This window comes from Martinezella lusitana, assembly GCF_900094565.1.
GTDB lineage: Bacteria > Pseudomonadota > Alphaproteobacteria > Rhizobiales > Rhizobiaceae > Rhizobium > Rhizobium lusitanum.
Window position 1 is genome coordinate 1 of record NZ_FMAF01000003.1, and the last position, 447603, is coordinate 447603.

Annotated in this window: 448 protein-coding genes, 2 tRNA genes, 1 other RNA gene, 8 pseudogenes and 1 riboswitch (1 of these 460 only partly in view); of the genes and pseudogenes, 247 read left to right on the forward strand and 212 right to left on the reverse strand. The window is 60.5% G+C overall.

The window, feature by feature from the left end:
- The 3 genes from GA0061101_RS39295 to GA0061101_RS06280 all read left to right on the forward strand — a co-directional run.
- The coding region (locus GA0061101_RS39295; protein ID WP_092573266.1) for a DUF5372 family protein at positions 1 to 311 on the forward strand (311 nt) is incomplete at its 5' end.
- A gap of 194 nt (positions 312 to 505) precedes the next feature.
- Complete coding sequence (locus tag GA0061101_RS06275) at positions 506 to 967, forward strand: helix-turn-helix domain-containing protein (RefSeq protein WP_092573267.1); 462 nt, start codon at positions 506 to 508, stop codon at positions 965 to 967.
- A gap of 364 nt (positions 968 to 1331) precedes the next feature.
- Positions 1332 to 3377: a recombinase family protein gene (locus tag GA0061101_RS06280; protein ID WP_245297459.1), complete on the forward strand. Its 2046-nt coding sequence runs from the start codon at positions 1332 to 1334 to the stop codon at positions 3375 to 3377.
- Here the strand turns inward: GA0061101_RS06280 and tnpB are convergent.
- The 5 genes and pseudogenes from tnpB to GA0061101_RS06305 form a co-directional block, all read right to left on the reverse strand.
- Complete coding sequence (tnpB, locus tag GA0061101_RS06285; RefSeq protein WP_092573269.1) at positions 3348 to 3584, reverse strand: IS66 family insertion sequence element accessory protein TnpB; 237 nt, start codon at positions 3582 to 3584, stop codon at positions 3348 to 3350. The two genes, GA0061101_RS06280 and tnpB, sit on opposite strands and share 30 nt — an antisense overlap.
- A gap of 182 nt (positions 3585 to 3766) precedes the next feature.
- Positions 3767 to 3967: pseudogene (locus GA0061101_RS40740) on the reverse strand (transposase); the annotation flags it as partial.
- A 240-nt stretch (positions 3968 to 4207) separates the two neighbouring features.
- Positions 4208 to 4957 (reverse strand): SDR family oxidoreductase, encoded by a 750-nt coding sequence (locus tag GA0061101_RS06295; protein ID WP_092573271.1) that lies wholly within the window; start codon positions 4955 to 4957, stop codon positions 4208 to 4210.
- 123 nt (positions 4958 to 5080) lie between these two features.
- A complete protein-coding gene (locus tag GA0061101_RS06300) occupies positions 5081 to 5995 on the reverse strand; it encodes an AraC family transcriptional regulator (RefSeq protein ID WP_092573272.1) in 915 nt (304 codons plus the stop codon).
- An 80-nt stretch (positions 5996 to 6075) separates the two neighbouring features.
- Positions 6076 to 6831, reverse strand: coding sequence for a class I SAM-dependent methyltransferase (locus tag GA0061101_RS06305; protein WP_092573273.1), 756 nt, complete (start codon positions 6829 to 6831; stop codon positions 6076 to 6078).
- Positions 6832 to 7358: 527 nt separating this feature from the next.
- On the opposite strand from GA0061101_RS06305, the gene GA0061101_RS06310 reads away from it, so the two are divergent.
- Positions 7359 to 7820, forward strand: a complete 462-nt coding sequence (locus tag GA0061101_RS06310) for a cupin domain-containing protein (protein ID WP_092573274.1) — start codon at positions 7359 to 7361, stop codon at positions 7818 to 7820.
- Positions 7821 to 7894: 74 nt separating this feature from the next.
- Here the strand turns inward: GA0061101_RS06310 and GA0061101_RS06315 are convergent, their stop codons facing one another.
- Both GA0061101_RS06315 and GA0061101_RS06320 read right to left on the reverse strand, forming a co-directional pair.
- Entirely contained in the window at positions 7895 to 8413 is a 519-nt protein-coding gene (locus GA0061101_RS06315; RefSeq protein ID WP_047562505.1) for a GNAT family N-acetyltransferase, read from the reverse strand.
- 16 nt (positions 8414 to 8429) lie between these two features.
- Positions 8430 to 9425, reverse strand: a complete 996-nt coding sequence (locus tag GA0061101_RS06320) for a LysR family transcriptional regulator (protein ID WP_047562504.1) — start codon at positions 9423 to 9425, stop codon at positions 8430 to 8432.
- 120 nt (positions 9426 to 9545) lie between these two features.
- Between GA0061101_RS06320 and GA0061101_RS06325 the strand changes: the two genes are divergently transcribed.
- On the forward strand, positions 9546 to 10946 hold the full coding sequence (locus tag GA0061101_RS06325; protein ID WP_092573275.1) for an MFS transporter: 1401 nt from the start codon (positions 9546 to 9548) through the stop codon (positions 10944 to 10946).
- Between the two features lie 45 nt (positions 10947 to 10991).
- Here GA0061101_RS06325 and GA0061101_RS06330 read toward each other — a convergent pair whose 3' ends face one another.
- Genes GA0061101_RS06330 through GA0061101_RS06340 form a run of 3 tightly spaced genes read right to left on the reverse strand, consistent with a single transcriptional unit; the run spans position 10992 to position 12909 of the window.
- Entirely contained in the window at positions 10992 to 12254 is a 1263-nt protein-coding gene (locus tag GA0061101_RS06330; protein WP_092573527.1) for an RNA polymerase sigma factor, read from the reverse strand.
- Between the two features lie 25 nt (positions 12255 to 12279).
- Positions 12280 to 12678 (reverse strand): YciI family protein, encoded by a 399-nt coding sequence (locus tag GA0061101_RS06335; protein ID WP_037195027.1) that lies wholly within the window; start codon positions 12676 to 12678, stop codon positions 12280 to 12282.
- A 42-nt stretch (positions 12679 to 12720) separates the two neighbouring features.
- Entirely contained in the window at positions 12721 to 12909 is a 189-nt protein-coding gene (locus GA0061101_RS06340; protein ID WP_092573276.1) for a hypothetical protein, read from the reverse strand.
- Positions 12910 to 13051: 142 nt separating this feature from the next.
- Here GA0061101_RS06340 and GA0061101_RS06345 point away from each other — a divergent pair, with 142 nt between their 5' ends.
- Complete coding sequence (locus GA0061101_RS06345) at positions 13052 to 13429, forward strand: VOC family protein (RefSeq protein WP_092573277.1); 378 nt, start codon at positions 13052 to 13054, stop codon at positions 13427 to 13429.
- A 212-nt stretch (positions 13430 to 13641) separates the two neighbouring features.
- A complete protein-coding gene (locus GA0061101_RS06350) occupies positions 13642 to 14409 on the forward strand; it encodes a phosphatase PAP2 family protein (protein WP_092573278.1) in 768 nt (255 codons plus the stop codon).
- 12 nt (positions 14410 to 14421) lie between these two features.
- On the opposite strand, the gene GA0061101_RS06355 is transcribed toward GA0061101_RS06350, so the two are convergent.
- A complete protein-coding gene (locus tag GA0061101_RS06355) occupies positions 14422 to 14808 on the reverse strand; it encodes a response regulator transcription factor (RefSeq protein WP_037195035.1) in 387 nt (128 codons plus the stop codon).
- 247 nt (positions 14809 to 15055) lie between these two features.
- On the opposite strand from GA0061101_RS06355, the gene GA0061101_RS06360 reads away from it, so the two are divergent.
- Positions 15056 to 16717, forward strand: coding sequence for a phosphoethanolamine transferase (locus GA0061101_RS06360; protein ID WP_481407404.1), 1662 nt, complete (start codon positions 15056 to 15058; stop codon positions 16715 to 16717).
- Between the two features lie 61 nt (positions 16718 to 16778).
- Here the strand turns inward: GA0061101_RS06360 and GA0061101_RS06365 are convergent, their stop codons facing one another.
- Positions 16779 to 17156 (reverse strand): cupin domain-containing protein, encoded by a 378-nt coding sequence (locus GA0061101_RS06365; protein WP_047562939.1) that lies wholly within the window; start codon positions 17154 to 17156, stop codon positions 16779 to 16781.
- A 211-nt stretch (positions 17157 to 17367) separates the two neighbouring features.
- Between GA0061101_RS06365 and GA0061101_RS06370 the strand changes: the two genes are divergently transcribed.
- The 5 genes from GA0061101_RS06370 to GA0061101_RS06390 all read left to right on the forward strand — a co-directional run bounded on the left by GA0061101_RS06370 (position 17368) and on the right by GA0061101_RS06390 (position 21306).
- Positions 17368 to 18405: an LLM class flavin-dependent oxidoreductase gene (locus GA0061101_RS06370; RefSeq protein ID WP_092573279.1), complete on the forward strand. Its 1038-nt coding sequence runs from the start codon at positions 17368 to 17370 to the stop codon at positions 18403 to 18405.
- Between the two features lie 154 nt (positions 18406 to 18559).
- On the forward strand, positions 18560 to 19450 hold the full coding sequence (locus GA0061101_RS06375) for a MurR/RpiR family transcriptional regulator (protein WP_092573280.1): 891 nt from the start codon (positions 18560 to 18562) through the stop codon (positions 19448 to 19450).
- A gap of 142 nt (positions 19451 to 19592) precedes the next feature.
- Positions 19593 to 20348: a COG4280 domain-containing protein gene (locus tag GA0061101_RS06380; protein ID WP_037195420.1), complete on the forward strand. Its 756-nt coding sequence runs from the start codon at positions 19593 to 19595 to the stop codon at positions 20346 to 20348.
- A complete protein-coding gene (locus GA0061101_RS06385; protein ID WP_037195044.1) occupies positions 20345 to 20551 on the forward strand; it encodes a hypothetical protein in 207 nt (68 codons plus the stop codon). The genes GA0061101_RS06380 and GA0061101_RS06385 overlap by 4 nt, the downstream gene beginning before the upstream one ends.
- A 173-nt stretch (positions 20552 to 20724) precedes the next feature.
- Positions 20725 to 21306, forward strand: a complete 582-nt coding sequence (locus tag GA0061101_RS06390; RefSeq protein ID WP_092573281.1) for a histidine phosphatase family protein — start codon at positions 20725 to 20727, stop codon at positions 21304 to 21306.
- Between the two features lie 21 nt (positions 21307 to 21327).
- Here the strand turns inward: GA0061101_RS06390 and pdxR are convergent, their stop codons facing one another.
- Positions 21328 to 22752 carry a MocR-like pyridoxine biosynthesis transcription factor PdxR gene (gene pdxR / locus GA0061101_RS06395; protein WP_092573282.1) on the reverse strand — a complete coding sequence of 475 codons (1425 nt, stop codon included), beginning with the start codon at positions 22750 to 22752 and terminating at the stop codon, positions 21328 to 21330.
- A 94-nt stretch (positions 22753 to 22846) separates the two neighbouring features.
- On the opposite strand from pdxR, the gene GA0061101_RS06400 reads away from it, so the two are divergent.
- Together GA0061101_RS06400 and GA0061101_RS06405 are read left to right on the forward strand one after the other, a co-directional pair.
- Positions 22847 to 23530 carry a pyridoxamine 5'-phosphate oxidase family protein gene (locus GA0061101_RS06400; protein ID WP_092573283.1) on the forward strand — a complete coding sequence of 228 codons (684 nt, stop codon included), beginning with the start codon at positions 22847 to 22849 and terminating at the stop codon, positions 23528 to 23530.
- 29 nt (positions 23531 to 23559) lie between these two features.
- The gene (locus tag GA0061101_RS06405) at positions 23560 to 24222 is read left to right on the forward strand and encodes a GNAT family N-acetyltransferase (RefSeq protein ID WP_037195050.1); all 663 of its coding nucleotides are present in this window, start codon (positions 23560 to 23562) and stop codon (positions 24220 to 24222) included.
- A gap of 75 nt (positions 24223 to 24297) precedes the next feature.
- Here the strand turns inward: GA0061101_RS06405 and GA0061101_RS06410 are convergent, their stop codons facing one another.
- Positions 24298 to 24783: an HIT family protein gene (locus GA0061101_RS06410; protein WP_092573284.1), complete on the reverse strand. Its 486-nt coding sequence runs from the start codon at positions 24781 to 24783 to the stop codon at positions 24298 to 24300.
- Positions 24784 to 25015: 232 nt separating this feature from the next.
- On the opposite strand from GA0061101_RS06410, the gene olsE reads away from it, so the two are divergent.
- The 3 genes and pseudogenes from olsE to GA0061101_RS06425 all read left to right on the forward strand — a co-directional run.
- Positions 25016 to 26011 (forward strand): ornithine lipid hydroxylase OlsE, encoded by a 996-nt coding sequence (gene olsE, locus GA0061101_RS06415; protein WP_037195053.1) that lies wholly within the window; start codon positions 25016 to 25018, stop codon positions 26009 to 26011.
- A gap of 226 nt (positions 26012 to 26237) precedes the next feature.
- On the forward strand, positions 26238 to 29561 hold the full coding sequence (locus tag GA0061101_RS06420) for a thiamine pyrophosphate-dependent enzyme (RefSeq protein ID WP_092573285.1): 3324 nt from the start codon (positions 26238 to 26240) through the stop codon (positions 29559 to 29561).
- Between the two features lie 26 nt (positions 29562 to 29587).
- Positions 29588 to 29825, forward strand: a pseudogene (locus GA0061101_RS06425) (flotillin family protein); the annotation flags it as partial.
- A gap of 208 nt (positions 29826 to 30033) precedes the next feature.
- Here the strand turns inward: GA0061101_RS06425 and olsC are convergent.
- The 3 genes from olsC to GA0061101_RS06440 form a co-directional block, all read right to left on the reverse strand.
- Positions 30034 to 30879 carry an ornithine lipid ester-linked acyl 2-hydroxylase OlsC gene (gene olsC / locus GA0061101_RS06430; RefSeq protein ID WP_080760682.1) on the reverse strand — a complete coding sequence of 282 codons (846 nt, stop codon included), beginning with the start codon at positions 30877 to 30879 and terminating at the stop codon, positions 30034 to 30036.
- Between the two features lie 298 nt (positions 30880 to 31177).
- Positions 31178 to 31567 carry a fluoride efflux transporter CrcB gene (crcB, locus tag GA0061101_RS06435; protein ID WP_092573286.1) on the reverse strand — a complete coding sequence of 130 codons (390 nt, stop codon included), beginning with the start codon at positions 31565 to 31567 and terminating at the stop codon, positions 31178 to 31180.
- A gap of 107 nt (positions 31568 to 31674) precedes the next feature.
- A complete protein-coding gene (locus GA0061101_RS06440) occupies positions 31675 to 32904 on the reverse strand; it encodes a voltage-gated chloride channel family protein (protein WP_483426003.1) in 1230 nt (409 codons plus the stop codon).
- On the opposite strand from GA0061101_RS06440, the gene GA0061101_RS41300 reads away from it, so the two are divergent.
- Complete coding sequence (locus tag GA0061101_RS41300; RefSeq protein WP_483426004.1) at positions 32812 to 33204, forward strand: hypothetical protein; 393 nt, start codon at positions 32812 to 32814, stop codon at positions 33202 to 33204. The genes GA0061101_RS06440 and GA0061101_RS41300 overlap by 93 nt on opposite strands.
- Positions 33195 to 33283, reverse strand: a riboswitch (Fluoride riboswitch). It overlaps the preceding gene by 10 nt.
- 57 nt (positions 33284 to 33340) lie before the next feature.
- Here GA0061101_RS41300 and GA0061101_RS06445 read toward each other — a convergent pair.
- From GA0061101_RS06445 to GA0061101_RS06495, 11 genes are all read right to left on the reverse strand, one after another.
- Positions 33341 to 34165 (reverse strand): class I SAM-dependent methyltransferase, encoded by an 825-nt coding sequence (locus GA0061101_RS06445; protein WP_047562469.1) that lies wholly within the window; start codon positions 34163 to 34165, stop codon positions 33341 to 33343.
- 157 nt (positions 34166 to 34322) lie between these two features.
- A complete protein-coding gene (locus GA0061101_RS06450) occupies positions 34323 to 35366 on the reverse strand; it encodes a Gfo/Idh/MocA family protein (protein ID WP_092573287.1) in 1044 nt (347 codons plus the stop codon).
- A gap of 8 nt (positions 35367 to 35374) precedes the next feature.
- The gene (locus GA0061101_RS06455; RefSeq protein ID WP_047562465.1) at positions 35375 to 36160 is read right to left on the reverse strand and encodes a ThuA domain-containing protein; all 786 of its coding nucleotides are present in this window, start codon (positions 36158 to 36160) and stop codon (positions 35375 to 35377) included.
- A gap of 163 nt (positions 36161 to 36323) precedes the next feature.
- A complete protein-coding gene (locus tag GA0061101_RS06460) occupies positions 36324 to 36665 on the reverse strand; it encodes a DMT family transporter (protein ID WP_037195076.1) in 342 nt (113 codons plus the stop codon).
- Between the two features lie 19 nt (positions 36666 to 36684).
- Positions 36685 to 37248 (reverse strand): TetR/AcrR family transcriptional regulator, encoded by a 564-nt coding sequence (locus GA0061101_RS06465; protein WP_037195079.1) that lies wholly within the window; start codon positions 37246 to 37248, stop codon positions 36685 to 36687.
- 95 nt (positions 37249 to 37343) lie between these two features.
- A complete protein-coding gene (locus GA0061101_RS06470; protein WP_037195081.1) occupies positions 37344 to 38432 on the reverse strand; it encodes an ABC transporter ATP-binding protein in 1089 nt (362 codons plus the stop codon).
- A gap of 100 nt (positions 38433 to 38532) precedes the next feature.
- Complete coding sequence (locus GA0061101_RS06475) at positions 38533 to 39408, reverse strand: carbohydrate ABC transporter permease (RefSeq protein WP_080760681.1); 876 nt, start codon at positions 39406 to 39408, stop codon at positions 38533 to 38535.
- Position 39409: 1 nt separating this feature from the next.
- Entirely contained in the window at positions 39410 to 40315 is a 906-nt protein-coding gene (locus GA0061101_RS06480; protein WP_037195084.1) for a carbohydrate ABC transporter permease, read from the reverse strand.
- Positions 40316 to 40386: 71 nt separating this feature from the next.
- Positions 40387 to 41655 (reverse strand): ABC transporter substrate-binding protein, encoded by a 1269-nt coding sequence (locus GA0061101_RS06485; RefSeq protein ID WP_037195087.1) that lies wholly within the window; start codon positions 41653 to 41655, stop codon positions 40387 to 40389.
- A 237-nt stretch (positions 41656 to 41892) separates the two neighbouring features.
- Positions 41893 to 42786: a sugar phosphate isomerase/epimerase family protein gene (locus tag GA0061101_RS06490; protein ID WP_047562463.1), complete on the reverse strand. Its 894-nt coding sequence runs from the start codon at positions 42784 to 42786 to the stop codon at positions 41893 to 41895.
- A 4-nt stretch (positions 42787 to 42790) separates the two neighbouring features.
- Positions 42791 to 43834: a Gfo/Idh/MocA family protein gene (locus GA0061101_RS06495; protein ID WP_047562461.1), complete on the reverse strand. Its 1044-nt coding sequence runs from the start codon at positions 43832 to 43834 to the stop codon at positions 42791 to 42793.
- 135 nt (positions 43835 to 43969) lie between these two features.
- On the opposite strand from GA0061101_RS06495, the gene GA0061101_RS06500 reads away from it, so the two are divergent.
- The 3 genes from GA0061101_RS06500 (at position 43970) to GA0061101_RS06510 (ending at position 45878) form a co-directional block, all read left to right on the forward strand.
- A complete protein-coding gene (locus tag GA0061101_RS06500) occupies positions 43970 to 45013 on the forward strand; it encodes a substrate-binding domain-containing protein (protein WP_092573288.1) in 1044 nt (347 codons plus the stop codon).
- 90 nt (positions 45014 to 45103) lie between these two features.
- The gene (locus GA0061101_RS06505) at positions 45104 to 45493 is read left to right on the forward strand and encodes a group II truncated hemoglobin (RefSeq protein WP_092573289.1); all 390 of its coding nucleotides are present in this window, start codon (positions 45104 to 45106) and stop codon (positions 45491 to 45493) included.
- A gap of 7 nt (positions 45494 to 45500) precedes the next feature.
- Positions 45501 to 45878 (forward strand): DUF423 domain-containing protein, encoded by a 378-nt coding sequence (locus GA0061101_RS06510; protein ID WP_092573290.1) that lies wholly within the window; start codon positions 45501 to 45503, stop codon positions 45876 to 45878.
- A 49-nt stretch (positions 45879 to 45927) separates the two neighbouring features.
- Here the strand turns inward: GA0061101_RS06510 and hmuQ are convergent, their stop codons facing one another.
- The 5 genes from hmuQ to GA0061101_RS06535 all read right to left on the reverse strand — a co-directional run bounded on the left by hmuQ (position 45928) and on the right by GA0061101_RS06535 (position 48800).
- Positions 45928 to 46242, reverse strand: a complete 315-nt coding sequence (gene hmuQ / locus GA0061101_RS06515; RefSeq protein ID WP_037195102.1) for a heme-degrading protein HmuQ — start codon at positions 46240 to 46242, stop codon at positions 45928 to 45930.
- An 18-nt stretch (positions 46243 to 46260) separates the two neighbouring features.
- Positions 46261 to 46539 (reverse strand): hypothetical protein, encoded by a 279-nt coding sequence (locus tag GA0061101_RS06520; protein WP_092573291.1) that lies wholly within the window; start codon positions 46537 to 46539, stop codon positions 46261 to 46263.
- Positions 46536 to 46934, reverse strand: coding sequence for a DUF2325 domain-containing protein (locus GA0061101_RS06525; RefSeq protein WP_037195104.1), 399 nt, complete (start codon positions 46932 to 46934; stop codon positions 46536 to 46538). Before GA0061101_RS06525 ends, GA0061101_RS06520 begins: the two co-directional genes overlap by 4 nt.
- Before the next feature lie 158 nt (positions 46935 to 47092).
- Positions 47093 to 48346: an energy transducer TonB family protein gene (locus GA0061101_RS06530; RefSeq protein WP_092573292.1), complete on the reverse strand. Its 1254-nt coding sequence runs from the start codon at positions 48344 to 48346 to the stop codon at positions 47093 to 47095.
- Between the two features lie 4 nt (positions 48347 to 48350).
- Positions 48351 to 48800, reverse strand: a complete 450-nt coding sequence (locus tag GA0061101_RS06535; protein ID WP_047562451.1) for a hypothetical protein — start codon at positions 48798 to 48800, stop codon at positions 48351 to 48353.
- Positions 48801 to 48995: 195 nt separating this feature from the next.
- Between GA0061101_RS06535 and hemP the strand changes: the two genes are divergently transcribed.
- The 7 genes from hemP (at position 48996) to GA0061101_RS06570 (ending at position 54032) form a co-directional block, all read left to right on the forward strand.
- Positions 48996 to 49169, forward strand: a complete 174-nt coding sequence (gene hemP / locus GA0061101_RS06540) for a hemin uptake protein HemP (protein ID WP_037195115.1) — start codon at positions 48996 to 48998, stop codon at positions 49167 to 49169.
- A gap of 9 nt (positions 49170 to 49178) precedes the next feature.
- Positions 49179 to 50234, forward strand: a complete 1056-nt coding sequence (locus GA0061101_RS06545) for a hemin-degrading factor (RefSeq protein WP_047562449.1) — start codon at positions 49179 to 49181, stop codon at positions 50232 to 50234.
- Between the two features lie 10 nt (positions 50235 to 50244).
- Complete coding sequence (locus tag GA0061101_RS06550) at positions 50245 to 51180, forward strand: heme/hemin ABC transporter substrate-binding protein (RefSeq protein ID WP_047562448.1); 936 nt, start codon at positions 50245 to 50247, stop codon at positions 51178 to 51180.
- A 37-nt stretch (positions 51181 to 51217) separates the two neighbouring features.
- A complete protein-coding gene (locus GA0061101_RS06555; RefSeq protein WP_092573529.1) occupies positions 51218 to 52291 on the forward strand; it encodes a FecCD family ABC transporter permease in 1074 nt (357 codons plus the stop codon).
- 7 nt (positions 52292 to 52298) lie between these two features.
- Positions 52299 to 53090, forward strand: coding sequence for a heme ABC transporter ATP-binding protein (locus tag GA0061101_RS06560; protein WP_092573293.1), 792 nt, complete (start codon positions 52299 to 52301; stop codon positions 53088 to 53090).
- A gap of 180 nt (positions 53091 to 53270) precedes the next feature.
- Positions 53271 to 53618, forward strand: a complete 348-nt coding sequence (locus tag GA0061101_RS06565) for a glycine zipper domain-containing protein (protein ID WP_037195129.1) — start codon at positions 53271 to 53273, stop codon at positions 53616 to 53618.
- Positions 53619 to 53627: 9 nt separating this feature from the next.
- A complete protein-coding gene (locus GA0061101_RS06570) occupies positions 53628 to 54032 on the forward strand; it encodes a hypothetical protein (RefSeq protein ID WP_092573294.1) in 405 nt (134 codons plus the stop codon).
- Between the two features lie 118 nt (positions 54033 to 54150).
- Here the strand turns inward: GA0061101_RS06570 and GA0061101_RS06575 are convergent, their stop codons facing one another.
- Together GA0061101_RS06575 and GA0061101_RS06580 are read right to left on the reverse strand one after the other, a co-directional pair.
- A complete protein-coding gene (locus GA0061101_RS06575) occupies positions 54151 to 54702 on the reverse strand; it encodes an RNA polymerase sigma factor (RefSeq protein WP_034505427.1) in 552 nt (183 codons plus the stop codon).
- Between the two features lie 11 nt (positions 54703 to 54713).
- A complete protein-coding gene (locus GA0061101_RS06580; protein WP_037195131.1) occupies positions 54714 to 54920 on the reverse strand; it encodes a NepR family anti-sigma factor in 207 nt (68 codons plus the stop codon).
- Positions 54921 to 55180: 260 nt separating this feature from the next.
- Between GA0061101_RS06580 and GA0061101_RS06585 the strand changes: the two genes are divergently transcribed.
- The 4 genes from GA0061101_RS06585 (at position 55181) to preA (ending at position 60312) form a co-directional block, all read left to right on the forward strand.
- Positions 55181 to 55975: a response regulator gene (locus GA0061101_RS06585; protein WP_037195132.1), complete on the forward strand. Its 795-nt coding sequence runs from the start codon at positions 55181 to 55183 to the stop codon at positions 55973 to 55975.
- Positions 55976 to 56161: 186 nt separating this feature from the next.
- Entirely contained in the window at positions 56162 to 57154 is a 993-nt protein-coding gene (locus GA0061101_RS06590) for a sensor histidine kinase (RefSeq protein WP_047562439.1), read from the forward strand.
- A gap of 472 nt (positions 57155 to 57626) precedes the next feature.
- A complete protein-coding gene (locus tag GA0061101_RS06595) occupies positions 57627 to 58985 on the forward strand; it encodes an NAD(P)-dependent oxidoreductase (protein ID WP_092573295.1) in 1359 nt (452 codons plus the stop codon).
- A 13-nt stretch (positions 58986 to 58998) separates the two neighbouring features.
- Complete coding sequence (preA, locus tag GA0061101_RS06600) at positions 58999 to 60312, forward strand: NAD-dependent dihydropyrimidine dehydrogenase subunit PreA (protein WP_037195136.1); 1314 nt, start codon at positions 58999 to 59001, stop codon at positions 60310 to 60312.
- A 90-nt stretch (positions 60313 to 60402) separates the two neighbouring features.
- On the opposite strand, the gene GA0061101_RS06605 is transcribed toward preA, so the two are convergent.
- Positions 60403 to 61047 carry a TetR family transcriptional regulator C-terminal domain-containing protein gene (locus GA0061101_RS06605; protein WP_037195138.1) on the reverse strand — a complete coding sequence of 215 codons (645 nt, stop codon included), beginning with the start codon at positions 61045 to 61047 and terminating at the stop codon, positions 60403 to 60405.
- A 300-nt stretch (positions 61048 to 61347) separates the two neighbouring features.
- Here GA0061101_RS06605 and GA0061101_RS06610 point away from each other — a divergent pair, with 300 nt between their 5' ends.
- Together GA0061101_RS06610 and hydA are read left to right on the forward strand one after the other, a co-directional pair.
- Positions 61348 to 62601 carry a Zn-dependent hydrolase gene (locus tag GA0061101_RS06610; RefSeq protein ID WP_092573296.1) on the forward strand — a complete coding sequence of 418 codons (1254 nt, stop codon included), beginning with the start codon at positions 61348 to 61350 and terminating at the stop codon, positions 62599 to 62601.
- 237 nt (positions 62602 to 62838) lie between these two features.
- A complete protein-coding gene (gene hydA / locus GA0061101_RS06615; protein WP_092573297.1) occupies positions 62839 to 64293 on the forward strand; it encodes a dihydropyrimidinase in 1455 nt (484 codons plus the stop codon).
- A gap of 33 nt (positions 64294 to 64326) precedes the next feature.
- On the opposite strand, the gene GA0061101_RS06620 is transcribed toward hydA, so the two are convergent.
- The gene (locus tag GA0061101_RS06620) at positions 64327 to 64740 is read right to left on the reverse strand and encodes a cupin domain-containing protein (RefSeq protein ID WP_092573298.1); all 414 of its coding nucleotides are present in this window, start codon (positions 64738 to 64740) and stop codon (positions 64327 to 64329) included.
- Positions 64741 to 64864: 124 nt separating this feature from the next.
- On the opposite strand from GA0061101_RS06620, the gene GA0061101_RS06625 reads away from it, so the two are divergent.
- The 7 genes from GA0061101_RS06625 (at position 64865) to GA0061101_RS06655 (ending at position 73963) form a co-directional block, all read left to right on the forward strand.
- Positions 64865 to 65656: an ABC transporter ATP-binding protein gene (locus GA0061101_RS06625; RefSeq protein WP_037195157.1), complete on the forward strand. Its 792-nt coding sequence runs from the start codon at positions 64865 to 64867 to the stop codon at positions 65654 to 65656.
- Positions 65657 to 65663: 7 nt separating this feature from the next.
- Positions 65664 to 65999, forward strand: a complete 336-nt coding sequence (locus tag GA0061101_RS06630) for a hypothetical protein (RefSeq protein ID WP_092573299.1) — start codon at positions 65664 to 65666, stop codon at positions 65997 to 65999.
- Entirely contained in the window at positions 65996 to 66889 is an 894-nt protein-coding gene (locus tag GA0061101_RS06635; protein WP_092573300.1) for an ABC transporter permease, read from the forward strand. Before GA0061101_RS06630 ends, GA0061101_RS06635 begins: the two co-directional genes overlap by 4 nt.
- Positions 66886 to 68019 carry an ABC transporter permease gene (locus GA0061101_RS06640; protein ID WP_092573301.1) on the forward strand — a complete coding sequence of 378 codons (1134 nt, stop codon included), beginning with the start codon at positions 66886 to 66888 and terminating at the stop codon, positions 68017 to 68019. Before GA0061101_RS06635 ends, GA0061101_RS06640 begins: the two co-directional genes overlap by 4 nt.
- A 55-nt stretch (positions 68020 to 68074) precedes the next feature.
- Positions 68075 to 69043 (forward strand): ABC transporter substrate-binding protein, encoded by a 969-nt coding sequence (locus GA0061101_RS06645; RefSeq protein WP_037195165.1) that lies wholly within the window; start codon positions 68075 to 68077, stop codon positions 69041 to 69043.
- Positions 69044 to 69434: 391 nt separating this feature from the next.
- Complete coding sequence (locus GA0061101_RS06650; RefSeq protein WP_037195167.1) at positions 69435 to 70625, forward strand: efflux RND transporter periplasmic adaptor subunit; 1191 nt, start codon at positions 69435 to 69437, stop codon at positions 70623 to 70625.
- 14 nt (positions 70626 to 70639) lie between these two features.
- Positions 70640 to 73963 (forward strand): efflux RND transporter permease subunit, encoded by a 3324-nt coding sequence (locus tag GA0061101_RS06655; protein ID WP_092573302.1) that lies wholly within the window; start codon positions 70640 to 70642, stop codon positions 73961 to 73963.
- Between the two features lie 42 nt (positions 73964 to 74005).
- On the opposite strand, the gene ureG is transcribed toward GA0061101_RS06655, so the two are convergent.
- From ureG to urtA, 16 genes are all read right to left on the reverse strand, one after another.
- On the reverse strand, positions 74006 to 74617 hold the full coding sequence (ureG, locus tag GA0061101_RS06660) for an urease accessory protein UreG (RefSeq protein ID WP_037195171.1): 612 nt from the start codon (positions 74615 to 74617) through the stop codon (positions 74006 to 74008).
- Between the two features lie 106 nt (positions 74618 to 74723).
- Positions 74724 to 75398, reverse strand: coding sequence for an urease accessory protein UreF (locus tag GA0061101_RS06665; RefSeq protein ID WP_376774229.1), 675 nt, complete (start codon positions 75396 to 75398; stop codon positions 74724 to 74726).
- An 18-nt stretch (positions 75399 to 75416) separates the two neighbouring features.
- Positions 75417 to 75914, reverse strand: a complete 498-nt coding sequence (ureE, locus tag GA0061101_RS06670; protein WP_037195175.1) for an urease accessory protein UreE — start codon at positions 75912 to 75914, stop codon at positions 75417 to 75419.
- Positions 75915 to 75995: 81 nt separating this feature from the next.
- Complete coding sequence (locus tag GA0061101_RS06675) at positions 75996 to 76856, reverse strand: GGDEF domain-containing protein (RefSeq protein WP_092573303.1); 861 nt, start codon at positions 76854 to 76856, stop codon at positions 75996 to 75998.
- A 272-nt stretch (positions 76857 to 77128) separates the two neighbouring features.
- Positions 77129 to 78841 carry an urease subunit alpha gene (gene ureC / locus GA0061101_RS06680; protein ID WP_037195179.1) on the reverse strand — a complete coding sequence of 571 codons (1713 nt, stop codon included), beginning with the start codon at positions 78839 to 78841 and terminating at the stop codon, positions 77129 to 77131.
- 3 nt (positions 78842 to 78844) lie between these two features.
- On the reverse strand, positions 78845 to 79468 hold the full coding sequence (locus GA0061101_RS06685) for a hypothetical protein (protein WP_037195435.1): 624 nt from the start codon (positions 79466 to 79468) through the stop codon (positions 78845 to 78847).
- A 17-nt stretch (positions 79469 to 79485) separates the two neighbouring features.
- The gene (locus tag GA0061101_RS06690; RefSeq protein ID WP_037195182.1) at positions 79486 to 79923 is read right to left on the reverse strand and encodes a lysozyme inhibitor LprI family protein; all 438 of its coding nucleotides are present in this window, start codon (positions 79921 to 79923) and stop codon (positions 79486 to 79488) included.
- Positions 79924 to 79940: 17 nt separating this feature from the next.
- Positions 79941 to 80246: an urease subunit beta gene (locus GA0061101_RS06695; protein ID WP_037195184.1), complete on the reverse strand. Its 306-nt coding sequence runs from the start codon at positions 80244 to 80246 to the stop codon at positions 79941 to 79943.
- Between the two features lie 11 nt (positions 80247 to 80257).
- Complete coding sequence (locus tag GA0061101_RS06700) at positions 80258 to 80512, reverse strand: DUF1272 domain-containing protein (protein WP_037195186.1); 255 nt, start codon at positions 80510 to 80512, stop codon at positions 80258 to 80260.
- Positions 80513 to 80519: 7 nt separating this feature from the next.
- The gene (locus GA0061101_RS06705; RefSeq protein WP_034503828.1) at positions 80520 to 80822 is read right to left on the reverse strand and encodes an urease subunit gamma; all 303 of its coding nucleotides are present in this window, start codon (positions 80820 to 80822) and stop codon (positions 80520 to 80522) included.
- Positions 80823 to 80853: 31 nt separating this feature from the next.
- Positions 80854 to 81675 (reverse strand): urease accessory protein UreD, encoded by an 822-nt coding sequence (locus GA0061101_RS06710; RefSeq protein WP_037195190.1) that lies wholly within the window; start codon positions 81673 to 81675, stop codon positions 80854 to 80856.
- A gap of 165 nt (positions 81676 to 81840) precedes the next feature.
- On the reverse strand, positions 81841 to 82536 hold the full coding sequence (gene urtE, locus GA0061101_RS06715; protein ID WP_037195192.1) for an urea ABC transporter ATP-binding subunit UrtE: 696 nt from the start codon (positions 82534 to 82536) through the stop codon (positions 81841 to 81843).
- A 1-nt stretch (position 82537) separates the two neighbouring features.
- Positions 82538 to 83293, reverse strand: a complete 756-nt coding sequence (gene urtD / locus GA0061101_RS06720; protein ID WP_092573304.1) for an urea ABC transporter ATP-binding protein UrtD — start codon at positions 83291 to 83293, stop codon at positions 82538 to 82540.
- A 4-nt stretch (positions 83294 to 83297) separates the two neighbouring features.
- On the reverse strand, positions 83298 to 84458 hold the full coding sequence (gene urtC, locus GA0061101_RS06725) for an urea ABC transporter permease subunit UrtC (protein WP_037195196.1): 1161 nt from the start codon (positions 84456 to 84458) through the stop codon (positions 83298 to 83300).
- Positions 84455 to 86080, reverse strand: a complete 1626-nt coding sequence (gene urtB / locus GA0061101_RS06730) for an urea ABC transporter permease subunit UrtB (RefSeq protein ID WP_092573305.1) — start codon at positions 86078 to 86080, stop codon at positions 84455 to 84457. The genes urtC and urtB overlap by 4 nt, the downstream gene beginning before the upstream one ends.
- Positions 86081 to 86152: 72 nt before the next feature.
- On the reverse strand, positions 86153 to 87442 hold the full coding sequence (gene urtA / locus GA0061101_RS06735) for an urea ABC transporter substrate-binding protein (RefSeq protein ID WP_037195197.1): 1290 nt from the start codon (positions 87440 to 87442) through the stop codon (positions 86153 to 86155).
- A 228-nt stretch (positions 87443 to 87670) separates the two neighbouring features.
- Between urtA and GA0061101_RS06740 the strand changes: the two genes are divergently transcribed.
- Both GA0061101_RS06740 and GA0061101_RS06745 read left to right on the forward strand, forming a co-directional pair.
- Positions 87671 to 91060, forward strand: a complete 3390-nt coding sequence (locus tag GA0061101_RS06740) for a hybrid sensor histidine kinase/response regulator (protein WP_092573306.1) — start codon at positions 87671 to 87673, stop codon at positions 91058 to 91060.
- Positions 91053 to 91976: a response regulator transcription factor gene (locus GA0061101_RS06745; protein WP_037195201.1), complete on the forward strand. Its 924-nt coding sequence runs from the start codon at positions 91053 to 91055 to the stop codon at positions 91974 to 91976. Before GA0061101_RS06740 ends, GA0061101_RS06745 begins: the two co-directional genes overlap by 8 nt.
- A 39-nt stretch (positions 91977 to 92015) precedes the next feature.
- Here the strand turns inward: GA0061101_RS06745 and GA0061101_RS06750 are convergent, their stop codons facing one another.
- The 12 genes from GA0061101_RS06750 to GA0061101_RS06805 form a co-directional block, all read right to left on the reverse strand.
- The gene (locus GA0061101_RS06750; RefSeq protein WP_092573307.1) at positions 92016 to 92987 is read right to left on the reverse strand and encodes a 2-hydroxyacid dehydrogenase; all 972 of its coding nucleotides are present in this window, start codon (positions 92985 to 92987) and stop codon (positions 92016 to 92018) included.
- A 150-nt stretch (positions 92988 to 93137) separates the two neighbouring features.
- Complete coding sequence (locus GA0061101_RS06755; RefSeq protein WP_037195203.1) at positions 93138 to 94259, reverse strand: branched-chain amino acid ABC transporter substrate-binding protein; 1122 nt, start codon at positions 94257 to 94259, stop codon at positions 93138 to 93140.
- A 183-nt stretch (positions 94260 to 94442) separates the two neighbouring features.
- Complete coding sequence (locus tag GA0061101_RS06760; RefSeq protein ID WP_092573308.1) at positions 94443 to 94796, reverse strand: DUF6867 family protein; 354 nt, start codon at positions 94794 to 94796, stop codon at positions 94443 to 94445.
- A gap of 24 nt (positions 94797 to 94820) precedes the next feature.
- Complete coding sequence (locus GA0061101_RS06765) at positions 94821 to 95549, reverse strand: ABC transporter ATP-binding protein (RefSeq protein WP_037195206.1); 729 nt, start codon at positions 95547 to 95549, stop codon at positions 94821 to 94823.
- On the reverse strand, positions 95549 to 96421 hold the full coding sequence (locus GA0061101_RS06770) for an ABC transporter ATP-binding protein (protein ID WP_047562409.1): 873 nt from the start codon (positions 96419 to 96421) through the stop codon (positions 95549 to 95551). Before GA0061101_RS06770 ends, GA0061101_RS06765 begins: the two co-directional genes overlap by 1 nt.
- Positions 96421 to 97845: a high-affinity branched-chain amino acid ABC transporter permease LivM gene (livM, locus tag GA0061101_RS06775; protein WP_047562408.1), complete on the reverse strand. Its 1425-nt coding sequence runs from the start codon at positions 97843 to 97845 to the stop codon at positions 96421 to 96423. The genes GA0061101_RS06770 and livM overlap by 1 nt, the downstream gene beginning before the upstream one ends.
- A 4-nt stretch (positions 97846 to 97849) precedes the next feature.
- Complete coding sequence (locus GA0061101_RS06780; RefSeq protein WP_037195212.1) at positions 97850 to 98752, reverse strand: branched-chain amino acid ABC transporter permease; 903 nt, start codon at positions 98750 to 98752, stop codon at positions 97850 to 97852.
- Between the two features lie 309 nt (positions 98753 to 99061).
- Positions 99062 to 101488 carry a GcvT family protein gene (locus GA0061101_RS06785; protein WP_092573309.1) on the reverse strand — a complete coding sequence of 809 codons (2427 nt, stop codon included), beginning with the start codon at positions 101486 to 101488 and terminating at the stop codon, positions 99062 to 99064.
- 219 nt (positions 101489 to 101707) lie between these two features.
- Entirely contained in the window at positions 101708 to 102262 is a 555-nt protein-coding gene (locus GA0061101_RS06790) for a sarcosine oxidase subunit gamma (RefSeq protein WP_037195216.1), read from the reverse strand.
- Between the two features lie 7 nt (positions 102263 to 102269).
- Entirely contained in the window at positions 102270 to 105227 is a 2958-nt protein-coding gene (locus GA0061101_RS06795; RefSeq protein WP_092573310.1) for a sarcosine oxidase subunit alpha family protein, read from the reverse strand.
- Complete coding sequence (locus GA0061101_RS06800; RefSeq protein WP_092573311.1) at positions 105224 to 105499, reverse strand: sarcosine oxidase subunit delta; 276 nt, start codon at positions 105497 to 105499, stop codon at positions 105224 to 105226. The genes GA0061101_RS06795 and GA0061101_RS06800 overlap by 4 nt, the downstream gene beginning before the upstream one ends.
- 13 nt (positions 105500 to 105512) lie before the next feature.
- Positions 105513 to 106763, reverse strand: a complete 1251-nt coding sequence (locus GA0061101_RS06805) for a sarcosine oxidase subunit beta family protein (protein ID WP_037195439.1) — start codon at positions 106761 to 106763, stop codon at positions 105513 to 105515.
- Positions 106764 to 107091: 328 nt separating this feature from the next.
- On the opposite strand from GA0061101_RS06805, the gene cysQ reads away from it, so the two are divergent.
- Positions 107092 to 107886 carry a 3'(2'),5'-bisphosphate nucleotidase CysQ gene (gene cysQ, locus GA0061101_RS06810; RefSeq protein ID WP_092573312.1) on the forward strand — a complete coding sequence of 265 codons (795 nt, stop codon included), beginning with the start codon at positions 107092 to 107094 and terminating at the stop codon, positions 107884 to 107886.
- Positions 107887 to 108179: 293 nt separating this feature from the next.
- Positions 108180 to 108455, forward strand: coding sequence for a CtrA inhibitor SciP (gene sciP / locus GA0061101_RS06815; protein ID WP_007533628.1), 276 nt, complete (start codon positions 108180 to 108182; stop codon positions 108453 to 108455).
- Between the two features lie 151 nt (positions 108456 to 108606).
- On the opposite strand, the gene GA0061101_RS38535 is transcribed toward sciP, so the two are convergent.
- Complete coding sequence (locus tag GA0061101_RS38535) at positions 108607 to 109053, reverse strand: hypothetical protein (RefSeq protein ID WP_141694046.1); 447 nt, start codon at positions 109051 to 109053, stop codon at positions 108607 to 108609.
- 38 nt (positions 109054 to 109091) lie between these two features.
- On the opposite strand from GA0061101_RS38535, the gene GA0061101_RS06825 reads away from it, so the two are divergent.
- Positions 109092 to 109373, forward strand: a complete 282-nt coding sequence (locus GA0061101_RS06825) for a GNAT family N-acetyltransferase (protein ID WP_037195233.1) — start codon at positions 109092 to 109094, stop codon at positions 109371 to 109373.
- Between the two features lie 239 nt (positions 109374 to 109612).
- On the opposite strand, the gene GA0061101_RS06830 is transcribed toward GA0061101_RS06825, so the two are convergent.
- A complete protein-coding gene (locus tag GA0061101_RS06830) occupies positions 109613 to 109969 on the reverse strand; it encodes a hypothetical protein (RefSeq protein ID WP_037195441.1) in 357 nt (118 codons plus the stop codon).
- A gap of 441 nt (positions 109970 to 110410) precedes the next feature.
- Here GA0061101_RS06830 and ctrA point away from each other — a divergent pair, with 441 nt between their 5' ends.
- The gene (gene ctrA / locus GA0061101_RS06835; RefSeq protein WP_037195234.1) at positions 110411 to 111112 is read left to right on the forward strand and encodes a response regulator transcription factor CtrA; all 702 of its coding nucleotides are present in this window, start codon (positions 110411 to 110413) and stop codon (positions 111110 to 111112) included.
- Positions 111113 to 111246: 134 nt separating this feature from the next.
- Here the strand turns inward: ctrA and GA0061101_RS06840 are convergent, their stop codons facing one another.
- Both GA0061101_RS06840 and chpT read right to left on the reverse strand, forming a co-directional pair.
- Complete coding sequence (locus GA0061101_RS06840) at positions 111247 to 111609, reverse strand: response regulator (RefSeq protein ID WP_034503804.1); 363 nt, start codon at positions 111607 to 111609, stop codon at positions 111247 to 111249.
- Positions 111610 to 111814: 205 nt separating this feature from the next.
- Positions 111815 to 112462 (reverse strand): histidine phosphotransferase ChpT, encoded by a 648-nt coding sequence (gene chpT, locus GA0061101_RS06845; RefSeq protein WP_037195238.1) that lies wholly within the window; start codon positions 112460 to 112462, stop codon positions 111815 to 111817.
- A gap of 277 nt (positions 112463 to 112739) precedes the next feature.
- On the opposite strand from chpT, the gene GA0061101_RS06850 reads away from it, so the two are divergent.
- A complete protein-coding gene (locus tag GA0061101_RS06850) occupies positions 112740 to 113351 on the forward strand; it encodes a DUF1134 domain-containing protein (RefSeq protein ID WP_051963398.1) in 612 nt (203 codons plus the stop codon).
- Positions 113352 to 113533: 182 nt separating this feature from the next.
- A complete protein-coding gene (locus GA0061101_RS06855) occupies positions 113534 to 114727 on the forward strand; it encodes a coiled-coil domain-containing protein (protein ID WP_047562401.1) in 1194 nt (397 codons plus the stop codon).
- Positions 114728 to 114748: 21 nt separating this feature from the next.
- Here GA0061101_RS06855 and GA0061101_RS06860 read toward each other — a convergent pair whose 3' ends face one another.
- A complete protein-coding gene (locus GA0061101_RS06860) occupies positions 114749 to 115579 on the reverse strand; it encodes a TrmH family RNA methyltransferase (RefSeq protein ID WP_047562400.1) in 831 nt (276 codons plus the stop codon).
- A gap of 10 nt (positions 115580 to 115589) precedes the next feature.
- Positions 115590 to 115967, reverse strand: a complete 378-nt coding sequence (locus tag GA0061101_RS06865) for a hypothetical protein (RefSeq protein ID WP_037195244.1) — start codon at positions 115965 to 115967, stop codon at positions 115590 to 115592.
- 50 nt (positions 115968 to 116017) lie between these two features.
- Between GA0061101_RS06865 and GA0061101_RS06870 the strand changes: the two genes are divergently transcribed.
- Together GA0061101_RS06870 and rpoH are read left to right on the forward strand one after the other, a co-directional pair.
- On the forward strand, positions 116018 to 117043 hold the full coding sequence (locus GA0061101_RS06870) for an RluA family pseudouridine synthase (protein ID WP_047638738.1): 1026 nt from the start codon (positions 116018 to 116020) through the stop codon (positions 117041 to 117043).
- 373 nt (positions 117044 to 117416) lie between these two features.
- On the forward strand, positions 117417 to 118325 hold the full coding sequence (gene rpoH, locus GA0061101_RS06875) for an RNA polymerase sigma factor RpoH (protein ID WP_034503797.1): 909 nt from the start codon (positions 117417 to 117419) through the stop codon (positions 118323 to 118325).
- A gap of 85 nt (positions 118326 to 118410) precedes the next feature.
- Here the strand turns inward: rpoH and GA0061101_RS06880 are convergent, their stop codons facing one another.
- The 5 genes from GA0061101_RS06880 to GA0061101_RS06900 form a co-directional block, all read right to left on the reverse strand.
- Positions 118411 to 120711: a hypothetical protein gene (locus tag GA0061101_RS06880; protein ID WP_092573315.1), complete on the reverse strand. Its 2301-nt coding sequence runs from the start codon at positions 120709 to 120711 to the stop codon at positions 118411 to 118413.
- Between the two features lie 61 nt (positions 120712 to 120772).
- Positions 120773 to 122068, reverse strand: coding sequence for an adenylosuccinate synthase (locus GA0061101_RS06885; protein WP_037195250.1), 1296 nt, complete (start codon positions 122066 to 122068; stop codon positions 120773 to 120775).
- A 203-nt stretch (positions 122069 to 122271) separates the two neighbouring features.
- Positions 122272 to 122433 (reverse strand): hypothetical protein, encoded by a 162-nt coding sequence (locus tag GA0061101_RS39830; protein ID WP_208864995.1) that lies wholly within the window; start codon positions 122431 to 122433, stop codon positions 122272 to 122274.
- Between the two features lie 55 nt (positions 122434 to 122488).
- Positions 122489 to 122884, reverse strand: coding sequence for a class I SAM-dependent methyltransferase (locus GA0061101_RS06895; RefSeq protein WP_092573317.1), 396 nt, complete (start codon positions 122882 to 122884; stop codon positions 122489 to 122491).
- Between the two features lie 115 nt (positions 122885 to 122999).
- Positions 123000 to 123854 carry a GNAT family N-acetyltransferase gene (locus GA0061101_RS06900; protein ID WP_037195445.1) on the reverse strand — a complete coding sequence of 285 codons (855 nt, stop codon included), beginning with the start codon at positions 123852 to 123854 and terminating at the stop codon, positions 123000 to 123002.
- A gap of 318 nt (positions 123855 to 124172) precedes the next feature.
- Here GA0061101_RS06900 and GA0061101_RS06905 point away from each other — a divergent pair, with 318 nt between their 5' ends.
- Both GA0061101_RS06905 and GA0061101_RS06910 read left to right on the forward strand, forming a co-directional pair.
- Positions 124173 to 125495 (forward strand): UDP-glucose dehydrogenase family protein, encoded by a 1323-nt coding sequence (locus GA0061101_RS06905; RefSeq protein ID WP_047562387.1) that lies wholly within the window; start codon positions 124173 to 124175, stop codon positions 125493 to 125495.
- A 14-nt stretch (positions 125496 to 125509) separates the two neighbouring features.
- Complete coding sequence (locus tag GA0061101_RS06910) at positions 125510 to 126514, forward strand: NAD-dependent epimerase (protein WP_092573318.1); 1005 nt, start codon at positions 125510 to 125512, stop codon at positions 126512 to 126514.
- Between the two features lie 9 nt (positions 126515 to 126523).
- Here the strand turns inward: GA0061101_RS06910 and rutF are convergent, their stop codons facing one another.
- Positions 126524 to 127048 carry an NADH-dependent FMN reductase RutF gene (gene rutF / locus GA0061101_RS06915; RefSeq protein ID WP_037195448.1) on the reverse strand — a complete coding sequence of 175 codons (525 nt, stop codon included), beginning with the start codon at positions 127046 to 127048 and terminating at the stop codon, positions 126524 to 126526.
- A gap of 338 nt (positions 127049 to 127386) precedes the next feature.
- Between rutF and GA0061101_RS06920 the strand changes: the two genes are divergently transcribed.
- On the forward strand, positions 127387 to 128184 hold the full coding sequence (locus GA0061101_RS06920; protein ID WP_037195256.1) for a creatininase family protein: 798 nt from the start codon (positions 127387 to 127389) through the stop codon (positions 128182 to 128184).
- On the opposite strand, the gene GA0061101_RS06925 is transcribed toward GA0061101_RS06920, so the two are convergent.
- Positions 128172 to 129140 carry a LysR family transcriptional regulator gene (locus tag GA0061101_RS06925; protein ID WP_047638791.1) on the reverse strand — a complete coding sequence of 323 codons (969 nt, stop codon included), beginning with the start codon at positions 129138 to 129140 and terminating at the stop codon, positions 128172 to 128174. The two genes, GA0061101_RS06920 and GA0061101_RS06925, sit on opposite strands and share 13 nt — an antisense overlap.
- A gap of 184 nt (positions 129141 to 129324) precedes the next feature.
- Here GA0061101_RS06925 and GA0061101_RS06930 point away from each other — a divergent pair, with 184 nt between their 5' ends.
- The 6 genes from GA0061101_RS06930 to GA0061101_RS06955 all read left to right on the forward strand — a co-directional run bounded on the left by GA0061101_RS06930 (position 129325) and on the right by GA0061101_RS06955 (position 135481).
- The gene (locus tag GA0061101_RS06930; RefSeq protein WP_092573319.1) at positions 129325 to 130341 is read left to right on the forward strand and encodes an ABC transporter substrate-binding protein; all 1017 of its coding nucleotides are present in this window, start codon (positions 129325 to 129327) and stop codon (positions 130339 to 130341) included.
- A 147-nt stretch (positions 130342 to 130488) separates the two neighbouring features.
- Positions 130489 to 131313, forward strand: a complete 825-nt coding sequence (locus GA0061101_RS06935; RefSeq protein WP_047562381.1) for an ABC transporter ATP-binding protein — start codon at positions 130489 to 130491, stop codon at positions 131311 to 131313.
- Positions 131313 to 132179: an ABC transporter permease gene (locus GA0061101_RS06940; protein WP_092573320.1), complete on the forward strand. Its 867-nt coding sequence runs from the start codon at positions 131313 to 131315 to the stop codon at positions 132177 to 132179. Before GA0061101_RS06935 ends, GA0061101_RS06940 begins: the two co-directional genes overlap by 1 nt.
- Complete coding sequence (locus GA0061101_RS06945; protein WP_092573321.1) at positions 132179 to 133492, forward strand: cytosine deaminase; 1314 nt, start codon at positions 132179 to 132181, stop codon at positions 133490 to 133492. Before GA0061101_RS06940 ends, GA0061101_RS06945 begins: the two co-directional genes overlap by 1 nt.
- 1 nt (position 133493) lies before the next feature.
- Complete coding sequence (locus tag GA0061101_RS06950; RefSeq protein WP_092573322.1) at positions 133494 to 134903, forward strand: FAD-binding oxidoreductase; 1410 nt, start codon at positions 133494 to 133496, stop codon at positions 134901 to 134903.
- Positions 134900 to 135481 (forward strand): NAD(P)H-dependent oxidoreductase, encoded by a 582-nt coding sequence (locus GA0061101_RS06955; RefSeq protein ID WP_092573323.1) that lies wholly within the window; start codon positions 134900 to 134902, stop codon positions 135479 to 135481. The genes GA0061101_RS06950 and GA0061101_RS06955 overlap by 4 nt, the downstream gene beginning before the upstream one ends.
- A 10-nt stretch (positions 135482 to 135491) precedes the next feature.
- Here the strand turns inward: GA0061101_RS06955 and GA0061101_RS06960 are convergent, their stop codons facing one another.
- The 3 genes from GA0061101_RS06960 to GA0061101_RS06970 all read right to left on the reverse strand — a co-directional run bounded on the left by GA0061101_RS06960 (position 135492) and on the right by GA0061101_RS06970 (position 137637).
- Positions 135492 to 136220: a class I SAM-dependent methyltransferase gene (locus GA0061101_RS06960; protein ID WP_092573324.1), complete on the reverse strand. Its 729-nt coding sequence runs from the start codon at positions 136218 to 136220 to the stop codon at positions 135492 to 135494.
- A gap of 66 nt (positions 136221 to 136286) precedes the next feature.
- A complete protein-coding gene (locus GA0061101_RS06965; RefSeq protein WP_037195272.1) occupies positions 136287 to 136676 on the reverse strand; it encodes a RidA family protein in 390 nt (129 codons plus the stop codon).
- Between the two features lie 61 nt (positions 136677 to 136737).
- On the reverse strand, positions 136738 to 137637 hold the full coding sequence (locus GA0061101_RS06970) for a DMT family transporter (protein WP_245297446.1): 900 nt from the start codon (positions 137635 to 137637) through the stop codon (positions 136738 to 136740).
- Between the two features lie 244 nt (positions 137638 to 137881).
- Between GA0061101_RS06970 and GA0061101_RS06975 the strand changes: the two genes are divergently transcribed.
- Positions 137882 to 138307: a hypothetical protein gene (locus tag GA0061101_RS06975; RefSeq protein WP_092573325.1), complete on the forward strand. Its 426-nt coding sequence runs from the start codon at positions 137882 to 137884 to the stop codon at positions 138305 to 138307.
- Positions 138308 to 138340: 33 nt separating this feature from the next.
- Here the strand turns inward: GA0061101_RS06975 and GA0061101_RS06980 are convergent, their stop codons facing one another.
- The 3 genes from GA0061101_RS06980 to ung form a co-directional block, all read right to left on the reverse strand.
- Complete coding sequence (locus GA0061101_RS06980) at positions 138341 to 138952, reverse strand: alpha/beta hydrolase (RefSeq protein ID WP_047562369.1); 612 nt, start codon at positions 138950 to 138952, stop codon at positions 138341 to 138343.
- Positions 138953 to 138965: 13 nt separating this feature from the next.
- On the reverse strand, positions 138966 to 139898 hold the full coding sequence (locus tag GA0061101_RS06985; RefSeq protein WP_037195278.1) for a VOC family protein: 933 nt from the start codon (positions 139896 to 139898) through the stop codon (positions 138966 to 138968).
- 143 nt (positions 139899 to 140041) lie between these two features.
- A complete protein-coding gene (gene ung, locus GA0061101_RS06990; protein WP_047562366.1) occupies positions 140042 to 140743 on the reverse strand; it encodes a uracil-DNA glycosylase in 702 nt (233 codons plus the stop codon).
- 339 nt (positions 140744 to 141082) lie between these two features.
- On the opposite strand from ung, the gene GA0061101_RS06995 reads away from it, so the two are divergent.
- Together GA0061101_RS06995 and GA0061101_RS38540 are read left to right on the forward strand one after the other, a co-directional pair.
- The gene (locus tag GA0061101_RS06995) at positions 141083 to 141514 is read left to right on the forward strand and encodes a P-loop NTPase family protein (protein ID WP_245297447.1); all 432 of its coding nucleotides are present in this window, start codon (positions 141083 to 141085) and stop codon (positions 141512 to 141514) included.
- A 232-nt stretch (positions 141515 to 141746) separates the two neighbouring features.
- On the forward strand, positions 141747 to 142067 hold the full coding sequence (locus GA0061101_RS38540; protein WP_141694047.1) for a hypothetical protein: 321 nt from the start codon (positions 141747 to 141749) through the stop codon (positions 142065 to 142067).
- Between the two features lie 137 nt (positions 142068 to 142204).
- Here the strand turns inward: GA0061101_RS38540 and GA0061101_RS07005 are convergent, their stop codons facing one another.
- A complete protein-coding gene (locus GA0061101_RS07005) occupies positions 142205 to 143080 on the reverse strand; it encodes a LysR substrate-binding domain-containing protein (RefSeq protein ID WP_037195282.1) in 876 nt (291 codons plus the stop codon).
- A gap of 257 nt (positions 143081 to 143337) precedes the next feature.
- Between GA0061101_RS07005 and GA0061101_RS07010 the strand changes: the two genes are divergently transcribed.
- Positions 143338 to 144594, forward strand: a complete 1257-nt coding sequence (locus GA0061101_RS07010) for an MFS transporter (protein ID WP_245297448.1) — start codon at positions 143338 to 143340, stop codon at positions 144592 to 144594.
- 81 nt (positions 144595 to 144675) lie between these two features.
- On the opposite strand, the gene GA0061101_RS07015 is transcribed toward GA0061101_RS07010, so the two are convergent.
- The gene (locus tag GA0061101_RS07015; protein ID WP_092573328.1) at positions 144676 to 147123 is read right to left on the reverse strand and encodes a GcvT family protein; all 2448 of its coding nucleotides are present in this window, start codon (positions 147121 to 147123) and stop codon (positions 144676 to 144678) included.
- 9 nt (positions 147124 to 147132) lie between these two features.
- On the reverse strand, positions 147133 to 148011 hold the full coding sequence (locus GA0061101_RS07020; RefSeq protein WP_092573329.1) for a choline kinase family protein: 879 nt from the start codon (positions 148009 to 148011) through the stop codon (positions 147133 to 147135).
- A gap of 314 nt (positions 148012 to 148325) precedes the next feature.
- Between GA0061101_RS07020 and GA0061101_RS07025 the strand changes: the two genes are divergently transcribed.
- Complete coding sequence (locus GA0061101_RS07025) at positions 148326 to 149135, forward strand: DeoR/GlpR family DNA-binding transcription regulator (RefSeq protein ID WP_037195293.1); 810 nt, start codon at positions 148326 to 148328, stop codon at positions 149133 to 149135.
- Positions 149136 to 149139: 4 nt separating this feature from the next.
- Here the strand turns inward: GA0061101_RS07025 and GA0061101_RS07030 are convergent, their stop codons facing one another.
- On the reverse strand, positions 149140 to 150021 hold the full coding sequence (locus tag GA0061101_RS07030) for a LysR substrate-binding domain-containing protein (protein ID WP_037195295.1): 882 nt from the start codon (positions 150019 to 150021) through the stop codon (positions 149140 to 149142).
- A gap of 115 nt (positions 150022 to 150136) precedes the next feature.
- Between GA0061101_RS07030 and GA0061101_RS07035 the strand changes: the two genes are divergently transcribed.
- Positions 150137 to 151159 (forward strand): YeiH family protein, encoded by a 1023-nt coding sequence (locus GA0061101_RS07035; RefSeq protein WP_092573330.1) that lies wholly within the window; start codon positions 150137 to 150139, stop codon positions 151157 to 151159.
- On the opposite strand, the gene GA0061101_RS07040 is transcribed toward GA0061101_RS07035, so the two are convergent.
- The 6 genes from GA0061101_RS07040 to GA0061101_RS07065 all read right to left on the reverse strand — a co-directional run bounded on the left by GA0061101_RS07040 (position 151122) and on the right by GA0061101_RS07065 (position 161601).
- Complete coding sequence (locus GA0061101_RS07040) at positions 151122 to 152954, reverse strand: bifunctional diguanylate cyclase/phosphodiesterase (protein ID WP_037195299.1); 1833 nt, start codon at positions 152952 to 152954, stop codon at positions 151122 to 151124. The genes GA0061101_RS07035 and GA0061101_RS07040 overlap by 38 nt on opposite strands.
- 134 nt (positions 152955 to 153088) lie before the next feature.
- Positions 153089 to 154873: an IlvD/Edd family dehydratase gene (locus tag GA0061101_RS07045; protein WP_092573532.1), complete on the reverse strand. Its 1785-nt coding sequence runs from the start codon at positions 154871 to 154873 to the stop codon at positions 153089 to 153091.
- Positions 154874 to 154880: 7 nt separating this feature from the next.
- Positions 154881 to 155834 (reverse strand): NAD(P)-dependent oxidoreductase, encoded by a 954-nt coding sequence (locus GA0061101_RS07050; protein ID WP_342587917.1) that lies wholly within the window; start codon positions 155832 to 155834, stop codon positions 154881 to 154883.
- A gap of 264 nt (positions 155835 to 156098) precedes the next feature.
- The gene (locus tag GA0061101_RS07055; RefSeq protein WP_037195302.1) at positions 156099 to 159296 is read right to left on the reverse strand and encodes an efflux RND transporter permease subunit; all 3198 of its coding nucleotides are present in this window, start codon (positions 159294 to 159296) and stop codon (positions 156099 to 156101) included.
- 132 nt (positions 159297 to 159428) lie between these two features.
- The gene (locus GA0061101_RS07060; protein ID WP_037195304.1) at positions 159429 to 160616 is read right to left on the reverse strand and encodes an efflux RND transporter periplasmic adaptor subunit; all 1188 of its coding nucleotides are present in this window, start codon (positions 160614 to 160616) and stop codon (positions 159429 to 159431) included.
- A gap of 172 nt (positions 160617 to 160788) precedes the next feature.
- Positions 160789 to 161601 carry an alpha/beta hydrolase fold domain-containing protein gene (locus tag GA0061101_RS07065; RefSeq protein ID WP_037195306.1) on the reverse strand — a complete coding sequence of 271 codons (813 nt, stop codon included), beginning with the start codon at positions 161599 to 161601 and terminating at the stop codon, positions 160789 to 160791.
- 232 nt (positions 161602 to 161833) lie between these two features.
- On the opposite strand from GA0061101_RS07065, the gene GA0061101_RS07070 reads away from it, so the two are divergent.
- The gene (locus GA0061101_RS07070; protein ID WP_037195308.1) at positions 161834 to 162745 is read left to right on the forward strand and encodes a LysR family transcriptional regulator; all 912 of its coding nucleotides are present in this window, start codon (positions 161834 to 161836) and stop codon (positions 162743 to 162745) included.
- Between the two features lie 143 nt (positions 162746 to 162888).
- Here GA0061101_RS07070 and GA0061101_RS07075 read toward each other — a convergent pair whose 3' ends face one another.
- Positions 162889 to 163347, reverse strand: a complete 459-nt coding sequence (locus GA0061101_RS07075) for a carboxymuconolactone decarboxylase family protein (protein ID WP_037195310.1) — start codon at positions 163345 to 163347, stop codon at positions 162889 to 162891.
- 133 nt (positions 163348 to 163480) lie between these two features.
- Here GA0061101_RS07075 and GA0061101_RS07080 point away from each other — a divergent pair, with 133 nt between their 5' ends.
- Positions 163481 to 164347, forward strand: a complete 867-nt coding sequence (locus tag GA0061101_RS07080) for a sigma-70 family RNA polymerase sigma factor (RefSeq protein WP_037195311.1) — start codon at positions 163481 to 163483, stop codon at positions 164345 to 164347.
- 3 nt (positions 164348 to 164350) lie between these two features.
- Here GA0061101_RS07080 and GA0061101_RS07085 read toward each other — a convergent pair whose 3' ends face one another.
- Positions 164351 to 165112: an AraC family transcriptional regulator gene (locus tag GA0061101_RS07085; protein WP_037195314.1), complete on the reverse strand. Its 762-nt coding sequence runs from the start codon at positions 165110 to 165112 to the stop codon at positions 164351 to 164353.
- Positions 165113 to 165252: 140 nt separating this feature from the next.
- Between GA0061101_RS07085 and GA0061101_RS07090 the strand changes: the two genes are divergently transcribed.
- The 7 genes from GA0061101_RS07090 to GA0061101_RS07120 all read left to right on the forward strand — a co-directional run bounded on the left by GA0061101_RS07090 (position 165253) and on the right by GA0061101_RS07120 (position 172436).
- Complete coding sequence (locus GA0061101_RS07090) at positions 165253 to 166212, forward strand: DMT family transporter (protein WP_037195315.1); 960 nt, start codon at positions 165253 to 165255, stop codon at positions 166210 to 166212.
- An 80-nt stretch (positions 166213 to 166292) separates the two neighbouring features.
- A complete protein-coding gene (locus GA0061101_RS07095) occupies positions 166293 to 167021 on the forward strand; it encodes a GntR family transcriptional regulator (RefSeq protein WP_037195457.1) in 729 nt (242 codons plus the stop codon).
- A 124-nt stretch (positions 167022 to 167145) separates the two neighbouring features.
- On the forward strand, positions 167146 to 168426 hold the full coding sequence (locus GA0061101_RS07100; protein WP_037195317.1) for a cysteine desulfurase-like protein: 1281 nt from the start codon (positions 167146 to 167148) through the stop codon (positions 168424 to 168426).
- A 180-nt stretch (positions 168427 to 168606) separates the two neighbouring features.
- The gene (locus GA0061101_RS07105; RefSeq protein ID WP_037195318.1) at positions 168607 to 169389 is read left to right on the forward strand and encodes an HpcH/HpaI aldolase family protein; all 783 of its coding nucleotides are present in this window, start codon (positions 168607 to 168609) and stop codon (positions 169387 to 169389) included.
- Positions 169390 to 169578: 189 nt separating this feature from the next.
- Positions 169579 to 170787 (forward strand): pyridoxal phosphate-dependent aminotransferase, encoded by a 1209-nt coding sequence (locus tag GA0061101_RS07110; RefSeq protein ID WP_051963385.1) that lies wholly within the window; start codon positions 169579 to 169581, stop codon positions 170785 to 170787.
- A gap of 81 nt (positions 170788 to 170868) precedes the next feature.
- Entirely contained in the window at positions 170869 to 171666 is a 798-nt protein-coding gene (locus tag GA0061101_RS07115) for an ABC transporter substrate-binding protein (protein ID WP_037195320.1), read from the forward strand.
- Positions 171667 to 171761: 95 nt separating this feature from the next.
- A complete protein-coding gene (locus GA0061101_RS07120) occupies positions 171762 to 172436 on the forward strand; it encodes an amino acid ABC transporter permease (RefSeq protein ID WP_037195322.1) in 675 nt (224 codons plus the stop codon).
- A gap of 9 nt (positions 172437 to 172445) precedes the next feature.
- Here GA0061101_RS07120 and GA0061101_RS07125 read toward each other — a convergent pair whose 3' ends face one another.
- Together GA0061101_RS07125 and GA0061101_RS07130 are read right to left on the reverse strand one after the other, a co-directional pair.
- The gene (locus GA0061101_RS07125) at positions 172446 to 172961 is read right to left on the reverse strand and encodes a MarR family winged helix-turn-helix transcriptional regulator (protein ID WP_037195324.1); all 516 of its coding nucleotides are present in this window, start codon (positions 172959 to 172961) and stop codon (positions 172446 to 172448) included.
- A 97-nt stretch (positions 172962 to 173058) separates the two neighbouring features.
- Complete coding sequence (locus GA0061101_RS07130) at positions 173059 to 174627, reverse strand: phytoene desaturase family protein (RefSeq protein ID WP_037195327.1); 1569 nt, start codon at positions 174625 to 174627, stop codon at positions 173059 to 173061.
- 399 nt (positions 174628 to 175026) lie between these two features.
- On the opposite strand from GA0061101_RS07130, the gene GA0061101_RS07135 reads away from it, so the two are divergent.
- From GA0061101_RS07135 to GA0061101_RS07145, 3 genes are all read left to right on the forward strand, one after another.
- On the forward strand, positions 175027 to 175809 hold the full coding sequence (locus GA0061101_RS07135) for a cyclase family protein (protein ID WP_037195461.1): 783 nt from the start codon (positions 175027 to 175029) through the stop codon (positions 175807 to 175809).
- A 77-nt stretch (positions 175810 to 175886) separates the two neighbouring features.
- Entirely contained in the window at positions 175887 to 177476 is a 1590-nt protein-coding gene (locus GA0061101_RS07140; protein WP_037195329.1) for a phytoene desaturase family protein, read from the forward strand.
- A 24-nt stretch (positions 177477 to 177500) separates the two neighbouring features.
- The gene (locus GA0061101_RS07145) at positions 177501 to 178007 is read left to right on the forward strand and encodes a MarR family winged helix-turn-helix transcriptional regulator (protein ID WP_037195331.1); all 507 of its coding nucleotides are present in this window, start codon (positions 177501 to 177503) and stop codon (positions 178005 to 178007) included.
- A gap of 20 nt (positions 178008 to 178027) precedes the next feature.
- Here the strand turns inward: GA0061101_RS07145 and GA0061101_RS07150 are convergent, their stop codons facing one another.
- The 4 genes from GA0061101_RS07150 to GA0061101_RS07165 all read right to left on the reverse strand — a co-directional run bounded on the left by GA0061101_RS07150 (position 178028) and on the right by GA0061101_RS07165 (position 182387).
- Positions 178028 to 178333: a type II toxin-antitoxin system RelE/ParE family toxin gene (locus GA0061101_RS07150; RefSeq protein WP_081938715.1), complete on the reverse strand. Its 306-nt coding sequence runs from the start codon at positions 178331 to 178333 to the stop codon at positions 178028 to 178030.
- Positions 178323 to 178598, reverse strand: coding sequence for a type II toxin-antitoxin system ParD family antitoxin (locus tag GA0061101_RS07155; protein WP_037195333.1), 276 nt, complete (start codon positions 178596 to 178598; stop codon positions 178323 to 178325). Before GA0061101_RS07155 ends, GA0061101_RS07150 begins: the two co-directional genes overlap by 11 nt.
- Positions 178599 to 178664: 66 nt before the next feature.
- Positions 178665 to 180224, reverse strand: a complete 1560-nt coding sequence (locus GA0061101_RS07160) for an indolepyruvate oxidoreductase subunit beta family protein (protein WP_092573331.1) — start codon at positions 180222 to 180224, stop codon at positions 178665 to 178667.
- A 9-nt stretch (positions 180225 to 180233) separates the two neighbouring features.
- Entirely contained in the window at positions 180234 to 182387 is a 2154-nt protein-coding gene (locus tag GA0061101_RS07165) for a thiamine pyrophosphate-dependent enzyme (protein WP_037195337.1), read from the reverse strand.
- A gap of 374 nt (positions 182388 to 182761) precedes the next feature.
- Between GA0061101_RS07165 and GA0061101_RS07170 the strand changes: the two genes are divergently transcribed.
- The 6 genes from GA0061101_RS07170 (at position 182762) to GA0061101_RS07195 (ending at position 188784) form a co-directional block, all read left to right on the forward strand.
- The gene (locus tag GA0061101_RS07170) at positions 182762 to 184297 is read left to right on the forward strand and encodes an ABC transporter substrate-binding protein (protein ID WP_037195342.1); all 1536 of its coding nucleotides are present in this window, start codon (positions 182762 to 182764) and stop codon (positions 184295 to 184297) included.
- Positions 184298 to 184523: 226 nt separating this feature from the next.
- Positions 184524 to 185531, forward strand: a complete 1008-nt coding sequence (locus GA0061101_RS07175; protein ID WP_037195345.1) for an ABC transporter permease — start codon at positions 184524 to 184526, stop codon at positions 185529 to 185531.
- The gene (locus GA0061101_RS07180; RefSeq protein WP_051963388.1) at positions 185524 to 186417 is read left to right on the forward strand and encodes an ABC transporter permease; all 894 of its coding nucleotides are present in this window, start codon (positions 185524 to 185526) and stop codon (positions 186415 to 186417) included. Before GA0061101_RS07175 ends, GA0061101_RS07180 begins: the two co-directional genes overlap by 8 nt.
- Positions 186414 to 187286: an ABC transporter ATP-binding protein gene (locus GA0061101_RS07185; RefSeq protein ID WP_047562314.1), complete on the forward strand. Its 873-nt coding sequence runs from the start codon at positions 186414 to 186416 to the stop codon at positions 187284 to 187286. The genes GA0061101_RS07180 and GA0061101_RS07185 overlap by 4 nt, the downstream gene beginning before the upstream one ends.
- The gene (locus tag GA0061101_RS07190; RefSeq protein ID WP_092573332.1) at positions 187283 to 188137 is read left to right on the forward strand and encodes an ATP-binding cassette domain-containing protein; all 855 of its coding nucleotides are present in this window, start codon (positions 187283 to 187285) and stop codon (positions 188135 to 188137) included. Before GA0061101_RS07185 ends, GA0061101_RS07190 begins: the two co-directional genes overlap by 4 nt.
- A gap of 83 nt (positions 188138 to 188220) precedes the next feature.
- On the forward strand, positions 188221 to 188784 hold the full coding sequence (locus tag GA0061101_RS07195) for a VOC family protein (RefSeq protein ID WP_047562309.1): 564 nt from the start codon (positions 188221 to 188223) through the stop codon (positions 188782 to 188784).
- A gap of 38 nt (positions 188785 to 188822) precedes the next feature.
- Here the strand turns inward: GA0061101_RS07195 and GA0061101_RS07200 are convergent, their stop codons facing one another.
- A complete protein-coding gene (locus GA0061101_RS07200) occupies positions 188823 to 190433 on the reverse strand; it encodes an AMP-binding protein (protein ID WP_092573333.1) in 1611 nt (536 codons plus the stop codon).
- A gap of 297 nt (positions 190434 to 190730) precedes the next feature.
- Between GA0061101_RS07200 and GA0061101_RS07205 the strand changes: the two genes are divergently transcribed.
- Genes GA0061101_RS07205 through GA0061101_RS07240 form a run of 8 tightly spaced genes read left to right on the forward strand, consistent with a single transcriptional unit; the run spans position 190731 to position 199876 of the window.
- Positions 190731 to 193049: a bifunctional salicylyl-CoA 5-hydroxylase/oxidoreductase gene (locus GA0061101_RS07205; protein ID WP_092573334.1), complete on the forward strand. Its 2319-nt coding sequence runs from the start codon at positions 190731 to 190733 to the stop codon at positions 193047 to 193049.
- A 7-nt stretch (positions 193050 to 193056) separates the two neighbouring features.
- Positions 193057 to 193836, forward strand: a complete 780-nt coding sequence (locus GA0061101_RS07210) for an SDR family NAD(P)-dependent oxidoreductase (RefSeq protein WP_092573335.1) — start codon at positions 193057 to 193059, stop codon at positions 193834 to 193836.
- A 4-nt stretch (positions 193837 to 193840) separates the two neighbouring features.
- Positions 193841 to 194692 carry an enoyl-CoA hydratase family protein gene (locus tag GA0061101_RS07215; RefSeq protein WP_092573336.1) on the forward strand — a complete coding sequence of 284 codons (852 nt, stop codon included), beginning with the start codon at positions 193841 to 193843 and terminating at the stop codon, positions 194690 to 194692.
- A 3-nt stretch (positions 194693 to 194695) separates the two neighbouring features.
- The gene (locus GA0061101_RS07220) at positions 194696 to 195877 is read left to right on the forward strand and encodes an acyl-CoA dehydrogenase family protein (protein ID WP_092573337.1); all 1182 of its coding nucleotides are present in this window, start codon (positions 194696 to 194698) and stop codon (positions 195875 to 195877) included.
- 14 nt (positions 195878 to 195891) lie between these two features.
- Positions 195892 to 197073, forward strand: coding sequence for an acyl-CoA dehydrogenase (locus tag GA0061101_RS07225; protein WP_092573338.1), 1182 nt, complete (start codon positions 195892 to 195894; stop codon positions 197071 to 197073).
- An 8-nt stretch (positions 197074 to 197081) separates the two neighbouring features.
- Positions 197082 to 197513 (forward strand): acyl-CoA thioesterase, encoded by a 432-nt coding sequence (locus tag GA0061101_RS07230; RefSeq protein WP_092573339.1) that lies wholly within the window; start codon positions 197082 to 197084, stop codon positions 197511 to 197513.
- Positions 197491 to 197886 carry a RidA family protein gene (locus GA0061101_RS07235; RefSeq protein ID WP_037196571.1) on the forward strand — a complete coding sequence of 132 codons (396 nt, stop codon included), beginning with the start codon at positions 197491 to 197493 and terminating at the stop codon, positions 197884 to 197886. Before GA0061101_RS07230 ends, GA0061101_RS07235 begins: the two co-directional genes overlap by 23 nt.
- Before the next feature lie 22 nt (positions 197887 to 197908).
- The gene (locus GA0061101_RS07240) at positions 197909 to 199876 is read left to right on the forward strand and encodes a 3-hydroxyacyl-CoA dehydrogenase NAD-binding domain-containing protein (protein ID WP_092573340.1); all 1968 of its coding nucleotides are present in this window, start codon (positions 197909 to 197911) and stop codon (positions 199874 to 199876) included.
- A gap of 69 nt (positions 199877 to 199945) precedes the next feature.
- Here GA0061101_RS07240 and GA0061101_RS07245 read toward each other — a convergent pair whose 3' ends face one another.
- The 3 genes from GA0061101_RS07245 to GA0061101_RS07255 form a co-directional block, all read right to left on the reverse strand.
- Entirely contained in the window at positions 199946 to 201157 is a 1212-nt protein-coding gene (locus tag GA0061101_RS07245) for an adenylate/guanylate cyclase domain-containing protein (protein WP_037196567.1), read from the reverse strand.
- A 156-nt stretch (positions 201158 to 201313) separates the two neighbouring features.
- Positions 201314 to 202216 carry an SDR family oxidoreductase gene (locus GA0061101_RS07250; protein ID WP_092573341.1) on the reverse strand — a complete coding sequence of 301 codons (903 nt, stop codon included), beginning with the start codon at positions 202214 to 202216 and terminating at the stop codon, positions 201314 to 201316.
- Positions 202217 to 202308: 92 nt separating this feature from the next.
- Positions 202309 to 203049 carry an SDR family oxidoreductase gene (locus GA0061101_RS07255; protein ID WP_092573533.1) on the reverse strand — a complete coding sequence of 247 codons (741 nt, stop codon included), beginning with the start codon at positions 203047 to 203049 and terminating at the stop codon, positions 202309 to 202311.
- A gap of 122 nt (positions 203050 to 203171) precedes the next feature.
- Between GA0061101_RS07255 and GA0061101_RS07260 the strand changes: the two genes are divergently transcribed.
- From GA0061101_RS07260 to GA0061101_RS07270, 3 genes are all read left to right on the forward strand, one after another.
- Positions 203172 to 204083 (forward strand): LysR family transcriptional regulator, encoded by a 912-nt coding sequence (locus GA0061101_RS07260; protein WP_092573342.1) that lies wholly within the window; start codon positions 203172 to 203174, stop codon positions 204081 to 204083.
- A 140-nt stretch (positions 204084 to 204223) separates the two neighbouring features.
- Positions 204224 to 205570 (forward strand): LLM class flavin-dependent oxidoreductase, encoded by a 1347-nt coding sequence (locus GA0061101_RS07265; RefSeq protein WP_092573343.1) that lies wholly within the window; start codon positions 204224 to 204226, stop codon positions 205568 to 205570.
- A gap of 9 nt (positions 205571 to 205579) precedes the next feature.
- Positions 205580 to 206122: a carboxymuconolactone decarboxylase family protein gene (locus tag GA0061101_RS07270; protein WP_092573344.1), complete on the forward strand. Its 543-nt coding sequence runs from the start codon at positions 205580 to 205582 to the stop codon at positions 206120 to 206122.
- Between the two features lie 183 nt (positions 206123 to 206305).
- On the opposite strand, the gene GA0061101_RS07275 is transcribed toward GA0061101_RS07270, so the two are convergent.
- On the reverse strand, positions 206306 to 206734 hold the full coding sequence (locus GA0061101_RS07275) for an OsmC family protein (RefSeq protein WP_034503705.1): 429 nt from the start codon (positions 206732 to 206734) through the stop codon (positions 206306 to 206308).
- Positions 206735 to 206884: 150 nt separating this feature from the next.
- On the opposite strand from GA0061101_RS07275, the gene GA0061101_RS07280 reads away from it, so the two are divergent.
- Complete coding sequence (locus tag GA0061101_RS07280; RefSeq protein WP_092573345.1) at positions 206885 to 208150, forward strand: glycerate kinase type-2 family protein; 1266 nt, start codon at positions 206885 to 206887, stop codon at positions 208148 to 208150.
- Positions 208151 to 208169: 19 nt separating this feature from the next.
- On the opposite strand, the gene GA0061101_RS39305 is transcribed toward GA0061101_RS07280, so the two are convergent.
- Entirely contained in the window at positions 208170 to 208346 is a 177-nt protein-coding gene (locus GA0061101_RS39305; RefSeq protein ID WP_167669532.1) for a hypothetical protein, read from the reverse strand.
- A 330-nt stretch (positions 208347 to 208676) separates the two neighbouring features.
- Between GA0061101_RS39305 and ggt the strand changes: the two genes are divergently transcribed.
- Together ggt and GA0061101_RS07295 are read left to right on the forward strand one after the other, a co-directional pair.
- Positions 208677 to 210422 carry a gamma-glutamyltransferase gene (ggt, locus tag GA0061101_RS07290; protein ID WP_092573347.1) on the forward strand — a complete coding sequence of 582 codons (1746 nt, stop codon included), beginning with the start codon at positions 208677 to 208679 and terminating at the stop codon, positions 210420 to 210422.
- A gap of 366 nt (positions 210423 to 210788) precedes the next feature.
- Positions 210789 to 212243: an MFS transporter gene (locus tag GA0061101_RS07295; RefSeq protein WP_037196552.1), complete on the forward strand. Its 1455-nt coding sequence runs from the start codon at positions 210789 to 210791 to the stop codon at positions 212241 to 212243.
- A 207-nt stretch (positions 212244 to 212450) separates the two neighbouring features.
- Here GA0061101_RS07295 and GA0061101_RS07305 read toward each other — a convergent pair whose 3' ends face one another.
- Positions 212451 to 212660, reverse strand: coding sequence for a cold-shock protein (locus GA0061101_RS07305; RefSeq protein WP_034503699.1), 210 nt, complete (start codon positions 212658 to 212660; stop codon positions 212451 to 212453).
- 511 nt (positions 212661 to 213171) lie between these two features.
- Between GA0061101_RS07305 and GA0061101_RS07310 the strand changes: the two genes are divergently transcribed.
- Positions 213172 to 213423: a hypothetical protein gene (locus GA0061101_RS07310; RefSeq protein WP_037196550.1), complete on the forward strand. Its 252-nt coding sequence runs from the start codon at positions 213172 to 213174 to the stop codon at positions 213421 to 213423.
- A 120-nt stretch (positions 213424 to 213543) separates the two neighbouring features.
- Positions 213544 to 215130: a VOC family protein gene (locus GA0061101_RS07315; RefSeq protein WP_092573350.1), complete on the forward strand. Its 1587-nt coding sequence runs from the start codon at positions 213544 to 213546 to the stop codon at positions 215128 to 215130.
- 9 nt (positions 215131 to 215139) lie between these two features.
- Here GA0061101_RS07315 and GA0061101_RS07320 read toward each other — a convergent pair whose 3' ends face one another.
- Both GA0061101_RS07320 and GA0061101_RS07325 read right to left on the reverse strand, forming a co-directional pair.
- Entirely contained in the window at positions 215140 to 216417 is a 1278-nt protein-coding gene (locus GA0061101_RS07320) for an L-fuconate dehydratase (RefSeq protein WP_092573351.1), read from the reverse strand.
- Positions 216418 to 216458: 41 nt separating this feature from the next.
- Positions 216459 to 217619, reverse strand: a complete 1161-nt coding sequence (locus tag GA0061101_RS07325; protein WP_092573352.1) for a CaiB/BaiF CoA transferase family protein — start codon at positions 217617 to 217619, stop codon at positions 216459 to 216461.
- Positions 217620 to 217852: 233 nt separating this feature from the next.
- On the opposite strand from GA0061101_RS07325, the gene GA0061101_RS07330 reads away from it, so the two are divergent.
- Positions 217853 to 218266 (forward strand): carboxymuconolactone decarboxylase family protein, encoded by a 414-nt coding sequence (locus tag GA0061101_RS07330; protein ID WP_047555401.1) that lies wholly within the window; start codon positions 217853 to 217855, stop codon positions 218264 to 218266.
- A 57-nt stretch (positions 218267 to 218323) separates the two neighbouring features.
- On the opposite strand, the gene GA0061101_RS07335 is transcribed toward GA0061101_RS07330, so the two are convergent.
- Positions 218324 to 218713 carry a BRA0787 family protein gene (locus GA0061101_RS07335; RefSeq protein ID WP_092573353.1) on the reverse strand — a complete coding sequence of 130 codons (390 nt, stop codon included), beginning with the start codon at positions 218711 to 218713 and terminating at the stop codon, positions 218324 to 218326.
- A 339-nt stretch (positions 218714 to 219052) separates the two neighbouring features.
- Here GA0061101_RS07335 and GA0061101_RS07340 point away from each other — a divergent pair, with 339 nt between their 5' ends.
- The 4 genes from GA0061101_RS07340 (at position 219053) to GA0061101_RS07355 (ending at position 222473) form a co-directional block, all read left to right on the forward strand.
- Positions 219053 to 219550 (forward strand): cupin domain-containing protein, encoded by a 498-nt coding sequence (locus GA0061101_RS07340; RefSeq protein ID WP_092573354.1) that lies wholly within the window; start codon positions 219053 to 219055, stop codon positions 219548 to 219550.
- Between the two features lie 211 nt (positions 219551 to 219761).
- Positions 219762 to 220610, forward strand: a complete 849-nt coding sequence (locus tag GA0061101_RS07345; protein WP_092573355.1) for a MetQ/NlpA family lipoprotein — start codon at positions 219762 to 219764, stop codon at positions 220608 to 220610.
- A 131-nt stretch (positions 220611 to 220741) separates the two neighbouring features.
- The gene (locus GA0061101_RS07350; protein WP_245297449.1) at positions 220742 to 221827 is read left to right on the forward strand and encodes a methionine ABC transporter ATP-binding protein; all 1086 of its coding nucleotides are present in this window, start codon (positions 220742 to 220744) and stop codon (positions 221825 to 221827) included.
- On the forward strand, positions 221817 to 222473 hold the full coding sequence (locus GA0061101_RS07355; RefSeq protein WP_092573356.1) for a methionine ABC transporter permease: 657 nt from the start codon (positions 221817 to 221819) through the stop codon (positions 222471 to 222473). Before GA0061101_RS07350 ends, GA0061101_RS07355 begins: the two co-directional genes overlap by 11 nt.
- 20 nt (positions 222474 to 222493) lie before the next feature.
- Here GA0061101_RS07355 and GA0061101_RS07360 read toward each other — a convergent pair whose 3' ends face one another.
- The 3 genes from GA0061101_RS07360 to GA0061101_RS07370 all read right to left on the reverse strand — a co-directional run bounded on the left by GA0061101_RS07360 (position 222494) and on the right by GA0061101_RS07370 (position 225466).
- Entirely contained in the window at positions 222494 to 223492 is a 999-nt protein-coding gene (locus tag GA0061101_RS07360) for an SPFH domain-containing protein (RefSeq protein ID WP_037196538.1), read from the reverse strand.
- A 190-nt stretch (positions 223493 to 223682) separates the two neighbouring features.
- Entirely contained in the window at positions 223683 to 224714 is a 1032-nt protein-coding gene (locus GA0061101_RS07365) for a hydroxyacid dehydrogenase (protein ID WP_092573357.1), read from the reverse strand.
- Between the two features lie 56 nt (positions 224715 to 224770).
- Positions 224771 to 225466, reverse strand: coding sequence for a DNA-3-methyladenine glycosylase I (locus GA0061101_RS07370; RefSeq protein ID WP_092573358.1), 696 nt, complete (start codon positions 225464 to 225466; stop codon positions 224771 to 224773).
- A gap of 258 nt (positions 225467 to 225724) precedes the next feature.
- Here GA0061101_RS07370 and GA0061101_RS07375 point away from each other — a divergent pair, with 258 nt between their 5' ends.
- The 5 genes from GA0061101_RS07375 to GA0061101_RS07395 all read left to right on the forward strand — a co-directional run bounded on the left by GA0061101_RS07375 (position 225725) and on the right by GA0061101_RS07395 (position 227942).
- On the forward strand, positions 225725 to 225991 hold the full coding sequence (locus GA0061101_RS07375; RefSeq protein ID WP_047555395.1) for a DUF982 domain-containing protein: 267 nt from the start codon (positions 225725 to 225727) through the stop codon (positions 225989 to 225991).
- A 172-nt stretch (positions 225992 to 226163) separates the two neighbouring features.
- A complete protein-coding gene (locus GA0061101_RS07380) occupies positions 226164 to 226523 on the forward strand; it encodes a DUF4189 domain-containing protein (RefSeq protein ID WP_080760475.1) in 360 nt (119 codons plus the stop codon).
- Positions 226524 to 226762: 239 nt separating this feature from the next.
- Positions 226763 to 227014, forward strand: a complete 252-nt coding sequence (locus GA0061101_RS07385) for a DUF982 domain-containing protein (RefSeq protein WP_208864996.1) — start codon at positions 226763 to 226765, stop codon at positions 227012 to 227014.
- A 299-nt stretch (positions 227015 to 227313) separates the two neighbouring features.
- A complete protein-coding gene (locus GA0061101_RS07390; RefSeq protein WP_037196530.1) occupies positions 227314 to 227568 on the forward strand; it encodes a DUF982 domain-containing protein in 255 nt (84 codons plus the stop codon).
- Positions 227569 to 227690: 122 nt separating this feature from the next.
- Positions 227691 to 227942: a DUF6074 family protein gene (locus tag GA0061101_RS07395; protein ID WP_047555393.1), complete on the forward strand. Its 252-nt coding sequence runs from the start codon at positions 227691 to 227693 to the stop codon at positions 227940 to 227942.
- Positions 227943 to 227947: 5 nt separating this feature from the next.
- Here the strand turns inward: GA0061101_RS07395 and GA0061101_RS07400 are convergent, their stop codons facing one another.
- The 3 genes from GA0061101_RS07400 to GA0061101_RS07410 all read right to left on the reverse strand — a co-directional run bounded on the left by GA0061101_RS07400 (position 227948) and on the right by GA0061101_RS07410 (position 229763).
- The gene (locus tag GA0061101_RS07400; protein ID WP_234903749.1) at positions 227948 to 228268 is read right to left on the reverse strand and encodes a hypothetical protein; all 321 of its coding nucleotides are present in this window, start codon (positions 228266 to 228268) and stop codon (positions 227948 to 227950) included.
- Between the two features lie 598 nt (positions 228269 to 228866).
- A complete protein-coding gene (locus GA0061101_RS07405; RefSeq protein WP_047638937.1) occupies positions 228867 to 229235 on the reverse strand; it encodes a VOC family protein in 369 nt (122 codons plus the stop codon).
- A 231-nt stretch (positions 229236 to 229466) separates the two neighbouring features.
- On the reverse strand, positions 229467 to 229763 hold the full coding sequence (locus GA0061101_RS07410; RefSeq protein ID WP_092573360.1) for a hypothetical protein: 297 nt from the start codon (positions 229761 to 229763) through the stop codon (positions 229467 to 229469).
- A 153-nt stretch (positions 229764 to 229916) separates the two neighbouring features.
- Between GA0061101_RS07410 and GA0061101_RS40020 the strand changes: the two are divergent.
- Together GA0061101_RS40020 and GA0061101_RS40025 are read left to right on the forward strand one after the other, a co-directional pair.
- Positions 229917 to 230003, forward strand: a pseudogene (locus GA0061101_RS40020) (DNA cytosine methyltransferase); the annotation flags it as partial.
- A 32-nt stretch (positions 230004 to 230035) separates the two neighbouring features.
- Positions 230036 to 230347, forward strand: a complete 312-nt coding sequence (locus GA0061101_RS40025) for a hypothetical protein (protein WP_245297450.1) — start codon at positions 230036 to 230038, stop codon at positions 230345 to 230347.
- 221 nt (positions 230348 to 230568) lie between these two features.
- Here the strand turns inward: GA0061101_RS40025 and GA0061101_RS07420 are convergent, their stop codons facing one another.
- Both GA0061101_RS07420 and GA0061101_RS07425 read right to left on the reverse strand, forming a co-directional pair.
- Positions 230569 to 230940 (reverse strand): hypothetical protein, encoded by a 372-nt coding sequence (locus tag GA0061101_RS07420; protein ID WP_092573361.1) that lies wholly within the window; start codon positions 230938 to 230940, stop codon positions 230569 to 230571.
- A 66-nt stretch (positions 230941 to 231006) separates the two neighbouring features.
- Positions 231007 to 231270, reverse strand: a pseudogene (locus GA0061101_RS07425) (transposase); the annotation flags it as partial.
- 44 nt (positions 231271 to 231314) lie between these two features.
- Between GA0061101_RS07425 and GA0061101_RS07430 the strand changes: the two are divergent.
- From GA0061101_RS07430 to GA0061101_RS07440, 3 genes are all read left to right on the forward strand, one after another.
- Positions 231315 to 232202: a hypothetical protein gene (locus GA0061101_RS07430; protein ID WP_092573362.1), complete on the forward strand. Its 888-nt coding sequence runs from the start codon at positions 231315 to 231317 to the stop codon at positions 232200 to 232202.
- A gap of 143 nt (positions 232203 to 232345) precedes the next feature.
- Positions 232346 to 233242: a recombinase family protein gene (locus tag GA0061101_RS07435; RefSeq protein ID WP_167669533.1), complete on the forward strand. Its 897-nt coding sequence runs from the start codon at positions 232346 to 232348 to the stop codon at positions 233240 to 233242.
- Positions 233214 to 233612 (forward strand): hypothetical protein, encoded by a 399-nt coding sequence (locus tag GA0061101_RS07440; RefSeq protein ID WP_141694048.1) that lies wholly within the window; start codon positions 233214 to 233216, stop codon positions 233610 to 233612. The genes GA0061101_RS07435 and GA0061101_RS07440 overlap by 29 nt, the downstream gene beginning before the upstream one ends.
- A gap of 880 nt (positions 233613 to 234492) precedes the next feature.
- Here GA0061101_RS07440 and GA0061101_RS07445 read toward each other — a convergent pair.
- On the reverse strand, positions 234493 to 235074 hold the full coding sequence (locus GA0061101_RS07445; protein ID WP_092573365.1) for a hypothetical protein: 582 nt from the start codon (positions 235072 to 235074) through the stop codon (positions 234493 to 234495).
- A gap of 258 nt (positions 235075 to 235332) precedes the next feature.
- On the opposite strand from GA0061101_RS07445, the gene GA0061101_RS07450 reads away from it, so the two are divergent.
- From GA0061101_RS07450 to GA0061101_RS07465, 4 genes are all read left to right on the forward strand, one after another.
- Positions 235333 to 235827, forward strand: a complete 495-nt coding sequence (locus GA0061101_RS07450; protein ID WP_141694049.1) for a hypothetical protein — start codon at positions 235333 to 235335, stop codon at positions 235825 to 235827.
- A gap of 35 nt (positions 235828 to 235862) precedes the next feature.
- Positions 235863 to 236210, forward strand: coding sequence for a hypothetical protein (locus GA0061101_RS07455; RefSeq protein WP_092573367.1), 348 nt, complete (start codon positions 235863 to 235865; stop codon positions 236208 to 236210).
- Positions 236211 to 236212: 2 nt separating this feature from the next.
- Positions 236213 to 236479, forward strand: coding sequence for a hypothetical protein (locus tag GA0061101_RS07460; RefSeq protein ID WP_092573368.1), 267 nt, complete (start codon positions 236213 to 236215; stop codon positions 236477 to 236479).
- 83 nt (positions 236480 to 236562) lie between these two features.
- Entirely contained in the window at positions 236563 to 237474 is a 912-nt protein-coding gene (locus GA0061101_RS07465) for a hypothetical protein (protein ID WP_092573369.1), read from the forward strand.
- Positions 237475 to 237786: 312 nt separating this feature from the next.
- On the opposite strand, the gene GA0061101_RS40030 is transcribed toward GA0061101_RS07465, so the two are convergent.
- Entirely contained in the window at positions 237787 to 238080 is a 294-nt protein-coding gene (locus tag GA0061101_RS40030) for a hypothetical protein (protein ID WP_245297451.1), read from the reverse strand.
- A gap of 54 nt (positions 238081 to 238134) precedes the next feature.
- Positions 238135 to 238311 (reverse strand): annotated as a pseudogene (locus GA0061101_RS41020) (helix-turn-helix domain-containing protein); the annotation flags it as partial.
- A 132-nt stretch (positions 238312 to 238443) separates the two neighbouring features.
- Between GA0061101_RS41020 and GA0061101_RS41025 the strand changes: the two are divergent.
- From GA0061101_RS41025 to GA0061101_RS07525, 10 genes are all read left to right on the forward strand, one after another.
- Positions 238444 to 238785, forward strand: coding sequence for a helix-turn-helix domain-containing protein (locus GA0061101_RS41025; RefSeq protein WP_092573371.1), 342 nt, complete (start codon positions 238444 to 238446; stop codon positions 238783 to 238785).
- A gap of 152 nt (positions 238786 to 238937) precedes the next feature.
- Positions 238938 to 239096: a hypothetical protein gene (locus GA0061101_RS39310; RefSeq protein WP_167669534.1), complete on the forward strand. Its 159-nt coding sequence runs from the start codon at positions 238938 to 238940 to the stop codon at positions 239094 to 239096.
- Positions 239096 to 239452, forward strand: coding sequence for a hypothetical protein (locus GA0061101_RS07485; RefSeq protein WP_092573373.1), 357 nt, complete (start codon positions 239096 to 239098; stop codon positions 239450 to 239452). The genes GA0061101_RS39310 and GA0061101_RS07485 overlap by 1 nt, the downstream gene beginning before the upstream one ends.
- Positions 239452 to 240309 carry a ParB N-terminal domain-containing protein gene (locus GA0061101_RS07490; protein ID WP_092573374.1) on the forward strand — a complete coding sequence of 286 codons (858 nt, stop codon included), beginning with the start codon at positions 239452 to 239454 and terminating at the stop codon, positions 240307 to 240309. Before GA0061101_RS07485 ends, GA0061101_RS07490 begins: the two co-directional genes overlap by 1 nt.
- On the forward strand, positions 240306 to 240764 hold the full coding sequence (locus GA0061101_RS07495) for a hypothetical protein (protein WP_092573375.1): 459 nt from the start codon (positions 240306 to 240308) through the stop codon (positions 240762 to 240764). The genes GA0061101_RS07490 and GA0061101_RS07495 overlap by 4 nt, the downstream gene beginning before the upstream one ends.
- 2 nt (positions 240765 to 240766) lie before the next feature.
- Positions 240767 to 242842, forward strand: a complete 2076-nt coding sequence (locus GA0061101_RS07500) for a transposase domain-containing protein (protein WP_092573376.1) — start codon at positions 240767 to 240769, stop codon at positions 242840 to 242842.
- Between the two features lie 31 nt (positions 242843 to 242873).
- Positions 242874 to 243902, forward strand: coding sequence for an AAA family ATPase (locus GA0061101_RS07505; protein ID WP_092573377.1), 1029 nt, complete (start codon positions 242874 to 242876; stop codon positions 243900 to 243902).
- Positions 243899 to 244186, forward strand: a complete 288-nt coding sequence (locus GA0061101_RS07510) for a hypothetical protein (RefSeq protein WP_092573378.1) — start codon at positions 243899 to 243901, stop codon at positions 244184 to 244186. Before GA0061101_RS07505 ends, GA0061101_RS07510 begins: the two co-directional genes overlap by 4 nt.
- Positions 244183 to 244440 (forward strand): hypothetical protein, encoded by a 258-nt coding sequence (locus GA0061101_RS07515; protein WP_092573379.1) that lies wholly within the window; start codon positions 244183 to 244185, stop codon positions 244438 to 244440. The genes GA0061101_RS07510 and GA0061101_RS07515 overlap by 4 nt, the downstream gene beginning before the upstream one ends.
- Positions 244441 to 244476: 36 nt before the next feature.
- Complete coding sequence (locus GA0061101_RS07525; protein ID WP_245297453.1) at positions 244477 to 245391, forward strand: DUF3164 family protein; 915 nt, start codon at positions 244477 to 244479, stop codon at positions 245389 to 245391.
- A gap of 6 nt (positions 245392 to 245397) precedes the next feature.
- Here GA0061101_RS07525 and GA0061101_RS07530 read toward each other — a convergent pair whose 3' ends face one another.
- Positions 245398 to 246174, reverse strand: coding sequence for a TrbC/VirB2 family protein (locus tag GA0061101_RS07530; protein ID WP_092573382.1), 777 nt, complete (start codon positions 246172 to 246174; stop codon positions 245398 to 245400).
- Here GA0061101_RS07530 and GA0061101_RS07535 point away from each other — a divergent pair.
- From GA0061101_RS07535 to GA0061101_RS07695, 32 genes are all read left to right on the forward strand, one after another.
- A complete protein-coding gene (locus GA0061101_RS07535; protein WP_141694050.1) occupies positions 246160 to 246474 on the forward strand; it encodes a hypothetical protein in 315 nt (104 codons plus the stop codon). The genes GA0061101_RS07530 and GA0061101_RS07535 overlap by 15 nt on opposite strands.
- The gene (locus GA0061101_RS07540; protein WP_092573384.1) at positions 246471 to 247121 is read left to right on the forward strand and encodes a regulatory protein GemA; all 651 of its coding nucleotides are present in this window, start codon (positions 246471 to 246473) and stop codon (positions 247119 to 247121) included. The genes GA0061101_RS07535 and GA0061101_RS07540 overlap by 4 nt, the downstream gene beginning before the upstream one ends.
- A gap of 69 nt (positions 247122 to 247190) precedes the next feature.
- Positions 247191 to 247550: a hypothetical protein gene (locus GA0061101_RS07545; RefSeq protein ID WP_092573385.1), complete on the forward strand. Its 360-nt coding sequence runs from the start codon at positions 247191 to 247193 to the stop codon at positions 247548 to 247550.
- Between the two features lie 102 nt (positions 247551 to 247652).
- The gene (locus tag GA0061101_RS07550) at positions 247653 to 248372 is read left to right on the forward strand and encodes a TIGR02594 family protein (protein ID WP_092573386.1); all 720 of its coding nucleotides are present in this window, start codon (positions 247653 to 247655) and stop codon (positions 248370 to 248372) included.
- A 158-nt stretch (positions 248373 to 248530) separates the two neighbouring features.
- On the forward strand, positions 248531 to 248788 hold the full coding sequence (locus GA0061101_RS07555; RefSeq protein ID WP_245297454.1) for an NAD(P)+ transhydrogenase beta chain: 258 nt from the start codon (positions 248531 to 248533) through the stop codon (positions 248786 to 248788).
- Positions 248785 to 249138 (forward strand): hypothetical protein, encoded by a 354-nt coding sequence (locus GA0061101_RS07560; RefSeq protein WP_092573387.1) that lies wholly within the window; start codon positions 248785 to 248787, stop codon positions 249136 to 249138. The genes GA0061101_RS07555 and GA0061101_RS07560 overlap by 4 nt, the downstream gene beginning before the upstream one ends.
- A 188-nt stretch (positions 249139 to 249326) precedes the next feature.
- A complete protein-coding gene (locus tag GA0061101_RS07570) occupies positions 249327 to 249545 on the forward strand; it encodes a TraR/DksA C4-type zinc finger protein (protein WP_092573389.1) in 219 nt (72 codons plus the stop codon).
- Positions 249542 to 249871 carry a DUF2730 family protein gene (locus tag GA0061101_RS07575; RefSeq protein WP_092573390.1) on the forward strand — a complete coding sequence of 110 codons (330 nt, stop codon included), beginning with the start codon at positions 249542 to 249544 and terminating at the stop codon, positions 249869 to 249871. Before GA0061101_RS07570 ends, GA0061101_RS07575 begins: the two co-directional genes overlap by 4 nt.
- Complete coding sequence (locus tag GA0061101_RS07580) at positions 249871 to 250170, forward strand: VpaChn25_0724 family phage protein (protein WP_092573536.1); 300 nt, start codon at positions 249871 to 249873, stop codon at positions 250168 to 250170. The genes GA0061101_RS07575 and GA0061101_RS07580 overlap by 1 nt, the downstream gene beginning before the upstream one ends.
- Positions 250171 to 250173: 3 nt before the next feature.
- Positions 250174 to 250764, forward strand: coding sequence for a DUF3486 family protein (locus tag GA0061101_RS07585; protein WP_092573391.1), 591 nt, complete (start codon positions 250174 to 250176; stop codon positions 250762 to 250764).
- On the forward strand, positions 250761 to 252395 hold the full coding sequence (locus tag GA0061101_RS07590; RefSeq protein ID WP_092573392.1) for a hypothetical protein: 1635 nt from the start codon (positions 250761 to 250763) through the stop codon (positions 252393 to 252395). The genes GA0061101_RS07585 and GA0061101_RS07590 overlap by 4 nt, the downstream gene beginning before the upstream one ends.
- Position 252396: 1 nt before the next feature.
- On the forward strand, positions 252397 to 253884 hold the full coding sequence (locus GA0061101_RS07595) for a DUF935 domain-containing protein (RefSeq protein WP_092573393.1): 1488 nt from the start codon (positions 252397 to 252399) through the stop codon (positions 253882 to 253884).
- Positions 253877 to 255103, forward strand: coding sequence for a PBECR2 nuclease fold domain-containing protein (locus GA0061101_RS07600; protein ID WP_092573394.1), 1227 nt, complete (start codon positions 253877 to 253879; stop codon positions 255101 to 255103). Before GA0061101_RS07595 ends, GA0061101_RS07600 begins: the two co-directional genes overlap by 8 nt.
- Complete coding sequence (locus GA0061101_RS07605; protein ID WP_092573395.1) at positions 255100 to 255612, forward strand: phage virion morphogenesis protein; 513 nt, start codon at positions 255100 to 255102, stop codon at positions 255610 to 255612. Before GA0061101_RS07600 ends, GA0061101_RS07605 begins: the two co-directional genes overlap by 4 nt.
- A gap of 214 nt (positions 255613 to 255826) precedes the next feature.
- Positions 255827 to 256924 (forward strand): hypothetical protein, encoded by a 1098-nt coding sequence (locus GA0061101_RS07610; RefSeq protein ID WP_092573396.1) that lies wholly within the window; start codon positions 255827 to 255829, stop codon positions 256922 to 256924.
- A gap of 18 nt (positions 256925 to 256942) precedes the next feature.
- Complete coding sequence (locus tag GA0061101_RS07615; RefSeq protein WP_092573397.1) at positions 256943 to 257314, forward strand: hypothetical protein; 372 nt, start codon at positions 256943 to 256945, stop codon at positions 257312 to 257314.
- Between the two features lie 28 nt (positions 257315 to 257342).
- Positions 257343 to 258275 carry a capsid protein gene (locus GA0061101_RS07620; protein ID WP_092573398.1) on the forward strand — a complete coding sequence of 311 codons (933 nt, stop codon included), beginning with the start codon at positions 257343 to 257345 and terminating at the stop codon, positions 258273 to 258275.
- A 115-nt stretch (positions 258276 to 258390) separates the two neighbouring features.
- On the forward strand, positions 258391 to 258627 hold the full coding sequence (locus GA0061101_RS07625) for a DUF7210 family protein (protein WP_092573399.1): 237 nt from the start codon (positions 258391 to 258393) through the stop codon (positions 258625 to 258627).
- Positions 258628 to 258629: 2 nt separating this feature from the next.
- Complete coding sequence (locus GA0061101_RS07630; RefSeq protein ID WP_092573400.1) at positions 258630 to 258872, forward strand: Acb2/Tad1 domain-containing protein; 243 nt, start codon at positions 258630 to 258632, stop codon at positions 258870 to 258872.
- The gene (locus GA0061101_RS07635; protein ID WP_092573401.1) at positions 258869 to 259282 is read left to right on the forward strand and encodes a gp436 family protein; all 414 of its coding nucleotides are present in this window, start codon (positions 258869 to 258871) and stop codon (positions 259280 to 259282) included. Before GA0061101_RS07630 ends, GA0061101_RS07635 begins: the two co-directional genes overlap by 4 nt.
- Complete coding sequence (locus GA0061101_RS07640) at positions 259279 to 259701, forward strand: phage tail terminator protein (protein ID WP_092573402.1); 423 nt, start codon at positions 259279 to 259281, stop codon at positions 259699 to 259701. Before GA0061101_RS07635 ends, GA0061101_RS07640 begins: the two co-directional genes overlap by 4 nt.
- Positions 259701 to 259898: a hypothetical protein gene (locus GA0061101_RS07645; protein ID WP_092573403.1), complete on the forward strand. Its 198-nt coding sequence runs from the start codon at positions 259701 to 259703 to the stop codon at positions 259896 to 259898. The genes GA0061101_RS07640 and GA0061101_RS07645 overlap by 1 nt, the downstream gene beginning before the upstream one ends.
- A gap of 3 nt (positions 259899 to 259901) precedes the next feature.
- Positions 259902 to 260834 (forward strand): phage tail tube protein, encoded by a 933-nt coding sequence (locus tag GA0061101_RS07650; RefSeq protein ID WP_092573404.1) that lies wholly within the window; start codon positions 259902 to 259904, stop codon positions 260832 to 260834.
- Between the two features lie 21 nt (positions 260835 to 260855).
- Positions 260856 to 261302: a hypothetical protein gene (locus tag GA0061101_RS39315; RefSeq protein WP_092573405.1), complete on the forward strand. Its 447-nt coding sequence runs from the start codon at positions 260856 to 260858 to the stop codon at positions 261300 to 261302.
- A 95-nt stretch (positions 261303 to 261397) separates the two neighbouring features.
- A complete protein-coding gene (locus GA0061101_RS07660; RefSeq protein ID WP_280951427.1) occupies positions 261398 to 261658 on the forward strand; it encodes a DUF1799 domain-containing protein in 261 nt (86 codons plus the stop codon).
- Entirely contained in the window at positions 261658 to 265989 is a 4332-nt protein-coding gene (locus GA0061101_RS07665) for a phage tail length tape measure family protein (protein WP_092573407.1), read from the forward strand. Before GA0061101_RS07660 ends, GA0061101_RS07665 begins: the two co-directional genes overlap by 1 nt.
- Positions 265990 to 266219: 230 nt before the next feature.
- On the forward strand, positions 266220 to 266642 hold the full coding sequence (locus GA0061101_RS07670) for a hypothetical protein (RefSeq protein ID WP_092573408.1): 423 nt from the start codon (positions 266220 to 266222) through the stop codon (positions 266640 to 266642).
- A complete protein-coding gene (locus tag GA0061101_RS07675) occupies positions 266639 to 267163 on the forward strand; it encodes a hypothetical protein (RefSeq protein ID WP_092573409.1) in 525 nt (174 codons plus the stop codon). The genes GA0061101_RS07670 and GA0061101_RS07675 overlap by 4 nt, the downstream gene beginning before the upstream one ends.
- Complete coding sequence (locus tag GA0061101_RS07680; RefSeq protein WP_092573410.1) at positions 267160 to 267582, forward strand: C40 family peptidase; 423 nt, start codon at positions 267160 to 267162, stop codon at positions 267580 to 267582. The genes GA0061101_RS07675 and GA0061101_RS07680 overlap by 4 nt, the downstream gene beginning before the upstream one ends.
- A complete protein-coding gene (gpJ, locus tag GA0061101_RS07685) occupies positions 267579 to 270914 on the forward strand; it encodes a TipJ family phage tail tip protein (RefSeq protein ID WP_208864997.1) in 3336 nt (1111 codons plus the stop codon). Before GA0061101_RS07680 ends, gpJ begins: the two co-directional genes overlap by 4 nt.
- Before the next feature lie 92 nt (positions 270915 to 271006).
- The gene (locus GA0061101_RS07690) at positions 271007 to 272623 is read left to right on the forward strand and encodes a hypothetical protein (RefSeq protein ID WP_141694051.1); all 1617 of its coding nucleotides are present in this window, start codon (positions 271007 to 271009) and stop codon (positions 272621 to 272623) included.
- A gap of 12 nt (positions 272624 to 272635) precedes the next feature.
- Positions 272636 to 272938 carry a hypothetical protein gene (locus tag GA0061101_RS07695; protein ID WP_092573412.1) on the forward strand — a complete coding sequence of 101 codons (303 nt, stop codon included), beginning with the start codon at positions 272636 to 272638 and terminating at the stop codon, positions 272936 to 272938.
- Here GA0061101_RS07695 and GA0061101_RS07700 read toward each other — a convergent pair.
- The 12 genes from GA0061101_RS07700 to GA0061101_RS07750 all read right to left on the reverse strand — a co-directional run bounded on the left by GA0061101_RS07700 (position 272927) and on the right by GA0061101_RS07750 (position 283144).
- Positions 272927 to 273760 carry a glycosyltransferase family 92 protein gene (locus GA0061101_RS07700; protein ID WP_092573413.1) on the reverse strand — a complete coding sequence of 278 codons (834 nt, stop codon included), beginning with the start codon at positions 273758 to 273760 and terminating at the stop codon, positions 272927 to 272929. The genes GA0061101_RS07695 and GA0061101_RS07700 overlap by 12 nt on opposite strands.
- Positions 273760 to 274467, reverse strand: coding sequence for an FkbM family methyltransferase (locus GA0061101_RS07705; protein WP_092573414.1), 708 nt, complete (start codon positions 274465 to 274467; stop codon positions 273760 to 273762). The genes GA0061101_RS07700 and GA0061101_RS07705 overlap by 1 nt, the downstream gene beginning before the upstream one ends.
- Positions 274468 to 274472: 5 nt before the next feature.
- On the reverse strand, positions 274473 to 274649 hold the full coding sequence (locus GA0061101_RS39320; protein ID WP_167669535.1) for a hypothetical protein: 177 nt from the start codon (positions 274647 to 274649) through the stop codon (positions 274473 to 274475).
- 52 nt (positions 274650 to 274701) lie between these two features.
- Entirely contained in the window at positions 274702 to 275322 is a 621-nt protein-coding gene (locus tag GA0061101_RS07710; protein WP_092573415.1) for a hypothetical protein, read from the reverse strand.
- Positions 275323 to 275652: 330 nt separating this feature from the next.
- Positions 275653 to 275729: transfer RNA gene (locus tag GA0061101_RS07715), tRNA-Met, on the reverse strand.
- A 164-nt stretch (positions 275730 to 275893) separates the two neighbouring features.
- The gene (gene mnmA, locus GA0061101_RS07720) at positions 275894 to 277093 is read right to left on the reverse strand and encodes a tRNA 2-thiouridine(34) synthase MnmA (protein WP_047555387.1); all 1200 of its coding nucleotides are present in this window, start codon (positions 277091 to 277093) and stop codon (positions 275894 to 275896) included.
- Positions 277094 to 277365: 272 nt separating this feature from the next.
- Positions 277366 to 278016 carry a CDP-alcohol phosphatidyltransferase family protein gene (locus tag GA0061101_RS07725; RefSeq protein WP_047555386.1) on the reverse strand — a complete coding sequence of 217 codons (651 nt, stop codon included), beginning with the start codon at positions 278014 to 278016 and terminating at the stop codon, positions 277366 to 277368.
- A complete protein-coding gene (locus GA0061101_RS07730) occupies positions 278006 to 278422 on the reverse strand; it encodes a hypothetical protein (RefSeq protein WP_047555385.1) in 417 nt (138 codons plus the stop codon). The genes GA0061101_RS07725 and GA0061101_RS07730 overlap by 11 nt, the downstream gene beginning before the upstream one ends.
- On the reverse strand, positions 278419 to 279369 hold the full coding sequence (locus GA0061101_RS07735; protein ID WP_037196519.1) for a phosphatidate cytidylyltransferase: 951 nt from the start codon (positions 279367 to 279369) through the stop codon (positions 278419 to 278421). Before GA0061101_RS07735 ends, GA0061101_RS07730 begins: the two co-directional genes overlap by 4 nt.
- A gap of 2 nt (positions 279370 to 279371) precedes the next feature.
- Positions 279372 to 280019 carry a lysophospholipid acyltransferase family protein gene (locus tag GA0061101_RS07740; RefSeq protein ID WP_051963448.1) on the reverse strand — a complete coding sequence of 216 codons (648 nt, stop codon included), beginning with the start codon at positions 280017 to 280019 and terminating at the stop codon, positions 279372 to 279374.
- A 206-nt stretch (positions 280020 to 280225) separates the two neighbouring features.
- Entirely contained in the window at positions 280226 to 281821 is a 1596-nt protein-coding gene (gene serA / locus GA0061101_RS07745) for a phosphoglycerate dehydrogenase (protein WP_037196518.1), read from the reverse strand.
- A gap of 144 nt (positions 281822 to 281965) precedes the next feature.
- A complete protein-coding gene (locus GA0061101_RS07750; RefSeq protein ID WP_092573416.1) occupies positions 281966 to 283144 on the reverse strand; it encodes a phosphoserine transaminase in 1179 nt (392 codons plus the stop codon).
- 265 nt (positions 283145 to 283409) lie between these two features.
- Here GA0061101_RS07750 and GA0061101_RS07755 point away from each other — a divergent pair, with 265 nt between their 5' ends.
- Positions 283410 to 284195 carry a glycosyltransferase family 25 protein gene (locus tag GA0061101_RS07755; RefSeq protein ID WP_245297455.1) on the forward strand — a complete coding sequence of 262 codons (786 nt, stop codon included), beginning with the start codon at positions 283410 to 283412 and terminating at the stop codon, positions 284193 to 284195.
- A 9-nt stretch (positions 284196 to 284204) separates the two neighbouring features.
- On the opposite strand, the gene GA0061101_RS07760 is transcribed toward GA0061101_RS07755, so the two are convergent.
- Positions 284205 to 285023, reverse strand: a complete 819-nt coding sequence (locus tag GA0061101_RS07760) for an outer membrane protein (RefSeq protein ID WP_092573418.1) — start codon at positions 285021 to 285023, stop codon at positions 284205 to 284207.
- A gap of 245 nt (positions 285024 to 285268) precedes the next feature.
- Complete coding sequence (locus tag GA0061101_RS07765; protein WP_047639021.1) at positions 285269 to 286123, reverse strand: outer membrane protein; 855 nt, start codon at positions 286121 to 286123, stop codon at positions 285269 to 285271.
- A gap of 321 nt (positions 286124 to 286444) precedes the next feature.
- On the opposite strand from GA0061101_RS07765, the gene GA0061101_RS07770 reads away from it, so the two are divergent.
- A complete protein-coding gene (locus GA0061101_RS07770) occupies positions 286445 to 286999 on the forward strand; it encodes an SH3 domain-containing protein (RefSeq protein ID WP_047555382.1) in 555 nt (184 codons plus the stop codon).
- A 90-nt stretch (positions 287000 to 287089) separates the two neighbouring features.
- On the opposite strand, the gene glmM is transcribed toward GA0061101_RS07770, so the two are convergent.
- The 11 genes from glmM to ybgC all read right to left on the reverse strand — a co-directional run bounded on the left by glmM (position 287090) and on the right by ybgC (position 299143).
- Positions 287090 to 288442, reverse strand: coding sequence for a phosphoglucosamine mutase (gene glmM / locus GA0061101_RS07775; protein ID WP_037196514.1), 1353 nt, complete (start codon positions 288440 to 288442; stop codon positions 287090 to 287092).
- Between the two features lie 376 nt (positions 288443 to 288818).
- Positions 288819 to 290762, reverse strand: coding sequence for an ATP-dependent zinc metalloprotease FtsH (ftsH, locus tag GA0061101_RS07780; protein ID WP_034503653.1), 1944 nt, complete (start codon positions 290760 to 290762; stop codon positions 288819 to 288821).
- Positions 290763 to 290877: 115 nt separating this feature from the next.
- Positions 290878 to 292209, reverse strand: coding sequence for a tRNA lysidine(34) synthetase TilS (tilS, locus tag GA0061101_RS07785; protein ID WP_047555381.1), 1332 nt, complete (start codon positions 292207 to 292209; stop codon positions 290878 to 290880).
- A gap of 5 nt (positions 292210 to 292214) precedes the next feature.
- Entirely contained in the window at positions 292215 to 293222 is a 1008-nt protein-coding gene (gene ybgF / locus GA0061101_RS07790) for a tol-pal system protein YbgF (protein WP_037196512.1), read from the reverse strand.
- 161 nt (positions 293223 to 293383) lie between these two features.
- On the reverse strand, positions 293384 to 293917 hold the full coding sequence (gene pal / locus GA0061101_RS07795; RefSeq protein ID WP_037196511.1) for a peptidoglycan-associated lipoprotein Pal: 534 nt from the start codon (positions 293915 to 293917) through the stop codon (positions 293384 to 293386).
- A gap of 151 nt (positions 293918 to 294068) precedes the next feature.
- Positions 294069 to 295373: a Tol-Pal system beta propeller repeat protein TolB gene (tolB, locus tag GA0061101_RS07800; protein ID WP_047639022.1), complete on the reverse strand. Its 1305-nt coding sequence runs from the start codon at positions 295371 to 295373 to the stop codon at positions 294069 to 294071.
- Between the two features lie 20 nt (positions 295374 to 295393).
- Positions 295394 to 295687, reverse strand: coding sequence for a cell envelope integrity TolA family protein (locus tag GA0061101_RS07805; RefSeq protein WP_141694053.1), 294 nt, complete (start codon positions 295685 to 295687; stop codon positions 295394 to 295396).
- A gap of 134 nt (positions 295688 to 295821) precedes the next feature.
- A complete protein-coding gene (locus GA0061101_RS07810; RefSeq protein ID WP_047638946.1) occupies positions 295822 to 297054 on the reverse strand; it encodes a hypothetical protein in 1233 nt (410 codons plus the stop codon).
- 9 nt (positions 297055 to 297063) lie between these two features.
- A complete protein-coding gene (tolR, locus tag GA0061101_RS07815) occupies positions 297064 to 297522 on the reverse strand; it encodes a protein TolR (protein ID WP_037196507.1) in 459 nt (152 codons plus the stop codon).
- A gap of 26 nt (positions 297523 to 297548) precedes the next feature.
- The gene (tolQ, locus tag GA0061101_RS07820; RefSeq protein WP_034476136.1) at positions 297549 to 298271 is read right to left on the reverse strand and encodes a protein TolQ; all 723 of its coding nucleotides are present in this window, start codon (positions 298269 to 298271) and stop codon (positions 297549 to 297551) included.
- A 416-nt stretch (positions 298272 to 298687) separates the two neighbouring features.
- A complete protein-coding gene (gene ybgC, locus GA0061101_RS07825) occupies positions 298688 to 299143 on the reverse strand; it encodes a tol-pal system-associated acyl-CoA thioesterase (RefSeq protein ID WP_037196608.1) in 456 nt (151 codons plus the stop codon).
- Positions 299144 to 299279: 136 nt separating this feature from the next.
- Between ybgC and GA0061101_RS07830 the strand changes: the two genes are divergently transcribed.
- The 3 genes from GA0061101_RS07830 to GA0061101_RS07840 are packed head-to-tail and all read left to right on the forward strand — an operon-like array spanning position 299280 to position 302292.
- Positions 299280 to 300500 (forward strand): NAD-dependent epimerase/dehydratase family protein, encoded by a 1221-nt coding sequence (locus tag GA0061101_RS07830; RefSeq protein ID WP_037196505.1) that lies wholly within the window; start codon positions 299280 to 299282, stop codon positions 300498 to 300500.
- Between the two features lie 14 nt (positions 300501 to 300514).
- Positions 300515 to 301363, forward strand: coding sequence for a glycosyltransferase (locus tag GA0061101_RS07835; RefSeq protein ID WP_092573538.1), 849 nt, complete (start codon positions 300515 to 300517; stop codon positions 301361 to 301363).
- Positions 301360 to 302292: an NAD-dependent epimerase/dehydratase family protein gene (locus GA0061101_RS07840; protein ID WP_092573420.1), complete on the forward strand. Its 933-nt coding sequence runs from the start codon at positions 301360 to 301362 to the stop codon at positions 302290 to 302292. The genes GA0061101_RS07835 and GA0061101_RS07840 overlap by 4 nt, the downstream gene beginning before the upstream one ends.
- On the opposite strand, the gene GA0061101_RS07845 is transcribed toward GA0061101_RS07840, so the two are convergent.
- The 8 genes from GA0061101_RS07845 to ruvC all read right to left on the reverse strand — a co-directional run bounded on the left by GA0061101_RS07845 (position 302261) and on the right by ruvC (position 307304).
- Positions 302261 to 302824: a DinB family protein gene (locus GA0061101_RS07845; protein ID WP_092573421.1), complete on the reverse strand. Its 564-nt coding sequence runs from the start codon at positions 302822 to 302824 to the stop codon at positions 302261 to 302263. The genes GA0061101_RS07840 and GA0061101_RS07845 overlap by 32 nt on opposite strands.
- 12 nt (positions 302825 to 302836) lie before the next feature.
- Positions 302837 to 303346: an NUDIX hydrolase gene (locus GA0061101_RS07850; protein WP_173411176.1), complete on the reverse strand. Its 510-nt coding sequence runs from the start codon at positions 303344 to 303346 to the stop codon at positions 302837 to 302839.
- 5 nt (positions 303347 to 303351) lie between these two features.
- The gene (locus GA0061101_RS07855) at positions 303352 to 304254 is read right to left on the reverse strand and encodes a metallophosphoesterase (RefSeq protein WP_092573422.1); all 903 of its coding nucleotides are present in this window, start codon (positions 304252 to 304254) and stop codon (positions 303352 to 303354) included.
- Positions 304255 to 305295, reverse strand: a complete 1041-nt coding sequence (gene ruvB, locus GA0061101_RS07860; protein WP_037196500.1) for a Holliday junction branch migration DNA helicase RuvB — start codon at positions 305293 to 305295, stop codon at positions 304255 to 304257.
- Between the two features lie 153 nt (positions 305296 to 305448).
- Positions 305449 to 306063: a Holliday junction branch migration protein RuvA gene (gene ruvA, locus GA0061101_RS07865; protein WP_092573423.1), complete on the reverse strand. Its 615-nt coding sequence runs from the start codon at positions 306061 to 306063 to the stop codon at positions 305449 to 305451.
- A 12-nt stretch (positions 306064 to 306075) separates the two neighbouring features.
- Positions 306076 to 306495 (reverse strand): type II toxin-antitoxin system VapC family toxin, encoded by a 420-nt coding sequence (locus GA0061101_RS07870; RefSeq protein ID WP_092573424.1) that lies wholly within the window; start codon positions 306493 to 306495, stop codon positions 306076 to 306078.
- Positions 306473 to 306736, reverse strand: a complete 264-nt coding sequence (locus GA0061101_RS07875) for an AbrB/MazE/SpoVT family DNA-binding domain-containing protein (protein WP_047555377.1) — start codon at positions 306734 to 306736, stop codon at positions 306473 to 306475. The genes GA0061101_RS07870 and GA0061101_RS07875 overlap by 23 nt, the downstream gene beginning before the upstream one ends.
- A gap of 55 nt (positions 306737 to 306791) precedes the next feature.
- A complete protein-coding gene (gene ruvC / locus GA0061101_RS07880; protein WP_092573425.1) occupies positions 306792 to 307304 on the reverse strand; it encodes a crossover junction endodeoxyribonuclease RuvC in 513 nt (170 codons plus the stop codon).
- Between the two features lie 194 nt (positions 307305 to 307498).
- On the opposite strand from ruvC, the gene GA0061101_RS07885 reads away from it, so the two are divergent.
- A complete protein-coding gene (locus GA0061101_RS07885) occupies positions 307499 to 308497 on the forward strand; it encodes an LLM class flavin-dependent oxidoreductase (protein WP_047555375.1) in 999 nt (332 codons plus the stop codon).
- A gap of 65 nt (positions 308498 to 308562) precedes the next feature.
- Here the strand turns inward: GA0061101_RS07885 and GA0061101_RS07890 are convergent, their stop codons facing one another.
- From GA0061101_RS07890 to GA0061101_RS07900, 3 genes are all read right to left on the reverse strand, one after another.
- Positions 308563 to 309000, reverse strand: coding sequence for a DoxX family protein (locus tag GA0061101_RS07890; protein ID WP_037196493.1), 438 nt, complete (start codon positions 308998 to 309000; stop codon positions 308563 to 308565).
- Between the two features lie 102 nt (positions 309001 to 309102).
- Positions 309103 to 309564 (reverse strand): tetratricopeptide repeat protein, encoded by a 462-nt coding sequence (locus GA0061101_RS07895; protein WP_208864998.1) that lies wholly within the window; start codon positions 309562 to 309564, stop codon positions 309103 to 309105.
- Between the two features lie 22 nt (positions 309565 to 309586).
- Complete coding sequence (locus GA0061101_RS07900) at positions 309587 to 310561, reverse strand: MBL fold metallo-hydrolase (RefSeq protein WP_092573426.1); 975 nt, start codon at positions 310559 to 310561, stop codon at positions 309587 to 309589.
- 334 nt (positions 310562 to 310895) lie between these two features.
- On the opposite strand from GA0061101_RS07900, the gene GA0061101_RS07905 reads away from it, so the two are divergent.
- The gene (locus GA0061101_RS07905; protein ID WP_245297456.1) at positions 310896 to 311684 is read left to right on the forward strand and encodes a sigma-70 family RNA polymerase sigma factor; all 789 of its coding nucleotides are present in this window, start codon (positions 310896 to 310898) and stop codon (positions 311682 to 311684) included.
- Positions 311681 to 312484, forward strand: coding sequence for an anti-sigma factor family protein (locus tag GA0061101_RS07910; protein ID WP_092573427.1), 804 nt, complete (start codon positions 311681 to 311683; stop codon positions 312482 to 312484). Before GA0061101_RS07905 ends, GA0061101_RS07910 begins: the two co-directional genes overlap by 4 nt.
- A gap of 59 nt (positions 312485 to 312543) precedes the next feature.
- Here the strand turns inward: GA0061101_RS07910 and GA0061101_RS07915 are convergent, their stop codons facing one another.
- The 9 genes from GA0061101_RS07915 to GA0061101_RS07955 form a co-directional block, all read right to left on the reverse strand.
- Positions 312544 to 313290 (reverse strand): YebC/PmpR family DNA-binding transcriptional regulator, encoded by a 747-nt coding sequence (locus GA0061101_RS07915; RefSeq protein WP_047555371.1) that lies wholly within the window; start codon positions 313288 to 313290, stop codon positions 312544 to 312546.
- 113 nt (positions 313291 to 313403) lie between these two features.
- Positions 313404 to 313955: a hypothetical protein gene (locus tag GA0061101_RS38555; RefSeq protein WP_141694054.1), complete on the reverse strand. Its 552-nt coding sequence runs from the start codon at positions 313953 to 313955 to the stop codon at positions 313404 to 313406.
- 85 nt (positions 313956 to 314040) lie between these two features.
- Positions 314041 to 314880, reverse strand: coding sequence for an MBL fold metallo-hydrolase (locus GA0061101_RS07925; protein ID WP_092573428.1), 840 nt, complete (start codon positions 314878 to 314880; stop codon positions 314041 to 314043).
- Between the two features lie 126 nt (positions 314881 to 315006).
- Complete coding sequence (locus GA0061101_RS07930; RefSeq protein ID WP_047555368.1) at positions 315007 to 315831, reverse strand: TIGR00282 family metallophosphoesterase; 825 nt, start codon at positions 315829 to 315831, stop codon at positions 315007 to 315009.
- 3 nt (positions 315832 to 315834) lie between these two features.
- Positions 315835 to 316422, reverse strand: coding sequence for a 5-formyltetrahydrofolate cyclo-ligase (locus GA0061101_RS07935; protein ID WP_092573541.1), 588 nt, complete (start codon positions 316420 to 316422; stop codon positions 315835 to 315837).
- Positions 316423 to 316525: 103 nt separating this feature from the next.
- A complete protein-coding gene (locus tag GA0061101_RS07940) occupies positions 316526 to 317203 on the reverse strand; it encodes an HAD family hydrolase (RefSeq protein ID WP_047555367.1) in 678 nt (225 codons plus the stop codon).
- A 241-nt stretch (positions 317204 to 317444) separates the two neighbouring features.
- Positions 317445 to 318842 carry a virulence factor gene (locus tag GA0061101_RS07945; RefSeq protein ID WP_037196481.1) on the reverse strand — a complete coding sequence of 466 codons (1398 nt, stop codon included), beginning with the start codon at positions 318840 to 318842 and terminating at the stop codon, positions 317445 to 317447.
- Positions 318839 to 321448: a bifunctional lysylphosphatidylglycerol flippase/synthetase MprF gene (gene mprF / locus GA0061101_RS07950; protein ID WP_037196479.1), complete on the reverse strand. Its 2610-nt coding sequence runs from the start codon at positions 321446 to 321448 to the stop codon at positions 318839 to 318841. The genes GA0061101_RS07945 and mprF overlap by 4 nt, the downstream gene beginning before the upstream one ends.
- Before the next feature lie 431 nt (positions 321449 to 321879).
- Entirely contained in the window at positions 321880 to 322743 is an 864-nt protein-coding gene (locus GA0061101_RS07955) for a helix-turn-helix transcriptional regulator (protein ID WP_092573429.1), read from the reverse strand.
- A gap of 102 nt (positions 322744 to 322845) precedes the next feature.
- Between GA0061101_RS07955 and GA0061101_RS07960 the strand changes: the two genes are divergently transcribed.
- A complete protein-coding gene (locus tag GA0061101_RS07960) occupies positions 322846 to 323664 on the forward strand; it encodes an SDR family NAD(P)-dependent oxidoreductase (RefSeq protein WP_092573542.1) in 819 nt (272 codons plus the stop codon).
- Positions 323665 to 323707: 43 nt separating this feature from the next.
- Complete coding sequence (locus tag GA0061101_RS07965) at positions 323708 to 324424, forward strand: SDR family oxidoreductase (RefSeq protein WP_092573430.1); 717 nt, start codon at positions 323708 to 323710, stop codon at positions 324422 to 324424.
- Positions 324425 to 324466: 42 nt separating this feature from the next.
- Here the strand turns inward: GA0061101_RS07965 and GA0061101_RS07970 are convergent, their stop codons facing one another.
- Positions 324467 to 324904, reverse strand: a complete 438-nt coding sequence (locus GA0061101_RS07970) for a MarR family winged helix-turn-helix transcriptional regulator (RefSeq protein WP_092573543.1) — start codon at positions 324902 to 324904, stop codon at positions 324467 to 324469.
- A gap of 126 nt (positions 324905 to 325030) precedes the next feature.
- Between GA0061101_RS07970 and GA0061101_RS07975 the strand changes: the two genes are divergently transcribed.
- Positions 325031 to 326830, forward strand: a complete 1800-nt coding sequence (locus tag GA0061101_RS07975; RefSeq protein WP_092573431.1) for a chloride channel protein — start codon at positions 325031 to 325033, stop codon at positions 326828 to 326830.
- Positions 326831 to 326901: 71 nt separating this feature from the next.
- Here the strand turns inward: GA0061101_RS07975 and ssrS are convergent.
- The 3 genes from ssrS to GA0061101_RS07990 all read right to left on the reverse strand — a co-directional run bounded on the left by ssrS (position 326902) and on the right by GA0061101_RS07990 (position 327834).
- A non-coding RNA gene (gene ssrS / locus GA0061101_RS07980) (6S RNA) lies at positions 326902 to 327060 on the reverse strand.
- 69 nt (positions 327061 to 327129) lie between these two features.
- On the reverse strand, positions 327130 to 327507 hold the full coding sequence (locus GA0061101_RS07985) for a cell division protein ZapA (RefSeq protein ID WP_037196472.1): 378 nt from the start codon (positions 327505 to 327507) through the stop codon (positions 327130 to 327132).
- A gap of 51 nt (positions 327508 to 327558) precedes the next feature.
- A complete protein-coding gene (locus GA0061101_RS07990; protein WP_015341018.1) occupies positions 327559 to 327834 on the reverse strand; it encodes a DUF4164 domain-containing protein in 276 nt (91 codons plus the stop codon).
- A gap of 400 nt (positions 327835 to 328234) precedes the next feature.
- Between GA0061101_RS07990 and tkt the strand changes: the two genes are divergently transcribed.
- From tkt to GA0061101_RS08030, 8 genes are all read left to right on the forward strand, one after another.
- Positions 328235 to 330217 (forward strand): transketolase, encoded by a 1983-nt coding sequence (tkt, locus tag GA0061101_RS07995; protein WP_037196469.1) that lies wholly within the window; start codon positions 328235 to 328237, stop codon positions 330215 to 330217.
- 65 nt (positions 330218 to 330282) lie between these two features.
- The gene (gap, locus tag GA0061101_RS08000; RefSeq protein ID WP_037196468.1) at positions 330283 to 331293 is read left to right on the forward strand and encodes a type I glyceraldehyde-3-phosphate dehydrogenase; all 1011 of its coding nucleotides are present in this window, start codon (positions 330283 to 330285) and stop codon (positions 331291 to 331293) included.
- 2 nt (positions 331294 to 331295) lie between these two features.
- Positions 331296 to 331883, forward strand: coding sequence for a putative glycolipid-binding domain-containing protein (locus GA0061101_RS08005; RefSeq protein ID WP_037196466.1), 588 nt, complete (start codon positions 331296 to 331298; stop codon positions 331881 to 331883).
- A gap of 321 nt (positions 331884 to 332204) precedes the next feature.
- Complete coding sequence (locus tag GA0061101_RS08010; protein ID WP_037196465.1) at positions 332205 to 334055, forward strand: potassium/proton antiporter; 1851 nt, start codon at positions 332205 to 332207, stop codon at positions 334053 to 334055.
- Positions 334056 to 334127: 72 nt separating this feature from the next.
- Positions 334128 to 335330, forward strand: a complete 1203-nt coding sequence (locus GA0061101_RS08015; RefSeq protein WP_037196464.1) for a phosphoglycerate kinase — start codon at positions 334128 to 334130, stop codon at positions 335328 to 335330.
- Between the two features lie 212 nt (positions 335331 to 335542).
- Complete coding sequence (locus GA0061101_RS08020; RefSeq protein WP_037196462.1) at positions 335543 to 336568, forward strand: class I fructose-bisphosphate aldolase; 1026 nt, start codon at positions 335543 to 335545, stop codon at positions 336566 to 336568.
- A gap of 233 nt (positions 336569 to 336801) precedes the next feature.
- Positions 336802 to 338064 (forward strand): serine hydrolase domain-containing protein, encoded by a 1263-nt coding sequence (locus GA0061101_RS08025; protein WP_047638950.1) that lies wholly within the window; start codon positions 336802 to 336804, stop codon positions 338062 to 338064.
- 160 nt (positions 338065 to 338224) lie between these two features.
- Positions 338225 to 339142 (forward strand): PhzF family phenazine biosynthesis protein, encoded by a 918-nt coding sequence (locus GA0061101_RS08030; RefSeq protein WP_092573432.1) that lies wholly within the window; start codon positions 338225 to 338227, stop codon positions 339140 to 339142.
- 48 nt (positions 339143 to 339190) lie between these two features.
- Here the strand turns inward: GA0061101_RS08030 and GA0061101_RS39325 are convergent, their stop codons facing one another.
- A complete protein-coding gene (locus tag GA0061101_RS39325) occupies positions 339191 to 339352 on the reverse strand; it encodes a hypothetical protein (protein ID WP_092573544.1) in 162 nt (53 codons plus the stop codon).
- Between the two features lie 226 nt (positions 339353 to 339578).
- On the opposite strand from GA0061101_RS39325, the gene GA0061101_RS08040 reads away from it, so the two are divergent.
- From GA0061101_RS08040 to rcdA, 3 genes are all read left to right on the forward strand, one after another.
- Complete coding sequence (locus GA0061101_RS08040; RefSeq protein WP_037196456.1) at positions 339579 to 340853, forward strand: MFS transporter; 1275 nt, start codon at positions 339579 to 339581, stop codon at positions 340851 to 340853.
- A gap of 28 nt (positions 340854 to 340881) precedes the next feature.
- On the forward strand, positions 340882 to 341073 hold the full coding sequence (locus GA0061101_RS08045) for a DUF1192 domain-containing protein (RefSeq protein WP_037196455.1): 192 nt from the start codon (positions 340882 to 340884) through the stop codon (positions 341071 to 341073).
- A 366-nt stretch (positions 341074 to 341439) separates the two neighbouring features.
- Positions 341440 to 341955, forward strand: a complete 516-nt coding sequence (gene rcdA / locus GA0061101_RS08050) for a protease adaptor protein RcdA (RefSeq protein WP_047638952.1) — start codon at positions 341440 to 341442, stop codon at positions 341953 to 341955.
- A gap of 164 nt (positions 341956 to 342119) precedes the next feature.
- Here the strand turns inward: rcdA and rpmE are convergent, their stop codons facing one another.
- Positions 342120 to 342341, reverse strand: coding sequence for a 50S ribosomal protein L31 (gene rpmE, locus GA0061101_RS08055; RefSeq protein ID WP_037196451.1), 222 nt, complete (start codon positions 342339 to 342341; stop codon positions 342120 to 342122).
- A 123-nt stretch (positions 342342 to 342464) separates the two neighbouring features.
- On the opposite strand from rpmE, the gene GA0061101_RS08060 reads away from it, so the two are divergent.
- The 5 genes from GA0061101_RS08060 (at position 342465) to GA0061101_RS08080 (ending at position 347119) form a co-directional block, all read left to right on the forward strand.
- Positions 342465 to 344336: an ABC transporter transmembrane domain-containing protein gene (locus tag GA0061101_RS08060; protein WP_425349992.1), complete on the forward strand. Its 1872-nt coding sequence runs from the start codon at positions 342465 to 342467 to the stop codon at positions 344334 to 344336.
- 109 nt (positions 344337 to 344445) lie between these two features.
- Complete coding sequence (locus GA0061101_RS08065; RefSeq protein ID WP_015341032.1) at positions 344446 to 344634, forward strand: YegP family protein; 189 nt, start codon at positions 344446 to 344448, stop codon at positions 344632 to 344634.
- 241 nt (positions 344635 to 344875) lie between these two features.
- Complete coding sequence (locus GA0061101_RS08070) at positions 344876 to 345214, forward strand: YciI family protein (RefSeq protein ID WP_037196447.1); 339 nt, start codon at positions 344876 to 344878, stop codon at positions 345212 to 345214.
- A 5-nt stretch (positions 345215 to 345219) separates the two neighbouring features.
- A complete protein-coding gene (locus GA0061101_RS08075) occupies positions 345220 to 346452 on the forward strand; it encodes an RNA polymerase sigma factor (RefSeq protein WP_092573434.1) in 1233 nt (410 codons plus the stop codon).
- 94 nt (positions 346453 to 346546) lie between these two features.
- Positions 346547 to 347119, forward strand: a complete 573-nt coding sequence (locus GA0061101_RS08080) for a hypothetical protein (RefSeq protein WP_092573435.1) — start codon at positions 346547 to 346549, stop codon at positions 347117 to 347119.
- Positions 347120 to 347145: 26 nt separating this feature from the next.
- Here GA0061101_RS08080 and GA0061101_RS08085 read toward each other — a convergent pair whose 3' ends face one another.
- The 5 genes from GA0061101_RS08085 to GA0061101_RS08105 all read right to left on the reverse strand — a co-directional run bounded on the left by GA0061101_RS08085 (position 347146) and on the right by GA0061101_RS08105 (position 352241).
- Positions 347146 to 348177, reverse strand: coding sequence for a peptidoglycan -binding protein (locus tag GA0061101_RS08085; RefSeq protein WP_092573436.1), 1032 nt, complete (start codon positions 348175 to 348177; stop codon positions 347146 to 347148).
- A 3-nt stretch (positions 348178 to 348180) separates the two neighbouring features.
- A complete protein-coding gene (locus tag GA0061101_RS08090) occupies positions 348181 to 349227 on the reverse strand; it encodes a MotA/TolQ/ExbB proton channel family protein (RefSeq protein WP_037196443.1) in 1047 nt (348 codons plus the stop codon).
- A 130-nt stretch (positions 349228 to 349357) separates the two neighbouring features.
- Positions 349358 to 350158: an inositol monophosphatase family protein gene (locus GA0061101_RS08095; RefSeq protein ID WP_092573437.1), complete on the reverse strand. Its 801-nt coding sequence runs from the start codon at positions 350156 to 350158 to the stop codon at positions 349358 to 349360.
- 193 nt (positions 350159 to 350351) lie between these two features.
- Positions 350352 to 351578: a tetratricopeptide repeat protein gene (locus GA0061101_RS08100; RefSeq protein WP_092573438.1), complete on the reverse strand. Its 1227-nt coding sequence runs from the start codon at positions 351576 to 351578 to the stop codon at positions 350352 to 350354.
- Positions 351579 to 351587: 9 nt separating this feature from the next.
- Positions 351588 to 352241, reverse strand: a complete 654-nt coding sequence (locus GA0061101_RS08105) for a thiamine phosphate synthase (RefSeq protein ID WP_037196598.1) — start codon at positions 352239 to 352241, stop codon at positions 351588 to 351590.
- Positions 352242 to 352476: 235 nt separating this feature from the next.
- On the opposite strand from GA0061101_RS08105, the gene GA0061101_RS08110 reads away from it, so the two are divergent.
- Positions 352477 to 352737: an ArsR/SmtB family transcription factor gene (locus GA0061101_RS08110; protein ID WP_004117412.1), complete on the forward strand. Its 261-nt coding sequence runs from the start codon at positions 352477 to 352479 to the stop codon at positions 352735 to 352737.
- A gap of 188 nt (positions 352738 to 352925) precedes the next feature.
- On the opposite strand, the gene GA0061101_RS08115 is transcribed toward GA0061101_RS08110, so the two are convergent.
- Positions 352926 to 353099 carry a YdcH family protein gene (locus GA0061101_RS08115; RefSeq protein WP_034503556.1) on the reverse strand — a complete coding sequence of 58 codons (174 nt, stop codon included), beginning with the start codon at positions 353097 to 353099 and terminating at the stop codon, positions 352926 to 352928.
- A 231-nt stretch (positions 353100 to 353330) separates the two neighbouring features.
- On the opposite strand from GA0061101_RS08115, the gene GA0061101_RS08120 reads away from it, so the two are divergent.
- The 7 genes from GA0061101_RS08120 to GA0061101_RS08150 all read left to right on the forward strand — a co-directional run bounded on the left by GA0061101_RS08120 (position 353331) and on the right by GA0061101_RS08150 (position 357957).
- Positions 353331 to 353534 carry a YdcH family protein gene (locus GA0061101_RS08120; RefSeq protein WP_037196437.1) on the forward strand — a complete coding sequence of 68 codons (204 nt, stop codon included), beginning with the start codon at positions 353331 to 353333 and terminating at the stop codon, positions 353532 to 353534.
- A 19-nt stretch (positions 353535 to 353553) separates the two neighbouring features.
- Entirely contained in the window at positions 353554 to 354048 is a 495-nt protein-coding gene (gene purE, locus GA0061101_RS08125; protein WP_037196597.1) for a 5-(carboxyamino)imidazole ribonucleotide mutase, read from the forward strand.
- Positions 354045 to 355109, forward strand: coding sequence for a 5-(carboxyamino)imidazole ribonucleotide synthase (locus tag GA0061101_RS08130; protein ID WP_092573439.1), 1065 nt, complete (start codon positions 354045 to 354047; stop codon positions 355107 to 355109). The genes purE and GA0061101_RS08130 overlap by 4 nt, the downstream gene beginning before the upstream one ends.
- 80 nt (positions 355110 to 355189) lie before the next feature.
- The gene (locus GA0061101_RS08135) at positions 355190 to 355747 is read left to right on the forward strand and encodes a hypothetical protein (RefSeq protein WP_141694055.1); all 558 of its coding nucleotides are present in this window, start codon (positions 355190 to 355192) and stop codon (positions 355745 to 355747) included.
- Positions 355748 to 355963: 216 nt separating this feature from the next.
- Positions 355964 to 356089 (forward strand): type B 50S ribosomal protein L36, encoded by a 126-nt coding sequence (gene ykgO / locus GA0061101_RS08140; protein ID WP_003542835.1) that lies wholly within the window; start codon positions 355964 to 355966, stop codon positions 356087 to 356089.
- A gap of 91 nt (positions 356090 to 356180) precedes the next feature.
- Positions 356181 to 356810, forward strand: coding sequence for a tetratricopeptide repeat protein (locus GA0061101_RS08145; RefSeq protein ID WP_092573441.1), 630 nt, complete (start codon positions 356181 to 356183; stop codon positions 356808 to 356810).
- A 106-nt stretch (positions 356811 to 356916) separates the two neighbouring features.
- The gene (locus tag GA0061101_RS08150) at positions 356917 to 357957 is read left to right on the forward strand and encodes an alpha/beta fold hydrolase (RefSeq protein WP_092573545.1); all 1041 of its coding nucleotides are present in this window, start codon (positions 356917 to 356919) and stop codon (positions 357955 to 357957) included.
- Here the strand turns inward: GA0061101_RS08150 and GA0061101_RS08155 are convergent.
- Entirely contained in the window at positions 357923 to 358876 is a 954-nt protein-coding gene (locus GA0061101_RS08155) for a LysR substrate-binding domain-containing protein (protein WP_092573442.1), read from the reverse strand. The two genes, GA0061101_RS08150 and GA0061101_RS08155, sit on opposite strands and share 35 nt — an antisense overlap.
- Before the next feature lie 114 nt (positions 358877 to 358990).
- On the opposite strand from GA0061101_RS08155, the gene GA0061101_RS08160 reads away from it, so the two are divergent.
- The 4 genes from GA0061101_RS08160 to GA0061101_RS08175 all read left to right on the forward strand — a co-directional run bounded on the left by GA0061101_RS08160 (position 358991) and on the right by GA0061101_RS08175 (position 361421).
- Positions 358991 to 359383, forward strand: coding sequence for a tautomerase family protein (locus GA0061101_RS08160; RefSeq protein ID WP_037196427.1), 393 nt, complete (start codon positions 358991 to 358993; stop codon positions 359381 to 359383).
- A 5-nt stretch (positions 359384 to 359388) separates the two neighbouring features.
- Positions 359389 to 359784: a cupin domain-containing protein gene (locus tag GA0061101_RS08165; protein ID WP_092573443.1), complete on the forward strand. Its 396-nt coding sequence runs from the start codon at positions 359389 to 359391 to the stop codon at positions 359782 to 359784.
- 2 nt (positions 359785 to 359786) lie between these two features.
- Positions 359787 to 360359 carry a DUF4865 family protein gene (locus GA0061101_RS08170; RefSeq protein ID WP_092573444.1) on the forward strand — a complete coding sequence of 191 codons (573 nt, stop codon included), beginning with the start codon at positions 359787 to 359789 and terminating at the stop codon, positions 360357 to 360359.
- 90 nt (positions 360360 to 360449) lie between these two features.
- The gene (locus GA0061101_RS08175; RefSeq protein ID WP_037196595.1) at positions 360450 to 361421 is read left to right on the forward strand and encodes a threonine ammonia-lyase; all 972 of its coding nucleotides are present in this window, start codon (positions 360450 to 360452) and stop codon (positions 361419 to 361421) included.
- Between the two features lie 4 nt (positions 361422 to 361425).
- On the opposite strand, the gene GA0061101_RS08180 is transcribed toward GA0061101_RS08175, so the two are convergent.
- From GA0061101_RS08180 to GA0061101_RS08195, 4 genes are all read right to left on the reverse strand, one after another.
- A complete protein-coding gene (locus GA0061101_RS08180) occupies positions 361426 to 362061 on the reverse strand; it encodes a LysE family translocator (RefSeq protein WP_092573445.1) in 636 nt (211 codons plus the stop codon).
- 144 nt (positions 362062 to 362205) lie between these two features.
- Positions 362206 to 363087 carry an NAD(P)-dependent oxidoreductase gene (locus GA0061101_RS08185; protein WP_092573446.1) on the reverse strand — a complete coding sequence of 294 codons (882 nt, stop codon included), beginning with the start codon at positions 363085 to 363087 and terminating at the stop codon, positions 362206 to 362208.
- Between the two features lie 129 nt (positions 363088 to 363216).
- Positions 363217 to 364656: a pyruvate kinase gene (gene pyk / locus GA0061101_RS08190; protein WP_047555350.1), complete on the reverse strand. Its 1440-nt coding sequence runs from the start codon at positions 364654 to 364656 to the stop codon at positions 363217 to 363219.
- A complete protein-coding gene (locus tag GA0061101_RS08195) occupies positions 364656 to 365144 on the reverse strand; it encodes a DUF1036 domain-containing protein (RefSeq protein WP_037196594.1) in 489 nt (162 codons plus the stop codon). Before GA0061101_RS08195 ends, pyk begins: the two co-directional genes overlap by 1 nt.
- Before the next feature lie 202 nt (positions 365145 to 365346).
- Here GA0061101_RS08195 and GA0061101_RS08200 point away from each other — a divergent pair, with 202 nt between their 5' ends.
- From GA0061101_RS08200 to GA0061101_RS08210, 3 genes are all read left to right on the forward strand, one after another.
- The gene (locus GA0061101_RS08200) at positions 365347 to 366141 is read left to right on the forward strand and encodes an N-formylglutamate amidohydrolase (RefSeq protein WP_092573447.1); all 795 of its coding nucleotides are present in this window, start codon (positions 365347 to 365349) and stop codon (positions 366139 to 366141) included.
- A 28-nt stretch (positions 366142 to 366169) separates the two neighbouring features.
- Complete coding sequence (locus GA0061101_RS08205; RefSeq protein WP_037196416.1) at positions 366170 to 366475, forward strand: DUF1244 domain-containing protein; 306 nt, start codon at positions 366170 to 366172, stop codon at positions 366473 to 366475.
- Positions 366476 to 366646: 171 nt separating this feature from the next.
- Entirely contained in the window at positions 366647 to 366898 is a 252-nt protein-coding gene (locus GA0061101_RS08210) for a DUF2312 domain-containing protein (RefSeq protein WP_092573448.1), read from the forward strand.
- A gap of 92 nt (positions 366899 to 366990) precedes the next feature.
- Here GA0061101_RS08210 and GA0061101_RS08215 read toward each other — a convergent pair whose 3' ends face one another.
- The 4 genes and pseudogenes from GA0061101_RS08215 to GA0061101_RS08230 form a co-directional block, all read right to left on the reverse strand.
- A complete protein-coding gene (locus tag GA0061101_RS08215) occupies positions 366991 to 368043 on the reverse strand; it encodes an NAD(P)H-dependent flavin oxidoreductase (protein ID WP_167669536.1) in 1053 nt (350 codons plus the stop codon).
- Positions 368044 to 368158: 115 nt separating this feature from the next.
- A pseudogene (locus GA0061101_RS08220) lies at positions 368159 to 368311 on the reverse strand (NAD(P)-binding domain-containing protein); the annotation flags it as partial.
- A 190-nt stretch (positions 368312 to 368501) separates the two neighbouring features.
- Positions 368502 to 369599: a branched-chain amino acid aminotransferase gene (locus GA0061101_RS08225; protein ID WP_092573450.1), complete on the reverse strand. Its 1098-nt coding sequence runs from the start codon at positions 369597 to 369599 to the stop codon at positions 368502 to 368504.
- 191 nt (positions 369600 to 369790) lie between these two features.
- The gene (locus GA0061101_RS08230) at positions 369791 to 371053 is read right to left on the reverse strand and encodes a flavin monoamine oxidase family protein (RefSeq protein WP_092573451.1); all 1263 of its coding nucleotides are present in this window, start codon (positions 371051 to 371053) and stop codon (positions 369791 to 369793) included.
- Between the two features lie 203 nt (positions 371054 to 371256).
- Between GA0061101_RS08230 and GA0061101_RS08235 the strand changes: the two genes are divergently transcribed.
- The 5 genes from GA0061101_RS08235 (at position 371257) to copC (ending at position 374984) form a co-directional block, all read left to right on the forward strand.
- Positions 371257 to 371673 carry a hypothetical protein gene (locus GA0061101_RS08235; RefSeq protein WP_092573452.1) on the forward strand — a complete coding sequence of 139 codons (417 nt, stop codon included), beginning with the start codon at positions 371257 to 371259 and terminating at the stop codon, positions 371671 to 371673.
- Positions 371674 to 371920: 247 nt separating this feature from the next.
- Positions 371921 to 373288 (forward strand): PepSY-associated TM helix domain-containing protein, encoded by a 1368-nt coding sequence (locus GA0061101_RS08240; RefSeq protein ID WP_092573546.1) that lies wholly within the window; start codon positions 371921 to 371923, stop codon positions 373286 to 373288.
- A 59-nt stretch (positions 373289 to 373347) separates the two neighbouring features.
- The gene (locus tag GA0061101_RS08245; protein ID WP_051963438.1) at positions 373348 to 373845 is read left to right on the forward strand and encodes a copper chaperone PCu(A)C; all 498 of its coding nucleotides are present in this window, start codon (positions 373348 to 373350) and stop codon (positions 373843 to 373845) included.
- Between the two features lie 49 nt (positions 373846 to 373894).
- A complete protein-coding gene (locus GA0061101_RS08250; protein WP_037196590.1) occupies positions 373895 to 374488 on the forward strand; it encodes an SCO family protein in 594 nt (197 codons plus the stop codon).
- 127 nt (positions 374489 to 374615) lie between these two features.
- On the forward strand, positions 374616 to 374984 hold the full coding sequence (copC, locus tag GA0061101_RS08255; RefSeq protein WP_037196411.1) for a copper homeostasis periplasmic binding protein CopC: 369 nt from the start codon (positions 374616 to 374618) through the stop codon (positions 374982 to 374984).
- Positions 374985 to 375066: 82 nt separating this feature from the next.
- Here copC and GA0061101_RS08260 read toward each other — a convergent pair whose 3' ends face one another.
- The 6 genes and pseudogenes from GA0061101_RS08260 to GA0061101_RS08280 all read right to left on the reverse strand — a co-directional run.
- Positions 375067 to 375768 (reverse strand): polysaccharide deacetylase family protein, encoded by a 702-nt coding sequence (locus GA0061101_RS08260; protein WP_037196410.1) that lies wholly within the window; start codon positions 375766 to 375768, stop codon positions 375067 to 375069.
- Positions 375769 to 375779: 11 nt separating this feature from the next.
- A complete protein-coding gene (locus GA0061101_RS08265) occupies positions 375780 to 376622 on the reverse strand; it encodes a glycosyltransferase family 25 protein (protein ID WP_037196409.1) in 843 nt (280 codons plus the stop codon).
- A 122-nt stretch (positions 376623 to 376744) separates the two neighbouring features.
- On the reverse strand, positions 376745 to 377362 hold the full coding sequence (locus tag GA0061101_RS08270) for a hypothetical protein (RefSeq protein WP_052224186.1): 618 nt from the start codon (positions 377360 to 377362) through the stop codon (positions 376745 to 376747).
- A gap of 286 nt (positions 377363 to 377648) precedes the next feature.
- Positions 377649 to 379592 (reverse strand): peptidoglycan L,D-endopeptidase MepK, encoded by a 1944-nt coding sequence (locus tag GA0061101_RS08275; protein ID WP_037196406.1) that lies wholly within the window; start codon positions 379590 to 379592, stop codon positions 377649 to 377651.
- 175 nt (positions 379593 to 379767) lie between these two features.
- Positions 379768 to 379980, reverse strand: a pseudogene (locus tag GA0061101_RS41030) (helix-turn-helix domain-containing protein); the annotation flags it as partial.
- 104 nt (positions 379981 to 380084) lie between these two features.
- Positions 380085 to 381336: pseudogene (locus GA0061101_RS08280) on the reverse strand (sigma-54-dependent transcriptional regulator); the annotation flags it as partial.
- Between the two features lie 218 nt (positions 381337 to 381554).
- Here GA0061101_RS08280 and GA0061101_RS08285 point away from each other — a divergent pair.
- From GA0061101_RS08285 to hemH, 9 genes are all read left to right on the forward strand, one after another.
- Complete coding sequence (locus GA0061101_RS08285; protein WP_047555339.1) at positions 381555 to 383402, forward strand: M3 family oligoendopeptidase; 1848 nt, start codon at positions 381555 to 381557, stop codon at positions 383400 to 383402.
- 281 nt (positions 383403 to 383683) lie between these two features.
- Positions 383684 to 384844 (forward strand): aminodeoxychorismate synthase component I, encoded by a 1161-nt coding sequence (locus GA0061101_RS08290; protein ID WP_092573453.1) that lies wholly within the window; start codon positions 383684 to 383686, stop codon positions 384842 to 384844.
- A complete protein-coding gene (locus GA0061101_RS08295) occupies positions 384829 to 385470 on the forward strand; it encodes an aminotransferase class IV family protein (protein WP_092573454.1) in 642 nt (213 codons plus the stop codon). Before GA0061101_RS08290 ends, GA0061101_RS08295 begins: the two co-directional genes overlap by 16 nt.
- Before the next feature lie 3 nt (positions 385471 to 385473).
- Positions 385474 to 385758: a YciI family protein gene (locus tag GA0061101_RS08300; RefSeq protein ID WP_037196399.1), complete on the forward strand. Its 285-nt coding sequence runs from the start codon at positions 385474 to 385476 to the stop codon at positions 385756 to 385758.
- 190 nt (positions 385759 to 385948) lie between these two features.
- Positions 385949 to 387400, forward strand: coding sequence for a homospermidine synthase (locus GA0061101_RS08305; protein ID WP_037196398.1), 1452 nt, complete (start codon positions 385949 to 385951; stop codon positions 387398 to 387400).
- Between the two features lie 180 nt (positions 387401 to 387580).
- The gene (gene omp10 / locus GA0061101_RS08310; RefSeq protein ID WP_037196397.1) at positions 387581 to 387967 is read left to right on the forward strand and encodes an outer membrane lipoprotein Omp10; all 387 of its coding nucleotides are present in this window, start codon (positions 387581 to 387583) and stop codon (positions 387965 to 387967) included.
- A 27-nt stretch (positions 387968 to 387994) separates the two neighbouring features.
- Positions 387995 to 388318: a hypothetical protein gene (locus tag GA0061101_RS08315; RefSeq protein WP_092573455.1), complete on the forward strand. Its 324-nt coding sequence runs from the start codon at positions 387995 to 387997 to the stop codon at positions 388316 to 388318.
- Between the two features lie 147 nt (positions 388319 to 388465).
- Positions 388466 to 390553 carry a 5'-nucleotidase C-terminal domain-containing protein gene (locus GA0061101_RS08320; protein WP_092573456.1) on the forward strand — a complete coding sequence of 696 codons (2088 nt, stop codon included), beginning with the start codon at positions 388466 to 388468 and terminating at the stop codon, positions 390551 to 390553.
- A gap of 97 nt (positions 390554 to 390650) precedes the next feature.
- Positions 390651 to 391685, forward strand: coding sequence for a ferrochelatase (hemH, locus tag GA0061101_RS08325; protein ID WP_092573457.1), 1035 nt, complete (start codon positions 390651 to 390653; stop codon positions 391683 to 391685).
- A gap of 30 nt (positions 391686 to 391715) precedes the next feature.
- Here hemH and GA0061101_RS08330 read toward each other — a convergent pair whose 3' ends face one another.
- Positions 391716 to 392624, reverse strand: a complete 909-nt coding sequence (locus GA0061101_RS08330) for a S1C family serine protease (RefSeq protein WP_037196589.1) — start codon at positions 392622 to 392624, stop codon at positions 391716 to 391718.
- Between the two features lie 322 nt (positions 392625 to 392946).
- Here GA0061101_RS08330 and GA0061101_RS08335 point away from each other — a divergent pair, with 322 nt between their 5' ends.
- The gene (locus GA0061101_RS08335) at positions 392947 to 393963 is read left to right on the forward strand and encodes an SPFH domain-containing protein (protein ID WP_037196393.1); all 1017 of its coding nucleotides are present in this window, start codon (positions 392947 to 392949) and stop codon (positions 393961 to 393963) included.
- 1 nt (position 393964) lies between these two features.
- The gene (locus tag GA0061101_RS08340; RefSeq protein WP_092573458.1) at positions 393965 to 394423 is read left to right on the forward strand and encodes an NfeD family protein; all 459 of its coding nucleotides are present in this window, start codon (positions 393965 to 393967) and stop codon (positions 394421 to 394423) included.
- Here the strand turns inward: GA0061101_RS08340 and GA0061101_RS08345 are convergent, their stop codons facing one another.
- Positions 394424 to 395419 (reverse strand): KpsF/GutQ family sugar-phosphate isomerase, encoded by a 996-nt coding sequence (locus GA0061101_RS08345; RefSeq protein ID WP_037196391.1) that lies wholly within the window; start codon positions 395417 to 395419, stop codon positions 394424 to 394426. It abuts the gene before it with no gap.
- A 197-nt stretch (positions 395420 to 395616) separates the two neighbouring features.
- On the opposite strand from GA0061101_RS08345, the gene GA0061101_RS08350 reads away from it, so the two are divergent.
- Positions 395617 to 397149 carry an outer membrane beta-barrel protein gene (locus GA0061101_RS08350; protein ID WP_092573459.1) on the forward strand — a complete coding sequence of 511 codons (1533 nt, stop codon included), beginning with the start codon at positions 395617 to 395619 and terminating at the stop codon, positions 397147 to 397149.
- 119 nt (positions 397150 to 397268) lie between these two features.
- Here GA0061101_RS08350 and galU read toward each other — a convergent pair whose 3' ends face one another.
- Positions 397269 to 398156, reverse strand: a complete 888-nt coding sequence (galU, locus tag GA0061101_RS08355) for a UTP--glucose-1-phosphate uridylyltransferase GalU (RefSeq protein ID WP_037196387.1) — start codon at positions 398154 to 398156, stop codon at positions 397269 to 397271.
- Between the two features lie 203 nt (positions 398157 to 398359).
- Between galU and GA0061101_RS08360 the strand changes: the two genes are divergently transcribed.
- A complete protein-coding gene (locus GA0061101_RS08360) occupies positions 398360 to 399583 on the forward strand; it encodes a lytic murein transglycosylase (protein ID WP_047555333.1) in 1224 nt (407 codons plus the stop codon).
- Positions 399584 to 399666: 83 nt separating this feature from the next.
- Positions 399667 to 400860, forward strand: coding sequence for an SGNH/GDSL hydrolase family protein (locus tag GA0061101_RS08365; RefSeq protein ID WP_037196385.1), 1194 nt, complete (start codon positions 399667 to 399669; stop codon positions 400858 to 400860).
- Positions 400861 to 400887: 27 nt separating this feature from the next.
- Here GA0061101_RS08365 and GA0061101_RS39330 read toward each other — a convergent pair whose 3' ends face one another.
- Entirely contained in the window at positions 400888 to 401106 is a 219-nt protein-coding gene (locus GA0061101_RS39330; protein WP_047638975.1) for a hypothetical protein, read from the reverse strand.
- Between the two features lie 12 nt (positions 401107 to 401118).
- Here GA0061101_RS39330 and GA0061101_RS08375 point away from each other — a divergent pair, with 12 nt between their 5' ends.
- A complete protein-coding gene (locus tag GA0061101_RS08375; protein ID WP_037196384.1) occupies positions 401119 to 401868 on the forward strand; it encodes an aminoacyl--tRNA ligase-related protein in 750 nt (249 codons plus the stop codon).
- A 64-nt stretch (positions 401869 to 401932) separates the two neighbouring features.
- On the opposite strand, the gene GA0061101_RS08380 is transcribed toward GA0061101_RS08375, so the two are convergent.
- Together GA0061101_RS08380 and gltB are read right to left on the reverse strand one after the other, a co-directional pair.
- Complete coding sequence (locus GA0061101_RS08380) at positions 401933 to 403387, reverse strand: glutamate synthase subunit beta (protein ID WP_037196383.1); 1455 nt, start codon at positions 403385 to 403387, stop codon at positions 401933 to 401935.
- 177 nt (positions 403388 to 403564) lie between these two features.
- Positions 403565 to 408289, reverse strand: a complete 4725-nt coding sequence (gene gltB, locus GA0061101_RS08385; RefSeq protein WP_037196382.1) for a glutamate synthase large subunit — start codon at positions 408287 to 408289, stop codon at positions 403565 to 403567.
- A gap of 566 nt (positions 408290 to 408855) precedes the next feature.
- Between gltB and GA0061101_RS08390 the strand changes: the two genes are divergently transcribed.
- On the forward strand, positions 408856 to 409902 hold the full coding sequence (locus tag GA0061101_RS08390) for a threonine aldolase family protein (RefSeq protein WP_037196381.1): 1047 nt from the start codon (positions 408856 to 408858) through the stop codon (positions 409900 to 409902).
- 396 nt (positions 409903 to 410298) lie between these two features.
- On the opposite strand, the gene GA0061101_RS08395 is transcribed toward GA0061101_RS08390, so the two are convergent.
- The gene (locus tag GA0061101_RS08395) at positions 410299 to 411156 is read right to left on the reverse strand and encodes a LysR family transcriptional regulator (protein WP_047555326.1); all 858 of its coding nucleotides are present in this window, start codon (positions 411154 to 411156) and stop codon (positions 410299 to 410301) included.
- A gap of 110 nt (positions 411157 to 411266) precedes the next feature.
- On the opposite strand from GA0061101_RS08395, the gene GA0061101_RS08400 reads away from it, so the two are divergent.
- Complete coding sequence (locus GA0061101_RS08400; protein ID WP_047638978.1) at positions 411267 to 412277, forward strand: bile acid:sodium symporter family protein; 1011 nt, start codon at positions 411267 to 411269, stop codon at positions 412275 to 412277.
- Positions 412278 to 412414: 137 nt separating this feature from the next.
- Here GA0061101_RS08400 and GA0061101_RS08405 read toward each other — a convergent pair whose 3' ends face one another.
- Both GA0061101_RS08405 and GA0061101_RS08410 read right to left on the reverse strand, forming a co-directional pair.
- A complete protein-coding gene (locus tag GA0061101_RS08405) occupies positions 412415 to 412879 on the reverse strand; it encodes an Hsp20 family protein (protein ID WP_037196378.1) in 465 nt (154 codons plus the stop codon).
- Between the two features lie 350 nt (positions 412880 to 413229).
- Positions 413230 to 413646 (reverse strand): DUF2000 domain-containing protein, encoded by a 417-nt coding sequence (locus tag GA0061101_RS08410; RefSeq protein ID WP_047555443.1) that lies wholly within the window; start codon positions 413644 to 413646, stop codon positions 413230 to 413232.
- Between the two features lie 132 nt (positions 413647 to 413778).
- Between GA0061101_RS08410 and GA0061101_RS08415 the strand changes: the two genes are divergently transcribed.
- The 3 genes from GA0061101_RS08415 (at position 413779) to GA0061101_RS08425 (ending at position 416775) form a co-directional block, all read left to right on the forward strand.
- Positions 413779 to 414258: an Lrp/AsnC family transcriptional regulator gene (locus GA0061101_RS08415; protein ID WP_047555324.1), complete on the forward strand. Its 480-nt coding sequence runs from the start codon at positions 413779 to 413781 to the stop codon at positions 414256 to 414258.
- A gap of 297 nt (positions 414259 to 414555) precedes the next feature.
- The gene (locus tag GA0061101_RS08420) at positions 414556 to 415623 is read left to right on the forward strand and encodes a cyclic nucleotide-gated ion channel (protein WP_047555323.1); all 1068 of its coding nucleotides are present in this window, start codon (positions 414556 to 414558) and stop codon (positions 415621 to 415623) included.
- A gap of 213 nt (positions 415624 to 415836) precedes the next feature.
- Positions 415837 to 416775, forward strand: coding sequence for a LysR family transcriptional regulator (locus GA0061101_RS08425; protein ID WP_092573460.1), 939 nt, complete (start codon positions 415837 to 415839; stop codon positions 416773 to 416775).
- Here the strand turns inward: GA0061101_RS08425 and GA0061101_RS08430 are convergent.
- Positions 416726 to 417460, reverse strand: a complete 735-nt coding sequence (locus tag GA0061101_RS08430) for an SDR family oxidoreductase (protein ID WP_047555442.1) — start codon at positions 417458 to 417460, stop codon at positions 416726 to 416728. The two genes, GA0061101_RS08425 and GA0061101_RS08430, sit on opposite strands and share 50 nt — an antisense overlap.
- Before the next feature lie 193 nt (positions 417461 to 417653).
- On the opposite strand from GA0061101_RS08430, the gene GA0061101_RS08435 reads away from it, so the two are divergent.
- Complete coding sequence (locus GA0061101_RS08435; RefSeq protein WP_092573547.1) at positions 417654 to 418628, forward strand: alpha/beta fold hydrolase; 975 nt, start codon at positions 417654 to 417656, stop codon at positions 418626 to 418628.
- 3 nt (positions 418629 to 418631) lie between these two features.
- On the opposite strand, the gene hisN is transcribed toward GA0061101_RS08435, so the two are convergent.
- Positions 418632 to 419405: a histidinol-phosphatase gene (gene hisN / locus GA0061101_RS08440; protein WP_037196371.1), complete on the reverse strand. Its 774-nt coding sequence runs from the start codon at positions 419403 to 419405 to the stop codon at positions 418632 to 418634.
- Between the two features lie 352 nt (positions 419406 to 419757).
- Entirely contained in the window at positions 419758 to 420642 is an 885-nt protein-coding gene (locus tag GA0061101_RS08445) for an N-formylglutamate amidohydrolase (protein WP_037196586.1), read from the reverse strand.
- 284 nt (positions 420643 to 420926) lie between these two features.
- On the opposite strand from GA0061101_RS08445, the gene cpdR1 reads away from it, so the two are divergent.
- Both cpdR1 and GA0061101_RS08455 read left to right on the forward strand, forming a co-directional pair.
- On the forward strand, positions 420927 to 421289 hold the full coding sequence (gene cpdR1 / locus GA0061101_RS08450; protein ID WP_004117561.1) for a response regulator CpdR1: 363 nt from the start codon (positions 420927 to 420929) through the stop codon (positions 421287 to 421289).
- Positions 421290 to 421373: 84 nt separating this feature from the next.
- A tRNA-Val gene (locus GA0061101_RS08455) sits at positions 421374 to 421448 on the forward strand.
- A 138-nt stretch (positions 421449 to 421586) separates the two neighbouring features.
- On the opposite strand, the gene GA0061101_RS08460 is transcribed toward GA0061101_RS08455, so the two are convergent.
- On the reverse strand, positions 421587 to 421895 hold the full coding sequence (locus GA0061101_RS08460) for a hypothetical protein (protein WP_037196369.1): 309 nt from the start codon (positions 421893 to 421895) through the stop codon (positions 421587 to 421589).
- Between the two features lie 213 nt (positions 421896 to 422108).
- Between GA0061101_RS08460 and GA0061101_RS08465 the strand changes: the two genes are divergently transcribed.
- Positions 422109 to 422339, forward strand: a complete 231-nt coding sequence (locus GA0061101_RS08465) for a hypothetical protein (RefSeq protein ID WP_037196367.1) — start codon at positions 422109 to 422111, stop codon at positions 422337 to 422339.
- Between the two features lie 85 nt (positions 422340 to 422424).
- Entirely contained in the window at positions 422425 to 422895 is a 471-nt protein-coding gene (locus tag GA0061101_RS08470; RefSeq protein WP_037196365.1) for a hypothetical protein, read from the forward strand.
- 18 nt (positions 422896 to 422913) lie between these two features.
- On the opposite strand, the gene GA0061101_RS08475 is transcribed toward GA0061101_RS08470, so the two are convergent.
- Positions 422914 to 423162, reverse strand: coding sequence for a hypothetical protein (locus tag GA0061101_RS08475; protein WP_037196364.1), 249 nt, complete (start codon positions 423160 to 423162; stop codon positions 422914 to 422916).
- A gap of 407 nt (positions 423163 to 423569) precedes the next feature.
- Between GA0061101_RS08475 and GA0061101_RS08480 the strand changes: the two genes are divergently transcribed.
- The 13 genes from GA0061101_RS08480 to GA0061101_RS08540 all read left to right on the forward strand — a co-directional run bounded on the left by GA0061101_RS08480 (position 423570) and on the right by GA0061101_RS08540 (position 446580).
- Positions 423570 to 424658, forward strand: coding sequence for a DUF475 domain-containing protein (locus GA0061101_RS08480; protein ID WP_092573461.1), 1089 nt, complete (start codon positions 423570 to 423572; stop codon positions 424656 to 424658).
- 294 nt (positions 424659 to 424952) lie between these two features.
- Positions 424953 to 426380 (forward strand): mannose-1-phosphate guanylyltransferase/mannose-6-phosphate isomerase, encoded by a 1428-nt coding sequence (locus GA0061101_RS08485; RefSeq protein WP_037196362.1) that lies wholly within the window; start codon positions 424953 to 424955, stop codon positions 426378 to 426380.
- 181 nt (positions 426381 to 426561) lie between these two features.
- On the forward strand, positions 426562 to 429882 hold the full coding sequence (locus GA0061101_RS08490) for a transglutaminase family protein (protein ID WP_092573462.1): 3321 nt from the start codon (positions 426562 to 426564) through the stop codon (positions 429880 to 429882).
- Positions 429883 to 429895: 13 nt separating this feature from the next.
- Complete coding sequence (locus GA0061101_RS08495; protein WP_037196360.1) at positions 429896 to 432313, forward strand: circularly permuted type 2 ATP-grasp protein; 2418 nt, start codon at positions 429896 to 429898, stop codon at positions 432311 to 432313.
- Positions 432314 to 432317: 4 nt separating this feature from the next.
- The gene (locus GA0061101_RS08500) at positions 432318 to 433199 is read left to right on the forward strand and encodes a transglutaminase family protein (protein WP_092573463.1); all 882 of its coding nucleotides are present in this window, start codon (positions 432318 to 432320) and stop codon (positions 433197 to 433199) included.
- Between the two features lie 131 nt (positions 433200 to 433330).
- Entirely contained in the window at positions 433331 to 434533 is a 1203-nt protein-coding gene (locus GA0061101_RS08505) for a vWA domain-containing protein (protein ID WP_234903752.1), read from the forward strand.
- 275 nt (positions 434534 to 434808) lie between these two features.
- The gene (locus GA0061101_RS08510; protein WP_037196357.1) at positions 434809 to 437271 is read left to right on the forward strand and encodes a glycogen/starch/alpha-glucan phosphorylase; all 2463 of its coding nucleotides are present in this window, start codon (positions 434809 to 434811) and stop codon (positions 437269 to 437271) included.
- On the forward strand, positions 437268 to 439475 hold the full coding sequence (glgB, locus tag GA0061101_RS08515) for a 1,4-alpha-glucan branching protein GlgB (RefSeq protein WP_037196355.1): 2208 nt from the start codon (positions 437268 to 437270) through the stop codon (positions 439473 to 439475). Before GA0061101_RS08510 ends, glgB begins: the two co-directional genes overlap by 4 nt.
- A 26-nt stretch (positions 439476 to 439501) precedes the next feature.
- Positions 439502 to 440764, forward strand: coding sequence for a glucose-1-phosphate adenylyltransferase (gene glgC / locus GA0061101_RS08520; protein WP_034503413.1), 1263 nt, complete (start codon positions 439502 to 439504; stop codon positions 440762 to 440764).
- Between the two features lie 3 nt (positions 440765 to 440767).
- Complete coding sequence (gene glgA / locus GA0061101_RS08525; protein WP_047555316.1) at positions 440768 to 442210, forward strand: glycogen synthase GlgA; 1443 nt, start codon at positions 440768 to 440770, stop codon at positions 442208 to 442210.
- A gap of 4 nt (positions 442211 to 442214) precedes the next feature.
- Entirely contained in the window at positions 442215 to 443843 is a 1629-nt protein-coding gene (locus tag GA0061101_RS08530; RefSeq protein ID WP_047555315.1) for an alpha-D-glucose phosphate-specific phosphoglucomutase, read from the forward strand.
- A gap of 210 nt (positions 443844 to 444053) precedes the next feature.
- Complete coding sequence (glgX, locus tag GA0061101_RS08535) at positions 444054 to 446024, forward strand: glycogen debranching protein GlgX (protein WP_092573464.1); 1971 nt, start codon at positions 444054 to 444056, stop codon at positions 446022 to 446024.
- A gap of 67 nt (positions 446025 to 446091) precedes the next feature.
- A complete protein-coding gene (locus GA0061101_RS08540) occupies positions 446092 to 446580 on the forward strand; it encodes a MaoC family dehydratase (protein ID WP_092573465.1) in 489 nt (162 codons plus the stop codon).
- 20 nt (positions 446581 to 446600) lie between these two features.
- Here GA0061101_RS08540 and GA0061101_RS08545 read toward each other — a convergent pair whose 3' ends face one another.
- Positions 446601 to 447149, reverse strand: coding sequence for a sarcosine oxidase subunit gamma (locus GA0061101_RS08545; protein ID WP_092573466.1), 549 nt, complete (start codon positions 447147 to 447149; stop codon positions 446601 to 446603).
- Positions 447142 to 447603 carry the 3' end of a sarcosine oxidase subunit alpha gene (locus tag GA0061101_RS08550; RefSeq protein ID WP_092573467.1) on the reverse strand. The gene runs 2532 nt beyond the window's last position, so 462 of the gene's 2994 nt are visible here — the last part of the coding sequence; its start codon lies off the right edge, out of view — the gene reads right to left on this strand; the stop codon is at positions 447142 to 447144. The genes GA0061101_RS08545 and GA0061101_RS08550 overlap by 8 nt, the downstream gene beginning before the upstream one ends.

The window sequence follows — 447603 nt, forward strand, 5'->3', positions numbered from 1 at the left end:
CTTGTACCTCACAACAGAATGCAGCCGCTGCCAACGCAGATACGCAGTTAGTGCGGGTAACGCATCCGTTTCATCCTTTATTCCCACGGCAGTTGCCGTGCGTCGGCAAGCGCTACAACCGGCATGGTGAACGCCTTTTGCTGCAGACCGAGGACGCCACTGTTTGGTCGGTTCCTCCGCAATGGACTGATCTTGTGAGCTTGGATCCTGAGGTCGTCATGAGCAACGGACGATCGCTCTTGCGGGTGGTCGACTTAATGGAGTTGGCCACTCTGGTGAAGCGCCTTTCGAGCAAATCGGAGCCGCGCTGACGTGCGGAAGTGTAAGGATAAATATGCCGCATTTGTAAAGTGGATTATGCCGCAAGAGGTCGCCTTTATGAGAGGTTACGCCTGCAAATACAAGCTATCACGTCAAATAGACTATAAGCATCGTCTTGACGAGGTAGCAAAATGCGTCATAATTAGCATTACGCTAACGCCGCTTCATGTCCTCGGAGCCATTGATGTCTGCGAAGTACGACAGCAAGCGCACAAAGACGGATGTCCTCATCGAAGAGGGCACGTTCAATCCCACCCCCGAGAAGGTGCGCGATCCAAAGTTTCGGGGCAGCGAGTTCTTCGATCCGCACGACGCCGTGCAGGTCAAATACGAGATGCTGCGTCGCGTCTCCATCGACAAGGTGTCGGTGACGGAGGCCTCCGACGAGTACGGTGTTTCCAGGCCAACCTACTACCAGGCCAAGGTGAACTTCGACATGGCCGGGATTACCGGATTGGTGCCGACAAAGCCGGGCCCCCGCGGTCCCCACAAGATCGACGACAAAATCCTGGCATTTCTGCAGGCGCAGCTCGCCCCAGGAGAACCCGTTCGCGCCCGGGAACTGGCCAAGCTGCTCCGCCAGGAACTCGATATCGAGCTTCATCCCAGATCGATCGAGCGGGCTCTAAAAAAAAGCAGCAGGTAAACATTGCCGCGACGGTGGCATGCCCGATCCAACCGTCGACCATCGCGTCCCAGTACGAGATATTGCGCAAGGCTGCTTTCGGCGCAGCGCTGCCGCTTATGGCTCGTAGCGGCCTGATGCTCTTTCTGCGCCGGGGCATGTGGGGATGGGCTCAGGCGCTGACAGCAACAGCAAGCACCCCGCGAGAGCAGATTTACCCATCGTCAATTGCTTGGCCGCTGCACGGCGGGCACAGCGCCGTTGTTCACGTCCTTGCGACAATCGCCATGAGCATCAACGATCGGAGATCACCATGAATGTACATCTCAAAGTCCAGCCTCATCACCTCGAACGCGGCGCCTACCTGTACATCCGCCAGTCTTCAATGCGGCAAGTCGTTGAGAACGTCGAGAGCGCCAGGCGGCAATATGCGCTTCGGGGACGCGCTGTCGCCCTCGGCTGGCGCGACGAGCAGATTATCGTCATCGACAACGATCAAGGAGAGTCCGGTGCATCGGCGGCGTGGCGCGAAGGGTTTCAGCGGCTGGTCAGCGATGTCGGCATGGGGCATGCCGGGATCGTCATGGGCCTGGAGGTCTCCCGTCTGGCGCGCAACAATGCCGACTGGCAGCGTCTGCTGGAGATCTGCGCCCTTGCCGACACCCTGATCCTCGACGAGGACGGCGTCTATGATCCGGCAAGTTTCAACGACCGGCTCCTGCTCGGCCTGAAGGGAACAATGAGTGAGGCCGAGCTGCATGTGATCAAAGCCCGGCTACGCGGCGGCATTCTCAATAAGGTGCGGCGCGGTGAGTTTCGTTGCCTCCTGCCGACCGGGCTGGTCTATGACCATTTCGGCAATGTGACTCTTGATCCAGACATGCAAGTCAGAGAAACGATCATTCATTTCTTTGAGATGTTCTCTCGCCTCGGGTCCGCCTCCCAGACCGTCAAGGTCTTTCGCAATGAAGGCCTATTGTTTCCATCGCGCCTACACAACGGCGACACGCTGTTTCGGCCGCTCACCGCATCGACGGCGATGCGTGTCCTGAACAATCCTCGCTACGCTGGCGCCTATACCTATGGCCGACGACAGTTTCGACGCACCATCGACGGCAAAAAGACTCTGCGTGCGCGCGACATTGATGACTGGCCGGCCTGCATTCCCGATGCTCATCCCGGCTATATCAGCTGGGAGCGACATCAGGAGAATCTGAAGATCCTCAAGGCGAATGGCCGTGGATTTGAAGCGGCACGAGCTTCAATCCCAAGGGAGGGACCGGCACTGCTGCAAGGCCGGGCCGTGTGTGGGCAGTGCGGCAGCCATCTTAGGGTTCGCTATGCGGCGCGGCGTGGCCGGCAGGAAGCCTGGTACATTTGTAATCGTGCCCGCATTTATCGTGGGGAGCCTATGTGTCAGTCGATCGCCGGGCCTCCCGTCGATGAAGCCATCGGTATGCTGATTGCTGAGCAGATGACGCCGGCGGCCGTCGAACTCGCTCTCGAAGTCCGCAAGGAGATCCAAGCCCGGCATGAAGAAGCAGACCGGCTGCGCTGTCGCGCAATCGAACGCGCCCAAACGGAAGCCGGGCTCGCTCAGCGCCGCTTCATGCTTGTCGATCCTAGTAACCGCCTCGTCGCCGACACGCTCGAAGGTGAATGGAACGAGAAGCTTCGCACGCTGGCCAGTGCCCGCGAAGAGCGCGAACGTGGCCGAGAGCACGATCAATTCATCCTCGATAAAGCTGTCCACGAACGGTTAGTCGCGATGACGGCCGACTTCAACCAGCTCTGGAAAGATCCGGATACCCCAAGCCGCGAACGCAAGCGATTGCTGGCCCACATCATTGAGGATGTCACTCTCTTAAAGTTGCCAGCGGAAGGAACCACCAAGCTTCACGTTCGCTTCAAGGGCGGCAAAATCCAGACGCTCACCACCATCAGCCCAAAATCCTCTCCTCAGCAGATCAAGACAAAGCCCAGTATCATTGAACTGGTCGATAGGCTTCTCGACGATTACATTTATCCCGAGATCGCCGAGATTCTAAACGAGCAGGGACATCGCCCAGGTGGAACCGCACGTCGCGGCTGCCAGGACGCCCGCTTTACACCCCTCAAAGTCGCCTATCTCATCCACGAATATAAGCTGCGATCACGATATGATCGACTGCGACAGCGGGGAATGCTGACAAGACAGGAAGCGGCAGCGCATCTCAATATCAGCGAGCAAACCGTCGCCAGATGGGCCAAATTTGGCCTCATCACCAGACATGCCTATAACGGGCACTATAGCCTGTACGAAATCGCCGATGGAGACCTGCCGCAAAAGCAATGCAGCCGATGGAATCCACTCGAAGATCGCGCTGCTGCGTATCGACAAATGCAAACTGAGCCAAGAACATCAACTGGCGAGGAAAGAGGTGTAGTATGAACGCCGATCGTTCGCATAGAGGCAAACGCCCGAGCCATCCCACCAAACGATCTTGACCCGGTCCGCTCTCTTGGCCCGAAAGACATAGAGTGCACCGTTGAACGGATCACTGCCGGCATCCCGCACCAGCGAAAGCAGGCTGTCCGGACCCTTGCGAAAGTCGATCGGATGGCTCGCGAGAAAGACCTTCACGCCTGACGGGATCATGCCGAGCGCACCGCTCGGATCACCCGCTGCAGATGGCCGTCGTCGATATCTGCGTCAGCCCGGATAACGATATCGCCGATGACAAGCTCGATCATCGAACGTCTGCCAATCGATCTGGTTTCTGTCTGAACAGCCCGATCTCGCGAGACCGATCGCTGTCCGTCTCGCGCATCACGGCGCCAGCCAAATAGTTGTGAGGGATGTATGCCGATGCGATGCGCAATTGCCGACACGCTCGCGCCAGGCTCCATTGCCTCGGCCACAGCCCGCGCCTTAAAATCATCGGACCAGCGCCGCCGAAATTGTCGCGGAGCACCCTCGAGCCGTTCCGGAACAGCCTCGATCATATGGAAGTTTCTAGTTCCAGAGCTAGGCGCAGACATAGAAGCTCACAATTCGTGAATTCGTCTATCTGCATTACCGGGATCAAGGCTATCGACGCCAGATGGGGTCTGCTTGCCGCTTACTGCCAAACTTCCCCGCTCCGCATTTAAAAACGGCGGCATTCGGCGGAGAAAAGTTCGTATTCTCTGGATGGTAAAGATGGCCGACGAACAGGCAGCACCGGCGGGGAGGCCGATGCTGCGCTGTGATTGTCCTTTGACGATCAGGACGCTTTGCGCTTACCGGTGACGGGCCTCGTAGAGCGCGACCGCGTCGGCACCGCCCGGAAACTGAAGGCGACCTGTTGTGTCGTGGGCTGCATCCCATATGGCCGCGGCGACATCCGTTTCCTTCGTCGTCATGGCGGGGTGCGCAAATTCCGCGAAGATCGGCGTCGCGAAGCCGGCATAGGCCGGCGGGATCAGATCCTCGATCCGCACATCCGTATTCTGTGCGAAACGCGTCGTCGGGGCATAGCCGGGCTCGACCAGTCTGGCGCCGACATTGAAATAGCCAAGTTCATGCGCGAGCGAGCCGGTAAAACCCTCGATCGCCTGCTTGCTCGCGGTATAGGCCGCCGCCAGCGGCATGGCGGCGAGCGTCACGCTCGAGGTCACGTTGACGATCACGCCGGACCGGCGTTCACGCATCTGCGGTATGACGGCCTGGCACATAGCCATGACGCCGAACGTGTTGGTGGCGAAGACCTTGCGGATGTGCGCCATCGGCGTCGCCTCGAACGCGCCTACAACACCGATGCCGGCATTGTTGACCAGCACGTCAATGGGGCCGGCGGCCGCGACGGTGGCGGCGATGCTCTCGTCGCTTGTGACATCGAGCCGCAGAATGCGCAGCCGGGCCGAGGCAGGGAAGAGGCTTGCGTCGGGGCGGCGCATCGTGGCGATCACATTCCAGCCCTTGTCGAGGAAATGGCGTGCCGTCTCCAGGCCGTAGCCAGAGGATGTGCCGGTGATCAGGATCGTTTGCATGGGAACCTCCATTCGTTTCGGATGGTTCCTTGATAGCGCCGATCATCTGGACGAACTATAATTTATTATCCATTTATATTGTTCAATCGTCCAGGTCGGCAATAAACTCGCCCGCGCTTGATCTCAGGCGTGGCCGACGCTGCCATTCATCCGGGCAAATCTTCCTGGCGGGCAGCCAAGCCGCTTGCGGAACGCCGTGCTGAAGGCGCTGGCAGAATCGTAGCCGATGTCGTCGGCGATCCGGTCGAGCGTCTTTGCACCGCGCAGCAAGGCATCCTTGGCCAGCGCCATCCGCCAGCGGACGAGATATTCGATCGGACCGCAGCCGAGCACCGCACCAAAGCGCGCGGCAAAGGCGGAACGCGATTGGCCGGCGATTCGGGCAAGGCCTGCAACTGTCCAGTCTGCGCGCACATCGGCATGCATCGCCGCAAGCACGCGCGCGAGCGCCGGATCGCGCATGCCATGCAGCAGACCAGCGCGGTCTTCGCCCATAGTGGTTCCCTGCGAGCGAAGCGCCTCGATGAGAAGAACTTCAAGCATGCGCTGGAGGATCATATCCTTGCCCGGCTCGTCGCCACGGCACTCCTCGGCGATGAGATCGATCAGCCGTCCGAGCCGAGCCGATCGCTCTTCTGATGGCGGAACATGGATCATGCGCGGCAACAGGGCGAGCAGCAGCGGCGCATTCGCCGCCTCGATACGAAACGTGCCGCCCAGCGCTATGAAATCCGCTTCACCCTCCTGCTCGCCATGGCGCACGGGCACATCCATCGGGTCTGTCGGTGTCCCGCCCAGGCCGGGACGACTGCTCAAGGTAAAGGCGGGGGTCGAGGGCAGCAGCAGAAATGCTCCCGTTTCCAGCTTCAAGGGCTCTTCGCCTTCAAATGCAATCCAGCATTCGCCCTTGAGAATCATCGTAAAGCCGGGGGCGTCATGCGCGGCATAGCGTACGGCCCAGGTGCCCCCGCCAGAAATGGGCTTCGAGATGGCCGTGTTCGGCCGAAGCAGGGCAATCACATCGCTGAGCGGGTCCACGTGGATGATCCATATAATATCGAGACAATTAATTATGGATCGTCCGAAGTGGCAAGTCCAGTGCCTGACGGCGGGCCTGGCTACAGCTTGCGATAGGCAAACATGCTCGTCTCATAAGGGAAGGAAATGTCACCGCCCTTTGAGAGTTCAGGGGTTCGCGCGATCAGCGCCCTTACCTGCTTTTCGACTTCCGCCTGTTTCTGCTGAGGCAAGGCCGCGATGAAGCTGACGGATAATGTCCGTTTGACAATGACCTGTTCTGCCGCTCCAACATGTGCGTTGCGGGCATGGCGCTCATCGATGAACTCAAATCCAGGTGCGGGAAAGACACGGCGCCATTCCCCCGTCACATAGCGGGGCGTATTTCCCTCCCACTCATCCGTGATGGCGGACAGTTCAGCGACCCATGGCACGGTCTCGTCCCGCCCATTCCAAATGAGCCCCAGCACGCCGCCCGGCGCGAGAATCCGCCTGATCTCCTGCAAGGCGGCTGCGTTTGCGAACCAGTGGAATGCCTGCGCGCAGACGACGGCATCAACGGATGCGTCTGGCAAGGGGATAGCTTCCGCCGAACCGGCCAGAGCCTGGACCTCCGGAAAGTCGGCCGTAAATTGCTCGCGCATGGCATCGATAGGCTCAACCGCAACGAGGGTTCCTCCGCATTGCCGCAGCAAGGGCATGAACTTTCCTGTGCCGGCACCCAATTCCAGAACTTTCCGGCCGGGTCCGACACCCACGATGCCGCGCAACCAGTCCAGCGCCTCGGGCGGATAGCCTGGTCGCCCGCCGACATAGGCCGCAGCACCGGTCTTGTAGCCTTCAGATGATGTATGCATTGCGATGGTCCTTGCTTGGTGGGATTTTGCCTGATCGTCAAGGCGAGTTGCATTTAGGCGGGCTTAGAGAGCTATGGCGTAGACGTAGTTATCATCATCACCCGGCGCGGTGCGCCAATAATTTCCTAATGCATTGAAAGCTCAAAACAGCTTAGCTTCCTAGACCTTGGAATGGCCCGCTACTTCACATGGCTAGAGCACAAAGGTTGGACACATTAGATGGTAGGAAGGTCTCGATGGGGTGCGTCAGCCGGACTCGCCCTTAACGATCATTCCAATTGGTTAACACACCCATCTTGTGAAACGCGCGGCGATGTCCCACATTCGCCGCCCTCTAATGCTAATGCCGTACATCATGGTTGGTTGAAGGCATGAAGGCAACACCGAGTGCATTCTTTGGCGCTTGCCCATCCAGCACCCTAAAAGAAGTGTTCGCGACACCAAACTGGACCATGACCAGCAATCATTGCTAAACTCCCCTCGACGCCGACAGCCTCCCCCAATAACAAATCCCAGGCAGACCCCTCATGCCGAAGATCGACATTGCAGCCATAGCGAAACACAAAGGCGCCCGCTACCCCGCCCCATTCAACGCCCCCTGTGCCGAGCGCGTGCGGCAGCGGCTGGGCGAGGCCGGCGGCCTTACGGATTTCGGGGTCAATCTCATGCGGTTGCCGCCCGGCAATTGGTCGAGCCAGCGGCATTGGCATTCGGAGGAGGACGAATTCGTCTATGTGCTGGAGGGCGAGCTGACGTTGATCGAGGATGAGGGCGAGACGGTGCTGCGCGCCGGCGATTGCGCCGCCTTCCCGAAAGGCTCCGGAAACGGCCATCACATGATCAACAAGTCGGACACGACGGCGGTTTATCTCGAAGCCGGCGCGCGCTCGCCGACCGACCTCATCACCTGCTCCGACATCGACATGATGAGCTCCAGCACCGACGGCCGGTTCGTGCACAAGGATGGCATGCCCTATCCCGACGGCTAGGCCGCGGCGCGCAATGCGGCGACGGCGTGCGCCCGGATGGGAAATAATGACGACATCCTGGCCGTGAGTTCGATCTATTCGACTATGGCGCTACTCGCGCGGGTCATCCGGCAGGACAAAAGATGCGTCGGCGCGCCATGCAGCATCACTTCCCGCTCGAAGTCGAAACCGCATTTTTCGAGCACGCGCCGGGAAGCCGCGTTGACGGGTCGAACGAGGCCGATTACTCGCTCGGCAAGCAAGTCGTCGCGCGAAAAGGCCAGAGCCTCCTTCACCAATTCCGTGGCATAGCCGCGTCCCCAGCAATCGGGATGCAGGTGATAGGAAAGATTGAGCCCCTCGAACTCCTTCGAGACGGTCACGCCACCGAACCCGATCGGCCGCCCTTCAGCCTCGATCGTCCAGCGTCCAAATCCGTGCACACGCCAGTGCGCCCGGTCACGGGAAAGGCGCCGGGCACTCTCCTCAGGTGAATCCGGCGTCGGATTCGGTCGATGGGCAACAAGCTCGGGACGGGCAAAAAGTGACGTGACGAAGGCAAGATCCCGGTCTTCCGGCATACGCAAAGACAGACGTTGAGTGTGCCGCACCATGAAGACCGCCTTCGGGTTACACCGCCTCGGCCAGGGCCGGCGGGTCGTAGCAGCAGGCGGCCGTGGAAACGCCTATGCTGCAGCCGCTCGCCTCCAGCGCTTCAGTCACCACGTCCACGAACAGGCGGCGCAACCAAACCGCCCGGCTGTCGGCCTGATCGATGCGCCGATAGAGCATCGTCACCGGGTCGGCCGGCAGTTCGAATGGCGGCACCGAAACCGTCAGATCATGCAGCTGCGCCATGCAGCGGGCGATGGATTCCGGGATGGTCGCAATGGCCGGAATGGCCCGCAATGTCATCGGCAGAGCGGAAAAACGCGGCGCGGTCGCCACGACCTGGCGACGATAACCGAGGCGCGCCAGAGCGGCATCCACGTTTGTGGATATCGCGCCTTCAATGGAGACGGTCACATGCGGCGCACTGGCAAATTGCTTCAGTGTGAGCGGCGCGGGGCATTTGAGATGGCGGGGATCGTAGATGCAGAGCGATGCCTGCTCGAACAACGGCGCGCGAATATGCCAGGAGGCAGGCTCGTCATGCACGGAGATGCTGAAGTCATAGGCGCCCTCGTCCAGCAGGCGCGCAGCATCGCGTTTATCGAACGCCACGCTGACCAGCCGGGCATTCGGCGCCAGCTCACGCAGCCGCGCCACCAGCGGTCCGAAGAAGGACGATTCGAGATTGTCGCACATGCCGACGCGGAATTCGCCATGCCAGTCCGCCGGATCGAAGGCCGCCGGCGGGCGAATGGCGCGCTCGATGCCGGACAGCGCATCCTCGATCGCCGGCGCAATGGAAAGCGCCCGCGGCGTCGGCTGCAAACCGCGCCCGACGCGCACGAACAATTCGTCATCCAGCGTCTCGCGCAGCCGGCGTAACGCGGCGGAAAGGCCCGGCTGACCCAGCAACAGGCGCTCGGCCGCGCGGCTCACATTCCGCTCCTGCATCAGCACGGAAAAGGCGAGCAGCAGATTGAGATCGATTTTCCGAAGCGTTGCATCATTCATCATCGCCAGTAATATCTGACATGGTTACTATCAATTTGCAATAGGGTTTGAACGTGTACATTTTCTCGTTCCCTGCCGTTTGCAACCTCCCAAGAGGCGGCAGCACAGAAAGGAACGATCCCGATGACTTCTTCCCAAACCCGAAGCGGGGCTGGATTGGCGTTGCTGCTGCTTTGCGCCGCCAACTTCCTGGACGCCATGGACGTCTCCACCATTGGGGTGGCCCTGCCCGCAATCCAGAAAGAGCTCGGCATGCAGGCGACATCGCTGCAATGGGCCGTCAGCGCCTATGTGCTCGGCTATGGCGGCTTCCTGCTGCTCGGCGGCCGCGTTGCCGATCTCTTCGGCCACCGCCGCGTGTTTCTCTGGTCGCTCGGCGTCTTTGCTGCCGCGAGCATTGCCGGCGGCTTCGTCGATAGCGCGCCGACCCTGATCGCCGCACGCCTGATCAAGGGCATCGCCGCCGCCTTCACCGCGCCGGCAGCCCTCGCACTGCTGCTCTCCGTCTTCGGAGAAGGCAACGCCCGCGCCAAGGCGCTCGGCGTATTCTCCTCGACAGGCGCCGCCGGTTTCGTGCTCGGCATGGTGCTGGGTGGTGCTGCGACCATCATCAGCTGGCGCGCAACCATCGTCATGGGTGCTCCCGTCGCCATCCTCGCGCTGATTGTCGCGCCCTTCGTCCTGCCTGCCGATCACAAGCGAAGCGGCTCACGCGCCCGCTTCGACTGGGCAGGCGCAATCACCATCACCCCCGGACTGCTGCTCTTCGTCTTCGGCGTCACCAACGCCGCGGCCGACGGCTGGCAGGCATTTGCCACCTGGGGATCACTGGTGGCGGCACTGGCGCTGATCCTGCTGTTCCTGCTGGTCGAGTCACGCCATGCCGACCCAATGGTGCCGCTTGCCATGTTCCGCCGCGCCAAGCTCAGCCACGCCAATGCCGTCGCTGCGCTGTTCCAGGGTGCCTATGTCGGCTTCCAGTTCATTGCGACGCTTTACTACCAGAATGTCGTCGGCTGGTCGGCCTTCGCCACCGGCTTCGCCTTCGCCCTCGGTGGCGTCTGCGTGATGTTCCTCGCCCCTCGCTTCGCCACGATCGGGCAGGCCCGCGGCACGACTTTGCTAATGACGTTCGGCGTCGGACTACAAGCCATCAGCTATCTCTTCTGGGTGCTCTCGGTCGGCCAGATCGACACGATCGTGCTGGTCGCCATCTCGCAACTCCTGCTCGGCGTCGGCTATGCCATGACCTATCCGTCCATTCAGGTCGCGGCACTGTCCGATATCGAAGAGGATAAGTCCGGTCTGGCTTCGGGCATGCTCTTTGCCTCCTTCCAGATCGGCGGCGGTATTATCCTGGCGGCAGCCTCGGCTGTCTTCGGCGCAGCCCCCAGCTACGGTTGGAACCCCTATATCGCCGGCATCGGCTTCGTGACGATCCTGGCTGTCGCGATCACGCTGCTCGCCGCCGTCGGCCCGCGGACATCGGCCGCAAGAGCGGCAAACTACCAGGCCGCCGAATAGACCCGAACACCACGACCCGCTCGTCAAAGAGCGGGTTCATTCTTCTCAGGTACACGCAGCCTCGGCAGCGCGGCGCATCAGCAAATCCCGCTCTCTCTCATTTCCGGCAAGCGCCGCGGCCGCCTCGAAGGCGCAACGCGCCTCGTCATACCGGCCGAGCTTATAAAGAAGATCGCCGCGAACGCTGGGCAGGAGATGATAGCCTTTCAATGCGGGCTCATGCGCGAGTTGCTCGACGATCTCCAGCGCCGCCTCGGGGCCGTCGACCATGCCGATGGCGACGGCGCGGTTGAGCTCCACGACCGGAGAGCGCAGGATCGCGGCGAGCTCCGCATAGAGTTCGGCAATCCGTCTCCAATCGGTTTCCCCGGCTGTGTGAGCCCTCGCATGGCAGGCGACAATCGCCGCTTGAAGGGCATAGACGCCACCGGCGCCGCCCAGTTCCCGCACCCGCGCCAGCGCCTGCAAACCGCGATGGATCTGCAACTGATCCCAAAGCGCACGATTTTGATCGAGCAGCAGGATCGGATCACCGGCGGCGTCCGTCCGCGCCGCCGCGCGGGAAGCATTCAATTCCATCAGCGCAAGCAGCGCATGCGCTTCCGGCTCCTGCGGCGCTACCGACGTCAGCACCCGGCCCAATCGCAGCGCCTCGTTGCAGAGCTGCAACCGCAGCCAGTTTTCACCCCGCGCCGCCGTGTAACCTTCATTGAAGATCAGATAGACGACCTCCAGCACCGTGGCCAATCGCCGCGACAGCTCCTCGCCATGCGGCGTTTCGTAAGACAGTCCCGAGTCCGAAAGCGTCCGCTTGGCGCGGACGATGCGCTGGGCGATCGTCGCTTCCGACAGGAGAAACGCCCTGGCGATCTCCTCCGTCGTCAGTCCACAGACCATCCGCAAGGCCAGCGCGACGCGCGCCTCGCGAGACAGCAGCGGATGACAAGCAGTGAAAACCAGCCGCAGCATTTCATCGCCGATATCATCATCCAGGGCGGCATCGAGATCCGGCATGACTTGCTGATCCTCTTCCATGTCCCGGACGATCATGTCGTGCTTGCGATCGAGCATCTGACGACGGCGCAAATGATCAAGTGCCCGGCGTTTGGCCGTCGCCATGAGCCAGGCGCCGGGTCGCTCCGGGATGCCCGCCTCCGGCCAACGCTCCAGGGCGGCAACCAGAGCCTCCTGCGTCAGATCCTCGGCGAGCGGCACATCACGCAGCATCCTTGCCAGGCTTGTGATCAGCCTGGGCTGCTCGATCCGCCACGCGGCGAGGATCGTCCGGTGGGTGCCGGCGGCCGTCACGGCCGCCTCTCCCGATTGCAGATCATCAGTGCCCGACGGCCGCATGGGGGAGCGGATCGCATACACCCTCCGCATGTGGTTCGAAGTAGGCGCGCACTTCGCATGTTCCCTCCCAGCCCGGCATGAAATCCTTGTGCAACTGCATGAACTCGACCGCCAGCGCCACGGCCTCTTCCTTGCTTTGCAGCTCGAAGATCGCATAGCCTCCGACGACTTCCTTGGCCTCCACGAAAGGCCCGTCGACAACGCTCAGCTCGCGATCCCGTATGGTGACGCGAGCGCCGGTCGCAAGCGGCATCAAGCCCGCCGTATCGATCATGCGACCGGCTTTGATCTCCCGATCGGCAAGCTTGTTCATGGCATCGAGAAGCTCCGGTGTCGGTTGCATGAAATCGGTAGAAGTGACGATAGACATGAAACGCATGGGACGATTCCTCCAGAAACGAGCCGCCGGCACCATTGCCGCTCAAATGAACCCGCTCATATTGACGACGAAGCGGCCATCGGAAAATCGACAGGCGCTTTTAAAAAATTTGCGATCGCTTCCGAACGACAGAAAATCGAACCTCCAGGCCGGCCAATTTACCAATATCGACAGCATCGAAGCAACTTGCCTGGAACCGGAGAGGCTGGACTGGGCGACATCCTGATCCATCGCATTGCCTTTGTTGACTTCCCACAATCGTTGCAAGATTGTGGGGCCAAATTGGACCTGCGGACTTTGGAATATCCGACGCTTCCCCAGCAGCACGGATTTCCGTAATGCTCCGCAGACAACACGGCGGGAGCTCGTTTCTATGTTCGACCATATCTCGATCGGCGTCAAAGACCTGGCGCGGGCGCAGCAGTTTTACGACGCAACACTTTCGACGCTTGGCTATGAACGCCTGAGCAATTTCGACGGCACCATCGGTTATGGCGCGGAACGGCCCCAGTTCTGGGTCAGCGAAGTGGAGCGGCCGGTGCCCGCCGATCGCGGTTCCGGCCTGCATTTCTGTTTCGTCGCTCCAAGCCGGGAAGCCGTCGACGCCTTCCATGCCGCCGGCCTTGCCAATGGCGGCGAAGACAACGGCAAGCCGGGTATAAGGCCAGATTACAGCCAGTTCTACTATGCAACTTTCGTGATCGATCCCGACGGCTATCGGCTGGAGGCCTATTTCAAGGTCGGCGAATAGACGGCAATCCGCAATAAGCGGCGAAATGCAGCCAATCCGCCGACTCAACCTCGAATTAACTTAGCCAGCTAATGGATTTTTCCAGGCATTTCTATCTTTCAGGTTGCTGTCAGGCTTCTGTTGTAAGGGCCGCCGTGGGGCGGCTATAGCGGTGATTTACAAAAACACTGGTGGGCGCTTGTCTTAGATTTGTTTATGACAGTGGCCGGCCGATGTACGACAGTGACCTTGCATACACAAAACGCACGACGTCGGTAGGCACACCCCTCGCGGCATTTTTGGCGCTATTTGCGCTTTGGTGGCTGCTGCTGCTCGTCTTCAATCGCTTCCCCGGTATCGACCTGTGGGTAGCTCGGAGCGTTTTCACGGCCGCGCCCTGCGCATCATCGAGTGCCGCAGGCAAAATCTGCGGCACCTTTGCTCTTGCGAGGAATCCCCTTATCGAAGCGCTGCGTGATGTGACGTTGGTCCTTCCCTATATTGCCGTCGTTGTCTTGCTGGCTATCCTCGTCATGTTCTGGCGCAAACACGGCGCTCGTCGGCGAACGCTGAAAACGGATCAGTATATCGCCGCCCTGCTGTCATTGGGTATCGGTTGCGGCCTGATCGTCAATACGTTCCTGAAAGGATATGCCGGCAGACCGAGGCCGCGCAGCACGGACCTCTTTGGCGGCGGACTGGATTTCGTCCAGGCAGGTTCGTTCGCTGGCCGGTGCCTGGGAAATTGCTCCTTCGTTTCTGGAGAAGCTTCGTCCGGCGGTTGGCTCCTCTGTCTGGTGCTGCTGCTGCCGCAGCGCTGGCGCCTCCCGATCGGCATCCCACTCGCCATCGTCTCCGTAATCATGCCTATAATGCGCGTGCTCATGGGCGCCCATTACCTGTCGGACGCTATCCTCGGCTGGCTTCTGTCGTTGGTGGTCTTTGCGGCTGCGATGGCTGTCATGGATTTCACGCGCTCGGGATCATCCACGCAGTCTTGAAAACAGCAGCGCTCATCCGGCATTGCGCAGACGAATCAGGCGACTGAGCCTGGCTGCCTTGCGGATGCGGGCTGTCATCTCGGCAAGCCCGAAAGGCTTTACGAGATAATCAACGGCCCCGATACCCATCGCCGTCATCTGGTCCGACAGCTGATCATAGGCGGACATAACGATCACCGGCGTCGAATCCGCCCGTGCTTCCGCATGCCTTAGCAATGTGAGGCCACTTCCATCGGGCAATCGGAGATCAAGAAGAATGACGTTGTAAGCTCGAGCCGTGACGGCGGCCGTTGCGGACTCCAGAGTCATCGACCAGTCCACCGACCAGCCTTCCGCGCACAGATGATCCTGTATCGCGTTGCCGATAGTGGGATTGTCCTCGACCAATAAGACCCGCACGATTGCTCCCTCATTGCAATCAAGGAGCTATGATGAGGATTTCTGACGGCGACCTGAAATTCAGACGTCGGCGCGGCAAAAAGCAAAGATAATAGGCGGCGGCCACAAAACAGCTGTGTTCAAGCGTCTGTCGTTCAGGTATTTGTCAGGAACGGCCGCCATGGTCGCCGGCTTTAACACGCGAACCTGCGCCTTGCGCCACCGGGTTTTCCGGCCCCGCCGACAGCACATGCCTCGGAGAAAACCATTGAACGAAAAAAATATATCTTCTGGCCGACATTTCGTCAGGCCGGCCATCGGCAGTGTTACGCTATGCCTTATAGTCGCTCTTTATGTACTTCTCGTGACGAACCAGATGTTCTGGACCAAGGCCTACAGCTATTTCACGACCGAACCTGCTGCCTTCATTGCCTTCGTGGCCGGTATCTCTGCAGGCATTTTTGCATTCTTCACGCTGTTCTCCGCGAAATATGTCACGAAACCCGTCCTGATCTTCTTCGTGCTTGTGGCGTCGGTATCCTCCTGGTTCAACGATCAGTTCGGCGTGATCATCGACAAGGAGATGATCCGCAATGCCGCCGTGTCGACGGGCGCTGAAGCCGGACACCTGATCACGGCGCGCTTTGCGATGCATGTGCTGCTGACGGGCATTCTGCCCTCGCTGGTGATCATCTGGGTGCGGATCGTCCATCGCCCCATTTTCAAGAAGCTTGTCCATAACACCGCCGTCATTCTCGCCTGCGTCGCCGTCTTCGTCGCTGCCGGCACCACCTTCTACAAGACTTATGCTGGCGTCGGTCGTGCCCATCGCGACCTCATGGATACCCTTAATCCGGTCATGCCGATCACCAGCGTGGTGCGCTACGCCATTGACACGCAAAGGGATGCAAATGTCGTCGCAGGCCCATTGGGGACGGACGCCCGCAGGGTCGGCGTTGTTGATAACGGCAAGCCGCGCGTCACGATCATCGTGGCGGGCGAAACCGCGCGCGCGCAGAACTTTTCGCTCGGCGGCTATGCCAAGATGACCAATCCGGAGCTGGCGAAGCGCAATGTCGTCTACTTCCCCAATACCAGCAGCTGCGGCACGGCGACTGCAACCTCGATACCTTGCCTGTTCTCCGTCTATACGCGGGCGGAATACAGCCATCGCAAGGGGCTGGAGACGGAAAATCTGCTCGATGTGCTGACCCATGCCAAGGTCGGCGTGACTTGGCTGGACAATGACACCGGCAGCTACAATGTAACCGATCGCGTCCCCTACACCTATCTGCCGCCCTCGAACGATCCCCGCTTCTGCAAGGACGGGGAATGCAAGGACGAAATCCTCGTCGACAAGGTCGATGGCTGGCTGGACAAGGTGAAGGGCGATAGCGTCCTCGTGCTGCACCAACTTGGCAGCCATGGCCCGGCCTACTATCAACGCTACCCCGAGGAGTTCCGCCGCTTCCGTCCGGATTGCCGCGCCAACGACTTCGGCTCCTGCTCGCAAGAAGAAATCACCAACGCCTACGACAATACGATCCTTTACACCGATCATATCGTCTCGATGATCATCGACAAGCTGAAGCAGCGCTCGAACTCGCTGTCCGGAGCTGTCCTTTATTTCTCGGATCACGGCGAGTCGCTCGGTGAGAATGGCATCTATCTGCATGGCGCGCCCTATATCATCGCGCCTGTACAGCAGACGCAGGTGCCGATGCTGGTGTGGATGGCCGACGATCTGGCAAAGGCGGGCGGCTACGACATGGCCTGTCTGTCCAAGCGCGCGCCTGAGGGCACGCACTCGCACGACAACATCTTCCATAGTGTTCTTGGGATGATGGACATATCGACGAAAGTCTACGATCCGAGCCTGGACGTATTTGCCGCCTGCCGCACGCCGTCGAACAAGCTGGCGCAGAAGTGATACGCGGCCCTCAGTAGCCGGCAGCCCCGTTTCGGTGGGGCTGCCAAACAATTGGGATTATTCAAAGTCGCTTAGGCTGGCGGATCGTCCGCTCGTTTTCCACATTGCCCGTATTGAGCGTCGTATTCGGCTCGAAGAGCACGACTTCGCACGTCGGTTCTGCGACCGGGCAATGTTCCACGCCATGCGGCACGATGATATATTCGCCCGGACCGAGGACGATATCGCCGCCGTTTTCCTCCCGCAGCTTCATGCGCAGAGTGCCCCTGACGACCAGGAACAGCTCGTCCTCCGCTTCATGATGATGCCAATGGAAGGCGCCATCCAGCTTGACGAGCTTGACCTGAAAATCGTTGATGTCGCCACCGACGCGCGGGCTCCAAGCCTCGTCGAAGGCTGCAAAAGCCTTGGTAAGATTGACCTTTTTCAGCGTGATCATGCGCTCCTCCTTCTCGCCAAGCAGCTTGATGTCGAAGCTAATATTGGAGGCAGTATCGCCGAACGCAACGCCGACACTGCGGAATGCGGTCGATTGCCATTGCCATATCGAATTCCTCGAAGGTTTCAGCCGAAACTTTCCGGGTAGTTGACGATCCGGAACGGCGCTACATGCCCTCTCAATATTATTTGGACAGACGACGGGAAAAATCATGACGACAAATAATGTCGAATTCGGACTCGATACCTTCGGCGACGTGACCTTTGACGACAACGGCGCGCCGCTGCCGCACGCGCAAGTCATCCGCAACGTCGTCGAGGAAGGCGTCCTTGCCGATCAGCGCGGCATCGATTTCTTCGGCATCGGCGAACATCACCGTGAGGACTTCGCCGTCTCCTCCCCCGAGACCATACTGGCCGCCATCGCTAGCCGCACCTCACACATTCATCTGGGATCGGCCGTGACGGTTCTGAGCTCGGATGACCCGATCCGCGTCTTCCAACGCTTCTCCAGCCTCAATGCCATCTCGAACGGTCGGGCCGAGGTGATCCTCGGCCGGGGGTCGTTTACGGAATCCTTCCCGCTGTTCGGCTTCGAGCTGTCGCAATACGAACAGCTCTTCGAGGAGAAGCTGGACCTGTTCGCGGCGCTTTTATCCAAAGAGCCGGTGACCTGGCAGGGCAGCATCCGCCCGCCATTGCAAAACCAGCGGGTTTTCCCGACCATCGAGAGCGGCCATCTGAAGACATGGATCGGCGTCGGCGGCAGCCCGGAATCAGTTGTCCGTGCCGCCCAATATGATCTGCCGCTCATGCTGGCGATCATCGGCGGCAGCCCCTATCGCTTCCAGCCCTACGTCGATCTCTATCATCGGGCCTTCGCGCAACTGGGCAAGCCTGTGAGGCCGATCGGTATCCATTCGCCGGGCTATATCGCTGACACCGACGATCAGGCCCGCGAGGAATTGTGGCCCTGCTACAAGGCTATGCGCGACCGGATCGGTCGCGAGCGCGGCTGGCCGCCCATGACCCGAAACGAATTCGAAAACGAGATCGAAAAAGGTTCGCTCTATGTCGGCTCGCCGGAAACGGTCGCCGCCAAGCTCGCCCCGGTCATCAAGACGCTCGGCATCAACCGCTTTCAATTGAAGTACAGCGCCGGTGCGCTCGGCCACGACAAGTTGATGCGCTGCATCGAACTATACGGCCAGAAGGTCATCCCTGCTGTGCGCGCGGCATTGGCGGCATAATTCAAGACCGACCCGGCCGCCTTCCGTGATCGACTGGAACAGCACATGCTTCGCTACGCGGCGAGGCATGTGCTGAATCCTGTTGTCATCACTAAGTAGTAAATGCTACTAATATTAATAGGAGTAGCATTTACTACGAAACAGAATTGCACGAATGACGGAGAAGACGCAGGAGCGGCAGACCTTCGAAAGCCGGGTTCTCGCAGCGCTCGATGCGCTCGCCCCGGCGGAACAGCGCATCGCCCGTTTCTTCATCGACCAGAAGCAGGCGGTCCTGCTGAATTCCGCCGCCCAGATTGCGGAGCGTGCCGGCGCCAGCGACGCGACCGTCGTGCGCACCGCACGTGCGCTTGGTTTCGAAAGCCTGTCTGCGCTGCGTGCCGCCTTGCTCTCCGAACTGACGGGCATGCCATCACCCGGCGACCGGATGGAGCGGACGCTGGCCGAGACGGGTGGCGATGCGCTTCGCCACGTGATGAGCATCCACGAAAAGGCATTGGAGGCTTTGCGGGATCAGCAGTTCACCGTAAGCTTTGAGCGTTGCATCGATATTCTGGCTGGCGCGGCGCGGCGCCATGTCTTCGGTATCGGCCCCTCGGGCGCCATGGCGGACTATGCCAGCCTGCAATTCAACCGCATAGGCCTGCCGACGAACGCCCTCTCCGTCTCGGGCATTGCCTTGGCGGATCGCCTCCTGTGGGTCGGCAAAGGCGATGCGGTGCTGATGATGGCCTATGCGCCGCTCTATCGCGAAGTCGATATCCTCCTCGATCACGCCGCTCGGCATGACGTGCCGGTCATATTGATCAGCGACGACCTCGGCCCGCTGGTTGCAGGCAAGGTGGCGGAGATCCTTCCCCTGCCGCGTGGCAATGCCGATCATCTCGCCATGCATGGCGGCACGATGGTTCTGATCGAAGCGATGATCGTTGCACTGGCAGCGAGGAACAAGGAAGCAGCCCTCGATAGCCTTGATCAACTCAGCATGCTGCGCGGTTCTATCGATAAGGCCTGGAGCAAACGCGGCACAAGGAAACGGAAGTGAACGTCGAGGCGTCCGGCGAGCCAAGGCTCGCATCATGCGGCGGCCATTCGGCCTCGGGCGCAAGTTCACCCAGGGCACGAAGAAAATCTACGGAGAAGACCATGCGAAATCAAAGTCCTCATCGTCATTCGGGAATCGTTTCATGAGTAGCCTCACACCCATTCTCTCCACGGTGACGGCATCCTTCCTTGGTTCTTTCGTCGAGGTCGTGGAAGCCTTCACCATCGTCCTTGCCGTCGGGGTCACGCGTAGCTGGCGCCCGGCGCTGACGGGTGCCGCGCTCGCGCTCGCCGTGCTGGCGGCCCTCGTCCTCATCTTCGGGCCGTTGCTCGCGCTCGTGCCCATCGAAACGCTGCAATTCGTCGTCGGCGTTCTCCTGATCCTGTTCGGGATGCGCTGGCTGCGCAAAGCCATTCTCCGGTCCCTGGGCGTCATCGCCTTGCATGACGAGGAAGCGGCCTTCTCGAAGGAGACCGCATCCTTGAAAGCGCAATCCACGGATCGCCGCGCCGACTACCTTGCCGGCCTCGCCGCCTTCAAGGCGGTGCTGCTTGAGGGCGTCGAGGTGGTCTTCATCGTCATCGCCGTCGGCGGCGCGCATGGCCTGACGCTCTATGCCGGTCTCGGCGCCCTTGCCGCCTTCGTTCTGGTCATGCTGATCGGGCTGCTGGTGCATCGTCCGCTTGCCACCGTGCCGGAAAATACCCTCAAATTCGTCGTCGGCCTGATGCTCACCAGCTTCGGCATTTTCTGGACCGGTGAAGGCATCGGCACTCGCTGGCCGGGCGCGGATCTCGCCTTGATCGCCATCTTTGCGATCGTTTCGCTGGCCTCCTTCGCCATTCTTCGCGGCCTGCGCGGTTCCACCGGCACCCCCACAGCAAAGGCAGCCCAATGACCGTGCTCCGTATCGCCCTGTCCGAGCTCATCGGCATGTTCATCGACGACGGCAGCCTCGCGACCCTCTGCCTGATCCTCATCCTCGCAATTGCGGGCGCGGTTGAATTTCTCGCCATGCCACCGCTCGCGGGGGCAGTTCTCCTGCTGTTCGGCTGCCTCGCCATTCTGCTCTACAGCGTCCGCCGTGCGGTGAAGCGGTGATATTTCATGTTCCCCTGCGAGCCTCTTCGGGCCTGCAGGGGAAGATGACCGCCTCAATCGCGAATTCCGCCAAGCCCACCATTGTCGCGCATGTCGCCGGATCTCGCCCCTCGACAGGACCCTTCGCGGATGCGAAGAATTCGGCATCATCAGCCAATTGGAGAAACGGTCACATGAGCAGCGCCCATCCCGAAGTCTATCTGGTGCGGCACGGGCAGACGGAGTGGAGCCTTTCCGGCAGGCACACGGGCCGAACCGACATTCCTTTGACCGCCGCCGGCGAAGAAGCCGCCCGCAAAGTCGCCGGGCGTCTGCCTGCCATCGATTTCGCCGCTGTCTGGTCGAGCCCGTCGCAACGCGCCCAGAATACCTGCGCGCTGGCGGGTTTCGGCGGTCGGCGCATTGTCAAGGACGATCTGGCGGAATGGGACTACGGCGCCTATGAGGGCATCACCACCAAGGCGATCCTGGCCGAACGCCCCGACTGGCAACTCTTCCGCGACGGCTGCCTGAACGGCGAGACGGCAGCCGATGTCGGTGCGCGCGCCGACCGGATCATCGACGAACTTCGCGCCATCGACGGCTCCGTCCTGATCTTCTCCAGCGCCCATTTCCTGCGGGTCTTTGCCACCCGTTGGGTCGGCCTGCCCCCGCAAGACGGCGCACGCCTGGTGCTCGACACGACAAGCATCAGCGTGCTCGGCTACGAACACGACCTGACCGAGCCGGTCATCCGTCGCTGGAACCAGGTCTAAAGGACACACCAACTCCGCGTCTCAGGCAACTGCCGACATCGCAAGCAGCCTGGCAATCCTCTCCGCCGCCGCATTCGCCGCAGCGGCCTCCATGCGGGCGATACCGAACAACATCCCCGGCCGCGATGGCCCGAGATGCAGCGACGACATGGCCCGCAATGCGAAGCCGTGAGAATTGATGGAGCGAACGGCCGCGACGTCATCGACGGCGATGTCCCGGAACCAACTCGCCAGTTGCTGGCCTCCGTTGCCTTCGCCGACATCAAGCCACGCGCCGCAATGACGATTGAGGGCGGAGACAACAGCGGCCATGCGTTCCGCGTAAACGGCATTCATATGCCTGAGATGCGCGCGAAACCGGCCTTCGTCGATAAAGTCGGCAAGGGCTGCCTGGATATGAACAGGCACGACCGCCCCTCTCAGCCGTTGCGCTGTCTCGACGGTCGCCACGAGCCTGGAAGGCACAACGGCATAGGCGACGCGCAGACCGGGCGCGAGCGTTTTCGAAAACGTGCCGAGATAGGCGACCACTTCGCCACGATCGATGCCCTGCAACGCGGCGATCGGGCGGGAGGCATACTGAAATTCACTGTCGTAATCGTCTTCCAGCACGATCGCGCCCGTGGCGCGGGCAAATTCGAGCAGCGCAAGGCGGCGTGACAGGCTCATGGTCACGCCGGTCGGATATTGATGCGAGGGTGTGACGTAGATCAGCCGCGGCGGCGGTCCGTCCGCCCGGGCAATATCGATGCCTTCCTCATCGCAGGGCACAGCCACCAGAGCGGCACCCGCCATCCGGAGCAATGCGTGCGCGGTGGCGTAGCCGGGATCCTCGATCCATGCGAAGCCACCGTTCGGATGATCTGCCCAGAGCAGAACGCTCGCAAGCAGGCTGATCGCCGCGCCGGTCGAAGGCACGATCAACACCTGTTCGGGACGGGCGATCACGCCGCGCGTCGCCGAAATATGGTCGAGGATTGCAGCGCGCAATTCTGGAATGCCGCCATGGGCGCCATAACCGAGATCATGCACCCGAAGTGACCGGCCGCGGGCGCCGAGACATCGCGCCCAGGCGGCATGGGGGAAAGCGGAGACATCTGGCACACCGGGCTCGAACAACCCACCCGTGGCGAACTCTGTGGTCTGGGACGAGTTGGGCGGTGGCGCTGCGACTTGCCCCTGCAGGGGTGGCGTCGAGAAAGCCGCAACGCGGGTTGCGGCACCTGTCGTCGATTGCAGATAGCCCTCCGCCTTCAGGCGGTCATAGGCGTTGACCACGGTTGAGCGCGCGACACCGAGCGAGATGGCCAGCGCCCGCGTCGAGGGCACGCGTTGCCCCGCTGGCATCTGCCCATGAAGGATACGGTCGCGCATCGCGCGATAGACCTGCCCTTCCAGATCACCCGAGGTCCGGTCGAGCGCCGGCCATTGCGCTATAGATGTCATCAAGCTCCAACTGGTCTGTTAAAAATCGAGAAACTGGCTGTTTATAGCCTACCTCTTTGCTGGCAGAGATCAACGATCAATCGATGAGGAAGACATGGCCGATCACTATCCGCCCGCCACAGAGGACTACCCGACTACTGAGCGCAGCCGCGTGCGGCGCAGCCCCCGCCGCGGCAGCCACGCCCGCGCCGAAGTCCACGCCATTCTGGATGCCTCTCCTCTCTGTCACGTCGGCTATGTCATCGATGGTGCGCCGTATGTGACACCGACCTTGCAGTGGCGCGAAGGCGAATACGTCTATTGGCACGGCTCGGCCGCCAGTCGCTTCCTGCGTGCGGCGGAAGACATGCCGGTCTGCGTGACCTGCAGCATCATGGACGGCTACGTGCTCGGCCGCTCCGCCTTCAATCATTCGGTCAACTACCGCTCCGCCATGGTCTTCGGCACCGCACGCCTGGTTGATGACGTCGAAGAGAAAGCCGATGCCTTGCGCCGCCTTATCGAAGACCTGTTTCCCGGCCGCTGGGACAGCCTGAGGCCGATGACGGGGCAGGAAGCGAAGGCGACATCGGTCCTGCGGATGAAAATCGACGAGGCGACTGCCAAGGTCCGCAACGGCCCGCCGGGCGACATCGACGAAGCGGACTACCCGGTCTGGGCCGGCGTCCTGCCCATAAGAAGCCAGCTGGCCCCGGCGCAAGCCGCGCCCGGCATGCCCGACGGGATCGCGCTACCGCAATCGCTCTCGGACCTGATAGGATCGGGCCGGATTCGCTGAGCTGCATTTGATGACCAAAGGACTTTGACATGGATCTTGCCAACTGGAGCGGCGTGCCACGCCCTGAAAGAATCACCCTCGAAGGTCGCTATGTGAGGATCGAACCGCTCGATCCGGCGCGCCATGGCGCGGAGCTGTTTGCCTCGGCACAGGCTCCCGGCGCCGAGGATCGCTTCCGCTATCTGTTCGAGGATGCGCCTGCCGATTATGCTGCCTTTTCTCCCTGGCTCGAAAAATCTGCCTCCAGCACGGATCCCCTGTTCTTTGCGGTGATCGACAAGCGGACAGGCCGTGCCGAAGGTCGCCAGGCCTTGATGCGCATCGATAGCACGCACGGCGTCATCGAGATCGGCAGCATCCTCTGGGGGCCGGCGATCGCCCGCAGCCGCGCGACCACCGAAACCCTCTATCTCTTTGCATCCTACGTCTTCGATACGCTCGGCTACCGCCGTTTCGAATGGAAGTGCAACAATCTCAATGAACCGTCGAAACGTGCCGCCGAACGCTTCGGCTTCACCTTCGAGGGCATTTTCCGTCAGCATATGGTCGCCAAGGGCCTGAACCGCGACACCGCCTGGTTCGCGATGATCGATGCCGATTGGCCGAGACTGAAGGCCGGGTATGAGCGCTGGCTTAGCCCCGAGAATTTCGACGAAGCCGGGCAGCAGAAGAGCAAGCTGACGTTCGGCTAACCAGCCAGAGCCCCTCTGGCGTGGTGTTTCGATGCCAAAGGGATTTTCGGCAGCACACGACGCGTTCGGTTTCCTCTATGCAACCAAGAATGCGCTTTGCATCAGCTCGACAACATCCGAAACCATCGGCCCCGTCACCTGCTGTGGATTTGGTGCTTCGCAAAACTCCCGCCAGATATAAAATGTCAGCTCGGCCCCATCCGTCTCCGGCTCGGCAGCAGGCCTGCCGAAGGAGGCGAGAACCCGATAGCGCTCATCCTTCCAGAACAGGGTCTCAAGCCAATCATAGACCGGTATGATATGGAAATGGATCGGATGCCCCGGCGAATGATCGTAACGGCCGATATAGACACGCTTGGGACGAAGCAGGGTTTCGACTTCCCGCTGCGCCCTGGCAAGGAGAGGACCAAGCGATACAAGCGCTCCGGTCGGCAGATCGTACAATGCGTTGGTTCCCGACTTGGAGCCGACCATCAGGTAGCCCGGCAGGACCGTGTCGATGCGATGGTTCACGCGCCAATGTTCGGTCTCGTGAATTCTGTACTTGGAAGGAATATCCAATTCCGACACCTTTTCATTGCCGTCAGGGCAGCCTTCCCTAGAACAGTCGTTGGACGAGCCGGATTCCCGACGTAGAGCAACCGAGGATGGCGAACTCGATCGGTGTCAGCAATATAATGAAACAAAAACACTTCTGTTCCACTCAAGATTCCGCTTCCGTGGCCGCAATCATCACGGTACATATCGCCTATATTCGCGCCAACCCACCTGATGACGATCCGAGGATAGTGGCATGACATTTCAGAGCAGTTCGCGTCTCTACGCTGCTGTTTCATCCCTGTTGTGGCCGGCCATCTTTTGCGCCGGACTGACGGGTTCGTATTTCGCGTTCCATTCGCAGATGCATCTGCTGTGGTTCAATGTCGTCTATCTCTCGGTCGTTGCGACAATCGCGCTCTTCGAGCGGCTCATGCCCTATGAGGAGACTTGGCTCGATGCCGATGGCGAAACGTTCAACAACCTCGCGCATACGCTTCTGAGCAAGGGGGCCGTACAGATCGCGGCGGCCATCGGCACGTCATTTCCGATGGCGGTGGCAATCGTTGCGCAACCTTTCCTGAGCCACAAGGCAAATATCTGGCCGGATCAATTGCCGATGGCCTTGCAGGTCGTGCTGGGACTCATCATCGCCGAATTCGGCCTCTATCTCGCCCATCGCCTGGCCCACGAGCACCTGTCGCTCTGGCGTTTCCATGCCTTGCATCACAGCGTCGAACGCCTGTGGGTCATCAATACCGGGCGCTTTCATATCATCGACAGCCTGTTCAAGATCGCGCTCAGCCAGATCCCGCTCTATCTGCTCGGCGCGCCGCTGCCGGTCTTCCTGTGGATCGGCGCCGTCACGGCCTTTATCGGCCTTCTGACCCATTGCAACATCGATGTGCGCACCGGCCCGCTCGACTGGATCCTGTCGACTCCGCGCCTTCACCGTTGGCATCACTCCAAGCTGCTTGCCGAGGGCAACACCAATTACGGCGAGAACCTTGTCATCTGGGACCAGATCCTCGGCACCTATTATAATCCGCCGCGCCCCTCCTCCATCGACATCGGCATCACCGGCAAGGTCGCCGACAGTTTCCTCGCCCAGCTTGTGCAACCCTTTTCCAAGAAGGGCGCCAAGCAGATCATCGGCAAGAAGCCGAAGGAATTGCGGGACAAGGAAGAGCTGGCTGCAAAGGCGGCTGCCGCCCGCGAGCAAGCCAACGAACCGATCCGCAAATCCAGCTAGCAACCCCTCCGGATCGTTGCACCAATCCGAATTTCCGGGTGGGCAAAATGTCGAACTCGCTCAGCAAAGGGCATCGGCTGCCACGAATCCCGGCCGGGCGAAAGCACGTAAATCCATTTCAATTCTAGAGGATATTGTCATTTAACGTGTATTGAAAAAGGCACCCGGGGGGGTTACCTAGGTCCACACAAATTATTCATGATGAAAGATTAGGAAAATCATTGAGATGGAAGGGAGGTTTACCACAGAATACCTCAAGCAACTCCATAGAATATTTTTTGTTTCTAGAGAAATAGATAGGCTTGAGCGAGAATTCATTAAGCAAGGCATAGCACATTTTCATGTCTCCGGCGCCGGGCACGAGTCGACGGCGCTGCTCAACGAATTCCTCCATGACGACGACTGGCTGCATCTGCACTATCGCGACAAGGCCCTGATGCTGGCGCGCGGCATGCCCATTCGTGAGTTCTTCTCGAGCCTGCTCGCCACAGCCAATTCCCATTCCGCCGGCCGGCAGATGAGTGCGCATCTATCCTCACGCGCGCTCAACATTACCTCCATCGTCGGCCCGGTCGGCAACAATGCGCTGCATGCGGTCGGTGTCGCCGCATCGCTGAAATACAAGCCCGGCATGCCGATCGCCATCTGCTGCGTCGGCGACGGTACGACCCAGCAGGGCGAATTCCTCGAAGCCGTGGCAGAAGCGGTTCGCAGCCAGTATCCGATTGTCTTCATCGTCGAGGACAACAGTTTCTCCATCTCGACACGGACCAGCAAGCAGACCTTCTTCGATCTGCCCGATGGCCCCGCATCCTCCTTCTACGGCATCGACATCATCCGCACTGACGGCGACGATCTGCCGGCCTCGCGAGAGGCCTTCCGCAAGGCCGTTCGCCACAGCCGCAACAACCGTACGCCGAGCATCGTGCTTCTCAATCTCGAGCGCCTGTCCGACCATACCAATGCCGACGACCAGAAGACCTATCGCACCCTGTTGGAGATCGAATCGGGCTCTTCCCGCGATCCACTTCCAAACTTGCGGGCGATGCTTCAAAAAGCGGGCGTCAGCGCTGATGCGCTCGAGAAGATCGAACAGGAACTGACAGCAGAAGTGCAGGCGGAAGCCGCACTCGCCCGCAAGGAAGATGCACCCGAGGTCGAGCCGGATGCAAAAGCCCCATACCCCGCCTCTTTCGCCAAAACGGCGGAGTATCGCGGCCTCGAGCGCGAAGCAACGCTGACCATGCGCGAGGCGCTGAACGGCGTGCTCGACAGGCAATTGGCCGCCAATCCCGAAGTCGTGCTGTTCGGCCAGGATATCGAAGATCCCAAGGGCGATGTCTTCGGCGTCACCCGCGGCCTCAGCACCAAATATCCCGAACGCGTTCGCAACGCAGCACTCACCGAATCCACCATCGTCGGCACCGCCGTCGGCCGGGCGCTCGCCGGGCAACGGCCGGTCGCCTTCCTGCAATTCGCCGATTTCCTGCCGCTCGCCTATAACCAGATCGTCTCGGAAATGGGCAGCATGTACTGGCGCACCAAGGGCGCCTGGGAATCTCCCGTGATCCTGATGGTGAGCTGCGGCGGCTACAAGCCCGGCCTCGGGCCATTCCACGCGCAGAGCTTCGAAAGCATGCTGGCCCATACGCCCGGCATCGATGTCGTCATGCCCTCCAGTGCCGGCGATGCCGCCGGCCTGCTGAATGCCGCGTTCGAATCGAGGCGCCCCACCGTTTTCCTCTATCCGAAAGCGGTGCTCAACAATTCCGACGGCCGCACCTCGACCGATCTCGACAAGCATTTCGTCCGTCCGGGCCTGTCGCGCTACGTTGCCCGCGGCCGCGACCTGACACTGGTCAGCTACGGCAACACGGTGTCTCTCTGTGCCAACGCCGCCAAGGCCTTCGAAGCGCAGGGTTTTTCCGTCGAGGTGATCGACCTCCGTTCCATCTCGCCGTGGGATGAAAGGGAAGTGCTGGCAAGCGCCAAGCGCACGAGACGGCTGATCGTCGTGCATGAAGACAACCGCACTGTCGGCATGGGCGCCGAGATCGTCGCCACCGTCACCGAAAAGGCCGACGTTCCCGTCGTCGTCCGCAGGCTTGCCCGCTCGGACGCGCATGTTCCCTTCAATTTCCGCAACCAGCTCGAAATGCTGCCGTCCTACAGCAAGCTCGTCGACCTGATGGCCGAGGTTCTCGAATGCGAGGTCACCTGGCACGAAGAGGATGATAGCGGCCCGACCGCCGCCATCAAGGCAATCGGCTCCGGTCCCGCCGACGAGAACGTGTTGATCACCGATCTCCTGGTCAAGCCGGGCGACACGATCGAGGTCGGTCAGCTCGTGGCCGTCGTCGAGGCGACGAAGGCCTCGGTGGAAATCTGTGCCAATATCGGCGGAGTCGTGCTCGAGGTCTTCGCAAGGATCGGTGACCAGATCGCCACCGACAGCACGCTTCTGACCGTTGACGCCAACCGGGATACGAGCGAACAGAACTTCGCTCTCGCCTCGGAGACGCAAAACAAGTTCGTGCTGCGCCGCCTGAAATCGCACTCCATTCCGGCACTGCGCCGTCATTCCGGCAGTTTCTCGGAAATAGCCGTCAGCGGCATCGGCTTTGCGACCGGCGCCCGCCGGGTCGCCAACGAAGACATCATCCATCATTGGCCGAACCGGCGCGCCGACGAAATCTTTGCACTGACAGGCATCAAGAGCCGGTTCTGGGTCGGTCCGGGAGAAGGCACGTTGAGCCTTGCGACAGCGGCCGTTCGCGATCTGCTGCGCCAGACCCAGATGTCGATCCACGACATCGATCTGGTCATCGCCGCGACGGGCACGCCCGATATCGCCACGCCGTCCCTTGCAAGCCGCGTCGCCGTTGCGGTCGCCGAAGACGGCGTGCGGCCGTCCCTTGCCGCCTACGATATGGGCGCCGCCTGTTCCGGCTATCTCTACGCGCTGCAGCAGGCCTACGATTTCATCGCGCAGCAGAATGACGCGAAGGTGCTGATCGTCACCTCGGAAGTGCTGTCTCCGCTGCTCGACATGAAGGATTTCTCCACCGCCATCCTGTTCGGCGACGCCGCCACCGCCAGCCTCGTGACCACCCGCGACATGGCGCGCAGCCCGCTATTTGCGGCGAGCCGCCCGACCATCAGCGGCCGCCCGGAACCGGGCGATCTTCTCTTCGTCCCTCTGCCGGATGAAGGCGTCATCGCCATGAACGGCCGCGCGGTCTTCACCGAGGCGGTGCACTCCATGTCCCGCTCGATCGAGGACGCTTGTGTCGACGCCGGCATTGAACTCGCCAATCTCGATCTGCTGGTGCCGCATCAGGCCAACCAGCGCATCATCGACACCATCGCCAAGCGCAGCGGCCGCCCGGCACTGAGCGTCATCGAGAACTACGGCAACACCAGCTCTTCGAGCATCCCGCTTGCCATGCTTCACGTCGCCAACGAACGGCCCGAGCCACTCAATCTCGGCCTCGTCGCTTTCGGCGGCGGCATGACATCGGGCGCGGCAATCGTGCGCACGATAAAATAGTCATCGCAGCAGCGGTTGCTGCCATTGCAGCCATCGCAGCCGAACAGGCAATCGCCGAACGCGAAGTCATGGCCAAGCAGGTGCGCGAGTCCGCCAACGTCGGCTCGACCCGTCCTGTCCAGCAGCATGAGACGGAGGCTCGCGCGACAACCGGATCGTCGCGCAGGAAAGCACCATTGCGGTCGCCAGCAAGAGCCGCGAGGAGTCGGAAGCTAGGCGAAAGCCGAAGCCGCACGCGCACTCGCCATCGCCTGCTCAAGGAAGCCGGCTTCGATGGTGACAATGCCATCTCGACGCTGCCTGGCAATCTGGGCGGCAAAACCGCTACCACGCAGTCAAGCGATGATAATGACGAAGATACCGAAGAGGCGGATAAGCCAGCTCAACCGCTGAGCCTGAGCGACCAAAAGCAAAACCCCGGAATCCGCAGTGGGTTCCGGGGTTTTTCGTAGAATTCACAAGCCAGGCTGGATTATGCCCTTGGGCGATTTCTCAGCGCCTCTGCCTCGGCATAGAACTTCTTTTCCCATTCCTTGTGGTTGTCGAGACCTTCCTTGATGAACGGCGTGAAGATCGCCAGGTTCATCAAGGCCCAGTTGACAAAGCGGGCCGGGAATTTCAGCGGCTTGACGAAATCGACGAAGAGCACCACGCGGGTCTTGTCGGTGTGGTTCCAGGCTTCATGCTCGTAGGCGTCGTCAAAGATCAGCGCCTTGCCTTCCTGCCAATGGCAAATCTGCTTGTCGACGCGAATGGCGAGCTGGTCTTGTGGTTCTGGCACGATGAGGCCGAGATGCAGGCGCAACACGCCGTTATAGGGGCCGCGATGCGCGGGAAGATGCTTGCCGGGCTCGAAAATGGAGAACATGGCGGTCGTCAGCCCGGGGATTTTCTGTACCGCCGCCCAGGTGTTCGGGCATGCCTTAATGTTTTGCTCGGACTTCACGCCGAAACCGAGAAGGAAGAAGGTCTTCCAGCGGGTGTCGGTCGAGATGGTCTTCACATCGGTGGAGATGTCCTGGAATGTCGGCAGCTCGCTCTGGCGCAGCAGCACCTTTTCGAGCTCCGCGCGGATCGCCGGATAATCCTTCTCGATCTCGGCCGCCCAGGGGAAGGTCGCGCTGTTGTAGACCGGCGGATTGCCGAGCTTGGCATATTTCAGATTGAGGCCTTCGGCCCAGGCAACGATGCCCATGAAAAAACGTGTCAGGGCGCTCGGGCGGTCCATCGGCGCGATGCCGGTTGTGCCAAAGGTTTGTTCCGGAGCATGAGATTCGGTGGAAGTGGGAGCAGGTGCGCTCAAGGGGCTCTCCGTCATGTCTGTCTTTAGGGCGGTCAGGGAGGAAGGCTGCCTCAGGGGGAATCTGCACGGAAATTCCGGGGGAGCAACAGGTTCGACGCTTTCAATGCTCGCCCGCCCGTTCCTGATTGACGCCGGACTCCTCTGTTATGCGATGATCATAATAAGCGTTTATATGAGTTGATTAGTCGAATTTCGCAAGAGAGTCCGTTCACAACGAGCGGTGATTTGTCGTGGATTGAATCTCCGGTGATTTCTCGAAGAAATTCACCCCAGAATTGGCAAAAATACGGCACGACAGACCTGAGCCATCCGCCTAGATGGTTTGAGCCAGAATTATTAGCCGGACAACGGCAAATCCGGCAATCAGGGCCCCTAGCGACAGAAAAACGGACAGGCCGACATAAGCCACGAAGGGCATCCATTGGCCGCGCTCCCAAAGCACGACGCTCTCCAGCGCAAACGTTGAAAACGTCGTGAACCCGCCCAGAATGCCTGTTGTCAGAAAAAGCCGAAGCTCCTGCGACACTCCGCCACGGAAGGCGAAATATTCCGTCAGCACCCCCATGATGAACGCGCCGACGACATTGATGATAAGCGTACCGAACGGAAATTCGCCCCCGAACAGACGAGCAGCAAGCTCGTTGACGCCGAGACGGAAAGCGCCACCCAATCCGGCGCCAAGAAAAACGACAAGATAGATCACGACAATCTCCCGCTGCGGTTAAGCGCCGATATTCACGTCCACGACATTGCCGATCAAAACATCTTGATCATCAGCTTCGCAATGCTCGAGACAATCGCAAAGCGACCTTATTGAATGTCCCGCTCCTGTTGTAGCGGCGGCGGGGCCTGATTGTTTTTGCGATCATCTTCACTGCGTCCATTCATGGCGATGTCGCGAATATGGCGAAGAGGGATACCGGAGGGAATGTGGCCGGAGGCCGCGCTCTTTGCGATGCCGAGACGCTGCGACAAATAGATGCTGGTATGGCCGCTGCAGATGTAGGCAAGAAAACAGGCGACGGCGAGATAGACCGTATGCGTCGCGCCGAAGAGCTCGATGCCCATGATCATGCAGGCGAGCGGCGTGTTGGTGGCCCCGGCAAAGACGGCGACGAAACCCAGACCTGCAAAGAGATCGGCCGGCGCGCCGAGGATCGCCGCAAGCGCATTGCCGAGTGCGGCACCGATAAAGAACAGCGGCGTCACTTCCCCGCCCTTGAAGCCGGCGCTGAGGGTAACGATCGTGAAAACTGCCTTCCAGAACCAGCTCCAATAATCGACATCAGCCGGATCGAAGAAGCCGAGGATCGTCGCGTCGGCAGGATTGGGCGACCAGACGCCAAGCCCGAGATATTCCCGGGTGCCAAGCAGATAGACGAGACCGATCAGCACGGCACTGGCGATGACAGGCCGCAGCGGCGCGTAAGCACAGAGCTTCTTGAAGGCCGCAGACGCTATATGCGAGATCTCGCTGAAGCAGCGCGCCATCAGGCCGAAGAGCACGCCGGCGACGCCGACTTTGACAAGCAGCAGCGCATCGAGATGGAACGTGCTCGCCGGCGTGCCTGAGAGATAGCCGATATGGTACTGGATATGCTCGATGCCCCAGGCATGGCAGGTCCAATCGGCTGTTATCGCGGCCGCAAGGCTCGGGATCAGCGCTTCATACTGCATGCGCCCGATCGTCAGCACCTCAAGCGCAAAGACAGCACCCGCGATCGGCGTCCCGAAGACCGCGCCAAAGCCTGCAGCTATGCCCGCCATGAGGAGTATGCGGATCTCGGCATGACTGAGGCGGAAAACCCTCGCGAAGGCGCTCGCAATGCTGCCGCCGAGCTGCACCGCCGTTCCCTCGCGCCCCGCCGAGCCACCAACCAAATGCGTCAGAACAGTCGACACGAGAATGAAGGGCGCCATGCGCAGCGGCACGCCGCCGCCAGGCTCGTGGATCTGGTCGACGATCAGGTTGTTGCCGCCTTCCGCGCCGCGGCCGAAGCGCTGATAGACCAACACCATCAGGAAACCGGCAACGGGCATCAGGAAGATCAGCCAGGGATGTTCGAAACGCGCCGCCGTTGCCCTATCCAGGCTCCACAGAAACAGTGCGCAGAGCGAACCGACGGCTACCGCCATCGGCACGACAAGCGCTACCCATTTGAACAGGCCGCGAAATTGCTGAAAACGATGTTGAAAGAACAGAGATGCGGACATCATTTCGCCCCTCCCGCAGCACCGAAATTGGCTCTGTCGGGGACAATGGATATGAAATCTGAAAGAGATAACGGCAATAAAAAAGACATGACTCTACTCCCTCGCCTTTCGAGGCGCTTTGAGTAGGAGTCATCAGCTTCCCTGGAAAATTCAAGGCAGCGGTTCGGCCACCATGGCCCGGCAGAAATCCATTACCGTTGGATTTTTCATACAGACAGGAAAGCGCCTCTGTCAATCCGGGCGCCCGCCAACTCTGTTTCCATCAATCGGCCTTGGCGATCATTTCGATCGGCGCAATCAGGCCGCTTCCGACCGACATGCCGACATTGCCCACGCGCTCCGCCGCCCTCGGCCCCATCAGTGCGCCGAGGCTCAGCGTCTGACCGCCAACGGCAGCGCTGGCACGCATCTCCTGCGCCATCCGGATCGCCAGAGCGCTGCGGTCCTGCTCGGATTCCACGGTGAAGCCGGCCTCTTTGAGCAGTTGACGATAGGTTTCGGGGCTGCGGACGAAGCTCGTTTCCGGCGTCATCGCCCAGGGCATCGGATAGGGCAGCGCGCCGTCGCGCATCTGCATGACTTCGTAGAGACCAAACCGGCCGCCGGGCTTCAGCACACGCCGCGCCTCGGCAAACAGACGCGCCTTGTCCTCGATGTTCATGCCGACATGGATCAGCGTCGCTCGGTCGAAGCTTTGGTCGGCAAAGGGAAGCGCCAGAGCACTCGCCTGCCGAAACGACACCTGCGCGGCCATGCCGCAACGCTCGGTCAGGACATTGGCGACCTTGACGAATTCATCGGTCAGATCGACGCCGGTGACCGCGCAGCCATAGGTGCTGGCGATATAGCGCGCCGGCCCGCCAAGCCCTGATCCGATGTCGATGAGCCGCAGACCATCACTCACGTCGAGGTCCCGAGCAAACTCCCGCGTGGCTTCGCGCCGCCCGAGATGGAATTCATCGATCCCAGCAAGGTCGTCGATACTGAGATGATCGATATCCTTGCCGCCCGCGGTAAGTGCCGCAAGGAGCGTCTCCTCCAGTGATCCATGCGTATAGTGGCTAGCAACCTTTTCTTCGGTGGACATAACACCTCCTCCCACAACCTCGTATCCGGAGCTTTCATGGAGGAATGCTGCGCCTGCCTCCGTATCCCGTCAAGCAATTGCGATAATATGGGTGGACCTTAATGAAGCGGCCGCCCGAAGGCGGCCGTTTGAATGTCGAGATGAAGCCGAGACGGCGTCAAACCTTCAGTTCGCGCCGCTCCGTCTCCGTCACCATGGCGAGATCCAGCACGCGCTGCAAGTTGGCAGCGTGGCGGAAGCTCGGGTCCTGGCTGCTGCCGGTCATAACAGCCTCGGCGAAGCGCTGATAGTTGGTCAACACCGGCGGCACCTCGATGACCCTCCACGTCGCCGTTTCGGTGTCATCGCCAAGGCAGCCGCGCAGTTCGGAACCATTCGGGCTATGAGACACCTCAAGGCCGCCGCGCTCGCCATAGATACGCAGCTTCAGCTCGTTCAGATGTCCTGTCGCCCAACGACTCGCGTGCACCACACCGAGCGCACCGTTGGCAAAATCGACCGACATCGAAAAGCTGTCGTTCGCATCCAGCGTATACTCGCCGATGCGCTCGTCCGGCGCCTTGTTGAAGGTCTTCAGCCGGGCGAAGACATGGTCGATATCGGTCGCCGCGCCATAGGCGGCGAAATCGAGAATATGGATGCCGATATCGCCAAGAACGCCGTTGGAGCCATGACCGGTGGACAGCCTCCAGAGCCACTTGGATTCGCTGCGCCAATCGCCCCATGCCCTGGAGACGAGCCAGCTCTGCAGATAGGATGCTTCCACATGCTTCACTGTGCCGATCTCGCCCGAGATCACCATCTCGCGCGCCTTCTGCAGTTGCGCGACATTGCGATAGGTCAGGTTGACCATGTTGACGACGCCTGCCCTTTCGGCCGCCTCCGTCATCTCAAGCGCTTTTTCATAGTTCTCCGCGAGCGGCTTCTCGCAAAGAACGTGCTTGCCGGCGACAAGCAGCGGCAGGGTCGTCGGATGATGGGCCTTGTCGGGCGTGACGTTGGTCACCGCATCGAATTCATTCCAGGCCAGCGCCTCATCCAGCGACGAGAAGCGGTTCCTGATGTCGAACGTATCGCAAAAGGCTGTGAGCCTCGTCGCATCCGTATCGACGGCGCCAACGATCTCGACGCCGGGAATACGGGCGAAATGCTCCACATGGTTCTTCGCCATGCCGCCCGTGCCAACTACTATGAGACGCATATTATACCTCAGCGATAACCGGCTTCGCCGGCTTGGTGCAGTCTTGGGCCACGCTCGACGATCGGCTCCAGCGCCTTTTCGACCGGCACATTCGGCGCATCGTGGATACTCGCCTGCGTGCCGAGCGGATTATGGGCCCATTTCACGGAGTTGATCAGCACCTTGTGGACGGTGTCGTTGTGATAGGTCGGGTAAGTCTCGTGGCCGGGGCGGAAATAGAAGATATTGCCCGCGCCACGGCGCCAGGTCATGCCGGAACGGAAGACTTCGCCGCCCTGGAACCAGGAGATGAACACCGTTTCCAGCGGCTCGGGAACGGAGAACTGCTCGCCGTACATTTCCTCGTTTTCGAGCTCGAAATGCTCGCCAAGTCCGGCCGCGATCGGGTGACGCGGATTGATGACCCAGAGGCGTTCGCGCTCGCCGGCCTCGCGCCACTTCAACGCGCAGGGCGTGCCCATCAGCCGCTTGAACACTTTCGAGAAATGACCGGAATGCAGGACGATGAGACCCATGCCTTCCCAGACGCGCCTGGCTACGCGCTCGACGATCTCGTCCTTGACGGCGCCGTGGTCCTTGTGGCCCCACCAAAGCAGGACATCGGTATCCTTCAGCCGGGCCTCGCTGAGGCCATGCTCCGGCTCCTGCAACGTTGCAGTAGTCGCCTCAATACCAGCATCGGCATTCAGCGCCTTGGCGATCGTCGTATGCATACCTTCCGGATAAATCTCGGCGACGACCTTGTTTGTTTGCTCATGGATGTTCTCGCCCCAAACGACGGCACGAATAGTCATTACGGCACTCCTCTTATACCATTGAAATTGAATAGGTTATTCGGTCCAAAGCGCTTTGGAAAAGCGCCGCTTTTAAAGCCTCCAGCAGCCATCCTGCGCAAGACATAGTGCGTCCCCGGTGATTTGACAAAGGCAAAAACGGCCATGGATAACACCTGCTTTTTCAGTGCGACACGGATTTTGAAAAGAGATTGACGACAAGGACGCCGGCGATGATCAGCACCAGGCCGACGATGGCGGCAAGATCGAGTTTCTGGCGGAAAAACACCAGCCCAACAGCTGAAATCAACACGATGCCGAGCCCACTCCAGATGGCGTAGGCAATGCCCACCGGAATGACCCGCAGCGTTACCGAAAGACAATAGAAGGCGGCGGTGTAGCAGACTACCAGCACGGCCGTCGGGCCGAAGCGGGTGAACTGCTGCGACATCTGCAATGCCGTCGTACCGATCACTTCCAGCACGATCGCAACCAGCAGCATTGCATAGACCGATGCATTCGCCATTCCGTCTTCTCCGATGTTCCTAAAGTTGCGTGAGCTCGATCAGCCGCTCGACCAACCTGTGGCGGGCGCTCTCGTCCATGTCCTGACTGCCGAGCAAGTCCGCCAGCCAGATCCCGTCGGTCGCGAGCCTGACGATTGCCGCATCCACTGAGGAGTCCGTTCCGACATATTCCTCGCTACGCTCGCGCACCCAGTCATGCCAGCGCTGGCGCAATTGCGGCTCGCTGAGCAGCACCATCGTCACCTGCGCCCAATCTTTCGTTCCCTGCGGCTGGTCGCGCAGCGAAAGGCAGGCGTGGAGATAGCCGCGAGTAAAGCGTCCGTGCGGCAGTGGATCGGCGCGCATCGCCTCCTCTATCGCCGCATCCAGCCGCTCGATCAGGCTGTCGAACAGGGCTTCGAGGAGCATGTTCTTGCTGGGAAAATGATGCAGCAATCCGCCCTTGCTGACACCCGACGCGCCGGAAACGGCGTCCAACGTCACCGCCGTCATCCCCTTTTCCGAGGCCAGCCGCGCGGCCACCTCCAGCAATTGCCGGCGGACGAACAGAGGCTGCTTTTTCCTATGGTGCGCAGTGGACATGGCGGCATAACATACCAATTAGACGGTTTCGTCAACGAACTATTCGGCAGCCCTAAATTTCATGAATTCCAGACATCATCCGGGCCATTCTCTCCTCAATTCACGCAATGATGCGCGACATCATTCTCATCGAAGATCGACACCTTTGCCGCATCGACGGCGAAGGCAATCGGCGAACCGGCAATGACGGTGGTCATGCCCGGATCCGTGCCGATGATCTTCGAACCGTCCTTGAGCCGAACATGAACGAGCGAGCGGTCGCCCAGGCGCTCTACCGTCTCGACGTGACCGGCAATGCTACCTTTTTCCGCTGCCGTGACCACCAGATGCTCCGGGCGGATGCCGAGCGTCAAAGCAGAGCCTCCGATACCGTTGAGCGGCACCGCCGTGTTGATGACCGAGCCATCCGGCAAAGTCGCAGTTGCAAGGCCGCCTGCTTCGCCGACGCTAGCCATGGTAATAAAGTTCATTCCGGGAGAGCCGACGAACTGCGCGACATAGCGGGTTGCCGGGCGCGTATAGATCTCGACAGGCGTGGCCACCTGTTCGATCTTCTTGTTGTTGAGCAGCACGATACGGTCGGCAAGCGTCATCGCCTCCACCTGGTCGTGCGTCACGAACACCATGGTCGCTCCCAGCCGCTCATGCAGCTGCGCCAGCTCGACGCGCGTGCGAGTCCGCAGGCCGGCGTCGAGATTGGACAGCGGCTCGTCAAACAGGAAGACATCGGGCTCGCGCACGATGGCGCGGCCGATCGCTACGCGCTGGCGCTGGCCCCCCGACAGCGCCGAAGGCTTGCGATCCAGAAGATGCGGCATCTCTAGAATCTTCGCCGCAGCCTCGATGCGTCGTTCGATCTCGGCCTTCGGCGTTTTGATGTTGCGCAGGCCGAAGGACATGTTGTCGCGAACGGTCATATGCGGATAGAGCGCGTAGGATTGGAATACCATCGATACGCCGCGCTCGCCAGGCGGCAGCTGATCGACCCGCCGCCCGCCGATCCAGATCTCACCGCTGGTGATCGACTCCAGGCCCGCGATCATCCGCAGCAACGTCGACTTGCCGCAGCCGGAGCCGCCGAGGAACACGACGAACTCCCCGCGCTCGATCGTCAGATCGATGTCGTTGAGAACCTGCACGGCACCAAAATGCTTGGTGAGGGACTTGATGTTGATTCCTGCCACTTTCTCCTCCTGCTGAAAACTTGAATTTTGCCAGATCTGCCATTCATCCCGTCCCGGCCCTTCGGATTATTGCCGAGGGGACGGGACTTTCCGCATTGGTTTATTTGACGGCACCGACGGCAACGCCCCTTGTGAGCGTACGCTGGAAAATCAGGAAGAAGATCACCGTTGGCGTGATGCCGAGCAAGGAGGCCGCCGCAATCGCTGTTGGTTCCTGCGTATTCGATCCCGACAGCACGCCCATGGCGACGGAGACCGTCTGGTTGTTGTTGGAGACCAGGAACACCAGGGGGATCAGAAACTCGTTCCAGGTCCAGATGAAGAAGAAGGTCGCGAGCACGGCGAGCGTGGGCCGCATCACGGGGACGATCACCAACCAAAGGATTTGCCAGCGGCTCGCATTGTCGATCTGCGCCGCTTCGATGATCTCGCGCGGAAATGTCGCCATGACCGATGAGAGAAGAAAGGTGCCGAAAGCGGTATGCAGGACGCCGAGGATCAGGATCACCGAGAGCATCGAGTCGAACAGCCCAACCTGCTTTGCCATGTAGTAAAGCGGATAAACCAGCGCTTCCTGCGGCGCCATGATGGCGATCAGCAAGAGAACCAGCAAGGCCTGCCCGCCACGCACCCGCCCGATGCCGATGGCATAGGCGTTGAGCAGGCTGAGGACGACAGCCAGTATGGCTGTGCATCCACTGATAAGGATGCTGTTGAAGAGCTTCCGGGGGAAATCGACTGTCGCCCAGAAGTTCTTGAGCGCCGTCAGGTCGAAGCTCTGCGGGAAGGCGAGCGGACCATTGGCGGCATAATCCGAAGGCGTCTTGATGGCGTTGAAAGCCGCCAGGAAGAACGGAAACAACGTTCCTGCCAGGAAGACGAGCAGGATAGCCAGAACGATCCAGCGGCCAACCCCCTTTCCTTGGCGATGATGCACCGAAGCAACCGAGTTAGAGAGCGAAGACGTAGCTGTCATATTAGTGCCCTCCCTCGGACTGTTTCGATTGCATGCGCAGGAACACGATGCCGAGCACGATGGTCACGATTGTCTGTAGCGTCGCGATCGATGCGGCATAACCGACGCGGTTCGTTGTGAAGAAATGATAGTAGGAAAGATAAGACGGAACCGTCGTCGCATTGTCCGGGCCGCCTGATGTCAGGACATAGATTGGCGCAAAAACCTTGAGGGCCGCGATCAGCGTCGTGAGAGCGACCACGAAAATCTCGGGCATGAGCATGGGAATGGTGATGGAGCGGAAGCGACCGAACCAGCTCGCATTGTCGAGCTCGGCGGCTTCGTAAAGCGACGGATCGACGCGCGCCAATCCGGACATGAAGACGACAAGGCAATAGCCGACCTGAACCCAGACGATGACAGCTGAAACCGCCCAAAGGGCATAGTTTGCATCCCCCAGCCAGTTCTTCGCCATGAAATCAAGGCCGATCGCCCTCAGCACCGCGTTGATGATGCCGATGGGATTGAGGATCCATCCCCATAGAATACCAACCGCGGTCAGCGGCAGGATTTGCGGCAGGTAGAAGCCGGCGCGAAAGAAACTCGACCATGTCTCGCTGAACTGCGCACTGATATAGTCGAACAGCACTGCCGCCAGCACCAGCCCCAGAAGAATGGGCACGATCGTCATCGAGATGATGAACAGCAGCGTATGCTGGATCGAGCCCCAGAAGGCGGCATCCTGGAGCAGCCTCTGATAGTTCTCAAATCCAACATAGCGAGGCGGGATGACGCCGCCCTTCCATGTCGTGAAGCTGATCGCGAAATTGGCAATCAGCGGAATGAGCACCACTACCGCAAACCCCAGCATGCCGGGGATCATGTAGAAATAGTACCCCGCTTTGCCGGCGCTCCTCGAATTCTCCATCGAATTCCTCCAGTCCGATACGGCGAGGCGGCATGAAAGCCGTCCCGCCGTTGTGATTGTCGCCGATGGTGTTATTGGGCCGCCTGCACGTCGTCATAGGCCTTCTTCAGGCGTACGACGAATTGATCAGGCGTGGTCGAGCCATTGACCAGGCCGGTCGTCGCCTGGATCAGCAGTTCGTAATAGCCAGGCACCGGCCAGTCCGGGTAGAAGCCGAGGCCACCCTTGCCGGAGATCTGGTTGAAGAGCTCGACGTTGCGCTTGCCGACTTCGTCGGTGACCGAGGCCGGATCGGCGGCAATGGCAACACCACCGAGATTGGCCTGCATGTTCTGGTTTTCCTTGCGCAGGACGAGATCGATGAACTCGTACGAGAGATCCTTGTTCTTGGCGCTCTTCGGCACCATGAACAGGTTGCCGGTCGAACCCACGCTGTACTTCGGGGTCGGGAAGATGAACTGACTCCACTTGAAGTTCTTGATCGAACTCGCGAAGTTGCCGTTGTTCCAGGTGCCGCTGACAAACATCGGAGCTGTGCCCGATGAGAAGAGATTGTCGGCGCCGCCGGTACCCTTCAGGCCGGTCGAATCCTTCGAAATATAACCCTTGCTCACCCAGTCGGCGATCTTCTGAGCGGCAAACAGGAAGGGCTTGGTATCAAGCGGCGCCTTGAGCCCCTGATAGTTCTTGACCCAGGTGTCGTCAGCCTGCGTCAGTGCAAGCGTATAGACCAGATGCTGTGCGTTGGAATCCACCGTACCATAGGCAAGCGGCGTAATGCCCTTCTTCTTGAAAGTGTCCAATGCAGCTTCGAACTCGTCCAGCGTGGTCGGCACTTTCACGCCGTTAGCCTGGAACATGTCGATATTGTAGAAAACCGAAACGAATTCGCCATAGACGGGAATGCCGATAATTGGGCCCGAACCGTAGATGCCGTTCCCATCGTATTTGCTGAGCTGGCTATTGGTTTCGTTGAGGATCTTATCCCAGCCTCGCGACTTGAATTGATCGTCGAGTGGCGTCAGCAGACCTTGCGAGGCGACGAGGCCAGCCGTGGCATTGCCCTTGTTGTACTCCAGAACATCAGGTGCCTGATCCGAGTTGAGGATGAGGCTGCCTGCCTTCTGCAATTGTTCGAAAGTCTTCTGTTCGAAATTGATCGTAACGTCGGGATGCTTTGCTTTCAGTTCTTCCAGCGCCTTGGTCCATGCCTTGGCCTGCGAAGTATCCGGCAGTTCGAACCACCAGACGTTAAATGTCTTGCTCTGCGCTTGCGCCACACCGGCGGCAAGCAGAAGCGACATGCCGGCGGAGATCGCCAGCTTCGAAAAAATATTCATACATTCTCCTCCACCATGCGAACCTTGACGGTATCTGTCCGATGACATGGCCCGCGCTGCCATCGGCGTTTTCCTCTCACCTGCGCCAAGCGCCCGCCTGTCCCATGAGACAAGGTGCGGACGCTCGACAGTTCCTCCGTTGGGGTATCCCGTCATGCCCTGAGCGTCGATCACTCAGGGCATTTCATTAACGCACAACTTGCTTCCTAAATCGATGCAGTTTTGCGGATGCATGCATTACTCGATGAAGTCCCCACCCCGGCTTGCCTTGAGATAGTTCAGGCCATGAACCTGGCCAGTCATTTCGAGCGCATCGCGATAGACCGGGTCATGCCAGCCCTCAATGTCGATGGAGCCGGACCAGCCGGCCAAGCGCAGCTCGGAAATGATGTCGGTCCAGTTGCTGTCACCAAAGCCCGGCGTGCGCATGAAGACGAACTGCTCCTTGCCGAAGATGCCGTGCTCCTTGATGACATCCCAGCGGATCGTCGCATCCTTGCCGTGGACGTGGAAAATCTTTTTGGCCCACTTGCGGATCTGCGGCAGCGGTTCGATCAGATAGACCATCTGATGGCACGGCTCCCATTCCAACCCGATATTGTCGTCCGGAGTCTCGTTGAACATCAGTTCCCAGGCATCGGGATTATGCGCGATGTTCCAATCGCCGGTCGCCCAGTTGCCGTCCATGGCGCAGTTCTCGAAGGCAATCCTGATGCCCTTGTCGGCGGCCCGCTTGGCAAGCTCGCTCCACACCTGCTTGTAGCGCGGCAGGCTGTCAGTGAGCGGCTTGTTGCGGATGCGCCCGGTAAAACCGGCAACGCAGGTCGCGCCGAAATGGTGGGCGTTGTCGATGCAGTCCTTCCAGCCCTGCAGCGTCTGCAGGTCCATCTCGCGCTCTTCAAGCGGATTGCCGAACATGCCGAGTGTCGAGATGGTGATGTCGCGGCCGCCGATGGCGTCGAGGCAGCGCTTGCCGAGCTCGCCGAGGTTCTGGCCGTTGGTCGTCTGCCAGAAGAAGGGTTCGAAGCTCTCGAAACCGAGATCGGCGATCTTGGCGATACCCTGGGCGGCATCCTCGTTCGTCGCCCTGATCATCGTGCCGATGCGGATGGCCTTTGCCGGATTAGTCATGATGTCACTGTCCTTGTGCTGAAATGTCGACGCGCCGGCCCGTCTTGGCGCTCTCGATAGCGCCGAGAACCATGGCGAGGCTGCGGATGTTGTCGCGGCTTTCGGTTTCGGGCGGCTTGCCCGTCTTTATCGCCTCGATGAAGGAGGCGATGACGCTGGCATGACCATGCGTCTCCTCCTCATGCTTCGGGCCGGGAACCTCGATTGGGGTGAAGCCATGCAGCAGCCCCGGCTCATGGCCGGCAATGGTGGCCTCGAAATCCTCCTCGCCATCCCAGGTCAGCATGCCCTTGCTGCCGGTCAGCCGCCACTGGCTTTCCCAGCTCGTGCGCCGTCCCTCAGCGCACCAGGAGCCCCGATAGCTGAAGACGACATCGTCGGAAAAGTCGAAGAGCGCATGAGCCGATGCACCATGCTTGTACCAGGAGCCCACAGGGTTCTTCTCGAGGCAATAGACCGAGACCGGCACTTTGCCGGAAACGAAACGGGCGGCATCGAAGGTATGGATCGCCATGTCGAGCAGCAGCACATTGTCCATTTCCTCGCGGAAGCCGCCGAAATGCGGCCCGAGGAAGAAATCGCAATGAATACCCGTGAGTTCGCCGATTGCTCCCTCTTCCACGAAGCGCCGCAGGCGGCGAATGCCCGAGATGAAACGGCGGTTCTGGATGATGGCATGGACCTTGCCCGCCTTAGCGGCAAGATCGATCAGCGCCGCACCCTCGGCGAGCGACGTCGCCATCGGCTTTTCGCTGAGCACGTGGCAACCGGCTTTCAGCGCCGTCGAGACCACACCGAAACGCGCGGCCGGAATGACGACGTCAAAGACCAGGTCGGCCTTGGTCGCGGCGATGACCTCGGCCAGATCCGAGCCGATGACGGCATTGTCGAGGGAAAACTCCTTGGCAAGATTCTCCGCGGTCGACCGGTTGAGATCAACCAGGCCCACGATCTGAATGGATTGGGCAAGCGATGGCGTCGAGGCGATGGCTTTAAGCCAGCCCTTGGACATAGCTCCGCACCCGCACAAAATGGCATTAAATTTCACGATATCCTCCAGCGGCCGGTGTCGAACCCCTCATGACACGCGCTCCGTAAACGTTTACGATACTATGCGAAAAGATTTTCCTGTGTCAATAGAGGAGGACAACGGAAAATGGCGCATGGAGGAAAACCGCAGCCGATGAAGGGAATTCGTCAGCTTGCCGACCATCTCGATATCTCGATCGGCACAGTATCACGCGCGTTGAACGGCAAGCCTGATGTCAACGAGGAGACCCGCAAGCGCGTACTCGCCGCCGCCGAACAGCTAGGCTATGTGGCCAACCAATCGGGGCGCAGCCTGCGGCAAGGCACGACAAACGTCATCGGCTTGATGATCCAATCCAGCAGGGAAACGGTTGAAAACAGCGACAACTTCTTTCTGACCGTGACGGGCGGGCTGCAGAGCGTGTTTTCGCGCCACAACCTCGATCTGATCATGCTCCCCTGCCCGAACGATGAAGATCCCTACGAGTATCTGAAGCGCATGGTAGCGAGACGCGTCGTCGATGCGATGATCATTTCGGAGACGCAGCGCATCGACAAGCGCTTTGATCTGCTCGCCAAAGCGAAGATCCCTTTCGCAGCACTTGGCCGCAGCCTCTCGGGCGCGCAGCATCCCTGGGCCGACCTTGATTTTGACGGCGTTGCCAATTGCGCTGTCGACCGGCTCGTCGCGCATGGGCACCGCCGCATTGCCATCAGCACTCCCGCCAGCGACATCAACCTCGGCTTCGTCTTCGTGGAGGGTTATCGTCGCGCGCTGGAGCGGCACGGCATCTCCTACGACCCGGCGCTGGTCATCCGGGCCAAATCGAGCGAACAGGGCGGCTATCAGGTCGCCGACGAACTGCTTCGCGTCGACGACAGGCCGACGGCCGTGATCCTGATCTACGAATTGATGGCCATCGGCCTCTATAGGCGGATGATGGAGACCGGCATCATTCCGGGGCGCGATATTGCCGTCGTGGGCTTTCGCGAGGCGCCGCGCGCCAAGTTCCTGCAACCACCGCTCACCTGCTTTCGCACATCCCTGCACGATCTCGGTGTCGAACTGGCCGAAATCCTGCTCTCCAGCATGCCCGCCTACAGCCACATCTACCCCAAGACGAGGCGCCAGACGATCTGGCCGCTCGAACTCGTTCCCGGGGAAAGCGATGCTTTTCAACGGACGAGCATCAAATAAAGCAGCGCTGAAACGCCGCACCGGCCCTGCCGACGGTTGCGGCACCTTCTGTCAGTTGCCATGTAGGATATCGCAAACAGGGATCATGGCTTGAGCGAAGAAACCATCACACTTTACGAGGCGATCGGCGGCGATCGGACCGTGCGGGCGCTGACGGCGCGCTTCTACGAGCTGATGGACACGCTGCCGGAAGCGGCCAACTGCCGGGCCGTCCATCCGCCGAGCCTCGAAGGCTCCCAGGAGAAATTCTACGAATATCTGACCGGCTATCTTGGCGGGCCGCAGCTCTACATCGAGAAGCGCGGCCATCCGCGCCTGCGCAGCCGGCATTTCGTCGCCGCCATCGGCCCCAGGGAGCGCGACGAGTGGCTGCTGTGCTTCCGCCGCGCCATGGACGAGACCATCGACAACGAGAAGCTGAGAGCGATCATCTGGGAGCCGATCGAGCGGCTGGCTTTCCACATGCAGAACCGGGAATGAGGAAGACATGAGCATTGACGCCATAATCCGTCCAGCTACCCTGTTTGTCGCCGGTATCCTCGGCGGCGGCGGCGTTGCGCTCGCAGCGGCGGCTACCCACGGCGGCGATACGCATTTTCTCGGCGCCGCCTCCACCATGTGCCTCGCCCACGCCCCTGCCCTGCTGGCGCTTTACGCCGGCTATGACCGCATTCGTACGGCACCGCTCGCCGCCCTGCTGCTGGGACTTGGAACGCTGATCTTCGCCGGCGATCTGATCAGCCGCCACTTCGGCGGCAGCTCACTGTTTCCCCTGGCCGCTCCGACGGGAGGATTCGGCATGATTTCGGGCTGGGCGGCGATAGCGCTGGGCGCCTTCTTCAGGATGGGCCGGGCAAAAGCATGAACGGGCAGCGCAAATTACCGCTAGCATGGGCAAGCTAAGCTACGCCCTCTCAAATCCCGGAAACCACAGTGAAGCCTTCGAATTGCGGCGGGCCCCAATAGAGCCTCTTGTTTTCACCCGCGCTGCGGTGTGCCAGACGGAAGTTTTCGGATTTCGTCCAGTTGAGGAAATCCTCTTCGCTGCGCCAGGTGGTGTGCGACGAAAACAGCGTGTAGCCCTCATCCATATTCGTCTTGCCACGCAGGAGACGAAACTCGAGAAAGCCGAGCACTTCGGACAGTTGCGAATCCCGCTCCCGCCACACCGTTTCGAAATCGCTCTCCAAACCGATGACGACTTTGAAGCGGTTCATGGCGATGTACATGGCAACCTCGTTGGACGATCAGACCTTCTTGCGACGGGCGACAGTCTTATTCACGCCCGGTGCAAAGGCAATGACATTCGCGCCGTCCCGGGTTGCTTCGACCAATGGGCGATCCGGCGTCTCGCCCGGAAACCGTGCCTTCCAGGCAGGAAAGGTCGTTACGTTCGGCGCGCGCCGCTGTTCCTCGGCGCGACGCATCAGCAGTTCGTACAGTTCGGGCACCAGCCCGTCGCTGTTCTGCGCGGCCAGCTTGTGCAGGCCGATCAGCATAAACCCCTCGGGGTCACCATCGATCATTGGGAAACGTCTCGTTCTTTCATGGTCTGTAGCGCCCGCTCGAGGCTGGACTTGCTGCCGTTGCGCAAGGGAATGAACGCCTTGCCGAATTTCTTGCAGCCAGTCTTCACCCGCAGGCAGGCATCGTGGCTGATACAATCGATCGGGCAGAAGACGCAATCGACGGAAGGCAACACCGTATCGATGCGCGAGACTGCCTCACGCAAGCCGCCATCATGATGGATCAGCTCAGCTCCGAAGTTGCTGGCGATCTGGCGCAGATGCGCCACCTGGCAATCGCGCCCGCCGACATAGAGGAAACTGCGCCCGTCGAGACTGGATTTCCCCGGAACCTCCGCCGGCGCCTGTGCCTGGCGGCTCTCGCGGCCAAAATCCTTCTTCCCCTTACGCGCCATGCATCACCCGTTTGCTGGTTGCTCTCGAGCACTCGATTCCATCGAGCGCGAGGCGACCATATTAAACATGAGTTTTAGAGTAAAGTATAAAGTTGAGGTTTTTCATCATATTTCAATGCAGCCGATAGGCCGTTCCGCTTTCAGCCGGTCTCTAGGGGCTAGCGCCCTGTAACCTGAACTTCCTGGGTGAAGGACCAACTCGGCTTGCCCCATTCTGGCGGCAATGGCGGGAACGGCGCGGCTCGCCGAATACCGTCGGTAACAGCCTCATCCAACTCAGGAATGCCCGAACTCCGCGCGATCGACAGTGAGGTCAAGTCACCACTCGAACCAATCGTAAGGCGAACGCGCACTGTAATGCCGCCTTCGTATTTCGACGAAAGGCGCACGGCACGACGGATACGCGATTGAACTTTGCCCGGATAGTTGGCAACCGCAGCGCTGCCCGAGCCCGTTCGGCGAGCATTCGATTGTGAATTCGTATCGGATTGCGCCGTCTCGGTACCGTCGACAGACCCTTTCTTCGAATCCTGCTGGCTCTCACCCCTCGATCCCGACTTCGCCTTCACAATCTTTGCGACCGGCTTCTTGATTTCCTTCGGCTTCTCGACAGGCTTCGGCTTTTCAACAGGCGTTACGACTTCCGGTGCCGGCTGGACCGGTTGAGCCTCAACCGCCTCGCTATTGACGGGCTGAACCGGGTCGACCGGCTGCACCACGGTCATCTCGGCCGGCGCCTGTGTCGCCAATATCTGCGGCTGCTCGGAGGTTACTGTCTCGGGCTGGGTCTGCTCGTCCGGCTGGACGGCTTCAGCCGTTTCGACCGGCTGCGTTTCCGCGGTTTGCGGCTGAACGACATCGGGCTGAGGCACAGGGGTCTCTTCAGGCGTAACTTCGGTGGGTTGAACCGCCTGTGGCTGAACAGCCTCTGCCGTCACCTGCTCCGGCTCGGGCTGCTGATTGTCTTCGCCCGCCGCCATCTGATCGGCATCGGAATTGCCGATCATGATAACGCTGACGGTATCGCCCGCTTCCTCCTGCGCATCTTCCGGCGCCGCAATGAAGGTTAGCAGCAATATTACGACAACAACGGCATGAAACAGGCAGGACCCCATGCCGGAGAAAAGAAGGGACGTTGTGCGTGCCGCTATGGTCTTGCTCGGCCTCTCGGGCAGCGCATCCATCGGCAGCGGTTCCGCCGTCTCAGCGGAAGCGGGTTCTGCAGGATGGTTCGGAAAAGAGCCGATCTGCGTAAAGCGGCTATAATGCATCACCGCTTCGCCGGCCGGCGGTCGCGATACGCCCTCGAAGCCGGTCAGTTCGTGCCCTGGAAGCACACTCGGATAATTGTCATTCATGCCACCGCCGGCGCGGCGCCGCTCCATGGAAACCTTGGCCGAGCGCGTCGCCATGGCCTCAGCCTTCGAAAGGAACTGATGTCTGCGAGCGGGTCGTCAACGCGGCCTTGCACTCGCCCGCCGCAGGGCCATCGCACACGGGCGTGTCGTTGATGATGATGCGGGAGACGGTCTCGCACTTCACGCCGGGCATATCGAATTGCCGCACCCGCTTCTTGCCGAGCGGCAGGTCGCGGAAGTCAAGCACGGTGACGCGATCGACCGCGTTCTTGTCGTTGAAAAAGGCAAGCTCGAAGGAGATCTTGTTGATCGGCGCCGCCATGTCGTTTTCGGCGACGAAGGTCATCATGCATCCCTTCTGGGACGGCGCCAGCGCATTGAGTTCGACGTTGAGCTTGCGCGCGGCCGTTGCCGGAGCCGCGCCTGCATCCTGGGCAAAGGCCGGGACGCAAGATGCCGCGGCCAAAAGCCCCGAAGTAACGAGTGCCAAAATCGTTTTCGTCAGCATCGCCCATGTCTCCCGAATATGTCCTGACAAGCACCTGCCCGGGCCTTCCGCCTAAGCGTGCATCGCCGAAATTTTTAAACTTGACTTTATCAGTCTTCTATTGCGTCTTTATGGAACCATGAGTATGTGAGTCAAGTTAAATTTGGCCGCAACGCTGTTCGGCCTCCGATGAATTTTCAGGCAAAACTAAACAGGATGATCGCTGAGAAGACCCCAACGCAGCCGGCGCATTACGCGGCCGCCCAAGACATACGAATTGTCGAGAGCACGGATATTTTCCGGGGCCAGACCGAAATCATGATCAAGCACGAAGGCGTCATCTACCGCATGAAGATCACGCGCCAAGGCAAGCTCATACTCAACAAATAGGCATGACAAATGACTGAGACGACCAGACCGACCCCCGCCGCCATTCGCGCCTTCCGCGCAGAAAACCCGAAGATGCGAGAGCGCGACATCGCCGCCCGCCTCGATATTTCCGAAGCCGCCCTGGTCGCGGCCGAAGTCGGCATCTCGGCCATCCGCATCGATGCCGACGCCAACCGCTTTCTCGAGCGGGTCGCCTCGCTCGGCGAAGTCATGGCCCTGTCGCGCAATGAGAGCGCCGTGCATGAAAAGATCGGCGTCTACGAAAACATCAAGTCCGGCGTGCAGGCCGCGATCGTTCTCGGCGAGAATATCGATCTGCGTATCTTCCCGAAGCGTTGGGCGCATGCCTTCGCCGTCACCAAGATCGATGGCGACCAGAAGAAGCTGAGCCTGCAGTTCTTCGACAAGGCAGGCGACGCGGTTCACAAGGTGCATCTGCGCCCTGATTCGAACGTCGACGCCTATCACACCATCGTTGCCGAACTGCGGGTCGAAGATCAGTCGCAGGAGTTTGCCGAGGATCGCTCCGGCTATGACAATGGCGAAACCGATGGCGACGTAAGCCGCGACGAACTGCGCGATCACTGGAGCCGCATGACGGACACGCACGAATTCTTCGGCATGCTGAAGAAGCTGAAGATCGGCCGTCAGGACGCCATCCGCACCGTCGGCGACGACTATGCCTGGAAGCTGGAAACCGGCGCGGTCGGTGAAATGATGCAGGCTTCGGTGCGCGAAGGCCTGCCGATCATGTGCTTCGTCGCCAACGAAGGCACCGTCCAGATCCACTCTGGTCCGATCTTCAACGTGCAGACCATGGGCCCTTGGATCAACGTCATGGACCCGACCTTCCACCTGCATCTGCGACAGGATCATATTGCCGAGGCCTGGGCCGTGCGCAAGCCGACCAAGGACGGCCACGTCACTTCGCTGGAAGCCTACAACGCCAAGGGTGAGATGATCATCCAGTTCTTCGGCAAGCGGAAGGAAGGCTTCGACGAACGCCGCGATTGGCGCGCGATCATCGAAAATCTGACGAGAGCCGGCGCCAGCGTCGCTGCATGAGAGATGGCTTATGACGATATTTAGGAATTTCAAGCGCATCAGACCGTGGGAAGTCACCCTGACCTTGGTGGTGATGGCCTTGCCTCTCGTGCCGGCAAGCCCGATCGCCGGATTTAGCAGCCTCGTGCGGCACGCCCATGCCACAGAGACGACCAAGAAGCTGGATACCACGCGCCTCGTCTCCATCGGCGGCGACGTCACCGAGATCATCTATGCGCTCGGCGAGGAGAAGCGGCTGATCGCCCGCGATTCCACCAGCCTCTATCCGAAGGAAGCGACCACGCTGCCCGATGTCGGCTATATGCGAGCCCTGTCCCCCGAAGGGATCCTCGCCGTCAACCCGACCGCGATCATCGCCGTCGAAGGCTCCGGCCCGCCGGAAGCGCTGGCCGTGCTGCGCAATGCCAGCCTGCCCTTCGAGACCGTGCCGCAGACCTATGATCGCGACGGCATCCTGAAGAAGATCGACGTCGTCGGCTCCCTGCTCGGCGTGCCGGAAAAGACGAAGGCCCTGGAAGACAAGGTCGCCGCCGATCTGGATGCCGCCATTGCCGATTCCGCCAAGCGCCCCGAGGCCGAGCGCAAGCGGGTGCTCTTCGTGCTCAGTAATCAGAACGGCAAGATCCTCGCTTCGGGCACCGATACCGCCGCCGACGGCATCATCAAGCTTGCCGGCGCCGTCAACGCGATCACCGGCTTCACCGGCTACAAATCACTGACGGACGAAGCAATCATCGACGCCAAGCCTGATGTCATCCTCATCATGGATCGCGAGGGCCCGTTGTCGATGACGAATGACGATCTCCTCAAGCAGCCGGCGATTTCCTTGACGCCCGCCGCCAGCCATAAGGCGATCGTGCGCATGGACGGCCTGCATCTGCTCGGGTTCGGACCGCGCACCGCCAGCGCCGTTCGCGAGCTCAACGCAGCCGTCTACGGAGGCTGAGGTGGCATTCAACGATACCGTGACGGGGCTGAAGCAGATGTCGCAACGTACGACATACCGTCGCGATGGGGATCGCACCGCGCTTGCTGTTCTCGTCCTCGTCGGCCTCGTTCTCGTTTCGGCTATTGCTTTTGCCTTCTCGATCACGACAGGCGCATCGAATGCTTCGATCATCGATGTGATCGTCAGCATGGCGACCGGCAGTGCCGACAGCGCGCTGAGCAATCGCGACCGCATCGTCATCTTCGACATACGCCTGCCCCGCGCCATCCTCGGCTTCCTGATCGGCGGCGGGCTGGCGGTCTCGGGTGCGGTCATGCAAGGGCTGTTCCGCAACCCGCTGGCCGACCCCGGCCTGATCGGCGTTTCCGCCGGCTCCAGCCTCGGCGCGGTGGCCATGATCGTGCTCGGTGGCGGTGGCCTTGCCCCGGTCGCCCACCTCTTCGGCATTTTTTCCCTGCCGATCGCCGCCTTCATCGGTGGCCTGGTGACGACGGTGCTGCTCTACAGGGTGGCGACCCGGCATGGCCAGACATCCATAGCCACCCTGCTGTTGGCCGGCATCGCCCTCGGCTCGCTTGCCCTGGCGGCTACGGGAATCCTGATCTACATGGCCGACGACCGGCAATTGCGCGATCTTACCTTCTGGAGCATGGGATCGCTTGCCGGCTCGACCTGGAGCAAGGTGATCGGTGCCGGACCGATCATTGTTCTTTCCCTCTTGCCGCTCCCCTTCATGGCACGTGGCCTCAACGCTCTGACACTCGGCGAAGCAGCGGCGTTCCACATGGGTGTCGCCGTGCAGCGGTTGAAAAATGTCGCGATCGTCAGCGTGGCTGCGGCCGTCGGCGCCTCCGTCGCCGTCAGCGGCGGCATCGGCTTCGTCGGCATCGTCGTGCCGCACATACTGCGCATGATAATCGGGCCGGATCATCGCTTCCTGTTGCCGGCCTCCGCGCTGCTCGGCGGCTCGTTGCTGATCGTTGCCGATGTGGTTGCCCGCACCATCGTTTCCCCGGCCGAACTGCCGATCGGCATTCTGACAGCCGGCGTCGGCGGACCATTCTTCCTGTGGATGCTGTTGCGGCAGCGCTCGCGCCTCAGCCTGTGAGCCAGCGATGATCGATGTTTCCAATCTCGTCGTCCGGCTCGGCGGCAAGGCCGTCGTGAAGGAAGTCTCTTTTGCGGCTGAGCCGGGAACGCTGACGGCGATCTGCGGACCGAACGGCTCTGGCAAGACGACGACGATGAAGGCAATTTCAGGCGAGCTGGCCTATCAGGGTTCGGTGCATATGAACGGCTCGGAAATCGGTAGCCTGCAGGCGTGGCAGCTCGCCGAAATGCGAGGCGTGCTGCCGCAGGCAAGCTCCATCTCCTTTCCTTTCACGGTTCGCGAAATCGTCCGCATGGGCCTGACTACCGGCCGCAACAGTCGTCCGGAACAGGCTGACCGCATAGCCGCGGACGCACTGGCCCGCGTCGATCTCATCGGGTTCGAGGGACGCTTCTACCAGGAGCTTTCCGGCGGCGAACAGCAGCGCGTGCAGCTCGCCCGCGTGCTTTGCCAGATTTCCGAGCCCGTCATCGAGGGCAAGCCCTGCTGGCTGCTCCTGGACGAGCCGGTTTCCAGCCTGGACATCAGCCACCAGCTGACCATTATGACGCTCGCCCGCCAATTTTGCCGACGCGGCGGCGGCGTTATCGCTGTCATGCACGATCTTAATCTGACCGCCCTCTTCGCCGACCAGATGGTTCTGCTCAAGGAAGGCCAGCTGCGGGCCGCCGGCCCGGTCAAGGAGGTCTTGCAAGACCGGCATCTGCAGGATATCTTCGGCTGCAATCTAAGGGTCAATCGCATTCCCGCCGACGGTGTACCCTTCGTCCTCGCCCACAGCGCCCTCCCCGGCTGAGCTTCCCTTAAGTCACGCGCTTTGGAACTTTTCATTGCATCCACGCGTTGAGGTATAGTGATGGGAATAAATGTTCCGCACGCTCACCCACCTAGTGCGCCGCGCAATATCCGATCATAATGATAGGTGGCGCTCCATCGGCGCCAAGCAACGCAATAAACGACGAAAGGGAGCTCAAACATGGCTTCATCCATTCTCCATTCGACGCGCAAGCGTAACGGCAGCAGCCTGCACGATGTCGAGGCAAGCATCGAAGACCAGATCGAATCCCTGCGCGAGGAAGTTGCAGCCTTTGCCAAACTGATTGGCAATAATGGTGCAAAGCAGGGCAAGAAATTGCGCGCGAGGGCCGAGTCGGGATTCGACGACCTGACGGTTCGCGGCGAGGAATTGCTACGCGACCTGCAAAAGGGTTATACACGGGGCTCTCGCGAAGTCCGCAGGACCGTTCGCCAGCATCCGGTCGCCACGGTCGGCGCGGCTGCGGCATTCGGACTTGCAATCGCTCTGCTTCTGTCACGCCGCTAGGAAGTTGGCATGCTCGCTCCGATTCTCGGCCTGCTCTTGTCCGGCTCTATCAATCGCACCGTTGCGCGAACCAAGCGCAACGGTATTTTCATCGCCATAGCAGTCCTTCTTCTGCTGACGGGCTACGCCTTTGGGCTGATCGCCGCCGCGATATCGCTGGCGACCATCTATGGCGCCGCAGTCGCGGCACTTCTGATCGCCGCAGGCGCACTCTTGCTAGGTTTGATTGTCTTAGTCGTCATGGCGATCGTCAACAAACAGGAGCAACGCCGAGCCCGCGAACGGCGGCTCGCATTGGAATCTGCAGCAGCAGCGGTACTCGGCCTTGTCAGGAAGCAACCGCTGATGACAGCGGCCATTGCCGCCGCGCTCGTGTTTGGCAATGTATTCGGATCGAGCGACGACGACGATTGACGCCTCACGTAGAAAAAAGCCGACGCAGGGGCCGGCTTTGAGAAACGCATCAGGTGTAAAACATAATGAAAAATGGGAGGACGCCCGGCTGTATCAAATACTGCCGGGCTTTTTGCTATCAGAAAGCGAATGCCTTGGAGGTAAGCGGCGCCGACGTCGCATCAGGCCCAAAGTCAGCTTCACCGGAGATGTCGAGCAATTCCTGCAGGCGCTGGCGAGCGCGGTTGACGCGGCTTTTGATCGTGCCGATGGCGCAGCCGCAGATCTCCGCAGCCTCTTCATAGGAAAAGCCGGAAGCGCCCACCAGGATGATGGCTTCCCGCTGATCCGGCGGCAATTGATCCAGCGCCTTGCGAAAGTCCTGCAGGTCGAGCGCGCCGTATTGCGAGGGATGTGTCGCCATCGATTCAGTAAAGATGCCGTCGCTGTCTTGTACCTCGCGCCCGCTCTTGCGCATCTGGCTATAAAGTTCGTTGCGCAGGATGGTGAAGAGCCAGGCCTTCATATTCGTGCCCATCTCGAAATGATCCTGCTTGGCCCAAGCCTTCATGATTGTGTCCTGCACAAGATCATCGGCACGGTCATGGCGCCCGGTCAGCGAAATGGCGAAAGCACGAAGACTCGGCAGAGCCGCGAGAAGTTCGCGCTTGAAGCTCGATTGCGTTTCCATCACGCCCACCCCTATTCGGACACCTTTACGGAAGCCATGCGCTCTGCCTGATCCAACTTCTCAAGCAGATCAAGAAAGCGATCGGGAATGACTTCGTCCTGCATAGCAGCGTAGAAGGAACGCAGGCGGTTGCCGATCTGATTGTTGGGGTCGAGGATATCCATCACGCGTAGGTCTGATGCCTTGTTGTCCGCTTCCTCATTATTCTGAATTGTCATTTAACCTGCTCGCTTCTCATGTGTCGCGTTCGTGGGTCGGGTATGCTTCCTGCCTCCCGTCCGGAAGACCGGCAAACCTCTCCAGAACTGTTTCCTAACGAATCGTAAAGGATGAAGCCAACCGTTTGTAAGCATTGTAATGCGACTGGCTAAAAAAAGTTCCGACAAAGAGGAACTTTTTTACTCAACTGACGTTTGTTAGTCATTGCGGCCTCCGGGCTGTATTTTAATTAGAATGTGATAAAAGGCGGGAGCCATTGATGACACTTTCCACACGCATTGCGCCGCACCTTCCGTATTTGCGTCGCTACTCACGTGCTTTAACCGGAACGCAGACGTCAGGAGACGCCTATGTTGCTGCGGTTTTGGAAGCTATCATCGCCGATATTTCCATATTCCCGGATACGGACAACGACCGCGTTGCACTCTATAAACTGTTCACAAAGCTGTTCGGTTCCCTGACCCTACAGATTCCTGAACCGAATTCGCCCTACGCATGGGAACAGCGCGCCTCGGTAAACCTGTCCAAGGTCTCTCCGGTTGCGCGTCAGGCGTTTCTACTTGCCTCCGTTGAAAGTTTCCGTCTCGGCGAGATCGCCGATATTCTCGATGTATCGGAAAGCGACACGATGCATCTGCTTGATGTGGCATCGCAGGAAATTTCGCGGCAGGTAGCGACCGATATTATGATCATCGAGGATGAGCCGCTGATCGCCATGGATATCGAGCAGATGGTGGAAAGCCTTGGGCATCGGGTCACGGGCATCGCTCGCACCCATGCCGAAGCGGTCGCGCTGCATAATGCCACCAAGCCCAGCATGGTGCTTGCCGATATTCAGCTTGCCGACGGCAGCTCGGGTATCGATGCCGTCAACGATATCCTCAAGACTGCAAACATCCCGGTCATCTTCATCACCGCGTTTCCAGAACGCCTTCTGACCGGCGAGCGACCGGAGCCGACCTTCCTCGTCACCAAGCCCTTCAATCCGGACATGGTGAAGGCTCTTATCAGCCAGGCTCTTTTCTTTAACGAAACCACAAAGGTGGCCGCCTGATTCAATTGAAACCTCCGTCGCGGAACAAAGGTGATAGCCGGACGTTTTGGTCCGCGGCGATCGGTTTACCGACTGTTATCCCGCACGATTTTATAGATCGGTCCGAGTTCTTCCGATTGAGAATGTCCCCGTCGGTGGACATCTCGAAATTCGAGTGAAAGGCACGCCGTGAATACGTCTGAACCATTGTCCGGCGCGCCTTTGAGTTTGGAAGGCAAAGCCGCTCTGATGGAGCGGGCGCTTGCTAGCGCCAATGTATCCGTCCTGTTTCAGGACACGACACTCGCAATCCGCTATGCCGACAACCTGCCCGAGCACCTCATGCCATCTTTGCTGATCGGCGGCAACGATTACCATTTGTTCGGCGACAAGGATGGCGAGCATCTTACGCTGCTGAAGCGGGGCGTGCTTGAAAACGGCAGGGCCGTGACCGCCGAAGTAGAAATTGCAAGCGGCGACGGCGTGCGCATCTATGAGCTGAAAATGGAACGCGTTGGTGGCCGCAAGGCGCAAGGCGTGCTGTCCGTCATCTCCGAAGTCACGGAAAGCCGCCACCGCGAAAAAGTTCTGAAGTCGCTGCTGCGCGAACTGTCGCACCGCTCCAAGAATCTCCTGGCGATCATTCAGGGGATTGCGACGCAGACGGCGCGCCACACGCTTTCCCTCGATAATTTCCTGATCAAATTCCGCGGCCGCCTGCAATCCCTGTCGAATTCGCAGGATCTCATTACCGACTCCAGCTGGCGCGGCGCATACTTGTTCGAGCTTGCCGAGAAGCAGTTCGCTCCCTATTGGCCCGATGCCGGCGTCCCCATGCCGATCTACGGCATCAATGCACATCTGACACCCAATGCCGCCGTGCATCTCGGGCTTGCCCTGCATGAACTGATCGTCAACTCCGCGTCGCACGGCGCCATTTCAGCGGGGGCAACCAGCATCACGCTGAATTGCAAGGAAGCCGAGCTGGACGGGAAGAAAGCCATAGAAGTGGCTTGGCTGGAGCGTTTCCACGCGCCTGCCGACCATGAATTTGAGGATAACAGTTTCAGCCGCACGGTGCTCGAACGAGTCGTGCCGACTTCCATGAACGGGCGTGCCCAGTTCACCATCAGCGACGGCAATATCGGCTATCACCTCACCATTCCCGAGACAGAGTATGAAATACTGAGACGCCGCTGACGGCGTCAAGAAAACAGCCAGTGCGAGGGCGACGCACTGGCTGCTTTACACTCATCGGGAGGGGACCGTGAGTAGAAGTCCGATGATGGCTTTGGGCGCGCATCAGGAGATGCGATCATCATCCGGACGCTAGGTAAACGGGGCAGCAGGGCCTTGGTTCCACGCGATCACGAAAAAAATCATTTTTTCTTCACATCCATCGCAACCGCGAAATGACGCCGGCTACGTTCCGGCGGCTGTCCCGCGCCATGGCGAAACCGCGCAGCCTTCGAACGCCCTCATCTGAAGATCACAAGAAAACCTGTCAAAGCATATAGTTGAACGACCCGACGCAGTCCTCCCGGACGCTTGCCCGCCACGGCCGAAATGTGTGCCCAGGCAATTTCAAGGGTCAAAATTTTACCGTTTGATAAATTTTTTATCCTGAGTTACCGTTCTTGCCACTAGCCGTTTACTATAAGAGGGAACTTCAATGGGACGACTGGAAACTGGGATTCATAAAGGCAGGCTGACGCCCGCCGAATATGATGCAAACTTTTCCGATCTTCACCCGCGCCTGAACAATCACGAGGCGCTGGTCGCAGCCGACCGCTGTTATTTCTGCTACGACGCGCCGTGCATGACGGCCTGTCCCACCTCCATCGACATTCCGATGTTTATCCGCCAGATTTCGACAGGCAATCCGATCGGCTCGGCCAAGACGATCTTCGATCAGAACATCCTCGGCGGCATGTGCGCCCGCGTCTGTCCCACCGAACAGCTCTGCGAGCAGGCTTGCGTGCGCAACACCGCCGAAGAGCGTCCGGTCGAGATCGGCCGGCTGCAGCGCTATGCGACAGATGCCGCAATGGCTGAGAACAAGCAGTTCTATGCCCGTGCCGCCACGACCGGCAAGAAGATCGCCGTCATCGGCGCCGGTCCGGCCGGTCTTGCCTGCGCCCATCGCCTCGCCGTGAAGGGCCATGAAGTCACTATCTTCGACGCTCGCGAAAAGGCCGGCGGCCTCAACGAATACGGTATCGCCACCTACAAGGCAGTCGACGATTTCGCCCAGAAGGAAGTCGAATACGTGCTCGCCATCGGCGGCATCGAGGTGAAGAATGGCCAGGCGCTCGGCCGCGACTTCAGCCTGTCCGACCTCTCCCAGCAATATGACGCCGTCTTCCTCGGCCTCGGTCTTGCCGGCGTCAACGCATTGCGCGCCGAAGGCGAGGATCTCGACGGCGTCGCCGACGCCGTTGCTTATATCGCCGATCTGCGCCAGGCAAACGACAAGGCCGATATCGCCATCGGCCGCCGCGTCGTCGTTCTCGGCGGCGGCATGACCGCAATCGATGCGGCCGTGCAGGCAAAACTGCTCGGCGCCGAGGAGGTGACCATCTGTTATCGCCGCGGCAAGGAATACATGAACGCCTCGGAATACGAGCAGGATCTCGCCGCCTCCAAGGGCGTCATTATCCGCCACTGGCTCGCCCCGAAGCGCATTCTCGACAAGGACGGCAAGGTCGCCGGCATCGAGGTTGAATATACCGAGCTGCGCGACGGCAAGCTCACCGGCACCGGCGATGTCGGCGTCATCGCCGCGGACCAGATCTTCAAGGCGATCGGCCAGACCTTCGAGGCCTCCGGCCTCGGCGCCCTGCGCATGGAAGCCGGCCGCATCGCCATCGACGGCGAAAGCCGGACCTCGGTCGAAGGCGTATGGGCCGGCGGTGACTGCGTGCTCGGCGGCGACGATCTGACGGTTTCAGCCGTCGCCCAGGGCCGCGACGCGGCCGAATCCATCAACCATGCGCTCGCTGCCGCCCAGTCGGCCGCCGCAGTCGCCTGAAAGGAGAATCGAAATGGCTGATCTCCGCAATAATTTCATCGGCATCAAGTCTCCGAACCCGTTCTGGCTGGCCTCCGCGCCGCCGACCGATAAGGCCTACAACGTCGAACGCGCCTTCAAGGCCGGCTGGGGCGGTGTCGTCTGGAAGACGCTCGGCGAGGAAGGCCCGCCGGTCGTCAATGTCAACGGCCCGCGCTACGGCGCGATCTGGGGCGCCGACCGCCGCCTGCTCGGCTTGAACAACATCGAGCTGATCACCGACCGCGACCTCCATACCAACCTGCGCGAAATGAAGCAGGTTAAGAAGAACTGGCCTGATCGTGCCTTGATTGCCTCGATCATGGTTCCCTGCGTCGAGGATGCATGGAAGGCGATCCTGCCGTTGGTGGAGGACACCGAAGCAGACGGCATCGAATTGAACTTCGGCTGTCCGCACGGCATGTCGGAGCGAGGCATGGGTGCTGCGGTCGGACAGGTGCCGGAATATATCGAAATGGTCGTGCGCTGGTGTAAGCAATACACCCGCATGCCCGTCATCACCAAGCTGACGCCGAACATCACCGACATCCGCAAGCCCGCCCGCGCCGCCAAGGCCGGCGGCACTGATGCCGTATCGCTGATCAACACGATCAACTCGATCGTATCAGTCGATCTCGACAATTTCGCACCGAACCCGACCGTCGGCGGCAAGGGCAGCCATGGCGGCTATTGCGGCCCGGCGGTCAAGCCGATCGCGCTCAACATGGTGGCCGAGATCGCCCGCGATGCCGAAACCTACGGCCTGCCGATATCAGGCATCGGCGGCATCACCACATGGCGCGATGCGGCCGAATTCCTGGCGCTTGGCGCCGGCAATGTGCAGGTCTGCACGGCGGCGATGACCTATGGCTTCAAGATCGTCGAAGAGATGATCACGGGCCTTTCAGACTGGATGGACGAGAAGGGCCACCGCAGTCTGGACGACATCATCGCCCGCGCCGTGCCGAATGTCTCCGACTGGCAGTATCTCAACCTCAATTACATCGCCAAGGCCAAGATCGACCAGGATGCCTGCATCAAGTGCGGCCGTTGCTACATTGCCTGTGAGGATACCTCGCACCAGGCAATCACCAACATGGTTGATGGCGTCAGGCATTTCGAGGTGATGGACGAGGAATGCGTCGGCTGCAACCTCTGCGTCAGCGTCTGTCCGGTCGAGAACTGCATCACCATGGAGGAACTGCCGGCCGGCAGCCTCGACAAGCGCACCGGCAAGATCGTCGATCCGAACTACGCCAACTGGACGACCCATCCGAACAATCCGATGGCGCAGCAAGCGGCGGAGTAAGCCTCTCTCCACCAGTCAACATTGCACCCACGTCCAACGACGTGGGTGTAAAAAGCCAGGGCGGTAGAGAGTGGCGGTAAAAATGCCCAATTATGGTTGGCGGATGCCGAGCCCATCGACGAAGAGCTTTTCCAGATAGCGCGCAGCATCCTCGAACCGCCCCTCGCCCGAATGCTCTTGCCCGAGCACCGCGCGCACCTGCACGTCGAAGTCAGCATAATGCTGCGTCGTCGACCAGATGGAGAAGATCAGGTGATAGGGGTCGCATTTGGCGATCTTGCCGGCCTTGGCCCAGGCACGGATGACCTCCGCCTTCTCGTCGACAAGGCTCTTCAGCGGCCCGCGCAGCTCATCCTCGACATGCGGCGCCCCCTGCAGCATCTCATTGGCGAAGAGCCTGCTTTCGCGCGGGAAATCGCGGGCCATTTCGAGCTTGCGGCGGATGTAGGAGCGGATCTCGCTTTCAGGATTGCCGTTGGCATCGAAGGCACGCAACGGCTCCAGCCAGGTAAACAGCACCCGGTCTATCAGCGCCCGATGCATGGCCTCTTTCGTGCGGAAATAATAGAGCAAATTGGGCTTCGACATGCCCGCCACTTCGGCGATCTGATCGATGGTCGAGCCGCGAAAGCCGCTTACGGAAAATACATCGAGTGCGGCCTCGAGTATGATTTCCTCTTTTTCTTCCTGAATCCGGGTGCGGCGTTGGGTGCGGGCGGCTCTGGGGATGGCCATATCTGCTCTGTTTCTCCTTGAAATCCAAGCCTTTCGGCCAAGCTCTCATTCACCCTGTCAGCGCTTTGAATTTAGGCAATCGCCTGAAATTTTATCGGAATTTTTCGTGCTTTTCGTCTTGAGCCGCGCCACGGAAGTTGTAATGTTTACCAATCGGTCAAATTATCTGTCAGATGTCTCTTAAAGGCAACTGGCGATTTCCCGAGGCGATAAAAACAAGTAGACGCTTCGGGTAGACCATCGGGAACAATCGGGCATGCACCTTGCATGCCCCGGGACGAAACAGGTGAGGATTGCATCATGGTGGCAGCGCCAGGCGAGAACATGCGTATCAATGGCGATCGCCTTTGGGACGCATTGATGGACATGGCGAAGATCGGCCCCGGCATTGCCGGCGGCAATAATCGTCAAACGCTGACCGATGCCGACGCCGAAGGACGCAGCCTTTTCAGGACATGGTGCGAAGACGCCGGCATGAAAGTCGGTGTCGACAAGATGGGCACCATATTTGCGACCCGCGCCGGCACCGATCCAAACGCACTACCGGTCTATGTCGGCTCGCATCTCGATACCCAGCCGACCGGCGGCAAATATGACGGCGTGCTCGGCGTGCTCGGCGCCCTCGAAGTCGTTCGCACCATGAACGATCTCGGCATCCGGACCAAGCATCCGATCGTGGTCACCAACTGGGCCAATGAAGAGGGCGCACGCTTTGCTCCCGCTATGCTCGCCTCGGGCGTCTTTGCCGGCGTACACTCGCTTGACTATGCCTATGGCCGTAAGGATCCGGAGGGCAAGACCTATGGCGAGGAGCTGAAGCGCATCGGCTGGCTCGGCGACGAAGAGGTCGGTGCCCGCAAGATGCACGCCTATTTCGAATATCATATCGAACAGGGCCCGATCCTCGAGGCCGAAGAGAAAACCATCGGCGTCGTCACGCACTGTCAGGGCCTGTGGTGGCTGGAATTCACGCTGACCGGCAAGGAAGCTCATACCGGCTCGACGCCGATGAACATGCGCGTCAATGCCGGTCTCGCCATGGCGCGGATCGTCGAGATGGTGCAGAGCGTGGCGATGGAGAACCAGCCGGGCGCCGTCGGCGGCGTCGGCCAGGTGTTCTTCTCGCCGAACTCGCGCAACGTGCTTCCCGGCAAGGTGGTCTTCACCGTCGACATCCGCACGCCCGACAAGGCGAAGCTCGATCGCATGCGCGCCAAGATCGAGGCCGAGGCGCCTGCCATCTGCGACGCCCTCGGCGTCGGCTGCTCCGTCGAGGCCATCGGCCATTTCGAGCCTGTGACCTTCGACCCGAAGCTAGTAACCGCGGTGCGTAGCGCCGCCGAGAGGCTCGGCTACAGCCATATGAACATCATCTCCGGCGCCGGCCACGATGCCTGCTGGGCCGCCAAGGTGGCGCCGGCCACCATGGTCATGTGCCCCTGCGTCGGCGGCCTGTCGCACAACGAGGCCGAGGAGATTTCCAAGGAATGGGCGACCGCCGGCGCGGATGTGCTGTTCCATGCGGTCGTCGAGACGGCGGAGATCTTGGCTTGATCACGGCTCGCGCCCAGCCATCCCCCGTGTCCGCCCTTCGGCACCTTCTCCCCGAGGGGAGAAGGGGATTTCCGCCGCAGCGCCATCTTTCTCAAGGAACCGTTGGTACAATCAGAAATTGTTTATCGCCGAAGACTCGCCACACCTCTCCTTCTCCCCTCGGGGAGAAAGTGGCCCGAAGGGTCGGATGAGGTGGCGCCACGGATGCCAGCCTCTTAAGAACAGGGAACAAACGTCATGAGCACAGTCATCAAGGGTGGAACCATCGTCACGGCCGACCTGACCTATAAGGCCGATATCAAGGTCGAAGGCGGGAAGATCGTCGAGATCGGGCAGAACCTGTCGGGCAACGAGGTGCTGGATGCCTCCGGCTGTTATGTCATGCCGGGCGGCATCGATCCGCATACGCATCTCGAAATGCCGTTCATGGGCACCTATTCCTCCGACGATTTCGAGAGCGGCACCCGCGCAGCGCTCGCCGGCGGCACGACGATGGTGGTCGATTTCGCCCTGCCCTCGCCCGGCCAATCGCTGCTCGAAGCGCTGACCATGTGGGACAACAAGTCGACGCGGGCGAATTGCGACTATTCCTTCCACATGGCGATCACCTGGTGGGGAGAACAGGTCTTCAACGAGATGGAGGCCATTGTTCGCGACAAGGGCATCAACACCTTCAAGCACTTCATGGCCTATAAGGGCGCGCTGATGGTGGATGACGACGAGATGTTCTCGTCCTTCCAGCGCTGTGCCGAGCTCGGCGCATTGCCGCTCGTCCATGCCGAAAACGGCGACGTGGTCGCGCAGATGCAGGCAAAGCTGCTGGCCGAAGGCAATAACGGGCCGGAGGCACATGCCTACTCCCGTCCGGCCGAGGTCGAAGGCGAGGCGACGAACCGCGCCATCATGATCGCCGATATGGCCGGCTCGCCCGTCTACATCGTCCACACCTCCTGCGAACAGGCCCACGAAGCCATCCGCCGCGCCCGCCAGAAGGGCATGCGCGTCTATGGCGAGCCACTGGTCCAGCACCTGACGCTCGATGAAAGCGAATATGCCAACCCCGATTGGGATCACGCCGCCCGCCGCGTCATGTCGCCCCCCTTCCGCAACAAGCAGCATCAGGACAGCCTCTGGGCTGGCCTCGCCTCGGGCTCGCTGCAGGTGGTCGCAACCGACCACTGCGCCTTTACGACAGAGCAGAAGCGCTTCGGCCTTAACGATTTCACCAAGATTCCGAACGGCACCGGCGGCCTCGAGGATCGCCTGCCGATGCTCTGGACCCATGGCGTCAAGACCGGTCGCTTGACCATGAACGAGTTCGTCGCCGTCACCTCCACCAACATCGCCAAGATCCTCAACATCTATCCGAAGAAGGGCGCGATCCTCGTTGGCGCCGATGCCGATATCGTCGTCTGGGATCCGAATCGCTCGAAGACCATCACCGCCAAGACGCAGCAGTCGGCGATCGACTACAACGTCTTCGAGGGCAAGGAAGTGACCGGCCTGCCGCGTTACACGCTGACCCGTGGCGTCGTCGCCATCGAGGAAGGAACGGTAAAGACGCAACAAGGCCACGGCGAGTTCGTCAAGCGCGAGCCGTTCACCGCCGCCAACCGGGCGCTTTCGACCTGGAAGGAAGTCACCGCGCCGCGCAAGGTTCAGCGCAGCGGCATCCCCGCAAGCGGGGTGTGACGCTTGGCCCCAGCCGTTCGGCCCATCGGTTTATCAACGTGGCACATGCCGCTCCAGATCCGGCAGCAGGACGACGCTTTCCTGCTCGTTCGGATCGGTGCGGGCGATGACGGCTGTCGCCGGCCGGTCGCTGAGATTTGCGGGAAGATGCGGGACGCCGGCCGGAATGTAGAACATTTCGCCCTCGCGAACGATAACGTGTTCGTCCAGCTGATCGCCGAACCAGCAATGCGTCTCGCCGGAAAGTGCATAGATCGCCGTCTCGTGCGACGCATGCAGATGCGCCTTGGCGCGGCCACCCGGCGGAATGGTCAGAAGATGCATGCAGATGCCCGTCGAACCCACTGTCTCGGCGGCGATCCCCTCGAAATAGCTGAAGCCCTGCTTTCCGGCATAGGTGCTGCCGGGCCGCACGACACGACAGGTGGGCTTTGATGACAAACTCATGGCATTGCTCCTCTGGATCCGGCAGCCGCGCGGCGCCCTGGTTTTCCAAAGCTACAGCAATGCCAAACTGGATAACAAGCAATCCGCCCCGACTGCGTGGCGAAAATAGGACTGGTAGGTGTTAATGACGTCGTCCGCTTCCTCCGTCGTCTCCGCGCGGAACCTCTGTCTCACCTATGATACGAATGACGGGCCTGTGCATGCGCTGAGCAATGTCGATCTCGATGTTCGAAAGGGCGATTTCGTCTCCTTCATCGGCCCTTCCGGCTGCGGAAAGACTACATTCCTGCGCGTGATCGCCGATCTGGAGCGGAAAACCTCTGGCGATATCACCGTCAATGGCATGACGCCGGACGAAGCGCGCAAGGCCCGTGCCTACGGTTATGTCTTTCAGGCGCCCGCACTCTACCCCTGGCGCACCATCGAAAAGAACATTGCCCTGCCGCTGGAAATCATGGGCTATGCCAGAAACGAACAGGCCCAGCGCATCGCTCAGACGCTCGACCTCGTCAATCTCAGCGGCTTCGAGAAGAAATTCCCCTGGCAGCTTTCGGGCGGCATGCAGCAGCGCGCCTCCATCGCTCGCGCGCTCGCCTTTGACGCCGATCTTCTGCTGATGGACGAGCCCTTCGGCGCGCTCGACGAGATCGTTCGCGACCACCTCAACGAACAGCTGCTGAAGCTCTGGAAGCGAACGAACAAGACCATCTGCTTCGTCACGCATTCCATCCCCGAGGCAGTCTATCTCTCCACCAAGATCGTGGTCATGTCCCCTCGCCCCGGCCGCGTCACGGATGTCATCGAATCCACGCTTCCGCTCGAACGCCCGCTCGGCATTCGCGAAACGCCTGAATTCCTGGAGATCGCCCATCGTGTCCGCGAAGGTTTGCGGGCCGGACACAGCTACGAGGAATAGGATCATCATGAACCCGCAATTCCTCCTCTGGCTCACCGGCGCGATGGCGATCTTCATCAGCGGAGCGACCGCCTCGCGCGCCTATATCGCCAACAACAACATATTGGTCCTGATCCTGGCGCTCATCCTTTATTGCATCGGCAACCTGATGATGGTGCGGCTCATACGCGAGGGCGGGCTGGGTCTGGCGATATCAGCCTCCTCCATTGCCCAGCTCATCGTCGTCAACATCATCGCCTTCCTCGTCTTCGGCGAACGGCTGAGCCTGCCGCAGCTGGCTGGCGTCGGGCTCGGTATCGTTGCCATGGCGCTGATGCTGCTGCCGGCACAAGGGAGGGCATGACCGTGGAGAAGCAGCAATTCTTCAGACACAAGTTCGTGCCGGTCGCAAGCATCGTGCTCGCGATCGTCGTCCTCTGGTATGTCTTCGCGGTTGTGCTCAACGCGCCGTTCCAGCGCGATCTCGATCGCCGCGGCAATGTCACCTCGACGACGATGGAATTCATAGGCAAGACGCTGGCCCAGCCGAAACCGATCCTGCCGGCACCCCATCAGGTGGCGCAGAATGTGTTCGAAAACACCTTTCTGCGGGCGCTGACCAGCAACCGCAGCCTGGTCTACAATGCCTGGGTGACCTTGTCCTCGACGGCAGTCGGCTTCGCCTTCGGCACGGTTCTCGGCATCCTGATCGCGGTCGGCATCGTGCATGTGGTGGCTCTTGACCGCAGCCTGATGCCCTGGATCATCGCATCGCAGACCGTACCGATCCTCGCCATCGCGCCGATGGTCGTTGTCGTGTTGGGTTCGATCGGCATCACCGGCCTTATTCCCAAAGCGCTGGTCTCGACCTACCTCTCCTTCTTCCCCGTCGCCGTTGGCATGGTCAAGGGACTGCGATCGCCGGAAACCATGCATCTCGACCTGATGCGCACCTACAATGCCAGCGCCATGCAGACCTTCTGGAAACTGCGGGTTCCCGCGTCGGTCCCATTCCTCTTCACCTCGATGAAAGTTGCAATCGCAGCGAGCCTGACCGGAACGATCGTTGGCGAACTGCCAACGGGCGCAGTCGCAGGCATCGGCGCCAAGCTCCTCGCCGGCTCCTATCAAAGCCTGACGATCGATATATGGGCGACGCTCGTCGCCGGCTCGATACTCGCCGCCGTGTTGATTGCCATCGTCGGCATCGCGGCGCGTATCGTCGATCGTGCTATGGGAGGTCGGGCGGCATGAAGAATTCTCATCTGTCGTGGCAGGGCACACTCTCTCTTCTTCTCTGCCTTGTGGCGCTCCCGGCGCTGCCGCTGCTCGCAGCAGATGCAGCAACGCCCATCAGCAGCGGAACCACTTTCGTCATTTTCATTCTCATTGCGTCCGCGGCCGCGATTTCCTTCATGAACCTGTCCGCCACCCTCAGCGCGGCGATCCTCTTCTTCGCCGCGCACGCAGCGGCCTGGCTGCTGCTGGCCGGAATATCGGGTAATGAAGGCAACGCGCTTGCGTCGTTTTTTATCCTGCTTGCCGCTGCCTGGCTGCTTGCCTGGCGTTGCGTCTCGATCTTGTCGACCATCCGCGTGCACTCGACCGCCGACAGCTATACGTTACGATTGCTCATTCCCGCGATCTTCGGCGTCTGGATCATCATCATCTGGGAAGCGGTGACGCGCGGGGCCGGCGTCCCTTTCATCCTCCTGCCGCCGCCGAGCGCCATCGGCGCGCGGATTGCCGGCTCCATCTCGATCCTGTGGACGGACGTCCAGCAGACGATCTTCCGATCGGTCCTGATCGGCTACACCATCGGCTGCGCCAGCGGCTTCATCGTCGCTATCCTCGCCGACCGCTTCACCTTCCTGCGCCGCGGCCTGCTGCCGATCGGCAATCTCGTCTCGGCATTGCCGATCATCGGCGTTGCGCCGATCATGGTCATGTGGTTCGGCTTCGATTGGCAGTCCAAGGCCGCCGTCGTCGTCGTCATGACCTTCTTCCCGATGCTGGTGAACACGGTGGCCGGCCTGGCGGCAGCCGGCAATATCGAGCGCGACCTGATGCGCACCTATGCATCGAACTACTGGCAGACGCTGCTGAAGCTGCGCCTGCCGGCCGCCGCTCCCTTTATTTTCAATGCGCTGAAGATCAACTCGACCTTGGCTCTCATCGGTGCCATCGTAGCGGAGTTCTTCGGCACTCCCATGTCGGGCATGGGCTTTCGCATCTCGACCGAAAACGGCCGGTTGAATCTCGACATGGTCTGGGCTGAGATCGCGGTCGCCGCGGTCGCAGGCTCCGTCTTCTACGGTATCGTCGCCATTATCGAGAGAATGGCGACGTTCTGGCATCCGTCTATCCGCAGTGGGCAGACGTAATCCGGGATCTCCTCAAGGGATCAAGGCATAACTTCAGAGGGAAAAGGGTGAAAACATGAAAAAACTGATGTTCGCATTGATGGCAAGCGCTATGACGCTGGCCGCAACCCAGGCCGCGACGGCCGCCGACAAGCTGACGCTGCAGCTGAAATGGGTGGCCCAGGGCCAGTTCGGCGGCTATTTCGTCGCCAAGGACAAGGGCTTCTACAAGGAAGAAGGCCTCGACGTCGACATCAAACCGGGCGGCCCGGATATCGCCCCGGAACAGGTGATCGCCGGCGGCGGCGCCGACGTCATCGTCGACTGGATGGGTGGCGCGCTGGTTGCCCGCGAAAAGGGCGTGCCGCTGATCAACATCGCCCAGCCCTTCGAGAAGTCCGGCCTGGAATTGATCTGCCCGAAGGATGGCCCGGTCAAGACGGAGAAGGATTTCAAGGGACATACGCTCGGCGTCTGGTTCTACGGCAACGAATATCCCTTCTTCGCCTGGATGCACAAGATCGGCCTGAAGACCGATGGCGGCAAGGACGGCGTCACCGTGCTGAAGCAGAGCTTCGATGTGCAGCCGCTCGTCCAGAAGCAGGCCGACTGCATCTCGGTCATGACCTACAATGAATACTGGCAGGCAATCGATGCCGGTTTCAAGCAGGAAGACCTGACCGTCTTCAACTATACCAAGCTCGGCGTCGACCTTCTGGAAGACGGCCTCTATGTCAAGGAAGACAAGCTGAAGGATGCGAAGTTCAAGGCCGATATGGTCAAGTTCGTCCGCGCCTCGATGAAAGGCTGGAAATATGCCGTCGAACATCCGGATGAAGCCGCCGGGATCGTCATGGACAATGGCGGCCAGGACGAAAACCACCAGAAGCGCATGATGGGCGAAGTCGCCAAGCTCATCGGCAGCGGCAAGCTCGACGCGAAGCTTTATGATCGCACCGTCGAGGCGCTGCTTGACCAGAAGATCATCAACAAGAAGCCGACTGGCGCTTATACGCATGAGATCACGGACGCGGCCCTGAAATAGTCTCAGGCATCGCGAACAACCGAAACGCGCGAGGTTTCATGCCTCGCGCGTTTTTTTTCATTTTGTAACAGCAGCAACAAAAAGCTGGCCTTATCGCGGCACTTGCACGAAAAGCTCACAACTATCAACTATTCGAATGCCGACATCACAATGCCGTGATTGCTTCGCAGAGTTGCGATGGGTAAAATTACCCGCGAAATCATTTTCTCGTGATCTTGTGAAATTTGGAAACCGCTCCCATGTACAGGAGCGAATTTAGGATGAGGGACCTGCAGGCATGACAGACGGATATTGATCCGCCGGAGTAGCCGGCCCGCACGCATTGATCCCCGTGTTCGCGACGGAAAACAGCGAAATCCTTTTACCGAGATGCCGAACTGGAACCGGACGCATGGCCCTTACGCCGTTTAGATTTCTAAGCACGACCGCAATCATGCTTTCCTTGTTGGCCGCACCCGCCGCGCTGGCGGAGGAGCCTGCCGTCACGACCCCGAAGCAGAACCTGCCGGCGATCGTCATTACCACCGCCACGATGCGCAAGCTGGTCGACAGGGTCGTCGCGACGGGCACGGTGAAGGCCGTCGAAGAAATCTACATCCAGCCGCAGGTCGATGGCCTCTCCATCCGCTCGCTCAATGCCGATGTCGGCGACAAGGTCGAGGCAAACAGCACGCTCGCCACGCTGAACGAAGACGCGCTGATCCTGCAGAAGAGCCAGATGCAGGCCACGCGCGCCAAGGGCGAGGCAAGCCTTGCCCAGCTGCACGCGCAGCTCGCCGAGGCTCACGCCAACGCGGAAGAAGCTGAATTGCAACGCGTCCGCGCGGTCACAATGGGCGCCAAGGGCACGATGTCGACCTCGTCAGTCGAGCAGGCAAACGCGTCGGCCGCAGCCAACAAGGCTCGCGTGGGGTCCGCCGAACAGGCGATCGCGGTCGCCGAAGCCGATCTCAAGGTCACCGACAGTCAGATCGCCGACACCGACCTGAAACTTGCCCGTACCGGCATCAAGACCCCGGTCGCAGGCACGGTTGCCTCGCGCAACGCCCGCGTCGGCGCCATCGCCAACGGCAGCGGCGATCCGCTCTTCACCATCATCCGCGACAGCCAGCTTGAACTGGTGGTCGACGTTTCCGAAAGCGACATCACCAAGATCGCCACCGGGCAGAAGGCTTTGATTTCGCTCTCCGGCAGCCGCGAAAAGCTTGGCGGCACCGTCCGCCTCGTCGCGCCTGTCGTCGATTCCGTTACTCGCCTCGGCGCGGTGCACATCACCATCGACGAGGGCGACAAGGCGCGTGCCGGCATGTACGGCAGCGCCGAGATCGTCATCCGGCAGGAAGAGGGTGTCTCCCTGCCGCTGACCGCCGTCAATAGCGACGAAAACGGCTCTTCCGCCCGCAAGGTCGAGAACGGCGTCGTCAAGTTCGTCAATGTCGAGACCGGCATCCAGGACGGAGCCTATGTCGAGATCCTCAAAGGCCTGACGGCCGGCGAAGATGTTGTCGCCAAGGCCGGCGCCTATGTCCGCGACGGCGACCACATCACGCCCGTGCGCGAAACGCCGCAAGCCTCCAACTGAGCGAGAATGGCAAGATGAACTTCTCCGCCTGGTCCATCCGAAATCCGATCGCCCCGCTCCTCGGCTTTTTCCTGCTGATGGTTGTGGGCGCGCACGCCTTCTTCAATCTGCCCATCACGCGCTTCCCGAACATCGACGTGCCTGTTGTCAACGTCACAGTGACGCAGAGCGGCGCCTCGCCTGCCGAGCTCGAAATGCAGGTGACGAAGGAGGTCGAAGACGCCGTTGCCGGCATCAACGGCATCGACGAGATACAATCGACCGTCACCGACGGCCAATCGCAGACCGTCGTGATCTTCCGCCTGGAAGTGCCGACCCAACAGGCCGTTCAGGATACCAAGGACGCCATCGATCGCATCCGCGGCAATCTGCCGTCCACGATCGATGAGCCCATCGTCTCGAAGGTCGATGTCGAAGGCCAGGCGATCCAGAGCTTCGCCGTCTCCTCGCCGAACATGACCCTTGAGGAAATGTCCTGGTTCGTTGACGACGTTATCAAGCGCGCGCTGCAGGGCCAGGCGGGTATCGGCCGCGTCGATCGCTACGGCGGCGCCGACCGCGAGGTGCGCATCGAGCTCGATCCGAACAAGCTGAATGCCTATGGCATTACGGCGCTTTCGGTCAGCCAGCAGTTGCGCAGCACCAACATCGATCTGGGTTCCGGCCGCGGCCAGGTCGCGGGCAGCGAACAGGCGATCCGCGTGCTTGGCGACGCCCGCGAGGTCGCGCAGCTTGTCGATACCACGATCGCGCTGACCAACGGCCGCTTCGTCAAGCTCTCCGCTCTCGGCGTCATCAAGGACACCTATCAGGAGCCGAAGTCGTTCTCGCGGTTCAACAGCGCCCCCGTCGTCACCTTCGGCGTGTTCCGCGCCAAGGGCGCCAGCGAGGTAACGGTCGCCAAGACGGTTGGCGATACGCTCAACAAGGTGCGCGCCGAAAATCCGAACGTCTCTATCGAGATGATCGACGACTCCGTCTATTACACCTACGGCAATTACGAAGCGGCGATGCACACGCTGCTCGAAGGTGCGCTCCTGGCGGTTCTCGTCGTCTTCCTCTTCCTGCGGAATTGGCGCGCGACGCTGATTTCGGCGGTCGCCCTGCCACTGTCAGCGATCCCGACATTCTGGATCATGAACCAGATCGGCTTCTCGCTGAATCTCGTCAGCTTCCTGGCGCTGACGCTGGCAACAGGCATTCTCGTGGATGATGCCATCGTCGAGATCGAGAACATCGCCCGCCACATCAAGATGGGCAAGACGCCTTACCGTGCCGCCATCGATGCCGCCGATGAAATCGGCCTGGCCGTCATCGCGACGACCTTCACCATCATCGCGGTCTTCGTCCCGGTCTCCTTCATGCCGGGCATTCCGGGCCAGTACTTCATTCAGTTCGGCCTGACAGTCGCCTTCTCGGTGTTCTTCTCGCTGCTTGTGGCGCGTCTGATCACACCGATGATGGCGGCCTATCTCATGCGCGCCGAAGATGCGGTCGACGATCACCACGACAAAGACGGCCCCTTCATGCGCGGCTACAGCGCACTGGTGCGGTTGACGACCAAGCGGTGGTATACGCGTTATCCGACGCTGCTGGCGGCCTTCGCCTTTTCCATCGCCTCGGTTTTTGCGCTGATCATGTTCGTCCCCGGCAGCTTCATTCCGCCGGACGATTCATCGCGTATCGTTCTGTCAGCCGAGCTGCCGCCGAATGCACGGCTCGAGGATACGGAACAGGCGACCAACGAGATCTGCCGGCGCGTCAAGGGCATCGACGGCGTTGAAAACGTCTTCGTTCTCGGCGGTGCTTCGCCGAAGGGCGATTTGGAGCTTCGCCGCGCGACCGTGACGCTGACACTCGGCAAGCTCGACCAGTCGCTCGTCAAGAAGCTGGTGAACGACGTCCTCGGCTCGCTGCCAGTCATCGGCCCTCACCTGCCGAAGGTCACCGTGCATGGCCGCGAGCGTCCGCAATGGGATGTGGAAAAGGAAGTCTTCGCGAAATTGCGTTCGATACCTGACGTCCGCATCACCAAGCTCAACGACCGTGGCGACCGCGACCTCACCTACAACTTCCTCTCCCGCAACGAGAAGGATCTGAACCAGGCGGTCGGCATTCTCGAAGCCAAGTTACGAACCGATCCTGCGCTCGCCAACGTCAGCGCCGACGGCGCCCTGCCGCGTCCCGAACTGCAGATCTATCCGCGCAAGGACGAAGCCGCACGCCTCGGCATCACGCCGCAGATGATTTCCGATACGGTTCGTGTGGCCACCATCGGCGATATCGACGCGTCGCTTGCGAAGATCTCGCTCGACGATCGCCAGATACCGATCCGCGTCCAGGCTTCGCTCGGCATGCGCCGCGATCTGGCGGCGATCCGTGCCTTGCGCATCAAGACCGCCTCAGGCACCACCGTGCCGATGTCGAGCGTCGCCGACATCGATTATACCGAGGGCCTGTCTTCGATCAAGCGCAACAACCGCTACCGCGTCGTTTCCATCGGCGCGGACCTGCCGCAGGGCGTGGCGCTGGATACGGCATCGGAGCATTTCCTCGATATCGTCAACAGCGCCAAGATCCCGGCAACCGTGCATCTGGCCGAAAGCGGCGACACCAAGGTCCAGAAGGAAATGCAGCAGAGCTTCGGCAATGCCATGCTGCTTGGCCTACTGCTGGTTCTGACCGTGCTGGTGCTGCTGTTCAAGGACATCATCCAGCCCTTTACCATTCTGCTGTCGCTGCCACTGGCGATCGGCGGCGTGGCGCTGGCACTCATCCTGACGGGCAATGCCCTGTCCATGCCTGTGATGATCGGCATTCTCATGTTGATGGGCATCGTGACCAAGAACGCCATCCTGCTCGTCGATTTCGCCATCGAGATGATGCATCAAGGCATGCCGAGGCTGGAAGCCGTCGTCGAGGCCGGCCGCAAGCGTGCGCGGCCGATCATCATGACCTCGATCGCCATGTCGGCCGGCATGCTGCCGTCCGCGCTCGGTGTCGGCGAAGGCGGCTCCTTCCGCGCGCCGATGGCGATTGCGGTGATCGGCGGCATCATCGTGTCCACCGTCCTCAGCCTGGTGGTCGTGCCGTCCTTCTTCTTGATCATGGACGACCTCTCGCGCCTGCTCGGCTTCCTCTTCGGCAAACTGGTCGGCAAGAAGGACGCGGATGATGAAGTCGTGACCAAGGAAAGCCTGGCGACTGCCGTCAATGAAAACCGACAGTCGCTCGCCGCCTTGGAAGAGCGACTGGAGGTCATCGAGAACAGGGATGTCAGGGGTCGCAAGGCGACCGGTACGAATGTGCTGAAGCTGCCGCCGTTCGCCGCCGAATAGCGGTCGGCTCGACCTGGCGAAACCGATAGGTGACGGGACGGCCTAAAGGCCGCCCTGTTCCTTCAGGAAGCTGACGATCGTACCGACGCCCTCTCCCCGCTTCATGTCGGAAAACACGAAAGGACGAGCCTGGCGCATGCGCGTGGCATCGCGGTCCATCACCTCGAGATCGACCTCGACGAAAGGCGCCAGATCCTTCTTGTTAATAACGAGCAGGTCCGATTTGGTGATGCCGGGGCCGCCCTTGCGCGGAATTTCCTCGCCCTGGCACACAGAAATTACGTAGATGGTGATATCGGCGAGATCGGGCGAGAAGGTCGCGGCCAGATTGTCGCCGCCGGATTCGATGAAGACGACGTCGAGATCCGGAAGCCGCTCGTTGAGGCCGGCGATAGCCTGCAGGTTGATCGTCGCATCCTCGCGAATGGCGGTATGCGGGCAGCCGCCGGTTTCGACGCCGACGATGCGATCCGACGTCAGCGCCTGCATCCGCACCAACGCCTCCGCATCTTCAGTCGTATAGATGTCGTTGGTGACGACGGCGACGGAATAATCGTCGCGCATCGCCTTGCACAGCTTTTCCGTCAGCGCCGTCTTGCCCGAACCGACGGGGCCGCCGATACCGACACGCAAAGGTCCATTTCTCGATTTCATGCTGGAAACTCCAATAAAATAGCAGCATAGCGAAGCGTCGGCCTGCCGCACAGCGGCGAATGACGTAGGGCGTGCCTCGATTGTAGCATTTCCCCAAAGACGCGGATCATGAGCGAAAGAGCCGCGTCTCCTGGGTTTCATGACGCAGGCTTGCAATGTCGGCGTGCACAGTCGCAGCGCCAAGATCATCGAGATCGGATTGCGCTACCCGTTTCGCCACGTCGGCGATGATATCCTCCAAGGCGGCCAGGATCGCAACGCCATCCTTCTGCCCGGTCACGCCGAGCCGGATGCCGGCCGAAAGCATCTGCGACGCAAGGGCATGCAGGAAGGCGGCTAGTGTCTTCTCGATGGATATCTCGTGTGCGGCGGCTACCGCGCCGACTGCGACGGGATATGCAGTCTTTGCCGGCAGCATCGAAAATATCCCGTGCGGCCAGGCGCCGGCGGCCGACAAAAAGGCGTCGCCGAGCAGCATCGTTTCATTGTGGCGCTCTTTCGAGCCCGCCAGCGCTTCTGCAAGTTCCGCTACCGCGGCAAGCCGCAGCGCATCCTCGCCGGCATGATGTGCCTCGGCAAGCAGGACGGCATCATTCCAGACAGGGCCATGCTGGATGAGGGTCGCGATCCAATCACGCAGGCTCTTGCTATCGTGAACCAGCCCGTCATGCACCGCACGCTCGAGCCCACCGGAATAGGCAAAGGACCCCACCGGAAAAGCCGGCGACAGCCAAGCCATCAGCCGCAACAGCGCCTGCAGATTGCGATCGTCCGCTGCCATCCCCTCGCTCATCGGCGTTCAATCGTGCGAATGGTGATCGTGCCCATGATCGTGATGATCGGCATGGTCATGCGAATGGCCGCCATGGGAGTGGTAGGCACCGCGAGCAGGCTGGAAAGGCTCACTGACTTCCGTGACCGTCGCGCCGAGCCCTTCGAGCATGGAACGGATCACATGATCGCGCAAAATCAGGATGCGTTCCTCTTCGATCTGCGCCGGGAGATGGCGATTGCCAAGATGCCAGGCAAGCTCGATCAGATGCCTGCGATCACGCGGCTTGATTTCGAAAAGCTTCTCATTCGCCGCAACGATCTCGATCAACTCGCCGTCCTCGCGCACCAGGAGGTCGCCATTGGCAAACAGGACCGGCTCTTTCAGGTCGAGCATGACCATGTCGCCGTTTTCGAGATGCAGCAGCTTGCGGCGCAGATGCCGCAAATCATGCGGCAGGACGACACGATCGATCGGATTGGAGGACGGCGTGCCGGCCGGCAGATAGGAGGTAACATGTTGCATGGCGGGTCCAATTCAAAGCTTTGTCAGACCATGCAAAATAGTCGCTTCCGGCGCAAGCGCCAATGCCGCTTTCGCAAAGCTCTATATTCGTTGCGCGTAGCGCTTCGGTTCCACATGCTCCGCCGTGGCTTCGCGCTTCTGGTCGGTTGCAGAACGATGCCAGACGTGGTTCAGCCGTTCGTATTCGTGGACCACGCGGTTGCGGCCAAGCGTCTTGGCGAGATAGAGCGCCTTGTCGGCTGCCGCATAAACGGCTTCCGACTTGCGGTCCTTGCCTATGTCGGCGATTCCCGCGGAAATGGTGATCTTCACCGAACCACCTTCGACGGCGATGGGATGATTGGCGATCTCAGCCCTGATGCTCTCGATGCGGGCAACGCGTTCAGACGTGTCGCCGCCGTGAACGATGGCGCCGAATTCCTCGCCGCCGAGACGAGCGATCACGTCCTCGCCGGCAAAGACATGCGCAAATATCTGCGATACGGCAACGATGACGGCATCGCCGGATGCATGTCCGAAGCGATCATTGATCGTCTTGGACCGATCGACATCGAAGATGACGAGTGACGCACCTTCGGCGGCCTGATCCAATGCTTCGGTAAAGGCACGACGATTGAGCAAGCCGGACAGCATGTCGGTGCGGCTCAGCCGCTGGAACTCGGCGCGGGAGACGGCAAGCTTGTGAATCGAACAACCTGCCAGCGCCGCCAGCGCGCCGGAAACGGTACCGCCGACGATCCATGCCAAGAGGACACCGAGACGCATCGCCTCCGAAATCGGCACTGGCAAGAGATCGAACCACTGCAGCACGGGCAGCATTACAAGCATGATCAAAAGTGACATGATGACGGCTGCAAAACTCATCTTTAACGCGAAAATATAGATCGCACGCCGCCGCTGAAAATTACCGAGATCGGCTTGCAGCGAAATCCATTGTCTCATGCGATTCACCTTCCTCAGCCACCATTTCAATCATGTGAAATAGGGGTGAAGACGCTTCCAGGTCTTTAATGTAACGATTAAAATGCGTGGTATTTCCCAAGTTGTGAACAATCAGAAATGGCCGCCGACATCATCGCTTTCGCAAGTCGAAAAGCGATGCGCAAAGTTGCCGCCACAAGCCTATGATAACGCAGCATTAAGTACGCGGAGCTGAAAAAGCCCCGGAAACCGGGGCTTTTTCAGCTGCCAATGATCGGCCGTCAAAAAACCTGTCAGAACAGGAAATAACGCTGCGCCATCGGCAGCACCGTCGCCGGCTCACATGTCAGAAGCTCGCCATCGGCGCGAACTTCATAGGTCTCGGGGTCCACCTCGATATGCGGCGTCAGGCTATTGTGGATCATCGACGCCTTGGAAATGCCACCGCGCGTGTTCCTGACGGGCAGGAGCGTCTTGGCAATGCCGAGCTTGCCGGCAAGACCTGCATCGAATGCAGCCTGGGAGACGAACGTCACCGAGGAATTCGTGCGATTCTTGCCATAGGCACCGAACATCGGGCGATAGTGCATCGGCTGCGGCGTCGGGATCGAGGCGTTCGGATCGCCCATCGGTGCAGCCGCTATGGAGCCGCCGAGCAGGATCATCTCCGGCTTGACGCCGAAGAAGGCCGGGTTCCAGATCACTATATCGGCACGCTTGCCGACCTCGATCGATCCCACCTCGTGGCTGACGCCATGGGCGATGGCCGGGTTGATCGTATATTTGGCGATGTAGCGCTTCACGCGGAAATTGTCGTTGTCGCCGGTCTCCTGGGCCAGGCGGCCGCGCTGACGCTTCATCTTGTCGGCGGTCTGCCATGTCCGGATCGCCACTTCGCCGACGCGGCCCATGGCCTGGCTGTCGGACGAAATGATCGAGAAGGCGCCGATATCGTGCAGGATATCCTCGGCTGCGATCGTCTCCTTGCGGATGCGGCTTTCGGCAAAAGCGATATCCTCGGGGATCGATGGCGACAGGTGATGGCAGACCATCAACATGTCGAGGTGTTCGGCGATGGTATTAACCGTATAGGGGCGCGTCGGATTGGTCGAAGACGGGATGACGTTCGACTGGCCGCAGATCTTGATGATGTCGGGCGCATGCCCGCCGCCCGCGCCTTCCGTGTGGAAGGCATGGATGGTACGACCCTTGATGGCACCGATCGTATCCTCGACGAAGCCACTTTCGTTCAACGTATCCGTGTGAATCATCACCTGCACGTCATATTCGTCGGCAACGCTCAGGCAGCAGTCGATCGCCGCCGGCGTGGTGCCCCAGTCCTCATGCAGCTTCAATGAGCAGGCACCACCGAGCACCATCTCCTCCAGAGCTGCCGGCAGCGAGGCATTGCCCTTGGCCGAAAGGCCGATATTCATCGGGAAGGCGTCGAAGGCCTCGATCATGCGCGCCAGATGCCAGGGTCCCGGCGTGCAGGTGGTCGCCAGAGTGCCATGCGCCGGCCCGGTGCCGCCGCCGAGCATCGTGGTGATGCCAGACATCAGCGCTTCCTCGATCTGCTGCGGGCAGATGAAATGGATGTGGCTGTCCATGCCGCCGGCGGTGACGATCTTCCCCTCGCCCGCAATCGCCTCGGTGCCCGGCCCGACGATGATGTTGACACCCGGCTGGGTATCCGGATTGCCGGCCTTGCCGATCGCGACGATGCGGCCGTCCTTCAAGCCGATATCCGCCTTCACGATCCCCCAATTATCGAGGATCAAAGCATTGGTGATGACGGTGTCGACGGCGCCGTTCGCGCGCGTCACCTGGCTCTGCCCCATGCCGTCGCGAATAACTTTGCCGCCACCGAACTTCACTTCCTCGCCATAGGTGGTGAAATCCTTTTCCACCTCGATGAACAATTCGGTATCGGCCAGCCGCACCTTGTCGCCGACGGTCGGTCCGAACATGCTGGCATAGGCGGCGCGGGAAATCTTATAGGGCATGAATCAGTCTCCTTCGGAGGCAGAGATAAGGTTCGTATCGGCGAGGCGCTTCAGGCGGCCCCGGGACACATAGCCGTCCACCAGCCGCTTCTCGGCGGCAAAGGGATGGCCGTCCCAGCCCGTATGGCTGAAGCCGGTAATGGCGATATCGTCGTCGGGGTGGTGCAAGAGTACGTCCGCGATCACGATCATGCCGCTGCTCGGCGCCACATAGGCGCCGGGCTCGTAGGCCGCCAGCGCCGCATCGACGCTGTCATGGACGGACCGGTCGATCACGACATGACGCTTGCCCGTCGCATGGCAGAAGGCGGTGAATTGATCGGTATAGTCGTCGCAGAAATCATCGAGTTCCGGATGCGACAGCGCCAGCGGCGCACGCAGGGCAGCGAATTTACCGGGATCGCGCACGCTCCAGATTTCGGAGGCGGAGGCGACGGCTGGGCTCTTGCGCCATTCGGCCGAACCCAGCATGGCGCGCGCCGGCCGGCCGGTATTGCAAACCGCGACGACATGGGTCCGGCTGCCGCCGGCACCCATGGAGCGGCAATCGTTGAAGCGGATCACCAGATCGGCGGCGTCGATCTCTTCCGTGACCCCTTCCGCAATCTCACCGTTGCCGACGATCATGATCGTGCGCTTCGCGCTCACTGCGCGCCCTCCGATCCATCTGCCAGCACCTTCAGCTCCTTGGTCCGCTGCTGCGTCAAAGTCGTCTTGCAACCGGAAACGAGCAGCGGCTCCATCGTTCCGCCCCGGGCTTCGAAACCTTCCGCCTCGCACTGGCTGTCACGGAAATCGATCCAGGCGCGCTGTGCCTTCACCAATGCCTTTTCCGCGCCCTTGATATCGGCGTCGAGGTCGGCATCTATCGCGACCATGGCGGTACGGGTCTTCTTGTATTGCTCGTTCAGCGCCTTGTCGGCCCTCTGAAAATCGAGGGCGGCGCAGGTGTTCATATCCGTCTGCGTCTGGGCATTCTTGCAATCGATTTTCGGTTGATCCGCGTCGCTTTGCGCAAACGCCTGACCGCACATCAAAACCGCCGCAACAAACGGACCGAATGCAACCAATTTCAAAGACATGTCGCTCCCCCGCGAGCCTAGAGCTTGCCCATGACCTGCTGCCGAAAGCCATAGACTTCGCGCTTGCCGGAAAGTGGGATGAGCGTCACCGAGCGCGTCTGGCCCGGCTCGAAACGCACCGCGGTGCCGGCGGGAATATCGAGCCGCATGCCCTTCGCCCTGTCGCGATCGAAGGATAGGCCGCCGTTCGTTTCGGCAAAATGATAGTGGCTGCCGACCTGCACCGGCCTGTCGCCGGTATTGGAAACCTCAAGCGTTACTGTGGGTGCACCGACATTGAGTTCGATATCGCCGCTTGCGGCAATGATTTCGCCTGGGATCATGGTCTTTCTCCTTATGCAGCCCGGACGGGCGCACAGCCTTCCGCTTTCAGAACACGTTTGGTCGACGCAGGATATTTGGCGAGCAACGCCGCCGGGCGAATGGGACGCTGAACGAGTTCGCCGCCGCAATTCGGGCAGATGCCGCCGAGAACATTACCGACGCAATTAACGCAGAACGTGCACTCGAAGGTGCAGATCATCGCATCAAGGCTTTCCGGCGGCAAATTCCGGTCGCAGCATTCGCAATTGGGTCTGAGTTCCAGCATCGCAACCTCAGCGGATTGGTTCGTGCACGGTCACCAGCTTGGTTCCATCCGGAAACGTCGCCTCGACCTGTACGTCATGGATCATCTCGGCAATGCCCTCCATCACCTGATCGCGGGTGATGACGTGGGCGCCGGCCTCCATCAGCTCGGCAACCGGACGGCCATCCCGCGCGCCCTCGACCACGAAGTCGGTGATCAGCGCGATGGCCTCGGGATGATTGAGCTTGACGCCACGCTCCAGCCGCCGCCGCGCCACCATTGCCGCCATGGAAATCAGCAGCTTGTCTTTTTCTCTCGGAGTGAGGTTCATCGCCTACCTATGTAATTGCTGTTTTCTCGGACTACAGGTTCCAGACTTTCGGCACTGGCGCTCCGTTGCGCAAGGCGGAAATGATCGGGATCAGGATTTTTCTGAGCGCGAAACCATCGGAGGCCGCAAGCCGCACCACGAGCTTCTCTCTCCAGTGGCTGACGCCTCCCATATGGCTTTCGACAAGCGGCCGGACCTGGCGCAGATAGGTTTCCGCCAGCGGTCCGGCATAAAGCAGCGTCGCGAAGGCGACCTGGCCGCTGAGCACGGCATTCTCGGCCGTCAAAGCCGCAATATCGCCACCAAGCCTCAGTTCCTCGGCATGGATCAGGCGCCCGTCGCGGCGGATGCGCCAACGATCACGGAACAGCCCCTGCACCATCGTCTCGCCCATTGCCTTCCGTCCCAGCAGAATCGCCTCAACGGCAAGAAATTCGGCTGTTTCGTCAAGCTCGACATGCAGCTTGCGAGACAGCGAGGCGCGGTCGAACAGGATGGTTTCCTGCGGCAGCCAATCGACGCGCGCGCCGGCACCGACCCTGATTGATGTCTCCACCACGGCGCTATCGGCCGAAGCCTTGTAGATCTTCTCACAGGCCTGGGTGGTCACGTCAATGCGCGTGCTAGGCCCGGCAACGACGCTCCAATCCATACGGTCACCGCCGGTGAGCCCGCCGGCGGTATTGATGATGACCGCTTCCATGGAACTGTCGAAAGTCTCGGGCAACCGGATCTTCGCCGCTCCTTCCTGGTAAAGCTCGGCAAGACGCGTGCGACCGCCAAGCGACTTGGCCGCCAGATGGCCGCGACCTCGCGCCCTCTGCGGTCTCGTGCTCGCCGCTGCCATTGCCATTCGGTCTCTCCGCTCAACACACCATGCCAATACCCAGGCATTGAAACCCGGCAGGGAATAAACGCAAGCAATTTCTGTGCCTTATGCAATCGCCTGCAATGGCGATCTGCAATAGGCGACGCCCGCTGCATTTTTCACCAGACGCTGAAAAGAAAGGCATTCGCCTCAGACGGTCAGATGTCTGCGGGCTTCAGGTGTATCCAGCGACTCCGCCAGGCCCTCATGCACGATCTCGCCGCGATCCATGATGTAGACGTAATCGGCAAGCTCGCGGCAGAAATCGAGATATTGCTCGACCAGCAGGATCGCCATACCGGTGGAATCCCTGAGATAGCGGATCGCCCGGCCGATATCCTTGATGATCGATGGCTGAATGCCCTCCGTCGGTTCGTCCAGCACCAATATTTTCGGCCGCGTCACCATGGCCCGCCCGATCGCCAGTTGCTGCTGCTGCCCGCCGGAAAGATCGCCGCCCCGTCGCGACAGCATGGATTTCAGCACCGGAAACAGGCTGTAGATGTCGTCAGGGATATTGCGGTCGCGGCGAGAGACCGGCGCGTAGCCGGTCTCCAGATTTTCCTTCACGGTCAACAGAGGAAAGATCTCGCGGCCCTGCGGCACATAGCCGATGCCCTGCCTGGCGCGGGTAAAGGGCGCCATGCCGTTCAGCGTCACGCCGTTAAAGGCGACCGTGCCAGCCGACAGCGCATGCTGGCCGGTGACGGCGCGCAACAGCGAACTCTTGCCGACGCCGTTGCGCCCAAGGACACAGGTGATCTTGCCCATCTCGGCCTTGATGGAGATGCCGCGCAGCGCCTGTGCCGCGCCATAATGCAGATTTGCGTTTTCGACTGTCAGCATCTCACCGCCCCAAATAATTCTCGATCACCTTCGGATCGTTACTGACGAAATCGATCGAACCCTCGGCCAGCACCGAGCCTTCCGCCAAACATGTCACCTTGACGCCGAGGTCGCGGATGAAGCCCATGTCGTGCTCGACCACGACGACCGAGCGCGTCTTGGCGATCTCCTTCAGCAAGACCGCTGTCTCCGCCGTCTCCGCATCGGTCATGCCGGCAACGGGCTCGTCCACCAAGAGCAACTTCGGCTCCTGCGCGAGCAGCATGCCGATCTCCAGCCATTGCTTCTGGCCGTGGGAGAGATTGGCCGCGAGTTCGTCCCGGCGATGCGACAGGCGCACCGTCTCGAGGATTTCGTCGATGCGGTCGCGATCTGCCGGCGTCAGGCGATAGAACAGCGTCGCGAAGACGCCGCGATTGCGGTTGAGCGCCAGTTCGAGATTGTCCCAGATGGTGTGGCTTTCGAAGACGGTCGGCTTCTGGAATTTGCGGCCGATGCCGAGCTGGGCGATATCGGCCTCGTCCTTCTTGGTGAGGTCGACCTGGCCGTTGAAGAACACCTCGCCCTCGTCGGGCCGCGTCTTGCCGGTGATGATATCCATCATCGTGGTCTTGCCGGCGCCGTTCGGGCCGATGATGGCGCGAAGCTCCCCCGGCTCGATGACGATCGACAGCGCATTCAGGGCCTTGAACCCGTCGAACGAGACCGAGACGTTGTTGAGGTAAAGCATGCTGTTGGGCTTGATATCCGGGATCATGGTCTCACTCCGCCGCCTGTACGGGCTTGCTGGCTTCGTCTTCCGCGGCTTTGGGCTGCGGGCTCTCCGGCTTGCGCCCTCTGCCGATGTAGGGAGCGATCGTTCCGACGATGCCCTTGGGCAGGAACAGCGTCACCGCGACGAACAGGCCGCCGAGCGCAAACAGCCAGAAGCTCGGGAACAGGCCGGTGAAAACCGTCTTGCCACCATTGACGAGGATGGCGCCGATGATCGGGCCGATCAGCGTTGCCCGGCCGCCAACCGCCGTCCAGATGACCACTTCGATCGAGTTGGCCGGTGCGAACTCGCCGGGGTTGATGATGCCGATCTGCGGCACATAGAGCGCGCCGGCAATGCCCGCCATCATAGCCGATACCACGAAGACGAAGAGCTTCATGTGCTCGACGCGGTAGCCGAGGAAACGCGTGCGGCTTTCCGCGTCGCGCACGCCGACCAGCACCTTGCCGAACTTCGAGCGCACGATGGCCGAGGACAGCATCAGCGCCAGCGCCAGGATCAGCGCTGTGATGGCGAAGAGCACGGCACGCGTGCCGTCGGCCTGAATGTTGAAGCCGAGGATATCCTTGAAGTCGGTCAGACCGTTGTTGCCGCCAAAGCCCATGTCGTTGCGGAAGAAGGCGAGCAGCAGGGCATAGGTCATCGCCTGCGTGATGATCGACAGATAGACGCCGTTGACGCGTGAGCGGAAGGCGAACCAGCCGAAGATGAAGGCAAGCAGGCCGGGTGCCGCCAGCACCATGATCATGGCGAACCAGAAATGGTCGAAGCCGTACCAGAACCATGGCAGTTCCTTCCAGTTCAGGAAGACCATGAAATCAGGCAGGATCGGGTTGCCATAGGTGCCGCGTGAGCCGATCTGCCGCATCAGATACATGCCCATCGCATAGCCGCCGAGCGCGAAGAAGGCGCCGTGGCCGAGCGAGAGAATGCCGCAATAGCCCCAGACGAGGTCGAGCGCCAAGGCGAGCAGCGCATAGGTCAGATACTTGCCGAGCAACGACATCAGGTAGGTCGGCACATGCAGTGCGCTGGTTTCCGGCAGAGCCAAGTTCGACAGCGGCACGAGGAAGGCGACGGCGATCAATATCGCGATGGCGATGCTGATGCGGCGGTCGAGCGAGCGCAGGATGAAGGCCGTGATCATGCTTCCACCGCCCTTCCCTTGAGCGCAAACAGACCGCGCGGTCGCTTCTGGATGAAGAGGATGATGAGGACGAGCACGAGGATCTTGCCGAGCACCGCCCCCGCATAGGGTTCAAGGAACTTGTTGAGAATGCCGAGCGAGAAGGCGCCGACCAGCGTGCCCCAGAGATTGCCGACCCCGCCGAACACCACGACCATGAAGCTGTCGATGATGTAGCTCTGGCCAAGGTTCGGCGAGACGTTGTCGATCTGCGAGAGCGCGACACCCGCCATGCCGGCAATGCCGGAACCCAGAGCAAAGGTGAAGGCATCGACCCAGGGCGTGCGAATGCCCATGGAGGAAGCCATGCGCCGGTTCTGCGTCACCGCCCGCATCTGCAGGCCGAAGGCGGAACGCTTCAGCAGCAACAGCAGCGCCACGAAGACACCGAGCGCGAAGACGATGATCCAGAGACGGTTCCAGGTGACGGAGAGATAGCCGAGATCGAAAGAGCCGGACATCCAGGAGGGATTGCCGACTTCCTGATTGGTCGGCCCGAAGATAGAGCGTACCGCCTGCTGCAGGATCAGCGAGATGCCCCAGGTGGCAAGCAGCGTCTCCAGCGGCCGGCCGTAGAGAAAGCGGATGACGCCGCGCTCGATGACGAGGCCGATGGCACCGGTCACGATGAAGGCGACCGGCAAGGCGATCGCCAGCGACCAGTCGAAGAGTTCCGGATAGGATGTGCGGATGACGCTCTGGACCATGAAGGTGGAATAGGCGCCGAGCATCACCATCTCGCCATGCGCCATGTTGATGATGCCCATGACGCCGAAGGTGATGGCAAGGCCGATGGCCGCCAGAAGCAGCACCGAGCCGAGCGACAGGCCGTACCAGACGTTCTGCAACGCATCCCAGAACTTCAACTGTTCCTGGATGCCGGCAATCGCGGCAGCGACGTCCGGCTTGAGACTGTCATCGACGGAAACGGAGGAGAGGATGCCGATGGCATCACGGCCACCCTCAACCTTGATCGTCTCGATTGCGGCCTTTTTGTCTTCCACAGGGCGATCGGAGCTGAGCACGGCAACAGCTCGTGCCCGTTCAAGAGCGACACGAATTTCTGCGTCCTTCTCGTTCTGCAGCGCCGTCTCGACAGCCTCCAGCGAATCCGCGCTCGGCGATTTCAACACCGATTGCGCCGCCTCCAGGCGGACACCGCGATCCGGGCTCATCAGCGTCAAACTGCCGAGAGCCGCACGAACGGCGCGGCGGAGACTGTTGTTGATCTTGATCTTGCCGAGATTGTCCTGGGCTTCCTGCCCGGCCGCCTGCCCCGTAAGTGGGTCCACCAGGGCCATCGCATCGCCGGAGGACTTGGCGATGAAGACCTGGTTGTCGGATTTCCTGATATAGAGATCGCCATCGGAGAAGGCCTGCAGTGCCGGCACGACCTTGGGGTCGCCGGTCTTTGCAAGATTCTGGACGATTGCAGCGGCCTGCTGGAAATTGGCCTGACCGAGCGAATTGATGAGGCCGTGAGCATCCTCCTGGGCTCGCAGGCTCGTGGCCGTTAGCGCCAGCACCAGGCAGAAGCAGGCGACGAGCGCCAAAGCCATGCGGTAAACGAATTTGTCGAACATTGCGCTTGTCCCCTCAAGCTGCCACGGGCAGAAAAGCCTGCCCGCGGCGGTCTTGCGTTACGGCGGCGAAAATCAGGAACCCTTGCCGCCGCACTTGCCGGTGGAAACGTTGAAGTTGCCGCAGTTCATCGGCATGCGCCAATCCGAGATCAGATCCTTGCTGTCGGGCAGATAATCGGACCATTCCTTGCCGACCACGGCAGGGGTCTGCGAAACGACGTCGAATTGGCCGTTCTCCTGCACTTCGCCGATCAGAACCGGCTTGGTGATGTAGTGGTTCGGCATCATGGTGGCGTAGCCGCCGGTGAGGTTCGGAACCGAGACGCCGACGAGTGCATCGATGACCTTATCGGGATCGGTCGTGCCGGCCTTTTCGACGGCCTTCACCCACATGTTGAAGCCGATATAGGCGGCTTCCATCGGGTCGTTCGTGACACGCTTGTCGTTCTTGGTGTAGGCGTGCCATTCCTTGATGAAAGCGGCGTTGGCGGGCGTGTCGACGGACTGGAAGTAGTTCCAGGCGGCCAGATGTCCCACAAGCGGCTTGGTGTCGACGCCGGCCAGTTCCTCTTCGCCGACCGAGAAGGCGACGACCGGGATATCTTCGGCCTTGACGCCCTGGTTGCCCAGTTCCTTGTAGAAGGGCACGTTGGCATCGCCGTTGATGGTCGAGACGACGGCCGTCTTCTTGCCGGCTGCGCCGAAGGCCTTGATCTTCGAGACTTCCGTCTGCCAGTCGGAGAAGCCGAACGGCGTGTAGTTGATGATGATGTCTTCGTCCTTGACGCCCTTGGACTTCAGATAGGCTTCGAGGATCTTGTTGGTCGTGCGCGGATAGACATAGTCGGTGCCTTCGAGCACCCAGCGCTGCACGCCTTCGTTCTTCATCAGGTAGTCGACGGCGGGGATCGCCTGCTGGTTGGGAGCAGCACCCGTATAGAAGACGTTGCGCTCGGACTCTTCACCTTCGAACTGAACCGGATAGAACAGGATCGAGTCCAATTCCTTGAAGACGGGCAGAACCGACTTGCGCGATACGGAGGTCCAGCAGCCGAAGACAGCCGAGACCTTGTCCTTCTGGATCAACTCGCGGGCCTTTTCGGCAAAGAGCGGCCAGTCGGAAGCCGGGTCGACGACGACGGGCTCGAGCTTCTTGCCGAGAACGCCGCCCTTCTTGTTCTGCTCGGCGATAAGCATCAGCATGGCGTCCTTGAGCGTCGTTTCCGAAATCGCCATGGTGCCGGAAAGGGAATGAAGGACACCGACCTTGATGGTGTCGTCGGCGGCAAAGGCGCCGTGGAATGCGGTGGTGGACATGATGGCGCCAAGCAGCGCGCCGGAGACGAGAGTCTTCAGTTTCATTTGTGGTTCCCCTCTTTTGTCTGCCGCAACGGCCGGTAACGAAGATTAACCGTTGCCTTCCGCGACTATCCGGCAGCCCCTGGGGAAACCACATACGTAATATGACGTAGGCGCCGGGGCGAAATGTGCAGTCTATGGTGCTCTCATGCCCTTAAGCACGGTATCGATCCATGTTACGACATTTCTGGACTGCCGGAATACGATGGGCAGGACTGCTAAAGGGTAAGCATGGCTGCGCGGCAACGCATCATTCCTGTGAGACGCGAGTATAACCGCTGGGTCGCGAACCAGACGCTGGAAGACTACGCCCTGCGTTTCACCGCCAAGAGCGCCCGGCAATTTTCCTCGCAACGCATCTCGCAGACGGCGATCGGCGCCATCTCGTTCCTGGCACTGGAGGCGATCGGTGGCGCGATCACGCTTTCCTACGGCACGACAAACGCCTTCTACGCCATCGTCGTCGCCAGCATCGTCATGCTGGCGATCGGGCTGCCGATCAGCCGCTATGCCATCCGCCACGGCGTCGACATCGACCTGCTGACGCGCGGCGCAAGCTTCGGCTACATCGGCTCGACCATCACATCGCTGATCTATGCCAGCTTCACCTTCATGCTGTTTGCGATCGAAGCATCGATCATGTCGGGCGCACTGGAGCTGACGCTCGGCATACCCCTGTGGATCGGCTACATCATCAGCGCCGTCATGGTGATCCCGCTGGTGACCTATGGTGTGCGCCTGATCAGCCGGTTCCAGCTGCTGACGCAGCCCTTCTGGATCGTTCTCAACATCCTGCCCTTTGTCTTCATCGCCTTTTCCGACTGGGGGAAATTCGATCTCTGGCGGGCTTTCGCCGGCATTCATCACGCATCGAGCGCGCCTGGAAGTGCTGCACCCTTCGATCTCGTGGAATTCGGCGCCGCCTCCGCCGTCATTCTGGCGCTGATGTCGCAGATCGGTGAGCAGGCCGATTTCCTGCGTTTCCTGCCGCCGGAAGGGCACCGCAAATGGCGCCATCGCCTGGCGATCTTCCTCGCAGGCCCCGGCTGGGTGATCATCGGCGCGCCGAAGCTGCTGGCCGGCTCGTTCCTCGTCGTCTTGACCTTGACCTCAGGCGTGCCAGCCGATCGTGCCGCTGATCCCGCCCAGATGTACCTCACCGCCTTCGGCTACATGATCCCCTGGCACAATGCCGCGCTGCTCCTCATGGCGGCTTTCGTCATGGTCTCGCAGCTGAAGATCAACGTCATGAACGCCTATGCCGGCTCGCTCGCCTGGTCGAACTTCTTTTCGCGACTGACGCACAGCCATCCCGGCCGCGTCATCTGGCTGGTCTTCAACGTCGCCATCGCCCTGCTTTTGATGGAGCTCGGCATCTACCGGCTGCTGGAGGAGACGCTCGGCATCTTCTCGATCATTTCCATGGCCTGGCTCTGCACGATCTCCGCCGATCTCTTCATCAATAAGCCGCTCGGGCTGGCGCCGCCGGGTATCGAATTCAAGCGCGCGCATCTCTATGACATCAATCCGGTCGGCCTCGGCGCCATGGCACTGTCAGCGACGATCTCGCTGATCGCCCATTTCGGCGCTTTCGGCGCGGTCGCCGCCTCGCTTGCGCCCTACATCACCCTGATCGTCGCGCTCATCGCCTCGCCTCTTCTCGCCTGGGCCACCAAGGGCAAATATTATCTGGCCCGCAAGCCGCGCCAGAGCTGGAAGAATCTCTCGACCATCACCTGCTCGATCTGCGAACATCCCTTCGAGCCGGAAGACATGGCCTGGTGCCCGGCCTATGCCGCGCCGATCTGCTCGCTCTGCTGCTCGCTCGACAGCCGCTGCCACGATATGTGCAAGCCGAAAGCACGGCTCAACACGCAAGTCGGCACCGTCGCCAAGACGCTTCTGCCCGAAAGCATCGTCGCCAGGCTCGCCACGCGTCTCGGCCGCTACGGCATCGCCGTCGCCGTGGCATTGACCGCCGTCGGCGCCATCCTGGCGATGATCGCGCATCAGGTCGGCGCCGCCTCGCCTGAAACGGCTGTCGTGGTCAACCGCACCATCCTCATCGTCTTCTTCGTCTTCGCTGTCATCGCCGGCGTCGTCTGCTGGTTCTACGTGCTTGCCCATGACAGCCGCGTGGTGGCGGAGGAGGAATCCTCGCGCCAGAACACGCTTCTCTTGAAGGAAATCGCCGCGCACAAGAAGACGGACGCCGCCCTCCAGAGCGCCAAGGAAGTGGCGGAAGCAGCAAACCGCGCCAAGAGCCGTTATGTCGTGGGTCTCAGCCACGAATTGCGCACGCCGCTCAATGCCGTGCTCGGCTACGCCCAGATCCTCGAGCGCGACGAGACCATTCCGGCACCCCGCCAATCCTCGCTGAAGGTCATCCGCCGCAGCGCCGAGCATCTGTCCGGCCTGATCGACGGGCTGCTCGACATATCGAAGATCGAGGCCGGCCGCCTGCAGGTCTATTCCAACGAGATCAACATCCACGACTTCCTCGACCAGATCGTCGACATGTTCCATCCGCAGGCGCACGCGAAAGGACTGGCCTTCATCCATGAGCGCTCGGCCGCCCTGCCCGACTATGTCCGCACCGACGAGAAACGCCTGCGGCAGATCCTCGTCAACCTGCTGTCCAATGCCATCAAATTCACCGATGCGGGCACTGTTCGCTTCGAGGTCGGCTACCGCAACCAGGTCGCCACCTTCACCGTTTCGGATACGGGCCGGGGCATCACCGAAAAGGATCTCACCCGCATCTACGAGCCTTTCCAGCGCGGCGAGGCCGACAGCGTAAGGCCCATGCCCGGCCTCGGCCTCGGCCTGACCATCACGCAATTGCTGACGAATACGCTCGGCGGCGAGATCTCCGTCGCCAGCGAGAAGGACAAGGGCTCGACATTCCGCGTGCGCCTGATGCTGTCGGCCGTGCTTCGCCCGATGAAACCACCGCCACAGGAGCAGCGCATCGTCGGTTATGAGGGGCCGCGCCGCACCGTCGTCGTCGTCGATGACAATGAAGACCATCGCGAGTTGATGCGCGAAGTGCTGTCACCGCTCGATTTCATCGTGCTGACCGCTGCCGGCGGTCCCGATTGCCTGACGCTGATCGAAGGCATCAAGCCGGACCTTTTCCTGGTCGATATCTCCATGCCCGGCATGAACGGCTGGCAGCTGGTCTCGCGGCTGAGAGAAAGCGGCCAGACCGCGCCGATCCTGATGCTGTCGGCCAATATCGGCGATGCCGCCGCCGCAGCCGATAGCGACGACAGCCACAATGACGCCGTCTCCAAGCCCATCGACATCCGCCAGCTTCGCGACAAGCTTGCCCTACATCTCGGCCTCAAATGGGCCTATGCCGACGCATCGGCCCCGGTCGCCCCGAAACCGCCGCCGCCCTTGAAGAGCCCGGGGATGGAGCATGTGCACGAATTGATGCGGCTGGGCGAGATCGGCTATGTCAGAGGCATCGAGGCAAAACTTTCCGACCTCGCCAAGCTGGACGAAAACAAGCCCTTCACCGACGCTTTGCGCACCTATGTCCAGGCCTTCGATCTTGGGGGCTTCCTGGAAGCACTGCGTACCTTCGACAACGAAAAGGTAGAACAGATTGGCTGAGCCCACCCTGCCCCGCGATATAGTCTTGCTGGTGGACGATTCGCCGGAGGCGCTCGGCTTCCTGACCGATGCCCTCGAACAATCCGGCTTCTCGGTGCTGATCGCGACCTCGGGATCGGCGGCGCTGAATATCGTCGAGCGCATCACGCCGGACCTCATCCTGCTCGATGCCGTCATGCCGTCGATGGATGGTTTCGAGACCTGCCGCCGGCTGAAGGCCAATGCGGGCATCGCCCAGATTCCCGTCGTCTTCATGACCGGCCTCACCGAGACCGAGCATGTGGTGCACGCACTGGAATCCGGCGGCGTCGATTATCTCACCAAGCCGATCAATGTCGACGAGTTGCGCGCCCGCATCCGCGTTCACCTGCGCAATGCCCGCTCTGCCCAAAGTGCGCGAGTGGCGCTCGATGCCGCAGGCCGCCATCTCCTGGCGGTCAAAGGCAATGGTTCGATCCATTGGTCGACGCCGCAGGCGACACGTCTCATCAACGCCGCCACCGGCAGCGACGACGGCCTCGATCTCGCGTCGAAACACATCGCTGCCTTCATGCTCGAACGCGAACGGCTCGGCCCGGCGCGCGACAACATCGTTTCGATCAGCAATGGCGGTCAGGCCGCCCTCCAATTCGCCTTCCTCGGCGCCATCGGCCCCGACGAATACCTGTTTCGCCTGACGGCCACCAATCAACGCGCCGACGACGAGATCCTGCGCCAGCACTTCTCGCTGACGCAGCGCGAATCCGAAGTGCTGCTATGGATCGCCAAGGGCAAATCGAACCGCGACATCGGCGAAATCCTTGGGCTTTCAGCCCGCACGGTGAACAAGCATCTGGAGCAGATCTACGTGAAGCTCGGCGTCGAAAACCGGGCGTCCGCCGCCGTCAAGGCCGCTCATGTGCTGCACGAGATCTAGATGCGATCACCCTTCTCCTCGTATTGCGGGGCGAAGGGGCTAGACCACCCGATCTGGCGGCTCGCGCCCCGCAAAGAAGGCGATGATGTTGTCCACCACCTTCATGCCCATTGCCGTGCGCGTCTCTTCGGTGGCGCTGCCGAGATGCGGCAGAAGCACCACGTTGTCCATCGCTCTCAACCGCTCCGGCACGTTCGGTTCCGCCTCGTAAACGTCGAGACCGGCACCGCGGATCGTGCCCAGCTCAAGCGCCGAGATCAGCGCTGCCTCATCGACGACATCACCGCGCGCAGTATTGATCAGGAAGGCGCTCCGCTTCATTGCGGCGAAACGGGCGGCATTCATCAGGTGATGGTTTTCCGCACCGCCGGGGCAATGCAGGGAGACGAAGTCGGAGACTGCAAGCACATCCTCCACCGTCGGCAATTGCATAGCGCCATAGCGCGCGGCTTCCATCGGATCGATGGCGGAGCGACTATGGAAGACGACATCCATGCCGAAACCGAAATGGCAGCGCTGCGCGAACGCCCTGCCGATGCGGCCGAAGCCGATGATGCCGACGGTCTTGCCGGTAACCTTGGTGCCGACCAGATGTGTGGGCCGCCAGCCGGTCCACGCGCCGGCGCGCAATTCCCGCTCGCCCTCCCCGCCACGGCGGGCGACGGACAGCAACAGCAGCATGGCGATATCGGCTGTGCAATCCGTCAGCACGCCGGGCGTATTGGTGACAACGATACCCTTCGCCCGGGCTTCGGCGATATCGATGTGATTGAAGCCGACACCGAAATTGCCGAGGATCTTCGTCCTGATCGCATCACCCTCGAAAAGGGCTGCCGGAAGCTTGTCGGAAACGGTCGGCAGAACCGCATCATAAGCCCGCAGCGCCTCGTGCAGGTGCCCCGCATCAAGAGCAATGTCATCCTTATTCAGCGTGACGTCGAAGCGCTCTGAAAGGACCGCTTCGACCGTAATGGGCCAGCGTCGGGTAACGAGAATACGGGGTCTGCTCATGCTGCACCTCCTCCTGTCGATATCGGGCAGGCTTAAAGCAGGTTCGCCGCGAAGAAAATGGCGATCCTCTGCCGGCAACAATGAAAAAAGCCCGGCCAATGGCCGGGCTCCTCAGATCGAACGGATGCCGGCAAGCCGGCAGCGCGAAGATTACTTCGAGATTTCGTCGTAGCTGTATTTGCCGTCGGAACCCTTGGACCACTTGTACATGACGTAGTCCGGACGGGTGATGTCGCCCTTGGCATTGAAGCCGAGTTCGCCGATGGCAGTCTTGTACGGACCCTTTGCCTTCATCGCGTCGGCAACAGCCATCGGATCGTTGGAACCGGCAGCCTTGGCAGCGGCGGCAATGACCTGCAGAGCAGAGTAGGAGTACAGCGTGTAGCCTTCCGGCTCGTAGCCGGCAGCGCGGAACTTGGCGACGAGATCGGTGGAAGCCGGGTTCTTGCGCGGATCCGGAGCGAAGGTCATCAGCGTGCCGTTAACGGCGTCGCCGGCGATCGAAGCAAGTTCGTTCGACACGATACCGTCACCGGACATGAAATGAGCCTTGACGCCCTGGTCGGCCATCTGACGCATGATCAGGCCGGCTTCGGTGTGCAGACCGCCGTAGTAGACGAAATCGACGCCGGCTTGCTTCATCTTGGCGATGAGGGCCGAATAGTCCTTGTCGCCGGGGGTGATGCCTTCATAAAGAACTTCCGTCACGCCAGCGGCGTTGAGGTTCTTCTTGGTTTCGTCAGCGAGGCCCTGGCCATAGGGGGTCTTGTCGTGAACGACGGCAACCTTGGCACCCTTGAAATTGTCGGCGATATACTTGCCGGCAACTGCGCCCTGCTGGTCGTCACGACCGCAGGTGCGGAAGGTGTTCCAGAGGCCGCGCTCCGTAAATTGTGGGTTGGTGGAAGCCGGGGTAATCTGGAGAATACCGTTTTCGGCGTACACTTCCGAAGCCGGGATGGAAACGCCCGAGTTGAAGTGACCGACAACGAACTTCACGCCGTCAGCGACGAACTTGTTGGCGACCGAAACGCCCTGCTTCGCGTCCGAGACGTCGTCGCCGAGTTCGATCTTGACCTTTTCCCCGTTGATGCCGCCGGCTGCGTTGATATCGGCAGCAGCCTGCTCGGCACCCTTCTGGAGCTGCGCACCAAACGCAGCATTCGGGCCCGTCAAGGGACCACCAACGCCGATGATGATGTCGGCCTTCGCGACGCCGCCGAACGCGATCATTGCCGACAAAGCCACCGCCGACAGAAGATACTTCTTCATATTGTTACTCCCAATTTTTAAGCGGGTTCCGTTTGATTTGCCCTGCGCGATACCCACCAATCATCACGCCGGTAACGCTTGTATTCCGAATACTTAAAGCATGATCCCGTCAGGTGTCATTCGTTTTATAAGACAGGATTACGCCGATGCCGCACGCAGACTGTGCCTAGTTTAGGCACAGTGTCAATTCTTCTTCTTCCATGAAAAGGCTGAGGTCTTTTCATAGAGCCAGTAATAATTATTGACCATTTGGTCGGTGCGCCGATAGCGATATCCGGCCGTCGCGAAGATCAGCAGCAGAACCACGTCGAGAGCATAGTTTCCGAGATCGAAGACTGGCCCGTTGAACAAGGCGTGGTGCAGAAATTGCAGTCCGAGCCCGACCAGGAAGGTGTAGATCACCGCCAACGGATAGGAATCCCAGCTGGAGGCCACAGCCCGGCCCGCGCGCCAGGCCGTCCAGAAGCCGAGGAGGACGATGATCGCGCGGATGACGATGCGGCCGCCGGTATCGCTTTCGAAGAAAATTCCCTGCATATCAAATTCTCCGCAAAACGAGGCTCAATGATGCCCGCCTTCGAGATAGGCGGCGCGCACTTCCGGATTGGCTAGCAACTCCTTGCCCGAACCGCTCATCGTCACCCGTCCGTTGACCATCACATAGCCACGGTCGGAAAGCTTCAGCGCCGCAAAGGCATTCTGCTCGACGAGGAACACCGTGAGCCCCTGGGTCTTGTTCAGAACCTTGATGGCTTCGAAGATGCCTTTGACGATCAACGGCGCAAGGCCGAGCGAAGGCTCATCCAGCAAAAGCAGCTTGGGACGCGCCATCAGCGCGCGACCGATCGACAGCATCTGCTGCTCTCCGCCCGACAGCGTGCCGCCGCGCTGCGACTGACGCTCCTTCAGGCGCGGGAACAGCGTGAAGATCTTCTCGACGTCCTCGTTGAAATATTTGAGCTTGTCGAGGCTCGCGCCCATCTGCAGGTTTTCATAGACGGTCATGCGCGGAAAAATGCGCCGCCCTTCCGGCGACTGGGCGATGCGAAGCCGGGCAATCTCATGCGTCGGCATGCGAGTGATATCGCGCCCCTCGAAGATGACCGAGCCGCTGCGCGCCTGCGGGCTGCCGCAGATCGTCATCATGAGCGTCGACTTGCCGGCGCCGTTCGCACCGATCAGGCTGACGATCTCGCCGCTGTTGACTTCGATATCGACGCCGGCAAGGGCACGGATATTGCCGTAATAGGTCTCGACGCCCTCAACTTTCAGAAGCGGTTGCCCCGTCATCAATGTTCGCCCTCTTGGAGGTGCTCGACTTCGGCAATCACCTCTTCCACTTCTTCATCCTCGACACCCAGATAGGCCGCGATCACCCTCGGATCGTTCTTGACCTGATCCGGCGTACCATCGGCGATCTTCTGCCCGTATTCGAGCACGACGACATGATCGGAGATTTCCATCACCACCGACATGTCATGCTCGATCAGAAGGATCGACGTTCCGGTATCCTTGCGGATGTTGCGCAGGAACTCGTTGAGCACCAGGGACTCGCGAGGATTGAGACCGGCGGCCGGCTCGTCCAGGCAAAGCATCTCCGGGCCTGTGCACATGGCGCGGGCGATTTCCAGACGGCGCTGGGCACCATAGGAGAGGTCGCCGGCGGGATCGTCGGCCCGGTCGATGAGATCGGCCTTCTCGAGCCAGAAGCGCGCGAGTTCGATGGCATTCTTGGCTTCTGCCCGATAGCGGCCGATGCCGAGCAGCCCGAGGATCGTGTAGCCGGAGGCGCGCATCAGCTTGTTGTGCTGCGCCACCAGCAGGTTTTCGAGCACTGTCAGGCCCGAAAACAGGCGGATGTTCTGGAAGGTACGGGCCACCTTGGCTTCGCGCGTGATCCGGAAATCCGGAAGCCGCTCCAGAAGATATTCCTTGCCGCTTTTCTGTTGAAGCGTGATCATGCCCATCGTCGGCTTGTAGAAGCCCGTGATGCAGTTGAACACGGTCGTCTTGCCAGCGCCGTTCGGTCCGATCAACGCGGTGATGTCGCCACGCTTCGCCTCGAAAGAGAGATCGTTGATCGCCATCAGGCCGCCGAACCTCATCGACAGGTGATCGACCTTCAGCAGGATGTCGTCAGGGGTTGCGGTCACAGCGTTCATCAGCCGTGGCCCTCCTTGGTAAAGCTGCCCGAGACCGCTTTCCGCTCCTTGAGGAAGGCGGTCGGCTCGCGGGTGCCGACGAAGCCGCGCGGCTTGAGGATCATCACGACGACCATGGCGAGCCCGAAGATCAGCATGCGATAGAGTTCGGGAGTGAAATCGGGACCGAAGCCGGGAATGATCGTCGTATTGCCCACGACCAGACCGGTCTTAAGGAAATCCATATCGCGCAGCAATTCCGTACCGCCGATCATGGCGATCGCCGCAATGGCGATGCCCTTCAGCGAGCCCATGCCGCCAAGAACGACGATCGCCAGGATCACCGCAGACTCGAGGAACACGAAGGATTCCGGCGAGACGAAGCCTTGACGGGCTGCGAAGAATGAACCTGCAAAACCGCCGAACATGGCGCCGGTGGCGAAGGCAGTCAGCTTCGTCGTCACCGTATTGATGCCGAGCGAGCGGCAGGCGATCTCGTCTTCGCGCAGAGCTTCCCATGCACGGCCGATCGGCATGCGGCGCAGCCGGATCGTCACATAGGCAGTCAGCGCGCAGAGCGCCAGGGCGACGTAAAAGAGGAAGATCTTGTACCAGGCCGACGAGAACGGCAGGCCGAAGCTGCGGATGAAGTTGTGCGGGTCCTTGGTATCGAAGGTGTAGATGCCGAACATCGATGCCTTGGTAATATTGGAAATACCGAAGCTGCCCTTCGTCACGTCAGTCCAGTTCGTCAGGACGATGCGGATGATCTCACCGAAAGCCAGCGTCACGATCGCCAGATAGTCGCCGCGCAGGCGCAGAACCGGGAAACCGAGGATCATGCCCCAAAGCCCGGCAAAGATGCCGGAGAGCGGCAGCAGTATCCAGAACGACAGACCGAAATGCGTCGACAGCAGCGCGTAGGAATAGGCGCCGACCGCATAGAAGGCGACATAGCCGAGGTCGAGCAGCCCCGCCAGACCGACGACGATGTTCAGGCCCCAGGCAAGCATCACGTAGATGAGGATCTGGATGCCGAAGTTGTCGACATAGGTCAGAGACCCCTGTGGACCGAAAAGCGCCAGTGCCAGCATCGGATAGATAAGCAGGAAAACCAGCGCTATCGTGTTGAAATTCTTACCGACGAAACCCTGCTCGGTCACGACTGGCGCAAGCTTGGCTTTCTCGGCCTTTCTAGCCTCCAGACGGGGCCGCACGAACACCGTCATCACGAAGCGTCCGACCGCCGCAATGGCGACGATGATGGCCAAGAGGCCCCAGCGCTGGACGATGACCAGCTTGTTGTCCATGTTCTGATCGGTCTTTAGGCCGATATAGAGCACGAACATCCCAAAGGCGATCAGCGCGGTCCAGAGGGCATCCGTAATCCCTTTCTGGACAAGGCCGGGCGCGGTCTTGTCTGCAACGAAATTTGAATTTGCCATGGCGTTATACCTTTTCGACTTCCGGCCGCCCGAGAATGCCGGTTGGCTTGAAGATCAGAACGAAAGCCAGGATGCCGAATGTCGCGACATCCTTATACGCGATGGGAAAATTACCCGACCAGAACGACTCGATGAAGCCAATCATCAGGCCGCCGAGGACAGCGCCAGGCAGCGAACCGATGCCGCCGAGAACCGCCGCGGTGAACGCCTTGACGCCGGGAGTGAAGCCGTCGGCGAAGTTGGCGACGCCATAATACATCAGATACATCGTGCCGGCGACGGCGGCGAGCGCGGCGCCCATGATGAAGGTGACGGAAATGGTGCGGTCGACATTGATGCCGAGCAGCGCCGCCATCTTGCGGTCCTGCTCCGTGGCGCGCTGGGCACGACCGAGCGCAGTCTTGTTGACCAGATACCAGAAGGCGGCAAGCAGAACGACCGTTATGATGAAGATGATGATCTGCTTCAGCGACAGCGACACGGCACCGAAGTTGTAGACATCACCCACCAGCGTCGGGATCGGCTTGTTGCGCGGACCCTGAGCAACCTGGATGAAGTTCGACAGCACGATCGACATGCCGATTGCCGTGATCAGCGGCGCGAGGCGGAAGGAACCGCGCAGCGGCCGGTAGGCGATACGCTCGATCACCCAGTTCCAAAGGCTCGTCATCAGCATGGCGACGATCAGCATCACCAAGAGCAAGACCGCCACCGGCAAGCCGGCGAAGAGCGACACGAGAACCAGATAGGTGATGAGAGCGGCAAAGCCGCCGAGCATGAAAACATCACCATGGGCAAAATTGATCATGCCGATGATGCCGTAAACCATGGTGTAACCAATGGCGATCAGGCCATAGATAGACCCGAGAGTCAGCCCGTTTAGGAGCTGCTGGATAAAATAATCCATATGTCATTTCCCCTGGATGCGGCGTCAATCGACCGCACCTCTTATTACTTTTAGGGTTTCCTTCATGAGGACCCGTGGGGGCGATTCCATACCGCTTTCGAGGGAAATGTGAAGCCAAAAAGGCAAGAAATTGACAAATTCTTTTCAAATCGCCGCGCACTGGCGCAAATCAGGCCAAAAATGATATAAAAGCGGCATCCCCTGCCTCAAAAAATAGCCAAAATGATCAACAAGGGAATTTTCGCTGAAGAGCTTTTGTCAGAGGCAGGCCCTCTGCGGGGCCAACCAGTTTCGCTTTCACAAGCATAATTAGGCTCGCATGCGCGCTCCGTCGGCATCGAACAGGGGCTCAGCCTGCAGGTTCGCAGGCAACAGTTCGCCAAGCAGTTCTATCGACCAGCCCTGTGTCTCATCGGCAATTTCCTTCGGAACATAACCGACGGCAACCGAAAGACCGGAGGCATGGGCATATCCGCCAGACGTGACCCAGCCACAGACCGCGCCATCGTGGTAGATCGGCTCGTCGCCGATGACATCTGCATCCCTCGCCTTGAGGATGAAGGTTTTCAGCCGCAGTGCCCCGCCTTCCGACTTCTCCTTTGCTGCAGCCGCCTTGCCTATGAAGTCGGCCGGCTTGGAAAGCGCCACGAAGCGGCCAAGACCGGCCTCGAAGGGGCCGTAGAGCGGCCGGTATTCGCGCGCCCAGCTGCCATAGGACTTATCGAGACGCAGCGCATTCAGCGCCCTCAAGCCGAACAGCCGTATGCCGAATTCGGCTCCCTCCTCCATCAGGAGATCGAAGATGTAGCGCTGATGTTCCGGCTTCATCCATATCTCGTATCCCAGGTCGCCCGTATAGGAGACGCGTCCGACGATGGCGGACGCCATGCCGATATCGATGCGCCGGATGGACATGAAGGGAAAGGCGTCGGTCGAAAGGTCCTGATGCGTCAGCTTCTGCAGCAATCTGCGGGCATTCGGACCGGCGATCGAGAGGCCGAGAAGCGACAGGCCCAGCGGTTTCAGCTCGACCGAGCCGTCCTTGGGCAGCAGGCTTTCGAACCAGCGCATATGATAGGCTTCCGCGATACCTGAGCCGATGAGGAGGAAATCGCCCTCGCCGAGCTTTGCCAGCGTGAAATCGCCGATGAGTTTGCCGTCATGCTTCAGCATCGGCGCCAGCGTCATGCGGCCGACGGCCGGAATGCGGCAGGTGAGCAACCTGTCGAGGAAAGCTTCCGCCCCCGGCCCCTTGACCGAATATTTGGCAAAGCCCGAAGTCTCCATCAGGCCGACACTCTCGCGCACCGCCTTCGCTTCGGCGCCGACGACGTCGAAGTCGTTGGAGCGGCGCCAGGAGAATTGGTCCACCTCGCCCTGCGGAGCAAACCACAGCGCCTGCTCGAGACCGTAGTAAGCTCCGAAGACGCCGCCTGCCTCCTTCAGTTTGTCGTAGATCGGCGTCGTCAGCAACGGACGCGCGGCCGGCAGTTCCTCGTTCGGATAGCGGATGGAGAAGCGCCGGGCATAGTTCTCGCGCACCTTGGCGTTCGTATAGGCAAGCGTCGCATAGTCGCCGTAGCGCGAGACGTCCATGGCAAAGACATCGAAGCCCGGATCGCCATAGATCATCCAGTTGGCGAGCGCCAGCCCGACGCCGCCGCCCTGGCTGAAGCCGGCCATGACGGCGCAGGCCGACCAATAGTTCCTGAGCCCGCGCACGGGACCGACAAGCGGGTTGCCATCAGGCGAGAAGGTGAACGGGCCGTTGATGATCTTCTTGATGCCGGCATTGTTGAAGGCCGGAAAATGGCGGAAGCCGACTTCCAGTTCCGGCGTGATGCGCTCGATATCCTCGGCGAGCAGCTCGTGGCCGAAATCCCAGGGCGTCGTCAGCGGCGACCAGGGGCGACATGCCTTCTCATAGGTGCCCATCAGCATGCCCTGCCGCTCCTGGCGCAGATAGATCTCGCCATCGAAATCGACGCAGTGCATCAGTTCCTTGCCGGTGGTCTTGTTGAAGTCGATCACCTCGGGCATGTCCTCGGTGATCAGATACATGTGCTCCATGGCGAGCACGGGAAGCTCCAGCCCGACCATGCGGCCGACTTCGCGCGCCCAGAGACCGGCGGCGTTGACGACATGCTCGGCGATGATCTCGCCCTGGTTGGTGATGACGCGCCAGGAACCATCCTCGCGCTGCACCAGCTCTTCCACCTTGGTATGCAGATAGATGTCGGCACCGTTCTTCTTCGCCGAACGGGCATAGGCATGCGTGGTGCCATAAGGATCGAGGTGGCCTTCGACGGGATCGTAGAGCGCGCCGACGAACTGATCGGGGTCGAGAAGCGGCATCATCTCATGCGCTTCCCTGGGCGTCAGCAGGGTCGCCTCCAGGCCGTTATAGCGTCCCTTGGCAAGGATCGACTTCAGCCAGTCGAAGCGCTGCGGCGTCGCCGCCAGCATAAGGCCCGACGTCAAATGCAGCCCGATGTCCTGGCCCGAATACTCCTCGATCTCCTTGTAGAGCTCGACCGTATATTTCTGCAGCTTGGCGACATTCGGGTCGCCGTTGATCGTATGCATGCCACCGGCGGCATGCCAGGTCGATCCGGAGGTCAGTTCGGAACGTTCGAGCAGCACCACATCCGTCCAGCCGAACTTCGTCAGGTGATAGAGCACCGAACATCCGACGACACCGCCACCGATGACGACGACCTTGGCATGGCTTTTCATCTAGGAATCCCCTGTTTTCAGCACGAAGTCGCCGGGTGTTTTCCCGTATGACCGGCCGCATTTGCAGGGCAGCCTAGAGACTATCCGGGAAGCCAAATAGCCCGAACTGCGAAACCGATATGTCTGTTTGCGCCATCGCAATTGTTCGGATCGCGCCATCGCTTTTCGGAGACACAAATCGGTCGGCAAGGCATTGGAGGTCCGGCGGCCTATGGCTTTTCAGTCGGCAAAACCGGCCGTCAGGGCAAATTCGCGCCCCATCTCCATGATCTCCTCGAACACGCTGCCGGCATAGGAGCGCGGGATGATGATCTCGAAGCGGTCAGGGCCGGTGCGGGCAACATTGGCGCTGACATGGCAGCACAACATGCTGGCCGACTGGCCCTCGGCGAAAACCTGCGGATGCAGGTCGACGGCCACGCATTTCGCCAGGATACGGCGAACGCTGGGGCCGGACATACGAAGCAATACCCGGCCGTCGCTCTGCTCGAAGAAGGAAACGCGGGCAGGATCGAGCGTGAAGAGATCCCGCGCCACGCTCTCGACACCCAGCGTCTCCGACAGAACAAGCCATTCTCTCGGCCCGACGTCGCGAACCGACACATCGTCAATCGCCTTCAGGCCAGCCAGAACCCAATCCTTTTCGCCGGCCTTGCCAAGCACCGAGAAGATGACCGGCCGGCGGACAACGGCAAGATGATTCGGATTGGGGGCAGCCTCGAAGCCGGAAATGTGATCTTCCAGCACATGTCTGTTTTGATACGCGACGCTCATCATTCCCTCACCCGAAAAGCTTCTTGTTGTCAGCATCGACGAAGACCGGGTTGCAGACCTCCGCCGGCACTTCCTCGCCGCGCAACCCGTCCCAGACGACCACATGCTCGCCGATCCGTTCCCGGCCCGACTTCAGGAACGCCAGAGCGATGGAATGGCCGAGAACGGGCGAGAAGCAGGCCGAGGAGACATGACCTTGATCGTTCGCGGTCGACGGCCTGGCGCCTTCCCTCAACAGATGCGCGCCGGCATGAATCTCCTTCGTCGTATCGAGCGGCTTCAGGCCGACGAGCTGCACGCGGTCGGCCGCAGTCAATCCGAAGCGGGTGGACAATCTCTTGCCGATGAAATCCGGCTTCTGCGTTGCCATCATCCGGCCAAGCCCGACATCGTCGGGCGTCGTGCGGCCGTCCAGCTCGTTATGGGTGACATGGCCCTTCTCGATGCGCAGCACGTTGAGGGCTTCGACGCCATAGGCGCAGATGCCATGCGCCTTACCGGCCTCCATGATCGCATCCGCGACGGCCTCGCCATAACCGGCAGGAACCGCAAGCTCATAGGCAAGCTCACCGGAGAAGGAGATGCGGAACAGGCGCGCCTTGAGGCCGCCCTTCAGCATGACTTCAGCGGCAGCGAGGAACGGGAAGAACGCATCGGAAATATCGTCCTCGACGATCTGTTCCAGCACCAGCCGCGCCTTCGGCCCGGCAATCGCCATCTGCGCCCATTGATCGGAGGAGGAGACGAAGCGAACGTCGAGCTGCGGCCAGAGCGTCTGCGCGCAGAACTCCATATGCGTCATCACTTCGCCGGCCATCGCCGTCGTGGTGGTCAGGAAAAAATGATCGGGCGTCAGCCGGCTCGTCGTTCCATCGTCGAAGACGATGCCATCCTCGCGCAACATCAACCCGTAGCGCGCTTTGCCGATCGGCAGCTTCAGGAAGGCATTGGAATAGAGGCGATTGAGAAATTCCGCGGCATCCTTGCCGAAAACCTCGATCTTGCCGAGCGTCGACACATCGCAAAGGCCGACATTGTTGCGGACGTTCAAGACTTCGCGATCGACGCTGTCACGCCAACCCTTTTCGCCCGTCCGCGCAAACCAGGACGAACGATACCAGAGGCCGGCCTCGACGAAAGTCGCGCCATTCTTCTTCGCCCAGCCGTGCAGCGGCGATTCCCGCACCGGCTGCGCGTGTTTGTCGCGCGCCGTGCCCGCCAGCGCGCCGAAGGAGACAGGGGTGTAGAACGGCCGGAACGTTGTCGTGCCGACGGCGGCTGGACTGACGCCGCGCATGCCGGCGATGATGCCGGCGGCGTTCACGTTGCCGAGCTTGCCCTGATCGGTCGCCATGCCGCTGGTCGTGTAGCGCTTGGCGTGCTCCACATGGCCGAAGCCCTCACGCAGGGCAAGACCGAGATCCTTGGTATGGACGTCGTTCTGAAAATCCACGAACGCCTTGTCCTTGGCGCCGGGCACATGCCAGATCGCCGCGAAGGACGGATCATAGTCCCCCTCGACCTCGGGGACATCCGCCGCATGAACGGTGCGGCCGAGACTTTCGACAATCTTCCGCGCCTTTTCCGCTCCATCGGCGAGACAGCCGGAAACGCTCTCGATGCCCGCAGCCGATCCGGCAATCTCCAGCTCACCGCCAACTGTTGGCGCCATGAATGCCTGGCTCTCGTCCGACCAGACCGGCTTGGCGCCGCGCTGGCAAGCAAGATGGATGATCGGCGACCAGCCACCCGACATGGCGAGCGCATCGCAAGCAATGAGTTCATCCAGGCCGCCGCGATCGGCGATGACGCCGCTGATGCGATATTTGCCCTTGGTCGCGTGGACGCTCGCCCCATGCACGACGCGAACACCTTGCGGCGCAACGTCGGAAGAGGCGGCGCGCGTATCCATGATCGCCGAAATCTCGACGCCGGCCGCCGTCAAGTCGAGCGCTGTGCGATAGCCGGAGCCGCCATTGGTGAACACGGCCACCTTCTGACCCGCAACGACGCCGTAGCGATTGAGATAGCTGCGCATGGCACCGGCCACCATCACGCCGGGGCGGTCGTTGCCGCCGAAAACCAAGGGCCGTTCCTCCGCGCCGGAGGCAAGAATGGCGCGCTTGGCTGCGATACGCCACAGACGCTCGACCGGCAGATCGGGCGACGGCATCGCAACATGCTTCTGCACCTTCTCGACCGCACCGAAGACATTGCCGTCATACCAGCCGAAGACTGTCGTACGTGGCATCAGGGTGACATTCTCGAAACCTTGCAGCTCCTCCAGCGTCGCCTGAACGAAGACATCGGCCGCCGCGCCGCCGATCGAGACCCTTTCCGACAACAGCGAGCCACCCAGACGGAAGCCCTCATCGGCGAGGACCACGCGCAGGCCGGCACGCGCCGCGGTCAGCGCTGCCATCAATCCGGCAGGACCAGAGCCGATAACAAGCAGATCGCAATGCGCCCAGGCTTTCTCATAGCGATCCGGATCGGCCTGCATGACTGCCTTGCCGAGGCCGGCGGCGCGGCGAATCAGCGGCTCATAGACCTTCTCCCAGAAGGCTGCCGGCCACATGAATGTCTTGTAGTAGAAGCCCGCGCCGAGGAAGGGCGACAACAGGCCGTTGAGCGAGCCAAGATCATATTTCAGCGACGGCCAGCGGTTCTGGCTGGCAGCCGTCATGCCCTGATAGAGTTCGGCGACGGTGGCTCGTGTATTCGGCTCCGTGCGCCCGTCCTTGCCGATGGTGACGAGCGCATTGGGTTCAGCCGAACCTGCCGTCAGGATGCCGCGCGGCCGGTGATATTTGAAGCTGCGTGCGACGAGCAGCTGATCATTGGCAAGGAGAGCGGCGGCGAGCGTATCGCCCTCCAGGCCCCTCATATCCTTGCCGTCGAATTTGAAGGAAAGCGGGCGGCTGCGATTGACGAGGCCGCCGGTCGACAGACGATAGGCCGTCATTGCGCCACCTCCCTTGCCTTGTCCTCGGCATCGGTGACGGAAAAGACCTCGTGGGTGATGTTGCTGCGCTCAACGACCAGCCAGCGGCGGCAGCCCGCCGCGTGATGCCAGTATTCGAGAATCCGTCCCCGCTCATTGTCGCGGATATGGACATAGCGATGCCAATCCTCATCCGGAGCCGAAGGAGCCGGACGGGCGACGGACGCGCCGCGAATGGAGAATTCTTCCTTCGGTCGCATGCCGCAATGCGGGCAGTTGATCAAGCTTGCCATTGGTTTCGTGCCCTCAATGCAGGTTCGGCTGCGGACCCTTGCCGCTTTCGTCCAGCGCGAAGCCGCGCTCGAAGCGGTCGAGACGCAGGAGACGGCTGACTTCGTGGCTTTCGCCCTTGGCGATCAAGTGCGCGAAGCAGAAACCCGAAGCCGGCGTCGCTTTGAAGCCGCCATAGTTCCAGCCGCAGTTCAGATAGAGATTGTCGATCGGCGTGCGGTCGATGATCGGCGAGCCGTCCATGCTCATATCCATGACGCCGCCCCAGGTGCGCAGCACGCGCACACGCGACAGGCCGGGAATGAGCGCCACCCCCTCCTCCATCGTATGCTCGACGGTGGCGAGGTTACCGCGCTGGGCATAGGAGCTGTAGTAGTCGATATCGGCCCCGAAGACCAAGCCGCCCTTGTCCGACTGCGAGATATAGAAGTGCCCCGCTCCATAGGTGATGACGTTGTCGATGACAGGCTTCAGCCCTTCTGAGACGAAGGCCTGAAGCACATGGGTTTCGATCGGCAATTCTAGATCGGCCATATTACCCAGGATCGAGGTATGACCGGCCGCCGCCAGCGCCAGCTTGTTGCAGCCGATGAAGCCGCGGTTCGTTTCCACCCCGGTCACAACACCAGCCTCGCGGCGGATGCCGATCACCTCGCATTGCTGGATGAGATCGACGCCGCGGCTGTCGGCGCCGCGCGCATAGCCCCAGGCGACGGCATCGTGGCGTGCCGTGCCGCCGCGCCGCTGCAGCAGGCCGCCGAGGATCGGAAAGCGCGCATGGTCGAAATTCAGGTACGGCATCATCCGGCGCACCTGCTCGCGGCTCAGAAGCTCCGCATCGACGCCATGCATACGCATGGCATTGCCGCGGCGGGCATAGGCATCGCGCTGGCCGTCGGAATGGAAGAGGTTGACGATGCCGCGCTGGGAGACCATGGCATTATAGTTGAAATCCTGCTCCAGCCCTTCCCAGAGCTGCATCGAGAATTCGTAGAAAGGTTCATTACCCGGCAAGAGGTAGTTGGAGCGGATGATCGTGGTGTTGCGCCCGACATTGCCGGAGCCAATATAGTTTTTTTCCAGCACCGCGACGTTGGTGATGCCGAATTCCTTGGCAAGATAATAAGCCGTCGCCAGCCCATGCCCGCCGCCGCCGACGATAATCACGTCGTAATGCGATTTTGGCTCCGGCGTCCGCCACACCGGCTGCCAATGGCGGTTGCCCGAAAACGCCTGTTTTAGAAGCTGATATGCCGAATATCGCATGCATTCATCCCGATCATTACCCGGCCGCACATTCGCATATGCAATAAAAACGACAAGTCCCGGAAAGACGAAAAAGATTCGCAAACAGAACATGTTCTTTTCCGAATGCGCAGGAGAAGCCGATGATTGTCTCCGGAAGATCACGCCTCGCAGGTCAATGATTTTAGCGGCGACGCAAGCACGCAAAGCGCTGTTGCGAAACCTCGGTTCAGGCGCTAAGCCGAAACGAGCCGGATCTTTTGAAGTCTAAATTTCACAATCGAGACTTACTATCTATAATGTCCGGAAACTTGAACCGCGGACACGGTGCGGAAAGACGAACTGGCAGATGCTTGCAACATTCGAAAGAGCAGCGCTCGAGGCGGGGAAGGCCATATTGGAGGTCTACCGCGCCGGCTACGCCGTGGCCTTGAAACAGGACATGAGCCCTGTAACCCTTGCAGACGAGCGCGCGGAACACATCATCCTCGAACATCTCGCGCGCGATTTTCCGAACATACCGGCCATTGCCGAGGAATCGGTGTCCGCCGGCAGGGTCCCGGATGTTCGCGGCCGCTCCTTCTTCCTTGTCGACCCGCTCGACGGCACGCGCGAATTCATCGAGCATCGTGACGAATTCACCGTCAACATCGCCTATATAAAGAATGGCGTTCCCGTTGCCGGGATCGTCTATGCCCCCGCACTCGGAATAGCCTTCACCGGCGAGCAAGGCAGAGCCCGCAAGTTGATCATCGACGATCATTTTGCCGTCGCCGACCGCCTGACCATCGCCGTGCGCGCACGGCCGGTCAATCTGACCGCGCTTGCCAGCCGCTGCAACAGCAATGAAAGGACCGAAAGCTTCCTTTCGGACAATGCGGTTGCCGCCTGCACGTCGATCGGCTCATCGCTGAAATTCTGCCTGGTTGCCGAAGGCAAGGCCGATGTCTATCCGCGTTTCGCGCGCACCATGGAGTGGGATACCGCAGCCGGCGATGCCGTCTTGCGCGCGGCGGGCGGCGCTACCGTGACGGTCGATGGCCGTCCCCTGGCCTATGGCAAGATCGACCAGAGCGAAGATAGCGACTTTGCAAACCCGCACTTCATCTGTTGGGGCGGCAAGAAGAGCGCCATACACTCTTAAGGGCGCTTTTTTCGAAAGAAAGATCCCCTTTGACGCAACCGGACAACAAAGCCGGCGCAGGGATTTTTGATCCAAAAGCGTAAGTTTTCACTGACAAAAAATGATAGGATGAAAGCTGTTTCCCCTGAAATAACAGGGGATTATCCTGCGTTTTCTCTCTTCGGCCAAAGGCAAATCAGTTGCCGGCCACATTTCTTAAAATTCTTAGCAAAGTCTTACTATGTGCTTAGGCAATTTTTAAATGTGGCAAGATAGAGTGCCACTCGTGGTCTTGAGTGTGTGTAGAGAGTCCAATGACCGAAATGATACGTCCCCGAGTGAAGTATGTCATCGGCCCCGATGGCAGCCCGCTTACGATAGCCGACCTTCCGCCGCCGAATACGCGCCGCTGGGTCATCCGTCGTAAGGCAGAGGTTGTTGCCGCTGTGCGTGGTGGTCTGCTCAGCTTGGAAGAAGCCTGCGAACGTTATACGTTGACCGTCGAAGAGTTCCTCTCCTGGCAGTCGTCCATCAACAGCCATGGCCTTGCCGGCCTGCGGACGACCCGCATACAGCAGTATCGCCACTGACAACAGCGACAGACACGACCTTTATCTGATCTTTGGTTCGGGCCTCCTTCACCCCAAATGGGACGGAAAGAGGCCCGAATTATTTGGCTGAAGCCGCCTTGAGACGAGGTTGTCGGTCTCCCTGCAAGCAGGCGCCGACGATGTATCCATCTTAAGATTTCCGCAGCCTGAAAATTGGCTCATAGCGGAACGCGCCCGAAAGATCGGCGAAACACCCCTCGCCCGCCCCATCTATTTCTTCCTTGGCGACATGGCCGACGGATGGGACAGATCTCGCCCTGCATCTGTTGTCCTTCCACTCGCCCTGTTCGATCCTCGCACGATCACATTCACCTTTCCCGATAGCATGGCAAGCTGTCCACACATACGCCCGGCGAGCCCTTCCGACAAACCATGGCATGGGCAGGTTTTCACCCTTGCCGAGATCACGCAGGTAGTCGCTCGCTACGGCTTCCCCGACCCGACGCTGTCGAGAGATCGACGTGGACCGGATGCCTTCATCGAAGTTCAGGTGTGGGACGATCGTCCGCTTCTTGAAATTCGCCGACAGGCCGGACCATGATGCAGCATTCAACGGTTGGCAGCTTGCCGAACCCATGCAATCTTCGCCGCATGTAACGATCAGGGAGATAAGCCATGGATATCCGCAACGAAGACAATGCGTCGGGCGGCCGTTACGTCGCGACCGTCGAGGGTCATGAGGCGGAAATGACGTTTTCCCGCGCCTCCCCCCAGCTCATCATCGTCGATCATACCGGCGTGCCGGACGCCCTGCGCGGCAAGGGGGTCGGTCAGGCGCTGGCTCTTCACGCCGTCGAGGAAGCCCGCCGTGGTGGCTGGAAAATCATTCCGCTCTGCCCCTTCTTCAAGGCGCAGGCGCAGCGCCATGATGACTGGCGCGACGTCGTCAATCTCTAGGCAGTGGTGTCAAACAAGGATTCGCTGGTGTGTCCAGGCAAACGCCGGATGCAGGAATGCCAGGCGGATGCCCATATCGACACAGGCGAAAATACAAAAAGCCCCGCATGACCGGCCCTGTCACGGCCGGTCATGCGCGGCTTTTGTGCCGCCTCTGTCTTATCCCGCATATTCCGAGGAAGGCCCCGTGTCGGAGTGGAATGATGCGTGGATCAAAAGAGGACGACGAAATCGCGACCTCAGGCGCGCGCCCTTGCGGGGCCCGAACCGTCACGCTCCTCGAGCGCTGCGGCCTTTGCATATTCAGCCTGCATTTCCTCAAGCGAATATTCCAACGCCTCTTCCTGAACCTGAAGCTCCCGGATCGACACCTGCAGGTTGTCCGCGCGCTGGCGGGCGGCCTTGGCAAAGGTCGGGTAAGCAAAGTGGTTAGGGTCAGAAATGCCGGACTTTTTCTCTTCCAGCACGATCTGGCTCTCCAGATCCTTCGTCATGCGGTCAAATTCCGCCATCATCATCTGCAACTGCTGCAGCTGACGGCGTTTTTCGTTCACCTGAAACTCTTTCAGGCGAACTAGGCTCTCACGTGACTTCATACGCATTACTCCCGTGATGCGAGACCCCGGCTCTCGGTATTTCCGCCCGCCAAACCGGTTTTAAACGACTTGGTTAAAAAAATTTCCAGCGATCTTAATAAAAACCTACCGCTGGTAACCTTTCGTTTACGGGCATCGTTAATGATAGGCGTAATGATTTAAGGGTCAGTAAATGCCGGGGTCGGAATTCGATATGTCGGCATTGATGAGTCAGATGAATCACTTGGCGTGAGTTCCTAATGCGATACTTTAGAAACGGATATTGCTGATTGTCGTTGGAAAACAGTGCAATGGAAAAATTATTTAATAAATTCGATACGACTTGCCAGAGTGAATCAGAATTTGTTAACCATTCCATGGCAGCTTCCAAATCAAGCAGTGATTTGATCGGTATCGCGTAAGGGGGCTGACGACCTTTCGGCGGCGGTAAAGGGGACAATTATGCGGGTTCTACTCATTGAAGACGACAGCGCGACAGCGCAGAGCATCGAATTGATGCTCAAGTCCGAAAGTTTCAACGTCTATACCACCGATCTCGGTGAGGAAGGCGTCGATCTCGGAAAGCTTTACGACTACGACATCATTCTGCTCGATCTCAACCTTCCCGATATGTCCGGCTACGAAGTGCTGCGCACGCTGCGCCTTTCGAAGGTCAAGACGCCGATCCTCATCCTCTCCGGCATGGCCGGCATCGAAGATAAGGTTCGCGGTCTCGGCTTCGGTGCTGACGACTATATGACCAAACCCTTTCATAAGGATGAATTGGTCGCACGCATCCACGCTATCGTTCGCCGCTCCAAGGGCCATGCCCAGTCGGTGATCATGACCGGCGAGCTCATCGTCAATCTCGACGCCAAAACAGTCGAAGTCGGCGGCCAGCGCGTGCATCTGACCGGCAAGGAATACCAGATGCTGGAGCTGCTCTCGCTTCGCAAGGGCACGACGCTCACCAAGGAAATGTTCCTGAACCATCTTTATGGTGGCATGGACGAACCTGAACTGAAGATCATCGACGTCTTCATCTGCAAGCTGCGCAAGAAGCTCGCCAATGCCGCCGGTGGCGCCAACTACATCGAAACCGTCTGGGGCCGCGGCTATGTGCTGCGCGAGCCCGACGCCAGCGATTTCGCCGAAAGCGCCTGAGCCGCCGCCCCGCCATTGCCGCCCGTGCATCGAAATCCCGCCTTTGAGGCGGGATTTTTTGTTGGCGGTGCCGAAAAAAATAAAAGCCGCCCCGAACGGACGGCTGTCATTATTTCGATAATCCTCAGCGGGAACTAGGCGGCGATGGCGCGATTGCCGAAGATCGCCGTCAAGATCTTGCGGTCGAAGGGTTTCAACAGGAAGTCCGTAGCGCCAGCCCGCTTTCCAGCCATCAGCTTGCGCAGGTCCGCTTCGACGACACAATAGTAGATCTTCACGTCCTTGCCGTTCGGCATGGCACGGATGCTGGCAATCAGCTCGAGCGCGCCTTCCATGCCGGCGTCGACAATCAAATAGTCCGGGATCTCGGCCTCGCAACGCATCAGGGCTTCACGGGCATCACCGGCCTCGCTCACCAGGAAATCCAGTTCGGATAGAATTCGCTTGCCGACCTTGCGTACGACATCCGATGTATCCGTTATCATGAACCGCTGCATGTGTGCGCTCCTTAGCGTCAGTCGCCGAGACCTGAACGACAACTTCAAATTGGAACGATAGGATCAGCAAGCTAAGGATTCGTTACCGCTATGTTGTCAATTGCGCGGACAACCGGAAGATTGCAAAAATATCGAATGCACGAAAAGATAATCCCGCGACCGCCATTCGGCCGCGGGTCAAGACATGCAGCTATCAAGAATCCGTCTACGCGGCCGGTATGAGCGCGGTGAAGGTGAGCTCTTCCGGCGTCGCATTGTAGGAGAGCTCCATTCCGCTCTCGTCGGCGAGAAGCACCGTGTAATAGGGCTGGATCGAATGGGCGTCGATTGCCTCTTCCAGCGTGCCCGAGCAGATTTCCGCAAATTTCGGCGGCACACGCATCAGCCGCCCCTTGACGGTGATCGTGAACTTGGCCTCGAGTTCGGGATTTTCCAGCATCACCTCGATATTGCCACCACGCGGAATCGCGCTGTAGGCGACGAGGAAAAGGTTGAGCAGCAACTTCACGCGGTTCTTCGCGATGATGGCGCGGGGACCGACCCAGCTCACCTCGGTCTTCTTCTCCGCGGCGGCAAAATCCTTTGCGGCGCGTTCGGCTTCACCCGTGTCGATCGATGCGCCGACCGAGCCGGACGCGCCAAAAGCCAGGCGCGCGAACTTCAAGCGGACAGAGGCATTGAGCGCGCTGGTGCGGATCAGATCCATCGCATCGGCATCGGCACCACCCTCGTCGAGCAGCTCCAGGCCATTGTTGATCGCCCCGACCGGCGAGATCACGTCATGGCAAACGCGGCTGCACAGCAGCGCGGCCAGATCCGGTCCGGTCAGAGTGAGATTCGGATTCTTCGACATTCATTGTCTCCTGAATGCTGACAAGGCGAAACGCAGTAGATTCCACGTTGCCACGGTAAGGTTGCTCGAGGATTGTCGCAGCCGGTGTACCGCACGCCATAAAGACACCATATTTGGTAAACCGATTGTTAAGACCATCGACGCAAAATGCATTCATCACTATCAGACGTCTTCGCGCGCGAATCATACTGCGATGGACGGGCGGAACGGTCTGAAAGAGGGGGCGAGCCATGCTTGGCACGTCCATCGCACCGACCATGATGAACGGATGACTTTCATGCGCTATGAATTCCTGAAGAGAATGCCAAGCCCCGGCACCAGGACGCTCGGGCTCGGTCTGATCCTGGCCATTGTTGCATTCGTGAGCTTCGCATTGCCGGTCCGTCAGGCCGCTGCCGCGCCCGACAGTCAATATTCGGCGCAGGAAATCGTCGATGCCGGCCATTCCTTCTTCGGCTCCACCAGCGGCGGCCTCGCCAAGGTCATCGAGCGGGCCTTCCAGCAATATGGCCTGCCCAACGGCTACATTCTCGGCCAGGAAGGCTCGGGTGCCTTCCTCGCCGGCCTGACCTACGGCGAAGGCCAGCTGAATACCAAGAATGCCGGCGAGCATCCGCTTTATTGGCAAGGTCCTTCGCTCGGCCTCGACTACGGCGGCCAAGGCACCCGCGTCATGATGCTGGTCTATGATCTGCCGAACATTGACAGCGTCTATACCCGCTTCGGAGGCGTCAGCGGCCAGGCCTTCGTCGTCGCCGGCTTCGGAATGACTGTCTTGAAGAACAACAATATCGTGCTGGTTCCGATCCGCACCGGCCTTGGTGCCCGCCTCGGCGTCAACCTTGGCTACCTGAAGGTCACGCCCAACGCGACCTGGAATCCCTTCTGAGCATTGGCTACATCGTCTCCCAAGCAGCCGATACCTTGGCCCGCCTAGACCGCGGGCCTTTTCTTTCAGCAAATCCGGCCCACGCCGATAAACCATATCCGCTTTAAACGCTTGCCGCATGCCCAGCTCATGATTAATCATTTCATCGAGATCGAAAATAAATCCAGGATACTGGCCGCGTCGTGATTCAATTTGCTCTGTTGTTCGGATTGGGCTTTCTGACGGCCTCTCTTCTGGTCTTTCTCATCGCGCCAGCAATCCATCGTCGCATCGTCTGGTTCACCGAAAAGCGCCTGAAGGCGACCATGCCGCTGAGCCCTCAGGAAGTGCGGGCTCAGAAGGACATGGCGCGCGCGCTCTTTGCCGCCGAAAATGCCAGGACGGAGCAGGCCTTGACGCAGGAGCGCGACAAGACCGTCGCGCTGCAGATTCACAATGGCAAGCTTCAACAGGAAGCCAGCCGGCTTGCCGGCGGAAACAGCGAACTGCAGACACGCATCGACGACCTAGAGATGGAAGCCGGAGAGCTGCGCTCGCGCCTGCGGCGTGAAGAGAGCTACATCAGCCAGCTCAAGTCAGGCATTCATGTCGCGGAGCAGGCCAGTGCGGAGAAGGAAGCCGATATCGATAATCTGCGCAAGCGGATGATGAAGATGTCCGCCGATGCCGACAACCTCAAGATCGACCTTGCAACCAGGGAAACCGAAATCGAGAGTTTGAAGCTTCGCATCAATACATTGCGGGACGAACGGGATACATTGCATCGGGATCTGAACGCCGCAAGCGTACGGGCCGCGGATGCGGAGCGGTCGCTTCGTCAGGAAACCGACAAGAACAAGCGGCTGGACGAACGGCTCACCCGCGAGATCGCCGGCAGCGCCGACAAGGAGACTGCAATCGAGCGGCACGTTCAGGACGTTGTCCGCCTGAAGGAACGGCTCGAAGCCGCCGTCAAGGAATCGAGGGAAGCCAGCAAGGCGTTGCGCGCCGCCGGCATAGCGCCTCCGAAGAAGCCGGCGAAAGCGCCAAAACTCTCGGCAGTGTCCATGATCGTGAATACCGCCGACAATCAGACGAACGCGGCTGAACCGGAACGCACAGTGGAACACGATATCGCGCACATGACGGAAGAGGTCCGCAATCGGGCCGCAGCCCTTTCGGACCGCCTGCTGAAGGCCCGCACGCCGGCCCATGAGGAGGCCGTGCGCGAGGAGATCGCGACGATCGCCGCCAATATGGTGGCGCTGACCGCGCTCAAGGAAGGCAGCGCATCCCCCATCCTTGATCTTCTGCCGAAGGATAAGGTCGCTGCCGAACAGGGCGCGCGCATCAGCCTTGCCGATCGCGTGGCTGCCATGCTGCCGAAGCATCCCTAGTCCGAATAGCATGCACGGCGCTCAGATGCGCTTGATCCTCGACGCCATCTCGAAAAGCGCGATACCGCTGGCCGTCGCGACATTGAGGCTGTCGAGCCCCGGAGCCTGCGGTATCCGCACGCTGCCGAATGCGGACAGGATGTTCTGCGGCAGACCATCCCCTTCCGTGCCGACGACGAGGGCCATGCGGTCCGATGGCGGAACATCGCGAATATCGGCCTCCCCCCGCGGCGACAGGCTCCAGATCGCAAAGCCGCGATCGGCGAGCGCCGCTAGCAGATGGACGTCGCTCGACTGCCGGCAATAGGGCATGGTCAGAACGGAGCCGACGGAAACCCGGAGCGCCTTTCGATAGAGCGGGTCGCAACAGCTCTCGTCGAGCAGCACCGCATCGGCCCCGAAGACCGCCGCGTTGCGGAACATGGAACCCATATTGTCGTGGTTGGAAATGCCGCAACCGACAAGCACGAGCGCCTGTTGCGGCAGGCGGTCGAGAAACGCACTCAGTTCGCTTTCCGTCTTCCGCCGGCCAAGCGCCAGAACACCGCGATGCAGATGGAAGCCGACGATGCCGTCGAGCACCTCTGATGTCGCGACATGGACCGGAACCTCGGGAGGGAGGCCAGCAATGATGTCCGCCAGGCCGGCGACGCGGTTTTGCAGCAGCAGCACCTTTTCGGCGATGAACTCGCCGCCTGCCGCATGGGCCTCGGCAAGCAGCCGCAGCACCACCGTACCCTCGGCAATGAAGCGGTTCTCGCGACCCGTCAGATCGCGCTCGCGGATATCACGGAACTCGGCGATGCGCGGATCGTCAGGATTCGTGATCTCGATGAGCCGATCGCTCGTCATCGCGCGGCCGTCAATTGGACAGAGATATGGTCGCCACGATGCGGCCGATGCCGTAGTCGAAGACGATAGCCTGCCGCTGGCCGCTGGCGAGCGTGCCGTAAAACAGCACCTGGTTTGCCGAAAGAGCCGTGGACTGGACGGTGAAGCCCGCCGGCAGCAAAGCCGTCACGGCCACGGGAGCATCCGAAGGAATGTTGGAGGCAGCCTGGCCTGCCGGCTTTGCCGCCGGCCGCATCGTCTTGTAGACAACGGCGCCGAAGACAGCCATAAGGCTCACCACCATGACGGCCGCGGAGATGATCTGCAGGCGGATCATCTTGCGTCGGACACTCTCCAGGGCCGGATCGAGGGGCTTTTCCTCTTGATCGTCTGGCTCGAGATTTGTCATCGATGCGTCCTTGCTGATTGAGAGCGCCCTCGAGCGCCGGAGAAATACGTTTGAGCGACCCCTTTAAAGAAGCCGCGGGCAATAGAAAAGTCCTAACCGCCGATGAAAGCGCCGAAGGCCGGCTCGATGCGTGGCTGACCGCGGAGCTCGGCAAGGAATTTTCCCGCAGTCGCGTCCAGGCTCTGATCAAAGAAGGCGTAGTGCTGCTGAACGGCAAGCCGGTGACCGATGCCAAGCGCAAGGTGCGCCCCGGCGACGTCTACGAGATCACCCTGCCCGAGCCCGAGGACCCGACGCCGCAGGGCGAGGATATTCCGCTCGACGTGCTCTACGAGGATGAAGACATCATCGTCATCGCCAAGCCTGCCGGGCTCGTCGTCCATCCGGCCGCCGGCAATTGGACCGGCACGCTTGTCAACGCGCTGATCCATCATTGCGGCGACAGCCTTTCCGGCATCGGCGGCGTGCGCCGCCCGGGCATCGTGCATCGGCTGGACAAGGACACGACCGGCGTCATGGTCGTCGCCAAGAACGACGTCGCCCATCGGCACCTCTCCCTGCAATTTGCCGATCACGGCAGGACGACATCGCTGGAACGCGCCTATCAGGCGATCGTCTGGGGACGCCCCCGCCAGCTCATTGGTACCGTCAATGCGCCTCTCGGACGTTCGAACAACGACCGCACACGGCGCGCTGTCAAGCGCCCGGGCTCTCAGGACGCCGACGAGGCCATCACGCATTACGAAGTGCTGGAGCGTTTCCACGAGGCGCCGGATGCGACCGCCCTCGCCTCATTGGTCGACTGCCATCTCGAGACGGGCCGGACCCATCAGATCCGCGTGCACATGGCGCACATCGGCCATCCGCTCTTGGGCGACGCCGTCTATGGCGGCGGCTTCAAGACCAAGGCCAATCTTCTGCCGGAGGCGGCAAAGGAAGTCGTCAATCGCTTCACGCGCCAGGCCCTGCATGCCTACATGCTGCAATTCGAACATCCGCGAACCGGCGAAATCATGCATTTCGAAGCGCCGCTGCCCGACGATATGGAAGACCTGGCAGCTGCGCTCCGCGCATGAGCGGCAACTCCTCAAGATGAATGCCCGGCTGGACGCCTGCCCCTTGTCGGCCTATACTCTCTCCCAGAGGGCCGAACTCCGGTGCACCTTCGGTTATCAGAAACGCGGACGCGTTTTTGGAGGCCGATATGGTTGAAACTTATCGTGCCGGAGCATTCGGGAGGAGAATCACAAGGGCGGTATCACGGCGAGACGAGCGGTCACGTCGGGGTAACACTTGCGTGACACTGTTCTTGAATCGCCGTTTCGCCATACTTATCTGTACATTGGTTCAGTGCGGGGTTTTCGTAACCCGCACGCCTTGGTCCGCTTCGCAGAAGGCGCGCAATACGCCCCCAGAAGGAACCAAATCTCGAATTAGGAGGGTGCATTCATGACCCGTAATACCTTACCGTCCATCGCAGCCGGAGAAGCCGGCCTCAATCGCTATCTCGACGAGATCCGCAAGTTCCCCATGCTGGAACCGCAGGAAGAGTACATGCTCGCCAAGCGCTATGCGGAACATGCCGACCGTCAGGCCGCGCACAAGCTCGTCACCAGCCATCTGCGTCTCGTGGCGAAGATCGCCATGGGCTATCGCGGTTATGGCCTGCCGATCGGCGAAGTCGTATCGGAAGGCAATGTCGGCCTGATGCAGGCCGTGAAGAAGTTCGATCCGGAGCGCGGTTTCCGTTTAGCAACCTATGCCATGTGGTGGATCAAGGCTTCGATCCAGGAATATATCCTGCGCTCCTGGTCGTTGGTGAAAATGGGCACGACCGCCAACCAGAAGCGCCTGTTCTTCAACCTGCGCCGGCTGAAGGGTCGTATCCAGGCCATCGATGAAGGTGACCTGAAGCCGGAGCATGTCTCCGAGATCGCCACCAAGTTGAACGTCTCGGAGGAGGAGGTCATTTCGATGAACCGCCGCCTTTCAGGTGACGCTTCGCTGAATGCGCCGATCAAGGCCTCCGAAGGCGATTCAGGCCAGTGGCAAGATTGGCTGGTGGACGATCATGAGAGCCAGGAAGCCGTACTGATCGAGCAGGACGAACTTGATACGCGCCGCCGTATGCTGGCGCGCGCGATGGGCGTGCTGAACGACCGCGAACGCCGCATCTTCGAGGCTCGCCGCCTTGCCGATGATCCTGTGACGCTGGAGGACCTTTCATCCGAGTTCGATATCAGCCGCGAACGCGTCCGCCAGATCGAAGTCCGTGCCTTCGAAAAGGTTCAGGAAGCGGTACAGAAGGACGCGCTCGAGCGCGCCAAGGCCCTGCGGGTCGTGGAAGCAACGGCTTGACGCTTTCGGTTTGAGCGTTTCATCACAACATGAAAAAGGCGGGCCTCGCGGCCCGCCTTTTTCGTATTAATCGACTGAGAATAGCTTACTGACCGCTCGAGGCGACACCGCCGAGCGCCTGCCATTCCCCGATCGCCTTATTGAAAGCGTCGGTGCCGGTCGGCCCCTTCTCCATCGTCAGCAAGGCACGGCGGCCGTTGCGATAGACGACGGGAATGTCGATCCAGTTGCGGGTCTTCAAAAGGTCGAGATTGGTCTTGCGCGCATCCGGGAAATCGTTGAGCGCGACCATGTAGACGTCGTCGGTGACCTTGGCCGGCACCGCGATCAGCGCATCGCCACGATCCTGCTCGGTCGCCTTAAGGGCGATGCGCTGGACGTTGTCGATCGCACCACCCTCGAAATTCGGCGGAACCTGAAAAGCGAGCTCGATCAGATGGCTTGCGGGCAGCGAAGGGTCGCCATTGCGGGAAACGGTGATCGTGGCTGTCAGGCCGCGTTCCGGAACGTTGATGAGGCCCTGGACCGAAGGTTCCGGCCGGCCATCAGCGCCCTTGCCTTCCTGTACCGACCAAGTGACGGTGCCTTCGAAGGCAGCCGGAGACGTCTGACCGAGGCGCTCCTCATAGAGAAAGACTTTCTGCCCGTCCGTGACCGGAGCCGTCTGCTGCGTAACGGGCGGCGGCTGGTTGGCTGGGGTCTGCTGTTGCGGTTGGGCCGCGGGAGCCTGCTGACCGGTCGAAGCCGGCGGGGCAACCGCGGCGGTCGCGGGCGGCTGGGTCTGAGGCGCGGCAACCGCGTTGCCAGCAGGCAGCGCCGCTGCTGCGGCAGCGGGTGCTGCTGAAGCGACATTCTGCTCGGCTACGGACTTGCCCTCAACGACGCCCGGTTGGCCGTTTGCAGCCGGCCCTTGATCCTCTTCCGTACCGTCAGGCCGAAGACGCTGCGTGAATTTCGTAGCGACCGTATTGGGGTCGTTGTTCAATGCGGCGACATCCGTATTGCCGGCAGCAGGTGGCTGAGCAGCGGCGGCGTTGGTCTGGGTCTGAGCCGGCGCAGCCGATGGCTGTGCGGAAGCCGCAGCACTGCTGTTGCTGTTTGCCGCGTCGGAAGCGGGAGGTGCCGCGGACGTGTTCTTCGGTGCGGAACTGACGAGTTTCGTCACCATGTTGTTGAGCGCATCGCGATTGAGCCAGGCGGCATAGCCGCCGCCACCGACGATGGCGAGGCCGACGAGCGTCAGAACGACGCTGGTGGCATTGAAACGCCGGCGCTTCGGCTCCATGCGGAAGCTTCTGCCCTGCAGCTTTGCCGACATGGCCTGATCGAGATCGGGCGGAACGGAAGAACCGCTGCCTCGCTGGTCTTCGCCCCGTTTGTCGAAACCGGCGAGCTCCTTCAGCTCGCGCCAGCCATCGCCGGCGGCTTCGTTCGCAAGCGCGCCCTTCGACGAAGAATGCACGTCGGCAAAGAGGTCGACGTCTTCAAAGGCGTTGTCCGGCACCTGCCGGGCAGGCTGCACCGGCTGGGGAGCCGCCGGCGTCGGCTGAAGCTCCTCGAAAACATCCGCGTCCCATACGAAGCCCTTGTTGCCGGCAGGTGCCTTCGCCGCTTCAGCCGGCTCGACGGCGTGGCCGAATGGCATCTCGGCAAAAACAGCAGCAGGCATCACGGGCTCGTCAGGCTGTGAAATCGCTGGTTCCGGCGCGCTACGGCGGGCAGGTGCATCAACCTCCGCCCAAATCTCTTCGACCTGGCTTATGACATCGTCAACCGGTGCCCTGCTCGCTTGAAATGACGGGGCGGCGTGGGCGGGTTCGGTAACAACCTCCGGCGCTTCCTCAGCATAGTCCTTCGGCTCGTCATGATAAGCCGGTTCGGGAGCCGGCTCTTCGTGGAGCTCGGCGTGATGTTCCGCCGCGGCATGCTGCGGCTCGCTCCATTCTTCTACAGGCTCGTGCTCGTGCGTCCGGTCGGGCTCGACATCCGCAACCGGCTCCTCGTAAGCGGGCTCCTCATAAGCGGGCTCCTCATGGGCATGAACCTCGGCGGCAGCCTGCTCGGGCTCTTCTACATGAGGTTCCGCAACGGAATGATGCTCCTGAACTGGCTCGGGCGCGACCTCCTCGTGAACCGCAGGCGCTTCCGCGATTGGCTCATCGGTCGCCGGCAAGGCTTCCGCATGTTCGGCCTCAACCTCGACGATCGCAGCTTCGAGCTTGTCCAGCTGGCGGCGCAGCATCTCCTCGGGCGGGCGCGGCTTCATGCTCTCGAGCTGCCGCTGAACGGCACCACGAGCTCGATCGTAAACCTTGACCCGCATCTCGGGATTGTTTTCCGTCAGGCCATCCACGGCCCGTCGAATGACTGCTACAAAATCCGCCATCAGTACTTTCTCATGATACCCGGCAAGCAGCCGGGCCGGGATTCGTCATTGATCCGTAACTCTAGCCCTCAAAGGGGTCGGTCACAAGTATAGTGTCCTCGCGCTCCGGGCTGGTCGAAAGCATCGCCACAGGCGCGCCGATCAGCTCTTCCACCTGCCGGACATACTTGATCGCCTGCGCCGGCAAATCGGCCCATTTGCGGGCGCCTACGGTCGATTCCTTCCAGCCTTCGAGCGTGATGTAGATCGGCTCGACACGAGCCTGGGCGGCCTGGCTTGCCGGCAGATAGTCGATTTCCTTGCCGTCGAGTTTGTAGCCGATGCAGATCTTCAACTCGTCAAGACCGTCGAGCACGTCGAGCTTGGTAAGCGCAATGCCGGTAATACCCGAGGTCTTCACCGTCTGGCGCACCAGCACGGCATCGAACCAGCCGCAGCGGCGCGGGCGACCGGTGTTGACACCGACTTCGCGGCCGACGGTCGACAGGTGCTTGCCGATTTCGTCATGAAGCTCGCAGGGGAACGGCCCCTCGCCGACGCGCGTCGTATAGGCCTTGGTGATACCGAGCACATAGCCGAGCGCCGTCGGGCCGAGACCGGAGCCGGCTGCCGCCTGCCCCGCCACGGTGTTGGACGAGGTCACGAACGGATAGGTGCCGTGGTCGTTGTCGAGCAACGCACCCTGTGCGCCTTCGAATAGGATGCGGGCACCCGCCTTGCGCTGCTCATCGAGCAGCCGCCAGACCTGATCGATATAAGGAAGAATGTGCTCCGCGACCGAGGTCAGCTCGTTGTGCAGGGCATCGAAGGAGATCTCGTCGAGGCCCATGCCGCGGCGCAGGGCATTGTGATGGGTCAGAAGCCGGTCGATCTTCGCGGGCAGCGTTTCCGGTTCGGTCAGATCGACGACGCGGATGGCGCGGCGGCCGACCTTGTCTTCATAGGCCGGGCCGATGCCGCGGCGCGTCGTGCCGATCTTCGTGCCGCTGTTGGAAGCGGCATCTTCGCGCAAAGCGTCGAGATCGCGGTGCAGCGACAGAATCAGCGGCGCGTTTTCAGCGATGCGCAGGACATCCGGCGTAACCGCAATACCCTGGGCACGCAGCCTATCGACTTCGGCTACGAAATGATGAGGATCGACGACAACGCCGTTTCCGATGACGCTCAGCTTGCCGCGCACCAGCCCGGAGGGCAGGAGCGCGAGCTTATAGCTGACGCCATCGACGACAAGCGTATGACCGGCATTATGGCCGCCCTGAAAGCGTACAATCACATCGGCGCGTTCCGAAAGCCAGTCGACAATCTTGCCCTTGCCTTCATCGCCCCATTGCGAACCGATCACTACTACGTTCGTCATTTCTCCATTCCCGCTTCCTGCGCACGGCGGCGCGCCTTGCTCAAACCCGCGCATCTATAAAGCTTTGTTTTTGGGAAAGCGACCCTGTTGTCCCAGGAGATTCGGCTTTTTACGTGACGAATCCGCGCGCCCAACACGATTTTCCCCGCCGGCTGGCCGGATAGGCTTGAAGATCGCCCTACCCGGCCAAGACCGATTCTCTGTCAAATGCCGGGCTTGTGCGCGACAACGTGGAAATATTCGTGTTCGGCCGACGCCACCGCGCCGATCGCCTTTCCATCCAGGTCAAGCAGCAATGCCGGCATGGCGAAGCCGGCTTCAGCCAGTTGCGACTGCAGTTGCGTCGGCGTCGGCGCATAGACCATGACACCGAAATCATGCGCGCCGTGCAGCAGGACGGCATGCTCGCCGTCCCGTTGTTCAAGCGGCCTCAGACGACGCTGGCGCAACGTACCGGAAACGCGGCCCACGACTAGCGAAGGGTGCGCAGGCCGAGCCGTACCGGATTGGGTGTCCATTCCAGCCGGCATCCATATGCTCGAAACGGAGATCGGGATGATTGGTGCGGCAAAGCTTGACCATCTCCGGCGTATAGTCGATACCGATATAATCGCTCGCGATCGGACGGAAGGACCCGGCTGTACGGCCGCCGCCAACGCCGATATCGAGGATGCGCACCCTGCCCGCTTGCGAGCCGGCGATCGCAAAAGCGACACGCTCGCCTTCTTTGAGATGGCCGCTGCTGCGACGATAATCCCGCAAGGCCCAGGGACTACGCCAGGTCTGCCAATTCCCCACGGCACCTACGCGATCCATATAGCAGGTCGCACCGGACCTGCAGCATCACAAGGCTGGTCAAGCCCTCGATCCGGCCGTTAATCGTTTGTTAAGGTAAAAATCGCGCACACGCCTGGCGCGACAATGGGCTGAACTAGCCGAGTTCGAGCGTGGTCACGCCGAAAACACGATCGAGCGGTATTTCCGGCGCCTGACCGCGATACATGCGCGCCGTCTCGAAGATGGGCGACAGACCGAAGTCCTCTGCAAGCCGGATGGCCTGAGCATTATCAGCCGGCACATCCATATAGATATGCGCACCCTTGGCCTCGGTCACCATCCTCGCCAGCAACGCAGCCGCGACCTCCGGCTTGTTGGCAAACAGCGGACCGATCTTGTAGCCGTCGAAACAGCGCCGGATGGTGCCATAGCCGCGAACTCTGCTGCCGCCGCCGACGATGAAGGATTTCCGTCTCTCGGGAGAGCCGCACCACGCCTTGATGAAGGAATGGCGCAAGCCGGGGAAAATGGCGGCATCGTATTCCAATAGTCCCTGAAGCTTCCCATGCGTGACCGGCGTTACCTGTGCAGCCTGCTCTCCTGCATCGAGCACTTTGGGAATGCCGCCATAGCGCAGCGTTCGATAGGCCGCTTTGAAACCGTAACGGCTGTAGTTTTCCTGTTGCGCGGCGACGCCGTCCAGCCCGACGGTACGGTCGCCGGCAAGCGCCATGCCCTTGTTCCAGAGCTGCTTGCCATATCCTCGGCCGCGAAACTCCGGATGAAGCATATAAAGGCCGAGAAAGGCAAAGCTCTCGCCATAGCGGACGACGGAGATGCATCCCACAGGCACCTCTCCAATCGCGCCGACCAGAAAGCCGGAAGGATCCGCTTCCCAAAAGGCCGGAGCATCATCGACGCCGGGATTCCATCCCTCCTGCCGAGCCCATTCCAGAGCGAGCTCCAATTCCCCAGCCCGCATTGTACGCACGGCAAAAGTCGATTTCATGCAATAGTCCCGAACCACCGTTTCGAACCGTCCCCGCCGAACGATTGCGCCCGATTCATCATGCTGCAACGCGATGCCAATCACAAGCGACAGACGACGACAAGCTTAACGCAGGAAGCTTTCGCCGCGCGTGGAATGCAACATCCCGAACGCCGTAACCGCGCAAGCCGGTCTTTGTAACACTCCTGTCGCAACTTTCCGGGTAAGAGCATCGCATATAGGCGTCACCGGCGATCCTGTGTATAAGCGCAGGCAAACGCCAATGCCGGGATCGCGTTCACTCGCTGAACCCGGCGCCAGCAAAAGGATTGAAATTTCATGCGCATCACCATGATCGGCTCAGGGTATGTGGGGCTCGTGTCCGGCGTTTGCTTCGCCGATTTCGGCCATGATGTCATTTGTGTCGACAAGGACGTGAGCAAGATCGAAGCACTGCAGCGGGGCGAGATACCGATCTTCGAACCCGGTCTTGAGCAGCTTGTCGCGGACAATGTCCGCGCCGGCCGCCTCTCCTTCACGACAGAGGTCGAGGCGAGCGTCGCAGCCAGCGATGTGGTCTTCATCGCCGTCGGCACGCCTTCAAGGCGCGGCGACGGCCATGCCGATCTTTCCTATGTTTATGCCGCCGCCCGTGAGATCGCGCAGCATGTCGACGGTTTCACCGTCATCGTCACCAAGTCGACCGTACCGGTCGGCACCGGCGACGAGGTCGAGCGCATCATTCGCGAAACCAATCCACAGGCCGATGTCGCCGTGGTCTCCAATCCCGAATTCCTGCGTGAAGGCGCTGCTATCGAGGACTTCAAGCGGCCGGATCGCATCGTCATCGGCCTCAACGACGACCGCGCCCGCGGTGTCATGACGGAAGTCTACCGGCCGCTCTACCTCAACCAGGCGCCGCTGCTCTTCACTGCCCGCCGCACCTCGGAGCTGATCAAATACGCCGCCAACGCCTTCCTCGCCATGAAGATCACCTTCATCAACGAGATGGCAGATCTCTGCGAGAAGGTCGGCGCCAATGTGCAGGAAGTGTCGCGCGGCATCGGCCTTGACGGCCGCATCGGCTCTAAATTCCTGCATGCCGGCCCTGGCTATGGCGGCTCCTGCTTCCCGAAGGACACGTTGGCGTTGGCCAAGACAGCGCAGGACTTCGACACACCCGTACGCCTCATCGAAACCACCATCTCCATCAACGATAATCGCAAGCGCGCCATGGGCCGCAAGGTGATCGCCGCGATGGGCGGCGATATCAGGGGCAAGGCGATTGCCGTCCTCGGCCTGACCTTCAAGCCGAATACCGACGACATGCGCGACAGCCCGGCGATCTCTGTCATCCAGACGCTGCAGGACGCCGGCGCCACGGTAACGGGCTACGACCCCGAAGGCATGGACAATGCCCGCCTGGTGATCGACAACATCACCTATGCCGACGACGCCTATGGCGCCGCGCGCGGCGCCGATGCGCTCGTCATCGTCACCGAATGGAACCAGTTCCGCGCGCTGGATTTCGCGCGGCTCAAATCCATCATGAAATCGCCCGTCCTTGTCGACCTCAGAAATATCTATCGCCATGAGGAGGTCACAAAACACGGCTTTGCCTATACCAGTATCGGCAGACCGATGAACGGCGCCGAACTGTAAGCAAAGGCCGACCAATGCGTTATCTCATCACCGGAACCGCCGGGTTCATCGGCTTCCATCTTGCAAAGCGCCTGCTCGACGAAGGCCACTTCGTCGTCGGTTTCGACGGCATGACGCCTTATTACGACGTCAAGCTCAAGGAGAAGCGCACGGCCATCCTGGCACGCTCCAACGGCTTCAAAGCCGTCACCGGCATGCTGGAAGACAAGGCCGCGCTGGATCACGCCGCAGAGCTGGCGGAACCTGACGTCATCGTCCACCTCGCGGCCCAGGCCGGCGTTCGCTACAGCCTCGAAAATCCGCGCTCTTACGTCGATTCCAACGTCACCGGCTCGTTCAACGTCCTGGAACTGGCGAGAAACCTGCAGCCGAAACACCTGCTGCTCGCCTCCACCTCCTCCGTCTACGGCGCCAACGAGAAGATTCCCTTCGCCGAAAGCGACAAGGCCGACGAGCAGATGACGATCTACGCGGCGACCAAGAAGAGCATGGAGCTGATGGCGCATAGCTACGCCCATCTCTTTCACGTGCCCACGACCGCCTTCCGTTTCTTCACCGTCTACGGCCCCTGGGGTCGCCCGGACATGGCGCTGTTCAAGTTCGTCGACGCTATCAGGAACGACAGGCCGATCGAGATCTACGGCGAAGGCAAGATGAGCCGCGATTTCACCTATATCGACGATCTCGTCGAAGGTATCATCAGGCTGATCGGCGTCATTCCATCGGAAGAAAACCGGGTCGTATCGGATACGATCACCGATACGCTCTCGAAGAACGCACCCTTCCGCATCGTCAATATCGGCGGCGGCCAGCCCGTAGGGTTGATGACGTTCGTCGAGACCATCGAGACCATGCTCGGCAAGAAGGCGATCCGCCAGATGCTGCCGATGCAGCCCGGCGACGTGCACAATACCTATGCCGTTCCGGACTTGCTGGTGGCGTTGACCGGCTTCAAGCCGCAGATCGAAGTCGACGAGGGCGTGCGCCGCTTCGTCGAGTGGTATCAGGAAAATTATTGAGGAAAACGACTATCCGGCCGGGTGATAGGCCCGGTCGAAATAGATAAGTCCCTGCCCGCCGTCACGCAGGCGGATAGCATCGACTTCGCACATCAGAATGTCGTGCGTTCCGCCATCGGCCTGGCGCACGATGCGGCAGTCGAACGAGACGAGCGCATCCTCCAGTACGGGCGCACCGGTGGCCAATTCTGACCATGCAGCGGCCGCAAAGCGCTCCTCGACCGGCGTTTTGCCGCCGAAAAGGCGCGAAAGATCCTGATGTGCCTCGGATAGGACGTTGACGCAGAGCACGCCATTCTCAGTCACCGCCGGATGCACCGAAGCACCACGATTGAGGCAGACGAGCAAGGTCGGCGGGCTGTCGGTGACGCTGCAGACGGCGGTCGCGGCAAAACCAGCCAGTCCGGCAGGGCCGTTGGTCGTGACGATGTTAACGGCTGCGGCCATTCGCGCCATGGCGTTGCGAAATTCGGCTCGCACAGCATCGGGATCGGCAACAGGCACCGCATTCTCGATCGCCACGGACGTTTTCATGTTCATTCCCACTATCCCCACAACTCGCGCCGGATGATCCAACGTATCGGGTCGAGGCGCTTATCTCAAGCAACGGCGTTTCACGGAAGCGGCATCCAATAAGCAATTAGTTTTCTATAAAATCTATCAACAATAGGAAAAGCAATCCCTCCCGCTGACATCCAGGGTATTTCCGCCTGTTACATGCAAGCGGAATGCCAAAACTTGCGGCTTGCGATGGCCGTGCATTGCAAGTGCACGCAAAAAGGCAGCGGCACGCCCGCAAATTGATGCTTTCCACCGCCATCATCCTTACCGTATCCGTTTAGCCACAAGATGCAGACGAGAGGATATGGCAAATGGCAAAGCCCTTTTATTGGAACGAACTCAATACCTATGATTTCGCCGGCCTCTCGCCCGATACCACGATCGCCATCCTGCCCATCGCCTCGACTGAACAGCATGGCCCGCATCTGCCGATTGCGACTGATGTCGCGATCGCCGAGGGCATGCTGGCGGAATTGAAGGTTCAGCGCCCCGACGATCTGGATTTCCTTGTGCTGCCGACGCAGGAAATCGGCAAGGCCAACGAACATATCTACGGGCCCGGCACGCTGTCGCTCGGCGCGGAACTGCTGATCCCGGTCTGGACCGCAATTGGCGCGAAAGTCGCCGAAGCCGGCATTCGCAAGATGGTGATCGTCAACTCCCATGGCGGCAATCTCGATATCATGGGCATTGTCGCGCGCGAGCTGCGCGTGCGCCATCAGATGGCCGTCGTCGCCACCCAATGGACGCGCTTCGGCACGCCGGACGGCATGATCGACGAGCATGAACAGCGTTTCGGCATCCACGGCGGCGATGTCGAAACCTCGCTCATGCTGCATTTCCGGCCCGAACTCGTGCGGATGGACAAGGCTGAGAATTTCGCCTCCAAGGCGGAATGGATGAAGGAACATTCCAAATATCTGCAGCCGTTGCCGCCGCATTCGCTTGCCTGGATCGCGCACGACCTCAACCCGAACGGCGTCGTCGGCAATGCCGCCAACGGCACGGCGGAAAAGGGCGCGCTCATCTGCCGGCATCAGATCGCAGGCTTCGTCGAGATGCTGCGCGATCTTCGCGACTATCCGCTCTCCAACCTTTATTCGAAATAAGCATCCCCGCGGCGGCGTTCCGAGGGCAGGATGATATGCCCCTTCGCCTGCAATTCCTCGACCATTCCGGCCAGTTCGGCGAGCAGATATTCGACGAACAGGCTGGTTGCGGCATCGAGCGGCGCACGCGTTCGGGCAAAGAGCTTCATGGGCTGAGACCGTGAATGTGGTTCGGCAATCGGCCGGAACACCAGTTCGCCGCGCCGACAATCGGTGATGACGTCGAGCGGATTGAGCAGCGTCAGCCCTGCCCCGCACTTGACCAATTGCTTCAGCATTTCCGATGCATTGCTCTCCAGCACCGGCTCGACCTGCACGGCGAGACGCGCCAGCGTCAGATTGATAACGTCCCTGAGGCTGGTGCCCGGCTGCGCCAGCAGCAAGCGCTCCTCCACGACATCAGCGAGGTTGATCGGCCCCGGCCCGATCAGGGGATGGCCGGGCGGCAGCACGACGCCGATCGGAATATCGAAATTGCCGAGCGAGCGGATGCCGGGCGTCGCCGGTATGTTGAAGCCGAGGCCGATATCGACTTCGCCCGAAAGCACCGGCGCCATTGTCGTCGAGCCGGAATCGTTGCGCAGCTGAATGAAGACGCGCGGATGCTCGGCGAGAAAGCGCGCGATGATCTCTGGCAACGGCCCTGACGCCAGCCCGACCGTCGCCACGATCCGGACCTTGCCTGCCTGCTGCATCTTGAGGCTGCGGATGCGTCCCTCCAGCCGCTCGTAGTTCTTCAACACGTCGCGAATGTGCTCGATGCAGAGCTCGCCGGCCGCCGTCAGCCGCAGGCCGCGCGGCAGGCGTTCGAAGAGTGGAGCGCCCATTTCTTCCTCCAGCGCCAGAATCTGCCGGTTGATCGCCGATGAAGCGACGTTGAGCCGTGCCGCTGCTTTGCGGATCGAGCCGCAGCGGGCGATTTCGTTGATGTAAAGAAGCCGTCTCGAGTGCAGCATGCGCATCCCCATTGCATAAATTTTGCCCAGGCCGCACAATTTAGGCACAGACCCAGGGACAGATGCCTAAAAGGCATCAATGCGCACGAATTTTGATGCTTTTCAAAGCGCAACGCAACCGCTCAAATGCAGAAAATGGGCGTCACTGGCGGCGTCCCATGGCAGATAAGGGGAACAGTCAGCCATGTTTAGGGCATTGAAGACAAAAGCATTTCTCGCCGTCATCGGCCTATCGGCCGCCATCGCCGCTGCAGAGCCCGCAAATGCTCTCGACAAAGTCACCTACGGCACCAACTGGCTCGCCCAGGCGGAACATGGCGGCTTCTATCAAGCCGTCGCCGACGGGACCTACAAGAAATACGGTCTTGACGTGACGATCGTCCAGGGCGGCCCCAATGCCGCCAACTCGGCGCTGCTGATTTCCGGCAAGATCGATTTCTACATGGGCGGACCACAGCAGGAAATCGACGCGGTGAAGCAGGGCATCCCGGTCGTCGACGTCGCCGCGATCTTCCAGAAGGATCCGCAGGTGCTGATCGCCCATCCGGATGCCGGTGTCGAGAAGTTCGAGGATCTTGCCAAGCTGCCGAGCCTGTTCATGAGCAAGGACGGCTACATCACCTATTTCGAATGGATGAAGGCGAACTATTCCGGCTTCAAGGACGAGCAGTTCAAGCCTTACAACTTCAGCCCGGCGCCGTTCCTGGCCGACAAGCAGTCCGCCCAGCAGGGATATCTGACCTCCGAGCCCTATGAGATCGAAAAGCAGGCCGGCTGGAAGCCGAAAGTCTTCCTGATCGCCGACGCCGGCTATTCGCCCTATTCGACGATGATCACGACCCAGACCTCCCTGGTTCAGAAAAACCCCGATCTGGTACAGCGCTTCGTCAACGCCTCGATCGAGGGCTGGTACAACTATCTCTACGGTGACAACAAGGCGGCCAACGATCTGATCAAGAAGGACAATCCCGACATGACGGACGGCCAGATCGCCTATTCCATCGCCAAGATGAAGGAATACGGCATTGTCGAGTCCGGTGAAGCGCTCGACAAGGGCATCGGCTGCATTACCGATGCGCACTACAAGAAGTTTTTCGACGAGATGGTGCAGATCAAGATCTTCGATGCCGACATCGACTACAAGAAGGCGTTCGATCCGCAATTCGTCTGCAAGGGATTTGGAATGGCCCTGAAGAAGTAAGTTTTAGCACCTCCCCCTTGAGGGGGGAGGTCGCCGCAAAGCGGCGGGTGGGCGCGACGCTCCGAGATTCCGAAGGATCACCCCACCCCCGGAGCCTTGCTCCGACACTCCCCACAAGGGGAGGGTGGATCAACAAAGAGCCGAACCATGACCCTGTCTGAAGCCACTACGATTACCAAACCAGAGACCCGCAAGCGGCCGCTTGTTGTCATGGAGCAGGTCTCCAAAGTCTTCTCCAACGGCACGCTGGCGCTTTCCGGCATGTCGATCAACGTGGAGAGCGGCGAGTTCATCAGCCTGCTCGGCCCCTCCGGTTGCGGCAAGTCGACGGCGTTGCGCATTATCGCCGGCCTCGGCGGCGCCTCAGGCGGCAGGATCGACTGGCCGAGTTCGCGCATCAACGCCAAGGGTCTTCCGGATGGCGATATCAGCTTCGTTTTCCAGGAACCGACGCTTCTCCCCTGGAAAACGGTCTTCGGCAATGTCCATCTGCCCTTGAAGCTGCGGGGGGTTTCAAAGGCAGCGGCGTATGAGCAGATCATGGAGACTTTGGCGACGGTCGGCCTTCAGGATTTCGCCGAGGCCTATCCGCGCGAATTATCCGGCGGCATGAAAATGCGTGTCTCGATCGCCCGCGCTCTGATCACCAAGCCGAAGCTGCTGCTGATGGACGAACCCTTTGCTGCGCTCGACGAAATCACCCGCCAGAAGCTCAATGATGACGTCCTGCGCCTCTGGCAGACAACGGGTATCACCGTCATCTTCGTCACCCACTCCGTTTATGAATCCGCCTATCTCTCCAACCGCATCGTCGTCATGAAGGCCCGTCCCGGCCGTGTCCACACGGATTTCCCACTGGTGACCAGCGGCGAGCGCGACCCTCTCTACAGGTCATCGGAAGAGTACCGGCAGGTTTGCGAGAAAGTCTCCCTCTCCCTGATCGAGGCCATCGGCTGGCCGGAGGCCCATTGATGAGCGACAGCACCAGCCTGCCCGCCGATCTTTCCACCAACGCCTCCGAGGCACCGCCTGCGCCGGCAATCAGGAAAAGGAACGCTGAGCGCCTCCTCGGCGTCACCGTGCCGGTGCTGACCGTCGTCGTCCTGGTCGCCCTCTGGCAGCTCCTCGTCGTCGGCGCCGACATCCCGCAATATATCCTGCCGAGCCCGATCGCCGTCGCCAAGGCGCTCGTCTCCGACTGGGGCATCCTGTGGCCGGCATTGTGGGTGACCACCCAGATCACCTTCATATCGCTGGTGCTGGCGCTCATCGGCGGCGTCGGCTTTGCCATCTTCCTCGTGCAGTCGCGCTGGATCGAGCTCGCCTTCTATCCGCTGGCGGTCATCCTGCAGGTCACGCCGATCGTGGCGATCGCGCCGCTGATCCTGATCTACGCGCCGACCCGCGAGTCGGCGCTGCTGATCTGCGGTTTCCTCGTCGCCTTCTTCCCGATCCTGTCCAACATGGTGCAAGGGCTGAAGAGCGTCGATCACAATCTGCTCAATCTCTTCGATCTCTATGGGGCCTCGCGCTGGCAGGCCTTGCTGCATCTGAAGCTGCCGGCCGCCCAGCCCTATTTCATGACGGGACTCCGGATCGGTGGCGGCCTGTCGCTCATCGCATCCGTCGTCGCGGAATTTGCCGCCGGCTCCGGCGGTCCCAATTCCGGCCTGGCTTTTCGCCTGCTCGAAGCGCAATACCGCCAGAACATGCCGCGCCTCTTTGCAGCCTTGCTGCTGTTGTCGGCGCTCGGCGTCGCCATCTTCGCCTTCACCTCCTTCATCTCATGGGTGAGCCTGCATCGCTGGCATGAGAGCAGCCTCAAGCGGGAGAACTGATGTCCCACGCCTTCATGTCTCCGCCGAATGCCGCCCGCTTCGTGCTGAGCAACGCCACCGTTCCCGCCGTGACGCTGTCCGGCTTTCGCGCACCCGCCAGCGAAGGGCTCGTCAGGGCCGATATCGTCGTCGCGGACGGCCTGATCAAGGATATCCTGCCGGCCGGCACCGCGCCGGCTGAATATGCCAAGGTCGACATGAAGGAAGGCATGATCTGGCCGACCTTCGTCGACATGCACACCCATCTCGACAAGGGCCATATATGGGAGCGACGCTCCAATCCGGACGGCAGCTTCATGGGCGCGCTCGATGCCGTGCGCTCCGACCGGGAAGCCAACTGGTCGGCCGACGATGTGCGCAAGCGCATGGAATTCTCGCTACGCTCAGCCTACGCCCACGGTACCGGCCTGATCCGCACCCACCTGGATTCGCTGGCGCCGCAGCACCGCATTTCCTTCGAGGTCTTCACGTCGGTCCGCGAGGCCTGGAAAGACAGGATCGCGCTGCAGGCCGTCGCCCTCTTCCCGCTCGACAGCATGGTGGACGATGCCTTCTTCGCGGATCTGCTCGGCGTCGTGCGCGATGCGGGCGGCCTGATGGGCGGCGTCACGCAGATGAACCCGGACATCGATGCGCAGCTCGACAAGTTGATCCGCGCCTCTGCCGACAACGGCCTCGACATCGATCTGCATGTCGACGAGACCGAGGACAGAGAGGTGCTGACGCTGAAGGCGATTGCCGAAGCCGTGCTCCGCAATGGCTTCACCGGCAAGGTCACCGCCGGGCATTGCTGCTCGCTCGCCCGCCAGGACGAGGATGTGGCCCGCGCCACAATCGATCTCGTCGCCAAGGCCGGGATTTCCATCGTCTCCCTGCCGATGTGCAACATGTATCTCCAGGACCGCCATGTGGGTCGCACACCGCGCTGGCGTGGCGTCACCCTGCTGCACGAGCTTGCCGCGGCCGGCGTACCCACGGCCGTCTCCTCCGACAATACCCGCGATCCCTTCTATGCCTATGGCGATCTCGATCCCGTCGAAGTCTTCCGCGAGGCCGTGCGCATCCTGCATCTCGACCATCCGCTGGATACGGCCGCGCGCGTCGTCACCACCTCTCCCGCCAGCATCCTTGGTCGCCCGGACATCGGCCGCATCGCCGTCGGCGGCCCGGCCGATCTCGTCCTCTTCAGCGCCCGGCGCTGGAGCGAATTCCTTTCCCGCCCACAGTCCGACCGCGTCGTCCTTCGCAAGGGCAAGGTGATCGACCGGAGCCTGCCGGACTATCGTGAACTCGACAGCGTCATTGGAGCGTAAAATGCCGGATTATCAGCGCATCAAGAAAGAACTCGAAGGCATCGCCGTCGAAGACAATCCGGCGCTCGTGCGCCAGAAGAGCCGCGACTTCTATTGGTATTCGCCGATCCTGAAAGCGCAGCTCGACAATGTCACCGCCGACCTCGTCGTCACGCCGAAGACCGAGGAAGAGGTGATCCGCACGCTGAAGGTCGCCTATGCGCATGACGTGCCCGTAACGCCGCGCGGCGCCGGCACCGGCAATTACGGCCAGGCCATGCCGCTCTCCGGCGGCATCGTGCTTAACCTTGCGGCCATGAACAAGGTCAAGGAGATCCATCCCGGCCGCGTCATCTGCGAACCCGGCATCGTCATTGCCGAACTCGATCGCCAGACCAAGGCCCATTCCGGCCAGGAGCTGCGCTTCCACCCCTCAACCGCACAGACGGCGACGATCGGCGGCTTCATCGCCGGCGGCTCCGGCGGCGTCGGCTCCATCACCTGGGGCGGGCTGCGCGATCTCGGCAATATCCTGCGCCTGCGCGTCGTCACCATGGAAGCAGAACCGCGCGTTCTCGACCTGACCGGTTGGGATTTGACCAAGGTCAGCCATGCCTATGGCACCAACGGCATCATCACCGAGATCGAAATGCCGCTGGCACCCGCCTATGACTGGGTGGACGTGCTGGTCGGCTATGACGACTTCATGTCTGCCGTGCGCTTCTCCGATGCTCTCGCCAAGTGCAACGGCATACTGGTCAAGGAAATCGCACCGATCGCAGCACCCATCCCGCACGAATACTTCACCCGCCACAAGCCCTATATCCGCGAGGGACAGTCGGTCGTGGCGTTGATGATCGCGCCGCATTCGATGGATCCCTTCGTCGCCTTCGCCAGCCAGCAGAAGGGTGAGATCACCTTCCGCTCCGACAAGGTGGAGAGCATGAAGGGCATCCCGCACGCCTATGAACTCGCCTGGAACCATACGACGCTACGCGCCATCAAGGTCGATCCGTCGATCACCTACCTGCAGGTGCAGTATCCGGGACCGGACCATGTCGCCAAGGTGCAGAAGATGGTGGAAATCTTCGGTGACGAGGTGCCCGGCCATCTCGAATTCATCAAGTTCGACGGCCAGATCCAGTGCTCCGGCCTGCCGCTGGTGCGCTACACCTCCGAAGCCCGGCTCGAGGAGATCATCAAGATCCATCAGGATCACGGCTGCCCGATCTTCAATCCGCATCGCTATACGCTGGAGGAAGGCGGCATGAAGCAGACGGACGCCGTCCAGCTCGCCTTCAAGCGGGAAACCGACCCGAAAGGCCTGCTCAACCCCGGCAAGATGATCGCCTGGGATGATCCGAATTTCGACTTCAAGTCAGGCAAGAACTACCTCTTCCCCGGCCTTGCGGCGCTGATGGAGGCCTCATGAAGGTTCTCGTCCTTCATTCGCATCCGGTGGAGGAAAGCTTCGGTGCGGCGCTGCACCGGCAAACCATCGAGAGCCTGAAGACCGCCGGCCACGACGTCGATGACTGCAACCTCTATGCCGAGGGCTTCGATCCCGTGCTGTCTCGCCGCGATCGCATGATCTATCACGACTATCCCGACAATACCGAGGTGATGAAGCCCTACGTCGAACGGCTGGAGCGCGCAGAAGCGCTTGTCATCGTCACGCCGGTCTGGAACTTCGGCTTTCCGGCCATTCTGAAAGGCTATTTCGACCGCGTCTGGCTCCCCGGCGTCTCCTTCGAGCTCGTCGACGGCAAGGTGCGCTCCAAGCTGCAGCATATCCGCAAGCTCGGCGCGGTGCTCACCTATGGCGCCGATCCCTTCCGCGCCTTCATCGCCGGCAATCCGCCGAAGAAGATCGTCAAGCGTGTCCTGCGGGCACAGATCAAGCCCTTTGCCCCGGTCGTCTTCCTCGCCCACTACGACATGAACCGCTCGACCGACGAGACGAGAGGGCGGTTCCTTGAAAAGGTGAAGCAGGAAATGGGGCGGTTCTGACGCTCCAGCCTCAGGTCCGGGTCGAGATCAGCAGGAACATCGGCCGCTCGCGCTCGATCGCCCACTCCGGATGCAAGGCAAGTTCCGCATCGCTCGGCGACCACTCCTCGACATGCGCAATAGTGAAGCCCGACTTTATCAGCAGGTTGAGCGTCGTGCCCATGGTGCGATGCTGCTTGACAACGCCTTCGGCGAGCCAGTTCGTCACCCTCGGCCCCTCGATCTGATAGGCATTCAGCGGCCAGACCTTGCCGCCATCCGCGCCGACCAGCCATTCCGGCTGCCGCGGTGCCATGTAGATCGGATGTTCGATGGAAAAGATCAGCCGCCCGCCCGGCTTCAACGCCTGGCGAATATTGATCAGAAGCCCGGCGAAATCCTTGATATAGTGGAAGGCGAGCGAGCTGTAGACGAGATCGAAGCCGCCGGCCGGAAGCTGCAGCCTTTCCAGATCCGCCTTGTCGTAGCGAATGCAGGCGTCCGTCGTCTCGGCGCGGGCACGCGCAAGCATGTTGTCCGACACATCGAGCCCTAGCACGCCGGCGGCGCCGTGCTCGGCCGCCCATCGGCAGAACCATCCGAAGCCGCAACCGAGATCGACGACATCGAGGCCATGCAGATCCGGCAGCAAGGCGCGAATAGCCGGCCACTCCGCAGCTCCAGCCAGCCCGTCGACCGAACGCTGAAGGCGGCTATAACCTTCGAAAAAGCCTGGATCGTCGTAGATATTCTGGGTCACGCCAGTCTCCTGAAGATCGGCAGGTTCGATCCGACAGCGCCAACACCGGAGCCGGAAGCGCTGAGGTTACATCACCTTCGCTGCCGTGACCTCGACCTCTACCAGAAACTCCGATCGGGTAAACCCGCCGACGATCAGCAGCGTCGAAACCGGCTTCGGATCCAGCGTATAGCGGTCACGCACGGCCATATAGGCGGGGAAATCCTCGCGTGTGGTGACGAAACCGGCGATGCGGATGACGTCGGCGAAGCTCATGCCTGCATCGTCGAGAATGGCCTTGATTGCCTGGAAACACATCTCGGCCTGAGAGGTAACGTCATGCGGGATTCGGTCATCGAGGCCGATGCCGAGCTGGCCGGATGTGACAAGAAGACTGGCGCCAGGCGGCACCAGCAGGCCGTGATTGTAATTACCGAAGGGGCGTCGGACAGACGGTGGGTTGAATACCTTCTTCATCGATAGCGATTCCTCGTGATCGGACCGATTTCAGCATTTTGAGGCCAAGCCGACAAGCCGTTCAATGCGCTTGTGCTGAAGTAACCACCCGATTTCGACGGACCTCCAACAGGATATGACCGAAGAGTGCAGCCAGCACGATCGGTCCGCCGATCAACGTCGCCGTCGACGGGCGCTCGGCAAAGGCCATCCAGACCCAGAGCGGCGTCAGCGGCACTTCGAGCGCCGTCAGCAGGGCGGCATCCGAGGCCGGAACCAGCCGCGAGCCGAATGTGTAAAGGCTGAGGCCCATTGCATTCTGAATGATGCCGAAAGCGATGATCAGGCCGAGATCCTGTCCCGACAGCGCAAGCGGCGAAGCGAACCAGAAGGTAATGAAGGAGCACAGCCAGGCCGACAAAGCCATGGCCGGCAGCATCGGCACATTGCGATGCTGACGCATGACAACGGCGAGACCGGCGACCGTCAGTGTCATGACGCCGGCGAGAACCTTGCCGAGCCAGCTGCCCCCGTCGCTCGCATGTCCCGAAAGCATGACGAGGACGCCGATGAAGGCGATGCCGCTGGCAACCAGCGTCCGCATGTTCGGACGCTCGCCGATGAAGAGAAAGGCAACGCCCGCGGTAACAAAGGGCACGGTCGCGTAGATGACCATGGCATCGGCAACCGAGGTATAATAGATCGAGCCGATACCGCTTATCATGGACGCAGTGGAAAAGATCGTCGCCGCCAGCGAAGGCCCGCGCATAGAGTGCAGGATGCGCCAGGCGTTGCGGCGTTCGATGTAGAAAAACAGCGTGAATACGCCCAGGCCGGAGACTATTCCACGACAGAAGAGGATGGTCATGAAGTCCGCATGGATCGCCCGCACGAAGAGACCGGAGGTCGACCAGGCCAGCGCCGAAAGCGCCACATAGGTCACGCCCAGCCTGTATTGCTGCTGTTCCGCCAGCGTCACCATCAACTCCCCCGTCCCTTAGCGGCAGATCATTAGCGAGCGGCGATGATACCCACAAGCAAAGCTTGCGCCGCTCCTTGTCGCGGATGCCGGAAGATTGTGAGGGTTGCAGGAAGGCCACGCCAGATCCCGTCAGTTGAGTGGCGGATGGTCGATGTCGTCTTGAACGCGGACCGGATCACATTCATCTTGCAGATATTCTCTGCCGCTTTACGGTCCGCATGGGTTTCGGTTCAGGGAGAATCAATTGCGCTTGCTGTCAGCCACCTTGTTCGCATGCGGCTGCGTCAGCCTGGCCGATGGTCCTCTTTGGCCGCCGGCGCAGACCTATGTCGATACGACGGTGCAATGCAGCCAGAGCAGCAATCCGGCCCGTTGCCAATACACGCGCGATACGTGGAAGGCCAAATATGACGAGGCCATTGCGGGCGGATATCGTGCGCAGAAACATGTCGCATTGTGCCTGAGTACCGGCTGCGATGAGGCGATTCAGCCCGACAAGATGCTCGGCTGCGCATGGCGCATCGTCATTGCCGATGCGAGACATGCTGAGGCCGACAGCACCGATGCGATGAATCTCGACCGTTTCTGCGGAACCGATTATATCGACGAGAAAGGAAAACTTGCGGCCGCATCCCAGGCGAAGGCAATGCTGCGCCTGATCGGAAAATAGCCGGCCGCGGAGCGGCCGGGGTCTCATTCAAACTCACGCGTAAGGCGTGAGGAAGGCGCGGATCGCCTCGATCTCGTTCGGCCTGATGTCGTGGCCGCCGGGATGCCATTCGAGCGTCGTCTCAGCCTCCTGCCGCGCGAAATAATCGGCCAGAGCCTTGGTCACGGGCGCAGGCGAGATCGGATCCCGCTCGCCTGCGGTGATCAGCACACGCCTGCCCTCCAGCCGGGCATTATCCTTCGGCTGGAACGGGATCAGCGGATGCATGAGCACGGCCGCGTCGAAAAGATCGCCATGCTCGATGAGCACGTTGGCGAGGATATTGGCCCCGTTGGAGAAACCGAGACCAAGCACCTGCGACGCGCCGTATTCGGCCGCAAGGCCCGAGACATAGGCCGCCATCTTGTCCGTTGCCCGAGCAAGGTCCGCCATATCGTAGACACCCTCGCCCGTCCGGCGGAAGAAGCGCGCCGCACCATGTTCCGAGACATCGCCCCGCGGCGACACGATGGTCGCCTCGGGCAGCAAGCGGGCACCGAAATCGAAGAACTGGTTCTCGTCACCGCCAGTGCCGTGAAAGGTGAAAAGAATGGGTTTTCCGGGTGCACCGGCCTTCAGCCGGTGCACATAGGTCGTATCCGTCATGATCCTCTCCCAGTTAGCCTTCCAGCGGTTCGAGGTGCTGCTCGATCAAGGCGCGCAGATGCGCATGCTGCTCAGGCAGTTTCAGTGCCTCGCCGAGATGGGCCGTATCCTCGTCACGGTTGAAGCCGGGTTCGTTGGTGGCGACTTCGAACAGCACGCCGCCCGGCGTGCGGAAATAGATCGCCCAGAAGTAGTCGCGGTCGATAACAGGCGTGACCTGGTACCCCGTATCCATCAGCGCCTTGCGCACCTCAAGCTGCTTTGCGCGGTTCTCGACGGCAAAGGCGACATGGTGGACGGAACCCGCGCCCGGAAGCGCACGGTTGATATTCGGCATGGTTTCAAGGTCGACATAGTCGGCACCGTTGCCGCCAGGCATGGCGAGGCGCTTGACGCCCTCATGCGTATCGACGACCTCGTAACCCATATATTTCAACAGTTCGGCCGTGGCGCCCTCGTCCCGCAGCCGCATGGCGACGGAATGGAAACCCCTGATGGCATGCTCGGCATCGACCCCGCCATGGGTCCAGGGCTGACGGCTGTCATCCTTGACTTCGACGAGAGCGAAGCCATCGCCATCCGGGCCGGCGAAATGCAGGCGCTTCTGACCGAAGGATTCGTCGGCTTTCAAGCCTTCGACACCCTGCTTGCCCAGCCGGTCGGTCCAATAGCCGATCGCGCCTTCCGGAACGGAGAAGACGGTGTTGCCGACTTCGCCGGTGCCCGGGCGACCCTGTGCCATCTTCGGGAACGGAAAGTAGGTCATGATCGTGCCGGGCGCGCCGGTCTCGTCACCATAGTAGAGGTGATAGACATCGGGCGCATCGAAATTGACCGTTTTCTTGACGCGGCGCAGGCCGAGCGTATCGGTGAAGAACTTGTTGTTGGTCCGGGCGTCTCCAGCCATCGAAGTAACGTGGTGAAGACCTTTGATCTGATTGAGCATCTCTAACCCCTTGTCTCGCCTGCGACGGCAGGCGTTTCTCATGGGCAGAAGATGGTCCGGGAAGCCCTGTTTCGATAGCCCCCAAGTGCCAAACGGATTGTCTTCAATTGTTGAACGACGGATAGAGGTCGTTCAATATGAGCTTAGCTATTGCCCGGATTGCTCGGCAGCGCCCAATCGATCGGCTCTCGACCATTCTCAGCCAGATAGGCATTGGCCTTGGAAAAATGCCGGCAGCCGAGGAAACCGTTATGGGCAGACAGCGGCGATGGGTGGGCTGCCTTCAGCACCAGATGGCGTTCGGTATCGACAAAGGCCGCCTTCTTCTGCGCATAGGAGCCCCAGAGCATGAAGACGACGCCATCGCATTCGTCGTTGACCTTGCGGATCACCGCATCGGTAAAGCGCTCCCAGCCCTTGCCCTGATGTGAGGCGGCCTGCGATTCCTCGACCGTCAGCACGCTGTTGAGCAGCAGCACGCCCTGCTTCGCCCAGCTTTCCAGAAAGCCGTGGCGCGCTGGCGGAATGCCGAGATCGGTCTCGAGCTCCTTGTAGATGTTGACAAGCGACGGCGGAATGCGCACGCCGGGGCGAACGCTGAAGCAGAGCCCATGCGCCTGACCGCTGCCGTGATAGGGGTCCTGCCCGAGAATGACGACCTGCACCTCATCGAGCGGCGTCAGATCCAGCGCCCGGAAATACTCGCTGCCGCGCGGAAAGATCACCTTGCCACGCTGCTTCTCCTCGACAAGAAAGGATTTGAGCTGCTGCATGTAGGGGCTTTCGAATTCCGGAGACAGCGCCTCTTTCCAGCTTTCCTCCAGCTTGATACCCGCTTCCGCCATCGTCTCTCGCCTCCGTCTGTTGTCAGCATGCCGATTGAGGATGAAAGCGAGGGCGTGTCAAGAAAATGGCGGATGCTGCGATGGGGAGATCACAGTTTTTGAAGAGTGGCGAGGCTCGGTTCCAAGCTTATCTGGTAAATGGCACCGATGGCAGGAACTAGGGTCCTAATCGTTGACAATCGTGTTCCCTTCAGCCAATGGAGGCCATCCCAACCTCCCGACCGGTGCCCCATGCTTCCCTTGCATTCCCTTGGCGAGCGCATCGTCGTCGTCGGCCCTTCCAATGCCGGCAAGTCAACCCTTGCGGTCGCCCTTTCCAAAAAGCTCGGCTTTCCAGCCGTGCATCTCGATCAGCTTCACCACCTGCCCCATACAGATTGGCAGCAGCGCCCTGAAGCAGAGTTCGCCGCACTCCATGATGCGGCAATCCTTGAAGAACGGTGGATTATGGAGGGCAACTATTCGCGCCTGATGCCGCAGCGCTTCGCCCGGGCCACCGGTGCTATCCTCATAACCTCAAACCATTGGCTACGCTTTTCCCGCTATCTCAAGCGCACGCTCATCAACCGCTCGGACCGAGCGGGACATCTCGAAGGCGCGAAGGACAGCATCAAATGGGACTTGATTCGGTGGATTCTTGTGAAGACTCGCAACAGCGGCGTCAAATACGCAAAAATCCTCCAGGAATCCGGCTTGCCGCTCATAGAATGCCATACGGCGGAGGCGCTCAATAGCCTCTATAATATTTGGGATTTGCCGGACCGGCGATAGCGTTTTGTGGGAATGGCGTTTGAGCCCAAATGAGACACAACCTCATGGCATTCACTTGCCTCTAAATCATCAGGCATTCACGCGGGAGATACGCGCAGCAAGCTTCGACCGGAACCAGCGATCAGTCTGGCGGCTCAGCCGCGGAGGAAACCCAACCGAGGCCATTGCTAGAGGCGAGAAAAGTCCTAAGGTGTGCGAACTATTTATTCAAAATGTCGAGGGAGTAGCAGAAATGGGCCAGCATATTGGTGATTTGGTTGTGACCAAGATTGTCATTGCAAGCAACACCGTCACCGGAGTTACCCGTGTTAAACCAGGCGGGAAGCTGGTGTCATCAGGAAAACTGCTCGGCGGATTGGTCATTGAAGCCGGGGGAAATGCCGTAGTTTCCGGCAAGATAGATCGAAATGTCGTGAATGACGGAAATTTCGTTTTGAACGGCCAGGTCGCGGGCCGAATTGTCGGTCAGGGCATAGTCGTCATGGGTCCTGGCGCTGATGTTTCCGGCAATGATCTGCCGATTGAACCCGGCGCGGAAAACTCTGCCGCTTAAAGTCCGCATACCCATCGTCTCTCGCCTCCGTCTGTTGTTAGCATGCCGATTGAGGATGAAAGTGGCGGCGTATCAAGAAAATGGCGGATGTCGCGACGGGGAGATCACAGTTTTCAGGGCGCATGCACGGAAGCCTTTCATTCGAGGTTCCGCATTTCGGTATCCATCCAGCCGCAGAATTGCCGGACTGCTCTCGATTCCGAGCGGCGCTGGTAACGATATGTTCCGGTCTCCACTGGCTCATATCCGGGTAGCGTCACCAACGCGCCCGACTTCGTTTCCCTGCCTGTCAGAATTGTCGGTGCGAGTAACATCCCAAGACCGGCAACACAGGCATGAAGAGCAGCGTCGTCCGTGTCGAATGCATGGGCGAGAGAAAGGTCTGCTGGCGAAATATCAAACGTCTCGCACCAGAGCTTCCAGTCCCAGTTTCCCACACAGCATTGAAGAGCCGGTATGTCCGGAACGGCAATCTCCTGACTGGCATCCCTTGCCAGCAGGCTCGGAGAAACAACCGGGCGGCGCAGGTCGCGAGCAAGGAATTCCCATCCCTCGGCCGCCTCCCCTATCCGGAAATGACGGATGCTGACGTCAGAGTCCGGGACGGTTGGAAAACCTCGCGCAGAACTCGTTTCCACCCGAACGCGGACCTGTGGGCAGAGGGCGCGAAAACGATCCAGTGACGGGATGAGCCAACGCAGCGCAAGCGACGTCGTCGCGTGGACGCTGATTTCATTTTCGTCGCGATAAAGGGCATCGGCCGAACGCTCGATGAGTCCGATCGCCGGCGCGACCTCCTCATAGAACCGCCGTCCCACGTCGGTCAGCGAAATGGTGTTATTTCCTCGGCGGAAGAAGCCCACCCCAAGCTCGTCTTCGAGTTTTTTGAGTTGGTGGCTTACCGCGCCGGAGGTAACACCGAGTTCAGCGCCCGCGGCCGTCAGACTTCCGGTGCGCGCCACGATTGCAAATACCCTGATGGCGTTGAGAGAGACGCGATGCTTTTCCTGCATGAATTTTCCTCAGGCTCCCCTCAAATTCCTCGTTTGAGCATCACGCGAAAATCTAGCACAAGCGAAGGCGAAAAGGCTCCCAAGAAAATGAGATGTGCTCACGCCGATCACACAGATACCAAAGCCGTCGCATGGGTGGTCGCTTGGGCAGCATTATTTTCTTTAGGCCTCACATCGACAAAGTCTGCTGACGGAAGCACCGGTCCTTCGTCGTTTCCTTGACAGAAACAAAAGCTACTCGCACTCAGAGGTCTTTAATGACTCCCCTTCGACATCACGGCCGCGATTTGATCGCGCTTTCCGCGCCAGTTGCAGGGATGCCGTTCCGCTCGCCCACAGCCCGGGCTGTTGCCGCCCTGTCGCTGACCCAGCTCATTGGCTGGGGCGCCACGTTCTGGTTGCCCGCTGTCACAGGACCTGCCATGGCCGGCGAACTGGGCATGGCCCTGCCCATGGTCATGGCAGGACCGACAGTGATGCTTGTCGTGATGGCCATGGTGTCCTGGCCGCTGAGCGCCATCTTAGAGCGGCACGGCGCCCGCCCGATTATGGTTTGGGGGTCGCTTCTGGGCGCAGCCGGTCTGCTGGTCATGGGCATGGCCAATGGTCCGGCACCCTATCTCCTGTCGTGGATCATTCTCGGGCTCGCCGGTGCCAGCATGTTAACGACACCGGCGCAGATCGCGGTGACCGAGATCGCCGGCGAGAAAGCGCGCCAGGCGCTCGGCGTGCTGATCCTTGCGGGTGGGCTGACATCAACCATCGTCTGGCCGCTGACAGGCCTTCTGCAAGCTCAATGGGGATGGCGCACGACGACGCTGGTCTATGCCGCCCTCATGCTCCTTGTCTGCATGCCACTGCATTGGACCATGCTTGCGCACCAGCCCACGGAAAAATCGGCTGCAAAGGCGACGACCGAGCCTGCTTCCATCGACAGGCCGAGGTTCGTCCTGCTGGCCGCAAGCTTTGCCGCCAACGGCTTCGTAACCTGGGGATTTGCCCTCACCATCATCATTCTGTTCGAGGCTGCGGGGCTCGATCACGCCAGTGCGCTGGCGGCCGCAGCCTTCATCGGTATTGCTCGATGGGCGGGGCGCATGATCGACGTCCTCGGCGGCCGGCGATGGTCAGGCTTCGTCACCGGTGTTGCCGCCTCTGCCCTGTTTCCGCTGAGCTTCATCGTTCTTCTCCTAACCAACAATTTCATCGGCGCCATGCTTTTCGCCACGCTTTACGGAATTGCCAGTGGTATCACCGCCGTCACCCGCGCGACGCTGCCGCTCCAGATTTTCCCCGCCGGCGCCTATGCTCGCGCATCGGCACAGCTGGCCGTGCCGCTCAATCTCTCCTTTGCCGTCGCTCCACCCGCGTTCACCGCTATCATGACGTCTGCCGGTCCTCATGCCGCCCTATGGCTGGCCTTTGCGATCTCAATCTTTGCCTTCTGCACGCTTCTTGGCCTTCTGCTGCTACATCGCCGAATGGACCACACAACACAAAGGGCTGAAACCTGATGTCATAGTCTCGGAGCAGGCTGACAGTGCTTACGACACAGTTCCCTTGGATCCTGTCTCACAACCGCCTCCCCTCCGCAATCAGCCCTTGATCCTCACCATCTGCGGATCATAAAGCGGTTTCAGCGACACCTGGCATGGCACGCGCTGCTGCGCGACATCCAGCTCATAGCGGCCGGAAAGCACGAAATCCTCCGTCACCCCGCCGGGGTTACGGACATAGCCATAGCCGATGGCCTTGCCGATCGTGTAGCCATAGCCACCGCTCGACAGCCAGCCGACGCGCTGGCCGTCGCGGTAGATCGTCTCTCGGCCGAGCAGCACGGTCTGCGGATCGTCGGGCACGAAGCAGGCAAGCATCTTCTTCACGCCTGATGCCAGTTGCCGCTCGATCGCCTCTCGGCCGCGGAATGCGACATCCTTCTTCGTCTTCACAGCCCAGGCAAGCCCTGCCTCGATTGGCGTATGATCCGGCCCGATATCGGAACCCCAGGCACGATAGCCCTTTTCCAGCCGGCAGCTTTCGATGGCGCGATAGCCGGCATTGATGAGGCCATGCTCGCGGCCGGCCGCCATCAGCACGTCATAGACAGTGCCGGCATATTCCACCGGCACATGCAGCTCATAGCCGAGTTCGCCGACATAGGTGATGCGTAACGCCCGCACCGGGCAGCCGGCAATACCGATCGTCTTCACCCTGCCAAAGGGGAAAGTGGCGTTCGAAACATCATCCGATGTGACAGTCTGCAATATCTCGCGCGATTTCGGCCCCATCAGCGACAACACGGAATAGGCGGAGGTCACATCCACCAGTTCGGCATGCAGGTCGGCTGGAATATTTCGGGCAATCCAGTCGAAATCATGCGTGGCGAAGCCGGTGCCCGTCGTGATGTAGAACTCGTTCTCGGCAATACGGCCAATGGTGACATCGCACTCGATGCCGCCCCGATCGTTCAGCATCTGCGTATAGGTCAGCGCGCCCGCAGGCTTGGCGACGTCGTTGGAGGCGATCCACGAGATCGCCGCCTCAGCATCCCGGCCTTTCAACACGAACTTGGCAAAAGACGTCTGGTCGAAGATGACGGCGGCCTCGCGAACCGCCTTATGCTCACGACCGACGGCATCGAACCAGTTCTGACGGCCATAGGTGTAGACGTCCTTCGGCTCCTCGCCCGTAAAGAGATCGGCAAACCAGTTCGGCCGCTCCCAGCCGAGCTTTTCGCCGAAACAGGCGCCCTGCGCCTTCAGGCGATCATAGAGCGGCGACTTGCGGCAGGGTCGGCCGCTGGAATGCTCCTCGAAGGGCCAGGCCATGGTGTAGTGCTTGCCATAGGCTTCCAGCGTGCGCGTGCGTACCCAGTCTGTGTCGAAATGCGGACGGCCGAAGCGGCGGATATCGACCGGCCAGAGATCGTAGGGCGGCTCGCCCTTTACCACCCATTCGGCGAGCGCCATGCCCGCGCCGCCGGCAGAGGCGATGCCAAAGGCGTTGAAGCCGGCGCCGACGAAGAAGTTCTTCAGCTCCGGCGCCTCGCCGAGGATGAAGTTGCCATCGGGCGTAAAGCTCTCGGGGCCACAGAGCAGCTGCTTGACGCCGGCCGTCTGCAGGGCCGGCACGCGCACCAGCGCCTGCTCCATGATCTGCTCGAAATGATCGAAATTGCTGTCGAGCAGCGTGTAGTGGAAATCTTTGGGAATACCATCAAGCGCCCAGGGGATCGGGTCGGGCTCATAGCCACCCATGACCAGCCCGCCGACCTCTTCCTTGTAGTAGGTCAGCCTGTCCGGGTCGCGCAGTGTCGGCAGGTTGGAGGGCACGCCGAAGGACTCGGTGATCAGATATTGATGCTCGACGGAGACGAGCGGCACATTGACGCCGAAGCGACCGGCAAACGTCCGCGTCCACTGCCCGGCGCAAACGACGACGCGCTCGCATTCGATCCGCCCCCTGTCGGTAATGACGGCGCGGATCCGGCCCTTGTCGATCTCCAGATCGAGAACCTCGGTATCCTCGAAGATCGAGACGCCGCTCATGCGGGCGCCTTTCGCCAGCGCCTGGGTGATATCGGAAGGATTGGCCTGACCGTCGGTCGGCAGGAAGGCGGCGCCGACGAGATCGTCGATATCCATCAACGGCCAGAGATCGAAAGCCTCCTTGGGCGTCAGCAGATGCATCTGCAGGCCGAAGGATTGCGCCGTCGTCGCCTGCCGCTTGACCTCTGTCCAGCGCTCCTCGTTGCAGGCGAGACGCAACCCGCCATTCATCTTCCAGCCGGTGGCAAGCCCGGTCTCGGCCTCAAGCTTCTTATAGAGATCGACGGAGTAGCCAAGCATCTGGGTGATATTGGCGCTGGTGCGCAACTGGCCGACAAGGCCGGCGGCGTGAAACGTGGTGCCTGACGTCAGCTTCTTGCGCTCCAGCAGCACGGTATCGGTGAAGCCGAGCTTGCCGAGATGATAGGCCGTCGAGCAGCCGATGATGCCGCCGCCGATGACGACGGTCTTTGCAGTGTTCGGCAGTTCCTTCATTGCTTCACCTCAAGAATTCCGAAAACTCTGCCAGGCGCTCTCGAACCGCCGCAGATTTTCGTTTGTGTAGGAAGAATAGTCGAAATCGATATCGGAATGGATTTCCGAAACCATGCTCCACATCGTCTCGCGCAGGAGCGAAGCGCATTTCATCGCCTGGTAGCGCCGACGCAGATCGTCATTTATCGGCGCTTCGAAATAGGTTTCCAGCATGACGCTCTCCTGCGCTTCGGAGAATTCGTTGTTGGAGGCTAGGCCGCCAAGATCGAAGAGCGGCGTGTTGAAGCCGGCATAGTCCCAGTCGATCAGCCAAAGCCGCTTGCCATCATCGAGAAAATTCGCGGCCAGCAGGTCGTTATGGCCGAAGGCGATGTCGAAAGGGCCAGCCGCCTGTTCGAGCCGTTGCGCTATATCGAGAAAGGACGGCAGCAACGGCTTGTGCCGGCTACCGCCGGCATCGAGTGCGGCCGCATAATCCCTGACCACATGAAAGACCCAGAAGATCGCGGGCGGCCCGCGAAAATGCCCGGCGACATCGCGATGGCAGGAACGGACGAGGCGCACGACGCGCGCCAACATCGCGGGATCGCGGACACCGTCGGCAGAGAGCGGCTTTGCATCGATATAATCCAGCACCAATATGCCGGGCTCATGGTGGATGACGGCCGGCGAAAGACCGGCCGCATGCGCTGCCCGGCTCGCAGCCACCTCGTGGACGCGGCTGATATGGTGAATGGGAATATCGGAGCCAAGCCTGACGACGAAGCGCCGGCCGCTGTCGCTGACCAGATAATTGCGATTGGTGATGCCGCCGACGAGCGGGGCGATATCGATCGGCCCGTGCCAAATGCCAAGAGACTGTATCTTGTCTTCAGCCGTTGCGATCATCCCCCCTCCGACGTTGCGACCGTGTATCCTCGATAATGGAAGGGTTCCTCACCAACGGAGGCTTGTCAAGCATCATCCCACAAAAGGAAACGAATATTTGGCTTTTTGTTGGTTTGACGAAAAGGAACGCCATCGCATGAGCTATGGATATCGCAACAGAGCGCTTCACCGTAAGTGAGATTTGACTTAAAAACTCACACGCGAGGCAAATGGATCGAGCTTGCGTCTTTACGCCACTTTCCGGCGTCGCATGACTGCCCGATCCGCAAGCCGCTCGCACATTTTGGGATCATACCCCTAATAGGATCAGGACCATGCCGGGCACCTCCCAACCGCCGCTTCATTCCAATCATCGCGAACGGGAGATCCTGGAGGAGCTGCGGCTGGCCGGCGGCGCCAGCCGCATTCAATTCCTCGCCGAACGGCTCGGCGTCTCGGAAGAAACCATTCGCCGCAACATCCGCAGTCTGGAGGCCAATGGCCTCGTGACCAAGGTGCATGGCGGCGTCCATATCAAGGACGCCATGATCGAGCCGCCGCTGCACCTGCGGATGAACGAGAATGCCGAAGCAAAGCGGATGATAGCCGCGTCCGTCGCGGCGATGATCAAGGACGGCGACACCCTCTTCCTTGATGTCGGCTCCACCACGGCTTTCATCGCCGTTGCGCTGCAAAAGCACCAGAACCTCTTCGTCGTCACCAACGCCGTGTCTGTGGCACATGCGCTCGCCACCCGCAATGGCAACCGCGTCTTCTTCGCCGGCGGCGAGCTGCGTGGTCACGATGGCGGCACTTTCGGCATGGAAGCGGCCAATTTTCTGCGGCGCTTCAATGTGCGTCATGCCGTGCTGTCCGTCGGCGCCGTCAATGCCACGTCCGGCTTCATGCTGCACGATCTCGAGGAAGCGGAATACTCTCGAGAAGCCGCAAGCCGCGCCGAAAACCGCATCATCGTTGCCGACAGCGCCAAGTTCGGCCGCACCGCGCCGGTCGTTCTCAACGAACCGGCAACCTATGACGTGCTGGTCACCGACGACATGCCGCCGCCGGACATCCGGGCCATGCTGGAGCGCAACGAGATCGAACTGGTGATCGCCAACCGGCAGCGGATGGAGCGGCGGTAAGCGGCTAACCCTTGCACATGGCTTCCAGCGTCAGCGCCGCCTTGCTGGCGTGGCGCTCCTTATGACGCAGCAATCGGAAGCTGCGGACGGGCATATCGAAGCGGGCCTGAACCAGCAGACCCTGCCCGAGATAGGCCCTGGCCGCCGCGCTGGAAATAGCGGCCGCGCTTTGTCCCGCGCAGGCGGCTGATAGCACGGCCTCGTTCGAGGGCAGGACGAGCGCCACCTTGAGATCACCCGGCGAAGCGCCAAGCTTGGCAACCGCGTTTTCGAATTCCGATCGGGTGCCGGAACCCTCTTCGCGCATCACCCAGGATGTGTCGCTGGCAAGATCGGCCGCGGCCAGCTGCCGTCCATCCGCCCAGGGATGGTGTGGCGGCACGACAATGACCAGCGCATCCTGCGCAACGATCGTCATCGACAGGGCCGGCGCATCCACCTCACCTTCGATGAAACCGAGCTCGGCCGCGCCATTGATGACGGCTTCGGTGACGGTGCGCGTATTGCCGATCGTCAGGTCCAGTTCGATGCCGGGATAGTCACGATGAAACCGCATCAGCAACGGCGGCAGCCAGTAGCTGGCGATGGTCTGACTGGCATAGAGGCTGAGCTGACCGCGCTGCAGGCCGCCCAGCTCGGACAGCATCAGTTCGGCCGAGCGCACGCGGGCCAGCGTCGCCTTGGCTTCGCCGAGGAAGGAGCGGCCCGTCTCCGTGAGCTCGATCCGCCTGCCGACGCGGTGAAACAGCTCCACGCCATAATAGGCTTCAAGGTTCTTGATCGCCGAACTGACAGCCGAGGGTGTCAGATGAATGGCTTCCGCGGCATGCGTCAGATGTTCCCGCTCGGCGACGGCGACGAAAATGGCGAGTTGCTCGAAGGTCATGGGAAATCATTCTAATTTATCGAACGAAACGTAGGATAATATTCGATGGATGTCCACATCGGGAGATGAGACTTTCCAGCCGTCACTCAATCGGAATAACGAACGGCAGTACGACATGTCCCATGCTCAGCGCGCAAACCAGATACTTCCCGGCCTTGCACTCACTTGCGTCGTTGCGCTTCTTGCCTATGCCGGCGAGCACATTGAGGAGGGCATTTTCGGTGGCAGGTGGATCGAAAGCCTGGTGCTTGCCATCGCGCTCGGCATCGTCGTCTGCACCATCAAACCGCTGAAGCCGGCCATGCGGCCAGGTATCGATTTCAGCGCCAAGATCCTGCTGGAAATCGCCATCGTCCTTCTGGGCGCATCCATCAGCCTTTCGGCGATCCGGGGCGCGGGCGTCTGGCTGATTGCCGGCATCGCCATCGTCGTCGTCCTTTCGATCGCGGCCACCTATCTCATCGGGCGGCTGCTCGGCCTGCCGCCGAAGCTGGCGACGCTGATCGCCTGCGGCAACTCGATATGTGGCAATTCGGCCATCGTCGCCGTTGCCCCCGTGATCGAGGCGGACTCGCAGGAAATCGCCGCAGCCCTGGCATTCACCGCCGTACTCGGCATTGCGGCTGTATTCCTCTTGCCGCTTCTCTATTTTCATCTTGGCATGAGCGTACCGCAATATGGCACATTGGCCGGGCTCACCGTCTACGCCGTACCCCAGGTGCTTGCCGCCACGGCCCCGGTCGGCCTTCTCGCCGTCCAGACCGGCACACTCGTCAAGCTCGTGCGTGTCCTGATGCTGGGACCGGTCATCTTCCTGCTCGGCATCCTCACCAAGGTCGAAACGACAGACACGAAAGGACGCAGCGGCCATCATCACTCGCTGGTTCCGTGGTTCATCTGCGGTTTCCTTGGGCTGATGGCACTGCGCTCCTTCGGCCTCATTCCGGACGCGCTGATCGCCCCGATGGAATCGGTTTCAGGCATCCTGACTGTTATCGCGATGGCGGCACTCGGGCTGTCGGTGAATATCCGCTCGGTTGCCCATGCCGGCGGCCGCGTGATCGTAGCGGCCACATTGTCGCTGCTGATGCTGGGCGCCATCAGCTACGCTCTGATCGTCGCCTTGCAGATCCAGTAGTCCGCCCACCGCCACCAGCCGAGGATCGGTTCTTGCCCGATGTGCGGGCCGATTTCAGCAAAGCGGCGGTATCGCTCTCCGAAGAAGGATAGCCGATGGCGTAACCCTGAAGTTCATCGCAGCCGACCTCTGCCAGAATGCACGCATGCTCTTCGGTCTCGACACCCTCGGCGATAACCTCGACATTCAATGTTCGGGCGATTTCGACGATCGAGCCGACGAGCCGGCGTTGCTCGTCTGACACGGTTATCGCCGTCACCAGCTGCCGGTCGATCTTCAGCCGCTTCGGCTTCAGCTTGACCAGACCGATCAGCGAAGCATGACCCGATCCGAAATCGTCGATTTCAATATCGATCCCCATCTCCTTGATCGCATCGATATTGGCCAGCACCCTGTCATCGGGATCGTCGAGGAAAATGGTTTCCACCAGTTCGAAGGCGATGGCCTGGCGCGGTATCTCGAGCGCCTGCAACCCCTCGATCAAATTGGGGTCGGCAAGCCGGCGTCCGGAAATGTTGACGGCAATGCGCGGCGGCGTGATACCTTGCGAAACCCAGGCGGCGCGATCGGCAAGCGCGCGCTTCAACACAGCGGCATCGATCTCCGCCGTCAGCCCATATTCGTCTGCAACCTTGAGGAACGCTGCCGGGTTCAACAGTCCCTTTTCCGGATGCCGCCAGCGTGCCAGCGCCTCCAGCCCAACGATGTGGCGGCTGCGCGCATCCACCTGGATCTGATAGAAAGGCTCGATCTGACGCAGCACAGGCGCCAACCGCAACTCGTCGGCCAGCTGACGTTCCGTGTGCAGATCGGACTGGAGCTGCGGCGTGAAGAATTCGACCCGATTGCGCCCGAGCTTCTTGGCCTGGAAAAGCGCCACGTCGGATTCTGCCAGCAGATTGCCCGCGCGGTCAGCCCGGCTTGAGGCCACGCCAACGGATGCGCCGATCCGCAGCATTTCATTGCCGAAGCGCACTTCGCGCCGCAATCGCGAGAGAATATCGTCCGCAATGGCTTCCAGCTTTTCGGCACTGCCGACATTGGCCAAAACAGCGACGAATTCGTCGCCGCCGACACGGGCCACAATGTCGTTGGCGGTGATCGCGCCGGAGATACGCGCGGCCGCGCTCTGCAGGGTCGCATCCCCGGCCGCATGGCCCCATTTGTCGTTGATCTCCTTGAAGCCGTCGAGATCGATATGGAGCACGGCCAATGTCTGCCCGGCATTATCCTTGCGCAATTCGGCCAGCCGCCGGTCGAAATAGCGTCGATTGGGAAGGCCGGTCAGATAATCGTGATCGGCGGCATGCTCGATACGCGCGCGGCTTTGCTCGAGCGCCACCGCGCGCGCTTCGGCGATGGCCTTCTGGCTGCTGAGCTCGCGATTGAGCAGGACGTCGGCGGTGACATCCCATTCCGCACCGATGAAGGACGGCGCACCATCGGGACCTTCATAGAAATGAGCGCGTGAGCGCAGATGCCGCACCTCTCCGCCCGGCAGGACGACGCGAAACTGCGAGTTATAGAAACCCCTTTCGCCAAGGGCGGCCTGAAAGTCGCTAAGCGCCTCTTCAACGTCTTCGGGGTGCAGGGCTTTCAGCCAGACATCGGACGATACCTTGCGATCCTGGCGACCGGTCCCGTAGAGCTTGTGCATCTGGGGATCCCAGAGCAGTTCCTCATCCTTGATATTGTGCTGCCAGACACCGATTTGAGACGCCTCCAGCGCAAGCTCCAGCCTTCTCAAAAGGTCCTGGAACTCTTCCTCTGTTCGCCCTGACGCCGCCTCTGCCAACCGGCTTCACCCCCTTGGGACACATTGAGAGATTACGCACATGCAACTGATATATTTGCACTACTCCCTTACACGAACTTTAATGCCCGCGCGCGTGTCGTGACCTAGTCTGCGATTTCCCTCGATATCCTTAGCTAATGATTGTGCCGCGGCGGATTGGCCGCGATGTTGCGGAAATCGGCCGAGCCCTCGAGCACGGCACCATCGGACAGCTGCGTCACGGAGCGGCGATAGATGCGCTGCCATGGCGTTGCGTCGGGCGGGACGGCCGGGATGCCATCGCCCTTTCGACGCTCGATTTCCGTTTCGTCCACCAGCATGTCGCAGCGCCCGTGATTGAAATCGATACGAATGATATCGCCGGTGCGCAACCAGGCAAGCCCTCCACCCGCCGCACTCTCCGGCGAAGCGTTGAGGATCGAGGGGCTGTCGGCCGTGCCCGACTGACGCCCATCGCCAATTGTGGGCAGGCTACGGATGCCGCGCTTCAGAAGCGCGTCCGGCGGCTGCATGTTGACCACTTCGGCCGATCCCGGCCAGCCGATCGGCCCGGCACCGCGGATGACGAGGATGGTTCTCTCGTCGATGCCGAGATCGGCGTCGTTGATGCGCCTGTGATAGTCCTCGGATCCGTCGAAGACCACCGCCCTGCCCTCGAACACGCCTTCTTGGCCCGGCTCCTGCAGATAACGAAGGCGGAAGTCTTCCGATATGACGCTCATCTTCATGATGGCGAAATCGAAGAGATTGCCCTTCAGCACGAGGAAGCCGGCCCGCTCTTTCAACGGCGCCGCGAAGGGGCGGATAACCTCTCGATCCGTCGCTTCGCGCCCCTTCAGATTCTCTGTCATCGTCCTGCCGGTCACCGTCGGACAGTCGCCATCGAGCTTGCCGGCCTGCAGCAGCTCCCACATCACGGCGGGTACGCCGCCGGCACGGTGGAAGCGTTCGCCGAGATAGGCACCCGCAGGCTGCACATTGGCCAGAAGCGGAATGTCGAAACCATGCACCTGCCAGTCGTCGGGATAGAGCTCGACGCCGGCATGCTTGGCCATCGCGGCCAAATGCGGCTGCGCATTGGTCGATCCGCCGATGGCGGAATTGACCCGGATGGCATTCAGGAAGGCCTGCCGCGTCAGCACGTCGGACGGCTTGATGTCCTCAAGTACCAGTTCGACGGCGCGCCGCCCGGTGCGATAGGCCATCTGACCGCGCTCGCGATAGGCGCCGGGAATGGCCGCGCAGCCGGTAAGCGACATGCCGAGCGCCTCGGCCATCGCATTCATGGTCGAGGCCGTTCCCATCGTATTGCAGTGACCCACCGAAGGAGCAGAGGCGAGTGACGCCTCCATGAATTCCTCTTCGTCGATCTCTCCGGCCGCCAGCTTGCGGCGCGAACGCCAGATCACCGTGCCGGACCCGGCAAGCTCGCCATCGTGCCAGCCATCCAGCATCGGCCCGCCTGACAGCACGATCGCCGGAATATTCACGGTGGAGGCCGCCATCAGCGCCGACGGCGTGGTCTTGTCACAGCCGGTCGTCAGCACAACCCCGTCGAGCGGATAGCCGTAGAGCACCTCGACGAGGCCGAGATAGGCGAGATTGCGGTCGAGCGCGGCCGTTGGGCGCTTGCAGTTCTCGAAGATCGGATGGGTCGGAAATTCGATCGGAATGCCGCCCGCGTCGCGAATGCCGTCGCGCACGCGCTTGGCAAGATCGAGATGATGGCGGTTGCAGGGCGTGAGATCGCTGCCGCTCTGGGCGATGCCGATGATCGGCTTGCCCGAACGCAGCTCTTCCGGCGTGATGCCGTAATTCATGAAGCGCTCCAGATAGAGCGCGGTCATATCGATGTGATCCGGATTGTCGAACCAATCCTGGGAACGCAGGCGACGCCTGGATGCAGCCTTATCGCTCATCTTTTCCTCAAGCCTTTCCTCGGGCATTCTTGTCTTCCAAATGCTGCAGCAAACCGCTGTGATCCTGTTCGCCGCCGCCATTTTCAACGAATTCGGCAAATTCGGTCCTGACGATTTCAGTCAGCGGCAGGTGAAGCGACAGGCTTTGCGCGGCAGCAAGAACCGTATCGAGATCCTTCAGCTGGTTGCGGGCCGTTCCGCCCGGCTCGAAATTACGCTCGATCATGCGCTGGCCGTGCAGGTCCAGGATTCTGCTTTCAGCAAAACCACCGCGAATGGCGGCACGGAACGCCTCGCGCGATCCACCACCGGCTTCGACCAGCAACATCGCTTCCGCGACGGCACCGATCGTCACCGCGACGATCTGCTGATTGCCGAGCTTGGCAAGCTGGCCGGTGCCGCTCGGCCCGACGCGAGTCACGCGACCGAGCGGTGCCATCACATCGCGAACGCTGTCTATGATATCGGCATCGCCACCGGCCATGATGGCCAAAGTTCCGGCCATAGCGCCGGCCACACCGCCGGAGACCGGCGCATCGATATGCCGAATGCCGCGTTCGGCAAGCTTGAATGCGTGTTCACGCGCGACCGCCGGCGATATCGAGCTGTTGTCGATGACAACGGCACCTGGCTCCAGCGCGTCGGCCACCCCGCTGCCGAACAGGACTTCGCTGACGGCGCCGCCATTGGTCAGCATGGTAAAGAGCACCGATGCACCCCGCGCCGCCTCGGCGGCAGTGGCGGCCAGGGTCGCGCCATCATCCGCCAAGGGATCGGCCTTGCTACGGTCGCGATTCCAGACGGTGACCGGAAAGCCGGCGGCCAGCAGCCGCCGCGCCATCGGCGCTCCCATCAGACCCGTTCCGAGAAAGGCGATCTTTCTGCCGCTCATGGCAAGCGTCCTCCGACATAAATTTGTGCCGGCCCCGCCATCGCGCGGCCACTGATTATGCCGATCGATTCGGCAAGGACGTCATGCACGCAATCCTCCTCGAGCCTCGAGCGTCAAGAGCAACTCCTCTTGCCCGACGCACGTCAATCAACTCGTCCAAGAGCTTGATAAACCTATGGTGCCAGCATGCAAAAGAAATCGGCGCGCATACGGCAAATTCTTCAAAAAATCAGATGATCGAAGCGGCAGGAGTGAAAAAGTGGCCGCATAAAAACAAAAAGGGCGGGACCTTGCGGTCCCGCCCGTGAACGTATCCGGCACCGGAGTACCACTCTATTCGGCGGCGATCGGAAGCACCTCGGCCGAATGGTCGTTGTCGTTGTGATGGTGCTGCTTCAGCGGACGGTTGCCCGTCAGATTGCGGATCAGCACGTAGAATACCGGCGTCATGAAGATGCCGAAGAAGGTCACGCCGATCATGCCGGCGAACACCGCCACGCCCATGGCCGCACGCATCTCGGCACCGGCACCGGTGGAGGTAACGAGCGGGACGACGCCCATGATAAAGGCCATGGAGGTCATCAGGATCGGGCGCAGACGCAGGCGGCTGGCCTCGATAGCGGCCTGTACCGGCTTGCGGCCTTCCAACTCCAGCTCGCGGGCGAATTCCACGATCAGGATCGCATTCTTCGCCGAGAGGCCCACCAACACCATCAAGCCGATCTGCGTGAAGATGTTGTTGTCGCCACCCGTCAACCAGACGCCCGTCAAGGCAGCCAGCACGCCCATCGGCACGATCATGACGATCGCAAGCGGCAGCGTGACGCTCTCATACTGGGCAGCCAGCACGAGGTAAACGAGCAGCAGGGCCAAAGGGAAGATGATGATACCCGAGCTGCCGGCCAGGATCTGCTGGTAGGTCAGATCCGTCCATTCGAAACTGATGCCCTTGGGCAAGGTTTCGTTGGCGATACGCTCCACGGCCGCCTGTGCCTGACCGGACGAAAAGCCCGGAGCCGGACCGCCGTTGATATCGGCGGCGAGGAAGCCGTTGTAACGCGTCGTCCGCTCGGGACCGGTGCTGGCCTCGACCTTCAAGAGCGCCGACAGCGGGATCATCTGACCCGATGCCGAACGGACTTTCAACTGGCCGATGTCGCTTGCATGAGCACGGAACTGGGCGTCTGCCTGCACACGCACACTGTAGGTACGACCAAAGGCGTTGAAGTCGTTGACATAGAGCGAACCCAGGTAGATCTGCAGCGTATCGAAGACATCCGTCACCGAGACGCCGAGCTGCTCGGCCTTGGCGCGATCAAGGTCCGCATAAAGCTGCGGCACGTTGATCTGGTAGCTCGAGAACAGGCCGGTAAGCTCCGGCGCCTGATAGGCTTTGGCGAGGAATGCCTTGTTGGCCTGGTCAAGCGCCAGGTAGCCGAGGCCGGCGCGATCCTCGATCTGCATCTTGAAGCCGCCCGTCGTGCCGAGACCCTGAACGGGCGGCGGCGGGAACATGGCGATAAAGGCGTCCTGGATGCCGGCGAACTTCTGGTTCAACTGCATGGCGATGGCACCGCCCGACAGATTCGGCGTCGTGCGCTCCTCGAACGCCTTCAGGGTCACGAAGACGATGCCGGCGTTGGACGAGTTGGTGAAGCCGTTGATCGACAGGCCCGGGAAGGCGATGGCATGCTCGACGCCCGGCTGCTGCATGGCGATGTCGCTCATGCGGTGGATGACGTCATCCGTCCGGTCGAGGGTCGCGCCATCAGGCAATTGCGCGAAGCCGATCAGATACTGCTTGTCCTGCTGCGGCACGAAGCCGCCCGGAACGGTCTGGAACAGGAAGTAGGTTGCGCCGATCAGAGCGATATAGATGACCATGACCAGGCTCTTCAGCGACAGGATGCCGCCGACGCCCTTGCCGTAGGCATTCGAACCACGGTTGAACACCCTGTTGAAGCCGCGGAAGAACCAGCCGAATGTCACGTCCATCACCCGCGTCAGCATGTCCTTCGGCGCGTGGTGGTCCTTCAGGAGAAGAGCCGCCAGAGCCGGAGACAAGGTCAGCGAGTTGAACGCGGAAATCACCGTCGAGATGGCGATCGTCAAGGCGAACTGACGATAGAACTGGCCCGACAGACCGGAGATGAACGCAAGCGGTACGAAGACGGCGACCAGCACGAGAGCGATCGCGATGATCGGACCCGAGACTTCCTTCATGGCGCGATAGGTTGCGTCACGCGGACTGAGGCCGTTCTCGATATTGCGCTCGACGTTCTCCACGACCACGATGGCGTCGTCCACGACGATACCGATCGCCAGCACCAGGCCGAAGAGGCTGAGCGCGTTGATCGAGAAGCCGAAGACATACATCACCGCAAAAGTACCGATGATCGAGACAGGAACGGCGATCAGCGGAATGATCGAGGCACGCCAGGTCTGCAGGAACAGAATGACGACGACGACGACCAGCGCGATGGCTTCGAGCAGGGTATGGACGACCTTGTCGATCGAGGCACGCACGAACTGAGTGGTATCGTAGACGATCTCATACTTGACGCCATCGGGCATCGCCGTCTGCAGCTCGTTCATGGTCTTGATGACATTGTCCGAGATGGTGATCGCGTTCGATCCCGGGGCCTGGAAGACGGGAACGGCGACCGCCGGCTTGCCGTCGAGCAGCGAGCGCAGCGAATAGTCCGACGCGCCGAGTTCGACGCGGGCGACATCGCGCAGACGCGTGATCTGACCGTTTGCGCCACTTTTGACGATGATGTTGCCGAACTCTTCCGGCGTCGTCAGACGGCCCTGGGCGTTGACGGAAAGCTGGACGTCGAGACCGGGAACGCTGGGGGACGCGCCGATGATACCGGCGGCGGCCTGGACGTTCTGTTGACGGACGGCGTTTGCGATATCGCTGGCGGCAAGACCGCGCTCGGCGGCCTTCTGCGGATCGACCCAGACGCGCATCGAGTAATCGCCCGAACCGAACACCTGAACCTGGCCGACGCCCTCGATGCGGGCCAGACGATCCTTGATGTTCAGCGTCGCATAGTTGCGCAGATAGGTGATGTCGTAGCGATTGTCGGGCGAGATGAGGTTGACCACCATCATCAGGTCAGGCGAGCTCTTCACCGTGGTGATGCCGAGGTCGCGGACGTTCTGCGGCAATCGCGGTTCTGCCTGCGAGACACGGTTCTGCACCAGCTGCTGCGCCTTGTCCGGATCAGTGCCGAGCTTGAAGGTGACCGTCAACGTCAACAGACCATCCGAGGTCGCCTGGCTGTTCATGTAGAGCATGCCGTCGACGCCGTTGATCTGCTCTTCCAGCGGCGTCGCCACTGTTTCGGCAATGACTTTCGGATTAGCGCCCGGATACTGCGCCGTGACGACGATCGAGGGCGGCACGACCTCCGGATATTCGGAGATCGGCAGCAGCCGCATGCCGATCAGGCCGGCGACCAGGATGAGGACCGATAGCACTCCGGCAAACACCGGACGGTCGACGAAAAATCTTGAGATGTTCATGGCAGAACCCTCTCCAGGGGGTGAATCAAGAGGACACGAGGCCCGTGCCCGCGGCCCACCGAGGCGCCACGAGCATTGCAAATCGAAACATTGGAATAGCGGCCGGAAGATTTCGCCTTCCGGCCGCGCAGATTACTTCGCGGCGACCTTCTCTTCCGGCTTCGGATCGACCACGGCACCGGGGCGAACCCGCTGCAGGCCGTTGATAATGACCCGGTCGCCGGCATTCAGGCCGGAATTGACGATGCGCATGCCGTCGGAGGTATCGCCGAGACTGATCGGCCGATACTCAACCTTGTTATCGGCCCCAACAACGAAGACGAACTTCTTGTCCTGGTCGGTGCCGATCGCGCGCTCGCTGATGAGGAGCTTGCTCTCGGCCTTTGGCTGGCCCATGCGCACCCTCACGAACTGGCCCGGGATAAGACGGCCGCCCGGATTGTCGAAGACGGCGCGAACGGCGATGGTGCCGCTTGCAGTATCGACTTCATTGTCGATCAGCTGCAGCTTGCCGTTGACCGGTGTGCCGTTGTCGTTCGCTGTACCGATCTGCACGGGGATCTGCTCGACCGGTGGCGCCGCGCCATTGGTGACCGGAAGTTCGGCCAGCGCCTGGGTGACCGTCTGTTCGCTCGCATTGAAGCTCGCGTAGACCGGATCGACCGAAACAAGCGTCGTCAGCGCCGGCGAGGACGAACCGGCAGCAACCAGATTGCCGACGGTAACCGCAATCTTGCCGACGCGGCCGGAAATCGGAGCGCGAACCTGCGTGTAGTCGAGGTTCAATTGCGCCGTCTGCAAGGTTGCTTGCGCCGCCTTCACATTGGCATCCGCTTCGGCGTAATTGCTGGCGCGCGTATCCATGTCGCTCTGCGAGATCGTCTTGTTCTCGAAGAGCTTTTGACCACGGTCGACTTCGACCTTGGTCAGGTTAAGCCTGGCCTTTGCCGCTCCGACCTGGGCCTGAGCCTGGGCGACGGCCGCCTGGTAGGTTGCCGGATCGATCGTCACCAGCAGGTCGCCCTGCTTGACCAGGGCACCTTCGCGGAATTGCACCGACTGAATTGCGCCGGCCACGCGCGGCCGGACTTCAACCCGGTCAATGGCTTCGAGCCGCCCCGAAAACTCCTGCCATGAGGTGATGTCACGCGGCTCTACCGCAGCAACGGTGACGGGGACGGGCGGCATTGCCGCCGGGCCAGCCGCCTCGGTTGCTTGAGCGCCGCGTGGCAGCTCAAGATAGAAAGCTGCGCCTGCAACAGCCGCAGCGACACCCATGCCGGCGCCCCACAGGGCCCAGCGCTTACCGTTGGACTTCATGTTATTCTCTCCTTTGGCACCGCCTTGGGAAACGGGACCGAAAATTCCTAATATCTCAATACAGTCTGGGGTCCGAAGCACTGCGCATCCGCGCGAAGATCACTCCGGCTTTCTGCCTCCAACATCCCGTCCAATTCCGCGATTTCCCTCGCGATCGGGATGCTGTAGTCGATCAAGCCTGCACTTCTTCGACAAAGCCCTTGAAACAACAGCAAACATCTTGCTGCCACGAGGGCCTGTCCTTCGACTGCCCGCCGTAGAGGGTGGGCCAGCCTGTCCCGGCGGGAAGGACTTGCTGGCGAACACGGACGCCAGCCGCTTTCAGCCGGCTGCCGTATTCCATGCTCTCGTCGCGGAGCGGGTCGTCCTCGGCCGTGAGCACCAATGCCGGCGCGAGGCCCGAAAGCCGCGAACAGTATCGAGGCGCCGCATAGGGGTGGCAGACACCGCCCAGGAAACCCAGGTATCGGTTCCAACCCTCCGTCCAGCGCTCGCGCATGCCGCTTTCCTCCGCCTGGAGGAAAGATTTCGATCCCATGAAGGGGTCGAGCAAAGGCGATATCAACACCTGTCCATCCAATGAACCCGGCATCTGATCGCGTGCCTTTAAAGCGACACCTGCTGCTACATTGCCACCCGATTCCTCTCCGGCGACAAACAGCAATGATTTTTTCGCTCCACCCAGCGCAAGCATGTTTCGCTTGTTGCCGAGATAGGCCAGAATCCCGTAGGCGCATTCGAGCACCTGCGGAAAAGCATTCTGATTGCCGCTGGTATAGTCCGCGGCAACCACGATCGCGCCGGCTTCCGCGAGGCTTACGGCCACCGGCCGGTCGATTGCGTGATTGGTGTCCAGAAAAGCGCCGCCGTGCAAATAGAGCACGAGAGGTGCCGCCTTCTTCAAACCTTCGCCGTTATAGATCCGAGCTGCCACCGGCCCCGTAGGCACGTTTTCCAGCACAACATCTTTCCACGGCGCACTCATCGACCCAAATCCTATCTGCTCGAGTGAATATGATCACTTTCAGAGGCTTTTATCATGCCCTGTGACCATGTTCCCGATAATGCGGTCTTTAGCGCCCCCATGCCGCATTGCAACAATTACACAGACAACATATTGTTATTCCGTTCCGAGAATAAGTAGCCTATATTCGATCAGACTATTCACAATCACAAACAATCGACCCCTTTTCGTTGTGGTCGAGGGGCATCATGGAATGGACCAGTTGTCAGCAATGCGGGCATTCGCGCGTGTGGTGGAAACGGGTAATTTTACCCGCGCCGCCGCGGCCCTCTCCATGCCGAAAGCGACGGTGACGACACTCATCCAGTCGCTTGAGGCGCATCTGCACGCCAAGCTTCTGAACCGGACGACCCGGCGCGTCATGGTGACGACCGACGGCGCGCTTTATTACGAGCGCGCCATTCAAATCCTCTCGGAAATCGAGGAACTGGACGGCAGCATCAGCAATTCGCAGAGCCTGCCGAGCGGCCGCCTGCGCGTCGAAATGGCCGGCGCCTTCGCCGAGAGGATCGTGATGCCGGCGCTCTGTGATTTCCACCAGCGCTATCCCGATATTCATATCGACCTCGGTGTCGGTGACCGACTGGTGGACTATCTGGCCGAGAATGTCGACTGCGCCTTGCGCGCCGGCATGCCGAGCGACCAGTCGCTGATCGCCCGCCGCGTCGGCGAGATCCACTTCGTTACCTGCGCCGCGCCGCTTTATATTGAAAAGCACGGCATCCCGGAGCGCCCGGAAGAGCTGGAGACGGCTCACTATGCGGTCAGCTATTTCCGCGCGCAAACGGGCCGTACTATCCCTTTCATCTTCGAACACGGCAACGAGTCGCTGGAAATCACCCCGCGCTACATCCTTTCGGTGAATGACAGCCGCAGCTACATCCAAGCGGCACTGACCGGGCTAGGCATCGCACAGGTTCCCAGCTTCATGGCCCGCGAGGCGCTTGCCAAGGGCGATCTGGTGCCCATCTTCACCGGCTGGACCCGGCCTGCGCTGCCCATGCACATCGTCTATCCGCCCAACCGGCACCTGAGCAACAAGGTGCGCGTTTTCGTCGATTGGCTGGCGAAATTGCTGATCACCTCGCGGGTGGGAGAAGCCTGAGATAGCAAACTGCCTTCCCCTATTTGAGCAGGCAACCGTAAGCACCTTCTCCCCGAGGGGAGAAGAGTTGTGCGGCAACGATCCCACCTCATATACGATTGCTCTGCCTATCTGAGGGGAGAAGGCCAGGTTCTCGCGACCGCTCAGTTCCAGGAGGCTCCCGCCTGCTGGCGAACCGTTGCGTTCAACCGGTTCCAGACATTGTCGATCGCGATCGCAACGATCAGGGCGGACAGCGCCTTCTCGTCATAGTGTCGGGCAGCCTCGTTCCAGACCTCGTCGCTGACGGCATCCGGCCGGTCGGCAAGCCGGGTGACTGCCTCGCCGAGCGCAAGGGCCGCACGCTCGGCGTCCGAGAAATAGGGCATTTCTCGCCAGGCGGAGACCCCGACGATGCGCTCCATCGTTTCGCCCGCTTTCTGCAGCTTGCGAAAGCCCATGTCGGTGCAGACGCTGCAGCCGTTGATTTGGCTGATGCGCAGATGCACGAGGTCGATTGTGTTTTCAGAAAGGCCGCGATCCCTAATGGAAGCGCTGACGGCCAAAAGGGCCTGCAGTGTTTCCGGCAGGATGACGGCGGGGTTCTGCATACGAGCTTGCATGTTTTGTCCTCTGATTGTTCGGGCGCCACGATGGCCTCGATCTTGACGATGAATTTTCCTGTCGATCTTGTGTCACACCGGCCGGACTGCATTCGTCATGGGTTTGACGGAACACGATGAGGAAATGTGACCGATGGACGGAAAAAACTGGCAGGCTGAAAAATTCGAGGCGAACCGGCCGCATCTGCGCGCCGTCGCCTACCGCATGCTCGGCTCGCGGACGGAGGCGGAAGATGCCGTGCAGGAAGCATGGCTCCGTCTCCTCAAGGCCGATAGGTCCGAAATCGAAAACCTCGGCGGCTGGCTGACGACGGTCACCGCACGCATCTGTCTCGATTTGCTGCGCGCCCGCAAATCGCGTCGCGAGGAGCCGTTGACGGTCCTCATCCCCGAGCCGGCAGTGCCCCACGAGGCCGAGCAGGATGCGCTGCTGGCCGATTCCGTCGGCCTTGCTTTATTGGTCGTTCTGGAGAAGCTCAACCCGGCAGAGCGACTTGCCTTCGTTCTGCATGACATGTTCGACGTGTCTTTTGATGACATCGCCCCGATCGTCGGGCGGACCACGGTTGCGACACGCCAGCTTGCAAGCCGCGCCCGCCATCGCGTGCAGGAAACGTCCGTCTCGATGGAAGCCGACCTCGCCCGCCAGCGGCATGTCGTAGACGCTTTCTTCGCCGCCTCGCGCGGAGGCGACATGCACGCGCTGCTCGCCGTTCTCGATCCAGAGGCAGTCTTCCGCCCGGATGCCGTCGCGGCGCGTATGGGATCAGTCGGGGAAATCCGCGGGCGTGTCGACGTCGCCAAAACCTTCAACGGCCGCGCGCAGGCAGCCCGGCTCGCCGTCATCGATGGCGCGGTCGGCGCCATCGTGGTTATCGGTGGGCAGTTGCGTATCGCCCTACATTTCACCGTCAACGAAGACGGCATGGTCACGACCATCGATGCGATGGCCGATCCGCAACAGCTGCGCAGGCTCGATATCGTGTTGATCGAGCCATGAAACCTATCGCATCTGTGTCGGGCTCGTGCCCGTCAGCCGGCGAAACATGGCGATGAAGGCGGAGGCATTGCTGTAGCCCAGCTGCGATGCAATCCGATACACCGGCTCGCCGGCTTCGATCAGCGCCAGGGCTGCGACCAGCTTCAACCGCTGGCGCCATTCGTTGAAGGAAAGGCCGAGATCATCCTGGCATCGACGCGACAGCGTACGCTCGGTCGTCCCCATCCTGCGCGCCCATTCCGCCAGGGAGCGCCGATCGCCCGGATCGGCCTGCAACGCGCTGAGCACCGGGCCGAGCAATGGGTCGTCGGAAAGCGGCAGATAGCTTTCACAGCGTGGCGCCAGGCGGATCTGATCGACCAGAACCTGTGCGAGCCGCAAGTCCTCGGACGTTTCAGGCAAAGTGATATCCCGTGCCGCGAAATCCGCCAGGATCGCCTTCAGCAGCGGGCTGATGCTCAGCGTCGAAGGTTCGCCCGGCAGATCGGCGCAGAGGGCGCGCTCGACATAGACGGTCACATAGCGCAGGTCATGCCGGTTATGCGCCCCATGCATCGTATCCGGCGGCAGCCAGATGGCGTAATGCGGCGGCGACAGATAGGGCACGCCCTGAATATCGAACTCACAAACGCCGACCAGCGCATAGTTGAGCTCACCCCACGGCTGGCTTTTCCTCGGAAAAACCGTGCCCGCTCTATAGTTCTCCGTCCGAAAGGAAACGGGGCGCGGCGGATCGCCCTCAATGCGTGGAAGCCTGTCCGGCATGTCCTCATTTCGCTACCGATTGTCCTAATCTCGTTATATACCAAAATTCGGACAAAGAGTAGAAGGATATCCCAGTGGTGAACGAAGTCCGCCATGCCTCGTTTAGTACAGAAGCCAGAATGACGTCGGGAGACCATTCCATGAGCACCCAGCCGCACTCATCCGCATCCGTCGTCAGCGTGGCCGGACTTGCGCCGCTGCTCACCGTGCTGATCTGGTCCGGCAATACCGTCGTCACCAAGGCATCCGCCGGCCTGATTTCGCCCGGCTCCATCTCCTTCTATCGCTGGCTGCTCGCCTTCGTCGTGCTCCTGCCCTTTGTCGGCCGAGCGGCATGGCGCAACCGCGCGCTAGTACGCGAGCATTGGTTGAAGCTCGCCATCCTCGGAGCCCTCGGCATGGTGATCTACCAGAGCCTTGCCTATGAGGCGGCCAAGACCACCTCGGCCGTCAACATGGGCGTCATGCTCGCCTTGATGCCATTGCTGTCGACGTTTTTCGCTAGTCTGCTCGCCGGAGAAAGACTGAGCGCTTCCAGCCTCGCAGGCGGCGCCATCTCGCTGATTGGGCTCATCTATCTGACGTCTCAGGGAGACCCGACAAGATTAATAAATGGCGGCTTCCATATCGGCGACGGCTTGATGATCATCGCCGTGCTGTCGAACGCGCTCTATGGCGTGATGTTGAAACGCTGGGCAATGCCGATCCCGATCTGGCAGCAGCTTTTCTGGCAGATCGGCTTTTCGACGCTGCTGCTGATCCCGGTTTTCCTGATGGGTGACATTTCGCCGGTCACGACGGCCAATCTGCCGCTGATCCTCTATGCGGCGATCCCGACGTCGCTTGTCGCCCCGCTCTGCTGGATGATCGGCATCCAGAAACTCGGCGCCAGTCGCACCTCGCTGCTGATCAATCTTCTGCCGATCGTGGTCGCGGCACTTGCCTGGGCGCTTCTCGGAGAGCAGTTGCATTCCTATCATGCCATCGGCGGCGCGCTCGCCCTAATCGGCGTCGGCCTTGGTCTGCGAAAGTCGCCGACGGCGAGCGATCAAGCGGCACCCGCAGCCGATGAAGCAGACTGGGAAGCGGAGGAAGCCTGAGCACTTCTCCGCGAAACGCTTTCCATTCGCCTGTCCTTCGTTCTACCATGAATGAGTCCCCAAGCGAAAAGGAAACGAGCGTGCGCATAGCCCTGGAACCGGTGTCCTCCAGAACGACGATCCAGGAGGGCGTCTACCAGCAGCTCAGAAACGCGCTGATGGCCGGTAATTTCGATCCCGGCCAGACGCTCACCATCGCCTCGCTCGCCGAGACTTTCGGCACAAGCAACATGCCCGTCCGCGAAGCCCTGCGCAGGCTGGCCGCCGAAAATGCGCTCGAAGTCGCCGCCAACGGCTCGGCCCGCATTCCGATGGTCACACTTGCCCGACTGGATGATCTCTGCCGCGCCCGCATCGCCGTGGAAGGGCTGGCCGCTGAGCTCGGCATACCCAATCTCACCCCGACCGACATCGCCGCGCTCGAGCGCATCGCCGTCGATCAACACGCAATCGGCCTTGGCAGCAATGTCTACGATCTGATGGCGAAGAACCAGCAGTTCCATTTCACAATCTATCGCGCCTCCGGCTCGGAAGTGCTGCTGCAGCTCATCGAAACATTATGGCTGCGGTTCGGCCCCTATATGCGCATGCTATCCGCCTCGGTCGAGCCCCTGATGCGCAGCGGGGAGCTTGATCCCGCCGGCCAGCATGTTCCGATTGTCGAGGCCCTGAAGGCCGGCGATTTTGCCGCTGCCCGCGACGGGGTCGTCGCCGACATTCGCCGCACACACGAAATTCTGCGCGATTATTGCCCGGTCACGCAGGACGAGCCACGAAGCAAGGGATCCGGCTCGGCATCCCGCCGCTAACCTGCGAACCGTCGACAATTAACTTGCGGCCGGCGTCAGGCGAAATTTGGTTGAACCTTAAAGTATTTTGTGATCAAATGATCAAAATACAGATTTCAATCCCATCGTTCAGAGCGAGATCCCCATGAGTTCCGCCCCTTCCACGTCGCAATTTGCCGGTCATAACAGCTTTCCGGTCGATGAGATCCGCGCCCTGTTTCCGGCTATCCAGAAGGCCGGCGACTTCGTCTTTCTCGATAATGCAGGCGGGTCGCAGGTCCCCCAGACGGTGGTCGATGCGGTCGCCAACCATCTGATCGATTTCAACGTCCAGCGCATGGCGAAATACCAGCACAGCCAGGGCGTCGACCGCAATCTCGATGAAGCACGCGAAAGCGTCGCCATGCTGGTCAATGCTTACAGACCGGAAGAAATCTCCTTCGGCCAGAACGCCACCTCCTTCATCCGCCTGGTGAGCCTCGGCATCGCCAAGCTTCTCGGCGAGCGCAACGAGATTGTCATCACCGACATGGATCACGATGCCAACATCGCCACTTGGCTCGCCCTGGAAGCAGACGGCGCCAAGATCGTATGGTGGCGCATGCGTGAGGACGGCACGCTGCATCCCGAGGATCTGAAGCCGCTCCTGAACGATAAGACCCGCCTCGTTGCCTGCACCGTGACAGCGCATTCCATCGGCACGATCGTCGATGTCGCCGCCGTCTGCAAACTGGCGCATGCGGCCGGCGCCGAGACCTTTCTCGATTGCGTTCACTACGGTCCGCATGGCCTGATTGATGTTCAGGCCTGGGGCTGCGATTATCTCGTCTGCTCCGGCTACAAGAACTTCTCGCCGCACATGGGCTTCCTCTGGGGCCGCTACGACGCGCTGGTCAAGCTTCCCACATTCAAGGAAGACTTCATTCCTGACGTGCCGCCCTATAAGATCGAGGTCGGCACCTTCACCTACGAGAATGTTGCCGGCATGAACGCCGCGGTCAAATATCTGGAAGGCCTCGGCCGGCGTTTCCTCCCGACCGGCGACCATAGCCGTCGGGAAGCCCTAGCTGCGGCCATGGGCGCGATCCGCCAGTATGAGCTGATGCTCTCTCGGGAGATGATAGCGGTCCTGAAGCGCCACGGCGCCGTCATATATGGCATTTCGGATGAGGCCCGCCTCGAGCGGCGCGTTCCCACAATCTGCTTCAACATGCCTGGCATCACGCCGCAGGAATTCGCCACAGAGATGGGCGAAGCCGGCATCGGCCTGCGCGACGGCCATATGTTCGCACCACGTCTGATGAAACGCCTCGGTCTTTCCATGGAAACAGGCGCCATCCGCGTGTCGTTGGTGCATTATAACAAGGTCGAAGAGATCGCCCGCTTCGACTCCGTCCTGACTGAGATCATGGCGCGACGCAGATAAGCCGCGCCCATGAGCGATGGCGGCGCCCGAACAACTCCGCCACCGCAATGCCTCCGTGCCGTCGACCCCAACCGGCAACGGCACGGAACGCTGCCTGAGTTGAGAGCAGATTGCCGCTTCGCAGCTAGGTTTTTTCGGTCTATCCCTCATTGAGATGACCGCTGAAATGTGAGGAAAAGGATGAGCGATTTCCGCCGGAACTGTATCGAGCGCGAGCTGCTGATCGGCACGTTTGCGGCCATCCCGCATCCGGTCGCCATCGAAGTCATCGCCGCTTCCGGCGTCGATTTCCTCTGCATCGACTGGGAACATTCGCAAATCAGCCGCGAGCGCATCGAGGATCTGATCCGCGCCGCCGACGTCCATCGCGTTCCCGCCATGGTCCGTGTGCCGGGCCACGCGGCGGAAGACATCGCCGCCGTGCTGGATGCAGGAGCAGCCGGCGTTCTGGTGCCGCGGATTTCGACGGCGGAGCAAGCTCGGTCTGCCGTTCGGGCCATGCGCTATCCGCCGCTCGGTGCGCGCGGCGTCGGTCCGGGCCGTGCGGCCGCATACGGCTATCGCATCCCGGATTATCTCGCCAAGGCCAATGCCGAGCTGGTACTGGCCATTCAGGTCGAGACGGCTGAAGGGCTGGCGAATATCGTCGATATTGCCGCAGTCGACGGCGTCGATCTCATTTTCATCGGCCCCGGCGATCTCTCGGTCTCGATCGATGCCATGGGTCCGGCAGGCAAGGACAAGCTCGATGCGGCCATCCGGACCATTGTGAAAACAGCCCTGTCCGCCGGCCGCGCGGTCGGCATTTTCCGCCCGACACCGGACGACGTCGGCACGTGGTCGGCGGCAGGGATAAGCTTCTTCCTGCTGGCCAGCGACACGATGTATCTCGGCGCCGGCCTGACCGCCGGTGTCATCGAGGCGAAGAAGCACAAGAGTAGTTTGGGAGTCGCGGAAAAATGAACAATTCCTTAGCTTTAAGATGTGCGCCACCCATAGATGAACCGGATGAAGGGGCGGACTTTTTAAGCTTAAACTTTATCCTTGAAATGCACTCGTTTTTGGATAACCATTCGAAAATGAAGGGCAATCCGAGCGCAGGCCTCTGCAATCGCATCGTCCCTTCGACACCGAATTCCGAGGGGAAGTTCCTTGTCTCTTCTGCCGCAGCATAACCTGCCGAACGCGCTCGGCGGCCGCGATGCCCTCGAAGGCATCCGCGCTCAGATCCGCGACATGCGCACCGACAATATTGCCGTGCTCGCCAAGCGTGCCCGCGAACTCGGCGGCGTCATCCCGCTATGGTTCGGCGAAGGCGACATCGTGACGCCGGCCTTCATCCGCGACGCCGCAAAGAAGACGCTGGACGATGGTGCGACCTTCTACGTTCCGAACATGCGCGGCCTCCAGACGCTGAACGAGGCGCTGTCCGAATATCAGACCCACTGGCATGGACGCCCCATCCCGATCGAGCGCACCACGGTCGCTCCCGGCGGCATGCAGGCGCTCTACATGGCGCTGGAACTGCTCGTCGATGTCGGCACCAATGTCGTCTACGTGGCGCCGCAATGGCCAAACATTCATAACGCCATCCATTTGATCGGTGGTGAGCCCCGGTCTGTATCGCTCGATTTCGACACCGATTGGCGCCTCGACCTCGACAAGCTCTTTGCCCGCTGCGATGCCCGTACCCGCGCGATCTTCCTGTCGACCCCCTCCAATCCGACCGGCTGGACGGCATCCCGCGAGGAGATGCAGGCCCTGCTGGATTTCAGCCGTCGTACCGGCATCTGGATCATCTCCGACGAGGTCTATGCCCGCCTCTATTTCGAGGGCGAAATCGCGCCCTCGATCCTGCAGGTCGCCGAAGACGGCGATCGTGTGATTGCCATCAACAGCTTTTCGAAGGCATGGGCGATGACCGGCTGGCGCGTCGGCTGGCTGACGCATCCGTCGGCGATCGCCGACCAGCTCGGTGCGATGACGCAATATGTCAACAGCGGCACATCGGCCATGGTCCAGGCGGGAGCAGCGGCGGCACTGCGCGAAGGCGAGCCGCTGGTTGCCGAGATCCGCGGCAGGATCAAGGCCGGCCTCGACCTTGCCTATGAAAAGCTGCCGCAGATACCGGGCATCATCCTGCCGGAAAAGCCACGTGGCGGCATGTACGCCTTCTTCGCGCTGCAGGGAGAAGCCGATGCGACCGTACTTTGCGAGCGCATTCTGGAGACGGCGCGCGTCGGCCTGGCGCCCGGATACCATTTCGGTGAATCGTCCCGCGCCTTCCTGCGCATGTGCACCTTCCGCGAAACAGAACAGATGCGTATCGCCCTCGACCGCATGGTCGATGCGATGACATGACACGGCCGCCCAGGCGGGCGGGCGGGAATACCCGCGGGTAAGAGGAATGCCCGCAGCCATAACCAGAGGGAGACTAAGAAAATGCATATTACTCGTCGCAGTCTGCTGGTCCTTGCGACCGCCGTTGGCCTCGCCGGCGGAAGCCACTTCGCCTATGCCGCCGATGTGCTGAATGTCGGCTCCTATCCGAACAATCCGCCATTCGAATACAAGACCGCCGAGGGCGGTTTCGAGGGCTTCGAGGTCGACATCGTCACTGAAGCGGCCAAGCGCGCCGGCATGACGACCAATATTGCCGACTACGGCTTCCAGGCCCTGTTCGCGGCAACGAGCTCCAAGCGCATCGACGTGGCGATCTCGTCCATAACAATCACGCCGGAACGCCTCAAGTCGCAATCCTTTACGCAGCCCTATTACGATTCCGACATGGGGGTCGCCGCCAAGGAAAGCAGCGCGATCAAAAACCTTGCCGATCTCAAGGGCAAGGCCGTCGGCGTGCTGTCCGGCTCGACGGGCGAAAAATGGGTCAACGACAACAAGGCCGCCCAGGGCTTCGCCGACGTCAAGGGCTACAACTCCCAGCAGGACATGTTCCTCGATCTCGGTGCCGGCCGCATTGACGCCGTCGTCAGCGATATCCCAGGCATGCAGTATCTCTTCGTCAAGACGAAGGGCTTTGCCATCAAGGATCGCATCAAGACCGGCGAACAATACGGCCTGATGATGACCAAGGACTCCCCGCTCGTCGCCAAGATCAACGACGCCATCACCGCGATGAAGAAGGACGGCACGCTGGAAAAGATCCACGAGAAGTGGTTCGGCAGCAAGGCGCCCGCCGGCTCCTCCACCGTCACCGAACTGCCTATCCCCAAGGCGTGATCAAAAGATCATCTACGAAATAGCGCTTACGCCGGCCATTGCGGCCGGCGTAAATGTAAGGAAATCCTATCTTCGTCTCGTACACGGGAGTGCCAATGTCTTTCGTCGATACCTTCTTCAATTCCGACGTCATGATCTCGGCTTTCCCTCAACTGCTGCGCGGGCTTTGGATGACCATCGCGCTTGGCGTGGTCAGCATCGTCATCGGCGTCTCCGCCGGCCTCATCGTCAGCCTGATCCGCCTCTATGCACCGAAGCCGCTCCAAATGCTGATGATTGCCTACATCGACATCATGCGCGCCATGCCGATGCTGGTCGTGCTGATCTTGATCTATTACGCGCTGCCCTTCGTCGGCATCAGCTTTTCGGCCTGGTGGTCGGCGATCCTCGGCTTTTCCATCGTGCTGGCTGCCTACTCGGCTGAGGTCTTCCGCTCAGGCATCGAAAGCGTGCCGCGCGGCCAGTTCGAGGCGGCCGCCGCCCTCGGCATCCCGTTCCTGATCACGCTCTACAAGGTCGTGCTGCCGCAGGCGGTGCGGATCGTCATTCCGCCGACGACCAGCAACTGCGTCTCCATGTTCAAGGACACGTCGCTTGCCTCGACCGTCGCGCTGCCGGAACTTCTGAAAGAGGGGCAGAACGCTCAGGGCTTCTACGCCAATCCCTCGCCGCTGATTATGGCCGCGCTGATCTACATCATCCTGCTCTGGCCGATGGTGCGTCTCGTCAGCGTGCTCGAAAAGAGGTTCAAAAGCGAGCGGGCCCGATAGAGCCGGCCATCAATCGAAGTCACCGCCTGAAAGGTGGTTGCTCACCGACGACTTCACCGCGCCGATATCCTGCCAGAGCTCGCTGACGATGGCGGGATCGACATCCGCCATCATATCGCGCAGCCAACCTTCATGGGCGACAGCCATGGCGCCGAAGATCGTCTCGCCCTTCGCGGTCAGCTTCGCGACCGTCACGCGCCGGTCGCCGTCAGGCGTGACGCGCAAGACCAGCCCGTCCGTTTCCAGCCGCTCGACCAGGCCTGTGACATTGCCGTTGGTGACCATGGTGCGCTTGGAAAGCTCGCCGAGGCGCAGGCCGTCGCGTTCGCGATAGAGCTGCGCCATCAGGTCGAATTGCGGCAGGGTCGCGCCGAACTCGTTGCGCAGCCGGCGACGAATTTCCTGCGAGACCAGCTTGGTGGTCGACAGCATGCGCAGCCAGAGTCGCAGCTCCTGCTTTTTGCCTTCCTGCGCTCCCTGAACAATGATTTCCAGGTCGACGGCTGCACTCTCAGGCTCTGTCATCACGTCAGCTAAACCCACCGCTTTGCATTGCTTATATGAACGATCTAGGGGCCGACATTTGAAATGTCAAAGGTTTACGCGTCAAGTCCGTTGGTCGTCACTTGGCCAGCATTTTCCCCAGCATGAAACCGGAACCGGCGCCGGTGCCCGCGCCGGGCCAGGTGGAGGCCCCACACATGAACAGCGACCCCACAGGCGTCCTGTAGCGCGAGTAGCCCGCGACGGGTCGGAACAGGAAGTTTTGGTCGAGGTGATGGCTGCCGGAGAGATTGTCGCCGCCGATGAGATTCGGGTTCTCCCGTTCGAGATCGAGGGGCGAAAACACGGATCGTCCCAGTATCTTGCCGCGCAGGCCGGGCGCGTAGCGCTCGACGATATGGAGAACGCGTTCTGCGTAGACATCCTTGATCTCGTCCCAGTTCGCACCGCTGATTTCCCCCGCCGCATCGCCGCGGAATTCCGCCGGCAGGACACGCACCTGGATCCAGAGCACATGCTGCCCGGTCGGAGCGCGCGACGGGTCGATGGCCGTCGGCTGTCCGACCACAAGGGCCGGCTCGGCGGGTAACAAGCCGCCCACCGCCTCGGCATAGACGCGCGACATCATCTCGAGATCTGGCGCTATATGGACATAGGCGAAATTCTGGAGCGCCTTGCCCGCCGTCCAGTCCGGAAGCCCCGACAGCGCCAGGTGGATCATCATCGTCCCTGGACCAGCCCGGAAGCGCGAGACTTTGTTATCGAATTCCTGGCGCGACGGCTCCCGATCGAGAAGCTTGCCGAACAGGATCTGCGGATGGACATTGGCAATGACGGCGCGCCTGGCTTCATAGCGACGGCCGTCGGCGAGGATGACGCCGGTCGCCTTCTTACCTGACGTGACGATCTTGTCGACGCGCGTCCCGAGCATAAGCTCGCCGCCCTTGCTTTTCAGCACGGCCGCCATCGCCTTGACGATCGTATCGGCCCCGCCCTTGCCGATCACCATGCCGAAAGCCTGGTTGGCCATGGATTCGAGATAGGGAAACAGCGCGCCACCCGCGACATCGGGCGCAAAGTCGAGATGCAGCCCCCAGGCAGCCATCATCGTCTTGAGCTTGGCGTTCTGGAAACGGGCGTCGAGAAAGTCGCGCGGCGAGGCAAACAGCATGCGCGCCGTGTCGTACAGCCAGCCGCTTCCCTTTTCGCGCCATGCCTTCCAAACGACCCTGGCGGCCGCCATCGAAGGCATCGGCGAACCGAGCAGGCCGAAGATATGAGGCGCATCCGCACCGAACTCCGACAGCATGTGCCGCCACGCAGCTGCGTCCTGCGGCGATATGTCGGCAATGGCGCCGGTGGTCTTTTCGAGATCGGTGCTGACGCCGAGAAAGGTGCCGTCGCGAAAGACGCTGGCAAAGCAATCCGCCGCGGGCACGAAATTGAGACCTTCGGCCGAAAGCTCGTTCTTGTATTGCGCAAAAAAGGCCGAGCCGGCGAACATGGAGAGGTTCATGGCACAGAGATCGTGGCGGAAGCCCGGAAGCGTCACCTCGCGGGTTTTCACCGCTCCACCCGGCTCGGCATTGCCCTCGATGACGGCAACCTTCCAGCCCTTCGCCGCCAGATGCACCGCCGCTGCCAGGCCATTGTGGCCCGCCCCCACTATGATCGCATCATAGCTCATCGATTGCCCCTCTTTCGCCGGTGATTATTATTGTCACATGCATACATCTTGAGTTTTAAGCTTCAAGTACCAATCAACGCGAATCGTAAAGAAAAGAAACAATCTTGAGTAGTATAATCGCAATCAACCTCAGAGATTCACGTTTAGTTTCAGCGCCTTACAAACACCCGCTAGCCCGCCGGATATGGGTCGATTTTGGGCCTGGAGACCATGCCGGAATGCTTGCAATATCATATATTGTAACATAGGCTCCCTTCATTCCGCCGCCGCGCGGACCCGGTGCCTGGAGGAAAGGCACCCCTGCGCATGGCGATGAAGGCTTCAAGCTCGATCCTGGACGGAAGGCCCGCAATGCGGCTCTTCGCATGGGATCAGGCGACAACAAGGGGAACGCTACTTATGACCGCCACCACACTTTCCAGCCTGGCCTCGGCCCTGCTTTCAGGCTCCATCAAGGTCGTCGATCTCACAGCGCCGCTCGGCCCTGAAACACCGGTACTCTACCTGCCACCACAGTTCGGCAAGAACACGCCGTCGGTCAAGGTCCATACGATCTCGGAATATAACGAGGACGGCCCCTTCTGGGCCTGGAACTGGCTGGAACTCGGCGAACATACTGGCACGCATTTCGACGCCCCCTGCCACTGGATCACCGGCAAGGACAATCCGAACAACACGACCGACACCATACCGACGCAGAATTTCGTCGCACCGGTCAACGTCATCGACCGGTCGAAGGAAGCCGCCGCCAATCCGGACTATCTGCTGACGGTTGACAGCATCAAGGAATGGGAAGCACAGAATGGCGCGATCGAGGCCGGCAGCTGGGTGCTGCTGCGCACCGACTGGTACAAGCGCAACGGCTCGACGGAAACCTTCCTGAACGCCGATGAGAGCGGCCCGCATTCTCCCGGCCCGACCGCCGAGGCGATCGAATATCTTCTGACCAAGGGCATTATCGGCTGGGGCTCGGAAACCATCGGTACCGACGCCGGTTCCGCCGGCGGAATGAACCCGCCCTTCCCGGCCCATAACCTCATGCACAAGGCCAACCGCTATGGCCTCGCCAGCCTCTCCAATCTCGATCAGCTCCCCGCCAAGGGCGCCGTGCTGATCGCCGCACCGCTGAAGTTCGTCAAGGGCACGGGTTCACCGGTCCGTGCACTGGCACTTATCGCATGATAGGTTGGGAAGGCTGGACTCCAGGGGCGAATTAAGCTCCTCCTTTCCACACTCCTTGCCTATGAGGGGCAACGGCAATGGGCGATCATGACTACATCATCGTCGGCAGCGGCATAAATGCGCTTGTCGCGGCCGCGATGCTCGGCAAGAAGGGCCACAAGGTGCTCCTCCTCGAGCGCAACGACCGCATCGGCGGCTGTCTGCGCACAGAGGAGATCACCGAGCCCGGCTTCATCCACGACGTCATGGCGACGACCATGGTACTGTTCCTCACCTCGCCGGCCTATGGCGCCATCGGCAAGGATCTCGAGGCCCGCGGCCTGGAATTTGCCCATGCCGACCTTCCCACAGGCGTGCTGAGGCCGGATGGCTCGCATGTGATCTTTTCCAAGGACAGGCGACGGAACATCGCCACCTTCGATGAATTGTCGCTCGGCGACGGGCAGACCTTCTCTCGCGAGATGGACGCGCTCGCCGCCGATGCCCCCTTCCTGTTTTCCCTGCTCGGTGGTGCACTCTGGTCGGGATCGACCCTGAAAAACGTTGCCGGCCAAGGCTGGAATCGCGGCCTGCGCAAGCTTGCGGCCTGGTTCGGTGAAGCCCTGACACCGGCCCGCGGCTATCTGGAGACCAGCTATCGCTCCGAGGATATTCATGCGCTCTGGGCACCCTGGGTCCTGCATTGCGGCCTCGGGCCCGAAAGCGCCTATTCCGCCGAAATGCTGAAGGTCATCGGCTTTGCGCTGGAGCTTGGCGGCGCGCCGATCGTCAAGGGCGGTGCGGGAACATTGCTGACGGCCTTCGAACGGCTGATCAAGGATAATGGCGGCGAGATCCGCATCAGCGCCGACGTCGAAGCCATCATTCCCGGCGCCAATCGCCGCGCCGACGGCGTGCGCCTTGCAGGGGGCGAAACGCTGAAAGCCAAGGCCGGCGTGATATGTTCGGTAACGCCCAACCAGCTCTACGAACGGCTGATGAAGGACTGGCCCGACCCGCTGCCGACAGAGATCAAGGCCGGCGTTGCGAGCTATCGCTACGGCAAGGGCGACATGCAGATCCACTATGCCCTCTCCGCGCCGCCGCGCTGGAAGGCCGATGCCGAGCTCGGCAAGGTGGCGCTGCTGCATCTGACGCCTGGTCTCGACGGTGTCTCCCGCGCCGCCAATGAATGCGAGCGCGGACTGCTGCCAGCTGAACCCACTGTCTGCGTCGGCCAGCCCGCCTCCCTCGATCCCAGCCGCGCACCGGAGGGTAAATCGATCCTCTGGCTGCAGCTTCCCGAAGCGCCGCGCCATATCAAGGGAGACGCCGCGGGCGAGATCGCAACGCCGAAGGACGGCTGCTGGACGGAAGAGGTGCGCGAGCGCTATGCCGACCGCGTCGAGGCGCTGCTCGAAAGCCATATCGAGAATTTCTCCGGTATAAAGCTCGCGCGGCGCGCCTATTCGCCGGGTGATCTGGAAGCCATGAACGTGAACCTTGTCGGCGGCGATCCCTATGGCGGCTATTGCGGCCTGGACCAGTTTTTCATCTGGCGCCCCTTCAAGTCATCTGTTAACCACCGCACCCACATATCAGGCCTATACCATATCGGCGCCTCGGCGCACCCGGGAGCCGGGCTCGGCGGAGGCTCAGGCTTCCTCCTCGCATCATCGCTGAAGTAACACGTTTCAGGAGGAGTATCGTCGATGGAGGAGCGATTTTCAGGCACTGTTTTAAGGCGTAGTCGGGAGGAGCCCGTAAAACGTCCGACCATGGGCGAAATAGGCCTCAATCACTTCGCGCCCTATCTGATGAACCGGTTGATGGCCCGCTGGAACGCCAACCTGTCGGACGAGCTGCGCGAATACGACATGACGACCGCCAAGATGCGGGCGCTTGCCGTGCTCAGCGTCTCCTCCAGCGTTACGATCAACGAACTCTCCGTCTTCGCCGTCACCGAGCAATCGACGATGAGCCGCACATTGGACTCGCTCGAGCGGCAGGGCTTCATCCGCCGCCAGCCACGCGCCGAGGACATGCGCATCCGCGACGTTTCCATCACCGAAGAAGGCCGCGCCGCCTTCGAGAAGGTGTGGCCGACCATGTACGACCTGTTCCTGCAGATGTTCGACGGCGTCGAGGAGGCCGAATATCGCGCATTTATTTCGACGCTGCACAAGGTGCTGCATAATATCAGGAAGCATGAGATTTGACGAGCAAAGCTGACGGCCAGCTACTCAGCCGACCAATCCTTCGGAAACATTTGTCCTCCGTACAGCACACGTAAAATGCGCACGGTGTCTGCTTCGACAATAAAAGCGATCGATGCACGGTGCTCGAAACCTATGACTCTGACACCCGGGAAAAGGTCATCTCTGACGGTGCCACGCTCAGGAAAAATTGCAAGTGAGCGACATGATGCTTCCATTCGGTCGATATAAGCACCAGCGACCCTATGATCGGCTTGTTTGGCAATATAACTATAGAGCGCCTTCAAATCGGCTCGTGCTGCCGGTCTGAAAACAATCTTATAAACCACGCTTGTCGGTTCTCACCTGTTCCAGATGATAAGCGCGCAATTCAGCAAAGACATCATCAACCGGAATATCAGGGGCAGGATCCTCCAGTGCTTCACGAATCTTGGCGCGAACGACCGCATTCACTGCAGCCTCCTCACGATCAAGAGCCCGAAGCGCAGCCCTGATAACTTCGCTGGCAGATTCATATGCGCCTGTCTCAAGACGCTCATCCAAAAGATGCTGCTGCTTTCCGAGCGTGACAGTAATCGGCTTGCTTGTGCGCATGGCAGATATCCTCAATTCGCCCCATCATAGCACACAATTATTACACTGTAATACACCCTCTGCCCTTCACAACGTCTCCACCGTCTTCAGCGCGCCATCCAGTGCAGCCCCATTCTCGTCCAGCAACGCCGCCTGCCGCAGTCGCTTCATCCAGGCGGCTCCATCCTCCCGATCGCGCAGCATCGGCAGCGCCGACATCACCCGATCGAATTTCGACAGGCCGCGCGCATGCGTATCGGAATAGCCTTTGACCAGGCGGCGATTGTTCAGCACCTCGACGGCGAGATCGTAATTGACCGTAAGCAGGTTGGCCGCCGCCACAAGCCAGGCTTCGCGATGCTGGACCTCGCGCATGTGCCGCAGCGTGCCGCGACGGGTGCGGCGCAAGGCCGAGACAATATAGAGGCTGAGGAACCAGAAGAGCGTTCCTGTCTGCACACGGCGGCCCTTGTTGACCATGCGATCGAGACGGTCGAAGAGCTTCGGCCGGTTTTCGATCCATAGGCCGAGACCCTTCGGCATCGTGCCGCAGACTTCCTCCATGCGCGGATGCATGTATTCGGTCATGTAGACGATCTGATCGTCCTTGGCGCCAACCTCCTTCCGCACACGCTCGAAACGCGATGCGCGCACCTTCAAGTCGGCGACGCGGATGACGTCGTCGTAAGCCATGGCGACGGCCGCATATTTCGCAGCCTGCACGGTGAAGGCGAAATCCTTGTCCGCTCCGCCGGCTTTGCGGTCGAGCGCATGGAGAGCCGCCACGCGGCTCAGATATTCATCAGCATAGGCCGGGTCCTGGTAGTCGGTCAGCCTCTTGGCGCCGGCAAACAGCAGCGGGCGAGCCGCTTCCGGAAATTCGACGCGGATGCGATTGACCAGCCGATCCAGTGCCGGGTGGCCGGCCGTCTCAGGCAGAACGTCGAAATGCTTCGTCGGCGTTGCGGAAACCGCATCACGCGGTTTGTCCTTGACCCGGTCGAAGGCGGCGTTGAACGCCTTGAGGCTCGGCTCGATACCCTTGCCGCCGGCCCGGATCATCGCTTCGAAAGCCTGCTTTGCGAAAGGAAGCGCCCCCGAACCAGCCAGAGCGCCGAACATGGAAGCCGAAATGACGCTGCCGTTCTTGATGGCCAGCGTCTCCATATCGAAGGCGATGGTGCGCTTGGCGGCGAAATCCGTTGCTTCGACCACGATTTCGGGATTGCCGATGCCGTCGCCCGGCTTTTCCTTCTCGCCGACCGCGAAGGAACGATGCGTCGAAGCGATCAGCACGGTCTTGTCTGGCGTAACCAGACCGCGCAGGACGGAGCGGCCGGCCTCCATCAACTCCGCCGCCATGACGACATCGACATCGCCAGGCGTCGGCATCAGCGAAAAGATCGGCGCGTGACCGTCCCTCGCCGGCAGCATCTCGATATAGTAGATCGTCGCGCCCGTTCGCTGCGCCACGCCGGGCACAGACGTCGTCTGCGCCATCCAGCCTTCGGCTTCCGCAAGACCGACGATCCAGTCGGCCAGCACGCCGCCGCCCTGCCCGCCCATGGCGAGAATGGCAAGCGACAATGGCTTGTCCGTCGAAAGGCGGCTGGCGCCGAGGTCACTCATGCTCACATGCTCGTTCATATCGCCCTCTCAATCCGAAAAGACGATGCGGCCGGCGCGGCGACGCGCCTGCAGCCAGCCGATCACGGCGGAACGCAAGCGGGCGGCGAAGCGGTCCCAACCCGTGGGGTTATGAATAATATCGGCGCGATAGAAGGAGGGACAGAGCACCGCAGCCTCCGCGACTTCGCCGCAATTGCCGCAGCCGACGCAATTATTGTCGATCGCCGCCACCGGATCATCCTTCAGCGGATCGTCGGTATGCTTGACCGACAGCGACGGACAGCCGGAAAGCCGGATGCAGGCGTGATCGCCGGTGCAGACATCCTCATCGACGCCGAAACGCTCCTTAACGATGCGCTTGCCGTCCTTGACAGCCTTGGCAAATTGCGGCTTCACGCGGCGCTGCTTGTTCAGCATGCATTCCGAGGAAGCGACGATGATCTTCGGCCCCGGCTCCTTCGAGGTCAGCGCCTCGCGCAGCGTGTCACGCATCTTGGCGACATCATAGGTGCGGTCGATCTGGCGGACCCAGGTCGCGCCGATGCCCTTGACCGCATTGACGATGGAATTATTGGTCTTGCGGCGCGGGTTCAACGCACGTGATGACGGGATGTCCTGCCCGCCAGTCGCGGCCGAATAAAAATTGTCGACAACGAGGATGACGCCGTCCTGCTTGTTGAAGACGGCATTGCCGACGGAAGTCGCCAAACCATTGTGCCAGAAGCCGCCATCGCCCATGACCGAGATCGCGCGCTTGTCGGCGGCGACATTGAAGGCCGAGGCCGCCGCCGGGCCGAGACCGTAGCCCATGGTCGTACTGCCCAGGTTGAACGGCGGCAGGATCGAGAACAGGTGGCAGCCGATATCGCCGGAGATGTGGTGCTGGCCGAGTTCGCCCTCTACCATCTTCATCGCGGCGAAGATCGGCCGCTCGGGACAGCCAATGCAGAAGCCCGGCGGGCGCGGCGGCACGACTTCGGCGAGCGCCTTGATCTTCGGATCGTTGAGGATCGGCGACGGGTCCGGCAGTGGCGGCTGGTTGCCGAGCAGCACGCGCTGATGTGTCTCCAGGAAATTCTTGATGCCCTTCATCAGGACAGGCGCGGTATATTCTCCGCCCATCGGCAGGACATCCTTGCCGGAAATCTTCGTCTGGATATCGCGGCGCCGCAGGATGGTGTTGAGCGACTGCTCGATATATTCGGGCGCACCCTCCTCGACCAGCAGAACCGCTTTCTTATTGGCGCAGAACTCGGCCATCTGATCGTCGATCAGCGGATAGGCGACGTTCAGTACGTAGAGCGGCACGGCGGAATTGCCGTAGACATCGGCAAGGCCGAGCTGCTGCAGCGCCCGCATGACGCCGTTATAGGCACCACCGAGCAGGATGATGCCGACCTCGCCTTCCGACGGACCGAAATACTCGTTGAGCTGGCGCCTCTTAATGAACTCGACGGCAGCCGGCCAGCGTTTCTCCAGCTTTTCCTTCTCATGCAGGAAAGAGGCAGGCGGCAGCACGATGCGGTTGACGTCACGGATCGGATTTTCCAGCGCCTGCTTCAACGTATAGGCCGGCCGCTTGTTGTCCTTGGCGACGAACTGGCCGTGCACATGACAGCTGCGAATGCCGACCTGCAGCATGACGGGCGTATTGGAGGCCTCCGAAAGCTCGAAACCCTCCTCCACCGCCCGCACGATCGACGGCAGGTTCGGGCGCGGGTTGAGCAGCCACATCTGCGATTTCATCGCATAGGCATGGCTGCGCTCCTGCATGATCGAGGAGCCCTCACCGTAGTCTTCGCCGATAATGATCAGCGCACCGCCGGTGACCCCACCCGAGGACAGGTTGGAGAGTGCATCGGAGGCGACATTTGTCCCCGCCGTCGATTTCCAGGTGACGGCGCCGCGCACCGGATACATCACGGAGGCCGAAAGCATGGCGGCAGCCGCCGCTTCCGATGCCGAGGTCTCGAAATGGACGCCGAGATCCTCCATCACATCCTTGGCGTCGGCGAGCACATCCATGAGATGGGAGATCGGCGAGCCCTGATAGCCGCCGACATAGGACACGCCGGATTGCAGGAGTGCCTTGGTGATCGCGAGAATACCCTCGCCGCGGAAGATATCGCCTTCCCCGAGCTTCAGATCCTCGACCTCGCGCGCAAAAGACCGCTCGGCCATAGACGTTACCCCTTTGCCCTATGGGCTTCTTTTAAATCATTTGCAAAATCATATTTTGAACTTCCTCGAGCTGTCAACGAACAAATATGAGACTTCGGGGGTTGATTGGCGCTCAAGCCGCAGAAATGTGCCGTCCGATTCCGAAAACGCCCCGAAGAAATCGTGGGTGAAAGCGCATATATATGCAAATGCATGAAATATGGGCGCATTACGAGGCGCGCTGAAAAATGAAGGCCTGGATTTTGTGAGACGCTCAGAGAAAGCGCTTGCCGCTCCGAAATACTTATTTTAGGATTAAAACATTCCGACAATAAATCGCCAGCGGCAGGCGGGCGTCATGCTTTTCTGCCGCTTAACAGGGGAACGGAGTGACCATGACAACGCTTACTCGGCGCGAGGCCTTGAGCCTCGGCGCAGCCGCATTCATTACTGGGATTCTCGCGGGCAGGACACATGTGGAAGCCGCCGAAGCCGGCACGCTGACCATCGCTTACAACGTCAACCTACCTTCTTTCGATCCGACCACAGGACCGTCGGCGGTCAATCCGTCGATCCAGGCGATCTATCGCTCGGTCTTCGACCAGTTCATCGCCCAGGGGCCGGACTTGAAATTCCAGCCGGGCCTTTTGACCGCCTGGGGCTGGAACGACGACAAGACCAAGGTTTGGATGGACGTTCGCGAGGGCGTTACCTGGCATGACGGCTCCAAGTTTACGCCCGACGACATCGTCTGGTCACTGGAGCGCGCCGCCAAGCAGGAAACCGGCAACCCGATCCAGTTCATCTGGTCGACGGCCAATAATTATAAGGTGGAAGGCAACCGTATCACCGGCGATGTCGTTCGCTTCGAACCCACTTACTTCAAGTGGATGGCTTTCCTCACCGGCTATGTCCTGCCGAAGGACTATTATACCAAAGTGGGCGCACAAGGCTTCGAGAAGAAGCCTGTAGGTACCGGCCCCTATATGGTCGACGCCTATGAGGGCAATTCCTATCTGCGCCTGAAGGCGAACCCCAACTATTTCGGCGGCAAGCCGGCCTTCGATACGGTCATCTTCAAGTTCGTGCCCGACACCACGAGCCGCGTCGCCGAAATCGAATCCGGCTCGTCGGATGTGACGCTGGAAATCCCCTATGAGGATTTCGACCGGCTGAGGAAGAAGTCCGGACTTGCAGGCGTTGCCACGCCGATCTCGGATATCGGCATGATCTTCATCAGCAACGTCGACCCGATGCTCGACAAGAACGTCCGTCTCGCTGCCAACCTGGCGATCGACAAGGAAGCGATCATCAAGCGTCTGCTGCGCGGCTACGGCAAGCCGCTTTCGACGCTGGAAGCGCCGGAATACGAAGCCTACGACGCCTCGATCAAGATCCCCTATGATCCGGAACAGGCGAAGAAGCTATTGGCGGCCAGCGGCTATTCGCCGGCAAAGCCAGTCAAGTTCGGCATCAAGACGACCCGCGGCTTCAAGCCGAAGGATTACGAGATGATCCAGGCGATCGTCGGCATGTGGCGCAAGGTCGGCATCGAAGCAGAAATCGAAGTCTACGAAATCGCCAAGCATTACGAACTGCGCGCCGCCCACCAGCTCGGCCCCGCCGCCTTCTACAACTGGGGCAACGCCATCGGCGACCCCACGACCTCGACCGGCTTCGCCATGTTCGGCCCCTCGCCGCACTCGGCCTGGAAGACCAAGGATGTCGACGACATGCTGGGTCCGCTCTGGGTGGAAAAGGACGAAGCGAAGCGCATCGCCGGCTGGAAGGCTGCAATCAAGTACATTGCAGAACAGGGCTATGTGATCCCGCTGCTGCAATATGTTCAGCCGATCGTCTATAAATCGAGCCTGAAGGTGACGCCGAACGTTTCCGGCGCGCTGCAGCCGACGCTGGTGTCGAAGGGGTGATCGTCCAGCTTTGAACGTGTAGCCCGGCCCCTCACCCTAGCCCTCTCCCCGTTTTGACGGGGAGAGGGGACGATCTTTGTATCCTCGCCGGAACATGTCGTTAGGGGTAGGCTGTAGGTGCGTCTTCCCTTCTCCCCGTCAAAACGGGGAGAAGGTGCCCGACAGGGCGGATGAGGGGCTTGGGGCTCTCCATCACCACCAGCCGTGCGATCGGAATTCATAACGAATGATAGCAGTCTCCATTCTCAACCGCCTGATCATGGCCGCCGCCACGCTCTTCGGCGTGGCGTTGATCGTGTTCGTGCTCCTGCGGGTCGTGCCGGGCGATCCCATCGCCATGATGATCTCACCGGGCGCTAGCCCCGCCGATATCGCCGCGCTCCGCGCCCATTACGGCCTCGACGCAAGCCTGACCACCCAATTCGGCATCTGGCTGAAGTCGGTGCTGGCGGGTGATTTCGGCACCTCGATCTCGCTGAAACGCGATGTGTTATCGCTCTTGGGAGAGCGCCTGCCGGCGACGCTGGAACTGGCTTTTGCGGCCCTCGTACTCGCGGTCCTTCTCGGCGGCGCTGTCGCCATCATCGGCACACTCGCCCGCCGCACCATCCTCGAACCGATCCTCGACAGCCTCAACGGCCTCTTCCTTGCCGTGCCGGATTTCGTCTGGGCGCTGGCGCTGGTTCTGGTCCTCGGCGTGCTGTTTCCGCTCTTCCCGCTTTCCGGCCGCATCGATCCAAGCACGGACGTGCAATTCGCGACCCCCTTCTATCTCATCGAAAGCCTGCTCACCCTCCGCTTCCGCGTCTTTGCCGATATATCAGCCCATATGGTCATGCCGGTGCTGGCGCTCGGCCTGCCGTTGGCGGCCATCATCGCCCGCGTGCTGAAGGCCGCACTCTCTGAAGCCATGGTGCAGGACTATATCCTGCTCGCCAAGCTGAAGGGCATGTCCGACCTGCGGCTGGTGCTGCAGGAAGCGTTGCGTAACGCCGTCGGCCCGACGATCGCGCTCACCGGCGTACAATTCACTTTCCTGATCGGCGGCACCGTCATCGTCGAGCGCATCTTCGCCTATCCCGGCATCGGAAACATGGCGATCGACGCGGTCATCAACCGCGACCTGCCGCTCATCCAGGGGCTCGTCTTGGTCTTCGGCGCTCTCTTCATCCTCGTCAACCTGGCAGTTGACCTGCTGGTCGCGGCCTTCAATCCGAGGCTCGCCCATGGCTGACGTCATCTCGCCCGCCATGCCAAGCCCGCCCTCCAGAATGGCGAAACGGGTTCGGGCATTGCTCTCCGAGCCGAAGGTGATCTTCGGCGGCGGCTTCATCCTCATCCTGATCATTCTCGCTGTTTTCGCGCCCTATCTCGCGCCGAAGGATCCGCTGGAGCAGGATCTCATGTCCGGCACCTTGCCGCCGGTCTGGGTCGACGGCTCCGATCCAGGCTTCCTGCTGGGCACGGACGATCTGGGCCGAGACGTCCTGTCCCGCGTCATCTTCGGCACGCGTATCGCATTGACGGTCGCCTTCGTCGCGGCAGGGCTTGCGGCATTCATCGGCACGTTGCTCGGCCTTCTCGCCGGCTGGTATGGCGGATGGATCGACAAGGTGATCTCGCGCCTGGTCGATATCTGGATGGCCTTCCCGCCGGTGCTCTTGTCGATCCTGCTGGTCGCTGTCTTCGGCTCGGGCGTGCATTCGGTCATCGCCGCCATCGTCATCATCGACTGGACCCGCTTCTGTCGCGTCGTGCGCTCCGAAACCCAGGCGCAGGCGCAGATGGACTACGTGACAGCCGCCCATACGATCGGCTTTTCGCGGGCGAAGATTCTCTTCAGCGAGATCCTGCCCAATGTCATGCCGGTCCTGATCGCGCTTGTCAGCCTGGAGATGGGCATCGCCGTCATCGTCGAGGCCATCCTGTCCTTCGTCGGCCTCTCCGTCTCCTCGGACACGCCGACCTGGGGCGGCATGATCGCCGAGGGCAGGCAGATGATCTACCAAGGCTGGTGGGTGCTGGTCGTGCCGCTGATCGCCCTCTTCGCGACTGTACTTGCCTTCAATCAACTCGGCGACGGCCTGCGTCGCGCTCTCGATCCGGTAATGCGCCGATGACATCTACGCTTCTCTCCATAATGGGCCTCAGCGCCGTATCCGACCGCGAAGGCGGCGCGCCGATCCTGCGAGATGTCTCCGTCACGCTCGAGCGCGGCGAAGTGCGCGGCCTCGTCGGAGAAAGCGGCGCCGGCAAATCGACGATCGCGAAGGCCTTGCTCGGCATCCTGCCGCGCGGCGTTCGCATCACCGGCGGCTCCATCCTTTTCGAGAATCGCGATCTTCTCACTCTCTCCGCTAGGGAATTGCGCGATATCATGGGCAGCGACATCTCGCTGATCCCGCAGGACCCGCAGACGGCGCTCAATCCTGGCCGCCGCATCGAGGCACAACTGACCGATGGCCTGCGGCTGAAGCGGGGTATGTCGTCGCGCGATGCGAGGCTGCGTGCACTGAAATTGCTCGAAGAAGTGCATATCCGCGATCCCGAGCGCGTGCTGCGTGCCTATCCGCACGAATTGTCGGGTGGCATGCGGCAACGCATCTTGATTGCCGCCGCCTTTGCGCTGGAGCCGAAGCTGGTTGTCGCCGACGAGCCGACCACGGCGCTTGACGTCACCGTGCAGAAGCAGATCCTGCGGCTGATCCGCGGCCTGCAGGAGGCGCATGGCACCGCCGTCATCTTCGTCACTCACGATCTCGGCGTCGTCGCCCAGATCTGTGACAGCGTTACCCTGCTCTATGCCGGCAAGGTCATCGAGCAGGGCAAAACCGGCGATGTGCTTGCGCGCCCGCAGCACATCTACACGAAATCGCTGCTGTCAGCCGGCCCGCGCTACGACCGGCCGGATGCCGGGCTGACGCCGGTGCCGCAGGCGGTCTTCGAGCAATTGCGCCGAGAGATCGGCATTCCGGAGGTCGGACGATGAGCACTTCCGATAATCTCATGTCGGCCAGAGGCATCGAGGTCACCTATGGCGCCAAACGGCATCTTTTCGGACCACCGGGCCATGGCATCAAGGTGCTGCACGGCGTCGACATCGATATCCGCCGCGGCGAGACCGTCGGCATCGTCGGCGAAAGCGGCTCGGGCAAGACGACGCTCGGCCGTGCCCTGCTGCGCCTGGTCGACGTCTCCGCCGGCAGCATCCATTTCGACGGCAGGGACATCACGCATCTGCCTGATAGCGAAATGCGGCCGCTGCGCCGGCGCATGCAGATGATTTTCCAGGACCCTATGGCCTCGCTCAACCCGCGCCATACGATCCGCCGCATTCTGGTCGAGCCGCTGCTCCTGCACGGACTGGCCTCGGATCGCAAGGAGGCCGAACGCCGCGTCGCCAAAATCCTCGAGCGTGTGACGCTGCCTCAAGCGTGCCTCGACCGCAATCCGCACGAGCTTTCCGGCGGCCAGCGCCAGCGCATCGGCATTGCCCGCGCCGCCCTGTTGGAACCGGACTTCGTGCTCGCCGACGAGATCGTTTCCGGCCTCGACGTGTCGACCCAGGCGCAAGTGCTTAACCTATTGAAGGAACTGTCGCGAGACCTCGGCCTGTCCATGGCCTTCATCAGCCACGACCTCTCGGTCATCCGCGCTCTCTGCGACCGCGTCTACGTCCTGCGGCACGGCCGCATTGAGGAAGAAGGCGATTGCGAGCGCGTCTTCACCGAACCCGCTTCCGCTTATACCCGCATGCTGCTCGATGCGATTCCCCTGCCGGAAATCGACCCGCACTGGCTCGGCCGCGAAAGCCTGATTGAAGAAGCATCCAGTGCTTGAATAGTCGCCCGCAGGGGGGCGCAAAGCTGCCATTTTAACCGCAGCGAGCTGCGCGACGGCACCGGCAACAGAAGGGAAGCAATATGAAATACCCTGTGTCAGCAGCAACAAAAGCCACCGGGCTACCCGGACTTCGTGGTCACGACCATACAGGACTCACGGTACCGGATATGAAGCAGGCGATCGATTTCTTCGAGAATGTGCTCGGCTGCGAGGTCGTAATGTCATTCGGGCCGTTTGCCGACGATAAGGGCACATTCATGAAAGATCTGCTCGGCGTCGACCCCAAGGCTGAAATAAAGCAGATAACGCAAGTCCGCTGTGGCTTCGGATCGAACATCGAGCTGTTCGAATATTCGGCTCCCGATCAGCGAGATCTCCAGCAGAAGAACAGCGATGTCGGTGCATTTCATATCTCGCTGTACGTTGACGATATCGCGGCAGCAAAAGCCTATCTCGATAGCAAGAACATCGAAACGCGGCTGGGACCATTCACAATCGACGACGGTCCGGCAGCTGGCCAGTCGATCCTTTACTTCCAGGCACCATGGGGGCTGCAGTTCGAAGCAATCAGCTATCCGAAGGGCATGGCCTATGAAAAAAGCGCCAAAACACGGCTATGGAATCCGAAGAGCCCGAGCAAGTGAGATTTGGCGGGAAAACGACGTCCTGATCGAACCTCCGGCTATTTCAGGCGAAAGCGCTGTATCTTGCCCGATTCCGTCTTCGGCAAGGCGTCGACGAAAATGATCGAACGTGGATATTTATAGGGCGCAATGACAGTCTTGACGTGGTCCTGTAGCGCCTTGACCAGAAGCTGCGAGCCGCTCACACCCGGCATCAACACGACATGCGCCTGAACAATGCTGCCCCGATCTTCGTCCGGCTTGCCGATGACAGCGCATTCCAGCACATCGGCATGCGACAGAAGTGCCGCTTCGACTTCCGGTCCGGCAATATTGTAGCCGGCGGAAAGAATGATGTCGTCGGAACGCGCGGCGAAATGGAAATAGCCCTCCTCGTCCCGAATGAAGCTGTCACCGGTGATGTTCCAGCCATCACGCACATAGTCCGCCTGCCTGTGGTCGGCGAGATAACGGCAGCCGATCGGCCCGCGAACCACCAGCTTGCCGATCGTGCCGCGCGGCACCTCGTTCATCTCGTCATCGACGATGCGCGCCTCATAGCCGGTCAGCGGCCTGCCAGTGCAGTTCGGCCTGGCATCATCGAGCCGATTCGAAATGAAGATATGCAGCAGCTCGGTCGAGCCGATCCCGTCGAGGATCGGCTTGCCGGTCTTGCGCGTCCACTCCTCGAAGATTGGCCCGGGCAGCGTCTCGCCAGCGGATACCGCGATGCGCAGCGAGGAGAGATCTGCCCCCTCTTCCATCGCCGCCAGCATGGCGCGATAGGCAGTTGGCGCGGTGAAGCTGATCGTCGCGCCATATTCCTGGATGATCTCGACCATGTTCTTCGGCGAGGCATTTTCAAGCAGGGCCGTAGACGCCCCGAAGCGGAGCGGGAACACGACAAGACCGCCGAGACCGAAGGTGAAGGCGATCGGCGGCGAGCCGATGAAGACATCGTCTGGCGTGACCTGCAGAACTTCTTTCGCATAGGCATCGGCGATGATCAGGATATCTCGATGGAAATGCATCGTCGCCTTCGGCACACCCGTCGATCCCGAGGTGAAGCCGAGCAGCGCCACATCGTCGCGCCCGGTTTTCACCGCTTCGAAACGGACCGCCTTGTTGAGGGCGATACGGTCGAGTTCGGCATCGTGATTGGCGGTGCCGTCAAAGCCCACCACCTGCTTCAGGAAGCGGCTGTCCTTGGCCGCGGCGACAAGCTCCTCAAGCAGCCTCGTATCGCAAAGCGCCAGCGAGATTTCCGCCTTGTCGATGACCTTCGAAAGTTCGCCCGCCCGCAGCATCGGCATGGTATTGACGGCGACGGCTCCGACCTTCGTCACCGCCAGCCAGCAGGCAATCATCGCCGGGTTGTTGCCGGAGCGGATGAGAACGCGATTGCCGGGCTTCACGCCGAAATTTTCGACAAGCGCATGGGCGATGCGGTTGGTCCAGTCCGCCAATTCCTTATAAGTGCGGCGGCGGCCGTTGCCGATCAGCGCCACATGATCGCCGAAACCTCGCTCAACCATCCGGTCGCTGAGTTCGAAGCCGGCATTCAGCCATTCGGGATAGTCGAAACCATCCATCAGCAACTCGGGCCATTCGCCGAAGGGCGGCAGATTGTCTCGCGTGAATGTATCGGTATGACCGGTCGGTCCCAGCATCGCCTTGCTCCCGCATTCTTCTCGATCAAATCGCCAGGACAGCCGCTTTCCCCTGCAGCCGTGTAGCGCGATAAAAAAGATCGCATCGAAGATCGAAATGTTCAAGCAAGAAATTTTAAGCCTAAAATATTTTTGGATTCTCTTTGATTTCAAAAGGCAATTTTGGAATTTTGCGCTATTGTGGCTTTCGGCCGATCGCAGATTCCGGCAAGACAAGCCTTGACGAACGGTCACGACAAGATATTTTAAACTTAAATGATTTTGAGGCGACTTCGTTCGCATGAGGAGGGATAAGCGATGCGCATCGTCTGTATCGGCGGCGGGCCTGCCGGCCTCTACTTCGCGCTTCTCATGAAGAAGCTTCATCCCGAACATTCGATCCGCGTCGTCGAGCGCAACCGCCCCTATGACACCTTCGGCTGGGGTGTGGTCTTCTCCGATGCCACCATGATATCGATGCGCGAATGGGATCCGGAAAGTGCGGCCGAGATCGAGGACGCCTTCAATCACTGGGACGATATCGAAGTCCTATTCAAGGGCACGCGTCAGCGCACTTCAGGCCACGGCTTCGTCGGCATCGGCCGCAAGAAGCTGTTGAATATCCTGCAGAAGCGCTGCGAAGCTCTCGATGTCGAATTGATCTTCGAGACCGACGTCAATTCCGATCTCGATTACCCCGATGCCGATCTCATCATCGGTTCGGACGGCCTCAATTCCCGCATTCGCAACCATTATCCAGAGGTGTTCAAGCCGGATATGATCACCCGGCCGAACCGCTATATCTGGCTCGGCACCAACAAGCAGTACGACGCCTTCACCTTCGATTTCCGCAGGACCGAGCACGGCTGGTTCCAGGCGCACATCTACAAGTTCGACGACAAGACCTCGACCTTCATCGTCGAGACCACCGAGGAGGCCTACCTCGCCCACGGTCTCGACAAGATGGATCAGGATGGCTCCATCGCCTTCTGCGAAAACCTGTTTTCCGAAGTGCTCGACGGCGCGTCGCTGATGACCAACGCGCGCCATATCCGGGGATCGGCCTGGCTGAATTTCAACCGGCTCATCTGCGGCAAGTGGAGCCATTTCAACGGTAATTCGCATGTCGTGCTGATGGGTGACGCTGCCCACACCGCGCATTTCGCCATCGGCTCCGGGACCAAGCTCGCCATCGACGATGCCATCGAACTAACCAGGCAGTTCCAGATCCACGGGCACGATAAGGACAAGATCCCGGCCGTTCTCGAAACCTACGAGGAAATCCGGCGCGTCGACGTCGCCCGCATCCAGAATGCCGCCCGCAACGCGATGGAATGGTTCGAAGTCGTGGGACGCCGCTATGCCGACACGCTCGAGCCACCGCAATTCATGTATTCGATGCTCACCCGCTCGCAGCGCATCAGCCACGAAAATCTGAGGCTTCGCGACAAGAACTGGCTCGAAGGTTTCGAGCGCTGGTTCGCGGAGAAATCCGGCCTCGCCGTCGGCAACGACCGCTGCCTGCCGCCGATGTTCACGCCCTATCGCCTGCGCGATGTCCAGCTCGTCAACCGCATCGTCGTCTCACCGATGGCGATGTACTCGGCGGAAAACGGCATCATGAACGATTTCCACATCGTCCATCTCGGCTCGCGCGCGCTTGGCGGTGCAGGCCTGATCTTCGCGGAGATGACCTGCGTCACACCGGATGCACGCATTACCCCCGGCTGCCTGGGCCTCTGGAACGACGAACAGGTCGCGCAATGGAAGCGGCTCGTCGATTTCGTCCATGCGAGCAGCGCCGCCAAGGTCGGCATTCAGCTCGGCCATGCCGGACGCAAGGGCGCAACGAAGCTTGCCTGGGAAGGGATCGATCAGCCGTTGGCGGAAGGTGAATGGCCGCTGATCTCGGCGTCAGCTGTCCCCTACCTTAAGAACAGCCAGGTGCCGAAGGCCATGGACCGCGCCGATATGGATCGCGTCAGGGCCGACTTCATCCGCTCGACCGAACTCGCCGTCAAGACCGGCGCCGACTGGCTGGAGCTGCACTGCGCCCACGGCTACCTGCTGTCGAGCTTCCTGTCGCCGATCACCAACACGCGTGATGACGAATATGGCGGCAGCCATGAAAACCGTGCCCGCTATCCCCTTGAAATCTTCAAGGCCATGCGCGCGATCTGGCCCGCAGACAAGCCCATGTCCGTCCGCCTCTCCTGCCATGACTGGACCGATGGCGGCAACACGCCTGAGGATGCTGCGATCTTCGCGCGTCTGTTCAAGGAGGCCGGCGCCGATCTGATCGATTGCTCCTCCGGCCAGGTATCGAAAGAGGAAAAGCCTGTTTACGGCCGCCTCTTCCAGACACCCTTTTCCGATAAGATCCGCAACGAGATTGGCATTCCCACGATTGCCGTCGGCGCAATCTCGGAAGCCGACCACGCCAATTCGATCATTGCCGCCGGCCGCGCCGATCTCTGCGCCGTCGCCCGCCCGCATCTGGCCGATCCCGCCTGGTCGCTGCATGAGGCCGCCAAGATCGGCCTGACGTCCATTCCCTGGCCGAAGCAGTATCTCTCCGGTAAGACGCAATATGAAACCAACCTTGCCCGCGCAGCCACGACCGCGCCGGCGAAGTGAGGATCAGATGACGACTTCGGGCAAATTTGCGGGCCGTCACGCCCTCATCACCGGCGCCGGCAGCGGCATCGGTGCAGCGATCGCAAGGGCGCTTGCAACGGACGGCGCGCGCGTCACCCTGGTCGGCCGCCGCAAGGAGCCTCTGGAAGCGGTCGCAGCCGAAATCGGCGCGCAGGCATTCGTCGTCGATGGGTTCGACGTCACAAGTCCCGAGGCTATCGCCCAGGGGCTCGCAAGGGCACGCGAAAAATTCGGCCCCATCGATATTCTCGTCAACAACGCCGGCGAAGCGCCGAGCGCGTCTTTCGAGAAGACCAGCCTGGACACATGGAACCATGTCCTGTCAGTCGACCTCACCGGTGTCTTTCTGGTGACGCAGGCAGTCCTGCCCGATCTGAAGGCGCATGGCGCCGGCGCGCGCATCATCAATATCGCCTCGACGGCCGGCTTGAAGGGATATGGCTACGTCTCCGCCTATGTCGCCGCCAAGCATGGCGTCGTCGGCCTGACCCGTTCGCTGGCGCTGGAATTCGCCAAGACCGGCATGACAGTCAATGCCGTCTGCCCCGGTTTCACCGATACGCCGATCATCCAGCGATCGATCGAAACCATCGTCGCCAAGACCGGGCGCACAGCCGAGCAGGCGCTTGGCGAGTTCACGAAATCCAATCCGCAGGGGCGGCTCGTCACACCGGAGGAAGTCGCTGATACCGTTCTCTGGCTGGCATCGCCGACAGCGGCATCGATCAATGGACAGGCAATCGCGGTTGCCGGTGGGGAGATTTGAGGGGATGAGCGATCTAGATATGACGATGCGGGGCCATCTGAAGCCCTTCAAGGATTACAAGCCGCAGCATTTCCTCTGGGATGTCAGCGAGGATGGCCGCGTCGCTACGCTCACGCTGAACCGCCCGGAACGTAAGAATCCATTGACCTTCGAGAGCTATGCCGAGCTGCGCGACCTCTTCCGTGATCTCGTCTATGCATCGGATATTCGCGCCGTGGTATTGACGGGCGCCGGCGGCAATTTCTCCTCCGGTGGCGATGTGTTCGAGATCATCGAACCGTTGACCCGCATGGCCATGCCCGAGCTTCTGGCCTTCACACGCATGACCGGCGATCTCGTCAAGGCGATGCGCAAATGCCCGCAGCCGATCATATCGGCCGTCGACGGCATCTGCGCCGGTGCCGGCGCCATCCTTGCCATGGCCTCCGATTTGAGGCTCGCGACACCTGAAGCCAAGACCGCCTTTCTCTTCACCCGCGTCGGTCTTGCCGGCGCCGACATGGGTGCATGCGGCATCTTGCCCCGCATCATCGGCCAGGGTCGCGCCGCCGAGCTTCTCTTCACCGGCCGCTCGATGACGGCGAGCGAAGGTCAGGCCTGGGGCTTCTACAACGGCTTGCACGCCAGCGCCGATCTGGAGCAGGAAGCCGTCGAACTGGCCCGCTCGTTGGCCGATGGCCCCTGGTTCGCGCATGGTATGACGAAGACCATGCTGAACCAGGAATGGGCGATGGGCATCGACGAGATGATCGAATCCGAAGCGCAAGCCCAGGCCGTTTGTATGGCGACGCAGGACTTCCGTCGCGCCTTCGAGGCTTTCGCCGCCAAGCGCAAACCGGAATTTCAGGGAGACTAGGCAATGTCTATGGCAAGCGCCCTCCCCGGTCCGACGCGAGACCATTTGGATTGGCCGTTCTTCGAGGAACGCCACCGTGAATTCGCGGCTGAGGTGGACACTTTCGCCAAATCCTCCGCCGTTGCAGCGATCGATCACAGGGATGTCGACGGCGCTTGCGGTAAGCTGGTCAAGGCGCTCGGCGATGCCGGGCTTCTTGCCGCCGCCACGGGTTCTTCCCATGACGAACCGCTGATCGACTCCCGCCTCGTCTGCCTTGCACGCGAAACCCTTGCCTGGCATGACGGCCTTGCCGACTTCGCCTTTGCCATGCAGGGGCTGGGCACCGGCGCGATCGGCCTTTCCGGTTCACCAGAGCTGCGCGCGGCTGTTCTGCCCAAGGTGCGCTCGGGCGATTGGCTTGCCGCCTTCGCGCTTTCGGAAAAAGACGCCGGTTCCGATGTGGCGGCCATGAGCTGTGCCGCCCGCCTCGATGGCGACCATTATGTTCTCGACGGCGAGAAGACCTGGATCTCGAACGGCGGCATCGCCGACGTCTACACGGTCTTTGCCCGCACAGGCGAGGCACCGGGAACGCGCGGCATTTCCGCCTTCGTCGTCTTTGCCGATGACCCCGGCTTTTCCATCGCCGAGCGCATCGAGGTGATCGCGCCGCATCCGCTGGCGACGATCCGCTTCGAGAATTGCCGCATCTCCGCGTCGCGGCGGCTCGGTGCGCCGGGCGAAGGTTTCAAGATCGCCATGCGCACACTGGATATCTTCCGCGCCTCGGTCGCTGCCGCAGGCCTCGGCTTTGCCCGCCGCGCGCTCGATGAATCCCTTGCCCATGTCCGCGCGCGTCCGATGTTAGGCGGAAGGCTCGCGGACCTTCAGTTGACGCAGGCCGCCCTCGGCGATATGGCGACCGGCATCGACGCGGCGGCATTGCTCACCTATCGGGCGGCCTGGCGTCGCGACGTGCAGCGCTTGCCGACGACGCGCGAGGCGGCCATGGCCAAGATGACGGCTACGGAAACCGCACAGAGCGTCATCGACCGCGCCGTTCAGCTCTTCGGTGGACGTGGCGTAAGGTCCGGCGAGATAACGGAAAAACTCTATCGGGAGATCCGCGCGCTTCGCATCTATGAAGGTGCGACGGAGGTTCAGAAACTCATCGTCGCGCGCGAACTTCTGAAAGCCAATTAGTGGGAGACGACAGCATGAGCCGCGAGATTTTCGACTGGGCCGATCCGTTCCGGCTGGTGGAGCAGCTGAGCGATGAAGAACGCATGGTGCTGGACACCGCGCATTCCTATGCGCAGGAGAAGCTTGCCCCCCGCGTGCTCGAAGCCTTCCGCCATGAAAAGACCGATCCGACGATCTTCCGCGAGATGGGCGAGCTCGGCCTGCTCGGACCGACGATTGCGCCGGAATATGGCGGTGCCGGCCTCGGTTATGTCGCCTATGGCCTGATCGCCCGCGAAGTGGAACGCGTCGACAGCGGCTATCGCTCAATGATGAGCGTGCAGTCCTCGCTGGTCATGGTGCCGATCGATGCTTTCGGGTCTGAGGCCCAGAAGCAGAAATATCTGCCGAAGCTTGCCACTGGCGAATGGATCGGCTGCTTCGGCCTCACCGAGCCGAACCATGGCTCCGACCCCGGCTCGATGGTGACGCGGGCAAAGAAGGTCGATGGCGGCTATAGCCTCACCGGCGCCAAGACCTGGATCTCCAACGCACCGATCGCCGATGTCTTCGTCGTCTGGGCAAAGACCGAGGACGGCACCATCCGCGGCTTCATCCTCGAAAAGGGCTGGAAGGGACTGTCGGCACCCGCCATCCACGGCAAGGTGGGCTTACGCGCCTCGATCACGGGCGAAGTGGTCATGGAGAATGTCTTCGTGCCGGAGGAAAACCTGCTGCCGAACGTCTCTGGCTTGAAGGGTCCGTTCACCTGCCTCAACTCCGCCCGCTTCGGCATTGCCTGGGGCGCATTGGGTGCGGCCGAGGATTGCTATGCCAAGGCGCGGCAATATGTGCTCGACCGCAAGCAGTTCGACCGGCCGCTTGCCGCCAACCAGCTGATCCAGAAGAAGCTCGCCGACATGGTGACCGAGATCACCCTTGGCCTGCAGGGCTGCCTGCGTCTCGGCCGCATGAAGGAAGACGGCCATCCGCCTGTCGAACTGACGTCGATCCTCAAGCGCAACAGCTGCGGCAAGGCGCTGGACATCGCCCGCGCCGCGCGCGACATGCTCGGCGGCAACGGCATTTCCGACGAGTTCGGCATCGCCCGCCACCTCGTCAACCTCGAGGTGGTCAACACCTACGAGGGAACCCACGACATCCACGCCCTCATCCTCGGCCGCGCCATCACTGGCATCGCCGCCTTTTCGAATTGAGGTCCGTCTTGGCGTTCAAAACCACCAGACCCCTGCGCTTCGGAGACTGCGACCCCTCGGGGATCGCCTATTTCCCGTCCTATCTGAACATCCTCGTCGGGGTGTTGGAAGATTACTTTGCCTCGATCGGCTTTTCCTGGCGAAAGCTGATCGACGAACGCCGCATCGGTGTCCCGACCGTGCGGCTCGATCTGACTTTCATGAAGCCGGGCCTTCAGGGCGACGACCTCGAATTCCTGCTGACAGTACGCGGCATCGGCCGTTCTTCGCTCGATCTGGAACACCAGGTCTCGGCGAACGGCCATGTGCTCTGGACGGCCAGGCAACGTGTCGTCGCCACCTCGCTCGATAACCATCAATCGCTTGCCTGGCCGGATGATATCTGCGCCGCACTGACCTCTCATCTGGAGACGACCGATGCACACCATCCTGCAACCTGAAGGCTGGGCCAAGCCGATCGGCTATGCCAACGGCATGACGGCAACCGGCCGCATGGTGTTCGTCGGCGGCCAGGTCGGCTGGAACGCCGCCTGCGAGTTCGAAAGCGACGACTTTGTCGAGCAGGTGCGCCAGACATTGAAGAATGTCGTCGCCATCCTTGCCGAAGGCGGCGCCGAGCCCAAGCACATCACCTCGATGACCTGGTATTTCACCGACAAGCAGGAATATCTCGGTAGCCTCAAGGCTATCGGTCAGGCCTATCGCGAAATCATCGGCCGGCACTTCCCGGCCATGGCTGCCGTACAGGTCGTCGCTCTGGTCGAGGATCGCGCCAAGATCGAGATCCAGGCGACCGCCATCATTCCGGAATAATATCGCACAGGCGGTCAAGATCATGTCGGCACTGCGCTTTTCGGACACCATCTCGGCGGCGCTGACTGACGGGGTCATCGTCGTCACCATAGACAATGCGCCCGTCAACGCGCTCTCGGCCGATGTCCGGGCCGGCCTGATGGCGGCGCTCGATCATGCCGAGAACGAAAGCGCAATCGCCGGCGTCGTACTGACAGGCGCGGGCAACAGCTTCATCGGCGGCGCAGACATCAAGGAATTCGGCAAGCCACCGGTCGAACCGCTCCTGCCTGACGTCATTGCCCGCATCGAAACCTTTCCGAAACCCGTCGCCGCGGCGATCAATGGCGCAGCGCTCGGGGGCGGCCTGGAAGTGGCGCTTGCCTGCCATCGACGTTACGCCGCTCCGGCGGCCAAGCTCGGCCTGCCGGAAGTCAAGCTCGGCATAGTCCCCGGCGCCGGCGGCACGCAACGCCTGCCACGCCTCATCGGCACCGCTGCCGCTATCGATATGATCGCCGGCGGACGCATCATTTCTGCCTCGGAAGCCCTCAAGCTCGGCATTGTGGACAGAGTCTCCGAAAGCACGCTGCTCGCAGACACCATTGCCGATATCAAGAATGCCGACGCCTCATCTTTGCGCCGTACCGGTATGCTTTCCGTTCCATCTGCTCTCATTGAAACCACCGAAAAGGCAGCCGCCGATGCACTGCGCAAGGCACGCGGCCAGCGTGCCCCAACGGAAGCCGTCCGCCTCGTTCGCCTCTCCGCAACCGCTCCCCTGGCCGAGGGGTTGGCCGAAGAACGCCGCACCTTCCTAGAGCTTCGCGACAGCGAGGAGGCGACCGCGCTGCGCCATGTCTTCTTCGCCGAACGCGCAGCCGGCAAGGTCGAAGGTTTGGAGGCAGTCACCCCACGCAGGATTGAAACCGTCGGCATCGTCGGCACCGGCCTGATGGGATCGGGCATCGCGGTCGCCGCGCTCAACGGCGGCTATCGCGTCATCGGCGTCGAGCAGAGTGCCGAAGCAGCCGAGAAGGGCCGCGAACGGATCGCCGGCATTCTCGACAAGGCGGTGCAATCCGGCCGCCTCGACGCGGCCGGTCGCGAGGACCGTTTAAGTCGATTGAGCGTGACCGCCGATATGCAGCAACTCGGGCAGGCCGATATCGTCATCGAAGCCGTCTTCGACGACCTCACCGTCAAGACCGAACTGTTCCAGCGCCTCGATACGATCGTCCGCGCCGACGCAATTCTCGCGACCAATACCAGCTATCTCGATCCGGACGTCATTGCTGCGGCAACCGCGCGGCCCGAGCGGGTCGTCGGCCTGCACTTCTTCTCGCCCGCCCACATCATGCGGCTGCTGGAAGTGGTGAACTGCAAGAAGACGGCGCCGGAGGTCCTGGCGAGCGCATTGGCATTCGCGAAACGCTTAAGCAAACTGCCCATCGTCTGCGGCGTCACCGAAGGCTTCATCGGCAACCGCGTCTTCTCGGCCTATCGCCGCGAGGCCGAATACATGGTCGAGGACGGCGCTTTGCCCGACGAAATCGATGCGGCTCTGGAAGCCTATGGTTTTCCCATGGGTCTTTTCGCCGTCTACGACATGGCAGGCCTGGAGATCGCCTGGGCGCGCCGCAAGCGGCAGGCTGCAACGCGCAATCCTGCGGAACGCTATGTCGTCATCGCCGACCGACTCTGCGAGGCCGGCCGCTTCGGACAGAAGGCCGGGCGTGGCTGGTATGCCTATCCCGACGGCAAACGGACGATCGATCCCGACGTAACAGCCATGATCGAAGCTGCGCGCGCCGAGAAAGGCATTGTGCCAAAGCGCTTCACCGCCGAAGAGATCGTTGCCCGCCTGCTGAAAGCCATGTCCGATGAGGGCGACGTGCTGCTTGCGGAAGGCATTGCTGCCCGCGCCAGCGACATCGATCTCGTCATGATCAACGGCTACGGCTTTCCATCGAGCAAGGGCGGCCCGATGTTCGCCGCCGGCCGCCGCTAAAGCATTTCCAGGAAAAGTGCGAAGCGGTTTTCCGTCTGGAATGCGTAAAGAAACAAAAAGATAGAGCGTTTACGCTGCCGAAGACAGCAGCGTGAACAGTTCCTGTGGTCGGTTGACCCCGCGCAGCGCGTAGCGACCGACGGAGACAAGATCGTTGCTGTTGTGTGTCGATAGCGCCTCGACGAAGTTCGACGACATCAGGACGTTGCGGTCGGCCGAACGGCACATGGAGGCAATGCGGCTCACCTCGTTGACAGCAGGCCCGATGACGGTGAAGTCCAGCCGGTCCATGCTGCCGATATTGCCGTAGAAGACATCGCCGATATGCAGGCCGAGGTAGACATCCGTGACGGGCCTGCCTTCGATCTGCCGCTGGGCGTTAAGATCGCGCAGCCGCTGGCGCAGCAGCGATTCCGCCATCAGTGCGGCCGCACAGGCGTCGGCCGAATTCCTGGCCTTGAAGATCGCCAGCGTGCCGTCGCCGATCAGCTTCAGCACGTTGCCGCCCGCCTCGTGGATCGAGGAAATGACGGCATCGGCATAGGCGTTCAGCATCGGGATGATCTCATCCGGCTCGGCGGTATCCGAGATGCGCGTATAGTTGGCGAGATCGGAAAACCAGAGCGCCGCTGAAATCCGTTCGGTCTTGCCGCGCGTGATCTTGCCTTCGAGAACATGGCGGGCGGCATCCTCGCCGAGATAGACCTCGGCGATCGTGCGGGCGATGCGGCTCATGCCGGTGCACTTGATTGCCAGCGCCAGCGCCGGCGTGAGCTTGCGCAGCACGTACAGATCCTCGTCGGGGAAACCGACTTCGGCAGCGGTGGCGAAGTTGGAATAGAAGCAGTCCATCTCGCCGATCGTACCGCCCTCTTCGAAACGGTGCACCATGGCAATGTAGTCCGTGTGACCATCGGCCTGCAGTGTATCGAGCCCGTAGAAATCGGCCGGCTCGCCAAAACCGATACGCCGGCGCACCTCGTCCCCGCCTGTCGTCAACATATGATAGAAGGCGGAACGTTGCCAATTCTCGGCGGCGATCCCCTGATGCGACGGGCCATATTCGAACTCGCGCTCGATCACCCGGTTGCCGTCCCAGCGGAAGGCACGGCCTTCATAGACCGGATGCAGCGTGTCCATCAGCGCCATGGCTCGATCGAGGTTGAGGCCATGCTGGCGGCACTGCTCGCAGAAACCCGCCAGGATATCGGTTTCTGCCATGCCCTTGAGGCCTGCTTGCATGAGCCAGCTGGCGATTTCGCCGATGTCCTTCGCGTCCATGGATATCTCCCGACCCTCTAAAGGATTCGCTTTAGTACGAAACTTATAGGCTTGGAATGCCATACGACGCAAAATAGTCTCTATGGAAGCAAGTGATCGCCGCCCCTGTGGCACAGAAGCGGCGATTTGACCCGCTGGAAGGGTGGTGGCGAAGCCTCAGCCCCTTACATGCGGCTTAAGCAGATCCTCCAGGCCGATGCGCCGGAAAAGCTCGGCGTGCACCCGGTCGGCGACGCCATTGACGATTTCCGCACCGTCTTCCGACGGATCGATATGGATACGGAACGGGCGTGTGCCGAAGGGCATATCCACGACTTCGACGATCGCGGTCGCGACGGAGGCCGCATCAGCGTCGGCCGGTTCCAGCGAGGCGAGGCCCTTCAATGCCTGATCAGGAACGCCTGCATAAGGACCGTTGTCGTATTCGGCAGCGCGAGCCTTGTCTGCGGGCGAGCCCGAATGGGCGAAATGGTTGGTGCCCTTTGTGAAGGCGCCGGGCACGATGATCGCTGTTTCGATGCCCCAACGGGTGAGCTCCGACGCATAGGAGACAGCCAGCGAATCCATCGCCGCCTTGGCGGCGAAATAAGGCGACAGGTAGGGCGGCGTGCCGCCACGGGTGCTGGACGAGGATACCCAGACAACCAGGCCGCTGCGCTGTTTGCGCAGATGTGGCAGCACGGCGCGATTGACGCGCTGGGTGCTGAGCACGTTGATGTCGTAGAGCTCGGCAAACTGCTCCGGCGTGAAGGCTTCCGCCGGGCCGAAGGACATATGGCCGGCATTGTGGATGACGGTGTCGATACGACCCTGCTGGGCGATGATCTCGGCAATGCCGGCTTCGACCGATGTATCCGAGGCAACATCGAGCTCGACAGCTCTAAGATCGACCCCATTCTCCCTGGCGAAAGCGGCAACGGCTTCGACCTGCGGCGCGTTGCGCCCCTTGGTCTCGCGAATGCCGGCATAGACGGTATGGCCTGCTCTGGCGAGGGCACGCGCCGTCAGAGCGCCGAAACCGCTCGATGCGCCTGTTATGACGATGACTTGCTTGCTCATGATCCTGTTCCTTTTTGGATGGTTAGTTGCTGACGATGACATGATGTCGAGAGGGGTGGTGGCGGCAGGCATTGCCCTACCGCCGGAATGGCTCAGATCATGCCGCCGTTGGCGCGCAGCGTCTGGCCGTTGATCCAGCCGCCATCAGGACCGACGAGGAAGGAGACGGCGGCGGCAATGTCCGCAGGCGTGCCCAGTCGCTCCAGCGGATTCATCTTGGCCAGCCGGTCGATGAGTTCGTCGCTCTTGCCATTGAGGAATAGGTCGGTGGCCGTTGGGCCGGGAGCAACGGCGTTGACGGTGATCGAGCGGCCGCGCAGCTCCTTCGACATGATGCCCGTCAGTGTTTCGACGGCCGCCTTCGTGGCGGCATAGACGCCATAGGATTCGAGCTTGAGCCCGACGACGCTGGTCGAGAAGTTGACGATGCGGCCGCCGTCGCGCAGGCGCTTGCCGGCTTCGCGCAGCGTGTTGAACGTGCCCTTGAGGTTGATGGCGATATGATGGTCGAAATGCGCGTCGTCCGCATCGGCGATCTTGGCAAGCTGCATGATGCCGGCATTGTTGATCAGCGCGTCGACGCCGCCGAAAGCCGCCTCGGCTGCATCGAACATGCGGCGCACGGCATCGACATCGGAAACATCGGCCTTGGCGGTCAGCGCCTTGCCGCCCTTTTCTTCGATCTTGCGGGCCAGCTCCTCGGCGGCAGCTTCGCTGCCTGCATAGTTGATGACGACGGTGAACCCGTCTGCGGCCAGCCGCTGCGCAATGGCTGCGCCAATACCGCGGGATGCGCCGGTGACGATCGCTACCTTGTTGGAATTATTGCTCATTTTCTTCATCCTTGCTGGTTTTGCGCCTCAGCGCCTTTCGACGAGGAGAAGATGCCTCTTTTCATGATGCGGATAATCGGCCATTAATCGGCATCACTATCCGAAATAAGCGAACAAATAAGATGGACAGATTCGATGCCATGCGCGTGTTTTGCCGCGTCGTGGAGCGGCGCAGCTTCACGCTGGCGGCCGAAGACACCGGCCTGCCGCGCTCGACAGTGACGGATGCGATCAAGCAGTTGGAGGCGAGGCTCGGCGTGCGGCTGCTGCAGCGCACGACGCGGCATGTGAGCCCGACGCTCGACGGCGAGGCCTATTATCAGCGCTGCCTGCGCATCCTCTCCGACATAGAGGATGCCGAAGGCGCCTTTGCCGGCGCCAAGCCGAAGGGGGTGCTGCGCGTCGACGTCCATGGAACGCTGGCGCGGCACTTCGTCTTGCCGAACCTGCCGTCCTTCCTCGAAACCTACCCCGAAATCGAATTTCAGATGACCGAGGGCGACCGCTTCGTCGATCTCATCCGCGAGGGAATCGACTGCGTGCTGCGCGTCGGCACGCTGCAGGACAGCGACATGATCGGGCGTCGCGTCGCGATGCTGGAAGAGGTCACACTGGCAGCCCCGGCCTATGTGGAGCGTCACGGCATGCCCATGCATCCGGATGCGCTCGACGGCCATCGCATGGTCGGCTTCCGCTCCTCGGCGACGGGCGGCCTGCTGCCGCTGGAATTCGAGGTAGGCGGCACGCTTCGCGAGATCACCTTGCCCGCAACCATCTCCGTCAATGCGGCCGAGAGTTATTTTGCCGCGGCCAAGCTCGGCCTCGGCTTGATCCAGGTCCCGCGCTACCACGCCGAGGATGCGCTGGAAAAAGGTCAGTTGCTGCATATTCTGAAGGACTTTCCGCCGACCCGGACGCCGGTATCCATGCTCTATCCGCGCAGCCGCCAGCTTTCACCGCGCGTGCGCGTTTTCATAGACTGGCTGGTCAAGGTCTTCGCGGGACAGATCGGCGTGGAAACGCAGGCTGGATGAATATTCCGCGCAAGCGATCAAATAAATGAAATCGGCTCTTTGAATGCGTGAGGAGCACGCCTACGTCGTAGTGCATATTCCGCTGACGACGGCGTCGCGATGTTGTGGCGACCCGGCAATTTTCGAGAGAGACTGAGCCGATGACCGAACAGAAGCAATTGAAGCTCGGGGCCTTCATGCGCCCCGTCAGCCTGCATACCGGCGCATGGCGCTATCCTGGCGCCTATCCGGACGCCAATTTCAATTTCCAGCATATCAAGAGCTTTGCGCAGGAGCTCGAAAAGGCGAAGTTCGACGCCTTCTTCATGGCCGACCATCTGGCAGTCCTCAACATGCCGATCGAGGCGCTGAAGCGCAGCCACACAGTAACCTCCTTCGAGCCCTTTACCCTGCTTTCGGCGCTGGCCGCCGTCACCGACAGGATCGGCCTCGTCGCCACCGCGTCGACCACCTTCGACCAGCCCTATCATATCGCCCGCCGTTTCGCCTCGCTCGACCATATCAGCGGCGGCCGCGCCGGCTGGAATATCGTCACGACATCCAACCCGGACGCAGCCCTCAATTTCGGCCTCGACGAGCATATGGACCATGGCGAGCGCTACCACCGCGCCCGCGAATTCTACGATGTCGTCACCGGCCTCTGGGACAGCTTCGCCGACGACGCCTTCATCCGCAGTGCCGAGACCGGCATCTTCTTCGATCCGGAAAAGATGCATGTGCTCGCCCACAAGGGCGAGGAGCTCAGCGTACGCGGCCCGCTCAACATCGCCCGTTCTCCTCAAGGCTGGCCTGTCATCGTGCAGGCCGGACAATCCGATGCCGGCCGCCAGCTTGCGGCCGAGACGGCGGAAGCGGTCTTTGCCGCACCGCGCAATCTCGGCGACGGCAAGGCGATTTTCGCCGACATCAAGGGACGAATGAGAGAGATCGGCCGCAACCCCGATCATCTGAAGATCCTGCCGGCCGCCTTCATCGTCGTCGGCGATACAGTTGAAGAGGCGAAGGCCAAGCGGGCGAAGCTCGACAGCCTCGTTCACTACGACAGCGCCATCGCATCTCTGTCGATTGCGCTCGGCCATGATGCCTCCGACTTCGATCCGGATGGCCTGCTGCCTGAAATTCCGGATACCAATGCCAGCAAGAGCGGACGCGAACGCGTCATCGCGCTTGCCGAAGCAGAGAAGCTGACCGTACGCCAGCTTGCCCAGCGTCTCGGCGGCTATGCCGGCCTCGCCTTCGTCGGCACGCCGCAAACCATCGCCGACGAGATGGAGCAATGGCTGCACGAGGAAGGCTCCGACGGCTTCAATGTCGTCTTCCCGTTCCTGCCGCAGGGCCTCCTCGACGTGACGACCCGCGTCGTTCCGGAGCTGCAGCGCCGCGGTATTTTCCGCCGCGAATACGAAGGCACGACCTTGCGCGAGCATCTGGGCCTGCCGCGCCCGGACAATCGGTTCTTCAAGGCAATGCCTGCGGCAGCGCAGTGAGAGATACCAATGAGCCATATCACGCCGATCGATTACGAGACCGCCTCCGACGCCGTGCGTGCCGAGCACGACCGCGAAGTGGAGCTGCGCGGCCGCATGACGAATATGAAGCGGACACTGCTGCATTCGCCGGTGGCGCATCGCATCTATGCCGAATGGTTCACGCTGCGCGAGGAGCTGCGCCCGGCACTTGATGATCGCGCCGTCTGGCTTCTCTGCCAGGCCATTGCAACGGAATGCTGCTCGATCATCCCGGTCGGCTTCTTCCGCCGCGCGCTGATCAATGCGGGGCTGACGCCGGAGACCATCGTGCCGAGCGAAGACGAGGCCCTGCTGATCGATTTCGGCAAAGCTATCGTCAGGGATTCCAATGCCGTTCCCGAGGAATTGTGGGAGCGGCTGAAGGCGCGCTATGACGAGCCCACGCTCGTCAACCTCGTCGCCTTCGCCGGCATCATGATCGCCACGGCGATCTACACCAACGCCGTGAAGGTGGATATCGACCCGGAGCTTGGGCCTTATCTGGAAGGGTTTGAGCTGCCCGCCAAATAGCGGAACGGCCCCTCACCCTAGCCCTCTCCCCGCTCGCGGGGAGAGGGGACAACCTCTGTACCCTCGCTTAGACCAGAGCTGAAAGAGGGATGGTGATGGTGCTTCTATCCCCTTCTCCCCGTCAAAAACGGGGAGAAGGTGCCCGACAGGGCGGATGAGGGGCTCTCTCCGTCTGCGCCAACCCTACCCCGAAATCACCGTCTCGAACTTCGGATTGCCACGGATCGTGTTGCTGACCGTGCAGATCTCGTCTTCGGCGGCATGCGCGATCGCGTTGCGGATCTCGTCGCCGAAATCGCCCTTGATGGTGAAGGCGATATTGAATTTCTCGACGCGGGAAAGCCCTTCCGTCGCCTTTTCGCCTGTTACGACGGCGGTGACTTCGGTGAGCTTGTCGAGCACGCCGAGGCTGCTCGCCGCCATGCGGGCGCTGAGAACCAGACAGGCCGACAGCGACGAATAGAGCAGATCGAGCGGGTTGAATCCCGGCTGCGACGGCGAGGTGACGATGTCGATTTCGCCACCCGTCACCGATGTCACGTGCGGAAGACCGGTGCGGCCAACCGTGGCGGTGGCACCGGTCTGTCTCGTCTTCACCTTCAATTCGGCCATTTCGAAAATCCTTCAAATCGTGCAATAAAACCCTTGCTCAGAACATAGGGATTCACATCCTCGGACACAATTGCCGCTGTGGCCTCTTGCGTGTCGGCGCGAGTTAAGCCACCAAATGGTTACAAGCTCATCGCAGACAGGCACTTTGACATGACCGTTTCCGATCCCCGCGCCTTCCTCACCTCCCTGTTCGACGCAGCCGTGCGTGCGGCCGATCCGCTGACCGGCATTCGCGCGCATCTGCCGGCCAAGCCGAAAGGACGGACGATCGTCATCGGCGCCGGCAAAGGCTCGGCACAAATGGCGGCGGCACTGGAGCAATGCTGGGATGGTCCGCTCGAAGGGCTGGTGGTGACGCGATATGGTTTCGCAGCGCCTTGCCGCCAGATCGAGATCATCGAAGCTGCCCATCCCGTGCCCGATGAGGCAGGTCTGATCGCCTCCGGCCGGCTGCTGAAGTTCGTCGAAGGCCTGACGGAGGACGATCTGGTGATCGCCCTCATTTCCGGCGGCGGCTCGGCGCTGCTGCCGTCGCCGGCCGGCTCTTTGACGCTGGCTGACGAGATCGCCGTCAACAAGGCACTGCTCGCTTCCGGCGCGCCGATTTCGGCGATGAACGTCATCCGCAAGCATCTGTCGACCATCAAGGGCGGCCGCCTCGCAGCGGCAGCTCATCCGGCCAAGGTCGTCTCGCTTGTTGTCTCGGATATTCCCGGCGACGATCCGGCTCTTGTCGCTTCCGGGCCAACCGTGCCGGGTGCCGGCACGCGTGCGGAGGCGCTCGATCTCATCCGCCTCTACCGGATCGAGCTGCCCGCCGCCGTTCTCGCGCATATCGAAAGACAGGAGGCCGATGCGCCCCGGCCCGATGATCCACGCTTTGCCGGCAACGAGGTGCATCTCATCGCCTCTGCCGGCGTCTCCCTGGAGGCGGCTGCCGAAGTGGCACGCGCCGCCGGCATCGAAACGGCCATTCTCTCTGATGCCATCGAGGGAGAAGCCCGCGAAGCCGCACACATGCATGCCGCCATCGCCCGCGAGGTGCTGCACCGCAACCGGCCCTTCACAAGGCCGATCGTACTGCTCTCGGGCGGCGAAACGACGGTGACCCTGAGAGGCAAAGGCAAGGGCGGCCGAAACTCCGAATTCCTGCTGTCGCTGGCGATGGACATAGACGGCCATGGCGGTATTTATGCCATGGCCGCGGATACCGACGGCATCGACGGCAGCGAGGACAATGCCGGCGCCTTTGCCGACGCCGGCACGGTGGCGCGGCTGCGCAACGCCGGAGTGATCCCAGCCGAAATGCTTGTGAATAACGATGCCTGGACGGCGTTCAACGCCATTGGCGATCTCTTCGTCCCCGGCCCGACGGGAACGAATGTCAACGATTTCCGCGCCATTCTGATCGTGTAAACGCTGGGGTAGATGCAAGTCAGGTGCCGACGGTGCAGTCGTCGCAGCGCCAGTAGGCGGCCGCCATCGATGTCCATCGAAGAAAGTGGCGGCTGCAATGCATGCACTCGATTTCGACGACATGCGTCTTCTCGGCAATGACGTGCGTCTTGGCCTTGCGTTCGTTCTTCCACTGTTCAAGCTTCGTGACGGCCATCATTACCTTCCGCGCAACACTTCGGCCTCGACAAGGTCTTCACTAAAGTAGGCTGAACTAATGAAAGAAATATTGCAAGTGCGAAGGCACAGCCAATTCCTATACCCGGGAAGGACGAAAGGAGCCGTCCGTCGCACGCGCCTGACTTAATAATCGGTCAGTTGGCGGCCGCCGCGGTCTCTCGCGAAAGGTGGGCGTTTTACTTTAGATTCATCTCTCGACGGCACCGTCAAAAAAATCACAACCGCGGATATCGCCATTTTCGCGCTGAACACCATGTCAATGATGGGTTCCTTTACCCCTAATACGGAAACGAGAGGCATCATCATCATGCGCCAATTCCGCCTGCGGGCGATCTCCTCGGCCACTCTGGTCACATTCGCTCTTTTCTCCATCACGACAGTCCGAGCCGCCTCGCCGCCGCCGGTGGAGGCCGAGCATGGCATGGTGGTCACCGCCCAGCATCTGGCCACAGATGTCGGCGTGCAGGTGCTGAAAAGCGGCGGCAATGCCGTCGATGCCGCGGTCGCGGTCGGCTATGCGCTGGCCGTGGTCTATCCGACCGCCGGAAATATCGGCGGCGGCGGCTTCATGACCATCCGCTTGCGGGACGGCAAGACCACATTCCTGGATTTTCGTGAGCGCGCACCGCTTGCAGCCACCAAAGGCATGTATCTTGACGACAAGGGCAATGTCGTCAAAGGCGCAAGCACCGATGGCTATCTTGCCGTCGGCGTACCAGGCTCGGTCATGGGTTTCGAAACGGCCCGCGAGAAATACGGCACCAAGTCCCGCCAGGATCTGATGGCGCCCGCCATTCGCTATGCCAAGGAAGGCTTCACGCTCAATCAGGCCGATGCGGCCGAGCTGAACGGGGGCAAGAAATGGCTCGCGCGCGATCCGGCCACGGCCGCGATCTTCACCAAGGTGGACGGAACGCCCTTTGCAACCGGCGATAAGCTGACGCAGCCGGATCTCGCCAATGCTCTTTCCGGCATTTCGGAACAGGGGCCGGATGGCTTCTACAAGGGACCCATCGCCAACGCCATCGTCAAGGCAAGCCAGGACAAGGGCGGCATTCTCGCAAACCAGGATTTCGAGCAATATAAGGTCCGCGAACTCGATCCCGTGAAGTGCGACTATCGCGGCTACGAGATCATTTCCTCGCCACCGCCCTCTTCCGGCGGCATCATCATCTGCGAAATCCTCAACGTGCTGGAAGGCTACCCGCTTTCCTATGCCGGCTATGCCTCGGCTGATACGGTGCATTTCATGACCGAAGCCATGCGTTACGCCTATGTCGACCGCAATTCGGCTCTCGGCGATCCAGACTTCGTCGACAACCCGGTCAGCAAGCTGCTGGACAAAGACTATGCCAAGAAGATCCGCGACAGCATCAATCCCTACAAGGCCGGCATTTCCAAGGATTTGATGCCGAAGGGCCTCGGCGAAAGCCATGAGACGACGCATTATTCGATCATCGACAACGATGGCAACGCGGTTGCCGTCACCTATACGCTGAACGGTTCCTTCGGCGCCGGCGTCGTCGCGCCCGGAACGGGCATCCTCTTGAACAACGAGATGGACGACTTCACCTCCAAGCCGGGCGTGCCCAACCTCTATGGCCTGGTGCAGGGCGAAGCCAATGCCATCCAGCCTAACAAGACGCCGCTTTCATCCATGAGCCCGACGATCATCGCCAAGGACGGCAAGCCCTTCATGGTGATCGGCAGCCCCGGCGGCTCGCGCATCATCACCATCACGCTCGAAGCGATCATCAACGTCATCGATTTCGGCATGAATATCCAGCAGGCGATCGACGCACCGCGCATCCATCATCAATGGCTGCCGGATAAGATCTATACCGAACCCTATGCGCTTTCACCCGATACGATGAAGCTGCTGGCCGGCATGGGCTACACGATTCAGGTCGGCGGCGACTGGCCGGTCTGGGGTCAGGCCGCAGGCATTCTGGTCGGCGGCAAGAGCCTCGGCGATATCGCCAAGGGCGGCGGCGCCCGCTACAACGGCGCCATGGACAGCCGCGCCGGCTCGGGCCTTGCCGAAGGCTACTGACCGCTTCCCCACGTGCCATCGCGACACTACAGGCCGGTGCCGTCATCTTTCGGCACCGGCATTTTTGCGCGCAACGTCTAAGACCGAAACGCCGACGCGCGCACCATCTTACATGGTAAAATGAACGGTGAGTGCCACAACCACGGCATAATGCCTCATCTGTTCATCTGGCATTCATCCGTTGTTGCATTCCTGCCCGGCTGCGTCATTTTTTCCATTTCGATCAATAAGTTTTGCGATTTCTGATATAGAAATCGCGCGCGAGCGGGAGTATACAGGCGGCTATTCGAACCGGCCTTGGCGCCGCGACCAGACTTGCGGTTCTGTCTCCGGACCCCTCCGCACCATCGAGAGCGATCCCCGACAATGTCGGATCAGATATTCCAGGCCGCCCCCACCCGGCGGGCCGCACCGAATTTTCGTGTAGTAGCGCTTATCGTAGCAAGCGCGATGTTCATGGAACAGCTTGACGCGACAGTGCTCGCAACAGCCCTTCCGACCATGGCAAGAGATTTCGGCGTCAGCGCGCCGGCCATGAGTATCTCGCTGACTTCATACCTTCTCAGCCTCGCGATCTTCATTCCCGCCAGCGGCGCCATCGCCGACCGTTTCGGGTCGCGCACCGTCTTCCGATCCGCCATTGCGGTCTTCGTTGTCGGCTCACTTCTCTGCGCACAGGCGCCGAACCTGTTCTTCCTCGTCATCGCGCGGCTCCTCCAGGGTCTCGGCGGCGCCATGATGCTGCCTGTGGGACGTCTGGTGCTGATGCGCAGCGTCGCCCGCAAGGATATGGTGAACGCTATGTCCTGGCTGCTCATTCCGGCGCTCGTCGGTCCCATCCTCGGGCCTCCCGTCGGCGGCATGTTCGTTACCTATCTCGACTGGCGTTGGATCTTCTATATCAATGTGCCCATCGGCGTCATCGGCTTCATACTGGTGACGATGTTCATCGAAGATGTGAAAGGCCCGCGCAACGGCCGTTTCGACCTGTCGGGCTTCATTCTATCAGGCATTTCGCTCGGCTCGCTGCTTTTCGGCTTCGAGATGTCCAGCCGTGAGGGCGAAGGCTATATGGCCGTCTTCCTCATCTCGGTCGGCCTGCTCTTCGGCATCGCCTATCTTCGCCATGCCCGCAAGCATCCATCGCCGATCATGGATTTCTCGCTGATGAAGGTGCCGACCTTCCGCACATCGGTTATCGCCGGCTCGTTGACGCGCATCAGCCAGGGCGCCCATCCCTTCCTCATTCCGCTGATGCTGCAGCTCGGTTTTGGCCTTTCAGCCGCCGCAGCCGGCCAGATCGCCATCGCGACCGCGCTCGGCTCCATGGCCATGAAGCCGTTCCAGGTCCGCATCCTGCGCACGCTCGGCTTTCGTACCGCCCTCATCATCTTCGGTCTGATCGGCACGCTCGGCTACGGACTGTGCTCCATCTTCCAGCCCGACTGGCCGCTGCCTGTCATCTTCGTGATCTTGTTCTTCTGCGGCTTCTTCATGTCGTTCCAGTTCACGGCCTACAACACGATCGCCTATGACGAAATCGAGCGCGACCGGATGAGCATAGCGACCAGCTTCTATTCGACCTTCCAGCAGCTGATGCTTTCTCTCGGCATCTGCATCGCTGCCCTTGCCCTGCACGGCTCGACGCAGCTGCGCGGACATGCGAAAGCCGAAATGAGCGACTTCTCCGTCGCCTTCATCGTCGTCACAGCCATCGCGCTTCTTGCGGTCATCTGGAACGCCAGATTCTCGCGCACGGCCGGCTCGGAGATCAGCGGCCACCGCCGCAAATCGCCGGCGGATGGGCTCGGCGAACACTGAGTCGGCCATACCGCTCAACTGCAAAGACAAAATAAAAAGCGCCGATCATCGAGCGGCGCTATCGGTCTTGATAGACGGTCTTGTCTACCCTGCTCAACCGGAGCTGATTGCAGACAACAAAAAAGGCCGGGCTGACCCGACCTCTTCCTTCATTGTCTCGACGATCGATGCCAGTATATCCGTGGCCAAAGATCGGAAACAAATGGCTTACATGGCTTCCAGCTGATCAGCCGACATCTTGCCCGAGCGCTTGTCCTTGACAAGCTCGTAGGAAATCTTCTGGCCGTCGCGGAGAGTGCTCATTCCAGCGCGTTCAACGGCTGAAATATGCACGAAAACGTCCGTCGCGCCATCATCGGGCTGAATGAAACCAAAACCCTTGGCAGCATTGAACCACTTTACAGTACCTGTGCTCATAACGATGACCTTTCAATCGCTCATATAATAATCCCAATCCAGGGAATAACTGGATGGCAGTACACCGATTTTGAGAGGAAGCTCGTCAGTATTGCGCGGAACGCGTCGCAGCAAAGTTCAATCACCAATATCGATGCCGGTGCTTATATCCGATATGCATATTCCTCACAAGCAGAAACACCTAAAATATCGAAACAGCCAGATATCTGATCAAAAACCGGCCCGGATAGAGGAAAATCCAGACACAATTTTGGATTGAAAAAACGAAGGGTTTTCAATTGATTTCCCGCTATTTCCATTATTTTTCGCCAGGCTTCATCGGGTATTTTTCGTCAAGTTGCAGCTTGTGATAGAGCTTCCATCGACTGTTTCCGCCAAGGGTCGCGGAATTATATCGCTTATTCGGCGCATCATCTGCTACAGGATGAAATCATAAGTCCTGCAAGCGCGGTCGATCACCGCGCAGTATTTGCAACCAACGCCAACGCCGACACGAACCATGGAGGCCGATATGGCGCCACCCAACAAAGACAATCTATTCGGCTCCAAGAAACAGGCAGCTCCGGCCAAGGCCAATCAGCTCGATTCCACCGTCAAGGAAATCCTCGCCAGCGAACAGGCGATGCGCGCGCGGAAAACGGCTCGCCTGCGTGAGCTTCGCCTCGAGAAGGAGGCATCGCAACCGCCGCCGGAGCCAAAGACGAAGGCCAAGCGGAAGACGGCAAAAGCATCCGAAGCGGCCAAATCCGAATCCGAAAAATAACATAGCCCGATAGACGTCATTGCGCATTTCGTGAACACACCCTCCACGTCCCGCGCATTGAACAGACGGCAGCTTGTGCCCTAGATTGCGACCAATCTCACAATCGAGTCTGGAGCAACCATGGTCGCCGGCATCCACCACGTCACGCTGATCACCCGCAAGGTACAAGCGAATGTCGATTTCTACGTCGGCTTCCTTGGCATGCGCCTCGTCAAGCGCGCGGGCGGCTTCGAGGATGCCACCCAGCTTCATCTGCTCTATGGCGACGCGAAGGGTTCACCCGGTTCGCTGGTGACCTTCCTCGTCTGGGAGGACGGCTCGCCGGGCCGCGCCGGCGTCGGCCAGGTCGGCGAGATTTCGCTTGGCATCGACCCCATGAGTATCGGTTTCTGGCTGACGCGTGCCTTGAGCGCCGGCCTGAAGCCGGAAGGCCCTTTCGAGGAATTCGGCGAACCGGTCCTGCGGCTGAAGGATCCCGACGGCATCATCGTCAAGCTGGTCGGCACCAACGCCTTGCAGGCGGCCGCCCCCTGGACGAACGATACTATCCCGCAGGAGCACGCCATTCGCCGCATTCGCGGGGCGACGCTGTTCAGCGAAACGCCGGACGAGACGCGGGAGCTTCTGGTCAACCATTTCGACTATCGGCCGCAGGCAACCAATGGCGCCATCAGCCGGCTCGTGTCGGAACCCGGCGATATCATCGACATCAGGGATGCGCGCGGCTTCTGGGCGAGTGCACCGGGCACGGGTACGGTCGACCACGTCGCCTTTCGCGCTGCCGACGATGCCGAGCTTCAGTCCGTGCGGACAGCATTACAGGCCGTCAATTCCTGGCCGACCGCGATGCATGACCGCAAGTATTTCCGCTCGCTCTATGTTCGCGAACCCGGCCGCATCCTCTTCGAACTGGCAACGGATGCACCGGGCATGCTGGTCGATGAGGATGAGACAACGCTCGGCACGCGCCTCTTTTCGCCTGACGACAAGCCTGAGCGACAGGCCGAGCTGGAGGTGATCCTGCCGCAGTTCTCCATGCCCGGCGACCCGCGCGTCATCTATCGCGACCTGCCCTTCATCCATCGCTTCTTCACGCCGCAGCAGCCGAACGGCAATATCTTCGTCCTGTTGCACGGCTCCGGCGCCAACGAGACGGCGATGTTGCCGATTGCCCATAAGATCGATGCCCATGCGACGCTGCTCGGCGTGCGCGGCCGGGCGCTCGAAGAAGGCGCGCCGCGCTGGTTTCGCCGGAACGGGCCCATGTCCTTCGATCAGGACGATATCGTCAGCGAAGCGGAGGCCTTCGCCGCTTTCATCGACGGCGCGATCCATGCCTATGGCCTCGATCCGGAGCGCATGGTCTATATCGGCTATTCGAACGGCGCCAACCTGCTCGGCGCCATGCTGTCACTGCACCCGCAACTCATTCGCCGCGCGGTGCTGCTGCGGTCCATGGCCGTGCTGACCGATCCGCCGGCGGTGGATATGTCGACCGCCGACGTGCTTGTTATCGCAGGCGAGAAGGATCTGTACGGCCCATACACCCAGCCCCTTGCGGAGCGCCTGCAGAACGGCCGCGCAAAGGTCGAGCTTGCGACCGTTCCTGCTGGTCACGAGCTTGACGATGCCGATTTGCCGGTCATTCAGCGCTGGCTGAAGCAGTCCGTGTGCCCCCTTCCCCCCAAAAGGGGAGAAGGTACTTGAGGCAGATGATCAACTCTTGAAGGTGTATTCGGTGATCGACTCCGGCTTCATCTCGATCGAGAAGCCCGGCAGGCTTGGCGGCATGTAAGCGGCATCGCGGATGATGCACGGGTCGATGAAGTGCTCGTGCAGATGGTCGACATATTCGATGACGCGGCCGTCCTTGGTGCCGGACACGGCGATGTAGTCGATCATCGACAGATGCTGCACATATTCGCAGAGCCCAACGCCGCCGGCATGCGGCCAGACCGGCAATCCATACTTGGCGGCAATCAGCAGCACGGCCAGAACTTCGTTGAGACCGCCCATACGGCAGGAATCGATCTGCACGATATCGATCGCGCCTTCGGCGATGAACTGCTTGAACATGATGCGGTTCTGGCACATTTCACCTGTGGCCACCTTCACCGGGCCGATCGCCTCGCGGATCTTGCGATGGCCGGCGACGTCGTCCGGGCTGGTCGGCTCTTCGATGAAGAACGGCTTTGCAAAGGCAAGCTTGCGCACCCAGTCGATCGCCTGACCGACTTCCCAGACCTGATTGGCATCGATCATCAGGTAGCGATCGGGACCGATCACCTCGCGGGCGATGGTAAGGCGGCGGATATCGTCTTCGAGATCGCGGCCGACCTTCATCTTCACATGATTGAAACCGGCATCGATAGCCTCCTTGCAGAGGCGGCGCAGCTTGGCATCGTCATAGCCGAGCCAGCCGGCCGAGGTCGTGTAGCAGGCATAGCCCTCGCGCTCGAGCGTGGCGATACGATCCGCCTTGCCGGCTTCCGCCTTCTTCAGAATGGCGACCGCTTCGTCACGGGTGAGCACGTCAGTCAGATAGCGATAGTCGACGATATCGGCGATGTGCTCCGAATCCATCTCCGCGACCAGGCGCCAGACCGGCTTGCCTGCCTCCTTGGCAAGCAGATCCCAGACGGCATTGACTACCGCGCCGGTAGCAAGGTGCATCGCACCCTTTTCGGGGCCGATCCAGCGCAACTGGCTGTCGCTGGTCAGATGCCGCCAGTACTTGCCGGGGTTTTCCAGCACCGTCGCAAGCTCGGTGCCGACAACCAGATGCCGCATCGCCTCGATCGCCATGCAGCAGATGTCGTTGCCGCGCCCGATGGTGAAGGTCAGGCCGTGGCCCGCAAGGCCCGGCCTGTCGGTCTCGAGAATGACATAGGCCGCCGAATAATCCGGATCCGGATTCATCGCATCGGAGCCGTCGAGGCTCTGCGATGTCGGGAAGCGCAAATCGAAAACGCGAAGATTGGTGATGCGCGTCATTGGAAAACTCCTTCTAAATCCATCGGCCGCCTCTCGAAACCTCAACCGAGGTCGAACTCCTCCCAGAGCGCCGCATTATGCTCGCCAACGTGCGGGGCCGCACGCTCGAATTTCGGTCGCTGCCCGTCGATGCGGATAGGCGAGCGGGTGGTGCTGAGGCTAACCCCGTCTTCGCGTCCGATCGTCTGTAGCATGTCGAGAACGCGAAAACCCTCGCTGCCGAGCAGCTCCGGCCAGTTTAGCACCCGGGCGCACCAGATGTCGGCAGGCTCCAGGATAGCAAGCCATTCGTCGACGCCGCGGGTCGCAATGCGCGCCGCGATAATCGCCTTGATATCGTCGCGCGAGGTGAACCAGCTTTTCGGGTCGTCTCGATAAGGCGCCAGTTCCTCGATGCCGAGCAGATCGGCAAGCTTCGGGATCGGCGTCATGGCGATGGCAAGGTAGCCATCGGCCGCCGGGTAGACGCCATAGGGCGCGGAAAGATAGGCATGGGCGCTGCGAACATGCGAACGCTCCGGCAGCTTGTTGCCGCTGTTCATGTGCACGCTCAGCACCTCGACCTGCAGGTCGATCAGCACCTCAAGCAAGCTAGTCTCGACCAGGCCGCCCTCGCCTGTCACGCCGCGCCGAACCAGCGCTGCCAGAATGCCCTGAGCCGCTGCCGCACCGGCCAGCATATCGCCGATCGCCAGACCGAAGGGCACTGGCCCCTGCCCTTCGTCGCCATTCAGCCACATGACACCGGAGCGTGACTGCGCCAGGAGATCCTGACCCGGCCGCGATACCCACGGGCCTTCTTCGCCGTAGCCGCTGATCGAGCAGTAGACGAGGCGCGGATTGAGCTTGCTGGCGGCCTCGTAATCCAGCCCCAGCCGCTCGATCACGCCCGGGCGGAAATTCTGCACGAGAACGTCGGCCTTGGAGACGAGCTTGCGCAGCGCGCTCATATCGCGTTCGTTCTTCAGGTCGACCGCGAGGCTTTCCTTGGAACGGTTGATGGCATGGAAAATGGTGGAATCGCCGCTCTCGGCATCGCTGAGATAGAGCCCGCGAGAGAGATCGCCACCACCGGGCCGTTCGATCTTGATGACCCTGGCGCCGAGATCCATCAGCCTGAGGGTGCAGTAAGGCCCGGACAGGAACTGGCTCATATCGACGACCACCAACCCGGCCAGCGGCAAGTCCTTCTTCAGCGCCATCAGTATTTCTGCTCCCCCGCCATCATCTCAGCCAAAAGCGCTTCTCCGCCTCGGCGAACACTCTCGCCGCCGATTCCCGCGCCAGCCTCAATCTTCTTATGTAAATAGTATTTTCACATATGGATGACATTTGCAAACAAAAAGAGGGAGGATATTCGCCGGCCATCCCGCCAAGACTACAGGAAAATGCGATATGGTTCGACAAGATCAGGATTGCTGAAAGGAGATTGAGGATGGCGACGGTCAAATTGCTCGATGATGCGGAGGCGGAAGCGATCCCGGCGGTGAAGGCGGTGTTCGACGATATCCGTGCGGTCCGAAAGTCCGATTTCGTCAATAATTTCTGGCGCGGCCTCGCCAAGGATCCAGCCTTGCTGAAGCGTACCTGGGAAGGCCTGAAGGCGGTCATGATGGCGGAGGGCGCGCTCGATCCGCTGGTGCGCGAGATGATCTACATCGCTGTCTCGACAGCCAATGGCTGCACCTACTGCGTCCATTCCCACACCGCAGCCGCCAGGGCAAAGGGCATGACGGATGCTCAACATGGGGAACTGCTGGCTGTCATCGGCCTTGCCGGACAGACGAACCACCTGGTCACGGCAATGCAGATTCCCGTCGATCCAGAGTTCGACGTCGGTCATCCCTGACAATGAAAAAGGCCCGCCAGCATTGCGCCGGCGGGCCTTCGATCATTGATCGCGTTTCTAGCGGTCAGACTTTTCCGTAGACTGAGCTTCTACGGCAATAGCAGCGACGCTGATGCCGTTGTTCACGGCCAGCAGCCTTTTGCGAACCAGAACGCCCATGACGCGGGCGGCGGTCGAAAAGGTCATCGTGTCAAGCGGACCTTCGCCCTCCCAGGGCTTGGTCAACCGTTCGGTCACAGCCGAAACGATGTTGTTGGGCACGATGTCGGTGCATTCGCGCATGGCTTCGAAAACGACGCTGATGGGGATGATCCGCCCCTCGAACGTCACAATCGGTTCGGTTACTTCGCTGTCCCATTCCTCGAAGGCATAAAGTCCTTCGCGAAAAAGCTGCTGCAACGTAATGGGGGCATGACCCTCATGAAGGGGCGGCAAGGCATTCGACATGTCTGTCTCCTTTCAATTGGAAGTCCGGCGCATGATATGAAAGTGATCGGTCTCCTTCAGAGACCAGGCGCTGCTTCTTGAGTTTGGCGCGCCCCGAACGCAGTCTATGGGGCAAGCGGCGCGGCAAACCATGTCGTGACCGGCGCAACGCGGGACACACACAAAATGTTCCCACCGGTCATTTAACTTGATCAAGTCTATAGATTAATCTCGACTTGAAAAGCCTCTTTGATAATTTTCTGCAATTCTCTTTATTTTTGAAGGACTTCGCGTAGAGTAAAACGACACCTCATAGTCGGGAGGCGCGCGAATCCCTTCCAAAACGGTGAAAGGAAGACCATGTGCGGCAATCATGAAAGCGAGCATGACCATGGGCACGCTCACCAAACGATCGACTGGCGGGAAAATGGGGTTAAAATCATCCCTGGCAATGCCCTCGACCCGAATACGGCGCAGACGCCGGGCATGAATCGCGCAACCGCGATCAATCACGCCCGCGCCGGCGCGGAAAAGATCTGGGCCGGCACTGTGACGATCCACGCCAACGCCAAGACAGGCGCCCATCATCACGGCGATCTCGAAAGCATTATCTACGTCGTCAAGGGCAAGGCGCGGATGCGCTGGGGCGACAATCTGGAATTCGTCGCCGAAGCCGGCCCGGGCGATTTCATCTTCGTGCCGCCCTACGTGCCGCATCAGGAGATCAATGCCAGCCGCGACGAGACGCTGGAATGCGTGCTGGTCCGCTCCGGACAGGAGCCTGTCGTCGTCAATCTCGATATCGAGCCGGTGGAAAAGCCGGAAAATGTCCTTTGGAAGGACCCGATCCATCGCTAGCTTGCATAATCTTTGAGCAATTGCCTATTTTGCCACATAAATAATCTATAATATTTGTAGAAAATTAGTTTCCGCTTTGCACTGCACTGAAAAGAGTTTTTCAGAAGTGCATCGCACAACGCATGATCCTGCTTCGCGACGCGAACATGCGTCTGAGATGATTAAGCCGTCAACGAGATAATGATCTCGATCATCTGGAACAGGATTTCCCATGACTGAAAAGCTTTCTAGAGGCTTCGACGCGCTGCGCCTTTCCCGTCGCGCCGGCCTTGCCGCCATCTTTGCTTCCGCTGTCGCCGCTTTCGGCTTGATGACAACCGCTACCCCGTCTTTCGCTGCCGACAAGACGATCAAGGTCGGCATCATGAGCGGTGAAGACGAAGATGTTTGGCGGGTGGTGACCACGGAAGCCGCCAAGAAGGGGCTGAAGATCGAGACCATCGTCTTCAACGACTATACCCAGCCGAACGAAGCGCTTGAACGCGGCGAGGTCGACGCCAACGCCTTCCAGCATCAGCCCTATCTCGACAACCAGGTCAAGCAGCACGGCTACCATATCGTCCGCGTCGGCTATACCGGTGTCTGGCCGATCGGCCTCTACACCAAGAAGTACAAGGCGGTGGCCGATCTTCCGAAAGGCGCGGTCATCGGCGTGCCGAACGATCCTTCCAACGAGGGCCGCGCGTTGCGCGTGCTCCAGAACCAAGGCGTGATCAAGCTCAAGGACGGCACCGGCATTCTCGCCACGACAGCCGACATCGCTGAGAACGCGAAAAATGTCGAGATCAAGGAACTGGACGCCGGCATCGTCGGCCGCTCGATCGACGACCTCGACGCTGCTGTCGTCAATACCGACTGGGCGCTGAAAAGCGGCCTGACACCGAAGGATCGCATCGCGCAGGAGCCGATCGACGGCAACCCCTACCGCAATTTCATCGCCGTCAAACAGGGCAGCGAGAATGAAGCTTGGGTGAAGACGCTGGTGGCAGCCTACCAGAATGACACCGTCAAGGCTGAATTCGACAAGGTCTACAAGGGAACGGGCCTCAGCGCCTATTGATAACCGGACCGCGCGGGGGACAGCGCTGAGCGGCAGGGCGGCCGGGGCATCTTGCCCGGGCCGCCTTTGGCGTTTTCCGCGCAGCCTCAACCCGCGCCGCACCCAAAAAGAAGATCGGGAAGCAGACAGACATGAACCCCTTCACCCCTGTCACGTCAATCAACGGCCATCCGCCGCCCCACCCATCGACCGGCGATGAAATCATCCGCCTCGTCGATGTCCGCCGTCGGTTTGGCGCGACACCTGCGCTGGACGGCGTTTCGCTGACGGCGCGTCGTGGCGAGATCGTCGGCATCATCGGCCGCAGCGGCGCCGGCAAGTCGACGCTGATTCGTTGCCTGAACGGGCTGGAACGCGCCGATAGTGGCGAGATCCATATCGAAGGCCGCGACATCGCAGGCCTTTCGGAGAAGGAACTGCAACCGCTGCGCCGCCGCATCGGCATGGTCTTCCAGCACTTCAATCTGCTTTCCGCCAAGACGGTCGAGGAAAATATCGCCCTGCCGTTGAAGATCGAGGGCGTCGCCAAGGCCGAACGGCTGCAGCGGGCGCGCGACCTGCTTGAACTCGTCGGCCTTGCCGACAAGGCAAAGGCCTATCCGGCTGCCCTTTCCGGCGGCCAGAAACAGCGTGTCGGCATTGCCCGCGCTCTCGCCGCACGCCCGGCGCTTCTTCTGTCGGACGAAGCGACATCGGCGCTCGATCCGGAGACCACCCGGTCGATCCTTGCACTGCTCAAGGATATCAATCGCAAGCTCGGGCTCACCATTCTGCTGATCACCCATGAGATGGAAGTGGTGCGCTCGATTGCCGATCGCGTTGCCGTTATCGATGCGGGCCGGATCGTCGAGGAAGGTTCCGTATGGACTGTCTTCGCCAATCCCGAAACGGACATCACCGCTAGCCTGCTCGGCGGCATCCGCCCGCAGCTTCCTGAACACATCGCCGCCCGCCTGTCGCCGACATCAGGGGTCGAGGCCATCCTCAGCGTCGACCTCGCCGGTCCGGCGGCACAAGGAGCGCTCTTCGCCGAGCTTTCCGCAGCGCTACCGCGCTCTTTCCGGCTGGTCCACGGCGGCATCGACCACATCCAGAACCAGCCCGTCGCCCGTTTCTTCATCGCGGTGCCGACGCGTGATGCAGCCTTGCCGGCGCAGGTCAGCGATTTTCTGAAAGCCCGCTCCGCCCGGGTGGAGGTTTTAGGCTATGACAACTGATGTAATCCTCAGCCTGCTTTGGCGCTCCTTCTGGGAGACCGTATGGATGACGACAGCGTCCGGCGTGCTCTCTCTCATCATCGGCCTGCCGCTCGGTCTCGCCCTCGTCGTGACAAGCCGCGGCGGCATTGCCGAGCAACTCGCCGTCAACGGCGTCCTTGCGGCATTGGTCAATGGCTTCCGCGCCGTGCCTTTCGTGATCCTGCTCATCGCGTTGATTCCGCTGACGCGGCTGATCGTCGGCACTGCACTCGGCACCACGGCTGCGATCGTGCCGCTCACCATCGCGGCAATCCCCTATTATGCCCGTATCGCCGAGGTATCCCTGCGTGAAGTCGATCGCGGCCTCATCGACGCGGTGCGTGCCATGGGGGGCAATCGCTGGACCATCGTCCGCGAGGTGCTGGTGCCAGAAGCCATGCCCGGCATCGTCGCAGGCTTCACCGTGACGCTGGTGACGCTGATCGGTGCCTCCGCCATGGCGGGCACGATCGGCGGCGGCGGGCTTGGCGATCTTGCCATCCGCTATGGCTACCAGCGCTTCGAAACGGGCGTGATGGTCGCCGTCGTCGTCGTGCTGATCATCCTCGTCTGCAGCATGCAATGGCTTGGCGACCGGCTGGCCGCCAGGCTCGATCGTCGCTAGGACCTTAGCCAGCCCTCCCGCTATTCATGCTCCGCCGCCGGTGCGGCGGGGTTCTGGCGCGCGTCGAGATTAAGCATCGGCACCGCGCCATTTGGAAGCATGGTGGTGGGCAGTTGCCCGTTCCATTTTTCCGCTTGGGTCAGGAAGATCAGGTTGGGGTTATCGCGCAATGCATCGCCGCGGGCCTTGATCGCCTTGGCTTCCGCATCGCCCCGAAGCTGGATCGCCTCGGCATCAGCTTCCGCCTGCAGCCTCACGGAATCGGCCTGTGCCTGCGCATCGGCACGGCGGGCATCAGCCGCCGCCTGCGCCTGCGTCACAGTGATCTGCGCCTGCACCTTCTCGCGCTCGGCATTCTGCCGCAGCTTCTGCACCTCGACTTCAGCGAGCATGCGCTGCTCGATGCTGTTCTCATAAGCGTCGGAGAAATCGATATTCTCGACCTGGACGCTATCGATCTGCACCGGCCCCTGGATACCGGCCTCGATCGCCGCCTGTACATCCGTATTGAACTGCGCCCGGTTCTGAATGACGGAGGCGGCGGTGAATTTGCCGAAAACCGTCTTCACGTCCTGCGGCGCACGCCGGGCAATCAGCCGCGATTCCAGATTGCCGATCGAACCGAACTCCGAATAGACATGCTCCACCGCATCCGCAGGCACATGCCAGGAGATCGTCACGCGCATGTCGGCGGGCTGCTGATCCTGCGAATAGGCCTGCATCTGCGGATGCTCATTGTTTTCGCAGCTGGCCCCATTCTGACAGGTCCAATAGGTCACCTGCTGCGTCACCGGGATTTTGACGACAGTCTCGATCCAGGGCAGCTTGAAATGCAAGCCCGGTTCGGCCGTACCGACCATGGCGCCGGTGCGCAGGATGACGCCGCGCTCGCCCTGATCGATCGTGTACCATGAACTGAAGACGAGCATCAGAACGGCGATAATGGCAACGATGCCGATAAACGCCGTTGCACGGCCTTTGCTCGCCATGGATGCTATGTCGATTTCCCGGTTTGCCATCGATATCCTCACCATTCCCCAGAGCATTCAAGCGTTTCGCGGAATCGCTTGAATGCTCTAAGTTATTGTTTCCACGCAATTCCGGAGAGAAACCGCTGCGCGCTTTTCCAAGAATCGCTCCAGTAGCCGAGACATAGATGAGTCGAACCGAAAATGCACTCGTAGGTATACTACGAGCAAAGGGGCTCCGTTAGTTCCGCGTCACCGGTTTCGAGCGCATGCGCGATACCGTTTCCCGCTCCGCGCGCTTGCAGCGCATCGGCGGCAGGCCGCGATCCATCAGATCCATGTCCTCCAGCACCATGTCGCCCATTTTCTTGAAGGCGCTGTCGAGTGCTCCGGCGCGATGGGCAGAGCGGATGAAACCCTTGAGAGCGCGTACCGGATGATCCTTACCGAGCGGCTCCTCGGGATAGACGTCGCTCGCCGCCACGATATGGCCGGAGGAGACCGCGGCCATCAGCGCATCGAAATCGACGACGTCGGCCCGGCTGAGCAGGATGAAGGCTGCACCCTTGCGCATACGCGCGAAAGCCTCGGCACCGAGAAATCCCTTGTTCTCGCTGGTGACGGAGGCCACCACGAAAATGAAATCGCTGCCCGACAGCACCTCGTCAAGGCCAGCAGGCTGCACACCGTTTTCCCTGAGGATCGAAGGCGGCATCCAGGGATCGAACACCTTGATATTGGCCCGGAAGCCCGTCAGCACCCGGTTCAGTGCCTTGCCGAGCTCGCCGAACCCAACAATGCCGATATCGCTGCCCGAAAGCAGCCGGGCGCTGGCATTGCCGTCTCCGCCCCAGAGCTCCCTGCCCTCGCGGAAATCCAGATCGGCATCGATGATGCCCCGCGCCAGGCTCAGCGCGAATCCGAGCCCGATCTCGGCGACCGGCTCTGCAAAGACCAGACCCGTGGTGACGACATGAATGCCACGCTCGAAAAGCACATCGTACGGCATGTTGTTGATGAGATTGCTTTCGACATTCAGGATGCAGCGCAGCTGCGGCATGCGCTCCAGCGTCTCCTTCGACAGCGGCGGCTGGCCGATGATGTAGCGCGCTTCTGCCAGCACCTCGTCGCCCAATGCGGCGATTTCATTCGGATCCGCCTCGACGATGCGGTATTTCGAGTGAAGCAGGGATAGCGCGTCCTTGGTGAAAATGAGTTCAAGCGAGCGCGGCTCCGGCGCGCTGATGGCCAAAGGCCTGCTGTCGGTCGTCATCTTAATCTTTCCCTGTTTCAGCGTGCGATCCAATATTATTCGATGGATCAAATCAATCAGGCTTCGTCCTCTTCTCCCGGCATTCCGACAGAGAAGGCGCAGATGCGTGAGAGATGGGTGAGCGGCAGGCCCGTCTCGGCGTGCCAGGCATTGAACCGATCCTGGATCAGCCGCAGGTCCTTCTTCGTCGGCTTGCCTTCCGAGATCGGCAGGCCGGAAAGGCGCAGGCAGACGAGCACATCATGGCTCATGACGAAGCTGTCGCGGCCGATCGCCCGCAGGAAATATTGGCCGCTCATGCCGCCGAGCCGTTCTGCCCGTTTGTCGAGCACGCCGAGCAGGCCGATGTGATCCTCAATCGGCCAATCGGCAAAAAACTGGCCGGCGCTGCCATGCTCATCGGCAAGCTGCCGGATGAATTGGGCATTCGCCCGCACCGACATGATCTTGGCGCCGTTGCGGACAATACGCGTGTCGGACGTCAGATCGTGCCAGTAATCATCAGGCGCGAGATTGAGAAAGGCAGGATCGAAACCGGAGAAGGCCGCTTCAAAACCCGGCCACTTGGAATCGATAACGTTGCGGACGAAACCGGCATAGAAGACATAACGCGTCATCTCCGACAAAAGCCGATCGTCCGGCTGCGCGCGCAAGACATCGACATCAGGCAATTTCGGCATCAGCGTCTTCAGCGCGGCGGCACCGCCCTTGCGCTTTTCGGCCCGCTCCTCAATCTCCGCAAAGCTTCCCATCGCTGTCTTCCTCCGGCTGCGCTGCACGCCAAGTCATTTATGATCCCATAGCTCCGCGCAAGGGTCTTCGGCGCCTCGGGTATCGGTCAGACGCACCGCATCGTGACGCGCGACCCCAAAATTGATCGCGCTACGCCTTGAATCAACCGGGCGATGATTGAAACAACGGTGACCTGCACCAGTTACGTCCCGAAATTAACTTGAGATTTTGCGCGCCGTGGCATTAACCTCTGCGGCGTCGGATCGGAGCTTCGCACCATGAGCATTAAAGACTGGAATTATCCCATCATGGTCATCTGCAAGCGTACCGGGAAGGTCTATACCGTCGGGACCACGAAGGATGCATTGGACATGCTGCTGAACGCCTGGCCCGTGGCGGAAGGCAAGGCGTTTTTGATGGCCCTGCAGATCTGTGCCGATGTCGAGAGCGGCCACGGGCACCCGCTGGAAGCCCGAAACAGCTTCATGGCCGCAGCGATGGAAGCCGGTGTTCCGATCGAGACCACCATGGTCCAACAGCACTGACCGCGCTCAATAGGTCCCACCCGAAGACAATTGCTGCGCATTCCCGCAAGATCAGATAATCCGCTTCCGGCCAAATCCACCCAAAAATGGAGCCTCAACCCGCCTTGTCTTGGCGGGCGCGCAATATATACCGAGATTGACCTAAGTTATCTGGGTTTTCGGGGATTTAATCATGAAGAAGAACATTCGCGCGGCCCTGGCCGCAGCATTGATTTCGTGCGCCTTCGCATCATCCGCACTCGCTTTTGGCGCAATCGCCGTCGACGACCAGCAGGGCCTTTCTGCAGGGGAAGCCGGCTATGGCCTGGGCTGGGGCTCCAGCCGCGCGGAAGCCGAGCATAATGCCATCAAAGAGTGCCGTTCGGCGGGCAATGACTCCTGCAAGTCGGCCGTGTGGTTCGAACAATGCGGCGCCTATGTCGGCGATCGCGTCAACTACGGCATTGGCTACGGCAGCAGCAAGCGCGAAGCCGAGCGCATGGCGCTGGACAACTGCCCGCATTGCAAGATCGTCGTATCCGACTGCCAGTGATCCGCCGACCTTTCGATCGGCCGCTTGCAAGGTGATTTGAAACGTCCCGCCGCCAGTAGTTCAGCACTTGCGGCGGACTCGACGAGATCAGTGCTCCACATAAGCTCTTCGGCGCCGGGCATTTTCTATAGGCTGGGCTGCGGCGTCGTTCCGACAGGACAATCAATTTTCAAGAAATTGCGAAACTTTTTCCCCTCGCGGGAGTTTCGATGCCAATGTCGGAGCACCATTGAATGAACATGATCATTATGACCAGCGGCGTTCGCTGGAGCGAACCTGTGTACCTGCGCATCGGCTACGGCATGCCGGAGAGAATAAGAAGCCCGAAGGATGCCCTCAACCATCTTCTGTTCCGCTGGCCGACCGTTCGAGGGGAAAAGTATAGTTCGGCAAGGCATATTTGCTCGGCGGCGGAAGGAAACTCCCTTCTTCACAACGAAGCCAGGATGGCATTTGTTGAAGCCTGCGTCGAAGCTGACGTGCTGGACTAAGCCCGTCGGCATCGATTTTACAGCATCGGGCGCCGCCAAAGGCGCGGCACTGACCGGTCTGAACCTGTTCGCAAACGCACATTCCGAGAGGTCGACGGCGACAGCCGTCGGACATCCAAACACGGCTTATTCGGACAATAGGCGTGGCAGGTGCTGTTGAAGCAAGCTGCCGGCTCGATCGCGCCCCCTGGCAACAGGCTGACAGAAGCAACCTCGAAGACACCAGGCAAGATGCCGTTCGACGCGGAACGCTTTTTGCAATGGTTACCGAAGCATATACGTTTCGGAGGTAGTGCGTTTTGAAACGAAACACTTTACGACCATTCCCGGCCGTAACACTCGTACTCGGAGAGACCGGCGGATATCGCCGCGTCAATTCGGTACATCAAGTCGCCGAGTTGCTACTGGAGCATTGGCCGGTCGAAAGCGGCGAAGAATATGTGACTGCGGTGCGCATTTGCCTCGAGGCGATGCTGGGCGCCGTTCCTCCGGAGGCCGCACGGGACGCCCTGATCAGGGCCGCCCGGGAGGCGGGCCTATCCGTGATGCAGTGAACTCATCCGGTCATTTCGGAACCAGGTGGGATCTCCGAAGGGGCAATTCATTCTTTGTGAACCAGTGCGGGCGAAGGTGCCAACAAAGGCAGGCGATTCGCCTTGCTGATGACGGAGATGATATGTCGCTTTTAGCATTCCCAGCCGACAGACGCGCCAGTGATATCAGGCGGTGCGCCAGTGCCCTGCAGCAGCTTCACGGAGAGGAAGCAAATCGCTTCTGGCGCTCGGAAATGGCGGGCTTTGCCGCCACCCTGAAACGGCAGGGAATGGATGAAGACGAGATATCGCGCCAAGCTGGGCTCTTCATGCATGCGGTTCTGATGGAACTGCAGTTGGCCTTTGCGACGGACGAAATGAACGCGTCCGCCTGAGGAGGCTACTTCGGCAGCCGGCAGAACACGATCGATCGGTCGCCGCTCGATGGCGACCTGATCTGCACGGTCCAGTCTGCGCCGGGAAAATGAAATCCCTTCGACGCAACAACGCCCGTAATCTGCGTGCAAGCCTTCCGAGCATCGATGGTCGTCAAGTCGATCGTCGCCGTCACGGAGTATTTCCGGCTGGAAACCTGGCACGGCGCGGTGAACAGGCCAGTATTATCTATCATCTTGCAGACCCGGAACGCGTTGTTCACGGCATCGTCAGCAGCCAATACAGAATTGGCGACCACCAGAGCAGTGGCCGCCGCCAAAAACATCCTCATTGAACACCCCGTTCCCCTGTGGCGGCACGGTGCCAGAGCGCGTTTCGTCTTGCAAGATATCTAGCATGAATTATCCATGGCCGTTTACAAATGCGGGTGATAAGCGGATTTTCTCGCGCCATTCAGTCCGTCTACCGGCCATCTAGAGAACAGCGCTCAGGGCTTGCGATCGTTTCTTCTGGACGCAAAGAACTTCGCCCGGCTTGCATTCAAGCACCAACAAAAAGAGCCGCAGAAGCGACCCCTTGCCCGACAATGATTTCATATCGTCTTGTCGTCTTGCTTGCCGAACTGCCTATGCGATCATCGAAAGCACAACGACCCCCAGGATGCTTAGGCCGCCGAAAACAGGCAAAAGTTTCACCATGATATGCCGAGCAAGTCTCTTCTCTTTTGAGGTCATGACCAGATCCTCGCAAATTCCGTGACGCTTGAACGCAAAGACGCGCAAGAAGTTTCACTTCCATCGTAGTTTCCTAATCTAAGATGTCGCTGAAAGTATGGCGAGCTGATGGTGGTTATCGTGAGGTCGATGGTGCACCCGTTTGGATACCGCGCCGCCGGCAACTGCTCTCGACCCGAACCTATCTGGCTACTGCGGTTCGCCAATCTCCACAGCGTGCCCATCAGGATCATAAAACCGGAACACGCGCTGTCCCCAGTCTTGTCGCTCGACGGAATGGATCAGCTCAACATGCGGTGCAATTCTTTCGAACGCTGCATCCACATCCTCATGTTCGAAATAGAGAAGCATGTTTCCGCGCCCGTATGGGCTGGACGTTTCAATAGTTTTCTTCCAGACCGTTTGCTCAAGTGACTTCCCGTCATGAATGGCGAAGCCGGTCTCGAAGAGAATGAAGTTCCCGAAATCGCTCAGGATTTTGAGACCCAGCAGGTCGCAATAAAATGCCTTCGAGCGAGCTATGTCGCTGACGAAGGGGATTGGATTGACGAAACGCATTGAGGATGCCAGCTCTTTTGAGGAAATCTGGAGAAGGGTAAGGAAATTCCGATGATTGCCAACCAGTCAATTGGTGATTGTGTTTGGACTTCGACAGCAGGCACCGGTGGGAACGTTAGGCATGACACAGCGCAAAACTCGGGTTGGAGGCGGCCCGTTCATCCTGACAACCCGATCGGCATGACTGCTGATCGGGCTTTTACTTTTCGAGAATGAGATTATCTCGTTCTCTTAGTCCGTCAGCTTGCCGATCAAAAGCCCGGCAAAGAGACCAAGCAGGGCCGTAACCATAAGAATGGAACTTGTCGCCGTTGGATTGTCCTTGGCAGCCTGAACTACATTTCTGCCTTCGGTCCGCGCCTGGTCCGCAACATTGGAAACCCTCGTCTTCGCCGACGACAGCGCTTCGTCGGCGCGTTCGGAAGCAACGTCAATCCTGCTGGCCAAATCCGCTGAAAGCTTGGCAATCTGATTTCGAAGCTCTTCGATCTGCGCATTGATGTCTTTGTCTAGCGTGATGTCGGCCATTAGATCCTCCTGATAGTGGCGTAAAGTCGCCTGTCAGGAACGGCGATGGCTCGCTTTGGTTCCCTGCCCATTCTGACGAGCGGAATAGGATCATCCTCGCCAGATTCATCACATGTATAGATATTCGGCCGCCCTTGGCGCGGAAAGGTTCATATCCTCACTGGCGGATATCCATGCCAGCCCTTCAGCTTCGCCGGTCTCCGGCGAGGCGAAGACGATCCCCGCCATCTCTGGCCGCATATCAGCCGGATTATTGAGGAATTCGACCCCGAATGGCGCTTCTTCGAGAACAAGCGGGCCTGTTCAGCGCGGCAGAGATCGGCGCATCTCACCAGCGTCGGCCGCTCTTCATTGTGGCCCACGCCAACAAAGTCCCTCTACTGTACGAAGATCGAATTGGTACTGGTGAACAATTGCTTCCGGATGAAGGACGACGCGGCAGCTGCGGGGTCACAGTTCGGGATCGGCAAGGCTGCGAGGGTTTGGACGCATCTTTGGATGCTCATGCAGGCATGCGGCGCGACACCGACGAAGCCCTTCAGCTTCCCATCTTCCCACCCGCTCCATCTGAGTTTGAACGCTAAGCCCCGATCCTCGCCCGGAGGCCTGACCTTCAACCCGAACTTTTCGGATTGGATCATGGGCTGGCCGATCGGGCGGACCGACCCGATGCGGCCGGTAACGGAGTGGTCAGCCTGGCTGCGGTGTATGCGTGGCGAACTCTCACAGATGCCCTCTTTGAAGGGGCTTCAAACAACGCTTAAAGACCCTTCAAAACAGCGGTGAGCCGAGTTTCGTACTTTGCCTACCGGCAAATATAGCGAACCTCGTATTGCGGTTCGATTACAAGAAACATTTGGGTGGCGGAGCAATGCCGCCCACTCGATGCCAGCCAAGCAATGGCAGCGTCTTGATAAAGGATCATCGGCGTTCTCGTGTCGGCGGCGCCAAGCGTGATCCCTTGTCCGGCACCCTGTAGAGCCGCACCGCCAATACCCAGGGTGATCATCATTCGGTTTTCTGCCGGTTTATCGAAAATCCGCCATTGCGCATTCGTCGATGGATTTACCCATGTGACGACTTTCACGCCGGAGTAATTCTTCATCGCGTAGTCCATGCCAGCACAGCCGGCCAGACCCGCCACAAGCAAAGCAACCAAGCCAATTTTTTTGAACATGCGATCCCCATCTGCATTCGAAATGAATGCAGAGTGCGTAACGTGAGTCGAGGGTTTTAGAGCGTTTCAGGTTTTGACGGAAGCGTATCCAGCGTTGACGAAGTAGTTGTTGCATTCGTTGGGCTCGATTGTTTTGACGAGATGTCCGATGTAGCGCCAGGTGTCATCGATGGTTCGCTTCTGAGCCAGGCGCATCCAGTGCTTGATTTTGGCGAAGGCTTGTTCGATCGGATTGAGGTCGGGAGAATAGGGCGGCAGGTACCAGAGCCGCGCACCAGCATTGCGGATCATCTGACGGATGGCGACCGACTTGTGGGAGCCGAGGTTATCCTCCGCGATATCGAAGCTATCGTCGACAATGAGGAGGAGCCCGCATGACTAAGTCACTCGTCCTTCACGACGTCGCCGTTAAATCCGACGACAATGTCATTTCCTCTACCCGGAGATCATTTCTTTCGGCACTGCCCGGATTGGCAGCGGCATCGGCCGTTCCCGCAGTTCTGGGCAGTCCAAAAGTAGTCCATGCCGCTACGGAGCCTTCCCTGGCTGCAGAAGGAGTGCATGAAAATCCGGACTTGCTTCAGGCTTATGCCGGTCTGATTGCCGCCTGTGCTGAACTGGCAGCAGCGGAAGACGCACTGGAGTGGTTGGCAGATGAGTGGCGCCACCTCTGGCCTCTCGCTCCGGAAGAACTCCTGGGCGCAGCCAATGTTCATCTACACTATGGGCACAACGACGGCGCCGAGAGAGACATCATCGGCCGCTTCATGATGAGGGAAACTGCCGATCTTACGAAGCGGTTAGCTCGCAAATATCGAGAGGAGAACAGAAAGACGTGCTTTCACATCTTCAGTTCGGCGGAAGCAAAAGAGCATATTGCCAAGTTTTCGCGGCAAATACCGAAGGGACGCACAGAAAAGGCGTTGGCTCGCAACCAAGCCTGGATAGAGGGCGGGCTTGCATCATGGAACCGGACGCTTGTACTCGCGGAGAGGTATGAGGCCGAAACTGCACGTCTTCGGCATGAATCAGGGGTTCAAGCAGCAAAACAACGAATTGCCGATGCAGATCTTGCGGTGTGCAAGTCTCGGACGGCGATATCAAAGATCCCCGCGTTCACGCACAAAGGCCTATTTATCAAAGGTGAAGCCCTCAAAATGACTGGCCTCTTTGACGGCTCACTCGCCGCCGGTGGTCTTTTGGGTGAAGTGAGCAACTTCATTCGGGCGGTTGCTGATGTGACGGGGAGAACAACGGCATGAAGCGCTCTTCCACAATCCTGCAACATCGCCGCGCCGAACTGGAATCCCGGATAGAGGAGATGATTGAACTTCTCGACGTCATCGACGGCGACGCGGATCTCGAGGACAACGGCGATGATGAGCCTTCAATCGGATCGACACCGATGATCATCGGAAACAAGATCGAGCTCGATCTGGAGTGGGCGCCGGCCGACGAACACGGAATCGCCGATCACGATGCATTGCACCTATTCCAGCAAGAAGGCGGTTTCTCAGGCTCTCGCTTCGACGGCGACGGCCACCACATCGCCCGGAAGCTTCTCCGTAGCCATGTGAAGGATCAGCGAAAGCTCGCCAAGGCTCTCGTCCGCACGCGTGTATTCGACCTGTATTCTGCCGGCGTGGGCCCTCGGTCGATTGCTGCCATGCTGAACGACGAAGGCGTAGCTGCACCACGTGGGAGGCAATGGAACGGCTCCACCATCAACGGTAACGACAAGCGCGGATACGGTATCTTGCGCAATTCACTCTATGTGGGAAAAATCGTTTGGAATCGGGTCCGGATGGTGAAAGACCCTTCGACTGGTCGGCGCATCTCAAGAGAGAACGAGGAGACTGCTGTCGAGACGATCGACGCCCCCCACCTTCGGATCATCGATGACGCACTGTTTCAGGCTGTTCGGAGCCGGAAGGAGGCAATCGGCGGCAAACATGCTCATACCGCCCCCAGGAACAGGCGATTGCTGTCGGGGCTGCTGAAGTGCCGTGCTTGCGGGGGCGGCTTGTCCATCATCGGCGCCGATCGCAGCGGCCCACGCGTCAGCTGCAGCACATGGAAGGAATCAAAGAGCTGTTCAAACAACGCGCGCTACTATGTCCAGAAGATCGAACGAGACGTGATCGATCGCTTGCGCATCATGTTCGCCGACACTTCCGCCATAGACGCCTACGTCGAAGAATATAGGGCTGAGAGCAAGCGAATTGCCACCGAGCGACGCAATAGCCGCGGCGCAAAGGAACGCGCTGGCAGACGTGCAGATCAGAATTACGCGTGTGATTGAGCAGGTGTCGAGGGGAACAATCGCGGATGAGGACGTTCTGGCCATTCTTCCCGGGCTCAAAGCTGAGCGGATGCGCCTGAAAGCTGAACTTGAGGCCGAAGAGGCTCCAACCAACATCATCGAGCTGAAACCAAAGGCTGTCGAGAAATTCAGGGAGGATGTCGAGCAGCTCGCCGATATCGTCAACAGTCCTGGTGCCGAGCCCTCGATCGAGCTCGGGAGAGCATTCAGGGAAGTCGTCTCGTCCGTGATCGTCCACCCGCGCCAACCGGGTTGTTGTCCGCCGCTAATAACCGGAATATCGGGATTAATCGAGAATATGCGGGAACGAGCGACAAAGGCTGGAAAAACAACGGCTTTTGCGGTCTGAGCGCGCAAATCCCGGGAAGTAAGATTTGACAGCGTGCGGCAGCAAAAGCGCGAGAACTGAGCCGCCAGCACACTGGTAACGGGTAATTTGAAATTCGCCGTTAAATCCGCTTCAAAACGGCTTGTCAGACCTTCAAATCATTGAAAATGCTAAGATGAGCCTTGGCCTGCGCGAGCGCACGGTCATCCGATTTCGAACATCAACGGCGCACCAAAACCAATTTGAGCTTTGCCCGGCAGGGAAAACCACCGGCAGACCTTCTGAAGGGCCTAGACAATCGGCCTTGTGAGCTTCTTCGCGTCTCGCCCGAGGTTTGCCCAGAGGCTCGCAGAAAATCTCATATCCTTCGGCACGTATTTCGCTCAAAAGAGTCTCAGATGTTTGAAGTTGACGACTCTGCCATCTAGTGCGAAAAAACGATGGCAAATAAAAAATGGCCTCGATTGCAGCGAAGCCATTTTCCCGACGAACTATTCGTCTATTTGCGAGTTGCTAAACTCAATGTGGGCCATCTTTCCAAAAAAGGACCAAGATGGCCCATTTGATTAGATGTGCCATTAGACTGCCAACTAGGTCTGCCAGCAGCTCGTCAAATTTCATGCGTGTCTCCTATGTTGTTAATGCTTTGAACGGGTCACCTATATTTACCCGCTATATTAGCGTGCTGTATGACTTACTTCGAATCAATAGGTAACCTGTCAATAATTCGTACGCTTGATTCCAAATCCCTTCAATGTTTTGACCGGTTCGTGCGCCGAATTAATGATTCATGTCTTTGAAGTTGCATGTAAAAAGCCCAAACGCAGTCTGCCAGTGCAAAGCACTGCTTCAGAAGCGTGTGACAGAAGCGCCTCTGCGATAGGCCTAGCATTCAACATTATTAGAGGTAGTGTCGAATTGCTTCCTCAATGCGCTTCGCAGTGTCAGTTTCTGGCGCACGGGCGCTGAATAGGCGAGCGAGCTTGTTCCGGTCTCCTCGACCTTCTACGGTATGCAGGTGGATCATGTCCGACGCAAAGCCTCGTACCTGGTCTGCTGGCATCTCGTCGGCCTTTGCAACTTGCAATAATCGACCAAGGTAGTGGCTATCAGCATCGGTTATCTCTTCGGTTATATCAAATCGTCCTTCCTTTATTTCTGCACGATCAACATACCTGCTGCTGCCCGGGACGATCTCGCCTTTGATCCGTTGGATGCTTTCCTCGGTCCTCAAGCTGCGGCCAAAAAAATATTCACCGGTCTCGTGGTTCCAAACTTTGAATGCATGAACGAGCACCCTATCGCCTTCCCAGGCAGGCAACTCGTTAACAATGGCAGCGCATGCGAGGCCCAACCAGTTGGGACCACCATTCTGCTTGTAGGCAGCCAAGGTATTGTGGGAGCCAATTCCCAATTTGCGCATAGCCTCAGTGTCCGAGAGGCCCATTTTCTGCAAAAACGCCTTAAAATCTTCTGCTTCCATGTCTACGTTTCCTTTCGAATCACATGTCATATATGACACTTGTCTAGCAAATACCGTCAAAAATGACAATACAAGATTTACGGGGAAAGCGGAGCGCCTGGCTCGTGTGGAATCCTTCTGCCGAAATGAACCGATGGAGTTCCATTGTGAGGTATCGCCTGCCTCGATCGCGGCCGTCGTCTGCAGCCTCAGAATTTCCCCCCGCTTGACTCTTTTCCAAACAAGAACATAATAAGAACAAATGAGACGAGAGCGATGATGCTGCCGACTTCGGCGGCTAAGTCGGTGTCTCATCGCAACCCGCAATTCGCCCACTACGAGCCGCCATGCGCGCAGCATTTGGAGGATGAGAAAGTGTATCTACGAGAGAGATATTTCCAAGAGATCGGAACCTGGCCGACCGTCGATCTGCGAGACGGCTACTTCACGGTTCTGCGCCCGCAAACAAACGAGGAAGTGCACCCCATTCTGCGGCGCGAAATTTTCCGGCTCCAGTCCGCAAACAAGTTCGAATATTTCTACAAGGGAGAGGAAACCTTCAACGGCGAAGTCAATACCGGCCCATCAGACAACTGGCTCGAAATCGCCTGGTGCGAGGCGGCCGGCGTTGCGGCCATCCTATACAGAGGGGAAGGTATCCCCGCACGCCTGAAATGGTTCGACGCGGCGTCACCGGAAGAGGCCATCGACCAATGGTGCGAGGAGTACGTGGTTCCTATACCCGTCACTGAAGATGAAGAGGACGAAGAATGACGCCGTCGTGACGATCGAGCATGCGCGGAAACTGGATGGCCTATATTGACAGCATTGAGCCGACGCCGCGCCGCCAGTCGCTCGGGTCGTTGGTGCCAGCAAAGGCGTCGGCTTTCCCGCTGATCTTCGCACGAGGCATGGTCGTGGTTCCGGCCGGCGACGTGGCGCTACTAACGGATATCTGCCTAGCTGATCTGCCGGAATGGTGGGAACTGCGCGGTCTTTGCAGCCGCTGCCGTCACAATGCCGCGCTCAGTCGGCGATGGCTTAGCCGCCGAGATGTCCACACGCCTCTCGCGCAATGGCGTCGATATCTGCGCTGTACGAAATGCAACAACAAGGAGCGCAACGAATTTGTGGCGCGCAAGATACCGAGAGACTGAGAATGCCGAGAACATTCCTACCGACAAATGCTAACTTTGGCACGCTGAACGTCATCCCGCACGATGCCACAATCATGGTGCGGTGCCTCGCATGTGGCAAGATGCACGAGGTAGACCGCCTGTCTTTAGAAGAGAAGGCAGGACATACCGCAGAGCTGAAGGATATCGAGAAGCGGCTGAAGTGCTCGTGCGGCCAGAAGGCAGCAAAGATTATGGCCGGTTACTACGGAAGCCCACATCCGAACTATGGCGTGAAAGGTAAGATCTGATGCCGTAGCCGATCATGTATTGATCCTCTTTTCAAAGGAAAAATGCTAGGTAAAGACGAACTGAATTTAAGATTGAGTCGAGCATGTCTGATGGATCAAAGATTTCAACCAAAATAGATACCCGCTACTTTGTGGAATACTGGCTATCCGTTGGCAGTGTTAATTGCACTTGGCGAGTAACCAGGGCAGAGGCCGAAACTATCCAGCCCGGACAAAAAATCATCGCTGAGCCGGGCGAGAATCTCATAGAATCGTTTCGAAACGGCCTGCGCAAGCCTTGGGGACTTGCAGCCAATCGAACCGATTGGTGTTTTAAAGAGTTGTCGGTTGCTCCTGATCACTATCATCCACGTATAGCAAGGGCGCTCGGAGGTTTCGACCTTTGGGCCTATCCCGCTGAGACCGATCGTGAGTTCATAGCCCGAGGCAGAGATCACCTGTCCGCGATCGTCGAGCAACTTTCTGGCATCTTCAGGGTCGTCGAACCTGGTGGATCGAACGCCGAGGCCTTTGGCCCCAGCATTATGAACTTGTTGATCGTAGCTTGCACTGAGGTAGAGGCGCAGTGGAAATCCGTTTTGCAAGCTAATGGCTACGCTGGGAATAACACCAAGGATTACTTCAAAACCTGTGAAGCCCTGAGACTTAAAGAGTACTCTGTGCTCTTGGCGCCTTATCCATGGCTTGCGCCAATTCAGCCGTTCGCGAATTGGGCAAGCGATCGACCGACAGGGAGCCTTGCCTGGTACGATGCATACAACAGCGTGAAACACGACCGATATACGAATTATTCGAAAGCCACACTCTCGCACTGTATCTCGGCCGTTTCAGCAATAGCTATTCTGCTCGTTGCTCAATTCGGTGCAACGGCGCTGACAGGTGAACACAGACGAATGTTTGAATTTCAATCGGTCCCCGCCGCACGTCTCGATTATACGTACCTCTCAATCAAGGGTGAGTGGAAACCCTCAAACTTTGACTTCGACCGATCCTAGGATTGTGAATCTCTAAGAGAGCTGACGTCACTGCTAACCATAATTTAAACTACTTACGCGTGCGAAGCTCCGCCCGCTTGCGCGCAGAGATGCAGATTACTAGCTAACACTTTGTTAATCGCAATGCTGGGGGCGGCATAAAATCATGACAGTTTCATAGTGCACCGGCCGCTGCTTGGCGGCCGTTTCGCGTTCTCGGCTAAGCGTCGGACGCGGTTCAACTTTACATCGTTGATGGCGTTGTCCTGGCTGAATGGCCGGGAGCGTCCGACTGTTGGTGAAATTCCCCATGATCCAGGCTTGGCTTGACGATCATGAAGCCGAACGTTTGCCGGAGCCAGGTTCGCTCGTTGCCTCTAGCAGCCTTTTTCGCAACTCGTTGCCCAATATCGGAATGACTGCTTCCACGATCGCTCTGTCCCGCACATCAACGACGCGGCCCAACAGTTCATTGTACATTTCAGCGGCAATTACGGCCAGCTTATGCGGAGGGGTTTTGAGGCGCGCAGCCTTATGCACCATCTCAACGTTTTTGTAGATGATCTCTAGCAGCTCTGGATCCATTGGACCTTTCGGGGGCGGTCCTTTGCCCTGATCAGAGAACATTTGGCCATCTCCCGATACAATCCAAAGAACATTTGCACCGAATACATTTCTATAGGCGGCCAAAGCAGAAGCGCTCGGTTCAGACTCGCCTCGCTCGTAAGAAGCGAGCGTGCTTTTTCCAACACCGATCTTCTCTGCGACCTCATCGCGATCTGGATCTCCGACCGCCTTTCGCAACGCCCGCAATCGTGCAGCGAGAGGCGTTTTCGGCTCACTTTCAGGACGCGCCAAATCCTCACCATAATAAAACTGATTTCCGCTTTACAAAAACGGTTTTCAGTTTTATTCCTTTCTGTGTTCGCAGATTTCAACATCCCAAAAAAGGAGGCCGGTCCAGGGCCTCCCTTCTGGAAGGACTACTTTATGCATTCTGGTACTGCCAGCGGCAAGGTTAGCCGCGAAGAACGCAAGCGGTTGGAGGAAGTTGCTCGCATAAAAGGCAAGCTCCTCGTCAAAAAACTCAGCCTCACATGGATCGACGAACACTATGGTCTGCCGACCGGAACGGCCGGCAACACCCTGTATGAACCTCACGTTGCAGGCGAGCGCGCCATCGCGGCAGCGTTAGGCACACGCCCCAATCTACTCTGGCGTTCCCGCTACAGGGCTGACGGCCGCCGCCACTCCCCCCAACCCACGGCGAACTATCGCCAGGGCCGCCGTTCCGCTGTTGTCTATTCAGACAGCGAGAGGGCCGTGGCATGACGCGGCGCGGGCGGATGGCTGTTCTAGCCTTTTTTGTCCGGTGCCAGCCCACTGAGCTGGTCGGCAGGGCGTCTTTCGCTCAACCCCGGCTGTCCAGTGCCGCTACCGCCCGCGCCACACCCCGACATTCCTCTTTTCCGCTGGATGCCACAATGACGAAACAGCACGGGAAAATTGGCGCTCGAAATCCCTTTATCCCCTCCATTCCACCCGCTTGCCGGCTGCTGGATTGGCTACTCGTCGGCAGCACCACGGTTGCGGGCATCGTTGCCGCAGCTCTCGCTGTCGCTCATCAGATGGGAGCATTCTAATGAACCCCTATTCCGAACCGGAACGCCTCACGATCATGCTGGCCTGCTGCTACAAGGCCTCGCAGCAGCATTTCTCGCACCTACCGTTGCGCTACCTCATCAGCCCGCCCAACCACATGTTGGACGCGGCCCTCGCGCGACAAGTCGCCCTCTACATCTTCCACGAAGAATTCAACGTTCCTCGTCGACGCATCGTCTCGATGCTCGGCATCGCACGTTCGACGATGTTGATGGCTGTTCGCGTCATCGAAGCCCGCCGCGCTGATGGCGTTTTTGACCGCATGTACCACCGCGTAGCCTCTCGTGCCGGCGACCTATTCATGGCCGAGTTGGCAAAAGCTGCGGAGGCCGCGTGATGGCCGAGTTGAAGCTTATCCCTATCGATCAGATCGTTGTTCCCGAGCGTCTGCGGACGGTTGAGGAAGAACACGCGCGTGCAATCGCGCAAAGCATCGTCGAGCATGGCCTAATCAACCCGATCACCGTGCGCGCCACCCCCGCTGCAAAGGGTGGGAATTGGACATTGGTTGCCGGTGCGCACCGCCTGCGCGCCTTCGAAATCAATGGCGAACCTGAGATCGACGCCATGCTCGTCGAGGGTGACAAAGCTGAAGCGCAGCTCATCGAGATCACCGAGAACCTCTTTCGCAACGACCTATCCGTGATGGACCGCGCGATCTTCGTGCAGTCCTATCGCGATGTTTGGGAAAGCAAGTACGGAAAGGTTGAACCTGGTCGCCCAGGAAATCGCGCCAACTTGTCGCAATTATTGGCTGATGAGGCCGAAGCCGGAAGTTTCTCTGTTCACGTTGCAGATCGACTTGGCGTGTCTCGGCGCGCAGTCGAACGGCTAAACAGAATTGCGCAAGATTTGCATCCGACTTTGCGTTCGCAACTTCGCGGCACCCCTGCCGCAGACAATCAGTCGATGCTCCTGAAGCTCGCCAAGGAAGGTCCGAAGCGACAGCAGCAGATTGCGGCCGCTCTCAAGAAAGAACCTGACCTTTCGAAGGTGCTGGAAGCCGCGAAGGAGCCCGCGAAAGAGGTCTCCGAAGCCGACAAACAACGCGCCGTCCGGGTTGATCTCGATCGCGCGTGGAAGTCGGCCGACCGCATAACGAGAGTGCTGTTCGTTTTCGACATGCTGGTCGAGGCCGGCGTTGCCAACGAACTGCGCAATCAGGTCAAGGCAGCGATGGAGAAGGCTCAATGAAGACCGATCCTTCCCAACTCGACTTCTGGAGCCAGGAGATTTTCCCGGTTCGCATGCCGGTCCAATCCATCGATATCGACCGCTATCGCGCCAAGATCAAGCGTGCGATGGCTCGGGCTATTCGCGAGTGCCCGCACGATCGCCCGACGATCGTCGCCCGCATGGCGCAATATCTCGGCCTGGCGAATGTCAGCAAGGCCGCACTCGATGCCTATACGGCCGAAAGCAAGACCGGCCACGATGTCTCGTTAATCCGCTTCACCGCCTTCGTACACGCCACGGGTGCCCTTTGGCTTTGGGACGAGGTCGCATCCATCCAGGGCGTCACCGTCCTGATCGGTGACGAGGCACGCTTTGCGGAAATCGCCAGGCTTCGCCAAGAGCGCAAGCGTATCGAGGCGGAAATCCGCCGTCAATCAGCGCGACCCGTCACCATCGCGAAACGGGGAGCGTAGGCATGAGCGAGTTTTTGACTTTCAGTGAACTCCTCGCCCTCTCCCTGCCCGGCTTGCCGATTTCTCTCAGCGGGTTCGCGAAGCGCGCAAAGGCCGAGGGCTGGCGTTCCAATCCCGCCCTCTACCGCAAGGCCGAAGGCCGCGAGGGTGGCGGCGGCTTTGAATACCATATCTCGCTCCTGCCGAAGATCGCACAGATCCGCTTCGCCATGGTTATGGCCGGAACCGATGACCGTGCAGCCAAGGCGATCAAGGCGCGCAAAGATGCCCTATGGGCACGGTTCAACAAGCTTTCAAAGGACCATAAAGCCATCTGTGAGAAGCGATTGAACGTGCTTCGGCGCGTCGAGCAGCTTGTCTGCGATCGGTCGATCCGGCGCGACGCTGCTGTCGCCATTGCCACGTTTGACGCTGATGTCCAAAAGTCGGCCTATTACGAATGGCGGAAGATGACCGAGGGCCTTGATCCCGAGGACCATCTGGCGGCGCTTGCTCCCGACTTTGCCGGAAACGACGGCACTGCTGCCGATTTGGCGGAATGCCATCCCAAGGCATGGGAAGTCCTCGCGTCGGATTATCTGCGTCCCGAAAAGCCGGCATTCTCCGCCTGCTATCGCCGCATGGCAAAGGCCGCGAAGCGCAATGGATGGGAGCCAGTTCCTTCGGAGCGCACGCTCCGTCGTCGAATGGAAGCCGACGTTGGCAAGGCAGCGGCACTGTTGAAACGGCAGGGCAAGGACAAGGCGAGAACGCTGGTCCCGGCCCAGCGCCGCAGCCGCGCTCATTTCCATGCCATGCAGGCCGTCAACATGGACGGTCACAAGATCGACGTGTTCGTCGATGTGCCCTGGAACAAGAAGCCGGTGCGTTTCTATCTCATTGGTATTCAGGATCTCTATTCCGGCTTGATCCTCTCGCACCGCCTGGCCGAGGCCGAAACGTGGGAAGCCGTACGCCTGGTCATCGGCGGCATGGTCGAGCGCTACGGCATTCCCGAAACCATGTACATCGACAATGGCAAGGCTTTTGCCTCGAAATGGATTAGCGGCGATGCCGTGCAGCGCTTCCGGTTCAAGGTGAAGCCGGAAGATCCTCGCGGATTGCTCACCACGCTTGGCATCAACGTCCACTTCACCCGCCCCTACGCTGGTCAGTCGAAGCCGATCGAGCGCGCATGGCGCGATCTTGCCGAGGCAATCTCAAAGCATCCCTTCTGCAGCGGCGCATACACCGGCAACAAGCCGGACGCGAAGCCGGAAAACTACATGACGCGCGCGATCCCTTACGAGGACTTCCGTCGCCATGTCACTGAGCAGATCGAAGACCATAACGAGCAGCTAGGCCGTCGCGCTGAAAACTGCCGTGGCCGAAGCTTCATCCAGACCTTCGAGGCGAGCATGCACGCGCCGTCCACGATCGTCCGCCAGCCGACAGCCGCCCAGGCATCTCTTTGGCTCCTCGCGTCCGAGGCAATCAAGACCAAAAAGGGCAGCGGCGAAATCCACTACCAGGGCAACCGCTATTGGAATGTCGCCCTCAACCAGTATGCAGGCGACAAGGTTGTGATCCGCTTCGATCCCGACGCTCTGCATCAACCGGTCAAGGTCTACGATCTGAAAAGCCGTCTCATCTGCGAGGCGAAGTGCATCGAGAATACCGGCTTCGACAATGTCGACGACGCCCGGATGCAGGCTCGCCTCGTGAAGAACCATATCAAGGCGATCCGGCAGGTCGCCGACGCCCATGCCACACTCACGGCGCAGCAGCTCGGCGAAATCTACTCCCGAGGCGACAAGGCGAAAGCCGAACCGGAGAAGGTCCGGCCCACGGTCACGCGCATGGTCACCAGTGGCAACCTCGCCCTGGCACCCGCGCAAGCGCCTGCCGACGCCATCAGCGAGCAGCATTTTGAAACCCTTTTCTCCCGCGCCCTGGGCATCGTCCAGAGCAACGGGGTCATTGAATTTCCTTCGGGAAATACGCCGGTGAGTACTGCGTCCGGCGTCCATGTAGAGCCGAAAAGTAGTGAGTACGGTTCCGGAAAAAAGAAGGGCGGGGAAAACCCGCCCGATAAATAGCCCCTAAGGGCACTGCACGGAGCCATTTTAAATGAACATGCATAACAGCACAAGCCAGCTCAAAACGTGGGATCGCCCGTCGCGCACTCCCGAGGCTGGTGGGAACAAGTCTCGGGCCGATGTCGATTTGTGGCTTAACCTGATCGATCGCATCATTGCGGTGGGAAAGACCTATGGATGGACGAAGGCCGAGGTCGCAAGGCGTATCGACATGCCAGATGGCACCTTCAGCCAGTATTATTCTGGCAAGTATGAAGGTCGTCTGGACAGCTTGAATGAGAAGGTCGCGCAATGGCTCGACGCTCTTCAGGAAACCGCTGGAATCGCCGCCGCTATCCCGCAGTCACCATCCTACATGCCCCTGCGCGGTTCGATTGAGATCATCGAAACCCTGACTTGGGCGCAGGTTGCTCCTGACTTCGTCATGATCACTCTCGGCGCAGGCATGGGCAAGACGGCGACATGCCGGCAGTTTGCCCGCACGCGCCCTCTCGTCTTCCACACCACGGTCACGGAAAGCACGAAAACCGTCCATGGTATGCTCGTCGAATTGGCCGAGCAGTTGGAGGTGCGGGAACATAATCCGGCACGCTTAGCCCGCGCTATCGGCATGAGATTGCGCCGATCGGGTGGCGGAACGCTTCTTATTGTCGACGAGGGCCAGCACCTCGACGATGCAGCGCTCAATCAGTTGCGCTACTTCGTCGACGTCTACGAGTGCGGCGTTGCCATCGTCGGCAACTCGGAAGTCTACAGCCGCTTCACCAAGCATCGGAGCGACCGTTCCTATGCTCAGCTCAAAAGCCGAATTGGCAAGCGCCTGCACCGCACGCAGCCATATGATGAGGATCTGGCAACCTGCATTGCCGCCTGGAACGTCAGTGACCCGGCTTGCATCAAGTTCCTGACCGGCGTCGGCATGAAGGGTGGCGCGTTTCGCCAGATCGACAAGACCATGCGCATGGCCATCATGGCGGCGATCGGCGAAGGCTCAAGCGTCGTAGAGCTGCGGCATATCCAGTCCGCCTGGAAGATGCGCGACGTGGAGGACATGGCATGATGTCACTCGCCACGGAGCTGTTCGCCATCGCCGACGACCTTCGGGTAAAGTCAACGACTGGCGCTAGCCTCGACCCCGACCAGATCGCCGAGCTTGGCGACTTCCTGACGGCACTCGCCCGCCTCGCGCACAACCAGGAGCAAGAGCTTTCCGTCTTTAGGCTGACGGAAGCTGGCGACATAGGCCGCGCAGTTATCAACGACCTTGCCACGCAAGCGCTGGGCAATCTGATGATCGAGGATAGCAAGATCATCCGCCCGGAATTCGGGAGGAAGAGAACGTGATCCGAGCCTCTCAGAAGCTGGCAGCACTGCGCGACGCAATGCTCAACCATGCCCTCATCGGCGGATCGATATCGGCGTTCATCACCGCCGATATCTGCGAATTGCTCGATCAAGTGGCTGCTGAATGCGAGGAGATGGAAAAGCGTTTGACCGGCGATCTGTCGGTCAATGTCGGGGCAGAGGGAGGAAACATTATTTCCTTCATCGCCCGTGCCCTCGCCCGGCGCAATCACCAGCCAGGAGGTTCTCAATGAGGCACTCCGGTTTGTTGACCCTAAACATCGCCGTCGATGGCCAGCATGACGAGGCCGAGCAATTCTATCTCGTCAAAGCGCCTAAGCCGAGGTCAAGTCCAACCCCCGCTAACGCGAGGCCATCGCTCACCCAGGCGATCGCCGACGTTATCAAAGCATATGACCGCCTCGAAAAGGCGCATCACTCCAGAGACGAGCGCGCTGCCCGCATCGCGCTCGAAAAGGCCGCACGAAAGCTTCGGCTTGCAGCGAACACTACGCCCCAAACTCACAAAATCAGAGGCTGAAACCATGGACGCAGTTATTCTCGAAGAAAAGCAGGCGGCGGGCATCACCGTCGTAAACGGCAAGGAATATGTGACCAACGCTGAAGGTGGTCTCACGCCGCTTGCCCTGGTGAAAACCGAAGACTTCCTCGAAGATCAGATGGTCCGCAAGATTATCGGCTTTGCTAAAACTCTCTCTGCCGAACTCGGCCGATTTAAGAAGCACACCCGCGCCGACATTGCCGAATACGATCGTCTGCTCGAAGCCCAGTACGGCCTCGTCAAACGCGGTCGCGCTGGAGCCGGAAATCAGAAGTACCGGTCAATCGACGGGCTGATGACGGTCGAGACCCGCGTCAACAAGCTGATCGAGTTCGGGCCTCAGTTGCAGGTTGCCAAGGGCCTTATCGACGAATGCCTCAACGAGTGGACCGAAGACGGTCGCGCGGAGATCCGCGGCCTTGTCACCCGCGCCTTCAATGTCGACCAGGCCGGCAAGATCAGCAAAGACGCCGTGTTCGAGCTGTTCAAGATCGAAAGCGAGGATAAGCGCTGGATAAGCGCGATGGAGGCCATTAACGCCGCCGTGCGGGTGATCGGCTCGAAAGAGTACCTGCATTTCAGCTTCCGCGAGACCCACGAGTCCGAATGGGTTCGCATCTCTCTCAATATCGCTGATGCGTGAGGTGCACTAATGGTTACTCGACGGAAAATCAGCTTGGAGCTGCGCCAGCCAGTCTTTAAGCGCCACTTCGAGAGCGGCAGCCTGTTCATTGGTCTCATCGAGATCGGCGGCAACGTTATCGTTGTAGTACGTGGGCGCGCGATCGGTCAAGTCGTACAATCGATCCTGGCGGCTGGTGCCTTGCTTGAAAACCTGGTCGACGCGTCCCAACACTTCGCGAAAAAGCTCCAGCTTTTCCTCAACTTCGCGGCTCAGAAGTTCCAACTCGATGTCGCGCGTCCGCTGCAGCATCTCGTGAAGTTCGTTAGCTTTCTGAAGCGCTCCAAAGTACCGCATTTTGTCACCAACACTCCAACCATATTTTTGATACTCGTCCCCCTGGGCGCTCGCATAAATATCACCACCCAGCTTGAGCTTAATCGGATCGATCTCCTTTTTCAGCGCGAGCAATACTGGACTCACGCGATCGACAAACCGCTTCGCGGCAATCATCTCGCGACGCCGGTCGAGATACATCTGACGACGATGTCGGAGATCCTGTTGGCGATCGTCCTCCCGCATTTGGCTAACAGTCGCCCTGGCAGCAAAAACCGTCGCTCCCGCCCCGGCAAGTGCAAGAACGCCGACAATCAGGGTTTGAAAATCAGAGATGGTATTGCGCCAGGGATCACCGCCTGTGCCGTCGCCGTGACGAGGCTCTCCAAACACCACCGGCAGCGCCAGCATCAATATGACCACAGCAATCAAGAGCCAGCTGAGGCGGCGAATATGGCGTTCTTGCATGCTCAGGCTTCTCCTGCTGGCCATGGATACAGAAACAATCATGCTTCGAGTGCAACTGCAATGAGGCTAGATCCCTTGATTCCCAAGGCAGACGGCATTTTGTTTGACGACACGCTCGGTTTCACTCCAGATCAAATCCAGCTCCTCAAAGCCCGTCGCATGCTCTTCACCACCAGGTTCCGCGATGAAGAAGGCGACCGCTGGTTTCGCGGCGTCATCATCGCCGCTGCTATCGATGCCGCCAGGGCCGTCGCCTTCGGGCGTGGCCTCGACGAAGTAGTGTTGGGGGAACTGCTATGAGCTCCACAATCGCCGCCATCCATGTCGGCTTCAGACGGCTTGGCATTTCCGACGACGCCGATCGACGCGCACTCTATGAACGCGTCACTGGCAAGGCTCGCCTCACATTGATGGAGCCAGACGAAAAAGAAGCCGTAGTGACCGAACTTCGCCGCCTCGGTTTTCAGACTGCCGCCCGTCGCCAGGACGGTCGGCTGAAGCTTACGGGGAAATATGCCAAGAAGCTCCAGGCGCTCTGGATCGCCGCCTGGAACCTCGGTGTCGCCCGCGAGCGCGACGACAAGGCCATGCTGGCTTTCGTGAAACGCCAGACCGGTATCCACCATACCCGTTTCCTAGTCTATCCGGACGATGCCGCCAAGGCGATCGAAGGGCTGAAAGCGTGGCTCGCCAGAGAGGCCGGCGTCGGCTTTGGCAATCTCAACGGGTACGATTGGCTGGCCAGCGACGGCGCGAAAATCGCCTGGGCACAGTGGAAGATCCTTCATCCAGGCGCGAGCCTAATCGCCCGCAAAGGTTTCGACGAGGAAGCCGCACGGCTTGCCAGCGTTAGCTTGGTCTGGTTGCCGGACCTGAAGCCTTCCCATTGGCAGATGGTCATGAACGGCCTTGGCGAGCGCGTCCGTGCCATAAAGGCAGGCGAATAATGGTCGACCACCGGTTCAAAGCCGTGACGAAGCAGATCCTGATCTTCGATCGGCAGCCGGAGGCGCACCGTGGCTGAAATCCGCGTTCCCGCCCACCTTCAGCGCTACGTCACGCCGCTCGGTATCGAGACGGCCATCACCTTCCTTATGGCCTTTGGCGGTTCGTACATCTACGTCTCGGAACACCCGCAGGACCGCTCCGACGTTGTCAACGTCATTGGCCGGGAAGCAACCATTGCCCTAGCGAAGCATATCGGCGCTGGCGGCTTCATGTGCCCGACAGGAAAGCCCTTTATCGCCGCCCATTTAAAGTATAATAAGGGCCTCAACGCGAACGAGATCGCGCGGCAGCTACACACGACGCATGTGACCGTGCGCAAGTGGCTCAAGTCGGCAGAATGCTCCCAGCTCGATCTTTTTGGCACCTGACCCGAAAACCCTTTCGGCTGTTTTGAACTGGCCGTAACGCGCAAATTCCCCCTCAGCAAAGCCGGTCTTGCCCGGCTTTTTTCTTTAGCGCTGGGGGCGTGCATGACTTTCGAAGAATGGCTTATTTCGCGTTTAAAGACCCGTGGCGCTTATTCGGCTCCGGCCGGCACTTCTGCGGCACGAGCGATCAGCATTGGTCTTTCGATCTTCCAGCAACGGAACGGCTTGAACGTCACCGGCACCGCAACAGATGAAACACTCAACCTTCTCCGCCAGGATCCTCCATCAAGCTCGACGACGTTTCAGCCGGTACCGGCAGTGCCGGCGCAGCCAGTGTGGATGCGGGAAGCCTATCGCTTCATGGGCTTGAAGGAAGTTGTTGGCGCAGGCTCCAACCCGACAATCATTGCGTGGGCGCAGAAGCTCGGTGGCTGGATCGCCGGTTACTTCAAGGATGACGATGTTCCGTGGTGCGGCCTGTTTCAGGCTCATTGCATTGGAGCAACGCTTCCGACCGAGCAGCTTCCCTCCAATCCGCTCGGTGCGCTCAACTGGTCGAGCTTCGGCAAGCAGCTCAAAGCCCCTGCGCTGGGCGCGATCTTGACCTTTCAGCGAACTGGCGGCGGTCACGTCGGTCAGTATGTGGGCGAAGACAAAGCAGCCTATCACGTCCTTGGTGGCAACCAGAGCAACAGCGTCTCGATCACGCGCGTCGACAAGGGACGGCTTGATGATGTTCGTTGGCCGGTCACCGGAGGAACGCCAGCTGGCGGCCGGGTCTATCTGACGCCGGACGGGGCGCTCTCAAAAGACGAAGCCTAGGGCCTACCCATGAAGTGGCCGGCGATCATCATCCTTCTTCTTGTGCAGTTGATGCTGACCATCTTCGCTTGGTTTCTGGGAGGCTCACAGCTCGCCCAGACAGTTGGCCCAATTCTAACTCTGCCGATCGGCATCCTGGTGTGTGGGATATGGATGGAATGGTGACCAAGCCCGCCTATCGCACTTCGAAGAAAGCGCTCTGGTCGTCGTCGGCCCTAGCGTGGCTCGTCATCCTGTCGCTCACCGCAGGCGCATGCCTCGGATCTGAGCAGGCCGTCGCCTTCGGCACGATCGCCGTTCCATCCATGGTGGCCATCATCGTCGGCCTGCTCGGCGTCCATCGCGGCTTCGGCTCCTACGATATGCGCCTGGCAATGCGGGAGCCGAGACATGATCCGCCCGAGGAGAGACCATGAACCGCTATCTCATCATCGGCCTGGCTGGCCTTGCGACGCTCGCCGTCATCGCCGGCTTTGCCTTCCTCACCATCAGTAAGCTCGACAGCATGATCGACAATGCCGCCGCCACCAAAGCCCAGGAGCGCGATGCCTACTGGACCGGCCAGATCGAGAAATCCAACGCCCAGGCGAACGCCAAGATCGCCGAGTCCCTGAAGGAAACCATGGCAGCGCAAGACGCGGCTCGCGATCAGATCGCGGCCGCCGAGCAGCGAGCCCCACAACTGGAGAAGGAAAATGCTGCTCTTCCGGATGATGGCACTGGCGGCCTTAGCCGCGAGCGCGTCCGCTTGCTCAACCAACGATAAGCCGCCCGTCGTGAAGACGGTCTTTGTCGAGCGGGAAGTCCCGCCTGTTGCGAAGGTTCCATGCGCGCCTCCCGTCGCGTTGCCCGATCGGAAGCTCAGCGAGCCCGAGGCCACGTCCTATTGGGGCACCGATAGAACGAGCCTTCGCACCTGCGAGGCCCGCCGTGCGGCCGCAGCTGGAGGCCAGAATGTACAGTGATTTCGATCGCGAAGTGGGCGAAGCCCGCGTTGAACAAGAGCGCCAATCCCGCGTCACCGAGGTACGCGCGAAGCTTGTCCGTGCGGGCACGCTGGAATGCGTTGATTGCGGTTGCACGATCTCACTCGCACGGCGCGAAGCCTATGAAGCAGCCACGCGATGCGCCGAATGTCAGACAGATTTTGAGCGGGAAGTTTACTGCCGATGATGCCGCAGGAAATCTTACTTTACCTCAATCTGGCGCTTTCATCCCTGGCGCTCATCGGCCACGCAAAGGGCTATTTTTCGTCGGGCGAAAAGAAGCTCGAAGGACGCGTTGACAAGGTGGAAAAGGGCCAGGTCGATCACGATCGGCGCATCCAGTCCTTGGAAGGCGAAATCAAGCACATGCCCGACAAAGACAGTTTCCAAAAGATGCAACTCGATCTCGCCGAGTTGAAAGGTCAAATCAACTCGATGGTCAAGTCCTCCGAGGCAACCGAGCGCGCGACCCGTCGCGTCGAAGATTTTCTGCTCAAGCGTGGGGGCGAATGATGAGCGATTTTGACGAGTACCTTACTCAGGATGCGCGCTTGACGATCCTGAAGGCGCTGGCCCAAGAGGCCAATGCCACCATGAACGAAACCATTTTGACCAAGGTGCTAGAGACCTTCGGCCATACGCGTTCGCGTGATTGGGTTCGCACTCAGATATCTAAGCTTGCCGAGTTGGGCGCGGTGCGAACGGTCCATGCCGGTACAGTTGTCATTGCCACCTTGACGCAGGCTGGCCTAGATCACGTCGAACGCCGTTCCATTATTGCCGGGGTCGCTCGCCCGTCGTTGGGGAACTGATACATGGCAAACGGACGCGGCCGGCTGACTACGATCGAGATGCTGCCGGAGGCTTGCGCTCCGGTTGTCGCGTGGGCGGCCGAGCAGCTGCAGGACCGCGATCGCACTCAAACCGAAATCTACGAAGAGTTCGTCTCCAAACTGCAGGCGCTCGATCGCGAGTATCGTGGCGAGCTGGAGATCAAGATCCCGAGCTTCAGCGCCTTCAATCGCTATTCGATCAAGCTCGCTACAATGACGCGGCGGCTCGACGAGACACGCGAGATCGCAACGGCGATCGCTGGCAAGTTCGATGCCCAGGCAAGCGACGACCTGACCCTGATTGCGGCCGAAGCCATCAAGACGCTGATCTTTGAATTGCTGACCAGCGCGGGCGAAAGCGGCATTGATCCGAAGGGTGCCATGTCGCTGGCCAATGCGCTGCGCGCTGCCGCCCAGGCGCAAACGGTATCGACCGCACGCAGGCAGAAAGTCGAAGCCGACTTTGCCGATAAGGCAGCGAAGGCGGTCAACAGCGTTACCAAGTCCAGAGGTCTCAGCGCCGAAACCGCGCAGGATATCCTGTCGCAGATCCTCGGGGTGGAAAAGCAATGAGCGGACCGCTTTCGAAAGAGGAGTGGGCAAAACTTCGTCGCCTTTCCACCGACGAGATGCAGAACGTCGTCGAGAAGGTCGGCTTGCCCAAGGCGCTGCTGGCCTATCAGGCCCGCGTTGTCACGTTGATGGAATCGACGGCGGTCCAGGTCCTGTTTGTCGAAAAGTCGCGTCGTATCGGTCTCACCTTTGGTTTTGCTGCTTACGCGGCAATAAAGGCGGCTCGCCAAAAGTCCGCTGGCGGCATGGACGTCATGTACATCTCCTACGCCCAGGACATGACGCGAGAATTCATCGACGCCTGCGCGATGTGGGCGCGCGCCTATTCGCTCGCCGCCTTCGAAGCTGAAGAATTCCTGTTCGAGGACAAGTCGAAAGAAGGCGACAAGTCGATCCAGGCGTTCCGGATCCGCTTCGCATCCGGTTTCGAGATCATCGCGCTTTCGTCTGCACCGCGCACGCTGCGCGGTAAGCAGGGTGTCGTCATGATCGACGAAGCGGCGTTCGTCGATAATCTGGGTGAGCTGCTGAAGGCGGCGCTGGCGTTCCTGATGTGGGGCGGCAAGGTTATTGTCTGCTCGACCCACAACGGTTTCGAAAACGTCTTTAACCAGCAGATCCAGGAGGTTCATGCTGGCAAGCTGCCCTACGCCCACCTGAAGATCGACCTTGATAGCGCTCTTCAGGATGGGCTTTATGAGCGCATCTGCCTCGTCACCGGCAAGGAGTGGTCGCCCGAGGCGGAAGCTGACTGGCGCGAGAAAATCATCAAGTTCTATGCGGCCGGCGCTGACGAGGAGCTGTTCTGTATTCCATCGCAATCAGGTGGCGCCTACCTCTCCCGTGCCCTGATTGAATCGGTGATGGATCCAGAGATCCCCGTCATCCGTTGGACGCCGCCAAAAGGTTTCGTCGACTGGTCGGAAGATCTCCGCAAGGCCGAGGCGAAGGCCTTTTGCGAAGAGAAGCTGAAACCCCTTCTCGACAAGGTCGAACGCTCCTGGCGCTCTAGCCTTGGTCAGGACTTCGCCCGATCGCAGGACTTGTCAGTCATCCATCCGATGCTGGTGAGCGGAAATCTGCAGCGGCACACTCCATTCCTCCTGGAGCTGCGAGACGTCCCTTTTACGACGCAACAGCAGATCCTGTTTTACATCATCGACAGCCTGCCACGGTTTTTTCATGCCGCCCTCGATGCCGGCGGCAACGGTGCCTTCCTGGCAGAGGTAACGCGCCAGAAGCTCGGCCCGTCTCTCGTCTCGGAAATCAAGCTCAGCCAGGACTGGTACATGCTGAACATGCCGAAGCTGAAGGACGGCTTCGACAATGGCTATTTCAATCTGCCGCGTGATGATGACACGTTGGGTGACTATCGCCTGCTGCAGATGACACGTGGGGTCGTCAAGGTTCCGGACAACGCTCACACCATCGGCGCGGACGGCCACAAGCGACATGGCGACAGCGCCATTGCCGGCGCGCTCGCCTATTTCGCGTCCAACCAGGACAGCGGCCCGATCGGCGGCGGCACTGGCAACGAAAACAACGAAATCAGCGGGCAACTGCCAGAGGATGCGCAGGCGCTACCAGGTGGCGCGCTCATGGCGATGCTAACCGGCTTTTTGAGGATGTAGCATGGCCAACCCAATCACGACAGAAATCGCAACGGTCCAATCCGATCCGTTTGTTCCGGGCTTCCAGACGATCCTGCAGCCGACTGATGATGTCCTCGTCTCGCGTGGCGGCACGGCGGGCTACAAGGCCTATGATGAGATCCGGCGCGATCCGCATGCTTTCGCCATCTTGCAGAAGCGAAAGCTGGAAGTCGCCAGCAGGGAGTTTAAGGTCTTCGAGGCATCGAGCCGTCGCATCGACAAGCGGATCGCCAGTGAGGTCGAGGCGTGGTTGAAGGCCATCAACTTCGATCGCCTGACGAAGGGGCTGCTAGGCGCGGTCCTGAAGGGCTTTGCTGTCGGCGAAATCATGTGGGTCAATGCTGACGGCATCTGGAAGCCCGGAGCGATCCTGGTGAAGAAACAGCGACGCTTCCGCTTCGATGTGGACAGCAACCTCCGTATCCTCACCCGATCCTCGCCGCTTGACGGTATCGAAGCGCCCGATCGGAAATTCATCGTTCATCGACATTCGATCGATGATGATGACGACGATCCCTATGGCGTCGGCGTCGGGTCGGTTCTCTTTTGGCCTGCTTGGTTCAAGCGCCAGGTGCTGGCAAACTGGCTCCAGGCCACCCGCAAACACGCAGCGCCGACCACGCTCGGTCAGTATCAGGGTGCCTTCGACCAGAAGAAGCAGGACGAGCTGGCATCGGTCTTTGCGAAAGCGCAGGGCTCGGACAGTCTGATATTTCCAGACAATGTCACGATCGAGCTTCTGGAAGCCAAAAACCAGGGGGATCAGTTCGATACTCTGTCCCGCTATCTCGACGAGTTGATGAGCGAAGCCGTCCTGGGCGAGACACTCAGCACCAACTCAGGCGAGCGTGGCGCACGCTCTCTTGGCGAGATCCACAACGAAGTCCGCATTGCGATCGCCAAGGCCGACGCCGATCTGGTTTGCCAGACAGTGCGCGATTCAGCGATCCGTTGGTACGTCGACGTCAACTATCCCGGCGAGGCGGTGCCGGACGTCTGGCGCGACTTCTCCGAGGCTGAGGATCTGAACGACAAAGCCGATCGGGATACCAAGATCTTTGCCATGGGCTACAAGCCGGTATCCGTCGACTACATCAACGATACGTATGGTGGTGATTGGATCGAGAAGCCGCAGCCTGTTGCGCCTGGCGCTGTTGATCCCAACGCGACCGATCAGCCGCAAACCGTGTTTGGCAACGTTGCCTTTGCTGATCCGGCGCGGCCGGAAACGCAGGCGGAAAAAGCCGTCACGGACCTGACCGACCAACTTGCAAATTTCGGCCGGCCGGCGATCGACGCCATGATCGCCGACATCGAGGCCGCTTTCAACGAGGCAACATCCTACGATGACCTTGCCGAACGGCTCGCACGACTGTCGGGCGACATGTCGATCGACGATCTCGCACGGTTGATGGCACAGGGCACGATCGCGGCTGATCTGGAAGGACAGGCCTCGTCGAATGGCTGATCAATTCCCATTCCAGGAGGCGATCGACTTCCTGCGCAATAAGGTCAACCTTCCGACCAGGCGCTGGGATGACGTTCTGCGTCAGGGACAGGTGCGCGGCTTCACCGTGGCCGGCATCGCCCGTGACGACATGCTATCGGATTTCATGGCGGCGCTGCTGGCGGCGCGAACCGCTGGAACCGGCTTTAGTGAGTTTCGAAAGAGCTTTGACGAGATCGTCGATCGCACTGGCTGGAAGTTCAACGCCAAGGGCGGTACCAACGAGGAGCGCCGCGACTGGCGTGCCAGGATCATCTATACGACGAACATGCGCACCTCCTATATGGCAGGGCGCTGGAAGCAGCTCACCGATCCGGACGTTCTGAAATACCGGCCATACCTCCAGTACGTCCATTCTAATGCCCTGCATCCGCGCTTGCTTCACCTCCATTGGAATGGCCTGGTGCTTGCCGCGACTGATCCGGCCTGGCGGTACATGTATCCGCCGAACGGCTGGGGCTGTGGCTGCGACGTCAAAGCCCTGTCCGAACGGGATTTAAAGCGGCTTGGAAAGTCTGGTCCTGATGAGGCTCCGGACCTGACGCCATATGAGAGCGTGGATCCTCGCACCGGTTTTCCGGAAATGCGCTATCCGGGCATCGATCGCGGCTGGGATTACAACGTCGGCGAGGAATGGCTTTCCGGTATCGTGCCGCCCGAGCTGCGCACGCCGCTGCCGGCCGTCGCCGACACCCAGCCCGAAAACCTGCCCGCCATGCCGGAAGCGACGGAAACGAACTGGGAAGAATTGTTGCCACCGGAAGCCAAGCCCGAGGATGGTGCGGCAGCCTTCCTGTCAATGTTCGGCCTGCAGGGCAACGAGGGTGGTTACTATCGTGATGCCTCGGGTGGCATCGTGCCGATCGGCAAGTCGTTGTTCCGGCCGGACGTGACGCCAGGGAATGACGACACCAATCCAGCCTATGGGAAGTATGCACGCGTCCTGGCGGATGCGATCCGCAAGCCCGACGAGATCTGGCTGGATTGGGGCATGGTCAAATCTGGCATTGTCCTGCGCCGGTCTTATCTCAAACGCGTGCTGCTGCCTGATGGGACAAGCACCTTTCTGCGTTTCGAATGGACCAAGCTCGGCTGGACGGCGGTGGCCGAACCAACGTCGGCTGGAGCCGCCGATCGTTATCGCCGTGGCGCGCTGCTCTATCGGAGGAAAGCCGCATGACCGCCGCGACGTTGACGATCGACGACCACGAAATCATTGACGCCCTGGACCGCCTCCTGGCGGCGGCCGGCACCCTGACGCCCGTTTACAAAAACATCGGTGAATATGAAGCCGAGGCCACCAAGGAACGGTTTCGCACCGGGCGAGATCCCGAGGGCAACGCCTGGAAGGATCTCAACGAGCTTTATGCGAAGACCAAGAAGGGACCATCGATCCTAGTCGGTCAGACGCGAGACCTTTCCAGTATCATCTGGCAGCTGGCATCGAGCGGGGTCGAGATCGGCTCGAACGTGGTCTATGCTCGCGCTCACAACGAGGGCGCGACGATCGTTCCGAAGAATGCCGCCGCTCTGATGTTCTCGATGGGTGGGCAGACGTTCATGGTGAAAAGCGTTGCGATCCCCCGGCGTCAATTCCTGGGCTTCAGTAGCGAGGACCAGGTCCGCATCCAGGAGATCATCGAAGATCACTTCCTGGACGCAATCGAGAATACGGCAGGGCCGAAATAACGGCCCTAGAAACGCGTTCGGAGGCTTCGGACGGGAGATTGCCGCAGCGAGCACCCAAAACGCCGCCCACGGGCTTTGAAACTACTTTGAATTCGAAGCCTTGCCCGTAAGAACGACTGTGATATGAGTTTGACGCTCCCCTAGACCCAAATCGACGGCACCCGAAAGCCCTTTCGGCTGTTTCGCATTTCTGCCCTGGGCCAATCTGCCCGGCATGAAACCGATCGATATTTTCCGCTCTGGCAATCACACCGATAGCCAAGGTCGGGCGTTTTCCTTTACGGACGCCGATCTTGAAGCCATCGCCAAACAATATGATCCGGCGCTGCATGAAGCGCCGATCGTCGTCGGTCATCCGAAGCAGGATGCGCCGGCCTATGGCTGGATCAAGTCCGTCTCTTTCCAGGACGGTCACCTTGTTGCCGAGCCGCAGAACATCGAGCCGCAGTTTGCCGAGCTGGTGAAAGGTCGCCGGTTCAGCAAGGTGTCGTCGAGCTTCTATCCGCCCAATCACCCGAACAACCCGACGCCGGGCAAATACTACCTGAAGCACGTCGGCTTTCTCGGCGCGACGCCGCCTGCGGTGAAGGGGCTGAAGTCGATCGAGTTTTCCGAGGACGCGGACGTCGTCCAGTTCGACGATGCTGCAGTCATTCGTTCGGCATGGGTGTTCGACACGATCGCCGGCCTGTTCCGCACGTTCCGTGAATCGATCATTGCCGACAAGGGCATTGAAGCGGCCGACGCCGTCATTCCGGACTGGAAGATCAACACAATCACCGAAGCCGCCCAGCAGATCCGCGATCCGGTGCCTGCCGGGCCTTTCACCACCTACACAGAAAAAGAGGATCCTATGGACGCTGCCCAAATTGCCGCGCTGGAAGCCCGCGAGCGCAAGCTTGCCGAAGATCAAGCAAGCTTTGCGGAAAAGGTCCGCAAGGACGAAGAGACCGCACGCGCTTCCCGTGCTGCCGACGACGCAGTGTTCGTCAACGGCATTGTTTCGGCCGGCCGTCTGCCGATCGGCCTGCAGCCGCTCGCCACCGCGATCTTCGCCGACCTCGACGATGGCGTCCTTTCGTTCTCGGAAGACGGCGAAGAGAAGTCGCTGTCCGCTCGCGAAGGTTTCCGGCAGCTGCTGGGTAAACTGCCGCTCCCGGTCTCGACCGGCGAAGTCGCTGCCGGTGACGGTCCCGACTTTTCCGATTCGACCCACGTCAGGGACGCGATCAACACGGAAATCGAAGCGGCCCGTAAACGCGGCGAGACCATCTCGCCCGCCATGGCCGCCATGCGCCTCACCAAACGCTAAGGCCAGAAAGGGTCCAGCATGAGCAAAGTCATCAAGAGTTTCGTGGCGGCCGTCGCTATTGGTCATCAGCTGCTGGTCAAGGCTGGCGCGTCTGATGGGCAGGCGGCGCTCGCCACGGCCAGCACCGACGCCATCATCGGCGTTAGCGATTGCCCTGGCGGCGCTGCGATCGGCGATCGCATCGACATTGTGCTGTTCGGCGAAACCGAAGTGCAGGTCGGCGGCACGATCCCGTTTGGCACGTTCTTCACGGCCGGTGCTGGCGGCAAGGCGGTCCCTGCCGCCCCCGCAGCCGGCGTCAACGCGCGTACGGGTGGCATTTCCACCATCGGCGCTGTCTCGGGCGATATCGCCCGCGTCTTCGTAAGCCCCGGTCAGATCCAGGGCTAACCACCCCTAAAACCTTAAGGAGCATTCAATGAGCGGCACGCCGTTCCCAGTCGATCCGGTGTTGACCGGCATCATCAACGCCTACAAGAACAACGTGCTGATTGCCGATCAGGTGTCGCCACGTCTGACGCCGAACCTGACCAAAAGCCTCTTTAAGTGGTGGTACTTCAATTTCGGTCAGTTCATTACGATCGCCGACACAAAGGTCGGCCGTAAGTCGGCTCCGAACGAAGTCGAATTCCTGGGCGACGAAAAGGAAGCGTCCACGCTGGATTATGGCCTGGACGATGTCATCCCGATCGACGACATCAATCAGGCTCCTCCCGGCTACGATCCGCGTGCCTTCTCCGCACAGAAGCTGATCGACATGGTGTTGCTCGATCGCGAAGTTCGTGTCGCCAAGATGGCGTTCGACGATACACTTTACCCAGCCAGCAACAAGGAAGTCCTGGCCGGCACGGACAAGTGGTCCAACGACGCCAGCAATCCGATCCGACTGATCGCGGACGCGGCTGACAGCATGGTCATTCGACCGAACAATATGGTGCTGGGTCGGATCGAATGGACCGGCCTGCGGACCAATAAGGCTGTTCTCCAGTCGCTGAGTATCTCCGGCACCGACAAGGGCATGGCAACCAAACAGGCCGTAGCAGACCTGCTGGAGCTGGATGACATCATCATCGGCGAAGGTTGGATCAACACTGCCAAAAAGGGGCAAGCCGTCAACATGCAGCGCGCCTGGAGCACGGATGCATTGCTGTTCTTCAAGGCTCCGTTGGCCACCTCGATCGACGCGACGCCGACGTACTCCTGGACGGCGCAATACGGCGAACGCGTGGCCGGCTCGATCGATGAACCGAAGACCGGTCTTCGTGGCTCCGTCCGCGTCCGCTCCGGCGAAAGCGTCAAGGAAGTGATGGCCGCTCCGGAGCTTGGTTTCCTGTTCGAAAACGTCCTCTGACGTCTCGACCTGAATACGGGGTGGGAGTGCCGCGAGGAGAGATCCGAAGCCCAGGCTGGCGGGCCGCCAGCCTAAACAGCGGCAATCAACCATGGACCTTTGAGAAGGAACGAACATGCCTCCCAAGAATGGCAACAATGCCGGTGATGCCGGCGCTGAGACGGAACAGGTCACACTTTACCCCGTAACGCTCGCAAAGCCCGCGCGGATCAACGGTGTCAAAGCCAAGGCTGGCGAGACCGTCGAGGTCGATGCAATGGTCGGCAAGCAGCTTCATGACGCGGATGCGCTCGACCTGGAAGAAACCGAGAAGCTCAACACCTTTTCCGTTGGCAGCGGGAACCAGGCCTGACCATGACCGAGAAACTGTCGGCTGCCGAGTACATTCGCAAGTCTGAGGAAGTGCAACTCCTCATCGCCGAGAACAGAGTTGCCGAGGAACAGGTCCTCGACACGTTGAACGCGCTCGGCAGCCGATCGGATATCGACAAGCGCTGGCTTTCGATTGCCAGGACGGACATCGAGCGCGGCTTCATGGCGCTCAATCGTGCGCTCGCCGAACCCCTGATGAACATGCTTTCCGAGGTCGAGCTATGACCGCTTATGCAATATTGTCCGATCTGCTCGAACGCGCGGGCGAGGACGAAATCCTTCAGATCGCCGACCGTGATCGCGACGGCGTTGCAGATCCGGACGTCATCGACAAAGCCATTGCGACCGCTGGCACTGAAATCGACGGCTACATCGGCACTCGGTATCAGTTGCCGCTTCCAGCCGTTCCCGGCCTCGTCAACACCTGGGCCGTGTCGATCGCGCGCTACCACCTCCATCTCAATGGCGCTCCGGACCATGTGGTCCGTGACTGGAAAGCAGCCATGGATGCTCTGAAGGACGTGGCGGCTGGGAGGATCAATTTGCCGTTTGACGACGCCAGCCAGCAGCCGAGCGACGGCGCAGGCCGCGTCATGTTGGTGCGGCCGAACTTCAACTATGAGGGCTACCTGTGATCACTGCCGCCATAGCGCGCCTGAAGGCCGAGACAACACTGACTGATGTCCTGGCGGCGGAAGATCTTGAGGCTCTGTCCAGCGGCGTCATGCCGAGGAACCGCACCGCCTACGTGTTGCCTTTCCGCGAGAATGCCGAGCCAAGCCCGTACTCGACCGGCACGTTTCGTCAATCCGTCGAGGTCTACTTCCTGGTGGCGTTTTTCATCCGCCGCTACGACGACCCGCGAGGGGACGGCCGTGTGACCGAGTTTGAAGCAACTCGCGATGAAATCGAGGGCGCGTTGGCCGGCTGGCAATGGGACGAGCAGGAGGAGTTGGTGGCGCTTGTCGCCACACAGGCCAGCGCCTCGCTTGGAAAAGGCACAAGCGTCTTCGTCTCAACCTGGAAAACAACCCGAACCGTGGAGAGCAAGTAATGCACCCTCAGCAAGGCGGCTCATATCGCCGCGAAACAGACCAGAGCCTGACCCGCGTCGCCTTCACGGCCGATGCGACAGGCAGGCCGGACGATCTCGGAAAGGTCGAGCCGGCAGCTGAACCAGCCGCCGATCTGCCCGCCACCAACGAAACCGCTTCCGACACCGATGGTGCGAGCAAAAAGGGAAAGGCCTGATCCATGGGCACGAGTAAATCTGCGAAGAAGAAGGCGATCCTCTTCGGTACGGAGGTGACTGAAGGTTTAGCCGCAGCCCTGACCGGCGCTCTCAATGCGATGCAGGTCACGAACTTTCGGCCCGAGCCCTTTCTCGGCCAGGACGTGGACCGTGGCCTGCTGCTCCCGTATTTCGGTCACTTCGGAACGATCTTCACCGCCAACTATGGTCGGGTCAGTTTCGAGGTTGAGATCGCCGGAGCAGGTGCTGCCGGCACCGCGCCTGCCTACGGGCCGCTCCTTCGCGCATGCGCCATGGCCGAAACCATTGCGGCGGCCACAGACGTCAAATACAATCCGATCTCCGACGCGATGGAGTCGGCGACGATCTTTTACTTCATGGACAGCATCAAGCACGCCCTGGTCGGCGCGCGCGGAACGTTCACGCTGTCCTTCCAGCCGGCGCAGATTGCGCGCTTCGTGTTCACGTTCCAGGGACTGATCCTGACCGCAACCGACACGCCCAATCCGACCGTGGATCTCACGAAATTCATCAAGCCCGTTCCGGTTTCGAAGGCGAACACGACCTTCTCGCTGCACGGCTACGCTGGGGCCTGCGAAGCCTTTTCGTTCGACCTGGGCGGCGACGTCCAGCCGCGCCTGTTGATCAATGACGAGTCGATCAAGTTCGTCGATCGCAGGATGGTCGGAAACGCTACGATGGACGCTGTCGCTCTTGCGACCGTGAACTGGGATCAGATTGCCAAGTCTCACACCGATGGCGTCATGGCCGCCGTCCACGGCAAGACCGCTGGCAACATCGTCCAGTTCGATGCGCCGACCGTGCAGATCGGGCGCTACGCTTACGACGAGAGCCAGAACATCATCACCAATACGTTGCCCATGATGGTCAAGCCGACCTTGGGCAACGACGAATTCGTCATCACCGTCAAATAAGTTTCAAAGGGCCTTTAGAGCATGTTTAAACTCATCGAAAACCTGACGGCCTGGTGGCCGGTAAAAGTCCTCGAACCGGACAACGACAATCCCGGATCGCTGAAGGAAGAGACCTTCGAAGTCGAGTTCGTCATCCGAAGCCGCGAAGAAACCAAGGCGCATGACAAACAGCGCACCGAACTTTTGAAGCAGCTCCCCGTCGCTGACGACTATCGGAAGGATCAAGCCGGCGCGACAGCCAAGGCGGAAAAGATCGGCGCTAAGGTAGAAGCCCACGATCGGAAGATGGATCACCTGGTCATCAAGAACTGGCGTGGTGTCTTCGATGCGAAGGAGAACCCGGTTCCGTTCTCCGCCGCCGCTCTGGATATGGCCTTGAACCACGAGCGTATCCGCGTCGGCATCAATCGCGCCTATGATGAAGCAGTCTCGAACGACAAGGCGCGCGTGGGAAACTCGAACGCCTAGCCAGGAGCTGGGCTGCCCACAGGACGGGCCGGAGCGATCGCAGCCGGCCCGCCACGATTTCCGAGACGGTAAGGCTGGAGTTCGCCGAGTTCGGCGTGCAGATCCCAGCGAAAGAAGTCGAAGAGGAATTTGATCCCGTCGCGGAGTGCAATTGGAATAGCCTGATGGCCTTCCTGTCTTGCGATACGCAGTGGCGCGTTAGCGGTGTCGGGATGGCGGGACTGGTCTGGGTCGGTCTCGATTATACGGCCTGCGATGTTGCGTTTCGCAGGGGTGGTTTCTCAGACGAGCTTTGGAATGACGTGCGAGTGATGGAGGAAGCGGCCCTGCCAATCCTCAACAGTGGAGACGATTGATGGCCGGTTCGCCCCTTAGACTTGCTGCGGTCGTCACGCTCGACACAAGCAAAGTGCCGGCGGCCGTCCAGTCCACCAAGCAATCCTTCGGTGAAATAGGGACAGCAGCGCAAACCAGTGCCGCCCAGGTGCAGAAGCTAGTCGATGCGCAGCTTCGCATCGCGCAGCCGACCATCAACACCAGCTCGCGTGCCGCCGATATCGCAGCTTACGGTCAGGCGCTCGATCGTCTGACCGCAAAGTACGAGCCGCTATATGCCGCTCAGAAAAAGCTTGAGGCGGCAATCGCGGATATCAACCAGGCGCAGAGCGTTGGTGCGATTTCGTCATCCCGTGCCATCGAACTTCGACTTCAGGAGACCAACAGCTACAACGCCCTGGCGTCCTCGATCGCAGGCGCGGCTGCCGCAAGGAAGGCGTTCGCCCAGGCAGCCGTCGATCGCGTCACAGCCACGCCTGATCGTGGTGCGGACATCGCGGCCTACGGCGCGAAACTGGATAGTCTGCAGGCTAGCGTAGATCGGCTGTTCGCAGCTCAGCAAAAATACAAATCCGCGATCGAGCAGATCAATGAGGCGCAACGCACCGGCGCGATCTCCGCTTCGCAGGCGATCGATTTTCGTCTTCGTGAGAAGAGCGCCTATGACGCACTGACATCGTCGATCAACAATGCTGCCATAGCCCGCAAGGCCTTTGCGCAATCGGCAGTCGACCGCGTCACCACGACGCCCAATCGCGAGGCCGATATCGCCGCATATGGCCAGCAGCTCGACCAGCTCCGCGCGGAGTTCAACCCGCGTTACGCGGTCATTTCCGGCTACCAGTCCGATGTTGCAAGGTTGCGCGAAGCACAAAGTGTCGGAGCCATCTCGCCGGAAGAAATGACCACGGAACTGCAGCGACGCCGCCGCGCCGCACTCGGTTCGATCGATCAGATCAAAGGAAGATCGCCGGACAGCGGGCCTGCCGCACAGTTTCGCAGACAGAACCTTACCTATCAGGCCTTTGACGTTGGTCAGGGGATAGCCGGTGGTATGCCCCTCAGCATGGTCGCAGTACAGCAGGGTCCGCAGATCCTGCAGCTCTATGCCAGCCAGGGTGGCGTCAACGCGGCGCTGAGGGATTTTAGCTCGCTTGCTGCCGGGGTCGGTCGTTTCATCACGCCAGTGACCTCGACGATTGGCGGCTTGACGGCGGCACTCGCGGTCGGCGCGAAGGCGTGGGGCGACTATCTCGCCTCGACAAAGGAAGTCGAGACGGCTGCAGCCGGCCTTGGTCGCGCCGTCGCCGGCACACAGGCCAGCATGGAAGCATCCGCTAGTGCCGGCGCATCTGCTGCCGGGATCTCCGTTACATCGGCGCGGTCGATGGAAGCCGGGTTTCTACGCACGGGCAAGATCGGAAGCGAGAACTTCGAAAAGTTGATCGCGATCAGCAAGGATTTTGCCGTCACCATCGGGACAGACACCGACGCGGCCGGTCAAGCCCTCGCCGAAATGTTTTCCGATCCGGAGAAAGCGGCCCAGGCGCTCTATCAGCAGTATGGTCTGATCGACGCCGCCACGGCGCGGCAGGCCACCAACCTTGCGCGCTCAAACCGTCAGACCGAAGCACAGGCTGTCTTGCTCGACGCTTTGCCAGGGAAGCTTGCCAAAGCGAGTGAGTCGACGACGGCACTCGGCCGGGCATGGGATGGCGTTGCCACCGCAGCCAGCAATGCTTGGGACTGGATGGGGCGCGCCACCAATAAAGCCTTGTCCGAACCGTCATTGGAGGATCAGCGGGCGATGGCGCAGGTGCGCCTTTCGAACGTTCAAGGTGGCGGCGTGAGCGGTTGGCTCGGCTCTTTGTTTGGTGGTGACAAAGCAGCGCAGGCAAATGTCGATAACCTGGACGCTCAGATCAATAAGCGTGACGCGGATGCTGCCGAAAGGCAGAAGCAGGCAAATGATATCAGGCTAAGTGTGGCCGCGACCAGCCTGTCCAGTGCCTCGCCCGCAAACGCCGACGCCTTGCGGATTGAATCGCTGCGCAACAACATTGCAGCCATGAATGCCGGCAAGGATGCCACCAACGATCTGACCCTGCGGCAGCAGATTACGACGGCGATCGATGCTCAAAGCCGCGTCATGGATGCCTTGATCAACAAGCAGGCCAGGGCGATCGAGCTGGACCGCCTGGACATCCAGATCCAGAACGAACGCAATCCGATTACTCGTGCCGACCTCGAAGCTCGCCGCACGCGATTGCAGCTTTCTGACCAGGAGATCAACAGCCGCGATCTGGAAAACCAAGCGGCGAACGCTCGCAACAAGATCATTCTTGAGACCATCTCGACAGCCCAGACTCAGACGTCTGACATGCGCACTGAGATCGGCATTCGATCCAGTTTGACGGCTCAGGTCGCAGCCGGCACGCTGACGGCCGATCAGGCGAACACACAGTTGCAAACCGAGCTTGCATTGCGTCCGCTGATCCTCGCCGCCGCCACGGCCGAAGCCGGAAAGCGTCAGGAGCTGCTGGATACGGTCACCAAATTGCGAGTCGCCTATGATGCCACCGCCGAGGCGCAGCGTAACGCGAACGCCGCTTCCTATGTGAGCGACCAGCAGCGCAATATCGATCGCATGCGGTTTCAGACGTCGATCGCCGGCCGGGGCACGAACGATCAGTCGATGCTTCTGGCACAATATGATGCTGAGGTTAAGATCCGCGAGCTTGGCGCAAGCACCGACCTGGCCGCCAAGATCCGCGCCAATGCGACCGAAACAGAAAAATGGAACCAGCAGCTTGCCCGCACGACCGATGCCTGGAACACGATTCGGCGGGCTGAAGAGGATGCGATCGATAGTGCTGTCGACAAGCTCAGCTCGGGCGATTTCAAGGGTGCCCTCGACAGCATCGCCGACGACGCCAAGAAAACTCTGCTGCAAGTCGGTGTCGCCAATCCGCTGAAAAACGCCCTGACAGGCTCGAACTATGGCACATTCGGTGATGTCGGCGGCGTGAGCGGTGTCTTTAAGCAGATGTTCGGTGGCGATAAGTCGGTGGCGTCCATGGCGGTCACGGCAGGTACCGTCATGATCAACGGAGGCGTGACTGGCGGCGCTGGGGCACTCCTGCCGCAAGCTGCGAACAACAATGCCTTGGGTCTCGTTTCCAGCAACCCGCTTGGGGCTGTCGGGAGCGCATTGAGCTTCGGCGGCAACTACAAGGGCACAAACGTCGATCCGCGCTTGACCGACATTCTGAACACGACCGCGTTACGCATGCCTGGATACAGCGCCCAGGCGATCTCCGGCTATCGCGCTGGCGATCCTCGCTTCCATGGCCAGGGTCTCGCCACCGATATCCAGTTGACCGATCTTGCCAGCGGTAAGCAGCTCGGCAACTATCAGGACGCCGGGAGCTTTGGCACTTACGAGCGCTTCGCGCAGATGGCTCGCCAGGTGCAGATGCAGAAGTATCCCGAGCTGGCGGATCAGTTCCGCTGGGGCGGTTACTTCAGCGGCGGCAAAGGCACATACGGTGCCATGGACGCGATGCATTTCGACCTAGGCGGCAACAAGGTCGGTATGGGCGGCGGTTCGTGGGCAAACGGCCTGAATTCCTCCCAGGCCTCCCTATGGCCCGGCATCCAATCGTCTGGCAACCAGGCGGCGCAAGCGCTCACTAAGCTGGCTGCAGGCTCGCAGGGCGCGACACAGAACCTGGGCGTTTTCGGCAATGGCCTTGGACAGTTTGGCCAGAACCTCGGCTCGGCATTCAACGGTGCTGGGGCGACTGCGGGTGGCGGCGGCTTGTTCGGTTCGCTGACAAGCGGCACGTCGAATTTCTTCACGTCGCTATTTGGGGGCAGCGTCTCCGATCCGTCCAGCGCCTTCTGGCGGCCCAACACCACTTATTCTTCGTTCCTGACAAAGGGCTTCGATGGCGGCGGCTACACAGGCTATGGCGGTCGGCTTGAGCCCGCTGGCGTCGCTCATAAAGGCGAGGTCATCTGGAACCAGGATGATGTTCGACGTGTGGGTGGCCCCGCAGTGGCTGAAGCGATACGCCTCGGCTATCGCGGTTACGATCGCGGCGGCGTGGTTAGCGGCGGTCAGACGGTCGTCAATGCATCAAATGGCGGCCGAGAAGGTAAGATCGAGATCCACAACTACTCGAACGCGAATGTTCAGGCCGAGCAGACCACCGATGAGAAGGGCGCTCGACAGACAAAGTTCGTCATTTCAGACACGGTCGGCGATGCTCTCAACGCGAAGGGTGGCGGGGCGGCAAAGACCCTCAACCGGACCTTCGGCGTGAAGCGCAGAGGCATCGCGCGCTGACCAGGCGCTAGCGAACCGCCTCGAAAAGGTGTAAGGCTCTTCCACCTCCACACACCTTCGACAAAGCACCCGAAAGCCCTTTCGGCTGTCTTGCCATGCCTTGCTCGGGCCATCATCGAGCCAATCAAGCCGGGGCCTCTCCCGGCCTTTCTGTGGTTGGCTATGATGCTTCGTGATGTGCATTCGGGTGGATTTTTCGCCTCGGTCTGGAACGACCGGGAGGGCGATCGATGACCATTCCATCCTGGCCTGCCGATCTTCCGCGTCCGGAGCGGGACACGTGGGGGAAGTCTCCGCAAGACAGCCGCGTGAAAAGAAATACCGAGGTCGGCACTCCCGGTTACCGCTCGCGCTATTCATCTGTCGCCGATCACGTCAATTTGTCTATCCTGATTTCCAGAGACGGCAAGGCGATCTTCGACAGGTTCTACCAGATCGACACCGCCAGAGGCTCGAAACCATTCTATATGCCCGATCCGACTACGGACGGCTGGTTGTTGCTTGGCGCTGATGGTGAGGCACTGCTCACGGAAACCGGCGCACCCATCCTGCTGGCGGGCATATGGCTTTGCATGTTCGGCGACAATGTGCCGGCAGAGGCCGTTGTCGGGTTGGAGTTCCGCATGTCATTCTCGGTTTGGGTGATGCCATGAGGCGCGTCTCTCTCAATGCGCGCCGGGCGCAGGACGATCAGAACACCAGCGAAATCTATGTCGCGCTGGTGCGCATCGAGCATTCATCGCTGGATAATCCTGTATTGCTGTCGACCGATCCGACCGAAAGGCTCCAGGACGAACCGCTGATGTACGGCACCCGATCCACATGGATGGGCGTCAACCCCGTCACCGATCCGTTTCTCTTCGTGCTCGCCTCGACCGTCCTGCCGTCCGACATCGATGACGCGCCGGCCGAGGCAAACATTGTCCTGGAGAACGTCGACAACGATATCGCCAAGCTTCTCCGGTCGTTCACGGATCTCGCGACGGTCAGCATCGCCGTGGTGCTTGCCAGCTCGCCAAACCTTATCGAGGCGGAGTTCAGAAACCTAAAGCTGATGACGGCACAGATCGACGCGGGCGAAGTCACCCTCACAATCAGCCGGGAGAGCATCGAGGACGAGAAGCTTCCATCCGGCCGCATGACGAAGAACAGGTTTCCGGGGCTGCACCGATGAAGCACTGGACAACGGATTTCGTCGGTGTGCCCTACGTCGAATTTGGTCGCGGTCGGCGCGGCGTCGACTGCTGGGGCCTTGCCAAGCTGGTGTATGCCGAAACCCTCGGTATCGAGCTGCCGAGCTACATCGAGCGATATACGTCACAGGAAGAGCGCCGCGAACTGGATGCATTGATCAGCTCGGCAGCCGGTAGCGAGACATGGGCGAGCACAGTCCACGCGGCAACCTTTGACATCGTTGTCTTCCGGCGCGGCGACATGGAAGCGCATGTCGGCATTGTTGTTTCGCCCGGCTTGATGCTGCACACCTCGGCTGACGATCACTCACGCGTCGAGCATTACAACTCCGGCCGCTGGGCGCATCGCCTGACGGGCATTTATCGACATTTCGAAGTGGCTTCGAGGGGCGTTCAATGATCCCTTCGAAGACCACCATTCCCGTTCTTACCGCTCCATTCTTCGATCCCGGTAGCGCCCGGGTGGATCTGGATCTGCCTACAGGTTTGAGCATCGCGCAGATCGTTGCTCTAGCATTGCCACACGCGAGCGAGCCGGATCTTGCGCATGCGCGCATCGTGCTCGTCTCCGATCGCGGCAGCGTCGTCGTCGATCGGCAGCATTGGAAGCGCGTCTATCCACATGCCGGCGTGCGCGTCGTCATCCGGATCGTGCCCTCGAACGGCGCACTCAGGTCCATCCTATCCGTGGTCGTCTCGATCGCGGCAATTGCTCTCGGTCAGGTCTGGGCAGTGCCGCTGTCTCAAACGCTCGGCATCAGCACCCAGCTAGCAGCCGGCCTGATCGGTCTCGGCGTCACTGTCCTTGGTAATTTGCTGATCAACGCTCTCATACCGCCTGTCTCAACCGACGACGACAAGAAGACGAGCTATCAGATCAGCGGGTGGCGCAATAAGCTCGATCCTGACGGCGTGGTGCCTCTTATCATGGGAAAGGTGCGCTATGCGCCACCCTTCGCCGCTACCTCTCACACCGAGATCGTCGGCGATCTTCAGTATATTCGCGCGCTTTTCTACTTCGGCTACGGGCCGCTGAGCTTCTCAGATTTTCGGATCGGAGAAACATCGTTTTCCGACTACGACGAGATCCAGACCGAGATACGCGAAGGCCTGCCGACCGACGCCCCACTTACCCTCTATCCGACACAGATCTACGAGGAGAGCGTCGGAACGGAGCTGGTCCGGCCGGAGCATCGTGACGACGAAGGCAATGAGATCGACGGCCCTGGCATCGAGACGCCGATCATCAGAACCACGGGTGCGGATGCATCCGGTGCCTCGATCATCTTTGGCTTTCCGGCCGGCCTCGGCAAGGTCGACGACAAGGGCAAGCAGCGGTCAGTGACCGTCTCGATGCGCATTCGCCAGCGTCCGGCCGGAACCGACGCCTGGACCGAGGTTGTAACACTCGATTTCACGGCCAAGAAGTTCGAGGGCTTTTACCGCCAGTACACTTGGAACTTCGCCACGCGCGGCCGGTACGACATCGAAGTCACCCGCATGACGGACGAGTTCACCAACCAGTCGACGCAAGGGCGTACGACCTGGGTGGCGCTTCAGACGCTCCGGCCGGAGTATCCGCTGAACTTCACGTCTCCGCTTGCCCTTGTCGCCGTGCGTGTCAAGGCGACCTATCAGCTGAACGGTGCGCTCGACAATTTCAACGCTCTGGCAAGCCGGCGATGCCTGGACTGGGATAGCGGCTCTCAGACATGGATCCAGCGAGAAACCAGCAATCCGGCCTCGCTCTATCGCCATGTTCTTCAGTCCGCCGCCAATCCGAAGCCATCGACCGACGATGAACTCAATCTCGCGCTGCTGCAGGATTGGCACGAGTTCTGCACCGCCAAGGGGCTGAAGTACGACAAGGCCATGGACGACGACGGAACGCTAGGCGACCGGCTGAAGGAAATCGCAGCGGCCGGCCGCGCCACCAGGTGGCATGACGGCATTCGCTATGGCGTCGTCATCGACAGACCGCAGGATCTTGTCGTCGACCATATCAATCCTCGGGTCAGCTGGAATTTCCAGTCCACCCGAACCTACTTCGAAGCACCGCACGGCTTCCGTGTTCAGTTCCTGGACGCAACAAACGACTACAAGCAGGCTGAACGCCTGGTACCGTGGCCGGGCTATTCCGGCGATATCCTGTTGACCGAGCAGCTGGAGCTGCCCGGCAAGACCGATCCGGCCGAGATCTGGCGCGAGGCGCGTCGCAAGATGTATGAGGCGATCTACCGACCCGACGTCTATACGGCCACGGTCGATGGACCGATCCGCGTTGCGACACGCGGCGATCTTGTCATGGGCAGCTTCGACGTCCTCGACCGAACCCAGCTCGCAACGCGTATCAAATCGGTGGATGGCAAGCTCGTTGTGTTGGAGGACGCTGTGACGATGATCGCGGGTCGGGATTATGCGATGCGCTTCCGCGTATTCGCCGATGAAACCGACACTGTCGGCACGAGTCTGGTCCGGCGCGTCAGGACCTACGCCGGGACGCATACGCTTTTGACCCTCTCAGGTGACGGCGTATCACCAGGTGTAGGCGATTTGCTGCATTTCGGGGAAGCGCTGACCGAGAGCATGCCATTGATCGTTACCCGCGTCGAAGCGGCCCAGGACATGTCCAGCATCTTCACGATGATCGATGCGAGCCCGATCATCGACGAGTTGACCGACGCCGAAGTGCCGCCGCCCTGGTCCGGCCGCGTCGGCGACGATATCGGCAACGATACGGGCTTGCCGCCCGCACCCGTGTTCGCGTCGATCGAGACTGGCCTTTCCGGCACCGACACCGAAGGCGGTCTAATCGTCAATTTGAGGCCTGGTACCGGCACAGTCCCGAGCGTCACGTTCCGTGTACAGCATCGGCTCGCCGGCGCGACGATATGGCAGACGGTCGACTTTCCGGCATCGAATGGCGGCTGCTCGATCACCGGCTATACGACAGGCCAGCCGGTGCAGATACGCGCGGCGGCTCTGAATGCAGCGGCGCAAGTCGGACCATTTACGATCGTCGTCAACGTCACGATCGGCTCCCAGGACGCCGCCGTTCCGCAGGCGCTCGACAGCGGCGCGGTGACCGTTGGTGCACTGCTCGGCGGCGCGACGGTCATGTTCTCCACTGGCGTAGACACGGCGACGATGCAGGTTCAGATCTACCGATCCTTGACGTCGAGCGTCAGTCGCTCGACGGATGCAGTCGGCGCTCCAATCTCCGTGCAACCTTCTCGCGGCTATAGCGCGGCGGTGGGCGATACCACTCGTTCGAACAAGGTCACAAACGGTGGCTTCGATGCGGATAGCGCCTGGACGAAAGGAACGGGCTGGGCGATCGCCAGCGGGGTCGCCAGCCATGTGGCCGGATCGGCGGCGTCCTTATCTCAGGCGCAGGCAGTGACCGAAGGCGTTTACTACCGTTTTGCCTTCACCCTCTCGGGCGTCACCGCCGGATCGCTGACACCGCAGTTCACAGGCGGCACCACGAACGCAGGAACAGCGCGCACTGCGAACGGCAACTTCTCTGATCGTGTCCAGGCCATCAGCGGCAACGACACACTGGCCTTTGCCGGCACATCGGCCTTCGTCGGCTCGATCGACGACATCGTCCTCTTTGAGGAGACGTCGACCTGCCTGGCTGCCGGCATTCACTACTTCTGGCTCGAACCTCAAAACACGGATGGCGTTCCGGGTCCGATGGCGGGGCCGTTCACCGTGACCATCCGATAGGAGTTTCTATGGTTTCCCAGCTTCCAGGTATCAGAACCCCGAATTTACCGTCGGTCCCTCGTCCAGTGTCGATCATTACGCAGAACGCGAGCGTGACAGGCCAGACAACGGTCGACGAAATGGCGACGACGCTTGCTTCGGTAGGCGCACTCGCCGATCTCATTTCCACGCTGCTGCAGATGACTGGGGCTGTTGTGGCAAAGGCGAGCTTGGCGGAACTAGCTGCGGTTGCCGGGTCATATCATAACGGCGACATTGGCTTGGTCCTCCTCGACGTGGATGAAACCAAGCGTGGCGTCTACAAGCTCCAGGCCGGTGCATGGGTCAAGATCGACGATCTTCCAGCCGATATCGCCCGCGCCGCCGTGGAAGCGGCGGAGGCATTTCGCGATGATGCAGAGGTTCAGAAAATCGCGGCAGAGGCATTTCGCGATGGTGCAGAGGTTCAAAAAATCGCGGCGGAGGCTGCCAGGGACATCGCCGCTGGTTATGCTTCGGACGCCGTTTCTCAGGGAAATGTGCCGATCTTCGCCACCCTCGACGGTCTCTCCGCGATCCATGTTCCGATCGGCATCAATGCCATCCGCCTAAACGGCGAAGCCGCGGCGGGAGATGGCCATGATGGCCTATTCCTCGCATCGGACACCGAGCCGGCCGCTGATCGGAAAGGACAGGACGCGAACGGGAAATGGTGGGGCCTTGCCCCTGCAGGCAGAAGCGTCGGTGATATTTTGCGCTATGAAAACCTCGCTGACATTCCGACGATTTATCTCGACAGCAAGATCATCTTCCATAAGGCAAACCCGACCACGCTTGATGGCTGGGACGTTCGCGTCTTCCGAGACACCAGCGCCGTTGTTGGTGGAACGCCTGGAATTACCAATTCTGCCCTCATGGTCGATAGCACCGCAGGTGCTTCAACGACATCGATCGAATGGGCTTTCCTCGCTATCATGAACAATCATTCCGCCGCCGGCGAGAATGTTGCAGGATATTTCCAGGCGACTAAGTATGGCCAAGGCCAGACTTGGTCCGCAGTGTTTGAGACCAGAGAAGACCCATCAGCGACCTATGGGGCGCTCGTTTCGGTTGAAATAGACATATCGGCCAATGGGCCTGATCCAAACAACGTTCGCATAGGATTGGACCTGATCGGCGCTCGGTTTAACGATAACCTGGCGGTACCCGACATCTATGCCGGCCTGCGCATCACCGCCGCATGGAATGGCACCGGGGCAGGCGTTGAGAGCGCAAGATTTATGCGGCCGCTGCTGATCGACGCCAATTGGACCGATACCGCAATCTTTGCCTACAAGCGAGAGGACCTGAGTGCCACGGCACCCGCCAAGGTGTCGTTGCTCGACATGTACGTGCCAGACGGCGCGAACGTGAACAGGATGCTGACGAGGTTCAGCAAGACTGCTAACGGAGCCGGCTGGACAACCACATCACTGTATTTCGATCGTCTTGTAGATGGAGCGACCCTGGTTGGACGGCTCGGCATGAACGGGGATCGCAGCATAGAGCTGAACACCGGCCTCACGAAAGCCTACCTCAAGCACCAAGGCGGCTTTGTCGTCCCCGTCTATTCGGTCAACCCAACGCTGGGCAGTGAGGGCGAGGTCATCTGTGTCTCGAATACCGGAGCGAGCGTTTTCCAGCTCAGGGCATACATCAACGGCATTTGGCGCAATTTCGCGCCATCGTAAGGAGAAAAACCGATGAAGGTAAACTTTTCACAGAAGCTCGCGAACCTCGATGGCAGTACATCGGACGAAGCGCCCACGCTGGGCGATGTTTCAGTCAAGGCACTCGTCGAAAACCTTAGGGGCGACGAAGTGGCAAGCGGCGAGGACAAATTCAAGCGTGCCGTGTTGGCGCAAAAGATCCTTCCTGGGGGTGAGATAGAGTTGCCCGTCGAAGAACTGGCTACCGTAAAGGATCGCATAGGCAAAGCATGTCACCCGGTCGTAGTACTCGCTGCCTGGAACTTGCTGGAAAATACTGGCTCGTTAGGAGCCTGACGACAAAATCCAGCTCAGGCGTGCGACTTCCATATCAACGGCTTTGTCGAAGCGCCGGATTGTGTTGTCGTAGACATCGTTTAGATCGATTTGCTTGAATCTGCTCTCGCTCTCATCCCGGCTACGGTCGGGATGCCCTGGCGGGAAATTAGCATCTCCGCGCCGCATGCGTGCTGAGAACTCCGCAAACGTCTTCGATTGGTAATGGTGTAGCCTCAACGGGGCGTGTATCACTCTGCTGGACATGCCCCCGTTGATGGTTTCGAACTCGCTGAAATCCGAAAGGGCACGTCTTCCCTGCGAGGATACGAGATTGTGCACCCCCACGTCGGTAACAAAGGCTGCGCGAGCGATTGACTTGAAATGGTGATGATTTGACCACCCAAGCGGCGCGCCCTGCATGAAAGCGCGCGTCACGAGCGAATAGTTGGGGTCGATCAGATTTCCAGAGCCGAAATTGCGCCAATTGACATGGATCGAGCCCACATCGGCAGGCACGGTTTTGAGGTAGTCGCGGATCGTCAGATGCTCTGTCGGCACGAGATATTCATCAATATCGAAGAACGCCACCCACTCTGTCGAAATCATTGTTAGCGCGTGCCGGTAGGCTGCGATTTGCGGCGATGTGTTAAGCGGCGACGGCCAATCAATGACGGTCACTCTCGCATCGGCCGCCGCTATTTTACGCAGCAACGGGATCTGATCGTCTTCGCTTTCGTTCGAGAAAATGATGAACCGATCGACTCCGATTGCGAGATGATAGGCAAGCCACTCGACGATGTACTTGCCTTCATTTTTAGCGATAGCGCCAACAGTCAGCATTAAGATGCCTTTGCATGGCAGTCGAACCAATGGCCCTGGTGGCGAAGTGGCACAGCAGCGTGGAATGCCGAGACGAATTGATCATAGATGGTCCAGAGGCCGGGAAGCTCATTGCCAAAGGGGCCAGACGTATGGTGCCAGTTCGGGTTTTCGACATACGAACCCTCTTGCGGAGGATTGACGTTGACGAACCCACCTAACGGCGTCTGATCGATCAGCTTGAACAAGCGATAGCCGATTTTCTGCAACATCTCGACCGGGGCCAGTTCGTGGCACTCGACAGAGAAAAAGTGAGGGATTTCGCGCTGGCCTACGATCTGCTCAAGGAAAGGTTTTTCCTGGCCCTCGATGTCGACCTTGCAATAGTGCGGGACACCATGGGCTGCGATAATGTCATTCCAACATATCGTCTCGACTTCAAATTCCGTGTAGCCGTCTGCAATATGGGGATGCCTTGACGTGCCGGATATGCCTTGCTGGATATCGTTGTGCAGGAACTTGATCTTGTTCCCGCTGACATCGGCTGCAGCCTTGTGAATGACTGTGAGCCGGCCCGAACCTATTTCGGAGGCGAAGCGCTCAACGAGCGTTTTGTAGACGACGGGATCTGCTTCAACCCCAACAACACGAAAACCCTTGGCGAGATAGAACGCAGTATCGTTCCCCTCCGACATGCCGATGTCGAAGATCAGATCGTTATGGATCATTTTGATTATTCCGGTTGGCGCGCGGTCTGTTGCGAGCGAGAAAAGTCATTGATGTTATCGAGAATCGCTAAGCTTTTCGCGACGTGATAAAATTCTGTTTGAAGATTTTCGCCGCCTTCGATGCGTTTTTGCAGATCGGCGGCATGCTGACGAAGCTTATTGGCCTCAGAAACGGTATCCATTTTGTTCCCCCTGTGGAGTGGCGAGCACGTTAGTCAAACATCAGCGGCAAATCTAGTTCGAAAAAGTGTGTATTTTTGTCCGGTCGACGGCTTTGAAATAAGCCGTTTCGGCTTCCTGCTCGCTGACGCCATGGAGAACAAACAATGGCATCATCACACCATGAAAATAGTGGAAGTCGTAGGCAAAGCGCGGAAAGTCTAGGAAGTAGGTCGGAACGCCATGTTTCGTCAGGGCGTAAACAGCTTTGAAAAACTGCGTTGCCAAGATGTCTTCCTGTTGGTCGGGGTCATCAGTCTTCCAAAGCGAGCCCCACGCCACGCCAGCTTTGTGCACACGCCGGCGGCTTTCCGCTGCATCGTGCAGGGCGCGCATTGGGACGATGGCTGAGAAAATATCGATGCTCTTGTTGTCGAGAGCTTCCAAAAGGTGATCCGAATATTCCGGTGACTTAATCACATAAGGGTTGTCGTCAACCACAAGATGGCGTTCTAGGCCAGCCTGGGAAAATCCATCAACCCTCCCGAATGCTTCTTCAAGCGTGAAGCCAGTATTGAACCCTAACGCCGTAAAGAACTGTACGAGCAATGTCGTGCCGGCGCGGCCGGTACCGGTGATGATGATCCGCCCATCCTCTGTGTTCGTTCGACTGCGATATTGCGCGGCTCCGCTCATGATTTCCCTCCTGTTTTCGCGAAGTGTTTTAAGGAGAATTTGGGCCCGCGCAACGGGTACGTCCTGTGCTTTGCGGCAGATCCCGCGTGGGACGCGATTTGGGAGCCGTTTTGATGTCAGTTTTGGTTGCTATTTGATTTTGCGCGCTGCGCGACGGGATTTTGCGCGCTACAAATGCCGCTTTGAACGGCGCTTATGAGAACTGAAAATTCCGGAAGTGCGTGTCAAAATTCCGGAAAATCGCGTCCGGCTACACGGGTGAAAAATATCAATACCAAATTAAGGGCTGGCTGTCCGCAATTGTCGGCGAAGAGTTGTCGGCTGTTTTGATGGTAGCGGAGGAGGGATTTGAACCCCCGACACAAGGATTATGATTCCTCTGCTCTGACCTACTGAGCTACTCCGCCACGTCTGCGCATAATAATTGTCTATGATGCACAAAGGTCAAACGAACCACTGCTCGAAAAGCGTTGGCCCGTCGGTTGAGCGGCTTATAAGGTGCAGCTCGGCTTGGTGTCAAGCGGATGATTTGGAAAAATCAGTGCTTTCTCTTGGCCGGGCCGCTTACTCCTTAAGCCGCGACAGGGCTTGCCAGCAAAGCCTTCAGGGAGGCCTCGGCAATCGGCTCGCGCTCGGAGCGCTCGATGAAGCCGCCGCCGTAGACGCGGGCATCGTCGCCAGGCGCTGAATAGAGCGCGCAGGCCTGCCCCGGAGCAACGCCGGCCTCGCCGATCGTCAGGTCGACATAAATGCCGCTGGCATCGGTGTGCAACACGGCCGGCGACGGTGCGCGGGTGGAGCGGACCTTGGCGTAGCAGGCAAAGCCCTCGCCTGAAGCTGCCTGTGTCAGCGTTTCGTCGCCCAGCCAGTTAACGTCGCGCAGATAGACGCGGTGCGTTTCCAGCGCTTCCTTGGGGCCGACGATGACGCGGCGCGAGCGGGCGTCGAGATAGACGACGTAGAGCGGCTCGCCAGTGGCGATGCCGATGCCGCGGCGCTGGCCGATCGTATAGTGCAGGATGCCTTCGTGCTGGCCGAGCACGCGGCCATCGAGATGGACGATCTCGCCGGCGAGCGCCGCATTCGGCTTCAGCTTGGCGATCACATCGGAATATTTGCCCTGCGGCACGAAACAGATGTCCTGGCTGTCGGCCTTCTTGGCGACGACAAGGCCCATTTCCTCGGCAAGCGCGCGCGTCTCCGCCTTCGGCATGCCGCCGAGCGGAAAGCGCAGATAGTCGATCTGCTCCTGCGTCGTGGCGAAGAGGAAATAGCTCTGGTCACGATCGGCATCGGCCGGGCGATAGAGCGCACGCCGGCCGGGATTGTCGGCAGAAGGGTTCGGGCGCGAGCGAATGTAGTGGCCTGTCGCCAGAGCATCAGCGCCGAGCTCTTTGGCGGTCAACAGAAGGTCGGCGAACTTGACGGTCTGGTTGCAGGCAACGCAGGGGATCGGCGTCTCGCCGGCGACATAGCTCTCGGCGAAAGGATTGATCACCGTCTCGCGGAAGCGCTTTTCGTAATCTAGCACGTAATGCGGGATACCGAGCGTCTCGCAGACCCGGCGCGCATCGTCGATATCCTGGCCGGCGCAACAGGAGCCGGCGCGATGCACCGCAGCGCCATGATCGTAGAGCTGCAGCGTGATGCCGAGCACATCATAGCCCTGCCGTTTCAAAATGCCGGCGACGACGGAGCTGTCAACGCCGCCCGACATGGCGACGACGACGCGGGTATCTTCCGGCCTCTTGTCAAAATCCAGTGTATTCACGGTCGTTGCCGCCAGTCTTGAACGATCTTCGATGCTGCCGAGCGGGATGACTTTTTTTCGAAACGCCGTCACGCTCTCGCTATTTGATGTCGCATGATCTTATCCAAAAACCGCTGCACACTTTTTGGGATCATGCTCTTCTCGCCGAATGCCATGCAAAAGCGGCGAATTTTCATGCGGGACAATGGGCCGCACACTTTGCAGCCCGCCTCAATTGTGGACGGATATAGAAAGGATTGCCATCCGGCGCAAGGGGCAGGTCGATATGCGAATCACCCCTTGGCCTTCAAATGCCCGATCAGATTGCGCCCACGCCGCAGCACGGTGACGGCCGACCCGATCGCAACGACCCAGAGGGCAACGGTCAGGACCCATATGCCGCCGCTCCACAAGGCCTCGACAACAGAGAGGAGCGCCGCAGCGGTGACGACCGCCATGCGATGCTGCTTGGCCATCGGGCCGGAGAAATCGCTTGGATTGCCGGTGGCGCGTCCGAGTTCGCGGACATAGGCGGTCAGCACCGCGAAAGCGGCCGCAGCCCAGCCGAGCCCCGGCGCTGCAATGCCGTAGCCGATGCCGGCAAGGATGAGAATATCGGCGATACGGTCCGGGAATTCGTTCCAGAAGGGTCCGTCAGCCTCGCCCTTGCCGCCCTCTACCGCCACCATTCCATCGAGCAGGTTGCAGAGCAGGCGCAATTGGCAGAACAGCGCCGAAAGGATCAGCAGCAGCACGCGCATACCGACGCCGCCGGATCCGGAAAGCCAGAAGCAACCTCCGGCCAGCGCCGCCATCGCCATGCTCGCCTGCGAAATCTGGTTCGGCGTCACCGAAAGCGCGGTCATGCGCCGCGCCAAGGCCTGCGCCCAGCGCGTGTTGCGGCTGGCTAGAGGCCGCCTGTCGCCTGTTCCCTCACCCTTCATGGCCCTCACCTGTCATACTTCGACGCCTCCCGCCGGAAATCGAATAATTGTAGATCGCCGCATAGCTCGATGACACCAGCAGCGGCACCGCGATCGTCTTCAGGATCTCCGGCGTGCCGCTGAGAGCATGGATCGTCACCAGGATCGCCGCGGAACCCAGACAGGCGATCAGCGGCGGCGCCCAGAGGACTGTAAAGCCGCCGAACCGCCGCGACAGGGCCTCGACGGCCGACTTCAGAAACAGCGTCAGGCAGCCCGAAAGCACGCCTTGCACAAGACCCGCAATCAAAGGCCGCGGCATCGGATGCGTGCGATTGGCGAAGACGGCCCAGCCGCCCATGGCAAGGAACGCGAAAAGCACATGCACGATGCTGCTGCCGGCAAGTGCTTTCAGCCTGCCTGTCATGACACTGACCACCAGAATCGGACGAGGTGGAAGAAGATGGGCGCCGAGAAGACGACCGAATCCAGCCGGTCGATCAGCCCGCCATGGCCTTCGATCAGGTGGCCCCAATCCTTGACGCCACGATCCCGCTTGATTGCCGACATCACCAAGCCGCCGAAGAAACCCATGATCGTGATGACAAAGGCAAGCAGGCCCGCCTGCAGCGGCGTGAACGGCGTTACCCACCAGAGCGCCGCCCCGATCAGCGAAGCGCTGATGACGCCGCCGACGAAGCCCTCCACCGTCTTCGACGGCGACAGCCGCGGCGCGATCTTGGTTTTCCCGAAGAGCTTGCCCCAGACATACTGCAACACGTCGCTCAATTGGACGACGATCACCAGGAAGGCGATGAGCAGCACGTTGCGGCCTTCATAGCCCGGAATATGCAGGGTGAGCAGTGCGGGCACATGCGAGGCGCAGAAGACGCAGATCATCAGCGCCCATTGCACTTCGGCGATGCGCACCAGGAACCGCTCGGTATCGCCGCGCAGCACCGCGACGATGGGCATGAACAGGAAGGCATAAACGGGAATAAAGATCGAATAGATGCCATATTGCTCGGCCCAGAGCAGGTAATATTGCACCGGCAGGGCAACGAAGAAGGCGGCGGCAAGCGCCCAATGATCGGCGCGTCTTGTGTTGATCAGCGTCACAAATTCGCGCAGCGCGGCAAAGGAGCAGAAGGCAAAGAGCAAGATGACGCCGGCACGCCCGGCCACGAAGGCGATGCCGATCAGCACCACCATCACCCACCAGGCCTTGATGCGTGCATTCAGGTTTTCGATCGCCGCATTCGATCCATCCGGCGACAAGCGCCGCTGCAGCACGTAGCCGACAATGGAAGCGACGATCAGCACGCCAAAAATGCCGAGGACAAGGTGGATCAGATCGGCGCTGGCAGCATTCATGCTCAGTCTCCCGCCCGCTTCGGCGCAAGCGCCAGCAACGCAGATTCGGCTCTCGCCAGGAAACCCGCCTTTTCCTCGGTCTCGCCGATATGCAGCGCCTCGCCGAAGGTAACGGTGCAGATCAGCGGAATGGGCACGAACTCGCCCTTGGGCATGACGCGATTGAGATTGTCGATCCAGACGGGGACGAGATCGATATCCGGGCGGGCCTGGGCAAGATGGAAGAGCCCGCTCTTGAACGGCTGCAGCGGCACCTCCGTCAGATTGCGCGTACCCTCCGGAAACAGGATCAACGAAGAGCCGGCATCGAGTGCCTGCGCCATCTGCGTGACCGGATCTTCCTTGCGCGCCTCGCGATCCCGCTCGATCAGCACCGCATTGAAGACATCGCGGCCGATGAAACTGTTGAGCTTCGATTTCAGCCAGTAGTCGGCGCCGGCCACGGGCCGAACACGCCGACGCAACCGGGGCGGCAGTACTGCCCAGATGAGGATGAAATCACCATGGCTGGAATGATTGGCGAAATAGATGCAACGGCCGGTATGCATGCCGCTCTCGGGCCAGATCGCTCTGACGGCGGTAACGGCTCGCGCAAACAGCACAATCGCAACGGATACGGGCTTTGCCAGCCACTCGATCGGCTTGCCCATCCCTTCCCCAAAAATCGTTTTCCAGAGTGCCTCCATGGCAAAGAGATAGGCCCGTTTGACCGGCCTCGATAGCCCGCCCGGCCGACTTATCCACAACCCTGCCAACAGTAGTGGAAACCCGGCGCAACTTGCGTCGCGCCGGGTTTCAGGACGGCTCTTGGGAGGAGCAAATGGATGCCCCCACCTCCTTTGCGAAGGCGGCGGGCTTAGTCGACGTTGAAGACCAGCGGCTTGGCCTGGCGGATCGCGTGATGGGCGGTCAGCTTGGCCAACACATCATCGCTGATTGGGCCATCGACATAAAGCAGCGCGATCGCGTCGCCGCCCTGCTTGTCTCGGCCGAGCTGGAAGTTGGCGATGTTGACGCCAGCGGAGCCGAGCGTCGTGCCGATGAAGCCGATCATGCCGGGAACGTCGGTATTGGCGAGGTAGACCATGTGGTTGCCGACATCGGCGTCGAGGTTGATGCCCTTGATCTGGATGAAGCGCGGCTTGCCATCCGAGAAGACGGTGCCGGCAACAGAGCGGGTCATGGTATCGGTGGTGACAGTCAGCTTGATGTAGCCGTCATAGACGCCGGTCTTGTCGCGCTTGACTTCGGCAAGCACGATGCCCTTTTCCTTGATCATGATCGGCGCCGAAACCATGTTGACATCGGCGACCTGATTGCGGATGAGGCCGGCCAGCAGCGCGCTCGTCAACGCCTTGGTGTTCATGCCGGCGGTGATGCCGTCATAAAGGATCTCGATTTCCTTGATCGGGTCTTCCGTGACCTGGCCGACGAAGGCGCCGAGAACGTCGGCAAGCTTGATGAACGGCTTCAGGATCGGCGCTTCCTCGGCGGTGATCGACGGCATGTTGATCGCGTTGGAAACCGCACCCTTGACGAGGTAGTCGGCCATCTGCTCGGCGACCTGGAGAGCGACGTTCTCCTGCGCTTCCGTTGTGGACGCGCCGAGATGCGGCGTGCAGACGACGTTCGGCAGGCCGAACAGCGGGCTTTCCTTGGCAGGCTCGACTTCGAAGACGTCGAAGGCGGCACCGGCGACGTGGCCAGACTTGATCGCGGCAGCAAGCGCCGCCTCATCCACGAGGCCGCCACGGGCACAATTGATGATGCGCACGCCCGGCTTGATCTTGGCGAGCGCTGCGGCGTCGATGATGTTGCGGGTCTTGTCCGTCAACGGCACGTGCAGCGTAATGAAATCGGCCCGGGCGAACAGCTCGTCGAGCTCGACCTTGGTGACGCCCATTTCCTCGGCACGTTCCTTCGAAAGGAACGGGTCATAGGCAACGACATGCATCTTCAGGCCGATGGCGCGGGCAATGACGATCGAGCCGATATTGCCGGCGCCGATGACGCCGAGCGTCTTGCCGGTGATCTCGACACCCATGAACTTTGACTTTTCCCACTTGCCGGCCTGAGTGGAGGCGTCGGCAGACGGAAGCTGGCGGGCAACGGCGAACATCAGGGCGATGGCATGCTCGGCCGTGGTGATCGAATTGCCGAACGGCGTGTTCATGACGATGATACCGCGGCGCGAAGCGGCGGGAATATCGACATTGTCGACACCGATACCGGCGCGGCCGACGACCTTGAGGTTCTTGGCCGCTTCGATGATCTTCTCGGTCACCTTGGTAGCGGAACGGATAGCGAGACCATCATAATTGCCGATGATTTCGAACAGCTTGTCCTTGTCCTTGCCGAGCTGTGGCTGGAAATCGACTTCGACGCCGCGATCGCGGAAAATCTGGACGGCGGTTTCCGACAGTTCGTCGGATACGAGAACGCGAGGTGCCATGATAGGCCTCCTGAAAGGGTCAGCGATGATGAGCAATTCCAGGAAGATGCGAAGCGGTTTTCCGTCCGGAATTGCGTGAAAGCAAACAGATAATTCGGAATGCTGGGCTCCGCCCTATCGGCGGAGCCGTGAACGCTTGAAGTCTCAGGCAGCGGCCTGGGAGAGCGTCGCCTTCTGCGTTTCGAAGGCCCAGGAAAGCCAGGGCATCAGCTTCTGCATGTCGGCGGCTTCGATCGTCGCACCGGCCCAGATGCGCAGGCCCGACGGTGCGTCGCGATAGTGGCCGACGTCGTAGGCGACGCCTTCCTTTTCGAGAAGCGCGACCAGACCCTTGGCGAAATTCGCCTGGCCGTCTTCGTCCAGAGCGGCGATATCCTTGTCGACGATCTTCAGGCAGACGGACGTGTTGGACTGCGTCTCGGCCTTGGCGGCGAGATTGGCGATCCAGCCGTTGGCGGCGACGAAGTCATGGATGACCTTGGCGTTGGCGTCGGCGCGGCCGATCAGCGCCTTGAGGCCGCCGATCTCCTTGGCCCAGAGCAGAGCATCGATATAATCCTCGACGCAAAGCATCGACGGCGTGTTGATCGTCTCGCCGGTGAAGATGCCTTCGATGAGCTTGCCGCCGCTGGTCATGCGGAAGATCTTCGGCAGCGGCCAGGCGGGCTGATAGGTGGTCAGACGCTCGACGGCGCGCGGCGACAGGATGATGACGCCGTGTGCGCCTTCGCCGCCGAGAACCTTCTGCCAGGAGAAGGTGACGACATCGAGCTTGGCAAAGTCGAGGTTCTGCGCGAAAGCGGCCGAGGTGGCATCGCAGATCGTCAGGCCCTTGCGGTCGGCCGGGATGAAATCGGCGTTCGGAACGCGGACACCGGAGGTGGTACCGTTCCAGGTGAAGACCACGTCGCGGTCGAAATCGACGGTGGAAAGATCGGGCAGTTCGCCGTAGCCGGCTTCGAGCTTGCGGACGTCCTTGAGCTTCAGCTGCTTGACGACGTCGGTGACCCAGCCGGCGCCGAAGCTTTCCCAGGCGAGCATGTCGACACCGCGCTCTCCGAGCAGCGACCAAAGCGCCATTTCGACGGCGCCGGTATCTGAAGCGGGAACGATGCCGATGCGGTAATCCGCCGGCACTTGCAGAATTTCGCGGGTAAGATCAATGGCCTGCTTCAGCTTGGCTTTGCCAACCTTCGCGCGGTGCGAACGGCCAAGGGCCGCGTCGGAAAGAGCGTCGAGCGACCAACCGGGGCGCTTCGAGCAGGGGCCAGAAGAAAAATGGGTATTCTCCGGACGCGTGTCCGGCTTGGCGAGCTTAGTCATGATGCTATCCTCTCAGATAGAAAGCCCTTCGTTGGGGAAGGGTGTCCCGCCGCGGGATATATTAGAAGCCGCCTGCAAGCGCAACAGAAAAATATACTCGTGTTGCTGCATCACGAATTCGTGCGAAAAGTTTGATGGGGCAAGTTACACGCAATGAAATTAGGTCAAATTCAGCCTCACAAAAGCTGGTTTCTGTGCCGACACGCAATCATATAAAGCATGGCGCTTATTGACTTGCGCCGACAGGAAATAACAAGTGTGCTCGATGTCTCTAACTGCACTCGCCGAAAGCCACTTCATGCCCGCGCAGCCAGTGCCTGTCTATCTGATCAACATTGATCGAGCGACAGACAGACTGGCGGAAATTCAACGGCAGAGCGATGAACTCGGCATTCGGTTCGAGCGCGTCGACGGCGTCGATGGCGGACTCTTGCCGCGCGACCAATGGGTTGACGTCGATCACCTTCGCTTTCAACGCCGCCACGGCAGGATCATCCTTCCCGGAGAATACGGCTGCTATCGCAGCCACCTGATGGCCTTGCGCCAATTTTTGGCCAATGGCGGCGAAATGGCGATCATCATCGAAGACGATGTGGCCTTGGACGCTGATTTCCTCGCCCGCGCCATGGCAGCCAAGAAAGCAGCTCCCACGGCCGATCTGATCAAGCTCGTCAATCACCGCTGGGGCGGCTTCCGCGTCGCAACGCGCAGCGACAAGGGAGATGCGATCGGTCGTTGCCTCTTCGGTCCCCAGGGATCAACGGCGTGTTATCTGGTGACGCGAAGCGGGGCTCAAAAGATCGTGAAGTCGCTGGCCATCATGTCCCTACCCTGGGATGTCGCTGTCGAGCGCGGCTGGGACATGCAGACGTCCATCTTCAGCACGCGCACCAATATCGTCGGCTTCAGCCGCTTGCAGAAAAGCACGATGATCGGCTGGCGCCGCGACTATCGCGCGGCCAAATCCTCAGCGTGGCGACGTGTTCCCGCACACCTCTTCCGGACCTGGGATTTCTTTCGTCGGATCGCCTATGTGCTGACGACGCAGTAGGCACCCGACCTACCAGGTGGTTACCCGCAAACCGATGCGTATCTCGTGGCGCGACAGAGCGCCATCGCGGCCCGTCGTCCCGCCGGCGCTTGCGGATGAATCGCCGAACATATCGCCGCCGGCGATGTGGGAGAAACGATAGCCGAGATCGACCTTTACGTTCGGCGCCACCTCGTAGGCGACGCCGGCCATCAGGGCATAGGTCATGCGCCAGTCGCTGTCGCCGGGATAGCGTGCGCTGACCGAGGCCGCGCTACCGCAACCCGAAGCGCCGTCGATGCACGAGCCGACCGCATTGACGCTGCTCCAGGAAACCCGCGTCGCGCCGAGGCCGGCACCGAGATAGGGCGTGAATCCGGCAAGCGTTCCCAGATCAACGTAGCCATTCACCATCAAGCTGCCCGCCCTGAAGGAAGAGCGCGCCTTGGTGGAGCAGCCGGTACCGCCTGCCCCGCCGGAACAAGGCGAAGCGCTTGAGATGCTGCCATTGAAGTCACCGCTGAAGAAATCGCCGGTGACGTCGGCGCGCAACAGGTCATTGAACTGGTAACCGACACCGAGACCACCGGAAAAGTTGCCGCCGAACCGATCCGAATCGAAGCGTCCGGAGCTGCTATCGCCGCCAGCCGGATCATAGGCACGGAACGTCGTGTCGTTGCGGCTGGCGTTGACGGCGTAGCCGAGATCCCCGCGGACATACCACCCCTTCGCATCCTTGACGCTGACTTCGGGCATCTTGATTTCCGGCGGCGCGTCGCCTGCAAGGGCAGCACCCGCCGATGCGCCTGCCATCACCGTGGCCAGCGCCAGAGCGTCGAAACGGATCATTACCCCTCGCCTTCCATCCTTCGGGCGCAGCCCGCACACCGACCCGGCTGATTTTTGTCTCCGCTCCGGGCTCCAGCACGAGGATCCGCGGCGGAATGACCATCATTCTCATTTCATTAACCATAGGGAATTCATGGTTAATGAAGCTTTAAAACGCCGAACAATTGCTTAACGAGGGAGATGAAAAAGCAAAAAGCCGCCCGGATGAAACCGGACGGCTTTTCAATGACTTGCGCGAGAGACGCTTACTTGTAGACCGGCTGCGGCTGGATCGGGATATCGGCCGGCGGCATGTAGCTTGCGGTCTGGCAACCGCCGAAGGTGTAGCGGGCGCCGATGCGGGCTTCATGCAGGTTGAGGCCCTTGTCGTAGCCAGGACCGCCGTTTTCCGCGTAACCGAACATGTCGCCGCCCTGGATGTGACGGAAGCGATAGCCAACGTCGGCCTTGAGGTTACATGTGAGGTCGATGGACGTACCTGCCATCAACGCATAGGTGAAGCGCCAGCTGCCGCGGCCATTATGCGTGACGGAGCCGTCGCAGGAGTCCGGATTGGCGTCCGAGCACGAGGTGTTCTTCAGATTGCTCCATTTGACATAGGTGCCGCCGAGACCGCCACCGACATAAGGGGTGAACGCGCCATAGGTGCCGAGATCGACATAGGCGTTGGCAAGCAAGCTGTAGGCCGTCAAGGACGCCACGTCGCGGGAAGTCGCCGGAACAGCCGTGAAATCAGGGCCGCAGCCGCCGCAATCACCCTTCGTCGAGCCCTTGAAGTCCGACTTGAAGAGATAGTCCAGCGTCACGTCCGTCCGGAGGTAGTTGTTGATCTGGTAACCGACACCGCCGCCAAGCGTAACGTTGCCATCCAGCTTTGCGCTGTTGAAATCCACCAGGCTGGAATTCGAACCCTGGAAGTAGTTCGAGCCGCGCAGGTGGGTAAAGGCGTAGCCGACATCGCCACGCAGATACCAACCGCTGGATTGGGCGACTGCCACTTCCTGCGCCGGCTGCTGGGGCTCCGGTGTGTAAAGATCAGCGGAGAACGCTGACGTGCCGACAAGCAACGTGGCAAGTGCTCCAATCAGGGATTTCATCATGGTTTTGGCTCCAAATTTCTTGCCATTGGCACAGCAGATGCTTGCCAATCAAAACGACATGGCACGGATAATGATGAAAAGGAGTTAAAACCTGATTAACTACGAATATTTACCCTATCTATTCACGAATTATACTTTAATTTATACATTAGGAATAGATTATTTTATAATGAAGAGAACGGGATGCGCCCGTCCAGCCCCCTCTTCCCGGCGGAAAACGCGTGTATCTGCAAGTACATCCGGGGCCGGCTTTCTAAACCAATTGGCAACAATCGTACCATTACAGTGCGGCAGCCGGGGGTTAAGCCCAGGAGGGAGTCGTTGACTTACCATCGAAAATTATGCGCCGGCCTGTGCCTTGCCCTTGTCTTCCTGAATTCCGCGGCGCTTGCCGGCGCGATGCCGGTGAAGTCGGTTGCCGCTGCGGCATGGAACAAGGGACGCGAGACCGGATTGCCGATCCCACGCTATGTTTCGTTGAAGGCACACAAGGCGCGCATGCGGGTCGGCCCGTCGACGATCTATGCCACCAAATGGATCTATATCAAGCCCGGCCTTCCCATGGAGATCATCGACGAATACGGCCACTGGCGGCAGGTTCGCGACGATACCGGCGTCACCGGGTGGATGCACAGCGCCCTTCTTTCGGCGACGCGCACGGCGGTGGTCGCACCCTGGCTGACGAAGAATGCAATGCTGCGCGCCGATCCGGAGCCTACCGGAACACTGGTTGCCGAACTGCAACCACGGGTGCTGCTTTCACTGCACTCCTGCACCGGAGTTTGGTGCCGCGTTTCCGTCAGGGAACATGCGGCAAAAGGATACATCAGGCAGGACACGCTCTGGGGCGCCTATCCCGGCGAGATGTTCCAATAGAACAAGGCCACGCCGTCGCCGAAAGCAGCATGGCCGCCCTTAACGGAGCGGCCACGAATCTCATATGCCCGATGGAATGCTGATGCTCGATCAGGCGGCCGTGCGGACGCTTGAGATCACATCGATCAGCCCACCGACGATGCGCTCGATCTGGCTGCGATCGTCGCCCTCCGCCATGACGCGGATCAGCGGTTCCGTGCCGGAGGGGCGGATGACCAGGCGGCCGTTGCGGGCAAGCTCGCTTTCCGCATCGGCGATCGCCTTCCGTACCTGATTGTCCTCCAGAGGCTTGCCGCCGGAAATGCGCACGTTGCGCAGCAATTGCGGCACCGGTTCGAAACGCCGGCAGACTTCGCTCACCGGTTTGCCCGTGCGCTTGACCGCGACGAGGATCTGCAAGGCAGCAACGAGCCCGTCGCCGGTCGTGCCATAGTCGGACAGCACAATGTGGCCGGATTGCTCGCCGCCGACATTGTAATTGTGCTGGCGCATGTGCTCGACGACATAGCGGTCGCCGACCGCCGTGCGTGCCAGCGACATGCTGCGCTCTTCCAGGAAACGTTCCAGCCCGAGATTGGACATCACGGTCGCCACGATGCCATTGCCGCGCAGCAGCTGGCTCTCGGCCCAGCTCTCGGCGATGACCGCCATGAGCTGATCGCCGTCGATGATCGTGCCTGTTTCGTCGACGATGATGACGCGATCGGCATCGCCATCCAATGCGATGCCGATATCGGCACGCACTTCATCCACCTTCCTCTGGAGCGCCACCGGGCTGGTGGAGCCGCAATTGAGGTTGATATTGGTGCCGTTCGGCTCGTTGCCGATGGTGACGACATCGGCGCCCAGCTCCCACAGGACGGCAGGCGCGACCTTGTAGGCAGCGCCATTTGCGCAGTCGATCGCAATCCGCAGCCCCTGCAGCGTGACGTCGCGCGGCAAGGTGCGCTTGGCATGTTCGATATAGCGGTCGTGCACGCCGTCAACACGCTTCGCGCGGCCGATATTCTCGGCCTTGGCAAGATGCTCGGTCATATCCTTTTCAAGCAGATCCTCGATCTTCATTTCGAGATCGTCCGACAGTTTGTACCCGTCGGGGCCAAAGAGCTTGATGCCGTTATCTTCGTAAGGGTTATGCGACGCGGAGATCATCACGCCGATATCGGCGCGCAATGACCGTGTGAGCATGGCGACGGCCGGCGTCGGGATCGGGCCGAGAACGAAGGCATCGACGCCGGCTGCGGTGAAGCCCGCGACCATTGCATTCTCCAGCATATAGCCGGAAAGGCGCGTATCCTTGCCGATAACCACCCGATGTCGATGACTACCTCGATGGAAGATCGTGCCGGCAGCGATACCCACGCGCATGGCAAGATCGGGCGTCATCGGATAGATGTTGGATTGACCGCGAATTCCGTCGGTTCCGAAATAGCGACGTTTCATATGCACTCCTGTCGTTGCGGCATCCCATGAGATGCAGCGGCATCGAAATCGCTGCCTCGGATTCCGGAGACACGACGAGCATCGATGCTTGTGGCTCATGCCACAGATTGTAAAAATCGGCACTTAAATTACCGAGAACGGCTATTACAACGCGTTACCATTAATAAGCACTAAAAAACTGCATAGGCGTGAGACAGGCAATATTCCGATTTCGCGGATCAAGGCGTTTGCGTTACTTCGCCCGGGTCCGTGGATTGTCATGCCGCTTCGCCAACGCTCAGTGCATTACCTCCTGTTGCACGCCGAAAAACAAAAGGCCAGCTCCCTATTCGAGGTAGCTGGCCCTTCATTTTTGCAGTTTGGTGCTCTTGATCCGCTAGCGCGGCTGCGGCTCGAAACCACCTTCAGGCTCATCGCCCTTGGTGCCGAGCGAACCATCCTTCTTGGCGCCGGTCTTCGGCACGGCCGAACCGCGGCTCGGCGGAGTGTCGTCGCCAAGATCGCGAGCAGGCTTTTCGCCGCGGATGAGGGCCTTGATCTCTTCGCCGCTCAGCGTTTCGTATTCAAGCAGGCCTTCGGCGATTGCCACGAACCCGTTATGCTGTTCGGTGAGGATATCCTTGGCCTGATGATAGGCCTGATCGATCAGGCGGCGCACCTCGTTGTCGATCGTCTGCGCGGTCGCTTCCGAAACGTTCTTCGACTGCGAGACGGAGTGGCCGAGGAAGACTTCCTGCTGGTTCTCGCCATAGGCGACCAGGCCGAGCTCGTCGGAGAAGCCCCATTGGGTCACCATCGCACGGGCCAGCTTGGTGGCCTGTTCGATATCGGAGGATGCACCTGACGTGATGTTCTCCTTGCCGAAAGTCAGCTCTTCCGCGACGCGGCCGCCCATCATGATGCAGAGGCGCGACACCATCCACTTGTAGCTCATCGAGTAGCGGTCGCCCTCGGGGAGCTGCATGACCATGCCGAGCGCACGGCCACGCGGAATGATGGTCGCCTTGTGCAGCGGATCGGCGACTGCGACATAGAGCGCCGTGATCGCGTGACCGGCTTCGTGATAGGCGGTGAGCTTCTTTTCCGCTTCGGTCATGGCCGAAGAGCGGCGCTCGGCGCCCATCATGATCTTGTCCTTGGCGTCTTCGAACTCCTGCATCGTCACCAGCCGCTTGTTGCGACGGGCGGCCATCAGCGCAGCTTCGTTGACGAGGTTCATCAGATCCGCACCGGAGAAGCCGGGCGTGCCGCGGGCAAGCGTCTTCAGATCGACGTTCGGAGCCAACGGGACATTGCGGGCATGAACCTTGAGGATACGCTCGCGGCCGACGATGTCCGGGTTCGGCACGACAACCTGACGGTCGAAACGGCCTGGACGCAGCAGCGCCGGGTCGAGAACGTCGGGACGGTTGGTCGCGGCAATCAGGATGATACCCTCATTGGCCTCGAAGCCGTCCATCTCGACCAGCAACTGGTTCAGCGTCTGCTCGCGCTCGTCGTTACCACCGCCGAGACCGGCGCCACGATGGCGGCCGACCGCGTCGATTTCGTCGATGAAGATGATGCAGGGTGCATTCTTCTTCGCCTGCTCGAACATGTCACGGACGCGGCTTGCGCCGACGCCGACGAACATTTCGACGAAGTCGGAACCGGAAATGGTGAAGAACGGCACATTGGCCTCGCCGGCGATGGCGCGCGCCAAAAGCGTCTTACCCGTACCGGGAGGTCCCACAAGCAGAACGCCGCGCGGGATGCGGCCACCTAGGCGCTGGAACTTCTGCGGATCGCGCAGGAATTCAACGATTTCCTCGAGATCCTGCTTGGCTTCATCGACACCGGCGACATCATCGAAGGTGACACGACCATGCGCTTCCGTCAAAAGCTTAGCCTTCGACTTCCCGAAGCCCATCGCACCCCGCGAACCTCCCTGCATCTGCCGCATGAAAAACAGCCAGACGCCGAGGATCAGCAGCATCGGCAGCAGCGTGCCGAGATAGCTCAGGAAGCTCGAGGAGCCATCCGACTCCGGACGACCAACAATGTTGACGTTCTTGTTTTGCAGGCGTTCAAGCAAGCTGTCATCCACGACCGGAGCGTAGGTCTGGAATGGTGTACCGTTTTCCACATAGCTGCCGACGACGCGATTGCCGGTGACGGTGACGTCACGAACGCGGCCGGAATCAACTTCCCGGAGGAACTGCGAATACGGAATTTCCCTGGAGCCTGTTTGTGCCGGCGCGTTCTGAAACATACTGAACAGGGCAATCAACAGCAGAGCTATGATTGCCCACAGAGCGAAATTACGAAAATTAGGGTTCATCGAACTCCCCAGCACTGAAACTTCCGCCGCAAAGCGACGGCATTACTTGATCCCTAACATAGGGTTGCGCCAAGCCGTTGCCAAGGCAAACCGCGTCGGTGCATGTTTTTTCCGTCTATATGACTGAAAGCGGCAGCCGCCTATAGGCTTCACGACCAAAAGCGACCGAAAGCCGATCTGCGAATGTGAGATCGAATCGTGTCAAAAAGCGGTCGAACGGTGCAAGATAGGGCGAGATGGTGACGTCTGCAGCCATATTGGCCTTATCCGCCTCGATCAGAGGCATCGCGGCGCGGGCGCGCTGTGCAGCCCCTCTCGGCAAATCCGGAGGAAGAAAGGCCGCACCCTCCGCCCCGGCGGCTTGCACATGGACAGGCGCCCGGCCTGGATTGACCACTTCGAAACGGCCATCCCAAATGGCCCTCGCGCCAGGCATGAGCGTCAGCGGCTCGATGTTGCGGCTTTCACGCATGAGGTAGAGCGCATCGCGGCGCAGGTCGAAGACCACCCCACCTGCCGTGCGTCGCCCAGGGCTTCCCGTAGTCACGAAATCGAGAATGCGTTCCATTTGCCCACGGCCAGGCCCGTAGGCTTTGCCGCCGAAAGCTGCTGCAAGATAGGACAAACTGTAGACGACAACCGTTTCGTCTGACGAAAAGGCCGCTCGGTCGATGACACAAAGCGCGTTCGCATGAATGGCGGCGTAATCATCCAGCCATGAGGCTGCTTTTGCGGAAAGCGCGGCTCGATTTGCTCCACCATCCACGAAAAGAGCAGGGGCCGGTTCCCGCGCGAGGCGCATGCGCGTGCGCACGCGCTCGAACCGGCTATCCTCATTGCTGGGGTCATCGAGCCAGGATACACCATGCCTTTCGAGATAGGCGCGTATATCCATGCGCCGGCAAGCCAGAAACGGTCTGGCGATCCAGATGCGACGATCAAACAGCACCGCGTCGGCAATGCCGGTGCCCATGCCATCCCCGCCCTCACCTCTGCGCGCGGCACGCATGGCCATCGTCTCGCGCTGATCATCCAGGGTATGAGCCGTAACGATCACATCCGCCGAGATTTCGGATGCCAGGTCGGCGAGTAGTCCGTAGCGCGCCTCGCGGGCAGCGGCCATGATGCCGCTCTTGGGCTTTTCGCCCTCCCAACGGCGCACGAAATGAGGAATGCCGTGAAGGGCACAGAGCGCGGCGACCTCTAGCGCTTCGTCCGTAGAGCCGGCGCGCAAGCCGTGATCAATGGTCGCGGCGGCAAGAGTAATCGCGGAATGGGGAGAGGATTTCAGCTGCTCGGCAAGGGCGATCAGAAGACCGGTGGAATCGCTGCCGCCGGAAATGGCGACCAGGATATGAGCAGGCTTCGAAAGGGAATGGAGAAAATCGGATGCTGCGGCTTCAGGCGTACGGGCTGTGGCAGCACCGGTCACAGCTTGAGTGGGCATGGCGATCAGCAGGCAAGCCGCTTCTCTTCGCTGGCAACCTTGCCGGTAACAGCTTTCGAAGCCTTGGGATAACGCTTGGTCACCTCGCGAAGCGTGGCGCAGGCCGTATCCTTGTTATCGAGCGCGGCAAGCGACATGCCGAGCTTCAGCAGCATTTCAGGCGCCTTTTCGGAACCGCTGTATTTCTGATGCGCATTCAGAAACGTCTTGGCAGCGTCGTTGTACTTGCCCTGGGAATAGAGCGCTTCGCCGAGCCAGAAATTGGCGTCCGCAGCCCGCGCGCTGCTCGGATAGCTGTCGAGATACTGGCGGAACTCCTGTTCGGCGACGCTGTAGTCGCCGGACAGGACGTGGCCGTAGGCAGCCTTATACTGGTCACCTTCATTGCCGAGCGACGCCGTCTGCGCTCCGGAGCTGGCGCTTGGCGGCGCGCCCGAGCCATTATTGGCCGGCGTCAAGGCAGAACCCACCTGTTTACCGCTCTGATCGAACTGGATCGAACCGAGTTGGCTCGGCGGCTTGCCCGTGCCGCTCCCCTGTTGGGGCGACACGCCGTTGCTACCGGAATCGCTGATGACGCTGGCGATGTCATCCTGCCGACTGCCGGCGCCCTGGGCCGGAACGTCGGCTTCGCTCTTCTTCATCGGCGCATTGCTGGCGGCAGGGGCGCTACCGCCGCGCTTCTCGAGCTGCTGGAAGCGGAACTCGTTGTCTTCCTGCGTCTTGCGAATCTGCTCCTGCATCTGCAGCAACTGATAGCTCATCTCCTCGACGCGGCCGTTCAGCTGGCGCATCTGGTCTTCGAGCTGCTGAAGACGCACTTCAGCATCGCTGTTCTGAACATTGACGACAGGCGCCTGGCCTTGTCTCTGATAAGCGTTGTTCGGAGCCGACTGCGCGGAGGCGTCGCGGCCTCCGAGGTGGATTCCGAACAGCGACAAGGCAGAAGCGTCGCGCTCACTGCCTGCAACGGCAGCGAGACAAAGCAGGCTCGCCACGACAAGTCTTCTCATATGGATCTTCCTGTCTCATTGATTCTTCGGGCCATGGGGCTCGAACAGGAGATTTTTACAATTGCTCTCAAAAAGCAACGGAGTTCGGCCAAAGTGTGGTCAAAAAAGTAAAGGCGGTCACGAGGACCGCCTTTATGTATTTCGACCGGTGCTTTGCCCTATCAGGAGCCAGCGCCGTTGAGCACGGTAACGGCACGACGGTTCTGCGACCAGCAGGAGATGTCGTCGCAGGTCGCGACCGGACGTTCCTTGCCGTAGGAGATCGTCTTCATGCGCTTAGCCGGAACGCCGCGCGAAGCGAGATAGTCCTTGGTAGCAGTCGCACGACGGGCGCCGAGCGCCAGGTTGTATTCGCGCGTGCCGCGTTCGTCGGCATGGCCTTCGACGGTGATCGAATAGTTCGGATAACGGGCAAGCCACTGAGCCTGACGATCGAGCGTCTGGCCGGCATCGGCGCGAATCGACGAGCTGTCGGTGTCGAAGAAGATGCGGTCGCCGACATTGACGGTGAAATCCTGCGGCGAACCCGGAGCAGCATTGCCGGCACCATTCAGGCCAAGACCATTGGCATCATTCGGCAAGCCCTTCTTGGATGCACAACCGGCGAGCGAAAGGCCGACGAAAAGCGCGATCAGGATCGGGTTGCGGGCGAGGTTTTGCATATGGCCAACGGCCGGGGTTGCGATGCGGCTCATTGCCGGTCTCTCCTTAGTCTCTATCAGGGTTGCCAGACTGTAACCGGGTTCGGTTAATCCGATTCCAACAAATATGGTTAATGGTGTCCTAAAATTGTCCCGAAACGGTCCACTCACAGGACTTTGCGGCGATAACGTGGCAAGCGCCCCGTTACTCGAGAAGCGGCGACCAGGCCGGGTCGGAAGCAAAGCCCGAGGTCGGGATCTTCTGCTCGTTATAACCTGTCAGATCGATGGAATAGAGTTGCGGACCGCTGGAGCCGGCCGGTTCGCGGAAGAACATGATGACACGGCCGTTCGGCGCCCAGGTCGGGCCCTCATTGTGGAAGCCGGTAGTCAACAGACGCTCGCCCGAACCGTCCGTCTTCATGACACCGATCGAGAAGCTTCCACCGGCCTGCTTGGTGAAGGCGATGAGATCGCCCCGCGGCGACCAGACCGGAGTGGAATAGGAGCCATCGCCGAAGGAGATGCGGTGCTGGTTGGAACCGTCAGCATTCATCACGTAAATCTGCTGCTTGCCGCCGCGGTCGCTTTCAAAGACGATCTGGGTGCCGTCGGGCGAATAGGACGGCGAAGTGTCGATCGCAGCCGTCGACGTCAGACGAGTCGTGGTGCGCGAGCGCAGGTCCATCGTATAGATGTTGGCGTTGCCTTCCTGCTGCAGGCTCATGATCACGCGCTGCCCGTCCGGCGAGAAGCGCGGCGAGAAGGTCATGCCGGGGAAATTGCCGACCAGTTCGCGCTGGCCCGTCTGCAACTGCAGCAGATAGACGCGCGGCTGCTGGTTGGCAAAGGACATGTAGGTGACTTCCTGCCGGTTCGGCGAGAAGCGCGGCGTCAGCACCAGGTCGCTGCCATCGGTCAGCATGCGCGCATTGGCGCCGTCCTGATCCATGATGCCGAGCTGCGTCTTGCGGGCCGTCTTCGGGCCGCTTTCCGCAACGAAGACGACGCGGGTATCGAAATAGCCCTTCTCGCCGGTGATCTTCTCGTAGATCCCGTCGGCGATGATATGGGCGACACGGCGCCAATTGTCCGGCTGGGCATAGAATTGCTGGCCGACCATTTGACTATTGCCAAACGTATCCCACAGACGGAATTCGGCGCGAAGGCGGCCGCCTTCCTGCGTGACGCGACCCGTCACCAGCGCCTGGGCGTTGATGGCCGTCCAGTCCGGGAAGCGCGGCGTCGAGTCCGGATTGCTGATCTTCTCGATGAAGGCCTGCTTGTTGATCGGCGCGAACAGGCCCGAACGCTGCAGGTCGGCCGCAATCACACCCGAGATCTGCTGGCCGAGGCTATCATTCGACAGAAGGTCGGTGATGGCGATCGGCATGGGCTGGACGTTGCCCTTGTTGATGTTGATCTCGACCACGGCATAGGCCGGCGTGGCAAGCGCAGTCATCAGGCCTGCCAGCACCAGCAGGAGACGGACGAGGGATTTTCTGATCATATGTATCAAGCCTTTCAGCATTAATTCGCTGGATCGCTGGCATCGAAGTTAACAGTCACTTCTTTCCAAACGTCGTATTGATCTATTGGCAGATTTTTGAACGGAGCGGATCTGAATACTGCTCGCAGCGCGCTTGCCGCCACAGCTTGTTGGGTTTTCTCCGGACCGCCCGTCATGACAACATTCGGCTTGCCAACGATCTGTCCGGCACGATCGAGCTCAAACCGGATTTGAACACGGACATTCTTGATGCCGGATAGATTCGTCGGCGGCGGCCAATTTGCCGTGACACTCTTGCGGATATTCTCAATCATGGAATGCTCAAGCCGATCCTTGCCGGCAGCAGTTTCCGCGCATCGCGCAGACGCTGAGCCCGCCAGGATAATCGCCAGGGCCGCAAACAAGGACAGGCCGAAACGAGGACAGTGGAAACGCCGCACTCCCCGCATCACATCCCCAGGTCCGCTGCACTGAAATTGACGACGACTTCCTGCCAGTCTTCATATTTGTCCGGTGGCAATATCTTCAGGTAATCCGACTGCGCCCGCATCACAGCGCGTACGGCAGCACTCTGCATGGCGGCCTGTGTCGACGCCGGCCCGCCGCTCGTCGTCGCATCCGGTTCGCCGACGATCTGGCCAGACTTGTCGAGCCTGAAATGCACCTTGATCCGCACGTCGCCGGCACCTTCGAGACCGGGCATCAGATTCCAGTACTTGGCGATCAGATCACGCAGCCCGTCTTGCTGGCTTTGGCTGAGTTTGCCCGCGCCGAGAGATTTCATACCGCCACGCGAGGCGACCTGAGTATCGGCGCCGGCGGAAGCCTGCTTCGATGAACGCGCCGCGCCGCCCTTCGACGATGTGTTGTTCAGCATCGCCGAGATTTGATCCTCATTGAAATCGCTGGCGGGCGACTTGGCTCCCTTGGCCGTCTCGCGCTTCTTGTCAGCGTCCTTCTTGCCGTCATCGGCCGACGTGGTCTTGCTCGTGCTCTGCGTCGTCGTCTTATCCGTCGGCTTGGCGTCGGCCACCTTCACATCGGGCTTCGGTACAGGCTTGACTTCGGGCTTCTGCTCGACGGTCTTCGGCGGCGTCGGCTGCGGCTTGACATCCGGTACGGGAACATTGTTCGGCAGCTGGATTTCAGCCTGCTGCGTCGGCTGTTCGGTCGGAGGCGGCGTCGGCGTTACATCGGCCTTCGGGGTGGGAGGCGTCGGATCGGGCTTCGGCGCGGGGGTGGGCGTCACATCCGGCTTCTGCTGCGGAACGGCGGCCACTTCCTTCGGCGCCGCCTCGGTATCCTTCTGCTCGACCGTCTTGACGTCATTCGGCCGCGGATCGTCCTGCGGAACAGGCGTTTCCACCTTTTTCGGTGCCAGAGCCGCAGTATCGCTTTCCGGCCGCTGCGTCGGCACGACCGGGTTCTTGATATCGACGTTGTTCTCGCCAACGTTCTGCGCGTTGGCGACCTGGTCCTGCTTCGTGGTCTGCTTGCGCGAGACGTGATCCGTCACCGGCGCCTTCTTCTCACCCTGCTGGAGCTGGTCCGCCTGCACGATGTCGACATCCATCGCCGTGCTTTCCGGCGTCTCTAGCGGCGCCGGCGCACTCAGCGTCACCATGGCGCCGATGAGCACCAGGATGTGAACTACCGCAGATGTGGCAAGACTGCGCTTCATGGCGATTGATCAGTGATCCGTTATCTGCTGCGTGACGAGGCCGATATTCTTGTAACCGGCTTCCTGGATGCGTGACATGACGTCGGCGATGACGCCGTAAGGCGCCTTGCCGTCGCCACGCACGAAGATGCGCTCGTTGTAGCCTGTCGTCGCGATCGCCTGCAGCTTGGCGGCAATGTCTGCTGCCTGGATCTGCGTTTCCTGCAAGAAGACCTGGCCGTCGGCCTTGATCGAAATGGTGATCGGCTGGGTCTGCGCGTTTAGCGCGCCTGCCTGCGTCTGCGGCAGGTCGATCGGCACGCCCGACGTCATCATCGGCGCCGCCACCATGAAGATGATGAGCAGCACGAGCATGACGTCGACCAGCGGCGTCACGTTGATATCGGAAATCGGGCCGCCCCGGCCGCTGCCGCGACGACTGCCCCGGCGGCCACCGCCGCCACCCTTGCCTCCAACAGACATTGCCATATGAGTTCTCCGGTTCTGTCCGCTACTTATTGAGCCGCTTGACGAGGCTGCAGCTTCTCATCGATCTGGCGCGAAAGAATGGCGGAGAATTCATCCGCGAAGCCTTCCATGCGCCCCGAAAGCTTGCCGGCATCGCCAGAGAACTTGTTGTAAGCGATAACGGCGGGAATAGCCGCGACCAGACCGATGGCGGTCGCCAGCAGCGCTTCGGCGATACCCGGCGCGACAACCGCAAGATTGGTCGATTTGGAACCGGCGATGGCCTGGAACGAGGTCATGATACCGACGACCGTGCCGAACAGACCGATGAACGGACCGGCCGAACCGATGGTGGCCAGAGATCCGAGGCGAGCCATCAGATGTTCCGATTCACGCGCCAAGGTGACGTCCATGGCCCGGTCGATACGCATCTGCAGCCCGATCGGCGACCGCGCGCCGCGCTCGAACGATTTCTTCCATTCCCGCATCGCCGCGACGAAGATGGCGCTGAGGCCCGTATTGTTGCGTTCCGAAAGCGTCCGGTAAAGCTCTTCGAGCGATTGGCCCGACCAGAAGACCTGCTCGAAATGATCGAACTGCCGGCGCGCTCTCGCGTAGCTCAGATACTTGTCGATGACGATTGCCCACGTCCACACGGATGCGGCCAGAAGGCCGATCATGACAAGCTTGACCACCAGGCCCGCCTGCATGAATAGCGACCAGAGGGTGATGTCCGGTGTGGTGGCCGCTGCCAATGCTACTTGTTCCATTGATCCAAAATCCCCGAATCCAAACGCCCGGCGCTAGACCGGGCGGCTAAAAGTGATCTCACAAGAAATGTTTGGCAGCCGCCGCTGAACGCCCTGGTCAAGCCTTCCAAGCTTACAATTGCCTTCTTGCCGTCAAATTTGGTCAAAGGAAGGCGTGCACCGCACAAACTCCGACTTAACTAGTAAGACACTATTATGGTTAAAAGAATGTTAGCGTCGAAACATGAAGGATTTAACGGCGACGAAGGCTTATTCTAGCTCCTGGGAAGAAATGACAGGGCGAAACCGCCGGCAAACGCAGACAGATCTTGCGCCGCGAATTCCTTCACACAAAACTCAAGTTTTTGCAAGCACCGGCAGACAGCGGTCATATCTTTGCGTGCAGCCGCTTGCCCGACGAGACGTTGACTGCCTTGCTAGCCAGCGGATTGCGATGCCGAGAGCATCTGTGCCGCCAGCTTTTCCGGCAGCCGCCGCGGTCGCCCCTTCGCGTTGATTACGGCAATGATGACCTTGGCGGCGATCAGCAGCGTGTCGCCGCGGCGTATTTCCTGGGAGAGCACCATCTTCGCGCCGCCGGCTTTCTCGGTGACGGTGCGAATCAGCAGCACATCATCCATGCGGGCGGGCCCCTTGAAGTCGATCTCCATACGGTGGACCACGAAAACAAGCCCTTCCTCGTCGGCACTCAAAAGCTCGCGCTGTTCCACACCGAGACAGCGCAGGTAGTCCGTGCGGCCGCGCTCGAGGAAATGCAGATACCGCGCGTGATAGACGAGGCCGGAAAAATCCGTATCTTCGTAATAGACTCGCTGCACCAGCCGGTGGCTTCCGGCTTCCAGTTCCCCAGCTATCAGAAAGGGGCTGTTCATCGTTGCCGCATCTCCTTGTATGTCCGGCATCTCTTTGGCCGAAGTTCTGCCATCAAGCAAGCTTTGAACAATTGTCATAAACTCCGACTATCCGGAATGGTGCCGGCTAGCGGTTCGGCGCAGAAGGAAAAATCTCATGAAAATAGCGGTAATGGGTGGCGACGGATTCATCGGTTGGCCAACCTCGCTCCATCTCTCCGATGCCGGTCATGAGGTCCATATCCTCGACAATCTCTCCCGCCGATGGATCGATACGGAACTGGGCGTCCAGTCCCTGACGCCGATGGACTCGATCCAGGAACGCACCCGCATCTGGCACGCCGAAACCGGCCGCCGCATCCACTTCAATCTCATCGATCTCGCCAAGGACTACGAGCTCCTGAAAACGTGGCTGGCCGAGCATCGCCCCGATGCGATCGTGCATTTCGCCGAGCAGCGCGCCGCCCCCTATTCGATGAAGAGCGACCGCCACAAGAATTACACGGTCAACAACAATGTCAGCGCCACGCATAATCTGCTGAACGCACTCGTCGAACTCAATCTCGATGCCCATCTCGTGCATCTCGGCACCATGGGCGTCTATGGCTATTCCACGGTCGGCGCCGCCATTCCGGAGGGCTATCTGCCTGTTGGTATCGAGACGGCAGACGGGCGGTCCGTCAGCCAGGAGATTCTCTATCCGGCCAATCCTGGCTCGATCTATCACATGACGAAATGCCTCGATCAGCTTCTCTTCCAATTCTACGCCAAGAACGACGGCCTTAGGATCACCGATCTGCACCAGGGCATCGTCTGGGGCACACATACAGAGCAAACCCGCAGGCATCAGCAGCTGATCAACCGTTTCGACTATGACGGCGACTACGGCACGGTGCTCAATCGCTTCCTCATCCAGGCGGCGATCGGCTATCCCCTGACCGTACACGGCACCGGCGGCCAGACGCGTGCCTTCATCCACATCCAGGACTCGGTGCGCTGCATCGAGCTTGCGCTGAAGAACCCGCCCCAACGCAACGCCCGCGTCGAGATCTTCAACCAGATGACGGAAACACATCGCGTCCGCGATCTCGCCGAGATGATCGCGAAAATAAGCGGCGCCGAAGTCGTCCGCCTGCCCAATCCGCGCAAGGAAGCCCCCGAGAACGATCTGATCGTCAACAACGACAAGTTCCTCAATCTCGGGTTGGCACCCATCACGCTCGAAGCCGGCCTTCTGAGCGAAATCGTCGATGTCGCCAAGAAGTACGCCTATCGCGTCGATCGCTCGCGTGTCCCGGCCGTCTCCGCCTGGACCAAGGATATCGCGGCGACTGTCAACCACGATCCCGAGGGCAAGAGATTGAAGTCCGTCTCATGATGCCAGGAAGCGAAATGCTGCAGGGACTTCGCTCGCAGACCCGCCCCCGCTCCGGCCAAGCATTCGTGACCCTCGTCACGAATGCCGACTACGCCATGGGCGCTACGGCGCTGGCGCGGTCGATTGTTCGGACGCGCACGAAGGCCGATATCGTCGTCCTGCACACGGCAGGCGTCCACGAAGGCGATCTTGCCCCGCTCATCGCGCTCGACTGCCGGCTGATCGAGGTCGAACACCTGCCTCTGTCCGATACTTTCAACGAACGGCATGCGCGCGGCAATCTTCATGCCGCCGCTCCCTTCACCAAGGGCCGCAAGCCTTCCTTTCACACGCCGCTCGACAATTTCTGCAAGCTGCGGCTCTGGCAGCTCATTGAATACGACACTTGTGTCTTCATCGACGCGGACGTCCTCGTGCTGAAGAATGTCGACAGGCTTTTCGATTACCCTGAGTTTTCCGCCGCGCCGAATGTCTATGAAAGCCTTTCCGATTTTCATCGGCTGAACTCCGGCGTCTTCGTCGCCAAGCCGTCGCTTGCGACGTTTCAGGACATGCTGCAGCGGCTCGACCGCCCCGACGTCTTCTGGCGGCGCACAGATCAGACCTTTCTCGAGACATTCTTCCCGGATTGGCACGGCCTGCCGATCTTCATGAACATGCTGCAATATGTATGGTTCACCATGCCGGCGCTCTGGGACTGGAACAGCATTTCGATCCTGCATTACCAGTATGAAAAGCCTTGGGAGGAGAACCATCCGAAGGCTGCGCTGCTGAGACCCTTGATCGACTTGTGGCATGGCTTCCATACCGGGCTGGATATGCCCGATATCGCGACGCTCGCAAATCCCAAAGAGGCTGCATGAAGGTTCTCATATCGGGCGGAACGGGTCTTGTCGGCCGATATATCAACGAGGAGCTGCTGGCAGCCGGATACAAGGTTGCGGTCGGCGGACGCGCCGCGCCGCAGGCAGGTCTCTTTCCCCATGCTGTTTCCTTCGTGCCGCTGAGCCTCGACCCCACCGAAGACCATAGCCATGCTTTCGAGGATGCCTATTTCTTCGTGCATGCGGCTTTCAGTCACGCGCCCGGCAAGTATCGCGGTGGCGAAGGAGAAGACCCCGAGGGGTTCCGGCGGCTCAATCTGGACGGCACGGTCAAGCTGTTCGAAACGGCGAGAAAGGCCGGCATTCGACGCTGCGTCTTCCTGTCATCTCGTGCTGTCTATGGCGATCGGCTGGCGGGCGAGGTGCTGACGGAGGCAAGCAAACCGGCGCCGAATACGCTTTATGGGGAAGTGAAGCGCGATGCCGAACATGCGCTTTTCTCCCTCTCCGCTCCCGGTTTCGCGACGGCAAGCCTGAGGGCGACAGGCGTCTATGGCGATCTGCGTCCGAACAAGTGGGACGCTCTGTTTGACGATTATCTGAACGGCAAGCAGGTTCCCTCTCGCGCGGGAACGGAGGTCCACGGCCGCGACCTCGGCCGCGCCGTTCGGCTGCTGCTGGAGACCGAAAAAGGACGGATCGACGGCGAGGCCTTCAATCTGTCGGATATATTGACCGACACGCACGAGATCCTCGGGCATCTGCAGCGGGCAACGAATTGTCCTCAGGCCCTCCCGGCCCCGGCGCCCGAGGGCGTCATAAGCGCCATGGATACGTCGAGAATTCGTGCGCTTGGATGGCAGAGCGGCGGAAAGGTGTTGCTTCGGCAAACGATCGAGACCTTGGCGAAGGCAATACCGCCGCGCCATGCCGCCATCAACGCATCAGCTTCGTCTCGTCCCAGCTGAGCACCGCCAATTCCGCGCCCCTGAACCTCGCATCGTCGGCAACGATGAATTCATCGAGCTGCGGCGGCGCGACACTGGTTCCGGCCAGCATCGCATGCACCTGGCCGCGATGATGAGTCTGATGCTGCAGCAGGTGGCTCAGCACATCGTCGGCCCGCTCGCGCTGAATACGATCGCTGCGTTGAATGGCGACCGTCCGCGTCGCCGTCTCCGGCGTCAGGCCCTCGCAAAGCACCACCAGCCGGCGATCGACATCCGTCTGCTGCCTGGACAAGTCTTCAAGCTTGTCGAACGGCTCCTCGATGTCGAAGGCCCCCAGCCCCAGGGTGCCGCCTTCCAGCGCATCGACATAGAACCAGTCCACGGTCAGGATGTGATTGAGGGTCGATTTGATCGACGGAAAGAAGCTCGTCCGCTTCGCCTCGAACTCGCCCGGCTGCAGCGCCGCGCAGGCTCGATGCAACCGGATATTCGCCAACGCATTGTTGTAGGCGAGCTTGCGAAACACACGAACCGCATCGAAAGCGGACATCGGATATCTCCCCTAGGCCTTGTCGAGATCACCGTCCCGCCAGACGAGATGACGCGGCGTCAGCGGCAGATCTTCGATTTCCTCGGCAATGAAATAGGGCGGAATATCGAGCGCCACCAGCGCCTCCCGCGTTGCCCGCACCCATTTGAATTCGAGATCGTTATCGCCGTCCCGGATGCGATGCACGATTTTATCCGGCTCGAACGGGAAGCCGTGGGGTAGGTCCATCAGGTAGTAGAGACCGAGTTCGTGCCAGTCGCGCTGCTCGTAGTGAAAGAAATTCTCCACGGACCAGAGAAGGCGCCCGACTGTCACATCGACGCCCAGCTCCTCGACCATTTCTCGCTGCAAGGTTTCCTCCGACGTCTCGCCGATCTCGGCGCGACCGCCGGGAAAGGTCCAGAATGTCTCGTGCTCGGCCCGGTGGACAAGCACATGCCCGTCACGAAAGCCGAGGCCCGCCACGCGCATCTGGAATCGCGAGCGGCCCGCATTCAGTCTGATAAGCTTGCGTTTCGACACGATCTTCATCCCACATCGATCACGACAATTTCCGGCGGCACGCCGAAGCGAACCGGCGCAATGGAGCAGCCAAGGCCGCCGGAAACGATGATATGACGCTCTTCCTCTGTAATATGGCCATGGACATATCTGTCGCCATACCGCGACGGCGTATAGGGTGACCAGCCGAAAATCCTCACCTGGCCGCCATGCGTATGTCCCGACAAGGTCAGCGACACACGCGAAGGCACATTGGGAAAGATATCGGGCTCATGAGCAAGAAGGATCACGGGCGCATCGTCTGCGACTTCCGCCAGGGTGCCGCCGAGATCATCCAGCCCTTTCGTATATGGGCGCTTCCAGCGCATGCTCCGGCGCAGGGCCAGCTGATCCTCGACGCCGGCAAGCCAGAACCCTTGCCCGTTCTTTTCCAGGCGCGCGGAACGATTGGAATAGACCTCGATGCCGACGCTGGCCAAGGCCCGGTGGCTGAAGGTTGGCCCATGACCCTTTCTCTGGGCGGCCGCGTCATGCCACCAGTCGTGATTGCCGATGACAGCATGAACCCCGAGCGGCGCCTTCAGCTTCGCCAGCTCTGCCGCCCAGGCCTGATGATCGACGCGAGCGGTGATGAGATCGGTCCCTGACGTGTAATCGCCAAGCAGGACGATGATGTCACCGCCGAGTTCATTGGCCCGAGTGCAGATCGCTGCAATGCGCTCGGCTGACATCCACGGTTCGCAGGCATGGAAATCGGCGAGCGCCACGATCCGCAGTTTGAGCCCCGGCGTCCATCGTGGCGGGGTCAACGCATAGCGGGTCACATTCAGGCGGACGACAGGCTCATATCCAAAGGCGTATCCCCCGAGTGCAATCAAACCGAATATGCTGCCGCCGAAGAGCTTCAGAAAGGCGCGACGGCCGAGCATTCAATCTCCCTCCTGGAACAACCGGAACTGCGCGGCCTCAAGGTCCTTGGGCGGCTGCATGCCGAGATGTTTCCAGGCGATCGCGGTCAAAACACGGCCGCGCGGTGTACGTTGTATGAAACCCTGCTGGATCATGTAGGGCTCGATAATATCCTCAATCGCATCGCGCGGCTCGGAAAGGCCGGCAGCGATGGTTTCGATGCCGACCGGCCCGCCACCGAAATTGACGGCAATCATATTGAGATAACGCTTGTCGAGCTGATCGAAGCCGACATTGTCGACGAGAAGCCGCGTCAAAGCCTCGTCGGCGATCTCCCGCGTCACCGCTTCGACCTTGGCCACTTCGGCAAAATCGCGCACGCGACGCAGCAGGCGGCCGGCGATGCGCGGCGTTCCGCGCCCGCGCCGCGCAATCTCGCGTGCCCCTTCGTCGGTCATGCCGAGCCCCATCAGTCTCGCGCCACGCCGGACGATGAACTCAAGCTCCTCGACGGTGTAGAAACTCAATCGGACCGGAATGCCGAAACGATCCCGCAGCGGCGTCGTCAGCAGGCCGAGACGCGTGGTGGCGGCAACCAGCGTGAACTTGGCAAGATCGATCTTCACCGAGCGCGCTGCCGGGCCCTCGCCGATGATCAGGTCCAGCTGAAAGTCCTCCATGGCCGGATAGAGGATTTCCTCGACCGCCGGATTGAGGCGGTGAATCTCGTCGATGAAGAGCACGTCGCGCTCCTCGAGATTTGTGAGCAATGCTGCAAGATCGCCCGCCTTGGCGATAACGGGGCCGGAGGTCGAGCGGAAATTGACGCCGAGCTCCTTCGCCATGATCTGCGCCAGCGTCGTCTTGCCGAGGCCGGGCGGGCCAACAAAAAGCACATGATCCAGCGCCTCGCCGCGTCCCTTGGCCGCCTCGATAAAGACCTTCAGATTGGCGCGCGCCTCCGCCTGACCGGTAAATTCGTCCAGCGATTGCGGCCTGAGCGTCGCATCAATGTCTTCGCCCCGCTTCTCCGGCGATATCAGGCGTGCGGCTTCACTCATGTCAGAGGTTCCATTCCCCATATGCGTTTCGCGGCTCTTTCGCCGATGCGGCATCAAGGCTTGCCGCGTTCAAAATAGTCCCGCACGAAAGAGCGTCGCAAGTCGATCTCCCGACTTTGAGACAATAGTAAGGAACGCGGAAGGTGCAAAGCCTCACCGCGCCAGTTCCTTGAGGCCGAACCGGATCAGCTTGGCGCTGTCGGCGCCCGCGCCGGCCAGTTTCATCGCGGCCGCAACGGCGTTGGCGGCCTGGTCGCGGGAATAGCCAAGATTGGTCAGCGCAGAAACGGCGTCGGCGACGGGTGCGGCGGCAACTCCTTCGCCCAATTCCTGCTTCAAGCCGATATTTGCCGCCTCGCCGGCAAAGGCCGGCGCCTTGTTCTTCAGCTCGGTCATGATACGCACTGCAACCTTTGGGCCGACGCCCGGCGCGCGCGAAACGGCGGCGCGATCCTGCAGCGCGATCGCATTGGCAAGCTCGGCTGGCGTCAAGGTCGACAACAGCGCCAGTGCCACTTTCGCGCCCACGCCCTGCACTGTCTGGAGGATGTTGAACCACTCCCGCTCCAGTGCCGTCGTGAAGCCGAAGAGCCGGATCTGGTCTTCGCGGACATAGGTCTCGATGAAGAGAATGCAGGCTTCGCCGACGGAGCCGAGCTTCGACAGCGTGCGGCCCGAGCAGTAGGCGACATAGCAGACGCCGTGCACGTCCACGAGCACATAATCCTCGCCGAGCTCTTCGATTGTGCCTTTCAGCTTGCCGATCATGAATGATGTCCGTCAGGGATGGGTTTCAGGGGAAATGAGGTCGAGCGAAGGAAAGTGGGAACGATAGCGCGAGGCATCCCGTGTCAGCAGCCTGTGTCTTCGCCACTCGGCATGGGCACCGATGAGAAAGTCCGGAAGGGTTCTCTCCCTTTGGCCACCGGCGAGCCGATAGAGACGATGCGCCTTGCCGGCTCGAAACGCAGCCTCGAAGGGTATGGCTTCGCGCTTCATGTCGAGCCAGGACAAGGTGACCGTCAAGTCCTCCTCGCTCAAAGGCGAAACAGCGAGTTCCGACCAGACCACCGGGCTGATAACGAGATCACCCTCTCCGATACATTGTTTCAGCAACTTTGCGGACCATTGCCGCTGGGCCGATGCCGGACCGAGGATATCGATGAAGATGTTGGTATCAACGAGGGTCGACGTCGTCACGCGGACCTCTCAGAAACTCCATAAATTCGTCGGTTGTCATGCCGCCAAGGTCCATCGTACCCCCGACGCGCTCCAGCCAATCGTCGAAATCGCGAATAGCCGGATCCGATGCCTCGGCGATCTTGACGAGCATCGCCCCGCTGCCCGAGGCGATAAAATCAACCTCCGAGCCCGGGCCGATGCCGAGCCTGTCGCGAATTTCCTTCGGGATGGTCACCTGACCTTTTTCCGTCACACGCATGGTAATACCTCTTCAGTAATACTTAGCGGCCAACCCGGAACAGGTCAAGAACAAACTACCCTGCCAATGCCGCCTGCCGCAGCCGGTTGGTGCCGCGATTATGGGCGTGGCAAATGGCAATGGCGAGTGCGTCGGCGGCGTCATTGCCCTTGAACTCGGCCTTGGGCATCAGGATCTTCAGCATCATATGGATCTGCTGCTTCTCGCCATGCCCCACGCCGATGACGGCCTTTTTGACGGCATTCGGCGCATATTCGGACACCGGCAAACCCGCGCGCGCCGGCACCAGCATGACGACGCCGCGCGCCTGCCCGAGCTTCAGCGTCGCCACCGCATCCTTGTTGACGAAGGTCTGCTCGACGGCAGCTTCATCCGGCTTGTAGCTATGAACGATCTCCGCAAGCCCATCGTGAAGCTGGCAAAGGCGAGAGGCGAGATCCATGTCGCCGTCCGAGGTCACCGTTCCCGATGCTACGAAACGCAGGGAATTGCCAAGTATATCGATAACCCCCCAGCCGGTGCGGCGCAGGCCCGGATCGATACCGATGATGCGAATCGTGTTTTGCATGGGTCAACCTATCTTTCAGGCCGAAGATGTGCCAGCAAAATGTGAACAAAACAAAAACAAGCCACAGATTGCCGGCGGTTCCCGCCGCGCTGAAAGCATCGTGACGAAATCGTGGCGGCAGGGTTTGGAATGACGCCCCGGCGCTCCTACATGGTGGAAACACATCCTCCCTTTCACCACGCAGGTTTCTTGCCATGGTTCCCTTTTCCATCCTCGATCTTTCGCCCGTTGCCGAAGGCAGCACCATCCGCCAGTCCTTCGACGGTTCGAAGCGCATGGCGCAGAAGGCGGAGGAGCTCGGTTACAACAGGTTCTGGCTGGCCGAGCACCACGGCATGCCGGGCGTCGCCAGTGCCGCGACGGCTGTCGTCATCGGCCATGTCGGTGCGGCAACCTCGCGCATCCGCATCGGTTCGGGTGGCGTCATGCTGCCGAACCATTCCCCGCTTGTCATCGCCGAGCAATTCGGCACGCTGGAAGCCCTGTTTCCCGGCCGTGTCGATCTCGGCCTCGGCCGGGCGCCGGGCACCGACATGCGCACGGCGCAGGCCCTACGCCGCAACATCGATGCCGGCGCGCAAAGCTTCCCCAACGATATCGTCGAGCTGCAGCATCTGTTCAGCCCGGCCGACGAGAACCAGATCATTCTCGCCGTTCCCGGCCATGGCGCCAACGTCCCGATCTGGCTGCTCGGCTCCAGTCTCTACAGCGCCCATCTCGCCGCCATGCTCGGCCTTCCCTATGCCTTCGCCTCGCATTTCGCGCCGGAAGCCCTGCTTGACGCGGTCGCCATTTACCGGGAGCGTTTCACGCCATCGGCAACGCTCGACAAGCCCTATGTCATGGTCGGCGTCATGGGCTCGACGGCAGATACGGATGAGGAGGCGCAATACCATTTCACCTCGGCACAGCAGCAATTCGTCAACCTGCGCCGCAATGTGCGCGGCCCCTTCCCTCGCCCGCGCAAGGACATGGACGATTTCTGGACGCCGATGGAAAAGCTGAATGTGGAAAACACGCTGCGCTATGCCGTGGTCGGTTCCCCGGCGACCGCCGAGGCGAAACTCCGGCAATTCATCAAAGATACCGAGGCTGACGAGGTCATCATTTCGATGCCGATCCACGATATCGAGGCGCGATTGAGATCGGTTGAGCTGTTCGCTACGCTTCCGAGCTTCAAGAAGGTGTCCTGACTTTCGAGTGCGAACTATCCGGTGAGCGGATCTTCTGTGAGCGGCTCACCGGGCGATCGACGAGGTCAGGATACGAGCCTCGTCTTCCAGTGGCGCCGGATCAACATATCCAACGACAGCTTGCCGGCGCCGGCGACGATCAGCACGAACATTCCACCCGAGATCGCCAGGTCTTTTTCGAAGTGCAAGAGTTCATTGTGACTGGCGAAGTTCGTGTGAAACAATAGCGCTGTCAGCAAGCAGAACAGGCCGAGACCGAATGCCGCCAATCGGGTCGTGAACCCGAGCGCAATGGCAAGGCCTGCAGCAAGCTGCACGGCGATGGTTGCAGTCGCGATAGGTGCGGCGACGCCAAGCTTTGCCATGGCTTCCAATGCATTATCGAAATGGCTGGCGAGTTCGATACCCTCTTCCAGAAAGAGTAACGACAGCAGCATGCGGCCGAACAGCAGTGCCATGTCCGCCATATTGACGAGAGCGGCACTCTCCTCTTCGTATTCCATGGATTTCCTCCTTCACAGCAACATCCGGGCGGTTTCCGCTCTCGGCGGCATCTCCACGACTTGGTCGAATGGAAATGCCGCCGGGTCAGTTGGGGCCGAGTTCTAGTTGCTTGCCTTCGCGGCGATCGCCTTGGTCAGATCATCCAGCTCCTCGCAGCCGCCGGGGCAAAGTTTGGTGAGTGTTGCAAGCTGTTCGCGAGCCTTGGGCATGTCGCCGGTTTCGACATAGAGTTCGCCGAGATATTCATGCGCGCCCTTGTGATCCGGCTGCAATTCCAACGCCTTGGTGTAGTAGGTCAGCGACGTTCGATAGTCCCCGGTCTTGCGCAGGGTAAAGCCCATCAGATTGTAGACATCGGCCTGCTGATGCTCCTCGGCGATATCGCGAAGCTCGGCAAGCGCGCCGACATAATTCTTCGCATCGATCTTGGCGCGCACCGACGTCAGATCCGGCGCGTCGGTGGCCTCCATATTGTCGACGGCGAAGGCGACGCCGGCCGTTGCGGCGGGAATGACGATCACGGCGCACAGGCCGGCAATTCCGAGAATGGCATGTTTCAACATGGTCTTGCTCCTTCTTGGCCGCTCAGGCCTGGATGGTGGGGGTGAATCCGTAAGCGTTGCCGTCCTTGACGAAGGTTCCGGAGCCCGGGAACGGAAAATGCGAGCCGCAAATCCTGATCTTGTCGGCAATGACGCGGTCGATCAGCTTGCGGCGGGTACCGATGGCCATCGGGCCGTCCTGATCGTAGGCTCCCTGCCATTCGGGATGGGGGGCGAGCAGCGCCGGCACGTACATGATGTCGGCCGAGACCATCAGCTGCTCGTTGCCGCCATCGACGAGGAAGACCGAGTGACCGGGGGTATGACCAGGCGCGGCCATGATGCGCACGCCCGGCGCGACCTCGGCGCCATCATCGACCAGCCGCCAGTTCTTCCACGTCGGAAAGACGGAAGCGATGCGCCTGCCCGCTTCCTTGCGCCCCTCCGCCAGCTTGTCGACCCGGCCGGGATCGGTCCACCAGTTGTACTCGGTGGCATTGACCACAAGCTCGGCATTGGCGAACACCGGCGCATTCGTTCCTTTTTCCATCAGGCCCCAGACATGGTCCGGATGGAAATGCGAGATCATGATCGTGTCGATTTTCTTGTAGTCGATGCCGGCGGCGGCCATGTTGGCCGGAAGATGCGTGGCATTGGTCTGCCACTGCCCGACGCCCGACCCGGCATCCATCATGATCTTTCGGCCACCGATATCGAGGACGACGACGGTCAACGGAATGGGCATGAACTCCGTCGTCAGGCCGGCCTTGGAAAGCGCCTCCTTGGTGTCATCGACGGAGGCGTTCTTGATGAAGGCCGGATCGTGCGGCTTGCGCCAAATGCCGTCATAGACGGCCGTGACGTCGATCGAACCGACCTTGTATTTGTAGAAGCCCGTCGTCGGCTCCAGTGGGGTCGCGGCAAAGGCTTGCGGAATGAATTCGAGCTTCGACGACAGTCCGAAGGCTGCCGCAGCGGCGGCCGTCCCGAGCACGGCACGGCGGGTCATGTCAAACATCGCGATATCTCCTCAGGGTTATGGCTTTGGGGCCAGGCGGAGGGCGCTGCAGATTGCCGCCCCCGCTGAGGAAGAAGATCAGCGACTGCGGGCACTTATTCCCCGCAGCACGAAAGATTCATTCAAATAATTGAAATTAATAGGCTATTTTAGCTCGATGCCGAAAGCCCGGATCGCAATCTGCTGGGTGCAGAGCGCCTGGGGGCACCGTCTTCGACTTTTTCGAATCCGATCGGGAATAAAACCCGAGCAAGTGCGATCTACGTCTTTAGGCAAGATTGCAAGCGCCGGACCCGAGGCTTACAGTCGACATCGGCGTTTCGCGGGGACCATGATGACAGACGCCCAGATTATAAGCGCGATTTCATTCGACCGCCGGTTTCACGCCATGAACTGGCGTCGCCTGCAAGCAAGCGTGATGCGCAGCCTGGAGCGGCTTCTCATCCGGTTGGTTGGCCCGTTTGCCGGACCGAAGGCGCACGGAACGAAGGAGGCTAGCTACTCCAGCCTCATGATGGTGGCCGAGACAGCGGCAAATGACGAACCGCGCCTGCATACAATCTCATCGTCGGACGAAACCATGCGCCGCTTCCAGCGCACGATCGTTCCGCATCTGGATGCCGCCTATAATTTCGCGCGCTTCTTGAGCAGGGATGCCGATGCCGCCCAGGATATCGTGCAGGAGGCATTCCTGCGCGCCTATCGCGGCTTTGGCGGCTTTCGCAATGGCGATGCCCGGGCCTGGACATTCACCATCGTCCGCAACTGCTATCACGCGTGGCTGCAGGAAGGGCGACGCAAGACCCGTTACGAACAGCCGATGACCGATGGCAATGACTCACCGGAGGATCCGCCGTCGTCCGACCCGGCCTCCGAGGAAGACACCCCTGAGGCGGCGTTAATCCGCAAGGCGGAAACGCTGCGGGTGCGCCAGGTCATCAACATGCTGCCCGATGCCATGCGCGAAGTCCTCGTCCTGCGTGAGCTCGAAGATCTTTCCTATAAGGAGATCGCCGAAATCATCGATGCGCCGATCGGCACCGTCATGTCGCGCCTTGCCCGCGCTCGCCGCGATTTCGGCGAAGCCTGGCGCAGCCTCGACGCGAAAGGGGCGGCGCGGTGAGCAACGGGGAACACAGTGATCACGGCGAATGGAGCGACCTACTGCATGGCTTCATTGATGGCGAACTCGATCCGGCCCACACCGCAAGTTTCGAGACGCATCTTGCGACCTGCCGAGAATGTGCCCACGAGATGGAAGAGGCTCTTATGGTAAAACGCCTTGCCGGCCGCGAAGGAGTGAAATGGCAGGCACCGGACGCCGTCCATGCACGCGTCCAGGCCGCGTTGGCGCTGGAACAGGTCATGATGGCACGCGCCGTGGCGGCAACGATCCAAACGGAGAACCCATGGCGTAGCTTCTGGCGGTTTGTCCGGCAATGGAGCTTTATACCATCGCTCGCAGCCGTGGCAGCCAGCCTCATGCTGGTTTTGAACATGCCGCGGCAGAGCCAAACGATCGAAGATCAGCTCCTTGCGAGCCACGTGCGCTCGATGCTCGCCGATCACCTGACCGACGTGCTGACCTCGGATCAGCACACCGTCAAGCCGTGGTTCAGCGGCAAGATCGATTTTTCTCCACCGGTGGTCGATCTGGCGGCACAGGGTTTTCCCCTTGTCGGCGGCCGCGTGGATTATCTGAACGGTCGGGTCGTGGCGGCGCTGATCTACCACCGGCACGGCCATATCATCAATCTCTTCATCTGGCCCGGCACGGCCACCACTCGCAGCAGCGCCGAGAAGGAAGGCTACAATTTCGCCGAATGGTATGCGGACGGGCTGGTCTTCTGGGCAGTATCCGATGTCAGCGCCACCGACCTTTCTGCCTTTCGTGATGATTTTTCGCGCGCCACCGCACCCTAAGGCGCAAAAAAGCCAGCCGCATGGGCTGCGGCCGGCTTTTTGCAAGCATTTTATCCGTATCAGGCCGAGAGCTTCGCCAGCACTTCCTCGGTAACCTCGAAGTTCGAATAGACGTTCTGTACGTCGTCGTCGTCTTCGAGGCTGTCGATAAGCTTCATCAGCGACTGAGCCTTTTCTTCATCGACCGGCACATTGTTCTGCGCGCGCCAGATCGCCTTGACCGTTTCGGCCTCGCCGAGCGTCGCTTCGAGCGCCTTGGCGACTTCGTTCATCGCTTCGAAGCCGCAGATGATGGTGTGGCCCTCTTCGTCGCTCTCGACGTCATCGGCGCCGGCTTCGATCGCTGCTTCCATCACCTTGTCGGCGTCGCCGACTGTCGGCTTGTAGGTGATCTCGCCGACATGGTCGAAGGAGAAGGAGACCGAGCCGGTTTCACCGAGCGCGCCGCCTGCCTTGGTGAAGATCGAGCGGACGTTGGAAGCCGTGCGGTTGCGGTTGTCTGTCAGCGCTTCGACGATGATCGCCGTGCCGCCGGGGCCGTAGCCCTCGTAGCGGACTGCATCGTAGTTTTCGCCGTCATTGCCGGCCGCCTTCTTGATGGCGCGGTCGATATTATCCTTGGGCATCGACTGGGCCTTGGCGTTCTGGATCGCGAGGCGCAGACTTGCGTTCATGGTCGGGTCAGGCAGACCCGCCTTGGCGGCGACGGTGATTTCACGCGCCAGCTTCGAGAACATTTTCGAACGCACCGAATCCTGACGACCCTTGCGGTGCATGATGTTTTTAAACTGTGAATGGCCAGCCATGGCACCCCTGTTCACGTCTTTTGTTGGGAATGGCCGCCTTATAAGAGCGAAGCGGCCTTCATTCAAGCAAAAAGCCGGATAATGGCGTCGGTCGAGGCCTTCCGCCACTATTCCTACGGTTTGACGGCAAGCTTGCCTGCCCGAATATCCGCAACGGTTTCCATGGCCTTGTTCAATCCCTCGAGCGACGCGCGTTCGTCCTTGATTACGGGTCGCAGATCGGGCGACCAGTCATTGATGGCGCCAACGCGCGCTAGGAAAGTGCTACCGCTTCTCATCTGGTGAATGATCCGGCTTGCCGGAACGCAGCCCTGTGCATCCGTAGCAACCGCCGGATGGCTATCAACTCTGATCAAGGCAGTCATGCCCGGCGCATCATGCGACAAGAGGCAGACGCGTTGCGGTGTTGGTGAACTTCCGTAGTCGATGAACAAAGCCCCCGACAGGGACGTAATGCTGCAATTGCGTTTGTCAGTCATTGCATCGGTTGGGCATGACACGCTCCAACTGCCAGCGGCTAACAGATTTGCGCTTTTGCCGACAGAAACAGTTCCCTGACTGAATTTTTGGAGGCGATAGCCATCGGGCGTCGTGTTGACCGGGTTTGATGAGACGCAGCCCGATAGCGCTGCAGCTATTATTGTAGTCAAAAGAACCCGATTCATGCGCTTCCCCCAATGGTATGGCGCAATCAATCACGGCCAGCGGAAGTTGCATAGGTGAGTAGGATACATATCCCAACGAAAATCGTCACAGCCCCTTGAGCACATAGATCAGCGGCTTGCGCGGCAAGGTCTTCACCGACACCGTGACGCTCGGGGTCGGCGCGTAGGCGACGTCGAAGTCGGGACCGAACAGGGCCAGGAACTGATCGACCGGTGGACCCCAGCGATGCATGGGCAGGATCAGCGACGAACGCAGCCTTTTCACCACCCGGCTCATGCTGTCAGCCCCCATGGTCAAGCCGCCGTCGATCGGCACCATCACGACATCGAGCCGGCCGATCTCGGCATATTGCTGGTCGGTAAGCTCGAAATGCAGATGCCCCAGATGGCCGATGCAGAGACCGGCGACCTCGAAGATGAAGATCGAATTGCCGTTGGGCTCGATGCCGCCGCCCCAGGAGCGGATATCGGTCACCACGTTGCGGATCAGCGTGTCACCGACGGTCAGGTGGATCTTTGCCGGTTCGCCAGGCGTGTCGCTCCAGCCATGCAGCACATATTTGATCGCCGAGTCCGGCGTCAGCGTGTAGTGGCTCGGATGCGCCTTGTTCATCGTGACGACCTCAGGCGTATAGGGCGGCGGATAAGCGCCGCTATAATCCGTGGCGATGGAAACGCCGCCGGGCGTCTCGATGAACAGGGTCGCATGACCGAGGAAGGTGATTTTCACATCGCCATTGACGGGATCGTTGGCGGGTGTCGGGCCTTGGTTGGAAAAGCTGGCGAAAGTCGCCTTGGGCAAGGACTGCGCAATCGCCTGGCATTGGCTGGGCTGAGGGCCTGAAGGCTTCTCCTGGGCGTCCGCGGCGCTCCAGCCCGCCGCAGCCAGCAGAAAGAACACGGCGAAGACAGGAAACCGCAGCATCTGCCACCCCTTCAAGCCCAGGAAGGCCGGAAGGATGCTGCATGACCGAAAACAGGTCCAGCGCCAATCGGACACGATTGCTCACAATCGCGTCATTGCGCTTCGTCGATTAATTGCAGGGCACGATCAGCGCCAGAACTCGGGAATGGTCTCGGCCAGACGCGGCCCGAGCCTAAGCGGCGCGATCTTCTCGGCAAGCCCCGTCGCATCCGATATCTCCACGCCGACGCCACAGATGGTGGCCGGACCGGATGCCGCTTCGAACCGACCCTTCGGCATTTTCGAAATGAACCGGTTGAGCGGCTCCTCCTTCTCCATGCCAAGCGAGGAATCATAGTCGCCGCACATGCCGGCATCCGACATGTAGGCTGTGCCACCGTTCAGGATCTGCGCATCGGCGGTCGGCACATGTGTATGCGTGCCAACCACGAAGCTGGCGCGGCCGTCGACGAAATGGCCGAAGCATTGCTTCTCGCTGGTCGCTTCCGCGTGAAAGTCGAAGATGATGGCGTCCGCCTGCTCCTTCAGCGGGCAGGCATCGAGGATGACCTCTGCCGATTTAAAGGGATCGTCGAGCTCCGGATGCATGAAGACGCGGCCCATGATATTGGCAACGAGCACGCGGGCGCCATTGCGCGCATAGTAGATACCGGAGCCGCGGCCGGGCGTGCCGGCCGGATAGTTGGCGGGACGCAGGAACTGATCGTGGCGCTCACAGAACACCACAGCCTCCTTCTGATCCCAGACATGGTTGCCCGTCGTCACCACATCGGCGCCGGCATTGATTGTTTCGAGGAAGATGTCCTCGGTGATGCCGAACCCGCCGGCAGCATTCTCGCCATTGACGATGACGAAATCGAGCTTCAGATCGGACACTAGCCCCGGAAGGCGGTCCCATACCGCGGTTCGTCCGGTCTTGCCGACCATGTCACCCAGAAAAAGCAGCCGCATTCGCTATCCAATCGCTTCCGAAACGAAATTGAGTCCGCTCTCGGTCAAAATCGCGTCAAGACGGACATCATGCGGCTCAGTCGGTACTGATGGCACTTCTTGGCAATCGAATGCAATGCCGATGAGGCGCGGATTCAAGCCTTTTTGATGCAGACGGGTGATGGCGCGGTCGTAATGGCCGGCTCCGTAGCCGATACGATGGCCGGTGCTGTCGAACGCCGAAAGCGGCACCAGCATGATATCCGGATCGAGCACTGCCGCATCAGGCCCCGGCCCGGAGGTGCCGAACCCGGTCGCGATGAGCGCTGCACCCGGCACGAGCTCGCGAAAGACGATGGTGCTCCGGTTGAGGATCACGGGCACGCAAAGCCGCGCACCGCGCTCCCTGAGCCGCGCCATTAACGGCCTTATATCCACCTCGGACCGGATCGGGAGAAAACCGGAAACGATCGCTCCCGGCGCGACATCGATGGCATCGCCGCCATGGGCAGCCATGGCCAGTCCCATCTCGATGCGTTCATCGGCTGGAATGGCGTCACGCGCCGCCAGACGCTCGTTGCGATATTGGGCTTTCAGCTCTTTGGGGGTCATCGGATCTTCGCGATTTTCCATGATATCACGAAAACATAATGAGCCGGCGGCCTAATGCAATGCGCGAAAACGACATCTGGCGATGGTATGATGCGAACCGCAATCAACCACTCGTGCGCACGACGGACATCTTTCCGTCGCCATCCGTATGCGCGCGGACATTTTCATAGTTCAGCAGCGTCGAGTGGCCGGTTTCCACCGGATGGGAATGCGTGGCGGTGATCACCATCACATCGGCGCCTGCGGCTTCGCCTGCCTTGATGCCGGCCATCACATCCTCGAACACAAGACAATCGGAAGTGCGCAGGCCAAGACGTTCCGCCCCGAGAATGTAGCACTGCGGGTCCGGCTTGCCGACCTTGACGTCCTCGGCGGTCACGATGAAGCGCGGCACCGGGATGCCGGCAGCGTCAAGTCGGGCCATCGCCAGGCGGTACGGGGAAGAGGTCACGATCGCCCACCGCTCCGGCGGCAGGGACGCGAGGAAATCGATGGCTCCCGGCAGTGCGACCACGCCCTCGACGTCGGCAATCTCCGCCTCCACGATGCCAGCCGACTCGGCAACCGGATCGACGCCGGGCAGGTTCAACTGGCCGATCGTATCGACACCGCGTTTGCCATGCATGGTCGGCATGAACTTTTCAACGTCCAGACCCTTGCTGCGAGCCCAATTGCCCCAGACGCGTTCGGCGGCTGCGATCGAATTGATGATCGTGCCATCCATGTCGAACAGGAAGCCGGAATAGGCTTTGGTGAAGGCGGAAGAGGATGCAGCGGACAAGGCAGGCCCTTTCTGGACGTGAAAACGAGCGGCCGGCGCAGCCGCGCCACTCGCAATATGTGCTTCATCCGACTAACGACAGCCGCGGCAAGAAGCAAATGATTGCTGAGCAACGGGCGTAGGAAAAGCCCGTTCATTCGTTTCAACCGATGCGACATCGGAAGAAAGCGCTTGCATCACCATCGGCAGATGGCGAAACGGAAGCGTGCGACTGAAGAGATCAGCCGCACGCCTCGATCAATTATTCGCCGAGGCGGCTCTTCAGACCATTGATGATATGGTTCGCCAGCGCCTCGTAGTCGTCATCGAAATGGTGACCACCATTCATGGCAATGACTTCGGCGCCGGTGCCCTTCAGCAGCGGGCATCCGACATCCTCGTCGTCGTCCTTGCCGTAGACGCATTGCACCATCTTCGGATTGATCGACTTGAGGTCATTGATGGGATCGCCACCCTTGCCCTCGCTCGAAGCACCGAGCCAGCCCATGACCGAAATCACGTAATCGACCTTCTTCGACAGCGACAACAGGGACATCTGCACGATCTTGTCCTTGTCTGGCTGCTGCAGGCGGTTGTAGCTCGCCGGCAGCACATCGGCACCGAACGAATAGCCGATCAGCACGACATGCTTGACCTTGAAGCGCTTGGTATAGAACTGGATCATGCGCGCGAGATCGTTGGCAGTCTGTTGCGGATCCCGCTCCGACCAGAAATAGTGCAGCGAGTCCACACCCACGACCGGAATGCCCTGATCCTGCAGATAGCTGCCGACTTCCTTGTCGATGTCGCGCCAGCCGCCGTCGCCGGAATAGACGATCGCAAGCGTGTCCTCCGTCGGCGTGGTTTCCATGACATCAACGGGCAGGCCGAGCGGCGATTTCGCGCTGTCGATCGACTTCATCAGGTCCGCCAGCGAAGCCTCGAGCGTCGCATAGGTATCGTCGATCCCGGAATCCGTGGTCTGGACCTCGGGATGATCCTTCTGGATCTCCTCGACGTGATCGCGTCCATCCTTCGGAGCATTCGGCGTGAAGGTCACGAGAATCGGGTTCGGCAAAGCACCTTCCTGCAGGCCGAAGGACACCATGTCGCCATCGGTCTTCTTCTCGGCCGGCGTGCAAAGCTCTTGCTTCAGCCCGATGCCGGATGTCGGATCCACGGCAACCGTTCCGGCAACCGTGGCATCCGGGGTCTGCGCGGCTATCGTCAGTGCCATGGCGCCGCCTGCGCCGACGCCGGCGATGATCGGCAGCTGATAGGTGCTGTCGGCAAAGGAACGCTGCACCTGCTGGCTCAGTGATTCCAGATCCGAGACCATGTAGATGCAGCCATCGTTCTGGCTGACGTCATATTTGTTCAGCGAAGCCAGGAAGGACGGGTAATCGATGCCGATGACCAGCGAGCCACTGGCGACGAGCTTGTCGGCAACCGCCTTCTCCTTGTCGCCCCAGCCTGCAACGTCGGAGATTAGAACAACCTCGCTCGTCACCTTGCCTTGCGGGCGCAGGATATGCGGCGGCGAAATCATGCCCAGATCGTATTTGGTATCGTCTTCGTCGGCCCGCGCCGAGCCTGAAGCAAGCAGACCCATCGTCAGCATGCATGTGAAAACCAATGATATTGCGTATTTCAAGATCATTTCCTCACGACCCCCTTTAGTCCGCCCCCGATGAGGAATGTGGCATCCATCAACGCGATCATGGGACTCACACCTCCCGAAACAGCCAGATAGCGGGGCTGCCATTCGGGATGGAATTTGGATTTGAAGGCACGAAGCCCTTTGAAATTGTAGAAACGTTCGCCGTGCTCGAACACGGTCCCTCCGACCCTGTCCCAAACCGGCGCCGACTCCCGTCTCGACATGCCCGAAAGCGGCGCCATGCCCAGATTGAATCGATAAAACCCCTGCTCCTTGAGGTATTCGAGGATCTTCACGAACAGAAAATCCATCGATCCCTTCGGAGCATCGGGCGAAAAACGCATCAGATCGACGGACCCCTCCTCCTTGGTTTCCGTCATCAGAATATTCGCAAAAGCGACGATCTTACCATCCTTTTTCAACACGCCGACCGGCTGCGAGCTCACGTAGTCCGGATCGAAGGCGCCCAGCGAAAAACCCTTTTCCTTGGCATTGTGATCTGCGAGCCACGTATCCGAAACATGCTCAAGCTGATCCATGATTTCGGGCACATGTTGAGGGTCGATAACGGCAAATTCTAGTCCGTCACGCACTGCTCTGCTCGCTGTTTGCCGAAGATTGGCCCATTTGCCGCCCTTCAGCTCGAAATTTGCGAGCTGAACCACCGCCAGTTCGCCAAGCTTGAAGGCACGCAGGCCGGCATCCGCGCAATAGGACAACAGCGCTGGCGAGATCTGATAGAAGACCGAGCGGCAACCGGCGGCACGGGCAGCCTCGACAAATCGCCAGATGAGATCGGGGAGTGCCTGACGTGGGCCGACGGGATCGAACAGCGCGATCCACGAACGGCCCTGCTTGCCATACATGATGAAGGCATCGCCCTTTTCGGAGAACATGATGCTCTTATCGCCCATGCGCACCAGATTGGCGTCGGCGACCCCCTGTTTCCGGACGATTTCGACGGCCCGTTCGACCGCATGGTCCGTAACCGGTTCCAGCCGCTTCGTCGCCGGACGCAACAGGCTGAAGATCGCGATCGCCGATGAAACAATGGAAATGCCGAGCACGGCGCGAAGGCCGCGCGGGGCCTCGTCTGCGAATTCAAATTGCCACCAGAGCTGATTGCTGTAGCCGACATCGCGGTAGACGAAGAACAGGATGACGACGGCGCCGATGCAGATGACGGCAATGGCCGTCAACCATCCGGCCGTGAGCGCTTGGCTCAGCAGAGATGCCGGGCGGGTGAACAGCCGGCGGCTGACGACGAGGCTGAAGACGAGAAACGCCAGCAACCCGGCCTCGACGATGGCAATGGCCTTCAAGAGCGATAGCAGCAGTGCAAACACCGCCGAGAAGATCGACACCCACCAGGCACCGTCGAGACGCTGGCTGAGACCGCGCGCGGCAACGATCATGGCCACGCCCAGAATGCTGGAAAGGAAATGCGCGCTTTCGACGAGCGGCAGGGGCACATAGTCGGAAAGGACGATCAGGTTCTGGTCGGGCGTTGGTGTCACGCTCGAAAATACCAGCATCATGCCGAGCAGCAGCCCGAAAGCCGACAGCAGCTGCGGCATCAGCCTGCCACCGACACGGCGCATGCTGGAGGCAACCGGATGATCGACGAAACGGCGCAATTCCGCCACCGAGATCGCCGCGATCGCGATGACGAGCGGAATGACGTTGTAGATGACGCGATAGAGAACCAGCGAACTCAGAACGGCGTCCTCATTCACCGAGCTCCCGAGCCAGGCGATGATGATCGTCTCGAAAACGCCGAAGCCGGCTGGAACGTGACTCAGCACGCCGAGACCGACAGCGATGGCATAGATGGCCAGAAAGGCCGGCCAGGCGATCGCCGTTTCAGGCAACAACACGTAGAGCACAGAGGCCGATGCCGCGATATCGAATGCGGTCACCAGGAATTGCCGCGACCAGGTGCGCGAATCCGGCAGACGAACGGCGATCGGCCCAATGCGCACTTCCCGGCCGTTGCGGCCGATAAAGACGACGAAGGCAAGTGCCGCAAGAATGGCGACGGCAATCAGACGAAGCCACAGGCCGTCGACATTGATCAGCGGTCCGATCTCGTCGGCGATGACCAACAATGCGATGGCGCCGACGGCGGCAAGGCCGAGGCCGAAGGCAAGCGTTACGAAAGCGATGACGCGGGTGATATCGTCAGGCGACAGGCCGAGCCGCGTATAGGCGCGGTAGCGGATCGCGCCGGCGCTGAGCGCGCCGAAGCCAGCGGTATTGCCGACCGCGTAGGCGCTGAAAGAGGTCAGCGCCACATGCGGAAATGGCAGCCGCTTGCCGATATATTCCAGCGCGTTCTGGTCGTAATAGATCAGGGAGACGAAGCTCAGCCCCGTAAACAGCAGGGCGAGCAGAATGGAGGAAATCTTCGTCGTCGTCAGGGCATGCACGACGTCGTCGTAGCGCACTTCATTGGTCAGATCGAAGATTGCATAGGCGGCAATACAGAAGACGGCGACGGTCAGAACGGCGACGATCAGCGTGCGGTAGCGGTTCAGAAAGCCGCTGATACCGCCACGCTCTTCCAATTCTTCATCGGCTTTTTCCAAATCGATCGGCGTCGACATGTTCTACCTGTTTATCTTGACTTTCGCCCGGCCCGATTGCTCGGATATTCAGCAACAGCGACGATGCATCTTCGTATTGCCGTCTACACTTCTTTCGACAGGCCCGTTGTCACGCGAGCTCCCATCATTCTGAATTTAGGCAATTTTGGCGCAGGCCCCATTCCACCAGCGCTGGATCGGCCATTATTTAAAGGAATTTGTCATTCATCCCGAATTTTAGCTTATCCACACACAAAAGTGATCGTCGCATCCCACCTTAGGCGCAGCTCCCTATCAGGAAATTATAACAAGGTCACCTCTCCCCACGCGCCTTTCGAACGAACATATCGTCCCACCCTCACACGCGCCCGCAACGCAAGTTTGCTTGAGCGTTTCAGGCTGATCATATGCAGCGCTGCCGAGCGATGCAGCCAGCCGAGATAAATGCGGGATCAGGCCTTCTCGTTCAGCCGCAGCAGCTCCTTCAGCTTCTCGTCGGTCCCGTCGTCCTCAAGGGGTGTGTAGACGACCAGCTTCATATCCGTTCGATCGATAACGGCAAGCGCGGTATATTCAAACGTCATCAAGCCCCCGTGCGGGTGGCACAAGCGCTTGTGGCCGGCCAGCGGCCGCTGCACCTCCTGCCTGGGCCACCAGGCGCGAAACTCCGGGCTATCTCGCATCAAGGTCGTTACCAGCCGCTCGAAATCAGGATCGCCGGCATAGCGGGCGCTATCGGCACGGAACATCGCGAGAGAGGTCACCGCAACGCTCTCCCAATCGACCAGAAGCTGCCGATGCGTGGGATCGGTGAATACGCGATGTATTGTATTACGGGCATCGCCCTGCAACAGGCCATAATCCCCGAAAAGTGCCACAGCAGCCGAATTCCAGGCCAGCACGTCCCAGCGTCGGCCGAGGATATAGGCCGGCTGGCCGCTCAGGCTTGACAGCATCCGCCGCAAAGATTCGGGAACTTGTTCCGGTCCCTGCGATATCGTCTCTGTCGGCGGTCGATCGCTCAAGGCAAAGAGATGCCGCCGCTCGGCAGCATCAAGCCTCAAAGCGTCGGCGAGCGCCGACAGCACTTCCGCCGATGCGCGTACGTCCCGCCCCTGCTCCAGCCAGGTGTACCAGGTGGCCCCGACGCCGGCGAGAAGCGCCACCTCCTCCCGCCTGAGCCCCGGCGTCCGCCGGCGGAACCCGCCCGGCAGCCCGACGCCGGCCGGCGTCAGCTTCTCCCGGCGCGAGCGCAGGAAAGCACCGAATTCGCGGCGTCTGGCGGCGAGAACCGCCTCGTTCTGATGGATGTTCATCCATGCATCATAGCAGGATCGATACTAGGATAAAGCCGGAACTGTTTATCGCCTTCTCAAGCTGTCAAATATCGTCGCGGAAACGAAATGGAGGCGCCGGCGATGGACATGAGCGACAAGACGATACTGATCACCGGCTCGACTGATGGCGTCGGCAGGCGGGTCGCAGAACGGCTAGCCCTGACGGGGGCGATGGTGCTGGTGCACGGCCGCGACAAGCCGCGCGCAGAGCATCTGCTGTCCACCATTCGCGATGCGGGCGGCAAGGCGGCCTTCTACCCGGCCGACCTTTCGTCGCTGGATGATGTGCGCAGCCTGGCGGGTGCGATCGAACGCGACCACACTCGGCTCGACGTTCTGATCAACAATGCCGGCATCGGCACCGGCGGCGGTAACGCAAAACGCGAGCTCAGCCGCGACGGGCATGAACTGCGCTTTGCGGTGAACTATCTCGCCGGCTTCCTGCTGACACGCCGCTTGTTGCCGCTGTTGAAGGCAAGCGGCCATGCACGCATCGTCAATGTATCCTCCGCAGGACAGCAACCGATAGACTTCCGTGACGTCATGCTGACCCGCGACTACAGCGGCGCGCGTGCCTATTGCCAGAGCAAATTGGCGCAGGTCATGTTCACCCTCGACCTTGCCGAGGAACTGGCCGGCTCGGGCGTTACCGCCAATTGCCTGCACCCGGCAACCTATATGGATACCACCATGGTGCGGCAGGCCGGCGCAGCGCCGATCAGCACCGTCGATCAAGGTGCAGACGCCATTCTCAATCTCGTTGCCGGTTCCGACACCGAAGGCTCCTCCGGTCTCTATTACGATAGGCGACGGCCCTCCCGCGCCAATGCCCAAGCCTATGATGCAAGCGCCCGCGCGCGCCTGCGCACCCTCAGCCGGGATCTTACCGGCCTCGCCTGACCTCATCAATTCCATCATCCACATTCAAAAAAGGAAACACGACATGTCACACCAACATGCCGTCATTATCGGCGGCTCGTCCGGTATCGGCCTTGCAACCGCAGCCGATCTTCTCGAAAAGGGCTATCGCGTCACGATCACGGGTCGCGACGAGACCAAACTGCAGACGGCGGCGCAAAGCCTTGCGGGCGAGGTCGCGACCATCGTCATGGATGCCGCCGACCTCGACACTCTTCCCGAAACCTTCAAGACGATCGGCCCTCTCGATCATCTCGTTCTGGCGCTCGGCGGCGGCAATGGCGGCGGCCCCTTCGCCACGGTCGATCTCGCCGACCTCAGGAAGGGCTTCGAGCAAAAGACATTGGCACATTTTGCCTGCGCTCAGGCCTGCCTTCCCTTTCTTTCGAAGGAAGGCAGCATCACCTTCGTCTCGGCCGTCTCTGCTCAAGCCGCCCTGCCAGGCACGGCTGGACTCGGCGCCGTCAACGCCGCCATTGCCGCGCTTGCGCCCATTCTGGCGGTCGAGCTGAAACCGATCCGGGTGAATTGCGTTTCCCCCGGCGTCGTCGACACGCCCTGGTGGGATTTCATCGGCGAAGATCAGAAGGTGCCGGTTTTTGCCGGCTTTGCCGCGCGCACCCCGGTCGGGCGCATCGGTCGCCCCGAGGACATTGCCCAGGCCATCGCCTTTCTGATCGGCAACGGTTTCACAACCGGCCACACATTGATCTGCGACGGCGGAATTCGCCTCGGCCAATGATGCCAATCGCGCCATTGTCGATGCCGATCGGCGATGGCCCTCTCATTCCCGACCGACATCCGCCTGAAGCCGTGTCAGGATCTCGATCAGCTTCGGCGCCATGTCGCGGATTTCGACAAGGTGGATGGCGCTCAGGCGGTGGAGGACATCCTCGGATTTTTGCGTCAATTGCAGCGTCTGGCGACGCTTGTCCGCAGGATCGGTATTCCTCGTGGCATAGCCGGCGTCGATCAGGCGGCCGACCAGTTCGGTGGCGGTATGAGGGGCGATCAGCAGCCGCTCGGCCAGCATGCCGATAGTCATCGTCTCGCCTGGGCGGCTCCCCTTGATGGCAAGCAATGCCTGGTGCTGCTGTGGCGGCAGGCCGGCCTCATGCGCCGCGGACGTGCTGAAATCCGTGAATTTGCGCAGTGTATAACGCAAGGTGGCCAAGGCCTCGTAATCCGCCTGCGACAAGGTCGTTTCCAAACTCTGCACCATCAAATCGTCCTTTTTGCCGCAGCCGGCGATCTCAGTTGATTTATATCGCATTACGATATATTTGCCATCTCGACCCAGGGAAGCGGCTGAATGATGGCCGTGCACGCTTAGCACAGAAGGCAGCCAATGCAGGACACCGGCACTTTGCAAAATCACAGTCACGATTTCTCCGGAGGAGCCTCCCGCAAGGACAATGGCGATTTCACCACCGATAAGCGCGTCCTGCTGCTGGTGGCCATGGCGGTGGTGGTCGGCACTGGCGGCGCCCTTGCCGCCTGGGCGCTGATCAATCTCATCGCACTTGTCAGCAATGCCGTCTGGCTGTTCCAGATCAGCACGGAGCCATTATCCTTCACCACGGTGGCGCGCTCGCCCTGGATGGTGGCGGCACCCATCCTCGGTGGCCTCGTCATCGGACTGATGGCGCGCTATGGCTCGGAGAAGATCCGCGGCCATGGAATTCCGGAAGCCATCGAGGCCATCCTGATCGGCGGCAGCCGCATGTCGCCGAAAGTGGCGGTGCTCAAGCCGCTGTCATCCGCCATCTCCATCGGCTCCGGCGGCCCCTTCGGCGCGGAAGGTCCGATCATCATGACCGGCGGCGCCATCGGCTCGCTCTTCGCCCAGCTGTTCCATCTCAGCGCCGCCGAACGCAAGACGTTGCTTGTCGCCGGCGCCGCTTCAGGCATGACGGCCATCTTCGGAACACCCATCGCCGCCGTGATGCTCGCCGTCGAGCTGCTATTGTTCGAGTGGAAACCGCGCAGCTTCATTCCCGTCGTCGTCGCCGCCTGTGTCTCGATCATCTGGCGTCCGATGCTGATCGGCAGTGGTGCATTGTTTCCGGCGCATTTCGAGATGGCGCTTTCATGGTGGAGCATTCTGTTCGCCGTAGGCCTCGGCATCATCTCCGGCTTGCAGTCCGGCCTGCTGACGACCCTGCTTTATCGGATAGAGGATGCATTCGAGAAACTGCCGATCCATTGGATGTGGTGGCCTGCCCTCGGAGGCTTGGTGGTCGGCCTTGGCGGATTGATCGAGCCTCGCGCACTCGGCGTCGGCTATGACATCATCGCCGATCTGCTGCACAGCCGCATCTCCGCGGGCGCCGTCCTGGCGATCCTCCTGGTCAAGGCTGGCATCTGGCTGGTTGCTCTTTCCTCGGGCACGTCGGGCGGCGTATTGGCGCCGCTCCTCATTCTCGGCGGCGCGCTCGGCTGGCTGGTGGGTCTCGTCCTGCCGGGCGATCCCGGCTTCTGGGCGTTGCTGGGCATGGCGGCGATGATGGGCGGCACCATGCGTGCGCCGCTGACAGGCACCTTCTTCGCCGTCGAACTAACAGGAGACATGAACGCGCTGGTGCCTCTGCTTGCGGCCACGGTCTCGGCCTATGCCGTCACCGTTCTGCTGTTGCGCCGTTCCATTCTGACAGAGAAGATCGCCCGGCGCGGCCAGCACATCACCCGCGAATACGGCATCGACCCGTTCGAGCTGACGCGTGCCGCCGACATCATGATGTCCAAGGTGGATACCATGCCCGCGACCATCCGCCTGTCCGAAGCTTTGGCTCAGATGACCGAGCGACCGGATGCGCATCGTTTCTATCCCGTCGTCGAGAGCGACGGGCGCTTGGTCGGCATGATCTCGCGCGCCGATGCCCTTCGTTGGCAGAACCAACCGGAACTGGGTGAACAATCACTTTATGACATGATCTCGGACAGCTCCATTCCGGTGGTGCATGCCGAAGACACGGTCGGTCGCGTTGCCGACGTGATGATACAGGCCGATACCGGGCGCGTTCCCGTCGTGGAAGCGCAAACCGGGAGGCTTGTAGGTCTCATCACTCGGAAGGATCTGTTGCGGCTGCGCAGCGCGGGAAATCGCGCAGAGCTCGAACGCGGAGCCTATCTGCGTTCACGAAGCTGAGGGAGGAGGAATGGCGTCGGCGGGGCACCAGAACCTCGCGGCGCCTTCTTTCGCTGACTGCAGAAAATTAAGAGCGATCCACGACGACCGATGGATGTTTACGATCCTGGGTGCCTACAAACGTAGGTGGGCGCCGTGTGTCTAAGCCCAGGGGCCTAGCCAGGGACAGCTCCCTTTGGATCGAGTATGGCCCCAGGGATTGTGGTTCCTGTCGGGAAGCGCAGACCGCACGTCCTATATAAGGCGGATTCCTGCATCGCACCAGTGGGTGCGAGCAGGCGGTTCGAGAAATATGATACTCAATTCGGCTCGGCGCTCGACCGGACCAGCAGTTTTTCGGTGATACCCTGAATCCGCGTCGTCACCTCGTCGATGACAGTGGCCAGCGTTTCATCGGCGCGGGTACTGGCGGCAAGCACAGTGTCGCGGTTGTTGCGCAGGTTCTCAAGTTCGGCTTCCAATGTCGAGACGCGGCGCGTCAGCTCCGACACCTCATCCATGATCATGATGCCGGCCATGACGGTCAGGCGCAGATCGCCAATCTCGCCGAACTGGCTCTTCAAATGCAGAACATAGCGGTCGAAACGATTGGCGAGATCCGTCAGATGCTCTTCTTGCCCCTCTTCGCAGGCCATCCGGTAGGCTTTGCCGTCGATCGTTACCGTTACCTGTGCCATTCGACTTTCCGATCATTGCCGCTGGTGGCGACGGCTGCGCCCCGTGAAGGATCAGCGGTCCAGCACGGCTCTTATGGTTTCCATCGCCGTAACAAGTCGGCGCGACACTTCGCGATTGACCTCCTCGAGCCGGTTCGCGCGGAACTCGGCCTGGTCCAGCTCCTGGGCGAGACGCGAGCGATCGGCATGGACCCGTCGGACCTCGCCTTCTATGTCGCTTTGCGCCCGCTCCCGTTCGAAACGTCCGTCGACAGCGCTTTCCAAAGTCGAAAGCGCCTGGCGCAACTGGGCGAGCGCCGCATCCACCGTTTTGCCTGAAGGTGTCATGCCTTTCGATACTCCGCGCAAGGCCCGAATCAAAACATCCGGCCACTTGTCTGATTTCGCAACAATATTCAACTTGGCGACTGCACGTCAATAAAGGCAGCCCTGCGGCAGGGGGCCTAATCTGTGGATGACTGACCCGTTTGCCGACGATACAGGCTTTGTCGCACGATTGTCGTCTTTTGTAAAAGTGAACGGGCAAATGTCAAAAAAGTGCGGCAGCCGCCCCGGATTGGGGCCTCGATTTATTGACTTGCTCGTCCCAACTGCTATGTCTCAGCCGCCTGAGGTGACGCTGAAAATGGAGTTCGGAGGAACGTCTCCCTTTCGCCCGCCTTTCAACCGGTGGCCTCCCTCCCAAGCGTGCGGCCATCCCCGAACCCGGAACATTGCGGAAAAACCCATGATCTCTCGCGAACAACACGACCGGATGGCAAATGCGATCCGTTTCCTTGCCATGGATGCTGTCGAGAAGGCCAATTCCGGTCACCCCGGTTTGCCGATGGGGATGGCGGATGTCGCCACCGTTCTCTTTAGCAAATATCTGCGCTTCGATCCGAAGAACCCCCATTGGCCGGACCGCGACCGCTTCGTCCTGTCGGCTGGCCACGGCTCGATGCTGCTCTACTCGGTTCTTTATCTGACCGGCTATCCTGACATGACGGTCGAGGAGCTGCAGCGTTTCCGCCAGCTCGGCTCCAAGACGGCCGGCCATCCGGAATATGGCCACGCCACCGGCATCGAAACCACCACCGGCCCCCTCGGCCAGGGCATTGCCAATGCCGTCGGCATGGCGATCGCCGAGCGCAAGCTGCGCGAAGAGTTCGGCTCGGAGCTGCAGGATCACTATACCTATGCCATGTGCGGCGACGGCTGCCTGATGGAAGGTATCAGCCATGAGGCGATCGCGCTCGCTGGCCATTTGAAGCTCAACAAGCTCATCCTCTTCTGGGACAACAACTCCATCACCATCGACGGCGCCATCTCGCTTTCGGATTCGACCGATCAGGTCGCCCGCTTCAAGGCCGTTCACTGGAACACCATCGAAGTCGACGGTCACGACCAGGCCGCCATCAGTGCCGCTATCGAAGCCGCCCACAAGTCCGACCGCCCGACGTTCATCGCCTGCAAGACCATCATCGGCTTCGGCGCCCCGAACAAGCAGGGCACCCACAAGGTCCACGGCTCGCCGCTCGGCGCCGAGGAAATCGCCGCGACCCGCGTCGCGCTGAACTGGCCCTATGAGCCCTTCGTCATCCCGAACGACATTCTCGGTGAATGGCGCGCCGCCGGCGAGCGCTCGGTCGGCACCCGCGAAGCCTGGGAAGGCCGCCTTGCCGGTGCGGAAGCGGGCAAGAAGGCTGAATTTACCCGCCGCTTCGCGCATGAACTGCCCGCCGGCTTCGACGCCGCCATCAGCGATTACAAGAAGAAGCTTGCCGAAACCAAGCCGACGCTTGCAACCCGCAAGGCATCGGAAGACGCGCTCGAAGTCATCAACGGCTTCATTCCGGAAACGCTCGGCGGCTCCGCCGACCTGACGCCGTCGAACAACACCAAGACCAGCCAGATGAAGTCGATCACCCCGACCGATTTCTCCGGCCGCTACATGCACTGGGGCATCCGCGAGCACGGCATGGCCGCCGCGATGAACGGCATCGCGCTGCATGGCGGTCTGATCCCCTACAGCGGCGGCTTCATGATCTTCTCGGATTATTGCCGCCCGCCGCTGCGCCTCGCTGCCCTGATGGGTATCCGCGCCATCCACGTCCTGACGCATGATTCCATCGGCGTCGGCGAAGACGGCCCGACCCACCAGCCGGTCGAACAGGTCGCCAGCCTGCGCGCCATCCCGAACTTCCAGCTGTTCCGCCCGGCGGACGCAACCGAAACGGCGGAATGCTGGCAGATCGCCATCAAGACGACCAACCGTCCGTCCGGTCTCGCGCTGACCCGCCAGAACCTTTTGGCGGCACGCACGGAATACAGCGAAAAGAACCTTTGCGAACAGGGTGCCTATACGCTGGCCGGTAACGCCGACGCCAAGGTGACGATCTTCGCTTCGGGTTCCGAAGTCGAACTCGCGGTCGCAGCCCGCACGGTCCTCGAAGGCAAGGGCGTCTCCACCCGCGTCGTTTCCGTTCCCTGCACCGAACTCTTCTTCGAACAGCCGGATGCCTACCGCAAGGAAGTGCTCGGCAACTCGCCGGTCAAGATCGCCGTCGAAGCCGGTGTTCGCGAAGGCTGGGACGCATTCATCGGTCCGGAAGGCGCCTTCATCGGCATGAAGAGCTTCGGCGCTTCCGCTCCTTACAAGGATGTCTACAAGCATTTCGGCATCACGACGGAAGCTGTGGTTGCTGCCGCCGAGGCAAAGCTTTCCTGAGGGCGCTGACAAGCGCTCTCAAATCCAATAGATAAACACCCTGAGTGAACGGGAGTGAATTTCAAATGACTGTAAAAGTAGCCATCAACGGCTTTGGCCGTATCGGCCGCAACGTACTGCGCGCCATCGTCGAATCCGGCCGCACCGATATCGAAGTCGTTGCCATCAACGACCTCGGCCCGGTCGAGACCAATGCCCACCTTCTGCGTTACGATTCGATCCATGGCCGTTTCCCGGCCGAGGTGAAGGTCGAAGGCGACACGATCATCGTTGGCGGCGGCAAGCCGATCAAGGTCACGGCGATCAAGGATCCGGCAACGCTGCCGCACCGCGACCTCGGCGTCGATATCGCAATGGAATGCACGGGCATCTTCACTGCCCGCGACAAGGCCGCCGCTCACCTGACGGCCGGTGCTAAGCGCGTCATCGTTTCGGCTCCTGCCGACGGCGCCGACCTGACCGTCGTTTTCGGCGTCAACCACGACCAGCTCACCAAGGAGCATCTGGTCATCTCCAACGCGTCCTGCACCACGAACTGCCTGGTGCCGGTCGTCAAGGTCCTCGACGACGCCATCGGTATCGACCATGGCTTCATGACGACCATCCACTCCTACACCGGCGACCAGCCGACGCTCGACACCATGCACAAGGACCTGTACCGCGCCCGCGCCGCAGCCCTGTCCATGATCCCGACCTCGACGGGCGCCGCAAAGGCTGTTGGTCTCGTTCTGCCGCACCTGAAGGGCAAGCTCGACGGCACGTCGATCCGTGTTCCGACCCCGAACGTTTCGGTTGTCGACTTCAAGTTCGTGTCCAAGAAGGCAACGACGGTCGGTGAAATCAACGAAGCCATCAAGGCTGCGTCGAACGGCAAGCTGAAGGGTATCCTCGGTTACACCGACGAGCCGCTGGTTTCCCGCGACTTCAACCATGATAGCCATTCGTCGATCTTCGCAACCGACCAGACCAAGGTTCTGGAAGGCAACTTCGTGCGCGTCCTGTCCTGGTACGACAACGAATGGGGCTTCTCCAGCCGCATGTCCGACACGGCCGTCGCGTTTGCCAAGCTGATCTGATCGTGCCCTTCCGCCCTCTCCTTCCGACGACAGTCCGCTGGCGTCCGATCGAAGGAGACGGGCTGGAACACGTGACGATCGCTCCGATCAACGACACAGCCACTGGCGCGGCCATTCGCGCCAGTGGCGTCATTATCGGCGGTCGCGGCGGTTCGCCCTACGGCGTCTTCTATCGTATCGACTGCGCGGCCAACTGGGCCGTTCTATCCTTTAGCGTCGAAACCACGGAGGGCCGGCGCCTTGCCCTGCTTTCCGACGGCAAGGGCCATTGGCGCACCGAAGACGGCCTTTCCTTGCCGCAATTCGACGGCTGTATCGACATCGACCTCTATGGTTCGCCCTTCACCAACAGCCTGCCGATCCGCCGGCTCGAGCTGACGCCGGAAGACGGAACGGCGAAGCTTTCCATGCTCTACATCCCCTTCGACAGTTTCGAGCCCGTACGCGACGGCCAGTACTACACCTGCATCGTGCCGGGAGCGCTCTATCGCTACGCCGCCGAGGACAGGGCCTTCACCGTCGACCTGCCTGTCGACGCGGACGGCCTGGTGATCGACTATCCGATCTATTTCAAGCGTGTCGACCTCTAATCCGCAGCCGCGATCGATCCGCGCATCTTCTTAAAAACATTTCGGATTTTTTCGCCTCCTGCCCTGCTATGGTCCAGATTTACCAATAAATTTCTGAATGGAATTTCCCCAGGGCGTTCCAAAGCCGCACGGCCGTTCTGGCGGTGCGCCTCACACCATGATGTCGCAGCCATCGGAGCGGATCTATATCCCAAGACCCTCCCCGAAAGGCATCCGTGTTTGCAAAATTGCATGGCGCGATAGCATGATGGACGATGGGGGAATTTTGAACGATCCGGGCTTTTGGTCCCAGCAGCGGCGCACTGGAAGGGGAAGAACAAGGTGGAGGCATTTTACGTCATCGTGCTGGTCAGCACGGTCCTGATCCTGATCGCGGCTTTCTCGAGCCTGCTCGCCTTCCGCTTCGGCGCCCCACTGCTGTTGCTGTTCCTGATGATCGGGCTTGCCGCCGGCACGGATGGGCTGGGCATCGAATTCTCCAACAATTATCTCGCCTATATCCTCGGCTCGCTTGCGCTTGCCATCATCCTCTTCGATTCCGGCTACGGCACACCGATCCAGGCGTTCAAGCTCGCAGCCGCGCCGGCGTTAACCATCGCCTCCGTCGGCGTACTCGTGACCGCAGGCCTGTTTGCCTTTGCCTCTACCTGGCTTCTCGGCTTTACCTGGCTGCAGGGCCTGCTGCTCGGTTCGATCGTCGCCTCCACCGACGCCGCTGCCGTCTTCTTCCTGCTGCGCATCGGCGGCATCAATATCCGCGACAAGGTGCGCTCCACGCTGGAAGTCGAATCCGGCACCAACGATCCGATGGCCATTTTCCTGACGCTGGCGCTGGTCGAGTTGCTGGCGAGCGGTGAAGGCTATGGCGGTATCAACCTTGCCATGCTGGGGGCGTTCATCCAGCAGATGGGGCTTGGCGTCATCCTCGGCCTGCTCGGCGGCATGATGATCGTCCTCATCGTCAGCCGCCTCGAGACCGATCGCGGCCTGACGCCGATCTTCGTGCTGGCGCTGGCGCTCCTCGTCTTCTCCTTTACCGGCGCCGTCGGCGGCAGCGGCTTCCTGGCCGTCTATGTCGCGGGCATCTATGCCGGCAACCGCAAGATGCCCGCCTCGGCCTCCATCAAGCGTTTCCAGGACGGCATGACCTGGCTGGCACAGATCATCATGTTCCTCGTCCTTGGCCTGCTCGCCACGCCATCGCAATTTCCCGCAATCGCCATCCCCTCGGTGGCGCTGGCCCTGTTCCTCATCTTCGTCGCCCGGCCGATCGCCGTCTGGCTCTGCCTGCTGCCCTTCGATTATACCCAGCGCGAGACCGGCTTCGTCGCCTGGGTCGGCCTGCGTGGCGCCGTCTCCATCCTGCTTGCGATCATACCGATCCTCGGCAATCTCGAGGCAGGCCAGACCTATTTCAACGTGGCCTTCATCGTCGTGCTGGTGTCGCTGCTCGTCCAGGGCTGGACCATCAAGCCCATGGCGCGCAAGCTCGGCCTCATCGTGCCGCCTCGCATCGGCGCGATCGATAAGGTCGAGGTCGACCTGCCGGGTACGGCCAGTCACGAGCTGCTTTCCTATCGCGTCGTAAAAGACAGCCCGGTTCTGCGCGGCGAGCGCATTCCGCGCTGGGCCATGCCTTCGCTCGTCGTGCGCGACGGCAAGTCGATGCGCTATCAATATGCCGGCCGCCTGCGCGAAAACGATGTCATCTATCTCTTCATCGCGCCCAGCTATTCGCGCCTGCTCGACCGCCTCTTCGCCAGCCGCGCGGCGGTCGATCCTGATGATGCCGAATTCTTCGGTGCCTTCTCGATCTCGCCGCTGCGCCCCGCCGCCGATCTCGACGCCGCCTATGGGCCGGGGCTGCTCAGCGAACAGGAAAAGGGCCTCACGATCGCCGAACTCATGCGTCAGCGCCTTGGCGGCAAGGCTGATTATGCCGACCGGGTGCGTCTTGGCGAAATCATCCTCATCGTTCGCGATCTCGATGAGAACGACCATATCCAATCCGTCGGGATGTCGTTGGAAGCCTTGGAACCGCCGGTCATCCTGCCGATTTTCATCAATCTGCACGATATTCTGAACGGCATTCGCAGCTTTATGCGCAGACGTCGCGAACGTGTGGGAGAGGCCGTTTCAACCGATTCCAATACCGGCAAAAACGACCCCTGACCGCCTTGCGTCTCCGATCATCCGTAGTATGGTCGGCGCACTTCACGCTACCAACAACATTGGATCCTCCCCATGGCAGCCTTCAAGACCCTCGACAATCTCACCGACATCACCGGCAAGCGCGTGCTCGTGCGCGTCGACTTGAATGTGCCGGTCAAGGACGGCAAGGTCACCGATGCGACCCGCATCGAGCGCGTCGCGCCGACGATTCTCGAATTGTCGGAAAAGGGTGCCAAGGTGATCCTGCTTGCCCATTTCGGCCGCCCGAAGGATGGCCCGTCGCCGGACCTTTCCCTTGGCCTCATCATCCCTGCGGTCGAGGAAGTCCTCGACCACGCTGTTCTCTTCGCCTCCGATTGCATCGGCGCGCCGGCTGCCGACGCGATCGCCAAGATGAACAATGGCGACATCCTGTTGCTGGAAAATACCCGCTTCCATAAGGAGGAAGAGAAGAACGACGCGGCCTTCACCAAGGCGCTTGCCGCCAATGGCGACATCTACGTCAACGATGCCTTCTCCGCTGCCCACCGTGCCCACTCCTCGACCGAAGGTCTCGCCCATCTCCTGCCAGCCTATGCCGGCCGCACCATGCAGGCCGAACTTGAAGCCCTGGAAAAGGGCCTTGGCAACCCGGTCCGCCCCGTCGTCGCCATCGTCGGCGGCGCCAAGGTCTCGACCAAGATCGATCTGTTGATGAACCTCGTGAAGAGGGTCGATGCGCTGGTGATCGGTGGCGGCATGGCCAATACGTTCCTTGCCGCCCGCGGCACGAATGTCGGCAAGTCGCTTTGCGAGCATGACCTCGCCAACACCGCCAAGCAGATCATGATCGAAGCCGCCACGTCCGGCTGCGCGATCGTCCTGCCGGAAGACGGCGTCGTCGCTCGCGAGTTCAAGGCAGGCGCCGACAACGAGGTCGTCGCCATCGAAGCCATCCCGGCTGACGCCATGGTGCTCGATGTCGGCCCCAAGTCGGTTGAGGCAATCAAGAGCTGGATCGGCCGCGCCACGACGCTGGTCTGGAACGGCCCGCTCGGCGCCTTCGAAATCGCCCCCTTCGATGCCGCAACCGTCGCGGCCGCCAAATACGCCGCCGAATGCACCAAGGCCGGCAAGCTGACCTCCGTCGCCGGCGGTGGCGACACGGTTTCCGCGCTCAATCACGCGGGCGTTGCCGATGATTTCACCTACGTCTCGACCGCAGGCGGCGCCTTCCTCGAATGGATGGAGGGCAAGGTTCTGCCCGGCGTCGCCGTTCTCCAGACGGCCAAGTAAGCGCGTTCGCACAAACGAGTGAAGAGAGCCGCGAAGGCGAAGGCTTTCGCGGCTTTCCTGTGAGTGCTAAGATAGGCTCCGAAACTTTCAAACGGTTGAAATCATTTCAATCGTTTCAATTAGTTAGCCAGCCATTTCCCTCCTTCTATACTTCTGTTATCGCCGATCTATATTGATCTTGTCGCCGACTGAAATCGCCTTGGAGAAACAAAATGAGCGAACGAATTGAAGACATTGCCGTGAAGATGGTTGCCGGTGGCAAGGGTCTCCTGGCGGCGGATGAATCTACCGCCACCAACAAGAAGCGCTTCGACACCATCTCTCTCGTTTCCACGGAAGAGAGCCGCCGCGACTATCGCGAGATGCTCTTCCGCTCCGACGAAGCGATGAAGAAGTACATTTCCGGCGTCATCCTCTATGAGGAAACCCTCTTCCAGAAAGCTGCGAACGGCACGCCTTTCGTCGATGTCATCAGGGCCGCAGACAGCATTCCCGGCATCAAGGTCGATATCGGCGCCAAGCCGCTGGCCGGCTTTCCCGGCGAAACCGTCACCGAGGGCCTCGACGGCCTCGCCGATCGCCTGGCGAAATATTATGACGCCGGCGCCCGCTTTGCCAAATGGCGCGGCGTGATCGCCATTTCCGACACGCTTCCGACCTTTGGCGCCGTCAAGGCGAATGCCCATGCGCTCGCCCGCTATGCCGCCCTTTGCCAGCAAGCGAAGATCGTTCCGATCGTCGAGCCGGAAGTGCTGATGGACGGCGAGCCCGGCACACAGAGCCTCGACCGCAGTGAAGAAGTCACTCGCTGGACGCTGCAGATCGTCTTCCAGGAGCTCGCGGAAGCCCGCATCAAGCTCGAAGGCATGATCCTGAAGCCAAGCATGGTCATTGACGGCAAGAAGGTCCGCAAGGCCTCCGTCGAGCAGGTTGCCGAGCGCACCGTCAAGGTGCTGAAGGAAACCGTGCCCTCGGCCGTTCCCGGCATCGCCTTCCTTTCGGGCGGCCAGTCGACCGAGGAAGCGACCGCCCATCTCTCCGCCATCAACTCCGGCTACGATCTGCCCTGGCAGGTGACCTTCTCCTATGGCCGCGCACTGCAGGACGCAGCGCTGAAGGCATGGGGCGGCAAGGCAGAAAATGTCGCCGCCGGCCAGCGCGCCTTCACCCACCGAGCCGAGATGAACTATCTCGCCGCCAAGGGCAGCTGGACGAAGGATCGCGAACAGGCTGCCTGATTTCGGCGAGTACCCGAACGAATCAAAAGCCCCGGTCACGACGTGACCGGGGCTTTTTTTGCGTTCGCACAATAGCCAACCGAATGCTCAGAACAGACCAAGTCACATCTGCCGCAATGACAAGAATAGGTTCGCTGTGATATCGGAAAATAACCGTGTCAAACGGCTGTAACGAAAGACCGGCACTAGGTTGTCCCGCTTATAATCAACGGGCTTAATAGAGGGGTTGCCATATGCTTGCCTGGCGCGGTTTTGTTGCTGTTCTTGCCGTCGCCTTAGTAGCCCAAATAGGCATTGCTCGTGCCCAGCAGTTGCAGACGGCTGTTCCCGTCTTTTCCCCGACCGGACCAGACGCAGTGGCCTACGGTGAGAAACTCGGTTATCCCGTCGGTCTGCCACTTAGCGAACAACGCAACATGATCGGCAACTTCAGTCACGCCGATCAGCTCGCGCCGACACACACGATCGCCGCCGCCGAGCATCCGCTACCGCTGCTGCGCGCCCCTTCCGAGATTTCGGTCAAGTTCACATTCGGCGCCGAAGCCGCCACCTTGTCGAAATATCTCGACACCAATCCCACCACGGGATTGCTGATTGCCCACAACGACACGATCCTGTTCGAACATTATCAATACGGCCGCACCGATCACGACCGCCTTGTCTCGCAATCCATGGCGAAAACATTGACCGGCATGATGATCGGGATCGCGATTTCCGAGGGTGCCATTCACTCCGTTGACGACACCGTGCAGACCTATGTGCCGGAGTTGAAGGGCACCGAGATGGGCAGCACGCCGATCCGCGCCTTGCTGCATATGGCCTCTGGCATTGCCTTCACGGAAAACTTCGGCAATCCCGACGACAACGTTCGGCTCAGCAATTCATTGCTCGGCCCGGAAAAGCTCGACCCCTATGCGGCCGTGTCGCGATTTAACAAGCGGGTCGCCGCTCCCGACACGGTCTGGCACTACAGCAATCTTGATACGGAAGGGCTGAGCCTGGTCCTGACCCACGCCACTCATATGACAATGTCGAACTATCTCCAGTCCCGGATATGGCAGCCGATGGGCGCGGAAGCCAGCGCGAATTGGCAGGTCGACAGCACGGGCCAGGAAGTCGGCTACTGCTGCTTTAGCGCGACGCTTCGCGACTATGCCCGCTTTGGCATGCTGCTTGCCCATGACGGTGCCTTGAACGGCCGACAGATCATACCGCGCCAGTGGCTGCTCGATGCAACGCAGCCGGTTACGCAAGGCTCGTTCCTTGCAGTCAATCAATTGCCGAACCCCTGGGGTTACGGCTATCAAATCTGGCTCATGCCTGGTCCACGCCGAACGTTTTTTCTGGACGGCCGGGCAGGTCAGCGCATCCTCGTCGATCCAACAACACATCTGGTACTTGTCCATACCGCGGTACGCGCGAAACCGGCCGATGCAGGCGGTGCCGAACTGGTCGAACTCTGGTCTAGCGTGCTCAAGCAGTTCCAGGGCAATTGAGGCGTCCATGCATGCCGCACCCTGGCATGGTGTAGGGTAAGGACCAATTCCCGCAGAAGAGGCCGATAGTGAACTTGTCATGGGCACAAGTTCGCGCCTTCAGCCATGATTGGGCAGCGGCTATATCCCTGGCAGTCCTATCAAAGCATCGGGAGCCGCCATGAACACCGTCGCCTATGTCACCGTCGATGTCTTCACGTCGGAGCGTTTCGTCGGCAATCCACTGGCCGTCATTCCCGACGCGCGCGGCCTCAGCGGCGATGCGATGCAGAAAATCGCGACCGAATTCAACTATTCGGAAACGACCTTCGTGCTGCCGCCGGAAAACCCCGATCATACGGCGCGCGTCCGCATCTTCACGCCGACAGCCGAAATTCCCTTTGCCGGTCACCCCAATGTCGGCACCGCCTTCGTCCTCGGCCGGCAGCGGGAGATCTTCGGAAAGCCCGTTGGCGACGGCTTGACCTTCGAGGAGGACGCCGGTCTCGTGGAGGTAACCCTGCTGCGTAGCGGCGATGACGTCACAGGTGCGAGCATACGCGCGCCGGGCAGCCTCAAGATCGGCGAGACGATCGCCGACGAGCTGATTGCGCGCTGCGTGCAGATCGAGCCGCTGTCGATCCGCAGGACATCGCACGCGCCGATATTTGCCTCCGTCGGCCTGCCCTTCGCCTTTGCTGAATTGGATAGCCTCGAAACACTCGGCAAGGCACGCCCGAATGCCGCTGTTTTCGCCGAGGCGGCCGCGCGGCACAAGGAAGACAAGACCGGATTCTCGCTCTTCCTCTATACGCGATCGGCCGAGAACCCGTGGCACATCCGCGCCCGCATGTTTGCGCCGCTTGACAATGTCATCGAGGACCCTGCAACCGGCAGCGCCTCCGCAGCCCTCGGCGCCTATCTGACCTCGCTGCTGCCGGCGCGCGATGCCGAGGTGAAAATCACCATCGAACAGGGTGTGGAGATGGGCCGGCGCAGTCTGATCGGCGTCGACGTCAGGAAATCTGACGGCATGGTAAATGATGTCTTTCTGTCGGGCAGCTGCGTCAAGATCATGCGCGGCGAAATCCTGCTCTGAAGAGAGGCACATCTGAGCTCGAAAGCCGATATCCGAGCCTGAAGGGCCTTAAAACGTCTCGTTGATGATCAGCGCAACTGTCCAGACGGCGAAGGCGATGATGGCGATCTTCCAGAAATCGACCCGGCGCCTGAGGCCCGGCAGTCCCAGTGGCTTGATGACCTGCACCGCCATGGCGAGCAGCAGCAGCACCGCGATGACTTTTGTCACGCTATTTTTCCCCGTTTGCGCAAGAGTGAGCATAACCGCGACCAAAAACCGCTGCGCAGTTTTCTTGATCATGCTCTAACGTCATAGGACGGACATCTTTCCGCGCCAACAGACTGTTTCTACACGCCGATAGCGGCAATCCGGGACACAATCAATAGCGAAGACGGACAGGAGGGTATTCCTGTCTTATCGGTTCCTTAAACGGATCCGCATGAAGGTGGGGAGCATGAAAAGAAACATTTTGCCCGTATTGGCCCTGCTGTTCGGCACGCTCTTCCTGTTTACGGGAAACGGCCTGCATAGCCTGCTGCTGCCGGTACGCGGCACGGCCGAAGGCTACGCGACCACGACGCTCGGCCTGCTCGGCACGACCTGGGCCACCGGTTTCGTGCTGGGCTGCCTGACCGCGCCGAAGGTGGTCCGGCGCATCGGTCATGTCCGCGCCTTTTCGGGCTTCATCTCCGTCATCGCCATCATCGCGCTTCTGACCGGCATCGTCGTCGATGCGACCTGGTGGGTGGCACTGCGCGCCGTCACCGGCTTCTGCACCGCCGGCACCTCGATGATCATCGAAAGCTGGCTCAACGAGCGGGCGACCAACGAGAGCCGCGGCGCGATCTTTTCGCTCTATATCGGCATCACGCTGATCGGCGCGGTCGCCGGCCAGATGATGGTGCCCTTCGCCGACATCCATACGCCCATTCTCTTCATGATGTGCGGCATCTGCTATTGCATCGCCATGCTGCCGACCACGCTGTCGACCGCCGCCTCGCCGCAGCCGCTGAAAGCCGTCAGCCTCGACCTGAAGGCGCTCTACCGCAATTCGCCGGTGGCCTCGCTCGGCATCCTGCTTGTTGGTATCGCCAACGGTGCCTACGGCACGCTCGGCGCCGTATTCGGCGCCAATGCCGGCCTTTCGGATCGTGACATCGCGATTATGATGAGTTCGACTATCTTTGCCGGCGCCGTAATGCAATTTCCGGCCGGACGTCTTTCCGACCGCATCGACCGCCGCTACGTGCTGGCGGGCATGGCCGCCATCGCGGCCCTCGACGGCCTGCTGCTCTTCCTGCTGAAACCGAGCAGCCCCTACTTCCTCATCGGCATGGTGGTGGTCTACGGCGCGGTCGCCAACACGCTCTATCCGATCACCGTCGCCCACGCCAACGACTTCGCCGCGCCGGAGGACTTCGTCAAGGTTTCCGGCGGCCTGTTGCTGCTCTATGGCATCGGCACCATCATCGGCCCGACGATCGGCGGACCCGTCATGTCCTCCGTTGGCCCCTACTCCCTCTTCTTCCTGACAGCCGTCGCCCACCTGCTCATAACAGCCTATTCCATCTTCCGCAGTCGCCGCCGCGCCGCCAGACCCGCGGGCGATCGCGACGCCTACACGACGATGCCATCCGCCAACGCCCAGATGATCACGCCGGAGAGCATGTCACTCGCGCGAAGCGAGACTTCAAAAAAGGACGATATAACTGTAAATTACGGCACCTGATCCCTTTGCGGGAAAAGGAGGAGCCAAAATGAGCATTTTCGACGATGACCGTCCGCAGAAACCGTCAGTCCACGAGATCGGCAGCGATCTGTCGCTGCTGTCTGTCGACGAGCTGAAAAATCGCATAGCACTCCTGCAGAGCGAAATCGCCCGGCTGGAGGAGGAAATTGCCACCAAGGCATCCGGCCGCAAGGCGGCGGAGAATCTCTTTCGTTTCTGAAGCCCCGGCAGCGCAAAATCGAGGCGGCAAGATTTTGATCGCGATATGCTCAACAAAATATTAAGCTTTACGACTTATTACTATGATCATCCAGATTCGCTCTGGACTCAGACAGTTTCTCCACTTGGCGAATTGGTCTGATTTTTCTCCCTGTTTTACCTTGAGAGCCGCTTTTGCGGCTCTTCTTTTTTGCCATGTATCGGCCTCTTCGACGAAACTGTGGAGATTAACCCTTTCTTAAGAATCGCCTTGCGAATTTCAGTTAAAACCACCATCTTGAAGTCATAAAAGCAGATGCGGAAAGCTCTTAGGGACTTTACCGGCTTTTCCTGAACAAAAGTGTTGCGTGAAGCAGGGATTTATTCGATGTCGGAACTTGGGTTGAACACGATCAGCTTCGCTGGCCATGCCGCATCTTCGGCACAGTTCAGGGCGCTGTATGCCGAGGGCATGTCGCTGGTCGAGGAAACCGCCGGCTATCTGGACGGTCAGGGCCGGGCCGCCTCCAAGGTTCTGCCGCGCATGGCCTCCGTGCTCTATGCCGCAGAATCCATGCGGCTGACCACCCGCCTCATGCAGATGGCCTCCTGGCTGCTGCTGCAGCGCGCCGTCAACAATGGCGAAATGTCACGAGATCAGGTGCTGGCCGAGAAGAACAAGGTTCGCCTCGACGGCTTCAACGTGGACCGCACCGCACCCGGCTGGAGCGACCTGCCGGAATCCTTCCGCGACCTCGTGGAGCGCTCCCTTCGCCTGCAGAACCGCGTCGCCCTGCTCGACCGCGAGATCTACCGCCCGACCGAAGCCCCGATCGTTCCGGACAACCAGAATAGCGTCAAGGCACAGCTTACCCTGCTGCAGACCGCTTTCGGAAACAATTGAACCCATCGAGATATCGGTGACGGATTTGAACCGGTCGCGCCATGCGCGGCCGGTTTTGTTTTCGCGTCATAGCGAAATGATCGCGCCGCACCAGTCGGCCACTGCAGAACAACAAAAAAGCCCGGCAAAACCGGGCTCTTTCAAAACAACAAATCGCGAAGCGATTAGATGCCAAGACCGCCGAAGCGCTTGTTGAACTTCGAAACGCGGCCGGCGCGGTCAACCATCTGCTGGTTGCCACCCGTCCAGGCCGGATGGGACTTGCTGTCGATTTCGAGATTCATGACAGCGCCTTCAGAACCCCAGGTCGAGCGGGTTTCATATTCGGTGCCGTCGGTCATGACCACTTTGATCGTGTGGTAGTCGGGATGGATGTTTGCCTTCATAACAATCTTCCTGTCATGGCAGGGTCCATTTGTCGCAAGGCATTGCGGCAACCGAACCGATTGAATAAATGAAGCCGCAGTCCGGTTAGGCCACGGCTTCCAATTAAGATGGCGTGCCTATACATGAAGGCTGCAGGGATAACAAGGGGCGAAAACGTCAAGTCCCTTGCTGATACGGGGATTGGAGACGACTTGTCGGAAATTGGCCAGGCAGACGAAAAAACCAACAGGTCTATCCGACCCCTTGGACGACTGGCGCCCTATCTCAGGCGATATCGGGGCATGGTGGCCGGAGCGCTCGTCGCTCTTGTCGTTGCCGCCGTTACGTCGCTCGCTCTGCCGATCGCCGTGCGGCGCGTGATCGATCACGGCTTCGATCAGATCGACCGCGGCCTCATCGACAGCTATTTCATCGCGATCATGGCCATGGCCCTGTTGCTCGCCGCGGCGAGCGCCCTGCGCTACTATTTCGTCATTTCGATCGGCGAGCGCATCGTCTCCGACATGCGCCGCGAAGTCTTCGATCACGTGACGCGGCTGTCGCCCTCCTTCTTCGACGTCAACCAGTCGGGCGAGATCGTCTCGCGGCTGACGGCCGATACGACGCAGATCAAGTCGGCCGTCGGCTCGACGGCCTCGGCGGCGCTGCGCAACCTCATCCTCTGTCTCGGCGCCATGGTGATGATGATCTTCACCAGCCCGAAGCTTTCGAGCATCGTGCTGATCGCGATCCCCCTCATCGTGCTGCCGCTTGTCAGTTTCGGCCGTTCCGTGCGCAAACGCTCGCGCGCTGCGCAGGATAGGCTGGCCAATGCATCGGCCTATGCCAACGAAACCATCGCCGCCAGCCGCACCATACAGGCCTATAACGGCGAAGAGGCAGCCTCCCGGCGCTACGGCGCGGCGGTCGAGGACGCCTATCAGGCGGCGCGTGCGGCGATCAAATCCCGCTCGCTGCTGACAGGTTTTGCCATCGCCATGGTCTTCGGCAGCATCGTTGCCGTTCTCCGGGTCGGCGCGCAGAACGTGCTCGACGGCACGATGTCGGCGGGAACGCTCGGCCAGTTCCTGCTCTATTCCGTGATTGCCGGCTCCTCGCTCGGTTCGCTGTCGGAAGTCTGGGGCGAGCTGTCGCAGGCGGCAGGTGCTGCCGACCGCCTTGGCGAGCTTCTTGCCGAAGTTTCGCCGATCGCCGCACCGGCCGATCCCCAGCCTCTGCCGCAACCGCCACAGGGCCGGGTGGAGTTCTCGGACGTTCACTTCTCCTATCCGTCAAGGCCGAATAGATCGGCGCTGCACGGACTGTCCTTCTCGGTCACATCAGGCGAAACCGTGGCGATCGTCGGCGCATCAGGGGCCGGCAAGAGCACTATCTTCTCGCTGCTGCTGCGCTTTTACGATCCACAGCAGGGCAGCGTCGCCGTCGACGGCGTGGATATCTGCCGCGTTCCGCCGGAGGCATTGCGCGAACGTATCGCCATCGTCCCCCAAGACACGACGATCTTCGCCAGCTCGATCCACGACAATATCGCCTTCGGACGCCCTGGCGCCTCTCGCGACGAAGTGCACGCCGCCGCCATCGCCGCTCAGGCGGACGAATTCATTTCACGCCTGGAGCAGGGTTACGATACGCAGGTGGGCGAGCGCGGCGTCACGCTTTCCGGCGGCCAGCGCCAGCGCATCGCCATTGCCCGCGCCATCTTGAAGAATGCACCGGTTCTCTTGCTCGATGAAGCGACCTCCGCGCTCGATGCCGAGAGCGAAACGCTGGTGCAGAAGGCGCTGGAAGGCCTGATGGAAACGCGCACCACCCTCGTCATCGCCCATCGCCTGGCAACCGTCCTGAAGGCCGATCGCATTCTCGTGCTGGATCAGGGCCGCATCGTCGAAGAGGGCACGCATCAGAGCCTGATCCGCCACGGCGGCATCTATGCGAAGCTCGCACGCCTGCAATTCGATGCCGGGATCGAGGAGCGCATGCTCGTCGCGAAATAGCGCGAACCGGGTTAAGTCACCCCGCATACAACCTTATGGAAATAACTTTCAAGTTGAGCTAGATTTTCAACGTTATCCCGCGCTGACGCGATTCTAGGAGACGAGAACCATGTATAAATTTGAAGTCTACAAGGACAAGGCCGGCGAGTTTCGCTTCCGCTTCAAAGCCTCGAACGGCGAAACCATGTTCGGGTCCGAAGGCTACAAGGCGAAGGCTTCAGCCCTGCATGCCATCGAATCGATCAAGGCACATGTCGGCGGCGCCGTCATCGACGACCAGACCACCGCTACCGCCTAAGACTTCGCGTCAAGCGCTTGCTATAAAGACCGGCCGGTCGCCGTTTGGCGTGCCGGCCGTTTTTTTGTTCGACAATAAATTTCGAGAACCCCTTCACGCCTGTCGAATTCGCCGCTGCTCGCGGCTCATTGTATCGAAGCGGCAGAAAGTCGCTTCGCCGGCAGCGCCGCATATTCTACAATTGAATTTTCAGATGCAGCGTCTGCCCGGCACCATCAACAGAGCAAATGGGAGTTGTCTCATGCAATACGCTTTGATCATCCGTGAATCGGCCGAGGACTTTAAGCGCCGCGAGGATCCGGCCTACAAGAACGGCTGGATTGCCTACACTCAGGCACTTGTCCAGGCCGGCATCATGACCGGCGGCGCAGGGTTGACCGCGCCGGAAACAGCGACGGTCGTCCGCCGCCGCGGCGAAGACCACGATGTGCAGGACGGCCCCTTCCCCGAGGGCAAGGAGCAGCTCGGCGGCTTCTACCTGATCGACGTGCCGGATCTCGATGCCGCGCTGGAATGGGCCGTGCGGGTTCCGGTCTCCCAGCAGGGCTCGGTCGAAGTACGGCCGCGCTTGCAGATGTAATCGTCATGACCTCAGAGGCCCGACGCGCTGCCGAACAGGCGGCGCGTCAATCCTACGGCAAGCTGATTGCTTTTCTCGCCGCGCGCTTCCGCGATGTGCCGGCGGCGGAAGATGCCTTGTCCGACGCGATCACGGCAGCGCTGGCTACCTGGCCGGAACGCGGCATCCCCGACAATCCCGAAGCATGGCTGCTGGTTTCAGCGAAGCGTAACCTGCTTCGCCGGATCAGGCACGAGAACGTCAAGACCGCCGCCCGTGAGAGGATCATGATGGCCTTCGACGAGGCGGAGGAGCGCATGAATGCCGACAATCCGATATTTCCGGATGAGCGATTGAAGCTCCTCTTCGTCTGCACCCATCCGGCTCTGGATCGATCCGCTCATACGCCGCTGATGCTGCAAACCGTGCTTGCCATCGATGCCGCAACCATCGCCAAGGCCTTCCTCGTCTCGCCGCAGGCCATGAGCCAACGACTGGTGCGGGCGAAGATCAAGATCCGCGACGCCAATATCCCTTTTGTCGTTCCGGACCGATCCCTGTTGCCAGATCGATTGGAAAGCGTGCTCTCGGCGATCTATGCCGCCTACGGGCTCGGCTGGGACGGGGTTGACGGCGAGACCGGCAAGCAGGGCAATCTCGCCGATGAAGCCATCTGGCTCGGCCGTACGCTGCTGGCGACCCTGCCGGAGGAGCCGGAAGCAGCAGGCCTCTTGTCGCTGATGCTCTACAGCGAATCCCGCCGCGGGGCCCGCCGCGATGTGAATGGGCAGTATGTTCCTCTCGACCAACAGGATACCGCCCTCTGGGATACCGAAATGATCGTCGAGGCCGACAAGCTGCTGCGACTGGCCGGCACATTCGACCGTCTCGGTCCATTCCAGTGCCAGGCCGCAATTCAATCCGTACACGCCGACCGACGACGCTCCGGCGTGACCGACTGGACGGTACTTGCCAAGCTCTATGACGCGCTTGTGCTCATGAAGCCGACTGTCGGCGCCCGCGTCAGCCACGCGGCCGTCACAGGCAGGGTGCAAGGTCCGGCAGCCGGATTACGTCATCTGAATCAGATGGCAGAGCGCGATATCAACAGCTACCAGCCCTATTGGGCGGTGCGCGCGCATCTGTTAGCCGAGGTGGAGGATACGAAGGAGGCCGTCGCGGCCTACCAAATGGCAATCGGCTTGAGCGAGAGCAATGTTATACGCGATTGGCTGCAGAAGAAGCTAATCGCCCTCTGATCGCACCTAGCTTATCGAATGCCTAGACGGCTCATTACAACCTAATGTAAACAATTCCATAGAAGGATACGACTCAAGCGAAGGGATAGGGAAAGTGCATCGACGCTCCTTTGTCACCGGATCCGGTGCTTTCATCGCGCTTGTTTCAGTCGGTTTTGGCAAAGGTTACGCCGCGGTGACGAAAAAGGAGAACTTTCCGCCGGCTCCACAGTGGAAACCATCCTTTCGGCAGCCGACCGGCAAGATAATAGAGCGAATCTCATATTATTTGGACGGGAAGCGCGACTTTTCAGTCTTCCGCAATGGCACCTGTGTCGTGTTGAAGCAGGGATTAAGTGACAAAGATGCCAAGTCGTTCTCGCTGACGACCCTCTCCAACATCTTTAACTCTCATCCCGACATGAATCCGCTGTCGATGGACGATGGCAACATTCTGGTCCGCTACAATCAACCAGCCATGAACGTGGTGCTACGTGACGTCGCTCGGGCGCATTGGCCGGAAATAGAGAAGCATCACCTTGAGGGGCTAGCTGCATCGGAAGTGCTGATCACACCGCAAGGACCGAACAAGTTCGACGACTTCGGCAAGCAAGCACTGCTTGGCCGGGCCTATATGTTCATGGATGCAGCGGCTCCCGAGATCATTGAGATCCATCGAGCAAACTGATTGAGTGGGCTCTCGACCAACCTGCCCTACTTCTCCGTCAGCTTCAACTCGATGCGCCGGTTGGTAGCGCGGGCGTCCGGCGTGTCGCCGGGAGCGATCGGCTGGAATTCGCCGAAGCCGGCCGCGACGAGCCTGTCGGCGGGGACGCCCTCTGCGATCAGGAACTTGACCACGGCGATGGCGCGCGCGGATGACAGCGCCCAGTTATCCGCATAGCGGCCGCTGCCCGAGAGCGGCACGTTGTCGGTATGGCCGTCGACACGCAGCACCCAATTGATCTCCGGCGGGATTTCCTTCGCCAAGTCAATAAGCGCGGCCGCAAGCTTGGCCATCTCCACCTGCCCGGCCGGATTGAGATCCGCCGCACCCGACGGGAACAACACTTCGGACTGGAACACGAAGCGGTCGCCGACGATGCGGATGTTGTCGCGGTCGGAAAGGATTTCACGCAACCGGCCGAAGAAATCGGAGCGATAGCGGTTCAGCTCCTGCACGCGCTGCGCCAGCGCCACGTTCAATCGCCGCCCGAGATCGGCAATCTTGACCTGCGACGACTGATCCTTGGACTCGGACGCCTGAAGCGCCGCCTCCACCGCGGCGATCTGGCTGCGGAGAGCGGCAATCTGCTGATTGAGGAGATCGACCTGGCTCAGCGCCCTGACGCTTGCCTGCTTCTGCTCGTCGAGCTGCTGCGTGAGCGTGCCGACACGCGTCTCGGCCGCCTGACTATTGCCGGAACCGGCGGCGAGCAAGGCCTGCAGGCGCGAGCGCTCACTCTCCGCTGACGAAAGGGATGCCTGCAGGTTGGCGACCGAATCCTCGAGGTCCTGCTTGCCGTTCTTTTCCAACGCCAGTTGCTCGACCAGATCGTTAATACGACTGTTCAGGCGATTGAGCACCTCGTCGCGACCCGATATTTCGCGGCTCAGAATGAATTGGCCGACGACGAAGACCGTCAGCAGGAACATGATGGCCATCAGCAGCGTCGACAGCGCGTCGACGAATCCAGGCCAATAATCCACCGATCTCTGATGGCGTCGGTTGCGGGCGAGCGCCATGGTCTACTTGCTCCCGGTCTTCTCGACATGGCCGATACGATCGGCAAGGCGATCGAGCGTCCGGCGCATCGATTTCGCCTCTTCCTGCTGCGCCTCGATCCAGTCGCGCAGCATCTGCTGCTCGTTGCGCATGTTCTTGACCAGGCCCTGAATGCCCTCGGCGAGGTTCGCCATCGCCGTTACCGAACGCTGGCCACCGCCCTCTTCGGCGATCTTGCGCAGATAATCCGACAGCGCCCGCACATCCTCCGAGGAGGCGCCGGCCGCACCTTCGATAACAGGCGCCATATCGGAACCGACATCGGTGACGGAAGAAAGCCAATTTTCAAGTTCGGTATAAAAGCGGTTTTGCGCGCGGCCGGCCTGGAGGTCGAGAAAGCCGAGGATCAGCGATCCGGATAGGCCGAGCAGCGAAGACGAGAAGGCCGTGCCCATGCCCACCAGCGGGCCGGACAGGCCGGTCTTCAACGCACCAAGAATATCGCCGCTGTTGCCCGAACCGACGTCGAGACTCTGGATAACATCGTTGATCGAGCCGATCGTGCCGATCAGACCCCAGAATGTGCCGAGCAGGCCGAGAAAGACAAGCAGGCCGATGAGATAACGCGAGGTATCACGCGATTCGTCGAGGCGCGTCGCAATGGAGTCGAGAATGGAGCGCAAGGTCGCGGTCGACAGCTGCATCGCGCGGCGATTGCCGAGCAGCGCCCGCATCGGTGCCAGAAGTCGAGGGCTGCGGCCGACCTTGTCGGCGGCATTGCCGACGGCGCGGAAATGATTGAACCAGCGAACCTCTGGTCTCAGCATCAACACATGATTGAAGACAAGCAGGATGCCAACCGCCAGAACACCCAGAATGAGGCCGTTGAGGCCGGGATTATGCAGGAAGGCGACCTGGGCCTGCCGAAACAGGATGGCGACGATAAAACCGACGATGATCAGGAAAAGAATCATCGTCCAGAAGAAGGCCATGGGGCTTGAGAGCTTGTAGGCGTAGCCGCCCGACACGTTGTCGGTCGATCCAAGATCCGCCAGTTTCACATTTTCCATCACACGCTCCGCCGCATTTTCCGCAGGCGGAGACTAGAGCAACATTGTGCCGAATTGAAGAGACGGAAAGCACAAAACAGCCCGTTGGCAACAGACTGTTTCACCGCATGAAAGATGAAGAAAGACGAACTTACTTCGTCGGGATCGGCCGCTTGACGACTTCGGCGAGCGCCCTCTGGATGTGCTCGTTGCCGCAGATGATCGAGCTCGTGCCGAGCATATCGGTGCCGCCATCGAAATCGGAGACGAAACCGCCGGCTTCACGGATCAGCAGAATGCCGGCAGCCATGTCCCAGGCAGACAAGCCAACTTCCCAGAAACCGTCGAAGCGGCCGGCCGCCACATAGGCGAGATCGAGCGCTGCCGAGCCGATGCGACGGATGCCGGCGACTTCACCCATGACATGGCGCAACTCGACGAGGAACTTGCCGTGATTGCCGCGACCGAGATGCGGAACGCCGCAGCCGATGACGCAATCAGACAGCACGCGGCGCGAGGCGACACGCAAGCGGCGATCGTTGAGGAAAGCGCCACCGCCGCGCTCTGCGGTGTAGAGCTCGTCCGTCGCCGGATTGAAGATGACGCCGGCCACGATCTCGCCGTTACGCTCAAGGGCAATCGATACCGAGAACATCGGAATGCCATGCAGAAAGTTGGTGGTGCCATCGAGCGGATCGACTATCCAGCGATGCGCGCCGTCGGTGCCCTTGATCTCCTCGTCTTCTTCGCCGAGGAAACCGTAGGTCGGTCGCGCCTTCATCAGCTCATCGCGGATGATCTTCTGCGCCTTGAGATCGGCCTGACTGACGAAATCGCCCGGTCCCTTCACCGAAACCTGCAGGTTCTGCACTTCGCCGAAATCGCGGCTGAGTGACTTGCCTGCCTTGAGGGCAGCCTGAACCATGACATTGAGAAGAGCAGAACGGGCCATCGGATTTCCTTGGATAATGCAGAAGGTGCTGACCGGACCCGAAAATCAGGCCCCGGCGGAGCGGGAGCGTCAGCGCACATAAAAGATTGGCGGCCTCAAGACCATAAAATCGGGGGAATTTCAAGTGGCGAGGCTATGGCGCATGCAAACAGGCGCCGGGCGCCGCCGAATAAGACCGGATTCGGGCCTTCCACTACCGCGCCCGGCGAAATCTATTGGCGGCGTCGATCGCCGCCTTCTGCTGAAAATCCTCGATGCCCTGGTAGAAATCCTCAAGCTCCGGATCCTTCAGGCCGGCGCGGCGGGAAATGACATACCAGGTCGCCGCGGCCACCGGATCCTGCTTCGTACCGATGGCATTGATATAGAGATGAGCCAGCTTGTTCTGCGCGACGACATTGCCGCGATAGGCAGCAACACGCATCCAGTTGAAACCGTTTTCGAGATCCTGCTTGCCGCCCGTACCGTTGATCAGCCAGATGCCCATATCGAGCTGGGCGGTATCGAAGCCGGCATTGGCCGCGCGCGAAAGCCACTCCCGGGCCTGCCCCTTCTTTTCCGGCGGCAGGTCGGGCATATTGAGATAGAGCTGCGAAACTGCGTATTGCGCGTCGGCGATGCCCTGCTCGGCGGACTTCTCATAATAGGGAAGCGCCAGTTGCAGGCCCTTCATTCCGGGGTTTTCAGCCGTCAAAGTCTGCGCCCAGTTAAATTCGGCGGAGGCCTGCCCCGCCTCGGCCGCCTTCTTCATCCACTCATCCGCCTTCTTCTGGTCGCGCGGCACATCGCGCCCTTCCATCAGGATCAGCGCGTATTTGAACATCGATGTCTCATCGCCGCCCGCGGCAGCCTTGCTGTACCAGAAGGCGGCGTCCTTCGCATCGCGCTTCACGCCCAGTCCCTGCGACATCAGTTCGGCAATCAGGGTCTGCGCGGCGGGATCGCCCAGCTGCGCTCGCGGCAGGGCCTTCTGGAATGCGGTCAGATAGTAGCCGCGCTGGAACGCGCCGTAGGCATCGTCGACCTTGCCCTTGAAAGGCTTCTCCGGCGGCAGATCGGGCAGATTTGCGCCCATGCGGTCGAACACGCCGACACCCTCGGACGGCTTGACATCACCATTGGCCTTTGGCTCGGCCCCCGGCTGGATCTTCTCGGTCTTGAACGTACCGGCTCCGGCATCCATGGGCCGCGTCACGATGCTGTCGTTTCGTTGCGGAGCGGCATCGTCCGGTACAGCCGAACCATCATCGGACTGTCCGTTGTCATCGACCCGCGCACCCTTGTCTGCCGGCGCCGTGACGCCGGGCAAAGAGGTATCCCCGGTTCCCGATTGCGCTGCAGCCAGCAATGGAAATGCCGCGAGCCCTACGGCGAGCGCGGCAAGAAAGACTTGATGGCGGAATCGAGGCTCAAACGACATGAATCGCTATCAATCCTCAAACCGTGGCGCTTTTTCGTCGAGCAGCGCATTCACTTCAGCGACGATTGAGGGGGCAGCAGCGGGATCGGCAAAAACCGCTTCGCGCAGCGCCACGAATTCGGCGCCGGTCAAAGCCACCTCAAGCGCCGATTTCGCATCGGTGCCCCCCATGACGATGCACGGAATCTCGATCATCGACGCCCACCATTCGCCGAGCGCGAGATTTTTCGGATGCGCCTCCGGCTTGATGTCGCCATCGAGCTTGCCGAAGAAGATATAGTCGGGGCGCAGTTCGCCGACCTCCAGCGCGTGGTGCCTGTCCGCCGCATTGCCGGCGCCGACGATGAGCTTCGGCACGAATTTCTCCACGGCATCCGTAAGCTCCGCGACGTTGCCTGTGATATGCAGCCCGTCCGCCTTGACCCGGCCGGCCACGCGGCTATCGCCGGCGATCAGCGCCGCGCCACCCGCCGCCTGCACGATCGGCACCAGCTTTTCCGCATGTTTCTGGAAAACGCCGTCATCCAGCCCGTATTGAGGGATGATCACCGACGCGACGTCGCCGCCCCTGAGTGCATCGGCCACAACCTTTGCCTGCTCTTCGATATCGGCAATATCGGGAACGATGAGAACGAGGCGGCAGCGATCTTCGGGCGCGGTCATGCGAGCTTCCATGGTTTCGGGTTTCATCGTCAGTGATAACGCACCCGGTTCGATAGTCGTGAGTAAATCCGTTAGCCCGGTCTGACAAGGGGCCGCGGTCGAAACTGGCGGTCTGCGGAAGATGCCATGCGTAATTAGCCGCTTGCGACAGCCGCTTTCTCGCACGACACACACATTCTATCATGCAACGCACAATTGACTTGCCGCCCCTTGGTGTTTGACGTAGCTTTTCGGCATGTCGACCATGGACCCCTTCGCTGCCATCGCGGATCCGAACCGGCGCTATCTGCTGGAGGAGTTGCGTCGCGCACCCAAAACGGTCAACGAGCTTGCGCAGGGCCTGCCGATCAGCCGCCCGGCGGTTTCCCAACATCTCAAGGCGCTTCTCGACAGCAATCTCGTTTCGGTGACCAATGAGGGCACGAAACGCATATACGCCGTCAATAGCCGCGGCTTTGACAAGCTCAATCTATGGCTGGATCAATTCTGGGCCTGAAAGCTGACCCCGGCGACTTTGCGATCGACCGGAAAATTGCGCCAACCCTACACCTGACGCTATGACGCTGGCGCATCCGCTTTTTGCCGGTAGTGTTCATCGACCTTGGCCGGGCAATCGCTTCGGGATCTTACGATCCCCCTGTCTTACCCACCAAGATCGATGCTTTTAATCTTTGGAGTTTTGCGTCAGTGAACTGACGAACGCAGACGTTGGATTTCGTCCTTAACACGCAGCTTCCTGCGTTTGATATCGGCTATTTCGGTATCATTGATAGAGGGAGATGTTCGTGCCACATGTAGCTCCTCCTCGAGAGCGACATGCTTCTTTTCGAGCGATTCAAGATGAGCTTGAACAGTCATATGACCCTTCCTTCCTCTTTAAGAGCTCTGACCATCCATTCGCCAGAGCTCTAGGTGTCAACCCTATCACTGTGCCATATTATCGAACCCATGTCGAAGGCGAAAACGTGGCTTATGGGCGGCAAATTCGTGATGAAGGATAACTTCCCGTTATCGCTATTTGGTGATAGGAGCTTGCGGAATTCATGAGGCGGAGCGAATGCGATTCCGCGAGGTGCTGGGGAAATAAGCATGCCCGATCAGGAACAGGCAGAAATCAGGCTGGTCGTGGCGCGACTGCGTCAGGAACACGAGGATTTTGATGTCGCCATCAACGCCATGATCCAGACGGGCTGCGACGCCCTTCGTATCCAGCGCATGAAAAAGAAGAAGCTCGTCATCAAGGACAAGCTGACCAAGCTGGAAGACCAGATCATTCCCGACATCATAGCTTGAGGAGCACAAAGCGACGATGATGACCGAAAGACCGCCTGTCGCCATCATCATGGGAAGCCAGTCAGACTGGGAAACCATGAAGAATGCCGCAGACACTCTGGAAGCCTTGGAGATCACCTATGATGCGCGTATCATATCCGCGCACCGAACGCCGGACAGGCTGGTGAGTTTTGCCAAGGGTGCGAAGGACGAAGGCTTCAAGGTCATCATTGCCGGCGCCGGTGGCGCGGCTCATCTTCCGGGCATGGCCGCTTCGATGACGCCGCTGCCGGTCTTCGGCGTGCCCGTACAGTCACGCGCTCTGTCCGGCCAGGACAGCCTCCTTTCCATCGTACAGATGCCGGCCGGCATTCCCGTTGGAACGCTGGCGATCGGCAAGGCCGGCGCGGTCAACGCCGCCTTGCTTGCTGCTGCCGTACTGGCGCTCGGTGACGAAGAGATCGCCGATCGCCTTGATGAATGGCGCGCCCGCCAGAGCGCTGCCGTTGCCGAGTATCCGATGGACGACCTATGACCGCAAAGACGATCGGCATCATTGGCGGCGGCCAGCTCGGCCGTATGCTGGCCATGGCGGCAGCACGCCTGAATTTCCGCACTATCATTCTCGAACCACAGACAGACTGCCCGGCAGCACAGGTCTCCAACGAACAGATCGTTGCCGCCTACGACGATCCGGCGGCACTCTTGGAACTGGCAAAGCGCTGCGACGTCGTGACCTATGAGTTCGAAAACGTTCCGGTCACCGCCGCAGAGAAGCTTGCGCAGAAGGTCCCCGTCTATCCGCCGCCGAAGGCGCTGGAGATGGCGCAGGACAGGCTCACCGAAAAGCGCTTCATCAATGGCTGTGGCATTCCGACCGCACGCTTCCATGCCGTCGACAGCCAGGCCGATCTCGAAGCGGCACTTGCCGACTTCGGCGGCCAGGGCGTGCTGAAGACGCGCCGTCTCGGCTATGACGGCAAGGGACAGCGTGTCTATCGCTCCGCCGCCGACAGCGCCGAAGGCGGCTATTCGGCGCTCGGCAGCGTGCCACTCATTCTCGAAAGCTTCGTCTCCTTCGAGCGCGAGATTTCCATCATCGCCGCGCGCGGCCTCGACGGTGCGGTTGCGTGCTACGACCCGGCCGAAAACGTCCATCGCGACGGCATCCTCCATACCTCCACGCTGCCCGCTCGTATTTCCGACGCGACGGCAGCTGCGGCACGTGAAGCGGCCGAGAAGATTTTGACGGCACTCGGCTATGTCGGCGTTATCGGCATCGAGTTCTTCGCGCTCGCCGACGGCAGCCTGATTGCCAATGAGATGGCGCCGCGCGTGCACAATTCCGGTCACTGGACGGAGGCGGCCTGCGTCATCTCGCAGTTCGAGCAACACATCCGCGCCGTCACCGGCCTCCCGCTCGGCAACCCCGTCCGCCATTCCGACTGCGTAATGACGAATCTGATCGGCGACGACATTCTGGCTCTGCCGGAATGGCTGCGCCGTGACGATACGTTCGTGCATCTCTACGGCAAGACGGAAGCGCGCCCCGGCCGGAAGATGGGCCACGTGACCACTCTCACTCAGGGGAACTGAGCTTGCTCGTAAAGACGCTCGCCTCGTTTCGGGAGTTTTTGAAGACTGGCATATTGGGACCAATGCAGCCGAGATTGACGATGCTCGACGTCGTGGCTCGTCTCGGCGCACCCAGCAATTTCGTAACAGGATCGAACGGGGATGTCCCTGTCTACTGGTGTTACGGGAAGCTCGAAATCCAGTTCGACGTAGACGTGCCGCATAGGACAAATTGGTTCCAGCTCGAATGGGCAGGCTACCTGGAAGGCGACTTTGAGATCTTGACGAGCAATTTGGTCATCGCTCTGGATGGCTTCACCGGAAGCACGACGCCGCTGGGCTTTTTGTCCGCAGATTTATGGCATCCGTCAGATGTGACCGTGCATTTCGTCGAGATTGCCGGAGACATCACTGTCCAGCTCTCGGTGCGAACAGTGCAACTAATATTCCGCGTTGACCAATCATTCTTGCACGATCAGGAAGCTGTAATCTATTTGGCAAAAAATGCGATTACGGACATCGTTCGCGACATCGACTCACATTGCGAATTGGACAGCATTTATTCCCATTCGTCTGAGCAGGAAGCAGAAGAGAGCAACCGTCGCGCCCGACGTCAAATCTCCGGTGACGGCTATATAAGTGCTCTCGCGGGCTCCTGAGAGTTAAAGCCGCTTACGTCGATGGGGCTTCCAACAAACCTCTTTTCCCTTGCATATTCGGCGATCTCCCTCCAAAAGTGGCTCCATGTGGTTGACAGGCCCCGGGCGACAGGGTATTTGCTCCCCACCCTAAAGAGCGCGCCCTGAGCGCGCTTTTGATTGTTAAAAGACACGGGCGAATGTGACATTCCCCCTCGAACATCGCGGATCAGAAAAATGAAGATCAAGAATTCGCTCAAGTCGCTCAAGGCGCGCCACCGTGACAACCGTCTCGTTCGCCGCAAGGGCCGCATGTACATCATCAACAAGCTGAACCCGCGCTTCAAGGCTCGTCAGGGCTGATAAAGCGCGCGGCCTGATCCCTATGGATCCGGCGCTCAGTTTTAGTTGATCGCATCAAATTTGTTTTGATCTTCGACATTGGCGGGCTACTATGCCCGCCATGCGCGTTTTTGCTTTGTCATATCTAGCCCTGCCTATCCTCCTTGCCCTGAGTGCTGCCGCGCCACATGTGGCGATGGCTGACGATTCGAGTATCGTCGAAAGGAAGGATCCCGGTGATTCCTCAGGCAGCCTCTCGCCGAAACAGCGGCTCGACAATCTCTTCACGGCGTTGAAGCGCCAGCGCGATCCCGATCAGGCAAGCCTTATTGCAGATCAGATCAATACGGAGTTGAGCGATTCCGGCAGCGCGACAATCAATCTCCTGATGCAATGGGCCGACAAGGCCATTCAGGAAAAGCGCAATGCTGCGGCGATGGACTTCCTCGATCAGGTGATCGCGCTGAAGCCCGACTATGTCGAAGGTTGGAATCGCCGCGCGACGCTCAACTACGCCATCGGCGACTATCGCAAGTCGATGGAGGACATCAACCAGGTTCTGCGGATAGAGCCGCGCCATTTCGGCGCGCTGGCTGGGATGGCGGCCATCCTGAGCGAACGTGGCAATGACGAGCTGACCCTGAAGGCTTGGGAACGCTTCCTCGAGGTATATCCAGCCAATCGATCCGCGCAGGAACAGGCCGGCAAGCTATCGGAAAAGATTGCCGGCAGCCGGACTTGAGGCGTAGGATGCGGCCGTACCCGTCGCCCGGATGACGCTCGAAAGAGAATGAAAAGCCGCGGGTTTGCGCTAGATTAGTGGCTTTCGATATTTGATGCGTGCCGCAATGATCGATTCTCTGTTTGCCACCGTTGCTGTGTTTCTTGTCTTGGGCGCCGGCTTCTCCGCCTACAAGACGCGTGCCATCGAGCGAGCCTATCCCAATATCGGCGAGCTTACGGATGTTGGCGGCTACCGCTTGAATGCCCTGCATGTGCCGCGCCCGGCCACATCGGATCTGCCGCCGCTGGTTTTCATCCATGGCGCCAGCGGAAACTTGCGCGACCAGTTCGAAGCCTTTGCCGCGCCACTCAGCGGCCGTGCGGAAATGCTGTTCGTCGACCGGCCCGGCCATGGCTATTCCGAGCGTGGGACTGCCGAAAACGCCCTGCCCTCCGGCCAGGCCGATGCCATCGCCAGGCTCATGGACAAACGCGGCATCAAGAGCGCCATCATCATCGGCCATTCCTTCGGCGGCGCGATCGCCGCCGCTTTCGCCATGCGACACCCGGAGAAGACCGAGGGCCTGCTCTTCCTGGCGCCCGCGACTCATCCATGGCCCGGCGGCGTCGACTGGTACTATACCCTCGCCGCCATGCCCTTCTTAGGTTGGCTCTTCACGCACATGTTCGTCATCCCGATTGGCCTGCGCCGTGTCGAGAACGGCACGCTCAGCGTCTTCCACCCGAATGAGCGGCCGGCCGACTATATAGCGAAGACCGCGCCGGAACTGGTGCTGCGCCCGCAAACCTTCCGCAACAACGCGGCCGACGTCGTCAATCTCTTCGGCTATGTCTCCGCCCACGCATCGCGTTATCGCGAGATCAAGGCGCCCACGATCATCATCACCGGTGATAGCGACGATATCGTCCTGGAGAAGCTGCATTCGCGCGGCCTGGCGCGCGATATCCCCGGCTCCGAGCTCATCACCATCCGCAATCTCGGCCATAAACCCGATTACGTGACGACGGATGTCGCGATCGCCGCCATGGAGCGGCTGGCAGGTCAGCCGCGCGACCTGCAGAGATTGGCGGCGCAGGCGGAAATCCGCATCGCCCGCCCCAAGAGCGAACCTACCCCACCGTCTCAGGCCGTGACGACATCGTAACCGGCGCATCCGCGAAGGTTCGACCCTGCGGCGTGGCTTCAACCGTTTGCCGCACCGCCTGCAGGATGATCGACGCCAATCGATCCGTCGCCGGGCTTGCCTCCGCCTCGGCACGATGCAGCACGAGATCGAGCTTGGGCAGCAGAGGCAAACCGGCCTCGCCTGGGGACAGTTGCCTTACCTTGTCGGGCAGGCCGAGTGGCGTGCGTATCGTCAGGCCGAGGCCTGCCGCCGTTGCCGCCCAAAGCCCTCCGAGGCTCGGGCTGACAAAGGAAATCCGCCAGCCGATGCCGGCACGGTCAAGCATTTTCGTGGCGATGGATCGCAAGAGACAGGGCGCCTCGAGCGATGCGAGGGGCAGAGGTTCGCCGCTGCCGGCGTGCCAATGCACGGCACCAAGCACCGGACCGACCCAGCACATTGGCACTTCGGCAATGCGATCCGAATGCGCGGTGCGAAAGCCGTCACTCCATGCAAGCGCCAGATCGAGCTTGCCGGATGTCACCCGTTCGACGAGTTCCGCATTGCGCACCACCCGCGCCTCGATACGCACCTTCGGATGGGCGCGTGCAAAGCGGCCAAGCACATCAGGCAGCAGGGTTTCGCCGAAATCCTCCTGCAGGCCGAGCCGCACCCAGCCCTCCAGTTCAGCGCCGTGGATCGCCGTCGCGGCCTCGTCATTCAGGTCCAGCAACCGTCGTGCATAGGCAAGCATGGTCTCGCCGGCCTCGGTCAGCGCCAGCCCGCGCCCGGCCTTGCGAAAGATCGGCGTGCCAGCCTGCTCCTCCAGTTTCTTGAGCTGGGCGCTGATCGCCGACGTCGAGCGGCCAAGGCGGTCTGCCGCCTTGGCGAAGCTGCCTAGCTCCATGCCAGTGACGAAGCTGCGCAGGACGTCGAGGTCGAAGATGATCTTCCGCATGGCTAATCGTCCATATTTTTGGGATCATAAGTCCTAAATTATCTGATTTTAAGGATGATTATCTAGTGGCATTCTGTGCTCGTCAAGTGACACAGAAACAGGAGCATCCGTCCCATGCCTTTCACCCGCATCACCCTCCTCCGCGGCAAGTCGCCCGAATATCTGAAGGTCCTGTCCGATAATTTTCACCGCGCCATGGTCGAAACCTTCGACGTACCGCCCGCGGATCGCTTCCAGGCAATCCATCAGCTGGAGCCACACGAGCTGGTCTTCGACCGGACCTATCTCGTCAACGGCCAGCGCTCGGACGATTACATCTTTTTCGATATAACCATCGGCAAGCCGCGCAGCACGGAGGTCAAGAAGGCTTTCTATCGCCGGCTCGTCGAACTTCTCGGCGACGCACCAGGTGTTCGCCCCGAGGACGTCATGATTGCCGTGACATCCACGACGCGCGAGGATCTGTCCTTTGCTGATGGCATCGCGCAGATGATCGAGCAGGTCTGACAACGATGGACCAGACGACGCCTAGCCAATCGCCCGCAATCCATCGCGCCGGCACGGTCGTCCAACGCTCGCCGGATCGCATTGCCAGCGCGCCCTTCTGGGTGGAAATGCTGGTCGAAAACAGCGAGGACGGCGGCCTGACCGCGATGCGCTGCACCATCGAACCCGGCGTCATGACCCGCTGGCATACGCACCCGCACGGACAGATCCTTTACGTTCTGTCCGGCGTCGGGATCGCCGAACGCCATGGCGGTCCCGCTGAGGAACTGCGCGCCGGCGATTGCATCACCTTCGCGCCGAACGAACGCCATCGGCACGGTGCGGCACCGGAAAGCACCTTCGCCTATATCAGCATCCAGGCGGCGCAGGATGGTAGCGCCGTGACCTGGCTGGAGGAATGACGATGATCGCCATGCAATACAACTTCTCCCTGCCCGCGGATTACGACATGGCGATCATCGACCGCCGTATCCGCGACAAAGGCCCCTTGCTCGACAACCTGCCGGGCCTGAAATTCAAGGCCTATCTCACCGCCAGGAGAGGCGATGCGGTAACGGCGAGCCGGGAAAATCTCTATGCGCCCTTCTATATCTGGCAAGAAGGAGAGGGTCTGAGCGACTTCATCTGCGGCCCGGGCTTCGTGGCCGTGAGCGAGAGTTTCGGCCGGCCGCAGGTAAACACCTGGATCGTCTGGCGCGCCGATACGTCATGGGACATCCGCAGTGCCCGCTTCGCCACGCGCGAGGTGGTCGCAATCGAACCGCACGTGCCGCTTGCCGAGCTTCGCCAGCAAGAGAGTGATGCGGCCTCTGTGGCGATATCGCTGGGAAACGCCCTCGCCTCAATCGTCGCCTTCGAGCCGACACATTGGACGCTGGTGCGCTTCCGGCTGCTGGCCGAGCCGCCCGCGGAGGCATCGCGACCAGGCGTCCAGGCCTATAATGTCGGCCATCTTTCCCTGCCAAGCGCGAGCTGAAGTGTCACGGAGACAATCTCCCTGTTCCAAAGGGAAGCGGGGAGCTTTATGGATGGCGGGTCTTTCTTACAGCAGAAGAGTGATCCCTCCATGGTCGATATTGCTATGATCGAAGCCGCCCGCGTTCGTCTCGGCGGCCGCGCCCGGCGCACGCCGCTTCTCTCCTCGCCTTTCCTCGACGAGATCGCCGGACGCCGACTGTTCGTGAAGGCGGAATGCCTGCAGCATTCCGGATCCTTCAAGTTTCGCGGCGGCTGGTCGGCGGTATCTGCACTGGAGCCATCGGTGCGCGCCAGGGGCGTCATCGCCTTCTCGTCCGGCAACCATGCCCAGGGTGTGGCGCTGGCCGCACGGCTGCACGGCATTCCCGCCGTCATCGTCATGCCGACGGATGCTCCCAGGCTGAAGATCGCCAATACCCGTGCCTTCGGCGCCGAGGTCGTGCTCTATGATCGGATCAAGGAAGACCGGGACGAAATCGGCGCACGCCTCTCCAAGGAGCGCGGCCTGACGTTGATCAAGCCCTTCGACGAACCGCAGGTCATCGCCGGCCAGGGAACGACCGGTCTCGAAATCGCCGAGCAGGCCGCCGAGGAAGGCATCGAGGTCGCGAGCGTGCTCGTCCCTTGCGGCGGCGGTGGTTTGACGTCGGGTATCGCGCTGGCACTCGAATCCCGCGCGCCAAGCTTCAAGGTCCGCCCCTGCGAACCGGAGAATTTCGATGATACCACCCGCTCGCTGGCATCGGGCAAAATCGAGCGCAATGCCGCGCTGCAAGGCTCGATCTGCGACGCCATCATCACGCCGCAGCCGGGCAATATCACCTTTCCGATCCTGAAGCGCCTCTGCGGCGCCGGCCTTGTCGTCACGGACGAAGAAGCGCAAAAGGCCATGGCGCTTGCTTTCACCCGCCTGAAGATCGTCGTGGAGCCAGGCGGCGCCGTCGCGCTGGCCGCTGCCCTCTTCCATGGCAAGGATATCGACGGCGATGTCGTAATCGCCGTCACCTCGGGCGGCAATGTCGATACCGAGGTGTTCGAGGCGGCTCTCAGCCGGCGCTAAACCCTCAATTTACAGCACGGCGATAAAGCGCCAGCGAACCGGCCAAAGCCAGAAGCGCGCCGCCACAGGCGCGCTCGAGCCACTTCGCTCCCTCCGACTTCAGCACCCGTACGGCCTGCGAGCCGAAAGCTGCATAGCCGAACATGATTGCGAAATCGAGCGCGGCGAAGATGGCGCCAAGGATCATATACTGCTGCATCTGTGGCGCAGCGGGATCGATGAATTGCGGCAGGAAGGCCGAGAAGAACAGATAGCCCTTGGGATTGGTCACCGCGACCATGAAGCTCTTCATGCCGATCGCAAAGGCCGTTCCTCTCGGCTGGTTTGCACTTGCCTGCAAGGTCCCGTCGATCGTCCCCTTCGAGCGAAGCATCATGATGCCGAGAAAGGCGAGATAGGCCGCGCCGACCCATTTCAGGGCTGAAAACCAAAACTCCGAGGCCGCAAGCAATGCACCGAGGCCTACGGCAACGGCGCTGATCAGAACCGCGTCGGAAAGCACGGCACCGACCATGCCCGGCAAGGCGCGTCGCACCCCAAACCGGGTGCCGTTCGTCAGCGCCAGAAGCACGGTCGGGCCGGGCGTCGCGATACCGATGAAGGAGACGGCGGCGAAGGCTAGCAGCGTGGTGAGATGCATGATCTCCTCCCCTTTAAGAGGGGAAGGTTGCATGTGGTGCGGCCCTTATCAAGGGGTTGCTTGAAAGAGACTTCAGTCTGCCGCGCCTGCAACTGCACGCTCCACAAACTCGGCTACCGACGGCGGTAGCCTTCAGCTCGTTAACTACTCCACCAATCCCGCATCCTTGGCAGCCAGCGCGCCGATCGCCGACCAGTCGAGCTCCTCGCCGCCATGGGCAAGCAAGGTCAGGAACCGGTCGCGCAGCAGGCTCGCAAGCGGCAGCGGCACATTCAGCGCCTCGCCGGCGGCCAATGCCAGCCGGATATCCTTCTGGCCGAGCGGCGCGGTGAAGCCGGCGGGCTTGAACTTGCGGTCGGCAATCAGCCCGCCATAGGTCTTGTAGACAGGCGCGTTAAACAGCGTCGACGTCAGCAGATCGAGGTAGGCATGCCTGTCGACGCCACCCTTCTCGACCAGCGCCATGGCCTCCCCAAGCGACTCGATGACCGAGGCGATGAGGAAATTGCCGCTGAGCTTGACGAGATTGGCAGCCTTCGGCTCTTCGCCAAGAACGAAGGTGCGCTGGCCGATGGCCTCGAAAAGCGGCGTGACCACCTCTATGGCATCGGGTGAGCCGGCGGCGGTAACAAACAATTTCGCCGCGGCTGCAGCTTCCGGCCTGCCGAAAACCGGCGCGGCAACAAAGCGCTGACCGGCAGCGGCATGTTCTTTCGTCAGCCGCTCGGACATGCCGACGCTGATCGTGCTTGCGGAGATATGGACGGCTCCCTTGCCCAGGTTCGCCAACACGCCACCATCGCCATGAACGACGGCCGAGAGCGCATCGTCGTGGGCAAGCATCGTAAAGACGGCTTCTCCGCCACAGGCATCCGCGACCGTCGCAGCGACCTTCGCGCCTTCGCCGGCCAAAGCCTCGGCCTTGTCCCGCGAGCGGTTATAAACCGTCACCTCATGGCCAGCCGTCAAAAGATTGGCTGCCATGGCGCTGCCCATCTGCCCTAATCCGATAAATCCGACTTTCATTGGCATATCTCCTTATCAATCTGCCTGCCTTGGGGTGATTGCAGGCAATTTGGCTTCAAGAAAAAACCCGCCGTCTTGCGACAGCGGGTTTCGGATGTTTCAGGTGCTGCCGTGATCGGATGCCGGCGATCACACGCCGGACTGGCCGTCCGAACCGATATAGGCAATGCGCAGCATGTTGGTGGCGCCGGGCGTGCCGAGCGGCACGCCGGCCGAAATGATGATGCGGTCGCCAGGCTTGCCGAAGCCTTCTTCGGCAACGATGCGGCAGGCATTGTTGACCATATCGTCGAGATCGGTCGCGTCATGGGTGACGACGCAGTGCATGCCCCAGACCACGGAGAGGCGGCGGGCAGTCTGGATGATCGGCGACAGCGCCAGGATCGGAACCTGCGGGCGCTCGCGCGAGGCGCGCAAACCGGTGGTGCCGGACGACGTGTAACAGACGATGGCGGCGAGCTTCAGCGTTTCGGCGATCTGGCGGGCGGCGAGCGAGATCGCATCGGCGCCGGTCGCTTCCGGCTGGGCGCGCTGGGCGTAGATGATACCCGGATAATGCGGTTCGCGCTCGATGGTGCGGGCGATGGAGGCCATCGTCGACACGGCTTCGACAGGATAATCGCCGGATGCGGATTCGGCCGAGAGCATGACGGCATCGGCACCTTCGAAGACGGCCGTTGCAACGTCGGAAACTTCGGCGCGGGTCGGAACCGGCGAAGAGATCATGGATTCCAGCATCTGCGTCGCGACGACCACAGGTTTGCCGGAGCGGCGGCAGGCGCGGATCAGCTGTTTCTGGATGCCTGGAACGGCTTCGAGCGGCATTTCGACGCCGAGGTCGCCGCGTGCCACCATCAGTGCGTCCGAAAGCTCGATGATTTCCTCGATGCGCTCGACAGCCTGCGGCTTTTCGATCTTCGACATCAGGCCGACGCGGCCATGCGAGATCTTGCGCACTTCCGTCAGGTCTTCCGGGCGTTGGATGAACGACAAGGCAACCCAGTCGACTTCGTTGGTGGCGAGAACAGCGTCGAGGTCGATACGGTCCTTCTCGGTCAGAGCGCCGACGCCAAGCAGCGTATCGGGCAGGCTGACGCCCTTGCGGTCGGAAATCTTCGTGCCGGAAATGACAGTCGTGACGATGCTCTTGCCGTCGCATTTTTCAGCGCGCAGCGCCAGCTTGCCGTCGTCGATCAGCAGGCGATGGCCGGGCTGGACCGATTCCAGGATTTCCGGGTGCGGAAGGAATACGCGAGTGTTGTCACCGGGCGTATCCTGATTGTCGAGCGTGAAGGTCTGGCCGGGCGTGAGGTCGACCTTGCCATCAGCAAACTTGCCGACGCGCAGCTTGGGACCCTGCAAGTCAGCGAGAATGCCGATCGGACGGCCGCAACGGCTCTCTACGGCGCGAATGCGCTGGATCAGCATGCGCATCACGTCATGGCTCGCATGGCTCATGTTGATACGGAATAGATCTGCGCCTGCCTCATGAAGCTTCTGGATCATCTCCTCGGAAGAAGAGGCCGGACCGAGCGTGGCGAGGATTTTAACTTTTCGGTTGCGTCTCATCAGTTCTGGCTTTCTTGGCTGCCCGGGGGCTCGGAGAGCTGAACCATCCAGCTCGCCTGGCGTCCCGTGTCGTATTCCTTGAATCCCATCTTCTGGTAGCCACGAGCGTAGCAGTCCTTCACACCTGGGATTTTAAATTCATTTTCCGCTACGCACATTTCGACGTCGCCAACCCAGCGACCGCCGCGAGCCGCGTCTTCTGCGTAGAGGTAATAATAGCGGGATTGAAGCGGTCCTTCGACCAAGGTGGCGCAGGTGGTCGCCGGAACCTGCCACCATCCCTCGGTCACCCAGCCCTCCTTCGCGCGATAACCGATCGCCACACCGACGAGATTCTGCGTACCGTTACAAACGCGGAAGTCTGCATGAGCCGCACTCGGCATAAAGAAAAACGGCGCGGCGACGGCGAGGATGAGAAACGCGATTCGGGCGAGCGGCCCTGACCGCTTAACGAAACGTGGCGCTACTTGGCTGGACACGGCTTCCAATTGGCTCCCGGTTATTCGTTGTTGCGTCTTCTTGCGCCGCCATCCCATGAATGTCAACGCAACTCTAATCGATTATATTTTCTTCACGGGATGGTGACGGCACCCTGCGCCCTCTTCATCCGATCGAAGCGGCGAACCTTGCACCTTCCATCCGCGCATGCAATCAAACAAAGAGTTGAAAATATAATAAACGACAATCTTCATGACCGATTTCAAGTCTTTTGAATTCATATCCGGCAATCGTGACAAAGGCATGGTCATTCTCGGCGATCATGCCATGCGGCATCTGCCCGCGCGCTATGGCCGCCTGGGATTGCCGGAAACCGCGTTTTCCCGACACATAGTCTATGACATCGGCATCGAGGGTCTTTGCCGTCATCTCTGTCGCAGGCTGGACGTACCGGGCGTACTCGGCGGCTTTTCCCGCCTGCTGATCGATCCGAACCGCGGTGAGGACGACCCGACCCTGATCATGAAAATCTCCGACGGCGCGATCATTCCAGGCAATCATCCGATCACGGATGAAGAATGGAACTACCGCATCGAGGCTTTCCATCGGCCCTATCACCGCGCCGTCGACGAGACGATCGCGTCGGTGGCCGAGGCGACCGGCAAGGCACCGCTGGTGCTGTCGATGCATTCCTTCACACCCGCCTGGAAGGGCGTCGCGAGACCCTGGCATGCGAGCGTGCTCTGGGACAGCGACGATCGCGCCGTCACCCCGCTTCTTGCAAAGCTCGGCGCCGATACCAATCTCGTTATTGGCGACAACGAACCCTACGACGGCGCATTGCGGAACGATACCATGTTCCGCCATTGCATGATGACCGGTATTCCGCATGCTTTGCTGGAGGTCCGCCAGGATCTGATCGGCGATGAGACCGGTATCGTCGAATGGGCCGATCGGCTGGCACGGATCTTTGCCGAGATGAATGCCGATCCGGCGCTGCACGAATACAAGCGATATCAGTCGCGCACTGGTCCTTACGAGGCATGACGCAGCGAGCGAATCGAGGAGAAAAGAGATGAGCGCACTCACCAAGGAACAGCAGACGGAACTCGAAGCCGCCGCCTTCCGCCACCTCGTGGCGCACTTGCGCGAACGCAGCGACGTTCAGAATATCGACCTGATGAACCTCGCCGGCTTCTGCCGCAATTGCCTCTCCAACTGGTACCGCGAAGCGGCCGAGGAAGCGGGCCTTCCCGTCAGTAAGGACGAGTCGCGCGAGATGGTCTACGGCATGCCTTATGAGGACTGGAAAAAGCTGCATCAAAACGAAGCCTCGGCTGTGCAAAAATCAGCTTTTGAGCAGAACAAGCCGAAAGAATAACACCGCTTTGGCCAAGACGGCTTGACCTTCAGCTCCATTCGCGGCAGTTCAACTGCCCTATCGAATTCGAAATCCCGCGCAAGCCCTGAAGCGAAGTGCCCTATCGGTGACCTACCGATCCCATTCGCGACCGGCTTCGAGCGACCCTTTAGGACCCTTTAGGAGAAGTGCATGGAAGAGAACAACGTCGAGAACGTGGCCGCGGCGGAACTGCGTCAATTCATCGAACGGATCGAACGCCTGGAAGAAGAAAAGGCCGCGATCGGCTCGGACATCAAGGATGTGATGGGCGAAGCCAAGGGACGCGGCTACGACACCAAGGCGATCCGCACCATCATCCGCCTTCGCAAGAAGGACGCGAACGAGCGGCTGGAGGAAGAATCGATCCTGCAGACCTACATGGCCGCACTCGGCATGGAATGATCAGGGCTGGTTTCAGCCTGGTGATATGATTTTGGAGCCGGCTTGCCGGCTCCAATGCTTTTTAGGCACACGGATCGCGAAATGCAGCGGCTCTATTGCGTAAAAAGACGGTCGATCAGCGCGGCAGTGCTTCCCTGCCAAAGATCGCCCTTGCCGGTTCCGGCCCAGAGGGACAGGAAGTCGGCCGATCCTTTCGCCGTCGATGCGCCCCGAATATCCCGCGTGAACTTGTTCTGCGCCGGAAAGGGGAGAATGGCTGCGCCCTTCGTCTCCATTTCATTCATGAAGCGATTTTCGAGGCCGCGGGCAAAACGACCGGAAAAGGCGCGTGTCGTCCGCGTCCTGCGCTCCGATGTTTCCAGAAGTCTGGCGCGATAGGGCGCCGATGTTCCGGCTTCCGTGCAGGTAAGGAAGGCAGTGCCCATCTGCACCGCTTGCGCCCCCGCCTGCAGGGCCACGCGGATATCGCCCGCCGTCATGATGCCGCCGGCTGCGATCAGCGGCACGCGGATCTTTCCGACGCTTTGTGCCAGAAGGTCGCGAAGCCCGATTTCTGGGTCCGGGGCATGGGCATCGAATATGCCCCGATGTCCACCGGCCTCGAAGCCCTGCAGCGTGATCGCGTCGACGCCGCTGTCTTCGAGCGCCCTCGCCTCCGCGAGCGTCGTCGCAGTGCCAATCAGCGGAATCCCGGCCTTCCTTGCCTCCCGGACATGATCGGCAGATAGCAATCCGAAGACGAAGCTGAAACATGCAGGCTTTACCCGCAGCACGGCTTCGAACTGCGCGTCGAAATCCTCTTCGTAAGGGGCGCTAAGCTGCGGCGCAGGCAGCTCCAGCTCCGCGCGATAGTGCGCCGTCGCAGCTGCCGCTCGCTCGACCTGATCCGCGCCGACTTCGGGTATTGAATGAGGAATGAACAGGTTGATGGCGAACGGCTTGTCGGTTTGCTGGCGCACCTGGGCGGCAAATGCCTCGATGGCTGCCGCGTTGTAATAAGCGCCTCCCATGGCCCCAAGCGCGCCCGCAGCGGAAGCGGCCGCGACGAGTTCCGGCGACGAAGGACCGCCCGCCATCGGCGCGACGATCAGCGGATGCTTCAATCCGAGTTTGTGAAAAAGATTGCTGTCCATAGGGGCAGACATGTCCATCTTCCTTTCAGCTATGCCCGTTTGAGTCTCAATCCAACATAGGCATCGCGCGGCGGTTTGTTAGGAGTGGCCAAGCGCCACGATGCGGGCCTCGAGCACGGACATCATATCAAGCCGGCCGTTTGCCGAGCTCGACACTTGCCACCACAGCCGCGCCTGCTGCCCGCAGCGGATCGGCCGCCGCCGGCGAGCGGTTCCACACGGCGAGCCTCGTCCCGGCCCCTGCAAGATTGAGTGCCATCGGCTGGCCCATGACGCCGAGACCGACAAAGCCGCTCCCCTCGCCTCGCTCGGCGCCGGGATGTTCGCTTTTCGTTGGTCACCGTAGCGACTCCGATGTTTCGGGTGACTATGCGGTCTCACATGTCAGGGCTCGGCGGAATTCCTTCTTCCGCCGAGTATCGATCCAGGGCCTGCTCAGAGCTCGGCACGGATCATGCGGTTACTCCGGCTCAGAACAGCCGGTCCAACCACTCATGCTTGTCCGGCGCCCGACCGAACTGGATGTCCGTCAGTGCCGCCTTCAGGCGCAGCGTTACAGGGCCGGCATTGCCGTCGCCGATGGTGAAGCCGTGACTGCGGCCCTTCAGCTTGCCGATCGGCGTCACCACCGCTGCCGTACCGCAGGCAAAGGCTTCGCGCAGACGCCCGCTCTCGGCATCGGCCTGCCATTGATCGATGGCATAAGGCTCCTCGCGAACGGTCAGGCCCATGTCGCGACCGAGCTTGATCAGCGAGTCGCGCGTGATGCCCGGCAGGATCGTGCCGGTCAGCGGCGGCGTCTGCAGCGAACCATCGTCGAAGACGAAGAAGATGTTCATGCCGCCGAGCTCTTCGATCCAGCGCTTTTCGACAGCATCGAGGAAGACGACCTGCTCGCACCCTTCACGCTGGCCTTCGGCGAGCGCGGAAAGGCTTGCGGCGTAGTTGCCGCCGCACTTGGCAGCACCGGTGCCGCCAGGGGCCGCACGGGTGAAATTCTCGGAAAGCCAAAGCGTGACAGCCGACGCGCCGCCCTTGAAATAGGAGGCGACCGGGGAGGCAATGACGCAATAGAGATAGTCGGTCGCGGGCCTTGTGCCGAGCGCGGCCTCCGAGCCGATCATGAATGGCCGGAGATAGAGCGACGCGCCCTCGGCGGTCGGGATCCAGTCACGATCGATCTTGACCAGCTCACGCACGGATTCGACGAACAGATCCTCGGGCAAGGTCGGCATGGCCAGCCGCTCGGCCGAATTGTGGAAACGTCGCGCGTTGGCGCTGGGGCGGAAAAGTGCCGCTCCGCCATCGGGCAGATGGTAGGCCTTCATGCCTTCGAAGATTTCCTGCGCATAGTGAAGCACCACGGTCGCGGGATCGAGAGCCAGCGCCTTGCGCGGCTCGATCTTGGCGCTGTGCCAACCGCGATCCTGCGAATAGCGGATCGTCGCCATGTGATCGGTGAATATGCGTCCAAAGCCCGGATTCTGCAGCAGGGTCTCCCGCTCGCTAGCCGTTGCTGGGCTTGGATTTTTCTGAATGTCGAACGTTAATGCGTCGCCGTTACTCATGGCTCCTCCAATGCTTCATTTGTCGCGACTTTCGCCGCCCATCTCCCGAGAGAAAACCTAAACCAAATCGGGTGGTATTTGATTGCGTTTACGCCTGTTGCCGCGCAAGTTTAAGAGCGCTTCGCATAAATTTGCGAGACGAATCGTTATTTTTCGCTCCGAAGCACCTTACCCCTTCTATCAAGCGGGGATCACAATGCTTTCGCGACCGCTTCGGCCGCGACAACTCCACTTTCATAGGCGCCGTGCGCGGTCGAATATCGCGTCCGCGAGCAGGCCTCCCCGGCAAAGAACAGACGATCGTTGCAGGGCGCGGCCAGAACGCCGCGCAGATCCGAAGCACCGGGTGTCGCATAGGAATAGGAACCGCCGACAAAGGGTTCGCTCGCCCAGGCTGACATGACGAGAGGCGATAGTTTGGCACCGACATCCGCGCCGAAAACGCGCTTCAACTGCTCCACCGAGAAGGCGAAGGCGGCTTCCATGCCCTCTCGTTCGAGATCAAGCGCGAGATCGGCGGCAAAATAGGCTTCGATGACAGGCGCGCCGAACGGCCTCAACTGATAAGCACCCGTGCGCCGGCTCTCCCGCGACCCCATGACATGCGTATCCTCCGGAAACATGCCAGGTTCGGACACATGGATGAAAAGCTTGTCCGCCAATCCGAGAGGCAGGCGCGAGGCCGCTTCGATCCTCTCGGGAAGCGGCGGCCAGAAATCGATCCGCTCGGCGGCCAGGACATTGGTGGAGACAGCCACGATAGCAGCCCTCGCCTTCAGCTCGCCCTTGCCCGTCGAAAGCACGACATGGCCAGCGCTGCTGTGGTCGATACGGCTGACTTCTACGCCGAGAATGGTCGGCACTGGTAGGCCATAGGTGGCCACAAGCGTGCCGTAGCCCTGCCGCACGCGCCAGTCGGGGCCGGGACCGGGATCGTAGCGTCCGAGATCGATCACCGAAGACTTGGGCAGTTCCGCCCCGGTCATAAACGCGCCGACCGCATAAAGCCGCTCGATCCACGGATCATCAGGCGCGAGCATGGTCGAGAGATCCGCGTCGGCAACGCCTTCATAGGCGTCGACGCGTTCGAAGAATTCGGCAACGGCCTCTGCCGCTGCCTTCACCCCTGGCTCCTTGCCTTCCAGCTGCCGGCTACCGTCGCTCCAGGGTGCCGGCGTGCGATCGACCGTCAGGCCGATCTCCTCGGTAATCTTTGTCCAGGGATTGGTGCGCGCGCCATGCAGCCAGCCGCAGCCGAGATCGAGCCCTGCTCCATCAGCGCCGAAGGGATGGATCGTTCGCGCGCGACCGCCGACACGATCGGAGGCTTCGAGCAGCAGGACCGAAAGGTCGGGACGAAGCGATTGCAGCCGCCGGGCAGCTCCCACGCCGGCGGCGCCGGCGCCGATAATGGCAACGTCGACATCGCCACCCCGCCAGGATTCGATGGGCATTCCATTTCCTTTTCGCACAACCACCAGAAGGCGAACCGGCTGCAGGACGATGCACGACGCAGAGCCCCGCCCGTTAGTCGGCTCAGACTTTCCAACCAATCTGTAGCTGACCTTCGCGCGGCATGTAAACGGGCACTGCAGCAGCCATACCAAATTGCCGCATTGAGCTGCGGCGGCGAATGTCGTAGGTGCTTTGGAAAATGATGGGGAGAACCGTGCGGAAGCGAAGCTTTGGGACAACGCAATGGCTGGTGCGCATTCTTTGCGCCGTCGCATTGCTGTCCGTCGGCTTCGCCCATCGTCCGGCTGCTTCCAGCACCGCGGAACCGAGCCCCGTCGAGCTTGCCCAATACCGCCTGCCTGATGGTACCCTGCCCGTCCTCTGCGTTACCGAAAAGACGCCTGACGGCAAGGAGCATAGCAAGGCCTATATGCCGGGATGCGAGGCATGCCGCATTTCCGCCGCCGCCCTGCTTCCCGCGCCGCCGATCGATATCTGCGAACATCTCGCTTTTGTCGGAGGGGATGTCATCGTCGCGAAAGACGAGGTGTTCCGCCGGCAACTCTATCCGCCGAATAACGGCCCACGCGCTCCCCCTGTTCTTCGAAGCCTTGTCTGAACCTGCGTCTCGGCCAAAGCCATGACGCTTGTCGTCAACGGCGGCCGAACCATGCACGAGAGTTGATCGTGCCGGCTGCGGGTGAGATGGCTCCTTGCCGATGTCCCGATATACGACGGATTTCCCGATTGTCCGCTTCGCAGGCAACATGGGCACAAGCCGCGACCGGATAGGTCGCCACTCCCGCAGACAGGCATATCTCTCGAAACGGATCATTCCGCGCCACCGGATCTTCGGAGAGTTCCTCATGTCTGCCTTCACCGCGGCCGAGCCCGCCGCAACCACATCGGACCATATCTCGCTCTATCGAGCGATCTGGCGCTGGCATTTCTTCGCCGGTCTGCTCGTCATTCCCTTCCTGCTCAACCTGGCGATCACCGGGTCCATCTATCTCTTCAAGGATCAGATCGCAGACACCTTCTATGCCCATCGCAACATCGTTGCCGATACAGGCCCGATGCTGCCGCCGCAAAAGATCGTCGATGCGGCGCTGGCCGCAATGCCGGACGCCACGGCGACATCCTATCGCGAAGCTGCGGCGGGAGATCGATCCGCCGTGGTGACCGTATTGAAAGGCGGCCAATCGACGCTCGTCTACGTCAATCCGCACAATGGCGACGTGCTCGGCTCGGTCGGCTCGAAAGAGGAATTCAGCTGGGTTGTCAAACGCATCCATAGCCTCGAATATTTCGGGACATGGACCAACCGCATCATCGAAATCGTCGGTGGCTTCGCGCTGATCCTCGTCGTGACGGGCATCTATCTCTGGTGGCCGCGTCGCCAGACAGGCGGCGTCCTCACGGTTCGCGGCACGCCGTCCCGCCGCGTCTTCTGGCGCGATCTCCATGCCGTGACCGGCGCGGTCGCTGGCATCGTCATCTTCTTCCTCGCCCTCAGCGGCATGCCCTGGTCGGGCTACTGGGGTGCCAATGTCAATGCGTGGCTGACGTCCAACGATCTCGGCTATCCCGCGTCCCTCTGGGACGACGTGCCAAAATCGACGAAGGTTACGCAGGATGTGGTCAACCGCCCCGGCTGGATTGTCGAGAATGCCCCCGTGCCGCTCTCCGGCGTGGCAGCGGCGTCAAAGTCCATCGGGCTGGACAAGGCTGTGGAGATCGCCCGGGGACTGGGCATAGCCGCCGGCTTCAGCATGGCCTTGCCCTCCGACGAAACGGGCGTCTTCACCGCCTCGATCTTCCCCAAAGATCTTTCGAAGGAACGTACCGTTCATATCGACCAATATTCCGGCAGGCCGCTGGTCGATCTTTCCTTCGATCAATATCCGGCGTTCGGCAAGGCAATCGAATGGGGCATCAACGTCCATCAGGGACAGGAATGGGGCCTCTTCAACCAGCTGCTCATGCTGGCGACCTGCATTGCCATTGTTCTCAGCTGTGTGACCGCAGTCGTGATGTGGTGGAAACGCCGGCCCGCCGGTCGTCTCGGCGTACCGCCCATGCCGCCCCAGAGGTCCGTCTACATCGGACTGTGGCTGATCGCGATCGCCTTCGGCGCCGCCTTTCCGCTGACGGGTCTCGCCGTCGTCGCCATGCTGCTGGCCGATCAGAGCGTCATCCGCTTTGTGCCGCCGCTGAAACGCTTTTTCTCATGAAAGGCTGCACGGCAGGGCCTGCCGCGTGACAGCATTCAAATCCCAGGAGGAAACCGATCATGACTCGATTTACCAGCCATTTCGTCGCCGCCAGCCTCTGCCTTGCCGCTCCCGGATTGGCTTTCGCCTCGGAGGTAACGCTTGGAAATCTCAAGATCGCCGCTGCCTATGTGCGAGCCATGGTGCCGGGCGCCGAGGTCGGCGGCGGCTACGTGAGCATCACCAATTCCGGCAGAACCGACGACCGGCTGATCGCAGCCAGCTCGTCGAGAGCTGTCAAAGTCGAGGTCCATGAGATGAAGATGGACAAAGACGTCATGGTCATGCGCCAGCTTGCCGGCGGTCTGCCGCTGCCCGCCGGCAAGACCGTCGACCTGAAGCCCGGCAGCTATCACCTCATGTTCATGGATGTCATCGATCCGTTCAAACAGGGCGAGACGATCAGAGCGAGATTGACCTTCGAAAAAGCCGGCTCCATCGATGTCGATTTCCCTGTGGGTTCGGCGGTCGCCAGCAAGGCGGACAACGGAGGCGAGCATGCCAACGCAGCTGAATGAACGGCGTGGCGGCAGCCGCGCCTCTCTTCGCGCCAAAGAGGAAAAGGCGATGTTCACGAAGGAATGGTCGGTCCCCGCGATCCTGACGGTCTTCCTGCTGAGCGTCTGCGGCTTGATCGCCTACTTCACGTGGAGCCTGATGCCACCGACGAAGGCGGCTGAGGACCATATCGGCGGCGCCTTCAACCTCATCGACGACCGGGGCCAGCCCGTTACCGCACAGGCGCTCAAGGGCCATCCATCGCTCATCTACTTCGGCTACACCCATTGCCCGGACGTCTGCCCGACCACGCTGTTCGAGATGGCCGGCTGGCTGAAGACGCTCGGCCCGGAAGCCGACAAGCTGAAAGCCTATTTCTTCTCCGTGGATCCTCAGCGCGACACGCCGGAGGTCATGCACAAATACACCGGCAATTTCACCGATCGCATCATCGGCGTCACCGGCGACCCGACGGAAATGCAGAAAGCCATCAAGGACTGGCGCATCTATGCCAAAAAGGTGCCTTCGCCCGATGGCGACTACACGATGGATCACACCGCCTCGGTCCTCCTCGTCGATGCCGACGGCAGTCTGCGCGGCCTGATCGCCTACGGAGAGGACAAGGACGTCGCTCTGCAGAAAATCCGCAACCTTCTGAAATGAGCGGCCGCAAGCCGCTCCGCACATTCCCCTAGGCAGCAATCCGAACGGGATATTCCAGGCGACATCAGCCGCCGCCAGAACCTGCCGCGGCCCCTCTGCGGCGCCTCAATGCAAAAGGAAGACCGACATGCACCGGATGAAGAAGCTTCTCCTCATTGCGGCCACGGCCAGCATCGCTCTCGCAGGCCACGCTTTCGCGCACGCCCATCTCAAGTCCTCCGTTCCCGCCGCTGACAGCACCGTCAAGCAGGCACCTTCGGAACTCGACCTCACCTTCAGCGAAGGCTTGAACCTGAAGTTCAGCGGCGTGACCGTGACCGGCCCGGACAAGACGGTCGTCAAGACCGGCGCTGCCACGCTGATGGATGGCGACGCGACGCTGATGGTGCCGGTGAGCGACAAGCTTTCCTCCGGCAAATACACCGTGCAATGGCACGCGCTGTCGACGGATGGTCACAAGACCAACGGCAGCTACAGCTTCACCATAACGCCGTGATCCATTATCCCCGGAGCGATTTGACAGCCCGCTCCGGGGACGAAAGCCAGACACGGCAAATGGACATGATAGACGTTGCCAACTATCCGAACACGCATTTCCTGACGAAATGCAGCCAGCTGTCGTTGCGCCGAACGGTCACCCGCGGCAGGCCGAACGGATCGTCGCTCGGACGCGCCCTGCCTCGCCGCGTCGTGGTCGCCGCATTATAGCCCGCCTCATAGGTCAGCACCCGATCAAGCGGCGTCTCGTCGCCATAGGGAAAGCAGAAGGACGAGACGCCCTCGTCAAGCAGATCCTCAAGCAAACCGCGCGAATGCGAAATCTGGCGACGCGCCTCCTCCATCGGCAATTGCGGAAGATGGACGTGGTCAAGCGTGTGCGAGCCTACTTCGTGCCCGAGACTGCTCCACCGGCGCAGTTGCTCAATCGACATGCAAGGGGCAGGCGCCACGCCAAGCGGCGCGTCCCAGGTATTGCCGCCGCCGATCTGGTTCACGACCACGAAATTCGTGGCAGTGAAGCCGAACTCCTGCAGCACCGGCAGGGCATTCTCATAGACGTTCAGGTAGCTGTCATCGAAGGTGATTGCGGCAACCTTGCCGGCCTTCGCTCCCGTAATGTAAGGCAGCGCCTCACGCAGCGATAATCCCTGAATTCCAAGCCTTTTCAGCCATTCCATCTGGCGATGGAAAGCTTCCGGATGGACGACCATGCTTCTGAACGGCGCCTTGCGCGAAGGCGGCACCGCAATCTGATGATAAGCGAGGATTGGAACGGCCAAGTTTGATCTTCTCAGATGGAGCGGCGCGAACGCAGCGCAATTCTTGCACGATATAGCGGCCGCAGCACCTCCCTGGAAAGCCTCTCCATCAACGTCTTGCGGCTCTTGATGGTGCTTCCGCCAAGCTGCGAGGATATCTCATGCACACCACCAGGCAAAACCGCAAGTGGCGATATCTGCGTGAACCAGCTCATCTGCACGGTCGTATCAACCGGCCGGTCGAAATGGGTGGTAGCGCTAAGCAGACGAATAGCCGCATCACGGCTCACAAGCTGCGCCACCATGCCCAGACCGATACGATCGGGCTGGATGACGCTGGTCTGGCCCTGGCTCAGAATGCACTTGCCATGTTCCTTGCCCATCCGGAAAGGGAAGCGGACGAACGCACGCGGCTTGAGACAGGCCTTGGCGGCTGCAAAGGCGGCATGAAAGGAGTCATCGATGTCCACATCGTCTTCGAAGATCAGGCCGGCATCGATGCCCTGCTCGACAATGGCAGTCCATGCCTTCCGATGCGACAGGAAGCATGCGATCTCGCCGATGCTCAGGGCAAAGGGATAATACGGCTTGTGCAGTCGCCGACGATATACCCGCTCTATCTCGGCGTCGGTCAAGGCGCTACCGTCGACCGCCTCTATGATTTCGCTCGGAACCGGAAGCTTCGCCGCGAGGCTTTCGACCTGTGGCATGCGGTCGCGAGCGCGATCAAGATGGATGATGAAGCCGCGGATGACCGGTTGGTTCGGCTCATCCAGGATGGCGCCAACCGGATTGGGAACGTGATCGAAGTCGAATCCCGCATGAGATCTTTCGAGCGGCATCGCCGAAGACGGGCTGAATTCGTGAGTTTGCATAAGAGATACCTCGGTGTCGTCTGTCACGAGGCTGTAGCAATCGTGAATGAGCGCGGGCTTAGGCAAACCTGAGGCCAAACTGAAAACTATTATTTTCAATCATTTGCATGGTGAAGGCGGCGCTAGACGAGCACGCTCACGCGACCGCTTGCGATCCTGTCTTCGACCCAGCTGCGTTCGTTGAGCCAAGCATGGCGTTTCCATCCCTCCCAGCTGAATCCGCACAGTTTCACGTCCCATTCGCGGGCGGGCAACAGCGAAAGAACATATCGGATGCCAAAGAAGCCGGTGCTGGGGAAAACCTCGCACATCCTGCGTTCCGGCACGCCGAGCTCCGAGCAGCCGTCGATGTAGAACTGGGGTGGCATTACCCGAATCTCCTTGCCGGCGGCGCCGACCAATTCGATCGTTCGCATCGTCCAGTCGCTGCGCCTGCCCTTCAGGCGCGAGAGGAAATTAGGCTTTGGGTGATATTTGCGGATGATCTCGGGATGATAGGCAAGCACGACCTCTTTCGCGGCCTTGAATGTGGCGCTTGCCAGAAAATTCGGATCGGTCAGTCGACGCTGCATCGGCTTGCTCGAGGCCGCGAGCATGAGAATATCCGTGCGCGAGCCGCTCATGCCGATAGACGCCTTGGGCTCGTTGAAGCGCATTGCAAATTGCGCACTGTCCACAATCTCAGACAGGTCGCGAGTAAGCTCGCCATTGCCGACGATGATTGCCGTCTTTCGGTTCAATTGTGAATATCCAGCCCTTTTCAGCCTGTCGGCCTAACCTCGCCGAATGACGCGAAACTGAGCAGTGGATGACGCGGGAATGAATAATCTCTGACACGAACCTGAAAGTCGACGTACTGTCACCCGCGGGCAACAGCGGCGTTGACTGCAGCTATCTCATCGATACGTCGGTGCGGGATTGCCCAGCCGATGCCTTGCGGATCGACGGCCCTCGATCTGATGTCATGCTTGAGATTGAATGGAAGCCGAACAGGCTTCCAAGATCGCTGAGCGGAGAGACCTCCGCCTACTCGACCGAGTTGAACTTCTTCACCTGAAGGAAGTTCACAGCCGAACCGCTGAAGCGTTCCGGATCGATGGAAGCCGTCTGCACCTTGAAGCCATCGGTATAGACAGCCGTCGGCTGGGCGCGAAGGGTCGGGCTCACGAAACGCGGCGCCTTGACCGGGCGGTTAATGATTTCGACGCGGGCCTTGGCAATCGCCCACTGGGAAATCATCTTCTCGGTCAGCTTCGGTTCAGTCGTCACCGTGGCCCGGCCGGCATCAGCTTGGGCTGCGTCCTGCTTGTTCGGACGGCCTCCCTTGGCCGCGATACCGACGGCAATCGCGCGCTCCTGCGGCACCGGTTCGAAGCTGTCATTGAAGCGACGGCTGCTGGCCTTGACCTCATTCTGGATCGGCGCCAGCGCGGCCACCTGCATCGGCATGCGTTGCGCCGGCCGCTGCTGCGGCAGAACCGCCGCGATCGCCTGCATGGCATCATTGCCGGCAGCCACACCATTCGCAGGGGCAACCTGATCCTTGGATGCAACATTGTTAAGCGGCGCACTCACCGGGACCGCAGCACTCGGATCCGGCCGATCGGGGCGGCTCTGCTCAAGAGCTGCGATGACGGACGGAGAGAGCGTACCCGCATCTGCCTGATCGTCGATCGCTTCCTGATCGGCATCCGCAGAGGCCAACAGGCTTTCGGCAACTTCGGGGCGCTCTGCCGGGACAGGGACGGCGGCGACCTGGCCGCTCATACCGGCGTCGACGGAGGCCGCCTCGGCATCGCCAGGGACGCGGCGGTCAAGCAAGGACGGCACGGGCACGCGATAGGAACGAAGATCGGCATATTGCTGCGACTGATCGTCCGCAGTCGGCATGGCCGCCGCAAGCGCATCCTGAGCGGCGTTATGCGACGACGACGATACGAGAGCGGAAGCAACGTCGCTGCCAGCAGGCTGATTGCCGAAGGCCGGGCGAACCTGCGGAACCGGAGCGTTTATGCTGGCAACCTGAACCTGGGCGGGCGCAGGGGCCGCGCTATCGTCACCCTCGTCGGCCGCGGACGGAGCCGGCTGGCTCTTTCCAGAAACCGAAGCAACAGCCACCGGCGCCGCGCCCTCATCTGCATTGTCCTCCGCCTCATCCGCACCGCCACCGCCAAAGAGACGGGCGAAGAAACCACGGCGAGACGACGAGGAGCTGGCGATCTGGATATCGGACGACATGCGGCGCTTATAATCGGCAACGGCCTCCTGATAGCCCGGCAACGGTCGACCATCAGCAGGGATATGCATGGTCTTGCCATCCGGGAACAGGCGAACGAGATCCTGGCGATCCATGCGCGGCCATGCGCGCACGCCGCCAACGTCCATGTGCACGAAGGGCGAACCCGAGGTCGGATAGTAGCCGACGCCGCCCTCCTGGAGCTTCATGCCGAGCTCGCGCAGCTTGGTGAGCTTGACGTCCGGAATATAGAAATCCATCGCGTTGCCGAGCATATGCTGGCTCTTCTTGGCAACGCCCGTATGGGCCGATCGGGTGCGCAGCATCTCGTTGGTGCCCGGCGAACGGAATCCGCAGACGACGTAGATGAATTCGTGCGAACCGCTTTCACGGTAGACTTCCCAGATCAGGTCGAACAGGCGCGGATTCATCTTGGTTGGCTGGTTCTTACGCCAGTCGCGCAGGATACGGTTCAGCTTTTCCAGACCGTCCGGATCGAACTTGCCGTTGCGCTTGTAGGTGATGACGGCCTTTTCGCCGGTATGGACGTAATAGATCTTCAGGCTGCGGGTTTCGCCCCCTGCCTGGGAAGGAGTGCCGACGAAAACAGGCGTGGAAACAGCCAAAGCAAGGAGGCCAACGGCTACTACCTTGGCCACCTTGCTAAATAGATCAGAGCACGCAGAATGCCAGCTCAAGCTATTGCGCTTGGTATTTCCACTCAGATTCGGCAATTCGATCCCCGTCCGACAGACAATGTCGCATCGTGTTCCAAATGGCTGTCAATTGCGGTGACACGATGGCAAAAATGCCACACATGGTCGCCCTCTTCATACATGGTGAACGATGCACTAACAAGTGCTTTACGACGGGTAACAAAATATGCTTGCCTAAATGTTAAGTCAGTGCTCATGCAGCGTTTTTTTGCGGATCATCCGGATCTATCCCGTAATCCTTCAACTTCCGGTAGAGAGTTGAGCGCCCGATTCCGAGTTTTCTTGCTACCTGACTCATCTGGCCCCGATAGAATTTGAGGGCAAATCGGATCAGCTCCTCTTCGACATCCGCCAGTTTTCTGACGTCTCCGGATATGTTGGTACTGACGATGACGTTGTCTGAAGCAGTGGCGGACTCATCGACCGCAGGAAGCGGTAAGGTTGCAGTTGTAGCCGGTGAAAAGGCGCGCACGCCGCGCTCGCCTCTCTCGCCAACGGCCTCCATCTGCGAATTATCCACAACTAAGGTTGGATGCTCGGCGGCAAAATAACCGGGCAGTTGAGCGGCGATCTGCGGGAAGTCCGTGTCCTGCAGCTCCGATCCTTCGGCCAGGACGACGGCGCGGAAGACGGCGTTTTCGAGCTGGCGGATGTTGCCCGGCCAGTCATAGGCCGTCAGCAGAGCGAGCGCGCTGTTGCTGATCGAAAGCGGATAGTCGAGCTTCTGTTCGAGCGCAAAGCGATCGGCGAATGCGCGCGCGAGATGCGGAATATCCTCCTTGCGACGACGCAGGGCCGGCATGGTGATCGGGAAGACGTTGAGGCGATAATAGAGATCCTCGCGGAAGCGCCCGGCCTTGACCTCTTCGATCAGGTCCTTGTTGGTAGCGGAGATCAACCGGACATTCACCTTCTGCGCGACGCGCGCGCCGACCGTCTCGATTTCCCCCTGCTGCACGGCGCGCAGCAGCTTGACCTGGACTTCCAGCGGCAGGTCGCCGATCTCGTCGAGGAACAGCGTGCCGCCGTCCGCTTCCATGAACTTGCCGACATGGCGCTCGGCCGCGCCCGTGAACGCGCCCTTTTCATGCCCGAAAAGGATGCTCTCGACCAGATTGTGCGGGATGGCACCGCAATTGACCGTTATGAACGGCTTGCCGGCACGATCGCTGGCGGCCTGGATGGCACGCGCCACGAGCTCCTTGCCAACCCCGGACTCGCCTTCCAGCACGACTGGAATGTTCGATTGCGATGCACGATGCGCAAGATCGATCACCCGCATCATCGCAGGACTTGCCGAGACGATGTCGTCGAACGTGATCGCGCTCGAGCGGGACCTGCGCCCGGCGCGGGCCTTCGCCTCGCGCTGATCGAGCTTCAGTGCATTGACGATCGAAGCCGAGATGCGCTCGGGAGACACGGGCTTTACGACGAAATCGAAAGCGCCGGCCCGCATGGCCTGCACCACGGTGTCGATACCGCCCTGTCCCGTCTGCACGATGACGGGCAGGTCGATACCCATGTCGTTCAGCGCGCCCAGAAACTCGATGCCGTTCATTTCGGGCATCATGAGATCGAGCACGATCACATTGATCTGATCGCTATTGCGCTTCAGAACCTCGAGGCCAAGGCGGCCATTCTCAGCCAGATGAGCAACGTGTCCGTGTCGCTCGATGGCATTCTTCAGCAGACGACGTTGAATCGGATCATCCTCAACAACGAGAACCTGCGCGCCCCCCTTGGCGCTATTATAAACGGTCATTGGTGCCTCACTTCATGCGAAACCTGACGCGAACATTCGCAGAAAGGCTTGAACATGAAGTTTTGCCAAACCATCGCATTTTAATCATTATGACGAATGTACTATCGCCTATGGTTCAACCGTCCGTGCGGGGAAATCAGGCTTGCAGCGTGCTTTCCAGCTGAATAGACACGGACGAACCGGATGTTCCGCAATAAAATGCAGAGGAAATATCGCCCATGAGCCCGACCGCGCTCCATCAATCCCTTAATTTTTCGGCGAGCCAGGCCGCCGCCGGCAGCGCGCTCGGTGACCTGCCCGCCTGGAAGCTCAGCGATCTCTACCCTTCCGCCACGTCGACCGCCTTCACCGGCGACATGGAAAAAGCCGGCAAGATGGCGGTCGCCTTCGAAGAGAAATGGAAGGGCAAGCTTACGGATGCCGCCAGCAAGACCGGCGATGCCGGCATCGGAGCTGCTCTGAAGGAGTATGAGGCGCTTGATGATATCATGGGCCGGCTCGGCTCATTTGCCGGCCTTACCTATTTCTCCAACACCAGCGATCCCGCCAACGGCAAGCTCTATGGCGATGTGCAGACGCGGCTGACGGACTACGCCGCCCATCTCCTGTTCTTCCCGCTGGAACTGAACCGCATCGATGATGCCGCGATGGACGCCTGCATGGCGAACGACCCAGCCGCCGGCCACTATCGCCCCTGGATCGTCGACCTGCGCAAGGACAAGCCTCATCAGCTCGAAGACAGGCTGGAGCAGCTGTTCCTGGAGAAGTCCATGACCAGCGCCGCTGCCTTCAACCGGCTGTTCGACGAGACGATGGCGGAGCTGCGCTTCGAGATCGACGGCGAGAAGCAACCGCTCGAAGTCGCGCTGAACATGCTGCAGGAGCAGGATCCGGAAGCGCGCCGCAAGGCGGCCATGGCGCTTGCCGAGACCTTCAAGGCCAACCTGCGCACCTTCACGCTGATCACCAACACGCTCGCCAAGGACAAGGAAATTTCCGACCGCTGGCGGGGCTTCGAGGATATCGCCGACAGCAGGCATCTGGCCAACCGCGTCGAACGCGAAGTGGTGGATGCGCTGGCGGCGGCCGTGCACGAGGCCTATCCACGCCTTTCGCATCGCTATTACAAGATGAAAGCCAAATGGCTCGGCATGGAGCAGATGAACTTCTGGGACCGCAACGCGCCGCTGCCGGAAACGCCCAACGCCCTGATCCCCTGGAGCGAGGCGAAGGAGACCGTTCTTTCCGCCTACGGCAAATTCGCCCCCGAAATGGCTGCCATCGCCAAGCGCTTCTTCGATGAGGAATGGATCGACGCGCCGGTACGCCCAGGCAAGGCGCCCGGCGCCTTCGCCCATCCGACCGTGCCATCGGCGCACCCCTACGTGCTCGTCAACTATATGGGCAAGCCGCGCGATGTCATGACGCTGGCGCATGAGCTCGGCCACGGCGTGCATCAGGTGCTGGCGGGCGGCCAGGGCGCATTGATGTGCCAGACGCCGCTGACGCTGGCGGAAACCGCCTCTGTCTTCGGCGAGATGCTCACCTTCCGCGCCCTTCTCGACAAGACGACCGATAAGCGCGAACGGAAGGCGATGCTCGCCCAGAAGGTCGAGGACATGATCAACACGGTCGTGCGCCAGATCGCCTTCTACGAATTCGAGCGCAAGGTGCATACCGCCCGCAAGAATGGCGAGCTGACCGCCGAGGACATCGGCGAGCTGTGGCTCTCCATCCAGTCGGAAAGCTTAGGGCCGGCGATCAGGATATCCGAGGGCTACGAGACTTACTGGGCCTATATCCCTCACTTCATTCATTCGCCCTTCTATGTCTATGCCTATGCCTTCGGCGATTGCCTGGTGAATTCGCTCTATGCCGTCTATAGCAATGCCGAAAAGGGCTTCCAGGAGAAGTATTTCGAGCTGCTGAAGGCCGGCGGCACCAAGCATCATTCCGAACTCTTGAAGCCTTTCGGCCTCGACGCCACCGATCCGTCGTTCTGGAGCAAGGGACTGTCGATGATCGAAGGGCTGATCGACGAGCTGGAAGCGCTAGATAAGAACTGAAACTCCGCCTGCTCGCAGGAGCAGCAGGCCAGGCAGGTCTGCCATCGCCGTATCCTCGCGCATGGCCCCTCACCCCGACCCTCTCCCCGCTGATGTGGGGAGAGGGAGCTGCGGCAGCAGCCTTCGCATCATTTGGGCACGAATGGTGCGGCAAATGCCGGATCGGTTCCCTCTCCCCGCTTGCGGGGAGAGGGCTAGGGTGAGGGGCCGGGCGCCTGGTTGCGGCACGCACAACCCAGCCTGACAATCGACATAACGAGAGCCCGATAGAAACCCGCCCAATGGCCGATGCCCGACCCTACGTCCTCTTCAGGGACGACAGCACAGGACAGGTGATGGTCTTTGCCGAACCGGCCGAGATCATCACGGCCCGGACGCGCGCGGAATTCTTCCGCGCGCTCGATCGGATGGAAAGGGTCAGGCAACAGGGAAAATGGCTGGCAGGATATATCGCCTATGAAGCCGGCCATCTCTTCGAGGAAAAGCTGGCGCCTTTTGCCGAAGACAACCGCGAGACGCCGCTGCTCTGCTTCGGCGTCTTCGAGGCTCCCGCAGCCGGCGACCATCCTCTCGGCCAGCCGATGCAGCGCCTGGAAAACCAGGAGTTTTTGACCGATCCGAAGGCCGCCTGGGATTTCCCTATATATAAAGAGAGATTCGACAGGCTGCACCGGCATATCCGCCTGGGCGACTGCTATCAGGCGAACCTGACCATGCCGATCCATGCCCGCTGGAACGGCGACGCCAGGGCCGCCTTCTGGTCGCTGATCGAACGACAGCCGGTGAAATATGGCGCGCTCGTCGATCTCGGCGGACCGATCATCCTGTCGCGCTCCCCGGAGCTTTTCTTCCGGACCGACGAAGAGGGCTGGATCGAGACGCATCCGATGAAGGGCACCGCGAAACGCGGCGCCAACGCAACGGAAGATGCCGAGATCATCAGCGCCATGCTTGCCGACGAGAAGACACAGGCCGAAAACCGCATGATCGTCGATCTGCTGCGCAACGATATCTCTCGCATCACCGAAGTCGGCACGCTCGATGTGCCCAGGCTCTTCGAAATTGAGACCTATCCCACCGTGCACCAGATGGTCAGCCACGTGCAGGCCAAGCTGCTCCCCGGCATGTCAATCCGCGACATTCTGACCGCACTCTTCCCCTGCGGCTCGATTACCGGCGCGCCGAAAATGCGGGCGATGGAAATCCTGCACGAGCTCGAGGACGGCCCGCGCGATGCCTATTGCGGCGCCATCGGCATGATCTCGCCGACGGGCGCCATGCGCTTTTCGGTGGCGATCCGCACGATCACGCTTTTCGAAGACGGCCGGGCGGTGTTCAATGTCGGCGGAGGTATCGTCTTCGATTCGACAGCGGAAGCGGAATATGAAGAATGCCTCCTGAAGGCGCGTTTCGCCGTGGGGGACCGATGGATCGACCGCTAGAGGACTTTTCCCTGATCGAGACGCTGCGTTACGAACCGGATGCCGGTTTCATCCGCCTGCGTCTGCACCTCGCCCGGCTGCAACGCTCCGCGCGCCGTCTCGGCTTTTCCGCTCCCAAGAGCGTACTCAGCAAACTCGAAGATGCCGTTGCCGGTGCATCCGCGCCCTTGCGGGTGCGACTGACGCTGGATCGCGAGGGGCAGGCGGCGGTAACGACAGCCGCCTTCGCATCGTTGCCGCCCGAAACGATCTGGCGCGTCCGCATCGCCGTAACGCGGCTCGATTCCACCGACAAGCTGCTGCGCGTCAAAACCACCCGCCGCTCCGTCTATGAGGCCGCACGCGCCGAATATGGGCCCGACGAGGCCGACGAGGTCTTGCTGCTGAATGAGAAGGGCGAGGTTTGCGAGGGTACCATCACCTCCGTCTTCCTCGAGGATAGCCCGGACGCGTTGCGCACGCCGCCCATTTCCTCAGGCCTGCTTGCCGGCGTATTGCGCACCGAGCTCATCTGCCAGCGCAAGGCCCGTATCGGCCGCATCCGGCCCGAGGACCTGCAAGACCGCACGCTTTATGTCGGAAACTCCCTGCGCGGCCTGATCCGCGCGCAACTTATATGGAATTGATGCATGTTCATTCTCTCGCTCACCTACCTCAAGGGTAACGACGAAGCCGACAAGTACATGGAGCCGCACATGGCCTGGGTGAAGGAGGGATATGCCAAGGGCTGGTTCCTCGCGTCCGGCCGCAAGGTGCCGCGCACCGGCGGCGTCGTTTTTGCCTGCGGCGATCGCGCCGAACTGGAAGCCTATGTGGCCGCCGACCCTTTCACCATCCACGGAATAGCATCCTACGAGGTCCAGGAAATCGCCCTCACCACCGTTGTCGACGGATTGGAGGCCCTGAAGGCCTGATCGACCGAAGGCAACAAACTCGTCGCATATGGCATGTATGGTGCCCTTATCTTGACTTTGCCCGGCTAACCCCGAACAGCTCTTTATTGTGACATCAAATTATGATTAGAGCCCTTCACCTCGCGTTCTCGCGCAAACTCTGATGAATTTCATGAACCGAACGGCGTCCTGCCTTTCGAAGGAGACAAGAATGACGGAACAGAACTATCCGGTATATGCCGAAATTACCGGTCCGATCGTAATGATCGGCTTTGGCTCCATCGGCCGCGGCACGCTGCCCCTGATCGAGCGCCATTTTAAATTCGACAAGAGCCGGATGGTCGTCATCGACCCGCGTGAAGAACCAGCCGACATGGAAATCCTGGCAAAGCACGGCGTCCGTCATATCAAGGAACATGTCACCAAGGAAAACTACAAGGAGCTGCTGAAGCCGCTCCTGACGGAAGGCGGCGGCCAGGGTTTCTGCGTCAATCTCTCGGTCGATACCGGCTCGCTCGATCTGGTCAAGCTGTGCCGCAAGCTCGACGTGCTCTACATCGACACCGTCGTCGAACCCTGGCTCGGCTTCTATTTCGACAAGAGCCTGAAGAATGCCGACCGCACCAACTATGCCCTGCGCGAAACCATGCGCAAGGAAAAGGCGAAGAACCCGGGCGGCACGACGGCCGTTTCCACCTGCGGCGCAAACCCGGGCATGGTGTCCTGGTTCGTCAAGCAGGCGCTCGTCAACCTCGCCAAGGATATCGGCCTGAAGTTCGAAGAGCCGGACCAGCATGACCGCGAAGGCTGGGCCAAGCTGATGAAGAAGGTCGGCGTCAAGGGCATCCATATCGCCGAGCGCGACACGCAGCGCACCAAGCATCCGAAGCCGCTCAACGTCTTCTGGAACACCTGGTCGGTCGAAGGCTTCATTTCCGAAGGCCTGCAGCCGGCCGAGCTCGGCTGGGGCACCCATGAAGAATGGATGCCGAAGAACGCCAAAAAGCACAAGAAGGGCTGCCAGGCCGCCATCTATCTGGAACAGCCGGGCGCCAACACCCGCGTTCGCACCTGGTGCCCGACGCCAGGTCCGCAATACGGCTTCCTGGTCACGCATAACGAATCCATCTCGATCGCCGACTTCTTCACGGTTCGCGACAAGGACGGCGACGTCACCTTCCGCCCGACCTGCCACTATGCCTACCATCCCGCCAACGACGCCGTGCTTTCGCTGCACGAAATGTTCGGCAATGGCGGCACGCCGCAGCCGGTTCATCACGTTCTCGACGAGGACGAACTGGAAGACGGCATCGATGAACTCGGCGTCCTGCTCTATGGCCACGACAAGAACGCCTACTGGTACGGTTCGCGCCTGTCTCTCGAAGAGACCCGCCGCATCGCTCCCTACCAGAACGCGACCGGCCTGCAGGTAACCTCCGCCGTTCTCGCCGGCATGGTCTGGGCGCTGGAAAACCCGACCGCCGGCATCGTCGAAGCCGACGAGATCGACTACAAGCGCTGCCTCGAAGTGCAGCTGCCCTATCTCGGTCCGGTTGAAGGCCACTACACCGACTGGACGCCGCTCGACGGCCGTCCGGGCCTCTTCCCGGAAGACATCGACACCAAGGATCCCTGGCAGTTCAGGAATATCCTGGTTCGCTAACGGAAACAGCGTTCGCAAGGCGCAACGCTCGAATGCCCGCACAGGTCGTGCGGGCATTTTTGTTACGCAAGCGGGATAAATCAAGCAGTTGCGTTCTCAAGCCTTGCTTTAACCCAATAGCCGCGCCATCTTTCTCGCAACCGATACGACAATAGACCGCCTTCATCGCGGGAGATATTTATGAAGATCAGAACCGTGCTTTCCCTCGCAGCCGCTACGGCAGCCTTGTCCGCCTGCGTCGATTTCGGCGGATCGAGACCGCCGCCGATGGCGATGAACCCCGGCGCGCAGCCACGGGCGAACTCGGTGGAAGGCAGTTGGGCGGATTCGAACGGTCTGAGTTCGACATTTTCGGCCGGCCGTTTCGAGACGCACACGACCGACGGCACAAACCAGCAGATGGCCTCCGGAACCTACACGACCGACGCTTCCGGCGTCGTCCAGATCAATCTCTATTCGAACATCAAGCGCACCAGCTCCAAGGTGAACTGCTTCATGGCCAACCCCGGTCAGCTTAACTGCACTTCCGAGACCGGCGGACACTTCTCCCTCAACCGCCAGGGCTGAACAGGCCCGGCGGACGGATAAGACGTCATGCACCGTATGATGGTGCTCTATCTGGCCCTCATCGCAGCATTGCCTTTCGCCGTCCTGGCCGCGATTCTCCCCGTCAACAGCTACCGGGCTCAAGGTAACGAGGCGCTCGACTGTGACGGGCCGATGAGTGTCCTCATCTTCGCGCTGCCCGTCTTGCTGATCTATGGTGCCGGCGCGATCCAGCTTTATCGGGTCAGGCGTCGGCGTTTTCATCTCGCTGCGGCGCTCTGCTGCCTGCTTGTCTTTTGCGCTGTCGGCTGGAATAGCGCGACGGCATCGCTGGAATCCTACGGAGACGCCTCTATCGAAGCATGCTCTTGATCTGACGGCTCATTTCGTTGCTTTGTAAAATCCTAATGAAGCCCACAGCTTTCGCTTGCGCTCGCTCCGCCATGATGAAAACATCGACGTGGGGGACCGCCTTGGGGCATAGGCGGGCCGGATTGTAAGGACGAACAGGAGAGACAGATGAAGCAGCCCTTCGGAGTGGGTCTTTTGGCCGCCGCGGCATTGGCGTTCAGCACCAGCACAGCCTTCGCGGACTATCAGCTCAACATCCTGCACTTCAACGATTTCCATTCGCGCGTGGAGTCGATCAACAAGTTCGATGCGACATGTTCCGCGGCCGAGGAGGCCAAGAACGAGTGCTTCGGCGGGGCAGCGCGGCTGAAGACGGCCATCGACCAGCGCCGCGCAGCACTTGCCGGCCAGAATGTCGTGGTGCTCGATGCCGGCGACAATTTCCAGGGCTCCTTGTTCTATACGACCTACAAAGGTGCAGCCGAAGTCGAATTCCTCAACGATATGAAGATCGACGCCATGACCGTCGGCAATCATGAGTTCGATGATGGCGAGGGGCCGCTCGCCGCCTTCCTCGACAAGGCGCAATTCCCCGTCGTGACTGCCAATCTGGTAATTGACGATCAGTCGAAGCTCGGCAACCGTATCAAGAAATCGATCGTGCTCACTATCGGCGGCCAGAAGATCGGCATCGTCGGCGCAGTCACGACCGAAACGCCCGAACTCGCCTCGCCCGGTCCGCATGTGAAGATCACCGACGATGCCGCCGCCATCAGCGCCGAAGTGGACGCGCTGAAGTCTCAGGGCGTCAACAAGATCATCGCGCTCACGCATGTCGGCTATCCCCGTGACGTCGAAAAGATCGGCAAGATCGCCGGCGTCAGCGTCGTCGTCGGCGGCCACTCGCATACGCTGCTGTCGAACACGGATCCGAAGGCAGCCGGGCCATATCCGACCATGGTCGACAATCCGGCAGGCTATAAGGTGCCGGTCGTTCAGGCGGCGTCCTACAGCAAGTATCTCGGCGATCTCGTCGTCACCTTCGATGACAACGGCGCCGTCAAGGGCGCCAACGGCGATCCGATCCTGCTCGACTCCTCCATCAAGCCCGATCCGGCGATTGCCGCTCGCGTGCTGGAAATGGCGAAGCCGATCGAAGAGCTGCGCAAGAAGATCATCGGCAGCTCGCAAGGCCCGATCGAAGGCGCTCGGGAAATCTGCCGCGTTCAGGAATGCTCGATGGGCAATCTTGTCGCCGACGCCATGCTCGACCGTACCAAGGGCCAGGGCATCAGCATCGCCATCCAGAACGGCGGCGGCTTGCGTGCCTCGATCGGCGGCGGCGATGTCAGCATGGGTGACGTGCTGACCGTGTTGCCCTTCCAGAACACGGTCGCGACTTTCCAGCTCACCGGCGCGAACGTGAAGGCCGCATTGGAAAACGGCCTCAGCCAGATCGACGACGGCGCCGGCCGCTTCCCACAGGTGGCAGGCCTCAAATACAGCTTTGACAAGTCGAAGCCGCCGGGCAGCCGGTTGGTCTCCGTAGAGGTGCAGGAAGGCACTGAATTCAAGCCGCTCGATCCCGAAAAGACCTACGGCGTCGTCAGCAACAATTACATGCGCGCCGGCGGCGACGGCTACACGGTCTTCGCGAAGGACAGCAAGAATGCCTATGACTTCGGTCCCAACCTGGAATCGGTGGTCGCCGACTATCTTGCTGCACACAACCCTTACAAGCCATACACGGACGGCCGCATAACCCAGATCGCCGCAGCACCGGCTGCCGCCCAGCCCGAAGCGGCCAAGCCGGCCGAAACCCCGCAGCAGGCTGCGCCGGACCAAAAGCCCGCTCCGACACCCGCCGCTAGCAGCGCGGCAGCACCCAGCGCTACGCCGCCGGCCTCCTCGACACCCTCGGCGACAACGCCCGCCGCCACCACGCCGGCAAAGCCTGCGGACACCCCATCCGCTCCGGCAACCTCGACGCCTGCTGCATCGGCACCTGCGACGGAAGCCCCGGCAACGTCGGCACCGGTGACGACGGCTCCTGCGACAGCCGCGCCGGCAGCCGAGGCCAGCGAAAAGCCGAAGACACCGTCAATCCACGTCATCGTCGCCGGCGACACGCTCTGGGATCTCGCCAAGACCTACTACGGAAGCGCCAAACAATGGCACAAGCTTCTGGCCGCCAACCGCAATCTCAAGCCGCACCATCTCCCGGTCGGCGAAAAGTTGAGAGTTCCAGCCAAGTAAGACGATTTGTCTCGCGTGAGAGAGCCGGTCCGGGCTTTTCCGGGCCGGCTTTTGTTCCTATGTGAAGGACTTCGTTTCGTTAAAAGGAATTCAATCGATGACAGCAGACCTGACCACCTTTCCGCCCGATCACCCCAGCGTGAAATTCGGCAAGGTCGGCGTGCTGCTTGTCAACCTCGGAACACCCGACGGCACGGACTACGCCTCGATGCGTCGCTACCTGCGCGAGTTCCTGACGGATCGTCGGGTCATCGAATGGTCCCGCTGGAAATGGTATCCGATCCTGTTCGGCATCGTCCTCAACACCCGACCGCAGAAGGTCGGCAAGGCCTACGAGACGATCTGGAACAAGGAAAGAGATGAGAGCTTCCTTCGTACCTATACGCGCAATCAATCGGATCAGATGGCCGAACGCCTACAGGATCTACCCAATGTGACCGTCGACTGGGCCATGCGCTACGGCCAACCCTCGATCGGCGACCGCATCCAGGCGCTCAAGGATCGCGGCTGCGAGCGCATCGTACTCTTTCCGCTCTATCCACAATACGCCGCCGCAACGACGGCAACCGTCAATGACAAGGCGTTCGAGAAGCTAGCGAAGATGCGCTGGCAGCCGGCACTCCGCACCGTGCCGCAATACCACGACGACGACACCTACATCGAAGCGCTCGCCAATTCCGTGACCCGGCATCTTTCAACGCTGGATTGGCAGCCCGAGAAGATCCTCGCATCTTTCCACGGCATACCCATGTCCTACTTCAAACTGGGCGATCCCTATTATTGCTTCTGTCAGAAAACAGGTCGCCTGCTGCGCGAGAAACTCGGGCTTACCGAGGATCAGTTCATGGTCACCTTCCAGTCCCGCTTCGGTCCGGAGGAATGGCTGCAGCCCTATACCGACAAGACGGTGGAACAGCTTGCCAAGGACGGCACCAAGCGCATCGCCGTGCTGAACCCGGGCTTCGTCTCGGACTGCCTGGAAACGCTGGAAGAGATCGCCGAACAGGCCGCCGAATCCTTCCATCACAATGGCGGCGATAAGTTCACGCACATCCCCTGCCTCAACGACAGCGAGGACGGCATGAAAGTGCTGGAGAAGGTTGTGCGGCGGGAACTGCTCGGCTGGGTCTGACCGATCGCCGGTGAATCCCGGCGATGGCCTCTATTGCAGCTGCGGTTTCTTGAGAAAGCTGCCGCGGTCGGCGGATTTGATGCGCAACCAGGCCTCCCGGCCATTGCGCAGCACCCGCATCGGGATCTCGGCGCCGGCCGGCCCGCTCTCCCATATCTTCCGATAGAAATCGGCCAGCCCATCCACTTCCGCGTCGCGGATCTCCGAGATGACGTCGCCGCGGCGCAATCCCGCCTTGGCCGCCGGACCGCCTTCGGTCACGCTCATGACAACGACCTCGCCATTGCTTTCGGCCGAGAACGCGCCAAGCCAGGGCCTCGGCGGTTTGTTGACGTGCCCTCGCTTGATCAGATCGTCCAGAATGGGCAGCAGCAGGTTGATCGGCACGACCATGTTGATATCGGCGCCTTCGCCATTCTGGGTCGCCATCTGCAGATGCAGCGAACCGACACCCAGAAGCTTGCCCTCCTCGTCCACCAGCGCGGCGCCGCCCCATGACGGATGCGCCGGCGCAATGAAGATCGCCTCGTCGAGCAGATACTCCCAGTAACCCGCGAACTCCTGTTTGGCGACAATCTTCGCCTCGACGAACTGGCCGACGCCGTCTGCGATCACCACCGGATCGCCGATCTCGGCCTTTTCGGCATCACCGAATTCCAGCGCGGGCACGTCGAGCGGGCCAAGCGCCTGCACCAGGCCAAATCCCGTTTCCTGGTCGTAGGCAAGCGCGTGTGCCGGCACCACACGACCGCTATTCGTCGTCAGCCAGACTTCCTCAGCCTCCGTGATGAGGTAGCCGATCGTCAACACCAGCCCGTTCCCGCGGATGACGACGCCGTTGCCTTCCCTGCGGGTGCCGAGCGTCGTCGCCGTGAAAGCGTCTTCCGGAATTGAGGCATGCACGGCCACGACCGACCGTAAGGTCCTATCGATATTCATAGCTTCACCCTGATGATGCGCAAAGGTTGGGCCCGAAAGGCTGTGTGGCAGCGGAGCCGGAGATTTCCCCATTAAAGTATGAATATCAACCGCCGGAAGCAAGACCCGGATCGCGATTGATTGATCGGGCCAAAACAATCTCAGGCACACCGGATCGCGTTGTTGGGCGACCCATTCCTCCCTTGTCGAGAACATGCTAACCCACCACATCTGATTGAGTTGTCGTCATGCGTTTTCGACCGAACGTACGGAGAACGATGCGGCAGCGCTTTACGTGACGCGAGAGGCCCGCATACCGTGGGCGCCTCCATGGAGGAATTCAATGGTAGTCGGTGGTTTCAGCATCTTCGTGGTTGCCCTGGTGGTCTTGGTCATCCTGGTGCTGTTTGCGGGGATCAAGACGGTGCCACAGGGCTATCGTTATACAATCCAGCGCTTCGGCCGCTACATCCGCACACTGGAGCCGGGCCTCAATCTGATCGTGCCCTTCATCGAGACGATCGGCGTGCGGATGAACGTTATGGAGCAGGTGTTGGCCGTGCCGACTCAGGAGGTCATCACCAAGGACAACGCCAGCGTCTCTGCCGATGCGGTCGCCTTCTTCCAGGTGTTGAACGCTGCGCAGGCCGCCTATCAGATCACCAATCTCGAAAGCGCGATCCTCAACCTCACCAAGACCAATATCCGTTCGGTCATGGGTTCGATGGACCTGGATGAGCTTCTTTCCAACCGCGACGCCATCAACGAGCGGTTGCTGCGCGTGGTCGACGAGGCTGTCGAGCCCTGGGGCATCAAGGTGACGCGCGTCGAAATCAAGGACATCCAGCCGCCGAAGGACCTGGTTGACGCCATGGGCCGACAGATGAAGGCCGAGCGTGAAAAGCGCGCCCAGATTCTCGAAGCGGAAGGGCTCCGTGCCGCGCAGATTCTGCGCGCGGAGGGCGCAAAGCAGTCGGCCGTGCTGCAGGCGGAAGGCCAGCGCGAGGCGGCGTTCCGCAATGCCGAGGCCCGCGAACGCCTGGCGGAAGCGGAAGCCAAGGCGACCCGCATGGTTTCCGAAGCCATCGCCGAAGGCAATGTTCAGGCCATCAACTACTTCGTCGCGCAAAAATACACCGAAGCCCTGACGGCAATCGGCTCGGCCAGCAATTCGAAGATCGTGTTGATGCCGATGGAGGCCAGCTCCCTCATCGGCTCGCTCGGCGGCATCGGCGCCATTGCCCGCGAAGTCTTCGGCGACAATGGCAACGGCGATGGTGCGCCACAGCCTTCGCGGCCTCGGTCAGGCGCCGTTCGTACCACGCCCTCGGTCAATCCACTGACGCCCAGGGAGAGCTGAGATGTTCGATAATCTCGTCGTGGAGCTCGGCCCCTGGAGCTGGTGGCTGCTGGGATTGGTGCTGCTTGCCGCCGAGTTGGTATTGCCGGGCTTCTTTCTCGTCTGGATTGGTCTGGCTGGCATCATTGTCGGGGCGCTGTCGCTGCTGTTCTGGGATGACGCCTTCTGGGTCTGGCAGTTGCAGTGGCTGGTCTTTGCGGCCGTTGCCGTGATCGTCGCCCTGCTCGGGCGCCGCTATTTCTACAACAACAACCAGGTCACGGACGAGCCCTTCCTGAACCAGCGCGGCGCAAGCCTTGTCGGCCGCACGGCAACGCTCGGCGAGCCCATAGCCGAAGGCCGTGGCCGCATCCGCCTCAACGACACCTATTGGACAGTCAAGGGGCCCGATTTGCCGGTTGGCACACGTGTCATTATCGTCGCCAGCAATGGCCGCGAACTTACGGTCGAACCGGTCTGATCAGGCAACCCCGATCCGCAACAGGTCGTGGAAATGGACGATGCCGACCGGGCGGCGCGCATCGTCGATGACGATCAGCGCCGAGATGTTGTGGCGATTGAGCACGGCCATCGCGCTGGTCGCCAGCGTCGTTTCCTTCACCGTCTTCGGATTGCGGGTCATCACCTCGTCGACGAGCATGTCGGCAAGGCTGGTGCCGAGATTGCGGGCGATATCGCCGTCGGTGACAATGCCGCAGAGGCAGCCGTTTTCATCGATGACGCCAACGCAGCCGAACCGCATTTGCGACAAGGTCATTGCCGCCTCGGGCATGCCCGTGCCGAGATTGACCAGCGGCACGCGGTCGCCCTTGTGCATGATATCGGCCACGTGCGAGAGGCTGGCACCGAGCTTGCCGCCCGGATGGAAAGTGCGGAAATCCTCGGCTGTGAAGCCGCGCGCCTCCAGCAGCGCCACGGTCAGCGCATCGCCGATGGCGAGCTGCAGCAGCGTCGAGGTCGTCGGCGCCAGCCCATGCGGGCAGGCTTCCTGCTCCTTCGGCAGCAACAGAACAACGTCCGACTCGCGCGCCAACGTCGAGGTCTCGCCCGCGGTAATGGCAATCATCGGGATCGAAAAGCGCCTGGAATAGGCGATGATGCCGCGCAACTCGGCGCTCTCGCCGCCCCAGGACATGGCGACGATGACGTCATCATGCGTGATCATGCCGAGATCGCCGTGATTGGCCTCGACAGGATGCACGAAAAAGGCCGGAGTTCCGGTGGAAGCGAGGCTGGCGGCGAGCTTGTTGCCAATATGGCCGCTCTTGCCGACACCGGTGATGATGACGCGGCCGCTGATATCGCCGATGATCTCCACCGCGCGGCTGAACGGACCGGCCAAACCAGCGGCGAGCGCACGTTCCAGCGCCTCAAGGCCCCGTCTCTCGGTCTCGATCGTTCGCATCGCGGATTCGATCGCACCGTTCTCGATGAGTCTTACAGCTCTCTTATTCATGAGGGAGGCCTAACGCTTTTCTGCAAATCTGTCCACTGAAGATCGACTTTTGCCACTGCGACCGACAAGCCGGGCGGCCTCAATAATATTACCGGCGGCATGCTCTCCACGGCCCTTTGGCAACCAAGCGTTAACCACGCAGCTTTACACTTGGGTAAGGATTTAAGGCATTTCCAGTAAGGTCAGATATAGGCAAAATGGGCATCGGCAAGAACAAGGCGGGTAACGGCACCCTCCGGCTGACGGCATGGGCGACATCCGCCATGCTCGGCTGGAGCGTCGCATTCGTCGCGCCGATGTCGGCCGACGCGCAATCGCTGTCCCCAGGCCAAAATCCGGACGACACCCAGACGATATCACCGGGCACGGACGCGACATCCGCGTCACCGACCGACCAGACGGCCGCGTCCTCGAGCAATACGCAACCGACGTCATCGACGAATCAGGCACCAACTGCTGCGGACGCGCCGCCCAATATGCGCCTTCGCCTCGACAGCGTCGATCCGACCACCACAGGTTCCACGCTCGACACAGATCTGCGCCGCGTCAACCTGCCCGAGACCAGCGTCGACGGGCTGAAGGCACGCCAGCATCCGGATCGCGAGGATGCGCAGGGCATACCGCTCGGCACATTCACCCTGCGCCCCTCCGTCAACCAGTCGATCAATATCGAGCAAGACCGCACCGGCTCCACCAAGGACGACCGCACCTTCCTGCAAACGGACCTGCGCAGCACGCTGACATCGGATTGGGACCGGCATGCGCTGACCATAACAGGCGAAGGCGTTTGGCAGAGAAACATCAGCGGCACCGGCGAGGAAAAGCCGACGGTCAGCCTCAATGCCGACCTGCGCCTCGATCTTCCCGCCGATACCACCGCCCACATCACCGCCGGCTACCAGTTCTCCCGTGAGGACACCAGCGATCCGAACGCCATTGCCGGCGCCACGAAACAGTCGGCCGTCAACCAGTTCACCACGGGACTGTCGCTGGAGCGCGACTTCGGCCTGCTGCGCGGCACGACTGCCGTGGAGCTGACCCGCACCGCCTATTCCGATGCCGTGCTCTCGGATGGAACCCAGGTTACGCTCAGCGACCGCGACCAGACCGCCGGCACATGGCGCGGACGCATCGGCTACGAGCTGTCGCCGGCCATCATCCCCTTCGTCGAAGCCGATCTCGGCCGCGCGGTCTACGACCAGACGCGCGACAGCAGCGGATATGCCCGCTCGAACCAGAGTTACGGCGGCAAGGCCGGTGTCGAGCTCGACCTCGGCGATAAGATGAAGGGCGAGCTCGGCTTCGGCTACCAGCACACGCAATTCGACGATTCGCGCCTCGCCTCGATCGATTCGCCGACAATCGACGGCAATTTCGCCTGGTCGCCGCAGCGCGGCACCGATGTCAGCATCGGTCTTTCGACCACGGTCCAGCCCTCCACCACAGCCGGCGAAAGCGGCTACACCGCCTATCAGATCACCAGCACCCTGAGCCACCAGCTGCGCGACGATCTCACTGCAAAGCTGACGGGCGGAACGATCTGGCGCGACTATCCTTCCATCAGCTCCTTTGCCGACGAGACCGAATACGACGCCGCATTCGGCCTCACCTGGGGGATCAACCGTTACCTCGATCTGACCAGCAATGTCGGCTATCAGCTGACCTCGCGAAAGACCGGCGACGACACCCGCCAGCTACAGGCAGGTGTTGGATTGACAGTGAAGCGCTGATCACCACCTGAACCGTTCGTCGCAGCGTGTCTTGCGTTCACTCCCATCTTGTCATCCGAAACGAAATGAGGCCCGGCACATGCCGAGCCTCAGCTCTTTGTTCTCAACGATTTAAGAACTTATTTCAGGGCCGTAATCAGCGCCTTCAGTTCATCCTCGATGGTCGGGCGGATATCTGCGCGCGCGAGCGCAAAAGCGACGTTGGCGAGGATGAAGCCATCCTTTGCACCACAGTCGAACGTCTGGCCCTGAAAGTGATAACCGGCGAAATCCTGCTGCTGTGCCAGCTTCAGCATACCGTCGGTCAACTGGATTTCATTGCCGGCGCCACGCTCCTGGCTTTCCAGGATACGGAAGATTTCCGGCTGCAGGATGTAGCGGCCGTTGATGAAGAAGTTGGACGGGGCCGTGCCCTTGGCCGGCTTTTCCACCATTTCAGTGATGCGGAAGCCGTTGCCGATCGTTTCGCCGACACCGACGATGCCATACTTATGGGTCTGATCCGGAGCGCACTCTTCAACGGCGATGACATTGCCGCCGCTGGTCTCATAAAGCTCGATCATGCCCTTCATGCAGCCCTTTTCGGCCCGCATGACCATGTCGGGCAGCAGCAGCGCGAACGGCTCGTCGCCGACGATCTCGCGGGCGCACCACACGGCATGGCCGAGGCCGAGCGGCTCCTGCTGACGCGTGAAGCTGGCCGTGCCGGCTTTCGGCAGCAGGCCGTTCAGCAACGACAGCTCTGCATTCTTGTTGCGTTGGCGCAGCGTATGCTCAAGCTCGAACTGAATGTCGAAGTAATCCTCGATCACGTGCTTGCTGCGGCCGGTGACGAACACGAAATGCTCGATCCCGGCTTCCATCGCCTCATCGACGACGTACTGGATCACCGGCTTGTCGACGACGGTGAGCATTTCCTTCGGCACCGCCTTGGTCGCCGGCAAGAACCGCGTCCCCAGTCCGGCCACCGGAAATACTGCCTTACGAACTTTTTTATGCTGTCCCACTCATACCTCCTGGGCATTCACTAGCCTGGCGCCAAGCCATTCTCAGGGTCAGTAGAATAAATTTGCTACTGTTTTGCAAATAATGACTGACCCCGGCTTCCATGGTAAAGAATTTGTTGACTTCGTTCTTCTAGTGTCACGCTTGGATGAACGCTAAGAGCTTCGCCGCACCGAAATCCAACGATCGATGGACAAGGCTGTAGATGACCCCAAACCGCAAAAACTCCCTTCGTGGTCTCGCTCTGGCGCTCGCGTTCGCTGCCTTCGCGGGACTTGCTCCCGTTAACGCCAATGCTGACCCGGGGTTCCAAAAATGGATCGCGGGCTTCTACACGACCGCCGCAAAGAGCGGCATTACACCATCGACCTATCGCGATGCATTCGCCGGCGTGACGGACCCTGACCCCACGGTCCTTGAAAAAGCGCAGTACCAACCGGAATTCAAGTCCCAAATCTGGGATTACCTCGACTCCCGTGTCAATCCCTATACCGTGGATATTGGCCGGAAGATGGCGGTTAAATATGCGTCCACGCTCCGCTCGCTCGAGCAGCGCTTCGGCGTGGATCGAAATATCATGCTCGCCATCTGGTCGATGGAGTCGAACTACGGCGCAGTTCTCGCCAAGAACGATCGGCTGCATTACGTGCCCCGCGCGCTGGCGACGCTTGCCTATGCCGATCCGAAGCGCGCCAACTATGCCAAGAAACAGCTCATCGCAGCGCTGAAGATCCTTCAGAAGGGTGACGTGTCGCGCAAGGAGCTGAACGGCTCCTGGGCTGGCGCCATGGGCCATACGCAGTTCATCCCAAGCAGCTATCTGCTCTATGCTGTCGATGCCGACGGCAGCGGCCATGCCGATATTTGGAATTCCATTCCGGATGCGCTGGCGACGACGGCCAACTTGCTTGCCAAGAACGGCTGGGAGACCGGGCGCACATGGGGCTACGAGGTGGTCGTGCCATCTGGCGGCGGCGCACAGGCCGGCAAGACCCACACGATCGCCCAATGGGCCGCTCTCGGTTTCGTCCGCCCCAATGGCAAGGGCTTCCGTCAGACCTCCGACCGCGCGCAGCTGAAGATGCCCGGCGGGCCGGATGGCCCCGGCTTTCTGATGACCGGCAACTTCTTCACCATCAAGCGCTACAACGCATCCGACAGCTATGCAGTAGCCGTTGGCCTGCTTGCCGATCAGATCGCCGGCTACGGCGGCATGCAGCAATCCTGGCCGCGACCGAGCGGTGCGCTGAACGTGCAGCAAAAATTCGAGCTGCAGACGCGGCTGAAGCAGCTCGGCTATTATGACGGCGTCGTCGACGGCAATTTCGGATCCGGCTCGAAGGCGGCCATCGCCGCGGTTCAGCAGCGCATCGGCATGGATGCGGATGGCGAACCGTCCATGAACCTGCTGAACGCGCTGCGCAAATAGGCGGCCGCTATCAGCGCGATCTTGAACCGCTGGACGGAAGATACTTCCTCATGCGACCATGGGGCGTGAGCGGAAAAGAAGCTATGATCAAACGACCTGCCCGCGCAACCATGGCAACCGCAAGGCTTATTCTGACAGCGCTCCTTGCCGCCATCGTCGCACTCGGCTGCCTGCCGACGGCGGCTGAAGCGCAGGAGCGGCCGCGCAGAAACCTGTTCGACATGCTGTTCGGCACCCGCGAACCCGACTATACCGACCAGTCCGTCGACCAGCCGCCGCCGCGGCGAAAGATCCAGCCGCGCAAACGGCCGACGCCGCCGCCACGTCAGCCGGTGGCGGTCCAACCGGAAACACCTCCGGCGGCGGAAAAGCTGCCCGATGCCAAAACCATCCTCGTCGTCGGCGACTTTCTCGCCAGCGGTCTCGGAACCGGACTGGAAGATGCCTTTTCGGCCTCGCCCGGTGTCGTCATCCAAACGCGCGGCAATGTCGCTTCGGGTCTCGTTCGGCAGGACTACTACAACTGGCCGCAGCAATTGACAGGCATGATGGACCAGCTGAAGCCCACAATGGTCATCGTCATGCTCGGCGCCAACGATCGCCAGCAGATCATCGGCGACGGTCTCAACGAAAAATACGGCACGGACCCGTGGTTCCTCGCCTATGAAGAGCGCGTGCAGCAATTTGCCAAGCTGGTGACGAGCCGCCACATTCCGCTGCTCTGGGTCGGTCTGCCCTCCTTCGGCTCGGACCAGCTGACGGCAAGCGCGGTCAAGCTCAACCAGCTCTATCAGAGCCAGACGACAAGCGTCGGCGGAGAGTTCATCGACATCTGGGACGGCTTTACCGACCAGAACGGCGAGTTCATCGTCACCGGCTCCGACATCAACGGCCAGCAGGTGCGGCTCAGAACCGCTGACGGTGTCAACCTGACCGCGGCAGGCAAGCGCAAGGTCGCCTTCTATGTCGAGAAATCGGCACGCCGGCTGCTGGGCGATCAGGCAAGCCCCGATATCACCCGCCTCGATACCGGCAATCCGTTGCCGGCGCAGCAGGCCAACCTGCCTCCGACTGAGATGGAGAAAATCACCCGCATCCCGCCGATGAGCCTTTCCGACCCAGACCTTGACGGCGGCGCGCAGCTCCTGGGCGGCACGCCTGCACCGGCTTCCACGACACCATCGCCGCGGGACCTCCTGGTCGAGAAAGGCCAAATGGCGCCGGCGCCTGCAGGCCGCGTGGATGACTACAGGTTGCCGGGATCGGCCGCGCCGTGAGAACCTTCCGCATAAGTGCGTCCACGACTAGGCCTGTTTGACAATATCGCAGCGCACCCCTAAAAAAACGTCATGAGCACCAACCGCGCAGATCAAATCGATCATGACAGCACCTGCTTGCAGGTTGTGATTTTGCGCGCTTTCTCCGGTCGAGGTCTCCGCGTCCAGTCGTGACGGCCGGAGGCATTGGTCTGTCCGGCGGCTGCTGGACGTAAAGCCCTTGCCCAAAACATCAACGTTGCCCATGGAGAATGGCACGTGCTCAATATCTACAACGTAAATTCGCTCGTTCATTGGGAAGAGCGGGATATCCGGTTGCGCGACGATCTGGTCCGGTTCTTTTCCGATGAAATCAGCAGCTTCCTGCGATCGGTCAACCCCGCCTGGGATGTCCGAAGGGTGGAAGCCCCGACCCTTATGCCGCGCCGCCTCGTTTCAGATGCCTATTCCCAGGAGGACATATGGGTGCAGGAACGGGTCTCGAAGACTGAGACCGAACTGTTGCTGCGGCCGGAGACAACCGCGTCAACCTATGTCTACATGCAGCATCTTCTTGGAAATCACTCCAGAACACGCCTGCCATTATGCATCTGGCAGGCTGGAAAATCCTACCGCCGGGAACAGGATCAACCGACCAAGCATGTGCGGCTCAAGGAATTCTGGCAGCTCGAATTCCAATGCGCCTTCACTGCCGACAGCGGCAACGATTACCACGCAGCCTGCCTGGAGCCGGTCCGCCGCATGATCGGATCGGTCATCCATCTGCCGACCAGAATCGTTCCTTCGGACCGCCTGCCGGCCTACTCCGAGGTCACGATGGATATCGAAGTCGACAACGACGATAAATGGATGGAGGTCTGTTCGATCTCGAAGCGCACGGATTTCCCCCAACGCTATCGCAGCCACGCCAGAAAGGGGCCTGCGATAGACCATGATGTGAGAGTACTCGAGATCGCCATCGGGCTCGATCGCTGCATCTACAATTGGAACATTGCGGCAAGCCGATAAGAATGAAGGCCGGGTTCATCGCGAACCCGGCCTTCTGATAATCGCACCAAAATATCGGTGAGGCTTACCGCGGCAGAACCGTCGAGCCCATCAAGGCCTCATCGATCGCGCGCGCCGCCTGGCGGCCTTCGCGGATCGCCCAGACCACCAGCGACTGGCCGCGGCGAACGTCGCCGGCGGTCCAGAACTTGTCGACGGAGGTCTTGTAGTCCTTGTCGTCGGCGACGACGTTGGTCGAACCGCGCTTGTCGGTGTTCAGGGTCAGCTTGCCGTCGAGTTCCTTGAGCACGCCGTCGGTGAACGGTCCACGGAAACCGATGGCGATGAAGGCAAGATCGGCACGGATGACGAATTCCGTCCCGGCGATCGGCTTGCGGCGCTCATCCACTTCGCAGCACTTCACGCCGGTCAGCACGCCGTCTTCGCCAACGAATTCCAGTGTCGCGACCTGGAATTCGCGAACCGCACCCTCTGCCTGCGAGGAGGAGGTGCGCATCTTCGTGGCCCAGAAGGGCCAGACGGCGAGCTTGTCTTCCTTTTCCGGCGGCTGCGGGCGAATGTCGAGCTGGGTGACCTTGACCGCACCCTGGCGGAATGCCGTGCCGACGCAGTCCGATGCGGTATCACCGCCGCCGACGACGACGATATGCTTGCCGCCGGCAAGGATCGGATCGGCAGGCCAGCCGACGCTGTCGATGTTTTCGCGGCCGACGCGGCGGTTCTGCTGCACGAGGTAGGGCATGGCGTCATGCACGCCGGCAAGCTCGACGCCGGGAATGCCGGCCTCGCGCGGCGTTTCCGAGCCGCCGCAATAGAGCACGGCATCATGATCGGCCAGGAGCTGCTCGACCTTGACGTCGACGCCGACATTGACGCCGCAATGGAAAGTGACACCCTCGCCCTTCATCTGCTCGACGCGGCGATCGATGAAGTTCTTCTCCATCTTGAAGTCCGGGATGCCGTAACGCAGCAGACCGCCGGGCTTCGACTCGCGCTCATAGAGATGAACGTCGTGGCCGGCGCGGCCGAGCTGCTGGGCGGCGGCCATGCCGGCAGGGCCGGAGCCGATGACGGCGACCTTCTTGCCGGTATGCACGGTTGCCGGCTGCGGGCGGATGAAGCCGAGCTCATAGGCCTTGTCGGCAATCGCCTGTTCGACGGTCTTGATGGCAACCGGCGCGTCTTCCAGGTTCAGCGTGCACGCTTCCTCGCAAGGGGCGGGGCAGACGCGGCCGGTGAATTCCGGGAAGTTGTTGGTCGAATGCAGGTTGCGGATCGCCTCTTCCCAATTGTTGTTGTAGACGAGGTCGTTCCAATCCGGGATCTGGTTGTGCACCGGGCAGCCGGTCGGGCCGTGGCAATAGGGAATGCCACAGTCCATGCAGCGAGCCGCCTGTTTCTGCACTTCCGGGTCCGACATGGGGATCGTGAATTCACGGAAATGCCGGATGCGATCAGACGCCGGCTGATACTTGCCTACCTGCCGGTCGATTTCCAGGAAGCCTGTTACCTTGCCCATGCTTTCGTTTCCTCACTCAAAAAGTGGAGCCGATGGCTCCCGTGCCTGAGGGTAAGTTCCGTTCCCTGTCCGGCACTGTAATTCAAATCCGATTCCGCTGTTCGACAGTTGCGATCGCCCAAGCGGCGACCGCAATGCGAGGCGAAACCCTCGACTGGCTTAACGAGCCGGGGCGGATTACTCCGCCGCCACGCCCATCCGGCTGCGCTCCATTTCCTCGAGGGCACGGCGATACTCGACCGGCATGACCTTGCGGAATTTCGGGCGGTAGTCGGCCCAGTGATCGAGAATTTCCTTGGCTCGCGTCGAACCGGTGTAGTGGAAATGGTTCGAAATCAACTGGTAGAGACGCTCCTCGTCGTGGCGCGTCATGTCACCCGAAACGTCGACGCGTCCCTTGTGCATGAGGTCGCCGCCATGATGATGCAGCTTCTCCAGCAGTTCGTCCTCTTCGGGAACCGGTTCCAGTTCGACCATCGCCATGTTGCAGCGGCGCGCGAAATCGCCGATTTCGTCGAGCACATAGGCCACGCCGCCCGACATGCCGGCCGCGAAGTTGCGACCGGTTTCGCCGAGCACGACGACGACGCCGCCAGTCATGTATTCGCAGCCATGGTCGCCCACGCCTTCGACGACGGCGATCGCACCGGAGTTTCTGACCGCGAAGCGCTCGCCCGCGACACCGCGGAAGTAGCACTCTCCTTCGGTTGCGCCGTAAAGCACGGTGTTGCCGACGATGATCGAGTGCTCGGCCAGGATCTTCGAATTCTCCGGCGGACGGATGATGATGCGGCCGCCCGAAAGACCCTTGCCGACATAGTCGTTACCGTCGCCGATGAGGTTGAAAGTCACGCCGCGCGCCAGGAACGCGCCGAACGACTGGCCGGCGGTGCCTCTCAGCGTGACGTTGATCGTGTCTTCCTTCAGGCCGCGATGGCCATAGCGCTTGGCAACCGCGCCCGACAGCATGGCGCCGGCCGAACGGTCGACATTCTTGATGCCGACCTCAAAGGCGACCGGCGTCTTGGAGGACAGAGCGGGCTCGGCCTTCTCGATCAGCGTGCGGTCGAGAACATTGTCGATCGGGTGCTTCTGCGCTGATGTCCAGTAGGTCTCTTCCTTCGGCGCGTCGACCTTGTGGAAGATGCGGCTGAAGTCGAGGCCCCTCGCCTTCCAGTGGGCGAGCATGTCGTCCTTCTCCAGAAGCTCGGAAGCGCCGATGATGTCGTCCAGCTTGGTAACGCCAAGCGAGGCGAGAATTTCGCGCACTTCCTCGGCGACGAAGAAGAAGTAGTTGATGACATGCTCCGGCGCGCCCTTGAAGCGCTTGCGCAGCACCGGATCCTGGGTGGCGACGCCGACCGGACAGGTGTTGAGATGGCACTTGCGCATCATGATGCAGCCGGCCGCGATCAACGGCGCGGTGGCGAAGCCGAATTCGTCCGCGCCGAGCATCGCGCCGACGATGACGTCGCGACCGGTCTTCAGGCCGCCATCCACCTGCAGGGCGATGCGCGAGCGCAGCCCGTTCAGCACCAGCGTCTGCTGGGTTTCGGCAAGGCCGATTTCCCACGGGCTGCCGGCATGCTTCAGCGAGGTCAGTGGCGAAGCGCCGGTGCCGCCGTCGAAGCCGGCGATGGTGATATGGTCGGCGCGCGCCTTGGCAACGCCGGCGGCAACCGTGCCGACGCCGACTTCCGAGACGAGCTTGACCGACACCGCCGAGGTCGGGTTGACGTTCTTCAGGTCGAAGATGAGCTGCGCGAGGTCTTCGATCGAGTAGATGTCATGGTGAGGCGGCGGCGAGATCAGGCCGACACCCGGCGTCGAATGCCGGGTCTTGGCGACGGTCGCATCGACCTTGTGACCGGGCAGCTGGCCGCCCTCGCCGGGCTTGGCACCCTGCGCCACCTTGATCTGCAGCACGTCGGCATTGACCAGATATTCGGTGGTCACGCCGAAGCGGCCGGAGGCGATCTGCTTGATCGCGGAGCGTTCCGGGTTCGGCGAGCCGTCGAAGAGCGGCATGTAACGATCGGACTCTTCGCCGCCTTCGCCGGTGTTCGACTTGCCGCCGATCCGGTTCATGGCGATCGCCAGCGTCGTATGCGCCTCGCGGCTGATGGAGCCGAAGGACATGGCGCCCGTCGAGAAGCGCTTGACGATATCGATAGCGGGCTCGACTTCATCGATCGAAATCGGCTTGCGGCCGAGCGTTTCCGCACCCTTGATCTTGAAGAGGCCGCGGATGGTGTTCATCCGGAGGGCCGACTGGTTGACCATCTCGGCGAACTCGCGATAGCGATCCTCGGCATTGCCGCGCACGGCATGCTGAAGTGCTGCCACCGCATCCGGCGTCCAGGCATGGCTTTCACCGCGCATGCGGAAGGCATATTCGCCGCCGATCTCAAGGGTGCTCGCCAGCAGCGGATCACGACCGAAAGCGGAGTTGTGGCGAGCGACGGTCTCCTCGGCGATGGTTTCAAGACCGATGCCCTCGATCATCGTCGCCGTGCCGAAGAAGTACTTGTCGACCAATTCCTGCTGCAGGCCGATCGCATCGAAGATCTGCGCGCCGCAATAGGACTGGTAGGTCGAAATGCCCATCTTCGACATGACCTTGAGGATGCCTTTGCCGACCGCCTTGATGTAGCGGTAGACGACTTCCGTGGCGTCCACTTCCTTCGGGAATTCGCCGCGCTGATGCATGTCGAGCAGCGTGTCGAAAGCGAGATAGGGGTTGATCGCCTCGGCGCCATAGCCGGCGAGCAGGCAGAAATGATGCACTTCACGCGGCTCGCCGGTTTCGACGACGAGGCCGACCGAGGTGCGCAGCCCCTTGCGGATCAGGTGATGGTGCACGGCGGCCGTGGCCAGCAGCGCCGGGATCGCGATGCGGTCCGGCCCGATCTGCCGGTCGGAAAGCACGATGATGTTGTAGCCGCCGCGAACGGCGGCTTCTGCCCGCTCGCAGAGACGGTCGAGCATCTCGGGCATGCCTTCGGCGCCGCGCTCGACGTCATAGGTGAAATCGAGGGTCTTGGTGTCGAAACGGTCTTCCGTGTGGCCGATCGAGCGGATCTTTTCGAGATCGCCGTTGGTCAGGATCGGCTGGCGGACTTCCAGGCGCTTGGCGTTGGCCATGCCGGTATGGTCGAGCAGGTTCGGACGCGGACCGATGAAGGAGACGAGGCTCATGACAAGCTCCTCGCGGATCGGGTCGATCGGTGGGTTCGTCACCTGCGCGAAGTTCTGCTTGAAGTAGGTGTAGAGCAGCTTCGGCTTGTCGGACATGGCCGAGATCGGCGTATCCGTGCCCATGGAGCCGATCGCCTCCTGCCCGGTCGTCGCCATCGGCGACATCAGGAGTTTGGTGTCCTCGAGCGTATAGCCGAAGGCCTGCTGGCGGTCGAGCAGCGACACGTCGCGGCGAAGCGCGCGCGGCTCCACTGGCTTCAGGTCTTCGAGGATGAGCTGCGTGCGCTTGAGCCAGCTCTGATAAGGATGCTTGGTGGCGAGCTCCAACTTCACTTCCTCGTCGGAAATGATGCAGCCCTTTTCCATGTCGATCAGCAGCATCTTGCCCGGCTGGAGGCGCCACTTCTGGATGATCTTTTCTTCGTCGACCGGCAGCACGCCGGCTTCCGACGCCATGATGACGCGATCGTCATTGGTGACGAGGTAACGGGCCGGACGCAGGCCGTTGCGGTCGAGCGTCGCGCCGATCTGCTTGCCGTCGGTGAAGGCGACGGCGGCCGGGCCATCCCACGGCTCCATCAGGGCGGCATGATATTCGTAGAACGCCTTGCGCTCCGGCGCCATCAGCTGGTTGCCGGCCCAGGCTTCCGGGATGAGCATCATCACCGCATGCGCCATGGAATAGCCGCCGCGCACGAGGAATTCGAGCGCGTTGTCGAAGCAGGCGGTATCCGACTGTCCCTCATAGGAAATCGGCCAGAGCTTGGAGATATCGTCGCCGAACAGCGGCGAGGATACCGACGCCTGGCGCGCCGCCATCCAGTTGACGTTGCCGCGCAGCGTGTTGATTTCGCCGTTATGGGCGACCATGCGGTAGGGATGCGCCAGCTTCCACGACGGGAAGGTGTTCGTCGAGAAGCGCTGGTGCACGAGGGCGACCGCCGACTCGAAGCGCGGATCGGCCAGATCCTTATAATAGGCGCCGACCTGATAGGCGAGGAACATGCCCTTGTAGACGATGGTCGAGCTCGACAGCGAGACGGGGTAGAAGTTGCTCTCCTCGCCCTCGTATTCCGCATAGATGCGGTTGGAGATCACCTTGCGCAGCGTGAACAGGCGACGCTCGAACTCCTCGTTCGTGCCGGCATCGCGACCGGCGCCGATGAAGACCTGTACATGATGCGGCTCGGTGCCGGCGATATCAGGCGCCTTCGAGAGCGAGGAATTGTCGACCGGCACGTCGCGGAAGCCGATCAGCTCCTGGCCTTCCTCGGTGACGACCTGTCTGATGGCATTCTTGAAATGCTCGATCAGCGTCTCGTCGCGCGGCAGGAAGAAATGACCGACGCCATATTCGCCCGCCTTCGGCAGGGTGATGCCCTGCAGGGCCATTTCCTCGCGGAAGAAGCGGTCGGGAATCTGCACGAGAATGCCCGCGCCGTCGCCCATCAGCGGATCGGCGCCGACGGCGCCGCGATGCGTCAGGTTTTCAAGGATGAACAGGCCGTCGCGCACGATCTGATGCGACTTCTCGCCCTTCATATGCGCAACAAAACCGACGCCGCAGGCATCGTGCTCGTTGCGCGGATCGTAGAGGCCTTGCTTCCGTGGGATGCCGGCGGCGCGTTTCGACGTTTTGGCCGTAGCGACAGCATTGGCTGCAGCGGTCTGGTCAAAAGTCATGGACGGCGTCCTGTTCGTCATCGTCTTCCCTCCGGTAAGGCCCGCGTCGCGGGCGCTCCTTCGTCCCGCGCGGTCCGTTTCCGGGGCCGACGCGCGACAGCGCTGTTGCATTGTGAAGATCCGGTCGCGAACACCGGGCCTCGTGGTGGAGCCCGTCGTCAGCGTTCCGCGCCTTGCTATTCCACCGCCGCCCTGCCCGCCGCCTCGAAGGCTTGAAAAGGCATGCTCCCGATAACTATAGCTCTAAATCCCGACATCGTCAGGACCCTCCGGCGCATCTTCGGCCTCGGCGGCCAAAATAGGACAGCAACCCTGTCCTAATTCATCAGCTCTATGCCAGAAAGCTTAAGCCTTCGCAAGAGCAAAACGGCAAAAATTCGTCAGCGAACGACGTAAGATTGCCCTTGTTGCATAATTAGAGCAATAAAGTTTCGCTGCAGCGCATCATTTTATTTGTTGATTGCGTAGATCAATTTCTGTGATGCATTCTTCAAGAGGACGCTCTTGATAGGCAGTTGCATTGGCGTAATGTCCGCCCGGCCTTATTTATCCTTCCTTCAATTCAATCCTTCATCTGGTGCACATCCATGTTCTTTGCCTCCGATAATTGGGCTGGCGCCCATTCCAAGATCGCCGAACGCCTCCTTGCCGAGTCGGGAGGGTTCGCTTCCGCCTACGGCACGAGCGACCTCGATCAGCGGGTAGAGGCCAAATTCGCGGAGATCTTCGAGCGCGAGGTTGCCGTCTTCTTCGTCGCGACAGGCTCTGCCGCCAATTCATTGTCACTCGCCAGCGTCCAGAAGCCGGGTGGGATCACCTTTTGCCACAGTGAGGCGCATGTCGCCGAAGACGAATGCGGTTCCCCTGATTTCTTCAGCGCCGCACGGCTCGCAACGGTCAAGGGTGCTGCCGGCAAGATCGACCCCGAGGCGCTTGCCACCAAGATTGCCCGTTTCCCGCAGGATGCCGTTCATCATGGCCGCGCCGCGGCGGTGACGATCACCCAGGCAACGGAAATCGGCACGGTCTATTCGCTCGCCGAGATCGATGCCATCGCCTCGGTCGCCAAGGCGAACGGCCTGCCGCTGCATATGGATGGCGCACGCTTCGCCAACGCCTTGGTTGCGCTCGACGCCAGCCCGGCTGAGATGACATGGAAGCGCGGCGTCGACATCCTCTCCTTTGGCGGCACCAAGAACGGCTGCTGGTGCGCCGAAGCGATCGTCTTCTTCAATCCAGAAAAGGCGAAGGAGATGCATTTCATCCGCAAGCGTGCCGCCCAGCTCTTCTCGAAATCGCGCTTCATCGCCGCTCAGTTCGATGGCTACTTCAAGGACAATCTCTGGCTCGACCTGGCCCGTCATTCCAACGGCATGGCCGACCGCCTGCGCGCCGGCATCGAAAAGGCGCCTGCGGCACGCCTCGCCTGGCCGACGATTTCGAACGAGGTCTTCGCGATCGTGGCCAAGTCGGCCGCCAAGACTGCCGAGGACAAGGGTGCGAAATTCTACGAATGGCCGATCCCGGAATCGCAGCCCGAACTGGTCGGCAAGGATGAGACGCTGATCCGCCTCGTCACCAGCTTCGCCACAACTGAGACCGACGTGACGGATTTCCTCGCCTGCCTCGCTTGACGGCGGGGCAAAGAAGAGCGCCGGAACCGGCCTCGGGCCGGGCGGCGCTCAACAGGGCGCCAGAAGCTTAGTTCCGATTCCGATGCGCGAACATCGTAAGGGTCGGCGGATCGTCGCGATCGGACCTCGCGGCACGATGGACGACCACCGTCATTGCCATGACGCAAGCGACAAGTCCGGATATGAAGATGGCACCATATAGCGGACGGGCTGATGTCCTTGTCCGCTGCCACTTACAGTGGCGACGGAAGCTGACGTTGGTCTGAACCGGTGTGGCTCAGGGACAGGGCATGCAGGAAGAGACGCAACAGCCGGCGAAATAAACCCAGCAAAGGCTTGATCTTATCCGCATGATCGGCCGCGGCTTTTACAATCGTGCCGGTAATGTCGCAATCGTCACGTCGATCTGAGTCCCCTCACCTTCGCCAGAATATCCTCCGACAAAGCATTGACCAGAAGTTGATTCGCACCCTTGCGCGGCACAAGCACGAACTCCACGTCCTCCAGGGCCGGCAGCCAACCCGGGGCAATCTCGGTCAACCCGGCCGGCGCCATGCTGCGGGGCTGAACGAGAACGCCCATTCCGGCGCGGGCCGCCGCCGTCAGGCCGCTGAGGCTGCCGCAGGTGACGACGATCCGCCAGGGCACCTGCTGCCGGCGCAGTGCTTCCAATGCCACTGCGCGCGTGACGCTCGGCGCGGGAAAGGCGATGAGCGGCAGCGGTGCCGCAAGCTTGCGAATGCGCTCGGGATCGCGCGCCAGCCAGATCAGCGGCTCGCGATAGACGAGCTTGCCCCTGACATCGCCGAGACGACGCTTGGCAAGCACCAGATCGAGATCGCCATTGTCCTGCATTTCATAGAGCGTGCCGCTAAGCGCGACGGTCAATTCCAGATCGACCGAGGGATGCGAGCGGACGAACTCCTCCAATACGTCGGGGAGCTGGCTGGTGACGAAATCCTCGGAAACGCCGAGCCGAAGGCTGCCGCGCAAGCTGTTGCCGGCGAAAAGCTGGCGCACGTCCCCTTCGATCGACAGCATCTGACGCGCATGCCCAAGCAGCGCCTCACCATCGCCGGTCAGGACCACACGATGCGTATCGCGAGCCAGCAGCTTGCGGCCGAGCTCTGCTTCGAGCCTCTGGATATGCTGGCTGACCGTCGACTGGCCGAGCCCGAGCCTTTCCGCCGCCAGCGTGAAGCTACCCATCTGCTCCACGGCAACGAAACTGCGCAACTGCGTGAGGTCGAGCATCCCGCTTATCCCATATTGCGATAACTGTTATTCCTTGCATCGTGGATCACAATAGGTCTATCTGCAAGGACTAATCATTAAGACTTGCAATTGCGATCGGGGTTGGCACGATGCGCCGCTTTCTTCCAGACACCTTCACCATGCTGCTCGTCCTGACGGTCGCGACCGCATCCTTCCTTCCCGTGCATGGGGCGAGCGCCCACTATTTCGGCATCGCCACCAACTTTGCCATCGGCCTGCTGTTCTTCCTGCACGGCGCGCGCCTTTCGCGCGATGTCGTCATCGCCGGTCTGCTGCATTGGCGGCTGCATCTCGTCATCCTGCTGACGACCTTCGGCATTTTCCCGCTGCTGGTGCTCGCCATAGGCCAGGTCGTACCGAACAGCATTCTGCCGGTATCGCTCTACACCGGCATGCTGTTTCTGAGCGTGCTGCCCTCGACCGTGCAGTCGTCCATCGCCTTCACGTCGATTGCCGGCGGCAACGTGCCGGCCGCCATCTGCTCCGCGTCCGCCTCGAACATCTTCGGCATGTTTCTGACGCCGCTGCTCGTCGGCCTGCTGTTTTCGGTGGGTGGCCAGGGCGGCTTTTCCTGGGATGTGCTGTGGCAGATCATGTTGCAGCTGCTCGCCCCCTTCATCGCCGGCCAGTTGCTGCAGCCGTGGATCGGCGATTGGATCCGCTCGAAGAAGAAGATCCTGATGCCGGTCGATCGCGGCTCGATCCTGATGGTGGTCTATTCGGCCTTCAGCGAGGCCGTGGTCGAGGGGTTGTGGCATACCTTCTCGGTGCTCGACATCGCCACCGTTATCGTCGCCAATATGCTGCTGCTGACTACGGTGCTCTGCATCACCATGTTCGGCAGTCGCGCACTCGGCTTCTCCAAGGCCGATGAGATTACCATCACCTTCTGCGGCTCGAAGAAGTCGCTGGCGAGCGGCGTGCCGATGGCCAACGTAATCTTCGCCGGCCAGGGCATCGGCGCCATCGTCCTGCCGCTGATGCTGTTCCATCAGATCCAGCTGATGACCTGCGCCTTCCTTGCCCAGAAATATGCCGATGCGGCCAAGCGGCGCGAGACCGCGAAGGCCGAGGCAACGGGGGCGACGAACGCCGCCTGACGTCCCCCATATCCACTCCAAAACAAAAGCGGCGCCCCGATGGAGCGCCGCTTCTTTTTTTGATCTTGGGAGGATCAAAGGCGTGCCGGCTTAAGTCCGTCAGCCCGGGCATGACGGTCGACGACCGTCAGCCTGTTTTAGTTGATGTGAGCCTCGATGGCCTTCGGAGTTTCCACCGGATCGGCCGCAATCGAGATACGACGGGGTTTCATCGTTTCCGGAAGGTTGCGCAACAGATCGATGTGCAGCAAACCATTCTTCAGCGAAGCCGCCTTGACCTCGACATGATCGGCGAGCTGGAAGCGACGCTCGAAGGCGCGCTTGGCGATGCCGCGATAGAGATATTCGCTGGCTTCAGCCGGCTCTTCGCTCTTTTCGCCCTTGACGTGAAGGACGTGGGCATGAGCCTCGATGCTCAGTTCCTTTTCATCGAAACCGGCAACGGCCATGGTGATGCGATAGGTGTTTTCACCGGTGCGCTCGATATTGTAGGGCGGATAGGTCTGAGCCTGATCCGGCTGGGCAAGAGTATCGAGCATGGTGAACAGGCGGTCGAAACCGACGGTGGAACGGTAAAGGGGAGAAAAGTCTACGTGACGCATGGAGTCCTCCTGTGAGCGACAATTGCGATTCTGAACTTGCCCCATGGCCCCGCTTCTGGCGGCCTCGGGACGGATTTGCGAGCCCGTTTGGCACCCGCAGACTGGAGATGGTGATCGCCTCTCGGGAGTTCAAGACCCCGCTCAGCCGCCCGAAACTTGGCAAAAAATCGTCGTGAACCGCAGATGAACACTCGGTTCGGAACCCGTTCAGGCAGGCGAGCCTATCAATAACACCATCGGATATACCATCATCCGATGACTGAAGTGTATCGTCCCTTCTTCTTCAGTCCTTGCTCGGCCGGCGCTGCGGATCTCTCTATCCCGCAAGCCGGCCTTTTTTCTTTCCACCACTACCGCAACAGCTTCAGCGAACCCGTCAGCGATTTCACCCATTTCGATGGACCGGCTATTCCCAGGCCATCGATGGTCTCCCCGGCAAGGTCACGACCGGGAAATGTTGCCTCATATTCCCTGTAATCGTGAAGCGACCGTGCGAAGGCTGGAAAGGGAACGATTGCCCGTTCTTCCTGCTGAGTGAGCGCCTTCAGCAGCAGCGACCGGATTGTATCGGCATCCGCCTGCAGCATCGGTACAGGCATGTTTGAGCTAATGTCGATGGTGCGATCCTCGCTATCGGTCAGAGATTGCGCCGCGAGACCGGGAAACCTTGCCCCCAGGCCGATCGCGATGGCGCTGGCGGTATTGGCGATCAGCCCGAGCGGCAGATCCGGGTTGATGACGATGGCGATACGGATATCGGGAAGCATTGGTACCCTGCTGTTGTTGGCGGTGTCTGCTCGCAGAATATCTCGTCTATCGCGGATAATCTTACCTTTAATTGCCTAAAATTGGCTTTATGTGGTATGTCCTACCTATACCGACAGACTTTAAGGTGGCCTATGCCTTCTACGCTTGAACCCATCGACCTGAGAATCCTCGGCGCGCTACAGAAAGACGGACGTCTGACGAACCAGGCACTCTCATCCGAAGTCGGGCTTTCCACATCGCCCTGCTGGCGGCGCGTGCGCCAGCTTGAGGAAACCGGAGTGATCCAGGGCTACACGGCGACCCTCGACAGGCGGCAGATCGGCCTCGGTGTCCTGGCTTTCATCAGAGTGAAGATCGACAGCCACAGCGAGGCCGAAGCCGAGGAATTCTCGCGCGACGTCCTGAAGCTGAGCGAAGTGGTGGCGTGCTACAGCATCGCCGGAGACGCGGATTTTCTGCTGCAGGTCGTCGCCGCTGACCTCGACAGCTACGCGGATTTCGCCATGGCGGTCGTCCGCCGGCTGCCGCGCATCAAGGAGATGCAGACGACGTTCGTGCTCAAGGAAATCAAGCCTTTCAGGGGGTTTCCACTGGATGTCGGGCAGCAATAAAGGCCCAAGACATGGAATGTCGGGCGCCGCAGGGAGGCGATCGCTCGTCATGCCGGGAAAAGCAAAAATCTATCGCAATTCCCCGAACTACTCGCGCTGCCTCATGATCGCCGGAACCGGCATAGTCTTCCGCGATTCCAAAGAATGTCCGAAGCGATCGAAATCTGATTGAAAAGACAGCCACAATTGCTTGTTTCACTGGCCAGGACTTGGCTGCTGTGCATGTCCCGCCAGCCCTTTACGTTTGGACCGAAGCCATCCTATTCTAGAAAAGTGGCAGCCCACCCGGGGTATTGAATGTCGGCGCTCCGTTTTTCGAAGATTTCCGCATCGCTGAACGCGCTGTTCGTTGCAATCGGTCTGTTGACCGTGGCCGCACTTACGCTGCCGAACATAACGGGACAGACCAGGCTCATCTTGGAAGTTCTGCTCGCCGGCATCTGGGCTGCCTACGTACTGCAATTGATCGAGACGCTGATCATGCAGCGGATGAGAGACGTTCGCGGCAGGGCGTTGGAAATCGCGGTCGACGTGCTTGCCGTTTTAGTCCCTGTGGCCGCATTCTTTTTCGTCGGCGGCCGCGACCAAAGCCTCTATTGTGCCATCTGGCTGCTGAAGCCGCTGCGCGGCTCAACCTTCTTCCGACTGCTGGGCAGGGTCCTCACCAAAGAAGCGCGCAATCTGATCGGCGTTACCTCGATCTTCGGCATCGTCCTGTTCGGCGCGGCGCTCGCAGCCTATATCATCGAGCGCGACGTCCAGCCTGACAAGTTCGGCAGCATCCCCCTGGCGATGTGGTGGGCGGTGGTCACGCTGTCGACCACCGGCTATGGCGACGAGATTCCGCAAAGTTTCGCCGGTCGCGTCCTTGCCGGGCTGGTCATGATGAGCGGAATCGGCATCTTTGCGCTGTGGGCCGGCATCCTCGCCACCGGCTTTTATGAAGAAGTGCGTCGCCAGGACTTCGTGCGCAATTGGCAGTTGGTTGCGGCAGTGCCGCTGTTCCAGAAGCTTGGTTCGGGCGCACTCATCGAGATCGTGCGAGCGCTGAGACCTCGCGTCGTGCCGGCCGGCGCCATCATCTGCCGCAAAGGCGAGACTGGCGACCAGATGTTCTTCATCGTCGAGGGCCGGGTCAGCGTCGCCACACCGAACCCTGTGGAGCTCGGCACCGGCAGTTTCTTCGGCGAGATGGCGCTGATCAGCGGCGAGCCCCGCTCGGCGACCGTCAGCGCCGCGACTGAAGTCTCACTGCTGTCGCTCTATTCGTCGGACTTCCAGATGCTGTCGAGCAGCAGCCCGGAGATCGCCGACATCATCCACAAAACCGCTCTCGAACGACGCGGTGCGACACCGAAAACCTGATGCAGACGACGTTGTGACAAAAACGTAGTTGCAAGCGTCGTAGGTGCCAACACCCGAGAAATTTCGAGCAACGGATAGCCCGGACCCACCGTTGACTTTTTGCGATCATTTCGTGACGTGTTGACGCTGACACAAGCGATATGGCAGCGTCGTCTGTATTGCGTCTCTCGTCATTTGATGGCGCCTATTCCGACCTTAATTGGGCACGGCTCGATGCATCCTAGACTACTCAAGACATTCCTCGCGGTCGCCCGGAACCGGAGTTTCACTCGCACAGCCGAGGAGGTCCATCTCGCCCAATCGAGTGTGAGCGATCAGATCCAGTCGCTCGAAACTGAACTTGGAGCGGCGCTCTTTATCCGGTCGAGATCGGGCTTGGAGCTGACAGCGGCGGGCGAAACATTAAGACGCTATGCCGAAGAAATTCTGACGGTTGCGGACGAGGCGCGCGCGGCCGTCGAGACAGCCGCCGGGGTTGCGGCTGGGACGGTGACGATCGGCGCGCTGGAGACAGTTGCTTCCATGAGGCTTCCGCAATGGTTATCGACTTTTCAGAGCGGTCATCCTGATATCAATCTACGAGTGAAGGTCGCCGGCAGCGGCGATCTGTTGCGAAAGCTCGAAGACGGCGAGATCGACATCGTCTTCTGTTTTGACAAGGACGGTCTCGATGAAGGCCTGGCGAAGCGAACTTTATCGGCAGAGCCGTTGATCCTCATCATGCCTCCCCAGAAGGAAGCCGCGCCGAAAAGAGGCGACTTGTCCACGCTTGCCTCCATGAGCTTTGTGGCAACCGAGGTCGGCTGCGTCTATCGACACCTGCTCGACAAGGCATTTGACGCGGCAGGGATGGCGGCACCGAAGCTCGCTGCGGAAGTCGGCAGCATCGGCACGATTGCGCGGCTCGTTGCAGCTGGAACCGGCGTCAGCCTGGTTCCGCGACTTGCCGTCGCCGACGCACTCGATCGTGGCGAAATCAGCGAGATGCCTTGGCCGGGTCCAATGCGGACAGCGTCGCTTGTGATGATCTGGCGGCGCAGGCGTATTCAGCCGCCGACCCTGAAACTGCTGCTGGCGACCGCAAGCGACAGTTTCGCGCCGGCTAAACCAGCCGATGCCCGCCCTCGACATGCAGTATCGTCCCCGTTGTAAAGGCATTGCCCATCAGGAAGCTGATGGCATCGGCGATGTCTTCCGGTTGTCCCACCCGCCCAACCGGCAGTCGTTTTGCCATGGCGCTCAGTGTCTCGTCTTTCTTGTCGCCGGCAACGAACGTCCAGATGGGCGTGTCGACCCAGCCAGGCGAAACAGCATTCACGCGGATCGGCGCCACCTCGACGGCGAGCGCGCGAACCAATCCTTCCAGGCCCGCATTGACCGCGGCAACGACCGATCCCCGCGCCGCCGGACGATAGGCCGCGATACCGGATGTGAAGGTGATGGAACCGGCAGGAGAGAGCACGGGTACGCCATATTTCGCGAGCAATAGCGGTCCGTAGAATTTACTTTCCACGACCTTTTGCGCTGCCCTGAGATCCAGTGAAGGCAGCAACTCATAAGCACCTTCGATATCGGCGGCTGTGCTGACGATGTGATCGAGTCGACCGACCCGCTCAAATAGATCGGCGACTTGGCCCTCTTGCGTGATATCGGCAGCGACAGTGGAGAGCGCCGCACTTTGGAGTTCCGCGCCGGTGCGTTTAAGTTTGTCCTCGTTCCGTCCGACGATGATGACCTCGGCGCCGATGGCGAGCGTGCGTCTTGCCAGCGCCAGGCCCATTCCGGAGCTGCCGCCGACAATAAGAATTCTTGAATTCGCGATTTCAGCAATTGCCATGGCTTTCATTCCCACAGGTGATGACTATGGCTGAGAATTCGCAGAGAGGCGCAAGGAGAGGAAACGGAGAAAAACGATAGTATCATCGGAAACGCCGATGGAGGGATATCGCGGCCAACAAACCTGTTGCAATTCCCCCAACCTGCGCTATCCCCTTGAGGTGAGCCATTTGTCAGCGAGGCGCGACATCGCAATGGATTCGATCCTCTATTCCACGGCAGACAATCCGGTGCCAGAGAACCGCACCGAGGGGTTCTTCGAGAGTTTCGACGGGTGCAAGCTGCGCTACGCCGTTTTCCGCTGCGAGCAGCCGGTCGCCAAGGGCACCGTCGTGCTGCTTCAGGGACGCAACGAGTTCATCGAGAAATATTTCGAGACGATCCGCGATCTCACGGCCAAGGGCCTATGGGTGGCAACCTTCGATCTTCGCGGCCAGGGCGGCTCGGAGCGGTTGTTGAAGGATCCGCTGCGCGGCCATATCAGGCGATTTTCGGATTACGAACATGATCTTACCGCCTTCCTCGACAAAATTGTTCTGCCGGATACGCGCCTGCCCTTCTTTCTTCTCGCGCATTCGACCGGTGGCCTGATCGCCCTGTCCGCAGCGCCAAGGCTCGCAACCCGTATTGAACGCATGGTGCTGTCGGCTCCCTTTATCGGGTTGACCGGCCACGGCGTCTCTCCGGGCCTTATCCGCTTTCTTTCCGGTGCGGTCAGCGGCGTCGGGCTCGGACGGATGCAATTCAGCAAGAAATTCAAGGAACGGCCTTTCGGCGAGAATCCGCTGACCACCGACGAGCAGCGCTATCGGCGCAACGTCGGCATTGGCGAGGCCTATCCGCAACTCAGCCTCGGCCCGCCGACGGCGCGCTGGCTGTCGCAAGCCTTCCATGCAATCGAGCGCGTCAACAGGCCCGAACACCTGTTTTCGATCCCCATTCCGACCGTGCTGATCGCGCCGACGCGAGACGGCGTCGTGCCTTATGTCGATCAGGAGCGGCTGTCGCGCTATTTTCGCGCAGCACAGCTTGTGCCCATTCACGGCGCCAAGCATGAAATCCTGCAGGAGCGGGATATCTATCGCAATCAGGCCCTTGCGGCCATCCATGCGTTCATTCCCGGCAGCGATGCGGAAACCACTGCCTATGAGGTGGAGGCGGAAGCCTAGCGCTTATCGAGACAGGATAGCGCGCGCCTGGTCATACACGGCGCGGCTGCCTGCCGCGATGATCGTGCCGCCCATTTCCGGCCGGCCGCCATCCCAGGTGGTGATGATGCCGCCAGCCTGCTCGATGACGGGAATGATGCCGCCGACATCATAGGGCTTCAACGAATTTTCGATGACGAGATCGACGTGACCGGCGGCGAGCAACGCATAGGCGTAGCAATCCGTGCCGTAGCGGAAAAGGCGGACCTGGCTCTCGATCTCGCGATATCTGGCAAGCTCCTCGCCGACGAAGAGATGCGGCGAAGTCGTGAACAGGATCGCGTTCGACAGGCTGCCGCAATCGCGGACCTCGAGTCGCCTTTCGCCGTCGGGGCCTGAGTAAGTCGAGCTGTTACCATCGGCGAAATAACGCTCGCCGGTAAAGGGCTGGTCGATCAGGCCCATGATGGCGCGGCCGTTCTTCTGCAAGCCGATCAGCGTTCCCCAGACGGGCACGCCCGAGATGAAGGCGCGCGTGCCGTCGATCGGATCGATCACCCACACATACTCGCGATCGAGACCGATACTGCCGTGTTCCTCGCCCAGGATGCCATGATCGGGAAACTCAGCCTCGATCAGCGAACGAATCGCCACTTCGGCGGCACGATCCCCTTCGGTCACCGGATCGAAGCCCCTGGCTTCCTTGTTGACCACATCGACGCCGGCGCGGAAGCGCGGCAGGGTTTCGGCCTTGGCCGCCTCGGCCAGACGAGAGAAGAACGTGTGATCGGGAAGCATGGTCAATCCGATTAAGTGACGGGATGAGCGATCCATAGCGCATATAGCTCCTGAAGCAAACCGGATGATGACGCAGTGGGCGCAATGCCTGTCAATCGGGCAAAATTTCAGAATTTGCCTAAATATTTTGCACCGCAATAAAATGCTTGACATTTGTGCAGTGCGGGATCAATATCCAGCTACAGTCTTTTGACTGTAAATACCCTCCTTGGGTGTTTCCTCCCTAGACTTAGCCGCGCCACGAGCGCGGTTCTTTTTTTGTCGGGGTTATTTTGTCTCATGGGAACGGCGCGACCAACGCGGGGCGATATCTTGCCATCCTTAGCGTGCCGAATGGGCGGGAGAGATGCCCCTATTCCGCCGCCAGCGCCGGATCGCCCGTGTAGGATTCCACATGCTCGGCCATGCGCTTCATGAAAAGCGTGATGGCGGATGCGACCTGATCGAAATCCGGGCGCTTCTCCAGCGTCACCTCGTCGACGTAGAGCGAGCGGTTGACCTCGATCTGCAGGGCATGGAGCCCGCGGGAGGGACGGCCGTAATGCTCGGTGATAAAGCCACCGGCATAGGGCTTGTTGCGCACGGCATTGAAGCCGAGTTCTTCGAGGATCTGCATGGCGGCGCGCGAAAGTTCCGCCGATGCGCTGGTGCCGTAGCGGTCACCGAGGATGAAATCCGGCCGCGCATTGCTGCCGGCGATGCGGATATTGCCCGGCATGGAATGGCAATCGACTAGCACACCGAAGCCGAACTTGACATGCGTGCGCGCGATCAGTCGCCGAAGGGTGGAATGATAAGGCTTGTAGATGGTGTCGATGCGCTTCAGCGCATCCTCGACCGGCACCCGCCGGGCATAAATTTCCATATTTTCCGCGACGATTCGCGGGATCGTGCCGAGACCGCCGGCAACCCGCAGCGAATTGATGTTGGCATAGGATGGCAATGCGCCGTCGAACATGCGCGGATCGAGCTCGTAGGGCTCGCGATTGACGTCGATATAGGCGCGCGGAAAATTGGCGAACAGCAGCGGTGCGCCGAGAGAGCTCGCCGCCGAAAAAAGCTCGTCGACGTAGTGATCCTCCGAGCGGCGGATGGCGATGCCCTGCAGGCGGGATTGAGCGATGAAATCGGGGGGGTAGATGCGGCCGCTATGTGGCGAGCTATAGACAAACGGTATCGTCTGGGAGACGGGCTCCAATACTTCGTAAATCTCGAAACTGCGCATTTCTGCGGACATCAACGTCTTTACCATGTCAACAACTTGTCGCAGTAATCATGTTGCCAGTTGCATGCGTGCAAGTCCATAGTAACTTGAGCAAAATGGCCTTAATCCAAAGCGCCGTAACCGAAATCTCCGAATGCCCGACCAGCGGAAACGCAAAGTGTTTTCGTGGGATGCACTCGCGCCTCGAATAAACAGGGAATGCCGCATCCGGCCGGTATTCACGGCTTGTTTACGGCAGAGCGCTAACCTAAACGCTGGACGAGTCCAACAAGACAAGATTGATTAGCGAAGAGATGATGACCCAAAAGATACTTCTTGCCGAAGACGATAACGACATGCGTCGCTTCCTTGTGAAGGCGCTCGAAAAAGCCGGCTACAAGGTCTTGTCCTTTGACAATGGAGCAAGCGCATACGACCGGCTGCGCGAAGAGCCGTTTTCGCTGCTTTTGACCGATATCGTCATGCCGGAAATGGACGGCATCGAGCTGGCCCGCCGCGCCACCGAGCTCGATCCCGACCTGAAGGTGATGTTCATCACCGGCTTTGCCGCCGTGGCGCTGAACCCTGATTCGAAGGCTCCGAAGGATGCGAAGGTGCTTTCCAAGCCTTTCCACCTCCGCGAACTGGTCGACGAAGTCAACAAACTCCTTGCCGCCTAAGGCTTCCGGCGGTCGCGTCACAAAACCGAAAAAAAGCCTATTGACGGCAACCAAGGTTTTGTGATCTATGCGCCGCCATCGGATGGGCGTGTAGCTCAGCGGGAGAGCACTACGTTGACATCGTAGGGGTCACAAGTTCGATCCTTGTCACGCCCACCATCCTAATTCGCTGAAAAGCAAGGCCTTTCGAGTAATCGAAAGGCCTTTTTAGTTTCGCTTTGTCGAGCTGCGCTCATCTGGTCGCGGCGCCTGCTTGTCCCAAGCAATGTTCCGCGAGCCGAATTGACCTGTCGGCCGTCAGCGATCCAGAAAATTCCGGAATACCGCCGTCGTCGGATAGGCATAGGCGCCGCGATCCACGAAGCTGTGGCGATAGAGGCAATCTCTCAGCGCCAGCCAGTAGAGGGTGCTGTTCGGGTCCGGCGACCCGCGGTGCCAGGAATAGGCCTCGGGCTCGCAATAGTTGAGAGCCTTGTTGTATTTTGCCAGCAGCACCGGATCACTGTCGACTCGGACGCCGTGGTATGTCTGATAATTAGAAGGCGCCTCGCCCGCGGAGACGCATGCCAGGCTCAAAATCGCCCCCAGCGCTAACATCATTCTCATGTGCTTTAATCTCCTGCTTTTCGCGTCTCGAATATTCGAGCGCAAGCCCGAGAATAATCACCTTTTTACAGATAGCCAATCACATGCTGCTGTCCGTCATGGTTGCGGTCGCCCGGGATCCGTCGGGGCGATTTCCCGCCATAAGCCGCTTGACTTCCGGCCGCGCCGTCATCCTACTGTCACACTAACGCATCGATCATACGGGAGGATGAGATGACGGTGGTGAAGCGGCAGTTCTATAAGAACCACAAGCCTAATGGCGACGAATATATGTTCCACCTTGCCCGCGACTCCGAAAGCGGCGAAGTCTTCGTGATCCGCCAGGCCGACTACACCGTCGATGGTGGCAGCGAGAAAGCCATGAGCCTCTACGAGTTCCTGGCCGGCGGCGGTAATCGGCAGAAAGCCCTGCTGCAGTTGATCGGCTCACTCGTGCCGGAATGACGGCAAGCGCGCCTGCGCATCGCGGCTTCGGGTTGACTGCCACATTTTGATCGGCAAACCTATAGGGGCTTAAAAGGAGCCCCTTATGCGATTCGCATGCATTGCTTTTGGATTGACGGCGCTGGCCGCTACGTCGGCTGCGGCCGTGGAAAATTTTCCGGCTCAGGGCGTCACCGCGGTCAGCGGAAAATGTTCCAAGCTCGTGGTCGGCAAGCTCGACGTCAGCAAAGGCTGTAAGACCGAGGTCGCCAGCGTGACGGGGCCGGACGGCATAGTGACCTTCATTTTCACATCCGGCGGCAAGATGCTCGGCTTCCAGGGCAACGGCGGCGGCATCAAGCCCGGCAGTCAGAAGGGCACGGCGCAGTTGCCGATCGAGGTCATCTCCACCGGCGCCGGCAACAAGATGTCAGGCCAGGTCGAAGCCAAGGGCACCTGCACCTTCGGCAATCCCTATTCGGGCAAGCCGGTCACCATCGAATGCTCGGCAAAATCGACTGAAATGAGCTTCAACGGCAGCTTTACGTCCGACGGCAAGACGCCACGTCACAAATAAACAGTCGGCGGCGGCCTATTAGTGCGAACCGCCTTTTCGCTTGTTGCCGTGATTGGCATCGGCTGGCGCTTCGCGCGAGAGATCGGCGCCGTTGACATGGGCGGGAACATGCACGTCCTCTTGCGTCACGGGGTGCAGCGTCAGATCGACCTGGTGCGGCGGCAATACCTGCGCCTGACGCAGCGTATTCGACCGCGCCTTCTTCTGCCGTTCCGTCAGTTCCGGCTTCGGCTCCCGTGCATTTCGTTGGATGGGATTGGGACTCATGGACGTTTCTCCTGTCGGTCGCTGTTATCCAGACACTAGAAGCCGCCTGGCAGATGGGACAAACATGCCCGAAGGTCAAACGCCGCCTTTCCCGTTTGGTTCCCCGAATTCTCAATTAGCGGGAGCAATAGTCTCGACCGCGATTTCAACCCTTGACGTGCGTCGCGACTTCACTAACTATGGGTCATCTCCGCGCCTTCTGACATCGGCGACGGATTGAACTTTGGTGCCGGGCCCCTCTGGCGAGAGTTTTTACGGCGCTCTCGCGATGTCGGTACCGCCTGCAGATGAGCCGGCGGATTTCTTCTTATGAACAGCTTGACCATGCGTTATCCGCATGCCGTCTCCGGCGTGTGGCTGCGCGCTCGATCCGGATATCGTCATTTCGTCTGCCGCGAGGTGCGCTCATGACGCCGCCCGCAGCCTCCAAATCCGTGCTCGGCTATTTCGGCTGGGCTTTCGCCGTCACCTTGGGCGGCCTTGCTCTCGGCGCCCTGCTGGGCTGGAACGCCACCGGGACGTTCGGCGGCCTTGCCACGGCCTTCTTCATCTGCGCGGTGCTGGCCGTATTGGAGATCTCGCTCTCCTTCGACAATGCCATCGTCAACGCCAACAAGCTGAAGGAAATGACCCCGGTCTGGCAGCATCGCTTCCTGACCTGGGGTATCATTATTGCCGTCTTCGGCATGCGCATCGTCTTTCCGCTGGCAATCGTCGCCATCGCGGCCCACATCAACCCGTGGGAAGCGCTGAAACTTGCGGCCGCCGAACCGGAACAATATGCGCGGATCATGCAGGATGCGCATCTCGCCATCGCCGCCTTCGGCGGCACCTTCCTGATGATGGTTGGCCTCACCTACTTCTTCAACCATGAAAAGGACGTGCATTGGATCAGCTTCCTGGAGAAGCGGATGGCGCATTTCGCTACCATCAAGGGCGTCGAAATCGCCTTCGTGCTGATCCTTGTTCTCATCTTCAGCTCCCTGCTCGACGGCAATGAGTCGACGACATTCCTTCATGCCTCGATCTACGGTCTCCTGACCTTCCTGCTGGTCGAGGTTCTCGCCGGATTTCTCGATGCCTCCCAAAAAACGATGAGCACAGCCGCAAAGGGCGGTTTCGGTGCTTTTCTTTATCTGGAAATCCTCGACGCGAGTTTCTCGTTCGACGGAGTGATCGGAGCCTTCGCACTCACCCAGAACCTGTTCATCATCGCCATCGGTCTCGGCATCGGCGCGATGTATGTTCGCTCCATGACGATCATGCTGGTGGAGAAGGGCACGCTCGCCCACTATCGCTACCTCGAGCATGGCGCCTTCTATGCCATCCTGATCCTGTCGGTGATCATGTACATGCAGACGCTGATGCATATCCCCGAAGTCATCACCGGCCTTGGTGGTGCTGCCTTGATCGGTGTCTCTCTCTGGTCGTCGATCCGCTACAACAAGCGCAACGGCGTTGCGCATGATGAACGGAGCCACAGGGCGAAGGCGTAGCGCGCAAGCGATGGCCGCCGCCGCATCTCGAGCCGGTTGGCGGCCATATTTCGCAACGTCGAATCCCTTTCGAGGGCTTTCGTCTCGATATCCGGGACCATGGCCCTGCGTGCGTTCATCCGAATTTCCACACGAAGATCGCCGAATGTTTGCGATCACAGCAGATAGGCCTAGCGTTTTCTGCAAAAATATCGCAATGGCGATAGAAGTTGTCCAAGAAGCGTGAGCGAGGAACGCAAAAGTTGCGATCTTTCGCGATAAGCTCCCGAATGAAGTGTCTAGGAGAGGCAGAGCATGGCAGCCAAAATCGTTCCGGTGATCATGGCAGGTGGCAAGGGCACGCGTCTGTGGCCGCTCTCGCGCGCCTCCGCCCCGAAGCAATTCATCCAGTTCATCGGCGACAGAACGCTGTTTCAGAATACGCTGGAACGCGTTTCGGATCCGGAACTCTACGAAGCGCCGATCGTCCTCACCAACGAGGAGTTCCGCTTCCTCGTCGCCGAGCAGGCACGCGAACTGGACCTTAAGCTGGCCGCCGTGCTGTTGGAGCCGGTCGCCCGCAATACGGCCGCCGCCGTCGCCGCCGCCGCCGCACTCATCACCGATCTTTTCGGCAAGGACGCGATCATGCACGTCCTCGGCTCCGACTATGAGATCCACGCCAACGCGACCTACTACGACTGCGTGCGTCTGGCTCGCGATACGGCACTCCAGGGCAAGCTCGTCACCTTCGGCATCACACCGACCGAGCCCGCGACCGGTTACGGCTACATCGAAAGCGGCAAGGCGCTGCCGACCGGTGCCCATGCCGTCAAGCGCTTCGTCGAGAAGCCGGCGCTGGAAAAAGCCCAGGAGATGGTTGCAAACGGCAGCTTCTACTGGAACTCGGGCATGTTCATGTTCTCGGCTGCCCAGCTTCTTGCCGAGATGAAGGAATATGCACCCGATGTCGAAAAGGCTGCCAGCAAGGCCGTTTCCAAATCGACACGCGATCTCGATTTCACCCGCCTGGATGCAGATCATTTCTCCAAGAGCCCCGATATCTCCATCGACTATGCGCTGATGGAAAAGACGGCCAATGCAGCCGTCGTACCCTCGCCCTTCACCTGGTCCGATCTCGGCAGCTGGGATGCGGTCTGGAAGGTCGGCAATCGCGATGAAAGCGGCAACGTCTCTGCCGGTTCCACGACGCTGGTCAACACCAAGAACTCGCTCGTGATGTCGCACAGCCTCCATATTGCCGTGCAGGGCCTTGAGGACGTCGCCGTTATCGCCAGCGAAGACGCCGTCTATGTCGGCCATCTCAAGGATAGCCAGGAAGTCGGCAAGCTCGTGAAGCTCTTGGCGAGCGAAAAGAAGACCGCCAAGCTCACCGAGACGCATCCGACATCCTATCGCCCCTGGGGCGGCTATACCTCGGTGCTGAACGGCGAGCGCTTCCAGGTCAAGCGCATCTTCGTGCTGCCGGGCAAGAAGCTGTCGTTGCAGAAGCATCACCATCGCTCCGAGCACTGGATCGTCGTCAAGGGCACGGCGGAAGTGACTGTTGGCGAGAACGTGCAGATGCTGCGTGAAAACGAATCGATCTACATCCCGCTTGGCGAAGTGCACCGTCTCTCCAACCCCGGCAAGATCCTGCTCGAACTGATCGAAGTGCAGACGGGCTCCTATCTCGGCGAAGACGATATCATCCGCCTGGTCGACGAATTCGGCAGAAGCTGAATTCCCGCATTAAAACAAAGATTTCGAAACGGCGGGCACAAACCCGCCGTTTTTATTTTGGTATTGTGCGACAAGACTTTGGCAGTCCACCGAGATGTCTTGCATTCTCTCGCTGCATTGCACACACTGCCTTTGGGAACAGCAACCACCGCACAACGATGCGGGCAAGGCAAAGAGACATATGGCGATCAAGGCAAGCATCTATCATCTCACCCATTACAAATACGACAATCCGATCCGCCTCGGCCCTCAGATCATTCGCCTGAAACCTGCATCTCATTCCAAGACCCGCGTTCTCAGCCACTCGCTGAAGGTCACGCCGTCAAATCATTTCGTGAACCTGCAACAGGATCCCTACGGCAATTACCTCGCCCGTTTCGTCTTTCCCGATCCGGTGACCGAGCTGAAGATCGAGGTCGATCTCGTTGCCGATATGACCGTTTACAATCCCTTCGACTTCTTCGTCGAAGAGGAGGCCACCAAATGGCCCTTCGCCTATCCCGAGACGATCCGCGAGGATCTGTCGATCTATATGACGCCGGAAGAAACCGGCCCCCGCCTGCAGGCCTTCCTCGACACGCTCGACCGCTCCGAACAGCCGACCGTCGACATGATCGTCGGCATCAATGCAACACTGCAAAGAGAAATCGGCTACGTCATCCGCATGGAAGCAGGCGTCCAGACGCCGGAGGAGACCCTGGAAACGGCGAGAGGGTCCTGTCGCGACTCGAGCTGGCTGTTCGTTCAGGTTCTCCGCCATCTCGGCCTCGCCGCCCGCTTCGTTTCCGGCTACCTCATACAGCTCAAGCCGGACCTTAAAGCGCTCGACGGCCCCTCCGGCACCGAAGTCGATTTCACCGATCTGCATGCCTGGACGGAAGTCTATCTTCCCGGCGCCGGCTGGGTCGGCCTAGACCCGACCTCGGGGCTGCTCACCGGCGAGAGCCATATTCCGCTCGCCGCCACGCCGCATTACCGCAATGCCGCTCCGATCTCCGGCGGCTATTTCGGCGAAGCCAACACCGAATTCGATTTCGACATGAAGGTCGTGCGCGTCGCCGAGCATCCGCGCATCACCAAACCATTCTCCGACGAAAGCTGGGATGCGCTGAATGCGCTCGGCAATCAGGTCGATCGCATTCTCAAGGAAGACGACGTGCGCCTGACCATGGGCGGCGAGCCGACTTTCGTCTCGATCGACGATTTCCAATCGGAGGAATGGAACACAGCCGCCGTCGGCCCGACCAAGCGCGACAGGGCGGATCAGCTGATCCGCCGCTTGCGCGATCGCTTCGCGCCCGGTGGCTTCCTGCATTACGGCCAGGGCAAATGGTATCCGGGCGAAAGCCTGCCGCGCTGGACCTTCTCGCTCTACTGGCGCAAGGACGGCAAGCCCGTCTGGCAAAACCCGGCCTTGATCGCGCAAGAGACCGCCAAGACCGGCGCAACTGCGGACGATGCTGGAAAGCTTCTGAGCGCAATTGCCAAGGAGTTGGCGATAGACCCCGACATGGTGCTGCCGGCCTATGAAGACCCGGCCGAATGGATCATCAAGGAAGGCAGCCTGCCGGAAAACGTCGACCCGTCCAATTCCAAACTGAAGGACCCGGAGGAGCGCAGCCGCATCGCCCGCGTCTTCGAGCGCGGCCTGACGACGGCGACCGGCTATGTTCTTCCCGTGCAGGCCTGGAATGCACGGGCCTCGGGCACACGTTGGGTCAGCGAGAAATGGCGTACGCGCCGCGGCAAGATCTACCTGGTGCCGGGCGACTCGCCGATCGGCTACCGCCTGCCGCTCGGCACCCTGCCCTATGTGCCGCCATCGCGCTATCCCTATATCCATACCGTCGACCCCTCCATTCCGCGCACACCCTTGCCCGACGTCATCGTGCCGGCGGGCCGCGCCATGCCGGAAGCCTCGTTCCAGGCCGACGAAAGCGGGCAATCGCGCGTCGAACAGACGCTCGGCGATATCAGAGGTGCTGTACGCACGGCCATCTCGGTCGAGCCGCGCGACGGCCGGCTGTGTGTCTTCATGCCGCCGACCGAGGGGATAGAGCAGTATCTCGAACTTTTGGCTGCCGCCGAGAATGCGGCTGCTGAGCTCGGGCTGCCGGTGCATATCGAAGGCTATCCGCCGCCGCAGGACGAGCGCATCAACGTCATCCGCGTCGCACCCGATCCCGGCGTGATCGAGGTCAACGTCCATCCCGCATCGAGCTGGCAGGAATGCGTCGACATCACGACGGCGGTTTACGAAGAGGCGCGGCAGACGCGTCTCGGCACCGACAAGTTCCTGATCGACGGCCGCCACACCGGCACCGGCGGCGGTAACCATGTCGTGGTCGGCGGTGCCAATCCGAACGACAGCCCGTTCCTGCGCCGTCCTGACCTGCTGAAGAGCCTGGTGCTGCACTGGCAGCGACACCCCTCGCTCTCCTACCTCTTTTCCGGCCTGTTCATCGGCCCGACCAGCCAAGCCCCGCGCATCGACGAAGCACGTCACGACAGCCTCTACGAGCTGGAAATCGCGATAGCCCAGGTGCCGGCGCCCGGTCATGGCATTCCGCCCCTGCCCTGGCTTGTCGACCGCCTGTTTCGCAATCTTCTGACCGATTCCAGCGGCAACACCCATCGCTCGGAAATCTGCATCGACAAGCTGTTTTCGCCGGATGGCCCAACGGGGCGCCTCGGTCTGGTCGAGTTCCGCGGCTTCGAAATGCCGCCCAATGCCCGCATGAGCCTTGCCCAGCAATTGCTGGTGCGCGCCCTCATCGCCCGCTTCTGGCGCAATCCGATCGACGGCAAGTTCGTGCGCTGGGGCACGACGCTGCACGATCGTTTCATGCTGCCGCACTATGTCTGGGAGGATTTCCTCGATGTGCTCACCGATCTCCGTGAAAACGGCTTCGATCTGCGCTCCGAATGGTTCCAGGCGCAGCTGGAATTCCGCTTTCCCTTCTGCGGCGAGGTCGAATACGAAGGCAACAAGCTGGAACTGCGCCAGGCGCTGGAGCCTTGGCATGTGCTGGGCGAGGAGGGCGCGATTGGAGGTACAGTCCGATACGTCGACTCGTCGGTGGAGCGCTTGCAGGTACGGCTCGAAACCAGCAACCCCACGCGCTACACAGTGTCCTGCAACGGGCGCCCGATGCCGTTGACGTCGACAGGCGCCTCGGGCGTTTCTGTCGCCGGCGTCCGCTATAAGGCATGGCATCCGGCTTCGGGCCTGCATCCGGTTTTGCCCACCGATACGCCACTGACCTTCGACATTTATGATACATGGTCACGCCGTTCGATCGGCGGCTGCATCTATCATGTTGCCCATCCGGGTGGCCGGAACTATGACGTTTTTCCCGTCAACGGCAACGAGGCCGAAGCGCGACGCCTTGCGCGATTCGAACCTTGGGGGCATACGGCTGGCGGCTACGGCCTGCGGCCGGAGGCGGTATCGGCGGAATTCCCGCTGACGCTCGACCTCAGACGGCCGGCGGGAATTTGAAGCGGAAATATGCATGGCTAGAAAACCGGCAGCGGAACGGCGCAACGAGGTAAAGGCTGGCATCGGCAACGATCCGGCCTTTGCCTATAGCGCGCTGCCCGGCGTTGCCGACGAGATGGTCGACAATACCGGCGCCGTGCGGCCGGTCTGGCAGAACCTGCTGTCAGCGCTGAGCCGCATGTCGGAACAGGAGCTGATGGAGCGTTTCGCTCGCGCCGATCGCTACCTGCGCGATGCCGGCGTTTTCTATCGCGCCTATGGAGCGACAGGCGTCAGCGAGCGCGAATGGCCTATTTCCCATATCCCGGTGCTGATCGACGAGCGCGAATGGCAGACGCTCTCCGAGGGCCTGCGCCAGCGCGCAGATCTGCTTGAAGAGGTCATTGCCGACATCTACGGCGACAACCGATTGGTAAACGAAGGTCTGTTGCCGCCGGCCCTGATCGCCGGCAATCCGGAATTCCTGCGGCCGCTGGTCGGCGTCACGCCTGCGAACGGTCACTATCTGCACTTCCTGGCCTTCGAGATCGGCCGCGGTCCTGACGGCAACTGGTGGGTGCTGGCCGATCGAACCCAGGCGCCGTCCGGCGCCGGCTTTGCGCTCGAAACCCGCGTTGCCACGACCCGCGCCTTCTCGGACATCTATGCCGAAACCAGGGTGCACCGCCTCGCCTCCTTCTTCGGCGCCTTTCGCGATGCCTTGCTTGGCGACAAGCACGGCACTGAAGGACGCGTCGCCGTTCTGACGCCGGGCCCGGCCAACGAAACCTATTACGAACACGCCTATATCGCCCGCTATCTCGGCTTCATGCTGCTCGAGGGCGAGGACATCACCGTCGTCAACGACCAGCTGATGGTGCGCACCGTGGCCGGGCTGCGGCCGATCAGCGTACTCTGGCGCCGCCTCGACGCCTCCTACGCCGATCCGCTGGAGCTCAATCAGCACTCCCATATCGGCACGCCGGGTTTGGTGGAGGCGCTGCGGGCGCAGACCGTCTCAATCGTCAACGCCCTCGGCTCCGGCATTCTCGAAACCCGCGCCCTGCTTGCCTTCATGCCCACCATCTGTCGGCATCTGCGCGGTGAAGAGCTGAAACTACCGTCGATCGCCACCTGGTGGTGCGGCCAGAAGAGCGAGCGCCAGCATGTCGCGACCAATATCGAGAAGATGGTGATCGGCCCGGCCTATTCCCGCATGCCCTTCTTCGACGACAGCGGCCAATCGGTGCTGGGCTCGACGCTGCGCAGCACCGCCCGCGACTCGATCGCCGACTGGCTGGCGACCGACGGTCACAAGCTGGTCGGCCAGGAAGTCGTCACCCTTTCGACGACGCCGGCCTGGGTCAACGGCAAGCTGATACCGCGGCCGATGAGCTTGCGCGTCTTCGCCGCCCGCACGGACAACGGCTGGCAGATCATGCCGGGCGGCTTTGCCCGCATCGGCAGTGGTGATGATGTCGCCGCCATTGCCATGCAGGCGGGCGGCTCGGCCGCCGACGTCTGGATCGTCTCCGACAAGCCTGTGGAAGCCCACACGCTGCTGCCGGCGGAAGAGACCTTCACCCGCAACATGCCGGGCAGCCTGCCGAGCCGCGCAGCCGACAATCTTTTCTGGCTCGGCCGCTATATCGAGCGGGCCGAGGGGGCCTTGCGCATCCTGCGCGCCTGGCATGGGCGCTTCGCCGAAGCCGCCGATCCCAACCAGCCGCTGCTCGCCGACGTCACCGCCTATCTGGCCGCCATCGACATAGACACCGAGAAAGCCGTACCGGAAAGCCTGCTGCGCAACATCGACAGCGCCGTCTACTCGGCCAGCAACATTCGCGACCGCTTTTCCCCGGACGGCTGGCTGGCGCTGACCGATCTTGCCAAGACCGCCCGCCGTTTCAAGGAGAAGGTGAAGCACGGCGACGACGCCAGCCACGCCATGACGATCCTCTTGCGCAAGCTCGCGGGTTTTGCCGGCCTCGTGCACGAGAACATGTATCGCTTCACCGGCTGGCGCTTCCTGTCGCTCGGGCGCTATATCGAGCGCGGGCTGCACATGACGCGGCTTCTCGGCCATATGTCCGGTCCCGAGGCGCCCGATGGCGCGCTCGACATGCTGCTCGAAATCGGCGACAGCGTCATGACCCACCGCCGCCGCTACAACGTCAACACAGCGCGCCTGACGGTGACCGACCTTCTGGCGCTCGATCCGCTCAACCCACGCTCGATCCTCTTCCAGATGAACGAGATCCACCGCGAAGTGGAGCAATTGCCGAACGCCTTCGTCAACGGTCAGATGTCGCCCTTCTATCGCGAAGCCATGCGGCTGCATTCGGGCCTTGCGGTCATGACGCCGGAAACGATGACCGGCGAGGTCTATCAGCGGCTGGAACGCGAGCTGGAACGCCTCTCGGACCTGCTGGCCCGAACTTATCTTGGATGATGTGATGCTATACGACCTGTCGCTGCACATGGGCTATATCTACGACGCGCCGGCCAGCGGCGCGCGTCACATCGTGCGTTTGCTGCCGCTGTCGCTGACCAACCGTCAGCGGCTGATCGCCGGCTCGCTGAAGGTTACGCCGCATCCGGACGAGCAATCGAATTTCGCCGATTTCTTCCAGCATTCGGCAACATCGATCCTGGTGCGCGATCCGCACGAGAAGCTTGATATCCGCATGCAGGCGCGCGTCCAGGTGGAGAGCCAGCCCGTCGCGGCCGACTTCTCACCCTTGCTCGCCAAACTGCCCGATGAGGTCAGCGACTGCTGGTCGGTCGACCCCTCCTCGCCGCACCATTTCCTCGCCAGCAGCCCCCGCCTGCCCGAAACAGGCGAAATCGCCAGCTACAGCAGGCAATGGAAGACGACGAACCTGACGACCATGCAGATCGCCCATGCGATCTGCTCCCAGATCCACAAGGATTTCGTCTACGATGCGAAGGCGACCACCGTCGATACCACGCCCAAGGAGGCCTTCCGCCTGAAACGCGGCGTCTGCCAGGATTTCTCGCATGTGATGATCATCGCGCTGCGCAGCCTGGGCATCCCGGCCGGCTACGTCAGCGGCTTCCTGCGCACCATCCCGCCGCCGGGCAAGGAGCGGCTGGAGGGAGCAGACGCCATGCATGCCTGGGTGCGCGTCTGGTGCGGAGAAACCGCGGGCTGGATCGAGCTCGATCCGACGAACAATATTCCCGCCGGAACCGATCATATCGTCGTCGCCTATGGCCGCGATTATTCCGATGTCGCGCCGGTCATCGGCGTGCTCAAGGGCTATGGCAGCCAGAAAACCGTCCAGGCCGTGGATGTCGTTCCGGTAAAACAGTAATAAACCAAGCCAAAATGAGACCGATCCGGCAGTTTGTTAAATTTCGAACTGCCGCTTAAACGGTCGCCTAATATTTGTGACCGATAGTCCCGCCCATTCTTGAGGCCTTTAACTCTCTCCAACAGGCGGACATGATGATCTCCGGTTCGGATAAACTTCGCACCTTAAAACAACTTCTACGTGATAAGGCGGGAAACTTCGGCATCCTTACAGCGATTGCGGTGCCGGTGTTGGCCGCAGCAGGTGGCGTCGCGATCGATGTCACAAACATGTCGCTATCGCACAGCCAGCTCCAGGAAGCTACGGATTCCGCCGCACTTGCCGCTGCAACGGCGCTTGCCGAAGGCAGCGCCACGACGACGACCGCCAAGGATCTCGCTAACAATTTCGTCCTCGGCCAGATGTCGAACTATCTTGCCGGGGATACGAACACCACGAATGCCCTCAAGGCAGGGACTTCGACCACCATTACGTCGAGCAGCAACTCATCCGGTGGCACCAGCTATTCCGTTGCCGTCAACGCATCCTACAATTTGTCAGTGAACGGCATGAGCCAATTGCTCGGCCTGCATGCGATGACCATTTCCGCATCGAGCTCTACAACCAGCGGAACTGCAGTTGAGAAAACCGCATTGTCGATGGAGATCGCGCTCGACAAGTCCGGCTCGATGCTGCTGAACACCAACGTCATCGATACAACACAGACCAGCTGTATCCAATATTATACTGACGGAATCTACCTATATCAATATTCGAAGCCCAAAAGCCCTTGCTATATCAAGAAGATCGCAGCTTTGAAGACGGCGGTCGGCACTCTGCTCGACCAGCTCGATGCGGCCGACCCCAGTTCGCGATATGTCCGCACGGCGGCCATAGCATGGAGCAGCCAGGTCGATAGCTCCAGCACACTTGCCTGGGGGACGAAGTCGACCCGCAACAATGTCATTAGCGGGCTGAATGCCGATGGCGGCACCGAGTCCAGTGCACCGATGACTTTGGCGTATAACAGCCTCATTGCACCCGCCGAAGCAACCGAACAAGCCAAGAAAGGCAATACGAAATTTCAGAAATTCATCGTCTTGATGACCGATGGAGAAAACAATGCCACCAGTTCGGATCAGAAGACACTAGACACATGCACGACGGCAAAAGCTGCCGGCGTACAAATCTATACCGTCGCCTTCATGGCGCCGACTCGTGGTCAAGATCTCTTGCGGAGTTGTGCATCGAACTCCTCCAATTACTTTGATGCACAACAAATGTCCGATCTCCTCGCGGCCTTCAAAACCATCGGCGCGCAGGCATCGAAACAAACTACGCTCCTAACGAAGTAATAGGTGCGCCGCTTGATTCACAAGAAAGCCGCTCCAGATTGCTCTGGAGCGGCTTTTTCTTGTCGATCAATCTGTCGATAAGAGCCGGAAAAACAATCGAAATCAAGTCCTTTCACCGCCTCGGAAGCGTTGGCTCGCTATTTTCGCATCCGCGTCATTCACCTGTTGCAACTGCTTTACATCGGTGCGTAAAGTGATAGTGAAACGGAAAGGCAATTTGCTTTATTCAGACATAACACTCTGAATATAAAACACAAATGGCGAGAGTTGATAGTATGAATAACTTGACGAAGGCCGATCTCCCCGTTCCAGCGCCCCGCAGTTCCCGCCCTGAAATCCTCGCGGAAGAAATCATCGAACGCCTGACCTACCGCATCGGCAAGGATGCGAAAGTTGCCAAGCCGCACGATTGGCTGACCGCGACGATCCTCGTCATTCGCGACCGCGTTATCGACAGATGGATGGAATCGACCCGCAAGGTCTATGAGACCGGCGCCAAGCGCGTGTACTATCTATCTCTCGAATTCCTGATCGGCCGCCTGATGCGCGATGCCGTCTCCAATCTCGGCCTGATGGAAGAAATCACCAACGCGCTGGCTTCTCTCGGCGTCGATGTCCGCGTCATCGCCGGCCTTGAGCCGGACGCAGCGCTCGGCAATGGCGGCCTTGGCCGTCTGGCCGCCTGTTTCATGGAATCCATGGCGACCGTCGAAGTGCCGGCCTATGGCTATGGCATTCGTTACGTGCACGGCCTGTTCCGTCAGCAGATGGCCGACGGCTGGCAGGTGGAATTGCCGGAAACATGGCTCGCCCACGGCAATCCCTGGGAATTCGAACGCCAGGAAAGCTCGTATGAAATCGGCTTCGGCGGCGGTGTCGAAACAGTCAGCGGCCATGACGATCAGCCTCGCTATGTGTGGAAGCCGGCCGAACGCGTGATTGCTGCTGCATTCGATACGCCCGTCGTCGGCTGGCGTGCTAAGCGCGTCAACACGTTGCGTCTCTGGTCGGCTCAACCGATCGATCCGATCCTGCTCGACGCCTTCAATGCCGGCGACCACATCGGCGCGCTCCGGGAGAGCAACAAGGCCGAGAGTCTGACGCGTGTTCTCTATCCGGCCGATGGGACGCCCGCCGGCCAGGAGTTGCGCCTGCGCCAGGAGTTTTTCTTCTCGTCGGCCTCGCTGCAGGACATTATTCGCCGCCATCTGCAGCAATATGACGATCTGACCAATCTGGCCGACAAGGTCGCGATCCAGCTGAACGATACGCATCCGGCCGTCTCCGTCGCCGAAATGATGCGCCTGCTGGTCGATATTCATGGCTTCGAATTCGACAAGGCCTGGGATATCACCCGCAATACCTTCGGCTACACCAATCACACGCTTCTGCCGGAAGCGCTGGAAAGCTGGCCCGTGCCGCTGTTCGAACGGCTCCTGCCGCGCCACATGCAGATCATCTACGCCATCAACGCCAAGATCCTCGTCGAAGCCCGCAAGGCCCGCAATTTCAGCGACTCGGAAATCCGCTCGATTTCATTGATTGACGAGAACGGTGACCGGCGTCTGCGCATGGGCAATCTCGCCTTTGTCGGTTCGCATTCGATCAACGGCGTTTCCGCACTGCACACCGACCTCATGAAGGTCACCGTCTTCGCCGACCTGCACAAGCTCTATCCGGACCGCATCAACAACAAGACAAACGGCATCACGCCGCGCCGCTGGCTGATGCAGTGCAATCCCGGCCTGACCGGCCTCATTCGCGAGGCCATCGGCGATGAATTCCTCGACGATGCCGAGAAGCTGAAGCCACTCGACAAGTTCGCCCGGGACAGCGCCTTCCAGGAGAAATTCGCCGCCGTCAAGCGCGCCAACAAGGTGCAGCTTTCCAATCTCGTGGCCAGCCGGATGGGCATCAAGCTCGATCCGAATGCAATGTTCGACATTCAGATCAAGCGCATCCACGAATACAAGCGCCAGCTCCTGAACATTATCGAAACCGTAGCGCTCTACGATCAGATCCGTTCGCATCCCGAGCTGGATTGGCAGCCGCGCGTCAAGCTCTTCGCCGGCAAGGCGGCGCCGAGCTACCACAATGCAAAGCTCATCATCAAGCTGATCAACGACGTCGCCCGCGTCATCAACAATGACCCGTCGGTGCGCGGCCTGCTGAAGGTCGTCTTCGTGCCGAACTACAACGTCTCGCTGGCCGAAGTCATGGTTCCGGCCGCCGATCTCTCCGAGCAGATTTCGACCGCGGGCATGGAAGCCTCCGGCACCGGCAACATGAAGTTCGGCCTCAACGGCGCGCTGACGATCGGCACGCTGGACGGCGCCAATGTCGAAATGCGTGACAATGTCGGCGAGGACAACATCGTCATCTTCGGCCTCAAGGCGGACGAAGTCGCCAGCCTGCGTAGCGACGGCCATGACCCCCGCGCCGTCATCGAACGCTCGCGCGAGCTGTCGCAAGCGCTTGCGGCCATCGCGTCGGGCGTCTTCTCTCCCGACGACCGCAATCGCTATACCGCCCTGATCGAGGGCATCTACAGCCATGACTGGTTCATGGTCGCCGCCGATTTCGACGCCTATGCCTCCGCTCAGCGCGAGGTCGATATACTCTGGGCCGATCCGTCCGAGTGGTATGCCAAGACGATCAACAACACCGCTCGCATGGGCTGGTTCTCCTCCGACCGGACGATCCGTCAATATGCCAAGGAAATTTGGAGAGCCGGATGAAAAAGCCGAAAAGACCCGCTGACGGCACAAGCTTGAGGGACATTTCGGCAGACGAAATTGCTGCAATTCTCGCAGGCACGCATTCCGACCCGTTCGCCGTTCTCGGCGTGCATCGGACGGATGATGGGTTTGTGGCCCGCTGCTTCATTCTTGGCGCCGAGGCCGTGACCGCCATGGCACTGGACGGTTCCGTCATCGGCGAACTGGATTGCCTTGATCCGGCGGGCTTCTTTTCCGGCGATGTGAAACTTACCAAGCAGCAACCGGTGCGCTATCGCGCCCGGCGCGGCGATGCCGAATGGGCGGTGACCGACCCCTACAGCTTCGGCCCGGTTCTCGGACCGATGGATGACTATTTCGCTCGCCAGGGCACACATTTGCGGCTGTTCGACAAGATGGGCGCCCATCCCATGAAGCATGAGGGCGTCCAGGGCTTTCATTTCGCCGTCTGGGCACCGAACGCGCAGCGCGTTTCTGTCGTCGGCGACTTCAATAATTGGGATGGCCGGCGGCACGTCATGCGCTACCGATCGGATTCCGGCATCTGGGAGATCTTTGCGCCGGATGTGCCGGCCGGAGTGGCCTATAAGTTCGAAATCCGCGGTAAGGACGGCGTTGTGCTGCCGCTGAAGGCCGATCCCTTCGCCCGCCGGAGCGAATTGCGCCCGAAGACCGCTTCCGTCACGGCCAACGAATTGACCCAGGTCTGGGAGGATGCGGCCCATCGCGAGCATTGGGCGAGCGTCGACCAGCGCCGTCAGCCCATCAGCATCTATGAGGTACATGCAAGCTCCTGGCAGCGCCGCGACGACGGTTCCATGCTGTCCTGGGACGAGCTCGCCTCGCGCTTGATACCCTATTGCGTCGATATGGGCTTCACCCATATCGAGTTCCTGCCGATCACCGAGCATCCCTACGATCCGTCCTGGGGCTATCAGACCACTGGCCTCTATGCACCAACGGCCCGTTTCGGCGAGCCGGAAGGTTTTGCCCGCTTCGTCAACGGCTGCCACAAGGTCGGCATCGGCGTCATCCTCGATTGGGTGCCGGCGCATTTCCCGACCGACGAGCATGGCCTTCGCTGGTTCGACGGCACGGCGCTCTATGAGCATGAAGACCCGCGCAAGGGTTTTCATCCCGATTGGAATACGGCGATCTACAATTTCGGACGCACCGAGGTTCTCTCCTATCTCGAGAACAATGCGCTCTTCTGGGCGGAAAAGTACCACCTGGACGGTTTGCGCGTCGATGCCGTTGCCTCCATGCTCTACCTGGATTATTCGCGCAAGCACGGCGAATGGATCCCGAACGAATATGGCGGCAACGAGAACCTCGAGGCGGTCCGTTTTCTCCAGTCGATGAATGCGAGGGTCTACGGCGCGCATCCGGGCGTCATGACCATTGCCGAGGAATCCACCTCCTGGCCGAAAGTGTCGCAGCCGGTCCACGAAGGCGGTCTCGGCTTCGGCTTCAAGTGGAACATGGGCTTCATGCACGACACGCTGAGCTATCTCTCCCGCGAGGCCGTGCATCGCAAGTACCACCACAATGAGCTGACCTTCGGCCTGATCTATGCCTTCTCGGAAAACTTCGTCCTGCCGCTCTCCCATGACGAAGTGGTGCACGGCAAGGGATCGCTGATTGCCAAGATGGCCGGCGACGACTGGCAGAAGTTCGCCAACCTGCGTGCCTTCTATGCCTTCATGTGGGGCTATCCCGGCAAGAAGCTGCTGTTCATGGGTCAGGAATTCGCACAGTGGAGCGAGTGGAGCGAAGAGCGGGCGCTGGATTGGAACCTGCTGCAATATCGCATGCATGAAGGCATGCGGCGCCTCGTGCGCGATCTCAACTTCACCTATCGCAGCAAACCGGCATTGCATGCCCGCGACTGCGAGGGCGATGGCTTCGAATGGCTGATCGTCGATGATTTCGAGAATTCGGTCTTCGCCTGGCTGCGCAAGGCACCCGGTGAAAAACCGGTTGCGGTCATCACCAATTTTACGCCAGTTTACCGCGAGAATTATACGTTGCGCTTGCCGGCGGAGGGGCGGTGGCGTGAAATACTGAACACCGATGCCGACATTTATGGCGGCAGCGGCAAGGGGAACGGCGGGCGTGTCCAGGCCGTCAACGCGGGCGGAGGCGTGCAGGCAACGATAACGCTGCCTCCTTTGGCGACCATCATGCTCGAACCGGAATTTTGAGATCATTACCGACAGGGAGGAATAAAATGGTAGAAAAACGTTTCCAGCCGCTGGCACGCGACGCCATGGCCTACGTTCTTGCCGGGGGTCGAGGCAGCCGATTGAAGGAACTCACCGACCGCCGCGCGAAGCCGGCCGTCTACTTCGGCGGCAAGACCCGAATCATCGACTTCGCCCTGTCCAACGCACTCAACTCCGGTATCCGCCGCATCGGTGTCGCCACCCAGTACAAGGCGCACTCGCTGATCCGCCATATGCAGCGCGGCTGGAACTTCTTCCGGCCCGAGCGAAATGAAAGTTTCGATATCCTGCCGGCCTCGCAGCGCGTGTCGGAAACGCAGTGGTATGAAGGCACGGCCGACGCGGTCTACCAGAACATCGACATCATCGAGCCTTATGGCCCGGAATACATGGTCATCCTCGCCGGCGACCACATCTACAAGATGGACTATGAATGGATGCTGCAGCAGCACGTCGATTCTGGCGCTGATGTCACCATCGGCTGCCTCGAAGTGCCCCGCATGGAAGCCGTCGGCTTCGGCGTCATGCACGTCGACGAAAAAGACCAGATTATCGACTTTGTCGAGAAGCCCGCTGATCCGCCCGGCATCCCCGGCAATCCGGATTTCGCGCTGGCCTCGATGGGCATCTACGTCTTCCACACGAAGTTCCTGATCGAATGCCTGAAACGTGATGCCGCCGACCCCAACTCCAGCCGCGACTTCGGCAAGGACATCATTCCCTACATCGTCAAGAACGGCAAAGCCGTCGCGCACCGCTTCGCGCAATCCTGCGTCCGCTCTGATTTCGAGCGCGAGGCCTATTGGCGCGACGTCGGCACGATCGACGCCTACTGGCAGGCCAATATCGACCTGACCGCCGTGGTGCCGGAACTCGACATCTATGACAAGTCCTGGCCGATCTGGACCTATGCGGAAATCAGCCCGCCGGCCAAATTCGTCCATGACGACGAGGACCGCCGCGGTTCGGCTGTTTCCTCCGTTGTCGCCGGCGACTGCATCATTTCCGGCGCGAGCCTCTACAACAGCCTGCTGTTCACCGGCGTGCGCGCCAACTCCTACTCCAAGCTGGAGGGAGCCGTGGTGCTGCCGAGCGTCAAGGTCGGCCGCCGAGCGCAGCTCAAGAATGTCGTTATCGACCATGGCGTCACCATTCCGGAGGGCCTGATCGTCGGCGAGGATCCGGAACTGGACGCCAAGCGCTGGCGCCGCACGGAAAGTGGTATCTGCCTGATCACCCAGACGATGATCGACAAGCTGGATATCTGAGGCATGAAGGTCCTTTCGGTTGCATCCGAGGTTTTCCCCCTGATCAAGACGGGGGGCCTGGCCGATGTGGCCGGCGCCCTGCCCATTGCACTGAGACCCTATGGTGTCGAAACCAGGACCCTCATCCCGGGCTATCCCGCGGTGATGAAAGCCATTCGCAACCCAGTGGTTCGCCTTGAATTCACCGATCTGCTCGGCGAACAGGCGACCGTGCTGGAAGTCGAGCATGGCGGCATTTCCTTCCTCGTGCTCGATGCGCCGGCCTACTACAGCCGCACCGGCGGACCCTATGTCGATGCCACGGGAAGGGATTACCCTGACAACTGGCGGCGTTTCGCCGCCTTGTCGCTGGCCGGCGCGGAAATCGCCGCCGGCCGATTGCCCGGCTGGCAGCCGGATCTGGTGCATGCCCATGACTGGCAATCCGCCCTGGTGCCGGTCTACATGCGCTACTATCCGACGCCGGAACTGCCGAGTGTGCTCACGATCCACAACATTGCCTTTCAGGGTCAATTCGGCCCCGGCATCTTCCCCGGCCTGCGCTTGCCGGCGCACGCCTTTTCCATGGAGGGCGTCGAATATTACGGCGATGTCGGCTTCCTAAAGGGCGGCCTGCAGACGGCCCATGCGCTGACCACCGTCAGCCCGTCCTATGCCGAGGAAATCCTGACGCCGGAATTCGGCATGGGTCTCGAGGGCGTCATCGCCAGCAGGGCGAACAGCCTCCACGGCATCGTCAACGGCATCGACGACGACATCTGGAACCCTGCGACCGACGCGATGATCGCGCAGACCTATAGCGCCGCGACACTCAAGGACCGCGCTGTCAACCGCGAGCGCGTCATCGAATACTTCGGGCTTGACCACGATGATGGGCCGATCTTCTGCGTCGTCAGCCGCCTCACCTGGCAGAAAGGCATGGATCTTCTGGCCGGCGTCGCCAGCGAGATCGTTCACATGGGCGGCAAGCTCGCCATCCTGGGCGCCGGTGATGCAGCGTTGGAAGGCGCGTTGTTCGCCGCAGCCGGCCGCCATCGCGGCCGCGTCGGGGTTTCGGCCGGCTATAACGAGCCGATGTCGCATATCATGCAGGGCGGTTGCGACGCGATTATCATCCCCTCGCGTTTCGAACCCTGTGGCCTCACGCAGCTTTATGGCTTACGCTATGGCTGTCTGCCGATTGTCGCGCGTACGGGTGGGCTCAACGATACCATTATCGACGCCAACCACGCCGCGCTGCAGGCCAAAGTCGCGACCGGCATTCAGTTTTCGCCCGTCACTGCCGGAGGGCTGCTGCAAGCCATGCGCCGCGCCATGCACCTTTTCCAGGATCGAAAGGTCTGGACGCAGATGCAAAAGCAGGGCATGAAATCCGACGTATCCTGGGGCAGAAGCGCAGAACGCTACGCCGCTCTCTACTCCAGTCTTGTCTCGAGAGGCGCTTAACCCGATGATTAAAACCGTATCCACCACCCCCTACGCGGATCAAAAACCCGGCACCTCGGGCCTGCGAAAGAAGGTTCCCGAATTCCAGCGGCCGAATTACGCGGAAAACTTCATTCAATCGATTTTCGATTCGCTCGAAGGCTATCAGGGCAAGTGCCTGGTCATCGGCGGCGACGGCCGTTACTACAATCGCGACGTCATTCAGAAGGCCATCAAGATGGCCGCCGCAAACGGCTTCGGCAAAGTGATGGTCGGCAAGGGCGGCATCCTCTCGACGCCCGCTGCCTCGCACATCATCCGCAAGTACAAGGCGTTCGGCGGCATCATATTGTCGGCCAGCCACAATCCCGGTGGCCCGACCGAAGATTTCGGCATCAAGTACAATATCGGCAATGGCGGCCCGGCGCCGGAAAAGATCACGGACGCCATCTACGAGCGCTCCAAGGTCATCGACAGCTACAAGATATCGGATTTTCCGGACATCAATCTCGACCGCATCGCCCGCGAAGATATCGGCGGCATGATCGTTTCTGTCATCGACCCCGTCGAAGACTACGCTGCCCTGATGGAGGAGCTGTTCGATTTCGGCGCCATCCGCAACCTGATCAGCCTCGGCTTCCGCCTCTGCTTCGATGCGATGAGCGCGGTCACCGGGCCCTATGCCAAGGAGATCTTCGAGATCCGCCTCGGGGCGCCCGATGGATCGGTGCGCAACTTCCTGCCACTGCCCGACTTCGGCGGCCATCACCCTGACCCGAACCTCGTCCACTGCAAGGAGCTCTACGACGAGATGATGGGCGACGATGCGCCCGACTTCGGCGCGGCATCGGATGGCGACGGCGACCGTAACCTGATCATCGGCAAGGGCATCTACGTCACGCCGTCGGACAGTCTGGCGATCCTCGCGGCCAACGCCAACCTCGCGCCCGGTTATTCGCACGGCATCGCCGGTATCGCCCGCTCCATGCCGACCAGCGGTGCTGCCGACCGCGTCGCCGAAAAGCGCGGCATTGGCATGTACGAAACCCCGACCGGCTGGAAATTCTTCGGCAACCTGCTCGATGCCGGCATGGCGACGATCTGCGGCGAGGAAAGCTCGGGCACCGGCTCCAACCACGTTCGCGAAAAGGACGGCCTTTGGGCTGTGCTGCTCTGGCTCAACATTCTCGCCGTGCGCGGCGAAAGCGTCGTCGATATCGTCACGCAGCATTGGGCCACCTACGGCCGCAACTATTATTCCCGCCACGACTATGAAGGCGTCGACACCGATGCCGCCAACGGCCTGATTGCCGCGCTGCGCGAGAAGCTGCCGACCCTGCCGGGCACGAAGTATGGCGATCTCACTGTTTCCGCCGCCGACGACTTCGCCTATCACGATCCGGTCGATAAGTCCGTCAGCCAGCATCAGGGCATCCGCATCCTGTTCGAGGGCGGCTCCCGCGTCGTCTTCCGCCTGTCTGGCACCGGCACGACGGGCGCGACCCTGCGCGTCTACATCGAACGCTACGAGCCCGACCCGACCCGTCACAACATCGAGACGCAGGAAGCGCTCGCAGACCTCATCACCGCAGCCCAGGAAATCGCTGACATCAAGGGCCGCACCGGCCGCGACGCCCCGACTGTTATCACCTGAACCTACGGATTAAGCCCCTTCTCCCCACATTTGCGGGGAGAAGGTGGCCGGGAGCCGCCGAATGAAGTGAAGCGGCGACTGGTCGGATGAGGGGCCTTCTCAAAATTCGCCGCGACCGCAGAACTTGCCGGACGCTCTGCCCCTCACCCCAGCTCTCCCCGCAAGCAGGGAGAGGGAACCATCTCTAGCGATCCGGAAAGCCCGCCAGACATGTCAGAGCCGACAATCCGCTGCCTTGGCGCTACCCTCACCGAAACGGGCATTGAATTTGCCGTCTGGTCCAGACATGCCGAACGGATCGAATTTTGCCTGTTCGATGCCGAGGGCAAGACGGAAATCTCGCGCCTGCCATTGACCCGCGACGGCGACGAGCATCGCCTTTTCGTCAAGGGTGCCAAAGAGGGCATGCGCTATGGCCTGCGCGCCCATGGCACATACGATCCCGACCAAGGCTTGTGGTTCGATCCGTCCAAACTGCTGATCGATCCCTATGCCAAGGAGATCGACCGGCCGTTCCGATACGATCCGCGCCTCGGAACCTTCGGCGAAGACACGCAGGATCTCATGCCAAAGGCGATCGTCTCACGCGATGTCACTGTTGCCCCGTCCAAGCCGCTGTTTCAGCCGGGCGGCCTGATCTACGAGATCGCCGTCAAGCCGTTCACCATGCTGCATCCGGACGTGCCGGTGGAAAAGCGCGGCACGCTCGGCGCCCTCGCCCATCCCTCCATCATCGCCCATCTCAAGCGCCTCCAGGTGAACGCCATCGAGCTGATGCCGATCACCGCCTGGATCGACGAACGGCACCTGCCGCCGCTCGGTCTCACCAACGGCTGGGGCTACAATCCCGTCGCCTTCATGGCGCTCGACCCGCGTCTCGTGCCCGGCGGTATCACGGAGTTGCGCGAGACGGTCGCGGCCCTCCATGCCGAGGGGATCGCAGTCATCCTCGATCTCGTCTTCAACCACACGGGCGAAAGCGATCGCCAGGGGCCGACGCTATCGCTGCGCGGCCTCGACAACCCAACCTATTTCCGTCATCTGCCGGATCAGCCCGGCACGCTGGTCAACGACACAGGCACCGGCAATACCGTCGCCTGCGACCAGCCGGCGACGCGCAAGCTCATCATCGACAGCCTCCGCCATTTCGTCCAGCACGCCGGCATCGACGGTTTCCGCTTCGACCTTGCCACGGTGATCGGGCGCGGCACCAAGGGGTTCGATCCCGAAAGCATGACACTGCGCACCATGCTGGCGGATGAGGTGCTGCAGGATCGCATCCTCATCGCCGAACCCTGGGACATCGGTCCCGGCGGTTATCAGCTAGGGAATTTTCCAGCACCTTTTCTCGAATGGAACGACCGCGCCCGCGATGATCTCCGCCGCTTCTGGCGCGGTGACAGCAGGATCGGCGATCTGGCGACGATCCTTGCCGGCTCCTCCTCCATCTTCGGCCGCGACGGCCGCACGCAGACGCGCAGCGTCAACTTCCTCGCCGCCCATGACGGCTTCACGCTGATGGACCTCGTCTCCTATGCCGAAAAGCACAATGAAGCCAACGGCGAGAACAACCGCGACGGCCACAACGAGAATTTCTCCTGGAACAACGGCGCCGAAGGCAAGACGGACGACCAGACCATCCAGAACAAGCGCCGCGCCGACATCGAAGCGATGCTTTCGACGCTCTTTGCCACGCGCGGCACGATCATGCTGACGGCCGGCGACGAAGGCGGTCGCAGCCAGCAAGGCAACAACAATGCCTATTGCCAGGACAATGCCATCACCTGGATGGACTGGAACACGCTGGACGAGGAGCTGATCGGCCATACGGCGTGGCTTGCAGGCCTGCGCCGCCGCTTCAGCGCCTTCAGCGATATGGACTTCTTCAAGGGAGACGGCGACATCCTCTGGTTTTCCGCCGCGGGTACGCCGATGTCCGTGCCGGACTGGGATGCACCGGCAGCCGACGTGCTGGGCATGGCAATCGAGACGCAAGACCAAGAAGCCGGTCGGCCAGTGCGACTCGCCATCCTCCTCAATCGCGCAGCCGACGAACTCCACGCCACGCTGCCACCATCCGAAAAAGGCGATTGGTCGCTGTTGAGCCCGTCGGGTGAACCATCAGCCGGCGAGCAGATCACGATCCCCGCCCGCTCCGTCAGTTTCTTCGTCGAATTTTGACCCCGTTGCACTTTCTGTCCCAATTCGCCAGAAAGGGCCATTGACCCCTTAGACTGACGAGGATGGAATGCCCGGCGATATCTCGCTTGTTGAAATTATGAAACGTGTGGGAACGGAGATAGGCATCTCCGATTGGCTCGCGGTCGACCAGACCATGATCGATACCTTCGCCGACGCGACGCACGATCACCAGTTCATCCACGTCGATCCCGAGCGCGCCAAGGCGGAAACGTCCTATGGCGGTACCATCGCACATGGCTTCCTCACCCTGTCATTGCTGTCGGCAATGAACTACAGCGCCCTGCCCAAGATCCGCGAGCAGACCATGGGCATCAACTACGGCTTCGAGAAGATCCGTTTCATGTCGCCGGTCAAATGCGGCGCGCGCGTGCGCGGCCGTTTCGTGCTCGCCGAAACCCGGCTGCGCGGCGCCAATATGCTGATGCTGACCTATGATGTGACGGTCGAAATCGAGAACGAACGCAAGCCGGCCCTCACTGCGACATGGACAACCATATCGCAGTTCGATCCGAAAGATCGGCCGGAAGAAGCCTGACCAGCCGGGATGCGGAGCCATTAAAGGCTCGCATCCTCCGCCGCTTCGGCCAGAAGGCCGAAGGCATAGTCAGAGAAGGAGCGCCAGACCTCGACGCGGAACGTTTCCTCGTCGAGCCGCAGCAGCACGACTTCGACCTTGCCGAACAGCGTGCGCGAGCAGGCGCCGACCGGGAAAGCCTGCAGCGAAAGATCCTGCGGGCAGCCGCCCGAAAGCGTTGCTTCCGCGCCGGGGCCGGACACGATCACGGCGGTATTGCGATGCGAGACATCGACTGCCGAGTGCAGCACGCCGGCCGAGGCCGCAAGGCCGACCAGATCGGCGCCGTTCTCATCGATGACGAGCCATTCGTCCGGGCCAAGCCAAAGGGCATGACCCCCGTTGGCGCTGGCAGAAGTCTTCGGCCGGTTCGGCATTTGCAGGCCGAGCGCCTGCGAAAGGTCGCCGATGGAATCGCTCGGCGCGCGCAGCGAAATGCGGCTTGCGGGCGCGGCAGGCGTCAGCCTGACGGTGGCGGAACCGCCGTGGCGGCCGGCGAGCGGCAGTTTACGGGTTGCAAGATCAACCATTGATCCGGCCTCCTTCCTTGTCAAAGAACACCAGATCCGTCACCTCGACTGATATCGTCTTGTCGGGCATCGGCACATAGAGCGTCTTGCCCAGGCGATCGCGGCCGCCGGCGACCAAAGCGAAGGCGATGGAGCGGCCGAGATTTTCCGACCAGTAGGCTGAAGTGACATGTCCGAGCATGGTCATCGGCTTCTGCTCATTGGGATCGGCGACAATCTGCGCGCCTTCCTCCAGCACCACCTTCGGATCGCGAGTGACGAGGCCGACGAGCTGCTTGCGGCCGTCCTTGATGAGATCAGGCCGCTTCAGGCCGCGGATGCCGACGAAATCCGTCTTCTTCTTGGAGACGGCCCATGAGAGACCGGCATCGTCTGGCGTCACCGTGCCGTCGGTATCCTGACCGACGATGATATAGCCCTTTTCGGCGCGCAGTATGTGCATGGTCTCGGTGCC

What these genes read in the sequence shown, in the direction of transcription:
- GA0061101_RS06275 (WP_092573267.1), top strand. Translation starts at nt 506, where the DNA reads ATGTCTGCGAAGTACGACAGCAAGCGCACAAAGACGGATGTCCTCATC.
- GA0061101_RS06280 (WP_245297459.1), top strand. Translation starts at nt 1,332, where the DNA reads ATGCGGCAAGTCGTTGAGAACGTCGAGAGCGCCAGGCGGCAATATGCG.
- tnpB (WP_092573269.1), bottom strand. Translation starts at nt 3,584, where the DNA reads ATGATCCCGTCAGGCGTGAAGGTCTTTCTCGCGAGCCATCCGATCGAC.
- GA0061101_RS06295 (WP_092573271.1), bottom strand. Translation starts at nt 4,957, where the DNA reads ATGCAAACGATCCTGATCACCGGCACATCCTCTGGCTACGGCCTGGAG.
- GA0061101_RS06305 (WP_092573273.1), bottom strand. Translation starts at nt 6,831, where the DNA reads ATGCATACATCATCTGAAGGCTACAAGACCGGTGCTGCGGCCTATGTC.
- GA0061101_RS06310 (WP_092573274.1), top strand. Translation starts at nt 7,359, where the DNA reads ATGCCGAAGATCGACATTGCAGCCATAGCGAAACACAAAGGCGCCCGC.
- GA0061101_RS06315 (WP_047562505.1), bottom strand. Translation starts at nt 8,413, where the DNA reads ATGGTGCGGCACACTCAACGTCTGTCTTTGCGTATGCCGGAAGACCGG.
- GA0061101_RS06320 (WP_047562504.1), bottom strand. Translation starts at nt 9,425, where the DNA reads ATGATGAATGATGCAACGCTTCGGAAAATCGATCTCAATCTGCTGCTC.
- GA0061101_RS06325 (WP_092573275.1), top strand. Translation starts at nt 9,546, where the DNA reads ATGACTTCTTCCCAAACCCGAAGCGGGGCTGGATTGGCGTTGCTGCTG.
- GA0061101_RS06335 (WP_037195027.1), bottom strand. Translation starts at nt 12,678, where the DNA reads ATGCGTTTCATGTCTATCGTCACTTCTACCGATTTCATGCAACCGACA.
- GA0061101_RS06340 (WP_092573276.1), bottom strand. Translation starts at nt 12,909, where the DNA reads ATGGATCAGGATGTCGCCCAGTCCAGCCTCTCCGGTTCCAGGCAAGTT.
- GA0061101_RS06345 (WP_092573277.1), top strand. Translation starts at nt 13,052, where the DNA reads ATGTTCGACCATATCTCGATCGGCGTCAAAGACCTGGCGCGGGCGCAG.
- GA0061101_RS06350 (WP_092573278.1), top strand. Translation starts at nt 13,642, where the DNA reads ATGTACGACAGTGACCTTGCATACACAAAACGCACGACGTCGGTAGGC.
- GA0061101_RS06365 (WP_047562939.1), bottom strand. Translation starts at nt 17,156, where the DNA reads ATGATCACGCTGAAAAAGGTCAATCTTACCAAGGCTTTTGCAGCCTTC.
- GA0061101_RS06370 (WP_092573279.1), top strand. Translation starts at nt 17,368, where the DNA reads ATGACGACAAATAATGTCGAATTCGGACTCGATACCTTCGGCGACGTG.
- GA0061101_RS06375 (WP_092573280.1), top strand. Translation starts at nt 18,560, where the DNA reads ATGACGGAGAAGACGCAGGAGCGGCAGACCTTCGAAAGCCGGGTTCTC.
- GA0061101_RS06380 (WP_037195420.1), top strand. Translation starts at nt 19,593, where the DNA reads ATGAGTAGCCTCACACCCATTCTCTCCACGGTGACGGCATCCTTCCTT.
- GA0061101_RS06385 (WP_037195044.1), top strand. Translation starts at nt 20,345, where the DNA reads ATGACCGTGCTCCGTATCGCCCTGTCCGAGCTCATCGGCATGTTCATC.
- GA0061101_RS06390 (WP_092573281.1), top strand. Translation starts at nt 20,725, where the DNA reads ATGAGCAGCGCCCATCCCGAAGTCTATCTGGTGCGGCACGGGCAGACG.
- pdxR (WP_092573282.1), bottom strand. Translation starts at nt 22,752, where the DNA reads ATGACATCTATAGCGCAATGGCCGGCGCTCGACCGGACCTCGGGTGAT.
- GA0061101_RS06400 (WP_092573283.1), top strand. Translation starts at nt 22,847, where the DNA reads ATGGCCGATCACTATCCGCCCGCCACAGAGGACTACCCGACTACTGAG.
- GA0061101_RS06405 (WP_037195050.1), top strand. Translation starts at nt 23,560, where the DNA reads ATGGATCTTGCCAACTGGAGCGGCGTGCCACGCCCTGAAAGAATCACC.
- olsE (WP_037195053.1), top strand. Translation starts at nt 25,016, where the DNA reads ATGACATTTCAGAGCAGTTCGCGTCTCTACGCTGCTGTTTCATCCCTG.
- GA0061101_RS06420 (WP_092573285.1), top strand. Translation starts at nt 26,238, where the DNA reads ATGGAAGGGAGGTTTACCACAGAATACCTCAAGCAACTCCATAGAATA.
- olsC (WP_080760682.1), bottom strand. Translation starts at nt 30,879, where the DNA reads ATGACGGAGAGCCCCTTGAGCGCACCTGCTCCCACTTCCACCGAATCT.
- GA0061101_RS06440 (WP_483426003.1), bottom strand. Translation starts at nt 32,904, where the DNA reads ATGCCCGTTGCCGGTTTCCTGATGGTGTTGGTCTATCAGCGCTTCGGC.
- GA0061101_RS06445 (WP_047562469.1), bottom strand. Translation starts at nt 34,165, where the DNA reads ATGTCCACCGAAGAAAAGGTTGCTAGCCACTATACGCATGGATCACTG.
- GA0061101_RS06450 (WP_092573287.1), bottom strand. Translation starts at nt 35,366, where the DNA reads ATGCGTCTCATAGTAGTTGGCACGGGCGGCATGGCGAAGAACCATGTG.
- GA0061101_RS06455 (WP_047562465.1), bottom strand. Translation starts at nt 36,160, where the DNA reads ATGACTATTCGTGCCGTCGTTTGGGGCGAGAACATCCATGAGCAAACA.
- GA0061101_RS06460 (WP_037195076.1), bottom strand. Translation starts at nt 36,665, where the DNA reads ATGGCGAATGCATCGGTCTATGCAATGCTGCTGGTTGCGATCGTGCTG.
- GA0061101_RS06465 (WP_037195079.1), bottom strand. Translation starts at nt 37,248, where the DNA reads ATGTCCACTGCGCACCATAGGAAAAAGCAGCCTCTGTTCGTCCGCCGG.
- GA0061101_RS06475 (WP_080760681.1), bottom strand. Translation starts at nt 39,408, where the DNA reads ATGACAGCTACGTCTTCGCTCTCTAACTCGGTTGCTTCGGTGCATCAT.
- GA0061101_RS06480 (WP_037195084.1), bottom strand. Translation starts at nt 40,315, where the DNA reads ATGGAGAATTCGAGGAGCGCCGGCAAAGCGGGGTACTATTTCTACATG.
- GA0061101_RS06485 (WP_037195087.1), bottom strand. Translation starts at nt 41,655, where the DNA reads ATGAATATTTTTTCGAAGCTGGCGATCTCCGCCGGCATGTCGCTTCTG.
- GA0061101_RS06490 (WP_047562463.1), bottom strand. Translation starts at nt 42,786, where the DNA reads ATGACTAATCCGGCAAAGGCCATCCGCATCGGCACGATGATCAGGGCG.
- GA0061101_RS06500 (WP_092573288.1), top strand. Translation starts at nt 43,970, where the DNA reads ATGAAGGGAATTCGTCAGCTTGCCGACCATCTCGATATCTCGATCGGC.
- GA0061101_RS06510 (WP_092573290.1), top strand. Translation starts at nt 45,501, where the DNA reads ATGAGCATTGACGCCATAATCCGTCCAGCTACCCTGTTTGTCGCCGGT.
- hmuQ (WP_037195102.1), bottom strand. Translation starts at nt 46,242, where the DNA reads ATGTACATCGCCATGAACCGCTTCAAAGTCGTCATCGGTTTGGAGAGC.
- GA0061101_RS06520 (WP_092573291.1), bottom strand. Translation starts at nt 46,539, where the DNA reads ATGATCGATGGTGACCCCGAGGGGTTTATGCTGATCGGCCTGCACAAG.
- GA0061101_RS06525 (WP_037195104.1), bottom strand. Translation starts at nt 46,934, where the DNA reads ATGGCGCGTAAGGGGAAGAAGGATTTTGGCCGCGAGAGCCGCCAGGCA.
- GA0061101_RS06530 (WP_092573292.1), bottom strand. Translation starts at nt 48,346, where the DNA reads ATGGCGACGCGCTCGGCCAAGGTTTCCATGGAGCGGCGCCGCGCCGGC.
- GA0061101_RS06535 (WP_047562451.1), bottom strand. Translation starts at nt 48,800, where the DNA reads ATGCTGACGAAAACGATTTTGGCACTCGTTACTTCGGGGCTTTTGGCC.
- hemP (WP_037195115.1), top strand. Translation starts at nt 48,996, where the DNA reads ATGATCGCTGAGAAGACCCCAACGCAGCCGGCGCATTACGCGGCCGCC.
- GA0061101_RS06545 (WP_047562449.1), top strand. Translation starts at nt 49,179, where the DNA reads ATGACTGAGACGACCAGACCGACCCCCGCCGCCATTCGCGCCTTCCGC.
- GA0061101_RS06550 (WP_047562448.1), top strand. Translation starts at nt 50,245, where the DNA reads ATGACGATATTTAGGAATTTCAAGCGCATCAGACCGTGGGAAGTCACC.
- GA0061101_RS06555 (WP_092573529.1), top strand. Translation starts at nt 51,218, where the DNA reads ATGTCGCAACGTACGACATACCGTCGCGATGGGGATCGCACCGCGCTT.
- GA0061101_RS06560 (WP_092573293.1), top strand. Translation starts at nt 52,299, where the DNA reads ATGATCGATGTTTCCAATCTCGTCGTCCGGCTCGGCGGCAAGGCCGTC.
- GA0061101_RS06565 (WP_037195129.1), top strand. Translation starts at nt 53,271, where the DNA reads ATGGCTTCATCCATTCTCCATTCGACGCGCAAGCGTAACGGCAGCAGC.
- GA0061101_RS06570 (WP_092573294.1), top strand. Translation starts at nt 53,628, where the DNA reads ATGCTCGCTCCGATTCTCGGCCTGCTCTTGTCCGGCTCTATCAATCGC.
- GA0061101_RS06575 (WP_034505427.1), bottom strand. Translation starts at nt 54,702, where the DNA reads ATGGAAACGCAATCGAGCTTCAAGCGCGAACTTCTCGCGGCTCTGCCG.
- GA0061101_RS06580 (WP_037195131.1), bottom strand. Translation starts at nt 54,920, where the DNA reads ATGACAATTCAGAATAATGAGGAAGCGGACAACAAGGCATCAGACCTA.
- GA0061101_RS06585 (WP_037195132.1), top strand. Translation starts at nt 55,181, where the DNA reads ATGACACTTTCCACACGCATTGCGCCGCACCTTCCGTATTTGCGTCGC.
- GA0061101_RS06595 (WP_092573295.1), top strand. Translation starts at nt 57,627, where the DNA reads ATGGGACGACTGGAAACTGGGATTCATAAAGGCAGGCTGACGCCCGCC.
- preA (WP_037195136.1), top strand. Translation starts at nt 58,999, where the DNA reads ATGGCTGATCTCCGCAATAATTTCATCGGCATCAAGTCTCCGAACCCG.
- GA0061101_RS06605 (WP_037195138.1), bottom strand. Translation starts at nt 61,047, where the DNA reads ATGGCCATCCCCAGAGCCGCCCGCACCCAACGCCGCACCCGGATTCAG.
- GA0061101_RS06610 (WP_092573296.1), top strand. Translation starts at nt 61,348, where the DNA reads ATGGTGGCAGCGCCAGGCGAGAACATGCGTATCAATGGCGATCGCCTT.
- hydA (WP_092573297.1), top strand. Translation starts at nt 62,839, where the DNA reads ATGAGCACAGTCATCAAGGGTGGAACCATCGTCACGGCCGACCTGACC.
- GA0061101_RS06620 (WP_092573298.1), bottom strand. Translation starts at nt 64,740, where the DNA reads ATGAGTTTGTCATCAAAGCCCACCTGTCGTGTCGTGCGGCCCGGCAGC.
- GA0061101_RS06625 (WP_037195157.1), top strand. Translation starts at nt 64,865, where the DNA reads ATGACGTCGTCCGCTTCCTCCGTCGTCTCCGCGCGGAACCTCTGTCTC.
- GA0061101_RS06630 (WP_092573299.1), top strand. Translation starts at nt 65,664, where the DNA reads ATGAACCCGCAATTCCTCCTCTGGCTCACCGGCGCGATGGCGATCTTC.
- GA0061101_RS06635 (WP_092573300.1), top strand. Translation starts at nt 65,996, where the DNA reads ATGACCGTGGAGAAGCAGCAATTCTTCAGACACAAGTTCGTGCCGGTC.
- GA0061101_RS06640 (WP_092573301.1), top strand. Translation starts at nt 66,886, where the DNA reads ATGAAGAATTCTCATCTGTCGTGGCAGGGCACACTCTCTCTTCTTCTC.
- GA0061101_RS06645 (WP_037195165.1), top strand. Translation starts at nt 68,075, where the DNA reads ATGAAAAAACTGATGTTCGCATTGATGGCAAGCGCTATGACGCTGGCC.
- GA0061101_RS06650 (WP_037195167.1), top strand. Translation starts at nt 69,435, where the DNA reads ATGGCCCTTACGCCGTTTAGATTTCTAAGCACGACCGCAATCATGCTT.
- GA0061101_RS06655 (WP_092573302.1), top strand. Translation starts at nt 70,640, where the DNA reads ATGAACTTCTCCGCCTGGTCCATCCGAAATCCGATCGCCCCGCTCCTC.
- ureG (WP_037195171.1), bottom strand. Translation starts at nt 74,617, where the DNA reads ATGAAATCGAGAAATGGACCTTTGCGTGTCGGTATCGGCGGCCCCGTC.
- GA0061101_RS06665 (WP_376774229.1), bottom strand. Translation starts at nt 75,398, where the DNA reads ATGGCAGCGGACGATCGCAATCTGCAGGCGCTGTTGCGGCTGATGGCT.
- ureE (WP_037195175.1), bottom strand. Translation starts at nt 75,914, where the DNA reads ATGCAACATGTTACCTCCTATCTGCCGGCCGGCACGCCGTCCTCCAAT.
- GA0061101_RS06675 (WP_092573303.1), bottom strand. Translation starts at nt 76,856, where the DNA reads ATGAGACAATGGATTTCGCTGCAAGCCGATCTCGGTAATTTTCAGCGG.
- ureC (WP_037195179.1), bottom strand. Translation starts at nt 78,841, where the DNA reads ATGCCCTATAAGATTTCCCGCGCCGCCTATGCCAGCATGTTCGGACCG.
- GA0061101_RS06685 (WP_037195435.1), bottom strand. Translation starts at nt 79,468, where the DNA reads ATGATCGTCGGCAACGGTGAGATTGCGGAAGGGGTCACGGAAGAGATC.
- GA0061101_RS06690 (WP_037195182.1), bottom strand. Translation starts at nt 79,923, where the DNA reads ATGTCTTTGAAATTGGTTGCATTCGGTCCGTTTGTTGCGGCGGTTTTG.
- GA0061101_RS06695 (WP_037195184.1), bottom strand. Translation starts at nt 80,246, where the DNA reads ATGATCCCAGGCGAAATCATTGCCGCAAGCGGCGATATCGAACTCAAT.
- GA0061101_RS06700 (WP_037195186.1), bottom strand. Translation starts at nt 80,512, where the DNA reads ATGCTGGAACTCAGACCCAATTGCGAATGCTGCGACCGGAATTTGCCG.
- GA0061101_RS06705 (WP_034503828.1), bottom strand. Translation starts at nt 80,822, where the DNA reads ATGAACCTCACTCCGAGAGAAAAAGACAAGCTGCTGATTTCCATGGCG.
- GA0061101_RS06710 (WP_037195190.1), bottom strand. Translation starts at nt 81,675, where the DNA reads ATGGCAATGGCAGCGGCGAGCACGAGACCGCAGAGGGCGCGAGGTCGC.
- urtE (WP_037195192.1), bottom strand. Translation starts at nt 82,536, where the DNA reads ATGCTGACAGTCGAAAACGCAAATCTGCATTATGGCGCGGCACAGGCG.
- urtD (WP_092573304.1), bottom strand. Translation starts at nt 83,293, where the DNA reads ATGATCCCGGATATCAAGCCCAACAGCATGCTTTACCTCAACAACGTC.
- urtC (WP_037195196.1), bottom strand. Translation starts at nt 84,458, where the DNA reads ATGATCACGGCCTTCATCCTGCGCTCGCTCGACCGCCGCATCAGCATC.
- urtB (WP_092573305.1), bottom strand. Translation starts at nt 86,080, where the DNA reads ATGTTCGACAAATTCGTTTACCGCATGGCTTTGGCGCTCGTCGCCTGC.
- urtA (WP_037195197.1), bottom strand. Translation starts at nt 87,442, where the DNA reads ATGAAACTGAAGACTCTCGTCTCCGGCGCGCTGCTTGGCGCCATCATG.
- GA0061101_RS06740 (WP_092573306.1), top strand. Translation starts at nt 87,671, where the DNA reads ATGGCTGCGCGGCAACGCATCATTCCTGTGAGACGCGAGTATAACCGC.
- GA0061101_RS06750 (WP_092573307.1), bottom strand. Translation starts at nt 92,987, where the DNA reads ATGAGCAGACCCCGTATTCTCGTTACCCGACGCTGGCCCATTACGGTC.
- GA0061101_RS06755 (WP_037195203.1), bottom strand. Translation starts at nt 94,259, where the DNA reads ATGAAGAAGTATCTTCTGTCGGCGGTGGCTTTGTCGGCAATGATCGCG.
- GA0061101_RS06760 (WP_092573308.1), bottom strand. Translation starts at nt 94,796, where the DNA reads ATGCAGGGAATTTTCTTCGAAAGCGATACCGGCGGCCGCATCGTCATC.
- GA0061101_RS06765 (WP_037195206.1), bottom strand. Translation starts at nt 95,549, where the DNA reads ATGACGGGGCAACCGCTTCTGAAAGTTGAGGGCGTCGAGACCTATTAC.
- GA0061101_RS06770 (WP_047562409.1), bottom strand. Translation starts at nt 96,421, where the DNA reads ATGAACGCTGTGACCGCAACCCCTGACGACATCCTGCTGAAGGTCGAT.
- livM (WP_047562408.1), bottom strand. Translation starts at nt 97,845, where the DNA reads ATGGCAAATTCAAATTTCGTTGCAGACAAGACCGCGCCCGGCCTTGTC.
- GA0061101_RS06780 (WP_037195212.1), bottom strand. Translation starts at nt 98,752, where the DNA reads ATGGATTATTTTATCCAGCAGCTCCTAAACGGGCTGACTCTCGGGTCT.
- GA0061101_RS06785 (WP_092573309.1), bottom strand. Translation starts at nt 101,488, where the DNA reads ATGAAAAGCCATGCCAAGGTCGTCGTCATCGGTGGCGGTGTCGTCGGA.
- GA0061101_RS06790 (WP_037195216.1), bottom strand. Translation starts at nt 102,262, where the DNA reads ATGAGCGTCGCGTATCAAAACAGACATGTGCTGGAAGATCACATTTCC.
- GA0061101_RS06795 (WP_092573310.1), bottom strand. Translation starts at nt 105,227, where the DNA reads ATGACGGCCTATCGTCTGTCGACCGGCGGCCTCGTCAATCGCAGCCGC.
- GA0061101_RS06800 (WP_092573311.1), bottom strand. Translation starts at nt 105,499, where the DNA reads ATGGCAAGCTTGATCAACTGCCCGCATTGCGGCATGCGACCGAAGGAA.
- GA0061101_RS06805 (WP_037195439.1), bottom strand. Translation starts at nt 106,763, where the DNA reads ATGCGATATTCGGCATATCAGCTTCTAAAACAGGCGTTTTCGGGCAAC.
- cysQ (WP_092573312.1), top strand. Translation starts at nt 107,092, where the DNA reads ATGCTTGCAACATTCGAAAGAGCAGCGCTCGAGGCGGGGAAGGCCATA.
- sciP (WP_007533628.1), top strand. Translation starts at nt 108,180, where the DNA reads ATGACCGAAATGATACGTCCCCGAGTGAAGTATGTCATCGGCCCCGAT.
- GA0061101_RS38535 (WP_141694046.1), bottom strand. Translation starts at nt 109,053, where the DNA reads ATGGGTTCGGCAAGCTGCCAACCGTTGAATGCTGCATCATGGTCCGGC.
- GA0061101_RS06825 (WP_037195233.1), top strand. Translation starts at nt 109,092, where the DNA reads ATGGATATCCGCAACGAAGACAATGCGTCGGGCGGCCGTTACGTCGCG.
- GA0061101_RS06830 (WP_037195441.1), bottom strand. Translation starts at nt 109,969, where the DNA reads ATGAAGTCACGTGAGAGCCTAGTTCGCCTGAAAGAGTTTCAGGTGAAC.
- ctrA (WP_037195234.1), top strand. Translation starts at nt 110,411, where the DNA reads ATGCGGGTTCTACTCATTGAAGACGACAGCGCGACAGCGCAGAGCATC.
- GA0061101_RS06840 (WP_034503804.1), bottom strand. Translation starts at nt 111,609, where the DNA reads ATGCAGCGGTTCATGATAACGGATACATCGGATGTCGTACGCAAGGTC.
- chpT (WP_037195238.1), bottom strand. Translation starts at nt 112,462, where the DNA reads ATGTCGAAGAATCCGAATCTCACTCTGACCGGACCGGATCTGGCCGCG.
- GA0061101_RS06850 (WP_051963398.1), top strand. Translation starts at nt 112,740, where the DNA reads ATGCGCTATGAATTCCTGAAGAGAATGCCAAGCCCCGGCACCAGGACG.
- GA0061101_RS06860 (WP_047562400.1), bottom strand. Translation starts at nt 115,579, where the DNA reads ATGACGAGCGATCGGCTCATCGAGATCACGAATCCTGACGATCCGCGC.
- GA0061101_RS06865 (WP_037195244.1), bottom strand. Translation starts at nt 115,967, where the DNA reads ATGACAAATCTCGAGCCAGACGATCAAGAGGAAAAGCCCCTCGATCCG.
- rpoH (WP_034503797.1), top strand. Translation starts at nt 117,417, where the DNA reads ATGACCCGTAATACCTTACCGTCCATCGCAGCCGGAGAAGCCGGCCTC.
- GA0061101_RS06880 (WP_092573315.1), bottom strand. Translation starts at nt 120,711, where the DNA reads ATGGCGGATTTTGTAGCAGTCATTCGACGGGCCGTGGATGGCCTGACG.
- GA0061101_RS06885 (WP_037195250.1), bottom strand. Translation starts at nt 122,068, where the DNA reads ATGACGAACGTAGTAGTGATCGGTTCGCAATGGGGCGATGAAGGCAAG.
- GA0061101_RS39830 (WP_208864995.1), bottom strand. Translation starts at nt 122,433, where the DNA reads ATGGTCTATGCGCCGACGCCGACGCAACTGCAGTCGCAACTGGCTGAA.
- GA0061101_RS06895 (WP_092573317.1), bottom strand. Translation starts at nt 122,884, where the DNA reads ATGGATCGCGTAGGTGCCGTGGGGAATTGGCAGACCTGGCGTAGTCCC.
- GA0061101_RS06900 (WP_037195445.1), bottom strand. Translation starts at nt 123,854, where the DNA reads ATGAAATCGACTTTTGCCGTGCGTACAATGCGGGCTGGGGAATTGGAG.
- GA0061101_RS06905 (WP_047562387.1), top strand. Translation starts at nt 124,173, where the DNA reads ATGCGCATCACCATGATCGGCTCAGGGTATGTGGGGCTCGTGTCCGGC.
- GA0061101_RS06910 (WP_092573318.1), top strand. Translation starts at nt 125,510, where the DNA reads ATGCGTTATCTCATCACCGGAACCGCCGGGTTCATCGGCTTCCATCTT.
- rutF (WP_037195448.1), bottom strand. Translation starts at nt 127,048, where the DNA reads ATGAAAACGTCCGTGGCGATCGAGAATGCGGTGCCTGTTGCCGATCCC.
- GA0061101_RS06920 (WP_037195256.1), top strand. Translation starts at nt 127,387, where the DNA reads ATGGCAAAGCCCTTTTATTGGAACGAACTCAATACCTATGATTTCGCC.
- GA0061101_RS06925 (WP_047638791.1), bottom strand. Translation starts at nt 129,140, where the DNA reads ATGCTGCACTCGAGACGGCTTCTTTACATCAACGAAATCGCCCGCTGC.
- GA0061101_RS06930 (WP_092573319.1), top strand. Translation starts at nt 129,325, where the DNA reads ATGTTTAGGGCATTGAAGACAAAAGCATTTCTCGCCGTCATCGGCCTA.
- GA0061101_RS06935 (WP_047562381.1), top strand. Translation starts at nt 130,489, where the DNA reads ATGACCCTGTCTGAAGCCACTACGATTACCAAACCAGAGACCCGCAAG.
- GA0061101_RS06940 (WP_092573320.1), top strand. Translation starts at nt 131,313, where the DNA reads ATGAGCGACAGCACCAGCCTGCCCGCCGATCTTTCCACCAACGCCTCC.
- GA0061101_RS06945 (WP_092573321.1), top strand. Translation starts at nt 132,179, where the DNA reads ATGTCCCACGCCTTCATGTCTCCGCCGAATGCCGCCCGCTTCGTGCTG.
- GA0061101_RS06950 (WP_092573322.1), top strand. Translation starts at nt 133,494, where the DNA reads ATGCCGGATTATCAGCGCATCAAGAAAGAACTCGAAGGCATCGCCGTC.
- GA0061101_RS06955 (WP_092573323.1), top strand. Translation starts at nt 134,900, where the DNA reads ATGAAGGTTCTCGTCCTTCATTCGCATCCGGTGGAGGAAAGCTTCGGT.
- GA0061101_RS06965 (WP_037195272.1), bottom strand. Translation starts at nt 136,676, where the DNA reads ATGAAGAAGGTATTCAACCCACCGTCTGTCCGACGCCCCTTCGGTAAT.
- GA0061101_RS06970 (WP_245297446.1), bottom strand. Translation starts at nt 137,637, where the DNA reads ATGGTGACGCTGGCGGAACAGCAGCAATACAGGCTGGGCGTGACCTAT.
- GA0061101_RS06980 (WP_047562369.1), bottom strand. Translation starts at nt 138,952, where the DNA reads ATGACGGATACGACCTATGTGCACCGGCTGAAGGCCGGTGCACCCGGA.
- GA0061101_RS06985 (WP_037195278.1), bottom strand. Translation starts at nt 139,898, where the DNA reads ATGCTCAATCAGATCAAAGGTCTTCACCACGTTACTTCGATGGCTGGA.
- ung (WP_047562366.1), bottom strand. Translation starts at nt 140,743, where the DNA reads ATGGCGGAAGCGGGTATCAAGCTGGAGGAAAGCTGGAAAGAGGCGCTG.
- GA0061101_RS38540 (WP_141694047.1), top strand. Translation starts at nt 141,747, where the DNA reads ATGGGCCAGCATATTGGTGATTTGGTTGTGACCAAGATTGTCATTGCA.
- GA0061101_RS07005 (WP_037195282.1), bottom strand. Translation starts at nt 143,080, where the DNA reads ATGCAGGAAAAGCATCGCGTCTCTCTCAACGCCATCAGGGTATTTGCA.
- GA0061101_RS07010 (WP_245297448.1), top strand. Translation starts at nt 143,338, where the DNA reads ATGACTCCCCTTCGACATCACGGCCGCGATTTGATCGCGCTTTCCGCG.
- GA0061101_RS07015 (WP_092573328.1), bottom strand. Translation starts at nt 147,123, where the DNA reads ATGAAGGAACTGCCGAACACTGCAAAGACCGTCGTCATCGGCGGCGGC.
- GA0061101_RS07020 (WP_092573329.1), bottom strand. Translation starts at nt 148,011, where the DNA reads ATGATCGCAACGGCTGAAGACAAGATACAGTCTCTTGGCATTTGGCAC.
- GA0061101_RS07025 (WP_037195293.1), top strand. Translation starts at nt 148,326, where the DNA reads ATGCCGGGCACCTCCCAACCGCCGCTTCATTCCAATCATCGCGAACGG.
- GA0061101_RS07030 (WP_037195295.1), bottom strand. Translation starts at nt 150,021, where the DNA reads ATGACCTTCGAGCAACTCGCCATTTTCGTCGCCGTCGCCGAGCGGGAA.
- GA0061101_RS07035 (WP_092573330.1), top strand. Translation starts at nt 150,137, where the DNA reads ATGTCCCATGCTCAGCGCGCAAACCAGATACTTCCCGGCCTTGCACTC.
- GA0061101_RS07045 (WP_092573532.1), bottom strand. Translation starts at nt 154,873, where the DNA reads ATGAGCGATAAGGCTGCATCCAGGCGTCGCCTGCGTTCCCAGGATTGG.
- GA0061101_RS07055 (WP_037195302.1), bottom strand. Translation starts at nt 159,296, where the DNA reads ATGAACATCTCAAGATTTTTCGTCGACCGTCCGGTGTTTGCCGGAGTG.
- GA0061101_RS07060 (WP_037195304.1), bottom strand. Translation starts at nt 160,616, where the DNA reads ATGAAGTCCAACGGTAAGCGCTGGGCCCTGTGGGGCGCCGGCATGGGT.
- GA0061101_RS07065 (WP_037195306.1), bottom strand. Translation starts at nt 161,601, where the DNA reads ATGAGTGCGCCGTGGAAAGATGTTGTGCTGGAAAACGTGCCTACGGGG.
- GA0061101_RS07070 (WP_037195308.1), top strand. Translation starts at nt 161,834, where the DNA reads ATGGACCAGTTGTCAGCAATGCGGGCATTCGCGCGTGTGGTGGAAACG.
- GA0061101_RS07075 (WP_037195310.1), bottom strand. Translation starts at nt 163,347, where the DNA reads ATGCAAGCTCGTATGCAGAACCCCGCCGTCATCCTGCCGGAAACACTG.
- GA0061101_RS07080 (WP_037195311.1), top strand. Translation starts at nt 163,481, where the DNA reads ATGGACGGAAAAAACTGGCAGGCTGAAAAATTCGAGGCGAACCGGCCG.
- GA0061101_RS07085 (WP_037195314.1), bottom strand. Translation starts at nt 165,112, where the DNA reads ATGCCGGACAGGCTTCCACGCATTGAGGGCGATCCGCCGCGCCCCGTT.
- GA0061101_RS07090 (WP_037195315.1), top strand. Translation starts at nt 165,253, where the DNA reads ATGAGCACCCAGCCGCACTCATCCGCATCCGTCGTCAGCGTGGCCGGA.
- GA0061101_RS07100 (WP_037195317.1), top strand. Translation starts at nt 167,146, where the DNA reads ATGAGTTCCGCCCCTTCCACGTCGCAATTTGCCGGTCATAACAGCTTT.
- GA0061101_RS07105 (WP_037195318.1), top strand. Translation starts at nt 168,607, where the DNA reads ATGAGCGATTTCCGCCGGAACTGTATCGAGCGCGAGCTGCTGATCGGC.
- GA0061101_RS07115 (WP_037195320.1), top strand. Translation starts at nt 170,869, where the DNA reads ATGCATATTACTCGTCGCAGTCTGCTGGTCCTTGCGACCGCCGTTGGC.
- GA0061101_RS07120 (WP_037195322.1), top strand. Translation starts at nt 171,762, where the DNA reads ATGTCTTTCGTCGATACCTTCTTCAATTCCGACGTCATGATCTCGGCT.
- GA0061101_RS07125 (WP_037195324.1), bottom strand. Translation starts at nt 172,961, where the DNA reads ATGACAGAGCCTGAGAGTGCAGCCGTCGACCTGGAAATCATTGTTCAG.
- GA0061101_RS07130 (WP_037195327.1), bottom strand. Translation starts at nt 174,627, where the DNA reads ATGAGCTATGATGCGATCATAGTGGGGGCGGGCCACAATGGCCTGGCA.
- GA0061101_RS07135 (WP_037195461.1), top strand. Translation starts at nt 175,027, where the DNA reads ATGACCGCCACCACACTTTCCAGCCTGGCCTCGGCCCTGCTTTCAGGC.
- GA0061101_RS07140 (WP_037195329.1), top strand. Translation starts at nt 175,887, where the DNA reads ATGGGCGATCATGACTACATCATCGTCGGCAGCGGCATAAATGCGCTT.
- GA0061101_RS07145 (WP_037195331.1), top strand. Translation starts at nt 177,501, where the DNA reads ATGGAGGAGCGATTTTCAGGCACTGTTTTAAGGCGTAGTCGGGAGGAG.
- GA0061101_RS07155 (WP_037195333.1), bottom strand. Translation starts at nt 178,598, where the DNA reads ATGCGCACAAGCAAGCCGATTACTGTCACGCTCGGAAAGCAGCAGCAT.
- GA0061101_RS07160 (WP_092573331.1), bottom strand. Translation starts at nt 180,224, where the DNA reads ATGAACGAGCATGTGAGCATGAGTGACCTCGGCGCCAGCCGCCTTTCG.
- GA0061101_RS07165 (WP_037195337.1), bottom strand. Translation starts at nt 182,387, where the DNA reads ATGGCCGAGCGGTCTTTTGCGCGCGAGGTCGAGGATCTGAAGCTCGGG.
- GA0061101_RS07170 (WP_037195342.1), top strand. Translation starts at nt 182,762, where the DNA reads ATGACAACGCTTACTCGGCGCGAGGCCTTGAGCCTCGGCGCAGCCGCA.
- GA0061101_RS07175 (WP_037195345.1), top strand. Translation starts at nt 184,524, where the DNA reads ATGATAGCAGTCTCCATTCTCAACCGCCTGATCATGGCCGCCGCCACG.
- GA0061101_RS07180 (WP_051963388.1), top strand. Translation starts at nt 185,524, where the DNA reads ATGGCTGACGTCATCTCGCCCGCCATGCCAAGCCCGCCCTCCAGAATG.
- GA0061101_RS07185 (WP_047562314.1), top strand. Translation starts at nt 186,414, where the DNA reads ATGACATCTACGCTTCTCTCCATAATGGGCCTCAGCGCCGTATCCGAC.
- GA0061101_RS07190 (WP_092573332.1), top strand. Translation starts at nt 187,283, where the DNA reads ATGAGCACTTCCGATAATCTCATGTCGGCCAGAGGCATCGAGGTCACC.
- GA0061101_RS07195 (WP_047562309.1), top strand. Translation starts at nt 188,221, where the DNA reads ATGAAATACCCTGTGTCAGCAGCAACAAAAGCCACCGGGCTACCCGGA.
- GA0061101_RS07200 (WP_092573333.1), bottom strand. Translation starts at nt 190,433, where the DNA reads ATGCTGGGACCGACCGGTCATACCGATACATTCACGCGAGACAATCTG.
- GA0061101_RS07205 (WP_092573334.1), top strand. Translation starts at nt 190,731, where the DNA reads ATGCGCATCGTCTGTATCGGCGGCGGGCCTGCCGGCCTCTACTTCGCG.
- GA0061101_RS07210 (WP_092573335.1), top strand. Translation starts at nt 193,057, where the DNA reads ATGACGACTTCGGGCAAATTTGCGGGCCGTCACGCCCTCATCACCGGC.
- GA0061101_RS07215 (WP_092573336.1), top strand. Translation starts at nt 193,841, where the DNA reads ATGAGCGATCTAGATATGACGATGCGGGGCCATCTGAAGCCCTTCAAG.
- GA0061101_RS07220 (WP_092573337.1), top strand. Translation starts at nt 194,696, where the DNA reads ATGTCTATGGCAAGCGCCCTCCCCGGTCCGACGCGAGACCATTTGGAT.
- GA0061101_RS07225 (WP_092573338.1), top strand. Translation starts at nt 195,892, where the DNA reads ATGAGCCGCGAGATTTTCGACTGGGCCGATCCGTTCCGGCTGGTGGAG.
- GA0061101_RS07235 (WP_037196571.1), top strand. Translation starts at nt 197,491, where the DNA reads ATGCACACCATCCTGCAACCTGAAGGCTGGGCCAAGCCGATCGGCTAT.
- GA0061101_RS07240 (WP_092573340.1), top strand. Translation starts at nt 197,909, where the DNA reads ATGTCGGCACTGCGCTTTTCGGACACCATCTCGGCGGCGCTGACTGAC.
- GA0061101_RS07245 (WP_037196567.1), bottom strand. Translation starts at nt 201,157, where the DNA reads ATGGACGCGAAGGACATCGGCGAAATCGCCAGCTGGCTCATGCAAGCA.
- GA0061101_RS07250 (WP_092573341.1), bottom strand. Translation starts at nt 202,216, where the DNA reads ATGAGCAAGCAAGTCATCGTCATAACAGGCGCATCGAGCGGTTTCGGC.
- GA0061101_RS07255 (WP_092573533.1), bottom strand. Translation starts at nt 203,049, where the DNA reads ATGAGCAATAATTCCAACAAGGTAGCGATCGTCACCGGCGCATCCCGC.
- GA0061101_RS07260 (WP_092573342.1), top strand. Translation starts at nt 203,172, where the DNA reads ATGGACAGATTCGATGCCATGCGCGTGTTTTGCCGCGTCGTGGAGCGG.
- GA0061101_RS07265 (WP_092573343.1), top strand. Translation starts at nt 204,224, where the DNA reads ATGACCGAACAGAAGCAATTGAAGCTCGGGGCCTTCATGCGCCCCGTC.
- GA0061101_RS07270 (WP_092573344.1), top strand. Translation starts at nt 205,580, where the DNA reads ATGAGCCATATCACGCCGATCGATTACGAGACCGCCTCCGACGCCGTG.
- GA0061101_RS07275 (WP_034503705.1), bottom strand. Translation starts at nt 206,734, where the DNA reads ATGGCCGAATTGAAGGTGAAGACGAGACAGACCGGTGCCACCGCCACG.
- GA0061101_RS07280 (WP_092573345.1), top strand. Translation starts at nt 206,885, where the DNA reads ATGACCGTTTCCGATCCCCGCGCCTTCCTCACCTCCCTGTTCGACGCA.
- GA0061101_RS39305 (WP_167669532.1), bottom strand. Translation starts at nt 208,346, where the DNA reads ATGGCCGTCACGAAGCTTGAACAGTGGAAGAACGAACGCAAGGCCAAG.
- ggt (WP_092573347.1), top strand. Translation starts at nt 208,677, where the DNA reads ATGCGCCAATTCCGCCTGCGGGCGATCTCCTCGGCCACTCTGGTCACA.
- GA0061101_RS07295 (WP_037196552.1), top strand. Translation starts at nt 210,789, where the DNA reads ATGTCGGATCAGATATTCCAGGCCGCCCCCACCCGGCGGGCCGCACCG.
- GA0061101_RS07305 (WP_034503699.1), bottom strand. Translation starts at nt 212,660, where the DNA reads ATGAGCACAGGTACTGTAAAGTGGTTCAATGCTGCCAAGGGTTTTGGT.
- GA0061101_RS07310 (WP_037196550.1), top strand. Translation starts at nt 213,172, where the DNA reads ATGGCGCCACCCAACAAAGACAATCTATTCGGCTCCAAGAAACAGGCA.
- GA0061101_RS07315 (WP_092573350.1), top strand. Translation starts at nt 213,544, where the DNA reads ATGGTCGCCGGCATCCACCACGTCACGCTGATCACCCGCAAGGTACAA.
- GA0061101_RS07320 (WP_092573351.1), bottom strand. Translation starts at nt 216,417, where the DNA reads ATGACGCGCATCACCAATCTTCGCGTTTTCGATTTGCGCTTCCCGACA.
- GA0061101_RS07325 (WP_092573352.1), bottom strand. Translation starts at nt 217,619, where the DNA reads ATGGCGCTGAAGAAGGACTTGCCGCTGGCCGGGTTGGTGGTCGTCGAT.
- GA0061101_RS07330 (WP_047555401.1), top strand. Translation starts at nt 217,853, where the DNA reads ATGGCGACGGTCAAATTGCTCGATGATGCGGAGGCGGAAGCGATCCCG.
- GA0061101_RS07335 (WP_092573353.1), bottom strand. Translation starts at nt 218,713, where the DNA reads ATGTCGAATGCCTTGCCGCCCCTTCATGAGGGTCATGCCCCCATTACG.
- GA0061101_RS07340 (WP_092573354.1), top strand. Translation starts at nt 219,053, where the DNA reads ATGTGCGGCAATCATGAAAGCGAGCATGACCATGGGCACGCTCACCAA.
- GA0061101_RS07345 (WP_092573355.1), top strand. Translation starts at nt 219,762, where the DNA reads ATGACTGAAAAGCTTTCTAGAGGCTTCGACGCGCTGCGCCTTTCCCGT.
- GA0061101_RS07350 (WP_245297449.1), top strand. Translation starts at nt 220,742, where the DNA reads ATGAACCCCTTCACCCCTGTCACGTCAATCAACGGCCATCCGCCGCCC.
- GA0061101_RS07355 (WP_092573356.1), top strand. Translation starts at nt 221,817, where the DNA reads ATGACAACTGATGTAATCCTCAGCCTGCTTTGGCGCTCCTTCTGGGAG.
- GA0061101_RS07360 (WP_037196538.1), bottom strand. Translation starts at nt 223,492, where the DNA reads ATGGCAAACCGGGAAATCGACATAGCATCCATGGCGAGCAAAGGCCGT.
- GA0061101_RS07365 (WP_092573357.1), bottom strand. Translation starts at nt 224,714, where the DNA reads ATGACGACCGACAGCAGGCCTTTGGCCATCAGCGCGCCGGAGCCGCGC.
- GA0061101_RS07370 (WP_092573358.1), bottom strand. Translation starts at nt 225,466, where the DNA reads ATGGGAAGCTTTGCGGAGATTGAGGAGCGGGCCGAAAAGCGCAAGGGC.
- GA0061101_RS07375 (WP_047555395.1), top strand. Translation starts at nt 225,725, where the DNA reads ATGAGCATTAAAGACTGGAATTATCCCATCATGGTCATCTGCAAGCGT.
- GA0061101_RS07380 (WP_080760475.1), top strand. Translation starts at nt 226,164, where the DNA reads ATGAAGAAGAACATTCGCGCGGCCCTGGCCGCAGCATTGATTTCGTGC.
- GA0061101_RS07385 (WP_208864996.1), top strand. Translation starts at nt 226,763, where the DNA reads ATGATCATTATGACCAGCGGCGTTCGCTGGAGCGAACCTGTGTACCTG.
- GA0061101_RS07395 (WP_047555393.1), top strand. Translation starts at nt 227,691, where the DNA reads ATGTCGCTTTTAGCATTCCCAGCCGACAGACGCGCCAGTGATATCAGG.
- GA0061101_RS07400 (WP_234903749.1), bottom strand. Translation starts at nt 228,268, where the DNA reads ATGTTTTTGGCGGCGGCCACTGCTCTGGTGGTCGCCAATTCTGTATTG.
- GA0061101_RS07405 (WP_047638937.1), bottom strand. Translation starts at nt 229,235, where the DNA reads ATGCGTTTCGTCAATCCAATCCCCTTCGTCAGCGACATAGCTCGCTCG.
- GA0061101_RS07410 (WP_092573360.1), bottom strand. Translation starts at nt 229,763, where the DNA reads ATGGCCGACATCACGCTAGACAAAGACATCAATGCGCAGATCGAAGAG.
- GA0061101_RS40025 (WP_245297450.1), top strand. Translation starts at nt 230,036, where the DNA reads ATGGCGCTTCTTCGAGAACAAGCGGGCCTGTTCAGCGCGGCAGAGATC.
- GA0061101_RS07420 (WP_092573361.1), bottom strand. Translation starts at nt 230,940, where the DNA reads ATGTTCAAAAAAATTGGCTTGGTTGCTTTGCTTGTGGCGGGTCTGGCC.
- GA0061101_RS07430 (WP_092573362.1), top strand. Translation starts at nt 231,315, where the DNA reads ATGACTAAGTCACTCGTCCTTCACGACGTCGCCGTTAAATCCGACGAC.
- GA0061101_RS07435 (WP_167669533.1), top strand. Translation starts at nt 232,346, where the DNA reads ATGATCATCGGAAACAAGATCGAGCTCGATCTGGAGTGGGCGCCGGCC.
- GA0061101_RS07445 (WP_092573365.1), bottom strand. Translation starts at nt 235,074, where the DNA reads ATGGAAGCAGAAGATTTTAAGGCGTTTTTGCAGAAAATGGGCCTCTCG.
- GA0061101_RS07450 (WP_141694049.1), top strand. Translation starts at nt 235,333, where the DNA reads ATGCTGCCGACTTCGGCGGCTAAGTCGGTGTCTCATCGCAACCCGCAA.
- GA0061101_RS07455 (WP_092573367.1), top strand. Translation starts at nt 235,863, where the DNA reads ATGGCCTATATTGACAGCATTGAGCCGACGCCGCGCCGCCAGTCGCTC.
- GA0061101_RS07460 (WP_092573368.1), top strand. Translation starts at nt 236,213, where the DNA reads ATGCCGAGAACATTCCTACCGACAAATGCTAACTTTGGCACGCTGAAC.
- GA0061101_RS07465 (WP_092573369.1), top strand. Translation starts at nt 236,563, where the DNA reads ATGTCTGATGGATCAAAGATTTCAACCAAAATAGATACCCGCTACTTT.
- GA0061101_RS40030 (WP_245297451.1), bottom strand. Translation starts at nt 238,080, where the DNA reads ATGTTCTCTGATCAGGGCAAAGGACCGCCCCCGAAAGGTCCAATGGAT.
- GA0061101_RS41025 (WP_092573371.1), top strand. Translation starts at nt 238,444, where the DNA reads ATGCATTCTGGTACTGCCAGCGGCAAGGTTAGCCGCGAAGAACGCAAG.
- GA0061101_RS39310 (WP_167669534.1), top strand. Translation starts at nt 238,938, where the DNA reads ATGACGAAACAGCACGGGAAAATTGGCGCTCGAAATCCCTTTATCCCC.
- GA0061101_RS07485 (WP_092573373.1), top strand. Translation starts at nt 239,096, where the DNA reads ATGAACCCCTATTCCGAACCGGAACGCCTCACGATCATGCTGGCCTGC.
- GA0061101_RS07490 (WP_092573374.1), top strand. Translation starts at nt 239,452, where the DNA reads ATGGCCGAGTTGAAGCTTATCCCTATCGATCAGATCGTTGTTCCCGAG.
- GA0061101_RS07495 (WP_092573375.1), top strand. Translation starts at nt 240,306, where the DNA reads ATGAAGACCGATCCTTCCCAACTCGACTTCTGGAGCCAGGAGATTTTC.
- GA0061101_RS07500 (WP_092573376.1), top strand. Translation starts at nt 240,767, where the DNA reads ATGAGCGAGTTTTTGACTTTCAGTGAACTCCTCGCCCTCTCCCTGCCC.
- GA0061101_RS07505 (WP_092573377.1), top strand. Translation starts at nt 242,874, where the DNA reads ATGAACATGCATAACAGCACAAGCCAGCTCAAAACGTGGGATCGCCCG.
- GA0061101_RS07510 (WP_092573378.1), top strand. Translation starts at nt 243,899, where the DNA reads ATGATGTCACTCGCCACGGAGCTGTTCGCCATCGCCGACGACCTTCGG.
- GA0061101_RS07525 (WP_245297453.1), top strand. Translation starts at nt 244,477, where the DNA reads ATGGCCAGCATGACGAGGCCGAGCAATTCTATCTCGTCAAAGCGCCTA.
- GA0061101_RS07535 (WP_141694050.1), top strand. Translation starts at nt 246,160, where the DNA reads ATGGCGTTCTTGCATGCTCAGGCTTCTCCTGCTGGCCATGGATACAGA.
- GA0061101_RS07530 (WP_092573382.1), bottom strand. Translation starts at nt 246,174, where the DNA reads ATGCAAGAACGCCATATTCGCCGCCTCAGCTGGCTCTTGATTGCTGTG.
- GA0061101_RS07540 (WP_092573384.1), top strand. Translation starts at nt 246,471, where the DNA reads ATGAGCTCCACAATCGCCGCCATCCATGTCGGCTTCAGACGGCTTGGC.
- GA0061101_RS07550 (WP_092573386.1), top strand. Translation starts at nt 247,653, where the DNA reads ATGACTTTCGAAGAATGGCTTATTTCGCGTTTAAAGACCCGTGGCGCT.
- GA0061101_RS07555 (WP_245297454.1), top strand. Translation starts at nt 248,531, where the DNA reads ATGGTGACCAAGCCCGCCTATCGCACTTCGAAGAAAGCGCTCTGGTCG.
- GA0061101_RS07560 (WP_092573387.1), top strand. Translation starts at nt 248,785, where the DNA reads ATGAACCGCTATCTCATCATCGGCCTGGCTGGCCTTGCGACGCTCGCC.
- GA0061101_RS07570 (WP_092573389.1), top strand. Translation starts at nt 249,327, where the DNA reads ATGTACAGTGATTTCGATCGCGAAGTGGGCGAAGCCCGCGTTGAACAA.
- GA0061101_RS07575 (WP_092573390.1), top strand. Translation starts at nt 249,542, where the DNA reads ATGATGCCGCAGGAAATCTTACTTTACCTCAATCTGGCGCTTTCATCC.
- GA0061101_RS07580 (WP_092573536.1), top strand. Translation starts at nt 249,871, where the DNA reads ATGAGCGATTTTGACGAGTACCTTACTCAGGATGCGCGCTTGACGATC.
- GA0061101_RS07585 (WP_092573391.1), top strand. Translation starts at nt 250,174, where the DNA reads ATGGCAAACGGACGCGGCCGGCTGACTACGATCGAGATGCTGCCGGAG.
- GA0061101_RS07590 (WP_092573392.1), top strand. Translation starts at nt 250,761, where the DNA reads ATGAGCGGACCGCTTTCGAAAGAGGAGTGGGCAAAACTTCGTCGCCTT.
- GA0061101_RS07595 (WP_092573393.1), top strand. Translation starts at nt 252,397, where the DNA reads ATGGCCAACCCAATCACGACAGAAATCGCAACGGTCCAATCCGATCCG.
- GA0061101_RS07600 (WP_092573394.1), top strand. Translation starts at nt 253,877, where the DNA reads ATGGCTGATCAATTCCCATTCCAGGAGGCGATCGACTTCCTGCGCAAT.
- GA0061101_RS07605 (WP_092573395.1), top strand. Translation starts at nt 255,100, where the DNA reads ATGACCGCCGCGACGTTGACGATCGACGACCACGAAATCATTGACGCC.
- GA0061101_RS07610 (WP_092573396.1), top strand. Translation starts at nt 255,827, where the DNA reads ATGAAACCGATCGATATTTTCCGCTCTGGCAATCACACCGATAGCCAA.
- GA0061101_RS07615 (WP_092573397.1), top strand. Translation starts at nt 256,943, where the DNA reads ATGAGCAAAGTCATCAAGAGTTTCGTGGCGGCCGTCGCTATTGGTCAT.
- GA0061101_RS07620 (WP_092573398.1), top strand. Translation starts at nt 257,343, where the DNA reads ATGAGCGGCACGCCGTTCCCAGTCGATCCGGTGTTGACCGGCATCATC.
- GA0061101_RS07625 (WP_092573399.1), top strand. Translation starts at nt 258,391, where the DNA reads ATGCCTCCCAAGAATGGCAACAATGCCGGTGATGCCGGCGCTGAGACG.
- GA0061101_RS07630 (WP_092573400.1), top strand. Translation starts at nt 258,630, where the DNA reads ATGACCGAGAAACTGTCGGCTGCCGAGTACATTCGCAAGTCTGAGGAA.
- GA0061101_RS07635 (WP_092573401.1), top strand. Translation starts at nt 258,869, where the DNA reads ATGACCGCTTATGCAATATTGTCCGATCTGCTCGAACGCGCGGGCGAG.
- GA0061101_RS07645 (WP_092573403.1), top strand. Translation starts at nt 259,701, where the DNA reads ATGCACCCTCAGCAAGGCGGCTCATATCGCCGCGAAACAGACCAGAGC.
- GA0061101_RS07650 (WP_092573404.1), top strand. Translation starts at nt 259,902, where the DNA reads ATGGGCACGAGTAAATCTGCGAAGAAGAAGGCGATCCTCTTCGGTACG.
- GA0061101_RS39315 (WP_092573405.1), top strand. Translation starts at nt 260,856, where the DNA reads ATGTTTAAACTCATCGAAAACCTGACGGCCTGGTGGCCGGTAAAAGTC.
- GA0061101_RS07665 (WP_092573407.1), top strand. Translation starts at nt 261,658, where the DNA reads ATGGCCGGTTCGCCCCTTAGACTTGCTGCGGTCGTCACGCTCGACACA.
- GA0061101_RS07670 (WP_092573408.1), top strand. Translation starts at nt 266,220, where the DNA reads ATGACCATTCCATCCTGGCCTGCCGATCTTCCGCGTCCGGAGCGGGAC.
- GA0061101_RS07675 (WP_092573409.1), top strand. Translation starts at nt 266,639, where the DNA reads ATGAGGCGCGTCTCTCTCAATGCGCGCCGGGCGCAGGACGATCAGAAC.
- GA0061101_RS07680 (WP_092573410.1), top strand. Translation starts at nt 267,160, where the DNA reads ATGAAGCACTGGACAACGGATTTCGTCGGTGTGCCCTACGTCGAATTT.
- gpJ (WP_208864997.1), top strand. Translation starts at nt 267,579, where the DNA reads ATGATCCCTTCGAAGACCACCATTCCCGTTCTTACCGCTCCATTCTTC.
- GA0061101_RS07695 (WP_092573412.1), top strand. Translation starts at nt 272,636, where the DNA reads ATGAAGGTAAACTTTTCACAGAAGCTCGCGAACCTCGATGGCAGTACA.
- GA0061101_RS07700 (WP_092573413.1), bottom strand. Translation starts at nt 273,760, where the DNA reads ATGCTGACTGTTGGCGCTATCGCTAAAAATGAAGGCAAGTACATCGTC.
- GA0061101_RS07705 (WP_092573414.1), bottom strand. Translation starts at nt 274,467, where the DNA reads ATGATCCATAACGATCTGATCTTCGACATCGGCATGTCGGAGGGGAAC.
- GA0061101_RS39320 (WP_167669535.1), bottom strand. Translation starts at nt 274,649, where the DNA reads ATGGATACCGTTTCTGAGGCCAATAAGCTTCGTCAGCATGCCGCCGAT.
- GA0061101_RS07710 (WP_092573415.1), bottom strand. Translation starts at nt 275,322, where the DNA reads ATGAGCGGAGCCGCGCAATATCGCAGTCGAACGAACACAGAGGATGGG.
- GA0061101_RS07725 (WP_047555386.1), bottom strand. Translation starts at nt 278,016, where the DNA reads ATGAAGGGTGAGGGAACAGGCGACAGGCGGCCTCTAGCCAGCCGCAAC.
- GA0061101_RS07730 (WP_047555385.1), bottom strand. Translation starts at nt 278,422, where the DNA reads ATGACAGGCAGGCTGAAAGCACTTGCCGGCAGCAGCATCGTGCATGTG.
- GA0061101_RS07735 (WP_037196519.1), bottom strand. Translation starts at nt 279,369, where the DNA reads ATGAATGCTGCCAGCGCCGATCTGATCCACCTTGTCCTCGGCATTTTT.
- GA0061101_RS07740 (WP_051963448.1), bottom strand. Translation starts at nt 280,019, where the DNA reads ATGGGCAAGCCGATCGAGTGGCTGGCAAAGCCCGTATCCGTTGCGATT.
- serA (WP_037196518.1), bottom strand. Translation starts at nt 281,821, where the DNA reads ATGGCACCTCGCGTTCTCGTATCCGACGAACTGTCGGAAACCGCCGTC.
- GA0061101_RS07750 (WP_092573416.1), bottom strand. Translation starts at nt 283,144, where the DNA reads ATGACTAAGCTCGCCAAGCCGGACACGCGTCCGGAGAATACCCATTTT.
- GA0061101_RS07755 (WP_245297455.1), top strand. Translation starts at nt 283,410, where the DNA reads ATGTCTCTAACTGCACTCGCCGAAAGCCACTTCATGCCCGCGCAGCCA.
- GA0061101_RS07760 (WP_092573418.1), bottom strand. Translation starts at nt 285,023, where the DNA reads ATGATCCGTTTCGACGCTCTGGCGCTGGCCACGGTGATGGCAGGCGCA.
- GA0061101_RS07765 (WP_047639021.1), bottom strand. Translation starts at nt 286,123, where the DNA reads ATGATGAAATCCCTGATTGGAGCACTTGCCACGTTGCTTGTCGGCACG.
- glmM (WP_037196514.1), bottom strand. Translation starts at nt 288,442, where the DNA reads ATGAAACGTCGCTATTTCGGAACCGACGGAATTCGCGGTCAATCCAAC.
- ftsH (WP_034503653.1), bottom strand. Translation starts at nt 290,762, where the DNA reads ATGAACCCTAATTTTCGTAATTTCGCTCTGTGGGCAATCATAGCTCTG.
- tilS (WP_047555381.1), bottom strand. Translation starts at nt 292,209, where the DNA reads ATGCCCACTCAAGCTGTGACCGGTGCTGCCACAGCCCGTACGCCTGAA.
- ybgF (WP_037196512.1), bottom strand. Translation starts at nt 293,222, where the DNA reads ATGAGAAGACTTGTCGTGGCGAGCCTGCTTTGTCTCGCTGCCGTTGCA.
- pal (WP_037196511.1), bottom strand. Translation starts at nt 293,917, where the DNA reads ATGAGCCGCATCGCAACCCCGGCCGTTGGCCATATGCAAAACCTCGCC.
- tolB (WP_047639022.1), bottom strand. Translation starts at nt 295,373, where the DNA reads ATGATCAGAAAATCCCTCGTCCGTCTCCTGCTGGTGCTGGCAGGCCTG.
- GA0061101_RS07805 (WP_141694053.1), bottom strand. Translation starts at nt 295,687, where the DNA reads ATGATTGAGAATATCCGCAAGAGTGTCACGGCAAATTGGCCGCCGCCG.
- GA0061101_RS07810 (WP_047638946.1), bottom strand. Translation starts at nt 297,054, where the DNA reads ATGAAGCGCAGTCTTGCCACATCTGCGGTAGTTCACATCCTGGTGCTC.
- tolR (WP_037196507.1), bottom strand. Translation starts at nt 297,522, where the DNA reads ATGGCAATGTCTGTTGGAGGCAAGGGTGGCGGCGGTGGCCGCCGGGGC.
- tolQ (WP_034476136.1), bottom strand. Translation starts at nt 298,271, where the DNA reads ATGGAACAAGTAGCATTGGCAGCGGCCACCACACCGGACATCACCCTC.
- ybgC (WP_037196608.1), bottom strand. Translation starts at nt 299,143, where the DNA reads ATGAACAGCCCCTTTCTGATAGCTGGGGAACTGGAAGCCGGAAGCCAC.
- GA0061101_RS07830 (WP_037196505.1), top strand. Translation starts at nt 299,280, where the DNA reads ATGAAAATAGCGGTAATGGGTGGCGACGGATTCATCGGTTGGCCAACC.
- GA0061101_RS07835 (WP_092573538.1), top strand. Translation starts at nt 300,515, where the DNA reads ATGCTGCAGGGACTTCGCTCGCAGACCCGCCCCCGCTCCGGCCAAGCA.
- GA0061101_RS07840 (WP_092573420.1), top strand. Translation starts at nt 301,360, where the DNA reads ATGAAGGTTCTCATATCGGGCGGAACGGGTCTTGTCGGCCGATATATC.
- GA0061101_RS07845 (WP_092573421.1), bottom strand. Translation starts at nt 302,824, where the DNA reads ATGTCCGCTTTCGATGCGGTTCGTGTGTTTCGCAAGCTCGCCTACAAC.
- GA0061101_RS07855 (WP_092573422.1), bottom strand. Translation starts at nt 304,254, where the DNA reads ATGCTCGGCCGTCGCGCCTTTCTGAAGCTCTTCGGCGGCAGCATATTC.
- ruvB (WP_037196500.1), bottom strand. Translation starts at nt 305,295, where the DNA reads ATGAGTGAAGCCGCACGCCTGATATCGCCGGAGAAGCGGGGCGAAGAC.
- ruvA (WP_092573423.1), bottom strand. Translation starts at nt 306,063, where the DNA reads ATGATCGGCAAGCTGAAAGGCACAATCGAAGAGCTCGGCGAGGATTAT.
- GA0061101_RS07875 (WP_047555377.1), bottom strand. Translation starts at nt 306,736, where the DNA reads ATGCGTGTGACGGAAAAAGGTCAGGTGACCATCCCGAAGGAAATTCGC.
- ruvC (WP_092573425.1), bottom strand. Translation starts at nt 307,304, where the DNA reads ATGCAAAACACGATTCGCATCATCGGTATCGATCCGGGCCTGCGCCGC.
- GA0061101_RS07885 (WP_047555375.1), top strand. Translation starts at nt 307,499, where the DNA reads ATGGTTCCCTTTTCCATCCTCGATCTTTCGCCCGTTGCCGAAGGCAGC.
- GA0061101_RS07890 (WP_037196493.1), bottom strand. Translation starts at nt 309,000, where the DNA reads ATGGAATACGAAGAGGAGAGTGCCGCTCTCGTCAATATGGCGGACATG.
- GA0061101_RS07895 (WP_208864998.1), bottom strand. Translation starts at nt 309,564, where the DNA reads ATGTTGAAACATGCCATTCTCGGAATTGCCGGCCTGTGCGCCGTGATC.
- GA0061101_RS07900 (WP_092573426.1), bottom strand. Translation starts at nt 310,561, where the DNA reads ATGTTTGACATGACCCGCCGTGCCGTGCTCGGGACGGCCGCCGCTGCG.
- GA0061101_RS07905 (WP_245297456.1), top strand. Translation starts at nt 310,896, where the DNA reads ATGACAGACGCCCAGATTATAAGCGCGATTTCATTCGACCGCCGGTTT.
- GA0061101_RS07915 (WP_047555371.1), bottom strand. Translation starts at nt 313,290, where the DNA reads ATGGCTGGCCATTCACAGTTTAAAAACATCATGCACCGCAAGGGTCGT.
- GA0061101_RS38555 (WP_141694054.1), bottom strand. Translation starts at nt 313,955, where the DNA reads ATGAATCGGGTTCTTTTGACTACAATAATAGCTGCAGCGCTATCGGGC.
- GA0061101_RS07925 (WP_092573428.1), bottom strand. Translation starts at nt 314,880, where the DNA reads ATGCTGCGGTTTCCTGTCTTCGCCGTGTTCTTTCTGCTGGCTGCGGCG.
- GA0061101_RS07930 (WP_047555368.1), bottom strand. Translation starts at nt 315,831, where the DNA reads ATGCGGCTGCTTTTTCTGGGTGACATGGTCGGCAAGACCGGACGAACC.
- GA0061101_RS07935 (WP_092573541.1), bottom strand. Translation starts at nt 316,422, where the DNA reads ATGACCCCCAAAGAGCTGAAAGCCCAATATCGCAACGAGCGTCTGGCG.
- GA0061101_RS07945 (WP_037196481.1), bottom strand. Translation starts at nt 318,842, where the DNA reads ATGATCTTGAAATACGCAATATCATTGGTTTTCACATGCATGCTGACG.
- mprF (WP_037196479.1), bottom strand. Translation starts at nt 321,448, where the DNA reads ATGTCGACGCCGATCGATTTGGAAAAAGCCGATGAAGAATTGGAAGAG.
- GA0061101_RS07955 (WP_092573429.1), bottom strand. Translation starts at nt 322,743, where the DNA reads ATGAACATCCATCAGAACGAGGCGGTTCTCGCCGCCAGACGCCGCGAA.
- GA0061101_RS07960 (WP_092573542.1), top strand. Translation starts at nt 322,846, where the DNA reads ATGGACATGAGCGACAAGACGATACTGATCACCGGCTCGACTGATGGC.
- GA0061101_RS07965 (WP_092573430.1), top strand. Translation starts at nt 323,708, where the DNA reads ATGTCACACCAACATGCCGTCATTATCGGCGGCTCGTCCGGTATCGGC.
- GA0061101_RS07970 (WP_092573543.1), bottom strand. Translation starts at nt 324,904, where the DNA reads ATGGTGCAGAGTTTGGAAACGACCTTGTCGCAGGCGGATTACGAGGCC.
- GA0061101_RS07975 (WP_092573431.1), top strand. Translation starts at nt 325,031, where the DNA reads ATGCAGGACACCGGCACTTTGCAAAATCACAGTCACGATTTCTCCGGA.
- GA0061101_RS07985 (WP_037196472.1), bottom strand. Translation starts at nt 327,507, where the DNA reads ATGGCACAGGTAACGGTAACGATCGACGGCAAAGCCTACCGGATGGCC.
- GA0061101_RS07990 (WP_015341018.1), bottom strand. Translation starts at nt 327,834, where the DNA reads ATGACACCTTCAGGCAAAACGGTGGATGCGGCGCTCGCCCAGTTGCGC.
- tkt (WP_037196469.1), top strand. Translation starts at nt 328,235, where the DNA reads ATGATCTCTCGCGAACAACACGACCGGATGGCAAATGCGATCCGTTTC.
- gap (WP_037196468.1), top strand. Translation starts at nt 330,283, where the DNA reads ATGACTGTAAAAGTAGCCATCAACGGCTTTGGCCGTATCGGCCGCAAC.
- GA0061101_RS08015 (WP_037196464.1), top strand. Translation starts at nt 334,128, where the DNA reads ATGGCAGCCTTCAAGACCCTCGACAATCTCACCGACATCACCGGCAAG.
- GA0061101_RS08020 (WP_037196462.1), top strand. Translation starts at nt 335,543, where the DNA reads ATGAGCGAACGAATTGAAGACATTGCCGTGAAGATGGTTGCCGGTGGC.
- GA0061101_RS08025 (WP_047638950.1), top strand. Translation starts at nt 336,802, where the DNA reads ATGCTTGCCTGGCGCGGTTTTGTTGCTGTTCTTGCCGTCGCCTTAGTA.
- GA0061101_RS08030 (WP_092573432.1), top strand. Translation starts at nt 338,225, where the DNA reads ATGAACACCGTCGCCTATGTCACCGTCGATGTCTTCACGTCGGAGCGT.
- GA0061101_RS08040 (WP_037196456.1), top strand. Translation starts at nt 339,579, where the DNA reads ATGAAAAGAAACATTTTGCCCGTATTGGCCCTGCTGTTCGGCACGCTC.
- GA0061101_RS08045 (WP_037196455.1), top strand. Translation starts at nt 340,882, where the DNA reads ATGAGCATTTTCGACGATGACCGTCCGCAGAAACCGTCAGTCCACGAG.
- rcdA (WP_047638952.1), top strand. Translation starts at nt 341,440, where the DNA reads ATGTCGGAACTTGGGTTGAACACGATCAGCTTCGCTGGCCATGCCGCA.
- rpmE (WP_037196451.1), bottom strand. Translation starts at nt 342,341, where the DNA reads ATGAAGGCAAACATCCATCCCGACTACCACACGATCAAAGTGGTCATG.
- GA0061101_RS08060 (WP_425349992.1), top strand. Translation starts at nt 342,465, where the DNA reads ATGAAGGCTGCAGGGATAACAAGGGGCGAAAACGTCAAGTCCCTTGCT.
- GA0061101_RS08065 (WP_015341032.1), top strand. Translation starts at nt 344,446, where the DNA reads ATGTATAAATTTGAAGTCTACAAGGACAAGGCCGGCGAGTTTCGCTTC.
- GA0061101_RS08070 (WP_037196447.1), top strand. Translation starts at nt 344,876, where the DNA reads ATGCAATACGCTTTGATCATCCGTGAATCGGCCGAGGACTTTAAGCGC.
- GA0061101_RS08075 (WP_092573434.1), top strand. Translation starts at nt 345,220, where the DNA reads ATGACCTCAGAGGCCCGACGCGCTGCCGAACAGGCGGCGCGTCAATCC.
- GA0061101_RS08085 (WP_092573436.1), bottom strand. Translation starts at nt 348,177, where the DNA reads ATGGCGCTCGCCCGCAACCGACGCCATCAGAGATCGGTGGATTATTGG.
- GA0061101_RS08090 (WP_037196443.1), bottom strand. Translation starts at nt 349,227, where the DNA reads ATGGAAAATGTGAAACTGGCGGATCTTGGATCGACCGACAACGTGTCG.
- GA0061101_RS08095 (WP_092573437.1), bottom strand. Translation starts at nt 350,158, where the DNA reads ATGGCCCGTTCTGCTCTTCTCAATGTCATGGTTCAGGCTGCCCTCAAG.
- GA0061101_RS08100 (WP_092573438.1), bottom strand. Translation starts at nt 351,578, where the DNA reads ATGTCGTTTGAGCCTCGATTCCGCCATCAAGTCTTTCTTGCCGCGCTC.
- GA0061101_RS08105 (WP_037196598.1), bottom strand. Translation starts at nt 352,241, where the DNA reads ATGACCGCGCCCGAAGATCGCTGCCGCCTCGTTCTCATCGTTCCCGAT.
- GA0061101_RS08110 (WP_004117412.1), top strand. Translation starts at nt 352,477, where the DNA reads ATGTCGACCATGGACCCCTTCGCTGCCATCGCGGATCCGAACCGGCGC.
- GA0061101_RS08115 (WP_034503556.1), bottom strand. Translation starts at nt 353,099, where the DNA reads ATGACTGTTCAAGCTCATCTTGAATCGCTCGAAAAGAAGCATGTCGCT.
- GA0061101_RS08120 (WP_037196437.1), top strand. Translation starts at nt 353,331, where the DNA reads ATGCCCGATCAGGAACAGGCAGAAATCAGGCTGGTCGTGGCGCGACTG.
- purE (WP_037196597.1), top strand. Translation starts at nt 353,554, where the DNA reads ATGACCGAAAGACCGCCTGTCGCCATCATCATGGGAAGCCAGTCAGAC.
- GA0061101_RS08130 (WP_092573439.1), top strand. Translation starts at nt 354,045, where the DNA reads ATGACCGCAAAGACGATCGGCATCATTGGCGGCGGCCAGCTCGGCCGT.
- GA0061101_RS08135 (WP_141694055.1), top strand. Translation starts at nt 355,190, where the DNA reads ATGCTCGACGTCGTGGCTCGTCTCGGCGCACCCAGCAATTTCGTAACA.
- ykgO (WP_003542835.1), top strand. Translation starts at nt 355,964, where the DNA reads ATGAAGATCAAGAATTCGCTCAAGTCGCTCAAGGCGCGCCACCGTGAC.
- GA0061101_RS08145 (WP_092573441.1), top strand. Translation starts at nt 356,181, where the DNA reads ATGCCCGCCATGCGCGTTTTTGCTTTGTCATATCTAGCCCTGCCTATC.
- GA0061101_RS08150 (WP_092573545.1), top strand. Translation starts at nt 356,917, where the DNA reads ATGATCGATTCTCTGTTTGCCACCGTTGCTGTGTTTCTTGTCTTGGGC.
- GA0061101_RS08155 (WP_092573442.1), bottom strand. Translation starts at nt 358,876, where the DNA reads ATGCGGAAGATCATCTTCGACCTCGACGTCCTGCGCAGCTTCGTCACT.
- GA0061101_RS08160 (WP_037196427.1), top strand. Translation starts at nt 358,991, where the DNA reads ATGCCTTTCACCCGCATCACCCTCCTCCGCGGCAAGTCGCCCGAATAT.
- GA0061101_RS08165 (WP_092573443.1), top strand. Translation starts at nt 359,389, where the DNA reads ATGGACCAGACGACGCCTAGCCAATCGCCCGCAATCCATCGCGCCGGC.
- GA0061101_RS08170 (WP_092573444.1), top strand. Translation starts at nt 359,787, where the DNA reads ATGATCGCCATGCAATACAACTTCTCCCTGCCCGCGGATTACGACATG.
- GA0061101_RS08175 (WP_037196595.1), top strand. Translation starts at nt 360,450, where the DNA reads ATGGTCGATATTGCTATGATCGAAGCCGCCCGCGTTCGTCTCGGCGGC.
- GA0061101_RS08180 (WP_092573445.1), bottom strand. Translation starts at nt 362,061, where the DNA reads ATGCATCTCACCACGCTGCTAGCCTTCGCCGCCGTCTCCTTCATCGGT.
- GA0061101_RS08185 (WP_092573446.1), bottom strand. Translation starts at nt 363,087, where the DNA reads ATGAAAGTCGGATTTATCGGATTAGGGCAGATGGGCAGCGCCATGGCA.
- pyk (WP_047555350.1), bottom strand. Translation starts at nt 364,656, where the DNA reads ATGAGACGCAACCGAAAAGTTAAAATCCTCGCCACGCTCGGTCCGGCC.
- GA0061101_RS08200 (WP_092573447.1), top strand. Translation starts at nt 365,347, where the DNA reads ATGACCGATTTCAAGTCTTTTGAATTCATATCCGGCAATCGTGACAAA.
- GA0061101_RS08205 (WP_037196416.1), top strand. Translation starts at nt 366,170, where the DNA reads ATGAGCGCACTCACCAAGGAACAGCAGACGGAACTCGAAGCCGCCGCC.
- GA0061101_RS08210 (WP_092573448.1), top strand. Translation starts at nt 366,647, where the DNA reads ATGGAAGAGAACAACGTCGAGAACGTGGCCGCGGCGGAACTGCGTCAA.
- GA0061101_RS08215 (WP_167669536.1), bottom strand. Translation starts at nt 368,043, where the DNA reads ATGTCTGCCCCTATGGACAGCAATCTTTTTCACAAACTCGGATTGAAG.
- GA0061101_RS08225 (WP_092573450.1), bottom strand. Translation starts at nt 369,599, where the DNA reads ATGAGTAACGGCGACGCATTAACGTTCGACATTCAGAAAAATCCAAGC.
- GA0061101_RS08230 (WP_092573451.1), bottom strand. Translation starts at nt 371,053, where the DNA reads ATGCCCATCGAATCCTGGCGGGGTGGCGATGTCGACGTTGCCATTATC.
- GA0061101_RS08235 (WP_092573452.1), top strand. Translation starts at nt 371,257, where the DNA reads ATGGGGAGAACCGTGCGGAAGCGAAGCTTTGGGACAACGCAATGGCTG.
- GA0061101_RS08240 (WP_092573546.1), top strand. Translation starts at nt 371,921, where the DNA reads ATGTCTGCCTTCACCGCGGCCGAGCCCGCCGCAACCACATCGGACCAT.
- GA0061101_RS08245 (WP_051963438.1), top strand. Translation starts at nt 373,348, where the DNA reads ATGACTCGATTTACCAGCCATTTCGTCGCCGCCAGCCTCTGCCTTGCC.
- GA0061101_RS08250 (WP_037196590.1), top strand. Translation starts at nt 373,895, where the DNA reads ATGTTCACGAAGGAATGGTCGGTCCCCGCGATCCTGACGGTCTTCCTG.
- copC (WP_037196411.1), top strand. Translation starts at nt 374,616, where the DNA reads ATGCACCGGATGAAGAAGCTTCTCCTCATTGCGGCCACGGCCAGCATC.
- GA0061101_RS08265 (WP_037196409.1), bottom strand. Translation starts at nt 376,622, where the DNA reads ATGCAAACTCACGAATTCAGCCCGTCTTCGGCGATGCCGCTCGAAAGA.
- GA0061101_RS08285 (WP_047555339.1), top strand. Translation starts at nt 381,555, where the DNA reads ATGAGCCCGACCGCGCTCCATCAATCCCTTAATTTTTCGGCGAGCCAG.
- GA0061101_RS08290 (WP_092573453.1), top strand. Translation starts at nt 383,684, where the DNA reads ATGGCCGATGCCCGACCCTACGTCCTCTTCAGGGACGACAGCACAGGA.
- GA0061101_RS08295 (WP_092573454.1), top strand. Translation starts at nt 384,829, where the DNA reads ATGGATCGACCGCTAGAGGACTTTTCCCTGATCGAGACGCTGCGTTAC.
- GA0061101_RS08300 (WP_037196399.1), top strand. Translation starts at nt 385,474, where the DNA reads ATGTTCATTCTCTCGCTCACCTACCTCAAGGGTAACGACGAAGCCGAC.
- GA0061101_RS08305 (WP_037196398.1), top strand. Translation starts at nt 385,949, where the DNA reads ATGACGGAACAGAACTATCCGGTATATGCCGAAATTACCGGTCCGATC.
- omp10 (WP_037196397.1), top strand. Translation starts at nt 387,581, where the DNA reads ATGAAGATCAGAACCGTGCTTTCCCTCGCAGCCGCTACGGCAGCCTTG.
- GA0061101_RS08315 (WP_092573455.1), top strand. Translation starts at nt 387,995, where the DNA reads ATGCACCGTATGATGGTGCTCTATCTGGCCCTCATCGCAGCATTGCCT.
- GA0061101_RS08320 (WP_092573456.1), top strand. Translation starts at nt 388,466, where the DNA reads ATGAAGCAGCCCTTCGGAGTGGGTCTTTTGGCCGCCGCGGCATTGGCG.
- hemH (WP_092573457.1), top strand. Translation starts at nt 390,651, where the DNA reads ATGACAGCAGACCTGACCACCTTTCCGCCCGATCACCCCAGCGTGAAA.
- GA0061101_RS08330 (WP_037196589.1), bottom strand. Translation starts at nt 392,624, where the DNA reads ATGAATATCGATAGGACCTTACGGTCGGTCGTGGCCGTGCATGCCTCA.
- GA0061101_RS08335 (WP_037196393.1), top strand. Translation starts at nt 392,947, where the DNA reads ATGGTAGTCGGTGGTTTCAGCATCTTCGTGGTTGCCCTGGTGGTCTTG.
- GA0061101_RS08340 (WP_092573458.1), top strand. Translation starts at nt 393,965, where the DNA reads ATGTTCGATAATCTCGTCGTGGAGCTCGGCCCCTGGAGCTGGTGGCTG.
- GA0061101_RS08345 (WP_037196391.1), bottom strand. Translation starts at nt 395,419, where the DNA reads ATGAATAAGAGAGCTGTAAGACTCATCGAGAACGGTGCGATCGAATCC.
- GA0061101_RS08350 (WP_092573459.1), top strand. Translation starts at nt 395,617, where the DNA reads ATGGGCATCGGCAAGAACAAGGCGGGTAACGGCACCCTCCGGCTGACG.
- GA0061101_RS08360 (WP_047555333.1), top strand. Translation starts at nt 398,360, where the DNA reads ATGACCCCAAACCGCAAAAACTCCCTTCGTGGTCTCGCTCTGGCGCTC.
- GA0061101_RS08365 (WP_037196385.1), top strand. Translation starts at nt 399,667, where the DNA reads ATGATCAAACGACCTGCCCGCGCAACCATGGCAACCGCAAGGCTTATT.
- GA0061101_RS39330 (WP_047638975.1), bottom strand. Translation starts at nt 401,106, where the DNA reads ATGGGCAACGTTGATGTTTTGGGCAAGGGCTTTACGTCCAGCAGCCGC.
- GA0061101_RS08380 (WP_037196383.1), bottom strand. Translation starts at nt 403,387, where the DNA reads ATGGGCAAGGTAACAGGCTTCCTGGAAATCGACCGGCAGGTAGGCAAG.
- gltB (WP_037196382.1), bottom strand. Translation starts at nt 408,289, where the DNA reads ATGACGAACAGGACGCCGTCCATGACTTTTGACCAGACCGCTGCAGCC.
- GA0061101_RS08390 (WP_037196381.1), top strand. Translation starts at nt 408,856, where the DNA reads ATGTTCTTTGCCTCCGATAATTGGGCTGGCGCCCATTCCAAGATCGCC.
- GA0061101_RS08395 (WP_047555326.1), bottom strand. Translation starts at nt 411,156, where the DNA reads ATGCTCGACCTCACGCAGTTGCGCAGTTTCGTTGCCGTGGAGCAGATG.
- GA0061101_RS08400 (WP_047638978.1), top strand. Translation starts at nt 411,267, where the DNA reads ATGCGCCGCTTTCTTCCAGACACCTTCACCATGCTGCTCGTCCTGACG.
- GA0061101_RS08405 (WP_037196378.1), bottom strand. Translation starts at nt 412,879, where the DNA reads ATGCGTCACGTAGACTTTTCTCCCCTTTACCGTTCCACCGTCGGTTTC.
- GA0061101_RS08410 (WP_047555443.1), bottom strand. Translation starts at nt 413,646, where the DNA reads ATGCTTCCCGATATCCGTATCGCCATCGTCATCAACCCGGATCTGCCG.
- GA0061101_RS08415 (WP_047555324.1), top strand. Translation starts at nt 413,779, where the DNA reads ATGCCTTCTACGCTTGAACCCATCGACCTGAGAATCCTCGGCGCGCTA.
- GA0061101_RS08420 (WP_047555323.1), top strand. Translation starts at nt 414,556, where the DNA reads ATGTCGGCGCTCCGTTTTTCGAAGATTTCCGCATCGCTGAACGCGCTG.
- GA0061101_RS08425 (WP_092573460.1), top strand. Translation starts at nt 415,837, where the DNA reads ATGCATCCTAGACTACTCAAGACATTCCTCGCGGTCGCCCGGAACCGG.
- GA0061101_RS08430 (WP_047555442.1), bottom strand. Translation starts at nt 417,460, where the DNA reads ATGGCAATTGCTGAAATCGCGAATTCAAGAATTCTTATTGTCGGCGGC.
- GA0061101_RS08435 (WP_092573547.1), top strand. Translation starts at nt 417,654, where the DNA reads ATGGATTCGATCCTCTATTCCACGGCAGACAATCCGGTGCCAGAGAAC.
- hisN (WP_037196371.1), bottom strand. Translation starts at nt 419,405, where the DNA reads ATGCTTCCCGATCACACGTTCTTCTCTCGTCTGGCCGAGGCGGCCAAG.
- GA0061101_RS08445 (WP_037196586.1), bottom strand. Translation starts at nt 420,642, where the DNA reads ATGTCCGCAGAAATGCGCAGTTTCGAGATTTACGAAGTATTGGAGCCC.
- cpdR1 (WP_004117561.1), top strand. Translation starts at nt 420,927, where the DNA reads ATGACCCAAAAGATACTTCTTGCCGAAGACGATAACGACATGCGTCGC.
- GA0061101_RS08460 (WP_037196369.1), bottom strand. Translation starts at nt 421,895, where the DNA reads ATGAGAATGATGTTAGCGCTGGGGGCGATTTTGAGCCTGGCATGCGTC.
- GA0061101_RS08465 (WP_037196367.1), top strand. Translation starts at nt 422,109, where the DNA reads ATGACGGTGGTGAAGCGGCAGTTCTATAAGAACCACAAGCCTAATGGC.
- GA0061101_RS08470 (WP_037196365.1), top strand. Translation starts at nt 422,425, where the DNA reads ATGCGATTCGCATGCATTGCTTTTGGATTGACGGCGCTGGCCGCTACG.
- GA0061101_RS08475 (WP_037196364.1), bottom strand. Translation starts at nt 423,162, where the DNA reads ATGAGTCCCAATCCCATCCAACGAAATGCACGGGAGCCGAAGCCGGAA.
- GA0061101_RS08480 (WP_092573461.1), top strand. Translation starts at nt 423,570, where the DNA reads ATGACGCCGCCCGCAGCCTCCAAATCCGTGCTCGGCTATTTCGGCTGG.
- GA0061101_RS08485 (WP_037196362.1), top strand. Translation starts at nt 424,953, where the DNA reads ATGGCAGCCAAAATCGTTCCGGTGATCATGGCAGGTGGCAAGGGCACG.
- GA0061101_RS08490 (WP_092573462.1), top strand. Translation starts at nt 426,562, where the DNA reads ATGGCGATCAAGGCAAGCATCTATCATCTCACCCATTACAAATACGAC.
- GA0061101_RS08495 (WP_037196360.1), top strand. Translation starts at nt 429,896, where the DNA reads ATGGCTAGAAAACCGGCAGCGGAACGGCGCAACGAGGTAAAGGCTGGC.
- GA0061101_RS08500 (WP_092573463.1), top strand. Translation starts at nt 432,318, where the DNA reads ATGCTATACGACCTGTCGCTGCACATGGGCTATATCTACGACGCGCCG.
- GA0061101_RS08505 (WP_234903752.1), top strand. Translation starts at nt 433,331, where the DNA reads ATGATGATCTCCGGTTCGGATAAACTTCGCACCTTAAAACAACTTCTA.
- GA0061101_RS08510 (WP_037196357.1), top strand. Translation starts at nt 434,809, where the DNA reads ATGAATAACTTGACGAAGGCCGATCTCCCCGTTCCAGCGCCCCGCAGT.
- glgB (WP_037196355.1), top strand. Translation starts at nt 437,268, where the DNA reads ATGAAAAAGCCGAAAAGACCCGCTGACGGCACAAGCTTGAGGGACATT.
- glgC (WP_034503413.1), top strand. Translation starts at nt 439,502, where the DNA reads ATGGTAGAAAAACGTTTCCAGCCGCTGGCACGCGACGCCATGGCCTAC.
- glgA (WP_047555316.1), top strand. Translation starts at nt 440,768, where the DNA reads ATGAAGGTCCTTTCGGTTGCATCCGAGGTTTTCCCCCTGATCAAGACG.
- GA0061101_RS08530 (WP_047555315.1), top strand. Translation starts at nt 442,215, where the DNA reads ATGATTAAAACCGTATCCACCACCCCCTACGCGGATCAAAAACCCGGC.
- glgX (WP_092573464.1), top strand. Translation starts at nt 444,054, where the DNA reads ATGTCAGAGCCGACAATCCGCTGCCTTGGCGCTACCCTCACCGAAACG.
- GA0061101_RS08540 (WP_092573465.1), top strand. Translation starts at nt 446,092, where the DNA reads ATGCCCGGCGATATCTCGCTTGTTGAAATTATGAAACGTGTGGGAACG.
- GA0061101_RS08545 (WP_092573466.1), bottom strand. Translation starts at nt 447,149, where the DNA reads ATGGTTGATCTTGCAACCCGTAAACTGCCGCTCGCCGGCCGCCACGGC.